General features: G+C 36.9%; 489 protein-coding genes, 27 tRNA genes, 3 rRNA genes, 1 other RNA gene and 2 pseudogenes (1 of these 522 only partly in view). 330 read left to right on the top strand and 192 right to left on the bottom strand.

Annotated elements, in window-relative coordinates; all coding sequences use genetic code 11:
* Positions 1-34, top strand: the final stretch of a protein-coding gene (gene rplS / locus H6791_02610; GenBank protein USN94627.1) for a 50S ribosomal protein L19. It extends 518 nt beyond the left edge of the window; 34 of the gene's 552 nt are visible here — the last part of the coding sequence; its start codon lies off the left edge, out of view; its stop codon occupies positions 32-34.
* Between the two features lie 33 nt (positions 35-67).
* Here the strand turns inward: rplS and H6791_02605 are convergent.
* Positions 68-151, bottom strand: a tRNA-Leu gene (locus H6791_02605).
* Between the two features lie 86 nt (positions 152-237).
* Here H6791_02605 and H6791_02600 point away from each other — a divergent pair.
* The 10 genes from H6791_02600 (at position 238) to H6791_02555 (ending at position 7,105) form a co-directional block, all read left to right on the top strand.
* Complete coding sequence (locus H6791_02600; GenBank protein USN94626.1) at positions 238-567, top strand: 4a-hydroxytetrahydrobiopterin dehydratase; 330 nt, start codon at positions 238-240, stop codon at positions 565-567.
* On the top strand, positions 564-1,580 hold the full coding sequence (locus H6791_02595) for a hypothetical protein (protein USN94625.1): 1,017 nt from the start codon (positions 564-566) through the stop codon (positions 1,578-1,580). Before H6791_02600 ends, H6791_02595 begins: the two co-directional genes overlap by 4 nt.
* 91 nt (positions 1,581-1,671) lie before the next feature.
* Positions 1,672-1,743: transfer RNA gene (locus tag H6791_02590), tRNA-His, on the top strand.
* Positions 1,744-1,774: 31 nt separating this feature from the next.
* On the top strand, positions 1,775-2,512 hold the full coding sequence (locus tag H6791_02585; protein ID USN94624.1) for a HAMP domain-containing histidine kinase: 738 nt from the start codon (positions 1,775-1,777) through the stop codon (positions 2,510-2,512).
* Between the two features lie 23 nt (positions 2,513-2,535).
* Positions 2,536-3,183, top strand: coding sequence for a DUF1211 domain-containing protein (locus tag H6791_02580; protein USN94623.1), 648 nt, complete (start codon positions 2,536-2,538; stop codon positions 3,181-3,183).
* A gap of 156 nt (positions 3,184-3,339) precedes the next feature.
* Complete coding sequence (locus H6791_02575; protein ID USN94622.1) at positions 3,340-3,750, top strand: SET domain-containing protein-lysine N-methyltransferase; 411 nt, start codon at positions 3,340-3,342, stop codon at positions 3,748-3,750.
* A gap of 14 nt (positions 3,751-3,764) precedes the next feature.
* Positions 3,765-4,727, top strand: a complete 963-nt coding sequence (locus tag H6791_02570) for a calcium/sodium antiporter (protein ID USN94621.1) — start codon at positions 3,765-3,767, stop codon at positions 4,725-4,727.
* 3 nt (positions 4,728-4,730) lie between these two features.
* A complete protein-coding gene (locus H6791_02565; protein ID USN94620.1) occupies positions 4,731-5,246 on the top strand; it encodes a hypothetical protein in 516 nt (171 codons plus the stop codon).
* A 112-nt stretch (positions 5,247-5,358) separates the two neighbouring features.
* A complete protein-coding gene (locus H6791_02560) occupies positions 5,359-6,249 on the top strand; it encodes a TIGR01777 family protein (protein USN94619.1) in 891 nt (296 codons plus the stop codon).
* Between the two features lie 202 nt (positions 6,250-6,451).
* The gene (locus tag H6791_02555; GenBank protein ID USN94618.1) at positions 6,452-7,105 is read left to right on the top strand and encodes a hypothetical protein; all 654 of its coding nucleotides are present in this window, start codon (positions 6,452-6,454) and stop codon (positions 7,103-7,105) included.
* Positions 7,106-7,177: 72 nt separating this feature from the next.
* Here H6791_02555 and H6791_02550 read toward each other — a convergent pair whose 3' ends face one another.
* The 3 genes from H6791_02550 to H6791_02540 are packed head-to-tail and all read right to left on the bottom strand — an operon-like array spanning position 7,178 to position 8,552.
* Positions 7,178-7,618 (bottom strand): peroxiredoxin, encoded by a 441-nt coding sequence (locus H6791_02550; GenBank protein ID USN94617.1) that lies wholly within the window; start codon positions 7,616-7,618, stop codon positions 7,178-7,180.
* Between the two features lie 2 nt (positions 7,619-7,620).
* Positions 7,621-8,031 carry a hypothetical protein gene (locus H6791_02545; protein ID USN94616.1) on the bottom strand — a complete coding sequence of 137 codons (411 nt, stop codon included), beginning with the start codon at positions 8,029-8,031 and terminating at the stop codon, positions 7,621-7,623.
* Between the two features lie 2 nt (positions 8,032-8,033).
* A complete protein-coding gene (locus H6791_02540) occupies positions 8,034-8,552 on the bottom strand; it encodes a hypothetical protein (GenBank protein ID USN94615.1) in 519 nt (172 codons plus the stop codon).
* 56 nt (positions 8,553-8,608) lie between these two features.
* On the opposite strand from H6791_02540, the gene H6791_02535 reads away from it, so the two are divergent.
* From H6791_02535 to rplK, 6 genes are all read left to right on the top strand, one after another.
* A complete protein-coding gene (locus tag H6791_02535; protein ID USN94614.1) occupies positions 8,609-9,112 on the top strand; it encodes an FKBP-type peptidyl-prolyl cis-trans isomerase in 504 nt (167 codons plus the stop codon).
* Positions 9,113-9,119: 7 nt separating this feature from the next.
* A complete protein-coding gene (locus tag H6791_02530; GenBank protein ID USN94613.1) occupies positions 9,120-9,911 on the top strand; it encodes an SIMPL domain-containing protein in 792 nt (263 codons plus the stop codon).
* Positions 9,912-9,921: 10 nt separating this feature from the next.
* Positions 9,922-10,479 (top strand): hypothetical protein, encoded by a 558-nt coding sequence (locus tag H6791_02525; GenBank protein ID USN94612.1) that lies wholly within the window; start codon positions 9,922-9,924, stop codon positions 10,477-10,479.
* 89 nt (positions 10,480-10,568) lie between these two features.
* A complete protein-coding gene (gene secE, locus H6791_02520; protein USN94611.1) occupies positions 10,569-10,739 on the top strand; it encodes a preprotein translocase subunit SecE in 171 nt (56 codons plus the stop codon).
* Positions 10,740-10,746: 7 nt separating this feature from the next.
* Positions 10,747-11,295: a transcription termination/antitermination factor NusG gene (gene nusG / locus H6791_02515; protein ID USN94610.1), complete on the top strand. Its 549-nt coding sequence runs from the start codon at positions 10,747-10,749 to the stop codon at positions 11,293-11,295.
* 136 nt (positions 11,296-11,431) lie between these two features.
* The gene (rplK, locus tag H6791_02510; protein USN94609.1) at positions 11,432-11,854 is read left to right on the top strand and encodes a 50S ribosomal protein L11; all 423 of its coding nucleotides are present in this window, start codon (positions 11,432-11,434) and stop codon (positions 11,852-11,854) included.
* Positions 11,855-11,902: 48 nt separating this feature from the next.
* Here rplK and H6791_02505 read toward each other — a convergent pair whose 3' ends face one another.
* The 3 genes from H6791_02505 to H6791_02495 form a co-directional block, all read right to left on the bottom strand.
* Positions 11,903-12,445, bottom strand: a complete 543-nt coding sequence (locus tag H6791_02505; GenBank protein USN94608.1) for a dCTP deaminase — start codon at positions 12,443-12,445, stop codon at positions 11,903-11,905.
* An 84-nt stretch (positions 12,446-12,529) separates the two neighbouring features.
* Complete coding sequence (locus tag H6791_02500; protein USN94607.1) at positions 12,530-13,927, bottom strand: FAD-dependent thymidylate synthase; 1,398 nt, start codon at positions 13,925-13,927, stop codon at positions 12,530-12,532.
* Between the two features lie 77 nt (positions 13,928-14,004).
* Positions 14,005-14,559, bottom strand: coding sequence for a DUF1599 domain-containing protein (locus H6791_02495; protein USN94606.1), 555 nt, complete (start codon positions 14,557-14,559; stop codon positions 14,005-14,007).
* 77 nt (positions 14,560-14,636) lie between these two features.
* On the opposite strand from H6791_02495, the gene argS reads away from it, so the two are divergent.
* The 9 genes from argS to H6791_02450 all read left to right on the top strand — a co-directional run bounded on the left by argS (position 14,637) and on the right by H6791_02450 (position 26,362).
* Positions 14,637-16,298 carry an arginine--tRNA ligase gene (argS, locus tag H6791_02490; protein USN94605.1) on the top strand — a complete coding sequence of 554 codons (1,662 nt, stop codon included), beginning with the start codon at positions 14,637-14,639 and terminating at the stop codon, positions 16,296-16,298.
* 499 nt (positions 16,299-16,797) lie between these two features.
* Positions 16,798-20,304, top strand: coding sequence for a class I tRNA ligase family protein (locus tag H6791_02485; protein USN94604.1), 3,507 nt, complete (start codon positions 16,798-16,800; stop codon positions 20,302-20,304).
* 4 nt (positions 20,305-20,308) lie between these two features.
* Positions 20,309-20,914: an isochorismatase family protein gene (locus H6791_02480; protein ID USN94603.1), complete on the top strand. Its 606-nt coding sequence runs from the start codon at positions 20,309-20,311 to the stop codon at positions 20,912-20,914.
* A complete protein-coding gene (locus H6791_02475) occupies positions 20,901-21,218 on the top strand; it encodes an ASCH domain-containing protein (GenBank protein ID USN94602.1) in 318 nt (105 codons plus the stop codon). Before H6791_02480 ends, H6791_02475 begins: the two co-directional genes overlap by 14 nt.
* Complete coding sequence (locus H6791_02470; protein ID USN94601.1) at positions 21,215-21,757, top strand: serine hydrolase family protein; 543 nt, start codon at positions 21,215-21,217, stop codon at positions 21,755-21,757. The genes H6791_02475 and H6791_02470 overlap by 4 nt, the downstream gene beginning before the upstream one ends.
* Before the next feature lies 1 nt (position 21,758).
* Entirely contained in the window at positions 21,759-22,217 is a 459-nt protein-coding gene (locus H6791_02465; protein USN94600.1) for an NUDIX domain-containing protein, read from the top strand.
* A 9-nt stretch (positions 22,218-22,226) separates the two neighbouring features.
* Positions 22,227-22,802, top strand: a complete 576-nt coding sequence (recO, locus tag H6791_02460) for a DNA repair protein RecO (protein USN94599.1) — start codon at positions 22,227-22,229, stop codon at positions 22,800-22,802.
* Positions 22,803-22,825: 23 nt separating this feature from the next.
* On the top strand, positions 22,826-24,733 hold the full coding sequence (locus H6791_02455) for a hypothetical protein (protein USN94598.1): 1,908 nt from the start codon (positions 22,826-22,828) through the stop codon (positions 24,731-24,733).
* Between the two features lie 234 nt (positions 24,734-24,967).
* On the top strand, positions 24,968-26,362 hold the full coding sequence (locus H6791_02450) for a glycine--tRNA ligase (GenBank protein USN94597.1): 1,395 nt from the start codon (positions 24,968-24,970) through the stop codon (positions 26,360-26,362).
* 10 nt (positions 26,363-26,372) lie between these two features.
* Here the strand turns inward: H6791_02450 and H6791_02445 are convergent, their stop codons facing one another.
* Positions 26,373-27,005 (bottom strand): hypothetical protein, encoded by a 633-nt coding sequence (locus H6791_02445; protein ID USN94596.1) that lies wholly within the window; start codon positions 27,003-27,005, stop codon positions 26,373-26,375.
* Between the two features lie 101 nt (positions 27,006-27,106).
* On the opposite strand from H6791_02445, the gene H6791_02440 reads away from it, so the two are divergent.
* The 9 genes from H6791_02440 (at position 27,107) to H6791_02400 (ending at position 35,840) form a co-directional block, all read left to right on the top strand.
* On the top strand, positions 27,107-28,393 hold the full coding sequence (locus H6791_02440) for an insulinase family protein (protein USN94595.1): 1,287 nt from the start codon (positions 27,107-27,109) through the stop codon (positions 28,391-28,393).
* 38 nt (positions 28,394-28,431) lie between these two features.
* Positions 28,432-29,499: an AI-2E family transporter gene (locus H6791_02435; protein USN94594.1), complete on the top strand. Its 1,068-nt coding sequence runs from the start codon at positions 28,432-28,434 to the stop codon at positions 29,497-29,499.
* A 94-nt stretch (positions 29,500-29,593) separates the two neighbouring features.
* Positions 29,594-31,036, top strand: coding sequence for a methionine--tRNA ligase (locus tag H6791_02430; protein ID USN95136.1), 1,443 nt, complete (start codon positions 29,594-29,596; stop codon positions 31,034-31,036).
* 124 nt (positions 31,037-31,160) lie between these two features.
* Positions 31,161-32,558 (top strand): DUF5011 domain-containing protein, encoded by a 1,398-nt coding sequence (locus H6791_02425; GenBank protein USN94593.1) that lies wholly within the window; start codon positions 31,161-31,163, stop codon positions 32,556-32,558.
* An 88-nt stretch (positions 32,559-32,646) separates the two neighbouring features.
* Complete coding sequence (locus H6791_02420; GenBank protein ID USN94592.1) at positions 32,647-33,663, top strand: hypothetical protein; 1,017 nt, start codon at positions 32,647-32,649, stop codon at positions 33,661-33,663.
* Between the two features lie 2 nt (positions 33,664-33,665).
* Entirely contained in the window at positions 33,666-34,469 is an 804-nt protein-coding gene (locus H6791_02415; protein USN94591.1) for a TatD family hydrolase, read from the top strand.
* Between the two features lie 111 nt (positions 34,470-34,580).
* Positions 34,581-35,069 (top strand): 30S ribosomal protein S6, encoded by a 489-nt coding sequence (locus H6791_02410; GenBank protein ID USN94590.1) that lies wholly within the window; start codon positions 34,581-34,583, stop codon positions 35,067-35,069.
* Positions 35,070-35,121: 52 nt separating this feature from the next.
* Entirely contained in the window at positions 35,122-35,586 is a 465-nt protein-coding gene (locus H6791_02405; protein ID USN94589.1) for a single-stranded DNA-binding protein, read from the top strand.
* Between the two features lie 47 nt (positions 35,587-35,633).
* A complete protein-coding gene (locus H6791_02400) occupies positions 35,634-35,840 on the top strand; it encodes a 30S ribosomal protein S18 (protein ID USN94588.1) in 207 nt (68 codons plus the stop codon).
* A 45-nt stretch (positions 35,841-35,885) separates the two neighbouring features.
* On the opposite strand, the gene H6791_02395 is transcribed toward H6791_02400, so the two are convergent.
* The 5 genes from H6791_02395 to H6791_02375 form a co-directional block, all read right to left on the bottom strand.
* Entirely contained in the window at positions 35,886-36,824 is a 939-nt protein-coding gene (locus H6791_02395) for a prolyl oligopeptidase family serine peptidase (GenBank protein USN94587.1), read from the bottom strand.
* A 1-nt stretch (position 36,825) separates the two neighbouring features.
* Complete coding sequence (locus H6791_02390) at positions 36,826-37,410, bottom strand: elongation factor P (GenBank protein ID USN94586.1); 585 nt, start codon at positions 37,408-37,410, stop codon at positions 36,826-36,828.
* Between the two features lie 74 nt (positions 37,411-37,484).
* Positions 37,485-38,546, bottom strand: coding sequence for a recombinase RecA (recA, locus tag H6791_02385; protein ID USN94585.1), 1,062 nt, complete (start codon positions 38,544-38,546; stop codon positions 37,485-37,487).
* Between the two features lie 5 nt (positions 38,547-38,551).
* Positions 38,552-38,902 (bottom strand): hypothetical protein, encoded by a 351-nt coding sequence (locus H6791_02380; protein ID USN94584.1) that lies wholly within the window; start codon positions 38,900-38,902, stop codon positions 38,552-38,554.
* A 1-nt stretch (position 38,903) separates the two neighbouring features.
* Entirely contained in the window at positions 38,904-41,024 is a 2,121-nt protein-coding gene (locus tag H6791_02375; protein USN94583.1) for a DNA translocase FtsK, read from the bottom strand.
* Between the two features lie 162 nt (positions 41,025-41,186).
* On the opposite strand from H6791_02375, the gene H6791_02370 reads away from it, so the two are divergent.
* The 18 genes from H6791_02370 to H6791_02285 all read left to right on the top strand — a co-directional run bounded on the left by H6791_02370 (position 41,187) and on the right by H6791_02285 (position 58,871).
* On the top strand, positions 41,187-42,008 hold the full coding sequence (locus H6791_02370) for a DeoR family transcriptional regulator (GenBank protein ID USN94582.1): 822 nt from the start codon (positions 41,187-41,189) through the stop codon (positions 42,006-42,008).
* A 536-nt stretch (positions 42,009-42,544) separates the two neighbouring features.
* Positions 42,545-44,536 (top strand): peptidoglycan-binding protein, encoded by a 1,992-nt coding sequence (locus H6791_02365; protein USN94581.1) that lies wholly within the window; start codon positions 42,545-42,547, stop codon positions 44,534-44,536.
* A 105-nt stretch (positions 44,537-44,641) separates the two neighbouring features.
* Positions 44,642-46,639, top strand: coding sequence for an O-antigen ligase family protein (locus H6791_02360; protein ID USN94580.1), 1,998 nt, complete (start codon positions 44,642-44,644; stop codon positions 46,637-46,639).
* A gap of 1 nt (position 46,640) precedes the next feature.
* The gene (locus tag H6791_02355; protein ID USN94579.1) at positions 46,641-47,732 is read left to right on the top strand and encodes a glycosyltransferase family 4 protein; all 1,092 of its coding nucleotides are present in this window, start codon (positions 46,641-46,643) and stop codon (positions 47,730-47,732) included.
* A 7-nt stretch (positions 47,733-47,739) separates the two neighbouring features.
* Positions 47,740-47,889, top strand: coding sequence for a hypothetical protein (locus H6791_02350; protein USN94578.1), 150 nt, complete (start codon positions 47,740-47,742; stop codon positions 47,887-47,889).
* A 2-nt stretch (positions 47,890-47,891) separates the two neighbouring features.
* Complete coding sequence (locus H6791_02345; protein ID USN94577.1) at positions 47,892-48,230, top strand: barstar family protein; 339 nt, start codon at positions 47,892-47,894, stop codon at positions 48,228-48,230.
* A 16-nt stretch (positions 48,231-48,246) separates the two neighbouring features.
* The gene (locus H6791_02340) at positions 48,247-48,540 is read left to right on the top strand and encodes a hypothetical protein (GenBank protein USN94576.1); all 294 of its coding nucleotides are present in this window, start codon (positions 48,247-48,249) and stop codon (positions 48,538-48,540) included.
* A gap of 130 nt (positions 48,541-48,670) precedes the next feature.
* The gene (locus H6791_02335) at positions 48,671-49,039 is read left to right on the top strand and encodes a barstar family protein (GenBank protein USN94575.1); all 369 of its coding nucleotides are present in this window, start codon (positions 48,671-48,673) and stop codon (positions 49,037-49,039) included.
* 242 nt (positions 49,040-49,281) lie between these two features.
* Positions 49,282-50,445 (top strand): glycosyltransferase family 4 protein, encoded by a 1,164-nt coding sequence (locus H6791_02330; GenBank protein USN94574.1) that lies wholly within the window; start codon positions 49,282-49,284, stop codon positions 50,443-50,445.
* The gene (locus H6791_02325; GenBank protein ID USN94573.1) at positions 50,438-51,532 is read left to right on the top strand and encodes a glycosyltransferase family 4 protein; all 1,095 of its coding nucleotides are present in this window, start codon (positions 50,438-50,440) and stop codon (positions 51,530-51,532) included. Before H6791_02330 ends, H6791_02325 begins: the two co-directional genes overlap by 8 nt.
* The gene (locus tag H6791_02320; GenBank protein USN94572.1) at positions 51,529-52,608 is read left to right on the top strand and encodes a glycosyltransferase; all 1,080 of its coding nucleotides are present in this window, start codon (positions 51,529-51,531) and stop codon (positions 52,606-52,608) included. Before H6791_02325 ends, H6791_02320 begins: the two co-directional genes overlap by 4 nt.
* 2 nt (positions 52,609-52,610) lie before the next feature.
* The gene (locus H6791_02315; GenBank protein ID USN94571.1) at positions 52,611-53,615 is read left to right on the top strand and encodes a glycosyltransferase family 4 protein; all 1,005 of its coding nucleotides are present in this window, start codon (positions 52,611-52,613) and stop codon (positions 53,613-53,615) included.
* On the top strand, positions 53,612-54,631 hold the full coding sequence (locus tag H6791_02310) for a glycosyltransferase (GenBank protein USN94570.1): 1,020 nt from the start codon (positions 53,612-53,614) through the stop codon (positions 54,629-54,631). Before H6791_02315 ends, H6791_02310 begins: the two co-directional genes overlap by 4 nt.
* A 200-nt stretch (positions 54,632-54,831) precedes the next feature.
* Entirely contained in the window at positions 54,832-55,416 is a 585-nt protein-coding gene (locus H6791_02305) for a 2OG-Fe(II) oxygenase (GenBank protein USN95135.1), read from the top strand.
* A gap of 2 nt (positions 55,417-55,418) precedes the next feature.
* On the top strand, positions 55,419-56,036 hold the full coding sequence (locus tag H6791_02300) for a class I SAM-dependent methyltransferase (protein ID USN94569.1): 618 nt from the start codon (positions 55,419-55,421) through the stop codon (positions 56,034-56,036).
* A complete protein-coding gene (locus H6791_02295) occupies positions 56,037-57,038 on the top strand; it encodes a hypothetical protein (protein ID USN94568.1) in 1,002 nt (333 codons plus the stop codon).
* Positions 57,031-58,137 carry a glycosyltransferase gene (locus H6791_02290; protein USN94567.1) on the top strand — a complete coding sequence of 369 codons (1,107 nt, stop codon included), beginning with the start codon at positions 57,031-57,033 and terminating at the stop codon, positions 58,135-58,137. The genes H6791_02295 and H6791_02290 overlap by 8 nt, the downstream gene beginning before the upstream one ends.
* A complete protein-coding gene (locus H6791_02285) occupies positions 58,131-58,871 on the top strand; it encodes a DUF616 domain-containing protein (protein USN94566.1) in 741 nt (246 codons plus the stop codon). Before H6791_02290 ends, H6791_02285 begins: the two co-directional genes overlap by 7 nt.
* Here H6791_02285 and H6791_02280 read toward each other — a convergent pair.
* Positions 58,868-60,112, bottom strand: coding sequence for an oligosaccharide flippase family protein (locus H6791_02280; protein USN94565.1), 1,245 nt, complete (start codon positions 60,110-60,112; stop codon positions 58,868-58,870). The two genes, H6791_02285 and H6791_02280, sit on opposite strands and share 4 nt — an antisense overlap.
* Before the next feature lie 93 nt (positions 60,113-60,205).
* Between H6791_02280 and H6791_02275 the strand changes: the two genes are divergently transcribed.
* Both H6791_02275 and H6791_02270 read left to right on the top strand, forming a co-directional pair.
* Positions 60,206-61,174: a hypothetical protein gene (locus tag H6791_02275; protein USN94564.1), complete on the top strand. Its 969-nt coding sequence runs from the start codon at positions 60,206-60,208 to the stop codon at positions 61,172-61,174.
* Between the two features lie 207 nt (positions 61,175-61,381).
* Positions 61,382-61,978: a class I SAM-dependent methyltransferase gene (locus H6791_02270; GenBank protein ID USN94563.1), complete on the top strand. Its 597-nt coding sequence runs from the start codon at positions 61,382-61,384 to the stop codon at positions 61,976-61,978.
* 3 nt (positions 61,979-61,981) lie between these two features.
* On the opposite strand, the gene H6791_02265 is transcribed toward H6791_02270, so the two are convergent.
* Both H6791_02265 and H6791_02260 read right to left on the bottom strand, forming a co-directional pair.
* Positions 61,982-62,902 (bottom strand): NAD-dependent epimerase/dehydratase family protein, encoded by a 921-nt coding sequence (locus H6791_02265; GenBank protein ID USN94562.1) that lies wholly within the window; start codon positions 62,900-62,902, stop codon positions 61,982-61,984.
* Between the two features lie 2 nt (positions 62,903-62,904).
* Entirely contained in the window at positions 62,905-64,188 is a 1,284-nt protein-coding gene (locus H6791_02260; GenBank protein ID USN94561.1) for a sugar transferase, read from the bottom strand.
* Positions 64,189-64,269: 81 nt separating this feature from the next.
* On the opposite strand from H6791_02260, the gene H6791_02255 reads away from it, so the two are divergent.
* The 15 genes from H6791_02255 to secF all read left to right on the top strand — a co-directional run bounded on the left by H6791_02255 (position 64,270) and on the right by secF (position 79,457).
* Positions 64,270-65,781 (top strand): efflux RND transporter periplasmic adaptor subunit, encoded by a 1,512-nt coding sequence (locus tag H6791_02255; GenBank protein ID USN94560.1) that lies wholly within the window; start codon positions 64,270-64,272, stop codon positions 65,779-65,781.
* A 279-nt stretch (positions 65,782-66,060) separates the two neighbouring features.
* On the top strand, positions 66,061-66,564 hold the full coding sequence (locus H6791_02250) for a 50S ribosomal protein L10 (protein ID USN94559.1): 504 nt from the start codon (positions 66,061-66,063) through the stop codon (positions 66,562-66,564).
* Positions 66,565-66,574: 10 nt separating this feature from the next.
* On the top strand, positions 66,575-67,108 hold the full coding sequence (rplL, locus tag H6791_02245; GenBank protein ID USN94558.1) for a 50S ribosomal protein L7/L12: 534 nt from the start codon (positions 66,575-66,577) through the stop codon (positions 67,106-67,108).
* Between the two features lie 226 nt (positions 67,109-67,334).
* Positions 67,335-67,967 carry a hypothetical protein gene (locus H6791_02240; GenBank protein USN94557.1) on the top strand — a complete coding sequence of 211 codons (633 nt, stop codon included), beginning with the start codon at positions 67,335-67,337 and terminating at the stop codon, positions 67,965-67,967.
* A gap of 81 nt (positions 67,968-68,048) precedes the next feature.
* On the top strand, positions 68,049-68,333 hold the full coding sequence (locus tag H6791_02235) for a GIY-YIG nuclease family protein (GenBank protein ID USN94556.1): 285 nt from the start codon (positions 68,049-68,051) through the stop codon (positions 68,331-68,333).
* Positions 68,333-68,974, top strand: coding sequence for a hypothetical protein (locus tag H6791_02230; GenBank protein ID USN94555.1), 642 nt, complete (start codon positions 68,333-68,335; stop codon positions 68,972-68,974). Before H6791_02235 ends, H6791_02230 begins: the two co-directional genes overlap by 1 nt.
* A 95-nt stretch (positions 68,975-69,069) precedes the next feature.
* Positions 69,070-69,753 (top strand): hypothetical protein, encoded by a 684-nt coding sequence (locus H6791_02225; protein ID USN94554.1) that lies wholly within the window; start codon positions 69,070-69,072, stop codon positions 69,751-69,753.
* 138 nt (positions 69,754-69,891) lie between these two features.
* Positions 69,892-70,464, top strand: coding sequence for a hypothetical protein (locus tag H6791_02220; GenBank protein USN94553.1), 573 nt, complete (start codon positions 69,892-69,894; stop codon positions 70,462-70,464).
* A gap of 426 nt (positions 70,465-70,890) precedes the next feature.
* Positions 70,891-74,074 (top strand): 23S ribosomal RNA (locus tag H6791_02215).
* Positions 74,075-74,316: 242 nt separating this feature from the next.
* Positions 74,317-74,423, top strand: a 5S ribosomal RNA gene (gene rrf, locus H6791_02210).
* A 195-nt stretch (positions 74,424-74,618) separates the two neighbouring features.
* Positions 74,619-75,410, top strand: a complete 792-nt coding sequence (locus H6791_02205; GenBank protein USN94552.1) for a hypothetical protein — start codon at positions 74,619-74,621, stop codon at positions 75,408-75,410.
* A gap of 1 nt (position 75,411) precedes the next feature.
* A complete protein-coding gene (gene rodA, locus H6791_02200) occupies positions 75,412-76,539 on the top strand; it encodes a rod shape-determining protein RodA (protein USN94551.1) in 1,128 nt (375 codons plus the stop codon).
* Between the two features lie 2 nt (positions 76,540-76,541).
* Positions 76,542-77,228 carry a phosphatase PAP2 family protein gene (locus H6791_02195; GenBank protein ID USN94550.1) on the top strand — a complete coding sequence of 229 codons (687 nt, stop codon included), beginning with the start codon at positions 76,542-76,544 and terminating at the stop codon, positions 77,226-77,228.
* Between the two features lie 11 nt (positions 77,229-77,239).
* Positions 77,240-78,544 carry a protein translocase subunit SecD gene (gene secD, locus H6791_02190; GenBank protein ID USN94549.1) on the top strand — a complete coding sequence of 435 codons (1,305 nt, stop codon included), beginning with the start codon at positions 77,240-77,242 and terminating at the stop codon, positions 78,542-78,544.
* A 4-nt stretch (positions 78,545-78,548) separates the two neighbouring features.
* A complete protein-coding gene (gene secF / locus H6791_02185; protein USN94548.1) occupies positions 78,549-79,457 on the top strand; it encodes a protein translocase subunit SecF in 909 nt (302 codons plus the stop codon).
* Positions 79,458-79,607: 150 nt separating this feature from the next.
* On the opposite strand, the gene H6791_02180 is transcribed toward secF, so the two are convergent.
* Positions 79,608-79,805 carry a hypothetical protein gene (locus H6791_02180; protein ID USN94547.1) on the bottom strand — a complete coding sequence of 66 codons (198 nt, stop codon included), beginning with the start codon at positions 79,803-79,805 and terminating at the stop codon, positions 79,608-79,610.
* Positions 79,806-79,947: 142 nt separating this feature from the next.
* Between H6791_02180 and H6791_02175 the strand changes: the two genes are divergently transcribed.
* From H6791_02175 to H6791_02160, 4 genes are all read left to right on the top strand, one after another.
* The gene (locus H6791_02175) at positions 79,948-80,505 is read left to right on the top strand and encodes a LemA family protein (GenBank protein ID USN94546.1); all 558 of its coding nucleotides are present in this window, start codon (positions 79,948-79,950) and stop codon (positions 80,503-80,505) included.
* Positions 80,506-80,528: 23 nt separating this feature from the next.
* On the top strand, positions 80,529-81,056 hold the full coding sequence (locus H6791_02170; GenBank protein ID USN94545.1) for a hypothetical protein: 528 nt from the start codon (positions 80,529-80,531) through the stop codon (positions 81,054-81,056).
* Between the two features lie 146 nt (positions 81,057-81,202).
* The gene (locus H6791_02165) at positions 81,203-82,078 is read left to right on the top strand and encodes a zinc metalloprotease HtpX (GenBank protein USN94544.1); all 876 of its coding nucleotides are present in this window, start codon (positions 81,203-81,205) and stop codon (positions 82,076-82,078) included.
* Between the two features lie 175 nt (positions 82,079-82,253).
* Positions 82,254-82,338: transfer RNA gene (locus H6791_02160), tRNA-Ser, on the top strand.
* Positions 82,339-83,376: 1,038 nt separating this feature from the next.
* On the opposite strand, the pseudogene H6791_02155 reads toward H6791_02160, so the two are convergent.
* Positions 83,377-83,835, bottom strand: a pseudogene (locus tag H6791_02155) (recombinase family protein).
* A 418-nt stretch (positions 83,836-84,253) separates the two neighbouring features.
* Between H6791_02155 and H6791_02150 the strand changes: the two are divergent.
* The 15 genes from H6791_02150 (at position 84,254) to H6791_02080 (ending at position 97,956) form a co-directional block, all read left to right on the top strand.
* Positions 84,254-84,457, top strand: a complete 204-nt coding sequence (locus H6791_02150; protein USN94543.1) for a helix-turn-helix transcriptional regulator — start codon at positions 84,254-84,256, stop codon at positions 84,455-84,457.
* Position 84,458: 1 nt separating this feature from the next.
* Positions 84,459-85,349, top strand: a complete 891-nt coding sequence (locus tag H6791_02145) for an EamA family transporter (GenBank protein USN94542.1) — start codon at positions 84,459-84,461, stop codon at positions 85,347-85,349.
* 2 nt (positions 85,350-85,351) lie between these two features.
* Positions 85,352-86,746, top strand: a complete 1,395-nt coding sequence (locus H6791_02140; protein ID USN94541.1) for a hypothetical protein — start codon at positions 85,352-85,354, stop codon at positions 86,744-86,746.
* Positions 86,747-86,982: 236 nt separating this feature from the next.
* Positions 86,983-87,255: a GIY-YIG nuclease family protein gene (locus tag H6791_02135; GenBank protein ID USN94540.1), complete on the top strand. Its 273-nt coding sequence runs from the start codon at positions 86,983-86,985 to the stop codon at positions 87,253-87,255.
* A gap of 106 nt (positions 87,256-87,361) precedes the next feature.
* Positions 87,362-87,913, top strand: coding sequence for a hypothetical protein (locus tag H6791_02130; GenBank protein USN94539.1), 552 nt, complete (start codon positions 87,362-87,364; stop codon positions 87,911-87,913).
* Between the two features lie 4 nt (positions 87,914-87,917).
* Positions 87,918-88,643: a hypothetical protein gene (locus tag H6791_02125; protein ID USN94538.1), complete on the top strand. Its 726-nt coding sequence runs from the start codon at positions 87,918-87,920 to the stop codon at positions 88,641-88,643.
* 52 nt (positions 88,644-88,695) lie between these two features.
* Positions 88,696-89,481 (top strand): DUF3298 domain-containing protein, encoded by a 786-nt coding sequence (locus tag H6791_02120; GenBank protein ID USN94537.1) that lies wholly within the window; start codon positions 88,696-88,698, stop codon positions 89,479-89,481.
* A 34-nt stretch (positions 89,482-89,515) separates the two neighbouring features.
* Positions 89,516-90,832: an NAD(P)/FAD-dependent oxidoreductase gene (locus tag H6791_02115; GenBank protein USN94536.1), complete on the top strand. Its 1,317-nt coding sequence runs from the start codon at positions 89,516-89,518 to the stop codon at positions 90,830-90,832.
* Between the two features lies 1 nt (position 90,833).
* Positions 90,834-91,226: a peptide-methionine (R)-S-oxide reductase MsrB gene (gene msrB, locus H6791_02110; GenBank protein USN94535.1), complete on the top strand. Its 393-nt coding sequence runs from the start codon at positions 90,834-90,836 to the stop codon at positions 91,224-91,226.
* A gap of 82 nt (positions 91,227-91,308) precedes the next feature.
* A complete protein-coding gene (locus H6791_02105) occupies positions 91,309-91,830 on the top strand; it encodes a DoxX family protein (GenBank protein ID USN94534.1) in 522 nt (173 codons plus the stop codon).
* A 79-nt stretch (positions 91,831-91,909) separates the two neighbouring features.
* Positions 91,910-94,633 (top strand): TraM recognition domain-containing protein, encoded by a 2,724-nt coding sequence (locus tag H6791_02100; GenBank protein ID USN94533.1) that lies wholly within the window; start codon positions 91,910-91,912, stop codon positions 94,631-94,633.
* A gap of 73 nt (positions 94,634-94,706) precedes the next feature.
* Positions 94,707-95,318, top strand: coding sequence for a nucleoside-diphosphate kinase (locus tag H6791_02095; protein ID USN94532.1), 612 nt, complete (start codon positions 94,707-94,709; stop codon positions 95,316-95,318).
* A gap of 271 nt (positions 95,319-95,589) precedes the next feature.
* Positions 95,590-95,994, top strand: a complete 405-nt coding sequence (locus H6791_02090) for a hypothetical protein (protein USN94531.1) — start codon at positions 95,590-95,592, stop codon at positions 95,992-95,994.
* Positions 95,978-97,363, top strand: a complete 1,386-nt coding sequence (locus H6791_02085; GenBank protein USN94530.1) for an MBL fold metallo-hydrolase — start codon at positions 95,978-95,980, stop codon at positions 97,361-97,363. Before H6791_02090 ends, H6791_02085 begins: the two co-directional genes overlap by 17 nt.
* 2 nt (positions 97,364-97,365) lie before the next feature.
* Entirely contained in the window at positions 97,366-97,956 is a 591-nt protein-coding gene (locus H6791_02080; GenBank protein USN94529.1) for an LOG family protein, read from the top strand.
* A 27-nt stretch (positions 97,957-97,983) separates the two neighbouring features.
* Here the strand turns inward: H6791_02080 and H6791_02075 are convergent, their stop codons facing one another.
* The 4 genes from H6791_02075 to infC form a co-directional block, all read right to left on the bottom strand.
* Positions 97,984-98,427 (bottom strand): hypothetical protein, encoded by a 444-nt coding sequence (locus tag H6791_02075; GenBank protein USN94528.1) that lies wholly within the window; start codon positions 98,425-98,427, stop codon positions 97,984-97,986.
* Between the two features lie 125 nt (positions 98,428-98,552).
* A complete protein-coding gene (rplT, locus tag H6791_02070; protein ID USN94527.1) occupies positions 98,553-98,897 on the bottom strand; it encodes a 50S ribosomal protein L20 in 345 nt (114 codons plus the stop codon).
* A 5-nt stretch (positions 98,898-98,902) separates the two neighbouring features.
* The gene (locus H6791_02065; GenBank protein USN94526.1) at positions 98,903-99,109 is read right to left on the bottom strand and encodes a hypothetical protein; all 207 of its coding nucleotides are present in this window, start codon (positions 99,107-99,109) and stop codon (positions 98,903-98,905) included.
* Positions 99,110-99,233: 124 nt separating this feature from the next.
* On the bottom strand, positions 99,234-99,758 hold the full coding sequence (gene infC / locus H6791_02060) for a translation initiation factor IF-3 (GenBank protein ID USN94525.1): 525 nt from the start codon (positions 99,756-99,758) through the stop codon (positions 99,234-99,236).
* Positions 99,759-99,858: 100 nt separating this feature from the next.
* Between infC and smpB the strand changes: the two genes are divergently transcribed.
* The 8 genes from smpB (at position 99,859) to hflB (ending at position 105,359) form a co-directional block, all read left to right on the top strand.
* The gene (gene smpB / locus H6791_02055) at positions 99,859-100,302 is read left to right on the top strand and encodes an SsrA-binding protein SmpB (protein ID USN94524.1); all 444 of its coding nucleotides are present in this window, start codon (positions 99,859-99,861) and stop codon (positions 100,300-100,302) included.
* 1 nt (position 100,303) lies between these two features.
* Positions 100,304-100,567: a GIY-YIG nuclease family protein gene (locus H6791_02050; protein USN94523.1), complete on the top strand. Its 264-nt coding sequence runs from the start codon at positions 100,304-100,306 to the stop codon at positions 100,565-100,567.
* Between the two features lie 211 nt (positions 100,568-100,778).
* Positions 100,779-101,166: a transfer-messenger RNA gene (gene ssrA, locus H6791_02045) on the top strand.
* 262 nt (positions 101,167-101,428) lie between these two features.
* Positions 101,429-101,665, top strand: coding sequence for a GIY-YIG nuclease family protein (locus tag H6791_02040; protein USN94522.1), 237 nt, complete (start codon positions 101,429-101,431; stop codon positions 101,663-101,665).
* 69 nt (positions 101,666-101,734) lie between these two features.
* Positions 101,735-101,944, top strand: coding sequence for a hypothetical protein (locus H6791_02035; GenBank protein ID USN94521.1), 210 nt, complete (start codon positions 101,735-101,737; stop codon positions 101,942-101,944).
* 71 nt (positions 101,945-102,015) lie between these two features.
* Complete coding sequence (locus H6791_02030; GenBank protein USN94520.1) at positions 102,016-102,546, top strand: nicotinamide mononucleotide transporter; 531 nt, start codon at positions 102,016-102,018, stop codon at positions 102,544-102,546.
* Between the two features lie 171 nt (positions 102,547-102,717).
* Complete coding sequence (locus H6791_02025) at positions 102,718-103,365, top strand: hypothetical protein (protein ID USN94519.1); 648 nt, start codon at positions 102,718-102,720, stop codon at positions 103,363-103,365.
* Positions 103,366-103,526: 161 nt separating this feature from the next.
* Positions 103,527-105,359 (top strand): ATP-dependent zinc metalloprotease FtsH, encoded by a 1,833-nt coding sequence (gene hflB / locus H6791_02020; protein ID USN95134.1) that lies wholly within the window; start codon positions 103,527-103,529, stop codon positions 105,357-105,359.
* 26 nt (positions 105,360-105,385) lie between these two features.
* Here the strand turns inward: hflB and H6791_02015 are convergent, their stop codons facing one another.
* Positions 105,386-105,862: a hypothetical protein gene (locus H6791_02015; GenBank protein ID USN94518.1), complete on the bottom strand. Its 477-nt coding sequence runs from the start codon at positions 105,860-105,862 to the stop codon at positions 105,386-105,388.
* Between the two features lie 221 nt (positions 105,863-106,083).
* Here H6791_02015 and H6791_02010 point away from each other — a divergent pair.
* Positions 106,084-106,157, top strand: a tRNA-Ile gene (locus H6791_02010).
* A gap of 97 nt (positions 106,158-106,254) precedes the next feature.
* Positions 106,255-107,097: a hypothetical protein gene (locus H6791_02005; protein ID USN94517.1), complete on the top strand. Its 843-nt coding sequence runs from the start codon at positions 106,255-106,257 to the stop codon at positions 107,095-107,097.
* 36 nt (positions 107,098-107,133) lie between these two features.
* On the opposite strand, the gene recG is transcribed toward H6791_02005, so the two are convergent.
* Both recG and H6791_01995 read right to left on the bottom strand, forming a co-directional pair.
* Complete coding sequence (gene recG, locus H6791_02000; protein USN94516.1) at positions 107,134-109,296, bottom strand: ATP-dependent DNA helicase RecG; 2,163 nt, start codon at positions 109,294-109,296, stop codon at positions 107,134-107,136.
* Between the two features lie 4 nt (positions 109,297-109,300).
* On the bottom strand, positions 109,301-109,660 hold the full coding sequence (locus H6791_01995; protein ID USN94515.1) for a response regulator transcription factor: 360 nt from the start codon (positions 109,658-109,660) through the stop codon (positions 109,301-109,303).
* A gap of 140 nt (positions 109,661-109,800) precedes the next feature.
* Here H6791_01995 and H6791_01990 point away from each other — a divergent pair, with 140 nt between their 5' ends.
* Complete coding sequence (locus H6791_01990; GenBank protein USN94514.1) at positions 109,801-110,112, top strand: hypothetical protein; 312 nt, start codon at positions 109,801-109,803, stop codon at positions 110,110-110,112.
* Between the two features lie 52 nt (positions 110,113-110,164).
* Here H6791_01990 and H6791_01985 read toward each other — a convergent pair whose 3' ends face one another.
* Genes H6791_01985 through H6791_01960 form a run of 6 tightly spaced genes read right to left on the bottom strand, consistent with a single transcriptional unit; the run spans position 110,165 to position 114,093 of the window.
* Entirely contained in the window at positions 110,165-110,977 is an 813-nt protein-coding gene (locus H6791_01985; GenBank protein ID USN94513.1) for a nucleotidyltransferase domain-containing protein, read from the bottom strand.
* 1 nt (position 110,978) lies between these two features.
* The gene (locus tag H6791_01980) at positions 110,979-111,695 is read right to left on the bottom strand and encodes an NTP transferase domain-containing protein (GenBank protein USN94512.1); all 717 of its coding nucleotides are present in this window, start codon (positions 111,693-111,695) and stop codon (positions 110,979-110,981) included.
* Between the two features lie 5 nt (positions 111,696-111,700).
* A complete protein-coding gene (locus tag H6791_01975) occupies positions 111,701-112,090 on the bottom strand; it encodes an ATP-binding protein (protein ID USN94511.1) in 390 nt (129 codons plus the stop codon).
* Positions 112,074-113,117 carry a phosphotransferase gene (locus H6791_01970; GenBank protein USN94510.1) on the bottom strand — a complete coding sequence of 348 codons (1,044 nt, stop codon included), beginning with the start codon at positions 113,115-113,117 and terminating at the stop codon, positions 112,074-112,076. The genes H6791_01975 and H6791_01970 overlap by 17 nt, the downstream gene beginning before the upstream one ends.
* A gap of 5 nt (positions 113,118-113,122) precedes the next feature.
* A complete protein-coding gene (locus tag H6791_01965) occupies positions 113,123-113,707 on the bottom strand; it encodes a hypothetical protein (protein ID USN94509.1) in 585 nt (194 codons plus the stop codon).
* A 23-nt stretch (positions 113,708-113,730) separates the two neighbouring features.
* Entirely contained in the window at positions 113,731-114,093 is a 363-nt protein-coding gene (locus tag H6791_01960) for a DUF4440 domain-containing protein (GenBank protein USN94508.1), read from the bottom strand.
* Positions 114,094-114,301: 208 nt separating this feature from the next.
* On the opposite strand from H6791_01960, the gene H6791_01955 reads away from it, so the two are divergent.
* On the top strand, positions 114,302-114,646 hold the full coding sequence (locus H6791_01955) for a hypothetical protein (GenBank protein USN94507.1): 345 nt from the start codon (positions 114,302-114,304) through the stop codon (positions 114,644-114,646).
* A 675-nt stretch (positions 114,647-115,321) separates the two neighbouring features.
* On the opposite strand, the gene H6791_01950 is transcribed toward H6791_01955, so the two are convergent.
* The 3 genes from H6791_01950 to H6791_01940 form a co-directional block, all read right to left on the bottom strand.
* Positions 115,322-116,188 carry an SDR family NAD(P)-dependent oxidoreductase gene (locus H6791_01950; protein ID USN94506.1) on the bottom strand — a complete coding sequence of 289 codons (867 nt, stop codon included), beginning with the start codon at positions 116,186-116,188 and terminating at the stop codon, positions 115,322-115,324.
* 181 nt (positions 116,189-116,369) lie between these two features.
* Positions 116,370-116,456: transfer RNA gene (locus H6791_01945), tRNA-Ser, on the bottom strand.
* Positions 116,457-116,744: 288 nt separating this feature from the next.
* On the bottom strand, positions 116,745-117,386 hold the full coding sequence (locus tag H6791_01940; protein USN94505.1) for a ComF family protein: 642 nt from the start codon (positions 117,384-117,386) through the stop codon (positions 116,745-116,747).
* Between the two features lie 46 nt (positions 117,387-117,432).
* Between H6791_01940 and pilM (H6791_01935) the strand changes: the two genes are divergently transcribed.
* The 16 genes from pilM (H6791_01935) to ligA all read left to right on the top strand — a co-directional run bounded on the left by pilM (H6791_01935) (position 117,433) and on the right by ligA (position 131,340).
* Complete coding sequence (pilM, locus tag H6791_01935) at positions 117,433-118,551, top strand: type IV pilus assembly protein PilM (protein USN94504.1); 1,119 nt, start codon at positions 117,433-117,435, stop codon at positions 118,549-118,551.
* A 120-nt stretch (positions 118,552-118,671) separates the two neighbouring features.
* The gene (locus H6791_01930; GenBank protein ID USN94503.1) at positions 118,672-119,343 is read left to right on the top strand and encodes a hypothetical protein; all 672 of its coding nucleotides are present in this window, start codon (positions 118,672-118,674) and stop codon (positions 119,341-119,343) included.
* Between the two features lie 2 nt (positions 119,344-119,345).
* Entirely contained in the window at positions 119,346-119,945 is a 600-nt protein-coding gene (locus H6791_01925; GenBank protein ID USN94502.1) for a hypothetical protein, read from the top strand.
* A 3-nt stretch (positions 119,946-119,948) separates the two neighbouring features.
* Positions 119,949-120,416 (top strand): hypothetical protein, encoded by a 468-nt coding sequence (locus H6791_01920; protein USN94501.1) that lies wholly within the window; start codon positions 119,949-119,951, stop codon positions 120,414-120,416.
* Between the two features lie 5 nt (positions 120,417-120,421).
* Positions 120,422-122,158, top strand: a complete 1,737-nt coding sequence (gene tadA, locus H6791_01915) for a Flp pilus assembly complex ATPase component TadA (protein USN94500.1) — start codon at positions 120,422-120,424, stop codon at positions 122,156-122,158.
* 54 nt (positions 122,159-122,212) lie between these two features.
* A complete protein-coding gene (locus H6791_01910) occupies positions 122,213-123,274 on the top strand; it encodes a PilT/PilU family type 4a pilus ATPase (GenBank protein ID USN94499.1) in 1,062 nt (353 codons plus the stop codon).
* Between the two features lie 4 nt (positions 123,275-123,278).
* Positions 123,279-124,481, top strand: coding sequence for a type II secretion system F family protein (locus H6791_01905; protein USN94498.1), 1,203 nt, complete (start codon positions 123,279-123,281; stop codon positions 124,479-124,481).
* A 131-nt stretch (positions 124,482-124,612) separates the two neighbouring features.
* Entirely contained in the window at positions 124,613-125,032 is a 420-nt protein-coding gene (locus H6791_01900) for a type II secretion system protein (protein USN94497.1), read from the top strand.
* 86 nt (positions 125,033-125,118) lie between these two features.
* A complete protein-coding gene (locus H6791_01895) occupies positions 125,119-125,571 on the top strand; it encodes a type II secretion system protein (protein ID USN94496.1) in 453 nt (150 codons plus the stop codon).
* 54 nt (positions 125,572-125,625) lie between these two features.
* Positions 125,626-126,132, top strand: a complete 507-nt coding sequence (locus H6791_01890; GenBank protein USN94495.1) for a prepilin-type N-terminal cleavage/methylation domain-containing protein — start codon at positions 125,626-125,628, stop codon at positions 126,130-126,132.
* A 1-nt stretch (position 126,133) separates the two neighbouring features.
* A complete protein-coding gene (locus H6791_01885) occupies positions 126,134-126,922 on the top strand; it encodes a prepilin peptidase (protein USN94494.1) in 789 nt (262 codons plus the stop codon).
* Between the two features lie 13 nt (positions 126,923-126,935).
* Entirely contained in the window at positions 126,936-127,586 is a 651-nt protein-coding gene (locus H6791_01880) for a type II secretion system protein (GenBank protein USN94493.1), read from the top strand.
* Complete coding sequence (locus H6791_01875) at positions 127,583-128,236, top strand: prepilin-type N-terminal cleavage/methylation domain-containing protein (GenBank protein ID USN94492.1); 654 nt, start codon at positions 127,583-127,585, stop codon at positions 128,234-128,236. Before H6791_01880 ends, H6791_01875 begins: the two co-directional genes overlap by 4 nt.
* The gene (locus H6791_01870; GenBank protein ID USN94491.1) at positions 128,226-128,783 is read left to right on the top strand and encodes a type II secretion system protein; all 558 of its coding nucleotides are present in this window, start codon (positions 128,226-128,228) and stop codon (positions 128,781-128,783) included. Before H6791_01875 ends, H6791_01870 begins: the two co-directional genes overlap by 11 nt.
* A 3-nt stretch (positions 128,784-128,786) precedes the next feature.
* Entirely contained in the window at positions 128,787-129,275 is a 489-nt protein-coding gene (locus tag H6791_01865; GenBank protein ID USN94490.1) for a hypothetical protein, read from the top strand.
* 13 nt (positions 129,276-129,288) lie between these two features.
* On the top strand, positions 129,289-131,340 hold the full coding sequence (gene ligA, locus H6791_01860) for an NAD-dependent DNA ligase LigA (GenBank protein ID USN94489.1): 2,052 nt from the start codon (positions 129,289-129,291) through the stop codon (positions 131,338-131,340).
* Between the two features lie 26 nt (positions 131,341-131,366).
* Here ligA and H6791_01855 read toward each other — a convergent pair whose 3' ends face one another.
* Positions 131,367-131,525: a hypothetical protein gene (locus H6791_01855; protein USN94488.1), complete on the bottom strand. Its 159-nt coding sequence runs from the start codon at positions 131,523-131,525 to the stop codon at positions 131,367-131,369.
* 87 nt (positions 131,526-131,612) lie between these two features.
* On the opposite strand from H6791_01855, the gene gatC reads away from it, so the two are divergent.
* The 3 genes from gatC to H6791_01840 are packed head-to-tail and all read left to right on the top strand — an operon-like array spanning position 131,613 to position 133,913.
* Complete coding sequence (gatC, locus tag H6791_01850; protein USN94487.1) at positions 131,613-131,888, top strand: Asp-tRNA(Asn)/Glu-tRNA(Gln) amidotransferase subunit GatC; 276 nt, start codon at positions 131,613-131,615, stop codon at positions 131,886-131,888.
* A 4-nt stretch (positions 131,889-131,892) separates the two neighbouring features.
* Positions 131,893-133,332 carry an Asp-tRNA(Asn)/Glu-tRNA(Gln) amidotransferase subunit GatA gene (gene gatA, locus H6791_01845; GenBank protein USN94486.1) on the top strand — a complete coding sequence of 480 codons (1,440 nt, stop codon included), beginning with the start codon at positions 131,893-131,895 and terminating at the stop codon, positions 133,330-133,332.
* Between the two features lie 2 nt (positions 133,333-133,334).
* Positions 133,335-133,913, top strand: a complete 579-nt coding sequence (locus H6791_01840; protein USN94485.1) for a hypothetical protein — start codon at positions 133,335-133,337, stop codon at positions 133,911-133,913.
* 35 nt (positions 133,914-133,948) lie between these two features.
* On the opposite strand, the gene H6791_01835 is transcribed toward H6791_01840, so the two are convergent.
* The 4 genes from H6791_01835 to H6791_01820 all read right to left on the bottom strand — a co-directional run bounded on the left by H6791_01835 (position 133,949) and on the right by H6791_01820 (position 134,721).
* Positions 133,949-134,019, bottom strand: a tRNA-Met gene (locus tag H6791_01835).
* 158 nt (positions 134,020-134,177) lie between these two features.
* Positions 134,178-134,251, bottom strand: a tRNA-Asp gene (locus tag H6791_01830).
* A 164-nt stretch (positions 134,252-134,415) separates the two neighbouring features.
* Positions 134,416-134,489 (bottom strand) — tRNA-Met (locus H6791_01825).
* A gap of 159 nt (positions 134,490-134,648) precedes the next feature.
* A tRNA-Thr gene (locus H6791_01820) sits at positions 134,649-134,721 on the bottom strand.
* Positions 134,722-135,041: 320 nt separating this feature from the next.
* Here H6791_01820 and typA point away from each other — a divergent pair.
* The 4 genes from typA to H6791_01800 all read left to right on the top strand — a co-directional run bounded on the left by typA (position 135,042) and on the right by H6791_01800 (position 139,446).
* Complete coding sequence (gene typA / locus H6791_01815) at positions 135,042-136,841, top strand: translational GTPase TypA (protein ID USN94484.1); 1,800 nt, start codon at positions 135,042-135,044, stop codon at positions 136,839-136,841.
* 28 nt (positions 136,842-136,869) lie between these two features.
* Positions 136,870-137,763, top strand: coding sequence for a PCRF domain-containing protein (locus H6791_01810; protein USN94483.1), 894 nt, complete (start codon positions 136,870-136,872; stop codon positions 137,761-137,763).
* 74 nt (positions 137,764-137,837) lie between these two features.
* Positions 137,838-138,518 (top strand): cell division ATP-binding protein FtsE, encoded by a 681-nt coding sequence (gene ftsE / locus H6791_01805; protein ID USN94482.1) that lies wholly within the window; start codon positions 137,838-137,840, stop codon positions 138,516-138,518.
* Positions 138,519-138,522: 4 nt separating this feature from the next.
* Positions 138,523-139,446, top strand: coding sequence for an ABC transporter permease (locus H6791_01800; GenBank protein USN94481.1), 924 nt, complete (start codon positions 138,523-138,525; stop codon positions 139,444-139,446).
* Between the two features lie 24 nt (positions 139,447-139,470).
* Here H6791_01800 and H6791_01795 read toward each other — a convergent pair whose 3' ends face one another.
* Complete coding sequence (locus H6791_01795; GenBank protein USN94480.1) at positions 139,471-140,184, bottom strand: TIGR00730 family Rossman fold protein; 714 nt, start codon at positions 140,182-140,184, stop codon at positions 139,471-139,473.
* A 99-nt stretch (positions 140,185-140,283) separates the two neighbouring features.
* Between H6791_01795 and H6791_01790 the strand changes: the two genes are divergently transcribed.
* The 3 genes from H6791_01790 (at position 140,284) to H6791_01780 (ending at position 143,380) form a co-directional block, all read left to right on the top strand.
* A complete protein-coding gene (locus tag H6791_01790; protein USN94479.1) occupies positions 140,284-141,180 on the top strand; it encodes a hypothetical protein in 897 nt (298 codons plus the stop codon).
* A gap of 110 nt (positions 141,181-141,290) precedes the next feature.
* Positions 141,291-141,361, top strand: a tRNA-Gln gene (locus tag H6791_01785).
* A gap of 192 nt (positions 141,362-141,553) precedes the next feature.
* Positions 141,554-143,380 carry a hypothetical protein gene (locus H6791_01780; protein ID USN94478.1) on the top strand — a complete coding sequence of 609 codons (1,827 nt, stop codon included), beginning with the start codon at positions 141,554-141,556 and terminating at the stop codon, positions 143,378-143,380.
* A 46-nt stretch (positions 143,381-143,426) separates the two neighbouring features.
* Here the strand turns inward: H6791_01780 and H6791_01775 are convergent, their stop codons facing one another.
* Positions 143,427-143,744, bottom strand: coding sequence for a hypothetical protein (locus tag H6791_01775; GenBank protein ID USN94477.1), 318 nt, complete (start codon positions 143,742-143,744; stop codon positions 143,427-143,429).
* 132 nt (positions 143,745-143,876) lie between these two features.
* On the opposite strand from H6791_01775, the gene H6791_01770 reads away from it, so the two are divergent.
* Genes H6791_01770 through H6791_01755 form a run of 4 tightly spaced genes read left to right on the top strand, consistent with a single transcriptional unit; the run spans position 143,877 to position 146,875 of the window.
* Positions 143,877-144,377, top strand: a complete 501-nt coding sequence (locus tag H6791_01770) for a hypothetical protein (protein USN94476.1) — start codon at positions 143,877-143,879, stop codon at positions 144,375-144,377.
* A gap of 60 nt (positions 144,378-144,437) precedes the next feature.
* A complete protein-coding gene (locus H6791_01765; GenBank protein USN94475.1) occupies positions 144,438-144,887 on the top strand; it encodes a GNAT family N-acetyltransferase in 450 nt (149 codons plus the stop codon).
* A gap of 4 nt (positions 144,888-144,891) precedes the next feature.
* Entirely contained in the window at positions 144,892-145,650 is a 759-nt protein-coding gene (locus H6791_01760; GenBank protein USN94474.1) for a hypothetical protein, read from the top strand.
* Positions 145,651-145,654: 4 nt separating this feature from the next.
* Entirely contained in the window at positions 145,655-146,875 is a 1,221-nt protein-coding gene (locus H6791_01755) for a trypsin-like peptidase domain-containing protein (protein ID USN94473.1), read from the top strand.
* A 1-nt stretch (position 146,876) separates the two neighbouring features.
* Here H6791_01755 and H6791_01750 read toward each other — a convergent pair whose 3' ends face one another.
* The 5 genes from H6791_01750 to secG are packed head-to-tail and all read right to left on the bottom strand — an operon-like array spanning position 146,877 to position 152,743.
* The gene (locus tag H6791_01750; protein ID USN94472.1) at positions 146,877-147,593 is read right to left on the bottom strand and encodes an rRNA pseudouridine synthase; all 717 of its coding nucleotides are present in this window, start codon (positions 147,591-147,593) and stop codon (positions 146,877-146,879) included.
* The gene (locus tag H6791_01745; protein ID USN95129.1) at positions 147,580-148,776 is read right to left on the bottom strand and encodes an MFS transporter; all 1,197 of its coding nucleotides are present in this window, start codon (positions 148,774-148,776) and stop codon (positions 147,580-147,582) included. The genes H6791_01750 and H6791_01745 overlap by 14 nt, the downstream gene beginning before the upstream one ends.
* Before the next feature lie 4 nt (positions 148,777-148,780).
* Positions 148,781-150,754, bottom strand: a complete 1,974-nt coding sequence (locus H6791_01740) for a ribonuclease J (protein USN95128.1) — start codon at positions 150,752-150,754, stop codon at positions 148,781-148,783.
* A gap of 3 nt (positions 150,755-150,757) precedes the next feature.
* Positions 150,758-152,467 (bottom strand): hypothetical protein, encoded by a 1,710-nt coding sequence (locus tag H6791_01735; GenBank protein ID USN95127.1) that lies wholly within the window; start codon positions 152,465-152,467, stop codon positions 150,758-150,760.
* Between the two features lie 48 nt (positions 152,468-152,515).
* Positions 152,516-152,743 carry a preprotein translocase subunit SecG gene (secG, locus tag H6791_01730; protein USN95126.1) on the bottom strand — a complete coding sequence of 76 codons (228 nt, stop codon included), beginning with the start codon at positions 152,741-152,743 and terminating at the stop codon, positions 152,516-152,518.
* A 77-nt stretch (positions 152,744-152,820) separates the two neighbouring features.
* On the opposite strand from secG, the gene H6791_01725 reads away from it, so the two are divergent.
* The 6 genes from H6791_01725 to H6791_01700 all read left to right on the top strand — a co-directional run bounded on the left by H6791_01725 (position 152,821) and on the right by H6791_01700 (position 159,460).
* On the top strand, positions 152,821-153,138 hold the full coding sequence (locus tag H6791_01725) for a hypothetical protein (protein ID USN95125.1): 318 nt from the start codon (positions 152,821-152,823) through the stop codon (positions 153,136-153,138).
* Positions 153,139-153,365: 227 nt separating this feature from the next.
* Positions 153,366-154,905 (top strand): 16S ribosomal RNA (locus H6791_01720).
* A gap of 201 nt (positions 154,906-155,106) precedes the next feature.
* A complete protein-coding gene (locus H6791_01715) occupies positions 155,107-155,541 on the top strand; it encodes a DUF192 domain-containing protein (GenBank protein ID USN95124.1) in 435 nt (144 codons plus the stop codon).
* 189 nt (positions 155,542-155,730) lie between these two features.
* Entirely contained in the window at positions 155,731-157,005 is a 1,275-nt protein-coding gene (locus tag H6791_01710) for a ribonucleotide-diphosphate reductase subunit beta (protein USN95123.1), read from the top strand.
* A 39-nt stretch (positions 157,006-157,044) separates the two neighbouring features.
* Positions 157,045-158,769: a ribonucleoside-diphosphate reductase subunit alpha gene (locus H6791_01705; GenBank protein ID USN95122.1), complete on the top strand. Its 1,725-nt coding sequence runs from the start codon at positions 157,045-157,047 to the stop codon at positions 158,767-158,769.
* 73 nt (positions 158,770-158,842) lie between these two features.
* On the top strand, positions 158,843-159,460 hold the full coding sequence (locus H6791_01700) for a CPBP family intramembrane metalloprotease (GenBank protein ID USN95121.1): 618 nt from the start codon (positions 158,843-158,845) through the stop codon (positions 159,458-159,460).
* A 712-nt stretch (positions 159,461-160,172) separates the two neighbouring features.
* On the opposite strand, the gene H6791_01695 is transcribed toward H6791_01700, so the two are convergent.
* On the bottom strand, positions 160,173-160,313 hold the full coding sequence (locus H6791_01695) for a hypothetical protein (protein USN95120.1): 141 nt from the start codon (positions 160,311-160,313) through the stop codon (positions 160,173-160,175).
* Positions 160,314-160,877: 564 nt separating this feature from the next.
* Here H6791_01695 and secA point away from each other — a divergent pair.
* Both secA and H6791_01685 read left to right on the top strand, forming a co-directional pair.
* The gene (gene secA, locus H6791_01690) at positions 160,878-163,349 is read left to right on the top strand and encodes a preprotein translocase subunit SecA (GenBank protein USN95119.1); all 2,472 of its coding nucleotides are present in this window, start codon (positions 160,878-160,880) and stop codon (positions 163,347-163,349) included.
* A 205-nt stretch (positions 163,350-163,554) separates the two neighbouring features.
* Positions 163,555-164,169, top strand: coding sequence for a glucosaminidase domain-containing protein (locus tag H6791_01685; GenBank protein USN95118.1), 615 nt, complete (start codon positions 163,555-163,557; stop codon positions 164,167-164,169).
* Positions 164,170-164,252: 83 nt separating this feature from the next.
* Here the strand turns inward: H6791_01685 and H6791_01680 are convergent, their stop codons facing one another.
* Positions 164,253-164,705, bottom strand: coding sequence for a hypothetical protein (locus H6791_01680; protein ID USN95117.1), 453 nt, complete (start codon positions 164,703-164,705; stop codon positions 164,253-164,255).
* Between the two features lie 176 nt (positions 164,706-164,881).
* On the opposite strand from H6791_01680, the gene H6791_01675 reads away from it, so the two are divergent.
* Positions 164,882-165,331 carry a hypothetical protein gene (locus tag H6791_01675; GenBank protein USN95116.1) on the top strand — a complete coding sequence of 150 codons (450 nt, stop codon included), beginning with the start codon at positions 164,882-164,884 and terminating at the stop codon, positions 165,329-165,331.
* Between the two features lie 43 nt (positions 165,332-165,374).
* On the opposite strand, the gene uppP is transcribed toward H6791_01675, so the two are convergent.
* Together uppP and H6791_01665 are read right to left on the bottom strand one after the other, a co-directional pair.
* Positions 165,375-166,151, bottom strand: a complete 777-nt coding sequence (gene uppP / locus H6791_01670) for an undecaprenyl-diphosphatase UppP (protein ID USN95115.1) — start codon at positions 166,149-166,151, stop codon at positions 165,375-165,377.
* Between the two features lies 1 nt (position 166,152).
* Complete coding sequence (locus H6791_01665; protein USN95114.1) at positions 166,153-167,208, bottom strand: alpha/beta hydrolase; 1,056 nt, start codon at positions 167,206-167,208, stop codon at positions 166,153-166,155.
* A 165-nt stretch (positions 167,209-167,373) separates the two neighbouring features.
* On the opposite strand from H6791_01665, the gene H6791_01660 reads away from it, so the two are divergent.
* Entirely contained in the window at positions 167,374-168,339 is a 966-nt protein-coding gene (locus H6791_01660) for a M23 family metallopeptidase (protein USN95113.1), read from the top strand.
* 25 nt (positions 168,340-168,364) lie between these two features.
* On the opposite strand, the gene H6791_01655 is transcribed toward H6791_01660, so the two are convergent.
* Positions 168,365-168,553, bottom strand: coding sequence for a hypothetical protein (locus H6791_01655; protein USN95112.1), 189 nt, complete (start codon positions 168,551-168,553; stop codon positions 168,365-168,367).
* Between the two features lie 21 nt (positions 168,554-168,574).
* On the opposite strand from H6791_01655, the gene H6791_01650 reads away from it, so the two are divergent.
* Both H6791_01650 and H6791_01645 read left to right on the top strand, forming a co-directional pair.
* Positions 168,575-168,976, top strand: a complete 402-nt coding sequence (locus tag H6791_01650) for a DUF2177 family protein (GenBank protein USN95111.1) — start codon at positions 168,575-168,577, stop codon at positions 168,974-168,976.
* Between the two features lie 131 nt (positions 168,977-169,107).
* Positions 169,108-169,428: a hypothetical protein gene (locus tag H6791_01645; GenBank protein USN95140.1), complete on the top strand. Its 321-nt coding sequence runs from the start codon at positions 169,108-169,110 to the stop codon at positions 169,426-169,428.
* A 62-nt stretch (positions 169,429-169,490) separates the two neighbouring features.
* On the opposite strand, the gene H6791_01640 is transcribed toward H6791_01645, so the two are convergent.
* Positions 169,491-170,144 (bottom strand): hypothetical protein, encoded by a 654-nt coding sequence (locus H6791_01640; GenBank protein ID USN95110.1) that lies wholly within the window; start codon positions 170,142-170,144, stop codon positions 169,491-169,493.
* 112 nt (positions 170,145-170,256) lie between these two features.
* Between H6791_01640 and H6791_01635 the strand changes: the two genes are divergently transcribed.
* The gene (locus tag H6791_01635) at positions 170,257-170,799 is read left to right on the top strand and encodes a YgjV family protein (GenBank protein ID USN95109.1); all 543 of its coding nucleotides are present in this window, start codon (positions 170,257-170,259) and stop codon (positions 170,797-170,799) included.
* A gap of 30 nt (positions 170,800-170,829) precedes the next feature.
* Here H6791_01635 and H6791_01630 read toward each other — a convergent pair whose 3' ends face one another.
* Positions 170,830-171,204, bottom strand: coding sequence for a hypothetical protein (locus H6791_01630; GenBank protein USN95108.1), 375 nt, complete (start codon positions 171,202-171,204; stop codon positions 170,830-170,832).
* 65 nt (positions 171,205-171,269) lie between these two features.
* Here H6791_01630 and H6791_01625 point away from each other — a divergent pair, with 65 nt between their 5' ends.
* Both H6791_01625 and H6791_01620 read left to right on the top strand, forming a co-directional pair.
* Positions 171,270-172,226 carry an IS30 family transposase gene (locus H6791_01625; GenBank protein ID USN95107.1) on the top strand — a complete coding sequence of 319 codons (957 nt, stop codon included), beginning with the start codon at positions 171,270-171,272 and terminating at the stop codon, positions 172,224-172,226.
* Positions 172,227-172,636: 410 nt separating this feature from the next.
* Complete coding sequence (locus tag H6791_01620; protein USN95106.1) at positions 172,637-172,927, top strand: hypothetical protein; 291 nt, start codon at positions 172,637-172,639, stop codon at positions 172,925-172,927.
* A gap of 33 nt (positions 172,928-172,960) precedes the next feature.
* On the opposite strand, the gene H6791_01615 is transcribed toward H6791_01620, so the two are convergent.
* Positions 172,961-173,470, bottom strand: coding sequence for a rhodanese-like domain-containing protein (locus tag H6791_01615; GenBank protein ID USN95105.1), 510 nt, complete (start codon positions 173,468-173,470; stop codon positions 172,961-172,963).
* A 233-nt stretch (positions 173,471-173,703) separates the two neighbouring features.
* Complete coding sequence (locus H6791_01610) at positions 173,704-174,039, bottom strand: hypothetical protein (GenBank protein USN95104.1); 336 nt, start codon at positions 174,037-174,039, stop codon at positions 173,704-173,706.
* 104 nt (positions 174,040-174,143) lie between these two features.
* On the opposite strand from H6791_01610, the gene H6791_01605 reads away from it, so the two are divergent.
* Entirely contained in the window at positions 174,144-174,824 is a 681-nt protein-coding gene (locus H6791_01605) for a D-alanyl-D-alanine carboxypeptidase family protein (protein USN95103.1), read from the top strand.
* A 24-nt stretch (positions 174,825-174,848) separates the two neighbouring features.
* Here the strand turns inward: H6791_01605 and H6791_01600 are convergent, their stop codons facing one another.
* The 3 genes from H6791_01600 to H6791_01590 form a co-directional block, all read right to left on the bottom strand.
* On the bottom strand, positions 174,849-175,127 hold the full coding sequence (locus H6791_01600) for a hypothetical protein (protein USN95102.1): 279 nt from the start codon (positions 175,125-175,127) through the stop codon (positions 174,849-174,851).
* Position 175,128: 1 nt separating this feature from the next.
* On the bottom strand, positions 175,129-175,353 hold the full coding sequence (locus H6791_01595; GenBank protein USN95101.1) for a hypothetical protein: 225 nt from the start codon (positions 175,351-175,353) through the stop codon (positions 175,129-175,131).
* A 290-nt stretch (positions 175,354-175,643) separates the two neighbouring features.
* Complete coding sequence (locus H6791_01590) at positions 175,644-175,850, bottom strand: hypothetical protein (protein USN95100.1); 207 nt, start codon at positions 175,848-175,850, stop codon at positions 175,644-175,646.
* A 282-nt stretch (positions 175,851-176,132) separates the two neighbouring features.
* Here H6791_01590 and H6791_01585 point away from each other — a divergent pair, with 282 nt between their 5' ends.
* Both H6791_01585 and H6791_01580 read left to right on the top strand, forming a co-directional pair.
* Positions 176,133-176,612 (top strand): NYN domain-containing protein, encoded by a 480-nt coding sequence (locus H6791_01585; GenBank protein USN95099.1) that lies wholly within the window; start codon positions 176,133-176,135, stop codon positions 176,610-176,612.
* A 351-nt stretch (positions 176,613-176,963) separates the two neighbouring features.
* Positions 176,964-177,476 carry a hypothetical protein gene (locus H6791_01580; protein USN95098.1) on the top strand — a complete coding sequence of 171 codons (513 nt, stop codon included), beginning with the start codon at positions 176,964-176,966 and terminating at the stop codon, positions 177,474-177,476.
* 257 nt (positions 177,477-177,733) lie between these two features.
* On the opposite strand, the gene H6791_01575 is transcribed toward H6791_01580, so the two are convergent.
* From H6791_01575 to H6791_01550, 6 genes are all read right to left on the bottom strand, one after another.
* On the bottom strand, positions 177,734-178,093 hold the full coding sequence (locus H6791_01575) for a hypothetical protein (GenBank protein USN95097.1): 360 nt from the start codon (positions 178,091-178,093) through the stop codon (positions 177,734-177,736).
* A gap of 325 nt (positions 178,094-178,418) precedes the next feature.
* On the bottom strand, positions 178,419-178,691 hold the full coding sequence (locus H6791_01570; GenBank protein ID USN95096.1) for a hypothetical protein: 273 nt from the start codon (positions 178,689-178,691) through the stop codon (positions 178,419-178,421).
* A gap of 331 nt (positions 178,692-179,022) precedes the next feature.
* On the bottom strand, positions 179,023-179,577 hold the full coding sequence (locus H6791_01565) for a PIN domain-containing protein (protein ID USN95095.1): 555 nt from the start codon (positions 179,575-179,577) through the stop codon (positions 179,023-179,025).
* Positions 179,574-179,744, bottom strand: a complete 171-nt coding sequence (locus H6791_01560; GenBank protein USN95094.1) for a hypothetical protein — start codon at positions 179,742-179,744, stop codon at positions 179,574-179,576. The genes H6791_01565 and H6791_01560 overlap by 4 nt, the downstream gene beginning before the upstream one ends.
* 269 nt (positions 179,745-180,013) lie before the next feature.
* On the bottom strand, positions 180,014-180,253 hold the full coding sequence (locus tag H6791_01555; protein ID USN95093.1) for a GIY-YIG nuclease family protein: 240 nt from the start codon (positions 180,251-180,253) through the stop codon (positions 180,014-180,016).
* Positions 180,254-180,668: 415 nt separating this feature from the next.
* Positions 180,669-180,989, bottom strand: a complete 321-nt coding sequence (locus H6791_01550; protein ID USN95092.1) for a hypothetical protein — start codon at positions 180,987-180,989, stop codon at positions 180,669-180,671.
* Between the two features lie 240 nt (positions 180,990-181,229).
* Between H6791_01550 and H6791_01545 the strand changes: the two genes are divergently transcribed.
* Complete coding sequence (locus H6791_01545) at positions 181,230-181,466, top strand: DUF167 domain-containing protein (protein ID USN95091.1); 237 nt, start codon at positions 181,230-181,232, stop codon at positions 181,464-181,466.
* 34 nt (positions 181,467-181,500) lie between these two features.
* Positions 181,501-181,887 carry a ribosome-associated translation inhibitor RaiA gene (gene raiA / locus H6791_01540; GenBank protein ID USN95090.1) on the top strand — a complete coding sequence of 129 codons (387 nt, stop codon included), beginning with the start codon at positions 181,501-181,503 and terminating at the stop codon, positions 181,885-181,887.
* Here raiA and H6791_01535 read toward each other — a convergent pair.
* From H6791_01535 to lepB, 4 genes are read right to left on the bottom strand one after another with little or no spacing between them, the layout of a single operon-like run.
* On the bottom strand, positions 181,884-182,735 hold the full coding sequence (locus H6791_01535) for a methionyl-tRNA formyltransferase (protein ID USN95089.1): 852 nt from the start codon (positions 182,733-182,735) through the stop codon (positions 181,884-181,886). The two genes, raiA and H6791_01535, sit on opposite strands and share 4 nt — an antisense overlap.
* Positions 182,722-183,240 (bottom strand): peptide deformylase, encoded by a 519-nt coding sequence (def, locus tag H6791_01530; protein ID USN95088.1) that lies wholly within the window; start codon positions 183,238-183,240, stop codon positions 182,722-182,724. Before def ends, H6791_01535 begins: the two co-directional genes overlap by 14 nt.
* A 7-nt stretch (positions 183,241-183,247) precedes the next feature.
* Positions 183,248-184,549, bottom strand: a complete 1,302-nt coding sequence (locus H6791_01525) for a histidine--tRNA ligase (GenBank protein ID USN95087.1) — start codon at positions 184,547-184,549, stop codon at positions 183,248-183,250.
* A gap of 1 nt (position 184,550) precedes the next feature.
* Entirely contained in the window at positions 184,551-185,153 is a 603-nt protein-coding gene (gene lepB / locus H6791_01520; GenBank protein USN95086.1) for a signal peptidase I, read from the bottom strand.
* Positions 185,154-185,233: 80 nt separating this feature from the next.
* Here lepB and H6791_01515 point away from each other — a divergent pair, with 80 nt between their 5' ends.
* Entirely contained in the window at positions 185,234-185,827 is a 594-nt protein-coding gene (locus H6791_01515; protein USN95085.1) for a peptidyl-tRNA hydrolase, read from the top strand.
* A 38-nt stretch (positions 185,828-185,865) separates the two neighbouring features.
* Here H6791_01515 and H6791_01510 read toward each other — a convergent pair whose 3' ends face one another.
* A complete protein-coding gene (locus H6791_01510; protein ID USN95084.1) occupies positions 185,866-186,939 on the bottom strand; it encodes a S1 RNA-binding domain-containing protein in 1,074 nt (357 codons plus the stop codon).
* 186 nt (positions 186,940-187,125) lie between these two features.
* On the opposite strand from H6791_01510, the gene H6791_01505 reads away from it, so the two are divergent.
* From H6791_01505 to H6791_01460, 10 genes are all read left to right on the top strand, one after another.
* Positions 187,126-187,749 (top strand): MBL fold metallo-hydrolase, encoded by a 624-nt coding sequence (locus H6791_01505; protein ID USN95083.1) that lies wholly within the window; start codon positions 187,126-187,128, stop codon positions 187,747-187,749.
* Positions 187,750-187,753: 4 nt separating this feature from the next.
* Entirely contained in the window at positions 187,754-188,140 is a 387-nt protein-coding gene (locus H6791_01500) for a hypothetical protein (GenBank protein ID USN95082.1), read from the top strand.
* A gap of 25 nt (positions 188,141-188,165) precedes the next feature.
* Positions 188,166-190,646 (top strand): DNA gyrase subunit A, encoded by a 2,481-nt coding sequence (gene gyrA / locus H6791_01495; GenBank protein USN95081.1) that lies wholly within the window; start codon positions 188,166-188,168, stop codon positions 190,644-190,646.
* A 5-nt stretch (positions 190,647-190,651) separates the two neighbouring features.
* Positions 190,652-191,185, top strand: a complete 534-nt coding sequence (locus H6791_01490; GenBank protein ID USN95080.1) for a methyltransferase domain-containing protein — start codon at positions 190,652-190,654, stop codon at positions 191,183-191,185.
* Between the two features lie 2 nt (positions 191,186-191,187).
* Positions 191,188-192,501, top strand: a complete 1,314-nt coding sequence (locus tag H6791_01485; GenBank protein ID USN95079.1) for an extracellular solute-binding protein — start codon at positions 191,188-191,190, stop codon at positions 192,499-192,501.
* Positions 192,502-192,510: 9 nt separating this feature from the next.
* The gene (locus tag H6791_01480) at positions 192,511-192,933 is read left to right on the top strand and encodes a hypothetical protein (protein USN95078.1); all 423 of its coding nucleotides are present in this window, start codon (positions 192,511-192,513) and stop codon (positions 192,931-192,933) included.
* A gap of 9 nt (positions 192,934-192,942) precedes the next feature.
* Positions 192,943-193,380: a hypothetical protein gene (locus tag H6791_01475; GenBank protein ID USN95077.1), complete on the top strand. Its 438-nt coding sequence runs from the start codon at positions 192,943-192,945 to the stop codon at positions 193,378-193,380.
* A gap of 3 nt (positions 193,381-193,383) precedes the next feature.
* Positions 193,384-193,854: a hypothetical protein gene (locus H6791_01470; protein USN95076.1), complete on the top strand. Its 471-nt coding sequence runs from the start codon at positions 193,384-193,386 to the stop codon at positions 193,852-193,854.
* Between the two features lie 85 nt (positions 193,855-193,939).
* Positions 193,940-194,299 carry a hypothetical protein gene (locus tag H6791_01465; protein ID USN95075.1) on the top strand — a complete coding sequence of 120 codons (360 nt, stop codon included), beginning with the start codon at positions 193,940-193,942 and terminating at the stop codon, positions 194,297-194,299.
* A gap of 10 nt (positions 194,300-194,309) precedes the next feature.
* The gene (locus tag H6791_01460; GenBank protein USN95074.1) at positions 194,310-194,609 is read left to right on the top strand and encodes a hypothetical protein; all 300 of its coding nucleotides are present in this window, start codon (positions 194,310-194,312) and stop codon (positions 194,607-194,609) included.
* A 39-nt stretch (positions 194,610-194,648) separates the two neighbouring features.
* Here the strand turns inward: H6791_01460 and H6791_01455 are convergent, their stop codons facing one another.
* From H6791_01455 to H6791_01435, 5 genes are all read right to left on the bottom strand, one after another.
* Complete coding sequence (locus H6791_01455; GenBank protein USN95073.1) at positions 194,649-194,879, bottom strand: hypothetical protein; 231 nt, start codon at positions 194,877-194,879, stop codon at positions 194,649-194,651.
* A gap of 236 nt (positions 194,880-195,115) precedes the next feature.
* Positions 195,116-195,493, bottom strand: coding sequence for a hypothetical protein (locus tag H6791_01450; GenBank protein USN95072.1), 378 nt, complete (start codon positions 195,491-195,493; stop codon positions 195,116-195,118).
* 90 nt (positions 195,494-195,583) lie between these two features.
* The gene (locus tag H6791_01445; GenBank protein ID USN95071.1) at positions 195,584-196,111 is read right to left on the bottom strand and encodes a hypothetical protein; all 528 of its coding nucleotides are present in this window, start codon (positions 196,109-196,111) and stop codon (positions 195,584-195,586) included.
* 10 nt (positions 196,112-196,121) lie between these two features.
* Complete coding sequence (locus H6791_01440) at positions 196,122-197,582, bottom strand: hypothetical protein (protein ID USN95070.1); 1,461 nt, start codon at positions 197,580-197,582, stop codon at positions 196,122-196,124.
* 115 nt (positions 197,583-197,697) lie between these two features.
* Entirely contained in the window at positions 197,698-197,970 is a 273-nt protein-coding gene (locus H6791_01435; GenBank protein USN95069.1) for a hypothetical protein, read from the bottom strand.
* A gap of 265 nt (positions 197,971-198,235) precedes the next feature.
* Between H6791_01435 and H6791_01430 the strand changes: the two genes are divergently transcribed.
* The 3 genes from H6791_01430 to H6791_01420 all read left to right on the top strand — a co-directional run bounded on the left by H6791_01430 (position 198,236) and on the right by H6791_01420 (position 199,155).
* Positions 198,236-198,308, top strand: a tRNA-Lys gene (locus H6791_01430).
* Positions 198,309-198,486: 178 nt separating this feature from the next.
* A tRNA-Leu gene (locus H6791_01425) sits at positions 198,487-198,568 on the top strand.
* A gap of 347 nt (positions 198,569-198,915) precedes the next feature.
* Positions 198,916-199,155: a hypothetical protein gene (locus H6791_01420; protein USN95068.1), complete on the top strand. Its 240-nt coding sequence runs from the start codon at positions 198,916-198,918 to the stop codon at positions 199,153-199,155.
* A gap of 259 nt (positions 199,156-199,414) precedes the next feature.
* Here the strand turns inward: H6791_01420 and H6791_01415 are convergent, their stop codons facing one another.
* Positions 199,415-200,143, bottom strand: coding sequence for a hypothetical protein (locus H6791_01415; GenBank protein USN95067.1), 729 nt, complete (start codon positions 200,141-200,143; stop codon positions 199,415-199,417).
* Between the two features lie 67 nt (positions 200,144-200,210).
* Positions 200,211-200,296: transfer RNA gene (locus H6791_01410), tRNA-Leu, on the bottom strand.
* A 170-nt stretch (positions 200,297-200,466) separates the two neighbouring features.
* Between H6791_01410 and H6791_01405 the strand changes: the two genes are divergently transcribed.
* Positions 200,467-200,540, top strand: a tRNA-Cys gene (locus H6791_01405).
* A 101-nt stretch (positions 200,541-200,641) separates the two neighbouring features.
* Here H6791_01405 and H6791_01400 read toward each other — a convergent pair.
* The 3 genes from H6791_01400 to H6791_01390 all read right to left on the bottom strand — a co-directional run bounded on the left by H6791_01400 (position 200,642) and on the right by H6791_01390 (position 203,006).
* A complete protein-coding gene (locus H6791_01400) occupies positions 200,642-200,968 on the bottom strand; it encodes a ribosome-binding factor A (GenBank protein ID USN95066.1) in 327 nt (108 codons plus the stop codon).
* A gap of 4 nt (positions 200,969-200,972) precedes the next feature.
* Positions 200,973-202,472, bottom strand: a complete 1,500-nt coding sequence (gene infB / locus H6791_01395; protein USN95065.1) for a translation initiation factor IF-2 — start codon at positions 202,470-202,472, stop codon at positions 200,973-200,975.
* Positions 202,473-202,547: 75 nt separating this feature from the next.
* The gene (locus H6791_01390) at positions 202,548-203,006 is read right to left on the bottom strand and encodes a DUF4446 family protein (GenBank protein ID USN95064.1); all 459 of its coding nucleotides are present in this window, start codon (positions 203,004-203,006) and stop codon (positions 202,548-202,550) included.
* A gap of 55 nt (positions 203,007-203,061) precedes the next feature.
* Between H6791_01390 and H6791_01385 the strand changes: the two genes are divergently transcribed.
* From H6791_01385 to H6791_01375, 3 genes are read left to right on the top strand one after another with little or no spacing between them, the layout of a single operon-like run.
* Positions 203,062-204,300 (top strand): aminotransferase class V-fold PLP-dependent enzyme, encoded by a 1,239-nt coding sequence (locus H6791_01385; GenBank protein USN95063.1) that lies wholly within the window; start codon positions 203,062-203,064, stop codon positions 204,298-204,300.
* Between the two features lie 44 nt (positions 204,301-204,344).
* Complete coding sequence (locus H6791_01380) at positions 204,345-205,058, top strand: hypothetical protein (GenBank protein USN95062.1); 714 nt, start codon at positions 204,345-204,347, stop codon at positions 205,056-205,058.
* A gap of 44 nt (positions 205,059-205,102) precedes the next feature.
* Complete coding sequence (locus H6791_01375) at positions 205,103-207,799, top strand: AAA family ATPase (GenBank protein USN95061.1); 2,697 nt, start codon at positions 205,103-205,105, stop codon at positions 207,797-207,799.
* 140 nt (positions 207,800-207,939) lie between these two features.
* Here the strand turns inward: H6791_01375 and H6791_01370 are convergent.
* A tRNA-Tyr gene (locus tag H6791_01370) sits at positions 207,940-208,023 on the bottom strand.
* Positions 208,024-208,174: 151 nt separating this feature from the next.
* Here H6791_01370 and msrA point away from each other — a divergent pair.
* The 5 genes from msrA (at position 208,175) to H6791_01345 (ending at position 209,919) form a co-directional block, all read left to right on the top strand.
* Complete coding sequence (gene msrA, locus H6791_01365; protein USN95060.1) at positions 208,175-208,714, top strand: peptide-methionine (S)-S-oxide reductase MsrA; 540 nt, start codon at positions 208,175-208,177, stop codon at positions 208,712-208,714.
* 40 nt (positions 208,715-208,754) lie between these two features.
* The gene (rpmG, locus tag H6791_01360; GenBank protein ID USN95059.1) at positions 208,755-208,913 is read left to right on the top strand and encodes a 50S ribosomal protein L33; all 159 of its coding nucleotides are present in this window, start codon (positions 208,755-208,757) and stop codon (positions 208,911-208,913) included.
* 108 nt (positions 208,914-209,021) lie between these two features.
* Positions 209,022-209,092, top strand: a tRNA-Trp gene (locus tag H6791_01355).
* Between the two features lie 46 nt (positions 209,093-209,138).
* On the top strand, positions 209,139-209,519 hold the full coding sequence (locus tag H6791_01350) for a hypothetical protein (protein USN95058.1): 381 nt from the start codon (positions 209,139-209,141) through the stop codon (positions 209,517-209,519).
* Position 209,520: 1 nt separating this feature from the next.
* Positions 209,521-209,919 carry a hypothetical protein gene (locus tag H6791_01345; protein ID USN95057.1) on the top strand — a complete coding sequence of 133 codons (399 nt, stop codon included), beginning with the start codon at positions 209,521-209,523 and terminating at the stop codon, positions 209,917-209,919.
* A 2-nt stretch (positions 209,920-209,921) separates the two neighbouring features.
* Here the strand turns inward: H6791_01345 and miaA are convergent, their stop codons facing one another.
* Positions 209,922-210,755 (bottom strand): tRNA (adenosine(37)-N6)-dimethylallyltransferase MiaA, encoded by an 834-nt coding sequence (miaA, locus tag H6791_01340; protein ID USN95056.1) that lies wholly within the window; start codon positions 210,753-210,755, stop codon positions 209,922-209,924.
* An 85-nt stretch (positions 210,756-210,840) separates the two neighbouring features.
* Between miaA and H6791_01335 the strand changes: the two genes are divergently transcribed.
* Positions 210,841-211,080, top strand: coding sequence for a hypothetical protein (locus H6791_01335; GenBank protein ID USN95055.1), 240 nt, complete (start codon positions 210,841-210,843; stop codon positions 211,078-211,080).
* A gap of 99 nt (positions 211,081-211,179) precedes the next feature.
* On the opposite strand, the gene H6791_01330 is transcribed toward H6791_01335, so the two are convergent.
* Positions 211,180-211,261 (bottom strand) — tRNA-Leu (locus H6791_01330).
* Positions 211,262-211,485: 224 nt separating this feature from the next.
* Here H6791_01330 and H6791_01325 point away from each other — a divergent pair.
* Entirely contained in the window at positions 211,486-212,496 is a 1,011-nt protein-coding gene (locus H6791_01325) for a ParB/RepB/Spo0J family partition protein (protein ID USN95054.1), read from the top strand.
* A gap of 1 nt (position 212,497) precedes the next feature.
* Here H6791_01325 and H6791_01320 read toward each other — a convergent pair whose 3' ends face one another.
* Positions 212,498-213,982 carry a bifunctional (p)ppGpp synthetase/guanosine-3',5'-bis(diphosphate) 3'-pyrophosphohydrolase gene (locus H6791_01320; protein ID USN95053.1) on the bottom strand — a complete coding sequence of 495 codons (1,485 nt, stop codon included), beginning with the start codon at positions 213,980-213,982 and terminating at the stop codon, positions 212,498-212,500.
* A 97-nt stretch (positions 213,983-214,079) separates the two neighbouring features.
* Between H6791_01320 and H6791_01315 the strand changes: the two genes are divergently transcribed.
* Positions 214,080-214,817 carry a hypothetical protein gene (locus H6791_01315; protein ID USN95052.1) on the top strand — a complete coding sequence of 246 codons (738 nt, stop codon included), beginning with the start codon at positions 214,080-214,082 and terminating at the stop codon, positions 214,815-214,817.
* 154 nt (positions 214,818-214,971) lie between these two features.
* On the opposite strand, the gene topA is transcribed toward H6791_01315, so the two are convergent.
* From topA to dprA, 3 genes are all read right to left on the bottom strand, one after another.
* The gene (topA, locus tag H6791_01310) at positions 214,972-217,185 is read right to left on the bottom strand and encodes a type I DNA topoisomerase (protein ID USN95051.1); all 2,214 of its coding nucleotides are present in this window, start codon (positions 217,183-217,185) and stop codon (positions 214,972-214,974) included.
* 71 nt (positions 217,186-217,256) lie between these two features.
* The gene (locus H6791_01305; protein USN95050.1) at positions 217,257-217,679 is read right to left on the bottom strand and encodes a hypothetical protein; all 423 of its coding nucleotides are present in this window, start codon (positions 217,677-217,679) and stop codon (positions 217,257-217,259) included.
* Between the two features lie 55 nt (positions 217,680-217,734).
* A complete protein-coding gene (gene dprA / locus H6791_01300; GenBank protein USN95049.1) occupies positions 217,735-218,601 on the bottom strand; it encodes a DNA-protecting protein DprA in 867 nt (288 codons plus the stop codon).
* 40 nt (positions 218,602-218,641) lie between these two features.
* On the opposite strand from dprA, the gene serS reads away from it, so the two are divergent.
* The 5 genes from serS (at position 218,642) to dnaX (ending at position 223,502) form a co-directional block, all read left to right on the top strand.
* Complete coding sequence (gene serS / locus H6791_01295) at positions 218,642-219,907, top strand: serine--tRNA ligase (protein ID USN95048.1); 1,266 nt, start codon at positions 218,642-218,644, stop codon at positions 219,905-219,907.
* A 14-nt stretch (positions 219,908-219,921) separates the two neighbouring features.
* A complete protein-coding gene (locus H6791_01290) occupies positions 219,922-220,776 on the top strand; it encodes a hypothetical protein (GenBank protein ID USN95047.1) in 855 nt (284 codons plus the stop codon).
* 57 nt (positions 220,777-220,833) lie between these two features.
* Entirely contained in the window at positions 220,834-221,880 is a 1,047-nt protein-coding gene (locus tag H6791_01285) for a tRNA-dihydrouridine synthase (GenBank protein USN95046.1), read from the top strand.
* A 24-nt stretch (positions 221,881-221,904) separates the two neighbouring features.
* Complete coding sequence (locus H6791_01280; protein ID USN95045.1) at positions 221,905-222,399, top strand: hypothetical protein; 495 nt, start codon at positions 221,905-221,907, stop codon at positions 222,397-222,399.
* 65 nt (positions 222,400-222,464) lie between these two features.
* A complete protein-coding gene (gene dnaX, locus H6791_01275) occupies positions 222,465-223,502 on the top strand; it encodes a DNA polymerase III subunit gamma/tau (protein USN95044.1) in 1,038 nt (345 codons plus the stop codon).
* Here the strand turns inward: dnaX and H6791_01270 are convergent.
* Both H6791_01270 and H6791_01265 read right to left on the bottom strand, forming a co-directional pair.
* A complete protein-coding gene (locus H6791_01270) occupies positions 223,499-224,065 on the bottom strand; it encodes an alpha/beta fold hydrolase (GenBank protein USN95043.1) in 567 nt (188 codons plus the stop codon). The two genes, dnaX and H6791_01270, sit on opposite strands and share 4 nt — an antisense overlap.
* A 3-nt stretch (positions 224,066-224,068) precedes the next feature.
* Complete coding sequence (locus H6791_01265) at positions 224,069-224,632, bottom strand: serine hydrolase family protein (protein ID USN95042.1); 564 nt, start codon at positions 224,630-224,632, stop codon at positions 224,069-224,071.
* Between the two features lie 70 nt (positions 224,633-224,702).
* Here H6791_01265 and H6791_01260 point away from each other — a divergent pair, with 70 nt between their 5' ends.
* The 14 genes from H6791_01260 to lysS all read left to right on the top strand — a co-directional run bounded on the left by H6791_01260 (position 224,703) and on the right by lysS (position 244,682).
* A complete protein-coding gene (locus tag H6791_01260; protein USN95041.1) occupies positions 224,703-225,581 on the top strand; it encodes a sigma-70 family RNA polymerase sigma factor in 879 nt (292 codons plus the stop codon).
* Positions 225,582-225,746: 165 nt separating this feature from the next.
* Positions 225,747-225,817 (top strand) — tRNA-Gln (locus H6791_01255).
* An 82-nt stretch (positions 225,818-225,899) separates the two neighbouring features.
* Positions 225,900-226,667: a hypothetical protein gene (locus H6791_01250; protein ID USN95040.1), complete on the top strand. Its 768-nt coding sequence runs from the start codon at positions 225,900-225,902 to the stop codon at positions 226,665-226,667.
* 165 nt (positions 226,668-226,832) lie between these two features.
* Positions 226,833-234,455 carry a hypothetical protein gene (locus H6791_01245; protein ID USN95039.1) on the top strand — a complete coding sequence of 2,541 codons (7,623 nt, stop codon included), beginning with the start codon at positions 226,833-226,835 and terminating at the stop codon, positions 234,453-234,455.
* 87 nt (positions 234,456-234,542) lie between these two features.
* On the top strand, positions 234,543-235,634 hold the full coding sequence (locus H6791_01240) for a hypothetical protein (GenBank protein USN95038.1): 1,092 nt from the start codon (positions 234,543-234,545) through the stop codon (positions 235,632-235,634).
* Between the two features lie 26 nt (positions 235,635-235,660).
* The gene (locus H6791_01235) at positions 235,661-236,707 is read left to right on the top strand and encodes a hypothetical protein (GenBank protein ID USN95037.1); all 1,047 of its coding nucleotides are present in this window, start codon (positions 235,661-235,663) and stop codon (positions 236,705-236,707) included.
* Between the two features lie 86 nt (positions 236,708-236,793).
* Entirely contained in the window at positions 236,794-237,651 is an 858-nt protein-coding gene (locus tag H6791_01230; GenBank protein USN95036.1) for a hypothetical protein, read from the top strand.
* Positions 237,652-237,689: 38 nt separating this feature from the next.
* The gene (locus H6791_01225; GenBank protein USN95035.1) at positions 237,690-238,544 is read left to right on the top strand and encodes a hypothetical protein; all 855 of its coding nucleotides are present in this window, start codon (positions 237,690-237,692) and stop codon (positions 238,542-238,544) included.
* A 14-nt stretch (positions 238,545-238,558) separates the two neighbouring features.
* On the top strand, positions 238,559-240,280 hold the full coding sequence (locus H6791_01220) for a hypothetical protein (protein USN95034.1): 1,722 nt from the start codon (positions 238,559-238,561) through the stop codon (positions 240,278-240,280).
* Positions 240,277-240,693, top strand: coding sequence for a hypothetical protein (locus H6791_01215; protein USN95033.1), 417 nt, complete (start codon positions 240,277-240,279; stop codon positions 240,691-240,693). The genes H6791_01220 and H6791_01215 overlap by 4 nt, the downstream gene beginning before the upstream one ends.
* A gap of 67 nt (positions 240,694-240,760) precedes the next feature.
* Complete coding sequence (locus tag H6791_01210; GenBank protein ID USN95032.1) at positions 240,761-241,015, top strand: hypothetical protein; 255 nt, start codon at positions 240,761-240,763, stop codon at positions 241,013-241,015.
* A 3-nt stretch (positions 241,016-241,018) separates the two neighbouring features.
* Positions 241,019-242,713: a hypothetical protein gene (locus H6791_01205; protein ID USN95031.1), complete on the top strand. Its 1,695-nt coding sequence runs from the start codon at positions 241,019-241,021 to the stop codon at positions 242,711-242,713.
* Positions 242,714-242,757: 44 nt separating this feature from the next.
* Entirely contained in the window at positions 242,758-243,225 is a 468-nt protein-coding gene (gene greA / locus H6791_01200; protein ID USN95030.1) for a transcription elongation factor GreA, read from the top strand.
* Entirely contained in the window at positions 243,225-244,682 is a 1,458-nt protein-coding gene (gene lysS, locus H6791_01195) for a lysine--tRNA ligase (protein USN95029.1), read from the top strand. Before greA ends, lysS begins: the two co-directional genes overlap by 1 nt.
* A gap of 35 nt (positions 244,683-244,717) precedes the next feature.
* On the opposite strand, the gene H6791_01190 is transcribed toward lysS, so the two are convergent.
* Complete coding sequence (locus H6791_01190) at positions 244,718-244,939, bottom strand: hypothetical protein (protein USN95028.1); 222 nt, start codon at positions 244,937-244,939, stop codon at positions 244,718-244,720.
* Between the two features lie 224 nt (positions 244,940-245,163).
* On the opposite strand from H6791_01190, the gene mraZ reads away from it, so the two are divergent.
* The 14 genes from mraZ (at position 245,164) to H6791_01120 (ending at position 253,751) form a co-directional block, all read left to right on the top strand.
* Complete coding sequence (gene mraZ / locus H6791_01185) at positions 245,164-245,598, top strand: division/cell wall cluster transcriptional repressor MraZ (protein USN95027.1); 435 nt, start codon at positions 245,164-245,166, stop codon at positions 245,596-245,598.
* Between the two features lie 2 nt (positions 245,599-245,600).
* Complete coding sequence (gene rsmH / locus H6791_01180) at positions 245,601-246,497, top strand: 16S rRNA (cytosine(1402)-N(4))-methyltransferase RsmH (protein USN95026.1); 897 nt, start codon at positions 245,601-245,603, stop codon at positions 246,495-246,497.
* A gap of 13 nt (positions 246,498-246,510) precedes the next feature.
* Positions 246,511-246,822 (top strand): hypothetical protein, encoded by a 312-nt coding sequence (locus H6791_01175; protein USN95025.1) that lies wholly within the window; start codon positions 246,511-246,513, stop codon positions 246,820-246,822.
* Positions 246,803-248,527 (top strand): penicillin-binding protein 2, encoded by a 1,725-nt coding sequence (locus H6791_01170; GenBank protein ID USN95024.1) that lies wholly within the window; start codon positions 246,803-246,805, stop codon positions 248,525-248,527. Before H6791_01175 ends, H6791_01170 begins: the two co-directional genes overlap by 20 nt.
* 93 nt (positions 248,528-248,620) lie before the next feature.
* Positions 248,621-248,692: transfer RNA gene (locus H6791_01165), tRNA-Glu, on the top strand.
* 350 nt (positions 248,693-249,042) lie between these two features.
* Entirely contained in the window at positions 249,043-250,095 is a 1,053-nt protein-coding gene (locus tag H6791_01160) for a hypothetical protein (GenBank protein USN95023.1), read from the top strand.
* Positions 250,096-250,099: 4 nt separating this feature from the next.
* A complete protein-coding gene (locus H6791_01155; GenBank protein ID USN95022.1) occupies positions 250,100-250,441 on the top strand; it encodes an STAS-like domain-containing protein in 342 nt (113 codons plus the stop codon).
* Positions 250,428-251,015 (top strand): hypothetical protein, encoded by a 588-nt coding sequence (locus H6791_01150; protein ID USN95021.1) that lies wholly within the window; start codon positions 250,428-250,430, stop codon positions 251,013-251,015. The genes H6791_01155 and H6791_01150 overlap by 14 nt, the downstream gene beginning before the upstream one ends.
* A gap of 196 nt (positions 251,016-251,211) precedes the next feature.
* Entirely contained in the window at positions 251,212-251,457 is a 246-nt protein-coding gene (locus tag H6791_01145) for a hypothetical protein (protein ID USN95020.1), read from the top strand.
* Between the two features lie 46 nt (positions 251,458-251,503).
* Complete coding sequence (locus H6791_01140; protein USN95019.1) at positions 251,504-251,641, top strand: hypothetical protein; 138 nt, start codon at positions 251,504-251,506, stop codon at positions 251,639-251,641.
* A gap of 38 nt (positions 251,642-251,679) precedes the next feature.
* On the top strand, positions 251,680-251,928 hold the full coding sequence (locus H6791_01135; GenBank protein ID USN95018.1) for a YdeI/OmpD-associated family protein: 249 nt from the start codon (positions 251,680-251,682) through the stop codon (positions 251,926-251,928).
* Positions 251,929-252,103: 175 nt separating this feature from the next.
* On the top strand, positions 252,104-252,871 hold the full coding sequence (locus H6791_01130; GenBank protein USN95017.1) for a hypothetical protein: 768 nt from the start codon (positions 252,104-252,106) through the stop codon (positions 252,869-252,871).
* A 64-nt stretch (positions 252,872-252,935) separates the two neighbouring features.
* The gene (locus tag H6791_01125; GenBank protein USN95016.1) at positions 252,936-253,421 is read left to right on the top strand and encodes a hypothetical protein; all 486 of its coding nucleotides are present in this window, start codon (positions 252,936-252,938) and stop codon (positions 253,419-253,421) included.
* 57 nt (positions 253,422-253,478) lie between these two features.
* Positions 253,479-253,751: a hypothetical protein gene (locus tag H6791_01120; protein USN95015.1), complete on the top strand. Its 273-nt coding sequence runs from the start codon at positions 253,479-253,481 to the stop codon at positions 253,749-253,751.
* Between the two features lie 179 nt (positions 253,752-253,930).
* Here the strand turns inward: H6791_01120 and H6791_01115 are convergent, their stop codons facing one another.
* The 7 genes from H6791_01115 to H6791_01085 all read right to left on the bottom strand — a co-directional run bounded on the left by H6791_01115 (position 253,931) and on the right by H6791_01085 (position 260,487).
* Positions 253,931-254,221 carry a hypothetical protein gene (locus tag H6791_01115; GenBank protein ID USN95014.1) on the bottom strand — a complete coding sequence of 97 codons (291 nt, stop codon included), beginning with the start codon at positions 254,219-254,221 and terminating at the stop codon, positions 253,931-253,933.
* Between the two features lie 93 nt (positions 254,222-254,314).
* Positions 254,315-255,253 (bottom strand): FAD-dependent oxidoreductase, encoded by a 939-nt coding sequence (locus H6791_01110; protein USN95013.1) that lies wholly within the window; start codon positions 255,251-255,253, stop codon positions 254,315-254,317.
* A gap of 125 nt (positions 255,254-255,378) precedes the next feature.
* A complete protein-coding gene (ftsZ, locus tag H6791_01105; protein USN95012.1) occupies positions 255,379-256,584 on the bottom strand; it encodes a cell division protein FtsZ in 1,206 nt (401 codons plus the stop codon).
* Between the two features lie 124 nt (positions 256,585-256,708).
* Entirely contained in the window at positions 256,709-257,869 is a 1,161-nt protein-coding gene (gene pilM, locus H6791_01100) for a pilus assembly protein PilM (protein ID USN95011.1), read from the bottom strand.
* 50 nt (positions 257,870-257,919) lie between these two features.
* Positions 257,920-258,306, bottom strand: a complete 387-nt coding sequence (ybeY, locus tag H6791_01095) for an rRNA maturation RNase YbeY (GenBank protein USN95010.1) — start codon at positions 258,304-258,306, stop codon at positions 257,920-257,922.
* A gap of 14 nt (positions 258,307-258,320) precedes the next feature.
* Positions 258,321-258,584 (bottom strand): 30S ribosomal protein S21, encoded by a 264-nt coding sequence (locus tag H6791_01090; GenBank protein ID USN95009.1) that lies wholly within the window; start codon positions 258,582-258,584, stop codon positions 258,321-258,323.
* 4 nt (positions 258,585-258,588) lie between these two features.
* The gene (locus H6791_01085) at positions 258,589-260,487 is read right to left on the bottom strand and encodes a hypothetical protein (GenBank protein ID USN95008.1); all 1,899 of its coding nucleotides are present in this window, start codon (positions 260,485-260,487) and stop codon (positions 258,589-258,591) included.
* A gap of 83 nt (positions 260,488-260,570) precedes the next feature.
* On the opposite strand from H6791_01085, the gene H6791_01080 reads away from it, so the two are divergent.
* From H6791_01080 to H6791_00980, 21 genes are all read left to right on the top strand, one after another.
* Positions 260,571-261,584 (top strand): rod shape-determining protein, encoded by a 1,014-nt coding sequence (locus H6791_01080; GenBank protein USN95007.1) that lies wholly within the window; start codon positions 260,571-260,573, stop codon positions 261,582-261,584.
* A gap of 1 nt (position 261,585) precedes the next feature.
* Entirely contained in the window at positions 261,586-262,224 is a 639-nt protein-coding gene (locus H6791_01075; protein ID USN95006.1) for a hypothetical protein, read from the top strand.
* Between the two features lie 54 nt (positions 262,225-262,278).
* Positions 262,279-262,833 (top strand): ribosome recycling factor, encoded by a 555-nt coding sequence (gene frr, locus H6791_01070; protein USN95005.1) that lies wholly within the window; start codon positions 262,279-262,281, stop codon positions 262,831-262,833.
* 2 nt (positions 262,834-262,835) lie between these two features.
* Positions 262,836-263,918 carry a site-2 protease family protein gene (locus H6791_01065; GenBank protein USN95004.1) on the top strand — a complete coding sequence of 361 codons (1,083 nt, stop codon included), beginning with the start codon at positions 262,836-262,838 and terminating at the stop codon, positions 263,916-263,918.
* A gap of 135 nt (positions 263,919-264,053) precedes the next feature.
* Complete coding sequence (locus tag H6791_01060) at positions 264,054-264,440, top strand: hypothetical protein (protein ID USN95003.1); 387 nt, start codon at positions 264,054-264,056, stop codon at positions 264,438-264,440.
* A 131-nt stretch (positions 264,441-264,571) separates the two neighbouring features.
* Entirely contained in the window at positions 264,572-265,597 is a 1,026-nt protein-coding gene (locus H6791_01055) for a hypothetical protein (GenBank protein ID USN95002.1), read from the top strand.
* Positions 265,587-266,156, top strand: coding sequence for a hypothetical protein (locus H6791_01050; GenBank protein USN95001.1), 570 nt, complete (start codon positions 265,587-265,589; stop codon positions 266,154-266,156). The genes H6791_01055 and H6791_01050 overlap by 11 nt, the downstream gene beginning before the upstream one ends.
* Positions 266,157-266,180: 24 nt before the next feature.
* Positions 266,181-267,434 (top strand): hypothetical protein, encoded by a 1,254-nt coding sequence (locus H6791_01045; protein ID USN95000.1) that lies wholly within the window; start codon positions 266,181-266,183, stop codon positions 267,432-267,434.
* A gap of 2 nt (positions 267,435-267,436) precedes the next feature.
* Positions 267,437-268,390, top strand: coding sequence for an endolytic transglycosylase MltG (gene mltG / locus H6791_01040; protein USN94999.1), 954 nt, complete (start codon positions 267,437-267,439; stop codon positions 268,388-268,390).
* A gap of 9 nt (positions 268,391-268,399) precedes the next feature.
* The gene (locus H6791_01035) at positions 268,400-268,954 is read left to right on the top strand and encodes a 3'-5' exonuclease (GenBank protein USN94998.1); all 555 of its coding nucleotides are present in this window, start codon (positions 268,400-268,402) and stop codon (positions 268,952-268,954) included.
* Positions 268,923-270,068, top strand: a complete 1,146-nt coding sequence (gene mnmA, locus H6791_01030; GenBank protein ID USN94997.1) for a tRNA 2-thiouridine(34) synthase MnmA — start codon at positions 268,923-268,925, stop codon at positions 270,066-270,068. The genes H6791_01035 and mnmA overlap by 32 nt, the downstream gene beginning before the upstream one ends.
* Positions 270,069-270,084: 16 nt before the next feature.
* The gene (locus tag H6791_01025) at positions 270,085-270,567 is read left to right on the top strand and encodes an MgtC/SapB family protein (GenBank protein ID USN94996.1); all 483 of its coding nucleotides are present in this window, start codon (positions 270,085-270,087) and stop codon (positions 270,565-270,567) included.
* Between the two features lie 4 nt (positions 270,568-270,571).
* Entirely contained in the window at positions 270,572-270,991 is a 420-nt protein-coding gene (locus H6791_01020; GenBank protein USN94995.1) for an EamA family transporter, read from the top strand.
* 43 nt (positions 270,992-271,034) lie between these two features.
* Positions 271,035-271,442, top strand: a complete 408-nt coding sequence (locus tag H6791_01015) for a hypothetical protein (GenBank protein ID USN94994.1) — start codon at positions 271,035-271,037, stop codon at positions 271,440-271,442.
* Between the two features lie 63 nt (positions 271,443-271,505).
* Positions 271,506-273,269 (top strand): alanine--tRNA ligase, encoded by a 1,764-nt coding sequence (locus H6791_01010; GenBank protein USN94993.1) that lies wholly within the window; start codon positions 271,506-271,508, stop codon positions 273,267-273,269.
* A 470-nt stretch (positions 273,270-273,739) separates the two neighbouring features.
* A complete protein-coding gene (locus tag H6791_01005; GenBank protein USN94992.1) occupies positions 273,740-274,738 on the top strand; it encodes a hypothetical protein in 999 nt (332 codons plus the stop codon).
* A 46-nt stretch (positions 274,739-274,784) separates the two neighbouring features.
* The gene (locus H6791_01000; GenBank protein USN94991.1) at positions 274,785-276,533 is read left to right on the top strand and encodes an FAD-binding oxidoreductase; all 1,749 of its coding nucleotides are present in this window, start codon (positions 274,785-274,787) and stop codon (positions 276,531-276,533) included.
* Positions 276,534-276,574: 41 nt separating this feature from the next.
* Complete coding sequence (locus H6791_00995) at positions 276,575-277,207, top strand: 50S ribosomal protein L25 (protein ID USN94990.1); 633 nt, start codon at positions 276,575-276,577, stop codon at positions 277,205-277,207.
* The gene (locus tag H6791_00990) at positions 277,197-278,585 is read left to right on the top strand and encodes a lytic murein transglycosylase (GenBank protein ID USN94989.1); all 1,389 of its coding nucleotides are present in this window, start codon (positions 277,197-277,199) and stop codon (positions 278,583-278,585) included. The genes H6791_00995 and H6791_00990 overlap by 11 nt, the downstream gene beginning before the upstream one ends.
* 45 nt (positions 278,586-278,630) lie before the next feature.
* Positions 278,631-278,894, top strand: a complete 264-nt coding sequence (locus tag H6791_00985) for a type B 50S ribosomal protein L31 (protein USN94988.1) — start codon at positions 278,631-278,633, stop codon at positions 278,892-278,894.
* Positions 278,895-278,942: 48 nt separating this feature from the next.
* Complete coding sequence (locus H6791_00980; protein ID USN94987.1) at positions 278,943-279,923, top strand: PCRF domain-containing protein; 981 nt, start codon at positions 278,943-278,945, stop codon at positions 279,921-279,923.
* A 1-nt stretch (position 279,924) separates the two neighbouring features.
* On the opposite strand, the gene prmC is transcribed toward H6791_00980, so the two are convergent.
* Entirely contained in the window at positions 279,925-280,647 is a 723-nt protein-coding gene (prmC, locus tag H6791_00975) for a peptide chain release factor N(5)-glutamine methyltransferase (protein ID USN94986.1), read from the bottom strand.
* Positions 280,648-280,807: 160 nt separating this feature from the next.
* On the opposite strand from prmC, the gene H6791_00970 reads away from it, so the two are divergent.
* A tRNA-Ile gene (locus H6791_00970) sits at positions 280,808-280,879 on the top strand.
* Between the two features lie 135 nt (positions 280,880-281,014).
* The gene (locus H6791_00965) at positions 281,015-281,212 is read left to right on the top strand and encodes a hypothetical protein (protein USN94985.1); all 198 of its coding nucleotides are present in this window, start codon (positions 281,015-281,017) and stop codon (positions 281,210-281,212) included.
* A gap of 53 nt (positions 281,213-281,265) precedes the next feature.
* Here the strand turns inward: H6791_00965 and H6791_00960 are convergent, their stop codons facing one another.
* Positions 281,266-282,042, bottom strand: a complete 777-nt coding sequence (locus tag H6791_00960) for a fatty acid desaturase (protein USN94984.1) — start codon at positions 282,040-282,042, stop codon at positions 281,266-281,268.
* Between the two features lie 97 nt (positions 282,043-282,139).
* Here H6791_00960 and H6791_00955 point away from each other — a divergent pair, with 97 nt between their 5' ends.
* From H6791_00955 to H6791_00930, 6 genes are all read left to right on the top strand, one after another.
* Positions 282,140-282,496, top strand: a complete 357-nt coding sequence (locus H6791_00955) for a hypothetical protein (GenBank protein ID USN94983.1) — start codon at positions 282,140-282,142, stop codon at positions 282,494-282,496.
* Between the two features lie 91 nt (positions 282,497-282,587).
* Complete coding sequence (locus H6791_00950; protein ID USN94982.1) at positions 282,588-283,034, top strand: hypothetical protein; 447 nt, start codon at positions 282,588-282,590, stop codon at positions 283,032-283,034.
* A gap of 667 nt (positions 283,035-283,701) precedes the next feature.
* Positions 283,702-283,875: a hypothetical protein gene (locus tag H6791_00945; protein ID USN94981.1), complete on the top strand. Its 174-nt coding sequence runs from the start codon at positions 283,702-283,704 to the stop codon at positions 283,873-283,875.
* Positions 283,876-283,955: 80 nt separating this feature from the next.
* On the top strand, positions 283,956-284,378 hold the full coding sequence (locus tag H6791_00940) for a DUF1761 domain-containing protein (protein USN94980.1): 423 nt from the start codon (positions 283,956-283,958) through the stop codon (positions 284,376-284,378).
* 1 nt (position 284,379) lies between these two features.
* Positions 284,380-284,706: a hypothetical protein gene (locus H6791_00935; protein ID USN94979.1), complete on the top strand. Its 327-nt coding sequence runs from the start codon at positions 284,380-284,382 to the stop codon at positions 284,704-284,706.
* A gap of 4 nt (positions 284,707-284,710) precedes the next feature.
* The gene (locus H6791_00930; GenBank protein USN94978.1) at positions 284,711-285,223 is read left to right on the top strand and encodes a DUF2726 domain-containing protein; all 513 of its coding nucleotides are present in this window, start codon (positions 284,711-284,713) and stop codon (positions 285,221-285,223) included.
* A 26-nt stretch (positions 285,224-285,249) separates the two neighbouring features.
* Here H6791_00930 and H6791_00925 read toward each other — a convergent pair whose 3' ends face one another.
* Positions 285,250-285,696 (bottom strand): hypothetical protein, encoded by a 447-nt coding sequence (locus H6791_00925; protein USN94977.1) that lies wholly within the window; start codon positions 285,694-285,696, stop codon positions 285,250-285,252.
* Between the two features lie 107 nt (positions 285,697-285,803).
* On the opposite strand from H6791_00925, the gene H6791_00920 reads away from it, so the two are divergent.
* The 3 genes from H6791_00920 to H6791_00910 all read left to right on the top strand — a co-directional run bounded on the left by H6791_00920 (position 285,804) and on the right by H6791_00910 (position 286,999).
* Positions 285,804-286,100, top strand: a complete 297-nt coding sequence (locus tag H6791_00920) for a hypothetical protein (protein ID USN94976.1) — start codon at positions 285,804-285,806, stop codon at positions 286,098-286,100.
* 67 nt (positions 286,101-286,167) lie between these two features.
* Positions 286,168-286,563: a tryptophan-rich sensory protein gene (locus H6791_00915; GenBank protein ID USN94975.1), complete on the top strand. Its 396-nt coding sequence runs from the start codon at positions 286,168-286,170 to the stop codon at positions 286,561-286,563.
* 4 nt (positions 286,564-286,567) lie between these two features.
* The gene (locus H6791_00910; GenBank protein USN94974.1) at positions 286,568-286,999 is read left to right on the top strand and encodes a hypothetical protein; all 432 of its coding nucleotides are present in this window, start codon (positions 286,568-286,570) and stop codon (positions 286,997-286,999) included.
* Positions 287,000-287,036: 37 nt separating this feature from the next.
* Here the strand turns inward: H6791_00910 and H6791_00905 are convergent, their stop codons facing one another.
* Positions 287,037-287,297 (bottom strand): hypothetical protein, encoded by a 261-nt coding sequence (locus tag H6791_00905; protein ID USN94973.1) that lies wholly within the window; start codon positions 287,295-287,297, stop codon positions 287,037-287,039.
* Positions 287,298-287,399: 102 nt separating this feature from the next.
* Here H6791_00905 and H6791_00900 point away from each other — a divergent pair, with 102 nt between their 5' ends.
* The 23 genes from H6791_00900 to H6791_00790 all read left to right on the top strand — a co-directional run bounded on the left by H6791_00900 (position 287,400) and on the right by H6791_00790 (position 303,744).
* Entirely contained in the window at positions 287,400-287,795 is a 396-nt protein-coding gene (locus H6791_00900) for a cupin domain-containing protein (GenBank protein USN94972.1), read from the top strand.
* A 310-nt stretch (positions 287,796-288,105) separates the two neighbouring features.
* Complete coding sequence (locus H6791_00895) at positions 288,106-289,854, top strand: ABC transporter ATP-binding protein (protein USN94971.1); 1,749 nt, start codon at positions 288,106-288,108, stop codon at positions 289,852-289,854.
* Positions 289,855-290,075: 221 nt separating this feature from the next.
* Positions 290,076-290,357, top strand: a complete 282-nt coding sequence (locus tag H6791_00890; protein USN94970.1) for an AtpZ/AtpI family protein — start codon at positions 290,076-290,078, stop codon at positions 290,355-290,357.
* 5 nt (positions 290,358-290,362) lie between these two features.
* Positions 290,363-291,148 (top strand): F0F1 ATP synthase subunit A, encoded by a 786-nt coding sequence (locus H6791_00885; protein ID USN94969.1) that lies wholly within the window; start codon positions 290,363-290,365, stop codon positions 291,146-291,148.
* A 35-nt stretch (positions 291,149-291,183) separates the two neighbouring features.
* Positions 291,184-291,408 carry an ATP synthase F0 subunit C gene (atpE, locus tag H6791_00880; GenBank protein USN94968.1) on the top strand — a complete coding sequence of 75 codons (225 nt, stop codon included), beginning with the start codon at positions 291,184-291,186 and terminating at the stop codon, positions 291,406-291,408.
* 18 nt (positions 291,409-291,426) lie between these two features.
* A complete protein-coding gene (gene atpF / locus H6791_00875) occupies positions 291,427-291,921 on the top strand; it encodes a F0F1 ATP synthase subunit B (GenBank protein ID USN94967.1) in 495 nt (164 codons plus the stop codon).
* A 5-nt stretch (positions 291,922-291,926) separates the two neighbouring features.
* A complete protein-coding gene (locus tag H6791_00870) occupies positions 291,927-292,307 on the top strand; it encodes a F0F1 ATP synthase subunit delta (protein ID USN94966.1) in 381 nt (126 codons plus the stop codon).
* A gap of 2 nt (positions 292,308-292,309) precedes the next feature.
* Positions 292,310-293,794, top strand: a complete 1,485-nt coding sequence (atpA, locus tag H6791_00865) for a F0F1 ATP synthase subunit alpha (GenBank protein USN94965.1) — start codon at positions 292,310-292,312, stop codon at positions 293,792-293,794.
* Between the two features lie 4 nt (positions 293,795-293,798).
* Entirely contained in the window at positions 293,799-294,689 is an 891-nt protein-coding gene (gene atpG / locus H6791_00860) for an ATP synthase F1 subunit gamma (protein USN94964.1), read from the top strand.
* Between the two features lie 20 nt (positions 294,690-294,709).
* Positions 294,710-296,083, top strand: a complete 1,374-nt coding sequence (atpD, locus tag H6791_00855; protein ID USN94963.1) for a F0F1 ATP synthase subunit beta — start codon at positions 294,710-294,712, stop codon at positions 296,081-296,083.
* Between the two features lies 1 nt (position 296,084).
* Positions 296,085-296,516 (top strand): ATP synthase F1 subunit epsilon, encoded by a 432-nt coding sequence (gene atpC / locus H6791_00850; protein ID USN94962.1) that lies wholly within the window; start codon positions 296,085-296,087, stop codon positions 296,514-296,516.
* A gap of 61 nt (positions 296,517-296,577) precedes the next feature.
* Complete coding sequence (locus H6791_00845) at positions 296,578-297,759, top strand: hypothetical protein (protein USN94961.1); 1,182 nt, start codon at positions 296,578-296,580, stop codon at positions 297,757-297,759.
* A 22-nt stretch (positions 297,760-297,781) separates the two neighbouring features.
* Positions 297,782-299,092 (top strand): hypothetical protein, encoded by a 1,311-nt coding sequence (locus H6791_00840; GenBank protein USN94960.1) that lies wholly within the window; start codon positions 297,782-297,784, stop codon positions 299,090-299,092.
* 50 nt (positions 299,093-299,142) lie between these two features.
* A complete protein-coding gene (infA, locus tag H6791_00835; GenBank protein ID USN95133.1) occupies positions 299,143-299,361 on the top strand; it encodes a translation initiation factor IF-1 in 219 nt (72 codons plus the stop codon).
* A 10-nt stretch (positions 299,362-299,371) separates the two neighbouring features.
* Entirely contained in the window at positions 299,372-299,482 is a 111-nt protein-coding gene (rpmJ, locus tag H6791_00830; protein ID USN94959.1) for a 50S ribosomal protein L36, read from the top strand.
* Positions 299,483-299,487: 5 nt separating this feature from the next.
* Positions 299,488-299,868, top strand: a complete 381-nt coding sequence (gene rpsM / locus H6791_00825) for a 30S ribosomal protein S13 (protein ID USN94958.1) — start codon at positions 299,488-299,490, stop codon at positions 299,866-299,868.
* Between the two features lie 18 nt (positions 299,869-299,886).
* Positions 299,887-300,315 (top strand): 30S ribosomal protein S11, encoded by a 429-nt coding sequence (gene rpsK, locus H6791_00820; GenBank protein ID USN94957.1) that lies wholly within the window; start codon positions 299,887-299,889, stop codon positions 300,313-300,315.
* Positions 300,316-300,320: 5 nt separating this feature from the next.
* The gene (gene rpsD, locus H6791_00815; protein ID USN94956.1) at positions 300,321-300,920 is read left to right on the top strand and encodes a 30S ribosomal protein S4; all 600 of its coding nucleotides are present in this window, start codon (positions 300,321-300,323) and stop codon (positions 300,918-300,920) included.
* A gap of 48 nt (positions 300,921-300,968) precedes the next feature.
* Positions 300,969-301,934, top strand: a complete 966-nt coding sequence (locus H6791_00810; GenBank protein USN94955.1) for a DNA-directed RNA polymerase subunit alpha — start codon at positions 300,969-300,971, stop codon at positions 301,932-301,934.
* Positions 301,935-301,958: 24 nt separating this feature from the next.
* Positions 301,959-302,315, top strand: a complete 357-nt coding sequence (gene rplQ / locus H6791_00805) for a 50S ribosomal protein L17 (GenBank protein USN94954.1) — start codon at positions 301,959-301,961, stop codon at positions 302,313-302,315.
* Positions 302,316-302,319: 4 nt separating this feature from the next.
* Positions 302,320-302,661 (top strand): 50S ribosomal protein L13, encoded by a 342-nt coding sequence (gene rplM, locus H6791_00800; GenBank protein USN94953.1) that lies wholly within the window; start codon positions 302,320-302,322, stop codon positions 302,659-302,661.
* Between the two features lie 4 nt (positions 302,662-302,665).
* Positions 302,666-303,064, top strand: a complete 399-nt coding sequence (rpsI, locus tag H6791_00795; protein USN94952.1) for a 30S ribosomal protein S9 — start codon at positions 302,666-302,668, stop codon at positions 303,062-303,064.
* A gap of 95 nt (positions 303,065-303,159) precedes the next feature.
* Positions 303,160-303,744 carry a hypothetical protein gene (locus tag H6791_00790; protein ID USN94951.1) on the top strand — a complete coding sequence of 195 codons (585 nt, stop codon included), beginning with the start codon at positions 303,160-303,162 and terminating at the stop codon, positions 303,742-303,744.
* A gap of 29 nt (positions 303,745-303,773) precedes the next feature.
* Here the strand turns inward: H6791_00790 and H6791_00785 are convergent, their stop codons facing one another.
* Positions 303,774-304,301 carry a hypothetical protein gene (locus tag H6791_00785; protein USN94950.1) on the bottom strand — a complete coding sequence of 176 codons (528 nt, stop codon included), beginning with the start codon at positions 304,299-304,301 and terminating at the stop codon, positions 303,774-303,776.
* 124 nt (positions 304,302-304,425) lie between these two features.
* Between H6791_00785 and H6791_00780 the strand changes: the two genes are divergently transcribed.
* Positions 304,426-304,974, top strand: a complete 549-nt coding sequence (locus H6791_00780) for a nucleotide exchange factor GrpE (GenBank protein USN94949.1) — start codon at positions 304,426-304,428, stop codon at positions 304,972-304,974.
* Between the two features lie 28 nt (positions 304,975-305,002).
* Positions 305,003-306,901, top strand: a complete 1,899-nt coding sequence (gene dnaK, locus H6791_00775; protein USN94948.1) for a molecular chaperone DnaK — start codon at positions 305,003-305,005, stop codon at positions 306,899-306,901.
* A gap of 117 nt (positions 306,902-307,018) precedes the next feature.
* Here dnaK and H6791_00770 read toward each other — a convergent pair whose 3' ends face one another.
* Entirely contained in the window at positions 307,019-307,210 is a 192-nt protein-coding gene (locus H6791_00770) for a hypothetical protein (protein USN94947.1), read from the bottom strand.
* Positions 307,211-307,333: 123 nt separating this feature from the next.
* Here H6791_00770 and dnaJ point away from each other — a divergent pair, with 123 nt between their 5' ends.
* Positions 307,334-308,410 (top strand): molecular chaperone DnaJ, encoded by a 1,077-nt coding sequence (dnaJ, locus tag H6791_00765; protein USN94946.1) that lies wholly within the window; start codon positions 307,334-307,336, stop codon positions 308,408-308,410.
* 1 nt (position 308,411) lies between these two features.
* Here dnaJ and H6791_00760 read toward each other — a convergent pair whose 3' ends face one another.
* The gene (locus H6791_00760) at positions 308,412-309,797 is read right to left on the bottom strand and encodes a cysteine--tRNA ligase (GenBank protein ID USN94945.1); all 1,386 of its coding nucleotides are present in this window, start codon (positions 309,795-309,797) and stop codon (positions 308,412-308,414) included.
* A gap of 94 nt (positions 309,798-309,891) precedes the next feature.
* Here H6791_00760 and rplU point away from each other — a divergent pair, with 94 nt between their 5' ends.
* Positions 309,892-310,242 carry a 50S ribosomal protein L21 gene (gene rplU / locus H6791_00755; GenBank protein USN94944.1) on the top strand — a complete coding sequence of 117 codons (351 nt, stop codon included), beginning with the start codon at positions 309,892-309,894 and terminating at the stop codon, positions 310,240-310,242.
* Between the two features lie 32 nt (positions 310,243-310,274).
* Here the strand turns inward: rplU and recR are convergent, their stop codons facing one another.
* The gene (gene recR / locus H6791_00750) at positions 310,275-310,883 is read right to left on the bottom strand and encodes a recombination protein RecR (GenBank protein USN94943.1); all 609 of its coding nucleotides are present in this window, start codon (positions 310,881-310,883) and stop codon (positions 310,275-310,277) included.
* A 12-nt stretch (positions 310,884-310,895) separates the two neighbouring features.
* The gene (gene dnaB / locus H6791_00745; protein USN94942.1) at positions 310,896-312,290 is read right to left on the bottom strand and encodes a replicative DNA helicase; all 1,395 of its coding nucleotides are present in this window, start codon (positions 312,288-312,290) and stop codon (positions 310,896-310,898) included.
* 119 nt (positions 312,291-312,409) lie between these two features.
* On the opposite strand from dnaB, the gene trpS reads away from it, so the two are divergent.
* The 7 genes from trpS to gatB all read left to right on the top strand — a co-directional run bounded on the left by trpS (position 312,410) and on the right by gatB (position 319,686).
* Complete coding sequence (trpS, locus tag H6791_00740; GenBank protein USN94941.1) at positions 312,410-313,357, top strand: tryptophan--tRNA ligase; 948 nt, start codon at positions 312,410-312,412, stop codon at positions 313,355-313,357.
* Positions 313,358-313,579: 222 nt separating this feature from the next.
* Positions 313,580-314,356 carry a hypothetical protein gene (locus H6791_00735; GenBank protein ID USN94940.1) on the top strand — a complete coding sequence of 259 codons (777 nt, stop codon included), beginning with the start codon at positions 313,580-313,582 and terminating at the stop codon, positions 314,354-314,356.
* A gap of 92 nt (positions 314,357-314,448) precedes the next feature.
* Entirely contained in the window at positions 314,449-315,882 is a 1,434-nt protein-coding gene (gene aspS, locus H6791_00730) for an aspartate--tRNA ligase (GenBank protein ID USN94939.1), read from the top strand.
* Positions 315,883-315,885: 3 nt separating this feature from the next.
* Positions 315,886-316,647 (top strand): segregation/condensation protein A, encoded by a 762-nt coding sequence (locus H6791_00725; GenBank protein ID USN94938.1) that lies wholly within the window; start codon positions 315,886-315,888, stop codon positions 316,645-316,647.
* On the top strand, positions 316,640-317,218 hold the full coding sequence (locus H6791_00720) for an SMC-Scp complex subunit ScpB (protein ID USN94937.1): 579 nt from the start codon (positions 316,640-316,642) through the stop codon (positions 317,216-317,218). The genes H6791_00725 and H6791_00720 overlap by 8 nt, the downstream gene beginning before the upstream one ends.
* Positions 317,208-318,143 (top strand): D-alanyl-D-alanine carboxypeptidase, encoded by a 936-nt coding sequence (locus tag H6791_00715; GenBank protein USN94936.1) that lies wholly within the window; start codon positions 317,208-317,210, stop codon positions 318,141-318,143. The genes H6791_00720 and H6791_00715 overlap by 11 nt, the downstream gene beginning before the upstream one ends.
* A gap of 49 nt (positions 318,144-318,192) precedes the next feature.
* Positions 318,193-319,686, top strand: a complete 1,494-nt coding sequence (gene gatB / locus H6791_00710; protein ID USN94935.1) for an Asp-tRNA(Asn)/Glu-tRNA(Gln) amidotransferase subunit GatB — start codon at positions 318,193-318,195, stop codon at positions 319,684-319,686.
* Positions 319,687-319,905: 219 nt separating this feature from the next.
* Here the strand turns inward: gatB and H6791_00705 are convergent, their stop codons facing one another.
* Positions 319,906-320,292 carry a hypothetical protein gene (locus tag H6791_00705; protein ID USN94934.1) on the bottom strand — a complete coding sequence of 129 codons (387 nt, stop codon included), beginning with the start codon at positions 320,290-320,292 and terminating at the stop codon, positions 319,906-319,908.
* 317 nt (positions 320,293-320,609) lie between these two features.
* On the opposite strand from H6791_00705, the gene gap reads away from it, so the two are divergent.
* Genes gap through H6791_00665 form a run of 8 tightly spaced genes read left to right on the top strand, consistent with a single transcriptional unit; the run spans position 320,610 to position 325,977 of the window.
* Positions 320,610-321,638: a type I glyceraldehyde-3-phosphate dehydrogenase gene (gene gap / locus H6791_00700; protein ID USN94933.1), complete on the top strand. Its 1,029-nt coding sequence runs from the start codon at positions 320,610-320,612 to the stop codon at positions 321,636-321,638.
* A 1-nt stretch (position 321,639) separates the two neighbouring features.
* Positions 321,640-322,236: a YceI family protein gene (locus H6791_00695; protein USN94932.1), complete on the top strand. Its 597-nt coding sequence runs from the start codon at positions 321,640-321,642 to the stop codon at positions 322,234-322,236.
* A 4-nt stretch (positions 322,237-322,240) separates the two neighbouring features.
* Positions 322,241-322,543, top strand: coding sequence for a hypothetical protein (locus tag H6791_00690; GenBank protein USN94931.1), 303 nt, complete (start codon positions 322,241-322,243; stop codon positions 322,541-322,543).
* Position 322,544: 1 nt separating this feature from the next.
* Entirely contained in the window at positions 322,545-322,979 is a 435-nt protein-coding gene (locus tag H6791_00685; protein USN95132.1) for an RpiB/LacA/LacB family sugar-phosphate isomerase, read from the top strand.
* A gap of 42 nt (positions 322,980-323,021) precedes the next feature.
* Positions 323,022-323,693, top strand: a complete 672-nt coding sequence (locus H6791_00680; protein ID USN94930.1) for a hypothetical protein — start codon at positions 323,022-323,024, stop codon at positions 323,691-323,693.
* A gap of 8 nt (positions 323,694-323,701) precedes the next feature.
* Positions 323,702-324,568, top strand: coding sequence for a transketolase (locus H6791_00675; protein USN94929.1), 867 nt, complete (start codon positions 323,702-323,704; stop codon positions 324,566-324,568).
* Positions 324,569-324,619: 51 nt separating this feature from the next.
* The gene (locus H6791_00670) at positions 324,620-324,967 is read left to right on the top strand and encodes a four helix bundle protein (protein USN94928.1); all 348 of its coding nucleotides are present in this window, start codon (positions 324,620-324,622) and stop codon (positions 324,965-324,967) included.
* Positions 324,968-324,984: 17 nt separating this feature from the next.
* Positions 324,985-325,977: a transketolase family protein gene (locus H6791_00665; protein USN94927.1), complete on the top strand. Its 993-nt coding sequence runs from the start codon at positions 324,985-324,987 to the stop codon at positions 325,975-325,977.
* Positions 325,978-325,981: 4 nt separating this feature from the next.
* Here the strand turns inward: H6791_00665 and H6791_00660 are convergent, their stop codons facing one another.
* The 3 genes from H6791_00660 to H6791_00650 are packed head-to-tail and all read right to left on the bottom strand — an operon-like array spanning position 325,982 to position 328,064.
* Entirely contained in the window at positions 325,982-326,644 is a 663-nt protein-coding gene (locus H6791_00660) for a hypothetical protein (GenBank protein ID USN94926.1), read from the bottom strand.
* Positions 326,645-326,648: 4 nt separating this feature from the next.
* Positions 326,649-327,056: a hypothetical protein gene (locus tag H6791_00655; protein ID USN94925.1), complete on the bottom strand. Its 408-nt coding sequence runs from the start codon at positions 327,054-327,056 to the stop codon at positions 326,649-326,651.
* Between the two features lie 6 nt (positions 327,057-327,062).
* The gene (locus H6791_00650) at positions 327,063-328,064 is read right to left on the bottom strand and encodes a carbohydrate kinase family protein (protein ID USN94924.1); all 1,002 of its coding nucleotides are present in this window, start codon (positions 328,062-328,064) and stop codon (positions 327,063-327,065) included.
* A gap of 188 nt (positions 328,065-328,252) precedes the next feature.
* On the opposite strand from H6791_00650, the gene H6791_00645 reads away from it, so the two are divergent.
* The 12 genes from H6791_00645 to rplI all read left to right on the top strand — a co-directional run bounded on the left by H6791_00645 (position 328,253) and on the right by rplI (position 337,331).
* Positions 328,253-328,711, top strand: a complete 459-nt coding sequence (locus H6791_00645) for a hypothetical protein (protein USN94923.1) — start codon at positions 328,253-328,255, stop codon at positions 328,709-328,711.
* Positions 328,712-328,907: 196 nt separating this feature from the next.
* Entirely contained in the window at positions 328,908-329,771 is an 864-nt protein-coding gene (locus tag H6791_00640) for a class II fructose-bisphosphate aldolase family protein (protein USN94922.1), read from the top strand.
* Positions 329,772-329,826: 55 nt separating this feature from the next.
* The gene (locus H6791_00635) at positions 329,827-330,237 is read left to right on the top strand and encodes a hypothetical protein (protein ID USN94921.1); all 411 of its coding nucleotides are present in this window, start codon (positions 329,827-329,829) and stop codon (positions 330,235-330,237) included.
* Between the two features lie 88 nt (positions 330,238-330,325).
* Entirely contained in the window at positions 330,326-331,030 is a 705-nt protein-coding gene (locus tag H6791_00630) for a DUF389 domain-containing protein (protein ID USN94920.1), read from the top strand.
* Positions 331,031-331,032: 2 nt separating this feature from the next.
* Positions 331,033-332,052: a mechanosensitive ion channel family protein gene (locus H6791_00625; protein ID USN94919.1), complete on the top strand. Its 1,020-nt coding sequence runs from the start codon at positions 331,033-331,035 to the stop codon at positions 332,050-332,052.
* A gap of 1 nt (position 332,053) precedes the next feature.
* Positions 332,054-332,548, top strand: coding sequence for an NAD(P)H-dependent oxidoreductase (locus H6791_00620; GenBank protein USN94918.1), 495 nt, complete (start codon positions 332,054-332,056; stop codon positions 332,546-332,548).
* A 3-nt stretch (positions 332,549-332,551) separates the two neighbouring features.
* A complete protein-coding gene (locus H6791_00615; protein USN94917.1) occupies positions 332,552-333,358 on the top strand; it encodes a DUF1295 domain-containing protein in 807 nt (268 codons plus the stop codon).
* Positions 333,342-334,046 carry a 16S rRNA (cytidine(1402)-2'-O)-methyltransferase gene (rsmI, locus tag H6791_00610; protein USN94916.1) on the top strand — a complete coding sequence of 235 codons (705 nt, stop codon included), beginning with the start codon at positions 333,342-333,344 and terminating at the stop codon, positions 334,044-334,046. Before H6791_00615 ends, rsmI begins: the two co-directional genes overlap by 17 nt.
* 35 nt (positions 334,047-334,081) lie before the next feature.
* Positions 334,082-334,456 (top strand): hypothetical protein, encoded by a 375-nt coding sequence (locus tag H6791_00605; GenBank protein USN94915.1) that lies wholly within the window; start codon positions 334,082-334,084, stop codon positions 334,454-334,456.
* On the top strand, positions 334,446-335,639 hold the full coding sequence (locus H6791_00600) for a hypothetical protein (GenBank protein ID USN94914.1): 1,194 nt from the start codon (positions 334,446-334,448) through the stop codon (positions 335,637-335,639). Before H6791_00605 ends, H6791_00600 begins: the two co-directional genes overlap by 11 nt.
* A 44-nt stretch (positions 335,640-335,683) precedes the next feature.
* On the top strand, positions 335,684-336,871 hold the full coding sequence (locus H6791_00595; GenBank protein ID USN94913.1) for a S41 family peptidase: 1,188 nt from the start codon (positions 335,684-335,686) through the stop codon (positions 336,869-336,871).
* A 10-nt stretch (positions 336,872-336,881) separates the two neighbouring features.
* The gene (rplI, locus tag H6791_00590; GenBank protein USN94912.1) at positions 336,882-337,331 is read left to right on the top strand and encodes a 50S ribosomal protein L9; all 450 of its coding nucleotides are present in this window, start codon (positions 336,882-336,884) and stop codon (positions 337,329-337,331) included.
* Between the two features lie 34 nt (positions 337,332-337,365).
* On the opposite strand, the gene rpmA is transcribed toward rplI, so the two are convergent.
* Positions 337,366-337,644 (bottom strand): 50S ribosomal protein L27, encoded by a 279-nt coding sequence (rpmA, locus tag H6791_00585; GenBank protein ID USN94911.1) that lies wholly within the window; start codon positions 337,642-337,644, stop codon positions 337,366-337,368.
* Between the two features lie 56 nt (positions 337,645-337,700).
* Between rpmA and H6791_00580 the strand changes: the two genes are divergently transcribed.
* Both H6791_00580 and H6791_00575 read left to right on the top strand, forming a co-directional pair.
* A complete protein-coding gene (locus H6791_00580) occupies positions 337,701-338,111 on the top strand; it encodes a hypothetical protein (protein USN94910.1) in 411 nt (136 codons plus the stop codon).
* Positions 338,102-338,548: a hypothetical protein gene (locus H6791_00575; GenBank protein ID USN94909.1), complete on the top strand. Its 447-nt coding sequence runs from the start codon at positions 338,102-338,104 to the stop codon at positions 338,546-338,548. The genes H6791_00580 and H6791_00575 overlap by 10 nt, the downstream gene beginning before the upstream one ends.
* A 214-nt stretch (positions 338,549-338,762) precedes the next feature.
* Here H6791_00575 and H6791_00570 read toward each other — a convergent pair whose 3' ends face one another.
* The 10 genes from H6791_00570 to H6791_00525 all read right to left on the bottom strand — a co-directional run bounded on the left by H6791_00570 (position 338,763) and on the right by H6791_00525 (position 347,810).
* Positions 338,763-340,013, bottom strand: a complete 1,251-nt coding sequence (locus H6791_00570; GenBank protein ID USN94908.1) for a peptidoglycan DD-metalloendopeptidase family protein — start codon at positions 340,011-340,013, stop codon at positions 338,763-338,765.
* A 44-nt stretch (positions 340,014-340,057) separates the two neighbouring features.
* On the bottom strand, positions 340,058-341,398 hold the full coding sequence (locus H6791_00565; protein USN94907.1) for a glutamate--tRNA ligase: 1,341 nt from the start codon (positions 341,396-341,398) through the stop codon (positions 340,058-340,060).
* Positions 341,399-341,438: 40 nt separating this feature from the next.
* Positions 341,439-342,575 carry a UDP-N-acetylglucosamine--N-acetylmuramyl-(pentapeptide) pyrophosphoryl-undecaprenol N-acetylglucosamine transferase gene (locus H6791_00560; GenBank protein ID USN94906.1) on the bottom strand — a complete coding sequence of 379 codons (1,137 nt, stop codon included), beginning with the start codon at positions 342,573-342,575 and terminating at the stop codon, positions 341,439-341,441.
* A 9-nt stretch (positions 342,576-342,584) separates the two neighbouring features.
* Entirely contained in the window at positions 342,585-343,703 is a 1,119-nt protein-coding gene (gene ftsW / locus H6791_00555) for a putative lipid II flippase FtsW (GenBank protein ID USN94905.1), read from the bottom strand.
* Between the two features lie 14 nt (positions 343,704-343,717).
* On the bottom strand, positions 343,718-344,773 hold the full coding sequence (locus H6791_00550; protein USN94904.1) for a hypothetical protein: 1,056 nt from the start codon (positions 344,771-344,773) through the stop codon (positions 343,718-343,720).
* Between the two features lie 62 nt (positions 344,774-344,835).
* Positions 344,836-345,810 carry a GTPase ObgE gene (gene obgE / locus H6791_00545; protein USN94903.1) on the bottom strand — a complete coding sequence of 325 codons (975 nt, stop codon included), beginning with the start codon at positions 345,808-345,810 and terminating at the stop codon, positions 344,836-344,838.
* Between the two features lies 1 nt (position 345,811).
* On the bottom strand, positions 345,812-346,726 hold the full coding sequence (locus tag H6791_00540; GenBank protein USN94902.1) for an MYG1 family protein: 915 nt from the start codon (positions 346,724-346,726) through the stop codon (positions 345,812-345,814).
* Position 346,727: 1 nt separating this feature from the next.
* Complete coding sequence (locus tag H6791_00535) at positions 346,728-347,066, bottom strand: phage holin family protein (GenBank protein USN94901.1); 339 nt, start codon at positions 347,064-347,066, stop codon at positions 346,728-346,730.
* Positions 347,063-347,323, bottom strand: coding sequence for a GIY-YIG nuclease family protein (locus H6791_00530; protein USN94900.1), 261 nt, complete (start codon positions 347,321-347,323; stop codon positions 347,063-347,065). The genes H6791_00535 and H6791_00530 overlap by 4 nt, the downstream gene beginning before the upstream one ends.
* Positions 347,324-347,357: 34 nt before the next feature.
* Positions 347,358-347,810 carry a GatB/YqeY domain-containing protein gene (locus H6791_00525; protein USN94899.1) on the bottom strand — a complete coding sequence of 151 codons (453 nt, stop codon included), beginning with the start codon at positions 347,808-347,810 and terminating at the stop codon, positions 347,358-347,360.
* Positions 347,811-347,846: 36 nt separating this feature from the next.
* On the opposite strand from H6791_00525, the gene H6791_00520 reads away from it, so the two are divergent.
* Together H6791_00520 and H6791_00515 are read left to right on the top strand one after the other, a co-directional pair.
* A complete protein-coding gene (locus H6791_00520) occupies positions 347,847-348,590 on the top strand; it encodes a hypothetical protein (GenBank protein ID USN94898.1) in 744 nt (247 codons plus the stop codon).
* A 240-nt stretch (positions 348,591-348,830) separates the two neighbouring features.
* Complete coding sequence (locus H6791_00515) at positions 348,831-349,871, top strand: DNA recombination protein RmuC (protein ID USN94897.1); 1,041 nt, start codon at positions 348,831-348,833, stop codon at positions 349,869-349,871.
* A gap of 9 nt (positions 349,872-349,880) precedes the next feature.
* Here the strand turns inward: H6791_00515 and H6791_00510 are convergent, their stop codons facing one another.
* The 4 genes from H6791_00510 to H6791_00495 all read right to left on the bottom strand — a co-directional run bounded on the left by H6791_00510 (position 349,881) and on the right by H6791_00495 (position 353,399).
* The gene (locus H6791_00510; GenBank protein USN94896.1) at positions 349,881-350,825 is read right to left on the bottom strand and encodes a sigma-70 family RNA polymerase sigma factor; all 945 of its coding nucleotides are present in this window, start codon (positions 350,823-350,825) and stop codon (positions 349,881-349,883) included.
* A gap of 142 nt (positions 350,826-350,967) precedes the next feature.
* Positions 350,968-351,570 (bottom strand): hypothetical protein, encoded by a 603-nt coding sequence (locus H6791_00505; protein USN94895.1) that lies wholly within the window; start codon positions 351,568-351,570, stop codon positions 350,968-350,970.
* A gap of 74 nt (positions 351,571-351,644) precedes the next feature.
* Positions 351,645-352,691, bottom strand: coding sequence for a hypothetical protein (locus H6791_00500; GenBank protein ID USN94894.1), 1,047 nt, complete (start codon positions 352,689-352,691; stop codon positions 351,645-351,647).
* A gap of 147 nt (positions 352,692-352,838) precedes the next feature.
* Positions 352,839-353,399 carry an RNA polymerase sigma factor gene (locus tag H6791_00495; GenBank protein USN94893.1) on the bottom strand — a complete coding sequence of 187 codons (561 nt, stop codon included), beginning with the start codon at positions 353,397-353,399 and terminating at the stop codon, positions 352,839-352,841.
* Positions 353,400-353,766: 367 nt separating this feature from the next.
* Here H6791_00495 and H6791_00490 point away from each other — a divergent pair.
* Positions 353,767-353,838 (top strand) — tRNA-Glu (locus tag H6791_00490).
* A gap of 116 nt (positions 353,839-353,954) precedes the next feature.
* Here the strand turns inward: H6791_00490 and H6791_00485 are convergent.
* Positions 353,955-355,238 (bottom strand): recombinase family protein, encoded by a 1,284-nt coding sequence (locus H6791_00485; protein USN94892.1) that lies wholly within the window; start codon positions 355,236-355,238, stop codon positions 353,955-353,957.
* A 280-nt stretch (positions 355,239-355,518) separates the two neighbouring features.
* Between H6791_00485 and aspS (H6791_00480) the strand changes: the two genes are divergently transcribed.
* The 3 genes from aspS (H6791_00480) (at position 355,519) to H6791_00470 (ending at position 358,495) form a co-directional block, all read left to right on the top strand.
* On the top strand, positions 355,519-356,811 hold the full coding sequence (gene aspS / locus H6791_00480) for an aspartate--tRNA(Asn) ligase (GenBank protein ID USN94891.1): 1,293 nt from the start codon (positions 355,519-355,521) through the stop codon (positions 356,809-356,811).
* 432 nt (positions 356,812-357,243) lie between these two features.
* Positions 357,244-357,465 (top strand): helix-turn-helix transcriptional regulator, encoded by a 222-nt coding sequence (locus H6791_00475; protein USN94890.1) that lies wholly within the window; start codon positions 357,244-357,246, stop codon positions 357,463-357,465.
* Positions 357,466-357,469: 4 nt separating this feature from the next.
* Complete coding sequence (locus tag H6791_00470) at positions 357,470-358,495, top strand: hypothetical protein (GenBank protein ID USN94889.1); 1,026 nt, start codon at positions 357,470-357,472, stop codon at positions 358,493-358,495.
* Between the two features lie 3 nt (positions 358,496-358,498).
* On the opposite strand, the gene lexA is transcribed toward H6791_00470, so the two are convergent.
* From lexA to H6791_00445, 5 genes are all read right to left on the bottom strand, one after another.
* Positions 358,499-359,947 carry a transcriptional repressor LexA gene (gene lexA / locus H6791_00465; GenBank protein ID USN94888.1) on the bottom strand — a complete coding sequence of 483 codons (1,449 nt, stop codon included), beginning with the start codon at positions 359,945-359,947 and terminating at the stop codon, positions 358,499-358,501.
* A 466-nt stretch (positions 359,948-360,413) separates the two neighbouring features.
* On the bottom strand, positions 360,414-360,965 hold the full coding sequence (locus H6791_00460; protein USN94887.1) for a hypothetical protein: 552 nt from the start codon (positions 360,963-360,965) through the stop codon (positions 360,414-360,416).
* 79 nt (positions 360,966-361,044) lie between these two features.
* A complete protein-coding gene (locus tag H6791_00455) occupies positions 361,045-361,605 on the bottom strand; it encodes a hypothetical protein (GenBank protein USN94886.1) in 561 nt (186 codons plus the stop codon).
* 86 nt (positions 361,606-361,691) lie between these two features.
* Complete coding sequence (locus H6791_00450; GenBank protein USN94885.1) at positions 361,692-362,069, bottom strand: hypothetical protein; 378 nt, start codon at positions 362,067-362,069, stop codon at positions 361,692-361,694.
* Positions 362,070-362,305: 236 nt separating this feature from the next.
* Positions 362,306-362,974, bottom strand: coding sequence for a hypothetical protein (locus tag H6791_00445; protein ID USN94884.1), 669 nt, complete (start codon positions 362,972-362,974; stop codon positions 362,306-362,308).
* A gap of 508 nt (positions 362,975-363,482) precedes the next feature.
* Between H6791_00445 and H6791_00440 the strand changes: the two genes are divergently transcribed.
* Positions 363,483-363,555: transfer RNA gene (locus tag H6791_00440), tRNA-Val, on the top strand.
* Between the two features lies 1 nt (position 363,556).
* Positions 363,557-363,826: a GIY-YIG nuclease family protein gene (locus tag H6791_00435; GenBank protein ID USN94883.1), complete on the top strand. Its 270-nt coding sequence runs from the start codon at positions 363,557-363,559 to the stop codon at positions 363,824-363,826.
* A gap of 203 nt (positions 363,827-364,029) precedes the next feature.
* Here H6791_00435 and H6791_00430 read toward each other — a convergent pair whose 3' ends face one another.
* Both H6791_00430 and H6791_00425 read right to left on the bottom strand, forming a co-directional pair.
* Positions 364,030-364,542 carry a hypothetical protein gene (locus H6791_00430; protein USN94882.1) on the bottom strand — a complete coding sequence of 171 codons (513 nt, stop codon included), beginning with the start codon at positions 364,540-364,542 and terminating at the stop codon, positions 364,030-364,032.
* Between the two features lie 406 nt (positions 364,543-364,948).
* Positions 364,949-365,914: a serine hydrolase gene (locus tag H6791_00425; protein USN94881.1), complete on the bottom strand. Its 966-nt coding sequence runs from the start codon at positions 365,912-365,914 to the stop codon at positions 364,949-364,951.
* 49 nt (positions 365,915-365,963) lie between these two features.
* Between H6791_00425 and tsaD the strand changes: the two genes are divergently transcribed.
* Positions 365,964-367,118 (top strand): tRNA (adenosine(37)-N6)-threonylcarbamoyltransferase complex transferase subunit TsaD, encoded by a 1,155-nt coding sequence (gene tsaD / locus H6791_00420; GenBank protein ID USN94880.1) that lies wholly within the window; start codon positions 365,964-365,966, stop codon positions 367,116-367,118.
* Positions 367,119-367,162: 44 nt separating this feature from the next.
* On the opposite strand, the gene H6791_00415 is transcribed toward tsaD, so the two are convergent.
* Entirely contained in the window at positions 367,163-367,759 is a 597-nt protein-coding gene (locus H6791_00415) for a hypothetical protein (GenBank protein USN94879.1), read from the bottom strand.
* Positions 367,760-368,092: 333 nt separating this feature from the next.
* Between H6791_00415 and H6791_00410 the strand changes: the two genes are divergently transcribed.
* The 3 genes from H6791_00410 to H6791_00400 are packed head-to-tail and all read left to right on the top strand — an operon-like array spanning position 368,093 to position 371,528.
* Complete coding sequence (locus H6791_00410) at positions 368,093-370,282, top strand: valine--tRNA ligase (GenBank protein USN94878.1); 2,190 nt, start codon at positions 368,093-368,095, stop codon at positions 370,280-370,282.
* Positions 370,264-370,992, top strand: coding sequence for a PrsW family intramembrane metalloprotease (locus H6791_00405; GenBank protein USN94877.1), 729 nt, complete (start codon positions 370,264-370,266; stop codon positions 370,990-370,992). Before H6791_00410 ends, H6791_00405 begins: the two co-directional genes overlap by 19 nt.
* Before the next feature lie 5 nt (positions 370,993-370,997).
* Complete coding sequence (locus H6791_00400; protein USN94876.1) at positions 370,998-371,528, top strand: Hsp20/alpha crystallin family protein; 531 nt, start codon at positions 370,998-371,000, stop codon at positions 371,526-371,528.
* 106 nt (positions 371,529-371,634) lie between these two features.
* On the opposite strand, the gene H6791_00395 is transcribed toward H6791_00400, so the two are convergent.
* The 13 genes from H6791_00395 to H6791_00335 all read right to left on the bottom strand — a co-directional run bounded on the left by H6791_00395 (position 371,635) and on the right by H6791_00335 (position 383,578).
* A complete protein-coding gene (locus tag H6791_00395; GenBank protein USN94875.1) occupies positions 371,635-372,159 on the bottom strand; it encodes a hypothetical protein in 525 nt (174 codons plus the stop codon).
* Between the two features lie 62 nt (positions 372,160-372,221).
* Entirely contained in the window at positions 372,222-372,299 is a 78-nt protein-coding gene (locus H6791_00390; protein USN95131.1) for a GIY-YIG nuclease family protein, read from the bottom strand.
* A gap of 37 nt (positions 372,300-372,336) precedes the next feature.
* A tRNA-Phe gene (locus tag H6791_00385) sits at positions 372,337-372,457 on the bottom strand.
* A 25-nt stretch (positions 372,458-372,482) separates the two neighbouring features.
* Positions 372,483-372,556: transfer RNA gene (locus H6791_00380), tRNA-Phe, on the bottom strand.
* Positions 372,557-372,585: 29 nt separating this feature from the next.
* A complete protein-coding gene (locus H6791_00375; GenBank protein ID USN94874.1) occupies positions 372,586-372,846 on the bottom strand; it encodes a GIY-YIG nuclease family protein in 261 nt (86 codons plus the stop codon).
* Positions 372,847-372,932: 86 nt separating this feature from the next.
* Positions 372,933-373,265 (bottom strand): hypothetical protein, encoded by a 333-nt coding sequence (locus tag H6791_00370; protein USN94873.1) that lies wholly within the window; start codon positions 373,263-373,265, stop codon positions 372,933-372,935.
* A gap of 171 nt (positions 373,266-373,436) precedes the next feature.
* Positions 373,437-373,508 (bottom strand) — tRNA-Arg (locus tag H6791_00365).
* Between the two features lie 191 nt (positions 373,509-373,699).
* Positions 373,700-373,933, bottom strand: coding sequence for a glutaredoxin family protein (locus H6791_00360; protein USN94872.1), 234 nt, complete (start codon positions 373,931-373,933; stop codon positions 373,700-373,702).
* A gap of 90 nt (positions 373,934-374,023) precedes the next feature.
* Positions 374,024-374,299 (bottom strand): hypothetical protein, encoded by a 276-nt coding sequence (locus tag H6791_00355; protein ID USN94871.1) that lies wholly within the window; start codon positions 374,297-374,299, stop codon positions 374,024-374,026.
* A gap of 245 nt (positions 374,300-374,544) precedes the next feature.
* Entirely contained in the window at positions 374,545-376,338 is a 1,794-nt protein-coding gene (gene lepA, locus H6791_00350) for an elongation factor 4 (GenBank protein USN95130.1), read from the bottom strand.
* A gap of 45 nt (positions 376,339-376,383) precedes the next feature.
* On the bottom strand, positions 376,384-378,072 hold the full coding sequence (locus tag H6791_00345) for a murein biosynthesis integral membrane protein MurJ (protein USN94870.1): 1,689 nt from the start codon (positions 378,070-378,072) through the stop codon (positions 376,384-376,386).
* 3 nt (positions 378,073-378,075) lie between these two features.
* Entirely contained in the window at positions 378,076-380,352 is a 2,277-nt protein-coding gene (locus H6791_00340; GenBank protein USN94869.1) for a hypothetical protein, read from the bottom strand.
* A gap of 37 nt (positions 380,353-380,389) precedes the next feature.
* Positions 380,390-383,578 (bottom strand): class I tRNA ligase family protein, encoded by a 3,189-nt coding sequence (locus H6791_00335; GenBank protein USN94868.1) that lies wholly within the window; start codon positions 383,576-383,578, stop codon positions 380,390-380,392.
* Positions 383,579-383,823: 245 nt separating this feature from the next.
* Here H6791_00335 and H6791_00330 point away from each other — a divergent pair, with 245 nt between their 5' ends.
* Positions 383,824-384,021, top strand: a complete 198-nt coding sequence (locus H6791_00330) for a hypothetical protein (GenBank protein ID USN94867.1) — start codon at positions 383,824-383,826, stop codon at positions 384,019-384,021.
* Positions 384,022-385,099: 1,078 nt separating this feature from the next.
* Here the strand turns inward: H6791_00330 and ychF are convergent.
* The 3 genes from ychF to H6791_00315 are packed head-to-tail and all read right to left on the bottom strand — an operon-like array spanning position 385,100 to position 386,965.
* On the bottom strand, positions 385,100-386,227 hold the full coding sequence (ychF, locus tag H6791_00325) for a redox-regulated ATPase YchF (protein USN94866.1): 1,128 nt from the start codon (positions 386,225-386,227) through the stop codon (positions 385,100-385,102).
* Between the two features lie 49 nt (positions 386,228-386,276).
* On the bottom strand, positions 386,277-386,648 hold the full coding sequence (locus H6791_00320; GenBank protein ID USN94865.1) for a four helix bundle protein: 372 nt from the start codon (positions 386,646-386,648) through the stop codon (positions 386,277-386,279).
* A gap of 17 nt (positions 386,649-386,665) precedes the next feature.
* Positions 386,666-386,965: a hypothetical protein gene (locus H6791_00315; GenBank protein USN94864.1), complete on the bottom strand. Its 300-nt coding sequence runs from the start codon at positions 386,963-386,965 to the stop codon at positions 386,666-386,668.
* 41 nt (positions 386,966-387,006) lie between these two features.
* Here H6791_00315 and H6791_00310 point away from each other — a divergent pair, with 41 nt between their 5' ends.
* The gene (locus H6791_00310; protein USN94863.1) at positions 387,007-387,576 is read left to right on the top strand and encodes a uracil-DNA glycosylase; all 570 of its coding nucleotides are present in this window, start codon (positions 387,007-387,009) and stop codon (positions 387,574-387,576) included.
* Between the two features lie 2 nt (positions 387,577-387,578).
* Here the strand turns inward: H6791_00310 and H6791_00305 are convergent, their stop codons facing one another.
* From H6791_00305 to H6791_00275, 7 genes and pseudogenes are all read right to left on the bottom strand, one after another.
* On the bottom strand, positions 387,579-389,048 hold the full coding sequence (locus H6791_00305) for a lamin tail domain-containing protein (GenBank protein ID USN94862.1): 1,470 nt from the start codon (positions 389,046-389,048) through the stop codon (positions 387,579-387,581).
* Between the two features lie 610 nt (positions 389,049-389,658).
* Positions 389,659-390,930 (bottom strand): annotated as a pseudogene (locus H6791_00300) (type IV secretion system DNA-binding domain-containing protein).
* A 43-nt stretch (positions 390,931-390,973) separates the two neighbouring features.
* Positions 390,974-391,525 carry a gamma-glutamyl-gamma-aminobutyrate hydrolase family protein gene (locus H6791_00295; GenBank protein ID USN94861.1) on the bottom strand — a complete coding sequence of 184 codons (552 nt, stop codon included), beginning with the start codon at positions 391,523-391,525 and terminating at the stop codon, positions 390,974-390,976.
* A 1-nt stretch (position 391,526) separates the two neighbouring features.
* Positions 391,527-392,201: an ABC transporter ATP-binding protein gene (locus H6791_00290; GenBank protein ID USN94860.1), complete on the bottom strand. Its 675-nt coding sequence runs from the start codon at positions 392,199-392,201 to the stop codon at positions 391,527-391,529.
* A gap of 44 nt (positions 392,202-392,245) precedes the next feature.
* Positions 392,246-393,532, bottom strand: coding sequence for an ABC transporter permease (locus H6791_00285; protein USN94859.1), 1,287 nt, complete (start codon positions 393,530-393,532; stop codon positions 392,246-392,248).
* A 2-nt stretch (positions 393,533-393,534) separates the two neighbouring features.
* Complete coding sequence (rlmB, locus tag H6791_00280; GenBank protein USN94858.1) at positions 393,535-394,284, bottom strand: 23S rRNA (guanosine(2251)-2'-O)-methyltransferase RlmB; 750 nt, start codon at positions 394,282-394,284, stop codon at positions 393,535-393,537.
* A gap of 65 nt (positions 394,285-394,349) precedes the next feature.
* Complete coding sequence (locus H6791_00275; GenBank protein USN94857.1) at positions 394,350-394,493, bottom strand: hypothetical protein; 144 nt, start codon at positions 394,491-394,493, stop codon at positions 394,350-394,352.
* A gap of 607 nt (positions 394,494-395,100) precedes the next feature.
* Between H6791_00275 and H6791_00270 the strand changes: the two genes are divergently transcribed.
* Positions 395,101-395,173: transfer RNA gene (locus H6791_00270), tRNA-Ala, on the top strand.
* Positions 395,174-395,329: 156 nt separating this feature from the next.
* Positions 395,330-396,979: an AAA family ATPase gene (locus H6791_00265; GenBank protein USN94856.1), complete on the top strand. Its 1,650-nt coding sequence runs from the start codon at positions 395,330-395,332 to the stop codon at positions 396,977-396,979.
* 858 nt (positions 396,980-397,837) lie between these two features.
* Here the strand turns inward: H6791_00265 and H6791_00260 are convergent.
* Together H6791_00260 and H6791_00255 are read right to left on the bottom strand one after the other, a co-directional pair.
* Complete coding sequence (locus tag H6791_00260) at positions 397,838-398,815, bottom strand: hypothetical protein (GenBank protein ID USN94855.1); 978 nt, start codon at positions 398,813-398,815, stop codon at positions 397,838-397,840.
* A 41-nt stretch (positions 398,816-398,856) separates the two neighbouring features.
* Complete coding sequence (locus H6791_00255; protein ID USN94854.1) at positions 398,857-400,125, bottom strand: UvrB/UvrC motif-containing protein; 1,269 nt, start codon at positions 400,123-400,125, stop codon at positions 398,857-398,859.
* 66 nt (positions 400,126-400,191) lie between these two features.
* Between H6791_00255 and H6791_00250 the strand changes: the two genes are divergently transcribed.
* Positions 400,192-402,738: a cation-transporting P-type ATPase gene (locus H6791_00250; protein USN94853.1), complete on the top strand. Its 2,547-nt coding sequence runs from the start codon at positions 400,192-400,194 to the stop codon at positions 402,736-402,738.
* Between the two features lie 28 nt (positions 402,739-402,766).
* Here the strand turns inward: H6791_00250 and uvrA are convergent, their stop codons facing one another.
* Both uvrA and H6791_00240 read right to left on the bottom strand, forming a co-directional pair.
* Entirely contained in the window at positions 402,767-405,448 is a 2,682-nt protein-coding gene (gene uvrA, locus H6791_00245) for an excinuclease ABC subunit UvrA (protein ID USN94852.1), read from the bottom strand.
* Between the two features lie 88 nt (positions 405,449-405,536).
* Positions 405,537-405,788 carry an MGMT family protein gene (locus H6791_00240; protein USN94851.1) on the bottom strand — a complete coding sequence of 84 codons (252 nt, stop codon included), beginning with the start codon at positions 405,786-405,788 and terminating at the stop codon, positions 405,537-405,539.
* Between the two features lie 48 nt (positions 405,789-405,836).
* On the opposite strand from H6791_00240, the gene H6791_00235 reads away from it, so the two are divergent.
* On the top strand, positions 405,837-406,112 hold the full coding sequence (locus H6791_00235; protein ID USN94850.1) for a hypothetical protein: 276 nt from the start codon (positions 405,837-405,839) through the stop codon (positions 406,110-406,112).
* 45 nt (positions 406,113-406,157) lie between these two features.
* On the top strand, positions 406,158-407,159 hold the full coding sequence (locus H6791_00230; GenBank protein USN94849.1) for a DoxX family protein: 1,002 nt from the start codon (positions 406,158-406,160) through the stop codon (positions 407,157-407,159).
* A 3-nt stretch (positions 407,160-407,162) separates the two neighbouring features.
* On the opposite strand, the gene H6791_00225 is transcribed toward H6791_00230, so the two are convergent.
* From H6791_00225 to H6791_00190, 8 genes are all read right to left on the bottom strand, one after another.
* Positions 407,163-407,693 carry a CPBP family intramembrane metalloprotease gene (locus tag H6791_00225; GenBank protein USN94848.1) on the bottom strand — a complete coding sequence of 177 codons (531 nt, stop codon included), beginning with the start codon at positions 407,691-407,693 and terminating at the stop codon, positions 407,163-407,165.
* 21 nt (positions 407,694-407,714) lie between these two features.
* Complete coding sequence (locus H6791_00220; protein ID USN94847.1) at positions 407,715-409,820, bottom strand: excinuclease ABC subunit UvrB; 2,106 nt, start codon at positions 409,818-409,820, stop codon at positions 407,715-407,717.
* 189 nt (positions 409,821-410,009) lie between these two features.
* Positions 410,010-410,474 (bottom strand): hypothetical protein, encoded by a 465-nt coding sequence (locus H6791_00215; protein USN94846.1) that lies wholly within the window; start codon positions 410,472-410,474, stop codon positions 410,010-410,012.
* 102 nt (positions 410,475-410,576) lie between these two features.
* The gene (locus H6791_00210) at positions 410,577-410,822 is read right to left on the bottom strand and encodes a DUF1653 domain-containing protein (protein ID USN94845.1); all 246 of its coding nucleotides are present in this window, start codon (positions 410,820-410,822) and stop codon (positions 410,577-410,579) included.
* Positions 410,809-412,008, bottom strand: a complete 1,200-nt coding sequence (tgt, locus tag H6791_00205) for a tRNA guanosine(34) transglycosylase Tgt (GenBank protein ID USN94844.1) — start codon at positions 412,006-412,008, stop codon at positions 410,809-410,811. The genes H6791_00210 and tgt overlap by 14 nt, the downstream gene beginning before the upstream one ends.
* A 2-nt stretch (positions 412,009-412,010) precedes the next feature.
* Positions 412,011-412,769, bottom strand: coding sequence for a hypothetical protein (locus H6791_00200; protein ID USN94843.1), 759 nt, complete (start codon positions 412,767-412,769; stop codon positions 412,011-412,013).
* Positions 412,750-413,796, bottom strand: coding sequence for a rod shape-determining protein (locus H6791_00195; protein USN94842.1), 1,047 nt, complete (start codon positions 413,794-413,796; stop codon positions 412,750-412,752). Before H6791_00195 ends, H6791_00200 begins: the two co-directional genes overlap by 20 nt.
* A complete protein-coding gene (locus H6791_00190) occupies positions 413,786-415,057 on the bottom strand; it encodes a prolyl-tRNA synthetase (protein USN94841.1) in 1,272 nt (423 codons plus the stop codon). Before H6791_00190 ends, H6791_00195 begins: the two co-directional genes overlap by 11 nt.
* Positions 415,058-415,284: 227 nt before the next feature.
* Between H6791_00190 and rpsB the strand changes: the two genes are divergently transcribed.
* The 4 genes from rpsB (at position 415,285) to H6791_00170 (ending at position 417,383) form a co-directional block, all read left to right on the top strand.
* Positions 415,285-415,974, top strand: coding sequence for a 30S ribosomal protein S2 (gene rpsB, locus H6791_00185; protein USN94840.1), 690 nt, complete (start codon positions 415,285-415,287; stop codon positions 415,972-415,974).
* 65 nt (positions 415,975-416,039) lie between these two features.
* Complete coding sequence (gene tsf / locus H6791_00180; GenBank protein ID USN94839.1) at positions 416,040-416,819, top strand: translation elongation factor Ts; 780 nt, start codon at positions 416,040-416,042, stop codon at positions 416,817-416,819.
* Positions 416,820-416,822: 3 nt separating this feature from the next.
* Positions 416,823-417,254, top strand: a complete 432-nt coding sequence (locus tag H6791_00175; GenBank protein USN94838.1) for a hypothetical protein — start codon at positions 416,823-416,825, stop codon at positions 417,252-417,254.
* Positions 417,255-417,307: 53 nt separating this feature from the next.
* Positions 417,308-417,383 (top strand) — tRNA-Thr (locus H6791_00170).
* 44 nt (positions 417,384-417,427) lie between these two features.
* Here H6791_00170 and H6791_00165 read toward each other — a convergent pair.
* Positions 417,428-418,006: a hypothetical protein gene (locus H6791_00165; protein USN94837.1), complete on the bottom strand. Its 579-nt coding sequence runs from the start codon at positions 418,004-418,006 to the stop codon at positions 417,428-417,430.
* Positions 418,007-418,064: 58 nt separating this feature from the next.
* On the opposite strand from H6791_00165, the gene H6791_00160 reads away from it, so the two are divergent.
* On the top strand, positions 418,065-419,021 hold the full coding sequence (locus H6791_00160; GenBank protein USN94836.1) for an IS30 family transposase: 957 nt from the start codon (positions 418,065-418,067) through the stop codon (positions 419,019-419,021).
* A gap of 57 nt (positions 419,022-419,078) precedes the next feature.
* Here H6791_00160 and H6791_00155 read toward each other — a convergent pair whose 3' ends face one another.
* The gene (locus tag H6791_00155; protein USN94835.1) at positions 419,079-419,720 is read right to left on the bottom strand and encodes a hypothetical protein; all 642 of its coding nucleotides are present in this window, start codon (positions 419,718-419,720) and stop codon (positions 419,079-419,081) included.
* Between the two features lie 14 nt (positions 419,721-419,734).
* Positions 419,735-420,856 (bottom strand): glycosyltransferase family 2 protein, encoded by a 1,122-nt coding sequence (locus H6791_00150; GenBank protein ID USN94834.1) that lies wholly within the window; start codon positions 420,854-420,856, stop codon positions 419,735-419,737.
* Between the two features lie 205 nt (positions 420,857-421,061).
* Between H6791_00150 and H6791_00145 the strand changes: the two genes are divergently transcribed.
* Complete coding sequence (locus tag H6791_00145) at positions 421,062-421,781, top strand: thioredoxin domain-containing protein (protein ID USN94833.1); 720 nt, start codon at positions 421,062-421,064, stop codon at positions 421,779-421,781.
* Here H6791_00145 and H6791_00140 read toward each other — a convergent pair.
* The 6 genes from H6791_00140 to H6791_00115 form a co-directional block, all read right to left on the bottom strand.
* Positions 421,778-423,073: a sigma-70 family RNA polymerase sigma factor gene (locus tag H6791_00140; GenBank protein ID USN94832.1), complete on the bottom strand. Its 1,296-nt coding sequence runs from the start codon at positions 423,071-423,073 to the stop codon at positions 421,778-421,780. The genes H6791_00145 and H6791_00140 overlap by 4 nt on opposite strands.
* Before the next feature lie 2 nt (positions 423,074-423,075).
* Complete coding sequence (gene dnaG, locus H6791_00135; GenBank protein USN94831.1) at positions 423,076-424,851, bottom strand: DNA primase; 1,776 nt, start codon at positions 424,849-424,851, stop codon at positions 423,076-423,078.
* 20 nt (positions 424,852-424,871) lie between these two features.
* Positions 424,872-428,501 carry a DNA-directed RNA polymerase subunit beta' gene (gene rpoC / locus H6791_00130; protein USN94830.1) on the bottom strand — a complete coding sequence of 1,210 codons (3,630 nt, stop codon included), beginning with the start codon at positions 428,499-428,501 and terminating at the stop codon, positions 424,872-424,874.
* A 25-nt stretch (positions 428,502-428,526) separates the two neighbouring features.
* Entirely contained in the window at positions 428,527-431,709 is a 3,183-nt protein-coding gene (locus H6791_00125) for a DNA-directed RNA polymerase subunit beta (protein USN94829.1), read from the bottom strand.
* Positions 431,710-432,288: 579 nt separating this feature from the next.
* Positions 432,289-433,047, bottom strand: a complete 759-nt coding sequence (locus H6791_00120) for a hypothetical protein (GenBank protein USN94828.1) — start codon at positions 433,045-433,047, stop codon at positions 432,289-432,291.
* The gene (locus H6791_00115) at positions 433,048-433,776 is read right to left on the bottom strand and encodes a hypothetical protein (protein ID USN94827.1); all 729 of its coding nucleotides are present in this window, start codon (positions 433,774-433,776) and stop codon (positions 433,048-433,050) included.
* Positions 433,777-433,885: 109 nt separating this feature from the next.
* Between H6791_00115 and H6791_00110 the strand changes: the two genes are divergently transcribed.
* Complete coding sequence (locus H6791_00110) at positions 433,886-434,263, top strand: hypothetical protein (protein USN94826.1); 378 nt, start codon at positions 433,886-433,888, stop codon at positions 434,261-434,263.
* Between the two features lie 48 nt (positions 434,264-434,311).
* Here the strand turns inward: H6791_00110 and H6791_00105 are convergent, their stop codons facing one another.
* The 6 genes from H6791_00105 to rpsP all read right to left on the bottom strand — a co-directional run bounded on the left by H6791_00105 (position 434,312) and on the right by rpsP (position 437,594).
* Positions 434,312-435,109 (bottom strand): tRNA (guanosine(37)-N1)-methyltransferase TrmD, encoded by a 798-nt coding sequence (locus tag H6791_00105; protein USN94825.1) that lies wholly within the window; start codon positions 435,107-435,109, stop codon positions 434,312-434,314.
* A 30-nt stretch (positions 435,110-435,139) separates the two neighbouring features.
* On the bottom strand, positions 435,140-436,048 hold the full coding sequence (locus H6791_00100) for a hypothetical protein (GenBank protein ID USN94824.1): 909 nt from the start codon (positions 436,046-436,048) through the stop codon (positions 435,140-435,142).
* A gap of 89 nt (positions 436,049-436,137) precedes the next feature.
* Complete coding sequence (locus H6791_00095) at positions 436,138-436,392, bottom strand: SWIB/MDM2 domain-containing protein (GenBank protein ID USN94823.1); 255 nt, start codon at positions 436,390-436,392, stop codon at positions 436,138-436,140.
* A gap of 112 nt (positions 436,393-436,504) precedes the next feature.
* Positions 436,505-436,804, bottom strand: a complete 300-nt coding sequence (locus H6791_00090; GenBank protein USN94822.1) for a DUF1905 domain-containing protein — start codon at positions 436,802-436,804, stop codon at positions 436,505-436,507.
* A 51-nt stretch (positions 436,805-436,855) separates the two neighbouring features.
* Positions 436,856-437,185, bottom strand: a complete 330-nt coding sequence (locus H6791_00085; GenBank protein USN94821.1) for a KH domain-containing protein — start codon at positions 437,183-437,185, stop codon at positions 436,856-436,858.
* Positions 437,186-437,288: 103 nt separating this feature from the next.
* On the bottom strand, positions 437,289-437,594 hold the full coding sequence (gene rpsP, locus H6791_00080) for a 30S ribosomal protein S16 (protein ID USN94820.1): 306 nt from the start codon (positions 437,592-437,594) through the stop codon (positions 437,289-437,291).
* Between the two features lie 72 nt (positions 437,595-437,666).
* On the opposite strand from rpsP, the gene rnr reads away from it, so the two are divergent.
* The 3 genes from rnr to H6791_00065 all read left to right on the top strand — a co-directional run bounded on the left by rnr (position 437,667) and on the right by H6791_00065 (position 442,891).
* Entirely contained in the window at positions 437,667-439,619 is a 1,953-nt protein-coding gene (gene rnr, locus H6791_00075; protein ID USN94819.1) for a ribonuclease R, read from the top strand.
* Between the two features lies 1 nt (position 439,620).
* Positions 439,621-441,042 (top strand): L,D-transpeptidase family protein, encoded by a 1,422-nt coding sequence (locus tag H6791_00070; GenBank protein ID USN94818.1) that lies wholly within the window; start codon positions 439,621-439,623, stop codon positions 441,040-441,042.
* 169 nt (positions 441,043-441,211) lie between these two features.
* The gene (locus H6791_00065) at positions 441,212-442,891 is read left to right on the top strand and encodes a hypothetical protein (protein USN94817.1); all 1,680 of its coding nucleotides are present in this window, start codon (positions 441,212-441,214) and stop codon (positions 442,889-442,891) included.
* 3 nt (positions 442,892-442,894) lie between these two features.
* Here the strand turns inward: H6791_00065 and H6791_00060 are convergent, their stop codons facing one another.
* From H6791_00060 to H6791_00035, 6 genes are all read right to left on the bottom strand, one after another.
* Entirely contained in the window at positions 442,895-445,156 is a 2,262-nt protein-coding gene (locus H6791_00060) for an AAA family ATPase (protein USN94816.1), read from the bottom strand.
* Positions 445,157-445,171: 15 nt separating this feature from the next.
* Positions 445,172-445,867 carry a ribonuclease III gene (gene rnc, locus H6791_00055; protein USN94815.1) on the bottom strand — a complete coding sequence of 232 codons (696 nt, stop codon included), beginning with the start codon at positions 445,865-445,867 and terminating at the stop codon, positions 445,172-445,174.
* 24 nt (positions 445,868-445,891) lie between these two features.
* Positions 445,892-446,788 (bottom strand): transcription antitermination factor NusB, encoded by an 897-nt coding sequence (gene nusB, locus H6791_00050; GenBank protein USN94814.1) that lies wholly within the window; start codon positions 446,786-446,788, stop codon positions 445,892-445,894.
* Between the two features lie 111 nt (positions 446,789-446,899).
* On the bottom strand, positions 446,900-447,109 hold the full coding sequence (gene rpmF, locus H6791_00045) for a 50S ribosomal protein L32 (protein USN94813.1): 210 nt from the start codon (positions 447,107-447,109) through the stop codon (positions 446,900-446,902).
* 83 nt (positions 447,110-447,192) lie between these two features.
* Positions 447,193-447,843, bottom strand: coding sequence for an NUDIX domain-containing protein (locus tag H6791_00040; GenBank protein USN94812.1), 651 nt, complete (start codon positions 447,841-447,843; stop codon positions 447,193-447,195).
* Between the two features lie 65 nt (positions 447,844-447,908).
* On the bottom strand, positions 447,909-448,523 hold the full coding sequence (locus tag H6791_00035; GenBank protein USN94811.1) for a ribonuclease HII: 615 nt from the start codon (positions 448,521-448,523) through the stop codon (positions 447,909-447,911).
* 52 nt (positions 448,524-448,575) lie between these two features.
* On the opposite strand from H6791_00035, the gene dnaE reads away from it, so the two are divergent.
* Genes dnaE through H6791_00020 form a run of 3 tightly spaced genes read left to right on the top strand, consistent with a single transcriptional unit; the run spans position 448,576 to position 453,759 of the window.
* Positions 448,576-451,758: a DNA polymerase III subunit alpha gene (gene dnaE / locus H6791_00030; GenBank protein ID USN94810.1), complete on the top strand. Its 3,183-nt coding sequence runs from the start codon at positions 448,576-448,578 to the stop codon at positions 451,756-451,758.
* 45 nt (positions 451,759-451,803) lie between these two features.
* Positions 451,804-453,561 (top strand): threonine--tRNA ligase, encoded by a 1,758-nt coding sequence (locus tag H6791_00025; protein ID USN94809.1) that lies wholly within the window; start codon positions 451,804-451,806, stop codon positions 453,559-453,561.
* Positions 453,562-453,564: 3 nt separating this feature from the next.
* Positions 453,565-453,759 carry a hypothetical protein gene (locus H6791_00020; protein ID USN94808.1) on the top strand — a complete coding sequence of 65 codons (195 nt, stop codon included), beginning with the start codon at positions 453,565-453,567 and terminating at the stop codon, positions 453,757-453,759.
* A gap of 22 nt (positions 453,760-453,781) precedes the next feature.
* Here H6791_00020 and H6791_00015 read toward each other — a convergent pair whose 3' ends face one another.
* From H6791_00015 to H6791_00005, 3 genes are all read right to left on the bottom strand, one after another.
* Positions 453,782-454,186, bottom strand: coding sequence for a hypothetical protein (locus tag H6791_00015; protein USN94807.1), 405 nt, complete (start codon positions 454,184-454,186; stop codon positions 453,782-453,784).
* A gap of 94 nt (positions 454,187-454,280) precedes the next feature.
* On the bottom strand, positions 454,281-456,332 hold the full coding sequence (locus tag H6791_00010; GenBank protein ID USN94806.1) for a type IIA DNA topoisomerase subunit B: 2,052 nt from the start codon (positions 456,330-456,332) through the stop codon (positions 454,281-454,283).
* Between the two features lie 90 nt (positions 456,333-456,422).
* On the bottom strand, positions 456,423-457,478 hold the full coding sequence (locus H6791_00005; protein USN94805.1) for a tail fiber domain-containing protein: 1,056 nt from the start codon (positions 457,476-457,478) through the stop codon (positions 456,423-456,425).
* Positions 457,479-457,491 lie beyond the last annotated feature (13 nt).

Raw genomic sequence — 457,491 nt, 5'->3', positions numbered from 1 at the left:
TGAAACAACTGAAGAAGAAACAAAGTCTGAATAAGTAAAATCCCCGAAAGGGGATTTTGATTTTATGTGCGCAGGAGAGGACTTGAACCTCCACGCCCTTGCGAGCACTACCACCTCAAGGTAGCTTGTCTACCAGTTTCAACACCTGCGCAGTAAATAAAATACTACCAAAAAGAAACTATTATGCAATTTTTATTGTAAAAGGGTGACCACTTTGATAATATCAAGGGTATATATATGTCACTAAAGGGTAAAAAATGCAAAGCGTGCGAAGACAAAAGCGTTATGCCACTTACTATTCCCAGGGCCCAAGAATTTCTAAAAGAAATTCCAGAGTGGGAGATTTCTCCAGACGCATCTATGATAAGTAGAGAATTTGTCTTTGATTCATATAGAAGATCGGCAGACTTTGTAGCTAGGGTTGTAAATCTTGCGGAGGAAGAGGGTCATCATCCGGACATGCATTTTTATTATGGAAGAGTTTTGGTTGAACTCACGACTCACAGTATAGGAGGTCTTTCCGAAAATGACTTTATACTAGCAGCTAAGATAGATGCAAATATATGATGTTATTTTTTTTGTACAAAACACTTATTTTGAAAACAATATTAGTTCTTTTGGGACTAGGAGGATTTTTGCTTGCTAGAAAAATTCATCTTCACAAGAAAAAGGCAAAACCACTAGTTTGTCCGATGAGAAGCAACTGCGAAACAGTTGTTCATAGTGACTACTCCAAGATAGCGGGGATACCACTAGAAGTTCTAGGTATGGCTTATTATGGATTTATATTCTTTTTTTACTTTGCTTCGTTTTTTGTTTCAGTATTTTCTCTTGCAGATATATCTTTCTATATAGTTTTGATTTCTATTTTTGCCTTTTGTTTTTCTGTTTATCTTGTATGTTTGCAGGCGTTTGTTATCAAGGAATGGTGTGCTTGGTGTCTAGGCTCCGCCGTTATTTCTTTGTTTATAGCAATAGTCGCATACTTTCACGCAGACTTGTCACTACTTCTTATGGGGTTCAAACACAAAATCGTGTTTGTGATTCTACACGGTATAGCTGCCGCTGTTGGCGTGGGGGCCACAACTGTTACTGATACATTGTTTTTCAAATTCTTGAAAGACTATCAGATTTCTGAATCTGAAAAGGCTATAACAAAAACTCTTTCTGGAATCATATGGTTTGCGATTGTCGTGCTTTTAGTAACTGGAGTTTTTCTTACAATGTTTTCTTGGCCAGATATTTTGCAAAATACAAAGTTTGTTGCAAAGATGATTTTGGTCCTAGTGGTGATATTGAATGGAAGTTTGCTTAACTTCTATATTTCCAAGAAGCTCACATCTATACCATTTGGCGAGAAAAGTGAAAACCTAGATCCTAAAACAAGACGAGATAGAAAATTAGCATTTTTCTCAGGGGGACTGTCACTTGTTACTTGGTATTCGATATTTATACTTGGGTCAGTTAGATCACTACCACTATCTGTCTGGGCGATACTTATTATTTATATAGTTTTGGTTTTAGGCTCATTTTCTGGGGCTATGTTTTTCGAGAAAAAGCTTGAGAGAAGAGAAATATAAAACCTAGACTAAACATCGCTTTTTTGTTATAAATTACATGCTTTTTCAAAGTTTTGACTTTTGAGTTTTAATTTTGAGCAAGGCGAATATGGTGCCTATAGTGTAACGGTTAGCACTAGAGTTTGTGGAACTCTCAGTTCGGGTTCGAGTCCCGATAGGCACCCAAAGATAAACTTATTTGATATAATCATCATATGAAATTAAATATTTTCAAAAAGCTCAAAGAAGGTGATTTCTGTCCACCAGAGCAAGATGACTCAAGAGATCTTTTGTATTTTATTTCTCACAAGCTTTCTTCTGAGCTAACCAAGATAAAATGGGGTATAGAGGAACTTTCTTCTTCTCAAATGGATGACCAAAGACGAGATTTTCTTTCCAGTAAAATAAAAGAAGCCGTTAACTCCTCTATCTCTGTATTGAATGATTCAATGAACAACGGTTCTTTTGTCTCAGGAGGCAAGGTCAAGTGTGATATGAAAAAGGGTGATATAAATCTTTCTGAAATTATAAAAGAGGTTGTTATGAGCGAAGAGATATCGAAAAAGCACCAAGGTGTTTCTATAAATCTTGTTGGTTTTGATTCACCGATCATTCTCGACGGAGACAGAGAAAACATAAAGTTTGTTTTTAGTGGAATTATAGGAAATGCTATCAAGTATTCTCAACATGGATCAACTGTATATGTCGAAGGCAAGGTAGAAGATGGAGGTGTAAGAGTTTTTGTAAAAGACACAGGCCTAGGTATACCAGAAGAAGATAAAGAAAAGATTTTTTCTAAACATTTTCGTGGATCAAATACTTCTGGTGTAGATGGACATGGTTTTGGTTTGTATTTTTGTAAAAAGATAATATTTGAACATTGCGGTAATATAAAGTTCTACCCAAACCAAGAAAAGGGAACTGTTTTTGAAATATTTCTACCTAAAAGATAAATTTCTTTGTTATAATGAATCTCATGAGGCAAGATAGAATGAATCAACTAAACGATGGGATTTTTGCTATCGTTATGACACTACTGGTTTTAGAGATAAAAGTTCCAGTTTTCGACAAAATTATAACCAACCAAGAATTAAACTACGCCCTGTGGGAGAGTGTGCCACTTTTTCTAGCGTACCTGCTTTCTTTCGCAGTACTTTTTACATATTGGAGGGCTCACCACTTTATAATCTCTGATTTGGCAAAAAATATAGACATAGAACTTACCGGAGGAAACGCTATATTTTTGTTCTTTGTAGCACTTACTCCATTTTCGGCGCATCTTTTGGGATCATATCCTTATACACAAACTGCTATAGGTATGTTCGGAATAAACGTCATAACTATCGGTGTTTCGCTTTATTGGATGAGACATCACATACTTACTTCTCATAAAATAGAAAACGTAGAATACACAGGAAGACAGATTAGAAATGGAAACTTCAGAATTCTCCTACCTGTTTTTTGTGCAATAATAGCTTTCTATATAAGTTTTCTAAGTATACAACTATCACTGACTATTCTTACTGTTGCTGTTTTATATAACTTGCTTCCTATATCTAGCAAGATAAACAACGTTGTGCTGGACAAAGTCTGGCCAGTAAAAGAAAACAATCCGCTTTTTTAGAGCGGATCGTGTCCTATAACTTCTTTTATTAGTTTGGACCAGGTTTTATTGAGAAGGGTTACTATTATAAAAGCCGGGATAAATACTACTGCGATTATTACCAGAAGTATTAGTTTCAATATTCTTGTCATTCTGATATGATAGCATGACTTATATATGAAAAACAAAAAACACACAAATACAGGTTACAAGGTCAAAAAATCCTTTTCAGGATTTGGTCTTTTTGCTACTCGTGATTACAAAAAAGGGGAGGAGATAATAGAATACACCGGAAAAATTATTTCTAACAAAGAAGCCGACAAGAAGATGGGAAGATACCTTTTTGAGCTTTCTTCTAGGAGGACCATAGATGGTAGTGGTAGAGAAAATACTGCAAGGTATATCAATCACTCTTGCGAACCAAACGCAGAAGCTATAAATCACGGAAACAAAGTTATGATAGAAGCCAAGAAAAAGATTCTTTCTGGAGAAGAAATAACCTATGACTATGGCAAAGAATATGTAGCAGAATTTATCGCACCTTACGGGTGTCTTTGTGGTAAGTGTTCTAACTCCAAGAAAAAGTAGGTTATAATCTATAGATGCTGACTTATATACTGTTTGTTGTAGGATTTATTATCCTCATAAAAGGTGCCAACACTCTAGTCGATGGTGCTACTTCTATTGCAAGAAAGTTGGGAGTTACAGAAATAGTTATAGGTCTTACTATTGTTGCGTTTGGTACGTCTGCTCCAGAACTTGCGGTCAATGTTATATCTGCTCTCAAGGGTTCTACTAGTCTTGCGGTAGGTAACGTTCTAGGAAGCAACATTGCAAATATTTTTCTGATACTTGGAGTTGCAGCGGCAATAAAGCCACTTACTGTAAAAAGAAACACTATCTTCAAAGAAATACCCTTTAGTCTACTCGCCGCACTGGTTGTCTTGTTCTTGGCATTAGACGGTATATTCAATTCTAGTTACCCGTCTATGCTTATAAGAGGAGACGGACTAACACTGCTTGGATTTTTTGCGATCTTTCTTTATTACACAGTTTCTATCGCAAAAGGTGGTGAAGATGAAACAGAAGAAGATTCTGGTACGCCAAATATAAAACCAGTAAGAGCTATTTTTATGATAGTAGTTGGACTCGTTATGCTTACTCTTGGTGGTCAGTGGATAGTAAACGGCGCTATAAAAATAGCAGGACTTCTGGGTATGAGTGAGTCACTTATCGGTCTTACTGTTGTTGCTATAGGAACATCTCTTCCAGAGCTTGCTACTTCTATCGTTGCGATAAGAAAAGGCAAGACTGACATAGCCATAGGAAACGCCGTTGGTTCAAACATCTTCAATATATTCTGGATACTGGGCGTAACTTCTGTGATTGTTCCGCTACCTTTTTCTCTAACAGATATTTCCTATGTTTTCATGACAGTTGCAGCCAGCGTGTTTTTATTTGCAGCTCTTTTTGTAGGGAGAAAACATACACTCAAAAGATGGCAAGGATTTTCTTTTATTTTTATATATATAATGTATTTGGTTTATCTAATCGTACTTTCGTAGAAAATGAAAAAGGTTATTGTAAACGACAAAATGCAAAAAGGTTACACTTACGAGATAACTTCTCCTATGGGTAAAGACTTTGATCCAGATTTCAAGCCAGACCTTACTCCAAAAGAAATGTTGGAACTCGGTGTTTTTGGTGGAGTTTATATGAGAGATTGCCAGAAAGAGTTTCCAAAAGATTGGTTTACAAAAGCCAAGTTTGCTCCAGATGGAGTAAAGAAGAGCCAGAAAGAAATAAACTATTTTGGAATAAACGCGTCTCAATCCCTAGCGGTTTGGAGAAAAAATGGATGGATAAACCAGCGTCACGATCCAAGAGGTTGGTTCCAGTGGTACTGTAGGTATTATATGGGTAGGCGTCTTCCGATGGAGGACAAGAGACAGATAGGTAGGTGGATCGCTATGAGGCGTCATGTTGGACAAGTCGTTCATAACTGCAGAAAAGGAGATGAGTTTTGTAGGCCTCGTCAGAGACAGGCACTGCTACACTGGGCATATGATTCTAGAAAATTATAATATGATTTATCCCGTACAAAAAACAGAAAAGTAAAAAATTTCAAATAAATATGTTTAACAAAATAAAAAAAATAAACAAAAAACAAATTATAAATAATTTTTTTGTTCTGGGATGAAAAAAATAGTTATAACAGGTGGGTCTGGATTTATCGGTAGCAAAATAACCGAGTCTCTCATGGAGAAGGGTTATAGTGTTGTCGTTCTTGATATATTTCCACCCAAAATAGAAAATCAAAATCTTTCTTTTGTAAAAGTAGACACTTCTTTCGGGGTTGACCCGCAAATATTTGAAGGGGTGTATGGTGTTATAAATCTTGCCGGAGTAAACATAGGACAGAGGTGGAACAAAAAAATAAAAACCGCTATCAAAGATTCTAGAATAAACACAACCAAAAATCTTGTAAGTGCTATTTCTAAAACAAATGTTAAACCAAGTGCACTAATATCTGCTTCTGCTGTTGGAATATATGGAGACCAAAAAGATGTACTTCTAGAAGAGGGTGCAAGTTACGGCGTAGATTTTCTGGCACAAGTTGCAAAGAGTTGGGAAGAAGAAGCATCCGAAGCTCGTGATTTTGGAACTAGAGTTTGTTTAGTCAGGACTGCACATGTTCTAGGGAAGGGCGGGATACTGGGTGCACTTACTCCAGTTTTCAAAAAACACTTGGGTGGATATTTTGGAAACGGGAAGCAGTATATGCCGTGGGTACACTGGCAAGATATAGTGAACATATATATTTTTCTTCTAGAAAATGATTCTGCAAGCGGTGCTTATAATACCGGTGCAGGGGAACCTGTAACTCAAAAAGATCTTTTTAAAGTTTTTGCAAAAGTAAACAAATTCTGGCCTGTATGGATGATTCCTAGGCCTATAGCAAAAATAGTTTTGGGAGAGTTTGGGCTTTCGCTTTTTTCTTCACAAAAAATCAGCTCCGAAAAGCTGACTTCTCTAGGATATTCTTTTGAATATAACGATATCACCCAAGCTCTTTTAGATCTTTGATTATACTTATATTGTCATATTTATTTCTCACAAAATCACTAGAGTGATTACAGGATATTGACATATATAATAAGGCATGGTAAATATACTACAAGGTAATTTTATTGTTCGCTTCAAAAATCAAAGTCTACGTAGAGTAGTTGCATTTTGCAAGTAGGGTATCGTAGCAAGCACAATGAGACAAAAACCCGTAAGACTGTCCATGGTTGGGCAACTGGTGACAAAGCTCACCACATCACTTATGCTTCTTACCGGAAAAGAAGAAAAACAACTTTCATTACTTGACCATGGATCCACACAGGATGTGATAGATATGGATGACAATGAAAGGTTGAGGCTTATAATTGAGTTAATAAACAATCGACTCGAGCCTAAAAAAGTATTCGCCAACACCTTTGTCCTCGGCGAGGTGTTCAAATCCCGAGTAACTGAGGGCGATACCAGACTTTTTTTCTGGGAGAGTTTCCATGAGAAGTTCATCCAGAACAATCTGGAGCGGAAAATTGCTATCCGCACCGATCTCGGTGCGCTCGAGCAATATCGATTGCCAATAAGAATGCGAGGTGGAGAAATCCAAAAAGCATGTAAAAATCCTGAATACATGAACTTCGACACATTCTTTTGTGTCGCGTACTTGCTCATCTTTGAAAAAGAAACCGCCAAAGAGTGCTTTGGTATGGAGCTTTTGAAAAGAGAGTACTACATATTTCATGTAAAAATGAACGGTATGTTGCTCGCGGCGCGCCTCTACTGGGATGGCGATGAGTGGAACTTCCGTACCAGCGGCTTCGACTATCTGAATCCGTGGGGTGGGGGCATTTTGTTCCTGTACTTTCCCGCTACTTCTGAAAAGTAGCTTGGAAAGTTAAATCCTTAGATACTTGGTTCCTTTGGAACTTTGAATCTAAGGATTTTTTATATACCAATATCACCCAAGCTCTTTTAGATCTCTAATTACTTCACTTGCGTGAGTTTCTGGTTTTACTTTGCTATAAATTTTTCTCACGATACCTTCTGGGTTTATCAGAAAAGAAACTCTTTTTGGCATCATGATACCGTCGGCTCCGTATTTTTTGATAATTTTTTGATCTTTGTCAGATATGAGAGTAAACGGTAGTCCGAACTTTTCTATAAAACTCGTATGAGATTTCTCGCTATCTTTGGATACTCCGAGAACCACGGCGTTTAGTTTTGTGAATTCTTTGTGAGTGTCACGGAGAGCGCAAGCTTCTTTGGTGCATCCTGGAGTGTTGTCTTTTGGATAAAAGTACAAAAGTACCCATTTCCCAAGGAAATCGCTAAGTTTTATTTTGTTGCCGCCCTGGTCTACAGAACTGAAACCCGGTGCTTTTTTGTTTTCTTTTATCATAACTACTCTTCTACACTACAGGTAAAGTTTTCTGTGTCGATCACCATGTTTTCTTTGTCTACAAACATCACACTTCCAAACTCTTCTGAGTCAGCTACACAACTTTTGTATGTTTTGTTTTTCTCCTGGTACTCACTGTACAAAAGATACCCATTCTCACCATCGTAACATTCTGCGTTGCGTAAAGCTCTGATGGTTCCTTTAACAAATTCGTCTTCTAGTGTGCATATGCCACGGTAATCACCATTGGTATTTTTGTATTCTCCGGCGAACATTCTAAAATTTCCCATATTGACCCTGACAGCCGAGTCATAGCCCCCACCAGGTATGTCATTAATCATAAATTCAATTACTATGAAGAGTAATATTCCAAGGATAACTATAAATTTTATTGTGAATTTTAATGTTTTCATAATTATTCTTCTACACTACAGGTAAAGTTTTCTGTGTCTATCACCATTTCTTTGTCTCCATATGTATCGACCATTATTGCTCCGTATCTATACTGATTAACTTCATAAGAATGCTGTGTATCAGCATTTATAAAAAGACAGTGTCCGGAAGTCATACTATATTCTCCTGTTTCTCTGTTTTTGTAGAATATTTTTGAGTAAACAAGAAAACCACTTTCTCCATCATAACAATCTGACCTTACATCACTATTTCCGCCATAAATATTTTTTTTGTTTGAGCCCTTAATATATTCTGAAGTTGTTTTATCCAGACAAAACCCAGAATAGTTACCATTGGCGTCTTTGTAACCATCAGCCAGTATTATAAAAGTGCTTAGATTTCCTTTCACATCTCTAAGTAATGTTGATTTTTTGATGCCAGGATCATACAAAAACACGCTTGCGACAAAAGCCAATATGCCAAGGATTATTAGTGATATAAATATACGTTTTAATATTTTGTACAACTTGTATGTATTCATGGCCTAATTATACCAAAATATCGAAAAATCTGACTTTGTGATATTATTCTTTTTGTATGAACAAAGATTTTTACAAAAAGGGCAATGTTACCGCCGGAATACTTCTGGGTATACTTTTTGCGATTGCAGCGATTTTTTATATAATCGGCAAAAAAGATGAGGTTCAACCAGATGAAAATTTATTAGAAGATAATCAAATACAAGAAACTATGACAGAAGAAAACAATACAACTAGAGAAGATGGCCTAGTCATCGAAACATTAAAAGAGGGCGAGGGTGTGGAAGCTGCTGCTGGAGACATCGTTTCAGTTCACTACACAGGAGTTTTTGAAAGTGGAGAAAAGTTCGACTCAAGTTTAGACAGAGGTGTACCTTTTGATTTCACACTAGGTGCAGGACAAGTTATAAGAGGTTGGGACGAAGGAGTCTTGGGCATGAAAGTCGGTGAACAAAGAAAACTAACAATTCCTTATGAACTTGGTTACGGAGAAGCAGGATATGGACCCATACCTCCAAAGGCAACTCTTATATTTGAGGTTGAATTACTAGCGATAAAATAAAACAAATATGGAAAAAGAAACATTGCTTACAAGCAAAAAAATACAAAAATCACTAGGCGGTCTTCTGGCTATACTTATGATTTTCTTTGCTTTCAAAACTATAGGAAGTATAAAAGAACTAAGATATATAGGTAGCGACAGTTATCCTTCTAGTACTATCTATGTAGAGGGTGAAGGAGAAGTTTTTGTTGTTCCAGATACAGCAGTAGTTAGTTTTACTGTTATAAAAAATGACAAAGATCTAGGAGTTGCACAAGATGCACTTTCTGAATCTGTTTCAAACATACTCAATCTTATAAGAGAAGAAGGTATTTTAGACGAAGATATCAAGACAACTTCTTATTCTTCAAATCCAGTTTACGCTTACAGTAACTACTACTATTATCCAAGACCTGTAAAAGGGGAGATAGAGTCCTATGAGATAAGCGAAACAATAGAAATAAGAATCAAAAACACAGACTCTGTTTCTAGAGTTATGGAGATTCTAGGAGAGAACGAAGTTACTTCTATCTACGGACCAAATTATACTGTTTACGATATGAGCGCATTAGAAGATGAAGCCAGAGATATGGCTATTTCAAACGCAAAAGAGGAAGCAAAAAGATTGGCTGATATGCTAGGGGTTAGATTGGTAAGAATAGTATCTTACAGTGAAGATTACGCATATCCTTACTACGACAGAGCATTTGGAGGAGATGTTATGACACTAGACGCCGTAGAGTCTGCACCGTCACCAGAAATTCCAGAAGGAGAACAAAAGATCACAAAGAAAGTCACAGTAACTTACGAGATAAGATAATCTTTCGACTATGAATTTTAGGCAGTCAAAAGTTATTGCAATACTGTTGATACTTTTGGTTGTCGCACTAACCATATTTTCTGCCAAAGTCGACGTAAGAGAAATTCTAAACTTCATCGGTGTTTCAGGAATATATGGCTATATTGCCGCAGTAATCATCGCCCTTTCGGGCGGTGTTTCTGTTGCAACTACGGCTAGTTTTTATGCCGCTATAGGCATACTCGCCGTTTCTGGACTTGACCCACTCATACTGGCTCTTGTTACTGCACCGGCTCTTATAATAGGAGACTATATTTTCTATTATCTTGCACGTCGTGGCAAAGAGGCGATTCTAGAAAAGAACAACAAGTACGTAAACAAAATAAAAAGGTTTATTGGCGGTAAGAGTCAGTTTTTTATAGGATCATTTGTTTATTTCTATGCTGGACTTACTCCGTTTCCGTCTGACATTCTTATGGTTTCTCTTGCTGTGTTTGAAATTAGGTTTAGGAGGATAGTGTTGCCACTTTTCTTGGGTCACGTGACACTCGTTACACTTATAGGATTATTGGGGGGTCTTATAACCTGATCCTGTTTGACACACCCTTTTTCATGGTGTAATATGTTTGACATACGGCGCCCCAAAGGGCGTTTTAAAAATAGCTAAATTAAGAAACTATGTTTGAATTTATAAAAAGTGTAAGAGCGGAAATGAAGCACGTTACTTGGCTTTCTAGAAGAGAGATTATGGTTACAACTATTTTGGTTATAGTTGTTGCTGGAGTTATCGGATACCTTCTAGGATTTTTCGACCTTATATTTACAAAACTAATAGAAGTAATCATCTAAAAAGCTTATGTCAAAACAAGAAGTTACAGGACAAAGGCATTGGTATGCTGTCCACACATACGCGGGTTATGAAAATGCTGTTGAGAGAAATCTAAAACAGAGAATAGAATCTCTTGGTATGCAGGACAAAATATTCAACGTTATCGTCCCTACAGAAAAAATAGTAAAGGTAAAAGGAGGTAAAAGAGTAGAAGCAGAAGAGAAAATATATCCTGGTTACGTTTTGGTTGATATGATCGTTACAGATGATTCTTGGTATGTTGTTAGAAACACTCCTCGTGTTACAGGTTTCGTTGGGGCGGGTGTAAATCCTGTTCCTCTAGATCAAAAAGAGATAGACGAATTGTTCGGAAGAATGAAAGGTGACGACAAGGTCTCACACGATATCAAAATATCTGTTGACGATATAGTTATGGTTACAGACGGTCCATTCAAGGATTCTGAGGCCAAGGTCTCATATGTCGACCATGAAAGAGGAAAAATCAAGGTTCTGGTATCACTCTTTGGTAGAGAAACTCCAGTAGAACTAGACTTCCTACAGATTAAAAAAATATAAGAGAAGGGTTTACAGAATAGGTTTTTTTTGGTAAATTGCTTCTCGTTACGCTAAACAAAAATGTCCCGACGTAAAGTCGGGACCCCGACCAAAGCGTCGGGGCTTCAAATATTCGCTTAACACTTACATTTTAAACATGGCAAAAAAAGTAATAAAAAAAGTAAAGCTTCAAGTCCCTGCAGGGGGAGCTAGTGCTGCGCCACCACTTGGTCCTGCACTTGGACAAGCTGGAGTAAACATCGGAGACTTCGTTCAGAAGTTCAATGAGTCCAGCAAGGAAATGGGAGGATTCGTTGTTTCTGTAGTTCTCTCAGTTTATGAAGACAGATCTTATGACTTCATAATCAAAACTCCTCTAACTATCGAACTTCTAAAAAAAGAAGCAGGTATCCAAAAGGGAGCTGGTAGACCAAACTCATCTAGAGCTGGGGTCATAACAAAAGATCAGCTGAAAAAAGTTGCAGAGATAAAGATGAAAGATCTAAACACTGACGATATCGAAGCTGCTATGAAAATAGTTGCTGGTACTGCAAGACAAGCTGGTATTCACGTAGAATAGTCAACAAAAAGCAAATAAAAACCCGCCCTTAGTTAGGGCGGTTTTGCTTTATTTCAGAGGAAAATTTTTGTACATCATCGAACCCATTGGTCTAGGATCTTCATTGATATATTTCGCACTTTTCTTCTTGTTGTACGAGTTCTCAACTTCTCCTGAGATTTCAAAATAGATGAGTTGCCCTATCGGCATACCGGCATATATCTTGACTGGTTGTGTACAAGATATTTCCAGTGTCCAGAATCCTTCGAACCCAACATCTCCTTTTCCAGCTGTAGCATGGATATCTATACCAAGCCTACCAACGCTAGATTTTCCTTCCAAGAAAGGAACGTGAGCGTGAGTTTCTGTGTATTCGATAGTTGTACCAAGATACAACGTTCCAGGGTGTATGATGAATCCATCGTCTGGGATTGTCAGGTGTTCGATCTCGTTTTTTTCTTTTGCATCTAGTATTGCACTTTTGTAAATAGCCAGATACTCAGAAAGTCGAACATCGTAGGAGTTAGTACCTAAATTCTCAGGAATGAATGGTTCGATAATAATCGATCCGCTCTCTATTTCCTCTTTTATTTTTTTGTCTGTAAGGATCATTGGTTACTGATTTTTCGTAACATTAACAAAAAGGAGGGAATATAACAAGGGCAAAGAAAAAGCCCCGCTTTCGCAGGGCTTTGGTTAACCTTTTTTAACAATGTCTTGAGTACCTCGCTTTACATCAAAGTTTGCAGGCTCTTCGTCCAAATAAAGAACAAGATCAGGAAATGCATCCTTCAGAACACCACCCATTTTTTGAGCAACCATTCTTGCGGTTGGGTGAACAGTCTTTTGACTTCTTAGTTCTACTATGTAGATCAGGTCGGCAAGCTTTATTGTAAACCTGCACGGAACACGGAATCCCATAGCAATGTAGTACTGTCTTTCTACATCACTGCAGGCGAGACTTTCTATGTCGCTTGTCTGATCTTTTATAAGAATCTCAGCTTCTTTTTGCAGGTCTTCCGGAAGTTCTTCCAGGTACCATTTTTCGAAACCAAGTTCAGTCGTCAAAAGTGGCATTCTTTGTTCAGCACTCCGTTGCCTCTGGAGGTCCCTGTAGGATCCAAAGTCGATCATAAAGTCGAACTGAAAAGTTCCATATTCATTCCAAACCTTTGGTGGGTCAGTTTTTGGCGGCCTTTTTTTCTGAAGGTCTCCAAAACTCCTCATAAATTCCATTTCACTTATGTTTTTTATTCCATGAATGAATGAACCCATCTTTTTTTGGATGCCTCCAGTCCAGAGGTAATGGTTTTGCATGAAATCTTTTCTGAACTCTTCACTTTCAGGGTATCTTTTTTCACTAAAACTGGACGGATACCTTTTGATCAACATTTCTTCCATTTGAAGTGCAAGTGACGAGGTTTCTTTTGCTGGGTGGTGCCTCATCCACAGTAGCTTATCGCCAAATTGCCTGAGATTCATATGAATACTGGCATTGGTTTTAGCGCCTGCGGGCAAGAATGATCTAAGGATATCAAAGGCCCTAGCCTCGATCGCCTTTTTGTACACAGACTCTTTTTGACCTTTTTCTATCGGGAACTTTTCCAGAAGATGTTCTATAAGTCTCGGACGAGCATCTCTGTAAAAGTCGAACCATTTTTTCATGATAGCTGAAGAATTTTCAGTTTTCATGGGGTCATAAACACCCAAACCTTCCACATCAATGTATCGGGTAGATGTTTCTTGTCCACTGTAAAGCGGCCAGTCTTGCACAGCCTTGGCTGAAAGCATACTAATTCCGTCCAGAGACACTGTTGTTGTGCCACAATCACCTATTGATCGGTGTCCATAGCCAATGTAGAACATGCTCATGAATTTTTTTGAACTCCCTTCACTCAAAACCTTTTTCAGGTTGACCCAGAGTCCACCCGCTTGTCTCGAATTTAGAGATTGAAGCATGGCGTCATCCTCGGGGGCGAGGTGGTCATAGATTGTAACTACCTGATCATTTTTTTCAGAAAAGGTAACCTTTTTTTTGAATCTCGCGAGTCTAACTCGGAGAACAAAATTCTTTATTAATTTTTTAAGCATCATTTTTGGGTTTGATTTAAACCAACACTACTATTTAGAAACTGTTTTGTCAAAAAGAAAAAAGCTGGGGTTACCAGCTTTTATTTTTCAGATCCAGTAAGGATAAGCCAGAAGAAACAGTAGTTTACAATATCTTGATAGCCAGAACGTACCCCTTCAGAGGCAATCGTTTTGCCGTCATTGTCTTCTATCTGTTTTATTCTGACAAGTTTCATTAGTATAAGGTCTGTAAATGAATTTGGTCTCATGCTTCTCCAGGCTTCCCCATAGTCATGATTTTTGTTTTGTCTCAATTCTTCGATTTCCTTAATTTCTTCGTCATAAAGATCAGAGAGAAGTTGTTTGTCCATATGGGCTTCTGGTTTTGCGCCCAATTTTTGTTGAATTAAAGACATGATTGAGTAATTAATCATACCTATATATTCTGCTTCTATACTTTCTCCGACACGATTTTCTTTGGTGTCTTCAACAGTTCGTGATCTTTGTGCTTTGATAAAAATTTGATCCGTAAGACTAGGAAGTCGCATCACTCGCCAGGATGAACCATAATCTTGATTCTTTTTTAGAAATAAGTCCTTACACTTTTTAATTACCAAAGATATTTCCTCTTCGGTTTTTCGATAGGATGTTTCCATTAATGTGCAATTTTTTCTGATTATACATAAATTTCCTATAAATCAAAATTTTGGTTTTTATGCTAGAATCAGGGTACATGAAAAAAGATGTGGAAGCCTTGCTGGTCTCGGCTCTCAGAGATTTAGGAATAGAGGAAAAGCCTACTGTGGAATACACGGACGATTTTTCTCATGGAGAAATGACTACAAATATAGCGATGGTTTCTGCTAAAAAACTAGGTAAAAATCCATCAGAACTAGCAAGCTCTATAATTTCAAAAATAGAAAAAGGAGACATGATAAAAAGTATTGAGGTCGCAGGACCTGGATTTATAAACTTTCGTCTTACAGATGATTTTATAGAAAAATATATATCTACTATTGATTCTAGTGTTGGTAAAACAGATATTCACAAAGGTAAAACCATAATCGTTGAACACTCTAGTCCAAACCTTTTCAAGCCATTCCATATAGGACACGTCATGAACAACGCGATAGGGGAATCTATAGTCAGACTTTCTGAATATTCTGGCGCAGATGTAAAAAGACTTTCTTTTCCTTCAGATGTTTCGATTGGTATAGGCAAGGCAGTTTGGTCGCTACTAGAAAAGGGTGTAGAAAATCTAGATAGACTTTCTTCTACAAAAGAAAAGTTGGATTTTCTAGGTCAGTGTTATGTCGACGGGGTAAAAGCTTTTGAAGAAAACGAAAACGTTCAAGAGAAAGTAAAAGAAATAACCAGAAAGATTTTTCAAAAAGAAGAAGGAGAAGAATACGAAGCTTACAAGAAAGGAAAAGATCTAAATCTAGAATACTTTATAAACGAAACAAAGAAACTCGGTTCAACTTTTGATGACTTTATATATGAGAGTGAGGCAGGGGAAGAGGGTAAGAAAATAGTTCTAGAGCACCCAGAGGTTTTTGTAGAAAGTGAAGGTGCAGTAATCTACAAAGGGGAAGAGGATGGACTACACACAAGAGTTTTTATAAACAGCGAAGGGTATCCAACATATGAGGCCAAAGATATAGGGCTGCTTTCTCTTAAGTTCAAAAAATACAACCCAGATATTTCTGTTGTTATAACTGACCACGAACAAACATCTCACTTCGACGTTGTTTTGTCAGCGGCTGGAAAAATAGACAAAGATTGGAAAGAAAAAACAATACACAGAACTCATGGCAGGATGACGCTTCGTGGCAAGAAGATGTCTTCTCGAGAGGGCGGTGTACCTATTGCATCCGATGTACTAGAAACATTGATTCAAGACATTGCGAGTTTGGGCAAAGACACTTCTAGTTCAGAAGACATTGCTATATCTGCTCTCAAGTTTGCGATACTGAGAGTTGTTTCTGGAAAAAATATAAACTTTGATCCAGACAAATCACTTTCCTTCGAAGGAGACTCTGGTCCTTATATCCAATACACATACGCGCGTAGTATGTCACTCCTTCGAAATGCAAAAGAAGCTGGTCATGTACCGTCAGAAAAACTTTCTGGCGCAAAAATATCTAACCTAGAAAAGATTATGTTAAGTTTTGAACATGTAGTTAATAGATCTATAGAAGAATGGGCACCGCACTACATAACAACCTATCTTTTGTCTCTTTGTAGAGAGTTTAATTCATGGTATGCATCAAAAAAAATAATAGACGAATCAAATCAAGATATTGAAAACGATCTTTTGATTGCTGAGAAAACTACTTTTATATTAAAAAACGGACTTTATCTTCTAGGTATAAAATCTCCAGAAGTTATGTAAAAACTTCACCTGTTGATTTTTTTTATTTTTATTGGTTTTTGTTTATTTTTGTATTGACGGGCATAACCTATTTGATATTATTTTTGTATGCCAACAGGGAGAGGTAAGTCATAGTGTTGACTTATACCTGTGGCCAAGTCGACACAAAGGAAAATATCTCGCATGTGCGGGATATTTTTCTTTTTTGTCAGCGTTTGCTTTTGATTAATAATTGTATATACTCTACCTATAGCGCTAGAGGAGAATATCACTCTCCGATGCTTTCAGAAGAAAGCCACAACATTTCAAATGTTCGGGTGAGTAGAACTGGATGGGTAAGCCCAAAATAGCTGTAAATGAGAAGTAACTAAGGTGGTACCACGAGGAAACTCGTCCTTACACAATGATATATATCGTTGTACAAGGACGAGTTTTTAATTTTATGGATCCCGTTAGAGGCCGCGATCGCGGATTATATCGGATAAAACAAGTTATGAAAAAATATAATATACAAAATAATATGGAAATTTCTAATAAGGATGTATCGCGTTCTGCCTCTAATGGGATGGAAGAAAATACAAAAAATCAATACGTAAAAAACTCCACCGTCGCAAAATCTGCTATGGCGGACAAGGAAGAAAAAGTTTTAGAGTTCTGGAAAGAGAACGATATTTTTGAAAAGACCCTGAGTATGTCGAAGGGGAGAAAAGAGTTTGTTTTCTATGAAGGTCCACCAACTGCAAATGGAAAACCAGGAATACACCACTTAGAAGCTAGGGCATTCAAGGATGCAATTCCTCGCTATAAAACAATGAGAGGTTTTTATGTAAGGAGAAAGGGTGGTTGGGATACTCACGGACTTCCTGTTGAGCTTCAAGTTGAAAAAGAGCTTGGACTCACTTCCAAAAAAGAGATAGAAGAATACGGCGTAGAGAAGTTCAATCAGAAGTGTAAAGAAAGCGTTTGGCAGTATAGAGACTTGTGGGAGAAGTTTACAGAAAGAGTTGGTTACTGGATCGACTCCAAGAATCCATACGTTACTTATGAGAATCAGTACATGGAGTCTGTCTGGAATATATTGAGTACTGTCGAGAAAAAGGGACTTCTTTACAAGGACTACAAAGTTCTACCTTGGTGTCCTAGATGTGGTACAGCACTTTCTTCTCATGAACTTGCGCAGGGTTATCAAGACGACAAGGATCTTTCTGTGACAGCAAAATTCAAAGTTGTAGGAGAAGAAAACACATATTTTCTTGCATGGACAACTACACCATGGACTCTTCCTGGAAATATTGCTCTTGCAGTAGGAAAAGATATTTTTTATGTAAAAGTAAAATTAGAAAATGATTTTCTAATACTCGCCGAGGACAGACTTTCTGTTCTAGATGGTGACGTAGAAATTTCTGAAAAGATAAAAGGTTCTGATCTTGTTGGGAAAGAATACGAGCCACTATATGCATACTTCAATAATCTAGCTCCAGAATCTTTGGATAAGTCAAAAGCATATAAAGTATATTCTGCAGACTTTGTAAACACAGAAGATGGAACAGGTATTGTTCATACTGCTGTTATGTATGGACAAGATGATTTTGCACTAGGAACTAAAGTGGGTCTTCCAAAGTTTCACTTAGTAAAAGAAGATGGTCACTACATAGACGGTATGGATTTTCTGACAGGTAGATTTGTAAAAGATGAAGAAGTTGCGATAGATATAATCAAAGACCTTGCGGGAAGAAACCTACTTTTCAAAAAAGAAAAATACGAACACTCATACCCACACTGTTGGCGTTGTAAAACCGCGCTTATATATTATGCGAGAGATTCTTGGTATATACGCATGGAAAAATTGCGAGACAAGCTTGTAAAAGAAAACGAGAGTATAAACTGGGAACCAGAGCATATAAAAGACGGAAGATTTGGCGAGTGGCTACGCGGTCTAAAAGATTGGGCAATTTCACGCGAAAGATATTGGGGAACACCACTTCCTATATGGGAGTCTAGCGATGGAGATAGGATTGTCGTGGATTCTATCACTACACTTAGAAAACTTTCAAAAAAGGGAAACAACAAATATTTTGTGATGAGACACGGCGGTACCGAGAGCAACAAGAGTGGGGTAGTGAGTTATATAAGAGAGGGCCAAGACGGACTAACAGAAGAAGGTAAAGAAGAGACAAAGAAAAAAGCACAAAGTCTAAATGGGGCTGGTATCGATCTAGTCATAACTTCTCCATTTAGAAGAACACTAGAAACTGGAAAAATTGTTATAGAAACTCTTGGACTTCCAAAAGAATCCCTTATAAAAGACGAAAGACTACAAGAAATAAATCCTGGTATTTTCGACGGCAAGAACTGGTCAGATTTTCACGATGCAATAGAAGGTAGTGATAAAGATTGGTTCAACAGAAAAGTAGAAGGTGGCGAATCTTTGCTCGAAGTCGGACAAAGGGTTAGAAAAGTACTTCTTGATTGTGAAGAAAAATACAAAGGCAAAAAAATACTTTTTGTGACGCATGGTGGCCCAGCTTGGCTTTTCTATGTAAATGCAGGGCTTTTTTCTCCACACGGTGAAGACTACCAAAAAGAGGACCACAAAGTTTTTGTAGAAGATTTCAAGAGGTTTGAAAACTCAGAAGTGCGAGAGTTGGATTTTGTAAAAATGCCAATGAATCAAAATCTAGAAATAGATCTTCACAAGCCATTTATCGATAGTGTCGTTTTGGAGAAAGGGGGCAAAGAATATACTAGAGTAAAAGAAGTTCTAGATGTATGGTTCGACTCTGGTTCTATGCCGTTTGCACAGGACCACTATCCATTTGAAAATTCTGAAAAAACATTTCAACCATATAAAGGTTTATTTAGAAAACAGCGTGGTTATCCAGCAGACTTTATAAGTGAGGGAATAGATCAAACTCGTGGTTGGTTCTACACACTTCATGCAATAGGAGGAATCATGGGTACAGGAAAAGCTTATAGAAATGTTATAAGTCTCGGGCTTATACTAGATGCCAACGGTAAAAAGATGAGTAAGTCAATCGGAAACACGGTTGACCCTATAGAAATGGTTGAGAAATATGGTGTTGATACATTGAGACTGTGGATGTACTCAGTCAACCAGCCAGGTGACGCGAAAAACTTCGATGAAAAAACAGTACTTGATCTAAACAGGAAGTTCTTTGGTTTGCTTTATAACGTGCTAGCGTTTTATGAGCTTTACCCCGTACCAGAACAAGTTCGATACGGGGCAGGTCGAGATTTGTCAGAATCAAAAAATATATTAGATAAGTGGATACTTGCACAACTAAACGAGCTGATAAAATCTTCTACAGAAAACATGGACAACTTCAAATTGTTTGAGCCGGTAAGAGAAATGAGAAGTTTTATTGATGACCTCTCTACATGGTACCTTAGACGTTCTAGAGACAGACTAAAAGATGGTGATAATGATGCAAAGAGAACTCTTTATTATGTTTTGAAAACACTCGCTAAACTTATGGCTCCGTTTGCACCGTTTAGTGCAGAGGATATATGGCAAAGGTTGAAGACTGATAATGATGTAGAGTCCGTTCATCTTACAAGCTGGCCAGAAGCAAGGAAGGTAAATACACAAATAATATCTGATATGCAAAAAGTTAGAGATTTATGTACAGAGGGTAATTCAATAAGAAAAAAGACAAACATACCACTAAGACAACCACTTCAAACATTCTTTGTAAAAGAAGAAGTGTCTCAAGACTTAAAAGACCTGATCAAGGAAGAGTTAAATGTAAAAGAGGTAAAAGTTTCTAGTGAAGTTTCTTTCGACATGAACATAACTCCAGAACTAAAGAGAGAAGGGGAATATCGAGAACTTGTTCGTGTTATACAAGACATGCGAAAAGAAAAGGGTCTTATTCCTAGTGATGTGATAAATCTAACTCTGCCAGAGAAATACAAAGAGACAGTTTCAGGATTCGAAGATGATTTGAAGAAAACTGCTGGAGTTAAAGAAATAAAATTTATGGGCGAAGAAATAATCTTAAAATAAATTTATGATTAAAATAATATCAATCGATTTACAAAAAGATTTTACAGATCCACAAGGTCGAGCTTTTCGAGATCGACCAAGCGTTTCTTTTATAAAGAATGAACTTGTTCCATTTCTTCGTGAAAAGGATATAAAAATCTATGAAATAATCTCAGATTACAGACAACCAAGGCAGGGTGATACGGGAGATCTTTGCTACCCCGGAACTTTTGGATATGAGTCTGAAATACCTGATGATGTAAAGGACGCAAATATATGGGTAAAAAGTATGAATTCTCCTGAGTGGATAAGAAAAGGCAGGGGAGACAAAGATGCAGTTCCGGAATTGCCTTATCCAGATCCGGAATCTTTTACTAAATGGTTAATTGAGACAGTTGGAACACCAGTGGAAAAAAATAAAATAGTCTTGATAGGTTTAACTCTCGACTGTTGTGTGTTGTCTACTGCACAAGACCTAACTTTTCGTGGTTATGATGTTTATGTTTTAAGTGAAGCGGTTGATGTGTATTCTGGTAATCAAGAAGAAAAAGAATATCTATTAAAAAATGTTCCAGTAAAAAACTGGGCTGACCCCATGCTTTTTGAAGAATTTAAAAATGAAATCGCTTAAATTTACAAGTGAACTATCAGAAAAAATTCTCGCTGGGAAAAAGACAGGTACTTGGCGGCTTTTTGATGATAAAAACTTGGAACTAGGAGATGAGCTTGAGCTTATAAACAAAAGTACAGATGAAGTTTTTGCTAGAGCAAAAATAACTTCATTAAAATTTAAAAAGTTAGGTGAAGTGACAAAAGAAGAAATAGCTGGAAAGTATAAAGATTTTGATGAAATGTATAGAATTCAAAAAGGTCACTATGGCGATAAAGTCGATGAGAATACTGAAGTAAAAATGATAGAATTCAAATTAATATGAAAAAAGTTTTTGTTGTACATGGATTGGGGTCAGCACCAGATCATGCATGGCGTGGCTGGTTAGTTGATGAATTAAAAAATAAAAATATAGCCGTAGAAAATCCTCAGATGCCAGGAGATGATAACCCTATTTGCAAAGAGTGGGTAGATTTACTAAATAAAATCATCGATCCAAAGGATGAAAATTATATTATTGGACATAGTTTGGGTGCAAGAGCTGTATTGAGATATTTAGAAGCAGGAGGGAGAGCAAGAGGAGTAATATTGGTTTCAGGAAGGTTTGGTAAGCCAAAATCTGGGACTTTAGGAACTTTCTATAATGAACCACTAGATTTCTCAAAAATAAAAAACAATTCAGAGAAGTTTGTCGTTTTTCATGGTAGTAACGATCCAAACATACCTTTTGAAGATGGTAAGAAAATTTCCGAAGAATTAAATTGCAAATTTATAGTTATAGAAAATGGGGGACACCTAAGCGGAAAAGCAGGTTTCAATAAATTTCCAGAAGTTTTAGATGAACTATTAAAAATGATGAAATAATATGAAAAAAGTTTACTGGTTTTTGGTTAAAATAGCTAGAATATACTGGAAAATTTTCAAGCCAAAAACATATGGGTCTAGAGCAATAATTATATTTGAAGATAAAGAAATTCTTTTGGTTAAAAATGTAGCATCAAAACACTGGTCATTGCCCGGTGGTCACATAAAAAAAAATGAAACACCAGAAGATTGTATTGCAAGAGAGATAAAAGAAGAATTAAGTATATCTGTAAAAGTAGAGTATAAATTAGGAGAGTTTTTATCTAGACAAGAGGGAAAAAAGGATACAGTATATATTTTTGTAGTCAAAGTTTTAGACAAAAGTTTCAAAAAAACCTACGAGCTAGAAGACGCTAAATGGTTTGATATTAGTAATTTACCTGAAAATATTTCTCCTGCTGGAATGAGAAGAATAAAAGAGTGTGTCGAGGGCAGAAGAAATATTATTGGCAAATGGTAGAACACTAAAATGCACCACATTCATAAAACTGAAGCGATTGTTCTCAAGACTAGAAACACCAAAGAGTCTGACAAGCTTGTTTATTTGTTTACCAAAGACTACGGTTTTATGATTGCTCGAGCAATAGGTATAAGAAAGCTTTCCTCTAAACTAAGATATATCCTAGATATAGGTTCTATTCTAAACATAAATCTGGTTCACGGAAAAAGTATGTTTCAACTTACTTCTGCAACAACACTTTTTGACACTGGACTGATTTTCAAAAACAAAGAGAAGAGAATAGTTTACGCAAATCTTCTCGGCATTTTGTATAGACTATATCGTGGAGAAGAAGAGAATACAGCACTTTTCGAAGATGTTTTGGATTCTTTTACTTTTTTTAGAGATACAGAAATGGATTCAGAAAAAATAAAATCTTTTGAAATTTGTTTTGTTGTTAATCTCCTTAGCCAACTTGGTTACTGGGATCTTTCTTCTGGTTTTGTTATAAAGCCATACGTATCAGAATCTCTAGACTATGTCACAAAAAATAGACCAGAACTTGTCGGTAAAATAAACCAAATCCTCAAAGAAACACAGCTATAAACTGTGGTATAATAATTCTCACAATGGAACCACAAGACAATCGAAACAACAGTAAGATCGATGCTCTTTCTGAGAGGCTTTATAGCCTCAAGGATTCTGCTAAAAGGGTCTCTAGATCAACTCTAGCTCCTATAAAAAAGCACGCTCCACGTGTATGGGAAGAAGTGAAGAAAGAAGCCGACGAAGCTCACCCTGTAGGAAAAACTTCCAACATCTTCAAAAAGATATTTTTTGTTGCAGCTGGCTTTCTGGTTGTAGCAATACTTATATTTATATATACATTTTTCTTTGGCAATGCAGCTGTTTCAAATGAAAAAGTAGAGATAAACATAACAGGTTCTACTTATACAAACGGGGGAGAGACTCTACCAATAACAATAGAAGTTATAAATCGAAACCCAACACCACTAGAACTCGTTGATCTAATCCTTTCTTATCCAAAAGGCTCTGTAGACTCTGGAGATCTTGTAAGAGAAAGAGAGACACTTGGTGACATAAAGAGCGGTCAAAGTGTTTCTATAGACAAAGAAGTTGTCTTGTTTGGAGAAATAGGTTCAGCTAGAAATATAACCGCAACACTAGAATATAGATTGGCCGATTCAAACGCTGTTTTTGTAAAAGAAGCAGTTTTTCCAGTTATCATAAACTCGGCGCCAATAGATCTTGTCGCAACTGGCCCAGAAAATGTTGTTTCTGGAGAAAAGTTTATTTTTGACGTCATACTAAAATCAGAATCAGAAGAAGTTTTGAAAAACGCTATGGTTGTAGTTGAGTATCCGTTTGGATTTTCTCTAGAAGAATCTACTCCAGAAGCCAATTTCAGAAACAATGTTTTTCTTCTAGGAGACATACCACCCGGAACTGAAAAGAAGATATCGATAACTGGAAAGATAGAAGGATCAGAAAGTGAAAGTAGGGGTTTCAGGATATACGCAGGAGAACAAGACCCTCGAAACGATACAGAAATAGCAGTTTCTTATAGTTCTTTCTTGTATGCAGTTGACCTTGTAAATCCTTTTGTCGATGCTTCTATAATCTATGGGGGTCAAGAAAAAGACACATACACCGTTTCTCCAAACGAAACTCTGTTCTTGCAACTAAAATGGACAAACAATTCTCCAGTTGCCGTGACAGATGCATCTATAACTGTGTCTCTTGGTGGAAATGCTCTAGACAAAACATCTATCAAAGCAAATAGTGGTTTTTATAACTCAAACACAAACTCTATAACTTGGTCCAAAGACACACTTTCTGAACTTGGATTTTTGGAACCAGGGGAATCTGGAAGTACAACTTTCTCACTCAAGAGTATTCCTCTTTCTCAGACTGCTCTAGAAGATCCACAAATAACCCTAAACACTTCGGTCAAAGGAAACCAACTTTCTATCGGAGAATCTGGCCAAACTATAGATTCAGTTTCGTCTGTTGTTTTCAAGCTAACTTCAGAATTTCAAGTTTCTGGAACATCGCTATATACAGATAGTCCTATATCAAATCAGGGTCCTGTTCCACCTGTTGTTGGAGAACAGACTACATATACAGTTAGGTGGTCAGTTTCAAACTCATCTAATCCTCTCGAGAGTGCTGTGGCAAGAACATTCTTACCATCAAACGTAACTTGGGAAGGAGTGGTTTATCCAAACGGGGAAGACATAACATATAACGAAGCAAACAGAGAAGTTGTTTGGAACATAGGCGACGTACAGCCAAACACAGGATTTGGAGGAACTTCAAAAGACGGATATTTCAAAGTCAGCGTAATCCCATCTTCTTCTCAGGTTGGTTCGTTTATATATCTTACAGACAAAACGTCTTATAGCGGATACGATACATATTCTGGAGCAAGTATTTCTAAGACATGGCCAGAGGTGACAACAAAGCTCGTCTCTGATAGTCTCTATGGAAGTGGCTCCGGCAACGTTACAGAATAATTATTGGTCCCGTACGAAATCCTGCCCGACCACGGGCGGGAGCGGACGACAAGGGGCTTATAAATTGATAAAATTGTATTACAAGAAAAGTTAAATTTAAAAATTGGGCAAATGACATGATGTGTCCGCGTCCGATTTCGTTCGGGATGAAAAAAGAAAAAGATAACAAAAAAATTTATCACGTACGAAATATAGTTTCTGTAAAATATCTTAAATTAGATTGAATTGATTAAAATGAATAATAAAGAAGAAAAAAATAAAAATATTAATATTTCTTTCGGGATGGAAGAAATCGTCTCACTTTGCAAAAGGCGTGGATTTGTATTTCAAGGTTCAGAAATTTACGGGGGACTTTCCGGTACTTATGATTATGGTCCACTTGGAACACTTCTAAAAAACAACATCAAGAATTCTTGGCTTGATAAGTTTGTACACGGGAGAGACGACATGTATCTACTAGATGCAGCAATTTTAATGAATCAAAAAGTTTGGCAGGCGACAGGGCACGTAGATCATTTTTCTGACCCACTTGTTGAGTGTAAAAAATGTAAATCTAGATTTAGATTTGATACATTAGATGGAGTTTCTGTTTCTGGAATTAATTTTAAAATAGATCCAGATGCAACTTGCCCTAAGTGTGGAGCTTTAATTGTAGGTAATATGGATGAGCCATCATTATTTAATATGATGTTTTCTACAAAAGTTGGTGCCGTAGATGATAGTGCAGCGACAACATACTTGAGACCAGAAACTGCTCAGGGAATATTTGTAAACTTCAAAAACGTTGTGGACTCCATGAATCCAAAAATGCCTTTTGGTATAGCTCAGATAGGTAAGGCGTTTAGAAACGAGATAACTCCTAGAGATTTTATATTTAGACTAAGAGAGTTAGAACAAATGGAGATAGAGTATTTTGTAAAACCGGGAGATTGGGAAAGATACTTTGAGTATTGGAAAGACGAGATGACAGAATGGATGGAAGACATAGGTCTCGATATGAAAAAAATTCATGACGAAGAAATAGGAGAACAAGATAGAGCGCACTACTCATCTAGAACAATAGACTTCGAATTTGAATATCCATTTGGTAAAAAAGAGCTTTATGGTCTCGCATATAGGGGAGGCTATGATTTATCTAAACATGCTGAATCTAGCGGACAAAAATTGCAGTATGTAGATCAAAGTGGTGAGTCTTCAGATGTATTTACTCCTCATGTTATAGAGCCAAGCTTTGGTTTGGATAGAACTGTCCTTGCGATACTTCTTTCTGCATACAGAGAAGATGAGATGAATGATGAGAAAAGAGTGTATTTAGCTCTTTCTCCAAAAGTTTCACCTTATGTTTGCGCGGTTTCGCCTCTTTTGAAGAACAAAGAAGAGTTGGTTATGAAGGCAAGAGAAGTTTTCAGAAATATGAAAGACGCGTTTGGTAGGGTTGTTTGGGACGATAATGGAAACATAGGAAAAAGATACAGAAGACAAGATGAAATCGGAACACCGTTTTGTATAACAATAGACTTTGAATCTCTAGAAGATGGTTCAGTTACTCTTCGCGATAGAGATACTGGTGAGCAAGAAAGAGTAAAGATAGAAGATCTAGAAGAAACTATAAACTCAAAAATAAAATAAAAAACCGAGACTATAGTAGTCTCGGCCCCCAAATAAAATCTGATCCAAACATTGCTCCACCCCCAGGTCGTGCAAGTTCTGGAAAAAGATAATTCACCATAAATGTAACTCTCAGAAAGGTTACAAGGTTTTGGTTTTTTCTCGATCTTATTATCAAGAAAAATCCAGGACCCATTCCCATGTATGAATTTGCATGCCACCCCACAAATAAATCTTTATCAAGTGACATGTAGGCATATAGGTCATAAGAGATGACGTCTCCCTCGTTCCAACCTTCAAATTTTACTCGATATTCATCGCTTGAAAAATCAAGCAAGCCGTTTATGTACAAATATGTACGGTTGTCTTGACCTGTTTCAAAAAAAGGTTTATTCCAGTATTTGGCAGCGCCGCAGAGTAGATCAATCCTGACTCCTGCATTTTTCCATTTCAAGCTTCCGCCACCACTTCCTATATATCCTCTTTCTGAAACAGAAACGGATATTTCGGGAGAGAAGACGCCATTTCCGACATAGGTTTTTATACCAAGTCTGTTGGAAGCATATTCGGTTATACCTGCGTCTCCCCAAATAACGAAAGTGGAAGAGTTTTGTGCTTGTGCCAAACCTGTCAGCAAAAACACAGATAATATTATGTTTTTCAATGTGCTAGGGTTTTATTATATCTATTTATCTACCTAATTTATATTTTTGTCAAACATTATTTAAGTTGATTAACTATAGTTTAGTGTGTATAGTTATCATCATGAAAATAATCAAAAAGAAGCTAAAAAATGGTGTAGAGGTGGTACTTTCTCCCATGTTAGATAATCCTACTGTCACTTTTGTTGTTTTGGTCAAAACAGGTTCAAGGAACGAAACAAAACAAAATAGTGGTATTTCTCACTTTTTGGAACATATGTGTTTCAAGGGGACAGAGAAGAGACTCTCTGCACACGATATATCTTCTGAACTGGACGGAATAGGAGCGCAATCAAATGCTTTTACCTCACACGAATACACTGGTTACTATGCAAAGTCTGACAAAAAATACAGCAAGAAGATCTTAGACGTTGTTTCTGATATTTATCTAAACCCAACTCTTCCAGAAAAAGAAATAGAAAAAGAAAAAGGTGTGATCCTGGAAGAGATAAATATGTACGAAGATATGCCACAACAAGTTGCGATAAGGATGTTCTACGAAGTTCTTTATGGCGATACTTCTCTCGGCTGGTCTATACTTGGTCCAAAAGAAAATATCAAAAAGTTCAAAAGAGAAGATTTCTTGAAATATAAAGAAGCAAATTATTTACCAGAAAATACTTCTATTATTGTCGCTGGTAATTTCGACAAGGATCAAGTTTTCTCTGATATAAAAAATCTTTTTGAAAAAATCCCAACTAAAAAAACAAAAAGAAATAAACCTATTATAAAAGATACTCAAACTTCCCCAACTTTGTCTATAAAAGAAAAAAAGACAGATCAAACACATTTTGTTTTAGGTGTCAGAACATTTGAATACGAAAACAAGAAAAACCCAACACTCGAAGTTTTGAGAGCTGTACTCGGTGGTGGCATGTCTTCTAGACTTTTCCAAAAATTGAGAGAAGAAATGGGTGTTTGCTATTACGTCAAAGCCGGTACTGACATAATGACAGATAGAGGGTTTCTAGCTATTTCTTCTGGATCTGATAACAAAAGGGTAAAAAATGTTGTCAGGGTTTGTTTGGATGAGTGTTCTAGATTGGCAGAAGGTGATATAGATGAGAAAGAATTGAAAAAAGCAAAAGCTTATGTGGCAGGGAATCTTTCTATGGGACTTGAGTCTTCAGACGACGTCGCTATGTTTATAGGAGAACAACAAATACTTTCGAAAAGTGGTTTTAAGACCCCCGCAGAAATAAAGAAAGAAATAGAAAAAGTAGAAATCAAAGACGTTGTTACTTTGGCAAAACAAATATTCAAAAAGAAAAATCTAAACCTTTCTGTTGTTGGTCCTTGGAAAGACAAGAAAGACTTTTCAAAAGAACTTTTCTTTAGACACGAAAAATAATCTCGCTTTTAGAAGGCGATCATGATAAAGTTTATAGTATGAAAAGCTCTAGTGGCCCTATAAACTTAAGCTCGAGTACAATAGTCAGATTTTTTCTAGTTGCAGCACTTTTTGTTGGACTTTATATGATACGAGACGTAATTTTAGTACTCCTCACATCTATAGTTATCGCATCTTTCATAGAATCAGCATCCAAAAGCTTTGCCAAAGTCGGAATAAAGAGAACTTTTTCAGTCGTCTTTATTTATCTTGTTTCATTCCTCTTTATATTGGGAGTATTTTATGTTTTTGTACCAGTTCTTATAGGGGAACTTACTTCATTTAGCTCTTTTATAAGAGAGTATTTGCCGTCATCTAGTTTCTTGGGTAATTTCAATACAGGAACTATAAGTGGCGCAAAAGATATCGTTTCGTCTATCTCAAACAACGCTTCTCTTGGAGATGTTATAGGTTCTGCCCAAAACTTCGCAGGGAACTTCTCAAGTGGTCTGTTCCAGACAACAAGTGCTGTATTTGGAGGAATATTCAACTTTGTTCTTATTGTTATTATATCTTTCTACCTTTCTATGCATGAGAACGGTATCGAAAGTTTCTTGAGAGTTATCGCACCAGACAAGCACGAAGCATACATAGTTTCTCTTTGGAAAAGAACAGAAAGAAAGATAGGCCTATGGGTTCAAGGACAAATGCTTCTCGGTGTTATTGTGGGTATGCTTGTTTATCTGGGTCTTACTATTATCGGAGTAGAGTACGCGCTTTTGATCGCTATCATAACAGCACTTTCTGAACTCATTCCTTTTGGAATGATACTCGCTGCAGCGCCTGCTATATTCTTTGCTTATGTTGACGGCGGAATATCTCTTTCTGCTATAGTTTTACTTTTCTACTTTATAATCCAGCAGTTCGAGAACTATCTTCTCCAGCCGCTAATCGTAAAAAGGGTTATAGGAATTTCTCCTCTTGTTGTGATACTATCACTTATCATTGGGGCGAAATTGGCTGGTTTCTGGGGTATAATCCTAGCCATACCAGCTGCGGTGTTCGTCTTTGAGTATCTTTCTGATATAGAGAAAGAAAAAAGCGAAAGAAAGAAGTCTACAGTATGACAGAAAAAAACCTTTTTATCCCGAACCAAATACTCGTCTTTTTGACTCGTATTTTTACGGGACAAGTATAAATACACCCGATATTTATTAGTTTATTTTTATGAAAAAACCTTTTTATATTACAACCACATTACCTTATGTTAATGCAGAGCTTCATATGGGGCATGCTCTAGAATTTGTAAGAGCCGATGTTATAGCAAGATACAAGAAACTTACTGGTTTTGATGTATTTTTCAATTCTGGAACAGACGAACACGGGAGCAAGATTTGGAAAAAAGCAAAAGAAGAAGGCAAGGATGTTCAAGATTTTGTAAATGAAAACGTAGAAAAGTTTTATGAATCTGTAAAACTCTTTGGAGTTTCTGACGATATAAATTTCATAAGAACATCAGATCCACATCACACAAAAGCTGCTCAAGAGTTCTGGAAAAGAGTAAATAGTAACGGTTTTATATACAAAAAAAATTATCAAACAAAATACTGCAGTGGTTGTGAAAGCGAGAAAACAGATTCGGAGCTTTCTGATGGTAAGTGTACAGAACACCCAAATCTAGAAATAGAGTTTATTGACGAAGAAAATTATTTTTTCAAATATAGCGAGTTTTCTTCTAAACTTCTAGATTTTTACAAGCAAAATCCAGATTTTATAATTCCAGAATTTAGATTCAACGAAGTAAAAGCATTTGTCGAAAGGGGACTACAAGATTTTTCTATTTCTAGACTAAAAGAAAAGATGCCTTGGGGTATAGAAGTCCCAGGTGACGAAAATCATGTGATGTATGTGTGGTTCGATGCACTCACAAACTATATTGCCAACGTTGGTTTTCCGGACGACACAGAAAAGTTTGAAAAGTATTGGGTAAACGGAACCCCAACTCAATACTGCGGTAAGGACAATACTCGTTTTCAGGGTGCTATGTGGCAAGCGATGCTTATGGCGGCAGATTTACCAAACTCTAAAAGGATAGTAGTAAACGGACACATAACGGGAGATGGTGGAGTAAAAATGAGTAAATCACTAGGAAACACTGTCGACCCTAAAAAGATAGCAGAAGAATATAGCACTGACGCACTTCGATATTTCTTGATAAAAGAAGTATCTAGTTTCGAAGATTCTCCATTTACCATAGAGAGATTCAAAGACGCTTACAATGCTGGTCTTGCAAATGGATTAGGAAATCTTGCTTCTAGGATACTTACACTTTCTGAGAAATATCTAGAAACTTGCCCCGAAATAACCGAAAACAACTTACCACAAGAATTTTTCGATCATTTAGAGAAATATGAGATACAAAAAGCAAGTGATTTTGTTTGGAAAAAAATACAAGAACTAGATGAAAGGATACAAAAAGATGAACCGTTCAAAGTCGTAAAGGTTGATCTTGATAAAGGGAAACAAATTATATCTGAAATCGTTGTTGATCTATATGTGGTTTCAGAAATGTTGGAGCCACTTCTACCAGAAACAAGCAAATATTTAAAAGAACAGATAAAGTTAAACCAAAAGCCAGAAAAACCCCTATTTTTGAGGGTTTAATAAAGATATAAACTCCTAGGGCACTAAACTTATTGACGCTGCGCTACTTTTGTTATATTCTTCCGGTATTGAAGGTATATTTTATACTTGAGAGGAGATTTATTAATAATATTATTATAAAAATATGAAAAATATTAAACTAATTGGAGTTTTTGCTTTTATTTTCATGATTTTTTCTGTTTTTGCTTTTTCTTTGAAAGGTGCAAATGCGGAAGAGGGACTAAACCCAGCTGTTGTTCCTCAAGAAGAAGAGGAAGAAGACAACTCTCCAAACCCGGCAGAGGGACCATGTTTCGAAAATAATGCACCTGTAATACACATGTTTGGTAGTTCTGAATTAGAAATACCACAAGGGTTTCCATATGAAGATCCTGGCGCAGAGGCAAAAGATAAAGAAGACGGTCAAATAGAAGTAGAAATTCATGGAGAAGAAGTGGATCCAAATACTCCAGGACATTACTTGGTAAAATATGGTGCCAAGGACTCGTGTGGCGAATCTTCAGAAGTTCTAACAAGAAAAGTTATAGTTGTTAGAGTTGATGATGAAGAAGAACAAGATCTAGAAAATACTGCTCCCGTAATAAAACTAAATGGTAGTAAAATTATAAAAATGTTTGTTGGACAAACATTTATAGACCCTTGGTTCAAGGCGGTAGATAAAGAAGATGGATCTCTAGATGATGGAATCTTGGAGTATGTATATGATAACGATGGCATAACAGAAACACCAGAAAGAGGTATATATAGACTAAGATATGGCGTTAGAGATAGTGGTAATCCAACAGACGAAGTTCTTACTGCGAAGGCAAAAAGATTAGTCGTTGTTAAAAACACACAAGAGATTGATAGTGATGAAGATGGTATACCAGATGATCTAGACAACTGTCCTAGTGTTCCAAACGAAGATCAGTTGGATGAAAACGAAAATGATATTGGAGATGCTTGTGAAAATCAAGAACCAACTGACTCTGACGAAGATGGAATAGAGGATTCTAGTGATAACTGTCCTAGTGTTCCAAACGAAGATCAGGCAGATGCTGACAATGACGGCATAGGTGATGCTTGTGACGATACTCCAAATGGAGATAACAACAATAATGAAGAAGGAACAATAACAACAGGCGGTTCATCAGGCTCATCTGGATCAGGTTCTAGTTCTTCTTCAAATGGCGGAGAAGTTCTGGGTGCATTTCTAGATGCATCTAGCGGAGAAGTTCTAGGCGCCTCTTCTTCTTGTGTTGAATACCTAAAATCTTATATGAGATTTGGCAGAGTAAACAGCAAAGAAGAAGTTCTAAAACTACAAGCTTTTCTAAATATATTTGAAGGCGCTGGTCTAAAACTTGACGGTGTTTTTGGACCAAACACAGATGCTGCAGTAAGAAATCTGCAACAAAAGTATGGAGAAGACATCCTTTCTCCTTGGGGAATAGATCAGTCTACTGGTTATGTTTACATAACAACAAAGTGGTTCATCAATAACAAATATTGCCCAGGTCTAGCTAGGCCAAATGTTAACTAAAGTTAGTTAAGTATAAAAATATAAAAGCAAATAACCCCTAAGGGGTTTTTTGCTTTTGTAGAATTCTGTGGTATAATTAAAAGATAATATGAAATTCTGGAGAAAAATAAAAGACACATTTTTACCTCACAAGGGCAATGATCATAAGCCTCTTATTCTGGGTGAAAAGGGTCTTTTTGCAGTTATTGTTGTGGCTGTAATTTTCTCTATTTCTGGGATGCTTGGTAAAGTCGCAATAGAAAAAGGAGCACTTTCTGCACTGGTTCAATCATCTGTACTTGTTGATCTTGCAAACGAAGATAGAGTAGATCAAAATATATCTCCACTTACAATAAATGAATCACTTGTTTTGGCAGCAGAGCTCAAGGCTACTGATATGGCGACAAAAGAGTATTTTGCCCACACATCTCCAGACGGTATCACTCCTTGGTATTGGATAGAACAAACTGGATATGATTTTTCTTATGCTGGAGAAAACTTGGCGGTAGATTTTTCAGAATCCAAAGACGTAAATGAGGCATGGATGAATTCAACTCTTCACAGACAAAATATCCTAAACGAAAAATTTACAGAAATAGGTATTGCAACAGCTTCTGGATATTACAAAGGTAGAAAAACAACTTTTGTAGTTCAGATGTTTGGTACACCGAGAGGTACATCTATTGCGCTGGCTAATTCTACAAAAACAGAAGATATTTTAGTAGAAGAAATTTCCGAGAACGTTAAAGGTGAAGAAATATCTGTAGACCAAAATCTAGAAGTTATATATGATACCCCAACATTTTTGGCAGTAGAAAATATAAGCACAGAAGAGCCAGTAGTATCGATCCAGGATGAAGAAGTTGTAGTTCAAAACGATCTACCAGAAGATGGATATTATTCAACAAAGGTTGATCGATATCTTGCTAGTCCGTCTACAATACTTAGAATAATGTACGGCATATTATTCCTACTTGTTCTAGTTCCTATGCTCCTCATGCTTGTTGTTGAGTTCAAGAAAAAGCACTACAAGCATATGCTTCTCGGTCTCGTAACGCTAGTTGTTATAGCTTTCTTGTTCCAGATTTGCGACAAATATATATTTGATTTACCGATCATAATCTAAAGATGAATTTCAAATATATTGATATACACTCACACTTAAACCTTTCACCGCTCTTAGAAGAAGAAAAGAGCGTTGTTTCGGATATGAGAGAAAAATCTGTAGTGACTATAACTATAGGTACTGGATTAGTTTCTTCAAAACTCGCTTTAGATATTTCAGAAAGGCATAGCGACGTTTGTATTGGTGCATCTATAGGAATGCATCCTACCGACACAAAAGAACCATTTGATTATGAAAAATTTCTAGAACTCGCACAAAATCCAAAGACTCTAGCAATAGGTGAGTGTGGTTTGGATTATTTTAGAAACCAGGACGAAGAAATGAAGAAAATTCAGAAAGAGATTTTCAAAAAACATATAGATATTGCAAAGACAGTAAACAAACCTCTCATGATTCACGCAAGACCAAGCAAGGGAAGCATGGACGCTTATGAAGACGTACTAGATATATTGGAAGAAACTAACCTTTCTCTTGATAATAAAATAAGGGCAAATTTTCACTTTTTTGTAGGAAATAAAGACATTGCAGAAAGGGCACAAAAATCGGGTTTTACTATGAGTTTTGATGGCCCTATTACGTTTTCTGGTGATTACGACGAGGTTATAGAGTTTCTACCTATAGAGTCTATAATGACCGAAACAGATGCCCCATATGCGGCCCCAGCGCCTTATAGAGGCAAGACTTGTATGCCTTGGATGGTAGAAGAGGTCTACAAGTCAATCGCCCGTATAAAGGGCCTAGACGAGGAATTCGTCCGAAATACTCTAAACGAGAACGCAAAGAGGTTTTTTGACATAAAGGCCTAATTCTGTTAGATTGTTTCTGTTCCATCCGATCTCTGACTGACCAGAGATCGCGAGTCAGTTTTTCTGACTATGGTCCGAGTTGGAACTTACAAGTTTTAAAAATTTTTCAAAATGGAAGAAAAAGAAATGAAGGTTTACGAGGTTGCTTTTAACCTTGTTCCAGACATTGGAGAAGAAAACGTTGCCAAAAGTTTTGGTGATATCAAGGCTTCTCTTGAGTCAAAAGGTGCTTCTTTTATATCTGAAGAAATGCCAAAAGAAATAAACCTTGCGTATGAAATGAAAAAAGTTCGAGACAACAAGAACTTTTATTTCAATAAGGCTTATTTTGCTTGGATAAAGTTTGAGATTTCAGCCGATAAAATGGATGAAGTCAAAGAGCTTATGGAGAAAAATATAGATGTTTTGAGATATCTTATCGTTAAGACTGTCAAAGAAAACACTCTAGCTCCAAAGAAATTTACAGAAACAAAAGAGTCTACAAGAAAGAGAAGAGCTCCAAAAGAGGAGTCAGCGCCTATCAACGAAGAAGAAGTTGATGCAAAAATAGACGAACTTCTAGACGAAGGTGATTCTGATGAATCTAAATCAGAAATATAGTACAATTGATTAAAAGTCGCTCAAATTACTCTTAATCAAAAAACCTGTATTTATGAATATAAACAAAGCAATCATCATGGGAAACCTAACAAGGGATCCCGAAATAAAATCACTTCCTTCAGGACTGAAAGTTGCAAGTCTAGCTTTGGCGACAAACAGATCTTATAAGGATCAAGACGGCAACAAAAAAGAATCAGTTGAGTATCACAACGCTGTTGCTTTCGGAAGATTGGCTGAAGTTATCGGTCAATATGCCAAGAAAGGTTCATCTCTCTATATAGAGGGAAGAATACAAACAAGAAGTTGGGATGCCCAAGACGGATCAAAAAGATATAGAACTGAAATAGTTGTAGAAAACTTCCAGTTCGGCCCAAGAGCCGGAGGTGTAGGAATGGGGCAATCAGCACCATCTGCACCAGCAGAAGATAACCAAGATATGGGAAATGACGCAATGGAAGGAATCGATGCTATAGAGTATCCAGAAGAAGATAATAATCTAGAAGATATTCCTTTTTAGTTCCTGAAACAGCATATTATCACCCTTAATTAAATTAATTATCAGAAATGAAACAAGATTTTTTCTCATCAAATAACATAAAGCATGTTGACTACAAGGATGTTGAAATACTAAAAAAGTTTCTAAATCCTAACGGAAGAATCCAAAAGAGAGGAAGAAATGGCCTTTCTTCTAAAAATCAGAGAAAAATAGCTCTTGCTGTAAAAAGAGCTAGATTCATGGGATTACTACCGTTTATCGATAGATCAAACTAATCTTTATAAAACAAAAACCCGAGACATCTCGGGTTTTTGTTTTGTCTAATAAATAGATTTTTCTCTAAAGAAATTTATTATTTGGTCTATATATTCAAATGCCATTTCTGAATCGTGTTTATTGTCTTCGTCTAGTATGAGAGTCGCTTCTATGTTTTTAGAGTCAAGAGTATTTTTTAGGTTTATTGACTGTTGTGGGTCAGAGGTATTGTCTAGAAGTCCATGTATTATTAAAAATGGTACGTCAGAACTATTTATATATTGGGAGACTCTGAGTATATCTGCTTGCGGACAAGAATACGGGTTTTCACAACCAAATAGAGATGAAAAGGCGACATTTGCTTTTGAGGCATCCGGGTTTAGTTCTACTGATCCAAACATGTCTACCACGCCACCAATTCTAGAGCTTATATTGTAAGTGTTAAATCCCGGTTCGTTTGTTATGGTTCCAAAGAGAGAAGATATTATTCCTCCAAACGATGTTCCTCCAGCCAATACATTTTTTGAGGTATCAATTTTGTATTTTGAGGCATTTTTCCATACGTAGTCTGCAGCAGAAAGAGCGTTTCGTATTCTTCCTTCTCCAGAAATAGACAAATCTGATTCTCCATAGTTTGTTGCCACAACAACAAATCCGTAACTCGCTATTTCTTTTGCTATGTCTTCACTGTTTGATTTTGAATTACCATTTCCTCCAGAAAACCACATAACAAGAGGGTAAGATCCTGATTTTGCTGGATAATAAATATCTAATTCTTTTTCAGAGTTGTAATATATATTTTTTTCACTTTTTACATCTAGTCCATCTTCGTAAATTATTTCTATATCTGAAGAGGTTGTGTTTTCTTGTGTTTCTGCGACTGTTTCCGATTGGTTTTCAGGTGTTTTAGTGTCAGTGTCTTTTTTTTGTAATATAACCAAAACTCCAAACAAAATTATAAGTGTTATAAGAATTGTATATATAGATTTTGTTTTAGAAAGCATCTTATTTTTCTCTTTCCACGTATTCTCCAGTTTGAGTGTTTACTACAACTTTTTCTCCAGCTTCTATAAATAGGGGAACCAGTATTGTTGTTCCGTTTTCTAGTGTTACTTGTTTGTTTCCTCCAGTTGCTGTATCTCCTTTTATGTTTGGAGGCGCATCTTTTACCACAAATGTCATTTTGATAGGTAGATCAACTCCGATTATTTGTTCATTATCTCCGTCTCTAAAAATCATAGATTTTACAGTTTCATTCTCTTTTAGAAACTTTGCATTTTGATCCCCGATAACATCTTTCGAGATTTGGAATCTGTTTTTTGGATCATCTGGATCACAGAACCAGTATTCACCCCTGTTTTCGTATATAAACTTTGTCTCTTTCTTTTCGATGTCAGCCTCATCCACAACGTCAGAAGATCTAAATGTTTCGTTTACAGCTCTTCCGTTTACTAGAGACCTCATTTTCACTTGGTTTTGTGGTTTTCTTTGTTGTGTTCTTGCTACGTGCGATTCTAGTACTAGAAACGGCTCACCGTTCCATAGTATTATTTTTCTTTCTTTTATTTCGTTGTAAGCTAATTTTGCCATAATAGTAAATTCAAAAATCTATATTAAACGTTTTTTATCCTAACAAAAAAGATAGTATTTGCAAGAGTGGGGGACTATTTATCCTTTTGCATTTCGTTCCACTTCTTGAGAACTTCTTTCATTATCTCGTCACCGAGTTTTTTGTTTGATTTTAGGAATTGTCTTGTTGCATCATATCCTCTGTCTAGCTTTTGCTCCGCTCCGTCTTTGTCTATGTATGAGTATGAAGCACCACTTTTCTTGATAACACCAGTTTTTTCTCCGAGTGCTAATATTTCTCCTTCTCTAGATATACCTTCTCCGTATATTATGTCGAACTCTGTTTGTTTAAACGGTGCAGCAACCTTGTTTTTTACAACTTTGACTCTGGTTCTTCCTCCTACAACCTCTTCGCCTTTTTTGATTTGGGCTATTCTTCTTATGTCTAGTCTTACAGAAGTGTAGAATTTGAGAGCTTTTCCTCCTGGTGTTGTTTCTGGGTTTCCAAACATAACACCAATCTGCATTCTGATTTGGTTTATAAAGATAACAACAGTTTTACTTCTTGCTACGATAGCAGTTAGTTTTCTTAGGGCTTGAGACATAAGTCTTGCTTGTTTACCGACATGTACTTGTCCCATATCTCCCTCTATTTCATCTTTTGGAGTAAGGGCGGCAACAGAGTCGATAACAACAACATCTATTTTTCCACTCCTTACAAGAGATTCTGTTATTTCTAGTCCTTGTTCTCCTGTATCAGGTTGTGAGATTAGAAGTTCGTCAGTTTTTACACCCAGGTTTTTTGCATAGACAGGATCCATTGCATGTTCTGCGTCGATATAAGCACATACACCACCTTTCTTTTGAGCTTCTGCCACTATGTGTAGGGCAAGAGTTGTTTTTCCAGAAGATTCAGGACCAAATATTTCAATTATTCTTCCTCTTGGCACACCACCGATTCCAAGTGCCATATCTAATCCTATTGAACCAGTTGATATAGATGCTACATCAACTTTGGGAGCATCTCCTAGCTTCATGATTACGCCCTCACCAAACTTTGTCTGAAGGCTTTTTATTGTTTCTTCTATTTGGTTTACTCCGTCTGTTTTTTTGTCTTCAACGACCTTTTTTGTAGCTGTTTTCTTTTTTGCTGGCATATTTTTTAGTACTTATAGATAATAAATTCTTTTTTGGACCTGTTTCCAAACTTGTCTTCTGATTCTAATACTAACATATTGACTCCGTCGTTTAACACTTGAAAAGATCCAAATTCTCCTTCTAGTGTCGTGTTAACTACACGGCCATTTATGTAGAATTCCGAGCTGTGTTTTGCTTGTCCTGACACGTTTATATAGTCTTCATAGAAGCTCTGGCCGTTTTCTATATCGTTTACCTCTATTACGACACCTTTTCTAAAGGCTTTTGTGTTATGAAGTATAAAGACTCCAAAAAGGGTAGTGAAAAACAAGGTTATGATTATTGGGGTATATTTTTCTTTAATTTTTTTAGGCATTTTATTCGTATTCTCCTCTTTCTTCGGACAGGCTCTTTTCTAGAACTTCTCTAGGTTTTGAACCATCTGCTGGTCCGACAACACCTCTTTCTTCTAGGATGTCCATTAGCCTCGCAGCTCTAGAGTAGCCTATTTTTAGTTTTCTTTGTAGGAATGAAGTCGATGCTTTCTGTGAATCTATAACTATTTCTCTAGCTTCTTCATATAGATCATCGTCATCATCGCTTCCGGCTGAGTCAAATATAGTTTTTTCACTAGATACGCTTCCAGAAAACTCTATCTCGTCAGGAAGTTCGTCTTTGAATGCATCTCTTATATAAGAAACAACACTCTTTACTTGATCTTCTGGCACGAAAGGGGATTGGAGCCTAACAGGACTTCCTTCACCAGAGAAATAAAGCATGTCTCCAGAACCGAGTAGTTTTTCTGCTCCAGCTGAGTCTAGAATAGTTCTAGAGTCGACTTGGGTAGGAACTCTAAACGCTAGTCTTGTAGGTACGTTTGCCTTGATTAGTCCCGTTATGACATTTACTTCAGGTCTTTGTGTTGAGAGAACAAGGTGTATACCGACAGCTCTGGACATCTGTGCAAGTCTTACAATGGCTGACTCTAGTTCTCTAGGATATGCCTGCATTATATCAGCCAGCTCATCTATAATTATGACTATATAAGGCATTTGATATATCGCATCATTTCCCTTGTTTTTCTCTTGGATATTTTTTCTATAGGAAGATATATCTCTTACAGAGTATTGTTGGAGTACATCGTATCTTTTTTCCATTTCTTGGGCTGCCCACTTGAGAGCAAGAACACACTTTTTTGCGTCAGTTATTACAGGAGATAGAAGGTGGGGGATATTCTTATATAGGGTAAGTTCAACTCTTTTTGGGTCAACAAGTATCATTTTTAGGTCTTCTGGGCCGTTTTTATAGAGAAGAGAGGTTATAAGGTTGTGTATCATAACGCTCTTACCAGAACCAGTTGTACCAGCAATCAGGGCGTGAGGAGCCTTGGCTAGGTTCATATACGCACCTTTTCCAGAAACACTTCTACCAAGACCTACTGTAAGTGGGTTTGGGTTTTCCAAGAATTCTTTACCCTTTAGAAGTGATCCTAGGCCAACTATGGTTTTACTCTTGTTTGGGATTTCTATACCAACGAGAGATTTACCTGGAATAGGTAACTCCATTCTGATAGGGTGGGCAGCTAGTGCTAGAGCAAGGTCGTTCTGAAGAGCTGCTATTTTAGACAATTTTACTCCTTCGGCTGGTTTTAGGGCGTATTGAGTAACTGTAGGACCAACTGTTATTTCGTCCATTTCTACCTGTATACCAAAGTTTGCCAAGGTTCTTTGTATGATATTTGCATTAGCTTTTATGTCACCAACTCTAGGTTTTCCTTCGTCATCTCCAAGCAGTGACAGTGGTGGCGGTGTATAGTTTCTGGAAACCCTGACTGGTTTTGCTTTGAATTCTTCTTCTTTTTCTTCTACGTCTTCTTCATCTTCTACGTCTTCTTCTTCTACTTCTTCTTCATCTTCTTCTACAATTAGGGCGTTACTATCATCTTCTTCCTCTTCTTCGAAATCATCACCCTTCTTTATATTCATAGAAAAAGAAGAAAATAGTTTTTTGTGTATAGTGCTGAAATCTGGAACCTTATCAAAGAGTAAAAACATAGACATTATTATAAGTCCGCCCATAAATATTATTCCAGCATATACGCCGAGAAGTTTTACAAATGGGTATCCTAGTACTAGTCCTGCATAACCACTGTTTAGAGTACTTTGGTTTGTAGCATATATTATTCCCAGTATTGCCAGAAATATGATGAGAGAATATATGCCGTGAGTTAAGCCAACTCTTTTTTCTTCACCTGTTTCTTTGAACAAAGAAAAGGAGAATAAAAACAATATAAAAGGTAATATATAGTATCCTTTTCCAAATACTCCCAGGAAGAACTTTTGGACAAATTCTCCACTCACTCCTGCACCATCAAAAAACGATAGTAAAACAAATATTCCTAAAATTATACAAGCTGTCCCTAGTACAGCTTTCTTGGTCTTTGGGGAAGCGTTGCCGCTAAAAATAGATCCTCTTTTCTTTCTTTTTTTTCTTGCCATGTGTACCTAATTGTACCAAAAAATATAGAAAAAATATCTTGTGGATTTCTATATTTGGCTATTTTGTTCATATATAAAAATCTTACTATTTTGGTGCGATTAAAAATAATTGTAAAAAGGAAAAAGATGTGTATAATGGACATTACTTATATAAAAGACACTATGGAAAACAGGGGATTATCAAAAATAAAAAACTACCTTTATAAAGGACAAGGCTCTGAAGAAATAAAGGTCAACGAGGAAAAAATCCTTGAAATAAAAAGGGATTTTATGTCCTTTATAGAGAAAAAGACAAATCAGATAAGTACAGCAGTGTATTTAGTGTCCGATATAATGTCCGATAAGAATCCTCTAAAGGACAGCCTACGAGCGGTTGCTATAGACCTTATAAAAGATATATACATACTTCCAACACTTTCTTCTTTTGAGAAATTTTTCCACATAGAGTATGTAGAGGGGCGATTGGCAGAAACTCTATCACTACTACAAATAGCAGTTTACTCTGGAGAGATATCAGAGGAAAATCACGCAATATTAGAGAAAGAAACTCTTTTTTTGAAAGTTGTATTAAAAAGATCTAGACAAGAAAGGTGGCAAGGAGCACTCGCTCAATACAAGGATGACGAGGTAGAAGAGAGGGGAGCGTTCGACTTTGGAAACCTATTTGATGAGAAAAAAGATGGTCCTATCGGACAAAAAAACACAGGAAAAGAAGTGAGTTCTTTAAAGGACATTTCAAAACCTATAAAGGACAATCTAAAGGACATTTCTATAAACGACAAAACAGACAGAAAAAACGCTATTATTTCTATAATAAAAAAGAAGGGAGAAGCCGGTATAAAGGACATTCTTCCTCATATACCAGACTGTAGCGAGAAGACAGTTCAGAGAGACCTCCAGTCACTTGTCCTTAAGGGACTACTTTTGAAAAAGGGTGAAAAAAGGTGGGCAACCTACACTATCAAAGACGACAAAAACTCCTAAAATAGATAAGTCAAAAATAGTTGAAAAATAAGCCCAAATATGCAATAATAGCGGCTGTGTTTGGAGAGCGCGATTTTCGCAGTTTTTCCACACACAAAGACTTTTTGTAGTTTTGATTTTGCCTAAAATCAAACTATAATTAATTTGCGCAGATTTTATGTATTCTTTTTGAATCCATATTGCGCAAAATTTCTGCAAGATATCTTGGGTGATAGGATCCGAGATTTGCAGGGATATGTCGGTATCGGGAGGATCATTGAAATACAAATATAGGTAATCAATCAATTATCTTTTTTGTCTTGCTTTTTGCTTGATAGAGAAGATAACAATTATTATCAATTTGTGCTCTTGATCTAGCCGATAAATATATCCGCCGTGTCGACAAGGCAGATCACAAAAACTCGAAGAGAGTTTTTGTTAAACACAAATTGTTATGATGCTGTGTTCGGTAAAGGAACATAGTGTCTATAACAGCGTGCAGTTTTAGTTTTGTCGAACTAATCATTAACGCACGTATTAAAAACGATAAATTAATTATGACTAATATTAAAAAGTTTGCTTCAATCGTAGCAGTACTTGGTCTAGTTGTATCTTTTGGTGCAGCAAGACAAGCTTCTGCTTTGAGTGACGCTGAATGTGCAGGTGCTTCTGCAGCACTTGTAGCTCTTGGTATCCCAAGCGCAACTGTTGACGCTATATTGTCAGCATCTTGTGGTGGATCATCAAGCATGATGACATACGATTTCGGTACATCAACTCTTTCACAGGGTTCATCTGGAATGTATGTTTCAAACCTTCAATCATTCCTTAATGCTTACGCTGGCGCAGGGCTAGTAGTTGACGGATCATTTGGTCCTGCAACAAAGGCTGCTGTTATGTCATGGCAAGCATCAAGAGGACTTGTGGCTGACGGAGTATTCGGACCAGCTTCTAGAGCTTCTGCTCAATCACAAATGTCTTCATCTACAGGATCAACAGGTTCTACAGGATCAACAGGTACAACTTCATCACTTTCAGGTGGAGCAGGTGCAGTTGACTCATACACACTTCTAGGAGAATACTCTTCTGAAGAAGTAGGAGAAGGTGAGAACGATGTTAAGATCGCGGGATTCGAAGTTGACGTTGACCCAGGTTCAGATCTTGAATTTACTTCAATGAAAGTATGGTTCGAGAACGATGACTCAGGTTCTTCAGAAGACCTAGATGATTACGCAGATGAAGTTTCTATCTGGCTAGGTGGAGATAAAGTTGGTGAAGCTAACGTAGACGATTTCTCAGCAGAAGATTCTGATGGAGACGGATACGATGAGTGGACAAAGACTATATCTCTTGATGGCGCAATAGTAGACGCTGATACAAAAGGTAAGTTCTACGTTGCAATATCTGCTATCTCTAACATTGACTCAGCTGACTATGACTCAGACTCATGGGCAGTTGACGTAACAAATGCTAGATTCAAAGATGCAGAAGGAACAACAATATCAGAAGATCCTACAATCGCAGCAACAGAATTCAACTTTGCTGACTTCGCTACAGCAGCTGATGTCGAGATGAAAGTTACTCTTGACTCAGACAGTCCAGACTCAACAGTTGTAAACGTTGACTCTTCAAGCGATACAGACGGTGTAGAGCTTTTGAGATTCTCAATCGAAGCTGACGGTTCTGATATAGAAATCAAGGATCTTCCAGTTCTTCTTACAGTTACAGGTGCAACAGACGTTGACTTTGTAGCTAACTCACTTCACCTTGAAGTTGACGGAAAAGAATTCTCAGAAACTGTTTCTACATCTACTCCTCTAACAGCAGCAACAGTCACATTTGACAACATCGATATAACTATCGATGACGGAAACACAATGTCATTCGTAGTTCTAGCGGACATCAATGACCTTGACTCTAACTTTGACGAAGGTGATACATTGAAAGCTGAACTTAGATCATTCGAAGTTGACGCTATCGATGCTGATGACGAAGAAGGAAATACTATCTCTGACGCAGATGCTACAGGTACTGCTCTAGGAGACGCTATGTCATTCTACGACACAGGTATCATCGTTACATTTGTATCAGCTTCTACAAACACACTTGTAGATGATGGTGCTGATGACGATACAGGAGAGTTTACAGTAGTATTCAAGGTTGAAGCATTTGACGGTACAGTTTATGTGTCTGACACAGCAGCTGCTACAATCTCAACTTCAATCGCTGAAACATCTCTAACAAACGCTGACGGAATCCTATACTACGTAGAAGATTCAGGTACAGCTACAACAGACGATCTTGCTGATATCCTAACAGAATCAGGAGACGCTGTAGCTAGTGCAAACAGCAACTGGAAGCTTGAAGATGGTCAATCATCTACATTCACATTGTTTGTTACACAAACAAACGATTCTGTAGAAGATGACGGTATCTACCAAATGCTTCTAAAATCAATTGGTTGGAACACAACTGACTCTGCAACAGTGTTCAATGTGTACGACTTTGATCTAGAAGACTACAAGACAAGCCCAATATCTCTAAACTAATCTTAGTCTAGCGATAAAGGAGACGTTAAAAGTCTTTTGCAAAAACACCCCGAAAGGGGTGTTTTTGTTATTTATCTAAAGACCCATATGTGATAGTATGGATTTATGAATTTGTTCAAAAATACGACTGTATATGGGAAGATTTTTTCTATTTTTACTCTGATTTTTCCATTTTTTATAACAACCAAAATAGCCTACGGTTCCGTAAATGCAAAATATTTTGCATTACTTCTACTTACTTCAATCGCATTACTTTTTTTTGCATTTAGAGAGGATAAACAAATAAGAATCCCCAAGATTTCAAAGTACCTTTCTATTTCGATAGTACTTTTTATTTCATCTTTATTTGTTTCAGCAATTTTAGGAGTAGATTTTTCTAGATCTTTTTGGTCTGACATACAAAGAGAAACCGGACTTTTGACAGTTTTAGTTTTGCTTATTCTTTCGTTTGTAAACTCACAAATTTTGACAAAAAATGATTGGTTTAGTTTTTTGAAGTCACTTATAGTTTCTTCTTCTATTTTTTCTTTCTTATATATATTTGGTCAAAATGGATTGTGGATTATAAACAAGAGAGTCGGTTTTCTTAATTTTGCCACAGATGGTATGACTTTTGGTAACTCTACTTTTGCTGGAGCATACCTTGCTTTGACATTTTTTATAACCATAGCGTTTTTTCTAAACAGTAAAATTAAAAAAGAAAAACTGATTTATGGATCTTTGCTTTTTATTCAAGCAATAAGTCCTATTTTTATAAACTACAACACTCTACTTGGTAAAAACGAGTTTACTGGAATATCTTCTATAGTTGGTTCTGCACAAGCATCGGCTGTAGTTGCATATGCTGGACTCGTTTATTTATTTATAAGAGAAGTTATAAAAAGATTTGTTAAAAAAGATAATATAAAGTCTATAACTTTGAAGTCTTTTAGTACGGTTTCTTTGTTGTCTGTATGTATTCTTCTTTCTCTTTTGTTTACTTCAAACTCTTTTGTTCAGAAAAAGTATATAGAGATTTCTACCGCAGCCAGAATTATAATATGGGACTTTTCTTTTGATGCTGTTTTAGAAAAGCCAGTTTTGGGGTGGGGCGGAGACAATTTCGAGGTTCCCTTTACAAAGTATTTTGACAACAGACTTTACTATAAAGAAAACATAGGTGAAGTTTGGTTTGACAGGGCTCACAATATAATCGTCGATACTTTGGTGGCAAACGGATTTTTAGGACTTCTTTTGTATCTTTCTGTTATATTTTTTGCAATATACACACTTAACAAAAACAAAAAAGAAGGAAACATAGATGACAGACTTGCTCATGTTTTGGGACTCGTTTTTGTTGGACATATAATACAACTACAAACATCTTTTGATATGGTTAGTAGCTTGTTCTTGTGGTGGTCTCTTCTAGCCTTTATCTTTTCTGTTGGATCTTTTACAGAAGAGGATAACAAAGAATATGTATTAAAAGACAACAAAAACTATCACAAAATAATAGCTATACCACTTTTTGTTTCTATTTTGGTACTTTTCTTTACAGATATGAGCTGGCAAAGAAGTTTGGTAAAGGTTTTCAATAGTAAAAATTACGAAGAAAGATCAATAAATATAGAAAATGCATTCAAGAGACCTGGTAGTTTCGAGATAAGAAGATTCTTGTACGCAGGATTTGTTAGTGGCATACACAATATTATGTACAAAACTGGTTTGTCTGAAGATCAGCAGGTTATAGCAAAGAAAGAATTAAACCTATATATAGAAGAATATGAAAAACATGTAGAAGAAAGACCAGATGATTATAGAGGAAGAGTAGCGCTTGCTTACTTGTATCAATTCTCAACAATATTGGGAGAAGATAGGTTGGAAGATTCAGAGAATATTTTATTGAACGGTACATTTGAACTCTCTCCTAATAATCCGCTAGCTTACTCTGTCTTGGCTCTTACAAAGCTATATGGTGGAGATATTCCTTCTGCAAAAGAATATTCTACAATGGCACTCGAACTCAACCCAAACATAGAAGTATCACAAAGAATTTACAGTCACATATTGAAGCAAGAGGAAACATTCCCTGAGGTCTCATTCTTGAAACTAGAAAACATATAAAATGAAGGTTCTATACCTTATAACAAAATCAGAACTTGGAGGGGCACAGAGTGTCGTGTTCGAGCTACTTTCGGCGCACAAGGAGAAGGGTGACAACGTGCTTCTCGTTTCGGGACAAGACGGATGGCTTTGTGACAGAGCGAGAGAGTTCGGTTTCGAGGTAGAGATACTTGGCGGCATAAGAAGAACATTTAACCCAATTGTCATACTTTCTGTGATGAGAAGTTTGAGAAAAGTCGCAAAGAAATTTTCTCCAGAAATAGTTTCTTGCCATAGTTCGTTTGCAGGGATAATCGGTAGATTTTCTCTGGGATTAAAATATTCTACTGTTTTTACCGCACATGGAATCGCATTTACTGGCGGGGCACCACTTTGGAGAAAGCCGATAGCGTTCATAATGGAATGGAAAGCATCGTTTTTCTGCAAAAAAATAATAGCCGTCTCTAGAAACGACCAAAAACTACTTCAGAAACTTCCGCTCATAAATCCTGGCAAGGTAGAGCTAATCTACAACGGGGTAGAGGTCCCAAGTTTTGTAGAAAAAACACAAAATGAAATCCCAAAACTTACGTTTGTGGGAAGACTCGCTCTACCAAAAACTCCAGAAAAGGTGATAGAAGCAGTAAGAATACTAGAGAAGAAGTATGAAAGGAGAGTAGAAGTAGAAATAATAGGCGATGGTCCTGACATGGAAGATATCAAAGATCTAGTAGAAGGTATGTCACTTTCTGATCGTGTTTTTCTACTCGGTGCTTTAGATAGAAGATCAGTATTGCAGAAACTCACACAATCGAGCGTTTTTGTTTTGCCGACACTATGGGAAGGATTTCCTATGACTATTCTCGAGGCGATGGCTTCCGGAACTCCAGTCATTGCAAGTGATGTCGGCGGTATAAAAGAAGCCGTTTCTAGTGAAGTCGGCATACTTATACCTAGAAATGCTGACGCTGATGTGTGGGCAGAAGCTATAAATGAGATATTGGATAAGGATTTGAGAGAGATGGGTAACAAGGCAAGAGAGGTTGTAAATAGTAAGTTCTCAAAAGAAATCATGATAAACAAGGTTTTTGAGGTGTACTCGGGAGTGCTATAATTAGCCTATGAACAAAAAGAAAATACTCCTGTTTTCTTTGGTCTATTACCCAGATTTTGTTGGTGGTAAAGAAGGAGAGATATATTTCACAAATAGTCATTATAAGTCATTTAAAAAAATTAAAATTAAAACTAAATATTCTAGTAATAATAATTAATCATGATAATACAAGTTAATTTTGAAAACTCAAAAACTAAAGAAGATGTCTTTTCCATCCTTCAGGAGGCCTTTGATTTTCGCTATACTCCAGGGTCAGAAGTAACAGTAATGCCAAATCTAGACGCTTTTGATGATTGGATGTGGGGTTTATGGGATGATTCTTTTATTGTCAAAAATCAAAATATAAAAAAAATAAAACTTATAATAAATGGTGAACAAAAGTTAAGACAAATATTTGGTTCACATTTTGATTTTTTTGAAGATATTTTAAAAAGAACAAGTCAAGGGGAGGTTAATAATTCTAAAGATTTTGTCTTTGAGTATGAATTTAAAAAATAATATAAAATTAACAAATATGAAGAATTTTATTGAACTCATAGATTCGTTTATTGAAGGGAAAATTGACTTCGAAGAATTTGATAAAAATTGGCAAAAATTGTATATTGGATCATTAGATAAAGGGGGACTCTATGAAACTTTGTCTGATATAGAAACTGATTTTATTGACGAAATTCACGACAAAGAGGACTTTACCACAAAAGATGAAAAAGAATTGGAAGATTTAAAAAAATATAACTTCATCTCAGTAAATGAATTTATTGAGTGGTTGAAGGAATTTAAGCAGAAAAATATTCAACTCTGGAGTTAGTTTATGTTTTTTTGGATAAAAAGTAGGTGTTTATTTTTGTCATATAAGTAATTTTTATTTACATTTTATATGCTAATATCATTAATATAGTATTAAGTTTTCAATAATGACTTCAGTTAAGATAAATAATATGAAAATTCAATTTGGAAAACTAGAAGACATTGAAAATTACGCAGATACATATATAGGTATTATTCCTGGTGGGATAAATAGTAAAAAAGATTTATTTAGATCATATGCTGAGGCACTTAGGTTTCCAGGATATTTTGGTTTTAATTGGGATGCTTTAGATGAATGTTTGTCAGATTTTCACTGGATTAAAGATAAAAAAAATATTCTTATATATCATGTGGATATTCCCGATATTGATGAAAAAGAAAAAGTTATTTTATTGAGTGTTTTGATAAATAATATTTTTGAAAATTCAGATGGGAGTTTAATAGTGATGTTTCCAGAAAAGTATAAAGAAAGAATTAAAATCTTGTTAGATAAAATATAATAAGATTATCTAGGGCCTACTTTTGGGTCAGTATAAATCATCTGAATAAGTTTTAAGACAAAACACCTCTTCTAGGGGGTGTTTGTTTTATATATAAGTAATTTCTATTTACATTTTCTATGCTAATATTAAGCGTGGAAAGTTTATGATCTACGCTAAAGCTATAAAAGAATGTGGTGTTATTGAGTAAAGGAGATTAGGTATTTTTTTCTCTAAAAATCTGAAAATGCTATAATTAGCCTATGAACAAAAAGAAAATACTCCTGTTTTCTTTGGTCTATTACCCAGATTTTGTTGGTGGAGCAGAGGTTGCGATCAAGGAAATAACAGACAGACTGGGCGACAGATTTGACTTCCACATGGTTACCATGAGGACAAATAGAGAGAAGACAGAAAAGATAGGAAATGTAACTGTGCATAGAGTCGGACCATATTTATTAGGCGTACCTTTTATCGGAAAGATACTGTTTCATTTGTCGAAATACATGTTTCCGTTTGCTTCGTACGGGTATGCCAAGAAACTCCACAAAGAAGAAAATTACGATATGACTTGGGCGATGATGGCGAACTACGCAGGGTTTGGTGCGCTATTTTTCAAGCTCAAGTTTCCAAAAGTGAAGTTTCTTCTAACACTGCAAGAAGGTGATCCGATCCCGTATATCAAGAGAAGAGTCGCTTTGGTGTATCCACTTTTCAAAATGATTTTTCTGAAAGCAGACAAAATACAAGCGATTTCAAAATATCTAGAAGACTTTGGAAAAAGTATGGGTTTCAAGGGAGAGAGTTTTGTTGTACCAAACGCTGTAGATACAAGTATATTTTCTGAGAAACCCGATCCGATAAGTTTGGAAAGAGTTAGAGAAGAAGTCGGCAAAGAACCGAGTGATATACTACTAGTTACTTCTTCTAGGCTGGTCAAGAAAAACGGGGTGGGGGATGTAATAAGCGCGCTAGCTATCTTGCCAAAAGAGTACAAATTCTTGATCCTCGGCTCTGGCCCACTAGAGAAAAAACTCCGCAAATTGGCCCTGAATTTGGGGGTAGAAAAGAGGGTGATTTGGAAGGGTTATGTGCCTCATAGAGAGATGCCGGGGTATTTGTATATAAGTGATGTATTTATTCGCCCATCGCTCTCTGAGGGCCTAGGAAACGCCTTTCTGGAGGCTATGGCGACAGGACTTCCGGTTGTGGCTACTCCGGTTGGCGGGATACCGGACTTTCTGGTAGATGGCGAAACAGGGGTGTTCTGCGAAGTAGAAAAACCAGACTCTATACGAGACGCAGTGCTTAGATTCCGAGACGACACACTCAGAAACAAGATTATCTTCCGAGCTAGAAATATGGTAGAAGAGAAGTATACTTGGGAGATGGTCGTCTCAAAGATGCGAGTTATATTTGATGAATAATAAAGGCAAAAAATTTCTAATAGTAACTGGTATATATCCACCCGAGATAGGTGGTCCAGCTACTTATGCAAGACTTTTGAAAAACTTCCTAGAAGAGAGGGGGGAGGAGGTAGACGTCGCAATGTTTCGTGTTTCTAGAAAATACCCAAAAGGCATAAGACATATACATTTTACTTTTCTAGTTCTTCGGAAGATTCTTTCTTCAAAATATATTTTTGTACAAGACACACTAAGTGTAGGTCTTCCGACAATGATTGCTTGTTTTGTTCTGCGTAGAAAATATGTTTTGAGAATCCCTGGAGACTATGTATGGGAGCAAGCAAGACAGAGGTGGGGAGTGTCAGACGACATAGAAGTTTTCCAAACAAAAAAATATGGCAAGAAAATAGAACTACTCAAAAAACTAGAAAGGCTTGTCGCAAAGAGGGCGACTAGAGTGATAGTTCCTAGTAAGTACTTTGCCGGTGTTATTTCCAAGTGGGGAATTATAGAAGACAAAATGGAAGTCGTGTACAATGGCGTGCCAAAGATAGATGAAAGTCTGTATGATAATATTCCCAAAAAACCAAAGACTATAATTTCTTCTGGAAGATTTGTACCATGGAAGAACTTCGGTGTTTTGATCCAAGTTATTTCCAAGATGCCAGACTGGACACTTCATCTTGTTGGTGATGGACCAGAAAGAGAGTCACTAGAAAAGCTGGCTAGAGAAATGGATGTAAGTGAAAGAGTTGTATTTACCGGCACACTACCACAAACTGATCTATATAGGTATATAAAAGAGTCTATGTACTTTGTTTTGCCAACCAAGTTCGAGAGCTTTTCTTTTCAGATTGTTGAGGCTATGATGCTCGGTACTCCTGTTTTGGCAAGCAGGGTTTCAAATCTAGAAGAGATAATCCGAGACGGACAAAACGGAGTGTTTATAAACCCAGATGACCCAGAATCTATAAAAAGCGCGATTTTTTCTCTAGAAGAAAATAGTCAGAAGAGAGAAGATATATCTTCTAGTGCCAAGAAAGATTCAGAATTTTTCTCTTTTGAAAAAACAGGTGAGAAGATAATAAATATATTTGAAAAGATATGAAAGTTTTGATGATAAGTGGAGATAGTAAAGTTTTTCGAGAAGATAGCTCGACTTTTTTGCGTGTAAAAGAATACGCGAAGAGGGTGGACTACCTAGAAGTTGTTTGCCTCTGTAGTGAAAAAAAGATCATAGAAGGTGACGGATTCAGAATAACCCCCGTTTCCAAGAATCTTTTTTCTCCATTTAAGATAAAGAGTCTGGTTTCTTCCAAGATTGATCTGGTTACAAGCCAAGACCCGTTTTTTATAGGAGTAGTTTCGCTTATTGTCTCTAGGTTTCTCGGTGCAAAACTTCATACACAAGTCCACACAGATGTTGCAAGTCCATTCTTTAGAAAAAGTTTTTTCGGAAAAATTCGTTTTTTCTTGGCTAGAAAAGTCTTGGAAAAATCAAATGTCATAAGATACGTTTCAGAAAAAACAAAAGAAAACATAGAAAAAGTTTTTGATGTAAAAAGTATTCCATCAGATATAATTCCGATAATAACCGAAAACCCCGGCCTCGTGTCTCAATTCAAAGATGAGGAATTTTTAGAATTTACAAAAAAGTTCCAAAAAACCATACTTCTTTCTGGAAGATTTGAGAAAGAGAAGGGGATATACGAAGGTGTTAAAATTTTTGTAAAAGATAATTTGGAAAACTCTGGACTTGTTGTTGTCGGAGATGGTTCCATGAAAGGTGCAATTTTGAACATAATAAAAAGTGATTCAAAAAACAGGGTTTTAGTTAGGCCGTGGGCTTTTGATCTGGGGTTTTATATGAGAAATGTAGATGTATTTTGGAATAATTCTTTTTTTGAAGGTTTTGGTATGGCGATAGTAGAGTCTCTTCAGAATGGAACTCCTGTTATAACAAGCAGGGTGGGGATAGCAGACAAGGTTATAGACGACAGGGTAAACGGACTTCTTTATGATGCGGGAGATCATGCTGCTATAAGAAATATCTTGAAAGAAATAGACAAGAGCGACATACTTCACACATTAAAAGTTGGTGTGAAAAACAGAAGTTATAATTTTTATGAAAACCAAGGAGAGTATTACGACAGAATAGTTTCAAATTGGAAAAAGGCGATCTAATTATGAAAAAGAAGATTCTTATAATTACACAAATTGTAGACAAAAATGATCCAATTTTGGGATTTTTTCACTCGTGGATTTTGGAATTTGCCAAAAACTTTGAGTCTGTAATTGTAGTGTGTCTCAAAAAAGGAGAATATAATCTGCCTAGCAATGTAGAAGTTCTGTCACTTGGAAAAGAGGAGGGTGTATCTAGAATAAAGTATCTTTTTCGATTCTATAAATATATTTTTTCAAAAAAGAATAATTATGACAGTGTTTTTGTTCACATGAATCCGATATATGTTATTTTGGGCGGAGTGTTCTGGAAAATGATGGGGAAGAGAATTGCTCTGTGGTATACACACAAAAACGTCGACATGAAACTTCGCCTTGCTGAGAAGCTTTGTGATAGTGTTTTTTCTGCTTCAAAAGAAAGTTTTAGATTGCCAAGTAAAAAGCTACACATTATGGGTCATGGTATAGATACCTCTAAGTTTTCTGTAATAAATAGAGACAGGGATCATAGAAAGATCGTGTCTATAGGAAGAGTATCTATTTATAAAAATTACGAACCACTATTAGAAGCTATATCTATTTTGAAAAAAGAAGGATTCGAAACAAAATTAAGTATAGTTGGACCAGAAGATAAAAATTATAAGAAAAAACTTTTAAATCTCATAGATAGTTTAAATATTTATGACAGGGTAGAGTTTTTAGGTCCTATTTCTCAAGATAAGATCCCAACTATTTATAATGATGCAAATATATTTGTTAACCTTAGTAAGACCGGAAGTCTAGACAAGGCTATCCTAGAAGCCATGTCTTGCGGATTAAATGTCCTAACTTCGAATGAAGCTATGTCATATATGCCAGAAAAAAATAAGTGTTCAGAAAATCCACAAGAAATAGCACAAAAAATAAAATATTTATCAGATCTAGGTATCGATAGTCAGGCAAGGGATTTTGTAACAAAAAATCATGAGCTTGTTGATTTAATAAAAAAAATTAAAGATCATATTTTATGAGAATTTTATTATTTGGTATATATGATAAAAATTATTCAAGAAATTCTGTAATTATAGACGGTCTTGTTTCAAACGGGGTAGAGGTGTACGAGTGTGTTGTTGACCCGGAAAAAAATAAAGGTCTAAAAAAATATTTTTCATTATTTCGCGAGTATAAAAAAAATAAAAACTCTAATTTCGACAAGGTTTTCGTTCTTTTTCCCGGACACAGTGTTTTGTGGTTTGCCAGAATCCTTTTTGGTAAAAAGGTAGTTTTAGATTTTTTTGTATCACTTTATAATTCTAATATTGAGGACAGAAAAAAGTTTTCTAAAACTTCTTTAAAAGCGTTTTATTTTTGGTTTCTTGACTGGTTATCTCTTGTTTTTTCACCGGTTATACTTATAGATACAAATTCTCACAAAGATTTCATCTCTAAAAAGTTTTTTGTAAAAAAGAAAAAATTTTTGGTTGTTTATGTTGGCGCAAATGAAAAAATAGTTTACCCTATGGTCTCGGAAAAAAGTGATAAGTTTATAGTTCATTTTCACGGTATAGGAACACCGCTTCACGGTTTAGATAAAATAATACGTGCAGCTAAAAATTTATCGCAGCATAAAGATATAGAGTTCCATATATACGGAAGCAGCACCAAAGAAGTTTCTGATAATATAAAATTTTTTCCAAGGTTTGAATATAAAGATATTTCTCTGGTTTTGTCAAAAGCTGACTTGGTGCTCGGTATTTTTGGCGATACAAAAAAAGCAAATATTGTAATTCCAAACAAGGTATATGAAGGACTTGCTTCTAAAAAGCCGGTTGTTACACTTGAAACAAGTGCAACAAAAGAGCTTTTACATGATCTTGAAAATGTGATATTCTGCTCTAGTGTAAATGATAAAAGTATAGAGGAGAGGATTCTTTTTGCAAAAAATAATCCTGCTATTTGTGAAAAAGTAGCTGTTTCAGGCTATAAAACTTTTTTAGAAAAACTAACTCCAAAAATTATTATAAAAAATCTTTTGGAAAAAATATGAATCAAACAAAATTTGACTATAACAAGCTAAATACCTTGGCGGAGCAAAATAGTTCCAAGTATCAGAACGCAAAACCTTGCCAGCATATATATTTTGATAACTTTTTATCAGAAGATTTGGCAAGAGAACTTCTAAATAATTTTCCAAAAGTTGATTCTGATGTATGGAATAAAGACTATAAAGATCAATACCAATACAAAATGGCATGTGAAGATGCTACTAAGTTTCCCGCGGAAATAAGAGAGACATTGAAAGAATTTAATTCTAGTGAGTTCATCAATTTTCTAGAAAAACTTACAGGTATAGAAGGTATAATTCCAGATCCTCACTACAGAGGTGGTGGTATGCACCAGATAAAAAAGGGTGGATTTCTAAAGGTCCATGTTGACTTCAATTGGTACCCAAGACTTCATATAGAAAGAAGAATAAATGTTCTTTTGTATTTAAATGATAACTGGAAAGAAGAATATGGCGGACACTTTGAACTGTGGAACAAAGATATGACAAAGGCTGAGGTAAAGGTACTGCCTATTTTTAATAGGCTTGCTATTTTTTCCACATCTGAAGATAGTTTTCATGGTCACCCAGATCCAATAAATTGTCCGGAAGACATGACTAGAAAGTCTCTTGCACTTTATTACTATACGTCTCCGGCAAAAGACATAGAAGCTAGGGCAGAGGCCCACTCTACTATCTTCAAAGAAAGACCTGGTGAGGAATTAAAAAACGAACAAAAAAGTTTTTTTGAAAGAGTTCTAAATAAGGTAAAAAATAAAATAAAATAAAAATGAGAACAAGTACCCCCACAATTATCAAATATTTGAAAGAACTCCCAGAGCATTCAAAAGTTCTTGATGCGGGTTGTGGAAAGGGGAGAGATTTAAAATTTATAAAAAAGGAGTGTCCTCATATCAATTTTTATGCAGTAGATTTTGAAAATCATAACTTGCCTAAAGATATCGTATTTAAAGAAGGAGATGTAAAGGATATACCAAATATTTTTTTAGAAGAAAAATTTGATGTAATTATATCCCAACATGTTTTGGAGCATATTTTGTATCCAGTAGATATAGTAAGGGGTTTTAAAACGGTTTTAAAAAAAGAGGGGAGAATATTTATTGAATCTCCAAACTGGACTAGGCTTTTTGTGCCTTTTCATAATGTGTTTTTTTGGAACGATCCAAGTCACATAAGACCATTTACAAAATCATCTTATAAAAATTTGTGTTCTGAGTCCGGACTTGAGGCAATAAAGATTTTTACAAAATCTTCTTCTGGTTTCTCAGGTTCTTTTAGAACTTTACTCAAGTCAAATAATCCATTTGTTTTTATAAAGCGTTTTATTGGTTTTTTTATAAATCCAATTTTGTTCGATACTATTATTTTGATTGCAAAGCATAAATAGATGAAAAAAAACAAAGAAAAAAATATTATTTTTTTTATAAATGGGTCCATTGGTGATTTTTTGATGACACTCCTTTTTCTTGATTGCGTATATCAAAAAAATAAAGATTTTAATTTTTTTATTTCTACCAGTAGAAATAATGGCATTATGAAAAAGTTTTTATCAGAATATCCTCATATAAAATTACTATCGTATCCTCATGATTTGTTTAATTTTTTATTTAAAAAAAATATAGTAATAACACCCCCAACTTTTACAAGGCTGCCATGGCATCAAAAATTTAGTTCATGGATAATTTCTAGAAATTTTCAAAGTAAACTTTTTGGTTTTGATGACAGTTCAAAAATAAACTCTTTTATTTACAACAAGGTTGTTAGTTTCAGGACTGATATTCTATACATAGAATCACTTTTTTACCTTGCAGAAAAAACAGGCATATCCTTTTCAAGAAATAATATGTTTTTAAAAACAAAAAATATTTCTTACTTTGAAAAAAAACCATATATTGTTTTCCATCCATTTGGAGCTAGTGCAGGAAGAAGCCTGATTGATGAAAAGCTAAAAAGTGTATTTTTTTTCATAAAAAATAATTTTCCAAATTACGATATATATATAACAGGATCTTCTGAAGACACAAAAAAGCTCGAAGTTATTGAGGGATGTGATTTTTTTGATTTTACAGGAAAAGACATAGACGCTGTAACCCAACTTATAAAAGAATCCAATTTTTTTATTGGTGTCGACACTGGCATAACACATCTTGCAAATATATTAGACAAAAGAACACTTGTTCTTGCCGAAAACGGTACACCCCATTGGCTTCCTTTTTATAATAAAAAAGCAACCATCTTGTATAAAATAAAAGATGATATTGTCGGTACAAGTAGAGAGGTTTTAGAAGAAAAAAGAAACGGAAGAATTAGGTTTTTAGAAAAAATACCATTGAATGATATAGAAGAACAAATTAAAGAATTATCTAAAAGTATAAATAATTATGAATAAAGAAAAAATAGCATTTTTTATAATTGACCTTTATAGAGGTGGCGGTGAAAAAGTAGTAGTAGATCTTTCCAATGATCTCGTACAAAGAGGATTTGATGTTGATTTAGTTTTGGTTAAAAAAAGAGGACCGTATTTAGATTTAGTTGATAAAAATGTTGAAATCGTTGATTTAGATGTAGATAGAATTATATTTTCTTTGCCTAAATTGATTAGATACTTGAAACAAAACAAACCAAAAGCACTTCTTTCTATATCGAAGCACCCACACCTTATTTCTATATGGGCAAAGATGATATCTAGAGTCGATACTAAGATAATACTAAGACTCGGCATACCTTTCTCAAGAGGTGGCAGCAAGGCCAACTGGAGAGAAAGGATTTTGCCTATTTTAATAAAGATGTTTTATCCGTTTGCAGATCTTATAGTAGGTAACTCAGAATTTATAACAAATGACTTTAGAAGTGTTGTAAAAGTCAAAGATTCTAAAATAACAACAATATACAGTCCAAAACCAACAGAAGAAATCTTGTCCAAAAGTTTAGAAAAAACAGGAGAAGATTGGCTGGATAACAAAGATAAACCAGTGATTATTTCTGTTGGAAGGCTTACTGAGCAAAAAGGTTTTACTACTCTACTAGAAGCGTTTATAAAGTCTCAAGAGAAAATAGACTCTAGACTCATAATATTGGGAAACGGGGAAGATCAAGAGGTTCTAGAGAAAATGGCAATCTCTTCCGGGGTTTCCGATAAGTTCAAAATAATAGGTTTCCAAAAAAACCCTTATGCATTTATGGCGAAATCGGATATTTACGTACTGCCTTCTAGATATGAGGGCATGCCAAATGCCATGATAGAAGCTATGATTTGCGGAGTTCCAGTTATCGCTTCTGATATACCGCCAGCAGTTGAAATAACCAGAAACGGAGAGTTCGGTATAAATTATCCTCTGGACAATGTAGATACTCTCGCAGGAGAGATGGTAGGCATGCTGGGAGACAAAAATAAACTAGAGATGTTTGGTAAAAAGGCAAAAGAAAGAGTGAAAGTATTTGACCACGAGGTTATAATGAAAAGATACATTGAAGTTTTTACATGTTAAAAAAAGTTATATATACAGCAATATTTGGAGACAAAGATGTCTTGCATGAGCCGGAGTTTCTTCCGGAAGGTTTTGACTTTGTCTGTTTTACTGACAATAAAGATCTTGAGTCAAAAGTTTGGGATATTCGTGTTGTGGAACCTTTATTTAAAGATCCTGTTCGAAACGCTCGATATTACAAAATTATGGCACACAAGGTTTTGCCAGAATATGAAATCAGTGTTTGGGTAGATGGAAACATGGTTGTTACCGGAGATGTAAATATTTGGATTGAAAAGTATTTGAAAAAATATTTTTTTGTTACCTTTGATCATTCAAAACAAAAAAAGCGTTGGCTAGGTCTTTTTTGGATTACAGATAAAAAATTTGCGCGTAATTGTATCTATAAAGAGGCGGAAGACATTCTAAAAAAGAACGCAGAAGGGTTTTATATGGATGATCCTGATGTGGTTATTAATCAAGTGAGTAGATATAGAAATGAAGGATATCCTAAAAATAACGGACTTGCTGTCACTATGATTTTATTAAGAAGGCATAATAATGAACAAGTGATAAATTTGATGGAATCTTGGTGGCAAGAATTGTCAGTAGGGAGTCGAAGAGATCAGCTTTCCTTAAATTATGTTGTTTGGAAAAATAGTTTTCCTCTTAAATATGTAAAAGGTGATCCTCGGTACAATAAATTTTTTAAAAAAAATCGACATAAAATAAAGTCAAATTTTCGACAGAATTAAACTTTCATTTTAAAGAAATAATAAAAAGAAGCAATTCCGTTAAAAAGAAGGCCTAATAAAAAAGATATGATAACTCCCATAATTCCAAAAAGTGGGAGAAGAAAAATTAGTGCAACTATTCTTATGATAGGATTTATAATATTTATTATATACAAGGCTCGTTTTTGGTGGTGTGCTGTTAGAGCAGAAACTGCAATTTTTTGAGGAAGAAAAATTAGGGAGATTGCAAAAATTTGTGAATAAATTACCGAGTCCATATATTCAGGTAGTACGATAGAAAATAGAAATGGAGCCGCGATAATGTAGACAATAGTAATTGCGATCATTAAAAATAAAAAAAGAAAAAGTTTCTTAGGAAGTGTTTGTTTTAAATTTTCTACAGAGGTTTCTGCAAATTTAGGATAGGCCAATGTAGATATCGGAGTAAGCATACTTGATATTTTTGTTATAGGAGCTTTTGCAAAAGAGTAGACTGCTAGTTGTGTTGCTCCAAGAAATTGAAAAAGTAATATGTTGTCAAGCGATACAATCCCGTTTGATAGAATCTTCATAAAACTTAAATGTTTGCCATAACTGATTGCTTTTTGGTCTATGGCATCATTTAAATTTTCTTTTTTGAGGATAAAAAATAGAATAAGTCCTCGCACAAGAGTCGTAATTGCAAAATAACTAACCGTTATAAGAATAATATTTTTTGTTATTAATATAATACTTATTAAGGTCGCGACTCGAACAATGGAAATTATTGACCCGTACCAGGTTGCTTTTTTGAAATCTTTCTTACCTTCAACATAACTAGCAAAAATTGAAAAAGAGTCCATGAATGGTAATAGTATTGCTATCCCTATAAAAGATAGCCCCAGAACTTGATTTCCTTGAATTAAATAATATGCTCCAGCACCAATACTTCCAATTGCGCTTAAAAGCCCCCATTTTATTTTTATCCGCAATCCTTCCTTAATTGTTCCATCAAAACCTTGGGCAACCGCTTTGGTTATTGCCGTGTTCATTCCACTTAATGTTGGAGTTGCCAAAAGTCCTGCAATTGAGATTATGTATTGGTAGGTACCGTAGTCATTTGCAGATACAAAGTTACCAAAAACATACACAAGAACCAACGACGCCGCTGATGAAATAACTTTACCGATTCCAATCCAACTTATATTTTTTGTTAGATAAACCATGTCTGTTTGGGTGTATTTTTCTGTTTTCTGGAGCATGTTTTTAATTTTTTCTTTCATAGATATGTAAATTATAAGATACACGAGTCTAAATTAAAAGAAAAGGACTCAATATGGTACATTAATAGTGTTATTTTAATGGTTTGCATAAGTATGACTAAAAGAATTCTTTGTGTTTTTGGTAAAAAACGTCAAATTGCTTTGGATATGGCGGCGCAGAAAAAAGGCTCGGCCACTACTTTTTATGGCTTGAGCCCCTTTCTACTTGGAGAACATAATTTGTTTGTCGGTACACTACCTGTAAATCAAAGAAATTTATTTTGGGCTATTTTAAAGTCAGATATTGTTGTTTTCTCTAAAATGATCAATAAAATGCCTTTTTTAAGAATTGTATTTTTTTGGAAGAAATTTATTTTAATAAATATAGATTTAAATCGTTCAATTAAAAATAAAAAAAGTTTGTTAAAAAGATTTTGGTTTTTTTTAAAAATAATGTCTTTTAATAAAATTGTAAATTTTTCAACAAGTCAAAAAGTTTCTCTTGAAAGATACGGGGTTAAAAAATCTAAATTAGAGTTTATTCATTTCGGTATAGATAATCTTTTTATAGAAAAAAGATTAAGTACACATACGACAAGAGAAGATTTCTATCTCGTTGTTGGTCGTGATGAAGGGAGGGACAATCAAAGCGTCTTGCACCTTGCTCAAAAAAACCCTGATAAACAATTTGTTTTTGTTGTTGATTCTAGGGTTGTTGAAATAAATTCTGACGCTTCAAATATTGTTATTTTAGATAATATCCCTTTTGAGGATTTGATTGTTTTGTATCAAAAAGCAAGAGCTGTGATTGTCCACACGTATACAGATGAAGAAAATAAAGGGTCGGATAGTTCTGGGCAAACTGTGGTCATGGACGCGCTGGCTTGCGGAACCCCTGTTTTTGTTTCTGAAAAGTCTTGGCTGCAAGATTATCCTTTGATTAAGGATAATGTTTTAATTTATAAAAAAGATAATTTGGAAAGTATTTTATTAAAAAATAGTTTAACAAAACAAAAAACCACCCCCTATACAACAATGTCTATGTATCAAGAGTGGCTTAAAATATTTAGTTCTTTTGGTTGATAATTTAAAATATCTTGTCGAAGTTAGAAGAGATGTTTCCAAGTATGGTCATGAAGCTAATATGTTTTTCATTTTCAGGTAATACAATTATATAAAAGTTTCAGACACTACCACAAAATAGATATTATTGGTATATTCAATATCATGAGAAAACTTACAAAAAGAGAGATTTTGAGATTCCCGTCCCTAATTTTTAAAATCTGTAAAATGCGAAAAGTTGCCGAGAATACCATGCTCACTCCGTCTGGCTTGTTTCAAATGGAAAAGTTTATAGAAGATATAAACAAGAAATCTATCCCTGGCGCTATAGTTGAAGCAGGTTGTTGGAAGGGTGGTACTGGTGCGTATATGGCAATGATTGATAAAAATAGAAAAGTATTTTTGTTTGATTCTTTTGAAGGCATGCCAGAGCCAGATACGGTTGATCATAAAAGTGGCGGTAAAAAGGGACTAAAAGGGGGAGATCTTGCGGTAGACGAAAATATAGTTTTGACTTTGAAAGAAAAATATAATCTAAAAAATATACAAGTTGTAAAAGGATACTTTGAAAATACTTTGCCAGTTTGGAAAGAAAAAATTGGCCCGATCGCGATACTTCGAATGGATGGAGATTTTTATTCTTCTACAACCGATATATTAGAAAACTTATACGATCAAGTTTCTCCTGGTGGATATGTAGTTATCGATGATTGGCACGATTTCAATGGTTGCAGAAAAGCCATATACGACTTTTTTAGTAAAAGGGAAGAAGTTCCAGATATTAGAGACTTTCCAGCTTTTGGAAAGCCCTATTTCAAAAAATAAAAATTAATTTTTTATACCAAAAGATTTTTTTAAATCTTCTAATCCGTCTTCTATTTTTACTTTTGGCTCCCATCCAATTAGTTTTTTTATTTTTGATATATCAGCCAGACTATGCTTCGCCTCTTTTCTTTCTGGTTCATATTTTAATTCACCACCTATCATATTTGCTAATTCTAATACAGTTATATTTTTTCCATATCCCACATTTAAAACTTCACCTTTTCCAACGTTGGCACTTTCCATTGCTAGAATATTAGCATTAACCACATCTGATACATGTGTAAAGTCCCTGCTTTGTAATCCATCCCCAACTATAGTTAATGGAAGGTTTAGTTTTCTATTTTTTAAAAATTTAACAACTACGCCGGCATAAGGGCCATCGGGGTTTTGGTGTCGTCCGTATACGTTGAAATACCTCAAACAAACAGTTTCTAAATTGTAAATATCAGAAAATACCCGACAATATAACTCTCCCACGTATTTTTGTATACCATAAGGATGTACGGGTTTTGGCGTCATTTCTTCTGTTAGTGGCATAATTTTTTGCTCACCATATGCTGAACTTGATGCTGAATAGACAACCCTCCTTACACCAGATTCTTTTGCAGCCATTAAAACATTTAAAGTTCCTGTTATATTTGCTTCGTTTGTTTCAAGCGGATATTCTATAGAATATGGAACTCGTGGGATTGCGGCAACGTGAAAGACTGTGTCTGTGTCTTTAAATATTTCTAGTAATTTATTGTAGTTTTTTATATCTTCAACTATTAAATTTGAATGATGTGGACACCTTTCTTTTTTACCCTGGCTTAGATTATCAACTATAGTCACATTGTATCCCAGATCTACTAATTTTTCTGCAAGATTAGAACCAATAAATCCAGCACCGCCCGTTATTACAATTTTTTTATTATTATTTTTCATTTTTAGTGAGTAAATATTATTTGGATCGTTTTTAATATAATTCCAAGATCTAACAAGAAGCTTTTGTTTTTGAGGTAATATAGGTCGTATTCAAATTTCTCCTTTGAGTCTAGGACGCTTCTAGCGTAGCGATACTTGATCTGCGCCCACCCTGTAAACCCAGGCTTTATAGCGTGTCTTATGTAGTAGTAAGGTATTTCTTCTTTTAGCTTTTCTACAAATTCTGGCCTTTCTGGTCTTGGTCCTACTAGAGCAATATCTCCCTTTATGATATTTATCATTTGTGGGATTTCGTCTACGTGGAGTTTTCTTATAACTTTGCCGACTTTTGTTACTCTAGGATCTTTTTTCTCTGCCCACATGGCACCAGCGCTTTCAGCGTTTTTTGTCATAGATCGAAACTTTATAACCTTGAAGTTTTTGCCACCTTTACCTACACGGTCTTGTTTGTAGAAAACAGGAGCACCATCTTCTAGAAAAATAAATATTCCAAACAAAACTGTTATAGGTAGTGTGACCGTTAGTATTAGTACTGAAAACAAAACCTCTAGAATTCTATACAAAAAGTTTCTTCCTAAATCTTTCTTTTCTAGAATAGATATAGCGTCTTCGTTTGTCATAAGGTCAATAGAAGTTTTTGAAAAAATTTCTTCATAAGCATCTTTTAGCCTTAGTACTGGGAGGTTTATATCGTTTAATGTTTTTACTATATCTTCTTTTATATCTTCAACGATAACTATAAAATCAACCTTGTTTTTTTGACAGAAGTTTGCGAGAGCTTCTGTGGTCTCAAATTCACCGACAATCTTTCCTAGGTATGAGTAATTTTTTAGTTCAGAAATCATTTCTTGTGATCGCTGGTTTTTTCCAAGTATTGCTATTTTTTGTACCAAACTTTTTTCAAATATTCTAAAAAATATTCTTCTCCAGATTATTATCAAAAAGAAAGAAGAAGCACTAAAGATAAGAAGGTTAACCTTTGGAGATATTCCAAAAGAAGGGAAGAGATAGAATAACCCCGCTCCGAGCATTGTCCCGAGGAATGTTGCAAACCCAAGATACCCTATAGATGCTGGTGTCGGACGTAGGTTTTTTTGATCATATAGATTAAATACGAAAAATACGATAAGCCAAAGTATGCTTATTATGATAAACGGACCTTGGTGAAGATTTATAACTTCTTCTTTGTCTAATCCTGGGAAACCTAGGGCTATCATCACAAAAAACGACACAACTAGAGAAATTGCGTCTCCCAGCAATATATAAGACTTTCTCGAATAATTCATAACAAAACTATAGAACTTATACTTGATTTAGTCAAAACGATATTCAAGTATAATCTTTGTGATATAATCACTTTATAAAATATGATTCAGAAGCTAAATATCAACTTTTTGAAGAATTTTTGGTCCTCGCTTTCCCCGAGAAATAGGAAGATTTTTTATTTTGGCGCAGCGATATTACTCGTAATTGTTTTTTCTGTTATTGGCAAGAAACAAAGCTTCGAAGAGGTCTCTGTATCACAGAGAGTTATATCTGACTTTATACAAGCGACAGGAGAAGTTACGAGTGAGGTTGATCTAGATCTTGCGTTTCAAGTCGGCGGTTATGTAGATGAGATCAGAAAACCACTTGGATCAGTTGTAAAAGAAGGCGACATAATCGCAACACTAGAACTTCTAGAAGAGAACGCAACTCTTACAAAAGCTAGAGGTGCACTACTCAAAGCAGAAGCAGAATACGAACAAGCGCTAAGCATAACAAGCGGAGAAGACATCGCAAAGCTAGAACTAGAACTTGAAAACGAGAAGGCAAGACAAGACATACTAGTAGATAACGCATATAGAACCCTGCTTTCTTCTGATCTTGAAGCGGTTCCAACTTCTTCACTTTCTACCAACACACCGCCAACAATAACAGGAGTATTTACTGGTGGGATAGAAGGTGACTACAAAGTATATATAAGTTTGAAAACATCTTCTCCAACAAATGGATCTTTTCACTACACAGGGTTAGAGAAAGATTTAGAAGAAGTTAGTATAGTTGCTGGTAAGGCGCTACCTCTTGGAACATATGGACTATATATAGAATTTCCAGATGACTTTTCTTATGGAGAAAGTGATACAGACTGGGTGATATCTATTCCAAACAAAAAAAGCTCTTCTTATACAACAAACTACAATGCATACATACTCGCACAAAATACAAGAGAGCAAACAATCTCAGAACTTGAGGCTGATCTAGAAATAAAGAAACAAGAAACTTCAAATGGCGATACAAAAATAGCTTATGCAAACCTAGTTTCTGCACAAGGAGATTATCAGTCAGCACTCGCTAGTTATGAAAAAGGAGTCATAAGAGCTCCAGTTCCAGGAAAAGTTACTAGAGTTTCTATCAAGCCAGGTGAGTTGGTGCAGTCTTTTGAATCTGTAGTTTCACTTCTAGACGAAGAGAATCTATATATAGAAGCAAAGATAAACGAATCTAGTGTTTCTCATATAAGAGAAGGGCAGGGTGTGGTTATTTCTCTCGATGCACTTCCAGGAGATTCTTTCGAAGGACATGTGGTGTCTGTCGACTCTTCTCCTACACCAGAAAACAATGTGGTGAACTATGTTGTAAAGATTTTTGTTGACTCTGAAGATATAAATATAAAACCTGGTATGACAGCAACGCTATCGATCAACATCGACACAGAAGATGGCGTACTTTCTATACCAAGAGACTCTGTTTACTATGATGGTACTACTTCATATGTTTATGTAGACAATGGTAAGAAAACAAGGGACATAAAACTCGGCTCTTTGGGAGATGAAACATATGTAGAAGTAATAGAGGGTCTATCGATAGGAGAAAAAGTTTATAGGATTAAAGATTAGTAAAACATGAACCACCTAATAAAAAGAATCATATTTTTTTGCCTGATAATCTTGGTTACTGTCGTGTTTATAATACTGGTAAATCCTAGCTAGTTTTAGGCTCTTGCTAAAAATAATTTTTGTGATAATCTAATACTCGTTAGCCGTAGACAGTTGGCATCCCGAGATATTCGAGGGAATAGGACCGACCTAGGTTGAATTCTATCTATATAACTTTAGAGTTTGACACGCTTGCGGCCACAATTGGTCGATTATTTTTTTTATATAAAAAAAGAAAAAATGGCTTTAACAAAAGAAAGAAAAACAAAATTGTTTGATAGTCTCGGAGACGTAGTGAGCGATTCTAAGTCTATAGTTTTTGTTGGCTTCAATAACCTTGATGCTGGAAGAACTAGTGAACTAAGAAGCACACTAAGATCAAAGGGTATATCTTACAAAGTTGCTAAGAAAAGGATCCTAAAGAAAGCTCTCGAAAAAGGTTCATTCTCTGGTACTATGCCAGAAATGGGTGGAGAGATGGCGATCGTTTATAAACTTGGTGACAATGGAGAAGGCGGACTCCTAGATCCTTCAAAAGAAGTATTTGAATTCGTCAAAAAGTGGAAAGACAATATGTCTATCCTAGGAGGAGTGTACGATGGTGTTTACAAACCAAAGGATGAAATGATGGCTGTTGCCCAAATTCCTGGAAGAGACACTCTATACGCACAGATTGCAAACTTGTTTGCATCACCTATTACAAGACTCGCTATTTCTCTAAACGAGGTAGCAAAAACTAAGTAATCTAAAAAGTATGTCAGAAGAAACAAAAAATGATGTTGTAGAAGAAACTACTGCAGAAGAAACTACAGAAACTACTGCACCAGAAGCTACTGAGACAAAGGCTGAAGAAGCCGCTCCAGCTCCAGCTGCAGAACCTGCCCAGACTGACGCTGGTCAAGGCGGGGAGAAAAAAGAAGTACCAGCAGAATTCAAAGATTTGATCGAAAAGATCGAAAAAATGTCTGTTTTGGAACTAAACAATCTTGTAAAAGCTATCGAAGACAGATTTGGTGTATCAGCTGCAGCAGTTGCAGTAGCTGGACCAGCTGCTTCAGGCGACGCAGGAGAAGAGAAAAGCGACTTTACAGTTGTTCTTGCATCAGCAGGAGACAACAAGATCGCAGTTATGAAGGTTGTAAAAGAATCTCTAGGACTTGGACTAAAAGAAGCTAAGGACCTAGTTGATGGTGCACCTTCTGATCTTAAAACTGGTGTCAAAAAAGAAGACGCTGAAGCTATGAAGAAAGCTATAGAAGAAGCAGGAGGTAAAGTTGAATTGAAATAATCTCAACTTTACCGGCTAAAACATTTATTTGAACACTTTGTGTAAAAATAAATGTTCGCCCGATCAAAAGCTCCCCATGTGGGAGCTTTTGATTTAGGGAGGTAAGGTTGAACTAAAGTAAACTTAACTCTAAACACTACTCAAAAAACGCCCATTTTAGGGTGTTTTTTGTTTTTCAAATTTTAGATATAATAAATCCATGTTTAATTTTAGAAAAAAAGAGAATATGGAGGACATCTCAATATCGCAAAACCCAGAAATGGGTCGTCCTGGTAGAAATGGAGTAGAAGAGTTGGATATGGTTCCAGATGATGTAAAAGAAGATTACGAAATGAATCACAATAATACTTCTACAGAAATCACAGAACCAATAGATAACTCTTGGGAGTCTTACGGAGAAGACTTAGAAGAAGATATGGATAATTTTGAAAAACGTTGCATGGAAGAGTTTGGAACAATAGATCCAAAAGTTATTTCTGAAAAGATCGGACAAGAATTTGAAGTTTATCTTGCAAATGAATATAGTTATTCTGGTGAATTATCAAGTGAAGGTTTGCAAGAAGATAAATTTGAAGAATTTGAAAGTTTAATGGATGAAAATACAAAAACGGCAGTATATCCTTCTAGGTATGACAAAAGAAGTTCAGTTAGTGCATATCTTGGTTTCTTGGAAAAGAAACATCCAGAAATTTTTGAATTATATAAAAAGGTTATTTCAGATAAGAAAACCAGCATAAAAAGTAAAGTGCCAGAAAATACAGACAGAATATGGGGAGAGACATTGAAACAAGCATTTAGAGTTTATGAAAAAGGTCTTGATCCTTCAAAAATAAATTCTTTTCTAGAAGAAAATCTCTAAACACTACTCAAAAAACGCCCATTTTAGGGTGTTTTTTGGTGTGTTGAAATCCACCTAAAAAGGAGTATACTTGGGGCATATATGGATCACGTACGAAATAATCGTAAGTTCTATTATACTTATGTGCTTCGTAGTGAAAAAAGTGGCAAGCTTTACATAGGATATACTTCTGATTTACGGAAACGTTTGAAACAGCACAATGATGGAGTTTCTACTTATACAAAAAATCGTGGTCCGTTTGAAATTATTTATTATGAAGCATGTCTTACAGAAGATGATGCTAGGTCGAGAGAATTATACCTTAAATCAGGTAGGGGGCGGAGATATATAAAATCTCGTTTAAAACGTTTCCTATTTCGTACGTGATGGATACCGCAGGAAAACTATTTGGTGGAACTTCTAGGGTGAAAGTTATGAGGCTCTTTCTTCTAAATAAAGAATCAACTTTCACAACGAAAGATGTTAGAGATAGAAGTAAAATCACTGCATCACAAGCCACAAAAGAGCTAAACTTTTTGTATTCAATCGGATTTCTCAAGAAAAAAGCTATTCCTTCAAAAACAAAAACTAAAAAAGTAAAATCAAAAAAGAAAAAATCCAAGAAAGCACCAGCTACTTCCAAGAAGTATCAATACTTTTTCAATGAAAATTTTGTTTACAAAAATGCACTAGAAGAAATACTCATAGAAAAAGACTCTGTTTCTAGAAAAGATATGGCTGGTAAGTTCAAAAGGGCAGGTAGGGTCAAGACTCTCGTTGTTTCCGGTGTTTTCTTGAAAGACAATGATAACGATATAGATATGTTAGTTGTTGGTGACAATCTAAAGAAAAACATAGTAGATAGAATCATAAGTGATATAGAAGCAGACATGGGAACAGAGATTTCCTATGCCGTTTTCGATACAGAAGAATTTCTCTATAGAGCAAGTATGAGAGATAAACTAATTGCCGATGTTTTCGACTTTCCGCACGAGTTCATAATAGACGGCCTCAAGTTATCCACATAAAGCTTATTTTAACCCCCTAAAATGCTATAATTATAGAGTACCTAATTTATTGTAGGTCGAATTTAAAAACTCTTTAATTAGTAATATTTATAAATATGTTGTTAACAAATTGGGGAGATGTATTCGTAGCATCACTTCAGAGCTTGTGGATCGGAGTTGTATCTTTCATCCCTAGCCTTATCGTAGCCATCCTTATCTTCATCGTTGGATGGATTGTTGGAAAACTAGTAGGAAACGCTGTTTCTCAGCTTATAAGTGCTCTAAAAATAGACAAGGCACTTTCTTCTACTGGTCTAAATGAGATCTCACAAAGATCAGGTCTAAACATAACAGCAAGCGGACTTCTAGGAGGACTAGTAAAGTGGTTTGTTGTTATCGTATTCTTGATGACATCACTTGAGATAATCGGCCTTACAGAAGTAAACGGATTCCTAAGAGATGTTGTCCTAGGTTACCTTCCAAACGTAATAATAGCAGCTCTAGTTCTTCTAGCAGCTACTGTTATCTCTGACTTTATGGAAAGAGTTGTTGTTGGAGGTGCAAAGGCAGCAAGAGTAAGATCTGCTCATATGCTAGGTAGTGTTACAAAATACGCTATCTGGGTATTTGCTTTCATCATAGTTCTTTCTGAACTAGGTGTTGCAGTACAATTCATGCAAATTCTATTCACAGGTATCATCGCTATGCTTGCTATCGCAGGAGGTCTAGCGTTTGGTCTTGGTGGAAGAGATGCAGCTGCAAGAGCAATCGAAAGCGTCAAAAACGACATGATGAGATAATCTCACCAGTCTCTCGAAAAACACCTCTAGGGAAACCAGAGGTGTTTTTCTTTACACCAATACAACACTTGCATTTTTTATAGATATATGTTATAAATACTCTGGTTTTAATTGTTCATTTCATCAAAAAAAAGACGCATGAAAAAAATCATTGCCTCGGCGGGCTTTGTGCTCGCACTTTCGACTACTATTGCTTTCGCTTCGACGTACCCTGATCAACCGGTGCCGCCTGACAAGGTCAGTACCTTCAATGAAGATCTGATCCTGTACGATACCAATCCGGCCAGTCTGAATGAAGGCGGCGGTGAAATGATCCTGTGCATGTACCTGGAAGACCGGAACTGCATCCCCGAGGTGGATGCTGGCAGTTCGACCATCTCCGGCGAATATTTCTTTGTAGATGCCAATGGATCCTGGTTCCTGCCAACTGAAATGGTAATACCGGATAACAACACCTTTGTTCCGTCGCCGTCCATTTTCGACACAAAATTGGTTTTTACCAACTGTGTAGTTGGCCTCGACTGGTGGGATGTAATAGCGGCAACCGTTAACGGAGATGTGATGTACCAGGAATCCGGAATCGTCCCTCAGGAGACATTCACGATAGGTAATACTGGATCATGGCCGGTAGGTGACTACATTGTGGTTTTTAAGAACCACACAACCGGTGCAGTTATCACAAGAAAAAGGCCTTCCCGGGCGACGTATTGACCAGCGATCATGAAAGAAAAAAGGGCTGCTTTTGCAGCCCTTTTCCTATACCCAAAAACATAAAACAACCTATTAATTCTAATCTTTCTAAAGACCTAATTTTCTAACTTCTACTGCCCTAATAAATGCTTGACTTAAAAACTGTCTTGGTATATACTCTGTCCCACAGAAATGTATACAAGGAATTACATACAGCGGGCAAAAAACAACAGGTGATAATATCACAATGCTGGTTTTTGTGCCGCCTAGCCAATAGGCGGTTTTTTCTTGGGAGAGGTTCAGAAAGGAACGAACAATGACAAATGAATCCTGTGGCTTGTACTGACTTTAATAATTTTTATTACGGGGTCTTTGCGTACAAGAAAAACAGGGAAAGAAAATAGGTAAAAATTGTATTTTATTTTGTTGGTGCTTGTGTTTCCTAATAGGAAACAAGGGCACATGGTGGATGCCTAGGCTCTACATAGCGATGAAGGACGTGATATGGCGGCGATACGCTTCGGGGAGGTGCCTAATAACCTTTGATCCGGAGATCTCCGAATGGGGGAACCCTAGAAAGTGAACCTTTCTAATCTAACAGCTTGACTGTTAGGAGCGCACCCAGGGAAGTGAAACATCTCAGTACCTGGAGGAAAAGAAACCAAATAGTATTTCCTGAGTAGCGGCGAGCGAAACGGAAGAAGCCCAAACCTGTCCAATATTGGTTGTTTGAAACTTGTTTTGAACAACCAATATTGGACGGGGGTTGTAAGGTAACAACGACGTTTTACGTAAAAAGTTACAAAATGTGGTAATAGAAAAATGTGCTGGAAAGCACAACCATAGGAGGTGATAGTCCTGTATTCGAAATTACTCACATCTTTTTTGTTGTTATTCTTGAGTACCTCAAGACATGAATAGCTTGGGGGAATCTGCCGGAACTAACCGGTAAGGCTAAATATATGTAGGGACCGATAGTGAACTAGTACCGTGAGGGAAAGGTGAAAAGTATCCCGAGAGGGAGGTGAAATAGACCTGAAACCATGTGTCTACAAGGAGTCGGAGAGGGCATTTATGTCCTCCACGGCGTGCCTATTGAAGAATGAGCCAACGAGTTTATGTATGCTGCCTGGCTAAGCTCTTTACGGAGTGGAGCCTCAGGGAAACCGAGTGTTAATAGCGCGATTTTGTAGTATACATAAGACCCGAAGCCAGATGAGCTTACCATGAGCAGGATGAACCCTTTCGAGAGAAAGGGGGAGGTCCGAACCCGTATGCCGTTCAACACATTGGGATGACTTGTGGTAAGGAGTGAAAAGCTAATCGAATCTGGTAATAGCTGGTTCTCTCCGAAATAACTTTAGGGTTAGCGTTTGTTTTATCCTCTGGGGGTAGAGCACTGGAAGGTATTGATAGGGAGAAATCTCGCGATACCTATCAAACTCCGAATACTAGAGATTAATTAACAAACAGTTAGACTATGGGGGCTAAGCTCCATCAGTCAAAAGGGAAACAGCCCAGATCTATAAATAAGGTCCCTAAATCGATACTAAGTGCAAAACGAGGATGTGATATTTCTTAGACAATGAGGAGGTCGGCTTAGAAGCAGCCATCCTTGAAAGAAAGCGTAACAGCTCACTCATCAAGAGATTTCGCGCCGAAAATAATCGGGGCTAAGTATCGTACCGAATTTTAGGATTGCATCGATGTTCGCATCGATGTAGTGGTAGGAGAGTATTCCACTCTTGCGTTGAAGCCGAAGGCGTGAGCCACGGTGGAGCGTGTGGAAGTAAGAATGTTGGCACAAGTAACCGCAAGCAAGGTGAGAGCCCTTGCCGCCGAAAAACCGAGGTTTCCTTCGCAACGATGATCGACGAAGGGTTAGTCGGGCCTAAGGGGATGGTGAAAACCGAACCCGATGGACATACGGTTAATATTCCGTAACTTCTTAAAAGTGCGATGGGAGGACGGAGTGTAGTAGAGATAGCAGATTATTGGATTTCTGTTGATTGCATAAGTGTTCTGTCTAGGTAAATCCGGACAGTATAAGCGCAAGTGTCGTCAAAATGTCTAAGTACGCTTAGGCAAATTATCTTGAGCACGCTTCCGAGAAAAGTCTCTAAGCATAACTTTTAAGAATCCGTACCGCAAACCGACACAGGTGGTTGGGTCGAGAAGACCAAGGCGAACGAGTGAGAGATCCCCAAGGAACTCGGCAAAATAGCAGCCGTAACTTTGGAATAAGGCTTGCCCTTCACTACTTTGGATATTTCCAAAAAAGTGAAAGAGTTAAGTAAAGAAAATAAATAAGTATAAACAACAAAAGATATACGAGATAATCGAGACATAAAATTATAACTCTTTGTTATTTTTTACACGGAAGTGTTTAAAGTAGTGGAGGGCCGCAGCGAAAGACTCCCTGGCAACTGTTTATCAAAAACACAGCTCCCTGCGAACTCGTAAGAGTATGTATAGGGGGTGACACCTGACCAATGCTAGAAGGTTAAATATTGGCGGTTTGCATCATAATTGAGCGTGATATTTTCAAGTCAGAAATAAAAAGTCAAAAGTCAAAACTTTTGAGTTTTAAATTTCTAATTTTGAATTCTTATCGTGCTCAGCTTGATGCAAGCTGACTGATATAAGCCCTAGTGAATGTCGGCCGTAACTATAACGGTCCTAAGGTAGCGAAATTCCTTGTCTGGTAAGTTCAGACGCGCACGAATGGTGTAATGACTGGGGAACTGTCTCGGGGATTTGCTCGGTGAAAATACAATACCGGTGAAGATGCCGGTTACCTGCAGTTAGACGAAAAGACCCCGGAAGCTTTACTACAGCTTGGTATTGTGTATATTGAGTGACTGCGTAGCATAGGTGGGAGACTTTGAAGCTATCCTTTTGGGGATAGTGGAGTCGTCAGTGAAATACCACTCTTTCTATTGATATATGCTAATCAAAACGGCAAAAACGTTTCGAGACAGTATCTGGCGGGTAGTTTGACTGGGGTGGTTTCCTCCTAAAGAGTAACGGAGGAGTTTACAAAGGTCAGCTAGGCGCGAATGGAAACCGTGCCGATAGTGTAAGGGCATAAGCTGGCTTGACTGTAAGGGGTACATCCCGAGCAGGCACGAAAGTGGAACCTAGTGAACCGACAGTACGCATTAGACGCGGCTGAAGATTAACGGATAAAAGCTACTCCGGGGATAACAGGCTAGTTCCGCCTAAGCGTCCATAGCGACGGCGGAGTTCGGCACCTCGATGTCGGCTCACCTTAACCTGGGGGTGGAGAAGCTCCCAAGGGTATGGCTGTTCGCCATTTAAAAAGGTACGCGAGCTGGGTTCAAACCGTCGTGAGACAGGTTGGTCTCCTATCTACTGCAGGCGTTGATTCTTGAGAAGATTTGCTCCTAGTACGAGAGGACCGGAGTGAACTGACCTCTGGTGTAGTGGCTCTTGCGCCCGCGGGACCGCCACGTAGCTATGTTGGGAATGGATAACCTCTGAAAGCATCTAAGAGGGAAGCCAACTTCAAGATGAGGAATCATTTGAGGGCCCAGAGAGATGATCTGGTTGATAGGCTTTAGGTGTAAGCACAGTGATGTGTTCAGCCGAGAAGTACTAATTACCCGATCCTATTAGGAAATATGAGCATCAATAGATGAAATAATTTTACGATTTTTACCAAAAACAAAAGCAAAAAACACAAACCTTTTAATCTAGAGATTAGATTTTAGAAAGTTTTGTGTTGGTGATTTGTCACAAGGGTCATCCCATACTAGAGCAAAGCTCAGTACGGGACGCAGCACCTCTTATTTCAAGAGAGAAGCATGCCCCGAACGAAAAATCCATTTTATTTTAGATTCATTATTTAGTGTTGGTGATTTGTCACAAGGGTCACACCTCTTCCCATTTCGAACAGAGAAGTTAAGCCTTGTTGAGCCGATGATACTCTTTTAGGGAAAAGTAGGTTGTCGCCAGCACTAAGTAATGAATTTTTTCGTTCGGGGTTAAGTTTACCCATTCAAACATAGTTTGGATGGGCCTTGTTGAGCCGATGATACTCTTTTAGGGAAAAGTAGGTTGTCGCCAGCACAAAGTTTTTTAGAATAGTCTCTAGATTAAAGGGTTTTTTGTTTATCTAAAACGGTTTTTTTCATGCTATAATAAAGTTTACTATGGCTAGAGCTTGGGCTGCCAAGAGGCAACTACTTATACTTTTTCTTATAATTATGGTTTTTGGCATTTTTGTTTTTTTGAGTGCATGGCCCAGGATTTCAAAAGAGCCTACATGTTCTGACGGTATAAAAAATGGCGGAGAACAAGGAGTAGACTGCGGTGGTTCTTGTAGACTTATGTGTGAAGAGCTCGTTCCTCCTGCAAAAGTTTATTGGACAAGATTTTTTGAAGTAGCGCCTGGAGTTTATAGTGTGGCTGCGCTTGTTGAGAATCCAAACTTGGATCTTTATGGATATTCTAGACCTTATGAGTTTAGACTTTATGATAAAGACAATCTTTTCATAACACGAGTTCAAGGTTACACACACCTTCCACCAAACTCCGAGATCGCTATTTTTGAAGGAGGAATAGCTACGGGAAACTCTATACCAAAAAGCGCGACTTTTGACTGGCTCGACTCTGCTAGTTGGATAAAGATTGTAGATCCAGGATCACTTGTTTCTATAACTAGAATAGATAACGAAAGAGTTTATGATCTAACCACAAGACCGAGAGTCGAGGCAACTGTTACAAACCAGAAAGCAGAGACACTTCCTAGAACAAAGTTTGTTGCAGTTTTGTTTGATGAAAATGGAAACGCTCTTGCGGCGTCTTCTACATACTCTGACCCAATAGAAGGTTTTGGTTCTAGAAAAATATATTTTTCTTGGCAAAACCCTATCGATGTAGTTTCACCTAGAATCGAGATTTATACTCTGTACGACGAGAGCTTGTATTACTACTCACAGTAAAATGACATTTAGAGAAACTAAGAAAAATTTTGATATATACCTTTTTTTGTCTGTTATTCCGATAATGGTTTCTAGTCTTTCCGTTCTTCACTCCATAAGAGGGGAGGCAGATTTTTTCGGAAGACAACTTATGTGGGTTTTTCTAGGACTATCTATTGCGTTCCTTGTGTCACTTATCGATACGCGTTTCTTGAAAAGATCTGGAGTTGTTTTGACTGTATATGGAATCGCTATGTTTCTTCTTGTGGGAGTTTTGATTTTCGGTTCAACAGTAAAGGGGTCAAAGAGCTGGTTTGATTTTGGATTTTTATCTTTTCAGCCATCTGACTTGGCGAAACTTGCACTTATACTCATACTCTCTAAGTATTTTTCTAGAAGACACATAGAAATAAAGAGACTAAAACATATATTTATCTCTCTTATATATATGGCAGTTCCGTTTGGACTTATATTCCTTCAGCCTGATTTCGGTTCTGCTATGGTACTGTTTTTCATCTGGGCTGGTATGGCACTAGTCGCTGGTATATCAAGAAAACACCTTTCTATACTTGGCGGAATTTGTCTCGCAGCATTTATAGTTATGTGGTTTTTTGTTTTTCAACCATATCAAAAAGAAAGGCTTTCTACTTTTATAAACCCTCTATCTGATCTTCAGGGTGCAGGTTATAACACATACCAATCTATAATCGCAGTCGGTTCGGGTCAGTTTTTGGGTAAAGGTTTTGGTTTCGGTACACAGTCTAGACTAGAGTTTTTGCCAGAATACGAAACAGACTTTGTTTTTGCGGCATTTTCGGAAGAGTGGGGTTTTGTTGGGGTAATGGTTTTGCTTTTCTTCTTTTTCCTTTTGTTGTGGCGGATCATAAATACGGCAGAAAAAGGGGAGACGAATTTTGAGATACTTTTCTGTAGTGGTGTCGCCATACTTTTCTTCTCACACATTTTGGTAAACATAGGTATGAACCTCGGAGTTATGCCTGTAACGGGAATTCCACTGCCTTTTATGAGTTACGGTGGATCACATATTTTGGTTGAATCTATTTTACTTGGTATAGTTTTGGCTATGGGGCGATACAAGAGACCCTCTCATCGTTCAGAAATCTCACAAGAAATTGAGGGTATAGTTTAATTATGGGAAACATAGAAAATGACATAATAATAAATCTCCAAAGTGTTTTTTCTACTGATTTTTCTCGTGCCATGGCTGTTTTTTTGGCGCGAGATTTAGGAACGATAATTATAGTTGTGACATTGTTGTTACTTATAAGGAACATAATACGAGACTTCTTTGCTACGAACTTCATGGGAATAAGTATTTTTTCTTTCGATATAAAAAAGTTTTTCTTTTCTTTGTTTGGAAAAAAGGATATAAATCAAATTCTTAAAGAAGAAGGAGAGTCTCTATCTTCTAACTTGAAAAAACTACGAAGAGATATAGAAGCAACATACTCTATTATATTTGTTTCACTTTTTGCATGGACAAGTTCGCTAATTCTCAAGATCTCTTTTCTAAGAGAAAGACCATTTGTCCAAAACCAAAACATAGAGCCAATTATAGATAAAATAGGTTCAGGATCTTTTCCTTCTGGACACGCTGTATTTTTCTTTGCTATGGCGTTTATGATGAGCAAATTTTATCCCAAGTATTCTAGATTTTATTTTGTACTAGCTATTTTGATCTCTTTGTTTAGGGTTGTCTCTGGGGTTCACTTTGTTTCAGACGTAGTAATTGGTTCTATTTGGGGTATTTTAATTGCAAAATATACTTATCATTTTATAGACAAAATCTTTATTGCAAAAAGGGCAAATAAGGAGTAATATCATTTCCTATGAAGAAACACATCATAATATCTTTGTTAGTGCTTGTTTTGTCGGGATTTCTCGGCTTTTTGGCTTTTTCAGGGAGTAGAGACTATACGTTTGGACTTGATCTCAAGGGTGGATCACACCTTCTTTATCAAGCTGACACTTCTTCGATAGAAGGGAATCAAGACATAGATGACCAACTTTCTGTATTGAGAGATTTGCTAGAAAAAAGAATCAACGTTCTTGGTGTCAAAGAACCAACTGTTCACGTAACAAAAGGTATAAATGATGAAAATAGAATAGCTATAGACTTGCCCGGTGTTACAGATATAGATGAAGCGATAAAGGCAATAGGAGAAACTCCTCTACTTGAGTTCCGACTAGAAAAAGAAGGAGCTTTTGAAAATCTAAATGTAGAAGATGTGGATCTAGAAAATATAGATTGGGATGACTACTATGAGAGAACTGAACTAACTGGGCGATACTTGAAGAGATCAAATCTACTTTTCGATAGCAATAATCTAAACGGATACATCGTTGGACTACAGTTTGATTCTGAAGGTAGTGAACTATTTTACGAAATCACAAAAGACAATATTGGCAAAACATTGGCTATTTTTCTAGATGGAGATATTGTATCTAGTCCTGTTATAAGAGATGCCATTTCTGGCGGACAAGCAGAAATATCTGGAAACTTTACTGGGGAAGAAGCAAAAGAACTTGTTTCTAGACTAAACGCTGGTGCGCTACCTATACCTATAGAACTTGTTTCTACAGAAACAATAGGTCCAAGCCTAGGAAGTGATGCAGTTGATCAAGGACTATTTTCAGGATTACTTGGAATACTCGCGATAACACTATTCTTCGTTTTCTACTACAGACTTCCTGGAGCAGTGGCTTCTATCTCGCTTATCATATATACAGCTATCATGATGTTTATATTTAAGTACATGCCAGTTACACTTTCAGCTGCTGGTATTGCCGGATTTATTATATCTATAGGTCTTGCAGTCGACGCCAATGTACTTATATTTGAAAGAACAAAAGAGGAGCTCAAGAAAGGATCCAATCCAAAGGATGCTCTAGAAGAAGGATTCAAGAGAGCATGGACATCTATAAGAGACTCAAACGTTTCAACTATAATCTCTACTGCAATTCTTTTCTGGTTCGGTACTTCTGTTATCAAGGGATTTGCTCTTACATTTGGAATAGGTGTGCTTGTATCTATGCTTACCGCTATAACTATCACAAGACACTTCCTACTTTCTTTCGCAATGAGTGAGAAGCTTGGTTCGAGATTCTTAAAATTTAGCCACAAGAAAAACTAGACCTATGAATATAATCAAAAACAAAAAAATATACTTTTCTATCTCGATAGCACTTGTTGTACTTTCTATCGTTGGATTTTTCCTAAAACCAATACCAAAAAGTATTGAGTTTGCCGGTGGATCACAGGCTCTTATTTCTGGGAACAGCGCACCACTAGACTATCTAGTAGTTTCAGATGTTGTTTCTGGTCTAGATTTTGTAGATTCATCTCTTGTTCAAAAACAAGGCGACTTCGTTTCTATCAAGACAAATACTCTAAACGAAAACCAAAAGGGAGAGCTTCTAGACGCTATAGCTTCTTCTTATGATGGGGAAGTTGTACTAGAGAGTTTTACAACAATAGGCCCTAGTATTGGTAAAGAACTCAAAACCAAGTCTATATACTCACTTATACTTGTAGTTATAGCAATAATTATATTTATCGCTTATGTTTTCCGAAAAGTTTCAAAACCAGTTTCATCTTGGAAATATGGAGTTGTTGCTGTTATAACTCTTCTTCATGACGTTATTATAACTTCTGGATTTTACGTCTTACTTTCTATGTTCTCCGGAGCCGAGATAAACACACTATTTGTTGTGGCTCTTCTAACTGTACTCGGTGTATCGGTAAACGACACTATTGTTGTCTTCGACAGGATAAGAGAGAACCTGCTTATCAACGAACAAAATAACTTCCCAAAGAAGTTTGACGAAGTTGTCGGAGTAAGTATCAAAGAAACAATCACAAGATCTATAAGTACATCTCTTACTGTTGTACTTGTTCTTCTTGCACTCGTACTGTTTGGTCCAGAAACTACAAAAGTATTCTCTATGACCATGATGGTTGGTATGATAGTTGGTACTTTCTCTTCAATATTTATCGCAAGTCCATTATTGGTTACATTGGAAAGAATTGGAAGGATAAAAAAATAATCACTTCTCGCCCCGTACAAAGAACCGCATGAATTCATGCGGTTCTTTTGTTCTGGGGTCTTCTATATTTATTGCATCACCACTACTTGTCGTGTTTGCCAAAAACGCAAAGAACAAATAAAAAAAACCCTCCACTTGGAGGGTTTTTTGTTACTCACTTATCTCTTTGAGATACCTCAACAAATCATGAAGTCTTTTTCGTCTTCTTTTGTTTATTGTGGTTATCCCGAGTATTTTTTTGCCAATTGTGAGCCTCTGGAGAAGATCAAAAGGGTCTTCTCCGCTCCGTAGATAAGCGGTGTCTTTTTTGTGGTTGATGTAAACACCAATCCACCTTTGTTTATCCATTTTCTAGCGATTTTTCTTATTTATATCACAGCATCAATCCTCGTCAAGGAGAAAAAATCTCGTGGTTTTTGGGTCGATTTTTTGTTATAATTGATATCAGTCGGTAATTAACTCACTTTACTCTTAGGAGTAACACTTATATATGTCAATTGGAGGAATAACACTAATCATACTTGTTGTGCTAATCGGTACTTTTATCGGTATGTACAACGGATTTATACGTCTTATAAACAGAACCAAGGAGGCTTGGGCAGATATAGAGGTCCAGCTAAAGCGTCGTTATGACCTAATCCCAAACCTTGTAAATACTGTAAAAGGTTACGCTACTCATGAATCTACTGCTTTTGAAAAAGTTACAGAAGCTAGAGCTAGTGCCATGAGTGCAAGATCAGCAGGCGAACATGCAAAAACAGAAGCTGCTCTAGGGCAAGCCATAACTGGAATTTTTGGTATCGCAGAAGCGTACCCAGAACTAAAAGCCAACACAAACTTTTTGGAACTTCAGCGTGAACTTTCTGACACAGAGAACAAGATTCAGTCAGCTAGAAGATTCTATAACACAAACGTTCGTGATCTAAATACAAAAATAGAAATGTTTCCAGGAAATGTTTTTGCAGGTATATTTCATTTTAAAAAAATGGAATTCTTTGATATTCCAGACGATGGAGTAGAAAACCAGCCGGTAGAAGTAAAATTTTAAATTATTGGATAGATTAATTGTATATGGATAATAAAACAAAAAAAATATTATTAATTATATTTGTACTATTCTTTGTGTTTTTAGGTATATATATTTGCAGATTATTTAAAAACGATATTGTAAATAATTTAGAAGAAGAAAAGACGGTATATAATTTGCCAGAAGGCGAAGATGCTTCAGATAGTTTTTTAGGAGAACATCCTATGGAATACGAAAACTCAGAATACGGTTTTTATGTTGATACACCCAATATTTCTGTTACAAAAAGAGAAATGTCTACAGGGAAGTACGCCGCCGTGTCATATGAAATTATTTATGAGAATAGTGAGAAGATGCTTATAACTATACCAGGGAACCCTTCTGAGTGGAGAACACTTATATCTTCTCGTACATATATAGGTGAAGTTTCAAACGGTAATCTTACTTTTGAACATTGGACATTACCAGGTGAATTCGGAGAAAGTAATTACTATATCATTGAGATAGACGGATTTTTGTATGACATATCTACTACAAACCAAGAATATCTAGACTACTTTGGATTTTTATAAAACATACATGAATTGGTTAACGAATGTTTTAATAGTTGTATCACTTTTTGTACTCGTGTTTTTTGCATATTCTATTAACAAAGCTGCTAAGGATATACCGGATTTGGAGTTACCATCTGTCGGGACAGAAATTTTTGAATAATACTATGGCCACACTCTATACACAACAAGATAAAAACATAAGAAAGACATGGCTACTCATGAGTACTTTTTTTGTGCTTGTGGTAGCTATCGGTTTTGTCTTTTCCCAAATATATGGTGACCCTTCTATACTGTATATATTTTTTATCTTTGCTTTATTTATGAATATTTTTTCATATTGGAATAGTGCAAACATAGCTCTTAGAGTTTCTGGAGCTAGACTGGCAGACGAAGTTCAGTATCGTGATCTGCATAATATTATAGAGAATCTAGCAATAACAGCTGGTTTACCAAAACCAAAAATATACATCATCGACGACCCAGTTCCCAACGCTTTTGCTACTGGTAGAAACAAAGAGCATGCTGCTATAGCTTTTACTACAGGAATACTTTCTATTTTAGACAGAAGTGAACTCGAAGGGGTGGCTGCTCATGAACTCTCTCACATAGGTAACAAAGATATTTTGGTTTCCACTGTGGCTGTAGTACTGGCTGGATTTATCTCTCTTATAGCCGATGCTTTTTTAAGGTCACGTATATATGGAGGTGGAAGTGATAGAAACAGCAAGGGCAACATCTTAGTACTGATCGGTATAGTACTAGCTATACTTGCTCCTATATTTGCTACTTTAGTCCAATTAGCGATATCTAGAAAAAGAGAATTTCTTGCTGATGCATCTGGAGCGTTGCTTACCAGATATCCAGAAGGTTTGGCAAACGCACTTCAGAAGATAAGTCAGCATAGTAGTCCCATGAAGGTCACACACAAAGCAACAGCTCATATGTTTATCGCAAATCCTTTTGGTGGATCAAAAATAAAAGGTTTGTTTGCAACACATCCACCAGTAGAGGCGAGGATAAAAGCACTTCTAGGAAAGTGATTTTGCAAATAATTTAGAACTCTAGTATAGTATCGTGCGAATGTTCTTTTTTACCCCATCATATTTTTATGTGTGGGGTATAAATTGGTATTTTCGAAATTTTATAGTAGGGAATACCGGGTTTTTTCTACCTTTTGGGTAGAATTGGCCTGTCCTGTCCTTCGGGACAGGACTAGGAGACGTCGCATAGCGGTCTAGTGCACCATCTTGGAAAGGTGGCAAGGTGAAAGCCTTCGAGGGTTCGAATCCCTCCGTCTCCGCATCAAATCGGAATTCAAATTTCCGCCCAAAATATGGTCGGCGCGAAGCGCCGTCTGTTCTGAATTCCCCCCAAAAAATCCTGAATCTGCAAGGATTCGCCACGCTCCGCGTGGCTCAAAAAGTACGGTTCGAGCTTCAATAATAAAGTTCGAACCGACTTTTTTGAATAAATGAAGTTTCTCTTCATTTATTCCCTCGTTTGCCAATTCTATATTGTATTTCAAAAACTTTTCGGTAAGTTCGAACCGATTATTCGCTTTTTGCTCAAAAGCTGATAATTTCTCTTTGAGAAGCTGTTTTTCGTTCACAAGTTTGTTTTTCATATCTCGATATTCGTCTAGTGAAAGTGCGTTCTCTAGGTAAGCGTTCATCAGCTTCTCAATCTTGGAATCCAAAAGAGAAATATCGGCTTTTGTTGAATCCGCAAAAAGCGTAGACGATTGGGCTTCAACCAATTTATCCTTTTCGTTTTCAGCTAACATCCATTTAGCCCAATTGTCTGGCAAAGAAACTTTTTTGATTTCTTTTTGAATTTCGGAAGTGATGATTTCCTCACGAGTGTATTTTTGCGAGCAAGGATTTTTCCGTTTGGTACATCGCAAATAGTTATGACCCTTTTGTGTTTCGGTAGTGATAAAACAGCCACATTCTCCGCAACGGAAAAATCCTCTATATAAAAATGGTTTTAGACCTTTCGAGTGAGGTTTAGATTTTCTCATCATCACTTCCTGAACGGAGTCAAAAAGTTTCTTTGTAATAATCGGTTCGTGCTTACCCTCGTGGATTTCGCCATTGTAAAGCATTAGCCCTGTGTATATAGGATTTTTCAAAAGTTTTTGATAATTCGACACCGCAAGCTCCTTTCCGCTTTTTCGCTTCAATCCAAGTTCATTAAATTTGTCGCGAAGTTGTCGCAAAGTGAAAGATCCAGAAGAATATGCCTCAAATGTTTTCTTGATTAAAGGTGCAATATTCTCATCGGGAACAATCTTTCTATTTTTATTTACATATCCAAGTGGAGCCATTTGAGGCCATATTCCATCTTTCACTTTGTTGCGATGACCTCGCTTTATGTTTTCGGATAAGTTGTCCACATAATACTTGGATTGCGAAAAAGCAATTGAGAGCATGAATTTTCCTTGCGGTGTCGGATCAAACCAAAAAGTTGAGAATTTCAAATCTTGAATAATCTCGGTATCAACAAGATAAATAATTTTTCCACCATCAACGCTGTTTCTTGCAAGTCTATCGGGGTGCCACGCCAAAATACCAGATGCTTCGCCTTTTTCCATTCTTTCCAACATTTCGTTAAATACTGGGCGACCTGGTATTTTGGCGGTCTGTTTTTCGACAAAGACATCAACAATTTCCAGTTGTTCTTTTAACGCCAAATCTTTCAGTTCTGCTAACTGATCAGAAATACTGCGAACTTGTCTGTCTTTGTCGTCCGTAGACTTGCGAGTATAAATAAAAAACTTTTTGGTTTGATTTTTCATAATTGTATTGGCAAACGAGGAGCCACGCGGAGCGTGGCGAATCCTTGCAGATTCAGGATTTTTTGGGGGGAATTCAGAACAGACGGCGCTTCGCGCCGACCATATTTTGGGCGGAAATTTGAATTCCGATTTGATGCGGTGTTTGTTGGACAAAGTTCGAAGCTATTTCGAGCAAAATCCAAACGATTAAAACTAATAAAATGGACTCGGCAGGGCGAAACAATTTGTCTGGGGGAATGGATTCGCCCTGCCTCGGCTGATTTCCCGCCCGCAGGAGGGGTCTGGGGAGGAATGCGGGCGGGTTTCGGACTGGGGTTTTTCGGAAATTCAGCGGCTACAAAATTATTGAATAAATCTCTCATATTTGTTATTATAATACTGCAAGCGAAAACAAGCAACAGTATTATGTTATCAATATATGGAAAGTAACCAACTAGGACAGAAAATCAAGAAACTACGGACAAAATTAGGTCTTTCTCAAGACGATTTTGCTCGTAAAGCGGATGTCCCCTATACAACGCTTACAAAGGTCGAAACAGGTGTCATCAAAAAACCTTCGGTTTTTGTGGTGAGTAAAATAGCCAAAGCTCTCAATGTTGATATTGAGGAGCTAATTAAATAATATGAGCTGGATTTTTCTCTCACTACTCGCGCCACTATTTTGGGCTTCATCTAATTTTGTGGACAAATATATTCTCGGTAAATATACAAAAGGGATTTTTGATTTCGTTTTCTTTTCAACAATAACTAGCTGGATATTCTTTGCGGGAATATTCATTTTTGCAGGAAGACCAGAACTCGATATTTTTTCTTTGATATCAATCGCAACAGGAATGATACTTATTTATTCCTATGGCTTCTATGGAAAAGCTCTCGAACAAGGTGATACATCTTCCCTTGTGATTCTTTTTAAACTCATTCCTGTCATTACTGTAATACTCGCCTTTACTTTTTTGGGTCAAACACTATCCTCAAATGAACTTTTGGGATTCGTGATTGTTCTAGTTGGCGCAACGATTGTCTCGTTTGAAAAAAGTAAAGGCATATTCATAAAGGGTTTCGGGATGATACTGATAGCGATTTTGATGTGGTCAATAATGACTTTGCTCATAGATTACGGGCTAACGAAAATGTCATTTTGGGATTATTTTATGCTCGACAATTTGGGTTCTGCTTTAGCAGGACTAACAATGTTTATTATTCCGTCAATACGCAAACAAGTCATTGAAGGAATTAGAACTGCAAGAGCAGGAAAATACATTTGGTTTTCATGGAACAATGTCTTGGACTTTTTCGGTCAAATGAGTATCAAGAAAGCTCTTGCTATAGCTCCATCTGCTGGGTTAGTTACTGTTGTTATGCAGGTTCAGTCCTTTTACGCAATACTAATTGGCATACTACTAACACTCTTTATTCCGCACATTATCAAAGAGGATATTTCTACTTCTGTGCTGATAAAGAAATCTATCGGGGCAGTAATTATGTTTGCAGGTGTTTATATTTTACTGGTATAGCTATGGAAAATCAGATATTCACAATTGGATATACGATACCAACATTCGACACAAATCTCGTTGATTTTTACGATGGTAAGTCTTTGATGGATGCTGATATTCTATTGATTTCGCCTGATTCATTAGTGCCAAGAGGAGATTGGGTTAGCTTCACTACAAGCGATGGAGGTTGCTACAATGTTTCGGCTTCGCAAGCTTACAAACAAAAAATATCACGTTTAAGAAAAGAGATTGAAGATTATTTAAATGCGGGGAAAAATGTTTTTATTCTTTTAACGAATAAAGAAGAATATCAGCTTGCCAGTAGCGTTTCATCGGAAAGAAAGGGGCAAAATACTTTTCATACGGAAATGTATAACAACTACGCTTTTTTGCCGATCAATATTGGCTCATTAACTTCCGCCTCTGGAAAACATGTTGAATTTTCGGGAAATACAGTGTTTAGTGATTTTAATGAAAAATTCAAGAAAAGTTTGGAGTACCAGCTTTATATAGAAAACGCAACAGGTGCACAGGTTCTTTTTACGGGCAAGGATAAAACAAAGATTTTAGGTGCAATTTATAAAGTCAAAAATGGAAACATAATTGTTTTGCCCTACATAAATTATGATGAGAAAAAGTTTACTGAAATTAAAGGCAAGGATAAAAAAGAATATTGGACAAAAGAAGCAACGCAATTTGGAAAATCTTTAGTTAAGGCGCTTGTTGATATTGATAAAGCTCTCCGTAAAGGAGGAGATAAAACCCCGCCACCAGATTGGACGAATGAAACGGATTACCAATTAGCACAAGAGCAGATTTTAAAAAATGAAGTTGAAAAGAAAACAAAAGAAATTGAGAAACTGATTTTACAAAAGAATGAGCTACTAACAAAGATTGATGAAGAAATTAAGTTAAGAGATTTACTATTTGAAAAAGGAAAAGTGCTTGAAACTGCAATCACTACCGCCTTAGAGATTTTAGGTTATAAGGCAGAAAATTATAATGACGGAAATCTTGAATTAGATCATGTTATCACCTCGCCAGAGGGAGATCGTTTTATCGGCGAAGCAGAGGGTAAAGACACTTCCGCAGTCAATATTGATAAGTTTAGACAACTTGCAGTAAATATTCAGGAAGACTTGCAAAGAGATGAAGTGGAAAACCCTGCGGTCGGTATTCTATTTGGAAATGGCTTTCGACTCACAAAACCATCCGAGCGAGCAGAACAGTTTACAACCAAATGTATAACTACAGCAAAATCTTCAAATTGTGCTTTGGTAAGAACAACTGACCTTTTTCGTGTTGCAAAATATATAAAAGAATCAAACAATAAAGTTTTTGCAAAAAGTTGCCGAGATGTTATAAAAAATAGTGTTGGGAAAATTGTTGATTTTCCAGCAATACCAAAATCATAGCCGCTGAATTTCCGAAAAACCCCAGTCCGAAACCCGCCCGCATTCCTCCCCAGACCCCTCCTGCGGGCGGGAAATCAGCCGAGGCAGGGCGAATCCATTCCCCCAGACAAATTGTTTCGCCCTGCCGAGTCCATTTTATTAGTTTTAATCGTTTGGATTTTGCTCGAAATAGCTTCGAACTTTGTCCAACAAACACCGCACTTCGACAAGCTCAGTGCTTTGCGTATAATTGATTCATGTGGTTTGTATATATACTTTTTTGCAACCAAGAAATGTATTATACAGGAATGACAGACAATCTTGAACGGAGATTTTTTCAGCATAAAAACAAGCAGTCAAAATTTACGAGTAAATTTAACTCAGTAGAGCTAGTGTATACAGAAAATCTACACACTAGAAATCTGGCTGAAAAAAGAGAAAAACAAATCAAAGGGTGGTCAAAAGCAAAAAAGAAAGCGTTGATAGATGGAAATAAAGATTTATTAATTCAACTAAGTAAAAGCACTTAGTTGTTGACGGTGTGAGATCGGAACTTTTTAATAGTGAGCCTGTCGAACTATCCCTCCGTCTCCGCACTTCGCCAAACTAGTATTTTGGGTGTATAATCTTTTCGTTATGAATACACATCCTATTTTGGTCCACTTGCCTATAGCATTTTTGACCATATATGCATTAGCAGAGATTTTCACAATTAGAAGATTAAAATTCTCGAATACTTGGTTTTATATAAAATCATTTTTACTTTTGATTGGTTTTTTGGGAACAAGACTTGCTCTTATGAGTGGCGAGAGTGCTATAAACGCAGTTGATGATTTGCAAAATAAGATAGAGTTTATAAAAGTCCACGAACATTATGCTGAGTTTACAGCAAGCTTCTTCGTTTTTATTTTGGTGATATATATAGTTCTTTTTATAGAAAAAAGAATCGCGCTCAAGAATCAAATATTTGGATTTTTAGAAAGAAGACTTTCTTTTTTGAAAAAAATATTTTCTTTTGTTTATAAAGCACTACTTTTTATAGGTACAAACAGTGTATTGATGACCCTTCTTTCTATAGGAGGACTTATTTTAGTTTCTATAACAGGAGCATTGGGTGGTATAATAGTTTACGGAGTCGATGTTGATCCTTTTGCAAGCTTCGTAGCTAGAGCTCTAGGGCTTATATAATATTATGGAAAATAAAAAAACACTCAATATATTTCTAGGATTTTTAGCAATCGCGTTTTTGGTTGTTGTGTTTTTTGTACTAAAACCAGAACCACAAAGTGAGGTTGTAGAAAAACCACAGCCACAAAGATACTGTTTCTTGAACGAAACACAGAGTGGTGATTTGTACGATAGGTATATAGTAGATCTGACAAACGACGAAGGTGATATATCTGGAGAAGTTAGCTTCTTGCCGTCTGAGAAAGATAAAAAAACGGGATCCATAAGCGGAACACTTTCTGATGCGACTTCGTATGATTTTATAAAATCAGTATGGAGCTCTTCTGCCGAGGGTATGAATGTGGACGAAGAATTATATATGAAGATGTATTATGATCATATAGAACTAGCTGCTGGTGAAATGGAAGAAAGAAATGGAGAATACTTCTATTCAAGTCCAGAAACTCTATCTTACTCTATGTCATTAGACTCTATAGATTGTTTTGATCTGGATACAAAAACAGATGTTGCAGAGTATATACAAGAAAACATAGGTGAACTTGCTGGAAGTGGAGTTTTGGGAGGAGAGTTTTATACCGTTTCTACATTTGTAGACCCAAGAGAAAGAGTGGGAACTGTTATATACGAAGATGGACATATAAGAGAAAAAGCAACATTTGCTTTTGAGTATTCAAAGGAAAACGGAGTCAAAATCTTGTACCTTGTACCAGAAGAAGAAAGGGGATCATAACACCTGTACAAAACAAAATCCCAAAAATACAAATAGTGGTATAATTTGGTTGATGAACAAGAAAACTAAATTCATCTATAGTTTTATTGCCTTTTTGACGACTTTCTTCGTTGTTTTGGCTGGTTTTTTGTATTACAAAACCAAACTCATAACAGAAGAATATAAGATAGAACATGAGGACGCTAATAACCAAAAACAAGATTCTGACCAAGAAGTTCTTGTGACAGAAATGGTCGCCGTGTCTTCCGGAGACGGTTACGTTATAGATGTAAAATATCCATCTTTTTCTGGACTGGACAAAGAAGTTGAAGATAATATAAATCAGAAAATAGAAGCCGTTGTAACAGAAAAGATAGACAACTTCATCGAAAATAATCTTTCTTATGAGGGAGGAACTGTAATAGGAGAAGAAAATAGTTCGCTCTATATATCTTATGAAGAGCCGTATATGAATAGCGACGTTATAAGTTTACTACTTTCTTTTTCTGGATTTGAGGCTGGAGCTACACACGAGTACAATTATTTCGAATCATACAATTTCGACAGATCTTCTGGTAGAACCATAGAATTAAAAGATTTCTTTAGGCCGGGGTCGCTATATTTACTAGAGGTGAGTAAAGTTTTGGAGTCAGAATTAGACAAATATTTCAGAGAAATGGATTCTTCTTATGACAAGAATGGTATAAAGCCATATGATTACAACTTCGAAATATTTACACTAACTAGTGATGGATTTGAGTTCTTCTTTAACCCTTATCAGATCGGATCTTATTCGCTAGGAGTTGTGAGGATTGTAGTTCCTTTTGACAAATTTGATGGTCTCAATTCTCTTATATAAATAACTATTTTTTGAAATATAAATAAAGTATTATATGAATATGCTAATGAAAAGAGAAAATAGAAAGAACGTAGTTATACTCGGTTCTGGATTTGGAGGTGTATATGTATATAGAAGATTATTCAAATATCTAGGTAGAAGCATTAGATATACGATTGTTTCGCCAGAAAATCATTTTCTTTTTACGCCACTACTTCACGAAGTTGCGACTGGGTCGCTAGATTCTCATAGTATAGTTGAGCCAATAAGAACAATAACTGATTATGAGTCCACCAAGGTTCTTCAAGGTGAAGCTGGCCAAATAAATACAAGCAAGAAAACTCTTATGGTTGGTTCAAACGAAGTTCACTACGACTATCTAGTTGTAGCAACTGGAGCCAAGACTTGTTCTTATGCTATATCTGGCGTAGAAGAAAACGCATATGTTTTGAAAACACTAGGCGACGGAGAACACTTAAAGAATAGATTTATATCTATATTTCAAGAAGCTGCCGAAACAAAAAACATTGAAGCAAAAAGAGAAATGCTTTCTTTTGTTATTGTTGGAGGTGGTGCTACCGGAGTTGAGATGGCAGCAGAAATGGCCGAACTTTGTTTCGGGACATTTCTAGAGCTATATGGTGGAGAGGGTATTTCTTATGAAGATATAAAAGTAACCCTTATCTCTTCTAGTACAGACCTCATACCGTACTTCAAAAGAAAGGTTAGGAAATTTGCTCACAAATCACTGACCAAGTCTGGCGTCGATGTCATGCTCGGAAAAATGGTTTCCAAGGTTGACGAGCACGGAGTCGTCTTGAGTACAGGAGAGAGGATTTGGTCTAGAACTGTACTTTGGACCGCAGGAGTTTTGCCAAACACTCCAGATTTTGAAAATAAACAAGATTTTGCATATGACAACGGCAAGGTCAAGGTAGATAAAACACTTCGTGTCGTAGGAGAGACAGATGTTTTTGCAATAGGAGATGTTTCTGGTGCACAGGATGAGAAGGGTAGTTTTTATCCGAACTTGGCACAAGTTGCAGTAAAAGAAGCGAGACATGTTGCAAAAGAGATAAGCAATATGGAAAAAGGAGAAAAAGAAAGAAGAGAATTTAGTTTGAAACTAAAAGGCGAGCTTATCTCTCTCGGTCAGTGGCATGCAGCTGGAGATGTGTTTGGTTTTGCTATAGTTGGTCCACTTGCTTGGTTTATCTGGAGAACAGTTTATCTTTTCAAGTTTATTTCCAAATCCAAGAAATTCAAGATTGCACTTGATTGGACTATCAACGTCTTTTATCCTAGAGATATAACAAAGATATCAAAGACTTCGCACAAGTGGAGCCAGAACGTAAAACCTCACAAACACTAATATGCAAAACAAAGATCTAACAGAAGAAGAGAAGAAGGTTATTCACGATGGTGCAGCAGAGGCGCCATTTTCTGGCAAATACTGGGATTACAATGATGATGGATTTTATCATTGTAAAAACTGCGGAGTCAAACTTTTTGACTCAAGTACAAAGATGGATTCTAGCAAGGGGCCTATGGGATTACGCGGTTGGCCTGCTTTTGACAACGCACTTCCAGATGCAATAGAAAAAAGAGAAGATAGATCTCTCGGTATGGTTAGAGAAGAAATTGTTTGCAAAAACTGCGGAGCACACTTGGGACATCTTTTTGGAGACGATGAGTCAAAGACGGGCCAACACTTCTGTGTCAATTCTTGCTCACTTGATTTTGAACACAAAAAAGAGGAAAAGTAATCTTTTTCTGTAAAAGTAACTTATAGTATAATAAATGTATTAATAGTATATTGGCCCGTTTGGGCCTGGTAAAAGTTTTATTATGATGAAAAAATCTTGCAGTTGTGGCGATCTAGGCCTTTTGATACTAAGGTTTGGTTTGGCTGCTGTTTTCTTGTTCCACGGAGTTGGCAAGGCTATGAACATGGGCGACACTATCGCTTTTTTCCAAAGCGTTAACCTTCCAGCATTTTTGGCTTGGATAGTTATGATTGTCGAGGTTCTAGCAGGACTAGCATTTACATTTGGTGTATTCGTAAGATACGCTGCTTATGGTGTTGTGGCTATCATGCTCGGATCTATTTTCTTTGTAAAGATGAAGCTTGGATTTATGGCAATGGAAGTAGATGTACTAGCTCTAACTTCTGCTGTGGCTTTGGCTACACTAGGAGCTGGAAAGTATTCTGTGGCAAAACACTGTAAATGTGGTGGACATTGTATGATGTGCAAAAGTGACAACTGTTGCGGATCATCATGTTCTCATGACAAAGGAGGTGCACCAGCACAAGATATGCCAAAAGAAGAGCAGTCTATGGCTACAGAGAATATGTCTTCTGGAATGTAATTTTACATTTTTTCAAAAACGCTCCTAATTTGGGGCGTTTTTGTTTTTTGTGGGGTCACGATGATGTATAATTCATAGTATGGAAAAATTTCTTCAAAAGAAAGAGTCTTTCGAGAATCCAGAAGATGAACTGGCTTTTTTGAGAGAAAGGATAGAGGTTGCAGAAAGAGCTCTTCGAGAAAGAGGAATCACAAAAGAAAAAGAGTACATAGCTTCTGACTTGGTAGAAAAATACAGACAGGTAGATGAGGGCGACATACTTCACCCAAAAATGTCTATTCCTGAAAAAAGTAAAGATGAGATAGTGCTCAGACTTTCTCCAGAACCCCATGACAATGTAATGGAGGAGCTTCTAGGAGTGCTTCTTTCAAAGGGTATAAAGAACGCTATTTCAGTTGCTGAGAAGCTAAACAATCCTCACGTATACGATGATTTTCATAGGTTTTTGGTCCAGTATCTTGTTAGTGGAAAAGAAATTCCAGGACTCAAGAATACTGCCGAGTTATATAAAAGACTCAATATGAGACTTTTTGAAATAACTATTCCAGACACATCTTCTGATGGGGACAAAGAAAAATCTCACAGAGAAATTATCGCCAAGATGGAACAGTTTTTAGCTGGCATGTCTTCTGTGGGTGAAGTTAGAAGTAATCGAGGCAAAGATTATTACAGCTTGGAAATCGCACAGTCTTCTTTTGGTGAAGAGGTGGTTTTCTACGTTGCTGTTCCCGGAGAAAAAGTAGATCTACTTGAGAAAATGGTTCTCGGTATACATCCCGATGCAAAAATAACAGAAGAGGTAGATGACTACAATATATTTGTAGAAGGTGGTGAGACAAAAGCCGCGTTTTTGTCTCTCGACAATATACCTGCTTTTCCTATCAAAACTTATGACAAGATGGAATATGATCCACTCAATATAATCTTGAATGTTTTTTCCAAACTAAAAAAAGAGGGTGAAGGAGCAGCAGTTCAGATACTAGTAAGACCAGAAGGGGATAAGGTTTTGAAAAAGATTTCAAAAGTTCTAGACAATCTACGAGATGGCAAAAAGCCAGAATATGGATCCGAAACAAAAGACACATTAAGAGAAGTAAAGAAGATTTTTTCTTCTCCCAAAAAAGAAGTAGAAAATGAAGAAAAAAAGATAGACGAAAAGGGTATAGAAAGAGTCATAGAAAAAATGGCATCTAGTTTCTGCAGTGTTTCTATAAGAATAATCGCTTCTTCTTCAAGCAAATCTAGATCAAATCAGATTTTGGAAGAAATAATATCTGCATTTAATCAGTTTGGAGAGGCAGGATCAAACAGACTCGTTCCTGTTTCTATAACAGATAGGGGAGAGAAAGATTTCATCAAGAAGTTTATTTATCGAGAATACGAAGAAGATAGATCCTTCCCACTAAACCTAAAAGAAATATCTAGCATAATACACTTCCCAAAGAGAGTGGAGAAGCTCCCCCACCTAAAAACTGCAAAGTCTGGCGAAGCGCCCGTTCCTACTGGAATGCCAGAAGAAGGGGTCCTGATAGGAGAAAACACCTATCGTGGTACAAACAAACCTGTATTTATGTCGTCGGAAGATAGATTGAGACACCTTTATGTTATAGGTCAGACGGGTACTGGTAAGACTTCTATTCTAAAGAATCTAGTTTATCAAGATATTAAAAATGGTGAAGGTTGCTGCTTTATAGATCCACACGGATCAGATGTTCTAGATATACTTTCTTATATTCCGCCAGAAAGATATGATGACGTCATATACTTTGATCCTAGTGATATATCTAGACCTATGGGTCTCAACATGCTCGAGTATGATTATAGTAAGCCAGAACAAAAAACTTTTGTTGTAAACGAGATGATAAACATCTTCAACCAACTTTATGATATGAAGGTTGCTGGAGGTCCACAGTTTGAACAATACTTCAGAAATAGTGCACTTTTGGTTATGGAGGACCCAGAAAGTGGCTCAACACTCATGGAAATAACTAGAGTCTTGCAAGACAAGAGTTACAGAGATTACAAACTATCCAAATGCCAAAATCCTATAATCAAAGAGTTCTGGAGAGCAGCCGAGGCGACGACTGGAGAGGCTGGACTTTCAAACTTCGTGCCTTATATCTCGAGCAAGTTTGATCCACTTATATCAAACGACATCATGAGACCAGTTATTGGTCAACAGAAATCGGCTTTTGATTTCAGGAAGATTATGGATGAAAAGAAAATACTTCTAGTAAATCTTTCCAAGGGAAAATTAGGAGAAATAAACTCTTCTCTCATCGGACTTATTCTTGTAGGAAAAATCCAGATGGCAGCACTTTCAAGAGTAGATTCTGTTGGTTCTGATATACCAAACTTCTATCTATATATAGATGAATTCCAAAACGTAACAACACCATCTATCTCTTCTATACTTTCTGAAGCTAGAAAATACAAGCTTTCTCTAAACGTTGCTCACCAATATATTTCTCAATTGGATGATGATATAAAAAATGCTGTATTTGGTAACGTTGGTTCTATGGCCGTATTCCGAGTTTCGCCAGAAGATGCAGAGTTTCTAGAACCAAAGTTTGCTCCGACTTTTTCTGCGAGCGATATTATAAAACTTGAGAATAGGCATGCATATATGTCTATGATTGTTCGCGGTGCACCGACAGATAGACCGTTTTCTATCAGAACTGTCGATAATCCAAACGGCGACAGAGAGGCGGGGGAGAGAATAAAGGAGCTTTCTAGCTTGAAATACGGTAGAGAAAGAGAGATTGTAGAGAAAGAAATCATGGAAAAATATAGAAAATCATAAGTTTGTTTTTTAATCGATATCTGTTATAGTGTCTTTGGTTTTTACTAGAAATCTAAAAGCTAATAACTAATATATGCATCCAAAGAAAGAAAAAACATTTGTAATACTAAAACCGGACACACTACAAAGAGGTCTTGTTGGTGAAGTAATCAAGAGATTTGAGAGAATCGGACTAAAAATCGTAGCCATGAAAATGATACAAGCTGACGAAGAAACTATATTCAAGCACTACAACAAAGATGATGCTTGGTACGAAAGAAAGGGTAGAGGTATCGTAGAGAATAGAAAAAAACTTGGTAAACCTGTCGAAAAAGAAGCTATAGAGTATGGAAAAGATATAATAAGAACAATGGTTCACTATATGTGTGCTAGTCCGGTAGTTGTTATGGTTGTAGAGGGTAATAGTGCACAAGCTGTAGTAAAAAGACTCGTTGGAGGAACTGAACCAACAACTGCAGACACTGGAACTATAAGAGGAGACTTTGCACTAGATTCATATTTCCTTTGTGATACAGATGAGTCTAGAGGTTTGAGAAACTTGATCCACTGTACAGATCCAGCTGACGGAGAAGATGCTTACAACAACGAAGTTTCTGTATGGTTTTCTGAAAAAGAAATACTAAACTACAGACTTGTTTCTGAAGCAATGCTTTACGATGTGAATTTGGATGGTCTAACAGAATAATCTTTCCAATTTGCAACAAATATAAAACCTGTCTAGTTGTATATAAAAAAATATAAACTAAAATTAATATAGGATCATTTGAAAAGATGTTTCCTAGAACGTCTTGTGTATGAGAGCGTGGCATGAGGGTACTCCGTGGGGTGCTCTCTCCTGCACTCACCTGGTATAAAGCTAGGGCAAACACTATGTCAAATGGTCCTAAACAAAAAATCCGATTTTCTCGGATTTTTTGTTTTTTTAGACTCTGTCGCATGATATAATTTCTCATATAATGAACAGAAAAAAACTTCTTATAACTACCTCTATTATCGGAATACTTCTTTTTGTTGTAAATATTCTGGCCACCAAATACTCTTGGTATTTTTACTATTGGTGGTTTGATATGCCTATGCACTTTGTTGGTGGAGTTTTTGTATTCTTGCTTATCGTTTACATAATGGCCAAGATAAAACGCTCTGGTTTTACCGTAAACAAAGCCATACTTTTGACTGTACTTATCGGACTTCTATGGGAGCTTTATGAAGTAAGCATAGAAAAGATAGTAAAGATATCTGAACTCACAAGCCTTCTTGATAGTATTTCTGATGTTTTTTTTGACACAGCAGGAGCATTGAGTGCACTTCTACTTTTATCAATCTTGAAAAAAAGAGCAAAAAAATATGAACAAGGACAATAAGCCAAAAATAACTTTTTGCAGTGGAGCAGGTAGTGTTACTGGTGCTAACTTTCTAATCGAATTTCCAGATAGAGATGGTTATAAGAAAATACTTGTTGACTGCGGTATGCTCCAAGGTTCGTCTCTTGCCGATGAAGAAAACTGGGAAAAGTTTCCATATGATCCACTAGAAATAGATTATCTTGTTGTCACGCACTCACACATAGATCATGTCGGTAGAATACCAAAGCTTGTTTATGAAGGTTTTAGAGGAGAGATATATTCTACTATTCCATCTAAAGATATCGCACAAATAATGCTAGAAGACACAAACGTAATTCTGGGGAAGGTCCACGACAAAGAAATAGACAAAATATATACAGAAAAAACTCTTCGTGGAGTCATGGCCTTGTGGAAGACAGCTGACTATCATCAGGAAGTCAAAATAACAGACAGATTATCTTTCTATTTCAAAGACGCAGGACACATACTTGGCTCTGCTATGATAACTTTTGTTTTTGATGGCAAGAAAATAGTATTTACTGGAGACCTAGGGAACTCACCATCTCCTATACTCAAAGATACAGAGGCACTAGCAAAAGATATAGATTATCTAATCATGGAAAGTGTATACGGAGACAGAAACCATGAAGATAGGGCAGAGAGAAAAAAGAAACTAGAAAAGGTTATAGAGGATACTTATACAAGAGGCGGAATACTGGTTATACCGACATTTTCTCTAGAGCGTTCGCAAGAACTTTTGTTTGAAATAAATGACTTTGTTGAGAACAAGCGTATACCTTCTATGCCTATATATCTAGATTCTCCACTTGCGATAAGGCTTACCTCTGTATACAGCAGATATTCCAAGTACTTCAAAGACTCAGTCAAAGATCTGATAGCGAGCGGTGATGACATATTTATGTTCAAGGGCCTTCAAAAGACGCTAGAAACTAGAGAGTCAAAACAAATCTTGAAACACAATGGTCCCAAGATAATACTTGCTGGTTCTGGTATGTCTTCTGGTGGCAGGGTTATACACCACGAGAAAAATTATCTTCCAAATCCAAAAAACACACTTCTTCTTATCGGATATCAGTCAGAGGGAACACTGGGTAGGGAGATAGAAAATGGAGCAAAGAAAATCAATATCCTTGGTGAAGAAGTCCCAGTAAAAGCAAAGATAGAAAAGATCAGCGGTTACTCTGGACATAAAGATAGCGACGGACTTTTCAAGTTTGTTTCTGAGGGTGCAGATAATCTAAAAAAAGTTTTTGTTGTCATGGGGGAACCAGGATCTTCTCTTCATCTAGTTCAGAGACTAAGAGATAATCTCGCTATCGATGCAGTTGCTCCAGATAAGGGTGAAACTTTCATGTTAGAATTGTAGTTATGGAAAAAGCTGCCAAACATTCTCATATCATACCGAAGATTTGTGTATCAGGTGCTTCTGACACTACTCACTGTGGTGTAGATGCTCTAGATAAAGCAAAAGATCTCGGTAGAGCAATAGCGTCTTCTGGGGCTATATTACTTTCTCCATCTACCGGAGGTTTTCCTTTGTGGGCAGCAATGGGTGCCAAAGAGGTTAGGGGATTTTCGATAGGCTTTTCTCCAGCAGCTAGTGAAAAAGAACATGTAGAAGTTTTCAGAATGCCCATAGACTATCTTGATATGAATATCTATACAGGTTTTGGCATGACGGGAAGAAGTCTGCTTCTCATACGATCTTGCGACGCCCTTATAATGGGCTGCGGTAGGGTACCATCTTTGGGAGAACTTCTTGTTGCGCTACAAGAAGAAAAACCAATAGGTATATTGGAAGGAGAGAATAAAATAGATAGTTTTATCAAAGAGGCTTCGGGAGAAGATATAAGAAATAATAAAAATGTTATTTTCGAATCAGATCCAAAAGAACTTGTCTCCAAAATACTAGAAGTTATAAAAACTAAAAAGAAACAAGAAAATTCTCTAGCAAACTAAAACACCCGACTTTCGCCGGGTGTGTTTTTAGAATGTGTACCCGACATAGTTCCCGTCTATGTCGGTAAGTATTTCTGCGTGGTCAGTAATGACCACCAAATCAGAATTTCTTGTTGCACTTACTTTTACAATACAGGGGTATTGATAGTGCTCAGGAAGTATCCTTGTGTGTTCGTACCACTCTATGGCATTTTTGACGTGGTCAGGAGTTTGACTAACATCATATACAGACCGTACATCTTCAATGTTGTCATCGTCGAAGTCTATTTGTATGACAATTTTTGGGGGAGTGCCAGTGGTCAGACTAGAGAACCCTTCCAACGTGTCGACCCCCACAATTCTTGCCACTTCCTTGAATTTAGCACTTTTCTTTTCTGGAATCATTTTGGGAAGTACAAATATTATTCCAATAATTAAGAGGAATAATATAAAAAGCAGTAATCTTTTCATAAGAGCTTGTTTATTTTTCATTATTGTATAATAATTTAATAAAAAAGTCAAGTTGTACTATTTTAAACTAAAACACCCGACTTTCGCCGGGTGTGTTTTTAGAATGTGTTTTAGGTAATCAAAAAGCCCCGAGATGGGGCTTTTTGTTATTTAACTTTTGAAACGATGTTTTCGAAAGTTTTTGGGTTGTTTTCTGCTAGGTCTGCGAGTATTTTTCTATCTACCCCTATATTGTTTTTCTTTAGACCGTCTATAAATTTACTATAAGAAAGTCCTAGTGGTCTAACGGCTGCATTTATTCTAACTTGCCACAGTCTTCTTCTATCGCTTTTTTTGTCTTTTCTGTGGGCGAAAGCATGTGTTCCAGCTTTTCTAATCGCTTCTTTGGCTTGTGCTTCTTTTGTGCTTCTACCAAATCTGTAACCTTTTGCTTGCGATAGTACATTTTTTCTTCTCTTGTTTTTTATTACACCTCTTTTTACTCTTGTCATAAGCCTTATGAAAGTTTGCTAGATCTTTTAATAGAATTTTTAAGATTGTTTTTTGCCTTGTTAGAAAGTGTTACTTCAACCTCGTTTCTTCCTGCTAGCTGAACTGATCTAGATTGCTTTGCATTGAAATGGTTAAATCCGGATTTTCTTCCAGAAACAACACCGTTCTTTGAGACTTTTAGTCTTTTTAGGATTGATTTGTTTGTTTTCATCCCGTACGAAATCGAACGCGAACCAGTTTCTAGTTTTTGTTCGATATTTAATAATTAAATCTTGTAAATTTGACCTTGTTTTTATAATCCCTTTCAGTCGTTCGCTATTTCGTTCGGGATATAATTACTCTTTTTTAGAAGTATCTCTTTCTATTGTTACACAGTATCCCTTTGCGCTTTTCTTGAATTCATCTGATATCTTGTAGGGTACGGTTATGTATCTTAGGATTCTCTCGAGTCTTTCCTTGAGAAAGTCTTTTTCCATATAGTTCATTCTTCCTCTTGTAAAAAGCTCAACTTTTACCCTGTGTCCTTCTCCTAGCCATTCTGAAGTCATCTTGGCTTTCATAGATAGGTCATGATCTCCCGTACCAACTTTGATCTGAATATTCTTTGTTTCAGTTGGTTTTGCTCCCGACTTGCTCTTCTTTAGCTTTTTGTTCTGTTGGTAGAGAAACTTACCATAGTCAGCTATTTTTGCTACGGGAGGATTTGATTTCGGGGCTATTTCTATGAGATCTAGCTCTCTATCCTCGGCCATTTTTAGGGCCTCCTCAAAAGATAGGGTACCCAAATTATTGTCCTCTTCATCTAAGACTCTAAGTTCTTTTGCTCGTATTTCTTTGTTTATTCTGAAATCTTTACGCACAATGGAGTGACAATATTTGTACTAGGGGATTCTAAACCATTTTGGCCTTTATGTCAAATAATAAAAATGTTATATAAATGCTATAATTACCCCTATAAATATGGCTGATTTTGCCCAAAATAAGAAAGCATACTTCGATTATGAAGTACTGGAGAAAATCGAGGCGGGAATCGAGCTTTTTGGATATGAGGTCAAATCTGTCAAAAGTGGTAAGTGCTCTCTTGTAGGAGGCAGGGTTATCATAAGAGGTGGAGAAGCGTTCGTTTTAGGGCTAAAAATAGACCCATATCAACCAAACAATTCTCCAGAAGACTATGATCCAGAAAGGGTAAAAAGGCTTCTTCTATCCAAGGATGAGATCAAGAAACTAGAAAACACAGAAAAAACCAAAGGTTTGACAATAGTGCCACTTTCGTTGTATAATAAAGGAAGAGTAATCAAAGTGTCTATTGGTATTTGTCGTGGTAAGAAGAAATACGATAAACGCGAAACTATCAAAAAAAGAGACACAGAGAGAGCTCTCGGAAGAACCTTGAAAAGGTAAAATGAGTTACTTTGTATATATACTTTTTAGTGAAAAAGATAAGAAGCTTTATGTTGGTTGTACTTCTGATTTAGAAAAAAGATTGATTAGACATAATTCAGGTTTTGTGGAATCAACCAAAAACAGAAGACCTATTGTTTTGATTAAAAAAGAAATTTTTGATAATAAATCAGAGGCCTTCAAACGAGAAAGGTTTCTAAAAAGTCTTTGGGGCGCAAGAGAAAAAAGTAAAATTTTGAAAAGTTATATACAAAGTAACTCATAAGAAGTTACTTATATGGCTAAAACATTTGCTTGATAAAGCAAATGTTCGCCCGACTTATATCAATGTGATATAAGATTTATGGCTAAAACATTTACTTGATAAAGCAAATGTTCGCCCGACTTATATCAATGTGATATAAGATTTATGGCTAAAACATTTGCTTGATAAAGCAAATGTTCGCCCGATCATTTTGCAAAGCAAAATGATTTAGGGGAATGATCGGTATCGACAATAGCCGTCTTTGTTATTTTGCATGTCGAATAAGTGTCCTATTTTCGTAAAAGTTTGACACAAAACATAAATGCAAAAGCATTTTCAGTAAAATCTCCATACTTTAGTATGAACGATTTTGCTTACGCTCGCGTATAAATCGCTAGCTGCCCCTATATCTTTTTCTCAGGGTGGATATAACGGGTATAATACTTTCTGAGATAAGGTCTGGAAGCCACTCTCTTTCTGACACGAAAAATTTTGAGTTAGATTACAATCGGTTTTGTTCTATTTTTTAGTTTGTAATCGAGATACGAAATAGAAATAAACATGTAGACGAATAGTAGAGAAGTTGTTGCACGGGGGTTCGATTCCCCCCATTTCCACTGCTTCGCTAAAGCTTCGCAGTGCACGCACTTTTATCTTATAAAAATTCGCAGTGCACGCACTTTTATCTTATAAAAATTCGCAGTGCACGCACTTTTATCTTATAAAAATTCGCAGTGCACGCACTGAATAATCTTGATAACGCAGTGAGGGCACAATAAGCAAAAACAAAACACCCTAAAGTTAGGGTGTTTTGTTTTATAAAAAAGAAGCAGTGGTTCTTTGTAGCTTTAGCGAAGAAGAACTTATTGATATAATTTTATCGTGTATTACGTTTATATTTTAAAAAATAAAGAATCAAAAGAGCGTTATGTTGGTTTTACTAGAGATTTGAAATCTAGATTAAAGAGTCATAATCATAAGACTGTTAAAACAACGAAAAGTGGAGATTTTGAATTAATTTTTTATTCAGCTTTTAAAGATAAAAATAAAGCATTAGATTTTGAAAAATACTTAAAGCATGGATCTGGTTTTGCTTTTGCGAATAGACATTTGATTTAATTCCACAAAATACAAAAAAACTAGCCACTGGCTAGTTTTTTGTTTATACTCCTAAAAAATCAATCCAGTATGAAAGAACCTTTGGACTATAAACTCTGGGGAGAAACGGCAAGGAAAAAAAGACGAATATACTACACCCCTATTTTGGGAGCACTAGGTCTCGTTTCTGCGATATTGTTCTTTGAAGAAGGGATCGAGTCAGCATTCCTTTTTTCTATGATACTTCCAACTTTTATTTGTTCAGGACTCTTCCTGGACATGCTAAACAAAAACCTGTGACGTGTGCGCGGGTTTTTTATTGACAAATAAGTATTTTGTGATAAAATATAACTAGAAAAATAAATTGCACAATGAAAAAACAATTGAAGGTAATCGAAGTCATATCTTCAGTAAGCGCACTTCTTTCCAAGATTTTACTGGCTTTTGATTCGATTGTCGGTTGGCCTTTTTCTCTGATCGGATATGTTCTGATCTCGATCTATAATTTACTGAGGAAAGATACTATGCTTGCTGTGACAGTAACAGGATTAGCTGGTATGTCTGCCTTTGGTTGGTATAAATGGTCAAACGAGATCGCCGGGTTGTTCTTTTGGGACTACATAGTATTGGGCATAACTTTCGTGTTTGCGCTATTTGTTTACATAAGGACATCGAGAAAAGGTGGACTAATGGGACATATCCAGGGTCTAATCACGGTTGCTGTGATATCGGCTTTTTTAATGCTGGGATACAAGATTTTTGTGGGTGGGTGGATAGCTTTGATAGTTTCACACTTGATGTTGGCTTTCTTTTACTGGAAAAGGAGTGCGAAGTATTATGTGGTTCTTCAAATTATATCCATAATAATTGCAGCCATAAAAGTCTACGGCCTTATTGGATAAACGCTATAGGAGACGGGAAACCGTCTCCTTTTTATTTATCGATATTTCAAAGCTTTTGTGTTATGAGGTTTTTTCTTCAACAACTTAGACTTTTCTATATATGGTAGGAACATTATCTATTTGACAGAATCAAAATCATCTGTTAATCTATGAAAAAATATTGTAAATTTTATGAAAACCGAACTGTATACAGCGGTACCCTTTGAGCTTGCAGTTGAGCTCATTGGCTACGGACCAAGTCTTTGTATTAAAGATGATTCTGTAATACCAAGGGGAGACTTTAAAATCGAACGTCATCCTCTCCTTGTTGCAGAATTGGAGCAGGGAACAATTCTCGTATGTTTTGGCGGTGGTGCAGAATTTCATCCAAACATCGATTTACCTGACAGAAATTTCATCCTTCCTGACGAATACGACAGTTTCAACATTGGTGGTCTTTTGAGATCACTAATTCATGAAAAGATCGAAAAGATCGTGTTTCACGGAGGATATCTTGATGGTTGGGACAATGAAAGATTTTTGATTTGGGAAAAATTGTCACCAGAACAACTGGAAAAGCTTTGTTTTGATAAAGATGATTTTATCAGACTTCGTCTAGGCTCCATGATTAAGAGAAGAAGGCAGATAATTGAAGAGTATCAGAAGGTCATATACCTGTCAGATTTATTTCAAAGGCAAAAAAACAAACAGGCCTTTGATCTATTTCAGTCAAATTTAAGCATCCAGGCAATTAGTGAATTCTTTGAGTCTTCAGAGAAGAGTTACTCTAAGTCAACTACAAAGCCGACGCTGGATGAACAGGAAGGAAACCCAGAGTAAACAATCCGCAGATCTTATAGGTCCGCGGTTTTTTATTTATCGAAAAAGTCTGGCTTTTATGTTATAGTGTTTTTGCAAATATGGAGAAAAAGGATTCCAAGAAAAAACCAAATAAAAAGATAGTTTTTATCAAAGGCAAAGGCCCTAAAAAGCCTAGGAGTATGGTTTCTTATATCATGAACGTTCTTTTTGTTTTTCTTCTAATAAGTGCTCTATACTCACTTTTTACTGAAAACAAACAAAAAATAGAAGACGTTGCTATTTCGGACCTTGCTTCTAGGATAAAGAGTGGGGAAGTAACAGAAGTAACTGTAGCAGGTAGCACTGTTACATTTATCGATACAAATGGTACAGAATACAAAACCAAAAAAGAATTAGAGAGCTCACTTTCTGAAACTCTTTCTATATACGGCGTTACTCCAGAAAATCTAGATACAGTAAAACTTGCTATCAAAAACGAGTCAGGTTTCGGATACATACTTCTGAACATTCTTCCTATCGCACTACCGATTATATTTATACTTTTGATCTTTTGGTTTTTGTCTAGACAAGTCAAAGGTGCAGGGATGCAAGCGTTTTCTTTCGGACAATCAAAAGCAAAAATCACAAATCCAAATGACAAAAAGAACAAAGTAACATTTGCTGATGTCGCTGGTTGTAAAGAAGCAAAGCTAGAATTAGCAGAAATAGTAGACTTTCTACGTAATCCAAAAAAGTTTCTAGATATAGGCGCACAGATTCCAAAAGGAGTGCTTCTAACTGGTGAGCCAGGAACAGGTAAAACTTTGCTTGCTAGAGCTGTTGCAGGAGAAGCTGGAGTACCATTTTTCCACCTATCTGGTTCAGAGTTTGTAGAAATGTTTGTCGGTGTTGGTGCTTCTAGAGTAAGAGATTTGTTCCAGATGGCGAAAAAAGCGTCTCCTTCTATTGTGTTTGTCGATGAGATCGATGCAGTCGGAAGGATAAGAGGTACAGGTATCGGTGGCGGAAATGACGAAAGAGAACAAACTCTAAACCAGATACTAGTAGAAATGGATGGTTTTGAGCCAACAGAAAAAGTTATAGTTATGGCTGCTACAAACAGGTCTGACGTTCTGGATCCAGCACTTCTTCGTCCTGGTAGGTTTGACCGTAGAGTTTTGCTAGAGCTTCCAGATAGAAGTGATAGAGAAGAAATACTAAGAATACACGCTAGAAAAAAACCGTTTGACCAAGATATCAATCTCAAAGTTATTGCAGAAAGAACTTCTGGATTTTCTGGTGCAGACCTTTACTCTCTTATGAACGAAGCAGCGATTCTTGCAGCAAGAGAAGACAGAAAGAAAATAGCACAAAATGATCTCATAAGATCGATAGAAAAAGTAATGCTTGGTCCAGAAAGAAAAAGTCATGTCATGAGCAAAAAAGAAAAGAAGATAGTTGCTTATCACGAGGGTGGTCACGCACTCGTTGCATCTCTTCTGCCAGACGCCGATCCTGTACACAAGGTTTCTATCGTTTCTCGTGGACATGCTGGTGGTTATACACTCAAGATCCCAACAGAAGACAGGAGATTGCAATCAAGAAAAGAATTTCTAGATGATATAACTATGACTCTCGGTGGATATGCAGCAGAAGAAATAGTTTTTGGTGATGTAACAACAGGTCCATCAAACGACTTACAAGTTGCTACAAATATGGCGAGAGCTATGGTTTCTAGGTGGGGCATGAGTAGTGATATCGGTCCAGTTGCTTTTGCAGGAGATGGAGGAAGATTTCCAGACAGAGATGTTTCAGAAGAAATCTCTGCCAAAATAGACAACGAAGTCAGAAAGATACTTTCTGAAGCAATGAAAAAAGCAAAAGAAGTTCTAACAGAAAACAGAAAACTCCTGGATACTCTTGCTGACAAACTTATAGAAGTAGAAACACTAGAACAAAAAGAATACGAAGAACTTTTGGTGCAAAATGGTGTAAATATAAAACAAAGATTCAAAGACGAAAAAGAAAATTAAAAAAACTCCACGATCGTGGAGTTTTTTTAATTCTCGTCTCCTTTGTCCATCCCGACTTGTTCGAGTTCACTCACTACTTTTTCTAGTGTTTCGTGATGGAAGTTCATAGCTTCTTCTGCTAGAAGGATTAGATCTTCTCTGTTGGCAGATTCTCCGGCGCCTTTTATAAGAGCCCAGTGTCCATAAGCTGCTCCTTCGAAGAAAAGCATCCACTCAAATATATGAGAAGGACTATTCCACTTCTCGTCGATATACATGTCTCGCATTTGTCTCAGCTTGCCACCGGTTTCACCTTGTTTTGCTTCGACTGTTTCTATTATATTGTTTTCACTTGCGATTTTTCGAAGCTCTTCTGCGTGAAGTTGGTTTTTTTCTAGTATGTCCAAAACAAATGTTTCTTCAACTTCAGGCTTTAGAGTATCGCGAGTTTTTTCTATTGTCTCTATTCCGATCTCGGAGAAAGCTAGCACTTCACCGATTTTTTTTGAAATAAATTCGTTCATAAAATAAAAATAAGGTTAAACTTTTAACCCCTCCTACTTTCTATTATAGTATAGGGGTGAGTCTTTGCAAGTAAAATGTTTGTATTGTCTAAGACAAAAAAATGATGTATATTATCAATCTATATAGCCAACATTTCCACCCTTAGCTTCAAGTTCCTGCCAGAATTGGGCAGGCAGGGGTTAGAGGCACAAGTTGCCAGGTGGAGATTATAAGGATATTTCCACCCTTAGCTCAGTTGGTTAGAGCACAGAGCTTATACCTCTGGGGTCCTTGGTTCGAGTCCAAGAGGGTGGACAAAAAAGCACAAAACGCCTTATTTTAAGGCGTTTTGTGCTTTTTGATTGATTATATCTCCATAATAGACTATATTGATAAAAAATTGACAATAGTTATGGCAAAACAATCAAATGCTATAGAAGAAGTCTCGAGACTCGCTTCTATAGACTGGGACGAAGTTCAGGACTATGAAAATAGATATTCTGAGCAAGATCACAAAACCTTTGCCTATCTTGTCAAAGCAATTGATGAGGTTTGGCCAGGTCGTGTTCACCCGGAAATTATAAAAGGATCAGAAAAAATCTGGCCGGAAAAAGATCGTATTCCAAGATTAAGTGTTCTCAGTAAAAGACTTCAGGAGATAAGTAACTTTCGTTATTACTATAGCGAAGACGTGACTCCAGACGATGTTCTTTTTGCTGGTTATGCCAGGAGAATGTTTCCTTCTACCTTGTACTTAAGGTCATGGGAAGAAAGAGACTATACTCCGAAGCCTGACAATTTCCACGAGGGTCCTTTTGGTCATGGAGCCGCTCTTAGCCTTACGCCGTTTGCTGATGTAAGTCAGGTGGCGGGTTTGGCTGTGGAGCAGGGCTTTAACTTTGATATCAAGGTTATGCAGGCAATGGATTTTATCCACTGGTATATGGTTGAGTTCATTTTGAATCTCGACAAACATGACAATCTTTGGATCGTGGGTCCAGGAATTCTATCTTCACCAGAAGAGTGTATTTATTCTCTTGAAAGTCCCAACGTTCGACACCATGAGATAAAAATCGAAAAAATCTTCGAGACATTTGATCACATGCTTTCGACACCAAAAGAGATCTACCACAAACAAGATGACCTTTGGGTTATTGGTAGCTTCAAGGATTTTCAAAAATCTCTCACCGTTAAACTTCCAGAATATCTGGAAAAGAAAACTGGTGCGAAGATGAAAAAGAGAATTAAACTTTGATCTTTTAACAAAAGCCGCACTTTATGTGCGGCTTTTTTATTCGAAGTGGATTTTGAGATCTCGTTTTTCCAATTCTGTTTTTAGTTTTGTATAACTTTCTAGTTTATCTTCTTCAACTATTTTCTTGGCTTCTTCTCTCGCTGCTTCTACCATTTTTATATTCTTGATCGCTTCCATTCCGAGGTCAGATAGTCCCCATTGTTTTTCTCCAGAAAGCATACCCATACCACGTTGAGCGAGATCAATCTCCGCTAGTTCGAAACCGTTCTTGGCTTCTTTTATAGCTTTCATTCTTTCTAGTGTCTTGTCACTTTTTACATCTGCAAAAAGGTAGCAGTACGGCTGGTGCGTTCCTCTCATGATTCTTCCGCGGAGCTGGTGTAGCTGTGCTAGACCAAACCTTTCTGCTCCTTCTATGATCATAACCGATGCGTTCGGAACATTGATCCCGACCTCGATAACACTAGTTGAAACTAGTATGTCTATTTCTTTGTTCAAGAATCTTTCCATTGTCTTTTCTTTCTTTTCTTTTGTCATCTTGGAGTGAAGGTATTCTATGTTGTAGTCCGGAAAAACATTTTTTTTGAGTCTTCTTGTTTCTGTTGTCACACTTTTTACTTGTAGCGCTTTTTCTTTTGTTTCGTCTGGTTCATCTATCCTCGGACATATGACATATAGTTGTCTTCCGTTTTCTAGTTCTTCTTTTATCTTTTCATATGCTTCATCTCTGTCGTTTTCTTTTACGATTTCTGTTACGACACTTTTCCTTCCCATCGGCATTTGATCCAAAACAGAAAGGTCCAAGTCACCATATATAGTAAGAGCAAGAGTTCTGGGTATAGGTGTCGCTGTCATAGAAAGCAGGTGTGGCGCAAAGCCAGACTTTTTCGCGAGACTTGCTCTCTGGTTGGTACCGAAACGATGTTGTTCATCGATGATCACAAGAGCAAGATCGCGAAACTCTACACTTTTCTGTATAAGTGTATGTGTTCCGATCAGAACTGGTATCTCGCCGTTCTTTACCCATTTCTGGAGTTGTGGGCGAGAGATATTGGTAGATTTCTCACCATAAACCTTGGAAGGGAATTTTCTCGCACCACTACCAGTTATGAGTCCGACTTGTATCGGATCGTTTTTGAAATATTCTGTGAAGCTGTCAAAAAGCTGTCTTGCCAATATCTCTGTCGGCGCCATGTATGCGACTTGTAGATTTCCAAACTTTTGTCCAGGTGGCCTAGTCGAGACAACTTGTTTTGTTATGCTCGCTGCAACTGCAGTCTTTCCGCTGCCTACATCTCCTTCGAGAAGGCGAGACATCGGAGAGTCTTTCTCTATGTCGGAGAAAATATCGTTTATCACTTTGTTCTGACCTTCTGTCAGAGAAAAACCAAAGTTCTTTTCAAACTTTTTCTGGAGTTCTTGGTCTACCTCTATTTCGTATGTTTTGTTTTCTCGCCAGTTCTTTCTATCTATATGTCTACCGAGCTGTATGAAGAAAACTTCTTCGAACGCAAATCTTTTCCTAGCGGCTATAGCGTCGGCTTCTTTCTTGGGGAGGTGTATCCATATAAGTGCAGTTTTGAGAGAGGGGAGTTTGTACCGAGTCAGGATTTCTTCTGGTATGTATTCTTGTATCTCGTCTAGGACTTTGGCAGAAACTATCTTTTCTATTGTGTGATATATCCACTTGGAAGTTATGCCTCGTGTTTCTCTGTATATCGGGTACTGAACTTCGGCTTCTAGAGATTCTTCTTTGTAGAAAAGGGTAGAGTGTAGGTCGATAGGAGAAAGTGGAGTTTTCTTGATTTCTGGGTTTGTCAGAGTTTTCTCACCTTTCTTGTCGAGACTTACTTTTCCAGAAACTTGAACTATGTCTCCAGCCACAAACATCTTGGCAAGATATGCTTGGTTAAACCAGACTATTTTGATTTTTCCTGTTGGGTCTTCGAGAGTTGCTTCGCCCATTGGGATTTTCGACTTGAAAGATTTTTTTGTTTTGGCGTCTATTATTTTGCCGAGTATTGTGGCGTTCTCTCCCTCGGTTAGTTCGTTTATGAAGTGTAGTTCTGATATAGCACTGTACCTTTCTGGAAAATAAAAAAGAAGATCTTTTATACTAGAGATCTTCAATCTTTTGAGCGCTTTCTTTTGTGCTTCAGTTAGTCTAAAGTTTTTTTCGATACTATCACCGAGGTTCATGAAGTTATCCCAAGATAGCGTGCATTTTCTCGATCAATTCTTCTAGTGTGAAGTTACTCTTGACCATATACTCACGCATCATGTCGAATTCTTGTGCTCTCTTGAAATCTTTTTCTGTGTTTAGGTTGGAGAAGACGATAACAGGAGTTTTCATGCCTTTCTCTCTCATAACCTCCATGACTTGGAAACCATCTCCTTCTGGCAGGAGTAGGTCTAGGATTATGATGTCTGGACTTTCTTCTAGCTTGTTTTTGCCTTCTTCGGCAGAGTCTGCTGTGACGATAACAAAACCTTCTTTTGAAAGCTTGGTAGCCATGATTCCTTGTAGGAATGCGTCGTCTTCTACGATAAGTACTTTACTCATAGTTTCTATTATCTAATAAATAGGGAAATAGTACAAGTTGAAGAAAATAGGGGGTTTTATATATTTGACAAGAGTAATTATTATATGGTATAATATTAAAGTTCCTTTCCTTTTATTAACTTTAATTTACTTTCACAATTATGAAAAACACAACAGTAGCTATGGGACTTTGGAAGTTCGGTGGTAATATAACAGAACAACAACTAATAGAGCTTGCAGAATCTTTCTCTGAAGACGATAGATACCTTCAAGTCTATATTAGAAAAGTATCAAAAGATCAGATGGGGGTAGGTTTTACTTACAAACTATCTGAAGATAAAGACCACGAAAGTGCCTATGATGAGTACTTCGACAAAACTTCTGACTCTCTGAAAAGAAAATTTGGTAATGACTTGGTTGGATGGGATCTCGCTTCACCTGTATGGGTTATAAGAGATTCAAACATTAATTAATTATTTAGCACTGGAAACGGAACAACAAAAAAACCCATATGGGTTTTTTTGTTTATTTGCCCTCGAAGTATTCTTTGGACTCTTCTAGGAGCCATTGACCTATACCACCAACTATTTCTCGTATCTTTTCTTTGTCACTTGTTGGGTTCAGAGCGTAGTGTAGGACTTCTCGCATCTCTTCTTCTTTTTCCGGATAGTATTCTCTAAAAGTTTCGTAACATTTATATAAGTCACGAGTATACCTCTTGGATCTTTCCATTGTTATTTCAAAACCAGTTCGCAGAATTACTTTTGTGACCCAAGTGCAAGCATTTTTTATTTCTTCTTCACTCTCATCTTTTTCTAGAAAATTTTTAATCCAGCTTAGATTCTGTTTTATATAGCTTGCATGTATAGACATTTCTTTTCCAGGTTTTCTTTTTGGTGTTTCAAGCGGTTCTCCATGTATGCAAAGAGATTGAGAAAGTATTATATCGTTTTTATTGAAATTAGATTTTAACCTTGGTTCAAATTCTATACCGTTTACAAAAGGATATTTTTGCTCTAATTCTTTTCTAGCATCTTTTATTTCTTTTGCTACATTCAAGTCTTCTTTTGATAAATCTACAATAGCGAAAGTGTCTATGTCTGACACGTTTTCTACTGCTTCACCCTTTGCAACAGAGCCTCTTATATATACTTGCTTTAGTTTGTCACCATAGGCATCTTTGTATAGTTCTACTACATCATCTATCACGGGACGCCATTTTTCTTGGATTTTTTCTTCGCTCGCTGGATTTATGAGATATCCTTCTTCATCGACTTCGAAATACGAACCGCGAGGCTCTATTTCTATAATTTTATTTTTGGTAGGTTCTTTTTCCATTTTAATTTAATCCACTGAAGTGTTTTTTCACAAATAACTCTGCATTTTCTAGGTCATCTGGTCCGTTTACTGCCTGCCACTCATCAACTTGGTGGGTTTCCATTTCATAAGAATTAATATTTTCAAAAATTGTTTGCGGCAAACCATGTTCACCATCTCTTGTTTCTACTGGTTTAAAATCAAGTACACCTTTGGATAAAATATAAAATCCATTTGCAAAGTCGTTTGTTATAAATTCACCATTTTCTTTGGAGTATCTTTCAAAACCTTTTACTATTCCGTTGTCAGTTTTTATACCAAGATAGTACCAAGGCATTTTAGACTTTGTAACACCAAGGCCTATCTTTTTTGATTTCAGAGCTTCTTTCATTTGTTTTGGCTCGAGTAAATCATCGCAGTTTGAAACACAAAAAACATCATTATCACTCAGATGATCTTTGCATAAACTTAGAGAAGAAAAAGTCCCTTTTGGACCTTCATTTGGTTGTACTATATACGTAATTGGTTTTCCTTTGTATTCGTTTGTAAAATGATTTTTTATAAGGTGTCCGAGGTCACTATTAACAACCATTATTATTTCGGAAATATGATCCATATATGGCGCCAATACATACTCAAGCATCGGCCTTCCTAATATTGGGACAAGCCCCTTCGGTATTTTTTTTGTTATGGGGTAAAATCTTGATCCTTTTCCCGCTGCCAATACAACTAATTTCATAATTTTTAACTTTTTAATTCTTTATGGGTTAATAATAATTCCAATTTAAAATATTCTTCTATATAAGATTTTATTTTTTCTGCACAGTAAACAGATCTATGCTGTCCACCCGTACAACCAAAATAAATATGTAATTCTTTGTATCTTTCTTTTTTTTCTAAATATTCTTCAACGGCTATTTCTACTATACCTTTTATTGACTCAATAAATTTTGGCATTTTTGTTTTTGTTTCCAAATATTCTATCACATCCTTATCTTTTCCATTTTTGGGCAAAAGATCCGGTATTCTTCCTGGGTTTAGTATAGGTCTACAATCAAAAATATATTGCAATGATTCTGGATCATGTTCTACTCTCGCACTCTTTTTATAAGAAAAGCTATATAGATGTATCATTTTTAGAAAAAAATATTATTAATTCGTCTATTAATTCTACTGTTTTATCAGTATTTATTTTGTATCTTTTATTTAAAACCTCAGTAATTTCCCTTAAGTTTTTTAAGGCTGGCGTTATACTAGCTAGAAAGGATTTTTTATTGTTTAAATAAATTGCTATTCCATATGATCCAAGTGCTTGTATTATTCTCACAGCTCCCAAAAAGTAGAAATTTTTAATAAAAAGATCTCGATCGTCTATTTCTTTATTAAGATTTAAATAATAATTTAAAAGATATTCCTGACTTTCTTTTTTCCAATTTATTCTAGACTGGAATAGTAAAGATGCCAAATCATAATGTTTTGGGCCACTTCTTGATCCTTGAAAGTCTATGAGTGTATAAATTTCTTTGTTTATAAGTATGTTTCTAGATTGAAAATCCCTATGCATTAGTACATATTCATTTTTCGGTATTGACTCTATTTCTCTTATTAAGATTTTTTCAAAATCATCAAGGATTTTTTTATTGAAACTTATATTTATGCTTCCCAATAAATATTCACTTAGTCTTTTAAAGTTATTATTTATTTCTTTTGAATCAAAAGATTTAAATGGATAAGAATCAGAATAATCCCATCCAATAGTTCCTTTTTTTTGAAAATTTACAAGAAGATCAATCGCTTTTGTTAAAAGTTCTATTTGTTTTTCTGGATATTTTGTTACAAGAGAAAATAAATCTACTTGATCACAAAGTTCTTGTATATAGAATTTATAATCATCGGTGTGTGAAATAACTCTAGGCACGTTAACACCATTTTTTGTTAAATGTTTCGCAAGTTTTACAAAGGCCTTGTTTTCTTGTGGGTCATCGCCCGTAGCACCCAATGTTTCGTAACTTTTTGATTTTAGTATGTAATATCTTCTTGTGGATGCATGTGCTTCAAGTGGTATACAATTTTCTAATCTTTCAGAATATGTTTTATTAAAAAGATCAATTAATCCAGCTGGACATGTTTTTGTATTAGATTGATCAAATTCTTTTTCCATTTTAATTATATATTTTGGTAATAATCTTCCAATATATTTTTATAACCCTCCTTTTTTACTATATCTACTGCTTTCTGGTAATCAACCGGTATATCATTTCTAGAATAATCTAATGGTTTAGATTTAAATACTTCCTCATAAATTTTTTCTAGCATGGCATATATTGGTATATGGTTTTGTGTCAGTTTTGTTTCTGCCTCGTATTTATTTCCAAGAAAAGAAAAGTAACTTTTCTTTTTAGATAGAAATATATGAAGAAGTTCGTGAATCATTGTATCTATAAAGTCTTCATCACTTCGATCGGCACCCCTTCTTAGTGTAGTTACGATAAACGGGGCAGACATCGAACTCATCATGCCGCCTACAACAAAACACTCTAGGCTCCTGTCTGGAGTATTTTTTGTAATTTCTTGTATAAGATTGATTACACTATTTTCTTTTTCGAATGATTCCCATAACCTCTCCCAGTTATCTTTTGTTTCTATTATTTTTTCTACAGAAGGATAATCTATACCTCTTTCTTCTGCTAAGTTTCTTCTAGATACATCTAGAGGATAAGCGTATATAAATCTAACCTTTGGTTTTTCCATTAAGGTAGTATAGCATCAACAAATTAAATAATAGGAGTAGATTTGTGGTAGAAAATTTGCCAACCCAAATCAGTTTTTCTCCAGTAGGAAACTCGGGATGAAAAGATTGTTTCTTTTTTGTTTATTATTTTTTTAGTTTTAAATTTTACAACTACAAAATTTTCTGGGGACATCTCAATAGAAAAATCGCTTGCCTGGTATCTTGCGTCTTCTGGACTATTTGGCAATCTATCCAAAATGTCTTTTTTTGTGTATTTGTTTCCCGATGTTCCAAATTCAATAAAGTCATCTGCGATAAGTTTGTCTAACATATCTTTTGAAGACCGAACTTCTGGTTTTAGCAGAGATAGTTCTAGTTTTTTAATCGTGTCAGTCAAGTTTTCCATTAAGGTAGTATAGCATCAGTTTTTTACCGTCGTAGACCACGTGGGGTTCAGTACCAAATTGGCGAGACCCCATAAGGACATTTTAGCAGACTTTTGGAGCTTGAAATAGGTATGCGGGTCTAGGTCAGTTTTCTCTAGATTCTAGACTTATCGGGATATATCTGGTAGTATCCCGTTCAGACAGTCAACCTAAACAAAGGAGGTAATTATGGCTACCAAAATCAAAGAATTGGTCGGGAAAGATCTCAGAGATTTCAAGATCGTCGAGATGACCGAGGTCTACCGCGTGGACGATGACGGCCTAAAGTCCAGCTCGCTCGGATTCTTCAAGGATCCAAATATCGCATCGGCATTCGCCGGGGTACAAAAGAACGCAAGCTGGCACAAGACAGGGCAAGCTCTGGTGTTGACTGACGGAACCATCGGTTACGTTATCGAAGACCAGAATCCGGTGAAGCTCTTCGACGACGAGGCAGAAGCTCTCGACATCAAGAAGAAAGCTGTTGCAAAGTTTTCCCCTGAGGAGCGCAAACTCTTAGGATACGAAGATTAGCGGCCTCAGCGACCAAAAAGTCACAGCCCCATCATGCTTCGGCGTGATGGGGCTGATTTTATTGTATGTATTCGGGTCGCCCCACAATCTTAAGCCTGTGGGTCACGCCGATAATAAGTTCTTACTGCGGTACTTACTAGACAAAGTTCGAAACTATTTCGAGCAAAATCCAAATGATTAAAACTAATAAAATGGACTCGGTTTTGCGAAACAATTTTCTGGGGACACGGATTCGCAAAACCTCGGCTGTGTTCCGCGCGGAGGAGGGGTCTGGGGGGTCTGCGCGGGCTTCACTTTTTGTTTTTTGGGCACAGACGCAATCAAAAGTAAGTTAATGAGTTTAGCACGCACTTTGATTCAAGGTTTTTTAAGACAGCTTTTTAAATTTCACCTTGAATTTGAGAATTAAACACTGGCAAATTTAATTCAATATGTTCCACTCCACCGTTTTCGATTATTTTAATGGCCACTTCTTTTTGATCATCTATTGAGAACTTTTCTATATTTTCAATAACTGATTTCCATTCTTTAAACTCAATAAGCTCTAAAAGTATATTTTTTAATAACTCTTAGGATTTGACGTTTTCTAGTTCTTCTAACAGAGCATCTTTTGATTGTGCTTCTCTCTTTATCTGTTCAATTTTATTTTTTTTCAAAATTTAACATAAAAAATATTTACTTCTGACTTTTTGTCTTTTTAATAAGAGAGTATGGGGGAAAATCTGTAATGATCTCATTAATCTCTTTACGTTGTTTATATTCAAGTTGCCCTAGTGGCTTTAATATTTCGATAACTTTTTCAACAACTGCTTTTGAATCAAGCATTGTTTTTTCACCAGTATTAGCATTTTCATACATTTTATATTTTTCTGCCATTTCGTCTTTTGATACGTTTAAACTTTCAGCTCTTTTTAATATTACTTCTTCAGCGCTTTTACTTGATTCCATTGGACCTGGGGCTAGATAAAAAGCAAAGACGTCAATATACTTATCAGTTTCTTTATCTTTATAATCACCACCAATACTCTCAATTATTTCTTGGTTAACAGTTTCAGTTTGCCTTAACAATGCTATTTTTGAACAGCTGTATGAACTTCTACCAGTGTATTTAAATACACCAGAAGTGGATCCAACGTTTATTATTCTTCCGTATTTTTTATCTCTCATATTAGAAAGAGCAAAAAATGATAATCGGCCCGGCACTTGGACATTTAGTTTATTTATATTCGATTCTTCGTTTATATCTCGTTCGCCAACTGATTTTATGTCTGTTCCGAAAATTGCTGCGTTATTTATAAGAATAGTGGTTTCCTTTGCTAATTCTTCAATTTTTCTTCGGTCTTCATCTTCTAAAAGGTTTGCTGGCTGAATGATAATTTTTTCATAAAAAGGTTCAAGTTCTTTTTTTAAAGACTCAAGTTTTTCTTTTTCTCGAGCAGTTAGAATTAAAGTACTGCTTTTATTAGCAAGCTCCCTTGCAAGCACCTTTCCTAATCCCCCTGTTGCGCCAGTTATTAAAATTGTCTGTTTAGGAAAATCCATATCGTGCCCTTATATTAACATTTTTTAAAGTGATTTTTCATGTTTTGCGCCTGTGTCCAAAAAACAAAAAGTGAAGCCCGCGCGGAGGAGGGGTCTGGGGGGTCTGCGCGGGCGAGTCCGCATTAGCACTCCGCCTCATTTTCCCCAGACAAATTGTGGCGGGGTGCGGTCAGATTTATTGCGGAGACGGTGGGATTCGAACCCACGGTCCTTTTGACGGGACACCTCGTTAGCAGTGAGGCGCTTTCGACCACTCAGCCACGTCTCCAATGTTTATTTTATTGAACGTGGCTGAGCCACGCCTGCCTGCCGGTAGGCAGGTCTCCATATTCTCTCGAATACTTGAGACTTTAGCACAAATTGTTCCTCGAATAAAGTTCTGTTATATTGAAAAAGACTTTTGTTCTTTGGGTGGTATATATACTGCCAATATGCATAGGCCGGAGGGTGTCCTTTTTATCAATCGTAAAGGTTTATTAATCCTCCCTAAGTGAGCCGTATGGGAAAATAACAAACAAACGACAAAAGTCCGGAGGGGTCATGAGACCCCTCTTTTTTAATGCGCAATCGTTATCGTAATCACACTCTTTGGTTTTAGTTTTTTGAGGACTCTTTTTGCTTCGTTTATCGTCGCACCGGTTGTGATGATGTCATCTATCAGAATGACAGTTTTTCCTACGATATCTTTTTCAGAATCTTTTTTGTAACTCATCGAACCAGAAACATTTCTGAGCCTTTTGCTCCTGTTTTTTATTCTCGCCTGCGGATCTGTTTCTTTGTGTTTTATCAAAATATCCGAAACGGGGTAGGAACTTTTTTCTGAAACAAAGTCTGCCAGAGTTTTTATGTGGTTTTTACCACGCTTCTTTTTTCTTTTCTCGGACATCGGTATCGGTACTATCGTTACTTGGCCGATTTTTTCAAACAACGCTTTTTCTAGAATTATGTTTTCTATTTCTTCGAGTATGTATTCCGAGAAAGTTTCGGCGATACTGTCGCGGGAGAGATACTTCATCTGCCACAAAGCCTTTGTCATATATATGTCTCTGTATTCAAAGAGTGGGTAGGTGTCGCTACCGAGTGGTATAGATCTCGGGACTTTGTCTATACAGGTTTTGCAGAAATAAGAGCCTTCTTTCTCGCAGGAAATGCATCGTTTTGTAAAAAGTATTTTTCCAAAAAATCCTCCTAGTTTCATATAGTTTTTCTCCTTTATATGGTACAATCGTAGCACAAAAGGCTTTATGGATAATCCACTTAATAAAATTTTTTCTTTGGGAAAAGCCGCTTTTTCGAAACCAAAAGAAGAAAGCGCTGTCGGTATAGATATAGGATCTTCTTCTATCAAAGTTGTTCAGATCAAAAAGAAGAAAGGCAAAGCTCTGCTAGAAACGTATGGGACTCTTTCGCTTGGTCCGTATGCGAGCGCCGAAGTCGGTAAACTAACAAATCTTCCAGAAGAAGCTCTTTCCAAAGCTCTTGCTGACGTGATCAGAGAATCTGGCGTCACAACCAAGCGCGCAGGACTTGCTGTGCCAAGTTCAGCGAGTTTGATTTTCGTTTTGTCACTACCGAAAACTATCGGAGAAAAAGAATTAAGACCTGTTATAGAAACAGAGGCGAGAAAGTACATACCGGTTTCGATAAGTGAAGTCGCACTAGACTTCTGGCAGATACCAGAAAGAGAAGCCGAAAGAGGTGACTCAGAGTTTGTAGATTCTGGTGCAAAGCAAGATATATTAGTTGCAGCGATACACAACGAAACTCTAGAGAAATATAGCAACGTTGCAAAAACTGCAAACATATCACCAGAACTACTAGAGATAGAAGTATTTTCTGCTATCAGGAGTTCGCTCAATCATGAACTTTCGACTGTACTACTTGTAGATATCGGTGCGATGAAAAGCAAACTTACAATAGTTGAGTACGGGATAGTTAGATTGTTCCACGTTATAAATCGTGGATCACATGACATAACAAACAGTATTTCTACAAGTCTTTCTATGAACTTCGAATCTGCAGAAAAAGCCAAGAGAGATATAGGACTAACTGGTATCGGAGAAGATAGAAAAGTTTCAGACGTTGCCAAGATATCGATAGATTATATCTTCTCAGAAGTAAACACAGTTATAACTACTTACGAAAGAAAATACCAAAGACCAATTTCAAAAATCATATTTGTTGGTGCAGGTTCACTATTGAAAGGACTAGACCAATACGCAAAAGCTGTTTTCAAGAGCGATATAGAGCTCGGCGCAGCGTTCGACAAAGTAGAATCTCCAGCTTTTCTCAAAGATGTTCTAAAAGAAGCTGGTCCAGAGTTCGCAGTAGCGACAGGATTGGCACTAAGAATACTAGAATAATAGGGCGTTGTGTATAACTCTTATATTTGTTTTGCATAATATCTCTTTTTGCATGCTATAATTTTCTATATAAGGGTTTTAATATCAAGGTTTTTCTAAGAAACCCAATTCAATTTTAGTATGCCTCCACTAGAGAGAGATTATCAAACATCATTCATACCAAAACAACCACTGACTACTCCTAGTAGTAAGAAGACTCGCGAGAAGCCGGTCCCTGTTTTGAATGTTATTTCTACTATTATATTTTTTGCTTCTATACTTCTTGCAGTTGGTACATATTTCTACAAGGGTTCAGTAGCTTCTTCTATCGCAAGCAAAGCTGACAGTTTGAAAAGAGCACAAGAATCTTTCGAACCAGGATTTATCGAAGAGATACAAGACCTAGACAGGAGACTATCTGCTGCGGGTGAAGTTCTGGCAAACCACATAACAGTAAGTCCTATCATGGAAACTCTTTCAGCACTTACTCTACAATCAGTTCAGTTTACTGACTTCAAGTTTTCTGTACCAGAAAGAAACGCAGGAACAATACTTGTAACACTCAAAGGTAAAGCAAAAAGCTACACTTCTATTGCACTTCAGTCCGATGCACTCAAAGAAGAAAGAGCATTTATTGACCCGATTTTCTACAACCCAACTCTTGATTCAAAAGGTGGCGTTACTTTCGACCTCGACTTTACAGTTGATCCGAAGTTCTTGCTTTACGAAAGAAATCTTGACGGGGGAGATGTTATGACAGAAACAGTAGAGAGTGGATCAACAGAAGACTTAACTAACTTTGAAGTTCAATAATTATGAGATTTATTTTACCAATATTACTTATAGTCGGATCAGTGCTAGCCTTTGTCGGGTTCACTAGACCTATGTACGAAGAAATCAAGACTATGAAAGTCGAAGCTTTGGCATATGATGAAGCACTCCAAAATGCAAGAGAATTGCAAGAGATAAGAGACGCACTCGCAGAAAAATACAGCAACTTCAACGATAGTGACCTAGATCGAGTAGAAAAACTTCTTCCAGACAACGTAGATAGTATAAGACTTATCATAGAAATAGAGAGAATCGCAGCTCAGTATGGAATGATTGTAAAAGAAGTTTCTTATGCTTCTCCAGACAAAGAAGAGACAGATGCAAACGGTGCACCAATCGGCAAAATCACTCCTGCGGAACTAGCATATCTGAACCGAGATTATTCTGAGTCGACACTTTCTTTCTCTACAGAAGGATCATATGAAAACTTCCTAGCATTCCTATCTGACCTAGAAAGTAGCTTGAGAGTAGTTGACGTGACAGATGTTTCTTTCTCATCACTTTATACAACAACACAAGCGGGGGTCGTAAACGACAGTTACAAGTATAGTTTTTCTATAAAAACTTATTGGCTAAAGAACTAATATATGACTAAGAAAATAATTCTACTATTCGTAATATTGATACTAATCGTTGCTGTTCTAGCATACACTGGTTCTTCCAAGAAAAATTCTGGTTCTGGTCTTTCGTCTACAACCGCGGGTGAGATAGACACACTACTTTCTGATTATAGCGGTGCAGTTGGAGAGGATTTCCTTGTAACACTTCTAAACCTACAATCTATAAAACTAGACGACAAAATCTTTTCTTCAAACTCTTTCCAGTCACTACAAGATTTCACTATAACTTTAGTTCCAGATGCAGGTCAGGGTAGACCAAATCCGTTTGCACCTATTGGTTATGACGAACCAGTGGTTTTGCCAGGATCTGAATTGCCAGAAGTAGAAACTAGCACACAAACACAAACTACAGTACCGACTACAACAGGAGGCAGTTCTTCTGGAGCTTCTTCTGGATCAACGACTGGACCAGTAGCAATACCGGAAGGTCTATAATTGTTATGATTTTTTTAGAGGAATTAGTTCGGCGACAAATAATCACCGAACCACAGGTTTCGGAGGTTCTTCGTATTTCTGAAGAAAAATTCGGAGGTGATGTAGACAAGGCTATGGTAGAAATGGGCATAGACGAAAAGCTTGTCGCCAAAGCAAAGTCAGAAGTTTACGGCGTACCATACAAAGAGATCAACCCAAAACAAGTTTCTACAAATATCGCAAAATATATACCAGAGGATTCAGCTAGACACTATAGGTTTGTACCGATAGGAGTCACTGATGGAGTTTTGGAAGTAGGTATACTAAATCCAGACAACATAGAAGCAACTGATGCACTTCAGTTTATATCTACGTCGGTCAACATGCCGTTTAGGCTTTTTGTCATAACATATTCTGAATACGAAAAGATATTTGATATATACAAGGGTCTGTCTGGTGAGGTTGATACTGCACTTTCTGAACTAGACTCAGAGATAAAAGAAGCCAACGTAGACGACGTCATAATAGAAAAAGGTAAAAAACAACTTTCAAAAGAAGAGGAAGAAAAGATAGTTGAAGAAGCTCCAATCATAAAAATCGTAGCAGTTATCATAAAGTACGCAGTCGAAGGAAACGCTTCTGACATACACATAGAAAACACAGGAGAAAAAGTAAACGTAAGATTTAGAATAGATGGAATACTCCATACTTCTATTACTCTTCCTCCTACAACTTCTTCTGGAGTTGTAGCTAGAATAAAGATACTTTCTAAATTGAGACTAGATGAGAAAAGAAAACCTCAGGACGGAAGTTTCTCTACAAAGATAGAAGGTAGAAAGATTGATTTCCGTGTATCGACATTCCCGACACAAAACGGAGAAAAAGTTGTGATGAGAATACTAGACTCGGAGAAGGGTGTGAAGCCACTCAGTGAACTTGGGCTTTCAGAGAGAAATTACAAAATGGTCAAAGAAGCACTTTCAAGACCATACGGACTTATCCTTATAACTGGTCCAACTGGTTCTGGTAAATCTACAACTCTTTACTCTATGCTGAAAGAACTAAACAGAGAAGAAAGCAACGTTGTGTCGCTAGAAGATCCAGTCGAGTATAGAATCGACGGAGTTAGTCAATCACAAGTTATGCCAGAGATCGGATACACTTTTGCATCTGGACTTCGTTCTATCTTGAGACAAGACCCGGACATCATATTTGTCGGTGAGATTCGTGACAAAGAAACTGCACAACTTGCAATACAAGCAGCGCTAACAGGTCACCTTGTGCTATCGACTCTCCACACCAACTCCGCAATAGGTGTTGTGCCTAGACTTGTAGACATGGGAATTGACCCGTACCTTATTGCTCCAACACTCGTTTTATCAATCGCACAGAGACTAGCTAGAACTATATGTGACGGCGGGGCAAAAAAGATAGATATAGATGAAAGTATGAAGCTAATGATCGACAAACAGTTCGAAGATCTTCCAAAAGAACACAAAGATAAAATTCCATTAGGAGGAAGTCTTTATGACGCAGTTCCTACTCCAGATTGTCCTAGTGGTATCAAGGGTAGAATGGCAGTTTTCGAAATGTATGAAGTTGATAAAGAAATGGAGAAACTTATATTGTCTAATCCAGTAGAGCCAGAAATATATAAGTTAGCTAGATCAAAAGGCATGCTTACGATGTATGAGGACGCACTTATAAAAAGTGCAGAAGGAAAAATTCCTTATAAAGAAACTTATAACTTTGCTACAAATTAGTTTGTGGAATAGCGCGGGTATATTTTTAAAAACAACACATGATATAATCATTTTATGGATTACAGCAAAAAACTCGAAAGTCTAATAGAAACACTCATAGCTGAAAACGGATCAGACCTGCATCTTTCTGCAAAGCGTTTTCCATCTATCAGAGTTTCTGGAGAATTGATACAACTTGTAGCAGAGAAAGAACTGACAGATGAAGACATGATGGGATTCCTTTCTTCTCTTTTGATAAAAGAAAGAGTAGAAGAGTTTCTAGAAAAACAAGAAATGGACTTTTCTTATAGCTTTAGAAGTGGAGAAGCAAGACTTAGAGGTAATGCATTTTTTCAGAAGGGTGCTATAAGCATTGCTCTTAGACTTATACCAAAGGTAAAAACTATAGAAGAGCTTCAACTTCCAAAGATAATAGAAGACTACGCTAGAAAAAAACAGGGATTCTTCCTTGTAGTGGGTCCTGTTGGTCAAGGTAAATCTACAACTCTTGCCTCTATGGTTAACCTTATAAACAACGAAAGAGCAGAGCATATAGTTACAATCGAAGATCCAGTAGAATATATGTTCGAATCAAAAAGATCTATCATCGACCAAAGAGAGGTTGGTATAGATACACACGATTTTGAATCAGCACTCAAGGGTGCGTTTAGACAGGACGTAAATGTTCTTATGATTGGTGAGATGAGAACACACGAAACTATGGCAGCAGCTGTAACGGCGGCGGAAACTGGTCACCTTGTTCTATCGACTCTCCACACAAACAATGCCTCTCAAACAATAGACAGAATCATAGACTCATTCCCAGCTGGTCAACAAGATCAGATAAGAACACAACTAGCATCGTCTCTTCTAGGAATCTTTTCTCAAAGACTCGTTCCAAAAATAACTGGCGGTAGAGTTCCGGCATACGAATTTCTTATAAATACAAACGCCGTATCAAACCTAATAAGAGAAAAAAGAACTCATGAGATAGATGTTTTGATCGAAACAGGATATGAGCAAGGCATGGTTGATATGAACAGATCTCTTCTAGATTTGGTTAGAAGGGGAGAAATAACAATGGAAAATGCTAGACTTTACTCTACAAATCCAAAAGCATTTGACCAACTAGTATAAAAATATGAATTTCAAATATAAAGCAATAGATCAAACAGGGAAGACAAAAGAGGGTATAGTTGAGGCAATCAACAAAGATCTTGCTATACAAGCTCTTCAGAAAAGAGGTCTTATTGTTTCCGGTATAAAAAGTGAAGAAGAAAAAAATGTACTAGAACTTTCTATATACGAGCATGTTCCGCTAAAAGATATCGTTATCGTTTCTAGACAAATCGCAACACTTTTCGAAGCACAAGTTTCTGCACTCAAGGCGTTCTCTCTTCTTTCAGGTACCGCAAAAAACACACTTCTCAGAAATACTCTAAACAAAATAGTAGATGACCTTCAGGCTGGTTATCAGATTTCTGGTGCACTAGAAAAGCATCCACGTATATTCTCAAACTTTTATGTAAACATGGTTAGAGCGGGTGAAGAGTCTGGAAAACTTTCTGATACGTTTTTGTTCCTAGCTGACTATCTAGAAAGACAATACGCGCTGACTACAAAAACAAGAAACGCTCTTATATATCCTGCGTTTGTTATTTTCACATTTATCGTCGTTATGGTTTTGATGTTTACAGCAGTTATACCTAAACTTTCTGAAATCATAAAAGAGTCCGGACAAGATATACCACTTTATACAAAAGCAGTTATTGGTATATCGGACTTCTTTGTAAACTACGGAATCTTCGTACTATTTATTGTGATCATAGGTGGACTGTGGCTCTTTAGGCTTACTAGGACACAAGCTGGAAAGAAATATCTAGATAACGTAAAACTACAATTCCCGATACTTGGCGGACTGTTTAGAAAACTATACCTAGCGCGTATATCTGACAACCTAGAAACAATGCTTTCTTCTGGTATCCCAATCGTTCGTTCTCTAGAAGTTACAGCTGAAGTTGTAGGGAACAAAGTGTATGAAGCAATCATGAAAAACGCAGTTGTAGAAGTAAAAGGTGGAAATAGCTTGTCCAAATCTCTAGAAGGAGAAGAGTTTATACCAGAGATAATGGTGCAAATGGTTCAAGTCGGTGAAGAAACTGGTTCAATAGGACAGATACTAAAAACAATGTCTAGATTCTACAGAAGAGAGGTAGACGACGCAGTCGATACTATCGTTGGATTGATTGAGCCTATAATGATTGTTTTCTTGGGGCTTGCTGTTGGTGTACTTTTGACATCAGTACTTGTTCCTATCTATAATATTGCGAGTGGAATAGCCTAAAAGTTTTCCACAATGAAGATTTGCCTTATTTTTCAAGCGTCTATGCTAGAATAAGGTTATTATAAGAAGCGGTTGGTGCTTGCCGTTAATCAAGTGCCTTAATAAGTAAAACTAGTAATATAAAATTTATTATGAAAAAAACTTTTGAAAAAGGTTTCACTTTGATAGAACTCTTGGTTGTTATTGCAATCATCGGTATCCTAGCTTCAGTTGTTCTTGCTTCACTAAACTCAGCGAGAAACAAAGGAGCAGATGCTGCTGCAAAATCAAACCTTAACAACGCAAGACCTCAATTTGAGCTTTACTATGACAACAACTCAAACAGCTACGCTTCTGCATGTACAGGAGACTCAACTATAGCTGCTGCTATAACTGCTGCTGGAAACGCAACAGGAAACACTGCAGTTTGTGCTTCTGACGATGATGAGTGGGTTGCTGAAATAGAGCTTAAGGCTGGAACATTCTACTGTGTAGACTACACAGGAACTGCAACAACTGCAGGTTCTACAGTATCTGGAACTTCAGATACAAATATCGACTGTACTAACTAGTTAGACTCAGTCTGATTTATACAAAAGCCACTTTGTTCAAAAGTGGCTTTTGTTATTTTTTGACTTGTTGTAGAATTAATATTGATATGAAAGAAAACAAAGGTTTTACCTTAGTCGAACTACTTGTAGTTATCGCTATAATCGGTGTTTTGGCTAGTGTTGTTATTGCAGCACTAAATGGTGCTAGAGATAAAGCATCTGACACTGCTATCAAGGGAAACCTAAATCACATGAGGGCTCAAACCAACATATACTTTTCTGACTACGGACACTTTGGTGCAAAAGTCGAATCTTCTGATTGCGATGCTGGTATATTTGCTGACTCAGTAATAAACAAGGCCATAAAAGACTCTGTTCAGAAAAACGGAGGAGAAGACGCTGACTGCGTGTCTTCTGGACCTGGAACATACGCTGATAGCTGGGCTATATCTGTGCCCCTAAAATCTGACAACGGAGACACTTGGTGTATAGATAGCGAGGGTACAGCTGCGCAAAGTGGAATAGCTGGCGTTACATCAAACGTTGCTTCTTGTGAATAGTTTTACTACTTGTAGTATAATTAGATTTATATAAATAAATATTAATTCATTTTTATGAAAAAACAAAAAGGATTTACTTTAATAGAGCTTCTGGTTGTTATAGCAATAATAGGATTACTTGCGTCTATTGTTTTGGCTGTTCTTAGTACAGCAAGAGCAAGAGGGCGTGATGCTAAAAGAGTTAGCGAAATGGAAGAGGTAGAAAAAGCACTAGCAATCTTCTACTCTCAAAATGGATATTATCCAAAAACAATGGATCAACTTATCCCAAACTTTATATCAAGTCAGCCAGGAGAGATACACTATACAGGATTAAATACAGTTTCTGGTATAACAAATGCTTGTGGTTACTATCATGTTGGAGTTTCTCTTGAACAAGACAATACCGTTCTAACAACAGATGGAGACTTTACTTCTACTGCTACTGGTATAGCAGCTACTGGTGACAACATAATCGATAGATGTGGTAACGCCAACAGTTATTCTATACTGGGAGCTGATACAGCGGCTTGCCAAGCTGGAGATAGTGGTAACAAATGTTACGATAAAATACTAAAATAGCATGAATTCACTAATAGCCATAATCATATTTATCTTTGGAGCTATTATAGGGAGTTATCTAAATGTAGTCGTTATAAGATGGAATACAGGAAGAGGAAGAAGCGGTAGATCTTGTTGTATGAGTTGTGGCAAAACTTTGTCTTGGTATGAACTTATACCTATATTTTCTTTCTGCGCACAAGGTGGGAAGTGTAGAACTTGTAAAACAGATCTTTCACCACAGTATTTTCTAGTAGAAGTTCTAACAGGACTTACTTTTATGGGAGTATATCTTTCTATCGCAGGAAGATTCTTGTTTGATCCTTTTTACTTATTTATAGCGCTTTCTTATTATCTAACGATAGTGTCTATTCTTATCTGTATAGCTCTTTATGACTTGAAGCACAAGATTATTCCAAACGAAATGGTTTACTCGTTCATCATGCTTTCGTTTATCGGAATATTTCTCACACAAAGATTCGACATATTGGATAACATTCTAGCTGGACCTATTCTTGCCGCACCGTTTGCTCTTCTTTGGCTACTTTCAAAAGGTAGGCTTATGGGGTTTGGAGATGTGAAGTATATGCTCGGTATGGGATTTTTCTTGGGGCTTTCTTCAGGTTTCTCGGCGTTACTTATATCGTTTTGGTTTGGAGCTATAGTTTCTATCCTGATGATGGGATTTTCAAGATCTAGAGTTGGCATGAAGACAGAAGTACCGTTTGGCCCATTCTTGGTATTTGCAACACTAGTGGTTCTGATTTTCCAGGTAGACTTCCAGACAATATCTTCGATCTTCTTTAGATAAAATGTTTAATTTTTTGAAACAAAACATAAATGAGGAAAAAGGTATGACCTTTATCGAGCTTATCGTTGTGGTAAGTATATTTGCCTCTATGAGTTTTGTTGTTTTGTTTCGTTACAGAACTTTTGATAGAAACGTTGCACTTCAAAACTTGGCGCAAGAAGTCTCTCTTTATATAAGAGAGACACAACTACAAGCCGTTTCTGGGGTTTTGGGTAGTGATTTGTTCTCTTATGGGCTTCCTTACGATTCTGCTTCTGCACCTTCTTATGGGATATATTTCAACAGCGAAGATAAAAAAGGTTTCTATAAATTTGCAGACAACTTCCCAAGAAACGGACTTTTTGACCTAGATGGAGCGATAGGGTCATGTTCGTCTGGAGAGTGTCTAGATTATATAAACATAGATGATCCAGATATTGAGATAGATTCTATCTGTGCATTTTTTGGAGGAACAGCAGAACCAGAATGCAAATTGAAAGAAGTTACCATCCTTTTTACAAGGCCTGACCCAGCGCCCAGAATTTCTTGTGTTTCTTTAGACGATCTAGAGCTTCCTTGTAACAGCGTTGTTGTAACACTTAAATCAAATACTGATCAGAGTCTTTCTTGGTCTTCTTCTGTAGATCTTGTTGGTAGAATAAATACACAAAAACTGGAAATATGATAAATCATGCAAACAAAAATCAAAAAGGTTTTACACTGGCAGAGGTGCTAGTTGCTGTTTCTTTGTTTACCATAATCATGATTTCTGCCATCGGTGCGCTGCTTAGTTCAAACTTCAGCTATAGAAGATCCGAGTCTATCAAAAGTTCTCTAGATGCTGTGTCTTATACACTTGAAGACATAACTAGGAATACAAGAACAGCTCTTTATATAAGATGTGATTCCGGAGCTTCTTACCCAGAAACAGGAGACTATCCAGCCAGTTTTTCTGATCCGATACTAGATAGCGAAACTGTTCCAAGTCCCGCTGATTGTGATCCGGATTTTGGTAACTGGGGTATATCGTTCGAATCTGCTTATGGCGACGAAGAAACTCCTTTTGATCAATTCTCTTATAAAATAGTTACAAAAGGGGAAAATGCAAAAATATACCGTTCTAGAGACGGTGGTAATACATATCTACCACTTCTACCAAACAATGTTTATCTAGATCCACAGGAGACTAGATTCTTGGTTTTCGGTACCGGAGTAGATGGTATACAGCCATATGTGACAATCACACTTTCTGGTTATGCAACTTACAAAGATTACACTTCACCGTTTTCTTATCAATCAACAGTCTCACTTAGATTTATAGATTATGAAATATAAACTTTTCAAAAATATAAATAAAAACTCACAAAGAGGATTTACCTTGATAGAAACTTTGGTTGCAATACTTATACTCATGTCTTCTGTTGCGGGTATGATAATCGTTTCTTCTGCTGGCGCATCTAACCTAAGGTATGCCAAGAACAAAGCCATCGCGAGCCACTTGGCAAGTGAAGGAGTAGAGATGATAAGAAACATAAGAGATAGCTATCTTATAGATCCAGCTCTTGGTTGGTCTGATTTTGCAACTCTTATGGGTGAATGTTCTTCTGGTTGTGCAGTAGATCCATATTTTCCAAAAGATGTCATTTCTTGTGATGCAGACGCGGAACTTGGTTGCCAAGCTTTATATATAGATAACGGTGCGTATGGATATAGTTCTGGAGGAGAAATTTCTCCGTTTACTAGAGTTATAACTGTCAAAGATATTGGTTCGGGGAATCAAGAAGTCGAAGTTTTCTCAACTGTTTATTGGAAGCAAGGAGAAAATGTTTACTCTGAAGAAAATTATACATTTTTGATGAACTGGATAGATCCATTATTTTAGATTATGAAAAACAAAAACAAACAATCTGGATTCATTGCACTCTACACAGTACTTCTAGCATCTGTGATACTTCTCATGGTTGTTGGTATAACTCGAATCTCTTATAAAGAAATTGTTCTTTCTAGAGTTGCTCAGGAGTCAGACTTGTCTTTCTTTGCGGCAGATAGGGGTGTAGAATGTGCGCTCTATCATGATAGAGCAGAGAGCGCTTTTCCCGTTTCTGCTACGGCCTCTTTTGCCACATCTCTCACTTGCGGTGGGGTTTCTGGAACTGTAACCAAAGATGATCCAGGAGATACACAGTATAGGTTCAAACTCGCAGCTGATTCTTGGTGTGCAGATGTCCGTATAGACAAGGGTTTTGAGGACGAAGGTGGCCTTTATACAAAAATCGAGTCTTTCGGCTATAATAAGTCTTGTGAGGAGGTGGGGATCTCTCCGCTTGTTGTAGAAAGGGCCCTCAGGGTCACATACCCACTATTCTCGTTTTAAGTACTAAAAATACATGGATATACCGAAAAAGGATAAAGAGAGGGCAAAAAAACTCTCTAGTATAATCGACTATCATAGAGGGTTGTATCACGAAAAAGATTCGCCAGAAATAAGCGACGAGGCATATGATGCTCTCGTTTCTGAGCTTTTGGCATTGGAAGAGAAATATCCTAACATGGCGCTAAACTCGCCAACTTCAAAAGTCGGCGGGGCTCCAGTAGAAAAATTCACCAAGGTAAAACATATCTATCCTCAGTATTCTTACAATAACGTTTTTGATTTTGATGAGCTTACAGCATGGGAAGAAAGATTGAAAAAAATTCTATCTGGAGATGATCTAGATACTTCCATGAGTTATGTTTGCGAAGAAAAAATAGACGGATTGAAAATAATAGTTACTTACAAAGGAGGAGAGCTGGTACTTGGTGCAACAAGAGGAGACGGTGAAGTCGGAGAAGATATAACACATAGTGTTATGGCTATAGATTCTATCCCAAAAAAATTGAACCAAAAAGTTGACGTTACAGTTGTCGGAGAAGCGTGGATGAAGAAAAGTGATCTTCTGAAACTAAACAAAGAAAGAGAAAAAGAAGAGCTTCCACTTTTTGCCAATACTAGAAATGCTGCAGCTGGAAGTTTACGTCAGCTAGATCCGTCTGTAACTCGTTCGAGAAATATACAAGTTTTCTTCTATTCGATAGAAAATTTTGATGATTTCCAAGATATAAAAACTCAAAAAGATATACTACTAAAACTTTCTGACCTAGGATTACCTATAAACAAAAACTTTTATGTGGCAAAAAATATAGACGAAGTAGAAAAGTTTTATCAAAAAGAAAATGATCTCAGAGAGGACAAAGAATATGGCGTGGATGGAATAGTTATAAAAGTTTCTGAAGTTGAAAAATATGATTCTCTAGGATATACATCCAAGGCACCAAGATTTGGGATAGCTTATAAATTCAAAGCAGAAGAAACTACAACAGTTCTAGAAAAGATAACGGTCCAAGTCGGTAGAACTGGAGCCATTACTCCTGTAGCGGAACTAAGACCTGTCAGAATCGCAGGGTCACTTGTTTCTAGGGCAACTCTTCACAACGAAGAAGAAATAGAAAGACTAGATGTAAAGATAGGCGACACTGTTATCTTGAGAAAAGCAGGCGATGTTATACCAGAAATAGTTTCAGTCCTAAAGGACTTACGGACTGGCAAAGAAAAGTCATTCAAAATGCCAAAAAACTGCCCTATATGTGGGTCTCTACTAGAAAAGAAAAATACCACTTCTGGCAAGGTTTCAGCTGCTTGGTACTGCACAAATAAAAATTGCTACAAGAGAGAAATAGAGAGACTAAAACATTTTGTTTCCAAAAAGGGTGCGAATATCGTAGGTTTTGGAGAAAAACAAATAGAAAGATTTTATGATCTCGGTCTTATTGATACTCCAGAAAGTATATACAGACTAAAAACGGGCGATATAGATGTACTAGAAAGATTTGGAGAAAAAAGCGCAGAGAACCTCGTAAAGTCTATCGATGAAAGTAGAAAAATAGAACTAAATAACCTTCTTTATGCCATAGGGATACTCCACATAGGAGAAGAAGGAGCTGAAATAATAGAAAAAGAAATATTCCAAAAGTGGGGAAGTAAAGCCAATGATTATTATAAAATCCTAACAAGTCTTACGTTTGAAGACATAGAATCTATATATGGCATAGGAGAAGAAGGCGCAAGAAGTTTTGTTGAGTATTTCTCTGATAAAAAAAACCAAGAATTCCTAAAAGATCTGTTTTCTGAAATAGAAATATTTATAGATGAAACAAAGTTTTCTGGTTCGACAAAAACTTTTTCTGGAAAAACTTTTGTTCTAACCGGTACACTTCCAACTCTTTCTAGAGACGAAGCCAAAGATTTGATTAAGAAAAATGGTGGCAAGGTGACAAGTTCTGTTTCTAAACTAACTGACTTTGTGCTTTTGGGAGAAAATCCTGGAAGCAAACTTGATGACGCAAAAAAACTGGGTGTAAAAACAATCTCGGAAGCAGAATTTTTGAAATTAGTAAAATAAAAAAAGCGGGGTTTACCCGCTTTTTGCTAATCTTCTTGGAGATACTCCTGAACATCAGCTCTCCCAAGGACAGTTTGCCAGACATCTGAGTCTCCAACCCCCTTGGCGTACTGAAGTGCTTCGGAAGAAGAACAGAATTTTGGGTTGCCTATATATCTCAAGGCAAGTTCTTTATTTATTTTCATAATGGGTGCAATTTTTCTTTACATTATCATGATATTTCTTTTTGTCAAATACTCGAAAAAAGGTTCAAATAATGTATAATTTCTCTTATGGACAAAGAAAAGGTTAAATATTTGGCTGATTTGGCAAGAATACAGCTTTCTCCAGACGAGGTAGAATCTATCGCCAAGGATCTAGGCCAGGTTCTTTCTTATGTAGATCAGATTCAAGAGGTTGATCTAAGTGGTCTCAAGAAGGAATTTCCTATGACAAACATAAGAAGAGAAGACACTGACCCGAGACCAAAAGGTGAATACACAGAAGGTATTTTGAGAGAAGCTCCAGAGTCGGAGAGCGGTTATTTTGTTGTAAAGAAAGTTTTGTAATTGTATGGATATAGACCTTAGAAATCTAGATATAAAAACTGCTCATGAACTGATGAAATCTAGGAAGATTACAGCAGTAAAACTTGCACAAGCATATCTTGAAAACATAGAACTAAAAAACAAAGACACAAACGCTTATCTAGAGGTTTATGACGATGTTCTAGCTCAAGCAAAAGATGCTGACAAAAAGTTTGAAGACGGAACAGCTGAACTTATAACAGGTATACCGATTGCACTCAAAGACAACATACTTTTCAAAGGTAAAATTTCTAGCGCATCTTCAAAGATACTAGAACACTACAGAGCAAACTACGATTCTTCTGTTGTTGCAAGACTAAGACACAAAGGCGCTGTATTTCTAGGCAGAACAAACATGGACGAGTTTGCCATGGGATCTTCTACAGAAACATCTGCTTTTGGAAGAACAAAAAACCCTATAAACCTAGATTATGTACCAGGAGGCTCTAGTGGTGGCTCAGCAGCAGCTGTTGCCATGGATGGAGCTCTTGTTTCCTTAGGATCAGACACCGGTGGTTCTATAAGACAGCCGGCAGCATTCTGTGACCTTGTAGGATTCAAGCCGACATATGGGTTTGTTTCTAGATACGGACTCATGTCTCTCGCTTCTTCTCTAGATCAAATTGGTCCAATAGCCAAAAATGTAAAAGACGCTTTTGTTTTGTATAAAGCACTTTCTTTTTTCGATAAACAAGATGCCAACTCTATTTCTCCAGAATATACAAAAGATATAAAACCAAGAAAAATAAAAAAGATCGGTGTTCCAAAAGACTGGATAAACGGTGAGGGTGTAAGTACTGACATAAAAGAGTCTTTTGAAAAAGCGGTAAAAATATTGGAGGACAAAGGTTACGAAATAGTAAACATCTCACTTCCTATGACAGAGTACTCTCTGGCTGTTTACTATATACTTATGCCAGCAGAAGCATCTAGTAACCTTTCTAGATATGACGGTATGCGTTACGGTAGGAGAAAGGACGGAGATACACTTTTCGATATTTATGCGAGAAGTAGAGGAGAAGGATTCGGTATGGAAACAAGAAGGAGAGTTCTTCTTGGAACTTATATACTTTCTCATGGATATTACGATGCATACTATAGGAAAGCGCTTGATATGCAGTTTGCTATAACAAAAGAATTGGAAGATGTATTTGATAAGTCCAATCCAGATTATGTTGATGTCATATTTACACCAACTTCTCCGTTTCCTCCGTTTAGAAGTGGTGAAAAAATAGACGACCCAGTTGCGATCAAGATGTCAGACCTCTTTACCGTACCTGCAAACATCGCAGGTGTTCCAGCAATATCTATACCGTTTGAGAGAAACAAGAATGATCTACCAATGGGCGTGCAGTTTATGGGACCAAAGTATGAAGATGATGCTTTATTTGAAATAGCAGAAGACCTAGAGTCTTCTATCAAGTAATTATGGAAGGATTTTCTCCAAATTTTCTAAATCTTGAATACCTTTTTTATAAACTTTATTTGTTTTTCAAGTGGGTTGTTTCTATATTTACAAAAAACAGAGATTTTTCTATAGCCGAGTTTATATTCAAGGTTATACTTCTCGTTCTTATTACAGTTATATGCTACACACTTGTCAGAATATATGAAGGTAATAGAAAAAAAGAAAAGAAAGAAAAGTCCTTGCATGATGACGCAATGATAAAGAGCAAACCTTCAGAAATACATAAAAACGAAAGATGGGAGAGAATAAAAACTTTGATGCAAAGTGACAAAGATACAGATTGGAGAATTGCTATAGTTGAAGCAGATACAATTCTAGATGAGCTTATTGTAAGAGCGGGTTACAAGGGAGAGAATTTGGGTGAGAGGCTCAAGAGTATAGAACCATCAGACTTTCCATATCTAAATAGCGCGTGGGAGGCACACAAAGTCAGAAACAGGATAGCTCACGACGGTATGAATTTTGAACTATCGAGACACACTGCAGATGAAGCCATAAGAAACTTCGAAGCAGTTTTCAGAGATCTAGGATTTATATAAAACAAAACCCCCGAAAGGGGGTTTTGTTTTTGTTGTTGCGGGGGACGGAATCGAACCGCCTTCTCAAGGTTATGAGCCTTGCGAGACACCATTTCTCTACCCCGCTATATACTTTTTAAACTATCACAATTATTAATTCTTTCAACACCTTCTCAAGGTTATGAGCGCATTAGTCTCCTAGGGAGACACCATTTCTCTACCCCGCTATATCTATATATTTTTAAACTATCGATATTTTTTTTAGAGAAGAAAAACTTCTCTGTGCGCAGCGGACGGGACTTGAACCCGCAACCTCCCGCGTGACAGGCGGGTGCTCTAACCAGTTGAGCTACCGCTGCATATATATTTTACAGAATCAATTTTTAACTATCACTACAACTTGGCGCCTTGATGGGTGCTCGCTGCAGTTTAGTCAGAAGTTGAACTGCTGCAAAACAATTCTGCAACAATAAAAATTGTGTTTTCCTAGATTATCATAATATGTACGAAAATACTAGGATTGTCTCGGGGGAGGGGGTCGAACCCTCGACCTCAGGCTTATGAGTCCTGCGCTCTAACCAACTGAGCTACCCCGAGATGGTGCAACACAAAAAATAGCATTTTTACGTCTATTTTTCAACCTTTATCTTACTCTGGTAGGTTTTTGAGCCAATGGCCGGGACCCCAAACAAAATAAATTTTGTACGGGGCAAGTTGAACCAATCCTTTATTGGGGTGCGTAATTTATCCCGTTCGAGCCGATAATCAGATTTGCACTGATGACCTTTCCCTTACCATGGGAATGCTCTACTACCTGAGCTATATCGGCTCGAATGGGACCAACTGAGCCCCGACGCTTTAGTCGGGGTCCCGTACTTTTGCTTTGCAAAACGTTGGGACCACATTGGCTTAAGGCCTTGGTTTTTATACTATATTATTTTTAATTTTATTCAAACTGCCTTTTATTGATAAAATGTTGTTTTTGTAGTATATTTTGGGTCTAGATTAGAAAGGCCTTGGCCTTTTTGTTTTTGGACAAAATATATGGAGATTAGAAACCCTCCTTCGCATAAAGCTACGGAAGGGCAAGTATAAACAGTACAGAAAAGGCCGTACATAAAAGTTAGAAATATAAATAATATCAATCAAATGGAGATTAGAAACATTGCGATAATTGCTCACGTTGACCACGGTAAAACAACTCTTACAGACAAGATGTTGTCTTTTTGCGGTGCTCTAGAAGAGGGTTCTTCTATGGACTCAAATCAGCTAGAGAAAGAAAGGGGTATAACCATATATGCCAAAAACACCTCTGTAGAATATAAGGGAACAAAAATAAACATAGTCGATACACCAGGTCACGCCGATTTTGGAAGTGAAGTAGAAAGAGTTTTGAGATCTATAGACTCAGTTCTTTTGATTGTCGATGCACAAGAAGGACCAATGCCACAGACTAGGTTTGTTTTGAAAAAATCTCTAGAACTCGGATTAAAACCAATCGTTGTACTAAACAAAATAGACAAGCCCGGTGCTAATCCAAGCGAAGCACACGATCAAGTTTTTGAACTATTTATGGAACTTGGTGCCACAGAAGAACAACTTGATTTCACAACTATATACGCCATAGGTAGAGACGGAGTTGCCATGAAGAAAGAAGATGATCCTAGGGTTGACCTTGAACCTCTTTTTGAAACTATTTTAGAAAAAGTGCCAGTTGCTCTAAACGACATAACTAAACCATTCAAGATGCAGGCTTTCAATCTTGCGTACGATAACTTCCTAGGAAGACTTGCTGTCGGTAGAGTTTATGAAGGTGTGGCAAAAACAGGAGAAACAGTTTTTGTAAAAAATCAAAACGGAGAAACAAGATCTGCGAAGATAACAAAACTATTTACTTTTGTTGGTATGAAAAGAGAAGAAGTAAAAGAGGCAATGGCGGGAGACATAGTTATACTCGCTGGTATTCCAGATATATTTATCGGAGAAACTATTCTTGTAGACAAAAGTGGAGAATCTCTACCTATGATTTCTATAGACGAGCCAACTATCGTACTAGATTTTCTTGTTAACAATTCACCGTTTGCAGGTAGAGAGGGTAAGTTTGTGACATCAAGACAGATAAAAGAAAGACTAGAAAAAGAATTAGAGATGAATGTCGGACTAAGAGTGGACTTTGAACCAGATCCAGATAGACAGATAGAAGGTTACAAAGTTTACGGTAGAGGAGAGATGCACATCGCGGTACTCTTGGAGAATATGAGAAGAGAAGGGTATGAAGTTCAGGTTTCTCAACCGCAAGTAATCATAAAAGAAATAGACGGTGTAAAAAGTGAACCTTTTGAAGAGGTTACTTTGGATATACCAACAGAATACCAAGGCGCAGTTATAGAAAAGCTTGGCCAGAGAGGTTTTGTGATTTCCGACATGAAGATGCATGAGAATACAACAAGAATGCTTCTAGAAGGGCCAACAAGAGGACTTTTCGGATACAGAGGACAGTTTATGATAGATACAAAAGGAGAGGGTATCATGTCTTCTAGAGTAATAGGATTTAGGAAGTATCAAGGCGAAATAACACGAAAGAAAGTTGGAAGTATGACATCTATGGAAAACGGTAAAGCTCTCGGATACTCACTATGGGGACTCCAAGACAGAGGACTTCTTTATATCTCTCCAAACACTGAAGTATATGGCGGTATGGTTATCGGAAATACATCCAAAGGTGAAGAGATGACAGTAAACCCAACCAAAAACAAACAACTAACAAACGTTAGAGCATCTGGAAGCGATGAAGCTATAAATCTTACTCCACCTTGGACACTTTCTATCGAAAGAGGTCTAGAAGTTATGGGCGAAGATGAGTATCTGGAGGTTACACCAGAGAGCGTTAGACTAAGAAAAATATTTCTAACAGAGTCAGAGAGAGCAAAAAACAAAAGACAGAAATAAGTATTTTTCTGATATACTTTCTTTGTATATGGATACGAAAGATATAGAAAAAAAGATAAGTGATATCGAAGAAGAAATGCAAAAACCGGGTTTCTGGGACAACAAAGATCTAGCTCAAGAAAAGATAAAAGAACTCGGTGAACTAAAAAATCAAAAAGAGGGACTTGGAAAATACGACAAAGGTGGTGCGGTTCTTTCTATTGTTTCTGGTGCTGGTGGAGACGATGCAGAAGATTTCTCTCGTATACTTGTAGAAATGTATGAGAAGTTTTCTTCAAAAAATTCTTGGGACGTTTCCTTGATTCACGAAAATAAAAACGACCATGGTGGTTTCAGAAACATAACTCTCGAGATTAGAGGAAATATGGTTTATGGAAAACTAAAAGGTGAGTCTGGTGTGCACAGACTTGTCAGGGTTTCTCCGTTCAACGCAAAAGCGAAAAGAAATACCTCGTTCTCTCTTGTAGAAGTTATACCGATAATAAACGCAAAAGATTTGCCAGAAATAAAACCCGAAGACTTGGAATACGAATTTTCTAAATCTGGTGGTCCTGGTGGCCAAAACGTAAACAAAAGAGAAACAGCGGTTAGACTAACACACAAGCCAACAGGAATATCTGCTTATAGTAGAGAAGAAAGAAGTCAGGAAGCCAATAGAGAAAAAGCCCTAGCGATACTTATGGGTAAACTAGTAAAAAAGGCTGAAGAAGAAAAAAAGACTCTAATAGAAAGTATGCAAGTTCCCAAATCTACAGATATCGAATGGGGTAACCAGATACGTTCTTATGTACTTCATCCATACAAGATGGTAAAAGACCACAGAACTGGATATGAGGAAAGAGACCCAGACGAGGTTTTTGATGGAAATATAGAGGGTTTTTTGGAAGATTATTCTATAAATATCAACAATATAAAAGACTAATTTTTATAGCCCATATGCTATAATCTTACTTGTACTCTGATTCGAATATACGCTGTTTTTTATTTAAAAATAAAATGATTGAATTTAAAAATGTTACAAAAAAATATGGAGAAGACTCACACTCTTTAGTCGATGTAACTTTGAATATCGTACAGGGTGAGTTTGTTTCTCTTGTTGGTCATTCTGGTGCCGGCAAGACAACTATGGTTAGACTTATTCTTGCAGAGGAAAAACCAACAAACGGAGAAGTTTTGTTTGAAGAGGTCAACATACACGGGTTAACTGCGTCTGATGTTGTAAGATACAGAAGAAGAATTGGTGTTGTTTTTCAAGACTTCAAACTTCTTCCGAACAAGACTGCTTACGAAAACATAGCTTTTGCGATGGAGGTTGCAGGTAGAACAGATGAAGAAATAAAAAGTGATGTTCCAAACGTATTAGATCTTGTTGGGCTTATAGACAAAATACACAGATTCCCACATCAGATGTCCGGTGGAGAAAGGCAAAGGCTTGCAATAGCAAGAGCAATAATAAACCAGCCAGAACTTCTGATAGCTGATGAGCCTACGGGAAACCTAGATCCAGTCAATACATACGAGATAGTTAAACTTCTCGAAAAGATAAACAACATGGGAACAACAATACTTCTTACAACACACAACAAAGGGGTGGTTGACTCTCTAGGTAAAAGAGTTGTTACGCTAGAGAACGGTAAAATTATTAGAGATGAAAATGGAGGCTATAATTTGAAATAATATTATGTTTTGGGTAGATGCAAAAAGAATTTTAAGATCAGGTTTTCAAAACTTTAAAAGAGGAGGGGTTGTTTCTTTCGCCTCTATTTTGGTTATGACTATAACACTTTCTGTTGTAGGTATAACTATATATCTACAGGCGCTTTTGGGTAACCTTTTAAATCAGATTACAGAAAAAGTAGATGTAACTGTTTACTTCATATCTTCAGCTTCTGAAGACGAGATATTTGAAGTTCAGAAAGATCTAGAAGCACTTCTAGAAGTAAAAGAAGTAAACTATACATCCAAAGACGAAGCACTGGCAAACTTCAGAATAGAGTTCAAAGACGATTTTACTGCAATCCAGGCAATAGACGAGCTAGACGAAAACCCACTTCTTGCATCTCTTAGCGTTTTGGCAAAAGATCCATCTCAATATGAAAGTATCGTGAGATATCTTGAGAGCGATGCTGTTTTGGGTATAGGAGGAGAAAATATAATAGATAATATAAACTATTCTAGAAACAAGGTTATGATAGACAGACTTTCTTCTATCATAGAAAATAGTCGAACTATGGGTATTGCAGTAACAATACTTCTTATGGCTATATCTGTCATAATCACATTCAATACTATAAGACTAACTATATACATATCTAGGGAAGAGATAGGGGTCATGCGTCTTGTTGGTGCGGAAAATAGATATATTCGAGGTCCGTTTATTGTTGAGGGTGTTATATACGGACTCATCGCTGCAATTTTGACGATGATTATATTCTACCCGCTTTCACTTTGGCTCGGTAACAAAATGACAATACTTCTCGGTATGAATTTCTGGGAGTATTACAAAGATCATTTCTTGGGTCTTATACTGCTACTTATATTGGCTGGTTCAGTTTTGGGTACAATATCTAGTCTACTTGCGATTAGAAAATATCTAAAGAAATAAAAAATCCCCCATAAGGGGGATTTTTTATTTGCCTTCGTGAGATCTTTGGTCTGTTTCTTTTACTATTCTTACTACTTCGTTTGGATCATCTGTTATTGTATATAGACTCCTTTCTTCGTCACTTAGTGTTTTGTATTTCTCAACCATTTCTTCTTTTATAAGGTTGTCTAATCTACTCCAGAATTCTTTTCCGAAAAGTATTATTGGCATTCTCGGTATTTTTTCTGTTTGTATCAATGTTACAAGTTCAAAGAATTCATCAAATGTTCCATATCCTCCGGGAAAAAATATATAAGCTTCAGCTGAGAAGAAAAGTAGAACTTTTCTTGTGAAAAAAAAGTCAAAAGGTATTTCTTGCAAAACAAACTTGTTTGTTGCTTGTTCGTTTGGCAGTTTGATTGTTAGGCCAATAGAATCTCCGTCAGCTTCTACTGCACCCCTGTTTGCAGCTTCCATGATTCCTGGTCCTCCACCAGTTACAACTGTAACTCCTAGCTCGTTGGTAAGTCTATATGCTAGAGCTCTAGCTGCTTCATAAAGAGGATCTCCTTCTTGTGTTCTAGCTGAACCATAGAAAGTTACGGACTTTTTACCGTTTGTTGCTTTTTCTAGAATAGAGAATCCTTGTTCAAGTTCACCGTTTATGGCGCACATTTCTTGCTCTCTTTCGTCTCCAGGTATCATAACCTGACAGCTTCTTCTAATCTGATCTGGTGTTAAATATGGTTTTTTTGTCATACACGAGATTATAGCATAAACGGGGTATAGTATATTCTCATTTTACCTTGACAAATAAGGTTTTATTGTATATAATGTTAGAAACAAAACAACCTGCACATGAAAAAAATAACTCTCTTTTTTGCAGTGGTTCTCGGATATTTGAATCACTCCAGTGCTCAGATTGAAGTATTTGATGACCTTAATACTTCGGTCAAGGCATACGCCGGCTACCTTCATGCAACGTCATTTTCTACCGATAGTTTAAATGTCGGTCAGGGTGGTGACTTCCGTGTTGGAGGAAGCTATTTCTGGGAAGCGACAAAGCGTTTGTCATTCTCTGGATTTGGAGTTTATGATATGAACTCTGAAGGCCAGTATACGGTAACGGATTTTACCGTTAACCTACACCTTACTTCAAAGGTTAGGTTGGCGGTTGGTAAGTCCGCAAGGCCGTACACCTATATGAGACCATACCCAACGACACTCTCTGGTCATTTCGAGACCTGGACACAGGCTCGCATACCAGGAACTGCGTTAGGGGGAAGTATCTTGTTTGGAAACTTCCTTTCTGGATCATTTGGTGGCATTGGAGTATTCCAGTGTGACAGTGGTGTCGAAATATCAGGCGCTATTATGAACGACAAAGGAGTCAACGGTATCGGTTTCTATCATCGGATTTTTCCGAGCGGTGAGGATCACGAAGCTGTACAAAACGGCGGAGTGGGTGTCAGTAAGCTTTTTGGCGACAGACTGGAAGCCTTGGTGCTTTGTGATTATTACAACGAAGGGGATTCTTCTTCCTATGTAATGGGCACGACACTTCTCGGATTTTTCGGGTCTGACCGGACATTTCTTGTCTACGGAGATATGGGGGGCACTCTCGGTGAAGAGTTTATAAGGGGAGAATGGGGGTTTGTTAAAGTGTTTTCACAAAAAAACTTCAACTCTCTGGTAGGACTCGGATACCGATACGAGAATCGTTCGGTTATGGGTTACCTTATGGTGACCCTCTGAAAAAAGAGAAAACGCAAAGGCTGCTTTCGAGCAGCCTTTTTTATTTGCCAATATCTAGATTTTTAAGTAAAGTTACATCTATATTGCTTATCAATTTTTCTTCCCAATGCTGCGGGATCGTCTAATGGTAGGACACCTCCCTCTGGAGGAGATTATCTTGGTTCGAGTCCAAGTCCCGCAGCATTGGGAAGAAGAGTTTAGATGTGAGATCGCCTGCCTGCCGGCAGGCAGGTCTAATGGTAGGGCGCTGGTTTCTGGCACCAAAAATTGGGGTTCGTCCGACCAAGTCGGACAAAAGTCCCTATTGTACCAATTCGTAGCCTTGGCGAAGTTTGGTCGGGCAGCATAATTATTAAATTGATATAATTGTCTTATGCAAAAAATTAACACTAAAAAAGAGGCAGAAAGTTTCTTAGAAAGTCTAAATGATACGTATTATAATCTTCATAAAAACTATGAAGATCTTTTTTGGATTTCTTATATGGGTGATAAATCTGTTGATTCCAAAATGCAAAAAGCTCTAGAGAAAAGGGATCAATTTAGATCAAATCCAGAAAATCTAAAAAAAGTTGAAACTTTTTTGACAGGTTCTTATGGTGAAATAAAAGAAAGATTGCTTCTATGGAAAGAATTTTTTGAAAGTTATCAAACTCCTAAAAAAGCGCAATTTATAAGAAATAAGATAAGCAAATTAGAATCAAAGATTCTTAAAAGGCGTGCAACTAGAAAAGAAGGATATATAGATCCGTATACTAAAAAATTTGTAAAAGCATCTGAACTCAAGATGTCTTCTATGGTTAGAGTAAACGAAGACGAGAAAATAAGAAAAGCTTGTTTTAGTGCCTTGGAAAAATTATCGCTAGACACGCTTGATGATTATATAAAAGTTATAAGCCTGAGAAATGAATACGCTAGAATATTGGGATTTAGTGATTTTTACGACTTCAAACTTCAAAGAGAAGAAAGGATGACCAAAAAAGAATTGTTCGGTCTTTTTGACAAGATATACAATAAAACAAAACCTTTTTATAAAAAAATAGATAAATTAGAAAAGGAAATGCCAGGAGTTTTGAAACCTTGGAACTTTGCTTTTATGATGTCTGGAGATTTTGCAGTAAAAGAAGATCCATACTTCCAAATGGAAGAAGCTCTACCGAGGTGGGGTAGGAGTTTTAGAAATATGGGAATAGATTTTTATGGTGGAAGCATAAAACTAGATTTGTTGGATAGGAAAGGTAAGTGGAACAATGGTTTTTGTCACTGGCCTCAAATGGTCAAATACGAAAATGGTAAATTTATTCCAGGTAGTTCTAACTTTACTTGTAATGTTGTTTTGGGTCAGCCCGGTTCTGCATTCTCCGGTTACGTTACTCTTTTTCATGAAGGAGGGCATGCTGCACATATGCTTAATATAAAACAAAAAGATGTTTGCGTTGCCAACGAATATGCTCCTATGTCTGTTTCTTGGGCAGAAACGCAAAGCATGTTTTTAGACACTGTTTTTTCCAGTATAGAGTGGATAGATAGATATGCGAGAGATAAGTTTGGAAATAAATACCCCTTTGAACTTTTTGAAGAAAAGAAAAAGAAGCTAAACATAATGAAGCCTCTAGGACTAAACGGCATGATTGCAGTATGTAATTTTGAGAAAGAAATATACGAAACAAAAAATCTTACCAGATCAAAAGTACTAAAGATAGCTAAAACAAACTTCAGAAAATATCACAGAAGATCTTCGGATACTCTTACATTACTTAGAATACCTCATATATATTCTTGGGAAAGTTCGGCTTATTATCATGGCTATGCACTAGCAACATTGGCTCTTTATCAATGGAGAGATTACTTTTACAAAAAATATGGGTATATAGTCGATAATAAAAACATAGGTAAAGAAATGAAAAAAGTCTGGGAGCTAGGAGCTTCCAAGAAGTTTAAAGATATACTTAAAATAGCTACAGGGGAGATTTTGTCCGAAAAAGCGTTTATAAAAAATTCTACTATGAGTGTAGAAGAAGATATAAAGCTAGCAAAACAAAAAATAAAAAGATTAAGCAAAATTAAGCACGATAAAAGCCCTGTTAATCTAAATGCAAAGATTTCTATGGTTAGTGGTAAAAAAGAAATATCAAATAACAAAAAAAGTTTTGAAGATATGTCGAAAAAATATACCTCTTGGTTGTCTAAACAAGTTGGTTAGTCAAAAATAAAAAAAGCGGGCGCTTGCGCGTCCGCTTTTGTGGTTTTCAGCTGGTTTTTTTCTTCAGGTCGATACCTGAATTTTTCAACACATCCCCGATGGTTGCACGGGGAATGGGAGATCTTTTCTTGCCGAGATAGTACTGGACAATCTTTCTTATGTGTCCCAGGTTCTCTTTAGGTAGTTCGGCCTCTTTTTTACCCCATTCCTCCTTGCACCGGAAATAGAAGTCCCTGTAATGGAATTCCATTTGCTGGTCCAGAAGTTTTCCATTTTTGGGATTGATGAAGAAGAAGATTTCTTCATTTCCAGCCCTTGCTCGGACGAAGAAGTTGCCCCCATCCGTAGTGAAGTATTTTGCCATTGGTTGTACAATTTAGTTTATATTATTATATCATATCTATAATTATAAGTCAATATATAGTTTGTAGTGTTTGACAATAGGTCATAAAACGTGTTATCACATAGACAGAAAGTTCATTAAAACAACCACGATATGAGTAACATTATTGATTGGAAGGGGACTATTAAAATTCCAGGACGAGAGGATCCATTTGTTTACAAATCAAGGGATCCATTTCCAGAACTGGATCCTTTCGTTATTTTTTTTCACGGCAAGGTTGAAATGCCATACAGTGAACAGAATCTTCGTTATGGAAACTTGACTGACGTGGACTGCGGTAGTAATTGCATCATTCAGACTTTGGGTGGTGAAGATGTTGTTGAGACTAAGGTTTCTATGCTGTTTTATCTTATTAGAAAACAAAATGAAGAGAAAAAAGGTCCACTGCTCAAAAATGGATTTTATAATCTTTTTTTCATAAAGAATTCTAATGGAGATATGTGTGTTGTAAATATTCGATTTCTTGAAGTAAAAAGAACGTCTTCCATTGATTCTTTTAATCGCAGTGAAATGGACGTAGAACTAGTTCAAAAAGAAGGACAATATCTTTGGAATCCTGGCGCTAGAATTTTCATTCCTAGTCGAAAAAAGTAAACTAACCGACCCTGGTATACACCAGGGTCTTTTTTTATTAATTTGATATAATTGTTTTATATGGAAGATTTATTTTTTGTAAAAGCAGAGTCGAACGACAAAGATATAGAAAGGTTCATTTCTATAGAAAAAACAGCCGTAGAAGAATATACTTACTCAGGAATAACTGAATATAGCGAAGCAAAAGAAGAAATAGAAAAGAGTAATGTATTTTTTATCTACAGAGGGGATACTTTGGTTGGAAGTTGTGAATATATAATAAAAGACGAAAATACAGCAGTCCTCGGAGGGCTCATTGTTCTAGCAGAGTTTAGAGGATCTGGTATTGCTAGAGCGGCGGCTTTGTTTAGAATAGATAAAGTGAAAAATTATAAAAATGTTTATTTAGTAACACATCCGCATAATAGTAAAGTCATAATACTTTATCTTTCTTTGGGATTTAAAATAACAGAGTGGAAAAATAATTATTGGGGAGATGGACAACCTAGGATTTTAATATCAAGGATATAATTTTATGAAAAATATAAGTTCTGGAAAAATAATAATACTTTCTTTGAGTCTAATCTTGATTTTCACTATTTTGTTTTGGAACAAAATAAAAGATGCTGTAGATAAAAAGAACATAAAAGAAGAAATTGCTATCGAGAGCATGAATCTTACTGTTTTGGACAAAACTTTTCCTGTACAGGCGTATGTCGTTTTGTCAGGTATTACTGACAACAACTGTGACAAAGACTATATATTAGAAGATGAAAGATTGGAAAATGATATCATACTAAACCTTTATTCTGTAGACAGAGAAAGTGGACCATGTGTTAGAGGTGAAGTTCCGTTTAGAGAATTTTTCCCAGTTAACCTTATTGGCCTTACAGAAGGTGATTACACTATACGTATAGGTGAGATAGAAGAAAAAGTAACTTTAGAGCAAGATAATTTCTCTACTATTTCTGATCAAGATGTTGCCATGACACTTTATGAAGTAGATACCCAGGACATATATAAGCGCACAATAAGAAACGCTATTTCTGGCGACTCTTCTATCATAGGCAGTTCACCAAACTGTAGTGGTAGATACTTTGTGTACTCCACCACAGAAGGTGAAGCTATAAGAGTTGTCGACGTAGTCGCGGGGTCGCTGGTTTTTGAAAAGGAAGGTAACTACAACTTCTACTCCAGTATAGATAGTAGAATTTTGATTCTAGAAGATATTGAAAATGATGAAAGTAGTGTAATAATACTCGATCCAAAAGAAACTGGATTTGAAGAAATATAAAATCATGGAAAAAGAGAATAATAACAAAAAAATATTTTTTATATCGATTTTGTCTTCAATTCTCACACTAATAGCAGTATTTTTTGTGATGTTTGTTTTTCGGTATGATATATCATCTTATCTAACAAACTTGGAAAAAGAATCTATAGAAAACCAAGCTGGAGGTTTGTATGTCCCATCTGGACAAGAGGCCCTAGTTATAGATGTTGTAGATAGATCAAATCCAGCTGTTGTTTCTGTTGTTGTTACAAAAGAAGTATCAACCTCTGGGACTTATAACCTATCTCCGTTTGATTTGTTTTTTGACGATTTTTTTAACTTCTCTCTGCCAGATGATTCAAACGAAGAAAAAGAAAAGAAGGACGTAGGTGGGGGAAGCGGGTTCTTTGTTTCGTCTGATGGGCTTATCGTCACAAATAGGCACGTTGTAAGTGATGAAGATGCAGAATATTCTGTTGTCACAATAGATGGAGAAAGACATGAGGCAAGAATTGTAGATATAGATCCTGTTATAGATATTGCAATTCTAGATGTGGAAGGTAGTGGTTTCCCGACACTTTCTTTTGGAGACTCTGACACACTCAGACTTGGACAAAGTGTTATAGCTATAGGTAATGCTCTTGCAGAGTTTCAAAACTCTGTATCTACGGGTGTTGTTTCTGGACTATCTAGATCTATAGTTGCAGGAGACGGACTTGGAGCAAGCGAGGTTATAGATAGGGTTATACAGACCGATGCAGCTATAAACCCAGGAAACTCTGGTGGACCACTTCTAAACCTCTCTGGTGAGGTTATAGGAGTCAATGTGGCAGTTGCTACATCGTCCGAGAATATAGGATTTGCTATACCAAGTAGTAGTGTTTCGCAAATAGTAAAATCTGTTATAGAAAGGGGAAGAATAGTCAGGCCACAACTTGGGGTAAGATATGTTCCTATAACAAAAACTATAGCTGACAAAAACTTCTTGGATTTTGAATACGGAGTTTTGGTTACAAGCGGGGGAGACAGAGATCTTCTAGCTGTTTTGCCAGGATCTCCAGCAGACAAAGCTGGTATAGTAGAGGGCGATATAATTCTAGAGATAGATGGAGAGAAAATAACTACAGACAGAAATTTTGCTCAGATAATCCGAGAAAAAAACATAGGTGACACAATAAGACTAAAAATCCTGTCCAAAGGACAGGAGAAAACCATAAGTGTAGTTTTGGAAGAAGCGGCAGAATAGACTATAAACCGAGCTTTTTTAGAAATTCTTCTAGAACTCTTCCTTTTATCTCTCTTTTCTCTCCAGATTTTAGATTCTTGAGTTCTATATTTTCTATTCTGAATCTTTGTAGTCTTTTTACATCATAACCAAGTGCGGCACACATCTTTCTTATTTGTCTGTTTTTTCCTTCGGTTAGGACTATGTCACAAACGTTGCTTTTGACCTTGCGAACAAGTGCGGGTTTTGTGCGTTCTCGTCCTATCTTGATACCTTTCTTTATATTTACAAGAAAAGAGTTACTTATGTCTTTGTTTACTGTAACTCTATATTCTTTTTGGTGGTTTCTTTTTGGGTTGAGAAGTCTGTCTGTTATTCTTCCGTCATTTGTCATGAGTATGAGACCAGAAGAGTCTTTGTCTAGTCTACCGACTGGGAAAAAGTCATGAGGAAGTTTTGCAACATCTGTAAGATCACGCTCTTCTTTGTTTCCACCTACTGTTAGAATTCCAACTGGTTTGTTTACAGCAAAATATCGAAGTTCTTTTCTACTATCGTTTTTTACAGTTATTTTGTCAGTATCTAGTACTACATCTCCTAGCTTTGCGAGTTTACCATTGATAAAAACACCGCCTTTCTCTATCAGGGAATCAGCATCTTTTCTCGTTGAAATACCCAAGTCTTTTAGCCTTTTGTTTATACGAGTTTTATTTATTTTTTTTGGTTTATTTTGTGTCATTTATAAGTAGTGATATTACAAGTCCTGCTAGGGTAATTATTCCCAGAGATACAAATACGCTTTGGATTGAAAAGAAAGAAATAAAGAATGCTCCAAAAAGTGGCCCTATAAGATATCCTAGGGGGCTCGCTCCTCGAAATACGCTTATAAGTCCAGCTTCTCTTATATCGATTTTTTTGAAGAAGTATATTTCATTCATGGCTTCAACTATACTTGCCCCAATTCTTCCGGAGAAAAGAACGATCATCCAAGGCAAGATTTCATTTGTGTGTATTGTGCTTATAAATAATGTCGATACAGAGATAAACATAAACCCCACAAACAATAACTCCTTTTCTCCAAGTTTTGTATCAGAAAGCTTTCCAAGAGGATAATCCAAAAGTACAAAAGGCACAAGCATCACTGTTAGTATGAGTCCTATTTCTTTCCACCCCATGCCAATATGTGTGTTTAGATATATAGGTATGTATATAACTGTCACGGCATAGAATATCTGTAGTAACAGGTTTGAGAAGCTTATAAGAAGGATATCTTTTTTGCCCAAAATATTTTTTATAGTTTCTTTTATTTTGATACCTCTATAATAAGGGTCTTTGAAATCTCTAACTGTAAAAGAAAATATAGTCGCAACTATTATAAGAGATAGTGCTGTTATTTGGCTTACAGAAGAAAAACCATTTTTGGATATTATTGTTCCAGCAACAAGTGGTCCAGAAAGCCATGCAAGGTTTAGAACTGTTAGGAAGAGCCCTCTCGTTTTTCCTTCTTCTTTTTTGTTAGTAAACCTTTCTACAAATATATCTATAGAAAAGGGAATCAAAACAACAGAAACAAGATAAATAACAAACAAAGAAAGAGACAGATATTTTATTGCAGAACTACTAGAAAGAAGTATCGATATCGCTCCAAGTATCGACAAAAAAACCAATATATTTCTGTTGCCAAATCTTTTTTCAAGTCTCGGCATTATATACAAGAAAAAGATTGTTAGAAGGGAAGATAGAGAATATACGATACCAACCTTATTTTCTCCAACAATACTTGCTATATAACCAGAGTTTATATAAGCCAGAAGAGATACTCCTATCGAGAAGATAAATGAACCAAAGTAAACAGGCCTAAGAGGGTGATCTTTTTTGTAAGTCCCGATAAAGTCTTTGTAATGTCTTTTTGGCTCTAACACAATGTTATATTGATAGTATAACAGGAATTACGAGAGGTCTCTTGGCTGTTTTTTGGAACAAGAATTTTGAGAGGTTGTCAGAAAGGTCACCCTTGATAAGATCGAAGTTTATAGGGTTCATGCCACGAGAATCTTCTTCTATTGTCTTTTTGATTATTGTTCTTGCGTGTTGCAGTAGTTCTTGTGACTCTTTTAGATACACGAAACCTCTAGATATGATGTCTGGAGATTTTTTTAGTTTACCTGTTCTTGTATCTACGATAGCAAACACTACAAACATACCGTCTTGTGCAAGCATTTGTCTGTCTCTTATAACCACATCCTGAACGTTTCCTATAGAGAAACCGTCAACCATTCTTATGTTTGATGGAGCTTTTTCTTTTCTAACTCTTATTTTCTTTCCGCCATCATATATTTCTATGATTGATCCGTTGTCTGGTATTACGATATTGTCTTTTGATGTTCCTAGAACTCTAGAAAGTTCAGCATGTTGTTTTAGCATCCAGTGTCTTCCGTGTACTGGCATGAAGAATTTGTAGTTGAACTGTCTGTGTATCCACTCAAGTTCGGCCCTGTTTCCGTGTCCTGATGCGTGAACATCAGAATCTATATAAGTTATTATTTTTGCGTCACTCCTATATAGGTTGTCTTTCAGTTTATCTATATCTGATTCGTTTCCTGGTATAACTGAAGATGATAAGAGAATAGTGTCTGTCGGTTCTAGCCTTACATATTTGTGGCTTTTGTTTGCCATACGTGCAAGTGCTGCAAACTCTTCTCCTTGCGCACCTGTTACAAGCATTAGTATTTTGTGTGGAGGGTAGTCTTTTATATCGTCTAGAGAAATTATGCTATCAGTTTTTATTATCCCTAGGTGTTTTGAAATCTCTACATTTGATTTCATGCTTCTACCCTCGATAACTATTTTTCTTCCATATAATTCAGCGCTTTTTATTATCGCCACAATTCTTTCAACCTGAGAAGCAAAAGTAGCGATAATAAGTCTGCCTTTTGTATCTCGTATTATTTTATCTATGCTTTCTGACACAACGTTTTCTGACAGAGAAAATCCTGGTTTCCAAACAGACGTTGAGTCCATAGTAAGCATCAAGATGTCTCTATCTTTGAATCTACTGTACTGTTTTATTTCTTCTTCTGTAGGAACACCTTTTACATTATCTACTCTAACGTCTTCGATAAATGCGATTTCTCCAAGTGGAGTTTCTATAAGTAGACCCATAGAGTCTGGGATAGTGTGAGATATAGCGAAACTTCTAACAGTAAAATTATCACCTTGTTTTATAGCTGTATCTTCGTCCACTATATTCATGTTTAGTTTTGGTAGGTGAGGGAACTCCTCGTGCTTTTTCTTGATCATTGCTGCACCGAATTCTCTAGAATATATAGGAGGGTTTCCTATACCTTCTATAACAAATGGTATTGCACCTATGTGGTCTAGGTGTCCGTGTGTTATCCATAAACCTTTTATTTTGTGCTTGTTTTTTTCAAGATATGCAGTGTTCGGGATTATGTAATCTATTCCAGGAGTATCGTCTGTAGAGAACTGCACTCCAGCGTCGACAACTATTATGTCGTCTCCGTATTCTAGTGCTGTCATGTTTTGTCCGATTTGCTCTACTCCTCCAAGCGGTATAACTCTCAAAACACCTTCTTCTATAGGAGGTACGTTTACTTCGTTTCTAGAAGCAAAAGAGTTTGTATTTGCTGGTCTAGGTGGCCTAGACATTCCAGCTCGTTTCCTCATCGCACCAGAAGAACCAAAAGAACTTCTTTTGCCAGAAGGTTTTGATATTGGTTTTCTTGGAGCTGGCTTACTTGATGAGCTATTTCTTATAACCCTTGTACTACTATTGCCGCCAGTTGCTTTCTTGGGTGAATAATTTTTTCTTGCGCCAGTTGCGCCAGAACTTCTTTTTATAGGAGTTCTTGTTGTTTTGTTTTTATTTTTTTCTTCCATATTTTATTTTACGAATATATTCCAGACTTTTTCTTGTTCTATATACCACTTGCTTACAGAAGAGAATCTAGATGATGCGTCTCTAACTCTGTTGATTTGTGATTTTACTTCACCACCTCTACTTCTTACATATATAAGATTAGGTGAGTATAGAAAGATTGCTGGTCTTTCTGAAACGATTGTTTCTTTTATACTATCTGATAATTCTTTTACTTTTTCAGTATCTACTGTTTTTATAATTTCTTCGAGACTTTTGTCGACTTTTGAGTTTGTATAAAGTGATACATTTAGACCTGGATCGTTTCTTTCTGATGAGTGCCAGAATGAATAAAGGTCATAGTCACTTTGTATAACTTCTCCGAAAAGTAGTGCCTCGTAGTCTCTTGGTTTGATAACATTTTGATTCAAATCTCCGATATCAAAGACTCTGATCTCAACTGATATTCCTAGAAGAGAAAGTCTATCTCTTATGTATTCTGCTGACTTTTTAAGCTCGTCTATATCTCCAGTTGATATCGCAAAAGAAAGTTTTATTTCTTTTTCTTTTGTTTTCTTTGTTCTAGTTCCATCATCTCCTGCGACATAACCTGCCTTTTCCAATATTTCGTTTGCTTCTTCTATTGTTCCAGCTTCTCCTTCTGTGTCTATTGGTCTTGGTCCGTATACAGGAACTCCATATCCAGATAGGGCGATATTTACTAGCTCGTTTTTGTCGATAGCTTTTTCTATCGCTTCTGTTACGGCTTTGTCTCCAAACATAGAATTTTTGTTTTGATTAAAAAACATTCCAAACACTCTAGGTAGTCTTATAGAAGTAACTTCATAATTTCCTTCTAGTGACAGAGCTTCTTCTCCGGAGACAGAGTGTATTGCATCTACAGAACCTTGTCTCAGAGCTTTTATTAGATCTTGCTCATTGTCGTAGAACTTCATAGTGAAGCTATTTATATATGGCTCTCCTTGAGAGTATCTATCGAAAGAAGAAAGATTTATTTCTCTTGGTATATCGTTAGAATCTCGTTTTATTTTCTCGAACTTGTACGGTCCAGAACCGATTGGCTCTAGATTTGTTTTGTACAAAGACATATCTTCTACAGCGATATCTTCCCAGATGTGTTTCGGTATTATTCCTATAGTAGTGTTTTCTATAAATGCACCATATGGTTTTTCTAGAACGAAAGAAATAGTTCTTTCATCTATTACTTCTATACTTACACCTTCCCAGTTTATTCTCTTTGGACTTTTTGCCAGAGGGTTTTGAACTGTTTTTATTGTGAACAGAACATCTTCAGTTGTTAAGTCTTTTCCATCGTGGAATTTTAGACCTTTTTTGAGTGTAAAAGTGTACACAAGACCGTCTTCGCTTATGCTGTAATCTTCAGCAAGGTCTTTTTGTACATTACCCTCGTCGTCAAATCTCATTAGTCCGGTATATATAAGTTGTGTCATATCTCTATCTGCATCAGAAGAGGCGAACACGGGGTTTATTGTTCTAGGGCTTCCCAAAACTCCTTCGCTATGTGATCCACCGTGAAGTGGTATAGAAACCAAGAAGTTATTGTTTACTCTAGAAGCTATTCCTCCAAAACCGATTATGAAAAGCACAGAGAAAAAAACAAGGAACAAATTGTCCTTTACGCTCAAGTTTTTTTCCAAGAGTCTTATTTCATCTCTAGTCGGCCAATTTACACCGAATAATTTTTTTATTTGCATAAATAAAAATATTAAGAAGACAATTACGAGAAAGTCAGAATGTTTCGTCTAATATAGTATAGACAATAGAGCAGACAATGCAAAGAGGATTGCTAACACTATTGTGAAGTTAAAAAGGAATTTTTCAAAACCCCTCTTCTTCCTGAAGAAGACTCCATCGTCTCCACCACCCAAAGCACCAAGACCAGATGCTGATCTTTGCATGAGTATGGAAATCACCATAAGAGTGGCGATAATTATCTGTATGTACGGCAGTACTGCCGCGAGATTTGTCATACGGCTACGATAATAGCATACAAGTATTTTTTCGGCAATGGGTCTTTATTTTATTTTTATTTCATATAGTATTTACTTTGAACAAAAGATACTTGAATGATATGTCTACAAGTACGGTAGAAATAAAAAAAGAAGACATAATAGAAGTTTTGAAGCCAGGTCTCGTTTTTGCTTGTCGCGCAAATGGCAAATATAGCCTAGAACGACAAAACAGAATAATAGATCTTTTTAGAAACTGGTACGGTGTAGATCACCCCTTAATTGTTGAGGTGATCGAAGACAAAAATCTTGAGTTTTTCGTTTTATTTTTTGGCACCGGAAACCTACCAAAAACATATATGAGATACTTCAGAAAAAAGCTTCGTAAAGATCTTCAGAAAAGCCTTACACCATAAGGCTTTTTTTTATTTTCTATATCGCTTGACATATAAGCCCCGAGAGACTATAATCGTTCCTGCACCTTTGTTTTAGGAGAGGTGTTTTGTTTTAAGGAGCTTATCGGCCTTAATGACAAATAATTCTAAAAACTAGTTCAGTAAAAACAGAAAATCGTACAGAATTTATTTGTGCAAGATCAATATATAACACAGGACATAAGATATTTTTTCTTTTGTTCCACTCTTTTTTTGTAGAGTTTGATCCTAGCTCAGGATGAACGCTGGCGGCGTGGATAAGGCATGCAAGTCGAACGAACCAAACCTTTGAAATATTTGAGAGCGTAGCAATACAATCGATAGTATGGACGAGATTCATTGGTTAGTGGCGAACGAGGTAGTAACACGTGGGTACGAACCTAAAAGTCAGGAATAGCCCAGAGAAATCTGGAGTAATACTTGATACACCCTCCGGGGTAAAGATTTTATCGCTTTTAGATCGGCCTGCGGGATATCAGCTTGTTGGTAAGGTAATGGCTTACCAAGGCTATGACGTCTAGGGGAGGTGAGAGCCTGGCCCCCACCGATGGGACTGAGACACGGCCCATACACCTACGGGTGGCTGCAGCCGAGAATATTCCGCAATGGACGAAAGTCTGACGGAGCGACGCCGCGTGATGGATGAAGTTCTTTGGAGTGTAAACATCTTTTATGAGGGAGGAAATTTTTGACGTTACCTCATGAATAAGGGCCTCCTAATCTCGTGCCAGCAGGAGCGGTAATACGAGAGGCCCGAGCGTTATCCGGAATTATTGGGCGTAAAGGGTGTGTAGGTGGTTTTGTTAGTCTTCTGTGAAAGATCCGGGCTCAACCTGGAAAACATAGGAGAAACGGCAAAGCTAGAGTGTGTGAGAGGTGTACGGAACTCATGGTGTAGGGGTGAAATCCGTTGATATCATGGGGAACACCAAAGGCGAAGGCAGTACACTAGCGCATAACTGACACTAAAACACGAAAGCGTGGGTAGCGAATGGGATTAGATACCCCAGTAGTCCACGCCCTAAACGATCTTCTCTGGTCTTTCGGAGTATCGACCCTCTGAGAGGCGAAGCTAACGCGTTAAGAGAAGCGCCTGGGAACTACGGCCGCAAGGCTAAAACTCAAAGGAATAGACGGGGACTTGCACAAGCGGTGGATTGTGTGGTTTAATTCGATGATAAACGAAGAACCTCACCAGGGTTTGAAACCTATACGAAACTTTCCAGAAACGGAAAGCCTCTTCGGACGGATAGGCAGGTGCTGCATGGCCGTCGTCAGTTCGTGGCTTGAGCTGTTCCCTTAAGTGGGGAAACGAACGCAACCCTCGTTGCCTGTTACAAGTGTCAGGCAAGACCGCCCAGCCCTAATTTTTTGAGAAAACTTTTTTGAAAAATTAGGGCTGGGAGGAAGGAGAGGATGACGCCAGGTCCGCATGGCCCTTTGATACCCTGGGCTACACACGCAATACAATGGCTACTACAACGGGACGCGACGGAGTGATCCTAAGCAAATCCTAATAAAGGTAGCCCCAGTTCGGATTGTAGTCTGCAACTCGACTACATGAAGCCGGAATCGCTAGTAATCGCGGGTCAGCAAACCGCGGTGAATACGTTCTCAAGTCTTGTACTCACCGCCCGTCAATTCAAGGGAGCCGGGAATACCCGACGTCTCACATTAGTGGGCCTACGGTAAGCTCGGTGACAGGGAATAAGTCGTAACAAGGCACGGGTAGCGGAAGCTGTTCGTGGAATCATTCAAGTGAAAAACGGTAAAGTAAAATTTACCAGTTGTCGATACTTTATTTTATAAAGTGGTCTATAAATGAGAGTGACCTAAAAACATTTTGGCAAGATAGGGAAAGACCTTCAGAGTGGAACAAAAGAAAGAATATCTGTACTACGAAAAAACTCTTCTATTTTTGGAAGAGTTTTTTCGTTATAATAGACACACATGAAATACAAAAATATATTTATTTCTTTCGCTCTTCTTTTTTGTTTAGGTTTTTTGATTTACAAAGTTGATTCTAGGAGCGATACGAAGATAAATATTTGTGGTAGAAACCTTTATGTCGATATTTCTGACAGTACTCTTGAAAGAAAACAAGGTTTGTCAGGCAGAGAATACATGGGAGAGTCCGAAGGTATGCTTTTTATGTTTGAGAGACCACAGATTGCAGGGTTTTGGATGAAAGACATGCTATTTCCGATAGACATAATTTGGATAAATGAAGACATGGAAATCGTCGGAGTAGAAAGAGAGGTTTCTCCAGAAACTTTTCCAAAAGTTTTCTATTCTGGGGTTCCGATAAAGTATGTTTTGGAGGCAAATTCGGGCTTCTTTGAGCTGAACAAATGCTCTATTTCTGATAAGCTAGAGGTTTTTTAGAAATACTTTTTTGTGGAATCTGAAATAAGGTATATTTTTTAGGACTAAATTTTTTATTGACAAAAAATATTCTTTACATACTAGAAAAAATATTTTTTTAGAGGTTTTCAACAGTAGCGAGCACTTCGCCAAGTGGGGTACAATGTATTTACACACTCATTAATAGTTTAAGCATCAATATATACCCCTATGACAATACAGCTTGTCCAAAAAAGAAATGGATCTATAGTTGATTTTGATAGAAAGAGAATAGAAGCAGCTATATCGAAGGCTTACCAAGCTACTGATACTCCTATTGAAGATATCAATCTTACTTATTTGGTTGATCATGTCCTTTTGCGTGTAGAAGATCAGTTTTCTGACAAAGATCATGTTCCAGATGTTGAATCTATACAAAATATTGTAGAGCAAGAGATTGCAAAGAAGGGTGATTTTGAAGTTGCTAAAGCATACATACTATATAGAGAACAAAGAAATAAAGAAAGAAAGAGAGATTTGTTCAAAAAAAGACTTTCACTCAAACCTTACGAGTATCCAGAACTTTATGAATACGTTAGTGCAATAAGACACTCATATTGGATACACACAGAATTCAATTTTGTTGGTGACGTTCAAGATTTCAAAGTCAATGTCAACGAACAAGAAAGAAATGTTATAAGAAACGCAATGATTGCGATTGCACAAATCGAAGTTGCAGTAAAAACTTTTTGGGGTGACATATACAAAAAGATACCAAAGCCAGAAGTTGGTGCTGTTGGCTCTACTTTTGCAGAAAGTGAAGTTAGACATACAGACGCTTATGCACACCTTCTAGAAATTCTCGGACTAAACGAAGTTTTCAAAAAAATAAATGATATACCAGCTCTTACAAAAAGAGTTCAATATCTAGAAAGATCACTTGCAAATTCTAGAAGTGAAGATAATCAAGAATACAGCCAGTCTATACTTTTGTTCTCTCTATTTATAGAACACGTATCACTTTTCTCACAGTTCTTGGTGATAATGTCGTTTAACAAATATAGAAATCTTTTCAAGGGAATCTCCAACGCTGTTGAGGCAACTTCAAAAGAAGAGCAGATCCACGGACTTTTTGGAATCGATCTTATAAACATAATCAAGAAAGAACATCCAGAATGGTTCGACAAAGAATTTGAAGACGCAGTTATCGATATGTGTAATGACGCCTTTGAGTCAGAGAAGCAGGTAGTCGAGTGGATATTTGAAAAAGGAGAACTAGATTTTCTGCCAAAAGCAGTTGTTATAGAGTTCATAAAAGATAGATTCAACAAGTCTCTAGATAGTATAGGAATAAAGAAAATCTTTGAAACAGACGAAAATCTCCTAAAGGATTCTGACTGGTTCTACGATGAGGTTATAGCGACAAAACACGGGGACTTTTTCAATAAGAAATCAATCAATTATAATAAAAAGAGTAAAAGTATTACCAGTGATGATTTATTTTAAATCATCAATTATTAGAACTAATTTAACCACCAAAATAATATGTATTGGCTAAACGAAAACAGTAGAAAATTTTTATCAAAAGGATACGTCTCAAAAGGCATGGAAGCCGAAGACCGTATTCGTGCTATAGCAGAGACTGCAGAAAAGTATCTCGGCAAACCAGGGTTTGCAGATAAGTTTTATGATTATATGTCTCGAGGTTTCTACTCTTTGGCCACACCGATATGGGCAAACTACGGACTTTCTAGAGGATTGCCGATAAGTTGCTTCGGAAGTTATACAGAAGATGACATGTCTAGGATTCTATATACACATGCCGAGGTGGGAATGATGACAAAATATGGTGGTGGTACATCTGTATTCTTTGGTGGTCTTCGTCCTCGTGGTACAGAAATATCAGGCAATGGTCATTCTTCCGGTTCTGTTCATTTTATGGAGCTTTTCGATAACCTTATCAATATAGTTAGTCAAGGTTCTGTTAGACGTGGACACGTTGCGCCATACCTACCAGTAGAACACCCCGATATTGAAGAGTATCTAAATATAGGAAAGGAAGGTCACCCTATACAAGAATCTACATACGCTGTTACTGTAGGCGACAAGTGGCTAAAAGAAATGGTAGATGGAGACGAAGATAAGAGAAAAGTTTGGGCAAAAATAATACAAAGAAGAACAGAAATAGGTTACCCATACATACTATTTAGTGACAATGTAAACAACAACACTGTAGATGTATACAAAGACAAAAAAATGACAATACATGGAAGCAATCTTTGTTCTGAAATATGTCTTCCTTCTAACGACGAAGTTTCTTTCGTTTGTTGCCTTTCTTCTATGAACCTCAGACATTACAACGAATGGAAAGATACAGATGCAGTAGAGACTCTAGTTACTTTTCTTGATTCTGTTCTTACTGATTTTATAAACAGACTAGAAGATTATAGAGATAGCGGAGACTCACACAAAGAATCTGCATTTTATTTCATGAAGCGTGCTCACAAGTTTGCAAAAGAACACAGAGCACTAGGACTAGGAGTTCTTGGATGGCACACATTTTTACAAGAGAACAATATTCCTTTTGAAAGTGAAGAAGCAGCTAAGTTAAACGAAGAAATATTCAAGTTTATAAAAGAAAGATCTTACAAAGCTTCAGAAGACCTTGCAAAAGAATATGGAGAACCAGAAGTTTTGAAAGGATACGGTAGAAGAAACACAACACTTATGGCTATTGCACCTACTACTTCTTCTGCGTTTATATTGGGACAAGTTTCTCAAAGTATAGAGCCACTTATGTCCAATACTTTTGTAAAAGACGTAGACAAGATGAAGGTAACTATAAGAAATCCTATTCTAGAAAAACTTCTAGAAAAGAAAGGAAAGAATACAAAAGAAATCTGGGATAGCATAAGAGATAACGATGGTTCAGTTCAACACCTAGATTTTCTTTCAGATCACGAGAAAACAGTATTTAGAACATTTAGTGAAATAGACCAAAAAGTTATCGTAGATCAGGCAGCTACAAGACAAAAATACATAGACCAAGCTCAATCACTAAATATAATGATAGATCCAAACATGCCAGTAAAAGAACTAAACTCACTATATCTATATGCATGGGAGAAGGGAGTAAAGACTCTTTATTACCAACACAGTATGAATGCTGCACAACAGTTCGGAAGAAAGAAACTCCAAGAAATGGATTCAAAGAAACCAAAAGTAATGTACGTAGCAGGGGATAGTGTTTGTGTAAGTTGCGAAGGATAAAAATAAAAACCGGCCAATCGGCCGGTTTTTTGTTTGGGTCTTTAGATATTTTTATCATGCTATAATTTAACTTATGAAACTCTATATAGACAACGATCAAAAGTTTGCGACCGAAACATTGCTTATTTTTCTACTCCCTGTTCTTTTGATTTATTATGGAGTCATAAGTCATACTCAACGTTTACCACTACTTGTTTTAGTTGTCCTTTCCGTGTTTCTTATAATCAAAAGAGAGAAGTGGAAACTAGAAGATATGGGAATCCACTTAAACAAGTTCGGTAGCGGACTTTTTTATTATGCATCTTTTACGGCAATTGGTTTTCTGGGATTGGTTTACTATAGTTTTTTAGTTAACAAGGGAAGTGTGCCTTCTTTTTCTATCAATCCGTATTTACTTTTGTCATTTATACCGATTTCTTTTTTCCAAGAGTTTTTGTACAGAGGATTTATGATGAAGATGCTATCGTCTGTATTTCATGAGAGGATGACCATAGTACTTATAAACTCTGCTCTTTTTACCGTGCTTCATATTATCTACCCACTGCCACTATTTATGCTTCCACTGGCTTTTATTTCCGGACTTTATTTTTCAGTTATATACACATATATACCCAATCTTTTTTTGGTTAGCGTGTCTCATGCCATTTTGAACCTTGTGGCTGTAGGACTTGGTTTTTTTGTAATTTCCTAAAAGTCTTTGTTTATAAGACATATTTTCTATTTGTCAAATAGTCTATTTTGTGATAATATCTTCTTGCCTGTATCGGGCAGCTGCGTCCACCTTTGTGTGGATGAGGAAAGTCCGAACACAGCCTTTGGGTTGGGAAAGGTGCATGCCTCTTTCTTCTTTGCTGCTATAAAGAAGGGGTATATATAAGGTGTGCACCTTTCCCGATTCCAAAGGAAGATGGTAGCGTTCTATTTATATAAATAGAATTCACATGAAAGTGTGAAGGTAACCCCCGTCATCAGTGCCTTGGCTCTTTTAGAGAAAGGTATTGGTAGAGGTGCGAGCAGTGACGTCTATTTGTTGAAAAACAAAAGACAGCCTGAGAAGAGTAATCTTCTTGGGGTGAATACCATGGTAACATGGGTGCTAAGCCATTTTTATGGCCGCACGGCTGATCTACTTTTTGTAAATCAGTTTAGTGAAACGGCAAAATCCTTACCACTGTGCAAGACCGTATTGTGTACACATGTGTACACTCTGAGTCGCTTGACCCTGATAGCAATTGAAGGGCTAGATAAATAGTTGCCGTCCTAAACCGTTTTGGTTTGGATACAGAATTCGGCTTATAGATATGGGCAATCAATATGAAAAACCTCTGCTTATGGCAGAGGTTTTTCTTTTGCCAAAACAAAAACCCTCTTGATAGGAGAAGGCTTTCGTTTTTTTGTGGTCTTTACTTTCTTCTTTTAGAAGTTTTTTTAGCTGCTCTCTTCTTTGGAGCTGCTCTCTTCTTAGAAGCTTTTTTTGCAGTTCTCTTCTTTGGAGCTGCTCTCTTCTTAGAAGCTTTTCTTGCCACTTTCTTCTTTGCTGCCATGTTAATGTAACTAGTTACTAATAATGTGTGATGCACGACCTCATGTAATGAAACATAAAATATTACATCACCTCTGTATTAATTATCTTACGAAAGAAAAGTATAAACAATATTTTTTTTATTTTTTATGTGGAAAACTTTTTATTTTTTATTTTTATTTTTTTCAAAAAACTTTTTTTATTATAAAAAAATAATTTTTATTAAAAATAAAAACAGCTAGAAAAAAATCTAACTGTTTTTATTTTGTGTTTTTTGCGTGCCTGCTGTAGGCCAGCGGGGCAGAACTCCAACACAATACCCTATGTGAGTGCGCCGCCGGCCTACAAAAGGCAAGCATTATCGCACAAACCAATTATAGCAATTTCTGTAGTTTTTTTCTATACAAAGACAAAACCCCTCTTTCGAGGGGTTTTGCCAGGGTATTGTTTTTAATAACTATTAGAGTTTGTCACTCACGGCCCTATTTTAGCAGATTAGACTCCATATGTCAACCCCTAAAAGTCCTTATTTTTCAATATATTTTTGGGTATCAAAAAAGCCCTTTTTGTGCTAAAATGCTTACTTATGAAGATGGGGAAGATTTTCAAAGAAAGTGAAGATTCTAAAATCAAGAAATACGGAAAGATTGTTTCAGAAATAAATAGTCTGGAAAGTAAGTACGAAAAGTTTAGTGATGAAGATCTAAAAAAAGAGACTAATAATCTAAAGCAAAGAATTTCTGATGGAGAAAAAACGGACGATATACTAGCTCCAGCTTTTGCACTTGTTAGAGAAGCTTCAAAACGTACTTTGAACATGAGACACTACGACGTTCAATTAATTGGAGGAATAGTTCTTCACAAAAGTGGTATTGCAGAAATGAGAACAGGAGAAGGAAAAACTCTCGTTGCGACATTGCCAGTTTTTCTCAACGCACTAACGGGAAAAGGTGTACACGTAGTAACCGTCAACGATTATCTTTCTAGTCGTGATGCAAGTTGGATGGGACAAGTATATAACTTCCTCGGACTTTCTGTCGGTGTTTTGAATTCACAAAACACATCATATATATATGACCCAAACCACTTTTCTTCAAAAGAAGAAGAGGAAGTAAAAGATGAAGAAAGAGACGAAACAGGTTCTTTCAAGGTCTCTTATGATTTCCTAAGACCAGCTACAAAAAAAGAAGCTTACAACTGTGATATAACATACGGAACAAACAGCGAGTTCGGCTTCGATTACCTGAGAGACAACGTAGCTCAGGATAAAGAAATACTTGTACAGAGAGGGCACAACTTTGCTCTTATAGACGAAGTGGACTCTATACTTATAGACGAATCCAGAACTCCACTTATTATGTCTATGCCAAGCCTTGATTCTGAAAATCTATATGAGATTTTTGCAAGAATTTCTTCTTCTATGATAGAGGGAGAAGACTATACTGTAGACGAAAAACAAAGAGCCATACATATGACAGACGCTGGTATCGAAAAAGCAGAGAAGGCTCTCAATATAAAAGACATATATTCAGAAAAAGGTATCAAGTATGTTCATCATCTTGAAATTGCGGTTAGAGCAAAATCTTTGTTCCACAAAGACAAAGAATATGTAGTTAGAAACGGAGAAGTTGTAATAGTTGATCAGTTTACAGGAAGACTTCAGCCAGGTAGAAGATACTCAGAGGGTATCCACCAAGCCATAGAGGCCAAAGAAGGTGTTTCTATAAAGAAAGAGTCCAAGACTGCTGCTTCTATTACTTACCAAAACTACTTCAGGATGTACGACAAGCTTTCTGGTATGACGGGTACCGCCAAGACTTCAAAAGAAGAGTTTTTCGAAGTATATGGAATGGATGTTATTTCTATCCCTACAAACAAACCCATCCAGAGAAAAGACAACAATGATCTTATATTCCAAAACGAGATAGGTAAATGGAAAGCAATCGCAAGAAGAGTCAAGGAAGTAAACAAGGCTGGCCAACCAGTTTTGATCGGTACGATATCTATCGAGAGAAGCGAACTTCTTTCTGACTTCTTGAAAGGTGAAGGAGTAAGGCATACAATCCTAAACGCAAAAAATCACGAAAAAGAAGGTGAAATAATTGCCGACGCTGGTAAAAAAGGCGCGGTTACTATAGCTACAAACATGGCGGGTCGTGGTATCGACATCAGACTTGGTGGTGCGCTTTCTAGCCACGAAGAATATGAAGAAATAAAATCTTTAGGAGGATTATATGTTCTAGGTACAGAAAGACACGAAGCTAGGCGTATCGACGATCAGCTTCGAGGTAGATCTGGTAGACAGGGTGATCCGGGAGAAACACAGTTTTTTGTATCACTAGACGATGACCTTATGAGGATATTTGGTTCGGATAGAGTCAAAAGCATGATGGGAAGATTTGGGGTTCCGGAAGATGAGCCTATACAGAACAGCTTTATTACACGAGCTTTAAAAACTGCCCAAACAAAAATAGAGGGTCTAAACTATGATGCAAGAAAGCACGTTCTAGAGTATGACAACGTTCTTAATCACCAAAGAACATCTGTATACAAAAGAAGAAGAGAAATGCTTCTTTCTGACGAAAATGGCGTAGAAGAGTTCTTGAAAAACCTAACTTCGGAGCTTGGAAACGATGCTGAAAAGGTTATAACTGAAAAAAGGCAAGAAATAGGTGAAGAAAAATTCCTAGATTTGGCTAGAAGGATTATTTTGTATGCGACAGATGTTTTGTGGACTGAACACCTAGAAACCATGGATTACCTTCGATCTTCTGTGAATCTAAGAGCTTATGGGCAAAGAGAGCCTATTGTTGAGTACAAAAGGGAAGGTTTGAGATTATACAATCAGATGGAAGCATCGCTCAAAGAGTATGTTCTGGACCTTATTTCCAAGATAGATACTAGAAATATAGTAAATCAGGGTCAAAATACGCAAAAAGAACCAGAAAATATACCTCAGCCTACTGACCCAAACATCGATTTTAGTAAAGTCGGTAGAAATGACCCATGTCCGTGTGGAAGTGGCAAAAAGTACAAGAAATGCCACGGGGCAAATTAAGTGTTAATTTCGTAAAAAAGCCTTATTTTGTAAGGCTTTTTACTATTGACACAGAATAGTATTTATTGTCTAGTTATTGACTTTTTTGACTGAATATGCTACTATTAGGGAAGTATCCTTCCCGTAACAACGGGTTTTTTTATTGGATACGTGGGTCCTTGGACCCTTACTACCATGGAGTTTTGCAGAGCAAACACTGCTAGTTATGCAAATTACAAAACATATATACCTTAGATCACTCATTATGCTTCCGTTTCTATCAGTAGTTTCTACAGGTGGAGGTCTCGGGACAATAATGACTGACTATACCCCCGTTTCTTCTATCATAGAAGAAGCAACAATTAACACTAATTCCGACTTTGAAAAGAGTGATACAGAAACTCTGATCAAGGCTGCGAAGATCGACGCATACTTTAGTGAGCGTTCGATGCCCCTAGCTGGATACGGACTTGTCTTTGTGACAGAAGCAGAAAAGAACGGTCTCGATTGGCGACTACTTGCTGCCATATCAGTTCGTGAATCTACTGGAGGAAAACATGCATGTAAGAAAGCGACACACAGCTTCATGGGTTGGGGATCATGTAAGATAAACTTTTCTTCTCCGGAAGAAGCTATCGCCATCGTGGCTAAAAACCTAGGTGGAAACAATCCTAACACTGCTTACCACTATAGTGGTAAAGACACAGAAGGAATTCTGAAAGCTTACAACCCGCCAACTATCGTACCGAAATACGCGTACCAAGTTATGGCAATCATGGATGTTATCGAAAATACACAAGTCGAAACTGCTGAGAAGGGAATAATTTCTTTCGAAGCTTAAAAAGAAAAACCACGCTTATAAGCGTGTTTTTTCTTTTGTATATAGAGGTAAAAAAATCGGACCCATTATAGGTCCGATTTGTTTCAGTGATAAAATCCGTAGCATCCTCCGATTTCTCCGTTTAACCATTCTTGTCTCCAGGGAGCAGATTTTTGCCAATTTTTAAATTCTTTATCTTCATTGAAAGATATTTGTGAAAATGGCATTTCTATTTCTCCTTGTAGATTGAGCTGTACACCATCCGGATGATCTCCTGGAAGAAGTTCTACGTGCAAAGTTTCTTCAACTGCTTTTTTAACAACATCTTCTTCGTATTTCCTGAGTTTTTCGAGGAATTCATATTTTTCGATATGAAAAATTTTTTTGATTTTGAACTCCTTGTAAATCTTTTCGAAGGCAGATTTGTAATATTTCTCCAATTGTCTCTCTTTCTTACTTTGCTTCGATAAGGCCTTGGCGAGGGCCTCTATTTTTTCGTAGTACCTCTTCAGGAAAGATTGGCTCATTTCTTGCCAATAAGGTCTCTGTTTGGTCATCTTTATCAATTTTTTTGCATTATATTACTTATAAAACAATCTGTCAAACACTACTTGACATATCTCTCAAATAGTATATAATCAAGCCAAATCAAAGAAGCAGCACGATGAAAAAAGTCTTATATTTTATGGTTATTCTGGCGACATTCGCCGGATGTACCGCACCTGAAAAGCTTATGAAAAATAAGCTGGAGAACGAGGGTATCTCGGAAGAAGAGTATCCGAATTCACTTCAACTTTATGTTTCTTCGGAGATAGTGATCGAAAGATCATCTGCGAAGGACAAAGTTGATCCGACCGCCGAAATAGATGAATCTGGCAAGGTGGTAAATACTACTGAAAAGATTGTCATTAAGGAAAAAACTCCCGGCATTGCAAAATCTGCTGACCTCGTTATCGAGGTGAGTTTTGACCCCAACGATGATCGGACTATTCCGTTTATTTATGACGAGAAGTCTGATACATTCAAGCTTCTTGAAAATGAGATCAACGATAATCCGAGCGGAGAGCTGACCTATGGAGGAAAGAATTTCCGGATCATTTCCGGCAAGAGTTCGCACCTCCTTTACAAAAGAGTTGACCAAGAGGATGTAAAAGTCCTCAAGGGAAATAAAATCGGTAAGTAGGGTGCAAAGACAAACAAAAAGCGGACGCATGCGTCCGCTTTTTTTATTTTATAAAAACAAAGTACAAAACTATTGCTACAAGTATTCTATATACTCCAAATATTTTGAAAGAGTTTTTTTGTATGAAGTTTAAGAAAAATCGTATACCTAAAATTGCTGTTACAAAAGAAACTACTATCCCTACGATTAGAAGCCAGATTTCTTGGCTAGAGATAGAGACTCCGTCTTTTAGAAGTTCTACAAAAGTTGCTCCAAGTATTGTTGGTATGGCAAGTAGAAATGAGAATTCCACTATCTGCTTTTTTGGTATTCCAGAAAGCCTTCCTCCTATTATTGTCGCGCCACTTCTAGAAACCCCAGGAATCATAGCGAGAACTTGGTATAGTCCGAGAAGAATAGCGTTTTTGTAAGTTATGTTTTCGACTGAAACTAGTTCTTGGTCAGGTTTTTCTTTTTTGAAATGTTCAACTAGGATCATTACTATTCCTCCAACAAAAAGTGCCGAAAGTATAAGAAGCATGCTTTCGAAAAATACGTTCTTTATTATTTTGTAAAGCAGGAGTCCTCCAATCATTGTCGGGATAAAACCAACAACTAGCTTTAGAAACAAATCTTTTTGTTTGAAGAATCTTTTGTAGTAAACAAAAACAACAGCAAGTATAGCTCCAGACTGTACTGCTATGGCAAAAGTTTTTGCAAACTCACTACTTCCTATATTTAGAAGTTTTTCTGCAAAAAGTAGGTGGGCAGTAGACGAAACAGGTAGAAACTCTGTAAAGCCTTCTACTACACCCAAAACAACGCTATCAAAAAAGTTCATATTAGTTGTAATTATTGTTTAGGAAACTTATTATTTCGTCGAAGTAATTTGTTATGATTGTATCTTTGTCGTGACCAGCACCAGGAGCTGTGATAAAAGTTACGTCTATTCCAGCGGCAGTCATGAGGCTATATAGTTCTTGGCTTTGTTCTATTGGTACAGTTTGGTCAGCATCACCGTGGATTATAAGAAATGGTGGGTCGCCAGCATCTAGGTAGTAAGCAGAAGATGTCTTGACCATGTCAGGACAACTAGATCCAACTGCACATCCAAATAGCCCGTATAGGTTTGGTAGAACGCTATCGCTTATGTCTGTTATCTGGCTCACCGTTAGAGATCCAAATAGGTTTACTACACCGTCTACACAAGAAGAGTAGCCTGTGTTTCCTCCAGTTGTTCCTTCGAGTTCGGCTACACCACAAGATGTTCCGAGAAGTGAAACTGTCATACCACCAGAAGAAGTTCCTAGTGCAAATATGTTACCCCCGTCTATCCCTAGAGATGAAGCATTGGCACGTAGATATCTCACTGCACCTTTTACGTCTTGTATCTGAGAAGGGAAAAGTCCATCTAGAACGCTTCTATATGCAACTTCTGCTATGGCGTAACCCTCTTTTGCAAAGTCATCTATGTATCCATCGGCTGCATTTAGTCCACCTGGTCCAAACGCTCCGCCATGTATCCAAACTATAACTGGAGGATTACTAGAACCTTTTGGGATATTCAAATCAAACTTGAGTGAGCTAGAACCAGTACTTCCATAAGTTATTGTTTGTGAGGCGTACTGACCATTTGTTTTTGTTGGTCCAGAGTTTCCTGTATTGTTGTTGTCATTGTTTTGGTTTGTATCGTTAGTGTCGTTTTGTGTATCTTCAGAGTTTTGATCTTCGTTTTGGTTTGTTGTCTGGTTTGTTATTTTGTCGAAAACATTATTTTTGTTTTGTTTGTTTTTGCTTGGTTTTGCGTTTTTTATACATATACCAAAAATTACCCCAAGTATTAGAAACCCGGCCAGTGTTAGAAAAAATACCTTTTTTGATATGTGTATATTATCCATATAGTAAATTTATATGACAAAAAATCCCAAAATAGCGCCCAAAACAAAGGACGAAATCATTGCTAGAAAAGCTATGTCTTTTCTAATTTCTATCATGTGGTCTTATTATATATTTTTTGGACTATTACTTCAACCTTGGGTAAAATAAAAAGAAACCATTGATCTATGAAAAAAAGATACAAATTTTACAGATTCGTTTGGATTTGTTTGTTTTTAGTCTTTGGTTATCTTGAAATTTATTCTTTTTGGGGTTTCAAGAAAATGGATAACCAAAAGACAGATTCTGCTTTTACCTCCAACCCAGCTCCAGTAAAGAAAGTTTTTTTTGAAAAACTAGACACTGTGGCTCAAGGAGATGTGCTCGTCGTAAAGGCGGCGCCACTAACTGAGTCTGTCGTTATAAACGGAGAAACTTCTCCATGTTTCTTGATTGGTGACACTATGCTTTTCTTGGTTCCTATCGACATAGAAACCGACACAGGAAAGATGTTTATCAAGGCTACAATTTATGGTGAATGGTATATGCTTCCGGTTTATGTAAAACCCGGTGGAAACCAAGAGGTTAGAAACATGGGGGTTCGGATCGCAGACTCTGCAAAAATCTACTACGCCAGAAATTACAAAGACTCGATAAGAAGCCTGTCTGGAGATGCTCTATTTACTGACTTTGCTTATTCACCGCCACTCAAAAGTATCTATGTTACTTGTCCACTTGGAAGGTACAGAAAGTATATTTCTAGGTGTGACGGGAGAGGAGATACTCTGGTTTGGTATAGGCATAGTGGTGTAGACATGAGGGCGGCTTATGGAACTCGTGTTTTTGCCGAGTACGATGGGGTAGTAAGAAGCTACACCGATCTAGAAGACGGTGGAGGGAATTCGCTTATACTAGATCACGGTCTTGGTATTTGTACGAAATATCTTCACACATCAAAAAGCTTGGTGGCAGTAGGAGACACAGTAAAAAGTGGCCAACCGATAGCTCTTTCTGGAAATAGTGGAGGAGTGCCAGCACACCTACATGTAACCACCATGATAGGTTCGTCTGTTATTTCGGAAGAAGCTTTGAAAAAGGCCTTTGCCGAAATCGAAATAGTCCAAAAGAATCAAACACAACGCAGCTCGCTTTAGTCGAGCTACTTTTTTATTTCCTTATTTATATAGACAAGTATCCGATATACAAAACAAGCACAAGATACCACATAGACCAACCTTTTTCTGGAGGGAAGAATCTAGAAAATATCCTGAAATGTCTTATGTACCAATTTCTTCCAAAATAGAAAACTATATTTGCAGAAATTGCATCGACCAAGAGTACTATAAAAATTATTGTAGTTATACTCATATACTTTTATAATATAAATATATGAATTACATAGCAACATATTTTATAGCACTGCCGGTGTTTTTTATCATAGACCTTCTGTGGCTTGGAGTTATAGCAAAGCCTATATATCAGAAGTTTTTGGGACACATGCTTCTTGAGTCTCCAAGGTGGGGTTTTGCCATCGCGTTTTATTTACTATTTATTTTGGGACTAGTTATTTTTGCCATACAACCCGCTATAGTTTCTGGTTCCGCACAAAAAGCTCTTTTCTTGGGCGCTATGTTTGGGTTTTTCTCCTATATGACATATGAGTTTACAAACTATTCTCTTATCAAGGGCTGGCCTATCGGTATAGTCCCCATAGATATAGTTTGGGGGATCTTCCTTTCTGGGGCTGTTTCTGTATGTACGTTTTATTTACACCAAGTTTTTATCGGTTAGGTTTTCTTTGACAAGAACTTGTTTTTAGTGTATTCTTATATATAGGAGTCTTAGGTATAGTAAAAGTTTTGTCGATACAATTAACTATAACGTTTTGGCTCAATTAGTAGAATTGTAAAGATAAATTTGCTATGCAAAATCAAGGCGACAGACAAATGTTCAGTGGTAACTGGTCATGTTCTTCTTGCGGTGGAGCTATAACACAGCTTCCATTCCAACCAGATCCTGAGAGAGTTGATTCTCTAAAATGTAGAGATTGTTTCTCAAAGAATAAGGGAGGAGACAGAAGAGGTTCAGGTTCTAGAGACAGAGGTCCTAGACAAATGTTCAGTGGTGACTGGTCATGTGCATCTTGTGGTAAGGCTATAACAGAACTTCCGTTCCAGCCAGACCCAGCAAGAGTTGATTCTCTAAAATGTAGAGACTGTCATTCTCAAGATAGAAGATTCTAATCTTCTAACAACAAAAAACCCCGATTATCGGGGTTTTTTGTATTTTGATTTAGAAAAACAAATTATTGATTTGTTGATTCTTCGTCTGTAGTTTCATCTGTCATGACTTCTCCTTCTTCTGTTTCTCCCTCTGTCATAACTTCTTCGTCAGAAGATTCGTCATCTGTCATGACCTCTTCTTCGACTACTGTTTCTTCTACAAGAGTGTATCCTTCTTCTTCTACAAGATCAGATACTACTATCTCTTCTATAGCTGGTGCGTCTTCGCTGATTTCTCCATCGCTTGAGACAGCTTCTTCGCCATCTAGAACAGGAGTATCAGTTTCCTCGCTGTATTCTCCGTCTCCGTCGTCAGCTGTAAGTTCTGCTGAGATAGAGTCTCCAGAAGTTGTTTCTTCTGTTAGAGTAACTTCAACATTGAAGTTTTCTCCAGCTGGAAGTAGGGCACTTGTACCAACTACTTTTTTTGTATTTGTTTCAGTATCAGTTTTGTATATGATGATGAAACCTGGTTGTGCTAGCTTTGCATAGCTAACTGTTGCAGCCATACCTGGCTTTTGATCAGCTAGGATAACAGCATTTTCCTCTTCAACAAGTGAAGCAGGCATTTGTGTAGATAGATTTTCATCTGTATCTACATCGTCTTTCTTGTCTGAGATTACTATGATTACTACTATAGCAAGAGCCAAGACAACAAAAGCTAAAAACTTTTTCATAATTTACTTTGATTTTAATTGAACTACTAAGACCGATAAGGTTTCGGACACAACTATTATAACAGAAGCACAGATTTTTCATAATCGCATAAAAGCGTGGTATTATAAGCCTATGTTAGACAATCAGCTTCTTATCCAAGGCCTAGGATTCTTCGGACTTTTGTTCCAGCTTTTTTCTTTTCAGGCCAATGATCGGTCAAAAATACTTTTTCGACAGGGGATAGGGGCTATATTTTTTGCAGTGCACTTTTTCTTGATAGGAGCTTTTTCTGGAGCGACGATAAGTGCGGTTATTGCAGCTAGAAACGCGGTTTTTTATGAAAAGACAAAAGAAAGTTGGGCCAATCACAAGATATGGATGTTTTTCTTTATGATTCTACTTGTAGCATTAACTTTGTTTTTTGCATGGGAAGGATGGTTTAGTTTATTGCCACTTTGCGGAACAGTCGTTGGAACTTATGCTAGGTGGAACGATAAATCAAACTTGATAAGAGAGTTTTCTTTGGGCGGAGTAACTCTATGGCTTATATACTCTATAATAGTAGGATCTATACCAGCGATAATAAATAACGCACTTTTACTTGCGTCAGTATTTGTAGGATTCTTGCGATTCGATAAACATATAGACTTTCATAAACTGATGCATCATGGATAAAAAAAGCCCCGCGGTATGCGGGGCTTTGGTTTAGGTGTTAGCCACTTCTCTTACTTGGAAAAGTAATTCTTCTGCAGCTTGGGATTCTCTGTTGTAGGAACCCAAATACCTTACATGGCCTTGCTGGCCATCGGATGTCACCAGTTTTCCGTTTCGGAACTCAAGGGTCATAAAACCGCTTGGCCTTTCAACGTGAATTTTTTCTCTGCTGCCATCTTTGCCATAGCCGATGTTTACACCGGGGCTACTTTTAGGCCAAAGAGAGTGAGTTTCTCTGAATCCGAATCGGATAGCTGAGGGCAGGTCGCGGTCTCTTTGAGCCTCAAATCCTCCCTGTAGTGATTGAATTATTTCACTAATTTCAATCTTCTGGAATACTCCTGTTTGCAGTGCTGTTGTTGTCATAATAAAATAACGGTCCCCCAACGAACTTTGAAGCAGAACAATTTATAAGTTAAGTTTATTGTCATATGAAAAAGAAAAAACAATATAAACATCTTTCTTTTGAGGAAAGATTTGTGATTGAAAAATCATTGAGTAGAAGCATAAAGATTAGAGATATAGCTATGCTATTAGGTAGAAGCCCAAGTACTATAAGTAGTGAAGTCAACAGAAATAGAGTAAATGGAGAATATATAGCAGATAAAGCCCAACATAGATCATATATTAAAAGATGGAGATCAAAGAGGCAGTGCTTGAAAGTCTCTATGGATAGATTCTTAGTTGGGTTTGTGGAGAAGAAACTTATTGAAAAATGGTCACCTAAACAAATAAGTGGGTATTTAGATAAAGAACATGAAATAACATGTTCAGATAAAGCAATATATAAGTTTATTGACTCTAGATGTCTAGAAAGGTACCTGTTTTGGTCATGGAACAAGAAAAAGAGTGGAAGGAAGAGGTATAAATATGATAACCCTAAAGATAATAGAAAATATATTAAAAATAGGCCCGTATTAGTTGGTGTTGGTCACTGGGAGGTAGATTTTATTGTTTCTAAAAAAAGCACCTGGTCACTTCTTGTGGCGACTGATCGCTTAACTAAACATACTCTCATAAAGAGGCTCCCAAACAGAAAACACGTGACTATCAATCACGCGCTTTCTGAAATGTTCAATGGTCAATCTCTTAAAACTATAACCACTGACAATGACATCGCTTTCAATCACTGGAAAGTGATTGAAGAGCAATTAAATACTAACATATACTTCACACATCCCTATCATTCATGGGAGAAGGGGCTGGTAGAGAATACCAATAGATGGATTAGATGTTTTGTACCCAAGAAGAGAGACGTTAGTACCGTAACTGATGAAGAAATTGAAAGTATTCTTTCCTTCATCAATGACCGACCGAGAGAAGTGATTGATTTTAGAATTCCTAGTGTGTACTATAAAGAACAGCAATGTGTTCTGCTTGAGGGGTAGCTGGAGGGGTTTTGGTTTCCAAAGAGATTAAATCAATACGAGTCTTTTGTCAATCATTAATTTATTTTGATTTAATCCACAGCCTCTTGTTTCAAAAACATATTGCTAGAGTTAATAGGCTTGCTACAATTCTCAGTGAGTGATGACACCTAGTGGAATCGATGAGAGCCATATAGGACCTTCACGGGTCGAATTTTTATATAAAATTCATTCTATATTTTTATGGCAGCAAAGAAGAAAGTTGCAAAAAAGGCTCCAAAGAAGGCAGCTAAAAAAGCAACTAAAAAGGCAACAAAAAAGGCGTCAAAGAAAAGATAATTTTTCCAAAAAAGAGCGTATCATATGAGCGCTCTTTTTTGTTTGTTTGACTAGAGTCAATATAAAAAGTACTATAAGAAAAAACCTGAAAAATGAACTTTAGAAAAACTTACGAATCTCTGGATCTAGACGTAGAAGAAAAACTTCCTTACATAGATGTTTTGAGGTTTGTCTTTGATCATGGAAAATTTCCGGAGTTTATGCAAGGCATACTGGATAGTCCAAAGTCTTCCGCAAAACAGATCGAGGCGGTGACAAAGATACGCCACTTCAAAGAGGTTGCAAGTTCAATCACTTTTCAAGAAGGGGACAGAAAAGTCGATGTTCTTGAACGGGTGTGGAACAATTCTTTGGAAAGCGTCCATGAAGGCAGCGGTATGTAACTAAAAACCCGGCAGAACACCGGGTTTTTTTATTTATCTATTCCAAGGCATTTTTCTCAAGAATCTTGCCATAAAGCATATGTTTGTCACTCCTCCAAATATAAGCCCGATACTTACAAATATACTTATCGCTATAAAACCAGTTCTATATAAAGAAAGTAGAACTCCAACCAGAACAAGTATCCCAGCTGTAAGCATAACTTGTCTATGTATATTCATTCCACCACTTTTCAGGATAGGTAGGTGTTCTTCTTTCCACTCGGTTATTCCACCTTCTACGTTTATGAAATTTTCCAAGTTCATTTCTTTGAGTTTGCTACACGCCTCGGTGCTTCTACCGCCTGTTTCGCAGTGTAGATATACGTTTTTGTATTTTGAAAGCTCGTCTTTGAAGTCTTTTAGTTTTTCGAGTGGGATATTGATACTCGATGCGATTCTCTCTGCCTTGTGTTCACCTGGAGCTCTGACGTCTACTAGTATACTGTCCTCTCTCCAGTTTGGATCAGACATCTTTTCTTTTAGTTCTTTTACTGTTATTTCCATAATATTTTTCTTGGTTTATAAGTGACTAGATTATAACAGAAAAATACTTATTTTTGACATTATAGAGATATTTGGTTAATATGCGAAAAAAGCTAGTACCATGGATTCACAAAAGATATTTGATTTTCTGACAGCTTGCTCCCTTGTTGGTTCGGCTGTCATCATTCTCGGCTGGTTGTTTCTCGGAATATTTATTCCTGTGAGAAAAAAGAATGCATAAAAAAAGCCCCCAACTAGGGGGCTGTTTCTTTTTCTGGATCAAGTTTATAGGCTTGCATAGGCTTTGAGTCATCATCTGGCCATATAACTCCCCAGCCGCGGTCTCTCCACCACTTTTCTGCTATTGGAGTTACGTACTCGTTCCATCTATTTATTGCAACAGATTGCAACCTTCTCAGGTCCTCTCTCTCTTGCTGGGTCATTATCTCTACCACCTTGTCACTCGTAGGTATTTTATTTTCTCGTTTTGAAAAAAAATCCCAGCGAAGTTTAAAAATGAATTTTTCATACTGTTTGTTTAGTCGAGCATGTTCTTTTTTAAGACGAGCTTCTTCCTTGGTCGTTGACATTATTTGATTGTTTAATTTATTTTAAATTACTACACAAAAAGACAAATGTCAAATTCTATTATTTAATAATATTTTTTGGTAACATAAACAAAAATACAAAAATCATGAAACAAATAAGAAAAGTTTTATCTAGAGATGCTTGGAGCAGCGTCAAAATATATGAAAATGGTGAGACACTTGTTCTTCTTGAAGAAAATCCAAAGCTGAAGCTGGGTATTATCAAAAAATCATATGAACAGAAGTTTTTTGTCAGAAAATCCATCGCAGATAAGCTATACAAGGTTTCCGAATCTTTACCAGATAATCTTTCGCTTGTTGTTATAGAGGGATATAGGTCTGTCGGAGATCAACAAAAGTCTTGGTTAGTTGCTTTCAATAATATAAAAAAACTTTTTCCAAAATTGAGCAACGAAGAGATAGAAAGAAAAACTTCTATGGTTATAGCAAGACCAAATCTACTTGCTAATCATAACTGTGGTGGGGCTATAGACGTAACTTTAGCGGACAAAAATGGAAATTTATTGGACATGGGTTCGCCTTATCCATCTTTAGATTCTACAAAAGAAGAAAGGACGAGGTTCCCTATGTTTCCAAAAAGTTTTTTGTTTTTTAGTTTGCTTACAAAAAACCAAAGAAAAAATAGAAAAATTCTTCGCAAAAGAATGGAATCACAAGGTTTCGTTTGGTATCCGGGAGAATGGTGGCATTATTGTTATGGAGACAGAATGTGGGCAGTTTATACCGGAAGAAATTTTTGTATATATGGACCTGCAAGTATCGAATAAAAAGCCCCCAACTAGGGGGCTGTTTTATTTATTTAACTTTCTATACAAGCTTCCAGTTATCACAAGTATAAGTATGCCAACACCTAGTACAACATAGGGGCTATTGTCGAAAAGACCTAGGTTTCCGAGTATGATCTTTACTCCCTCGCTAACCATTATCACTCCAGAGAGTATGAGTATCCCAAAGGTCACGGGATATCTTTCGAAAACCTTCTTGCCTTGTTTTTCCATAGAATCGTTTATCTTTTCTGTCAGAGATTCTACATGCTTTAGTATATCGATGTCGTTTTTTTCTATATTCATTTTATTCTTCCAATAGGTCTTGAAACTGTTGATCTCTTTGTGCTTGGAGGTCTTTGTATCCTTGGACGCTTTCGTCCACCTTGTCTTTGTTGGCAGAGAAGCCACCCGTTGTCACTTGCTTGATGAGATTATTGCCATCTTTGTCTTTGACTAGTAGTGCCACCAGTAAGAAACCAAGTATTGCAAATATAAAAACTTTTATAAAACCTGCTTGTTTGTTTTGCATAAATTTTTGTGATTATTCTAATTGATCTAATAATATCATGAAAAAACCCCGCCGTGGCGGGGTTTTTGTTTATTTTTTCGCGCTTTTCTTTTTTCTAGAAGCAAGCATCTCTTTCTTTATTTCAAGTCGTTTTTTTGTTTTTGGAGATCCTTTTGACTTCTTGTGTGGTCTAAGTGAGTTTGGTCTTTTTCCCATATTGTTTTTGAATTATATTAATCTTTTTTCGTTAAATTAGTATAGTACATTTATATCTATTTTGCTACACAGATAAAAACGCTATTTGTCGCTCGTTATATCTTCCCGTTTAGGTATTTGCCAGCGAGACTGAGGGCAAAAGAGGGAAGGATGATAAATATAGTGGCTTGTAGTAGTCGTATCAGGACCTCGCTAAATGCTGTAGATTCACCATCCATACCACCTATGGCAACTAGAGTTATGCCAACTATACCAAAAGTGATAGATGAATAAATAAATATTTTTGTGGCTATTTTTTGCATGAGGGTATTATAGCAGAAGAAAACCCGTCGTTAGTAGCCTTGCGGCGCGACGGGTTGAGGGGTCCAGTAGATACCTTGGTACTATTGGCTTTATTTTACGGTACATAAGTCCAACCTTATTTTTATAATAGCATATTTTTTGTCTATTTTTAATTTTTAAAATCTTTCCACTGGACAAGCCTGCCTGCCGACAAAGGCAGGTTCCCGCCAGAGGCGGACAGGCGCGAGAGTATATTCGAAAGTGGTTTTAGAAAATAATATATAAGTGGTATTATATAAATTATGAAAACCAATATTTATATAGATGGTAATAATTTATACCGCTCTGCTAAAGAACTTGGTTTTAATCTTGATTACAAGAAATTGAGGGGATGGCTTAGACAGAAATATAATGCTAGCAATGTTTATCTTTTCATCGGCTTGGTACCAGAAAGAGTTAAATTCTATGAACATTTACAAAGCTGTGGTTATATTTTGGTCTTTAAACAAACGGTGTCAGTAGGAGAGAAAATCAAAGGGAATTGTGATGCAGAATTAGTACTGAAAACGGTCTCTGATTTCTACACTAAATCTTTTGATAAATGTATTTTAATTACAGGAGACGGAGATTTTGGATGTCTTGTAGAATTTCTTAAAGACAATAATGCTATCATCGGAGTTTTGTCTCCAGATGAAAATAAATGTTCTATTTTAATACGAAACAAGAATATAGAAATCACTTTTCTAAACGATTTGTACCATAAATTTTCTACCAGAGCCTGAAAAGAAAAAGCCCCCAATGTGGACGAATCCACACAAGGGTCTCTTTCATAGTGATAGACATATTATACACCTACTTATACAATTGTGCAAGGATTCTTGTGTAAGTACATTATAGCAGAAATAGAATATTTTTTTGGCTCCCTCTGTTGTACAAGCCTGCCTGCCGGCAAAGGCAGGTTCCCGCCAGAGGCGGACAGGCGCCACTCTGAATTGGACTGCAATTAAAAGGGAATTGGAATTTTTAAGATTTTTGAGGTGGTTCCGGTGGTAACACTTCAGAACTCGCAACTTATATACCTATTTACAAATACATAATTTATGATATATTATGTTTTAATAAATCATTGTTCTATGAGAGAAAAAATACGAAAATTACTACTTGGTACAGACACTTCAGTAGTTACATCTACAGAACAGTTTGTAAAATGGTTGTTTGCATTACGAAAACAAGAAAACCTTTTCTATAAAAGTTCGGTTGAAGCACCCGAAGAGTACGAATACTCTGAGAACTTTATTAAAGAACTTTTTTGGCAAATTACTTGTTGGATGTATCTACAATCTTTGAAAATGCCCGCCACTGATGAAAATCTTAACAGTGTTGAGAGGCTCATTAGAAAGTATGAAGACATAGCGAGTATTGAAACTTTAATGCCTTCACTTACGGTTGATATAAAAGAAGTAAACTTATCTGCTTGGGATACTTCGCGTAAAGTAGATGCTCTTGTAAATGGTTTGGAAAGTTTTTGTGATAACAACAAAGATACGCAAAACTTTTTATACCTACTACGACATCTAACTGGACACGATGTAATACCTGCCATAAGGCGTTTTGCTAGCAACCTTAGTAGTGATTTGAAAAATTAGTAATAAGAACATTTCGCAAGAAGTGTTCTTTTTATTATAAAAGTTCTGAACCCTATTTGGGTATCAAAAAATCACCTCGTTTTACAAAGTGATTTTAATGGCTTCCTCTAGTGGACGAGTTCAGAACCCTGAATCGGGTTGCTATTAAAAAGAGTTAGAGTTTTCTAAGATTTTTGAGATGTTTCCGATGGTGGCACTTCAGAACTAATAAAAAGAAAAATCCACCAAGCGGTAGAAGTTTCTACCACAAAGTGGATTTATTTTAATTTTTCACTTAAGGAACTTTCGTAGTCTGAATTAGCTCCAAACAATTTACTCATTCCTATTGGGTCTCTTTTCTTGTCCCTTACAAGAACCATCTGATAAAACTTTTCTTTAAGAGAAGGTTCGTCTTTGGAAAGATTTACCATATTTTCCACAATTACTTTTTCAATGTATCCGATTTTCTTTTTATCATCGGATGTTAATTTTGCTTCCTCGGTCTCTATTGTAAATTGTATGGTTTGCCAAAAGGCAATTAAATCTTCTGATGACATAAGCTGTAAAGCTTTGAATGTATCAAATAATTCTTGAGCCGAAATAAATGTTCCTTTAATTTTATCAATTAAACTTTTCATATCTTCTATATTTAATTGGTTATCACAAAAGACAAAATCTTCTCTGAAAACCAATCAAATACAATGTGAAATAACCGTAATTGGTATTACATTATAATATATTCTGTTGAGTGTCAATAGCTAGCTCCATCTAGTAGACAAGCCTGCATGCCGGCAAAGGCAGGTTCCCGCCAGAGGCGGACAGGCACCACTCTGAATTGGGATGCTATTAAAAGGGAATTGGAAGTTTTTAAGATTTTTGAGGTGTTTCCGATAGTGGCACTTCAAACTAAATAAAAAGAAAACCCGCTCAGCGACGGGTTTCCGTACTGGCGGGATTGTTTCGTCAAGGAAGAAGTCTTTTCAGAATTTCTTTCCCGTTTTCAGATTTTTCGATTTCAGCAATCTTCGCAAAAACAGGGAATGACCCAGGCCATCTTTGTCCCAATGGTTTACCATCTATGTCGTAGGATACATCACCTCTGCGTTTGGTTTTCCAGCCAACAGCATCGTAGCTTGATCTGTGTTCTTCAAAATCAAACTTATCAGTAGCGTTTGTGATAAAAACTTCATCATCCAATCTTTCAGGATGGTTTTTATTAAAATTTTTTCCCCCCATATCTAGATTATTTAATTTTTAGAAATTATTGAGTTCTCTCTAATCCCGTAAGGAGCAGGGAAAACTCAACAAAACCAGCAATAAATAACCAAATACCTTAAAGAACCACTATACCTATATGATAACATAAAATAGTATAAAAGTCAAATTAAGGGCTCCGAGGTACCATTTAAATTTTTGCAAAAGAGACAAAAGACATGTCAGTGCCTTCCTTCAGTATATTTGTCATGGTCAAAGATCCTGACGACCAAAGGGAGGAAGGACTCGCTGGACGCATTCCGAACTATAGAATGGCAAAATGTTACAGGGCCTCAAGTTTGTTGGCATACCCCTAGGTAGTCATGCCTAGTTTTTGTGCCGTTTCTTCAACCTTCTCTGGCAAACAGATTGCTATCTGTCCTGCTCGCTTACTCTTTTCCAGTATCTTATTTCCGTGCTTTATGAAGCCACTATCGTTTGTAACTACAATGTCGCTTTTCGCAGAGTATGCCGTTGCTAGGTGTATGGTATCAACTGCCGATAAAACAGAGTGCGAAGCAATATATTGTGCTATTTGCCAACCGTCTTCGCTCAAGTTGAAGAAAGTCAAAAAAGGTAGACGTACAGGTACTACGTCCAGATATTCTTCAAGGTCTTGATAATCGCTATCTGTAAGTTCTTTTTGTCTGCGTTCTCGCAAGAACTTATCAGCATCCCATTTTTTACGTATGACCGTTTTTTGAAAGAAGATACTATCTTGTTCAAGGTCCGCAACTTCCATCATCGTAAAGGCAGACGTAACACACTCCCACCCCTTATGTCTGGCAAGCTCCAATAGCTGTATAGAGTTTGTATTTCTATTTTCGAGGTAATCTCGAATAACGTTTGTATCTAGGTAGAGTTTCATTTTTTATTCTTTGCCTTGAAGCTGACTTGCACTGGCTTCTCAACATTTACCCGAGCAGTAAAACTTACTCGACCTTGTTTTGTATTGAAAGAAACCACAGTCGGCTCTTTGACGACCTTCTTTGCTGTAAAAGTAACCTTTTGTGATTGTGGAGTTTTCTTAGCCATACGTTGATTATATCATAATAGGTATGTAAACTAAAGTAATGAATAAGATAGACTTTTCTCACGAAGATGAACTTGTGTATTACTAAGGATATCTATAATAAAAAGCATCAAGAGTATCACGACAAAATACAACTTTTGGAAATTGAATTATCAGAGCATACAAATGCTGATTATGAGTATCAAATCACTGTAGCTACAGTACTTTCTGTCGCTCGCAGAGTAAAAGAAATCTTTGAAAGTTCTGAAACATGCGAAAAAAGAGCAATTTTTTATTTAAATAAGTTTATTTTCTTTTCTCTTCTCCAGCCCTTTATTTCCGACTCTCTTTTACGAGCCTCTTTTAATGTTTCAAATGTTTCTGAATATTTTAAGATAACTGGCCTGCGTATTTTTGTATAGTGGGCGCCATTTTTAGAAGTATTATGTTCTTTTATTCTTTTTTCTAGGTTATTTGTTGATCCGACATAAAAAGAACCATCTTTACATTCAAGTATATAAACATGATACATATTTACATCATAGCACTTCTTCTACTTCGATGTATTCTCTCTCAGTATCATCAGTGCCTTCCTTCAGTATATTTGTCATGGTCAAAGACCCTGACGACCAAAGGGAGGAAGGGCTCCGCGGGCAGGGATCGAACCTGCGACCCACCGGTTACACTTATCCTAAAATTTCTAATAGGGATGGACTATATCATCACCCGTCAATATGACTAGGGTGCGAGGCGCTTCGACCCGATCAAAATATTTTTTTGATTGGGGCTACTCCATAAAGGATAGTCTCTACACCTGCCTTCGACAAAGCTACGGCAAGGCATGCTTCCTAATAATTTAGGGCCTGCTTTGCAATCCGAAGCCTTAGGCGAAGGATTGGCTCGGGATTACCCACGAAGGGCTTCCCCGAATTCACCTCGTTTTCAACCTATCTTTCGATAGGAAGCTGCGTTATACCGTCATGTACTTCTGCGTGACAATTTGCACACAAGAGAACGCATTTGTCTAATTCTTTTTGTAAACTAGACCACGATCTCGTTATACCTTTTGAAGAAATACCAAAAGATTTTTCTTTTGGGTTCAAGTGATGAAAAACTAGTGCGCGCTTGCATTTGTTGTGTTTACAAACAATACATTTGCCACCTTTGTATTCTATCGTTTTGTCTAAAAGAAGCTTTCTTCTTTCTGACACTTTCTTTATAAGGTACTCACGACGGTCGGAATATTTCCTCAAATCTTTTTTAACCATGTTTTGATTATATAAGATTTGTAAGTGTATTTCACAGCCGGTTGCTCTACCGCTGAGCTACCGCGGAATATGTTTTATCTCGCGGTACGCTCAGCAAGCTGAGCCCAGCCCGACATGAAGTCATTCTGGCGGGTACCGCGGAATATGAATCTATGCACTTTCAATCGGTAAGTGTTTTCTCATAGATGTATAGAGATAGTACCAAAAAAATGAGATTTTGCAATATGCTAAAATATCTCTATGGAAGTCAAAGTAAAGGTTATTTCTAGCTCCAAAAATGAGTCTATAGAGGTCACAAAGACCGGCAGGCTAGTTGTGTCCATAAAGGAGAAAAGAGAGGGCGGCAGGGCCAACAGGAGGCTTGTAGAGCTACTCTCGGAGTATTATGGAGTAGAGGAGAAGAACGTGATTATTGTAAAAGGGCACAAAGATACGAGCAAAACCCTGTTAATTCACGGTATTCAAGGTGTGCTATAATAGAGTCATATAAAACTAACTAAATATTTTCTCTATGGTAAATACAAACATCAAAGCTACAAATCTAGAACTAGTCGAACACCTTGTAGATCACACAAACAAAAAACTATCCAGCCTAGAGAAATATAGCGCTGGAGAAAGTATCGATGTCGCTGTAGAACTTGCCAAGAATAACCACAAAGATGGTGATGTTTTTAGAGCAGAGTTTAGAACATTTGTTTTTGGAAAAAGTTTCTACGCTTTTTCAGAAAAGCCAGACCTTTATTCTGCAATCGATGAAGCTGAAGCAAGCCTAACAAGAGAAATAAAAAGATCAAAAGAAAGAGACAAGAATCTTTTCCGAAGAGGAGCAAGAAGTGTAAAGAAAATGATGAAAGGTCTTACAAGGAGAAATCCGATGACAAGCAAATACGAAGACTAGTTTTTAGAAAAGTTTTCCCAAGTAGTTTCTTTCTTGCCTTCGGGTAAAACATTTTTGATAACAAATTTCCCGTCTACAAAGTCCGCGTTTGTAACAATAACGCGGATTTTTCTTTCACCTTTTTCGGCAAAGAAATATGTTCTAGGCCAGTCTATAAATGCTCTGTATTTTCGCCACTTTATTTCGTCGTTAGTTTCTTGTGTTATATCTCCGTCTTCTTTGTTTATCTTTTTGCAATATGTTGCGAGTTCCTCATCTTGTTTTTCTAGAGTTATTTTTTCTGAAAATATGTCAGGAAGTATTTCGACAAGTTTTTCTGCACCGATTTCTTCGAGTCTTTTCTTTAGATCTACTTTGTTTTCTTTTTGTCCTATAGTTACTTCTTCTTTTTTTATGATGTCACCGGTGTCCATCTTGAGAGCCATCTTTTGTATTGTGACGCCAGTCGTTTCGTCTCCTCCCAATATACTAGCCTCGACGGGTGAGGCGCCTCTCCAGCGTGGAAGCAGGGAATAGTGAACATTGATAGTCCCGAGTTTTGGTAGATCTATCGCAGATTGCGGGATTATTTTTCCGTAAGCTACGACAATAGATAGGTCAAACTCTCCTATAGAACGGACCTCTTCCAGAAATGCGTCATTTATTTTTTCGGGTTGCAAGACTTTTATGTTTTTGGATAGGGCATATGTTTTGACTGGAGATTCTGTCATGATTTGTTTTCTACCAACTGGTTTGTCTAATCCTGTTATAACAAGTGCTACGTCGAATCCTTCCTCGACTAGTTTTTGTAGTGTGTTTTTTGCTATTTCTGGTGTACCCCAGAAAATTATTTTTTTAGTTAACTCCATGAAGTTTTTTGTATTCTTCTATTTGTTTTTCATCCATTTCTTCTACGTCCTTTGCTTTGTCTACAAACAACACTCCGTTTAGGTGGTCTGTTTCGTGTTGGAATATATGGGCTAGTAGTCCACTCGCACCACGTTGGAATTTGTTTCCGTATTCGTCATATGCTTCGAGAGTTACCTTGGTGTATCTTTCTACTTTTCCATATTTCCATCTGACAGAGAGGCAACCCTCGTCCATCCATTTTTTATCTTTGGATTTTTTTGTTATTTTTGGGTTGATACAAACTAGATCAGAGTCTTCTTTGACTGCAAATCCAGGAACAATAAAAATCCTTTTTGAAACGCCTATCTGTGGTGCTGCTAGTCCGACGCCATCAAACTCTTCTGCCAGAGAGTCTTTCATCTTTGCTACAAGATTCAAAAGCGGTTTTTTCCCGAACTCATCTTTTTTGACCTCTTCTGCTTTTTCTCTCAGTACTTTATGTGGCTCTTGGACTATCTTTGTCATAAGAGTATTATTTTAGAGCTTTTATGTGTGAAGGTAGATCATCTAGTTTTACTATTTCTTGTGATCTGTTTTCCATGTTTCTTACGATAACTGTTCCATCTAACGCCTCTTTTTGTCCGAGGATAAGAGCATACGGTATGCCCATTTTTTCTGTTATACCAAGTTGTGTAGACAAGCTATCTTTGGAGATAGATTGATAAACAGGAACTTTTGCTTGTCTTAGCATTTCTATCACAACTAGTGCTTTTAGTTTTGCATCGTTTCCGATTTGGATAAATGAAACTTTTGGTTTTTTAACATTTCTAGGAGAAAGATCTTTGGACCAAGGTTGAGCTATAACTCTATCTACTCCTATTGCTGCACCGACAGCAGGAACATCTTTTTTTGAACCTAGATTTTTTGCAAGGTAATCATATCTTCCACCACCAGCAATAGAGATCTCTGTTACTTCACCTTGTTCGTTTTCTTCTGAAACTGTTACTTCGAAAACTGTTCTTGTGTAGTATGACAAACCTCTAACTAGGTTTTTGTTTATTCTATAAGGAATACCAAGTTCTTCTAGATATTCTAGAACTTCTTTGAAGTGTTTTTTACAAGCGCTACATAGGTGAGAAACTGCGTCTGGAGCGTTTTGGTTTATCTCCATAGTTTTTGGATCTTTTGAGTCTAGTATTCTGAGCGGATTTGTCTTTAGTCTTTCTCTGTCTACTGCAGGAAGAGCGTTTACATGCTTTCTATAATAAGAGGTCAACTCTTTTACGTATTGGTTTCTACATTCTTTGTCACCGATTGAGTTTATGTCTATGTTTATATCTTCTCCACCAGCTTCTTTGATTATTGTATAAACAGTTTTTATTATAAGAGCGTCTATTATACTTTTGTCACTTCCTATTGCATCTAGATCAAATTGGTAAAACTGTCTCCATCTTCCTGCTTGTGGGTTGTCGTGTCTGAAGCTTGGCCCGTATTGGTACACCATAACTGGTTGCGGTTTTGCACCCATGCCGTTCTCTATATATGAACGCACGACACCAGCGGTTTTTTCTGGTCTCATCGCAAGCTTTGTTCCACCTTTTGTTTTTAGTGTGTACATTTCTTTGTCGATGATATCTGTTCCTTCTCCTATTGTTGTTGTAAATATTTCTTCGTTTTCTAGTATCGGAGTTTCGATAGGAGAAAAGCCGTAGTATATTGCAACTTCTTGTGCTTTCTCAAAAAATCCTTGGAACTTATAATATTCATCACCGATCAAATCTCTCATTCCTTTTGGTGATTTTGCTTCTTTGACTGTTTTTTGTTTTGGACTCATATTAGTTTTCTAATGTTAATACTTCATAATCTCCTGGTTTTATCGAAATGCTGTCGACAGGGAACAATCTAAATAATGGTGTTCCAACTATGTTTTCTCTTGGTACATTGCCCCAATGTCTTGAATCGCTACTAAAGTTTCTATTGTCTCCCATAACAAAATATTCATCTTCTTCCAAGATACGAGTTAGGTTGTCGTTTAGATCCATTTCGTTTATGTATGGTTCTTCGATATAGAATCCATCTGGATATTCAGAATTCTTTATCATAACTTTTCCACTTATAATTGTTACAGTTTCTCCTGGAAGACCTATAACTCTTTTTATGTAGAAAGCAGAAGGGTTCTTTGGGTAGCGGAAGATTATGACATCACCCCTTTGTGGATCTTCAAATCTATAACTTATCTCGTCTACGATAAGGTACTGCTTGTCTTCGAAGGTAGGGTACATAGAAGATCCATCTACTATAAACGGTTGAGCGATGTATGTTCTCACAACGAAAACTATTGCGAGTGCAATAAGTGTATATCTAAAAAGTTCAAAGAAAGAAGCAATAGGATTCTTTCTTTTTTTAGGTGTTAAATCTTCTCTTTGGTATTCATCCATAATTTATAAGTAATATAATAACACGCACGGACCATTGACACAATCTGGAATATATTTTCTCTTTTGATATAATTGTTTGTATGATATTTATTTTTGGACTTGGTAACACCGGAGAGAAATACAAAAACAATCGTCACAATGTTGGACGCATGATTGTAGAGTCACTCAGACAAAAATGGAACTTTCCTTCTTGGAAAAAAAACAAATACACAAAAGCCGAAGAATCCCGCGGTAGTTTTTCTGGCAGTGATGTAACTTTTTTGATATATGACGAGTTTATGAATACTTCTGGAAGAGCATTGTCGAAAAATTTTGATCCACAAAACGACAAGCTTATTGTTGTGTACGACGATCTAGACATACCTTTTGGAGAGATTAAGTTTTCTTTCGATCGAGGTAGTGGTGGACACAACGGTATAAAGTCTATCGAAGACGAAATAAAAACTCAGAAGTTTTATCGTATAAGAGTTGGGATTTCTCCAAAAAATATCTTTGGCAAAATGAGAAAACCTGTTGGAAAAGAAAGAGTAGTGAGACACGTTTTGGGAGATTTTTCTCTAGGCGGTAGAAAGAAGGTAACTGGAGAAATAACTGACCGTATTTCTTCTGGAATAGAAACGTTTATAAAGCGAGGTCCCGAGATCGCCACTACAGAACTAAACTCAGCAAAATAAAAACCAGAGATTTGAATCTCTGGTTTTTATTTTTGTGATTACTTTGCGTCTTCTACGAAAGCAAGAGTCATCTTTTGTTCTTTTGGTTCGAACAGAGTTATTTGGAATGGATATGTTTTTCCAAGTTCCAATTTTTCTCTTAGCGCTTCTTCGCTACCAAACATAGAGTTGTGGACTAGTCCTGCAACTCCAGGTTTTATAGAAACAAGAGCACCGTGTTTGTTGAACTTGATAACAACTCCCTTTATTATGTCTCCTTTCTTGATCTTATCTTCAAATTCTTTCCAAGGGTTTTCTTTTAGTTGTTTGATAGAAAGAGAAACTTTGCCATCTTTGATTTCGATTATTTTTGCTTTTACGCTATCACCAATCTTGTAAAGCTGGTGAGGATCTTCTACTAGACCCCAGTCGATCTCAGAAATGTGTACTAGACCTTCTAGGTTATCTTCTAGTTTTAGGAATACTCCGAAATCTACGATTCCAGCAACTGTAGTTTCTACTTCGTCTCCAACAGAGTATTTTGAAACCATACCTTCTCTTTTTTCATCACCATCTTCTTTTTCAGAGAATATAAGTTTTCCTTCTTTTGGAGAGATAGAGATGATGCTTACAGAAAGTTTCTGACCCACAAGCTTCTTCAATTCTTTGAAGATCTTGTCTTTGTCTGAATCTTCTACTCTAGGATAATTTTCTGGAGTAAGTTGTGAAGCAGGTAGGAAACCTTGCATACCTTGCCAGTCGATTATAAGTCCACCTTTGTTTGCTTCGGTAACAGCTAGATCGAACTTTGTTTTGTTCTTTATGGCTTTTTCTGCCTCGCTCCATACTAGAGCTTGTTTCGCTTCCTTTAGAGAAACTTCGATGTAACCATCTTCGTTTTCTTTCTCTATAACTTTTACTTTTATACTGTCGCCAATGTTTGCTTTCTTGATAAGCTCTTTTGCGTTGTTGAACTCTCTACCATATATAACTCCTGTTCCAAATGGAGCAAGATCTATATAAAGAGCATTTTTCTCTATAGCTATAACTGGTCCTTCAACAAGCATATCTACATCTGGAAATGGAGCTTCTTTTTCTACAAAAATTGTCTTTTCTTCTGCGATTGTTGTCATGAAATTAAAAATACCGCTATTGCGGCTACTTCCTTACGGGTGTTTTGAGCTAATTTTTTGTTTTTGGTCGCTCAGAAACGGTTATCCGTATGGCTTTTGTAACACACTAATAATGTCCCAACATTACCACAAGATGTGTGGCCTTGCAAGTAGGTATTTTGGGCCAAAAATGGTAATATTATCCTTATGATAATAAGCTATTTTGGGAAGCAAAACCTCAAGGTTCAGTATGGTGATTTGGTCATTTGTGTTGACCCTGTTTCCAAGAAAGGAGACAAGAATTCTGGCTCAAAATTTGGTTCAGATATAGTTATAAGCACAACTCCACACCCAGACTACAATGGTATAGAAGAAGCTGTATACGGGGACAAAGAACCTTTTGTTATAAGATCGGCTGGAGAATACGAGATAGGCGGCACAGAAATAGTTGGAGCCCACACGATAACTAACATAGACAAGAAAAGATACAAGAATACTTGCTTTAGATTTGTTGTAGAAGATATAAATCTAGGAGTTTTAGGACCAATAGACAAAGAATCTTTTACTTCAAAAGTTAGAGAAGTTCTAGGTGGAGTCGATATATTATTCTTGCCACTTTCTGGAGGAGATGGTTATGGTGTAGACGAAGCAGAAAAAATATATTTTCAAGTAGAACCACCGATTGTTGTACCGGTAGATTATTCTCCAGAAGATTTGGAAAAGTTCGTCAAAAAAATCGGAGCTCCAAAAGAGACAGTAGACAAACTAACTATCAAGAAAAAGGATGTCTACGCAAGCAAGGGAGATATTATAGTTATAAAGAAGTCTTAGAGAAATGAAATCGCTTGTTCAAAAACTTAGATCAAAACCTGATCACGTAAAACAGCGTATAACTTATATAGTTATGGGAGTTTGTTTCGTACTACTGTTTATGGGCTGGGTTTTGGATCTTTCTTTTGGAACTTATGCAAAAGAAAAGCAAGAATCGACTTATACTGCAAAAACAGAAAAGGAAGGCAGTGGTCCACTCAAGATGATAAGTTCTGTTGTTGGAAACATATTGAAGAGCACACCACTTTCTGGGCAAGATGATTCGCAAAGTGTTTATGACGCACTAGGTTCAAACTCTATAGATAGTGCTTCTGACACAACACAAACAGGAACAGTTAGTCAGTACGATTTTGTAGAGCAGAGATCTCTCAATACAGAAGGAGGACAATAATTTGATATAATAAGAGTAAGTATATATGCCAAAGAAAAAAGTAGAGAAAAACGACGATAACAAGAAAGATGAAGGGGGACTAGTTCTCGCTTCTTCAGTAGTGCCAAAGTCTATAGTAGAAGAGATGCAGGAGTCTTATATTTCTTATGCTATGAGCGTTATAACTTCTCGTGCTCTTCCAGACGTAAGAGATGGTTTGAAGCCCGTTCATAGAAGAATTCTATATGCTATGAACGAGATGAGTCTTTCTCCTACATCTAAACCCAAGAAGTCTGCAGCAGTAGTTGGAGACGTTCTCGGAAAGTATCACCCTCATGGAGATACTGCTGTTTATGATTCGATGGTGAACATGGCACAAGATTTTTCTTATAGATATCCGCTTGTTCTTGGACAAGGTAACTTCGGTTCTATCGACGGAGACGGAGCAGCTGCTATGCGTTATACAGAAGCAAGAATGACAAAGATCGCTACTTTGATGCTCAAAGATCTCGATAAAGATACCGTAGACTGGAGACCAAACTATGACGCATCTAGAAAAGAACCGGCTGTTTTACCAGCGGCTGTTCCAGCACTTCTTCTAAACGGAACTATGGGTATTGCTGTGGGTATGGCAACTGCTATACCACCACACAATCTAAGTGAAGTTATAGATGCAACAGTTCACCTCATAAATAACAAAGATGCAAACGTAGAGGATCTATGTGAGTTTATACAGGGTCCAGATTTTCCAGTTGGTGGAATAATCTATGGCAAGAAAGAGATAGAGCAGGCATACAGAACAGGAAGAGGCGGTATTGTGACTCGTGGTGTGGCAGAAGTTGTAGAAGTAAAAACCGGACAATTCCAAATCGTTATAACTTCTATACCTTTTCAGGTTAAGAAATCAAACCTTATAACCTCTATTGCTGATTTGGTTCAGCAAAAGAAGATAGAAGGTATCAAAGACATACGTGACCTGTCTACAAAAGATATAAAGGTGGTGATAGACCTCAAGAGCGGCGCACACCCACAGAAAGTTTTGAATTATCTATACAAGCACACTCAGCTAGAACAAAACTTCAACTTCAATATGCTTGCTCTTGTCAAAGGTACTCCAGAACTTCTATCTCTAAAGGGACTTCTTGAAAATTTCATAGAGCACAGAAAAGAAGTTGTAAGAAGAAGAACAGAGTTTGATCTAAGGAAAGCAAAAGATAGAGAACATATACTTCTCGGACTAAAGAAGGCTCTTGATCATATCGACAAGATAATAAGTATCATACGAGGATCAAAAGACGCATCTGAAGCAAAAGTAAAGTTGATGAAAGAATTCAAATTCTCAGATTTGCAAACAGACGCGATTTTAGATATGAGACTTCAGAAGCTTGCAGGTCTAGAAAGAAAGCAAGTCGAAGAAGAACTAAAAGAAAAACAAAAACTTATTGCAGAACTCGAAGCGCTTTTGGCTAGTCCAAAAAAGATTCTGAAAACTATCGAAGACGAACTTGTAGAAATAAAAGAAAAGTACGGTGACGAAAGAAGAACAAAACTTGTAAAAGGTGGAGTCAAATCTATAAGTGATGAAGATCTTATCCCAGAAAAAGATTCTGTTTTGGTATTTACACAAGGTGGTTATGTAAAAAGAACTGATCCTAGTGAATACCGCTCACAGAAAAGAGGTGGCGTTGGAGTTATAGATCTCGAAACAAAAGAGGAAGATTTCGTAACTATGCTTGTTCAGGCAAGTACGCACAGTGATCTACTATTCTTCACCAACAGAGGTAAGGCTTACCAGATCAAGATGTATGATTTGCCAGAAGGAAAGCGTGCAACAAAAGGTAAATCTATAATGAACTTCTTGTCACTCGATGGAGAAGAAAGAGTCACTTCTATTCTTCCAATAGAAAAAGGAAAGAAGGATGCCATAACAGAACTCGTTATGATTACAAAAAATGGAGTCGGTAAAAAGGTTAGCGCAGAAAGTTTCAAAGATGTAAGAAGAAGCGGAATCATATCTATCAAACTCGCAAAAGACGATGAACTAGTTGCAGTTAGAGCTGTCGACAAGGACAAAGACGTCGTACTTGTATCACACGAGGGTATGTCTATCAGATTCCGTTCTACAGATTTGCGTGAAATGGGTAGAGCAGCTGGTGGAGTAAAAGGCATGAGTCTAAAGAAAGGAGACGAGATTGTCGGTGCGGTGGTAGTTGAAAAGAACGAAAAAGATGCAGAGCTTCTAGTTATGAGTAAAAACGGTCTTGGAAAGAAAACAAAGATCACAGAATACAAAGCACAAAAGCGTGGAGGTGGAGGAGTAAAAACTGCAAAAGTTACAGAAAAAACAGGTCCGATAATTGTAGGTAGAGTTGTAAGAGATGAAGAAGAAATGATCGCTATGAGCAAAAAGGGTCAAGTGATCAGAGTAAAACTAGAATCAGTACCTAGCCTAGGTAGACAAACTCAAGGAGTTTCTATTATGAAACTAAGAGCAGGAGACGCTATCGCTTCTGTCACTACAATATAAAGACTATGCAAGATTTCCTAGATCCTAAAAAAGCGTTGAAAGAAATAAAAGTTCACGAGGGTCACAAAGTGGGTGACTTTGGATGTGGGACAGGTGGTTTTACAAAAGTTCTTGGACCAATAGTTGGTACTACTGGTAGAGTTTTTGCTGTCGATGTGCAGAAAAGTATTTGTGACAGGCTAGAGAAAGAAGTCAAAGAAGGTGTATACGAAAACACTACAGTTATCTGGGGTGATATCGAGAAGAAAAACGGTACAAAAATAAACGATGGATTTCTAGATTTTGTTTTTTTTGCAAACACATTGTTTCTTGTAGAAGATAAGTTTGGTGCAATAAAAGAAGCTACTAGAACACTAAAAAAGGGCGGAAGAATAGTTGTTATAGATTGGACAGACTCTTGGGGTGGTATCGGTCCACACAAGGATCACCTTTTCACAAAGACAGATGCAAAAGATTTATTTATGAAATTTGGCATGAATGTGGAAAAGGAGTTTGACGCAGGTGCTCATCACTATGGGATAATATTGAAAAGCCAATAATTATGGGAGCAAATAAAATATCACCATTTCAAATAATTTTACTTGTAGCGTTTGGTTTTATAATCATAATCGCTGTGATGATTTTTTCTGGTGCTATAAACTTGGGTAGTAAAAACCAAGCCGATACACTTTCTGGAAAAGTTGTTATATGGGGATTTTTCCCAAGCTCTACAATGAGGGAAGTTATATCTCCTATACAATCCAAGTACGAGAATCTGACAATCTCTTATGTAGAGAAAAACTACGCAACATTTGGAGCAGATCTATCTGAGGCACTTGCTTCGGGAAATGGTCCAGATATGTTTATGGTTACAAGCGATACACTTCTCCGAGATTTGAACAAATCGTTTACAACATCTTTTGATACATACCCACTTAGAACTTATAGAAATACGTTTGTAGAAGGCGCAGAACTATTTCTAGGAAATGACGGTGTTATGGCATTCCCGCTTACTATCGACCCGTTGGTTCTTTATTGGAATAGAGACATGTTCAATTCTGCGGGTATTGTTTCTCCGCCGGCTACTTGGGGAGATCTTTACAAGATCGTACCAACTCTTTCAGAAAAAACTTCTCAAGGCATACTTTCTAAAAGCGCTATATCTCTAGGAGAATACGACAACGTGACTCATGCCAAGGACATACTTTCTATGTTCTTTATACAAACAGGAAACAAGATAGTAACTCGTGATTCAGACGGTAGTTACTACAGTACTCTTTCTGCTACAACTTCTGGCGGAGAATCTCCTGGAGCGAGTATCATAAGGTTCTATACAGACTTCTCTAACCCTTCTAGCGATTACTTTTCTTGGAGCAAATCTCTTCCTGATTCAAAAGATTATTTTATAGCAGGGAACTTGGCTATGTATATAGGATACGCGAGCGAAGTTTATGACATAAGAGCCAAGAACCCAAACCTAAACTTTGATGTAACTCGTATACCACAACTAGAGTCTTCTTCTAATGATCTTACTTTTGGGCGTGTATATGGAATCACAACAACAAGAAACACAGCACAAAGAACCGCTGCTTTCTACATAGCACAAGACCTGTCTTCTTCTGACTCGGTTGCACTTTTGTCTAGTTTTTTGAAAACAATACCAGTTAGAAGAGATCTACTTTCATCGCTTCCAGCAGATCCGTATATAAACTCTTTCTATCAATCAGCGCTTTTGGCGAGAAGTTGGTATGATCCAAATCCGACATCTACAAGTGGAATATTCCAAAACATGATCAAAGACGTAACAACAGGATTTTATTCACCAGAAGGTGCACTCAAGAGAGCAAATGATGCCCTGGATAATCTTTTGAGATAAAATATAAGTATGAAAAAAGTAATTTTATTTTCTATAATGTTGGCAGTTATATCTACCGTTTTCTTTGGTAGTTTTGCTCACGCAGAAACAACATACACAACAGAGCCTGTTGGCTTGGTCCATTGCGGTGGTTATGGAGCTGATGGCAATCCAGAATATCCGTGCAACTTTGAATTTGTTATAGGAACAATGGAGAATGTTATAGATTTTCTTCTATTTACTATTGCTATGCCTCTTGCTGCGCTGGCGTTTATGTATGCCGGATTTCTATACCTTACAGCAGGGTCAAACCCTGGAAATGTCTCGAAGGCCAAGAAGATTTTCTGGAATGTATTGTGGGGACTTGTTATAGCTCTTGCTGCTTGGCTAGCTATATATACGCTCATGACTATGCTAGGTGTTGATCCAGAATTGATTTATCTAGAAGGGTAATACTATAATATGAATGTGAACAAAAAATCTTTGAAAAAAATAGTTCTAATATCAATGACATGGTTTTTGATTTTGTCTGGAGTTTCTTTTGCACAAGATGGAGGGTCTGGTGGTGGACCAGACGGAGGATCCTCTGGTGCAGGAGAGTCAGCAACTCTAGATTTCCAACTCAACAACCCACTTTCAGACGAGATAAACTCTATACCCGTACTTATATCCAAGATACTGGATATTGTTATATTTATAATGGTTCCGATAATAACACTCATGGTTATCTACACAGGATTTATGTTTGTGGTAGCCAGAGGAAAGCCTGCTGAGCTTGAAAAGGCGAAGAAAGCGCTTATGTGGACTCTTATCGGTGCGGCTATAATACTCGGCGCATGGACACTTGCTGAGGTTCTGGGAGGAACTATAGATTGTCTAAAACCCGGTGTAACTTGTTAAAATATGAAAAGAAATATATATAAAAACTTAATATCGATAGCGGTGCTAAGCATAATTTTTGTAGGGACGTTTGCTCTAGCTGCTGGTCCTGGTCCAGATATCTTCATATCTGGCGACTCCGGAGATATTGTTTTCGAAGCCAGTGGTTCAGAATCTTCTTCTAGCGCTTTTTGTCCTAGTGAACTAACAGATCTAAAAAGTTTGGTTATATGGGTTATATGTTTTATAACTCAAGCTCTTGTACCTCTAGCTTTTGCTATTGCACTAGTATTGTTTATCTGGGGAGTTGTTATGTATATGAGAAATGCTGATAACGCTTCAAAAAGAAAAGAGGGCGCTCAGTATATACTATGGGGAATATTTGCACTCTTCGTCATGCTTTCTGTGTGGGGGCTTGTAGCAGTGCTCTCAAACACATTTGGTCAGCAAAACGCTATTCCACAACTCCCTGTAGCTGACCCTGGTACATACTAGCCCATACTGTGGTATAATACACTTTGTAAACAAGAGTTTTCATAAGACTCGTTTATTTATAAGAATTCTTAATTTATAAATTATTATGAAAAAAATATTACCAATCTCTATAGCTTTGACACCGTTTTTGGCTTTTGCTCAAACAGGTGGAACAGACGCTGGAGATATATTTAACACTATAGCTGAAATTGTTGGTGCTATAATTCCGTTTCTTATCACAATAGCGATAATCGTGTTTATCTGGGGAGTTATCCAGTTCGTTATCGCAAAAGACGACGGTACAAAAGAAAAGGGAAGAAACGTTATGATTTCTGGTATCATCGGATTGTTTGTAATTCTTGCAGTGTTTGGTCTTATAAGAGTTATCTCAAATACTTTTGAGATAGATCAAGGAGGAACAATTATAGAAGGTGATATCCCAGGAGTAGAAATTCCAACTCTTTAATCTCTAAAGAATGATTAATTTTATCCCAAAAGCATATGCTGCAGGTGAACCACCCGCAGTTGTCAAAGAGATAGTGGGCAAGATAAACGCGTATATCATAAACCCGCTTATCATACTTATGTTTGCTGTTGCTCTTATAGTTTTCCTGTATGGAGTTATAGAGTTTATAGCGATCAAGACAGATCAAGCCAGAAAAAACGGTAAGAATCATATGCTTTGGGGAATAATAGGAATGTTTATTATGGTTTCTGTATTCACCATACTTCGTATAATAGCTAATACAGTTGGAAGTGACGTTCAGATTCCCTAAGAAATAAAAAAGAAAAGGCCGGATTATTCCGGCCTTTTTTCAAGTAATTTTTTTGAGCTTTACGACTGATATCGTATATTTTCCTGGTATCCAGGTTTCCGTTAGCCATGAATGATATCCGTGACTCCACGTAGCTCTGATCTCCAGATATTCTCCGTATCCGAGATTTTTACTTCTTTCTTTTATTTTATCTCGGCCCTCAATGCTCGTTTGAGCGAGCACTGTTTTGATACTTCCATCACTTATCCCAACGAAAATTGGAATTTTCATATTATTATTTGTGAGGATTTCAGCATCTATAAAGCCGATGATTGTTTCGCCAAGATACAGAGAATCTGCTTTTTGGGCAAATATCACTGTTGATGACAAAAGGGCAATGATTGCTAAAAGAACTTTTTTCATCTTGTTGTTTTTCTATATTATATCATATAGTATAGTATATGTCAATGTAAAAAGCCGAACTCAATAATTGTGAGCTCGGCTTTCAAAATTTTGCATTCACAATCTTACGGTGATATTCCGGATAGAGTGTAATAGTAGTCTGTTACAAATCCGTCCAGATCTCTTTGTACAACCAGACTTGCAGTTATAGACACGTTCTCCCAACCGTTGTAGTAGCAACTGGTCAGAAGATCTTGGTATGTATTGTATGAGTTGTGTTCCGCTACTGAGACCCTGTTGTATTGGTCTGTGAACGATATGGAACTTTGACTCACTGGATCTGCAAATAGTCTTCCGTAGAGGACTTGGTCCATTCCAATGGTTGGATCACCATATTGTCCATCCCCGTTTTTGGGAGGAAGATTACAGGTATTGCAATCATTACAACCCGTTCCTACAATCACCAAAATAGAGATTGTGAATAAAAAGATCAGATTTTTCATAGCTTTCGATTTCTTTATATAATATCATACTTTATCTAAGAAGTCAAGTATTAAAAAAGGCGGTGCATTTGCACCGCCTTTGTGGTTTTTTCAGGGCTTTGGCCCGTCATAGATAGTAACATCAACCGTTATGGTTTCTGTTGCACCTTCGGGCAGCATTAGCCTTACTTTTTCAACCTTTCTCGGGAAGTCGTGGTACCTTTCTTTTGGTAGGGATACCCAATCACTACCGTCTGTTGAGACTTCGTAACTCTTTCCATGTCCATCACACTCCCACCCATTTCCATCGATTTCGATTTCTACCGGGTTTGTGTTCGGACTAAGCGTTACTGGCACCACAGAAGGTGGTTTTGGCTTCTTGATTTCAGTTATGGCCGATCTTTTCACGCTCACTGCGTTATCAATAGTGGAGAGTCCTCTGCTTATAAAAGCATACAGGATAAAGAAGATGACAAACACTATGATAATACCTCCAGTTATGTCAGGAATCTTGAACTTCGGTCTTGAATACCTCGATCCAGAACCAATCTTCCAGGGGAAGATTGGTTTTTTGACGAGCCGTCTGTAGACAACCCAGAAAACCACGAAAAACAGAATGAACTTGATTACATTTTCCATTTAGTCCTCCTTATTTACCACGGTTATCAACTAAAATGCTTGCACCACCATCGCCACCTGGGGCAAAGGTTGTGATATCAGAATCTCTGATAGCTTTTGCCTTAGTTACTTCTGCCGCTTTGGTTTTGTCTCCACCGGTTTCGATGTCCAGTTGCTTTTCTAAAACCTCATTCTTGGCTTCACCAACTTTTCTTTCGTATTCGGCGTCACCTTTTGCTTGGTTTTTCCTGGCGTCTCTTTCTCCTTCAGACTTTGTGACCGTTGTTTGTTTATCAATGGTCGCTTGTGTTTTGTTAGCAAGTGCTTCGGAGACTCTTTTTGGAAACGTTGGCTCGAGCAGTACACACTCAAGGATATCTACCCCTGAGTCAGTATCGTCCTCTTCACCAGGCTGAACGGAAAATGTTTCCTCCAGTTTGGTTTTGAGTTTCTGATCGATTTCTTTTCTTTTTTTCAGAATCATGGCCGGTGTCATTTTTGCAAATTCGATTGACCAAACAGCCTCGGCATCATCTCTGATAAGTCTTGAGACTTTTTCGATGGAGCCCATGTTTTGCTTAAAGAATAGGTATTTTCCGGTTTTGATTCGGAATTTTACAATACCATTTGCAAGCATGGTCATCTGTTGGTGCAAATCTTCATTTTTGTATGAGTCATCTGCTCCTTCGGATGTTTTAGGAGATGCTGTTGTGATTCTGATCGGTCTAACCCACTCTTTTCCATTTGGAGCAAGACCGGAAGGTAATGGTTCATCATCACTTCCTTTGAAGACATTTTCCGGCTCTCCAGGGAGTTGAAGTTGGATTATTCCTCCGGGGTCTTTTAATAACTGGAATGTCGGGACTACTAAAACAAGTCCGTAGCCACGATCAAGCTCAACAAGAGCTTTTCCAAAGAAATATATCGCCCCGATTTCTTCAGCCCCTACGTGTTTGAAAGATACAGCAAGAACTGCAACTTCAATTGCACAAAGGGCGGTGAAAAACCAATCCTGGTATTGACCAAGATCAAAGTAGGACATGACCTCTTTTGCATTGAAGAGGTAAGTCAGAAAAACCATGGCCAAAAGAAAGGCCAATGTTCCCAGTTGCCACCAAAACCTCATACGGTTTTGGTAAGCTTGTGAAAATCTTTCTTTCATTTCTTTTCTCCTTTTTTTCTTTTTTTCCTGTATCTTTTTGAAATACTCTCTAACCTTCATTCGAAAGTTTTTGAGCTTTTTGCCGACCGTGTTTTTTGCACTCGTGGCTTTTTGTAAAAGATACCGGAATGGTTTTGAAATACTGGAGAAAATTTTCTTCCAGTTTAGTTTTTTTCTTTGCTGCCGGTTTCTGTTACCAGGACTTCTTTTCAAGAAGTTTTTTCTGACCAGAAAAACGATAATTAGTGCAACAGCAAGGACTAGAATGAATACAGGGAAGTACTCCTCAATGGAAGCAAAAATCCCTATAAAATCAATTTCCTGTTTCATTTAATTTTCAATTGTTTCGTTATATATTATACACGAAATATGGTCATTAGTCAAGGGTGGGGGAAAAGAAAAAAGCCCCTGATTTCAAGGGCTTTTATTAGGTTTGTTGTTCTGGTTAGTAATACCATTCGTAATCGTAAGGCACCTCTGCGAAGAGATCGAAATCCTGCTTCGGCAGGTATCTCGCCGTCCGCCATTTCATGGCGTCGATCATCTCTACACGAGGGCATTTGATTTGTTTTCGCGCAGCTCGCTTTTTGTTCTTGGGTAAACCACCGTTTCCAACAGCTGTTATGGTTGATCCACAAGAACAGATTAAAATACTTACCAGTAATACAAAGGTCAGTCTTTTCATTTTTTCTTTTATTATTCTTTTGTATTTTAACATAAAATAATAAAAGGTCAAGTATTTTATATTTTTATATATTAATACTCTTGAATTTTTTTATAAAAAAGGTTATTATCGTCAGATACTTTTCGAGTATATGGACCTATCCGCCCATAGCTTCCACCTTCGCCCTGACGGGCTACGGTGGACAGGCAGCTTTTGGCTTCGCTATGGAACGATACAAATCCGCCCATAGCTTCCACCTTCGCCCTGACGGGCTACGGTGGACAGGCAGCTTTTGGCTTCGCTATGGGTTTTGAAATTACCGCCCATAGCTCAGCTGGTAGAGCACTCGCCTCTTAAGCGATTGGTCCTTGGTTCGAGTCCAAGTGGGCGGACATTGGATTTGTATAATCCAATAAAGTTTTGAAAACTTTATATGCGCGGGTGGCCCTCCTTCGCTTCTTCTTTGCCAAGGCTACGAAGAACAAGGTAAAGCTACGAATGGGCGCACAAATATATTTGTTTTGTGGTATAAATTAAATGCAAAAATAATTAAAATTTTTTAATAAACATGCGCGGGTGGCGAAATTGGTAGACGCGCTAGTCTTAGGAACTAGTGGAGCAATCCGTGGAGGTTCAAGTCCTCTCCCGCGCACAAAATAATAATGAACCCAATGCGAAAGCATTGGGTGATTTATTTTTTACCACGAGAGGGGACTTGAAAGGCGGAGGTTGCGAAGCCATCACGAACAAAGTGAGTGATGTGACCGAGCCAGGGTCGTGAGTCCTGAGATTTTTCGAAGGAACTCCTGACCAAGTCCTCTCCCGCGCACTTCGATAAGCTCAGTACGAGCACATAACAAAAAGACCCGTATGGGTCTTTTTGTTATCTATTGTGTGCCCAGGGCGGGAATTACTGCAAGCAACTTGTTATGTAAATGTATTTACGAAATCATATTAAATTTATATCTAAATAAAATAAAAGTGGTATTATAAGTAATAATGAAAAATTTTGATTCTTGGATCAAGGAAAAAAAGAATATAAATAATAATGGCACTAAAAAACTTTTTCATCGTCGTGAAATTTGGTGGGCGTGTTTTGGTATAAACATAGGAAGAGAACAGGACGGAAGAGGTGATAATTTTGAAAGACCAATAATAATTCTTAAAAAGTTAAGTCAAGATACGTTTATTTGTCTACCTTTATCTACCAAAAAAAAAGTTAGAAAAATTTCAATCTAAAATAACCCATAATAATATTCAGGGTTTTGCTCTTTTGGATCAAACTAGAGTTTTGGACTCAAAGAGGTTACTTCGTAAAATAGGCACGGTCTCAAATGATGAATTTGAACCAATGAGATTAAAATTTAAGGAAATTTTATGAAAATCGAAAGCCCCGCTAATGCGGGGCTTTCTCGGAGGCCTAAGCCACTGTGTACTTTAATTATAGCAAAAAGACTTTTGGTGTCAAATTAATAAAATAAAGTTTCTTTATCCCAATCTAGATTTCATTTATTATTTCATTTATAGACAAGGGGTTGCTTATAAAGATTTTGACTACTAAGTAGAAAGGGGGAAGTATTTCTGGGGGGAAATTATCTTGAGGAGATATAATCCCAGAAGACTCTATAGAAATATTCAAAATCCTTATATTGTTATTTTTATCAATCGATAAATATCCATAACCTGTTACATTTATCGAATCGTATAAATACGGCACTAGTTCCAAGTTTTGCTCTGGGATTGATATGTATTTTTCCCAGCCGTATTCTTTTAAATACAAATCATAATATTCGGAAAGTTCTTTTTCATATGAAATAGATTTTTGATAATCAAGGTTTTCTTTTTGGGTAAACCAAAGAGTTCCTTTTATGTCGTTTATGTAATTATGAGAGTTTGATTCATATACTTTTGTCATTTCTTTGTATTCCTGAGATCCATCATTTTCTTGTATATTCCAGTCTCCATCTAAAAAATTGGTATCAAACACAAAGTCTTCTACTGATTTTTTGGGTTCAGAACTTTCTTTGGTATCAATAGAGTTACTTGACTCATCCGGGTCAGTATTATTTATCTTGTTGTTTTCTATATTAAATTCTCTTTCTGATTTCTCAACGTTTCTTTTTGTGTTTTTGTATGACTTATATTGATCAATAGCAAAAAATATAGACCCCAATATAAATAAGGTTATTATTGATATCAAACACTTTTTGTTTTTAATTATTTTCATTAGGTTAGAATTTAAAAGCACGCGTTTTATGTCGGCACACAGGGAACTCGCAAATCTAAAAATCTTGTGCTGGGAGCGGGAATCGAACCCGCACGGCATTTAATTGCCTGGGGATTTTAAGTCCCCTATGTCTACCTATTCCATCATCCCAGCATGGATTTTAAGTCCCCTATGTCTACCTACTCCATCACCCGGGCAGTCCCGCCTAAACTAGGTCGTCTATTCGGGCAGGTGGGGAGGTGCGAGTCCTTGGATTCGCCCCTTCACAAACGGTTTGAAGTATCACTTCAATTTTGGTATAGTGAACTCCTAATTGTTTTTATGGTGCAGTGGCGAAGATGGTCAACGCGGCGGTCTGCAAAACCGCTATGCGCCGGTTCGAATCCGGCCTGCACCTCCTTTGTTTGTGTGGGGTTGCAGATCCTTTTTTTATCTTCACCACTCTATCCAAATCTTACAAGAAGAATAAAGAAAATATAGCAAATAAAACCCTTATTCTCAATCTTTGTCTTGCTCTAGAAGTTCTATTATTCGATAACGATTTTTCTCACCCGCGTCTAAGTGCACTTCTATAAAAGGAACTTTGTGATTTTTTACAACACTACCAACATGCTTTCTGAGTTCAACAACGTTTCTTTTTAGAAAATCTAGAACAGCTTTTTCTTTTTCTTCTGGCATTACTGTTATATGGACGAAACATTTGTTTCCTTTTTTCTCATAAGATACTCCAGTCACAGTAATAAGCGAAGCACTGCTCGCTTCTTTTGAGATCCATTTTGCAACAACCTCTCTTATTATTTCTTCGTAGCCTTTTTTGTCTTGCATAGTTTTATATAGTTTTTCTTTCTGTAACTACAAGTACGTCTCCTGGTGCAATCTCGACTCTTGAGTCGATCATCATACCGCACTCTGTACCTTCTTTGACTTCGCCTACTTTTGCTCTGGCCGCTTCTAGTTTGTCTATTTCTCCTATTCCCAAGATATTTTCTCTCCTATCTATTTTGATTTTTGAGTTAGATTTTATATAGCCCTCTATGACTTTTCCTCCAACAACTTGCTTGTTTTTGGACTGATTGAATACTTTTATGATTTTTACTTTTCCGACAATTTCCTCTACTTCTTGTCTTGGTCTTCTTTTTTCCATTTCTTCCTCTAACCATTCAGTTAGTTTGTAGATTATATCGAAAAGTTGAACGTCTATCTTTGTTCCTTCGAGTGCTTCTTTTGCAGCATTGTCTAGTTTTGAGTTGAAGCCAACGATTATGCCATCTTCTCCAGCAGGGAATCTTTTTATATCTGATTCGTTTATAGAACCTGTTCCGCTATGAACGATTTTATAAGTAACGGTATCTTGCTCTAGTTCTTTGATTTTTTTCTCTATAGCTTCGCATGTTCCGCGAACATCTGTTTTTATAACTATAGGGATAGCGTATTGCCCTTCTTTTTCTTCAAAGCCTTCAGATTTGGTTTGGTTTTCTGCATTTTCTTTTGCGGCTTTTTCTGCGTCTTTTTTGTTTTCGTATGTTTCAAATATTTCTCCAGCTTCTGGTTCTTTATCGAAACCAGTTATTTTTATTGGAGTAGAGAAGCGAGCTTCTTTGATTTGCTTTCCGCTAGTGTCTTCAAAAATTCTTGTAGGAGCTATAGCATCTCCTACAACTATATAGTCACCTTTTTCTATCTTTCCATCTTTTACAACCAATACAGCAGTTATACCCCTCTTGGTATCTAGGTTTGTTTCTATGACGACTCCTTCGCCCTTTTTACCGAGATCTCCCTTCCAGTCTTCTAGATCTGCTGTAAGGATTATCATATCCATGAGAGAGTCTATTCCAGAACCTGTTTTTGCAGATATTTCTGCATATGGTGTTGTTCCACCAAATCCTTCTAGAAAAACACCCATTTCCATAAGTTCTGTTTTTATTCTGTCTACGTTTGCATCTGGCTTGTCTATTTTATTTATCGCTACAACAAATGGAAGGTTAGCAGTCTTGATAGTCTCGTAAGCTTCTTTAGTTTGTTTTTTTATACCGTCATCTGCTGCGATGATTAGTATCCCTATATCGGCTACATTTGCACCTCTGCTCCTCATAGAAGAAAAAGCTTCGTGTCCTGGTGTGTCGATAAAAGTAATCTTTCTTTCATCTCCTTCAGAGGTTTTGTGAGTTATTTCATATGCACCAAGATGCTGGGTTATACCACCAGCTTCTCCCGCTACTATGTTTGAGCTTCTGATATAGTCCAAAAGCGTTGATTTTCCATGATCAACGTGTCCCATAACTACCACAACCGGAGGCCTCTTTATTATTTTTTCTTCAGCTTTTTTCATAGTAAAAATAAGGATTTAGGGTTAGAAAAGACAAAAAACGCTTTTGGCGCATTGGTTTTCTTGTACTTAGAGATATTATATGTTTTTTAGTGCTTTGTCGAGGGCTTGCTTTTCTTCGGTAGAAAGTTCGAACTCTGAAGATAGGTTGTTTATAGGTTTACAGAAAAGACTCATTCTGTCTCTTGCATACAAAGAAGAGATGACAAAACCGTCTCTTTTTTCGTTTAGAAGAGCTACGCAGAAGCTTTGCATGCCACCAACATCTGGAAACGGGTTGTATCTAACAATACCAAGTCCACGCAAAGATTTTTCTGATTCTTCTTCGAGTTCTTTTATCCTTGTGTCAGAGTGTTCTCGTTTTTGTATTTCTGTTTTTAGTGCTTTGATTATATCTTCTAGAACATATTCTAGATCACCTGCATTTTTCCCAGCAAAAAACTTCTTTAGTTTTCTGTTTTGTTTGAGTATAAGAAAAATAGAAAAAGCCCCAAACAGAGTTCCAAGTGTCGCTAGAAAAAGTTCTATGTTCATCATGATAAGCCAAATTATACCAAATGCTTTTGAGGCAAAAAAGGTATATAATCGGAGTATGTTCAAAAGTAGAAAAAACAGGCTTTATTTCGACTATTCCTCTAGAACACCTATTAGAAAAGAGGCTTTGAAGGACTTTGTCCAGAAAGAAAGGTATTTTGGTAATTCTTCTTCTATTCATCAAAACGGAATAGAGGCTAGAAACATAATAAAAGAAGCCAAAGACATAATGGCCAAAAACATAGGCGGAAACTCTGACGAAATACTTTTTGTTTCTTCTGCTACACTCGGATCAAATATTTTTCTAAGAGGTGTTGTGCTTGCTGCAAAAAAGGGTGGGATACAAAACCCACACGTTATCGTAAGTATGATAGAACACGATTCTGTTCGTGGGATTTTCGATTCCTTTGAAAAAGAAGGAGTAGAGGTTTCCAGAGTGTCTTGTGACGAGTATGGTTATATAAACGAAGAAGAGTTTAAAAACACTCTCAAAGAAAATACTGTATTGGTTTCTTTTACATATGTAAGCAACGAGATTGGAACAGTTCAGAATATAAAAGAAATTTCAAAAATAATCAGGAACTTCAAAAAAGAAACTTTGAAAAGAAAAGAAGGTGGCAAACTTTCTGAAACACTTGATAGAAACTTTCACTACCCAGCGTTTTTTGTAGATGCGTGCCAAGCTTCTTGTTATATGGATCTGGATACAAAAACTTTGGGAGTAGATGGAATGATCCTAAACAGCTCCAAGTGTTATGGTCCAACAGGCGCGTCTATGCTTTTTGTGAAAAATTCTACACCTATAACCCCGATAGTTTGGGGAGGCAAAGATGAAGAAGATTTGTATCCTGGAACTATTTCGCCATCCTTGGTTCACGCTTTTGCCGTAGCAATAGATGAGACAAGAAAAAACATGACTCGTGATATAGAAAAAATTTCTAAACTAAGAGACAGGTTCGAGAAAGAAATACAAACAAAATCTTCTGACAGAATAGAAATACTAGGCAAAAAAGATGGCTTTTCTAGGTCGCCATCTATTTCTGGAATTTTTATAAAGGGGATACAAAGCGAACTTATGGTTATAGAAATGGATGAGAGGGGAATAAGTATTTCGTCTGGTAGTGCGTGTAGATCTTCTGAAGAAGAGATTGCAAGAATAGTTCCTGCTATAGGCAAAGACCCAAAGCATGATGACGGATTCGTGCGCATATCTTTTGGAAGAGAAAATACTGACAAAGACGTGGATGTGTTGGTAGAAAACTTTCTAGATATTTTGGACAAGTACGAAATATCGTAAAACCTTTTTTACTTTTATTTTTTTGATATAATATTGTTATGTCAATGGAGGATCTTACAAAAACACAATTGATACTTCTCTGTATTTTGATCAGCTTTGTTTCTGCTATCGCAACTTCTATAATCACAACTTCTCTTTTGGCTGAAGCTCCACTTCAGACAACGCAAACAATAAATAAAATAGTTCAAAACACAGTAGAAAGAGTGGTTCCTGAAGATATAGAATCAAAACCAAAAACTCAAGTTATTGTTCAGCCCGGAGAAGGTGAACTGATGGTTTCTGTTTTCGAAGAAACAAAAGATAAGAGAATCGCAATCTCAACAAAAGACGGAACCCTAGTTGGATATGCTTTTGCTATAGACGAAACACATCTTGTTTATAAAAATAGTTTAGACAGAGATGCAATCGGAGTTTTCTTTGGAGATGCTTTTTCTCCACTAGAGAAAACAAGTGAAGTTTTCGGACTAGTAATCGCTTCGATAAAAGATGGCAATACTTTCAAATACGTCGGACCCAAAGACGACAATGCTAGAACGGGGGAGACAATCGTGCTTATAAACCCAGAAAATCTACTTCTAGAAAGCACACACGTTTCTGGTATAGAAACAATAGATTCTGGCACCAGAGAAATCATAATGTCTAGCAAACCTAGTGTTTCTGGGCTAGGATCGATCGCTGTCGATCTAGAGGCAAATATCGTAGGATTTATAGGAGATGACGCTGGATCTCTAAAAATCATCGGATCTAGCTCTCTATAGACAAATCACTTTATTAGTGGTATAGTTGTAGTTACAAAAGAATTATGCAACCATTCAACAATTTCACAACAAAAGCAAAAGAAGCAATCAAGCGCTCTCATGAACTAGCTGTCGAGCGTGGTCAAAACCATGTAAACACATATCACATGTTGGCGGCTCTTTTGATGCAAGAAGAAAGTATCGTTATTTCTATACTAGAAAAAATGAATGTAGATGTTGAACTTCTTTCTGAAACTGTAATCGACATAATAGAAGATCCAGAAAGATCACAAACTCTTTCTCCATCTTTTCAGATATACGTTACACCAGACTTGGCACAAGTTCTCGATCAATCTGGAAAAGTCGCAAGATTTTTGAAAGATGAGTTTATATCGACAGAACACCTTTTTATCGCGATACTAGATTCTTCAGATGATGTAAGAGATTTTCTAGCGAAGTTCAAAATATCAAAAGACGAGGCTCTCACAATACTTGAAGATATAAGAAGCGGAAAGATAGATACAAATCCAAAAGAAAAAAGATTTAGACTTCTTTCAAAGTACACAAGAAACCTGACAGACATGGCTCGTGAAGACAAGCTAGATCCTGTTATAGGAAGAGATACAGAAATAATGCGTATCATGCAGATTCTTTCTCGTAGAACAAAAAACAATCCTATACTTATCGGAGAAGCTGGTACAGGAAAAACTGCTGCTGTAGAAGGTCTTGCCCAGAGGATAGCAAAAGGGGATGTATCTGAATCTCTAAAAAACAAAGAGATAGTTTCTCTAGACATCGGTTCCCTTCTTGCTGGAACAAAATACAGGGGCGAGTTCGAAGAAAGACTAAAGGGTGTAATGAAAGAAATGGAAAAGGCAGATGGAACTATAATCCTATTTATCGACGAGATACACACAATAGTTGGTGCTGGTGCAGCAGAAGGAGCTATGGATGCTTCAAACATGCTAAAACCTGCTCTTGCTAGAGGTGAACTAAGAGCTATAGGTGCAACAACTCTAAAAGAATACCAAAAACACATAGAAAAAGACCCAGCATTTGCTAGACGTTTTCAACCTGTGTTTGTAGATGAACCAAGTGTAGAAGACACTGTAGCAATCTTGAGAGGTTTGAAAGAAAAGTATGAGCTTTATCATGGAGTTCGTATAACTGATGACGCTATAGTTGCGGCTGTTAGTTTTTCGACAAGATATATAACAAACAGATTTCTACCAGACAAAGCAGTCGATCTAATCGACGAAGCTTCTTCGTCACTTCGTATTGCTCTTGAGAATAAACCCCAAGTTCTAGAAGACGCCCATAGAAAAATCATGAGATATGAGATAGAAAAAGAAGCCCTCAAGAAAGAAATAGATTCAAAGAAAAAATCTGGTGGAGAAACAAATAAAAAAACAAAAGAAAGGATTGATGAAATCAACAAAGAAATCGCAAACCTGAAAGAAAAGACTTCTGATATAGAGATCAGATGGAAGAACGAAAAAGAACTTCTTACTGCTATATCAAAGATCAAGAAGGAACTAGAGTCTATAAGACTAGAAGCAGAAAGTGCTGAAGCTAGAAGCGATCTCGGTAAAGCTGCAGAAATAAGATATGGAAAAATTCCAGTTCTAGAAAAAGAACTTGATCAGAAAATGACCAGACTAAAAAAACTTCAGAAATCTAGAAGAATCTTGAAAGAAGAAATCAACGAAGAAGATATAGCTGAAGTTGTTTCTCGTTGGACAGGGATACCACTGTCGAAGATGCTAGAAGAAGAAAGAGAGAAGCTTTCTCGCATGGAAGACGAGCTGAAGAAACGTGTTGTTGGACAAGACGAGGCAATCGAGAAAATCGCAGACGTAGTGAGACGCTCTCGTGCTGGTATAAGTGACCCGAACAAACCAATAGGATCATTTATTTTCCTAGGTCCAACAGGTGTTGGTAAAACAGAGCTTACTAAAACTCTAGCAGAGTTTATGTTCAATGATGAAAAAGCACTGATAAGAGTAGATATGTCAGAGTACATGGAAAGACACAGTGTTTCAAAACTAGTAGGTTCGCCTCCTGGATATGTTGGTTATGATGAAAGTGGACAGTTTACTGAAGCTGTAAGACATAGACCATACTCTGTAGTTTTGTTTGATGAGATCGAGAAGGCGCACCCAGAGGTGTTCAATATACTTCTTCAGGTACTAGATGAAGGAAGGCTAACAGATGGAAAAGGTAGAGTTGTAAACTTCAAGAATACAATCATAATCATGACAAGTAACTTGGGATCACAATTTATCGACAAGATGGAGTCTATGGGATTCTCAAACAATTCCGAAAAGCAGGATTACAAAAACATGAAAGACAAAGTAGATGGTGCGCTAAAAGACTTCTTTAGACCAGAATTCCTAAACCGTGTAGATGAAACAATAGTGTTTGATATCTTGTCAAAAGAAGTGATAAGAGAAATCGTAGAGATAAGACTAGAGAAGATGACCCAAAGACTAAAAGACAAAGGTATAGAAGTAGAGATCTCAAACAGTGCTCTAGAGTATCTAGCAAAAGAGGGTTATGACCCGCACTATGGTGCAAGACCACTAAATAGAATAATCCAAAACAAAATTCTTTCACCAGTTGCTTCTATGATTATAAAAGGAGAACTTCTAAAGAACGACACAGTTGTGATAGATGAGAAGGCTGAAAACCTAATAATCGAAAACAAAAAAACTGGAGGAAAAAGAACAAAGAAAAAAATAAAAGATGATGTTCTAGTATAAACAAAAAATCCCCTCATGGGGATTTTTTGTTTTTGTGCGCCGGGTCCTCCTCCGTAGAAGACTACGGACGGACACAGTAGGATATTCCTTTTATGGTGTGCATTAAAAAAATCCCAAAAGAATTTGGAATTTTTTTAATGTGCGCCGGGTAGGATTTGAACCTACGTAGCCCTAAGGGCGCTTGATTTACAGTCAAGTGCAATTGACCACTCTGCCACCGACGCATATTTATGCAAGTGTTTTAGTATTTTTATACTTTTTATCTGTCTAGGACAGACTGCCACCTTTACCCGCCTATGGTGCGGGACGCATATTTTGTAGGGACAGTATAACAACTTTACACCAAAAATCAAATACTTGATATAATCTCTTTATATGAAGAAAGAAGTAATTTTGGGAGGAGGATGTTTTTGGTGTACAGAGGCAGATCTCAGGAAAATAGAAGGTGTTATAGATGTGATGCCTGGTTATGCGGGAGAAAAAGAAGGTTCACCTACTTATGAAAATCACAACGGGTATAGAGAAGCTGTAAGAGTAGAATATGATGAAGAAAAAGTGACCTACAAGAAAATATGTCAGTTTTTTCTAGACCATATAGACCCAACAGATGCTGGTGGACAGTTTTTTGATAGAGGTGACTCATACAAAACAGCTATATACTATGATGGAGACGAAGAAAAGTTTATAGCAGAATCTCTTATAAAAGAGTTAGAAGAAAGCAGACTTTTCGACAAGCCTATAGCAACAGAGGTACTAAAAAAAGCATATTTTTATGTAGCAGAAGACTATCACCAGAACTATGCTGATAAAAATCCAGTAAGATATGGCTTATACAAAGAGGGTTCCGGAAGGGTTTTGTTTGTGAACAATGTTTGCCAGGCTAGGGAAGAGAAGAATATAAAGTGGAAGGATTAGCCCTTGCAATCGGTCGAGATTCTGGTATTATAGCCCCTATATGTCACAAGATAGATTATTTAAGCTTGCTTGCGGAGATTGCAAAAGAATAAACTACTGGTCAAGCAAAAACAAGAAAATACTTCAAAATAAGCTTGAACTGAAAAAGTACTGTAAATGGTGTAATAAGAACACTCTTCACAAAGAGCAAAAGAAATAAAAGTAAAAGTAGCCCAATCGGGGCTATTTTGCTATAGTATCTTTATTGTTCGGGCTAAACCTTTATAAATAAAGGTCGCCCGAACATTTTGTAAGACAAAATGTTTTAGGGCGATTAGTTTAGTGGCAGAACAGCGGTCTCCAAAACCGCTGGCGAGGGTTCGATTCCTTCATCGCCCGCCGAAATATAAATTATTTCTTTATTAAAATTTATAATATTACTTTTATGTTTAAATTAAAATCTTTACAAGTATGTGAAAACTTTATACATGACAATTCTGGAAAATATAGTCTTATAAATATTTTTACTACAATAACAAGTAGTGAAGTTCCTATCAACTACAAACCATTTTTTGTTGTAACGCATATTACCTCAAGTAAAGAAGGAAAGTTTATAGAAGAAATAGAGATACAAAACACAAAAAACAATAGAGTTATTGGAACAGCAAAATCTGAAATTTCTATTGAAAATGATGACGGAAATATTCTAATAACTTATTTTGATAATATTAAGTTTGAAGATTTTACAAAATATAAAATTAATATAAAAGTTGGAGGTTATCAAATGGAAGAAGAAAACTACCTTACTTTAGTTGAAAAATCATAAAATGACAATAGAAATAAAAAATGATTTAAGTAATCAATCGTCTAATAAAGTAGTTATAAAGAAAGCTAATTATACAAACAAAGAACTAAATGAAAAATTTAGTAACTTAGAATATGAATATAATAACCTTGAAAGGCGATACAATAATTTTGAAAATAGAATGGACGGCTATAGTAATAAGATGCTTAATTTAACGACCGGTATTGCTATAGCACTTACTGCGATTGCAGTTTTTATAGTCGTTGATTATGCTTATAATAGAGGTGATGGTTATAAAAGATATATTGATAAAGTTAATGAAGTTTCAAATACATATTATTCTAAGGAGGAAATAGACTCCACTTTGAAAAAATTTAAAGAGTGTATACATGAATATGGATCTTATTTTTGCACAAAATAATTTTATCTCTTAAACCAAGTTCTTTGACGTTTGACGTATTGCCAAGTAGCTTTTTCTAGGGACTCTATCATTTCTTGTTTTGATATTTTTCCTTGTAGATATTGAGAAACAAACCTACACTCAAGACCAAGCCCTTCCATCCTTTTCCAAGAAAGGCCTTTTTTGTGTAAGTTTTCTGCTTCTTTTATCATTCCTGATTTTATTCTAGAAATAATCCTTTGTTTTATTTTTTCTTTCAAAACACCATCTTCTAAATCTAAATATATAGTTTCTACTTCGTATCTCGGATTAGATTTTGTCTTGGGAACTTTGCCTATAGAGTTTGCTATTTCTATGGCTCTTATTAGTCTAACTTTGTTTTTGAAATCGATTGTCTCTGCCCTGTTTTTGTCCAATTTTTTGAGCATAGAGAATAGCTCTTTTTCAGTTTTATTAGAAAGCTTATCTCGCAAGTTTTTGTCTGGCGCTACTTGAGGTAGCACCACGCCTTTTGTTATTGCGTCTATATAAAATCCTGTTCCTCCTACTATTATAGGTAAGTTTCCTCTTGAAAGAATTTCGTTTATTTTTCTTTCAGCATCTTTTTTGTAAAGCGAAACAGAATAAGTTTTTTTTGGATTTGCTACATCTAGCATGTGATGAGGGACCCCAGACATTTCTTTCTTTGTGACTTTACCAGAAAGTAAATCAAGACCCTTGTATACTTGTCTTGAGTCAGCAGAAACTATCTCGGAGTTTATGCCTATCTTTTTTAGTTTTTTTGCTAGTTCTATAGAAAAACCAGTCTTTCCAGAAGAAGTTGGTCCAACTATTGATATAACAAATGGTTTTTTCATATGGGTAGTAAAGCATATCTAGAAATCTTTTTCTATGTTTTGCTAAAATTCTATTTTTGAGGTAGTATCGTAAAAAACGAAAAACATGGTTGATCAGGGCAATAAGTTCCGAGTTGATACGTTTCTTGATCCCATAAAAGAGCACAGAGTCGCCAGTGTTCCGCAGATACCCGGCAGAGAAAAAGAAATTGAAGCAATAGAACTTGCTTTTCGTTTAGCGAAAAGACTCGCGACAAATGTTTCTGGTATGGCCGATATAGATCTCATCTTTGAACAAGAGATGAATGGTTATCGTGAAAAACAAGGAAATGACAGCAGCGCTTAAAAAGCGCTGTTTTTTTGTGCCCGGGGAGGGAATCGAACCCTCATGAGTTGCCTCACACGATTTTGCCTGCCCGACTTTGTCTTGACTGTTTTATATTTGTGCCGCGGGAGGGAATCGAACCCTCATGAGTTGCCTCACACGATTTTGAGTCGTGCGCGTCTACCAATTCCGCCACCGCGGCAAACACAAATTAATTTTAATACTTCTTGTATGTATTTGATATTTATAACCAACAAAGTCAAGGTGGGCGGGAGTCTCTTCGGTCTACTTAACCCCGCCTATTTCAGGCGGGGCAAGTTCCGCCACCCGGGCGTTTGGTATGACTTTTATATCACAATTTAGTTAATAATTAAAGTTTTTTTGAGAGCCATTTTCTGCTACAATCAGTATTATCAAGAAAAAATTATGCAAGGAAAATACGAGAACTCAATATTTTTTATAGATGTAAACAAAATCTATCCTAACCCTTATCAGCCAAGAAGAGAATTTGATGAAAAAGCTCTGGAAGATTTGGCAGACTCTATAAGACAATACGGTGTGCTTCAGCCACTTGTTGTTTCTAGAATAGAAAAGGAAACGATAGAAGGTGGACTAGTTACAGAGTATGAACTAATTGCTGGTGAAAGAAGACTGAGAGCTTCTAAAAAAGCAGGACTACAAGAAGTTCCAGTAATCATAAGAGTTGGAGACGACAGTATGATGAAGCTCGAACTGGCTATAATCGAGAACTTACAAAGAGAAGATCTAAATCCAGTAGATAGAGCGAGAGCGTTTTTGCGACTACAAGACGAGTTCAAGTTTACTCACGCAGAGATAGGGAAGAAGGTTGGAAAAAGTAGAGTTTATGTTTCCAATACACTCAGACTTCTATCTATGCCACAAGAAATCTTGGATGCGCTTTCTGAGGGTAAGATCTCCGAAGGTCACACAAGACCCCTTCTTATGCTTTCTGATAGACCAGAGGAGCAAACTGTTTTGTTCAAAGAAATAATTTACAAAAAGATAACTGTTAGAGAAGCTGAAAAAATTGCCAGAAGCGTTGCCAACGACAAGGTTAGAAAGAAAGAATACATAATCGATCCGGAGATAGGTGAAATGGAACAAAAGTTCCAAGACGCTCTAGGCACAAGAGTTCATATAGAAAAAAGAGCCAATGGTGGCAAGATAGAAATAGATTTCTTCACCAACGAAGACTTGTCTATGATTCTAGAAATGCTTTCGACCAAAGACAAAAAAGATCCTTATGAAATGCTCAAAAAGTTTGAAGAAAAGATGGAAGTTACAGATGAGCCAAAAGAAGAAGTTTCCGAAAATACACAAGATGAAACTATAGAGCAAATGGATGATCGATCCGAAGAAGAAAAGAAAAAAGAAGACGATCAAGATCTTTATGATCTTTCTAATTTTTCACTTTAGTTTATTTTCTCCCAAAACTTAGGAATTTTTGTAGCAAAGAGTTGTCTTTGAGGTAGGCGTTTATGTGCTTTTTTGCCATTGTTGTTTTTGCATGATCTAGCCACTTACTTGTAGGGTGAGATTTTTTGTTTGTGATTATTTCTACTATGTCTCCAGATTTTAGAGGTTCGTATATAGAAATCATTTTTCCGTTTACTTTTGCGCTAGAAGTTTTGTCTCCTATGTCTGAGTGCACAGCGTACGCAAAGTCTATAGAACAAGATCCTTCTGGCAGATCTATGACAGAGCCTTTTGGAGTAAAGACGAATATTCTATCATTGAAAGCATCCATCTTGATTGTAGAAAGGAAGTCTTTGTGACTTTTTGTTTCTTCGTCTTTTTCTGCAACTTCTTTGACCCAATTGAATTTGTTTTCCCGACTCTTCTTTTTTAGATTTTGTCTTTCTTTGTATGCGAAGTGTGATGCGATACCGTATTCTGCTCTACCGTGCATTTCTAGAGTTCGTATTTGTATTTCGGCTATTTCTCCATCTCCTGTAAAAATAGTTGTGTGTAGCGACTGGTAACCGTTTGGTTTAGGGAGAGCAATATAATCCTTGATTCTTCCAGGTAGTGGTGTCCACTTGCTATGAACTAGGCCCAAGACTCTATAACAGTCTTCTATGCTGTCTACAATGACTCTGAGCGCCATGATGTCGTAAATTCTTTCTACATCACCCTTGTATCTTTTTATTTTCTTCCAAAGAGAATATTTGTGTTTTACTCTGTAATCTATTTTGAGGTACTTGATATCGTTTTCGGAAAGAAGCTTTTTGATATCACGGTCTATTTTTTTGAGTCTCTTTTCGCTTGTTGCAGATTTTTCTTCAAATATTTTTACTGTTTTTTTGTATTCTTCTGGATATGCAAAAGGAAATGCTGCGTCCTCTATCTCTCCTTTTAGTTTTCCGATACCAAAGCGGTTGGCAAGCGGGGCATAGACTTCCAGTGACTCTAGGGCTATGCGTTGTTGTTTTTCTGGTTTTACATATTCTAGTGTTTTTAGATTGTGTAGTCTGTCTGCAAGTTTTATAACCAGAACTCGGAAGTCCTTGGCGACAGCTACGAAAAACTTTCTTAAACTCTCTACGTGTCTTTCTTCTCCGCGGTATTTTATTTTTCCAAGTTTTGTTACGCCTTCTAGTAGTCCTAGAATTTCTTTTCCAAACTCTTTTTCTATTTCTTTTGCCGATATTTCTGTATCTTCCATGACGTCGTGGAGTAGTCCTGCTGCTATTGTTGTAGCGTCCATTTCATATCGTGCGAGGTTTTTTGCAGTTTCAAAAACGTGTACAAAATAAGGATCACCAGAAGACCTGAACTGTCCCTCGTGAGCACTTTCGGCGAAATCAAAAGCCTTTTTGATCAAGGTTTTTTCTTCTCCTTTTGGTTTTTCTTTCATCAGGTTGTATATATCACCAACCTGCGGATTGAAATTTTCTTTCACAACTAAAGTATGCACTAAAAGAGTTTTTTAGTAAACAAACGATTTTTGTTGATTTTTGTTACGTCTGGTGGTAATTTTAAGAAAAATAAATTGCACCATGGAAATAAGAAATGGCTTGGCCTCGATTCTTGTAAGACAAGTTGGGGGGTGTATAGAGCACTGGAGTACTGCTCCTAATTTTGATATTTTTTTCCCCTATTTTGAATTTGGGAATGGTATAGAAAGAGGGGGAAGTTTTGTTTGCTTTCCGTGTTATGGCAAGAATCCAGACGGATTTCCAAGAAACGGCTTCGTCAAAGAATCAGATTTTTTGGTGTACGAACCCTTTGTAGATGGAGATGGTATAGAAATGAATCTTTTGTCAAAAGAAATCAGGCCGCCATACAATCTCGATATTCATAGACACATTGTTGTCTATGAAAGATCTTTGAAAGAGATAATTAAGATTTACGGAAATGATCAATCAAAAGATCTATTGTATCGACCAGGATTTCGATCGTTTCTAAAAATTTTACATCCTGAGGAAGATATACACGTAGAAGTCTTGGATTCATCTGGAAGGATTGTTAGGCAAGCTATCAATGTGTTTAAGATAAAAGAAAGACCAATGGAGAAAAAGATTGCTGATCTTTCTGATATAGACAAAATATCACTTTCTATCCGCGGGATTGGGGAAGTCGTTATAATAACCATCATTGGAGATTTGCCATGCACCAACCTTTACGTATCGACCGATAATATACAGTATCTATGCGTAAATATTGTTTTTGGTAGATATTCAAGAAAAATCAATCGCGAAAGTTTTACTTTCGGTGTTGAGTACGAAATTGATTGACCAAAAGCCCGCCGCATTGCGGGCTTTTTCATTTTGTGAGGATTGTGCATCGGGCATGCTTTGTTGCTACATCTTTCTGGAATAGTCTTTGTGCCTTCTCCCGGTACCAAAATTGAATATTAAATATAATTCAATTTGATACGGGACTTCGGCACTAATTAACTTTGTTTAATTTATCAGGACGATGATTTGGACACTTGTTATTACTACAACGTTCTGGAATCGTTTTCGTGCCTTGCATCATTAGCGAGTTGCATATTGGACATATGTTTCCAGTTGGCTTTGCCTTGATAGCGTTTTTACAATCTGGATAATTGCTACAAGAATAAAATACTCCAAATCTTCCGCGTCGTTCCATCATTTCACCCTTTTTACAAACCGGACACTCTACACCTGTCATTTTCTTTTTCTTTTCTTCCTCGTCTTCTTTTATGAATTTACATTTTGGATATCTTGAACAAGAAATAAACATTCCGAATCTACCTTCTCTTATTACAAGTTTTCCTCCATGTTTTTCTCCACATTCCGGACAAGGTTCTCCTATCTCTTTTGGTCCTTCCATTATTTTTCCTTCTATTGTTCTGGCCCCGGCACAGTCAGGGAATCTGGAACATGACATGAATCTTCCATTTTTTCCGAGTTTTATGATCATCGGAGCGTTACATTCTGGACAAGGAAACTCTTTTGGAGCGTCACCAAGGTTTGTGATTTTTTCTAGTTTGTCTTTTTCTTTTATTTCTTTTGTAAATGGACCATAGAAGTCTGCTAGGGTTTTTTCGTACTCTCTTTTTCCGTCTGCGATTTCGTCTAATTCGTCTTCCATTTCTGCTGTAAATGTGTCAGATATGTATTCTGTAAAGTTGTTTTCTAGAAATGTAGAAACGACATCTCCAGTATCTGTAGGGAATAGCGTTCTACCTTCTTTTGTTACATAACCTCTATCTTCTAGAGTTTTCATAATAGATGCGTATGTAGACGGTCTACCTATACCTCGTGCTTCTAGTTCTTTGACTAGCCCGGCTTCACTGTAGCGGTTTGGTGGGAGGGTTTCTTTTTCTATTTTTCTTATTTCAGATAGTTTCAATTCTTCTCCGACAGAAACTTTTGGTAGTTCTACGTCTTCGCCTCTTGCGCCAGTGTCTACACTCAGCCAACCAAGAGAAATTATTCTAGATCCATTGATAGAGAATCCTTTGAATTTTTCTCCATCTATTTCTGCTGTTATTTTTGTTCGCAAAACTTTTGCGTCCACCATCTGAGAAGAAACAGCTCTTTCCCATATAAGTTTGTAGAGTTTCTTTTGTTCTTCTGTAGTTCCTGCAGATATTTTGTCGGCATGAGTTGGTCTTATTGCTTCGTGTGCTTCTTGGGCGTTTTTTGATTTTGTTTTGAAGGCCCTGACTTCTACAAATTCTTTTCCAAATCTTTTTGTTATCTCTCCAACTATTTGTCCGATAGCTTGCTTGGATAGGGTTGTTGAGTCAGTTCTCATATATGTTATATGTCCTGCTTCGTACAACTTTTGTGCAACTCCCATAGTTCTAGAAGGAGAGAATCCGAGTCTTGTAGATGCTGTTTGTTGAAGAGTCGATGTTGTAAATGGTGCACGAGGAGATCTTTTTTGCTCTGTTTCTTTGAGATCAGTTACTAACCATTTGCCACTATTACCTTTTTCTAGTATTTCATCTACCAGTTTTTCATCTCTAGGTTCTTCGTCATATGTAAGTGGCAAAGCTTCACCCTTTTTTGTTTTTGTATCTGCTTCTATCACGAAATACTTTTCTGGTATAAATGCACGTATTTCTCTCTCTCGTTCCATTATGATTCTGAGAGCGGGTGACTGTACACGACCAGCCGAAAGTCCGTATCGAACCTTTTTCCATATAAGACCAGACAGGTCATATCCTACAAGACGGTCTAGTACGCGTCGCGCTTCTTGTGCTTTTACTAGTTTCTCATCTATATCACGAGGTTTTTTGAGAGCTTCTTTTATAGCGTCTTCTGTTATTTCGTTGAAAGCCACTCTTTTTATAGGAGCCTTGATTTTCTTGTCTTCGCCGAGTATTTGCTGTAAGTGCCAAGAAATAGCTTCACCTTCTCGGTCGGGGTCGGTTGCTAGTATTATAGAGTCTGATTTTTCAGCCAAGCTTTGGAGTTCGTTTATGACTTTTATCTTTCCAGGAGACTTCTCATAATGGGGAATAAAACCAGCTTCTATGTCGATAGCTTTTTTGTTGTTTTTCGGCAAGTCTCGGATGTGACCGACAGAAGCTCTGACAACATAATCTCCTCCAAGATATTTTTCTATTGTCTTTGCTTTTGACGGCGACTCTACTATAAGTAATGTTTTTGCTGTTTTTGTTTTCATATCCAAATGAATACACTAATACTACGGATTCAAATATTTTGCAAATTTGTGGAAAGAAAAAAGCCGTTATTTCACAAACGGCTTAGAAGGATTTTGCCTTCGACTTGTCTTAGTAATTTTTCACCTTTTGACGTGTCTCCTATAACAAATATTTCTAGATTATCTATTCTTTTATTCAACACTTCTCCAACGTGCTTTAGAAAAAAATCTTCTTCTTTGCTTGTGAGATTTAGTCTTGAGTAATAGTTAAGCCTAGAAATAAGTTGTTCAAAATATGGTGTTTTTACTTTTGTTATAAAGTTACCATCTTCTAAGGGAGAAAGTACGCATTCATATCTTTTAACATTTTCTCTCAAAATTAATATCTTTTTTCTCAAACTCTTCTTTTTAAGAATAAGCCGCCTTCTTTTTACAAAGAAATGAAAAGTTATAAAGATGATAAAAACCGATCCAAGTAAGCATGCTAAAGTAAGAAGCCTAAGCATTGTTTCCATACAAAATGTAATTTATTTTATATATTTTTACAGTACAAACCTTTAATTGTCAATTTCAAAAGTTTCTTCTTATTTCGCCCAACTCTTCTTTTATTAGACCTTTTAGTTCCATACTTGTTATAACTATCTGTGCTTTTGATGCTGGCATACCAGAGAGTCTTATGAGTTCATCTTTATCTCTCGGTTCTTTTAGATTTTCGAGCAATGTTCTTTCCTCGTCCGTTAGATCTTCTAGATCTATTTCTTCTTCTGTATCTTTTTCTTCTGCAAGACCCAGAGCTTCTAGTAGATCCTTGGCATTTGTTATCGGTGTTGCACCTTGTTTCAATAGATTGTTTGTTCCAATCGAAGTTTCAGAAAATATAGGCCCTGGAACTGTAAGGATGTTTTTGTTGTAGTCTAGTCCTAGAGTTGTTGTTATGAGTGAGCCCGACTTTGCTTCTGCTTCTATTATAAGAATCGCGTCAGATATTCCTGCCATGAGTCTGTTTCTTTGTGGAAATGTCCAACGGGTCGCTCTCTGATCTAGTGCAAACTCCGAAACGAGTGCGCCTCCAGAAGAAACTATTTTTTCTGCAAGAGAAAAGTTTGTTCTTGGATATATGACTTTCGGGTCGAGTCCAGATCCCGGAAAGGCGATTGTTTTGAGTCCATTCTTTATAGCTTCTTCGTGTGCAAGAGAATCTATACCGAGAGCAAGTCCAGAGACTATAACTACATTTCTTCCTCGGAGACTAGAGATTAGTTTTTCTATAACTTCCTTTCCGTACCGAGTGTATTTTCTAGAACCTATAACTGTGAGATAAATCATACTTTCTTCTGGGAGGGCACCTCTTATACTTATGGCTTTTGGAGGTTTGGGAATCTCCAGAAGTCGTTTTGGGATGTCCTCGCCCCTTAGTATTTTTATCTTTTGATCCATTTTGTGATTTTATCATTTACTGCTAAAATGAGCAGTACTTATGCTAGATATAAAGTTTATAAGAGAGAACAAGGATGTAGTAAAAGAAGCCATTTCTAAAAAGAAGTTCAAGGTTGATTTGGACGAGCTTTTGGCGCTTGATGACAAAAGACTAGATCTTCTAAGCCAGGTAGAACCTCTCAGGGCTGAACAAAACAAAGCGTCTGAATCCATATCTTCAGAATCTGATCCAGAAAAAAGAAATAAACTTATAGAAGAAATGAAAGAAGTCAAAACCAGACTTTCTTCACTCGAAGAAGAACTCAAAGACGTTATGGTGTCTTGGCAGAAGCTTATGCTCGAGGTTCCAAACGTTCCAGATGTTTCTGTTCCAGATGGAAATACAGACGAAGACAATCAAGAAGTAAAACAAGTAGGAGAGAAGCCAACATTTTCATTTACTCCAAAAGACCACATAGAACTTATGGAGTCTCTTGATCTTGCAGACTTCGAAAGAGGAACAAAAGTTTCTGGCTTCAGAGGATATTTCTTGAAGAACGAGGGTGCAACACTTTCTTTTGCAATTTGGCAGTACATGATGGAAAAGATGGTAAGCAAAGGATTCATTCCTATGATAGTTCCGTCTCTTGTAAACAAAGAAACTCTTTATGGAACAGGTTATCTTCCTAATGGTGAAGAAGACTTGTACAAAACTCAAGACGAAGAATACCTGGCCGGAACAGGAGAAGTTGCAACTATGGCGTATTATAGAAACGAGATCTTGGACAAAGCAGAACTTCCAAAAAAAATGATAGCCTTCTCACCATGTTTCAGAAGAGAAGCAGGAAGTCATGGAAAAGATGTGAAGGGTCTTATAAGAGTTCACGAGTTTTTTAAACTAGAGCAGGTTGTGCTCTGTGAAGCATCACATGAAGAAAGTGTAAAGTTCCACGAAGAACTTACAAAAAACGCAGAAGAGATGCTCCAAGATTTCGGACTTCATTATAGAGTGGTTATAAACTGTGGTGGAGACTTGGGTCTAGGACAAGTAAAGAAATACGATATAGAAGTATGGGTTCCTTCTCAAAATAAATACAGAGAAACTCACTCTTCTTCTTACTTCCACGATTTCCAATCTAGAAGACTAAACATACGATACAAAGACGACGAAGGAAAAAATAGATACGTTCACTCTCTCAACAATACAGCAGTTGCAACGCCTAGAATACTCACAGCAATCATAGAAAACTATCAAACAGAAGACGGAAAAATCCGCGTGCCAGAAGTTCTCAAGAAATACATAGGAAAAGATTTTATTGAAAGATAATAAATCCTTTTGTTATGTCAAAAAGGAAATCAATAGAAACTCCGCACATCCAAAAGATAAGGAGAAAAAAGAAACTTCAAAAAAGAAACAAGAATATTTTGTTTTCTTTTTTGTTTCTTGTGCTTTTTGTTGGTCTTCTAGTGCTACTCAACCAAGATTTCGCTAGAATCAAATCCGTCGAGATCAAAGACTCCGGTTCTATAGATGCGAATCTCTTGAAACAAGAAACAGAAAAAATTCTAGAAGAAAGAATGCTTCTAGGTATCTTGCCGGGAGATTCCAAGTTTCTTCTACCCAAAAACAAGATAGAAGACAGGCTGTCTGTAGAGTTTACAAAAATACAAGAAATAGAATTCAAAAAAAGAGGAGGAAAGTTAGTCATATCTGTTTTGGAATACGATCCACTTTTTGTTTGGTGTAACTCTCTAGAAGAAGATATGGAAGAGTGTTTCTATACTTCCGAAGAAGGTTATATATATGAAGAAGCTCCGACTATAATAGGTTCTGTTTTTATTATCCTTGATTCAAGTAAAACTACAGAAAAAATAGAGAAAGGAATAGGGGACTTTGTTCTAGGAGAAGAAGATTTTGAAATAATCAAAAAACATATAATAGTTTTCGATACACTTGGGCTCAAGTCTAGAAGAATAAGTTTTGGGGATGAGAAACAAGCAGAGCTAGTGTTCTCGTATTATGATAATTTTTCAAATATGTATTTTGCATACGACGGTGGTTGGGAAGATAGACTAGAAGCGCTATCTTCTGCACTTGGCACAGAACCACTTTCTTCTTCGAAAAAAGAATACTTTGCAAATCTTGAATATCTTGATATAAGGTTTGATGACAAAGTTTACTATAAGTTTAGATAATCACTTGTGAATAATTTTTGGAAAAAACTAAATAAGCCTTTTTTTTGCTTGGCACCTATGGCAAACGTTACTGACCCAGCGTTTCGAGAAATAATCGCCAAGTATTCTAGAAAGGGTGAGTCTGGCGGTGGTCCAGATGTTTTTTGGACAGAGTTTACTTCTGCTGACGGACTAGTTTCAGAAGGTAGAGAGAATCTACTTATCGACCTTTCTTTTGGGGAAGTCGAGAGGCCAATCGTGGCGCAGCTTTTCTCGTCTAGACCAGAATTTATGCGAAAAGCTGCGAAGATATGCCAAGACTTGGGATTCGATGGGATCGATATAAACATGGGTTGTCCAGATAAGGCGATTGAGAAAAGTGGTAGTGGCGCAGCGATGATCAAGGATTTTGAAATTGCCAAGTCGGTAGTCATGGCAGCAAGAGAGGGCGCTCCAAATATCCCTATCTCTGTAAAGACTCGTGTTGGTTATAACAAAGTAGAGATAGATACATGGATCAAGAATCTTCTGGAGTTAGATTTGCCCGCTCTTACTGTTCATGCAAGAACTAGAAAAGAAATGTCCAAAGTTCCTGCTGATTGGTCTCGCATAAAACAAATCGTAAAACTTCGCGACAAAATGGGAAAAGATACACTCATCATAGGTAACGGTGACGCCATATCACTCTCTGATGCTGAAGAAAAAATAAAACTTTCTGGTTGTGACGGGGTGATGATAGGTAGAGCCATGTTTGGAAACCCTTGGATATTTGATTCCAATAGAAATATAAAAAAGAAAGGTAGATATACAACAATACCGTTTCAAAGTTTGTTACCAAGATCTTGGGTTAGAAAAATCCAAGGTGAAGACAAATACACGATATCGTCTGTTTCTGACGAAGAAAGACTAACTGTTCTTGTAGAGCACTCAAAACTATTTGAACAAAAACTTACAAAGGTAAAAAGCTTTGATCATATGAAGAAACACTTCAAAGCATATACGTCTGGTATGAACGGAGCAAAAGAACTCCGCATCAAACTTATGGAATGCCAAAATTCGCAAGATGTAGAGAGTGTTGTCAAGGACTATATCGAAACTTTGCATTTAGGTACTACTGTGTTATAAATAGGGCAAATAAAGCTCCATCACATGAAAAAGCTCCGCGTAGTCGCACTCATTTCCGGCTACCCTCAAGAGGAGCTGGAAAAAATTTTTAAGGAGAAAGGTTTACCTGTAGGCACTGTCACTCTTATCCCGTCAGTTACATTGACTGATGTGGAGGAGAAAGAGTTGGTGCACAAGGTAAAAAGTGTTGCCCAAAATACCAAAGCTTTTGGGATCAGGGTTCACAGCGTGTTTCTCGAAACCAAAAACATTGTTCGAGTAAGTCTCGCACAAGAAAGATGGTTTCCACTCAGACGTGAACTCTCTACCAGAGTCATCAATACTTCACTTTCTTTGCGCAAATCTGATTTTGTTATCAATCTTCCTGTTCCAGACAAATTGGAAGATGTGGTGACGATCAGAAACCTCATGACTCTCCAAAGACTTATGTCTTGCGAGTTTATGAGGGTGCAAGAGTTTGATGAAGAGAAAAAAGTTTGGGTGAACAACATACCACCAATACCTCTCCTCAAGTCCTAAATCCGGCCGTCATGGTCGGATTTTTTATTTTTTGAAAAAGGGTAAAAACAGGTTATAATCCTCTAATGCAAGAAGTGCTTTATCGTAAATATAGACCTCTAAAATTTGCCGACGTTATAGGTCAAGATCATATAGTCAAAGGCCTCGAAGTCGCTATCAAGAGCGGAGATTTGCCTCATGCCTTTATATTTTCTGGAGGAAGGGGAACAGGAAAAACTAGTGTTGCTAGAATACTTGCGACAGAACTAGGAATAAAAAAAGAAGATATATACGAGATAGACGCTGCCTCAAACAGAGGTATAGACGATATAAGAAGTATCAAAGAAAGTGTTTCTTCTGTACCATTTGCTTCTGACTACAAGATATACATAATCGACGAAGTGCACATGCTCAGCAAAGATGCGTTCAACGCACTTTTGAAAACTATAGAAGAACCACCAGCATACGCGTTCTTTGTTCTGGCAACGACAGAGTTTGAAAAGATACCAGAAACTATAGTTTCTCGTTGCGTTACTTATGATTTCAAAAAGCCAGGTGAAGCTGTGCTAGAAGAACTTGTAACTTCTGTTTCCAAAAAAGAAAAAGTTTCTATCGACAAAGATGCCGCAGAACTAATCGCGTTTCTAGGAGACGGGTCTTTTCGAGATACATTGTCCAACCTGCAGAAAGTTCTTATTTCTACAGATGAGAAAAAGATAAACTTTGATCACGTTGCAGAAATAACCGGAGCACCGAAAAAGATTTCTATAAGAAATATGTTGAGTGCTATTTCAGAATCTAGAGTAGAAGACGCGCTTTCTATAATAAGAGAAGAATCCAAGATGGGGCGAGATGTAGAGATATTTTACAGACTTTTTATTGCAGAGTTTAGACTGGCTCTTATCGCAAGATACGCACCAAAACTTCTAGCCGACTTTGCCGACTCATACAGTAAAGAAGACATAGATTTTCTTATGTCTATCGGTAGTGCAAAATCAAAAACTATAACTTCATCGTCTCTCGCAAAACTTATCGGAACACTTCACGATATAAGATACGCACCTGTACCATCTCTTCCACTAGAGATTGCAATACTAGAGATTTGTAGCGAAGCTACTTCTTAGTCGAGTAGAATCTTCTTGAGTTCTGGAAACTCTAGACCTATATCTTCTTCACAGAAGTGACCCTTGTCGGTGAATTCGTGATAGTTCGCGCCTGGAATGCGGTCTTTGAGGATTTTTATTGTTTCCAAAACATCTTCTTCGTCATCTAGTGAATACATGATATCTAGACTCTCTACTTTGTCCAAAATGTTTTTGTCTATTTCAAAATCAAACATTCCAGTTTTGAGATAACTCTTATTTGGATCAATCCATGGCGCGACAAGTACAACCTTGCCAACTTTTATGTCATTTTCCGAAAGGTATCGCAGTATCATCCCGCCACCACAAGAGTGTCCTACTAGTATCGTTTCTTCGTTTATAGGGAAGTATTCTAGAGTTTCTTTCCAAGAACTATATTCTGGATTGTAGGGGACTGGCATTTCTGGTGTTTGAGTCAAGATGTCTTTCAAAATAAGTTGTCTTTGTATCCATGGTACAAAATGTGCGTTTGAGTTTGATGGATATGACGGATTGTAATGACCCTCTTTGCTTGGCATCCCGTATAATATAATCGCGTTTTTCATATTTTATAAAATCTTTTTTATTTCTTCTAATAACTCTGGTAGTTCTTTGTATCCATCGTCTTCGGTTATATGACCAGCATTGTGTAGAACCACTATGTTTGCGCCAATTTCAGAAAACTTTTCTTTGTTATATTCGAAATATCCAAATGGATCATTGTCAGAAATAACAAGAGAAGTATGAGGAATAAGTTCTTTTAGTTTACTTGTATCTATCGGTGTTTCTATCCACGGCTTTGCAATTTCTGCTACCTCTTCGTCTTCCAAGTTCTCGAGATTGAACCAACCAGAAACAAAAAACGCTCCACCAACTTTTTTGTCAGATTTTTCTATCATCCTCATGATCGCTTGTCCTCCTATACTATGTCCGACAAAATAGGTATCTTCTAGATTTTCTCCAGATATATTTTCCAAGTGCGAAACCCAAGCATCTATTCTGGGAGTATCAGTCTCTGGCATCTCTGGCACGAGAACTTCGCACCCCAAGTTTTCTAACTCTGTTTTGAGCCAAGGCCTCCAGTCGTCTTCTGGTCCGCCACTCCAACGATGCACCAAAATAAATTTTTTCATATCGTGAATTATACCATATTTGACTTTTGTGCCTTTTGATATTAAATTTTTAGTAAATAAACAGTTCCTCATGAGACAATTGAAAATAACAAAAAAGATCACCAATCGAGAAAGTGAGTCTCTTGAGAAATACCTTCAAGAGATTTCAAGAATCGATCTACTTACACCAGAAGAAGAGGTTGAGCTTGCAAAACGTATCAGGGAAAATAAAGATCCTGAAGCTGTCGAAAGGTTGGCCAAAGCAAATCTTCGGTTTGTTGTTTCTGTTGCAAAACAATACCAACATGCTGGATTTTCTCTCAACGATCTTATCAACGAGGGAAACATTGGTCTTACTAGGGCCGCGTGGAAATTTGACGAAACCAAAGGTTTCAAGTTTATCTCTTACGCTGTTTGGTGGATCAGGCAGGCAATAACCCAAGCTTTGGCAGAAAATTCAAGGATTGTGAGATTGCCACTCAATAAGGTCGGCAATATTTCCAAAATCAACAAGGCTTTCAGTGAATTGGAACAAAGATATGAGCGTGAGCCGACAATGGAAGAGTTGGAAGATGCCATGGTTGGTTTGGGACTTGAAGAAATCAAGCTGACCATGAGTGTTTCTCTCAAGTCCGTTTCACTAAATGCTACCGTTGACGAGTCAAATCCAGACGCTTCAGAACTTGGCGAACTCGTTGCTGACAATTCTCCTCCTCCAGATAGAGAAGTTGATTATACAGAGTCTCTTTCTGCCGAAGTTGAAAACGTTCTTTCGGTGCTTACTGAAAGAGAAAAAACTGTCCTAAAAATGTTTTTCGGGATAGGCTTTTCAAGATCTTATTATTTTGATGAGATTGGGGATAGTATTGGAGTCACTAAAGAAAGGGTGCGTCAGATCAAAGACAACGCCATTACGAGACTAAGGATTCGTGGTCGAAGCGATCTTCTAAAAAAGTTTCTTGCACAGTAAAGCCGGTGGGTTACACCGGCTTTTTAATTGCTGATTACTTTGGTAAGGACTGGAAAAATATAGCTTTTTCTGTTAGTATTGCCTTTGTTATTGCCCGGTTCCGCCAAACCTGCCTGATGGTAGTCAGGGGCGGACAGGCGTCTAGTCGACGGGCAAAATAAATATTGCCCGGTCGTCTAATGGTAGGACACTTGGTTTTGGTCCAAGGTATCGAGGTTCGAGTCCTTGCCGGGCAGCAAATTATTTTAGCTTTGTTTTTCAATATATTTTCAAGCAGGTGTCTTGGAAGGTAGAACTTTTTGTCATATTATACTGAATATGAGTTATAGATATTCAAAGCTGACGAGGGCTTTAAAAAAATTGTATAGAAAGTTCAATCCTGTTCCTGGTTCACCTTGGACAAAAGGACACATTGATGATATTTGCAAAATAAACCTTGTTCCACCAGAAACCTTAAAAATTTTCTTTGAGAGTTGCATTAAAAGATTACAAGCAATAAAAGGTGAGGACATCGGGGATTACTTTGAGTTTGGTGTTTTTAACGGTTCTTCTTTAGGGAGTGCATATTTGACGGCAAAAAAGTTGGGTTTGAACAATATGAGATTTTTTGGGTTTGACTCATTTCAAGGACTACCATCAGGAACTGATGAAGAGCACGATGTTTTACAAAAAGGTTTTTATGTATGCTCTTTTGAGAAGATGCAGGATTGTCTAAAAAGAAGAGATGTGAATCCTGATGAAGTAACTTGGATAAAGGGTTGGTATAACGAAACTCTTAATGATGAAATAATACAGAGACACGACATAGGAAATATTGGAATTATTTTTATTGACTGTGACACTTATAGTTCTTCAAAAACTGTCCTTGATTTCTTGGTTCCAATGATAACGGAACCAGCTATTGTTTGTTTAGATGATTGGAAGTTATACGATATGGATATAAAAGGAACTGGGGAGTACAAATCATTCAACGAGTTTCTAGAAAGAAATACTCACATAAAGGCAAGAGAAATAAAGTCCTATAACAGAAAATCTAAAACATTCTTGTTAATACCTAGAGTTACAAAAGATAAATTAATTAAATAGTAAAGGTGGTGTAAGAAAATACCGTCTTTTCTAATAAAATAGAGGTTCTAACTTTGTCCAAGAGACCCAGCAAAATAATAAAGGGTTAAAAACCTTATATAAAATCAGGGGTTTTGGTGCTATAATTTCTATTGTTAGGTCTGTTTGGGATTCGACATATTTTTCATGTTAAATTTCCGCAAAAAGAGAAAAAAAGTAAATAAAAAAAGGCCTGTATACCGAGATGAAGTCGGGGGTCTTTTTATTGATCCAGCAAAGAAAATCCTTTCTCTTAGAAAAAGAGTACCCATAATCAAGATAGATTGGCAGGCATTTAGGAACCATCCTCACACAAGATTTATAAGCATCGCCGTTATGCTTATCGCTATTTTGAGTGGTTCATTCTTCTCGTTTAGAAGTAGAGCAACTATTGCAACATTTTACCCTGGAGATTGTTTGGGTAGTTGGAAATATGCTGACCGGGCAGAAGGAGCGCCTCAAGAGCCGTCCAAGAATTCTGAAATCGCTTCATACTCCGCAATACTCGCAAACTCTACTGGAGATATTTATTGTGGTAACTTCGGTGGAGATATTCCAAATGAAAAAGTTCCAGAAAAGTTTAGTTTGAACTTGAGTCTCTATGCTTTCCCAGAAGGCAAGATAAGAGACACCGGTCCAACTAAAGTAGAAAAAGAAGAAATTGAAAACGAAGAACAAAACATAGAAGACGCACTAGCACCTAGCGTTGACGATATTCTAGAAGGAGGTGGAAGTATAAATGAAATACCAGAAAAGAAAGAAGAAGTCGTAGAAACCAATACAACTGAAGAAACTCCAGTTTCTCCAGAAGAACCAGCAGTTGAAGAAACTCCTACTCCAGAACCTGAACCAGCCATCGAAGAAACACCAGCATCAGAATCAACTCCAGAAGAAACAGTTTCTTTCTGGAAGAGAATAACAAGAGTAGTTAGAGCACAAGAAGAAACACCAGAACCAGCTCCAGAACCTGAACCAGCTCCAGAATCTGAACCAGTAGTTGAAGAAACTACTGCACCGGAAGAAGTGACTGAGGAAGTCGTAGAAGAGACGATCATTGAGACCGCTGAGACAATTGAAGAACAAAACTCGGAAGAGATTACAGATTCCGAAAGTGAGGAAGTCGTAGAAGAAACTACACCGGCTTCAAAGTCTTCTAAAAAAACAGTAAAGACAAAAAACGCAAAAGACACATCGACTCCGTACTTGAAAGTTTTCCTTTCACTCGACGGATTCAACTGGCAAGAAGTCGGTGTTGTGACTTATGACTCACTACCAAATCCTTCTTTTGAAGTAGACAAGAGTCTGATCAGAAAGTGGGAGAATATAGATAACATACAGATAAGAGTTGTACCACTTGCAAACATAGACAGTAACATGGACTTCTTCCTAGATGGTATGTCTATCGATGTAGAGTACGATACACTTCTGCCTATTGACGACGCTCCAGAAGTTTTCATCAAAGACCCACAAGATATAGTTGAAGTAGACCAAGACTTCACACTAAACCAAAGTCCAAGCTTTATCATAAGCGAACCACTTTTGACAATCGAAGACGCGAGAGACTTGGTTTCAAAACAACAAGCCGATGTTCTAGAAGATAAACACGGGCTCTTGGGTGAAGTTGTAAAAAGTCTAGAAGAAAAAGACCAAAATGTTTTGAACCAAAAACTAGAACAAAAAACCGAACAGATAATAAACAAAGCAAAAGACATAATAGAAAAAAGCGATGGAGCGGACCAGCAAACTCTAGAAGAAAGTCAGGGTACAGTTGAACAAACTCCAACAGAGGAAGTGGTAGAAGAAATATCACAGCCCGACACAATCGAAGAAACTCCAGTCGCTCCAGAAGAACCAGTAGTTGAAGAAACTCCTACTCCAGAACCTGAACCAGTTATCGAAGAAGAACCAACACCAGAACCAGTCCCAGAAGAAACAGTTTCTTTCTGGAAGAGAATAACAAGAGTGGTAAAAGCACAAGAAGAAATTCCTGCACCTGAACCAACTCCAGAACCAGAACCAGTAGTTGAAGAAACTACTCTGCCTGAAGAAGTTGCCGAGGAACCAACTCCTGAAGTTATAGAACTTCCAGATACCGCAACTACTACAGAAGAAGTTATAGAAACAACCGACACTACAGAAGAAGAAATTGTAGAAGAAGATGTATATGTTCCAGAAACAGTTCAGATAGAAAGTCCACTAAACTATCTATTTGCAGGAGAAGAAGACGTAGTTTTCCTAGAGGATATTGAGCAACCAGAAGATATAAGTGTAGTTATATTTGACCCGTATGGAGACATGGTAGATCTTTCTTATAGTTTTAAAAAAGTTCTCTATGAAGGAATAGAAAAAACTCAAATCGTTGTAGATAAAAACCAGAGAGATTTCAAACCAGGAAGATACACAATAGAAGTTTCTGTCGATACACCACAAGCAAAAGTTACAACTCAGAAAGATTTTAGTTGGGGAGTTTTGGCGGTGAACTTCGACAGATCAGTGTACTACCCTGGCATGACTTCTTATATACAAATGGGAGTTTTGGATGATGGAGGTAGAACTGTTTGTGATGCTGATCTAACCATGTATGTTACAGATCCAGACGGAAATATCTCAACGCTGTCTACAGACAACGGAACAATAACAAGAGAAGAAGAGTGTGGTCCTGACAACATAATAAGTGTTCCAGACTACTACGCATATTTCGATACAACAATCGAAGGAGAATACAAAACTACACTTTCTGCAATAACAGCCAATGGGCAAAAAACAGTCAAAGATTCATTTATGGTAGATGAAGGAGTAGTGTTCGATGTAGAAAGAATTGCTCCTACTAGAATAAACCCGAAAGCAGAATATTCTGTCACTCTCAAAGTTACTGCAACAGAAGACTGGAGTGGAACAGTTATAGAAAGAGTCCCGCTAAGTTTTGATATAAGAAAAGGTTCTCAAGGTATACCTTATAACAACATAATAGAAAACCTTGGAGAGAAAGAAATAAGATGGAGCCTGTCTCTAACCGCAGGAGAAACTGCAACTATAAGTTATAGGTTCAAGGCACCACTTATCTCACCAGAACTATTTTTGATAGGTCCGCTTAGTTTCCGGTTTGGTGAAGAGGTTTTCTTCGAAGAGGGAAGATACTGGCAGATAGCCTCTGACGCAGTGGCCAACAATGGTGTTATGTATTACGGCGATACAAATGCCTCGAGTCAGGGAGTGCTCCGAGCAAGAGTTTTTACAAACCCGAGCACATTTGCAACAGAGATAAACGGAGCAACCTCAAACACGAGTTATGTTCAGTGGGTTATAGCAGATACATCTCCAGTCAGAGAAGAGATCATGATAGGAACACTTAAAGTTGACGGATCACTCTATGTAGAAACATGTACTACAGGTTGTGATGCCAATGGTGACTATACAGCACAATGGAATAACCCAGGTACCTCCGCCACCCAAACATGTAACACTCCAGGAACAGGAAGCTTTTGTCTTAGAACTTTTGATATAGCTTACGAAGCTCTTTCAGGAAGAGCGATGGTTGCATATTCTGATAACGTATCAGACAAAGTGTACTATGCACTTTGGGATGGATCATCTTGGTCACCAGATTCTTCACCAGGTACACCTAGTGCAACAAACGAAATAGATCTTCCCGGTTCGGCCGGTGCTATTTGGGGTATAAGATTGGTTGCTTCCGGATATAATCTTGCGTCAGAAAGAGCCGATAGAATGATGCTTTTGGTTATAGACGCAAACAGAGACTTGTTTGCATATTATTGGGATGGATCATCTTGGGATTCGGGTACTACAATAGAAACTCTTATGGCAGTAGCTTGTCAGTTTGCAATGTGTTTTGATGGTAACTGGCAGTTTACAGACAACTTCGTTCTTTCATATGCTGACTCTACAACTGGTGCTATAAAATACAGAACTTACAACGTAGATACTGGTTGGAGTGGCGAAAGTACCGCATATTCTACTAGCTCCAACGGACAATGGGTAGTTTCCAAAGCCGACCCTACAAGTTCGAGAGTTCTAGTTACAACTTCAGCCCAAGGTAACGATACCCGTTCTGCTGTGTGGAGAGGAGATGATTCTACTGATGGTTGGACTGTGTGTGCCGTGACAGACTGTCCTGACACTGCAACAGAAACAGTTGTTAGTATGCAGGCGTATACTGCGTTTGAAAGATTCAACGGAGAGGGTTTACATGTTTACAACGACGCGGGCACAACTAGAACAAACAACTACTTTACATTTACCCCATCAGGTACATGGGGGTCAAAAACCAGAACAGGTATTACAACATCTGACGACGCCCTAAACGTAAAAGCTTGGGGATCACCAAATGCAGATGACATAATGATTGCTGTTTCTGACGTGGACTGTGATTTGTATGCTCAGCTTTGGACTGGTGCTGGGCTTTCTACCGCCAACGCTGACCTCGAAACAAATCTTACAAACTATGGAGTAGCTTGCCCAAATAATAATGCTCCAGGTACTGATCCTGCTGGAGCTTCTTATCCATATGATTTTGCTTGGAAGTTTTATTCTCCATGGGGAAGAAACTGGAGGTTCTACAGTGACTATACTTCCAACACTCCATCTACTGGTATAGCGGCAGAAAACGCTACCGCTACTGGAGTGGCAGCAGAAGATTTTATAAGACTAAGATATCAGTTTGTTGAAACTGGTAGTTTGGATGGTGCGGATTTACGTAAGAAGCTTCAATGGACCACTGACGATCCAGATTCACTTACTGCAACATGGACCGATGTAGGTGATACAGGTGAGACAAGTGCGGTGTGGCGTTATGCTACAAGCGGTGAGACTTGTGGATCTTGTTCTGACAATACTGCTATCGCCACAAGTAATCTTACCGGTTCTACAGAAACTGGTGCATACATATCTGACAAGGATGCTACAGCAGGAAGTAACATGGACAACACTGGTCTTGCTATAACAGAGTATGATTATCCACTAAAAGCCGAGAATGTTACTTCTGCTACATATTATTTCCGAGCATATGATGTAGATATGGTTACACCAGTATGGCGATATCAAGCTAGTGGTACTACAGATTGTCTTTCTTCTACTTGTTCATATCCTTCTGTTACGATTAGTGCTGGATCTGGTGTCTCAGGGACTGTTTATAAATCTGACGAATCTACAGCCGCAACAACTGGGAACGGTGGTGACTGTGACGGAACTACCGCAAACGTATCACTTAGAGTAAACGGTGGAACAGCTCAAACTACAACCTGCTCTAGTTCCGACGGTACATATACTTTTTCTTCAGTAACAGTTTCTGCTGGAGATACCATAAGCATATATACTACGGGTACCAACAAAGCCAACCTTGTGTATGTTTCAAGTGGTAGTGGTGATGTGGGAATGGATCTTTATTATGACACTGTTGTAGTTGGTCACAAGAATGCAGGTCCGGCCACAATACTTGATCTTGTAGATTATGACAGTACTACAGACGATACAAACATGCTTTATGATGCGGTTGACTCTTCTCCAGATACTCTGACTGTAGAAGACGGAGTAGAGCTACATATATTGGACGGTTCAACATTTACACCTGGTGGTACTGTAACCACTTCACCTTCTTCATCGTCTTCTTCGAAAGATGGAGATATTCATATAGACGGGACAGGAACACTTTCGATGGGAACCAATGCACTTTCTGTTGGAGGAGATTTTACAAACGAAGGTACGTTTAGTTACTCTAGTTCACAGACAACTACGTTTACTGCGACTGCAACAGGTCATGTTATTACAGATGGTGGAGAAAACTTCGACAATGTTACATTCAACGGATCTGGTGGAGGTTGGGCACTTGCGGATTCATCTACTTTTGATTCTACACTTACTCTTACAGCTGGAACATTTACTCCAAGTTTTGATTTGACGGTTGCTGACCTTGATATTGGTGCATCTGGCACAATAACACTTGGCTCGATAACTCTTACTCTTACAGGAACAGATGGAACACCGCTTACAAACTCTGGTACTTTTAACGAAGGAACTTCTACTGTTATATACACGGGAAATAATGGAGGAGGAAACACTTCTATTGCTAGTTCTGTAAACTACTACAATCTTTCTGTAAGCAACGCATCTGAAACATATGTACTAACAGGGACAACTACTGTAAATGCGGCAGGTACTACAAATGTTTTGAATGGCACATTGAGCACTGATTCCGACTATACGCTATCTACCGGTAAACTTGAAATAACTAACGCTGGTAGTGCTATATTTGTTGCAAACGCATCTACAATATATCTTACTGCCACAAGCGGAACTGTTTTTACAAGAGGTTCATCAGCAACTTTTTCTGCGGGAACTTCTAGTGTAGAACTTACAGGCGCCGGAGATGTCTTTATAACAGACTCAAACACAACAAGTTTTTATGACCTTGTTGTAAATGGTTCTGGAACAAAAACACTCGCAGCGACTACGGGTATAACAAACAATTTTACAGTCTCGGCTGGAACGGTTGATCCTGACGGTAATACCATAACAGGTTCTGGTACAAATACACTTACTGTAAACGCTGCAACAATCAAAGTGGACCAAAGTGGACCAGGCGCGTTAGATAGTAACTATTCTAGTTTCGAAACAGTAACACTCAATACTGATTCGACAGTAGATTTTGATGCAAACGTAAATCAGGGTCTTGGTACTTATACTTACTACAATGTTCTTATAAGTTCTGTTAGTGCAACAAAAGCGATGGAGCAATCTACTACTATAAACGGAACACTTACAATGCAGGGAGGAAGTGGATTCAACACTTTTGATGATACTTATGACCTCGATGTCGGTTCTATAGATATACAAGCTGGAACATTTACTGCCAACGGATCAACTATTACGATAACTGGAGACTTTAGTAATGCTGGAACTTTTTCAGCAGATACTTCTTCTCTCGTTTTTAATGGGGCAAACACTGCAACTATTTCTGGTACAACTTCTTTCTATGACCTCACGCTTACTCATACTGCTGCAAAACAAGTCAACTTTTCTATAACAGGTAGTGCAATATACACGGTAACAGGTACATTTACCGTAACAGGTAGTAGTGGAAACCTTATAACTATAAGGTCTACCTCTGGCGGTACACAGTTCAACTTCAACCCGACAGGTACAGCGAGTGTTGATTATGCCGATGTTCAAGACGGAGGTTGTGAGGGTACAGCTATACAGATGTCCCCAACAAACTCTACCAACAGTGGTAACAACGACTCTTGTTGGTTTGATGCGTCACTTACATTCTCGATATCTGACACAACTATAGGATTTGGTCCACTTACAATCCTAAATGCAAGGTGGGCAACTGGAGATTTGAGTGGTTCATCTTCTGACGTTGCAGCTCATACATTTACTATACAAACATCAGCTTCCTCTGGGTACTCACTCACATATTTTGGAGATTTACTCAAGAGTGGTACGGATGATATAGATGCCGCTTCTATAACAAACGATGCGGATGGAGACCCTGGTGTTACAGAGGCGTTTGGTTTGGGGCTTTCTACAGATGGATCTAGTACGATTGCTTCTGGGTATGATCACAACGCTACTCCTGCAAGCCGTGATTGGAGCTGGGTAGCCAATACTTTGACTGAAATAGTCTCTAAAACATCGGCAGTCTCTAGTACAGAGACTATATCGGCTTATTATATAGCCAACATAAATTCACTTACTGTGTCAGGAGATAACTATTCTACAGATGTAACTTATATAGTTACAGGTAATTTCTAAGACTCTATTGTGGAAAAGTCTTGAAGGTAAGAAGGATAAGTATTATAATATAAGGGTATAAAACTTATAAGTTAAAAAACACATAAAATGAATAAAAAATTTTTAACAAAAATACTAGGTTCATACCTTGTAGTTGTCATGGCGTTTGGAGCATTACTCCTTCGACCAGAGATGCTTATCGCGGCATCTGTAACTTCTCTTAGAGATGTTCTTTCTACTCTTACTGCATCTACTGCAGCAAATCACACAATATACTTTGTTACACCGTCTGGAGTTGCAGCAGGTGAGACTATAACGGTTACATTTGACTCAGACTTCACAGGACTTGGTTCTATTGTAGAAGATGACGTTGACTTTGCAGAAGGAGACTCAGGTACTTGTACTACAGCCGGTTACACAGAAAAGACTACAGCCGCATCTGCTTCTGGTACAACATGGGGTGTTTCAATTGCCAGTCAGACTATAACCATAACTTCTGGTACAGACACTGTAACTGCAGCAAGGTGTGTAAGGATAGAAGTTGGTACAAATGCTACATCTTCTGGTACTGGTGCGAACCAAATATCAAATGGTGTAGCTGGAAACGATCACTCTATAACAATCGGTGGAACATTTGGAGACTCTGGTACAGCTGCTATCGATATTATTGCTGACGACTCAGTAAATATCACAGCTACAGTTGACCCTTCTATAACATTTACAGTAGACGATACAACAGTCGGTTTTGGTACTCTTAGTGCATCTACCGGTAGATGGGCAACAGGTGACACAAACGGTACCGATGCATCTGAAACAACTCCTACAGCAGCGCACACTATGACAGTTGGTACAAATGCTTCTTCTGGATATTCGATAACATATAATGGCGCAACACTTACAAGTGGTGCTAATACTATAGATGTTGCATCTGTAACAGGTGATGGTGATGGTACCCCGGGAACAGAAGAGTTTGGACTTTCTGTCTCAACTGATGGTGACGCTACGATTGCATCAGGATATCAGAGAGATGCCACCCCAGATTTTGCATTTGTCGCATCTACAGCAACAGAAATAGTTTCAGAAACTGGTCCTACAGCAACAGAGACACTCAGCGTATCATATCTAGCTAACATTTCTTCACTTACTGAAGCTGGATCATATTCAACAGATGTTACTTATATAGCAACAGCTGCTTATTAGAAAGTTAATTTTTAGAGGATTTATTTATGTCAAAAATTAGAGTAATTAGCACAGCTTTTTTTGCGATTTTTGCTCTGTTTTTGTTTCAAGTTAGAACTGCTGACGCTCTGACACTTTCTCCTGTAAGAATAGAGGTTTCTGCAGATCCAGGAGAAACAGTAAATACTGAACTAAAACTCTACAACGACCAAACAGTAACAAAAACTTTTTACGTTTCGTTTGAAAACTTCGAAGCACTAGGAGAAAGTGGAACACCAAGCTTTACTAGTGGAGGAGAGGGCCTTGCTACTTGGATATATACAACACAAGAAGTTATTCTTAATCCAAATGAGTCCAAGACTGTTCCTGTAACTATAGCTGTCCCAGAATCAGCAGATCCAGGAGGATATTTTGCTGCGATCTTTTGGAGCAATGAACCACCAAGCACAGGTACAGGCCAAGTTTCTATCGGTGCCAAAGTTGGTACACTTGTTCTTCTGAGAGTAAATGGAGAGATAGATGAAGCCGGAGGAATAGTAGAATTTTCTAGTACAGATGGTAAGAAATTCTTTACATCACTACCTGTAGACATGTTCTATAGATTCCAAAATGGTGGTAACGACAGAATAAAACCAGAAGGAGATGTGACAATAAAGCACATGTTTGGTTTTACAAAAGCTATAATTCCAGCAAACATAGTTGACGGAAACGTTCTGCCTTCTCAAATCAGAAAGTTTGAAGTTTCTTGGCAAAGTAAAAATGGACTTTCCACCGAAACAGAAAACATGAATTTCTGGCAGAACGTAAAGAATCAATGGAGAAACTTTGCTTTTGGATACTACAACGCTAAGCTATCACTTACTTACGGTGGAGATAATTCTCTAGAAAGTAATGCAAAGTTTGGATTTTGGATTATACCATGGCAACTACTTATAGTTGTAATTGTGTCTTTGTTTATACTAAGCTTCCTATACAAGAGACTAACTAGAAGACACAAGGACATGCTTATCAAAGAAATGAAAGAAGAGATCAGAAAAGAAATAGAAGAAGAGTCTCATCATCAGGGTCCAGAAGGTGAAAACCAAGCTGGATAATCCAGATGTTTTCTAAAAAACAAAACAAAACCAATAAAAAAACGAAGAATCAAGACATAATTATTGTTTCTTCGTTTTTTTTGTTTATGTTTTCACTTGTCGTGACACTTCCAAGTTCACTTTTTGCTGACGTGGTCAGTATAAGTGCCACTGTCGGTGCAACAACTCCAGGAGGAGGTGGCGGAGGTGGAGGAGGTGGCGGAAGCGGAGGTAGTGGTGGAGGTTTTTCTCCAACCGGAGTTAGTTTTTCCGGTAGAGCATATCCGCTTTCAACTATAATAATCCTCAAGGATGGTGAAGAAGTAGTGCAGACTATTGCTGGACCAGACGCACTTTTCTCAGTGTTTGTAGGAAACCTGACAACTGGTACTTATACTTTTTCTGTTTTGGCAGAAGATAGCGACGGTAGAAGATCTACGCCATTTACATTTCCACTTTATATAACAAGCGGTGTTACTACTTATATATCTGGGATATTTATTGCTCCCACTATTGCGCTAGATAAGATAAGCGTTAAACGTGGAGACACGGTGTCTGTTTTTGGAGAAACTGCACCAGATGCTGAAGTTTTGATAAACGTAAACTCAGAAGTTCCGCATTTTTTCAATACAGCAAGTGATGAAAACGGAATATACCTTTATACATTCTCTAGTGCAGTTCTTGAAATAGGTTCTCATACCGCACAGTCTCAAGCATTTTTGACAGGTGAAGCAACTTCATATTCTAAAAGTATACTTTTCAACGTTGGTAGTGAAAATCAAGCTTACCCAACTTGTGGAAGTATATATGACCTTAACGGAGACTGTCGTATAAACCTTATAGACTTTTCTATACTCGCATACTGGTATTACAGACCGTCTCCACCTAGCAACGTAGACTTTTCTGGTGACGGCATCGTTACAATCGTAGACTTCTCGATACTTGCTTATTATTGGACTGGTTAAATATGAAATATAAAATTACAAAAAATATAATATTTTCTGTGAGTTTAGCTTTGTTGGCTATACCAATGTTTTTTGCAAATGCCGCGTCTATAAGTTTTGGAACAGAAACTCCCGCCATACTTTCTCCAGACAAAAACTTCTACCTAGATATTTTTGTTGACGGTGAAGGAGAAGAAATAAATGCATTTCTAGGAGAGCTTACTTTTCCAGAAGATTTAGTAGAAGTTGTCGATATATACAACGGACTTACTGTTGCGACTGGTTGGGTTGAATCTCCAAATATTTCTGGATCTAGTATCCAGTTTTCTGGAATCATGGCCGGAGGTTTTTCTGGAACAATCGATCCTATAACAAACACTAAAAAACCAGGACAACTTTTCCGAATCGTTTTTAAACCACTAAGAGAAGGTTCCGGTACAATCGATATATCAAAAGCTGAAGTTTACAAAAATGACGGTCTCGGTACAAAACTAAAAACTTCTAGTGATTCATTTTCTTTTGCTGTTTCAGAAGTAGGAGGACAAAAAATGAGCAGCATTATAATAGACACTCGTGGACCAGAAGCATTTTCTTCGATAATAACCAACAGTCCAAACGCATTTGATGGAAGATACTTCCTTATATTTGAAACCACAGACAAAGAAACAGGCATCGCGTATTATGAAGTCAAAGAGGGCAAGGGCCCATGGGTTAGAGCAAAAAGTCCATATTTACTAGAGGATCAATCACTCAAATCTAGGATTAGAGTTAGAGCGGTAGACAATGCTGGCAATATAACCACAGCTGTTATTTCTGGATTGGATATTAGATATACATATCTACTTATCTTTGTACTACTTCTACTTTTCTTCTACTTTGTAGGGAAAATAAAGAGACAAAAAGACAATAAATAAGTTATAATTCTTGTATGATGCTGAGGAGAGCCATATTTTTGATACTACTCTTTTTTCCACTTACTTCCTTTGGGGCAAATTTCACTTTTTCTCCTTCTTCTGGTGCTTATAAGATAGGGCAGAGTTTTTCTGTAAGTCTCTATGTAAATAGTCCATCCGAGGCTATCAATGCCTTCTCTGGCAAGATAAATTTTCCTAGTTCTTACTTGAATGTTTCTTCTGTTTCTATTTCTTCTTCTATTGTTAATTTCTGGACTGTTAGTCCAAAAGTCGACGGTTCAACTGTAGTTTTTGAAGGGTTGGTTGTAAATCCTGGTTATCAAGGTTCTTCTGGTAAAATCCTAACGATAAACTTTTCTCCCAAGGCTTCCGCCGTTGCCAACCTTTCTATAACTGGAGCTGCGATTTTGGCAAACGATGGATTGGGTTCAAACGTTCTTTCTGGAACATTGCCAACAGCAAGTTTTACCATAGGCGAAGGTGTGCCGGTTGCAACTACTCCAGCTGGATCAAGTTCTTCTCCTTTGCCGCCAATTATTTCTTCTTCTACACACCCAAATCCGTTTGCATGGTATCAGAGTGGAGATGTAGCGATTTCTTGGGGTATAGACGACACAATTACAGGAGTTTCTTATAGTGTCGATAAAAACCCCGTAGGTGATCCGGGAACTTCTTCAAAAGGACTTGTTACAAATTACTCAAAAACTGATCTTACAGATGGTGAGTGGTATGCACACGTTAGATTGCGAAACTCTTCTGGATGGGGAGATATATCACACTTTAGGATAGGAGTAGATACGACTCCACCAAACGCTGTTTCTGTTATAGAAAAACCAGGTTACCAAGACTCGACACTACACGCGTTCATAGAAGCTAGCGACGATACTTCTGGTGTTGATTATTACACTATAAGCATCGGTGGAAGTGAGCCGTTTGTTTGGAAGAAAGAAGGAGAAGAAGACTATATCTCTCCTGTAGTTTCTCCAGGTAAAAAACTTGTTTTTGTACAAGCAGTAGATAAGGCTGGGAACTATTCTTCAAATGGAGCTTATGTAACGATTGAAAAAGTTCCACTTCCAACTGTAGACAAGTACACCCAAGAAATACCTTCTACAGGTGAATTCTTTATTTCTGGTTCTGGTGTACCTGGAAGCTTTGTATATATAGAGGCTGTTAGTCAGTCTGGCGGCCTATTCAACTCTTTCTTGGCTAGACCAAAAAGGAGTGGCGCAGACTTACTTCTAAAAGTAGAGGTTTCTGAAACTGGAAGATTTAGTCTAAATACAAGTGTTAACTGGGCTAGTGGTAAATATACGCTTAGAGTAAAAACTGTCCTAGAAAACGGAGCAGAGAGCTCATACTTACCTGAAATAAGTGTAGAGGTTCTGGCTGGTAAGTTTGTTATGTTTGTAAGAAGCATAATCAAGTACCTAATCCCACTTATACTGCTACTTATAGTCATAATCATAATCGGATTCTTGTTTGTGATACTTCTGCGCTCATTCCAGAAATACAGGACACTTATATTCAGAGAAGCAAAAGAAGCTGAGAAGAAAAACGAAGAGAAATTTGACGCACTAGGAGAGCGGGTAGATACAGAATTAGAAGTAGCATCTAGATCAAATAGTCTTGATGGAAAAAGAGAAAAAGAATTCCTAGAAGATTTCCAAGAAGATCTTGATCAAGCAGAGGTAGAAATAGGAAACGAAATAGGTGATATAGAAAACAAGATATGATGAAAAAAGTATTTATATTATTTTTGGCACTCACAATATTTTTGCCAAACTTTGGATTTGCACAAGAAAAAAATAGCACAGAAGAAGTCCTAAAAAACACAGAGAATCTTTCTAATTTTGTAAAAGACCATATACCAGAAGGTGTAAGTAACTTCTTTGTCGGTATATATGAATATGCTGAAACAAAAAGAAAAAGTTATAGAGATTTCTTTTTTGCAAAGATAGATGTTCCAGAAGATCCTGACTCTGAAGAGGTTCCAGTAGAAGATGACAAAATAACAAAAGAAAAGATCCTCCAGTTTCTTTTTACTGGGCTCTATTACTTTTTCAAGATAGCTATAATCTGTTACGGTTTCCTAGTTTTTGCTATCTATATGATTTTTAGCTCTATTTTTAGGCGTAGATTGCCTTAATTCGTTTTTTAGGGTCACATATTTATAGGAGTTGAAAACTGCCTCCCCCTCATGATATACTAGGTACATGATATCCGTTATTTCAGCGATATTTTTGCTTGGAAGCGCCATGTCTTTGCCTATATGGATGACACTTGTTTTATTTGTGTTTTTTATCTATTTCGGGGCTCATCCTTTGGTAGGGCTACTTCCAGCTATATATCTAGATAGTGTTTTTGCTACTAGTTCTGGATTTATGCATATGATGGCGTTCCATACTTTTTTCGTAATACTAACCTTCGTACTACTTTCTTTCTTTAGAAAAGTTTCTTTAGATTCATAAAATATGATTAGACTTAGAAAAGTTTCAAAAAAATATTCTAAACGAGAAATCTACCCAGACGAGATTTTTCTCGACTCTTCTAACTTGCCGAGTTTCAATGTCCAGCAATTCGAAGGTACAATCGAAAAACCTATTTCCAAAACCACAGTCAGAGTATTTTCTTTCATTATATTTTTTGTTTTTGTTGGGATAACAGCTAGGCTCGCTAGTTTGCAGATTTTTGCAGGAGCAAAATACTATGACCAAAGTGTCAGAAACAGTCTGGACAAAGAAATTCTTTTTTCTGAACGTGGTGTTATCTATGACAGAAACGGGGTAGAGCTAGCATGGAACGAGAAGAAAGAAGAGGGAGAAATAGTTCCGAAAAGAAGTTATATAGATGGAGGTGGTTTTAGTCACATACTTGGTTATGTTAGTTATCCAAAACTCGACTCGTCTGGAAATTATTGGCAAGAAGACTTTATCGGAAAGAGTGGGGTAGAAGCTGAATACAACGATCTATTGTCTGGAGAAAATGGTGAGAGACTTATCGAAAGAGACGTTTTTGGAAATATCTATTCCGAAAACAGTATCAAGAGTAGCATTGCTGGAGAAAACCTATATCTTACAATCGACAGTGTTTTGCAGTCTGCATTTTACGACTCTATCAAGAATCACTCAGAAGAGTACGGATATGTTGGTGGTGCGGGTGTAATCATGAGTATCAAAAGTGGTGGGGTTTTGGCTATGACAAGTTATCCTGAGTTCGATAGTGAGATTATGTCACTTGGGGAAGATAAAGAAACAATCAATTCTTATCAAAACGATAAAAGTAAACCATTCCTTCTACGCTCTCTTTCTGGACTATACACGCCCGGTTCGATTGTAAAGCCGTTTGTAGCTATAGGTGCACTAGAAGAAGGTGTAATAGATGAAGAAAAACAAATATACAGTTCTGGTTCTATAAGTCTTGTGAGCCCGTATGATCCAGATGTTGTTTATACATACAAAGACAACAAGGCTCACGGTTGGGTTGATATGAGAAGAGCGCTTACTGTTTCTTCAAACGTATATTTTTATGAAATTAGTGGAGGATTTGAAAACCAAAAAGGTCTTGGTATAAGTGGGATAGAAAAATACACAAGAATGTTTGGTATTGGAGAGAAAACAGGAATAGATCTTTCTGGAGAAAAAGACGGCATTATCCCAAACCCCGATTGGAAGAAAAAGGTGTTTAACGGTGACATATGGAGAGTTGGAGACACATATAACACTGCTATCGGTCAGTATGGTTTTCAAGTAACACCTATACAGATGGTTAGAGCTATCGCAGCTATTGCAAACGGTGGAACTTTGGTTACTCCACACGTTACGATAACAAGTGATGAAGAGTTGGTTAGCAAAGAGCCTCTTCCTATAGATCCAGAACATTTTGATGTCGTAAGAGAGGGTATGAGAGGCGTGGTTTTGGAAGGTACTGGTATCGCACTTAGTTATCTTCCTATCGACATTGCTGCCAAGACTGGTACTGCGCAGGTTGGTCTCGCAAAACAGAGGGTCAACTCTTGGGTTGTGGGATTTTTCCCATATGATGACCCACAGTACGCTTTTGCTGTGATTATGGAAAATGGACCACTAGACCAGCCCGGAGCCACATGGGTTATGCAAAAAACCCTTTCAAAAGTAGATACTTTCGACTTCCTTATAGAGGATGAGTAAAGACGGATTGACTTTTGGGTTTGTAGCAAGTATTATTTCACGATATGGATGAGTCAAAATATTATCTTTCTCTAGACAAAAAAGAGTCTCTTGAGAAAGAACTCCAAGAATTAAAAGGACCAAAAAGACAAGAAATCTTGGATACACTCGCTTTTGCCAAGGGTCTAGGAGACCTATCTGAAAACGCGGAATACCACCAAGCCAGAGACGAACAGGCAAAACTAGAAGAAAAAATATCAAGTTTAGAAAATATATTGAGAAACAGCGTTATTATCGAAAAAGGTATAAAGGGAGAAGTTTCTCTAGGATCAAAAATAAAACTAAAGAAAAAATCTGACAAATCAGAAAGAGAGTTTACTCTAGTCGGAGAAGAAGAAGCTGACATGTCACTTGGCATGCTTTCTTTCAAATCACCACTTGGACACGCTGTTCTTGGCAAGAAAAAGGGTGATAAGGTAGTTGTTTCTACTCCACAAGGAGAGCAAGAATATGCTATTATAAGTATCAGCTAATGGCACTCAAAGATATTCAAGAAGCTAGAATAAAGAAACTAGAACTTCTTCAAAAAGAAGGGATAAACCCTTATCCATCTTTGATCAAAAAAACAATCTCCAATAAGCTTCTTCGAGATTCTTTCGAACAAATAGAAAAAAGCGGCGAAGAAGTTTCTATCGCTGGTAGGATCATGGCGATTCGCGGACAAGGAGCGATACTTTTTGTCGTACTAGATGATGGTACAGAAAAGTTCCAAGTTGTTTTGAAGAAAGACGAAATGGACGAGAAAGTATTTACACTTTTTGTCGATACAGTTGATATAGGCGATATAGTTAGTTTTTCTGGAGGAGTTTTCGTTACTCAAAAAGGTGAAATGAGCGTTTTGGCAAAAGACTGGCAGATGGGCTCAAAGACACTTCTACCTCTTCCTGAAAAATGGCATGGTATCACAGACGATGACGAGAGGTATAGAAAAAGATATCTAGATATCGCCATGAACTCAGAACTACGTGAGCTTTTCGTACGTAAATCTATTTTTTGGGAAGTAACACGAGACTTTCTGAAAAAAGAAGGATTCCTAGAAGTAGAAACACCGACTCTTGAAGTAACGACTGGTGGAGCAGAAGCGAATCCTTTCAAAACTTATCATCGTGATTTTGATATCGATGTTTATTTGCGTATCTCGATAGGAGAGTTGTGGCAGAAGAGACTTATGGCGGCTGGTTTTCCAAAAACATTTGAAATAGGCCGTGCTTATAGAAACGAAGGATCTAGTCCAGAGCACCTTCAAGAGTTTACCAATATGGAATTTTATTGGGCTTATGCAAACTACGAAGACGGAATGGCTCTAACTCAAAGACTTTACCAAGAAATAGCACAAAAGGTATATGGCAAGATGAAATTTACTGCACGCGGACAAGAGTTTGATCTTTCTGGTGATTGGCCTCGTATCGAGTATGTCGATGAAGTAAAACGAGTTACAGGTATCGATGTACTAACTGCAAGCGAAGAAGAAATGAAAGATAAACTAAAAGAACTTGGTGTGTCGTACGAAGGAGACAACAAAGAGCGTTTAACTGATACACTCTGGAAGTATTGTAGAAAACAAATAGCTGGACCAGTATTCTTGGTAGGTCATCCTAAACTTGTGTCACCACTTTCCAAGGCTAGAACTGACAACCCACTTTTGACAGAAAGATTCCAGATCATAATTGCAGGAAGTGAAGTTGGAAATGGTTTTTCTGAACTAAACGATCCGATAGACCAACGAGAAAGATTTGATTTACAACAAAAACTCATAGATAGGGGAGACGAAGAAGCTATGATGCCAGAATGGGAATTTGTAGAGATGCTCGAACACGGTATGCCACCTACTTGTGGTTTTGGTTTCGGAGAAAGATTGTTCTCATTTTTCGAAGATAAACCACTTAGAGAAACAACACTGTTCCCACTGATGCGACCAAAAGAAGATTAAAAAAAGCCGATGCGTACAGCATCGGCTTTTGTTTTTTAGTCCATCAGTGTTTCAATGTCCCGATCAGAAAGATCGAGCTGCCTTTTTACGGATGGTGTTATAACCACCAGAAGGCCGGGGTTATCTTTTTTTTGCTCACCGGAAATATTCGGTACCCGGTGAACCTGAAATTCTCCGTTCACTATAGCGATACCAGCACCGCTTCTGAGGTGCCTGTTTATAATATTCGCAGCCACAGTACTTCTTTGTTTTCCCATAATGTGCGTTTTTATTTAATATATACCATACATCATTATAGGTTTTTTGTAAAGTAATTATTCTAATAAACGTTTGTTTCAAATAATATATTTTCCAACCATTTTCTCTGTGGAAAAGTGGTATTTTGTGGTGGTGCATTGGTTGATTGTGGGATATAATGGTATCAAGTGGGAATTAGTGGGAATATCAAAAATATTCTAAAAAAGTTTCCACGGGGGTATATATGCTGATAGGAGAATTTATCCATACAATAGACGAAAAAAATCGCGTTTCACTTCCGGCAAAGTTCAGAAAAGAACTCGGAAAAAGTGTGATCTTGGCTATAGGTTTGGATAAGTGTATCGCTATGTTCACCAAGAATGAGTGGGAAAGAGTCTCACAAAGACTTCGTGAATCATCGATGCTCCAAAGTGACAACCGAAGTTTTTCCCGTCTTCTTTTCGGTAATGCGGTAGAGGCTTCGGTTGACTCTATCGGCAGAATACTTGTACCTCAGTTTCTTGTAGAGCGCTCCAGTATCAAGGGCAAAGTTGCGATCATCGGTGTAGACAATAGGGTCGAACTTTGGAACGTTGATTCTTGGAACAAGTACAAAAACTCTATAGAGAAAGAAGCCGACACTTTGGCTGAAAAACTGGGACAAGTAGGAATACTTTAGTTATGAGTCTACACCACAAAACAGTACTTTTAAATGAAGCAATAGAAGGACTTTCTATCAAAGAAGGAGGAGTATATATCGATGCAACACTAGGTTTTGGTGGGCACAGCGAAAAGATATGCCAATCAAACAAAAACATAACTCTCATCGGAATAGACAAAGATTCGTTTGCCATAAAAAGTTCTGAGGAACGACTATCCAAGTTTGCGCACTGCCACTTTCGCGCGATCCAAGGAGATTTTCGAAACATAAAACAATTCCTCGAAGAACAAAATGTAAAAGAAATAAACGGCATCGTATACGACCTCGGCGTGAGCTCATACCAGATAGACGCCTCTGGTAGGGGATTCACTTTTCAAAAAGATGAACCACTCTCTATGACACTCTCTGACGATGATTCAAATCTATTTTCAGCAGAAGATGTCGTAAATGACTGGAGTGAAGAAAGTCTAGTTTCTATAATCGAAGGTTACGGAGAAGAAAGATTCGCTAGAAGAATCGCCAAGTCTATCGTCGAAAGAAGAAAGACGAAAAGATTTGAGACAACCCTAGAACTCGTCGAATGTATCAAGAGTAGTGTTCCTGGGTTTTACCGAAACGGCAAGATAAATCCCGCAACCAAGACTTTTCAAGCGATAAGGATAGCTGTAAACGACGAGCTTGGTGCTGTAGAGCAAAGTCTAAACGATGTATTAGAAAAGCTCGCACCAAACGGAAAGATAGCTGTCATAACATTTCATAGCTTAGAAGACAGACTGATCAAAAGAATCTTTTCTAGATTCGAAGAAGAAGGAAAAGGGAAGCGAGTAAACAAAAAAGTTATCAAACCTTCTAGAGAAGAAGTTCTAGAAAATCCTAGATCTAGAAGTGCAAAACTAAGAATTTTTGAAAAAAATTAATCAAACAAATAAAATGGGAAAAAGAAACAAAAAAAATAAATACAAAGTTTACTCCAACAGGATGGTACTGGCTATGTTTTTGGGGATTTTCTCATATTTCTATATAATAGGTGTATCCGCTTCGTATGCTGTGAAGTCAGAGAGCCTGAGAAAGGATTCTAGAGATGCAAAGACAGATCTTTCTGTTATGCAAATAGATTACCTCTCGAAGATTCAAGAAATAAGTAATTCGAAAAGACTTGCTGATATGGGATTTGTAGAACCAGTAGGAGTTGCTTATACAGACAAGGGGCAGGATCTTGCTTATGTCATTTCTCAAGAATAACCTAAAGAATACCCACATATCTAGAATACGTTTTCTATCGATAGGGCTTATGGCCCTTTCTCTTTTAGTTATAGTGAAGCTTTTTACTATACAGGTTTTGAATGTTGACGAATACAGAAAAGAAGCCGAAGAAAAATATGTTAGTCAGAAATCACCTACTTTCAAGAGAGGTGATATCTATATGGAAGACAAAGACGGTGGACTAATCGCCCTCGCTACAACCAAGAGTGGTTATAAACTACAGATAGTTCCAAACCAGATAGAAGATGTAGACGGAACGCTAGAAGCACTCAAACAATATATAGACATAGACGAAGAGAAGTATAACTCTACTATCGAAAAAGCTGACGGTAAGTTCTACGAAGTGCATCATGAAATAGACAAAGACGAAGGTGTATCTATAAGTGAGTTAGAACTACCAGGTGTTTATATTTCGGCGCAAAACTGGCGCTTTTATCCAGGGGACAACATAGCAGCTCAAACTGTAGGTTTTGTTGGTTTCGAAGGAGATAAACTTTCTGGTAGATACGGACTAGAAAGATACTACAACGAAGAGCTAGATGGTGGCGAGGGTTCTGTGGCAATCAATCCGTTTGCAGAAGTATTCTTGAATGTTCGAAACATAATCACTGGTAAAAGTGGTTATGCAAACCTTATAACAACAATCGATCCAAATGTAGAGATTTATTTGCGAAACACGCTTCTTGATCTAACCGAGAGATGGAACACTACTTCAGCTGGTGCCTTGATACTAGATCCTGTAACAGGAGAAATAATCGCGATATCTTTCGTACCGTCTTTTGATCCGAACGAGTATGAAAAAGTGAATACTATAAGTTCGTTCATCAATCCATTTACTTCTAACATTTATGAGTTTGGTTCTGTGATAAAGCCACTTGTTATGGCAGGAGCACTAAACTCCAAGGTTGTGACAAGAGACACATCATACTATGACGGTGGATCTGTTGTGGTAGAAGACAAGACTATATATAACTTCGACAAGAAGGGTAGAGGTACTGCAACAATGCAAGATGTTCTAAACCAGTCTCTAAACACTGGTATGGTTTTTGTAGCAGACAAACTCGGCAAAGACAGAGTGAGAGATTATCTCCTAGGATATGGAATAGACGAGCCGACAGGAGTGGACCTGCCTAGTGAGATATCTGGTAAGGTCTCGAACTTGTATAGTCCGAGACAGCTAGAATATGCCACAGCATCGTTTGGACAAGGTATCGCCATAACGCCTTTTGAGGCCGTGAGAGCCTTCTCAGCGCTTGCAAACGACGGTGAGCTACCGAATCTCCATATAGGCAAAAAGCTCATATACGAGGGCAAGGAAAAGGAGCTAAAATGGGATAAACAAGAGAGGTCAAATATCAATCCTGAAACAAGCGAGGAGATTACTAGAATGCTTGTAGAGGTTCTAGATTCTATGAATAGCGGCTCTTACAAAATCCCAACTCACAGCGTTGCGGGCAAAACGGGTACTGCCCAGATTCCTGATCCTGTAAACGGTGGCTATTATGAGAGTAGGTATCTACACTCTATATTTGGTTACTTCCCAGCATATGATCCAGAATATCTTGTCTTTTATTTCATAAAAGAGCCTATTGGTGCGAGATATTCATCCCAGACACTTGGAGAATCGTTTTTCGATACAGTTAAGTTCTTGATCAACTATTACGACATCCCGCCGGATAGATAATACTCTTGAAAAATAGTTATAAAATGTTATTATCTCTCTCGATTGTTTTTTGTTAAAAAATCCACTTTCCACTCATTTTTGCGTGGAAAGTATGGCCCTATCGTCTAACGGTTAGGACATCGGCTTCTCAAGCCGGTAATCGGGGTTCGATTCCCCGTAGGGTCACAAACGATATTGATTGTTCAAAGTCACTATCACTTTCACCAAACGAGTGCGTAGCATCAAAGTTGAATGTCTGAAAACCAGCATCAAGAAAAGCATTTTTTATTGCTTGTACGGTATCCTTGTCTCTATGCCCACCCCAGCCATGTTGAACAATACAAGTACCCCTAGGAGCTTCATTTTTACTCTCTAGTACTCCTACGATTTTCAAACCGTTTCTATTGGCGAGTTCCATCTTTTGCATATTGAAATTATAGCATTTTCTGGCTTAATTTTTAAGTTCAAAAATGATAGAATGATGTTGTTTTAAGTACCTGACCAGAACAATTGTACGTTGTGTCGGTAATTGATATATGAAGAGACTTACGAAAAATAGTACTGCTTGGACTTTATTTTTAATACGAAAAAGGTATCAAGAAAAAAGACACAAAGCTAAATGGAAAAACAGAAAGAAAAACAAGGGCGTTGCAAAACATCGTCATTTTGTTGCTGTAAAAAAACATCAGATAGCGCCCTACATTGAACACAAGGCACCTGATAATTTCTCCTTTATAAATAACACGAACGAGGTTCTGAAGTATTTTAATGATGCCAAAAAAATCTTTTACGGAAAGAAAAATGTGAACTTTGATATTTCCGATGTTTCTCAAATGACACCTGACACAGTTGCATTATTAGTTGCAAGTATAAAAAGCCCGAAGTTTACTTCTACAGGAAATTCTAGGGGTAATGAGCCAAAAAAAGATGATCTAAAGAAAATCTTTACCGAGTCTGGTTTTTACGAACATATTACTAAAGCAGTAAGTTTTAAAAAAGCCCAACCCGGAAACCTGTTACACAAAGAGTTTGCTCAAAAAGTAGTCGAGAAAATAGCGAAAAATGCCTGTATCATCGGAATGGAAAACGTGTATAAAAAATCAAAACCCGATGCTGAGTCCTATGATATCCACTCATCTCTCTACGAAATCCTGATTGAATGTATGGCAAACACCCACAATCACGCAAACCTAAGTAAACAAGGAGAATGTCGTTGGTGGTTATATGTTTATAATAATCCAATCACAAACTCTACATCATATACTTTCATTGATTTGGGGGTTGGTATCTTTAAAAGTACACATACAAAAAGTTACGTTACAAAACTACTTAAAATTACTGGGCTGTATCCAAATATAAATCTTGTTGATGATCTTTTGGCAGGTAAGATACATTCTCGTATTGAAAAGGATCGAGAGTTAAGGGGTAAAGGCATACCCCAGATTGTAGGACACTCAAAAGATCCTTGGTTTAAATCGTTTTATATTATTACAAATAATGTTAAAATGGACTTAACTAACAGTTTGAACGAGTCCTTGGATTATGACTTTGATGGGACGTTCCTACATTGGGAGTTGGTCAACGTATAAACATATGGAAATAAAGAAGAAAATAAGAATAGCTAATGATTTCTCTGACTCCCCAGGAGCTCGATATAGAGAAGATGGTGATTTTTCAGGACAAGCCTTTCTAGAGGATATACTTCTGGGCGCTTTTGAAGGCGCTGTAAAAGATGATTATAAAATCTTAATCGACCTAGATGGTGTTTGGGGTTATCCATCCTCTTTTATATCGGGTTCATTTGGGAAGCTGTCTCTGAGTAAAACTGCTGATTTAGTTCTGAAGCACATTGAGTTTAAATCAGACGATAGTGCTACTCGACTTGATGAGATTATTGCTGAGATTAAAAACCCTCGAACTCATGATAAAAAGTAAGATCATTACACTTTTGCTGATAATTGGTGATTTACTACTAATTATTTTGAATTATCACCTCATAGGTAAACTAGGTGCTTTCACGATCGACAACACTATCAATACTCTAGATTTTATTTCTCTTCTTGTAACTATTTCAATAGCCTGCTTTGTTCCTTTTTTGATTAAAAAAGCTATTGATGACAATCGTGGAATTAAATCGCTTTTGATAGAGGAAGTGAAAGATCTTATTTGTCTAATCGAGAAAAATCATAAAATAATATCCGAATTGTTCTCACAAGGTACTGCTGTTGAAAATAAGCACAGAGATGCCGTAATTTACAACTTTTTTGATGCTGAGTTAAAGCTTGACTCTATACGATCACAACTTGAAATCTCTTATTCATCAAAAAAAGGCTTTTCACAAAAGATATTTGATCACTCTATAAAATACAAACAGTTTTTGACTGATAGTAAGTTTATGATTTCTTCATACACCCAAGTCGATTTTGATTTTTATAGAGAGGAAACGAACGCATTTGCAGGATTTCAAAAAGCTCTAATGTCGCAAATACACGAAATCCACAAGTTCTAGTTCTTTAGAGGATATAAAACAAAAAAGGAGTAATGATTTCTCATTACTCCTTGATGATTTTTCTTCAGATCAGATCAGGACAGAACAACGAAAAGATGTGCTTTGTCCATAGAGTCAAGGTAAAATAATTTTAGTATTTTGTGTTTTTGGCACAAAATGTTAGTATCTCTACAACTTTAATCAAAATGATCTTTTTATGAGTAAAATACGAATTGTGAGAATTCCTAGGAGTTTTGCAAGTATAGGCATATCAAAGCAGTGGCTTGGTGCAGAAATGCCTTTTCAGAAAAAAAATATAGACGGTGATTTCGAAGTCCTCTCTCAAGATGCAATTGCCGCTTTGAGATTATTGGGAAGAGAAGAAGCAGCCTCGTATTGGGAAAAAGCAATTCTTCAGGAAAAGGTAACTTTTGCCGAAGAGTTTTGTGATATTATCGATTAAACGCAAAAATCCAGCATGAATAAAAAACAAGTACCGGCTCGATCATATGAATGAAGAACTACGGTGTATCGCAAGAGCGGTTTCCAGGGTTCAGATCCCAGACTTTCTCGAGGTGAAAGCCGAGACAGTGATCGATCACAACGAAAGAAAAGTAGTCGTGAAAGTAACACAAAAGGCGTCCTAAAGACGCTTTTTTTATTTTCTAAATGATATAATCTTTTCATGACAAAAATCTCTAGTGGTGTAGCACACAAAGTTCCGGCAGATTTACGTGAAGCTATTGTCGGAGACAAGAAGGCACTTTCTACATGGGAAGATATAACACCACTCGCTAGAAATGAATGGATTTGTTGGGTTATCTCGGTCAAGAAAAAAGAAACTAGGATAGATCATATAAGACGAGCTAGAGAAGACCTTGCTGATGGCAAACGTCGTCCATGTTGCTGGCCCGGCTGTACGCATAGAAAATAATTTTGTCAAATTTGCGATATTTTGACTTATTTGTATAATGGTAAAAAATTGAAAATCGATGAAAGTCACGCGACGCAAACACAAAGTCAGAACTGGTCGCGCGACGAGAAAAACCGTCCCTCGACCAAAAACCGATTATCCTGATTTTACCCTTTGGAAACTCAAATATCGACCATTGGACGATCTTTCCAATCTGCGCAATGTTAGCGGTATATATATAATCAAGTTCAGGTTTTCCAAGAGGATCTATTCTGTTGGAGAGTCTCAAACGAATTTGTATTCTTCTATTTCACGAGTCAGAAACAGACTCAAGAAGGATGTAGGTGATTATCATTATGCTGTTGTACCTGCAGAGGTTGGACATTTCAAGGGAATCAAAAGGCAAATCAAAAGAGAGTATCTCGATACGCCAATCGACACTCACTACAACAAAGTAAAAAGGATGCTTGATAATGGTAGAAAGAAAAACATCATCAAGTATATAAGGTCACATACTGTGGCACCTTTTTACAAGAACAAGAAAGGCGAAGACAGGTTCTCACTCAAGTATTACAAGTGGAGATTTGGAATCTACTTTATTTTCGAAGAAGAAGAGCTTGTTTATATCGGCATGAGTGGGGGAGGTTTCAATGAGAAAAAGAACTTCAAACACTCTTGGGTAGATGTAACATCTTACGCTCACTTTACGAAGTATCCAAAAGACAGAGAGACTTCTCATCGTCGCGTCTATTTCGACCGAAATGAGAAGGACTATAGAATCTGTATAATGGAAATTCCGTTTCTTGTGGATGGTACCATCAGAACTCTCGAAGAAGTTCGAGAAGATGTGAACCAGATCGAGAAGGGTTTGATCAGGCTTATTGAGCCGAGAGATAATCTCAAGGGTCTCGAGGATCTTCGAGAAAAGGCGGATTTCGATTTTGATTTCAATGTTTTTCAATAGCTACCTTTTCCCTAGGGGAAAGGTAGTTTTTTATTTTTTATTCCCCTTGGTATAATGTATGTATATGACAGCAGACAAAAAACTACTAAACATAACCAGAGCAACACTAGGCTTCGTGTTCCTTTGGGCATTTTTTGACAAACTATTTGGCCTCGGATTTGCAACGACGAGAGAAAAGGCGTGGCTTTCTGGTGGATCACCAACGACAGGTTTCCTAACTCATGGAGTCAAAGGACCGTTTGCAGATTTCTTTGGTTCGCTTGCAGGAGTTAGTTTTGTAGACTGGGTTTTCATGCTAGGACTACTGTTTGTAGGACTTACACTGTTTCTAGGAATTATGGTTAGAGTAGGGAGTGTGGTTGGGATACTTATGCTTATGCTTATGTACTTTGCTCTTATTCCACCAGACAATAACCCATTTGTAGATGATCACTTGGTGGATTCGCTATTCTTGCTTTATCTTGTACTAATAGACGCAGGACAATACTCTCACCTTGGTAGAAAACTCCGATCAAAACGAGTAATAGGACCAAGATCTATACTTCGATAACTCCACTTGACAAAGACCCCATTTTTGGTAGTTTTGTGTTGAATAAAACACAAAAAGATGAGTAAGCCAAAGTTTTTTCAGGATACCTTAATGGTACGGTTCGGACCTTTTCCCAGTATCACCCTTGCCAAAATAAAGGGATTAATGGTTCAGATAGAAAACCATTTTCCGGAGGCTCAAATTACAGAGAGGGAAATGTTTGCCTCACCAGAATGTGAAGGGGGAAGTCGAGCAATGCTGTATGTTTATGCCCAAGTGGGTGAGGAGCCTCTTGAAGAGTACAAAGAGAAATACGAGTACACACAGTACAGCACGCCAGTATCTCATTGATCAAACAAAAACCCGGATTGCCCGGGTTTTTTTTATTTACAAAAACAAAAAGGTAACACAAAACTACGATCGTAGTTTTGTGTTACCTTTTTTACTTCTTTTACTTTTTTTAGATTGGATTAAATAGGCAAAGTGAAAGCCCAGCGAAGTGCTGGGCTTTTTTTGTTAGGCGAAATTGCCTATTCTTTTGACGGGAATCCTGATTCCCAGATGGCTGTGCGGCAGGCCTTGTATTCACTGTATGTGATTTTTTTGCAGTTCCACATACGGTCGATCAATTCCACTGCCGATTTTTGGTTGTGTACCATCTGCGGCTCTCCCGTGCCGATATTAATGACCATTCCGTGTGCCAGGCCTTCATTGTTTTTCGGGGGAATTTTCAGGTACATTCCTTTCCCGAGATCAATTTCTTTGTGCCACTCAATAGAGGGTTTAGTGGTGGCTGCTGCCACGCTTGTTTTCTGCGTCATAGTCTTCAATTTAAAGGGTTCAGGTTCGATAGTACAAGAATATAGATATATTGTCAACAGAAATCAAAAAGTCCGAATATTCCGGACTTTTGACTACTTTGTATTGTGAAGCCAGAGATATATATCTTCTAGAGCTTTTACTGCATCGCCGGCAGCGATATTGTTCTGGTGATATAGGATATTGCTGCAGTCTCCAGCGGCCCAGATGCCTTCTGTAGAGGTTTTGTTTGACCATGGGTCTATTGTTATCCTCCCGTACTGATCTAGCTCCAAAACGTCACTTGCAAAGCCTGTGTTTGGGATTTGTCCTATTTCTACAAACACACCTTCGACATCTAAAGTAGATTCTTCTCCAGAAGAAGTGTTTTTGACAGTTATCTTGTTTACAAAAATTTCACCCATAACTTCTGTTATTTCTGAGTTTTTCAAAACTTTCATTTTTGGATCTTTTAGAACCTTCTCAACTGTTATTTCGTCTGCACGGAAATCTTCACCTCTGTTTATAAGAGTAACGCTTTTGCAATATGCAAGAAGTTGAGCCGCAGTTTCAAATGCTGCATTTCCTCCACCTACAACTACAACATCTTTGTCAGCAAAAAGGGGACCATCACAAGACGCACAGTAAACGATACCTTTGTTTTCGAAAACGTCTGCACCTTTGGCTGGGAGTTTTCTTCTACCTGATCCAGAGGCGATAAGAATGCTTTTTGAAACGATTTCTTTTCCTGAGCTAAGTTTTAGTGAGAAATTTCCTCCGTTCTTTGATATTTTTTCTACAATCTCTCCATTTACTATATCTAAGTATTCACCCTTGTAACTTTCTGCATGTTTTCTTAGTCTTTCTGCGAGTTCAAAGCCCGATACGGCTATGTCTCCGATCCAGTTTTCTATCTTTTCTGATACAGAAGATTGTCCTCCAAATTCTGGTGTTATAAGAGCGGTTTTAATCCTTTTTCTTGCAGCATAAACAGCACCCGACACTCCTGCTGGACCTCCACCGATAATTGTAAGTTCATATGTTTTGTTTTCCATTAGTCTATTTTAGCATGAGTATTGCTGTTCCTAAAGAGTCAAGTTTACCCCGCAACTGCGGGGCAAACCCTAAATCGCTTCCGGACAAATAAAAAACCCCACCTATTAAGGCGGGATTTTTCAAATTATTTCTTTCTTCTTAGAAATGATGGTACTGCGTGCCAGTCATCATCTTCGTCTAGTAGGTCATCTTCGTCGAAAGTTTCTATTTCTGGTTTTTTAGGAGCTGGAGCTGGAGTGTCTTCGATAATCTCGTTGTGTATCTCCGTTTTCTTCATTTCCTTTTTTGGAGCAAAGATAGATCCTAGTCCACTACCGTCGTCTTCTTTGTCAGTGTTTGCTGGAGCTTTTTGGAATAGTGAATTTCTAGGAGTGTCAGTAGGGAAGCCAGTTGCGATAACTGTAACTCTAACTTCACCCTTCTTGAGTCTCTCGTCATGGATTGTACCTAGTATGATTCTAGCGTCCTTGTCGACAGATTCTGTAACAACCTTAGCAGCTTCTTGGAGTTCGTTCATAGTTAGATCTTCTCCACCAGCTACAGCAAACAAAACTCCTTTTGCTCCGTTGATAGATATATCGAGTAGAGGAGAGTTGATAGCTTCGATTGCAGCTTTCTTTGCTCTTTCTTCACCAGATGCAACACCGATACCCATAAGAGCGCTACCAGCGTCGTGCATGATTTCTTTGATGTCGTTGAAGTCTACGTTGATTATACCTGGAGTTGTTATAAGGTCTGAGATTCCTTCTACAGCTTGTTTTAGTATCTCATCGCATAGTGCAAATGAGTTTCTTAGAGTCATTTCTTTGCCCGAAATAGCAAGTAGTCTATCGTTTGGTATCACAATGATTGCATCTACTTCTTGTTCTAGTTCACCTATACCTTTTTCAGCCAATCTCATTCTGTGATTTCCTTCGAAGAAGAATGGTTTTGTAACTACAGCCACAGTTAGTATGCCTTGTTCTTTTGCGGCTCTTGCTACAACAGGAGATGCTCCTGTTCCTGTTCCTCCACCCATACCACAAGTGATGAAGACCATGTCTGCACCTTTGATTGTGTCTTGGATTTCAGCCTTTGTTTCTTCTGCAGCAGCGCGTCCTATTTCTGGCTTCATACCAGCACCTAGACCTTTGGTTAGGTTCTTACCGATATGAATTTTTTTGTCTGCTAAACAGTGATGAAGGTCTTGAGTATCTGTGTTTACACATACGAACTCTACTCCTTTGACTTTTGAGTTAACCATGTGGTTAAGTGCATTCTTTCCAGAACCTCCGATTCCGATAACCTTGATTCTGGCGAATGATTGTATTTCAGGGCTTATTTTTGGCATATTTTTATAGGTTTATTAATATTTCGGACTGATATACCCGGCATATTAGCATATATTTTATTTTTGAAAAGAACAGAAGAGCGCTCCTGTTTTTTTTTGACAAAATAGATATGTGTTTTCTTATCTAAGGTTTAAGTTGTGAGAAAATATTTTTGAAAATATTTTTGATAGGGTTCTCTCCGTCGTCAAAAGAAACGTCGTCATGATCTTCTTTCATGTCTTCTATTGCAACTCCATAAACCAAAAACCAAAGTGGATCTTTGACTGGATTCTTTTCTCCTTCTTTGGCTTGTGGTGTTCCTACTTGTGCAGGTAGTCTTAGTTTGTTTTTGCAAACATTTTCTATCCCATCTAGAAAAGAACCACCACCACATATATGTACACCACCAGGTAGAAGCTCACTTCTTTTTATTTTTTTCAGAAAATTATCTACGGTTTGGAATAACTCTTCAATTCTTCCGTTTACTATCTCGTCATACTTTTTCTTGGCGATAGATATTGTTGTTGGTACGCCAGTTTTTAGTGCTTCGGCTTCGTCTATCGATACGCGAAGCTTGAGAGCGATTTCGTTTGTTATATCGTCTCCTCCAAAAGAGAAAACAAAAACCGCTACAGGGATTCCGTTTTCGAAAACAGTAGCAGTTGTTGTCTCGGCGCCTATATCTAGGACAAGCGAACCAGCTTGTTTCTGGGATTCGCTAAGTACTAGTTCAGAAAGTGCTACACCGCCAGGGATAATAGAGCTCACTTTGATACCAATTTCCTCGATTATAGAAGCAATATCTTCTACTTGTTTATATGGGCTACTTATAGATATAGCTCGTATGGTTAGGTTTTCTCCATGATAACCAACTGGAGATCCTTCGATTTCTTGGCCATCTACTTTGGAGGCGATTATCTTTGTTTCTAGTATCCATTTGTTTTTGCTAAGTGCTAGACTCTCTGCGTCTTTGAGAGCTCTTCTTGTGTCAGCTTCTGTGATTTCGCCATCTGGTCTACCAACTGCGATTTCTACATCATTGATATCACTTCTAAGGCCAATTCCACCAGAAGATATAGCTATTTTTTTTATTTTGAAACCAAGAGATTCTTCTATTTGAGAAACGGCTGTCATTATAGATTCTTTTGCTTTTCTTCTGTCGATTATTCTTCCGTGTCTTACACCCTTTGTATCGACTTTACTAATAGCCCTAACTTTTGGTAGGGATGATTGGTTCTTTTCAACGGCAATTATTCTGGTTGTTCTACTGCCTATGTCTATGGCAAAACTTATCTCTTTCTTCATCTATGATGAAATAATACCATTTTTTGGTTTCCAAGAGAATTTATAGCTTGTTAACAAAAGATCTTTTTGTACTTTTCTTCTTCTTTTTCCATTTTTGTTCCATGGTCGAATCCTTTTAGGTGGAGCATAGAGTGTATGATCATGAAAGAAAGGTAGCTTTTTTTGGTTTTGAAACCTTCTTCTTTGTACTTTTTGTAAATTACATCGAGACAGGCGACAATCTCTCCAGAATACTCTGTAAGGGGGAAAGACAACACGTCTGGAATATATGTCTTGTTTCTGTATTTTTTGTTTAAACTTTTTGAAGTTTTAGGATCTGCAAAATATATAGATAGTTCATACTTTTTTCCAAGTATTTTGTTTTTCATCTCCAAAAAGGCCACGCTTGGTAGCGGGCCTTTGTGGGATTTTGTTATTTGTAGAGTAGAATCATTCATCTCTTTTTGGTTTCTTAAGCTACTTTTCCTAGTTTTCTTAGCTTTTCTATAGTTCTTCTTCTTTCTAGTTTCTTGAGTGCTGATTCTTTCTGAGTTAGTTTAGAAGGTTTTCTAGAATAGTATCTTTCACCTTTGACTGTTTGGATTATTCTAGACTCTCTAACTTTTCTTGAGAATCTTCTAAGTATAGAAGAATTATTCTCTCCGTCCTTTTTTTCTATTACTATGTGTTTTGCTCGCATGCCTTCTAGACTATCACAATAGCTCTTTGTTGACAAGAGACTAGGGGATTATTCTGGTGATGTCTGAAACAACTTCCCACCCTGCATTTCTAAGAGTCCAAATCATGCGATCTATGTCTTCCGAAGCCTTGTATTTATAGGGCGATGGAGACCACTGAACCTTGATTATTGCAGTATATTCGTACAAAAAACCTCTCTTCCTGATCCATTCTCCAAACACGTATTCTGCTCTTGGTCTAAACTGTGATATTTCTTTGTCCAAAAACATCTTTTCTCCAGTTCTGCTTATTTTGAAAAATCTAGAATAAGGAGGGAAGTCCAGTTTTTCTCTGACTTTTATTTCACTTGTGTATATGTTGGCAAAAGATCCCTCCATAAAAGACTTGATTATAGGCTCGTCCGGATTTCTTGTTTGGAGCAAGAGTTCTTTCTTGGCTAGGTTTTGAGTTCTTATAAGACTTCTGATCGTTTCCTCTGTGATCTTGTAAGAAGGTTGAGAGAATATACTATCTAGAGAAACTATGACAACATGATCAAACTTTTCGAAAAACTGTAAACTCATATCAGTTCCTATGACTACAACTTTGTCTTCATCGTTTATTTTTTTTATTTTTTCGTTTAGAGCTTTGGTTGAAGTTATGTGATTTCTATCGAACAAAACAAGTTCAGTATTTTTTAGAAGTTTTTTGGCTTCTTCATAAACTCTTTCGCTTCCTATGCCGAGAGGCATGATGTTCCAACTATCACAATTCTGACATTTGTCTTCAGTTACTTTTTCTCTAAAACCGCACTTGGTACAAACGTGCTGGCGTTCTTTTCTCTGAGACTCAACCATCGATAGATTGTTTTTACATATGCGACATTTGACTGGACTACCGCAGTCTTTACATATAAGAGATGTAAAAAGTCCTAGTCTGTTTATATAAAGTAGAGTTTTTGATTTCTTGCCAGAATCTACTTTTTTTAGAAGGTCTTTTGTTTTTGTAGAAAGCACGTCGAATCCTCTTAGTGAATCTTCTGCTTTCATATCTATAAGGGTTTTGCTTATATCTTTTGAAAACTTGTAAGAAAGATTTCTTTCTTCGGATAGATATCCTTCTCGAAGAGAAACTTGAGTCTCTGTGCTTATAAGTTCATCTCCTAGGATAAGTCTCGCACCAGTTATATCGGAGAAAAACTCTGCCATTTTTACAGCATCTATATATGGGTATGTCATACCGCGATAATTTTTGTCGCCTTCTTGGTCTAGGATTATAAGTCCAACGTCATCTCGTTTTATAGAAAAAAGTGATGGTGTCCCGATTATAAAAATAGGATGCTTTTCTTTTTGTGTTTTTTCAAAAGATGTTAGAAGTTTTTTCTTTGGAACATCACCGTGAAATATAAATGAGTATTCTGATATACCTTTCTTTAGTTCTTCAAAATACTTTTCAGCTAAAAGTATCTTTGGACAAACAAACATAACAGATTTGCCTTTGGCGAACATTTCTCTTATAGCTCTTTTGTAGTGGTGCAATCTTTCTTCGTCTTTGCTTTGCAAAACGAAACCATGACCACCTTCGACACCGTTTATTTCTGAAGAAGTCGAAACTTCTTTCGAGGCTTCTTTCTTGATGCAGTTTTTCAAAATAATATTTGGAAGTATTTCGCTTTGATTCACAAAGTAGTATTCAGACAATCTTTCTATGAGAGTCATGAAGTTCTTGCTATACATTCCTTCTTTGATTATTGGTCCGTGTTTTTTGAGAGCAAAAGAACTTCTTTTTATATCTGTCTTGGATTCTGAAACCTTTTTACTAGAAACTACAACACCAAGGTACTTCTTGTTTCTTATCGGTATTTCTACAACAGACCCAGGTGTTATGTATTCGTCACCAAAGTAGCTCAGTGTATCGGAGCCTTTTCTTTTGTCTACGGTTATGATGTCTACTGTATACATTGAAGCTTTTATGTGTTTATTATACTAACTTTACTTGTTTTTGGCGGTTTTTTGTCTTATTCTAATCGTGCTATATTTCGTTTATGAGTATTTTTTCTAGAAAACTTGGAATCGACCTAGGTACCGCCAATACCCTTGTTTATGTACCACAAAAAGGGATTGTTCTGAATGAGCCGGCTGTTGTAGCTGTCTCTGAAGCAGACAATAGCATTTTAGCGATAGGAATAGAAGCCAAGAACATGATTGGACGAACTCCCGATAATATTGTGGCGTATAGACCGATGCGTGACGGTGTTATCGCTGATTACAAAGTTGCTGAAGCAATGCTTCGATATTTCATAAGAAAATCGTTGGGTAAGTTTGCTTTTCTAAAACCAGAAGTGATGATTTCTGTTCCAGCTGGTGTGACTTCGACAGAAAGAAGAGCTGTTATCGAAGCAGCGCTTCGCGCCGGAGCAAAAAACGCATACGTTGTGAAAGAACCAATCCTTGCTGCAATCGGAGCTGGTATACCTATATATGAATCAAAAGGGTTCATGATTGTAGACATCGGTGGAGGAACAACTGACGTTGCCGTGATTTCTCTAGGAGGTATCGTTGCTTCAACTTCTGTAAAGTGTGCAGGAAACAAAATAGATCAAGCTATCACAGACTATATAAAGAAAACATATAACCTTGCTATTGGAGATAGAACCGCAGAACAGATAAAGATCCGAGTTGGTAGCGCTGTTATTCTAGAAGAAGAACTTTCTCTTATCATAAAAGGTCGTGATTACGTCCAAGGTCTTCCTAGATCTACTGTTGTCAAAACAAACGAGGTTGTAAAAGCGATAGACAAAGAACTAAAGACAATGATCCAAGCGATTAAAGACGTACTTCAAGAAACTCCTCCTGAGCTTGCTTCTGATATCATAGACAACGGTATAATCCTAACTGGTGGATCGAGTCTTCTTCGAGGACTACCAGAACTTGTATATAGAAAAACTGGTGTAAAGGCGAGACTAGCAGAGAACCCACTATATTGTGTTGTTACTGGTACTGGTATTGCACTAGAGCACCTAGACGAATACAAGAGAGCGATAATCTCTAAAAAATAAAATGGATCTAAAAAACGTTTTAAAAAACTTCAACAAAATTATACTGACTGGATCCAAAGACAGCGCTATCGAATATACAAAAAAATCTCTTTCTGAAAGTGGTCTTATAAAAGATCTCTCACAAGATTTTCTTATATTTGAAAAAGAAGAGATTCTCCTAGAAGACGCGATCAACTTCAAAAACTGGCTTTTACTCAAACCAATAAATCTAGATTACAAAAAGGTTGGACTACTTTGTTTCTCCAAGATGAAAAGAGAATCACAAGACGTGCTTTTAAAAGTTGTAGAAGAGCTAGAAGGTCACAGTATCGTGATACTTCAGACAAAAAACAAAGACTATATATCGGAAACACTTCAGTCTAGAATGATATGCCTCCCAGTTTTCGAAAAAGAAAGAAATTCTAGAATCGTAGATTCTTTTCTGAAACTTTCTCCAAAAGAAAGAATTGATTTGCTTACAAAATACGAAGAAGATATAGACACACTAGAAAACATAATGGAAGATATTTACAAAGAAATAATCGAGACAAATCCACGAGAAGATAATCTAAAAACACTTTTTGAAACAAGTAAGATGCTCAAAAAAGGACTTTCTTCTAGAAAGCACCTTATAGAAATGCTTTCGCTTTCTATTGAATAGAAAATTTTTACTAACACCTTGCCGAGGTTCTCTAAAAAGTGTACATTTTTGTATATGGCATTTGATATAAAACAATTTGATAATGAATTAAAAGAAGTAGAAGCTTGGCTTTCCAAAGAGTACAGTGCTGTGCACACTGGAAAAGCTAGCCCACAAATCCTAGACGGTATTTCTGTAAACTCTTATGGAGCACGTACACCAGTAAAGAATGTGGCGTCTATATCGATAGAAGATAGTAAAACACTGAGAATCTCTCCTTGGGACAAAACTCTTATAAAAGAAATAGAAAAATCTATCGTTTCTTCTGATCTCGGACTTTCTACATCTGTAGATGACGAAGGATTGAGAGTTATATTTCCACAAGTTACAACAGAAGGAAAAGAAAAGCTTGTAAAAATCCTAGGTGGAAGACTAGAAGAAGCTAGAATCTCAATCAGAAAAGTTCGCGAAAAAGCTATAAGCGAAATAGACAGTATGAAAAAAGACAAAACGATGACAGAAGATGATTGGGAAAGAGCAAAAGAAAATATCCAAAAATCTGTAGACGCTGGAAATTCTGGACTAGAAGGAATTTTTGATAAGAAAAAGAACGACATAATGAATGGTTAGTCATGGGAGTTTTACTACTTATCGTTGTACTATTCTTCTTGATTTTGGTCCACGAGTTTGGGCATCTTATCGTTGCTAAGTTTTTCAAAATACGAGTAGACGAGTTTGGTATCGGATTTCCACCGAGAGCTGTGACACTTTTCAGGCGCGGAGAGACAGTTTATACACTGAACTACATACCGTTTGGAGGTTTTGTAAAAATATTTGGAGAAAATTATATAGAAGAAGATGGGGGAGAAAAACGCGATACAAAAGAAGATGTTGGAAGTTTCTCAAAAGCGCCCAAGTATGCACAAGCTGCGACACTTCTAGCCGGAGTGTTTATGAACTTCATCGTGGCTTGGATACTTCTATCTTTTACATTTATGATCGGAGTTTATTCTTATGGATCTGAATCTTCTTCTGTCGATGCTTCACTACTCATAACAGAAGTTTCTCCTGACTCTCCAGCATACACATCGGGAATACTTTCTGGTGACGTTGTAAAAAGTCTAACAATAGAAGACACTGTTATAGAAACACCAACTGTCGGTGAGTTTCAGTCTTCGGTCAAAGACTCTTCTGGTAAGCCAATTCTTCTGGCAGTAGAAAGGGGAGGACAAGAACTTTCGTTTTCTGTGATTCCAGAATATAGAGAAGATAACTCTTCTTATGTTATAGGAGTTGGAATGAGTATGTTTGAGTTTGTTAAGTATGGATTCTTCGAATCTTTCTACAAAGGATTTGGTAGATCTATCGAACTAACTAGAGAAATATGGAAAGGTTTCGTAGGAATATTTAGCGGTGGAACAGATCTTTCTACAATATCTGGACCTATCGGTATTGTTCCTGTTCTAAGCGAGGCCAGTTCTCTAGGATTCTCTTACATCCTATTTTTCACAGCACTTATATCTATCAACCTCGTGATACTAAACTTGATACCATTTCCAGCACTAGATGGAGGAAGACTACTATTCGTTATAATCGAGTCTATAACCAAGAAAAGAATACCACCCAAGATATTCCAGTGGGTCAATACTATAGGATTCTTGATCCTCATACTTCTCATGGTTTTCATAAGTATCAAGGACATAATCGCCCTCTAAGCCATAAACCCCCGCCGTATCCTCTGCGGGGTTTTATATTGACAAAACTATAAAGTTGTTATAATGTCAAAAAAAACTTTGTAAATGAATCAAAACTTTTTTCTGAGTTTTATTACTACATTGTTAACATATCATTTGTCTAAAGATTTTTTTCCTGGTTTTATGTCAGATTATAGTCAATTAGAAAAAGTTTTAATTATCCTTGTTTTTTGTTATACGTGGAAAGTTGGAGGAAATATTTACTCTATTTGGGGTGGATATAATCCTGACGGGAGTGTGTACTCACTTTTTCCTATATTTCAAGACGCAGGAGTTTATGCTTTTGGACTTTTTGGATTAGCTTTGTATCAAAATGCCGGTAAGGTTTCTTCTCAAAAAATTGGTTTTTGTTTTTTGCAAAAAGAAAAAATTCCTTCTGATCATAATCAGAAGTTAATCGAAGCAAGGTTCTTTACTTTTTCTTTTGTATATTTTTCTTACAGCTTAATCAGCTTCTGTTATTTATCCACGGAAGATCAATAAATCTTTGTATAAAAATGTTAACTAGCACATAACCCCCGCCGTATCCTCGGCGGGGTTTTATATATATTTGACTTATTCTGAAAATAGTGTAATATTTCAGAATACAAATTTAATCAAGCATATATAGCCCTATGTCAGTTATCAGTTTTAAACCAAAGCAAGTAACAAAAAAGATCATTTCACCCCTAAAAAACAGGAGTTATGACGTTATTGTTGCTAGATATGGCCTAGAAGACGGAGACAGAAGAACTCTCGAATCTATAGGTCAAAAATACGGCATTACAAGAGAAAGAGTAAGACAAATAGAGAATGCCGCTATCAACTCAATAAGAAAAAGTGGAGAAATGAAAGAGTTCGACGGTATTTTCGAAGAACTTCATAGAATAGTAAAAGACATGGGTCTAGTTGTGGCTGAAGAAGATCTACTAAACCACATATCCAAAGATCCTGTAGTTCAAAATCATATACACTTCTATCTAGTTCTTGAGGACAGATTCCACAAATTCAAAGAAGATGATCACCTAAGATCAAGATGGACTATCGACAAAGGGCTTTCTGAAAAGATCCACACAGCACTAAAAGGACTATATGCATCTCTAGACGACGCAGAACTTCTAACTGAAAACGACGTCGTAAAAAGATTTATCGAATCTCTACAAGACATAAGAGAAGAATACAAGAAAGAAGAAATAGCAAAAAGATGGCTAACTCTCTCTAAGAAAGTAAAAGCAAACCCACTAGGAGAATGGGGCAAATCTGATTCTTCAGGTATCAAAGTTAGAGGTATCAAGGACTACGCATACCTTACTATGAGAAAGAATGGTTCACCTATGCACTTCACAGAAGTAGCAAAAGCTATCCAAAAAGACTTCGGAAAGAAATGTCACACAGCTACATGTCACAACGAACTTATCAAAGACGATAGATTTGTTTTGATTGGTAGAGGTATGTACAGCATTTCTGATTGGGGATACAAACCAGGAATAGTTAGAGAAGTTATAAAAGAAATTCTTGTAAAAGAAGGTCCTATGACAAAGGAAGAAGTTGTAGAAAAAGTTCTAAAAGAAAGATATCTAAAAAGAAACACTATTCTTGTAAATCTACAAAACTCAAAATACTTCAAGAAAGACAAAAACGGTCTATATCATGCAATCTAATACAAACAAACAATCCGGTTTTATAAACATCATTCTTATAATAGTCGGTTTTGTTTTGGTATTTTTAGCTATCGGGTTTTTCCAAGATGGCTCTTTGGTTGTAGATGATATATATGATCAAGACTCAATCGGAGCAATAACAAACGAGACAGAAAAAAGAATAGAAGAAATAGGTTCTTCTAAAAGTACATCAGAAAACGCTGGAGAATATCCAGAAGCTACAAGTACTTGCGGATTTTATCTCAAAGATCTGGCAGAAGGAGAAACTATAACTTCGCCACTTCTTATAGAGGGAAACACTGACGGTTGTGGTTGGGGTGCGTTTGAGGCCAATGTTGGCGTAGCAGAACTCTATGACCTAGAAACAGGAAACAAGATAAGTAGTCCTGCAATAATGAACACAACTACAGACTGGATGACAGCAGGTCCGGTATATTTTGAAGCGAACCTTACATTTACTGGTGCAGGTGGTGAGAAAGAAGGATACATACTTTTCACTCATCAACAGGTTGCAGACGAAGATCCACTACTCACTTACGTTTTGCCTGTAAAGTACTAATCTCTGTGATATAATTTTATATATATGGAATTTTTCGGATCACTAACATCTGATTTCTTTGCCTTAGCCGGAAGGTTTTATTGGCTTTGGCTTACTATTCCTCTACTTTTGTTCGCATGGTTTTTATGGATTAGATATATCAGAACAGAATACATTTCAAAAATCGATTGGGTTCTTCTAGAACTTGTTATCCCAAGAGAGGTTAGTAAATCTCCTCAGGCCATGGAAATATTTTTTACAACAGCGCTTTATCAGTCTGGGGGCGTCGGTACTTGGTACCAAAGATACTGGCTCGGAAATGTGCCAGCATGGTTTTCTCTAGAGATCGTTTCGATAGAAGGGAAAGTCAGATTCTTTATAAGAACAGAGAGAAAATTCAAAAGACTTATAGAAAGTCAGATGTATGCTCAGTATCCAAATGTAGAGATTTTCGAACGAGAAGATTATGCTTATGCAGTTCCTCCTCATGATAAAAATGGTGAATGGAGCATGATAGGTACAGAATTTACTCTTACAAAAAACGATGCCTATCCGATAAAAACATACGTAGATTACGGTCTCGATAGAGCTACAGGAAGCCTAGAAGAAGAGGAAAAGATAGACCCGATAACTCCTATGATTGAATTTTTCGGTTCACTAAAAGAAGGTGAACAATTATGGTTTCAGATTCTGGTAAGACCGTCTAACTGGGAAAGATTCGACAAAGATAAGAAAGATTCAACCAAAGATGGATATCTCGCAAAACAAAAATGGCAAAAAGAAACCGAGAGACTAAAGAACGAACTCTTGAGCAAGGGTGTTAGAAAGATAGGAGAAGGAGAGGCTGCAAGAAGCGAATTCAAACTAACAAAAGGTGAAGAAAATATCATAAACGCTCTAGAAAGAGCAGCCGACAAACCCGGATTTGATACTGGTATGAGAATCCTATATATCACCGCTAAGGATAAGTTTGATCCAAGTGTTATACCAGCTCTCACAAGTGTTGTTAGACAATACAACTCAGAATCTTTAAATGGTTTTAAACCGTCAAATTTTACAACTTTTGATTATCCTTGGCAAGACTTTTCTGGAAAGGGTGCATCTCTTAAAAAAACAATTATGCTTGAACTTTACAAGCAAAGAGCATATTTCTATCATCCTGCACACAGAACTCCATTTGTTCTAACAACAGAAGAACTTGCAACTATATTCCATATACCGGGTAGAGTCGCTGCAACTCCAACTGTCGATAGGATAGAGTCACAAAAATCTGCTCCTCCTGCTAACCTACCTATATAAATATGAAATTTATTCTTACGCACAAGAAAAAGGTTTTTGCTTCTTTTCTACTACTTTCTGTTATAGCTTTTCTCTTCTTGGTTTGTATGCCAAAAGATTTTTTTGATTATCCAAAAGAATTTTCTATAGAAAGTGGCGAGAGTCTGTATAGTGTTGGACAAGACCTGGAAGAAATAGGTGTTATAAGAGAAAAGTATGTTTTTCTAGTATTCCTGAAAATTTTTGGCAAAGAAAAGTCTATACAATCTGGTAGTTACACTATAAATCAGCCACTGAACACAATAAAACTCTCTTACTATATAAGTCATAATCTTCTACAAAGAAACTCAACCAAGGTTGTTATCAAAGAGGGTGATACTTTTATCGAAATAGGAGAAGCATTTGAAAAATCTCTTCCAAACTTTGACAAAGAAAATTTCTTTTCTATTTCACAAAGTTATGAAGGAAGACTTTTTCCAGACACATATTTTGTAGATCCAGAATCTAACGAAGAAGATATATTGGAAGTTATGTTGGAAAACTTCGACAAGAAAACAAAAGATTTGTTTACTCCAGAAATACTTGGAGACAAAACAGAAAACGAAATCCTAACAATGGCGTCCATCATAGAGCTAGAAACAAATTTTGGAGAAGAAAGACCAATTGTCTCTGGCATACTCTGGAAAAGGATAAGAATCGGTATGGCACTTCAAGTCGACGCGCCTTTCTTGGTTTATCATGGCAAGGGAAGTGATAGCTTGACCTTGTCTGACCTAGATATAGATGAACCGTGGAATACATACGAGAACAGGGGTCTTCCGCCGTCTCCTATAACAAATCCCGGATTAGAATCGATAGAAGCAGCTCTTTTCCCAGTAGAATCTCCGTATCTTTACTACTTGCACGACAAAGATGGTAATATACACTACGGCAAGGACTTTGAAGAGCACAAGCGTAACAAAGACCTTTATCTTTAGAAAATAGTTATGAAAAAACACAATTTGGCATTTATAGATACAGAAACTACTGGTCTCGATTTTGACAAACACGAGCTTATTGAAATAGGTATAGTTTTGGCAAAACAGTCTTGGGATGGTGACGATATAAAGCTCGAAGTTCTAGAAGAAGTAGAGATCAAGATCAAACCAGAAAGAATACAAGATGCAGATCCACAAAGTTTGAGAATAAACGGTTACAACGAGGCTGACTGGCTTTTTGCACATGACCTCGAAACAGCTATGAAAATATTTGTCGATAAAACAAAAGATGCGATTATGGTAACTCACAACCTTTCTTTTGATGCGGCATTTATAGACAAGGCTTTCAAAAAAACAGGAATTACTTCTCTTATGCACTATCCTAGGATAGACTCTATTTCTGTTGCTTTTGCCAAGCTTCACCACAAGGATGACTTGCGATATTCACTCAGGTCTTTGTGTGAACACTATGGTATAAATAACAAAAAGGCACATACTGCACTTTCTGATGCTAGGGTTCTAGCAGAACTTTATGAAAAAATTATTAACGAAAAAAAGCAATAAAGAAACAGTAGGCAAAAAAGTTTTTATTGGTGTTTCTGGTGGAGTAGACTCGTCTGTTTCTCTATATCTACTACAAAAAGCTGGTTATGACGTAACCGGCGTTTTTATCCGTACTTGGCATCCAGATTTTATTTCTTGTTCTTGGAAGGATGATAGACGAGATGCTATGCGCGTATGTGCAAGACTAGGTGTACCGTTTTTAGAGTTTGACGCAGAAGAGGCATACAAACAAAAAGTAGGAGAGGTGATGATCGAAGGATACAAGTTAGGACTTACTCCAAATCCAGATGTTTTGTGTAACGAAGAAGTTAAGTTTGGTGTTTTTTATGATTTTGCAAAATCAAACGGTGCGATGGTAGCTACTGGTCACTATGCCGATATAAAGAACGAAAAACTAATAAGAGGACTCGACAAAGCAAAAGATCAGTCCTATTTCTTGTGGAAGATAAGCCAAGACAAACTAAAAGATATAATTTTTCCAATAGGTGGCATAAAAAAAACTAAAGTTCGAAAAATCGCAGAAAAAATAGGACTACATACTGCAAAGAAAAAAGATAGTCAGGGTGTTTGCTTCTTGGGAGAGATAGATATGAAAGATTTTCTATCTAGATTTGTAGAGGCTTCTAGTGGAGATGTTCTAGACACAGAAGGAAACAAAATCGGCTCTCATGACGGAGCGATATTTTATACGATGGGAGAAAGACATGGATTTACTCTAGACAAACCTTCTCCAAACTCCTCACCTTTATATGTTGTAGATAAAAATATAGAAAAAAACACAATAACAGTCTCACCTTATCCAAAAGTAAAATGGGGAAGCGGAACTATATTTGAAGACTTGTCTTCTTATGGTCTTGAAAAGATGGACGAAAGAAAACTAGTTTTGGTCAAAGCTTGCAACGAACTTTCTGGTGGATTTTCTGTCGGAGAAAAGTATGATGTAGAGTTTCGTTATCATGGCAAGATTTACAAAGCAAAATGTTTGTCTAAAAAAGAAAGTGATAAATCTACAATTTTCACGCTCGACGTTGAAAGGCCACTACTATCTAGTGGACAGTCCATGGTGGTGTATGAAAAAAATGTGTGCAAAGGTGGTGGAATAATTTCTGTTTAATTTATAAAATATCTATATGGAAAACTTTGCTTTAGGTGAAATAGATATTTTTATGAGATTGGCCGTAGCACTTGTCTGTGGTATCGCTGTTGGTACAGAGAGACTCTATGCTCACAAGACAGCTGGCATGAGAACGTATTCTCTTGTTTCTATGGGAGCAGCACTTTTCATAATCATATCTGAAACAATAATCGGTAAGTACGGTCAGTTTTTTGATGGAGACTATCTCCGTGTGGCGAGCCAAGTCGTTGCTGGTATAGGATTTCTCGGAGCTGGACTAATACTCGTCAAAGGCGATCATGTTGTCGGAGTAACAACTGCTTCTAGTATATGGGTTGCCGCTGCTATAGGAGTTGCTTCTGGATTTGGACTTTTCTACTTGGCATTTTTGGGAACAATACTCACACTATTTATATTTATCGCACTTTGGTTCTTGGAAGAAATCGTACGTAGGTCAAAAAGATACAAGAAAAAAGAAAAAATAGATAATCAAGAATGATTTTATGTGGGTAGTCTATGCGATACTTTCTGCCGTCTTTGCTGCTCTTGTTTCTATATTTGCAAAAATTGGTCTAAAAGATGTAGATACAACTCTTGCTACTGCTGTAAGAGCTGTTGTTATGGCGCTTTTTCTTGTGGGGGTGGTTTTGTTTACTGGAAAAATAAATATGATAGGAGACATATTTGGATTGTCTAGAACTTGGGTTTTTATACTCCTGTCTGGTATAGCTGGAGCATTGTCATGGCTCTTTTATTTTATCGCGATCAGAGATGGGAGCGTTTCTCCTGTTGTTGCACTAGACAGAACCTCTGTTGTTTTTGCTATCATATTTGCAGCACTTTTCTTGGGAGAAACCCTTACTATAAAGTCTGTTATAGGAGCACTTTTGGTTCTAGGCGGAGCTATACTTATCGCACTTTAGAATCTCTATTCTTTGTGCTAGTATGAGGAAAAACTAGTACCGTATGATAACTAATAAACCTTTGGAATGTGTCTTATTCTTATGGCACGTTCATCTTCTCTCACGTGTTACTCCCATCCTTGCAAAAACGAGGTTCATAGGAGAAGACGGAGGTCGACTTCTTCAGAATGTAGATCCTGATTCAGTTGGTTTGATAGAAAGATGGAGAAGGAAGAGAATCAATCAAATTTTCAATCCTGATTACAACGTGCTCACGAGGTTAAGTAGCGGGTCTCGTATAAAGATCCGGTATTGGGAAGAAATTCTTCGTCGTAGGGGGATGATAATCAAGGATGAGAATCGGAAAGATGTGGAAGAGATGTTGAGACTATCGAACACAGAGCTTTCAAGAGTTGTGGAGAAATCTCTCAACAGAAAAAGATTCTCTAAACCAATGCGATCTTTGGAATAACTTAACAAGCCCCCTCATAGGGGTGCTTTTTTATTTTGCCAAAATACGCTATATTTTAGTCACATGAATTCAAGCGACATAAGACAGAAGTTCTTGGCATACTTTTTCAGCAAGGGTCACAAGAGGATACCGTCTTCTTCTCTAGTCCCAGAGGCTGATCCTACTGTTTTGTTTACAACAGCCGGGATGCAACAATTCAAGCTCTATTATAGTCATCCAGACGACGCTACCAAAGACTTCGGGTCAAAAAACGTAGTTAGTATCCAAAAATGCGTAAGAACAGGCGATATAGAAGAAGTAGGAGACTCTACACACCTTACTTTCTTCGAAATGCTCGGAAACTTTTCTTTTGGCTATAGGCCCAGCGAGTCTGCCTCGCCCAAGGGTGGTTATGGAAGACGCGAAGCTATAGTCTACGCACATGACTTTATCACAAAAGAGCTTGGTTTAGAGATTTCTTATGTTACTTACTTCCGTGGCAATGACTTTGTTCCAAAAGATACCGAGTCGCACGATATATGGCTTGAACTTGGAATCAAAGACATAAGAGAAGATGGAGAAGATGTTTTCTGGGGACCAACTGGAGATAGTGGACCATGTGGACCGACAACAGAAATATATTGTAAAAACGCAGCTGGTGAAGATGTGGAAGTTTGGAATATCGTTTTCAACGAGTATATGTGCGACGGTTCTAGAGAAAAACTAGACAAAGGTGAAGCAAAACTTACAAAGTCAGAAACTCTGGGTATAGATACTGGTATGGGATTCGAGAGACTTCTTGCAACCGTACAAAACAAAAGAAGTGTTTATGATACAGACTTGTTTGAAAAAGTTTTTGAAAAGATAGAGTCTATGACAAGTGTTGACGACCTTTCTTCAAAAAGGATAATAGCCGACCATGCTAGAACTGCGATGTTTCTTATATCTGATGGAGTTCTACCATCTAACAATGAACGAGGGTACATACTAAGAAGACTTATAAGAAGAGCTGTTAGGATAAGCGAAAAGATTGGCATGAGAGAAGGAGCGCTTCTGGAAATAGTAGAAGAATTTGTTCATCTATACGGTGATATATACGAGAATATAGACCTTGTAAAAATAAAAGAAGTTATACAAAAAGAAGAAACAAAGTTTAGAGAAACTCTATCGGCTGGACTAAAAGAGTTTGAGAAGGGAACAGATCCATTTACTCTTTTTACAACATACGGTTTTCCTATCGAAATGACACTTGAACTCGCAAAAGAAAAAGGTGTGTCTGTAGATATGACAGATTTCGAAAACAAAATGAAAGAACACAAAGATCTTTCGCAAAGTTCTTCGGCTGGTATGTTTAAGGGCGGTCTAGTAAACCATGAACCACAAACCATAAAGCTTCACACTGCTCACCACCTCCTACTAAAAGCACTTCAGGAAGTGTTGGGGCATGAGGTAAAACAAAAAGGTTCAAACATAACAGAAGATAGACTAAGGATGGACTTTGCGTTTGATCGCAAGATGACAGACGAAGAAAAGAAAGAGGTAGAAAGATTGGTGAATGAAGCAATACAGAAGAAATACAAGGTTATAAAAAGAGAAATGCCAAAAGAGGAAGCAGAAAAACTTGGCGCAGAAATGGAGTTTGGCGCGAAATATCCAGATATAGTATCGGTCTACTTTATAGAAGACGAAAATGGAAATCCATATAGCATAGAGTTTTGTGGTGGACCTCACGTAGAAAACACTGGTGAACTAGGGGCCAATTCCGATGGGACGCCCAAGGTCTTCAAGATAAAAAAAGAAGAAGCATCGTCTGCTGGAGTCAGGAGAATAAAGGCAATTTTGGAGTAGGATAAAAGTGGAAAAAATATTTGCAAATATTTTTATTTATAATTACAATCAATATGAAAAAGATATTTTCACCAGAGGCGAATCTCGGTGACGTGGTACCTTGAATCTTTTAGTAATAGTTTTGTATATTTTGAAGGGAGATTAAATCATAGGTAGTTTTGTTTTTTTGGCTAAAGCCAATCAATCAAAATATCTGGATCGATGTCCAGAGTAGTAAATCTTAGAAATGAGATTTGCAATGACAATTCACAAAGATTAGTCTTTAACGTGATTTTATGACGAAAGACGAAATCTGATGAGTTTTTTCGCCTAAAGCCAAAAAAACAAAACAAAGCAAACAAAACTAATCTAAAATTTTCTACAAGGGTACCACAACTCATTCAAAGTCCGTGCAATGCACGGACTTTTTTATAAATTGACATGAACATTATTTTTTTATATAAAGATGTCAAATAAATAGAAAATTAACAATGTCGGAAAAACAATTATCAATTGATTTTCCAACCGATCATTTTTTACTACAAAACAAAAGTCCTTTACCAGGTTATAAAACAGAAGAAATAGTCACATATTCTTCTTCTGGTAAAAGAAAAGTTAGGGTTATATGTAAACCAAACGAAACTCTTCGAATCATGCACGATATCATGAAAGAAGTATTGAGCCCGGTTTACAATAAAAAGAATCTTCCTTATGCATATCAGTGGATAAAGGGAATCAGTACTCCACCCATTGCCGCCCTTCAGCATCACAAAGAAAACAGAAAGTTTTACCCTAGACACTGGTTTGTTACAGATCTAAAGTCTGCATATCATAGTATGGATCTTATTGAAGCAAGTATTTACGTTGAAATATTTTGCCAAATTAATGGGATTAATCCAGTAATCGATTGGACTATATCTATGATTTTGTATTGTACTGATCCGAACATGACTCTTGCAGAGGGGCTTCCTGTTTCTCCTTGGCTTTTCAATATATATGCTCATTATAAGCTCGATATATATCTTGCTTTATTGGCGCATAAATATAATGCCAGATACTCTAGGATGGGAGACGACTTGATCTTCTCTTCACCAGAGCCATTTGGCAAAAGAAAAAGAAAAGCAATACTTGGTTTTGTTAGAAATCAGGGATTTACGATTTCCGAAAGGAAAACAAAAGTAATTGATCTAACAAAAAACCACGGCGCGAGCATTAATGGAATTGGTATCAGAAATACCGTTTCAAAAGGAGAACTTTTCTTGCCACGTGATTATCGAGCCAAAATAAAAGGATTACTTCACGTAGCCCTTTATGGTTTGGATGAAAACGGTAGGTTGAATGACCCATCTAACTTTCCTGAAATCAACGGCATGATGGCTATATTCAAAAAGCTGGTGCCAAAAAACGTGGATAGTTGGACAAAAGATGACGATTGGATTGTCGAAAATTATGAAATCTTTCGAGAAAGTTTTCACAACAAAGCTGGGTAAAAACCAGCTTTTTATTTTAGAAAATTTGCATGATATAATTCATTTTATGATTCAAGAAATAAAAAAGTTTTGGAAAGGTGACATAGAAAATTCAGATGAAACATTGGAGAAATACAGTCATGATGCAAGTATATTTTCTATCAAACCCCAAATAGTTCTTTTTCCAAAAGATAGCGAAGACGTATCGAACCTCACAAAATGGATAAATGATCAAAATAGAAATCTTCCTCATGATCAGAAGATCAATATAACGATGAGAGCCGCTGGAACATGTATGTCTGGTGGACCATTGGGGGAATCTTTTGTTTTGGACACAACAAGATTCATGAACAAAGTTCATGTTATAGAAAAACTAAAAAAACCTATAAAAATCCTACCTGTTTTTCCATGCTCACAAGAAGTGAAAGTCACAGGATATACAGTTGTTGACCCAGGTGTTTATTATCGAGATTTTGAACCTCTAGCAAAAGACAAGGGACTACTTCTCCCATGCTACACAGCCTCCAAGTCTCTCAACGCTCTTGGTGGTATGGTTGGAAATAACTCTGGTGGAGAACTTACACTTCGCTATGGAAAAACAGAAGACTATGTAGCAGAGCTTGAAGTTGTTTTGCGTGATGGAAATATATATACAATAAAACCTATAACAAGAAGAGAGCTTTACAAAAAAATCACAGAACAAACAGCAGAGGGTGAAATATACAAAAGAATGTATGAACTTATCAAATCAAACGAGATAACTATAGCCGCTGCCAAGCCAAACGTCACAAAAAACTCTGCAGGATATTACTTGTGGAATGTACTTACAAAATCAGAAAGTGGCGACGAGATGGAAGACGTTTTCGATCTATGTAAGCTTGTTGTTGGATCACAGGGCACACTTTGTGCTGTTACGAAGATCAAGTTTTATCTTGTAGACGCTATTCCAAAATCAAAACTAATGGTTGTATTCTTGAAAGATTTCAACAATATAGGTGAGATTGTAGACAGACTTCTAGCGACAGGGCCTATAAGTATCGAGTCTTATGATGACAAAACTTTTTGGTTGGCAGTTAAGTTCTTCAAAGATTTTGTAAAAAACAAGGGATTCTTTTCTACACTCAAGTTCGGTCTAGAATTCTTGCCAGAAGTTTTGATGACACTCTTTGGCGGTGTTCCAAAACTTATCATTCTTTCTGAATATGCCGGCAAAGATGAAAAAGAAATAGACAAAAAAGCTCGAGCAGCAAAAGAAGTAATCAAGGATCTAAACCTAAGAGTTAGAGTTACCAAGTCTTCTCGTGAAGCAGAAAAGTACTGGCAGATGAGACGTGATAGCTTCGCACTCCTAAGAAAGCACGTTGCGGGTAAAAAAACTGCTCCGTTTATCGACGATGTTATTGTTAGGTCAGAATATCTCTCTGAATTCTTGCCCAAGGTCAATGAGCTCGTTGCGGCTTATCCAAATCTTGTTTACACAATCGCAGGCCACGCTGAAAACGGAAATTTCCACATAATTCCTCTTGTAGATCCAAAAGATCCAACGCTCAAAGATGTGGTTTTGGAACTTTCTGACAAGGTTTATAAACTCGTTTTGTCATACGGAGGATCTATAACGGCAGAGCACAACGACGGTATCGTTAGAACACCGTATCTATCTATGATGTACGACAGAGAAGTCATCAATCTTTTCGAAGAAACAAAAGATATATTTGATCCACAAAATATATTCAATCCAAACAAAAAAGTCAGAACAAATATGGAGTTTTTCAAGGATCATATGACTTTTGGAGTGACAAACGCCCACTCTTCTTGAGTCTTTGACCATAAGGGGTTTTTCGGGTATAATAGCCCCATATGACAGTAACAATAGAAGCAAAAGAAAGAACAAATGAGAAGAGAGATGCTCTTCTAAAACAAGGATATATTCCAGCTATTTATTATGGTCAAGGCAAAGAAACAAAGAGTATTTCAGTAAAACAGACTGAATTCAACAAGATTTTTGCTGAAGCTGGAGAATCCACAACTATAAAGCTAAATGACGGCGGAAAAGAACTAGATGTTCTAATACATGATGTTCAGTTTGATCCAGTTAGAAATACACCAGCACACGTCGATTTTTTGGTAGTAGATATGAATAAACCTATCGAGGTTTCTATTCCTCTTGAATTTGAAGGAGTTTCTCCTGCAGTAAGGGCTGGAGAAGGAGTTTTGGTAAAGGTTATGCACGATATGAACATATCAGGTCTTCCAAAAGATCTTCCACATGAGATAATGGTAGATATATCTTCACTAGCTAGTGTAGATTCACACATAAGCGTAGGCGATATAAAGCTTCCAAAAGGTGTGTCTCATATGCACAGTGACGAGGATATAATCGCCTCAATTTCGAAACAAGAAGAAGAATCAGAAGAGACTAGTACAGATGTCGATTTATCACAGATTGAGGTAGAATCTAAAGGTAAACAAGATGTCGAAAATGAAGAGTAATCTTCACAATTCTATAAAATTCATTCCAAAAGTGGCGGGAATCATGATCCTTGCCTCTTTGGTTTTGCCAAATATTTTTGACATAACAAATCATGTCAAAGCTACATCAACCCAAGAAGCCGAAAGAGCAAAACTAGAAGCAGAATACAACGCTCTTTTGAAAGAAATTGCTGAATGGGAAAATACTCTTTCTACACAGAAAAAAGAATCTGGAAGCATAACAGGTGAAATCAATGTCCTAACTTCCAAAATCGAGAAAGCAAAAGCAGAAGTAAAAGCAAAAACTATCGCTATAAACAATATATCCAAAGACATATCTCAGAAAAACTCGACTATAGTTTCTCTAGAAGAAGAAATAAGAAGAGAGGAGTCTTCTATTGCAGAACTACTTCGCAAAACAAACGAATACAAAGATACGACAATTCTACACATAATTTTGGGTGACGAGTCTCTTTCTGAGTATTATTCAGACAACGATTCTTATGCGAGTATAAGAGTCGCTCTCAAGGATTCTCTAGACAATCTACAAAACGTAAAAAGCAAAACAGAAATAGAAAAGAAAAGTCTACAAGAAAAACAAAACGCTGAACTAGATGCCAAGTATGAACTAGAACAGTCCAAGAAACAGATAGAGTTGAGTGAATCAGAAAAACAAAAACTTCTTTCTATAAGTAAAAACAAAGAATCAGAATATCAGAAAATCCTTTCAGAGAGACAAGCTAGAGCTGCACAACTTCGTGCTGCGCTATTCTCACTTCGTGACACTGCTGCGATACCGTTTGGAGATGCCCTAGACTATGCAAATCTTGCTTCTAAAACAACAGGCGTTAGACCAGCTCTTGTGCTTGCGATACTTGAACAGGAATCAGCATACGGAGCAAATATCGGTTCTTGTTATCTAAAAGACCCTGTAACTGGTTCTGGAGTTGGTAAAAACACAGGAACACCATTTGCAAACGTTATGAAGCCAACCAGAGACGTTACACCTTTCTTGGACATAACAGCTAAAACCGGTAGAGATCCTTATAACACACCAGTTTCTTGTCCTATAGGAGGAGTAGGGTACGGTGGTGCTATGGGGCCATCACAGTTTATACCTTCTACATGGAAAATCTTTGAGAACAGAATAGCCGCTTCTGTAGGAGCTGCTGTTGCTGACCCATGGATTCCTTATCACGCCATAACTGCTACTTCTATGTATTTGCAAGACCTAGGCGCTGGAGCTCAGACCTATACAGCCGAGAGAAACGCTGCTTGTAGATATTATTCTGGCCGAGTTTGCGACACAAAAAGTCCTCCAAACACATTTTACGGTAATCAGGTTATGGCAAAAGCAGCTGCTATACAGGCCAATATCGATATAATCGAGGGAATCTAATAGCCCTTGAAAGGTTCATAAAACTGTGATAGCATAAAGCCCAGTATGAAAAAAGATATACATCCAGACGCTAGATACGTGATTTTTGAGGACTCAGGAAACTCTGAGCAGTATTTGATCATGTCTAGTATAAAGACAGAAGAAACAGGTAAGTACAAAGGTGATGGAAAAGAATATCCTCTATACAAAGTAGAAATCTCAAGCTCTTCTCACCCATTCTATACAGGAAACGAGAAGGTTCTCGACACAGCTGGTAGAGTAGAAAGATTCAAGAAACTCCAAAAGCAAGCAGAATCTGCAAAAAAATAAATACCTTTTCTAGGAGCATTGTTTAGGCAATGCTCCTTGTCTATTTTTATGGAAAACGAAAATTTCAACATAGAGGAAGCAAAAGAAAATCCAAAAACAGCGTTTTTGGCTAGTGAATATGAGAGATTAACTCGAGCTTTTACTGAGCTCGATGTTTTGCTTTCTCAAAACGAAGACATGAAAGACATGGTTGATGAAGAAAAGGGCAATCTAAACACACAAATAGATTCTATAAAAAATCAGATTGAAGAAATATGGAAAAGTGAGAAAGAAGAAGAAGCTTTTCCAAACGAGATAATCATGGAAATAAGAGCTGGTGCGGGTGGAGATGAGGCGTCTCTTTTTGCAGCAGAGCTAGCCGCTATGTATACAAGTTATGCAGAAAAAGTAGGTTGGAACTATTCCAAGGTTGATGAATCACAGAGTGAAGTTGGTGGGTACAAGGAAGTTGTGTTTGAAATGAGAGGAAAAGATATTTATAAAAATCTACGATTTGAAACTGGCGTACACAGAGTTCAGAGAATTCCAGAAACAGAAAAAAACGGTAGAGTGCATACTTCGACAGTTACTGTTGCAATCTTGCCGATAAGGAAAAAAACAAAAATAGAAATAAATCCCTCAGACTTGGAAATGGAGTATTCAAAGTCTGGTGGTGCTGGTGGACAAAACGTCAACAAAGTTGAAACTGCTGTACGTATAATCCACAAACCCACTGGTATAGATGTTCGATCTACTGCAGAGAGAAGCCAGCTCAAGAACAGAGAAAGAGCTATGTCTATCTTGATTTCTAAACTAGAACAACTAAAAGAGGAAGAAGAAGCAAAAAAATATGCTGGAGAGAGAAAAGCTCAAATCGGAACAGGGGACAGAAGCGAGAAAATCCGTACATATAACTTCCCACAAGACAGAGTTACTGATCACAGAATAAAACAATCTTGGTCAAACTTGCCAAGTATCATGTCTGGAAACATAGACAAAATCCTAGATGCCATACAAAGCGGTGAAGTAGGAGACGAAGACGAGGAATAATCTACTTTCTAAAAATAGAAAATCTATCTACATCGAACTGGTCTTTGATAGTTTTCTCAAAACCAGAAAACCGAGATATGATTTCTGTTTGTTCTGGTTCATGCTCTAGGTATAGTATCCCTCCATCGTTTAGATAGTTTTTGTACTCGTTTAGTATTTTTTCTATTATTTCCATGCCTTGTTTACCTCCAAAGAGTGCGATGTGTGGTTCGTAGTTTAGTACAGAATCTGGAACTCTGTCTAGACTACTATCTATGTACGGTGGATTTGTGACTATGATGTCATACTTCTTGTCTATATTTTCAAATAGATTTCCACCAAATATATTTGTTTTGTTTTGTATTTGGTTTTCTTTTAGGTTTTTTTGTATTGTTTTGTGATGATTTTCATCAATTTCGGCAAAGTCTATGTTTGTAGATGGAAACTTTTTTGCGAGAGCTATACCTATACAACCAGATCCAGCACATAAGTCCAGAACTGAAGATTTTTCTTGAGGTATGTTTTTTGAAATAGTTTCTACTAGAAATTCAGTTTCAGGCCTAGGAATAAGGGGCTTGGAGTCAAGATATATTTGGGTACCAGAAAACGGTACCCAACCTATAACGTAGGCCAGAGGTTCACCTTTCTCTAGTCTTTTTGTGTCTTGTTCGAACTCTTCTCCAACTATTCCGTTGTATTTATCACGTAAAAGCCACGCAATTTCTTGTTTTAGATTGTCTTTCATAAACCATGATCATAATAGCCCTTCTTTCTATAATTGCAAATAAATCGGAAAATTGTTATATTCTTTCATACTGCTTTTGAGTGGGCGACTATCTGCCCCGCACAAAGCAATTTATTACGAGGGGTCCTGACCCCATCAATATCACAACCAATAACCTTATGGGCGACTAGTTCAGTGGTAGAACGCTGTCCTGATAAGACAGAGGTCATAAGTTCGATTCTTATGTCGCCCACACTATAATTTATTGGTTTGATACGGGGCACAGTAAGACAGAGGTCATAAGTTCGATTCTTATGTCGCCCACACTATAAAAATTGACTACACTTTATTTCGTATGTTATTATTTGTACGAAAAATGTAAATTAAAGTGGAATACAATACAGATTTTTTTCTGGGAAGTTTGATCCTTTTGTGTGTTGCGGTTTTTGTTGTAAACAAGATCATTCGGGATTATAAAAACCGAAAAAAAGAACTTGTTATACAAACTCCTATACAGGAGGAAACACCAGATCAAAAAAGGTCTTACCAACCAATGAGGCTTATCCGTGGAGGACAAGCCGCATAACTTATAAGGCGTCTTCGGGCGTCTTTTTATTTTAAATAAAAAAAGCCAGTAGTTTAGTAGCTACTGGCGTGATTTGTGTCGATGTCGGGTCTTAGACGTATTACCTTGTAATAGTCAAGAATCAGCATAAGGCTGTACCCAGGATCGCTTCCTTCTCCTAGACTGAAGTCTGGACTCCATGGATGCTTGTGGTGGTTGTTGTGATAATTCTCTCCTAGCATGACCGAACTTATAGGTATGTTGGTAGAGTCGTTTTTCATACTAAATTTCTTACTCCCAACCTTGTGGTTGAAGTAGTTGATTATGAGTCCGTGTGTCGGTCCCATAAAAATAGTGATTATGAAAAGCGGCCACATAAACCACATCGTCCACCAAGATCCGAGAATAGCATAGTAGAGTAGGGCATAAATCCCTATCCACGACACTCTCGTCGCCCAGTGAGAAGCAAATCTGTCGAACTTATACCATTTCGGAAGATATCTTTCCAAAAACCTTTTCTCAATCTTTATCTTTCCCGAAGATATTCCATTGTAGAACTTCCAGGTTCTCGCCATCAGTCCTATCGGACCATAGCGGACAAATCTCGGTGAGTGAGGATCCAGTTCTGTGTCGGCATACTCGTGGTGCATGCGGTGCATGATTCCATAAGCATGTGCCGAGAGATAACTAGAACCTTGGAAAATCCAGGTCAGGGCAAAGAAGACTTTTTCCGTCCTGCGCTCCATACTAAACTGTCCGTGGGCAGAATAGCGGTGAAGAAACAGGGTTTGCATCGACAAAGATGCGTAGTGATGCGCTGCAAATAGCAGGCAAAAAACTAGTATTTCCATATTTTTTTGTTCTTTCAGAGAGACAATAGCACAATAAAACAAGTTTGACAAAAGGTATATCTTTTTGTATTGTTCGAGTAAATAAATCGTTCAACCAATGAAAACAATAGGAAATACTGTCGGGACAGCAAGTGGCGTGGAAAAGTTCTCTGTAATAGAGGCAGATATTCACGAATATATGAAAAACAGTAAGATCTCTAAAAAAGAAACAGCCTTCTGGAATCTTGTATGTTGGGGTCATGTTAAGTCTATCGACAGAATCGCTCAAGAAATCGACAAGAGAAGATTCCTTCTCAATCACGAGGTTTCCAGTGCTTTGATCAAAAGACTGTTTTTCTACTTCTTCCAATGGAGTAAGTATCAAAAACCACTTGATGAGCTCATGGAGAAGTACGACTTTGTGAAAGGTCTCTATCTCAACATGGATAGACTCAATCTATGTTATGTAGATTAAAACATTTGCCTGGCTTTGTGCCGGGCATTTTTGTTTGGTTTGACAAAAGAGCCTTATTTTTATATTGTTTTAATAAACAAAGCACTTTATCATGACCCTCAAAACCAAATACTCAGACAGAGGACATCAGATTGTTGATGAACTCAAAACAAACGAAGCCAAGAAAGACGTTTCAAAATTTGTAACTGGAATAATGATATTTCTTACCTCTGGTTTCCTTCTGATTTTTATTTCACTTGCATCAGGTGAAAAAGCAAATAAGTCAGTACTGACAACTCTTTCTTTTATGTCTATGTTTTTCTTTGTAAGAGAGATTATCTTTTTCTATCTTTTTTCAAATATCAATATTGAACTCAGAAATATATTGATCAGGAAAGATAATATAGAAAAAAGACTTCAAAATGTTGAGCAGAAGTTCAAAATTTTCAAATTCATCTTACCAAACGAAAAATACATAGATGCAGTAGAAAAAGATATTAAAAAGGTTCGCATATACTTCAGCCAATCTGGTGTAAAAGTAGGTCAGCTTAAAATTTAAGCCCGAACGGAATCCGTTCGGGCTTGTTTCTTTCGATTTTTTATGGTTCCTTTTCTTGATACGTTAGGTATCAGGAATGTGTCCCATATATGCCCGCTCACGCGGGTCTTTCTCATTGCCACCCTTTTGATAAGGCATAACCCAGGTGCGAATCCCGTATTTTTTGTCAAGCTTTTTAAGGTAGCTCAAAAACTTGCCATTTTCTCAAATAACTAGTACAGTTTATATAGATAGATCTTAGAAAACATCTAACTAAAGTTCTTGCGGGTGACTATGTCTTGTTATTCTATTAACAAGTCTGTCACCTATGCCCGGTCGGGGGACCGGGCACCTTTTAACCATTGGTTTGGTTGTTTTGTCTCAGGATACTGGGTCCATGAATGACGTTTACGTGCTCAGTTCCTGGGGTAATTCGTCCAAGTAGTGTTTGTTTTCATAGGTGGCTGGTCGTTCTTCGTGGACGGCCAGTTTTGACTTTTTATAAGAAATGATTTATAGTGTGTATAAATTATTTGTTGGTTTATTCATAAGGTTCACGATCATGGGAGGGATTTCCCTTCCATGGTCATGAATTTAAAGCGGGGGAGATTGAGGGTTAAGCAACCCCGCCACAGAGACGGCCGTGCGTAAGCATGGCCGTTCATTTCTTTGAATAAAATTAACGCACATGGATATTACATTATTAATTACTATTGGATTAATTTTGTTTGCAATTGTGTTTATCCTGATGTTTCTTTTTGCAGCAAAAGGCATCAAAGGTACCAAAAGCATTCCTTATGGTTATCCATCCACAAAGCAAAAAACTTCCAATCAAAATGGCGGGCCTCGTAACTCGCAGTAAAACACAGGTCTTCTCTAGTAGGAGACTTTTTATTTTACAAAATGATATAATTTAAATAATTAAAAGTAATCAATTTTTTTATGGAAACATCTATAAATTATTTAGCAATAATAGTGTGTGGTGTAATCGCAATGGTTGTGGGCTCAGTATGGTATGGGCCACTTTTTGGAAAAACCTGGATGAGAATAGTTGGCGTATCAGAAATGGATGAATCAAGAAGAAAAGAAATGCAGAAAAAGGCTATGCCTCAGTATATTATTCAGTTTGTTCTAGTTTTATTCCAAGTACTTGTATTATCACACCTGATAAACGATACACAATCAGTAACAGGTCTATCTAGATCACTTTGGATCTGGGCTGGTTTTGTTATGCCGACTATAGCCGGATGCGCTATGTGGACTAATGATTCTAGTAAAATAATGCGTTCCAGATTTATGATTCAAGCAGGTTATCAGTTAAGCATGTTTATAATTTTTGGCATTATCTTGATGAATTGGAATTAAAATGCTTTCAAAAAATGTAAAACTTGTAATATTTTCTCCCATAAACTCTTCTGACGGTATAAGAAAAGTGTTAGGTGAACTTGGTGCTGGAATTATAGGAAATTATGATTTTTGTTCATTTTCTTCTATTGGCACTGGTAGATTTAGAGGAAATAAAGAGTCAAATCCAGCAATTGGAAAAGCTGAAGTTCTAGAAGAGGTACAAGAAGAAAGAATAGAAGTAATTGTTTCAAGAGAAATTATAAAAAAGGTTGTAGAAGAAGTTAAGAAAGTTCATCCGTATGAGGAAATGGCTTACGATATTTACTCTTTGGAAGATTTAGATTAATGAAATGCAAGGATTAATAAAAATATTTATTACAATTATTGTCGGTACTTTATTGGTAACCATTTTTCCGATAATTTGGAAAATAATATCTGGAAACAAAGAAGAAGTTTTAAAAGATAAAAAACCAATTTACAAATATTCAAAGAAGAAGTTTCTTATAACGAAAAGTGAGGCAGAACTATTTAATCTATTGATTCAAGAATTTGGTAATAAATATTATATCTTTCCTCAAGTACATCTTTCTTCATTTTTAGACCACAAAATAAAAGGTCAAAATTGGAGTGCTGCGCTTTCTCACATACAGAGAAAATCAGTTGATTTTTTGATTTGTGATAAAGAATACATAACCCCACTTGTTGCAATAGAACTTGATGATAAATCTCATGAAAGAGAAGACAGAAAAGAAAGGGACTTTGTTGTAGAAAAGATTTTAGAAAGTGCAAATATAAAATTGGTTAGGATTAAAAAAGAAGATCAATACAATATTGATAAAATAAAATCTATACTAGAAATATAAAAACCGCCCCTTGTGGGGGCGGGTGGTTACCATGGCGGTAGAAGATTGTTTATTCTCTTGGCAATTTTTTTCAACCTTTTTTTTCTCTTTTTCAAAAAAAGGATTTTTGCTGCCGTTTCTCTGGAAACCTGATGAAATCCCATGGTTTTGATCAAAAGGGTAAAGTCGCTAGCGACCAACCTCAAATCTTTCCAAAACCTCAAAACTTTTTCAGGTGAATATTCTCCGATCTGGCTTACTTTTTTGACCCCATATTCTTTCACGATTATCGTATAAGTTTTTTGAGGTCTATAAGTTGCCTCTGGATGAATAATCCAGTTTCTTTCTTTGTCCATCAGATAATAAAAAGAAACGTTTGTTTCTCTTATCTCTAGATTAAACAAAGACAATGAGCCTCTTTTCCTATAAACAACCTTAAAATCAAAATCAGGGTCTCTTGCCCTGGCTTCTAGGAGTAACAATTGTTTGTTCATGTGCAATTTCTTTTGAGTTCATACTAGACAAAATATGTATACTTTGCAAATTTCTATATTTGACACATGGGGTTAAATAATGTATTTTTTGAAAAAACGTACAACTTATGGGAAACCTCAATCAAATAGAGCAAGGAAAGATAGTTGATCAAATCTTGCCTAAGATCATGGAAGAACTTGGAAAAGATATATCTTTCAATGAGCCATCTTTCTACAGTGGAATCGGTACCACTGTTACAATCAGGACCAGTGATAAGTACATAGGACTTGTGGCAGTAAATATCGACGGAAGCATTAGCCTCAGTCGATACGGCGAACCTCGGACCAAAAGAAATATTTTTCCCAGCGTGGAAAATTTTCTGGAAAATCTTCCTGAGATGCTGACTAAAATAGCCACTTCTTAGTCGTTTTCTAAAAAGTCTGCACACGTGCCCGTTTGGGTGCGTGTTTTTATTTTGGTAAAATATATACATGAAAACATTTGATTGGTATCAAACTCTAGTAAAGCCGTCTTGGGCACCGCCAAGTTATTTGTTTGGACCTGTGTGGTCAGTTCTTTATATACTTATCGCTATTTCTTTTACAAAAGTATTTTTTATGTTTTTTGAGAAAAAAATACCGCTTGTTGTAGTTCTGCCATTTATACTGAATCTTGTCTTCAACTTCGCGTTTAGTCCTATACAATTTCGCCTCCAAAACAATACTCTTGCGATGATAGATATATTTCTAGTTCTTATAACTTTGATTTGGGCGTTGGTAGCTGTATATCCTTATGTCAAGTGGGTTACGTATATGAACATTCCTTATCTACTCTGGGTTTCTTTTGCAACAGTATTACAAGTGTCGATTACTATTTTGAATAAATAAAAATATGAAAAATACAATTTTACAAATATTTATAGTTATACTACTTCTAGTTCTTATAGGTGTAATCATGGCCGCTTTCAATATAGGCAAACCTAGAGTTTTTGCGCCAGAACCAGAAGAAGTTTCTTGTACTCTTGAGGCAAAGATTTGTCCAGACGGGACTGCCGTCGGTAGAGTCGGACCAAACTGTGAGTTTGCAGCCTGTCCTATAGAAAAAGAAGAAATAGTAGGAGATGATATACCAGAAAGTGGGAAAGGTGAGTCTTGTCAAAACGCGGGCGGTGCCTGGGATGAAGAGTTTAGTGAATGCTTGGGTGTGTCGCAAGAAATATGTACAGAAATAGGTGGAGTATTTGATGAATGCGCTAGTGATTGTAGGAATGATCCAGATGCCGAGATATGCACTCTCCGATGTGCACAAGTTTGTAGTTTGTAGAAAATAAAATACCACCCGCAAAGGGTGGTATGTTTTTTCAGTAGCAGAAGCTAACCTGGACTTTTTCCATTTTGCCTTCCTTTTCTTCCATAATTATCTCACCACTTTCTGTGATGTGGTAGATACAATTACGCCAGCGTTCTTTTTCTGGCTCTATAGCCATAGAAAGACTGAAGCCGAGGTGGCCTTCTCTTTCTTCGGTTATGAGAATGTCTTCTCCGGAAAAAGGAAAGACTTCTTTGGTGATCCTTTTGATCTTCTCCCAGAGAGTCTCATTTGTGATGTCAATAAAGAACATAGTTCGAGGGTTTTAGTTTTGGGAAAGATTGTACAACATACTTATTCTCTGGTCAAGATTTAGTTTGTTTTTGTGTAAACTCGTATGTTATAATTGAATCATATGAAAGGATATTTTGGAAAAATAGAAAATCTAACAGAAGATAACTCTAGCTTTAGAAAGGTGCTATACACCGGCAAGCATTCACAACTCGTACTCATGAGTCTAAAGCCTGGAGAAGAGATCGGTATGGAAGTTCACGAAGAAAACGATCAATTCTTCAGATTCGAAGCGGGAACCGGAAAGGTTCTAATAGACGGCAATGAATATGATGTAGAGGACGGAGATGCAATAATAGTGCCATCTGGCGCGGAGCACAATGTTGTAAACACAGGATCTGTCGATCTAAAACTATACACCATATATTCTCCAGCTCATCACAAAGACGGCATAGAGAGGATTACCAGGGAAGAAGCAATGGCAAACGAAGCTGAGTTTGACGGAGTAACCACTGAATAAATAGAAAACTACAAAAATCCTCGTAAAATACTGCGGGGGTTTTTTCGTATTGACTTTTCTTGCAATAATGCTATTATTTTAGAGTTATGAATTCAGATAACACAAAAGTAAATAGAACAAATCACTGGGGAATTTCATGCCTGGTTTTTGTCTCTACAAAAGAAGTAAAGCTTCCTTATTGTGTTAAGCTGAAGAATTTTTAAACTCCTAATTTAAATCGTTTGAAAAGTCCTAGCTGAACACAAAGCTAGGACTTTTGTTTAGCGAAAAAAGAACCTTAAAAACTAAATATAAATCAAAACAATTACTTATGGAAAAACAAGAAAAAGCCAAAGTTTTTACCAATGTTTGGAAACACTGGAAAAACACCTTCTTCCAAAACAGATTGGCCCTAGTAGTGACAATCTGTTTGTATCTTTCTGCTGTATCTATCGAATTATTCTTTCGACCTATGCAGTGGAAAATAATTTTTGACAGTGCGCCAGATCCAAAAATCTGGATGCACTTTTCATTTATTATTTATGCCTTAGTTTTGGGATGGATTCTCAATAGGTCAGGAGACTACTTTTTGACCAAAAGTGAATCTAATATCATCAAAGGTCTTCGTGACTACGCGATGGAAAAATTATTAGGAAAATCATCTGATTTTTTTACTAGTAATTCTTCCGGAAAACTAGTCGCCAAGTCAAAAAGATTCTCCCATAACTCAGAAGCGGTAATAGATGAGTTTGTTTTCGTTATTTTACGAGCATGCTTGTTTGTTATAGGACTTGCCACTTACATATGGATCAAACTTCCATATTTAGGAATCTTTGTTTCATCTTGGGTTTTAGTATTTGTCGTTGTAACAGTACTTATTTTGAAGTTTAGACTAAAATATGATCTTTCGGAGTCAACTGCTGACTCTGTAACGACTGGGAGTATATCAGATATATTCCTTTCAGTTTTTACATTGAGAGCATTTAGCATCGTTGGAAATGTCTTGGTAGACTTCAAAAATCTTACCAAAGATGAACATGAAAAAAGACTTCTTTCGTGGCGAGTTAGTAATTTCCAGTGGGCAATCCAATCAGCACTTGTGGTTTTTTTAGAAATCTTTGTAATGATGAGTGTTTTGACTAGAGTATCTGGTGGCATCGAAACAATCGGAACCATAGCACTAGTTCAATCATTTATTGCATCTTTGGCAAATTATATGTATTCGCTTGGTAGAAGTCTAAACAGGATTAGAATTTCTATGGCAGATGCATACGAACTCTCTCTACTTTTGGATGAAGAAGAAGTTGAAAATACTTCTATTCTTCAAAACGAAATCTCGAGAAGATTTTCTGTTTCTTGCCAAGATGTTGATTTTTCTTATCCGGGAGGAGGAAAGGCCTTGCATCAATTCTCTTTTGTTTTTCAGGAGGGAAGACGTTATGGGCTGGTAGGTCATACAGGCAGTGGCAAATCCACTCTTGTAAAATTAATCCTCCGGCTTTACGAAAAGAGTCAAGGCAGTATAAGTATATCCGGTCAAGATATAAGTTCTATAGAAAAGAACAGAATCAGAAGCTGGATTTCTTATGTTCCTCAAGATCCACATTTTCCATCTTGGACCATAAAGAGAATACTCAAAATGGGAAAGCTAAGTGCAACGGACGAAGAACTACAGGAAGCTGCAGAAAAAGCGTCTTGTAACTTTATCTGGGAAAAACTTCCAAAAGGTTTCGAAACCATTGTCGGAGAACGTGGCATCAAGCTTTCTGGAGGAGAAAGGCAAAGATTGGCAATAGCGTGTGCAATACTAAAAGATGCGCCTGTTGTAATAATGGATGAACCAACTTCTGCACTTGATGCAGAAACAGAAAAGTACATCCAGGATGCCATAACTAGTTGTTTTATGGGTAAAACAATGATTGTTGTTGCACACAGACTTTCTACTGTAGCGGTTTTAGATGAAATTGTTCTTATGGATAACGGAAGCGTTGTTGAAAGCGGCGATCACGATACACTACTAGAACAATCTGAAACTTACAGTAGGATGTGGCAACTCCAAACAAATCCTGAAATTGTTTGACCCCAAAAAACCCTCGCGTTCGCGGGGGTTTTTATTTACAAGATTTATTATGTGTGTCAGGATGAGAAAAAAGCACAAAGCATGTTCTTTCCAGAGATTTCAAAAAGATAATAAAAAAGCAAAAAAGACCGTATAAATAGGCGGTTTTTTATTTGCCAAAAATATTCCTTTCAAGTACAATAGTGGCGAGATTCCAGAGAGGGGTCTCTTTGCCTTTTTATATGAACGAAGAAAACATCCAAGATCTCAAGAAAAGGAGAGATAAAATAACTAACAAAATATTTTTACTAGGGCTCAAGATAGCCCTTATATTTGGCATACCAGCAGTTCTTGGAGCAATAATAGGCCGAGAACTAGACGAATATCTAGGGACAAGTCCTTGGATGAAAATAATAGTTCTTTTTATTGCTTTTGTTTCTTCTTGGTTTATGGTCTACATGGAATACAAAAGGCTTTCTAGGGAGTTAGAAAAAGTTGAGTCAGAAATATCTAATAGTAAATAATTTTTATGCTTGGAATTGAGAGAGAGATATCGCCGATAGGTCCAGAAACTATTTTTGAAATAAGTGGTTTCAGAGTAGCTAACTCAACTCTTTTTATAGTCTTTATGATAATTCTAATGATTGTTTTTTATAAAACAGTCATGAAGAAATTCAAAACAAAGCCGACAAGTATCCAAGTAGGAGTAGAGATGCTATACGAAGGAGTTATAGATCTTATCGATCAAATAACAGGAAACAAAGAAAGATCTAAAAAAGTTTTTGCTATTGTTTTTTCTATTTTAGTTTTTGTTGGTATTTCTAATCTTATAGGACTTATACCAGGTCTTACAAGTATCACTTACGATGGACTATCTATATTTAGAACCCCAACAGCAGATTTCAATACGACTTTTGTTTTGGCGTTTGGATCAGTTCTAGTTCTGCAGTTTGTAAGTATAAAAGAGTGGGGTCTATGGGGACATATAAATAAGTTCGTTAAAATAAGTGACCTTGTAAAGGGTTTCAAAGGTGGAATAAAAAGCGGAATGATGGCGCTTATAGACTTCTTTATAGGACTACTAGATATAGTAGGAGAACTTGCAAAGGTTTTTTCGCTTTCACTTCGTTTGTTTGGAAATATGTATGCGGGAGAGGTGCTCATGATAATTATCGTGGGCTCTCTTGCGTACGTACTACCTAGTGTATGGCTCTCGATGAACCTGCTCGTAGGAGTAATACAAGCTCTGGTTTTCGGATCTTTGGTGACGGCATACTATATGTTGTCAGTCAAAGAAGACGAGTCGCAGAGTTAAATTATAAGAATTATTAATTTTAATATAAAAAATATATGGAAAACATGGATTTTGAAACAGCAAGAGTTATCGCCAAGGGTATGGCAACTCTTTCTATGTTCGGTTCTGCTATCGGTGAAGGTTACCTTATTGGTAAAGCACTAGAAGCTATCGGAAGAAACCCTGAACAAACAGGTTCTATCTTCTCAAAGATGATCATCGGTGTTGCGCTAGCTGAGTCTACAGCTATTTACGCTATGGTTGTATTCTTCTTGCTATAAGAAACAAAATAAAAAGTTATGCTTGATATTCTTCAAAAAATAGGTTTTGACTGGCAGGTAGCCCTAGCAAACCTCATAAACTTCTTGATAGTTTTCTATCTTATAAAAAGATTCTTTCTCAAAAAAATCACATCTGTGATAGATGAAAGAAAACAAAAGATAGAAGAAGGTCTAGAAGACGCTGAAAAAAGTAAGTCTCTTATGCTTGAAGCAGAGAACGAAAAGTCAGCAATACTAAAAGAAGCAAACCAAAAAGTTGGTGAGATACTTAAGAGTGCCGAAACAAGAGGCGAAGAAATCGTAGCAAAAAACAAGATAGAAGGAGAAAAAAGTAGAGAAAAAATAATAGAAGAAGGAAAAGAGTCTATCAAGCAAGAAAAAGAAAAAGTACTTGGTGAGCTCAAGAAAAACTTCTTGGAAACCCTGGTGGGAGGTATAGAAAGTGTTTCGAGTGTAGAAGTTAGTCAAGAAAAGGCTGAAAAATATACAGAAGAAATGCTCAAAAAGATATAAATATCATGATAAGTTCAAAAAAACTCGCATCTTATATATACAAAGAAAGAGATTCGAAAGACTTCGATAATTTTTTGGACAAGCTTTTTTCTGTTTTGAAGAAAAATAATCTATTCAAAATAATCCCAAAGGTACTAGAAGAAATATACAAGATAGATGAAAAAGAAAAAAAGAAAAACAAAATAAAACTATACACCTCGCACAAGTTTGGAGACGAGACTATAAAAAAGATTCTACAAAAGTATGATATCGATCCAAAAGAGACTGAAATAATAGAAGAAAACGAACTCATAGGAGGATTCATACTAGAAAACAAAGGTAAATTGTACGACGCAAGTATAAAAACAAATATTAGAAAATTAGAAGAGGAAATTCTGAGAGTATAATTATGGATACATTTATAAACAAAATAAAACAAAAAATAGAAAACTTCGAACCTCAAATTTCTGAGAACGAGTTTGGCGAAGTTGTTAGTGTGCGAGATGGAATCGCAAAGATATCTGGACTTCCAGACTGTATGGCATCAGAAATCATAGAGTTTGAATCTGGAGAAAAAGGTATAGCTCTAAACCTAGAAGAAGACTACATAGGTGCGATTATCCTAGGTGAAGGCAATGGAATCAAAGAAGGAAACAGAGCAAAAAGAACAGGAAAAATACTTTCTCTAAGTGTTGGAGATGGCGTTTTGGGTAGAGTTCTAAACGCTCTCGGAGAAGAAATAGACGGCAAGGGAAGTATACAAAGAACTAAAGAAGTTCTTATCGAAAGAATTGCTCCTGGTGTTATAGAGAGAAAGCCGGTAGACCAACCACTCTCAACTGGTATCAAGGCTATAGATTCCATGATCCCAGTAGGAAGAGGTCAAAGAGAACTTATAATCGGTGATAGACAAACTGGTAAAACAACAATTGCTCTAGACACTATAATCAACCAAAAAGGACAAGATGTTATCTGTATCTACGTATCCATAGGACAGAAAAACTCAAAAGTTTCAAAAATAGTTGCCGACCTAGAAGAAAGAGGTGCTCTTGATTACACAGTTGTTGTATCTGCTTCAGCTGGAGAAAGTCCATCCAACTTATACCTCGCTCCTTATACAGGTGTTGCTATCGCAGAGTATTTTATGGGACAAGGAAAAGACGTTCTTATAATCTATGATGACCTGACAAAACATGCTATTGCTTACAGAGAGATATCTCTACTTCTTAGAAGACCACCAGGAAGAGAGGCGTTCCCTGGAGATGTTTTCTACCTACACTCAAGACTACTAGAAAGAGCCTGTAGAATAGACGAAAAATACGGGGGCGGATCAATCACGGCTCTTCCTATAATCGAAACTCAAGCAGGAGATGTTTCTGGATATATTCCAACAAACGTTATATCAATCACAGATGGACAAATCTTTCTAGAAACAAACCTATTCTACAAAGGTGTCAGACCTGCTATAAACCCAGGACTTTCTGTTTCTCGTGTTGGAGGATCTGCACAAATAAAATCTATGAAGAAAAATGCCGGTACACTCAAGCTTACAATGGCACAATACCGAGAACTAGAAAGCTTCGCGCAGTTTGATTCTGATCTAGATCCAGAAACAAAGAAAACAATAGAAAGAGGAAAAAGAATCACAGAAATGCTAAAGCAAAACGAATATTCTCCGATAAAAACTCCTCTACAAGTTGTATCAATCTTTGCTATGAATGAAGGTTACTTCGACGAAGTAAAAGTAGAAGATGTAAAAAAGAAAGAATCTGAACTATCTTCTTTTATGGAAAATAGGTTTAGCGATTTGCTAAAAGAAATACAAAAAGACTGGAATGATGAAATAAAACAAAAACTAGTTTCAGCTCTAGAAGAGTTCAAAATATCAGCATAAAAATATGTCTAATCAAATAAGGTTAATAAAACAGAAAATAACTTCAGTAAAAAACATAGGTAAAGTTACAAAAACTATGGAGATGATTTCTGTTGCCAAAATGAAGAAAGCGAGCGAGAGAGCCGTTTTGGGTAAGCCTTATTCTAAATACGCGCTTGAGCTACTTCATCACATATCAAAAGAAAGAAACGTAAGACATACTCTTATGAGTGATGTATCTGGAACAAACAAAGTCCTTTTGGTTGTCATATCTTCAAACAAGGGACTTTGTGGATCTTATAATGTAAACATTTCCAAAGCACTTTCTAACTACAAAAAATCTTCTGGCGCAGATATAACAGCTGTAACCATAGGAAAGCAATCTGAAAAAGCAGCCAGAAGAAACGGTATAGAAATACTAGGAAGTTTTATAGATCTAAATGAAAAAAGTACGGCTGAAGATTTTGCTGTAGTAAGAGATCTTATAACAAAAGAATTTCTTACTAAAAAGTATCGTTCGGTCAAACTTTTGTTTACCGAATACAAGTCTATCTCATCATACAAACCATTTTTGATGCAGGTTCTTCCAGTAAAAGAAAAAATTTATAGAGATATATTGAGCAGTGAAGAAGAAAAAGATGATACAAAAAAATTCCTAAACTATCTCTTCGAGCCAGACAGCGAAGAAGTTCTAGGAAGTATCCTCGAACAATTACTAGAGCAAGCGCTGTATCACGCATTTCTAGAATCAGTCGCCGCAGAACACACTTCGAGAATGGCAGCCATGAAAAACGCGAGTGATAGTGCAAGTGGCATAGTCAAAGAACTTACGGTTTATTACAACAGAGAAAGACAAGCCGGAATAACCAAAGAAATATCGGAAATTATAGGAGGGTCAATAGGAATTACAAGTTAGAAATTTATTAGAAGAAATATATGAAAAACAAAGGAAAAATAACACAAATAACAGGTCCAGTAGTCGACGTATCGTTCGAGGGAGATTTGCCAAACATACTAAATGCTTTGGTTGTTGAATCTCCTCAGAAAAAAGTAACTCTAGAAGTTGCTGCGCACTTGGGACTAGGAGAAGCTAGATGTATCGCTATGACATCTACTGACGGACTATCTAGAGGGATGGAAGTTACTGACACAGGAAACCCTATAAGTGTACCTGTCGGAAAAGAAGTTCTAGGAAGAATGTTCAACGTTCTAGGTGAGCCTATTGATGAAAAAGGTGAAGTTTCTAACTCTGTAGAAAAAAATCCTATACACAGAGAACCGCCAAGTTTTGTAGATCAATCTAAAAAAGCAGAGATACTCGAAACTGGTATCAAGGTTATCGACCTTATATGTCCGTTCCTAAAAGGAGGTAAGATCGGTCTATTTGGAGGAGCAGGTGTTGGTAAAACTGTTATTGTGAAGGAGCTTATACACAACATTGCTAGTGAGCACGGTGGTTATTCTGTGTTTGCTGGAGTTGGTGAAAGAACAAGAGAAGGTAACGATCTTTATCTAGAAATGCTTGAATCTGGAGTTTTGGATAAAACAGCTCTAGTTTTCGGACAAATGAATGAACCACCTGGAGCAAGACTTAGAGTAGCGCTTTCTGCTCTTACTATGGCTGAAAACTTCAGAGACAAAGAGGGAAGAGATCTTCTACTTTTCATCGACAATATATTTAGATTTACACAAGCTGGATCAGAGGTTTCTGCTCTACTCGGTAGAGTACCTTCTGCTGTGGGATATCAACCGAACCTAGCAACAGAAATGGGAGGACTACAAGAAAGAATTACTTCGACAAAGAATGGTTCTATTACTTCTGTTCAGGCTGTATATGTGCCAGCTGACGACCTAACAGACCCAGCTCCAGCAACTACATTCTCTCACCTAGACTCAACAGTGGTGCTTTCTAGAGCGCTTTCTGAGCTCGGTATTTACCCAGCTGTTGACCCACTAGACTCTACTTCTACAATACTTCAACCAGGAATCGTTGGAGAAGAACACTACCAAGTAGCTAGAGGTGTACAAAAAATACTTCAAAAATACAAAGACCTCCAAGATATAATCGCGATTCTAGGTATGGACGAACTTTCTGATGAAGATAAGTTGGTTGTACACAGAGCGAGAAGAATACAAAAATTCCTTTCACAACCTTTCTTTGTTGCGGAACAATTTACTGGCATGGAAGGTAAATATGTAAAACTAGAAGACACAATAAGAGGTTTCAAAGAAATACTAGAAGGAAAATACGATGACGTTAGTGAGCAATCTTTCTATATGAAAGGTACTATCGAAGAAGTAAGAAACTAAAATGGCGCAAAATACTCTAAAACTAAAAATAATCAGTCCTGAAGCACTTGTTTATGAAAGTGACGATGTTTTGAGTATCAATATGAAAACTGGTGCGGGAGAAATAACAGTACTGCCAAAACACATACCGCTTATAACCACACTAAAAACTGGAGAAATAATTGTCAAAAAAACTGGAGAAAAAGAGCCCGTAGGTCTTTCTGTTTCTAGGGGTGTTCTAGAGGTTAGAGAAGATAGTAAGGTTATAATACTTGCAGAAAGATCTGAACTTGGACACATGATAGACGTAGAAAGAGCTGAGGCGGCCTATGAGAGAGCTAAGCAAATAAAAGAAGAATCTCTTCACACTCTAGATGTAGATAGCGCTAGATTTGAAGCATTGATCGAAAAAGAGCTAAACAGAATCAGAGTAGGAAAAAAGTGGAAAAGATAAAATACCCCGAAAGGGGTATTTTGATTTGTAAAAACAAGCCTTTGATTGGTATAATTGTTTTATGCAAAAGAAGGGGAATAAAAAAGAAGTTACTTTCGATAAGTACACTTTTTTTGATATTGGGTCTGGTTCAGTTGCAATGGGTGTAGGTATAACTCCGGAAGACACTTCATCTGCAGTAAAACCAAAATTTGAATATTCTCATAGAGAAAGAATAAGTCTAACAAACGATATAAGTTTTGAAAGATTTCTAGAAGAGTTAGACAAAACAATCAAAAGACTAAACACCGGGAACAAGGCTGTCTCTAGCTCGGTCAAGGATATCCATGTCTTTCTTTCACCTCCTTGGTACGCCTCACAAGTAAAAGATATAAGAATAGAAAAACCAAAAAAGTTTTTGGTTACAAAAAAACTAATCCAAAACACAATAGAACAAGAAGCTGAAAAAGTAGAGAAGTTCTACAAAGATAAGTACAAAGAATTTGGCTCAGAAAGTATTATTCTAGAAAGAAAAATACTGAAGATTCTTGCAAACGGATACAACGTAGAAAACCCAATAGGAAAAGAAGTTTCTTCGATAGTTTTGAAGTTATATTTTAGTGTATCCCCAAAAAGCATTGTCGACACAATAACCAACTCTATACGAAGCGCAACAGGTAGACACAATCAGATATTTCACAGTACTGGTTTTTCTAACTACAAAGCTATAAGTGTCATAAACGAAAACGACAATAATTACCTTACTTGTGACATAGGAGCTGAACTAACAGAAATATCTATCGTCACAGATGATTCTATAAGTGCTTCTGCAACATTTCCAATCGGAGGAGAAGCTTTTTTGAGTAAACTAAGAACAGACAACAGAAAAGATGAACAAATATTCCAAACTATCAAAATGATAGAAGAGGGTTCAATAAGTGAAGAAGAAAAAAATAAGTTTCTAGCAGAAATAAAAGAAGTAGAAGATTCTTGGGAGAAAGATCTCACAAGAGCACTCCACGACATAGCGATAGCTGGATACGTACCTAGCAATATATATCTATTCGCTAGAAAAGACATGCTTTCTATATTCAAAAACCTCATACAAAAAGAACCGGCATTTATAGGAAACAATCCGTCAATCAAAAAAATCAATTCTTTTGATTCTAAATACCTAAGTCAGTTTTTTGATATGAATGGGCAGAAAAGTTTGGACGCCTCACTTGCGATTTGTTTAATTTATTTAATAAACTATAATAGATAAGTAAGTTACCCCATTTGATTTTATGAAGAAAATAGAAGACATTGTTTTTAACAACCAAGAAAACCCAACCCAACCAGAAATAAAAAGAGAGGATATGGGCAGAGAAACAATAGAAGACATGGTAGAAGAAGAAATTTCTCATGATACGAGAAGGGTTTTTGTAAATGCAGACAGATCAGACGAAATATACAAAACAAAAAGACCAAAATATAAACCTCTAAAAGAAGAAACCAGAAAAAGAAGGACTAGAAACTATAGTTTGCTTATTTTGTTCTTTGGAGTAATAGGAGCTGTTTTATTCCTGAGCCCAAGCAAAGCATCTATAACCATAACGCCAAAAACAGAAGAGGTTACTTTGACTGATTTTAGGATAAACAGTAACTCAGAAGACAATTCTGGATATCTAAACTATATAGTTGTCGATGATTCAGTGTCACAAGAAGTTAGTTATGAAAGCAAAGAAGAAAGAAACGCAAAGGCAAGTGGAACTATAATTGTTTACAATGATTATTCAACATCTCCACAAAAACTGATAGCAACAACAAGATTTGAAACACCAGAAGGAAAGATCTACATGATAGAAGACCCTATAACTGTTCCCGGTAAAAAAACAGTAAGCGGAGAAACCGTTCCAGGATCAATCGAAGTTGAAGTTTTTGCCGAAATGGAAGGAATGGACTACAACATAGGACTAACGGATTTTACACTACCAGGACTTATAAGTAGTGATAAATATGATCATTTTTATGCTAGAAGCAAAACTCCTATGACTGGAGGATACAGTGGAGAAGTGTATTTCATGACAGATGCAGAAGAGGACGCAATTTATCAAGAACTAGTATCTTCACTCAAAAGCAAACTTGAAGGGAGAGTGTCTAGTGAAATACCAGAAGACTATATAGTAATCGATGAAAAACAAACTATTACTTATAGCAAAAAAGAGGACATTTCTTTCGAATCAGATTCTGCTAAAAAATCTATATCAATCGAGGGAAGCATAAGTGTCCCAATAGTAGACAAGAAAATTTTGGCCAAAAATATAACAGCGTCAGAAGACGTAATAAGTTATGAGATATTGGCCGAAAAATCTGGAGCCTGGCAAGTAGCAGAGAACGAAGGATACTTCACAATAAGCGGTCTTGCCAATATAGTTTATGTTCAGGACACACTCCTAATAAGAAAAGATGTTCTAGGCAAATCTCGAAAAGAGGCTGAAAATACAATACTTTCTCTAGATCAGAACTCTGGAGTAGATGTCAAAATAACCCCATTTTGGAAGAGGAAAATACCTCAAAAGAGCGAAAAGGTGGATATAGAGATAAAAATCCCTTAAAACACTTGACCTTTTTTACTGTTTTTGCTAGAATCTCGCTACATACATTGATGGATAAAAAGGATTCAAATCAAACCGTTTCTGGTTTCGTTACTGAAGCATTGCCAAATGCGATGTTTCGGGTTAGGCTAAGTGACACCGAACAAGAAATAATAGCGTATCTATCCGGAAAAATGAGGCTACACAGGATCAAGGTCCTTGTCGGCGACAGGGTAGAATTGCTATTGGATGAGTATGGTGGAAAAGCAAGAATAACTAGAAGAGGTTAAACACAAAATTATGAAAGTAAAATCAGCAGTAAAAAAAATATGTAACAAATGTAAAATAGTCCGACGCAAAGGAAGACTAAGAGTTTTGTGTGATAACCCTAGACATAAGCAGAAACAATAAAACATATGAGAATATTAGGTATAACAATTCCAGATAACAAGAAATTATCGTACGGCCTTACTACGCTTTATGGCGTTGGTATGAAAACTGCCGAAAAAGTTCTTTCAGAAGCAAAAGTAGATCCAAACAAAAAACCTACTGAACTTTCTGAAAAAGAAGAAAACGAAATAAGAAGAATAGTAGAAGAGCTAAACATAGAAGGTAATCTAAAAAGACAAATTTCTGCAAACATCAAGAGACTAAAAGATATCAAGTCATACAGAGGTACAAGACACCAAAAAGCGCTTCCTGGAAGAGGACAAAGAACAAAGACTAACTCAAGAACAAGAAGAGGAAACGTTAGAAAGACTATGAGTAGTGGTAGAAGAAAAGTTGAGAAGACTTAATACTAAGATAGATATATTATGGGAAAAAAGAGAATTGTAAAAAAACAAGGAGGAAGTAGCGCAAAGGCAGGAGCAAAAAATACTGCACCTTCTAAAAAGAAGCTGACTTCAGGAACTCTACACATAGAGGCTACTTTCAATAACACAAAAGCTGTTCTTACAGACAAGAACGGTAACTCTTTCTTTTGGTCTTCTTCAGGATCACTTGGATTTAAGGGCGCTAGAAAAGGTACTCCTTATGCAGCATCAAAGGTTGGAGAAACTCTAGCAGAAAAAGCAGAAATGGCAGGACTAAAAGACGTAGATGTAGTTATAAGAGGTGTTGGTTCAGGTAGAGAACCTCTAGCAAGAGCTTTTCTTGCAAAAGGTTTTGACCTAACAGGTATCAAGGACGAGACTCCTGTACCACACAATGGAGTAAGAGCTAAGAAGGCTAGAAGAGTATAAACATTATGAAACCAGTACAAAAATACAAAATCTGTAAAAGACTTGGAAACGCTGTGTATGACAAATGTCAAACACAGAAATTTGCACTTTCTGAATCAAGAAGAAGTGTAGGTACAAGAAAAAAACCAGCTAAACTTTCTATTTACGGACAACAACTAAAAGAAAAGCAAAAGATTAGATTTACTTACGGTATAACAGAGAAGCAATTTGGTAATTATGTTAAGAAAGCTACTGCTTCAAAAACTCCTCACGAAAAGCTTTCTCTTGAACTAGAATCTAGACTAGACAACGTTGTATACAGAATGGGTCTAGCAAACAGCAGAAGATTTGCAAGACAAATGGTTTCTCACGGTCACATTTCTGTAAACGGAAGAAAAGTAACAATACCTTCATTTAGTGTTAAAAGCGGAGACGTAATATCTATCAAAGAGGGAAGTAAGGCAAAGCCGATATTCAACACACTAGATAAAAAATTGAAAGATTACATGTCACCTTCTTGGCTAAACTTCGATGCAGCCAAAGGAGAGGGCAAAGTGGTATCGAGCCCAACTACAGTAGACGATGTCTTTGACTGGAATGCTGTGTTTGAGTTTTATAGCAGATAAAATTTTTATTAATAATTTTATTAACCATTTTTATAAACAAAAAACTATATGCTAGAGTCCATCATCCTACCAACAAAACCAAAAATAATAAAAGAAGACCAAACAAGTGGTGTTTTCGAAATTGAAAACCTGTATCCAGGATACGGCCACACACTTGGTAACTCACTAAGAAGAATAATCCTTTCTTCTCTAACTGGTTCTTCTATAACATCTATCAAAATCGATGGTGTTGACCACGAATTTTCTACAATGGACGGCGTAAAAGAAGACGTTGTTACTCTTATACTTGCTCTTAGAAAGGTTAGATTCAAGCTTCTTACAGATGAACCACAAGTAGTTACTCTAAAAGCAACAGGTGCAAAAACTGTTACTGCAAAAGACATAGAAACTACAGGTCAAGTAGAAGTACTAAACCCAGAAATAGAGATCTGTGAAATAACAGAAAAAGGTAAAGTTTTGAATATAGAAATAAAAGTACAAAAAGGAATCGGTTTTGTTTCAAAAGATCAACTACAAAAAGAAAAAGTAGAAATAGGAACTATAGCAGTAGACGCTATATTTACTCCTATAAGAAGAGCTAGCTACGAAGTTGAAGACATGCGTGTCGGAGACAAAACAAACTACAACAGACTAAGAATCAAGATAGAAACTGATGGATCTATAAGTCCAAAAGAAGTTCTAGAAAAATCTATCGAGATCATGATAAGACAACTACAAGCTGTAATCGGATTTGATAGTGCTGTACAAAGCATTCTAGAAGCAAAAGAAGACAAAAATGTAGAAGAAGAAACTCCTGAATCAGAAGAAGACATGACAGATGTTATGAAGACTAGAGTCGAGAGCCTAGACCTCCCTCAAAGGGTTATAAACGCTCTTACAAACTCTGGAATCAGAACAATAGGAGGTCTTATAAGAAAAAAAGAAGCAGATCTACTAGAAGTTGAAGGCCTAGGAGACAAGGGTGTACAAGACATCAAAGATGTGCTAAAAAGTTACGGTGCTTCTCTAGAATAGAGGTACATTTAATCAGAAATTGTTATGAAACACGGAGATAAAAATAGAAAATTTGGAAGAAAAGCAGGACCGAGAAAATCACTTCTTCGCTCTCTTGTTCGTTCTGTAATACTAAAAGACAAGATCAGAACTACAGAAGCAAAAGCAAAAGAATTGAGAAAGCATGTTGAGCCTCTAGTAACAATTTCCAAAAAAGATACAGTAGCCAACAGAAGACTAGTAGCAGAAAGAGTTGGAAACGACAAAGAAGTTATAAAGAAGCTATTTACAGAAATCGCACCAAAGAACCAAGAAAGAGCTGGTGGATATACAAGAATAACAAAACTTCCTCCAAGAAAAAGTGATGGAAGCAAAATGGCTGTAATAGAATTTGTAGATTAGATATATGGAACACACAATAGATGCAAAAAACAAGAAACTAGGAAGAATAGCTACAGAAGCTGCTACTTTTCTAATGGGAAAAAATACTCCTGACTTCGTAAAGAACGAAATCGCAGATAGAACTGTAAGAATCATAAACTCAAAAGAGGTTTTGATCGATGAAGCAAAGCTAGAAAACAAACTATACAAAAGATACTCTGGTTATCCAGGAGGTTTGAAAGAAACAAAGATGGCAAAAGTTATCGAAAGCAAAGGTTACGAAGAGATCTTCAAAACTGCAGTTTACGGTATGCTTCCAAAAAATAAACTTAGAAGCAAGATAATCAAGAATCTAATCGTTGAATAATATTATGGAAAAGACTAAGAAATACGTAGAAAAAATAGGGAGAAGAAAAACATCTACTGCAAGAGTTAGAATCTCTTTTGGATCAGCTTCAGCATTTTCAATAAACGGAAAAACTCTAGCAGAATACTTCCCAACAGCATCACTGCAACAAATAGTAGAAAGTCCTATCAAGGAATCTGGACTAGATAAGCTAGGAGTTAGTGTAAAAGTTATAGGAGGAGGTATACACTCACAAGCAGAAGCTGTAAGACATGGTATATCTAGAGCTCTAAGCGAAAACAACGAAACTCTAAGAAGCCCTCTAAAGAAACTAGGATTTCTAAAAAGAGACGCTCGTGCAAAAGAAAGAAGAAAATTCGGTCTCAAGAAAGCGAGAAAGAGCGCACAGTGGTCAAAAAGATAAAAAGAAAAACTCCCCAATCGGGGAGTTTTTTGATATATTACTAGTTTTATGTTATAAAAATCATAGCTATATTTGTACCATAAAAAGAAAAAACTATGTTCGAAGCACAAACTACTTTGAAAGTCTGTAAATATTACGATTCTATCGATATGGTGGAAAAGTTTTACAGAGGAGTCTTCAATCTGAAAATCAATATTCCGGTTGAAGACATACCAGAAGTAAAAGGTTTTTGTAGCTTTTGCTACAATACCAGAAAATTCAGTCCTAAAGAAATTTTGGCTTTCTATGAAAAAAAGTGGGGAGTCAAGAGCTCTTTGCCCTGGAGGTTTGATCAAATCGACGAAGAAAAAGAACAAAAAAGACCAAAAGGTCCGTACGGACTACTTTCTGTAGGTAACTGGTTTCCAGATGACATACACATTGGGAGGAATTACGAATCACCTTCAGAAGATATCTTGTTTGCAAATCTTACGGAGTATCTTCTCATGACCGGAATTCGGAAGTTCCAAACAGGTGAGTTCATGGACAATGACTATATGCTCACTAAGACAAGTAGTCTTTTTACCAATGGCTACAATGTCTGCGCCAGACATTCTCCATTAAAAGGCATTGAGGTTAAAGAAAAGCCTCCCTTCAGCCCTGGAGCCGGAAGTGGTATGCGAGAGATAAAAGTAATCTAATTTCCAAAACTCCCCAATCGGGGAGTTTTTTATTCCATCATAAATTCTTTTAGAACTTTTTCTTCGGACGTTGGATCTAGATATTGGGTTACGATTATTATCATTTCATCTTCGAAACCCATATCTTTTTTTATATTCATAAACAGGTGTTCTAGTGGTAGGGGAGAAATCCAGACAGAATTCTTGAGCGCTACAAATCCAGCTTTCTTCAAGAGGTATCGGAGTGAGTTTCTTTCACTCTTCCTACTTTCTGGAATATCTATCATAACTATCCTCCAGAACCCATCCCAAGAAGTAGAGACTAGGCTATTTTCTGAAGAAAGTTTTATGTTTCTAAGCTTGTTTCTTCCAGAAGGAGTGATTTTATAAAAAGACGAATATTCTGTGTCATATCTTTCTACTAAACCACTTTCTTTGAGGCTTTTTAGGCTCCTAGAAAGCGCGTAAGCCTCTTCTTGAGACTCTTTAAGCATATCTAGTATATCGTCTCGCTTGGCGGCGTTTTTACCGCTTAGAAGAGATAGTATTTTCTCTTGTATCTTCTGTCCTTTGGCCATTGACACAATATTATCATATAAATATAATATTAAACAAGTTTTTTGCGAGCGTAAAAAACTTGTCAAAAGTAGTGTGTTTGTGTAAAATAAACACCGTAAATTATAAATTAAGCTTTTATTTGGTATGACAAAGAAAAACGAAGATCAAGACATAGAAATAGAGCTTGAAGAAGAAGGTTCTACCGATTCTCTCAAACTCAAAAAAATAAAAGAGGAACTAAAGACAGCCAAAAAAGAGCGCCAAGAATATCTAGATGGTTGGCAAAGATCTCGAGCAGAATATGCCAATTTGAAACGAGAGTCCGAAGACGGAAAAGGAAGAACGACAGAAATAATAAAATCTAGAATTTTAGAAGACTTCCTTCCGGCACTAGATAGTTTCGAAATGGCATTCAAGAACAAACTGGCTTGGGAAAAAGTAGATCAAAACTGGAGAGTTGGAGTCGAATATATCTATAACCAGATAAAAAGTATTATGGAAGGTTATGGGTTGGAAGAAATCGACGATACAGGAAAAGAGTTCGATCCAAACATCCATGTTGCAATAGAAACCGAAGAAACAAAAGAAGAAAAAGACGATCACAAAATATCAAAAACAATACAGAAAGGTTACAAGAGAGGAAATGAGATATTGAGACCAGCAAAAGTTTCTGTATATGAATACAAGAAATAATTTATAAGTTTAATTAATCAAAGAAAATATGAGCAAGATAATAGGAATAGACTTAGGAACTACAAACTCAGCTGTTGCAATCATAGAAGGTGGACAGCCAAAAATAATAGAAAACACAGAAGGCGGTAGAACAACACCGTCAGTTGTAGCTATAAACAAAAAAGGTGACAGAATAGTTGGACTACTCGCAAAAAGACAGTCGGTTACAAACCCTCAAAACACAATATACGGTATCAAGAGACTTATGGGTCACAGATTTGATGATACTGTAGTTGAAAAAGAAAAGAACATAGTGCCTTACAAGATAGAAAAGGCAGAAAACGGTGGGGTAAAAGTGACAATGAACGGGGAACTCTACACCCCAGAAGAAGTTTCTGCGATGATCTTGGCAAAAATCAAAGTCGACGTAGAAGAAAAGTTGGGAGAAAAAATAACAGAAGCGGTTATCACAGTACCAGCATACTTTGACGATGCACAAAGAAAAGCAACAAAAGACGCGGGAAAAATCGCAGGCCTTGATGTAAAAAGAATCATCAACGAACCTACAGCTGCAGCGCTTGCTTATGGATTCAACAAGAAAAAAGACGAAAAAGTTGTTGTGTTTGACTTTGGAGGTGGAACATTTGACGTTTCTGTTCTAGAAGTTTCAGAAGACACTATCGAAGTGAAATCTACAGACGGAGACTCTCACATGGGAGGGCGTGACATAGACCAAGAAATCATAAACTGGATTGCAGAACAATTCCAAAAAGAAAATGGTGTAGATCTAAGAAAAGATCCGCTAGCACTACAAAGACTAGATGAAGCTGCTGAGAAAGCAAAACATGAACTATCTTCTACACTACAAGCAGAAATAAATATTCCATTTATTACTTCTGATCAAGACGGGCCAAAACACCTTGTTATGACACTTTCTAGAGCAACTCTAGAAACTCTAGCAAGAAAATATGTTGAGAAATCTATCGATATAACCAAAAAAGCTCTAGAAGCATCTCCGTTTTCTATAAGTGATATAAACGAAGTAATTCTAGTTGGAGGACAAACAAGAATGCCACTTATCCAAGAAAAGGTAAAAGAACTTTTTGGAAAAGAGCCAAATAGATCTATCAATCCAGATGAAGTTGTGGCACTTGGTGCAGCAGTTCAGGGTGGAGTATTGCAAGGAGATGTCAAAGATGTTCTACTTCTAGACGTTATCCCTCTATCACTTGGTATAGAAACACTTGGTGGAGTTGCAACAAAAATAATAGAAAGAAACACAACAATACCAGCACAAAAGTCTCAAGTCTTTTCTACCGCAGCCGACAATCAGACTTCGACTGAAATACATATAGTTCAAGGTGAAAGACCTATGGCAAACGACAACAAATCACTAGGAAGATTTGTTCTAGAAGGTATACCGCCAGCACCGAGAGGCGTACCACAAATCGAAGTATCTTTCGATATAGATGCAAACGGTATATTGAATGTAAAAGCAAAAGACAAGACTTCTGGTAAAGAACAATCTATAAGAATAGAAGCTTCTTCAGGACTAACAGATGCAGAAATAGAAAAGATGAAGAAAGATGCAGAACTACACAAAGAAGAAGATGACAAGAAAAGAGAAGCTGCAGAAGTAAGAAACACAGCAGACATGACAGTGTTTGCAGCTGAGAAAGCTATAAAAGATGCAGGGAATGACATTCCAGAAGATGTAAAGAAATCTATCGAAGAAAAAGTAGAAAACCTAAAGAAAGTCAAAGAACTTCCAGACGGATCACACGATGATATCAAAAAAGCAACAGATGAACTGACAGTAGAAATGCAGAAGATTCATGAAGTCATGACTAAGAAGGCTAAAACCAGCGAAGCTGGTTCGCCTGAAGGCTCAAGTGAAAACAATCAAGAAAATGATGAAAATATAAAGGACGCGGAGGTAAAAGAATAATTTCCTAACCCAAAATGTCCAAAGACTATTACAAAATTCTTGAGATAGAATGATATAATTTGAAGGGTTGAGAAAATAAAAACAGCCGCACGATGGGGCGGCTGGTCTGACGTCTTTTTACGAGTAAGAGGTAAGAGTATGTTTAAAAAGCTTTCTGATTAATCCTTCTTTTTTATTGAGCCTTTTAGAAAGAAGATTCCAAGCATCATACTTGTTATATTCGGTAATAACCACTACTTCAGCGGGAATACCAAATTCTTCAAACGTTTCCTTCTCTGAATCTTTTGGTTCAAAAGTATATTTAGCCATTTTTTTTGATTTAAATTCATGTAATATGATATCATATTTGTTATAAAAGTCAATAATATAAATATGTCCAAAAACTATTATTCACTTTCGCCAAAGCTTTGGCAGGACAAGCAAAATTAAAATATGAGTAAAGATTATTATAAAATACTAGGAGTTGAAAAAAACGCTTCAAAAGATGAAATCAAAAAAGCGTTTAGGAAACTCGCTCATCAATACCACCCTGACAAGCAGGGTGGTAGCGAAGAGAAGTTCAAGGAGGCAAACGAAGCCTACCAGGTTCTTTCTGATGACCAGAAAAGGGCACAGTATGACCAGTTTGGCTCTGCTGGACCAGGGTTTGGTGGAGGACAAGGTTTTGGAGGATTTGATTTCTCTGGTTTCCAGGGGGGACAAGGTGGATCATTTGAATTTGACCTAGGAGACATATTTTCTGACTTTTTTGGCGGAGGAGCTAGTAGAGAAAGTACAAGGATAAGAAAAGGTAAAGATGTTGTTTTAGAAACAAGTGTTTCTTTCAAAGATTCTATTTTTGGAACAGAAAAAGAAATATCTTACAAAAGAGAAAAAAACTGCGAAGTCTGTGACGGTTCAGGTGATGACAAATCTTCCAAGAAAGAATCTTGCAAAACGTGTAGAGGAAAAGGCACAGTAGTAGAAGAAGTTAGAACAATACTTGGACATATAAAAACAAACAAAAAATGTGCCTCTTGCGATGGAAAAGGAGAAACATACGAAAAACGATGTTCTTCTTGTTCTGGAAAAGGAATAGAAAAAGTTACAGAAAACCTCAAAGTCAAAATACCAAAAGGAATACAGAGCGGCGAAACTCTAAGAGTTAGAGGTGGCGGCTATGGAATAAAGGGTGGAATAAATGGTGACCTTTATATAAAAATAAGAGTTGAAAAATCTGACAATATAAAAAGAGATGGCCAAAACCTTTATACAAACATCTCTATAGTACCAACAATGGCAATACTTGGCGGTGAAGCTAGTGTAGAAACACTAGATGGAAAAGTTACTATCAAAATACCAAAGGGGACAAGTCATGGCGATATACTTAGAATAAAGAACAAAGGAGTTGGAGAAGAGGGAAGCGACAGAAGAGGAGATTTCTTTGTTGTAGTAAAAATAAACATCCCAGAAAAACTCTCAAAACATCAAGAGAAACTACTCGAGGAGTTACAAAAAACCGGTATCTAAACTATTTCTTTTTGACGATAGTCCCGTTTTCGGTGTCTTTGATTGTATAGCCGAGAGACTCTATCTTATCTCTTATCTCGTCGCCTTTACTGTAGTCTTTGGCTTCTCTAGCTTCTATTCTTTGTCTAACAAGCTCATTTATTTCTTCTGGTATTTCTTCGCCTGTTCTATCAGAAAATCCTAGCCCCAAAACACGATCAAAAAACAGAATTAGTGTTTTCTTTGTTACGTCTTCAATTTCCTGAGACCTGATAACTTCCCAGAAAAGAGCGATGAAAGAAGGAGTGTCTAGATTGTCGTTTATAAGAGAAAGAGCTTCTTTTTTGTATTTTTCTACAATCTTTTCATCAACCTCTCCATCTTCTCTCAAAGAATCAAATACCTCATAAGATCTAGATAGAGCCTTATCCGCAGACCGTAGTGCTTCCCAAGAAAATGAAACTTCTTTCTGATAAGTAGCACTCATAAGCCACAACCTATAAGAAAGTGGGTTGATACCAGACTTTTTTATATCTTCTAGAGTTATGATGTTGCCCAAAGACTTAGCGATCCTTTCGTCTTTTATAGTCACAAAAGCCCCGTGAACCCATATATGAGCAAGTTCTTTGTGGTTGGCTGTTTCTGACTGAGCAATCTCGTTGTTATGGTGAACCGGTATGTGGTCTATTCCTCCTGTGTGTATATCGATAGTTTCTCCCAAAAACTTCCTGATCATCCCAGAACATTCTATGTGCCAGCCGGGAAAACCTTTGCCCCAAGGAGATTCATAACCAATATCGTTTTTAGAAAACTTCCATAGTGCAAAGTCTGCGCTGTTTTTCTTGTTGGCACCACTTATTCTTTCTTCGGATTGTTCACTAGGTGTTAGCCCGCCAAGCTTTCCATAAGATTCTATAGAAGCTGTATCGAAATAAACGCCATCTTCGTTGGTATAGGCGTTAGAAGAGTCATATATCTTTTTTATTATATCGATATACTCATCTATGCTGTCACTTGCAAAAGGCATATATTCTGGAGTTTCTATGTTGAGATCTTTGAGATCTTTTTTGAACGCCTCGGCGTAGAATTCAGCAACCTCTCTCATAGCTTCTAGAGTAAAAGGTTTACCTTCTCTCTCTAGAGCTTTTGTCATCTTGTCTTCACCTTCATCACCATCACTTTGGAGGTGTCCTATATCAGTTATATTGATTACTTGTTTTACAGAAAAGCCATTTATTTCATAAGTTCTTCTTATGATGTCAGATAGTATGTATGCCCTAAGATTACCTATGTGAGGGAAGTTATATACCGTAGGACCACAGTTATACATGGTTATGGTATCACCGGACTTCTTTGACAAAGTCTCTTTTTTCTTGGATAATGTGTTGTATAAATATATATTTTCCATAAAAATTGGCTTTTTCTAATGCCTTTATAGTATAAGCTAATTATAGCCTAAAAAACATTGCAAAAATAAAGTTTTATGCTAGAATCTAGGAACCATGACTGAGAAGAAAGGTAAAAATAAAGACATAGAATTTGCTATTATCGAAGCAGGCGGCAAACAATACAAAGTCTCACCAGGAGAAATAATCGTGATAGAAAAGCTTGGAGACGACCTAGAAGAAGGTAAAAGTGTAGTGTTTGACAAGGTGCTTTTGGTAGATGATGGCAAAGGAGCAACAACTATCGGAGACCCTTATATCAAAGGTGCGAAAGTTAGTGCAAAGTTTCTAGAAAACGGTAGAGGAAAGAAAGTTACAGTTGTAAAATACAAAGCAAAGAGTAACTACCACAAGAAAAACGGACACAGACAACCAAACTCAAAAATAGAAATAGTTTCAATCAAATAAACACAAAGCCGGATAAATCCGGCTTTTGTTTTTTATGATCTTCCTTTTAGTGCGTATTCGAGTGTATCTCCGTCAGAATACTCTATTTCACTACCGCTCGACAAGCCTCTTCCAAGCTTCGATATTTTTATAGCATTCCCGAACTTTTGGCTTATAAAGTCCTCTACATATTCTCTTGTATTTTCTCCATCACGATTGAGGGAGAAGGCAAGTATGACTTCTTTCAAGTCTCCAGAATCTATTCCTTCTTTTATTCTTTTTTCTAGATCTCCTAGCTTTATATAAGTTGGAATTTTGTGAGAAATAGGTATAGTGCCACCAAGTATAAAATAAAGTCCGTCATATTTTCGAGTTATATTTATATTTTCGAAATCAGAATCTTTTTCCAAAACCAAAAGAAGGCTGGTTTCTCTAGTACTATCGCTACATATATCACAAACTTCGGCACCACTTTTCATATGAACTCTACGACACATCTTACACTCAGAAACCATATCACTGACAGAAGAAAGCTTATCTATAAACCTTTCTCTTGTTGCTTTGCCGAGTTTCGAAAAATAATAAGAAAAACGCCTAGCTTGTCTGTCACCAATACCAGGAAAATTTTTGAAAAACTCTGTTAGCTCGTCCAGTTCACTCATATACTTATCTTTTTAGAAATCATCTAAACTTTGTCCTGCAATAGAACTATAAGACATAGCTTCGTCTGTAGTTTTGTCGATAGACAAGTAAGTTGTTTTCTTTTGGTCGAAGAATAGATTTACTACACCTGTTGGACCATTTCTGTGCTTTTCGATTAGAACTTGGACGATATTTGTTTTTTCTGACTCATCTTTGTACTTGTCTTCTCTGTGTAGGAACATAACGACATCAGCATCCTGCTCGATAGAACCAGAGTCACGAAGATCAGAAAGTCTAGGTTTACCGCCACGAGACTCAACTGCACGAGAAAGCTGTGATAGGGCAAGAACGGGAACGTTGAGTTCTCTTGCGAGTTGTTTTAGTGATCTAGATATTTCTGTAACTTGGTTAACCATAGAATCGTGGTCTTTGGTTGATGCCATAAGCTGTAGGTAGTCAACGATTATAAGATCTAGTCCGTGTTCTGACTTCCATCTTCTAGCTGTACTTCTCATCGAAACTATATTGTTCGCTGCCATGTCGTCTATATATATCTTTGCCTTGGCCAATCTATCTAGCGCTTCTCCTATAATCTGGAAATCTTTGTCAGAAGATATGTTACCGGTTCGAAGATTCCAAGCAGAAACTTGTGATTCCGCGGCAAGCATTCTCTGTGTTAGCTGTGAGGCGCTCATCTCGAGAGAAAATACTCCAACAGCAGAACCAAAGTGTATAGAAGTTTGTCGTGCAATATCTAGGGCAAGGGTAGTCTTACCGACAGATGGTCTTGCGGCTAGGATAACAAGGTCAGAACGTTGTAGACCTGCGAGCATGTTGTCGAGTTCTTTGAAGCCAGTTGGAATACCACGAAGCTCGTCTTTGTGTTCATGTAAGTGCTCGAGTTCTTCCCATGTTTCTCGCAAGGCTTCTTTTAGTGTTACGTATTTGCTTTTGTTTACACCTTGAGTTATTTCAAATATTTTTGACTCGGCTTTGTTTAGGATATTTTCTATATCATCGGCAGCGTTTTCTGATGCGATTGTAGATATATCTTGTGCTGCTTCTATGAGTCTTCTTTGGATATGCTTTTTTTCTACGATAGAAGCGTAGTGATGAACATTGGCAGAACTTGGAACCTCTCTAGTTAGTTCTGTTAGATACCTAGATCCACCAATCTTCTCATCTATATTTTTTTCTTTTGCTTTGGACGAGAGTGTGATTATGTCGATAGCTTCTCCCTGGTTGTATAGTTCAAGCATAAGCTTGTATATATTGCGATGCTTCTCATGATAAAACATGAAATGCGTTACTTTCGTAACTAGTTCATTCATCGCACCAGGTCTTATCAGAATAGAACCTATAACAGCCCTCTCTGCATCGAGATCTTGAGGTGGGATAGCATAATAGTTTTCTCTATCTTTTGCCATTAATTCGATTGTAGCACAAAAGAGATTGAGGACCGCAAGATAATCTGGAACAAAACTGTGACTATTCTGTTGAAAATCAAAAAGTACCGAAGAGGCCCAAATTATGCTATATTTTTCTTATGAAAAAGAGACTTTTATCTGGGGTAAAACCAACAGGAAGACCTCATATCGGAAACTATTTTGGGGCAATGAGACAATTTGTCGAATATCAAGAAAAATACGAAAGTCTTTTTATGATTGCTGACTATCACGCTCTAAACTTCATACAAGACAAAGAAGAGATGAATTCCAACATAATAGATCTGGCGATGGATTATCTTGCAATAGGACTTGATCCAGAAAAGTCTGTCATATTCCAACAATCAAGCGTTTCAGAGCACACAGAGGCTGCGTGGATATTTGATACCATGACAACTATGCCTTATCTCATGAGAGCACACGCTTTCAAAGACGCTGAAGCAAAAAACAAAGAGATATCTGTAGGAACATTTAACTACCCGATGCTTATGGCTTCTGATATTTTGCTTTACGACTCAGAAATAGTTCCAGTTGGACAAGACCAAAAACAACACATAGAAATTACAAGAGACACTGGAGAAAAATTCAATAGAATATTTGGAGAAACATTTAAACTACCAGAACCTATGATTGTAGAAAGTGTCCAAACTGTTCCAGGGACAGATGGTCAGAAAATGAGCAAAAGCTACAAAAACACTATTCCGCTTTTTGCCGAAACAGAAGAAATCAAGAAAGCTGTTATGGGGATAGTTACAGACTCGGGAGAAGGGGTTCCAGAAAATGTTTACGCTATACACAAACTGTTTAGAGACGAAGATTATCTCAAAAATCTATACGAAGAAAAGAAAGGGAAGTATAAAGACCTAAAAGAAGCACTTTTTGAAGATATAGAAAACTTCGTTGCACCGATGAGAGAAAGAAGGAAATATTTTGAGAATAACAAAGAAGAAGTTCTAGAAATACTAAAAAAAGGTGGCGAAAAAGCAAAACAAATAGCTTCTCAAAAAATGGAAGAGGTTAGAAAGAGAGTAGGAGTAAAACTAGACTAAAACACAAAACACTAAAACCCACAGAAGGTAACACCAAACTACGATCGTAGTTTGGTGTTACCTTTTTTATGCCACCTTACTAATTCTTCTTTTTTGTTAAGATATTTACAATAATTTAATTGTGTGTTAAAAATAACATGATTTTATTTTTGTTCACTTATAAATTAACATCCGATGTCAAAATCGCATCTTAATCCAGATCCAAGCAGGACCCTTGGAACAATGGCAAAACTCATTCGTCTCACCGAAAAGGAAGGCATTGATTGGTCCCACTGGCAACATCCGACCAACAACCCGGTAGCACGGCGAAATCTCGCCGAGTACCTGCGCCGGGGCTGTCCCAAGTTGGGAGACAACGGCGAGGTGATACAAACCTGCTTCCCCGAAGGTCACGAACTGGCACTTCTCATTCTCGGCGACGATTACATCAGCGCCCAGGAAGTGGCAACCGCCTACGGCGTGAGCTACACCGACGAGCAGTTGGAACACTTCGCTGACACCCTGCCTGGTATGGAGGCCATCCTCTGGCTTCGTGCCAACGGATATATGCTCATCGCGGAACCGCCGACGGAGATGAACCTCCTCGAAGTTCGGGAGCTCGAAAACAAGCTGTTCTCCTTCAAGACCAAAGGGTGGTACGCCGAGGACAAGCAGAAGTTCTCTCGTGAGGATAAGGTGTCCGCTGGCGAGTGGCTCGCAATCAGGAAGGAAGCAGTCCCGAACTCTTTCAGCAAGACGTGGAGCGAGCAGCAAGACCTCTTGAGCGAGGATGAATACGTTCCGAATGCCGTCGAAGTCAGCTATGCTGTCACTGCCTACTACAAGGTGCGTGGCATCTACCTGCTTCGCTCCAACAAGTACGTCAGGACCAGTTCCGTTTCTACATACAGCGACCGCGTCGACGTCGGTCGCTTCGACAGGGACGGTCTCAACATCAGATACTACTGGGAGGGCAGCCATCTTGGTAACCTCGGCATCTCGTCTGCTCGTAAATTGTAAGAAACGATCAAAAGCCTTGAGTTTAGAATTTTAAACTCAAGGCTTTTTTATTACAAAAATCTGGGCTACCTTTTAGCTATAAAAATGTTATAATGGCAGTCTATATGAAAGAGAGAACATACATAAAAGACTTACAAAATAAGGTCGGAGAAGAGGTCAGTATTTCTGGCTGGGTAGACGTAAGACGCGATCAAGGAAAGATGATTTTCTTGGAAATAAGAGACTTCTCAGGTATCGTCCAGGGTGTGATACTGCCAGGATCAGACGCGATGGAAGCTGGCCAATCACTTAGAGACGAGTGGGTAGTTAGAATCGGTGCAAAAGTAAACGAAAGACCGGAGAGAAACAAACAACCAGAGAAAGAAAACGGAACAATAGAACTAGAAATACTAAACATCGAAGTTCTAAACAAAGCTCACACTCCAAACTTTGATATACATACAGATGGACTAGAAATAGGTGAAGAAGTGAGACTAAAATACAAATATCTAGACCTAAGAAGAAAAAGGCTGCAAAAAAACATAAGAAACAGAAGCAAGATCACAACTCTTGTACGGAATTTCTTGTCTCAACAAAACTTTGTCGAGATAGAAACACCGATTCTAACAAAGTCTACTCCAGAAGGTGCAAGAGACTATGTTGTACCGTCTAGACTTTATCCTGGAAACTTTTACGCTTTACCTCAATCACCACAGCAATACAAACAACTTCTCATGGCTGGAGGAATGGAAAGATATTTCCAATTTGCAAAATGTATGAGAGACGAAGATACAAGAGGTGACAGACAACCAGAGTTTACTCAACTCGATATGGAAATGAGTTTTGTCGAAATGGAAGACGTTATGAATCTAAACGAAGAACTTCTCATAAAAATCGTCAAAGAAATATATCCAGAAAAAAGAATACAACAAATACCTTTCCCTAGAATGTCTTACAAAGACGCTATGGAAAAATATGGTAGCGATAGACCAGACATAAGAGAAGACAAAAACGATCCAAACCTTTTGGCATTTTTGTGGGTTGTAGATTTCCCATTTTTCGAATCAACAGCCAAGTCTGACAACGCAAACATGAAAGGATCTTGGACATTTACACACAACCCATTTTCTAGACCGATACCGGAAGACATGGATAAACTAATGAACGAAAAAGATATAGGAGAAATAATAACTTCACAATACGACATAATCCTAAACGGGTACGAAATAGGCGGAGGAAGTATAAGAAACCACGAAAAAGAAGCCCTAGAAAAAGTATTTGATATCATGGGTTACAACAAGGAAGAAGTAGAAAGTGATTTCTCTCACATGCTAGATGCACTAGATGGAGGATGTCCTCCACATGGAGGAATTGCGTGGGGATTCGATAGACTTGTAATGATCCTAGAAAACGAACCAAACATAAGAGAAGTTATAGCATTCCCAAAAAACGGAGAAGGAAAAGATCTCATGATGCAGTCTCCTTCAAAAGTTTCTGACAAACAACTAGACGAACTTGGAATATCGCTAAAGAAAGACAAGAAATAAATCGTGGAGGACAATAACAAGAACCAATTTGTAGTAAAAACTCAAGTTTTCGAGGGACCACTCGAGCTACTTTTGGAGCTTATACAGAAAAGAAAATTGTTCATAAACGAAATCTCTATCAAAGAAGTTGCCGAAGACTATATAAAGTTTTTGGAACAAAACAAAGACAAAATAGGCGAAGTCACGAGCTTTATACGTGTTGCAGCAACCCTGATACTAATCAAGGCAAAAAGCTTACTTCCAAACCTTTCTATTTCAACAGAAGAAGAAAGTGACATAAAAGACCTAGAAAAAAGACTTTTGTTTTTCAAAACCATAACTGATGCACTACCAATACTTTTGAATCACACAAAAGAAGTTAGCCTACATCCACTCAAAGAAAGAAAGGCTGAAGTTAGCTTCTTTTCTCCTGGAGACAATCTAGGACGAGAGGTGCTAGAAGAATCTGTGCGAGAAGTTCTGTCCAAGATGCCAGAAAAAGAAATTCTTTCTAGAGTAGAAGTTTCTGTTGCTATAAAAATAGAAGACGTTATAGAAAGCATCTCTGACAGAATACAAGAATCATTCAAAACATCTTTCAAAGAGTTTTGTTCAAACGAAACAAATGGCATGAACGAAAAAGAAGCAAAAGTATTCACTATTGTTTCTTTTCTAGCTCTTCTAGAGATGGTAAGATCAGGATTGTTAGATGTAAACCAGGATGACAAATATTCTGACATGACTATAGAAAAGTTGGAAGAACAAAAAGAAGAAGTATATGAATAATCAAGAAAACCAAAACAAACTAGAAGCTCTACTCTTTTTCAAAGGGACATCAGTTTCTAAAAAAGAGGCTGGTAAAATACTAGGACTAGATGCTAGCTCACTACAAGAAGCTATAAATTCACTAAAAGAATCTTATCAGGGCAAGGGCAGCCTACTGCTTGTAGAAAACGACGAATATATAGAGATAAGACTTGAAAAAGAAATTTTCGATATGTTTACCGAAAAAGAAAGGGAAGAACTCAAAAAAGACCTGACAAAAAGCGCACTGGAAACTCTATCTATAATCATCTACAAAAATGGGGCAACTAGAAGCGAGATAGATTATATAAGAGGAGTAAATTCTACTTTTATTCTGAGATCTCTTATGATAAGAGGGTTGGTAGAAAAAAGAACCGCAGAAGAAGATTCTAGAAAAGTTATATATTATCCATCTATTGATCTACTTTCTTATATAGGAATAAGCGACGCCAAAGGCATGGATAACTGGCAAGAAATCAACGATATACTACTAGAAAAATCTAGCGAAGAAAAAGAAGATTTAGAAGAAGAGGTAGAAGAAAATGGAGAATAATAACCCAAAAAACATCAAGATATTTTTGGTGTGTATATTGATCATATTTGTGTTGGGTGTTTCGACCGTGGTTGCAAATGTCACAAAAAGTAATCTTACCGGTACACCACTAACAATCATAAACAAAGAAGACCCTGTAGAGGTAAAATATTGCAAAGAAGAAGCTGAACTAAATCTTCTGGCAGAAAGTTTTGTTATATACAACAAAAGTGACGACTGTATCGTTTATTCAAAAAATGAGGAAGAAAAAAGACCAGTTGCTTCTCTACAGAAACTTATGACCGCGATAGTCGCAGACGAAATAATTCCAGACGGAGCTCCTATTCAGATAACATACGAAGACCTAGCCATGCCGGATGATCACGGACTTGTCGCTGGAGACTTGTGGAAGAAGGAAGACTTGATATCGCTACTTCTTGTGACTTCTTCTAACGATATAGCTCACGCACTCCGTAGGACATCGGAAGAATATCATTTGGGAGAAGATGAGTCTTTTGTAGCTATCATGAATCAGAGAGCAGCAGAGATAGGCATGGAGCATACGGTATTTTTCAACGAAACTGGACTAGATGAGAGTTCGGTTTTTCCAGGAGCATATTCTACAGCTCTAGATATGGTAAAACTCGCAAAATATTCTCTCATTAAAATAAGCGACTATATATACAAAACAAGCCAGCCGACAATATCAGTTGGGCCAATAGGGAAGCCTAACCTTGTTTTCAAAAATACAAACTACATAACAGAAAAATATCCGTCGCTACTTTTCTCAAAAACCGGACTTACAAACCTTGCTGGTGGCAACTTGATAATAGCCTTTGAGACAGGTCCACTAGAAGAATACATAGCAGTCATACTAGGATCGACAAAAGAGGGTAGGTTTATAGACTCTTTGGACATCATAAATTTCTTACTTTATAAGGTATAAGGCCCGCTGGAGAAAATCTAGGTTTTTTGCTATGATAGCCTTATAAATTATGGAGAAATTTTATTACACAATTGGACTAGAGGTCCACGCGGAACTTTCTACTAAAACAAAGATGTTTTGTTCTTGTAAGAATGACCCAGATGAACAAAAACCCAACAGAAACATATGTCCTGTGTGTAGCGCTCAACCAGGAACTCTGCCTGTTCCAAATGAAGAGGCGATAAAAAATGTTATAAAGGTTGGTCTTGCAATAGGAGGAAATATTGCAGACTTTACTGAATTTGATAGAAAAAACTATTTTTATCCAGACATACCAAAAGGTTATCAGATAAGCCAGTACAAATACCCTATAGTTTCAGGAGGACACCTGTCTGGTTTCGACATAACAAGAATACACCTAGAAGAAGATACAGGTACGTCAAAACATGGTGACGAAAAAACTCTAGTTGATCTAAACAGGGCTGGCGTGCCGCTTATGGAGCTAGTTACAGAACCTCATACCTTCGATGATAAAGACGAGGCGATAAGAGTAGCAGGAAAGTTTGCAAGAGATCTACAACTACTACTGTGGTATTTGGGTGTATCTGAAGCAAACATGGAAAAAGGCGAGATGAGAGTTGAAGCAAACATATCTATAACTAGCTCAAAGAAACTCGAACTTGAAGGCCTAAATCAATCCGAAGGATTGATCGGCCGAACAGATTTGGATAAATTCCAATCTGTTCTAGGTACAAAAGTAGAGGTCAAAAATCTAAACTCATTCAAGAGCATGGAAAGAGCAGTTTTGTACGAATTCGACAGAATGGAAGAGCTACATACAATGCTAAGAGATGGAGAAATAAGGCAGGAAACTCGTGGCTGGGACGAAAACAAAGGAAAAACCTTCTCTCAAAGAAGCAAAGAAAATGCGTCTGATTACAGATATTTCCCAGAACCAGATATTCCCAAATTCAAACTTCATACTCTTTTCGATATAAAAGAAATAGAAAAAAATCTTCCAGAATTACCAGAAGAAAAGAGAAATAGATATAGAAACGAGTTTGGTATAAAAGACGAAGATATAGAAAGTTATATAAATAATCTAAGTCTCGGAGAGTTCTTCGAGAAAGTTATAGCTGATTTTGATTCTGACAAAGAGCTCATAAAAACAGCTTCAAACTTTATAACTTCTGATCTTGTCGGTACTTTGGCAAAAGATCCTGAAGCAAAAATACCAAACGATAAAAGTTTCTCCTCTCTTATAAAGATGTTCAAAGATGGCTCTCTTTCTTCTAGAAGTACAAAAGACATACTTATAGAAATGACAAAAAGTGACCTAGACCCAGCTACTTTTGCAGAAGAAAAAGGTCTTATACAGAAAAATGATCCAGAAGCACTCAAGGCTATTGTAGAAAAAGTAATTTCTGAAAACCAAGATGTTGTAGAAACATATAAGGGTGGAAAGGAAAATGCTCTTATGTCACTTGTAGGAAAAGTTATGAAGGAAACTGCTGGTAGTGCAAATCCAGCACTTGTACAAGAATTATTGAAAGAATTAATTTAACGTTTCAGTATATCTGGTGTTTGCCGTAACGATAGCGGAGGCAAATATTAGTCGAGCAGGGGCACGAGCGAAACCGCATATTCTGTGTTAAGTGAGGGCGTTAGCCCCGAGCCAGAGTGCAACGTTCCGAAGGAAAATTTCAGAGTTTTACATTTAAGAACATATATTATTAAATATCGACCAAAGGGAGTCAATAATTAGAAAAGCCCACCAAAACTGTTAATTGGATTCCATAACTGACTTTAATTTTTGAATTATATCCTCAGTAAATGGATTATTTAATTCTCCGTTTTCCATCCATTCAAAATATTCCATTTCTGTTTGATTATCATCAATTTTACGATAAGTGTATTTAACATGATAATTATCTTCTAAATCAGAAAGCGTGAATATTTTGTTATTTTGAAATTCTACAACTTTATAGAAATCCCAATCAGAATCATTTCCTCTGTTTTTATATTTTGTTCCAATTTGAGGAGGATATTCTTCTGCAACTTCTTCAACAATTGAAGGAATCCATAAATGAGTATTTTTTGGATTTGTTGTAAATTCAAAGACTTCTTCAATTGGTTTATTTATGATGATTGTGATTTTATTTTCTTGCATAATATATTGTAGAATTTCAAATCTATATAAAGTTTTGGTGGGCTTTTCCTTTTGTTCTTAAATGTAAAATTGAATATAACTCATTTTTATCGTAACTTTTCGACTAGTAAGCTACAAAAATTTGTATGTTATACGTACTTTCAATAAAGTACTGCAATCAACAAATACAGCAAGATTTTACCACGAAAAAGCACTCATACAAACCAAATTAATACAATAAAACAGAAAAATATCAATCCCGTAATACAGGTTTTTGTATACGGGATTTTATTGTTACAATATACAGGACTCTTTATAAGAAGTAACAAAGAACCAAAATGTCAAAAACATACAAAGTAGCAATAAACGGATTCGGTCGAATAGGTAGAGCATTCTTCAAATTGTCTTGGGATAGACCAGAGATAGAAGTGGTAGCTATAAACGACCTCGGATCGATAGATTCACTAACTTACTTACTAAAATACGACACTGTTTACCGAACTTGGGGACATGAAGTAACAAATGATGGAGAAAATATAATCGTAGATGGAAGAAAAGTAAAATTTATCTCTAGCAAAGAACCAGCGGGTCTACCGTGGGGAGAAATGGATGTAGATATCGTAATAGAATCTACTGGACTATTTACTTCATACGAAAAATCAAAATTTCACCTAGACCAAGGTGCAAAGAGGGTTGTGATAAGCGCACCTTCAAAAGATGGAGAAGGTGAACAAAAATCTGAAACAATCCTACTTGGAGTAAACGAAGACAGATTTGGAACATGTGATATCACAAGTAACGCTTCTTGTACTACAAACGCATCTAGCCCACTTATCGCTATACTTCACGAAACAGTTGGTATAGAGAAAGCTCTACTAAATACCGTTCATGGATACACTGCATCTCAAGCTCTTGTTGATGGACCTAGCAAAAAAGATTTGCGCGAAGGTCGCGCTGCGGCACAAAACATAGTCCCTAGTAGTACTGGTGCAGCTATCGCTGTAACAAAAGCATTTACAGAACTTACTGGAAAGTTTGACGGCATATCTACAAGAGTTCCTGTTCCAGCGGGATCAATCGTAGACATAACATTTTTGGCAAAAAGAGATACCAGTGCCGAAGAAATAAATCAGATCTTGAAAGACGCTGCCGGCACAGACAGATGGTCCAAAATATTCTCTGTTACAGAAGAACCTCTTGTGTCTAGTGACATACTAGGTAGGACACATGCATCTATCGCAGACCTAGCTATGACAAGAGTAGTAGATGGAAACCTTGTAAAAGTGATGGGTTGGTATGATAACGAGATGGGATACACAGCAACCCTTGTCGATCACGCTATAAAAACAGGAGAAACGATAAACTAATATGACAAAAAAGATAACAATTGCAGTTCTACTAATAATCCTTGTTGGAGGTGCGTATCTCGCTTTTTCAGTAAAACCAGACAACATAGTTCCTTTTGCAGAAGTAGGGAACAAGGCAGTAGACGAAACAACTCTAACCGTAGAAGAGGATGTAGTAGATAACCAAGTAGCACAAAGAGGACGACAATATAGCGCTAGTATAAGTTTTGTGGGATTCGGTCCAGGAAAAGAACACAAAGGAACGATAGATTCTGTAACTAGTACTTTTGCGACAGATGAATCTATGGTTTTCTCTGGAGAAATAGTAGCGGACGTGAACAGTATAAACACAGGAATTGACCTACTTACTACTGATCTAAAATCAGACCGATTCTTTGATACGACAACTTATCCTGAAGCAACTTTCAAGATCACAGGTAACACAGATACAACCGTAACTGGAAACCTAACCGTTCATGGTGTTACAAAAGAAATAACAGTACCATTTACCACTACAGGCGAAGGATTTTCTTCCAACTTCAATATAGACATGAAAGACTTTGGGATAAACCAAACTCTTGCAAATGAAGTTGTAGAATTAACAATAAATCTAAATTAATATTATGTTTAGTGGTATAGGTAAAATGTTCAATAAGGGTATAGAATCTAGTGCTGGAGGTCAGGATTTTTCTAAGAAAGAAAAACCTATAGGACCTGTAGACTATACTGAAAATTATGCACTTATAGAGTGTGAGACGCCTGATGGAAAAAAATTTATAGTAGAGTCTTATGTAGATGACGTCACTTTTGAAGATGTAGACAAAGTCACTCCTTCGGAATATGAAAGATATTTTAGAACAGGACAATATAAAGAAATGAGTAAAACAATACATCCTTTTAATAAAGAAGAAAATGAACAAGAATAGTATGAAAATTTATCTAGGAACAGACCATGCAGGTTTTGAGACAAAAGAAAAAGTAAAAAACATACTATCTACTTCTGGATACGACGTAGAAGATCTCGGAGCTCTTTCTTTTGACAAAGATGACGACTATCCAGACTATGTTTCAAAAGTCGGCGATGCTGTATCGAAAGATGCTGGAAGTTTCGGATTTGTATTTGGAAAAAGCGGTCAAGGAGAAGCTATGGTTTCCAATAGATATAGTGGTGTTAGAGCTGGTGTTTTCTATGGAGGGAACATAGAGATAGTAAAACTACTACGAAAACACAACAATGCAAATGTACTTTCTATTGGAGGTGGTTTTGTAGAAGATTCTTACTTAGAAGAAATAATAAAAACTTTTTTAGAAACGCCTTTTTCGGGTGAAGAAAGACACGCTAGAAGAATTTCAAAGTTTTAAAAATCCTATTTTCTAATAATCTAAACACTAATACCTAATAAAATGAATATTATCCCTGCAATAATTCCAGATAGTATAGAAGAAATAAACTCCAAGGTCTCAAAGATGCTCGATGTTGTCGATACTTTTCAGGTCGACGTCGTAGATGGTGTTTTGGCAGGGGAGGCGTCTTGGCCGTTTAATCAAAATATAGCCCTAGATTATCTTTTCGAAATGGAAGAAACTTTTCCTTATCTAGAGAGAATGAAATACGAAATAGATATAATGGCAAAAAACTCTTGGCAATATTTTGGTGTATTTTGCGGATTGGGTGGAAGGAGGATAATACTTCACTACGAAGTTGGACAAGAAGAAGAAATACTAGGATTTCTAGAATCTATAGACAGAGAAACAAGAGAAGCTATCGAGGTGATTCTAGCCCTAGAGCATGACAAAGATCTATCTATCCTACAAAAAGCTGTTCCTCTCATAGATGGAGTACAGGTGATGGGTATAGAAACAATAGGACTACAAGGACAAAAATTTAGCGAAAAAACATACGATATTGTTTCAGAAATAAAAAGCATTTATAGAGATATAACCATATCTGTAGACGGCGGAGTAAGCGAAGAAAATATAGAAAAACTAAAAGAATTTGGCGTTAGCCGATTTGTCATGGGTTCTGCGATTTGGAACAAAGAAAACGAAGTAGAATTTGTAAAAAGTCTGTTATAATAAAACGGATGGAACTAACTGACGAGAGGATAAAAAAAATAGAAGAGAAAGCAAACGATATAAGAGTTTCAACTATCGAAATGCTTCTCGAGGCAGGAAGTGGTCACACCGCTGGACCTCTTGGTATGGCAGATATATTTTCTGCTTTATTTTTTGAAATACTAAAACATGATCCCAAAAACCCAGATTGGGAAGAGAGAGATAGATTGGTCCTCTCAAATGGACACATATGTCCAGTTTATTATGCAACAATGGCACATGCTGGGTATATGCCCCTAGAAGAGCTCAAAACGCTCCGTAAGCTAGGCTCTAGACTCCAAGGACATCCTCATAGAGAATTTATGCCGTGGATAGAAACAAGCTCTGGGCCACTTGGAAGCGGTCTGTCACAGGCAGCTGGTATGGCAATCGCCGACAGAATAGACAATGGAGTTAAGAGTAATAAGTATTTCTATTGTCTCACTGGTGACGGAGAGCTAAACGAGGGCAATAACTGGGAAGCTATAATGCTTGCAGGAAAAGAAGGCCTACATAACTTGATCGCAATAGTAGACAGAAATAATATTCAGATAGATGGCTACACAGAAGATGTCATGCCGCTAGATTCGCTCAAGAAAAAATGGGAATCTTTCAATTGGCATGTAGAAGAAATAGATGGTCACAATATAGAAGAAATAATAGACGCAGTAAACAAAGCAAAAGCGGTCTTTGAAAAACCATCTGTAATAATCGCAAGAACTATTCCCGGTAAAGGTGTGCACGAATTCGAAAGAGATTACACTTGGCACGGCAAGGCTCCAAACAAAGAAGAAGCAGATATGGCCCTCAAAGAACTAAGAACTCTAGGAGGACAAATTAGAAGCGAACATGAATAGAAATTTAGCCAACTAGTAAATTAGAAATTAGGACTTGAAAGACAAAAGCAAATGAAAACTTACAAAGAGCTTATCGTTTGGCAAAAATCTATAGAGTTAGTTGAAGAAGTTTATAAGTTGACAAGGGCATTTCCCGAACACGAATCATTTGGTCTTATTTCACAAATGAGAAGGGCTGCTGTTTCAATACCCTCAAATATTGCAGAAGGAAGAATGAGGGGCAGTGAATCTGAGTTTAAGAGATTTTTATTTATAGCATTTGCATCTGGTGCAGAACTAGAAACTCAAATAATAATCTCTAAAAAACTACCGGAAACATCCAATTTAGATTATAATAAAATTGACTCTATCTTATTGGAAATAATGAAAATTTTGAATAAACTAACTTCTAAAAACTAAAACCTATTTTCTAACAAATGTTGAATCCAAAACTAAAACTAAATCCAAAAGTATTAGGAGATGATTGCGAGCAGGAACCAATTCGCAAAGGTTTTGGTCGTGGACTACTTAGTTCTGGAGAAAAAGATTCTAGCATAGTTGCTCTTTGTGCCGACCTCACAGAGTCTACACAGATGCATCTTTTCAAAGAACGTTTCCCAGAAAGATTTGTAGAAATTGGAGTAGCAGAACAAAATCTCGTAGCCGTATCGTCTGGTATGTCTGCTATGGGTAAATATCCGTTTTGTAGTAGCTACGCGATGTTCAGTCCAGGAAGAAACTGGGAGCAGATCAGAACTACTATTTGCTACAACGACAGGGGGGTTTGCATCGTAGGAAGTCACGCTGGGATTTCTGTAGGACCAGACGGAGGTACGCACCAAGCACTAGAAGACATATCTCTTATGAGAGTACTTCCAAACATGATAGTTGTATCGCCATGCGACTCTATCGAAGCAGAAAAAGCTACCGAAGAAATAGCAAAACTAAAAAGACCAGTGTACCTCCGACTTGCCCGAGAAAAAACAGGAATAATTACAACCAAAGAAACTCCTTTCAAAATAGGGAAGGGAGAGATATTTTTTGCATCTGATGGCCTACCAAACGTCGGTATAATCGCAACAGGATCACTTGTAAGAAATGCAATTCTTGCAGCCAAGGCTCTAGAAAAAAAAGGCATAAAATCAAAAGTACTAAACATATCTACTATAAAACCACTAGACGAAGAAGCAGTACTTACTCTGGCAAAAGAAACACGTGCAATAGTTACGATAGAAGAGCACCAGATAGCAGGTGGACTTGGTAGTGCTGTTTCCGAACTACTAGGAGAAAGGCTTCCGACTCGTATAAAAAGACTCGGTATAAACGACGAATTTGGTCAAAGTGGAAAGCCAGAAGAACTATTGAAATTCTACGGATTAGACGAAGAAGGTATAAAAAACTCAATACTAGACTTTGTAGGAAATAGATAGATTTCTAGTTCAAACTAGCACCCTCATCAAGATCTGGGTAAGCTATTTGTCTTATTTGTGAAGAAGATGCTATGAGAATTCCTTGTAAACTTTCTAGCTCTCTTATTTCGTTTCCGTCTAGGTCTTCTATAGGTTTTGATTCTACTATTTTTTTGATCCTTTGAAGCAAAACTCTTGCACCTTCTTGATATTCAAGAGAATCTTCTTTTTCCGGTCTTTCTTTGTATGATTCACTTCTTTTATACTTTTTGTCACTGAAATTTTCTAGCGAAAAAAGATTAGCTAGTCTTTTTTCTAAAGCATCTATAAACATAGGTATGCGACTATACGCTTCTTTTATTTCATCTGGGAACTTCTCGTTTTGTTCAAGAGACTCAAAAAATATAAGTATTTCACTTAGATCTGTCTCGAAGTTTTCTATATACTCTTCTGAAGAAACTATCTTACTATAAGCCTCTCTCAAGGCCTTGTTTGTACCAACTTCTCCAAATTCTCCTTTTTCTTTTTCAGAATTTATTATTGTTTCGATTCTATTTGATTCTTCTAGTTCGTTTTTTGTTTCCTCAAATGCATCCTCAGAAGGGAAGTTATTGTGGTCTATTTTTTTGATAGCTTCTTTTGCTTTTTCTCTATCTTCCGGCTTTGAAAAAAATTCAAATCTTCTCATAAGATTAATTGTATTTATTTATTTCTCTTTGACAAAGTTCAACTCTAGATTTAAGAGACGCAATACTGCTATGATATTCTTTCAAAAGTCCTTCTTTTCTCATTATTTTATTTTCAGCCTTTTCTAACTCTGGATCATTTTCTATGTTTTGTATTTTTGCTTCATAATCTTGTATCTTTGCTTTGAACTCATCTCTCAAGTCTAACCATGAATCTAGTGGACTAGATTCTTTTATCATATCTTCCAAAATGTCAGAAAGTTCTGATGATGGTATTTCAGAAAGTTTCAAAACTTTTGGTCCTTGTTCAGGACTTTTTTCTTCTGATATATCCAACTCTAACTGAACACCCAGATTCTCTAGTCTTTTATTATTTTCACTATTATCTTTTCCGAAAAATCCTTCTCTTATCATATGGTTTTATATCTCCTTGATTTTGTAATCACTAGGAGCTTTTGCTAGGTAGTCTTCTAGATCTTTTTTAGGAAGTAGGCCTTCTTGTGCGCCAATTTTCTGAACTACAGACATAGAGTTTATAGGGCCTCTTATCAGAGCTTCTTCGAAAGTTAGTCCCATTGCAAGGTAAGCAGTAACAGTAGATGCAAAAGCGTCTCCAGCACCAGTTCTTTCAAATGGTTCGTGAGGGTAAACAGGCACGAAGAATTTCTTGCCATTTTCTTCTCTGGCATATGCACCCTCTATACCGTCAGTTATAACAACATTTTTTGGTCCAAGATTATGAATCTTGTCTAGAAGCATACTTACATCTCTCGATTCTTCTCCGAGTATTCTTTGTGCTTCTTCTACATTGCAGAAAAACAGGTTTGATCTAGAGTAGATTCTTCCTAGTTTCTCTATACCCATTTTCATTTGAAATGTTCCGGGCTGGAAGGCAAGAAATATATCTTGGTTTTTTTCTAGATAATCAGCGATCTCGTTGTGAAAATCTAGAGTGTTCTCTCCCAAAGATGTTAGATATATATATCTTGGCTTTGGCATCTTTGGATTTAGTTTTCTTACATATGCTTGATGCTTTACAAGTATAGTTCTTTCTACGTCATACCATAATATAAAGTGATAGTTTGTAGGAAGTTTTGGATCAATATCTATATAGTCAGTTATGACTTCATTTTTCTTGAGTGCTTCTAGACACTCTTTTCCATAAGTATCTTTTCCCATTGCAGCCGATAGGGCAGAGCTTAGCCCAAGCCTTGCAGCAGCAACCGCAGCATTTGGACCGTTACCAACAGCCGGAACAACGATAAGATCGTCAAAAGGAACCTTGTCACCAAAACGTACACAAAGCTCGCAGTTTGTTTGATCTAGTTTACAGTGAGTTTTTGCATCACTTATTTTTATAAAAGCGTCTGTTACGTTGTCTCCGATCGCGAGAAAATCAATTTTTTTTGAAAAAATACCCATGATTAGTTAGAAATTAAAAATAATAAAAACAAAAAGACCTGCCATATTGGTTATATAGCGATTTTTCTTGGGGGTTATATCAGAGATGCTCGAAATTCTAGTCTTTGTTTATAAAATTATATCATATAAAACCTATTGAGAAACTGTGGAAAATATGGTATAAATATAGAAAAGCACCTTAAGACAATATGACCGACATCGACTGCCTAAGATTAATCGCAGAGTTGAGAAAAGTTGTCAAAAAAAACATTCTTGAGTCCTTATGTAAAAAGATTCAAAGAAAATCTCAACACTATGAAAACCAACTAATTGCTGACCCTCCAAAAACAGACATCCAAAAAGAAAAAATCAAAGAAAAAGCAAGAATTTATTTGGAATTATTTAGGACGCGAGTCAGAGAAAGTATCAGAATATCAGACGAGGAAGCAAATATACTATACAACTGGAAAATAAACCCCAGCAAGGATGGTATATACTATCCTTTTTTGGAGAATATGAAAGTTATTTTGTATAATTGCTTCCCAATTGAAATTCCAAGTGAATTATGTCCAAAAGTCAAAAATCCCATAGACAACATGAAGGGACTTGCTCTTGCATTAACAAGAACAAAAGATTTTTGGGAAGATTTAGAGTCACGCGATGCGTGACTTTTTTTATTTACATAAAATGTTATATAATCTACATATATGATAGAGAGTTTAACTTCGCTTCTTGTGGTTGTAGTAATCCTAGGGATATTCTACAAACTAACAGCAAAATTAGAGGATCCTTTTGACAAGGTCGCTCAGCTTATTATCATTGCACTACTTATTATTTATTTATTAAAATTTTTTGGAATATAAAATGAAAACACTAAAAGAATACATACAAGAGGCGAGAGACGAGGGTTATGCATTAGGACACTTCAACTTCTCAACAATCGGGATATTTAACGGAATCATTTCAGCGGCACGCAAAACTGGAAAACCTGTAATCCTAGGACTTTCAGAAGGAGAAGAAAGTTTCGTAGGATTAACCACAGCAGTAGCAATGGTCAGAAACATGAGAGAGAAAGAGGGAATACCTGTTTTTCTAAATGCTGATCACCACTATAGCTTCGAGAAAGTAAAAGCTGCTATAGATGCAGGTTTCGACATGGTTATCGTAGATGGAGCAAAACTTCCTTATGATGAGAACGTTGCTCTAACAAAACAATGTGTCGAATACGCAAAAGAAATTATGGAAAAAGAGGGAAGAGAAGTCCTAGTAGAAGGAGAGCTAGGCTATATAGGTAGCTCTTCAAAGAATCTAGAAGAAATACCAGAAGGCATAACGATGACAGATCCAGAAGAGGCAAAAAGTTATAGCAGTGATACAGGTATACACATCCTAGCTCCGGCAATAGGAAACATACATGGAATGGTAAAAGGTGGTAATCCTAGAATAGATGTACAAAGAGTCAAAGATATCAAAGAAGCTACTGGTCTACCTCTTGTACTTCATGGGGGATCTGGAATTACAGATGAAGATTTCGTAGAAGCAATCAAAGCTGGAGTAAGTGTTGTTCATATAAACACAGAGATAAGAAATGCGTATAAAAACGCCCTTAAACTTTCACTCCAAGACGACCCAGAAGAAATCGCTCCGTATAAGATTCTAAAACCTGCAGTAGATGCAGTCTCACATCTAATCGAAGAAAGAATCAATCTCTTTTCTGTTGGAAAGTAAATTTTGACAGAATTTCTTATTTTTTATAAACTGGGTTAAACAAACCCTTGTAAATTTGAGAGAACAAAAAGTAGTATTCATTTCGAGGCACAAACTTTCTAAAGGATGCAAGCAAATAATTGCACTAAGACGAGTTCACGGCAAGGACATAAAAATAACCACTCATAACAAAAGGTGGGACAAAAACGATGCATACGGATTAGCCAAAACTGTCCAAAAGTTCTTCGAAGAAAATTTTTTCGTATATGTCGTGGCTCCAGAAGAAGATATTTTATTCTTCAATCACGTTTTTCCTGAAAAAACCATCGGCACTATAAAGTGCAGAAACACAAAGAGAAGCTTTGATGTAAAGATCACATGGTACACAGGAAAGAATGTTGAAGTGAAATACCACCAACACTGGCAAAAAAAAGGATCGAAGGAGTTTCGAAATGAGCAAAAACTGCCGGCCAAAAAAGCGGCCTAAATCTGAAACCAGCCCCGGGATTCTATTCCGGGGCTTAAACTTCTCTCAAATAGATAACCCAGAACGTTTGTGATAGCATATATATCATATGGAAGAAAATAAGAAATTTTTCAGCCTTACAAAAGGCGTAACGGACCAAGAGATCCGAGACAGTCTATCTCTCTTGATTAAAAACTCATCTCCAAAACAAGAATTTTTCGTTCTAGTTGTAGCGTCAGTTATGCTGGCGACTTTTGCAATAATGCTAGACAACATACCAGTTCTTATCGCCAGTATGCTCGTAGCACCGATACTTTATCCGATACTTACCATAAGTCTTGGTGTTGTTATAAATGATCCAGTTATCATGAGTAGTTCTATCAAGATGGTTATAAGATCCGTAGTTTTTGCATTGATACTCTCTACAATTGTTGCCTTTCTTTTTGGAAGACAGGGTGTAAGCGAACAAAACTTCATATTTTTCTCTAGTGATCTATTTCTATCATTCCTAACTGCAACAGTTTCTGGGTTGATTGCATCGTATGGTATAGCTCACCCTAGAATAGGTGGCGCAATGCCGGGAGTCGCAATAGCTGTATCTCTTATCCCACCACTTGCTGGTATCGGAGTTGGTATTGCTTCACTTGAACTACTTCTAGTTAGAGATGCGCTCGCTACATTTATCGTAAACATAATAGGTATAGTTGGTTCTGCAATATTTGTTTTCTCTCTATTCCAATTCCAAAGACATCATAGAGAAATAAGAAATATGCACAAGAAAGAAGCAGCGCAACCCGACACAATAAATATATAAAAATGTTTGAACAAATTATAGAAAATACATACATAAGAGATCTTGTAATTTTTGCTGTACTTTTTTTGGCAATCAAAATAGTACACATACTTATAAAGAAAGGTTTTGCGTCGTTTTCTAAAAAAACATCCAATACGTTTGATGACCTTATATTGAGTATGATTAAGTCAGTTAAAAACTGGTTCCTACTTTATTTGTCGTTTTATCTAATTTTCTCAAAAGATTTAGGAGTCAAACTTTCGTCGGTGGGAGACAAGTTATTTCTAGTACTTCTTTCAACACAAATAGTTATAATCATAAATACTGCAGTTAAACACTATACAAAAATATATATAGGCAAAGAAGAGAATGATTCCTCCAAGTCAGCAGCATTATTTATACAAAACATAATACGTGCAGTTATATGGGTTATCGCACTTCTTTTTGTTTTGTCGAACTTGGGTGTAAATATAACCTCTCTAGCAGCATCACTTGGTATAGGTGGTATCGCTATCGCGATAGCTTTACAAAATATATTGGTTGATCTATTCAGCTCGTTTTCTATATTTTTTGACAAACCATTTGAAATAGGAGACACGATCATGATAGACGGTAAAATGGGTACAGTTGAAAAAATAGGAATAAAAACAACGAGATTAAGAGCCTTGCAAGGAGAGCAAATAGTTATATCAAACAGTGACCTAACATCTTCTAGAATCCAAAACTTCAAAAGATTGGAGGAGAGAAGGGTAGTTTTCAACGTTGGAGTATCATATGACACACCAAAAAATGTTCTTGAAAAAATACCTGGAATAATAAAGTCTGCACATGAAAGCGTTAGTGATGTAAGGTTCGATAGATCAAACCTACTTAGTTTCGGAGACTCTTCGATAATCTTTGAAAATGTTTATTACGTAAACTCAAGTGACTATGCAACCTATATGAACAAAAATGAAAAAATAATGCTAAGCATATTCGAAAAATTCACTAAAGAAAAAATAGAAATTGCTTATCCAACACAGACAATAATCGTAAAAAAATAATATGAAAAATATTTTGATCATACTTGGAACAGGAAGAGAGGGGAGAGAGTCAGAACAAGTTTTTTCTGAGATGGTAAATATAGTAAAAGAAAGAAGTACAAAAATAAAAACAGTAGATGTAAGAGACTTTGCTCATGATTATACAGAGGGGCTATCTTCAGAAAAAACAAAAGAGTGGAATGACCTGATCACAGTTGCAACGCACTTTATAGTTGTCACACCAGAATACAATCATGGATATCCAGGGGAACTAAAAATGCTGATAGACGCCGGAGCGGTCCCAAACTATAGTGGAAAAAAGTGGCTATTTTGTGGCGTCTCTTCTGGGACAGTTGGAGGGGCTCGCGGTATAGAAGGCCTAAAACTCGTAGTCAACGCTCTAGAGGGCTTTGTAGACCCAAAAAACGTATATGTAGGGCCTGTTTCAGAGTTTGAAAGCCAAAAAGAAGACTTTAGAAAAAGGGTAAATATAGCCCTAGATAGATTCCTAAAATAAGCTATGAATATAATAGAAATACTTATCTCAAATATAATTCTTGCGACTATCTACATGTCAGTTATATTTTTGCTTGGCATGCTTCTAAATCGAAATGATATAGCCGATAGCGCTTGGGGGCCTGGATTTTTGTTTGTAACGATTTCTTTTTTTCTGACAAATATAAGTGAAATCAATACTCCAAAAATAATAATCCTTGCACTTGTGTTTTTGTGGGCAACGAGACTACTTGTACATATCTCAAAAAGAAATACTAGCAAAAAAGAAGACTGGCGATATAAAGAGTGGAGAGAAAAGTGGGGTAAAAATTTTATAATAAAATCTTTCTTGAAAGTTTATCTTCTTCAAGGATTTATGCTTTCTCTAATCGTTTTACCTGTATCTATCGGCATGAGTACTAGTCCAGAAACTTACAAAAATATTTTTGTTATATTTGGATTTCTTGTTTTTGTAGCTGGATTTCTATACGAAACAGTTGGAGATTATGAGCTTTCCAGATTTTTGAAAAAAGAAGAAAATAAGGGGAAAATAATGAAAGAAGGTTTGTGGAAATACACAAGACATCCAAACTATTTTGGAGAAGTAACACTTTGGTGGGGAATATGGCTTATGACTTTGTGTACTCAAGGTTTTATGTTTGGAATTATAGGACCTATAACTATAACTATTCTAATAACAAAAGTTTCTGGCATACCACTTCTAGAAAAAAGATACGCCGGCAATCAAGAATACGAAGAATATAAGAAAGTTACTAGCGCGCTTATCCCACTACACGTAGGTAAAAAACTCTTTTATGCCAAAGGAAAATAAAAAAACAGAAAGCACACTCTACGTCGTAGCAACTCCAATAGGGAATCTAGGAGACATAGGGGAGAGAGCGCTAAACACACTTCGAGAAGTTGATTATATAATTGCAGAAGACACAAGAAAAACTGGTACCATGCTCAGTTCTTTTGGAATAAAAAATTCATATATTTCTTATCATTCAAAAAGCAACGTTTTTTCTTCAGAAAAAATAATCGATCTACTACTAGAAGGTAAAAACTTAGCACTCGTCACAGACGCAGGAACACCAGCAATTTCTGATCCTGGATCAAAACTTCTAAAAGAGATTCGTGACAATCACCCCGAAATAAATATTTTCACCATACCTGGACCGAGTGCGATTATTGCATCTTTGTCTGTGAGTGGTGCACCCTCAAACAAATTTACTTTTTTTGGTTTTATGCCAACAAAAAAAGGAAAGCTCTCCACAATCAAAGAAATTTTGTCGACAGAACACACGTGTGTATTTTACGAGTCTCCTCACAGAATAATAAAAACTATTTCTGAAATAAAAAAAGAAGACAATACTAGAAAAATTTTAGTATCACGCGAGATGACAAAAATATACGAAGAGCATATATACGGCTACCCAGAAGAAGTTATAAAAGAATTAGAAAGAAAAACCGTTGTAAAAGGAGAGATAACCGTAGTGGTTTATCCGAGGGGAGAATAATTGCCAAAAATATAGCTTTAAAGTAAAATTAGACCATGGCAAAATACAGAATCTTGATGATAATTGGTATCTGGAATATTGTTCTGTCTTTTTCTGGATTTCCAGCTGATACCAAAAAAATACTTTATATAATAACCGGTATAGTAATCATATTTTTCTCTTACTCTTTTAGAAAAAAGAGAAGAGCAAAACTAATAAGAGAAAAAAGATCTCTTAGATTTGAAAACTTCGGAGAAGAGGATGATTCTTCTGTAGAAATGGAAGAGGAAGAAGAATTGTCTTCAGATCCAGAAAACGAACCAGAAGAAGATCGTGGGATAGAAATATCAGTAATGAGTGAAGAAGAAAAACCAACACCAAGAAGAAGAATAAGAAGAAAAGAAGTTTTGAATCTAAAAGATGAAGTTTAATCATTTTATATTTGGAATAATCGGACTAGGTGTTTTTACCTTTGTCGGTTATAAAGCTCCAGATATAAAACTAGACGGACTAATCGCAATAAACCAAAAAAGCGAAGCTGAAACATCTCTAATCGAAAGTGATGTCGAAGCCAAGGTAGAAGTAGAAGAAGAACCCAAAAAAGTAGCTTCTCATATAGAAACTCCAGACAGCATGAAGGCTGTCTATATGACTAGTTGGGTAGCAGGAACACCGTCTATAAGAAATTCGGTTATTTCTCTTGTAGAAAGAACTGAGGTTAACTCTATAATAATCGATATCAAGGACTACACTGGAAAAGTTGCTTTTCAGATAGATGACGAAGTTATACAAGAAATAGGATCAACCGAGAACAGAATAAGAGATATAGAGTCTCTTATAGAAGAGCTGCACTCAAAAAATATTTATGTTATAGGTAGGGTCGCAGTATTTCAAGATCCGCATATTGTAAAAGTTTGGCCAGAAGAAGCAGTAAAAAAAGCTAGCGATAAAAATTCTGTTTGGAAAGACAGAAAAGGTATAAGTTGGATAGATGCAGGAAGTGAAAGGGTTTGGGATTATACTTACCGGATTGCAAAAGGTTCCTATGACCTTGGTTTTGATGAAATAAACTTTGATTACATAAGATTCCCATCAGATGGAGATATGAAAGATATATATTATCCAGTTTCCGAAGGCAAAGTTAAGTCAGAAGTCATGAACTCTTTTTATACTTTTATTGGTGACAAGCTTAGAGCTGACGGCATACCCAGCTCTGCGGATCTATTTGGTATGACCACTACAAATACAGATGATCTAAATATAGGACAAATTCTAGAAGACGGGCTTCGCAATTTCGACTACGTATGTCCTATGGTGTATCCATCACATTATCCAGACACATGGCATGGCTTCCCAAAACCAGCCGAAGTTCCTTATGATGTTGTTTATATTGCAATGAAAAGTGCTGTAGATAGAGCTATAGCTATAGGAAAGTCAGCAGAAAACTTGCGCCCTTGGATACAAGACTTCAATCTCGGTGCGACATATACAGCAGACATGGTTAGAGCACAAATCACAGCAACATACGATGCGGGTATAGATTCATGGCTTATATGGGACCCTGCAAATACATACACAGAAAAAGCTCTCGAGCCATCTGAAGCAGGAAATTAGTTGGTTGAAAAAACTCCTTATATTTGAGATAATGTTCAGATAATATGAACAAAAACACAAACCTTTTTAGACTATTTACAATACTAACTTTCTGTGTTCTGTCTTTTTTTGTTGGTATATCTTTAGGTAGCCACAAACTGGAAGTAAGCCTAGGGGAGGGAGCACTAGCAGAAGAAAGCGAAGCAAACTTTGCATCTTATTGGAAGGTTTGGAATATAATAGAATCAAAATCAATCAAAGAAGTTACAGACGAAGAAAAGATCTGGGGTTCAATAAAAGGCCTTACTGAATCAGTAGGGGACCCGTACACAGAATTTTTTACACCTGAAGAAAGCCAAAAATTCCTAGAAGGAGTCAATGGTAAGTTTAGTGGGGTTGGTATGGAAGTAGATGAAAAAGACGGAGCAATAGTTGTCGTTGCACCACTACCAGGATCTCCAGCAGAAAAGGCTGGTATCAGATCTGGAGACATAGTTATATCTATTGACGACATAAGCACTCTAGGACTTTCTCTAAGCGAAGGCGTTAGTTTGATAAGAGGCGAAGAAGGAACTACTGTAAAACTTGGTTTAAAAAGAGACGAGGAATATCTAGATATCAATGTACAAAGAGCCGTCATAAACGTACCAAATGTTCACGATTACAAAGACACAGAAAACAATATATACGTTATACAAATATACAGTTTCTCTCAAAACTCACATGTAGATTTTAGAGACTCTCTAAATAGGTTTCTAAAGTCTGGAACAAAGAAACTAATTATTGACCTTCGAGACAATCCAGGAGGATACCTAGATAGCGCAATCGATATGACTAGCTGGTTCCTTCCTAGTGGTAAAACTGTAGTTATAGAATCTATAGGAAAAGAAGGTGAGAAAAAAGAATATAGAAGTAGAGGTTACAATGTGTTTGGGACTGGATACGATGTAGTAATACTAGTAAACCAGGGTTCTGCTTCAGCTTCAGAAATCATGGCTGGAGCTATGAGTGAGCATGGAAAAGCAACTCTTGTCGGAGAGCAAACATTTGGTAAGGGTTCAGTACAAGAACTAATACCTGTAACCGAAAATTCTTCTATCAAGATAACTGTAGCAAAATGGCTAACACCAAACGGTATATCTATAAGTGAACAAGGACTAACTCCAGATTATGAAGTCGAGTTCACAAAAGAAGATGTAGAAAACGGTAGAGATCCACAAATGGAAAAAGCGATCGAATTATTAAACAATTAACCCAAAGAATATGAAAGTAATACTCTTGAAATCTGTTCCGAAAGTAGGACAAAAAGACGAAATAAAAGAAGTTAACTCTGGATACGCCCAGAACTACCTCATACCAAAACAATTAGCCATACCAGCAGATTCAAAATCTGTAGATAAATTACAAAAAAGAAAAGCTAGCCTAGTTGCAGAAAAAGACATCCAATCAAGTCTATTTGAAAAAGAACTAGAAAAAATCAGAGGTCAAAAAATACATCTAGAAGAAAAGGCAAACGAAAAAGGCGTACTTTATTCAGTTATACACGAAGAAAGAATAAGCGAAGAAATAAAGAAAACGTTTGGTATTACTATACCAAAAGACTACATAAAACTGGCTGAACACATAAAACAGCTTGGAATATATACCGTTAGAGTTGTGAGAGATAGTGTAGATGAAAACCTAGAATTAGTTGTTTCGAGAAAAGAAGATTAAACAAAATAAAAACTCCGCGAGATTCGCGGAGTTTTTATTTTTGATCAACGTGTACTACTTTTTTTCTAGATACACTTCCATCAAAGTTTGTTTTTCTTTTTGAGCCAAACCTAACTGTTCCAGGCTTTAGAGCGAAAAGAGTATGATCTTTACCCATAGAAACATTGTTTCCAGCTAGTATTTTTGATCCTCTTTGTCTTACGATAACACTACCAGCTTTGGCAACTTGTCCATCGTAAAGCTTGGTACCTAGGTACTTTGGATTTGAATCTCTTAAGTTTTTGGCTGTTCCGGCAGCCTTTCTATGTGCCATAAATCAATAAAAATAAAGGTTATTACTGCTATAATGTGTTATAATCAGGTGGATATATGATAACAAATATAGCCAAAAATATCAAGGGCAGGGGAGCCGGGGTTGATAAAATGGAGGTATTTACGCTTATTGTCCTTGTCATGACAGGAATAATCTCATTTGGGCTAGGTAGACTCTCTGTAGACAAGCAAAAAACCGAAGAAAAAGACCAAAATGTCTATGTTTATGGTTACTCTTATTCTGAAAATCTGGACGGGGAAGTCCTGGGGCAAAATACCAGTGTTTCGAGACCTACAAACGGACCTTCAAACTATGTAGCCTCTATCAATGGCCAAAAGTACTATTCTGTAGGATGTAGCGGTGCAAACAGTATAAAAGAAGACAATAAAATATTTTTTGAAACTCAAGAATCAGCTGAAGACGCTGGTTACGAAAAATCAAAAGTTTGTGATGACTTATGGCAATAACTAAAGGTGCTAGAAATAGAATAATAATAAATATGTTTGTTGTACTTTTTGTTGTTGTTACAATAACTCTACTCAAAGAAGACATCAAGAAAGCATATTACAAGTATAAGGTTGGAGAAGACAAAAATGTTCTTATTGTTGACTCATACTTTACTACTGGAAAAGATATATCAGACATATGTTTGCCTCCAGAAAAAGAAATGTATGAAGACATAGAAAAAAGAAGGCTTGAGTTAGACGATCTAAAGCTTAGTTTAGATATAGAAAAAGAATCCCTAGAAAAGCCGTATGCGCCATATGAGACTGGTTACAAAGATCGAGTTGAAAACTATAACCAAGACGCACAATACTACAATAGTTTTTATCAAGAAACTGAAGAATTAATTACAGAATATAATCAACTCGTAGCAATCTGGAGAGAATGTTCAAATAGCTAAAGTTGTTTTTTAAGAGTTGTGTCATAGATCGGGAGATAGGGGGCAACCCTTATTTTGTTTTTATATTATATACATAAATAAATATATAGTCGCACAATATACCTTTTGCGACATTATATAAGGGAGAAATAGTCTACTTATAAAGGCTCTTCAATCCCTGGTGTCTAGCATACAAAAACCCGCCTATTGTTTTGGCGGGCTTTAGAAAAATAAATTACTTAAACATTGAGGAAGTTGTTTTCGGCATATAAAGAAGTGGATCAAGATATGCATTTGTCGCCGCTCTTGGCTGAACCAAAATCTTACCAGTACATGCCAAGGATTCTTTACCTTCAACTTTGACCGCATCTCCAGCGTAAACTGTTACGTGTAGATGTGGCGCTGTAGATCTACCTGTATTACCACTATAAGCTATGAGCGTATTTGGAGTCACCATTTGGCCCTTTGAGACCTTTACAAGTGATAAGTGTCCAAATGTAGCCGCAAGACCATTTGAATACCTTATAAGAACCCATTTACCAAAAGATGCACCTCTACAAGCTATATCTGTATCTCCATAATCAACCACTGTACCGTTTGCCATAGCAAAGACCGGCGTTCCTGTAGATGCTCTAAAGTCTACTCCTGAGTGCGAACCAGTTGCATAAAGCCTCCCAGAGTCTGCGGTAACTCCAAACTGCTGTGTTATAAGAACACTAGAAAGCGGCCAACCAAGTGGTCCTGAACCTGGTGCCGGAAGTTTGGATGGATCAAGTATGTATTGGAGTTCAGACTCATAAGCCTGAAGTTCTGCTTCAAAAGCAGCAATAAGAGCTTCCTTTTCTTTGACAAGAGCTGCATATTTAGATTCTTGATTCTTTGTTTCAGAAAGAAGATTATTCTTTTCTGTTTCGTTTGAAACAACTATCTTTTTTTGGTCTCCAAGTTCTGACTTGAGTGATATAAGCTCTTCTTTTAAGCTCTCAGCTTCTTTCTTATCAGCTTCTAGAAGTTGTTTTGTGTCAGAAAGTTCTACTATATCTTGTTCTAGTTCTTCTTGGAATCTAAGTATGCTATCTGCGTGTCTCCAAGTATCAGCTAGAGTTTTACCGCTAGCAATATAAAATATGAGACTGTTTTGTCCTGAATCATCATAGAGCTGTCTCAAAGCCTTTGCTATAGCAGTCTTTTTGTTTTTTATAAGTTCATCTTTGTTTGTTATATCGATACCGAGTTCTTTTATCGAAAGATCTGTTTTTGTTATCTTTTCTTCAGTCAGCCTTATGTCTGTTTCTAGTTTCTTTTTTGTGATATCTAGCTTCTTTACCTCATTTGATAAAGTATTCTTTTCTTGAGAAAGACTATTCAATTCTCGTTGAAAAATCTCTAGTTCTTGGTTTAGTTTTTCTATTTCAGTTTGGTGGCTTTCTATTTTGTTTTCAAGATCAGTAACAGCACTATTAGCGAGAGCGCTAGAAAACGTCATCGAAAACAAAATAAGAAAAGATGCTAAATATCTAAAGAAAGTCTTTAGCATAGGCCTATAGCAAACTTAATCCTAGAAATAGATTCATCTTTGCCAAGAATACTCATGAGTGTAAAAGGGTCAGGGGATTTTTCTAAGCCAGATAGAGATACGCGTAGGGGCCAGAGAACATCACCACGACCAACTTCATCTGCATAAGGAAAAATGTTTTCTTTCCAGTAAGAAGCGTCGCCATTAGAGTCCAAATCTTGAACTATTGACAAAACCTTATTAAGATGGTTTTTGGTAGAATCGGCTGTAGAAGTTTTCCACAGGAGCATTTTTCCGTCATAAACAGGCTGTTTTATAAGCCAATTTAGCTCTCCAGAGGCGCACAGAGAGCTTATTTCACCAAAAACGGATATTCTCTCTAGGATGGCCTCTACCCCCTTCCCTATCTTTTCTTCAGAAAAATTTGGGTCATTTTTGAATTCATCTGTTAGGTTTTTTACTATTGCATCTATCTTTTCTTCCTGGCTTAGAAGTTTTATATGCTCACGATTAAACCATTCTAGTTTTTCATTATTGAAAACTCCCCCACTCTTTTGGACCTTGGATATATCAAACATTTTTACAAGTTCATCTTTTGAAAAAACTTCTTTGTCTCCACCGGGGTTCCATCCAATAAGCGCTAAAAAGTTCAGTAGTGCTTCTGGAAGATAACCCAAATCTCTATATTCAATCGCAGGTACAACAGATGGATCTCTTTTTGAAAGTTTTGTTTTATCTTTCGAAAGTATAAGTGGTATATGAGCATACAAAGGACGTGTCGCTCCGATAGCTTCTTGAAGAAGTAGTTGTCTTGGTGTATTTGAAATATGTTCTTGTCCTCTTATGATATGTGTAACGCCCATCTCAAAATCATCTACCACAACAGTAAAGTGATAAACAGGGTTGTCCAAATCTCTAGCAATAACGAAATCTGCAAGCTCTGTTGTATCAAACGTTATTTCTCCCAAAATCTCGTCTTTGAAAGTAACTTCTTTGTTTGGATTTTTAAATCTTATAACTTCATCTCTTTGTCCTTCTTTTGGATTTTCTTCTTTTGAGACATAAGCAGTTCCCTCTTCTATCATCTTCTCAAGATATTTCCTGTATGTAGAAGTTCTATCAGACTGTCTATAGAATTCGTCATGCTCTAGTCCAAGCCATGAGAAAAGATCCATGATTTCGTCTTCATATTCTTTCTTAGATCTTTCTTTGTCTGTATCTTCTATTCTTAGAATAAACTTGCCACCAGTATGTCTTGCAAAAAGGTAGTTATAAAGAGCTGTTCTGACTCCTCCAACATGAAATCTCCCAGTGGGAGACGGTGCAAATCTTGTTACTACTCCATTTTCTTTCATGCCACCATTCTAGCAAAAAATCCTTATATTTTCATCTTTTTTATTTTTCGTGATCTAGAGCAACACGCAATATCTCCCCCGCTATTATTCCCGCTGAGTCGGGTGTAGCAAAATGTTTTATATCTCTAGACATTTGATCATGAAGTGTCTCATTTTTGAGTATTCTTTCTATTTCGGAGATTATTATTGTATCTTTCATGTTTGCTTCTTCTATAACCACTGCCCCGCCAGTTCTAGCTACTGCATATGCATTCTTTCTTTGGTGATCACCATTCGAACTTGTTATTGGTATCAATATAGACGGCACGCCCCAAAGTGAAAGTTCAAAAATAGAAGATCCCGCTCTAGCTATCGAAACATCAGCAATCCCACCAGCAAGTTTTGTAGAAAGTGTGTTTAGAAAACCAAAAACTTTGTAATTTTTTGAAAGGGTTTCGTAATCTTTTCCTAGGATTACTTTTGCCTCTTTCATAACTATATCTTTGTTCTTGTCTCCAGTTTGATGTATAACCTGATACTCTTTCAAGATATGTGGCAGTGTATCCAAAACTATATCGTTTATTTTTTGTGCACCTTGTGAACCGCAAAATATAAGTATTGTCTTTTTGGTTGGATCAAGATCAAAATGCTCATATGCACCCTCTCTAGTCGCCTCGCGCAAGTCACGTCTTACTGGTTGTCCTGTTATGGCAATCCTATCTTTGTGTTTGAAATAACTCGCTGCAGACTCAAAAGAAAGCGCGATTCGTTTTGCAAACTTACCAGCAAAAAGATTCGCCCTTCCGGGAACTGAATCTGAATCGTGAATGATAACAGGTATACCTAAAATTCTCGCCGCCAAAACAGTAGGGACACTCGCGTAACCACCCTTGGAGAAAACAACATCTGGATAAAGTCTATAGACCATCCCTAGGGCTTTGATAAAACCAACAAAAGTTTTGAATATATCTATAATGTTTTTTGGAGAAAAATATATTCTAACTTTTCCAGCATATATTTGTTCAAACTTGATCCCGTTTCTAAGAAGCGCCGCATTGTCATACGGTTCTGTAGAGGCGTAGTGAAGTTTTAGTTCTATTATTTTTTCTTTGTCAGCAAGTGCGTTTAATTCCTCGGCAACAGCGATTATCGGGTAAAAATGTCCTCCTGTGCCTCCTCCAGCAAAAAGTATTCTCATAGGACTATATTATACCAAAGATGTTATTTTGGTGTATCTAGATACGTTCATAACTATACCGACAGCAAAAAATGAGAAAAGCAGAGATGTACCGCCGTGACTTACAAAAACAAGAGGTACTCCCGTTAGTGGGAAAAGTCCGGTCATAGAAAGAATATTGAGAAAGGACTGAGACAAAAGTAGTCCGATTATACCAACAACCAAAAATCGACTATACGTGTCTGGTGCCATCATGGCTATCTTGAAACCTCTCAAACCAAAAGCTGCGTACAGCAAAACCAAAAATGTTGTCCCCAAAAATCCCATTTCCTCCCCTATTACTGCAAATATAGAGTCTCCGTGTGGTTCTGGAAGATATGTGAACTTTTGGATACTCTGGCCATAACCTCTACCAAAAAATCCCCCCGAACCAATAGCGATCATTGAGTTATCTATCTGCCACGAAGAACCGAGAGGGTCAGAACTAGGGTCAACATATGTTTTTATTCTAGTAGCAACATATGGCCTAAAAAGTATCATAAGTGTCAAAGTTACTGCGATAAGCGCAAGAGCTATACCTATATACTTGAAACTAACTCCGGAAACAAAAATCATGACAAGAGATGCAGCAACTATGAGAATAAAACTCTTTGTGTCTGGTTGAAAACCAAGAATAATTCCCGCCACTCCTAAAATCGCAACTAGCGGGACCAAACTCCACCAGAAATTTTTTGGCTTGTTCCTTACAAAAGAAAGCCATGCAGAAAGATATAATATAACTGCAATTTTCAAAAACTCTGCAGGCTGGAAAGATATGGGTCCTATCGATATCCAACGCCTTGCTCCGTTATACAAAACACCTATTCCGGGAACAAAAACCAAAAGACACGCCACGATAGAAATTATAAAAAAAACTAGTGAGTGTTTTCTCCAAAATTTGTAATTTACTTTCGATGTAAAATAAGCAACCAGAAGTCCGAGTCCAAGTCCCAAAACTAGCTGACTAAAAAGTATAGAAAAAAACTTTTCCTGGCTTTTTGCATATATACCAAAGGCCGCAGAAATAAACGCTAGTACTCCAAAACCAACCAACACCATTGTCGTGTAAAGAAAGAATTTATCTATTTCTCCTTTCTTCGAAGTGTACATAGCTATTTTTATGTTTAACTAACAATAGAGATTATGACTCCCAAAAACCCACAAACAAGCGACACAATCCAATAACGCATAACTATCTTGGGTCTAGACCAACCTAGTGCTTCAAAGTGGTGGTGTAGAGGTGCGATCTTGAAAACCTTTTTACCAAAATATTTTTTTGAAAAAATCTGTAGTGCAGAAGAAATAGAAGTAATAACCAGAGGAAGACCGATCAATATAAGCATCAAAACTTCTCCTGTCATAAACACAACTATAGAAAGCGATAGTGCAAGAGCCAGCATTCCCGTTTCTCCCATATAGAATCTTGCTGGTGGTATATTGAACCAAAGAAACGCAAGTATCGCTCCTGCAACTACTCCAGAAAAAGTAGCCAGGTCTATCTGATTATTGAAAAATGCTATAAGTGAATACGATGCAAATATAATCGCCAAAACTCCACCAGAAAGACCGTCTATACCGTCGATAACTCTAGAAGAAAATATTCCGAGTGTAACTAATATAAAAAACGGTATAAACAAAATCCCGAGATTTACATCGCCATCAAACGGTATATGAACAGTACTAACTCCGAGCTTTGCAAAGAACCACCATCCAAAGAAAAGTCCTATCGCAACGATAATCGATATAAGAACTCTTTTGTCGAGTCCATGAGAAAGAGTTTTAGTTTTGCTTGTAAAAATCTCTAGTGAATCCTCTATAAGACCAACTATTCCTCCAACAAGTAGTGCAAAAAACGGAAGCCATGTCTGACTTCTACTAACATAATCAAATCTCTCTATTATTTCTCCAGAAGAAACCCTAGAAAGAACCCAGAGTATAGCTGTTATCAAAAAAACAGATAGCCAGATCACAATACCACCAACTCTAGGAGTAGAAACTTCTTCTTTCTCATTGTGGATTTTCTTCCACTCTTCACTCATTTCAACAAAGTTGTCTTTTCTAGACACTCTCTTCCACATTTTGTATTTGTAGAAATAATACGTAAGTCTAGGAGTTACCAAAATACCTACCAGAAAAGAAAGTGTTGATGGCAAGAAGATTTTTATGAAGTCTAGTGGCATATTTATATAGATTCAATTATACATAAATAAAGCCTCTAGCAAAATCCACTATTATCAAGGTTTTATTTCTCTAGTATTTTTACGAGACCGTCTTTTAGATTTTTGATAGATTCTTCGTCAAACAAAGATACTGCAAAAACTGGTTTTCCGAGCTTCTTGAAATCAGCCACTTTCTTTTCTATTTCTTTGTTATCAGTAAAGGCATCTGTTTTAGAAAGTATGATTATCTCGTCCTTTTCTGAAAGACCTCTACCGTATGATTCTAGTTCTTTTCTTATTTCTTTGTAGGCCTTCATCATATTCATACCGGCCTCACAAGATACGAGGTGAGCTATAAGTCTTGTATGAGAAATGTGTTTTAGAAACTTACTCCCAAGTCCCCTACCCTCGCTTGCACCCTCTATAAGACCCGGAATATCTGCAATAACAAATCCGTGCATGTCTCCAAGGTTTGGTTCTAGTGTTGTGAACTCGTACTCTCCAACTTTTGCATTTGCGTTTGTTATAGAGTTTAGAAGAGAGCTTTTTCCTGCATTTGGAAAACCGACAAGTCCTATATCAGCAAGAAGAGATAGCTCTATCAAAAACTCTGATTCTTCACCAATCTTTCCCGGCGTTGCTATATATGGAGTTGTTTCTCTAGAAGACTTGAATCTATCATTTCCGAGTCCACCTTCTCCTCCAGAAAGCATTTTTACTTTTTGTCCTTCTTCTAGAAGTTCTGCTTCTTCGTCTGTCGAAAGGTTTATTATTTTTGATCCAACTGGAACCTTGATAACAAGATCTTCACCGTCTTTACCTTTCTTCTTGCCGTCACTTCCTGGCATACCATTTTCTGCCTTGTAGACCTTTTTGTCAGTATAACTAGCAAGTAAAAACGGATCTCTGACCGCCTCAAAATAAACGCTTCCTCCGCGTCCACCATCTCCACCAGCAGGACCCCCTTTGGGTTCGAATTTCTCATGACGCCAACGTATGACGCCGTCACCCCCCTTTCCGGCTACTGCTTTTATTTTTACTTCATCTACTAAATGCATATTAGTTTTGTAGTGCTATTTCTACCATTTTTTTTACACTTTCGAAAGTCTCAGCCATAACTAGAAATCCAGCCCTGTGACAGAAGATAGCGTCATCTATTCCAGTAACTTCTCGAAGTTTTTCTTCTCCTAACCCTCTCCAGTTTTGAGGGAAATATCTTCTAGAGTTCATTGTCCCAAAATCAGCTCTTATAGATTCTGCTTTCCAACTCTTTTTGTCACTAGATGGATATATAAGAAAGCAAACTTCGCTTTTTACCGGAAGATATCCCTGATAAAGAGGTCTCGGCATATTTACATCTACAATCAAAAATCTTTTGTCCTCTGCATCCTGATATGCTTTTTCTAGAAGTCTCTCTCCGTCTATGTCATCTTTGGCTACTTTTATTTCTCGTAAAAGCAGTGTCTTTACTTTCTCAACTTGTTCAAGAAATATTTTATCTATATTTGATTTATCTTCTTTCCACGAAGGAGAAAACGCCAAAAAAGTTTCGGGCGCAAAATATGGCGAAACATTACCTATGAGGTTTATCGTACTTACTCCGTTGTCTGTCGCATCTATAGGCAGAACAATATTTTTTTCTATTTTTCTCCATACATCTTTGTCGCCACCACAAATCTCTAATCCAAAATTTTTCCATATCAACCCAAAAGACGCATATGGAATAGAAGTATCTATATCGTGAAAACCTGCACCCTCTTTTTGGTGGTGATCAAACCTTTTTTTATCTTCGTCATATATTTCACCAACATCTAGAACAATATCTCCCTTTTGGATTATCTTCTCGTCTCTAGTTCTTATTATTTTTGCATTTGGATACAAGATTTTTAGCGTTGCACAAGCAAAAAGATCGTCCGCGTGAAAAGACGAGTCATGAGTAACTATAGTTTTTCTTTTTTGGAAAAATTTTATCACCTTAATCTCTTACGACTTTACCAGAAAACCAGTTTATTATTGAAACAACCAGAGATCCCCAAAGTGCCGGCATGAACCCATCTACACTAAAACCTTCGACGACTGTCGAAACTAGGTAGAAAAGCCCCGCATTTATAACTAAAGAGAAAAGTCCTAGAGTAATTATGTTTATGGGTAGAGTTAGGATAGATATAACAGGTTTTACAACCATATTTATAAACGCAAGACACGCACCGACAATAATCGCCACAACTACACTATCTACTGATATACCTCCAACAAAATATGGTACAGCAAATACCGCTAGAGTTAGGATAAGCCAATGAACTATAATTTTCATCCCGTTAGAGATAGGAAGCGCTTAAGTCTATTTTTTAGATAACGCTTTCCCATACCTGATTTTAAATATGTCTCACGCGACCGAGCATCTTGCTCATTGAGACATGCTTCATAATAAACCATTATAAATGGACCTCTTCCTTTTGTCCAAGTTGATAATCCTTTTTCGTGTTGCAAAAAGCGCTTCCGAAGATCTTTGGTACTTCCTGTATACATTTTCCCGTCTTTTTTACTCTGTAATACGTAAACATAAAACATGATTAATCTCTAACGGGATTCATAATTAAAAAATTTAAAACAAACTATCTACTACACTTTTTACAATGCCTCCATCGGCTCGACCTTTTAATTCTTTCATAACTTCTGACATAAGCTTTCCTTTGTCTTTTGGATCATCTACTCCGAGCTCTGTTTTCTTTGTAGAAACAAAACTTCTAACTTCATCTTCTCCCATCATTTCTGGTAAAAATTCTTCTAGAATAGTTAGCTGACCCTTCTCTTCTTCTACAAGATCCATTCTTCCACCGGCTTCGAACTGACTTATTGAGTCTTTTCTCTGTTTTGCAAGCCTTGCAATCACGGCCAATGCCTCGTCGTCAGAAAGTTCTTCTGTCGGCTTTTTACCCTTGGCTACAAGCTCATTTGTAAACGCACTAGTTAGCATCCTCATAACACCAAGCCTTACTTGGTCCTTTGCCAACATTGCTTCTTTTATTTTTTCTTTTATGTCTGTTTGCAAACTCATATAGAAAGATTATATCAAAAGTTGTATAGTATGGCTATGAAGAATTTTATATTTTTTGATACAGAAACTACTGGAAACACAGAAGAAGATGTACTATGCCAAATAGCTTATGCCAAGAAAGAGCGTGGTGACACAAGCTTTGAAGATGGTGAGATTTTTGTAGAGTTGTACAATCCTGGAAAACCCATACCACCAGAAGCAAGTGCAGTTCATCATATCTCAAACAAAATGGTAGAAGGAAAAGAAGCTTTCAAAAAAAGTTCTGATTATGAAAAAATCAAAAAACTTTTTGAAGATAGAGATAATATACCAGTAGCACACAACGCACCTTTCGATATAAATATGTTTTCAAAAGAAGACATAAACATCGGTGACTTTATCTGCACACTGAGACTCGTACGCCATATGGACAAAGACTCCAAAATACCGAGATACAACTTGCAGTACCTAAGATACTTTCTAGATATGGATGTAGATGCTCAAGCTCATGATGCCAAGGGTGATGTTTTGGTTCTGGGAAAACTATTTGAAAGACTCTACAAAAAGTTTCTAGACAAAAACAATGGCGACGAAGAAGAAGCAATAAAAGAAATGATAGAAATCTCTAGCAAGCCTTCTATAATGAGAGTTTTTGGTTTTGGAAAATATAACGGACAAAAAGTAGAAGACGTTGCCAAAATGGATAGAGGTTATCTAGAGTGGATGTACAACGAAAAACTAAAAAACCCTGATGGAGAAGAAGACTGGCTATATACTCTCAAATATTTCCTCGAACAATAAAAAAGGCCGCAAACGCGGCCTTGGGTCATTTCCGAACTAAATAGTCCGGTGTTTCGTAGTTGTGGCTAGGCAACTGGTCCATAGTTTTTACAGATACATGATGCCCTGGTGCCCAGACAATGGGCACTTTTTGTATATTTTTTTCTTTCATCTATATGTGCTTTATTCAAAACCGATATTAAACATTATCAGTCAAAAGTCAAATTTTTTAATACTCAAAATCTGATATAATTAACCGATATGGAAAACATCTTTTTTGGAATTATAGTCATCATGCTTTTGGGGATTATTTTTTATCTTTCCAAAAACAAGAACTCTTCTCCAAAAGATGGCGACTCTTCCCTACTACTACAGCAACTAAACAACCTCTCCAATACTCTCGATCAGAAACTCCGCGAAACAGAAAGACAAGTCAACGAATCTATACGATACCAAGCGGGAGAATCACAAAAAATAATACGAGAAATAACTCGCGAACTTACTGAAGTCAAAGAAACCGGAAAACAAGTTGTAGGTTTCGCCGAACAGCTAGAAAGTCTCCAGGACATACTCAAGAATCCAAAACAAAGAGGTATCTTGGGCGAATATTATCTAGAAACAGTTTTGAAAAATGTTCTTCCTCCAAGCTCATACCAAGTACAGTATGGTTTCAAAGACGGTACTATTGTCGATGCAGTTGTTTTCGTCAAAGACAAGATTATACCGATAGACTCCAAGTTTTCTCTAGAAAACTACAACCGTCTTGTCGAAGAAAAAGATAAGTCTCGAAGAGAAGAGTTGGAGAAGCAGTTCAAGAACGATCTCAAGCTTCGTATCGACGAAACAAGTAAATACGTAAAACCAAGCGAAGGAACTATGGACTTTGCGTTTATGTTCATACCTCACGAAGCTATATATTATGATCTTCTTGTTGCTCAAGTCGGCGGTATCAAGGTCAACACTCGTGACCTCATAGACTATGCGTTCAAAGAAAAAAAAGTTATCATAGTCTCTCCTACTTCATTCCTAGCATTCCTCCAAACTGTTCTCCAAGGGCTCAAAGCTCTAGAGATAGAAGAACGCGCACAAGAAATAATCAAAAGAGTTGAAGATCTAGGTAAACACTTGAAAGCTTATGAGGATTATCATAACAAACTCGGCAACACCTTATCGACTGCAGTAAATCACTATAACTCTTCTGGAAAAGAACTCAAGAAAGTCGACAAAGACGTCTTGCGTATCGCTGGAGCATCTAGCGACATAGAGCCAGTACTTCTCGATGAGAGAGTAGATAGAGAATAAAAAAAGCCTTCAATTAAGAAGGCTTCTATGTTTTTCAAAAAACAGACTCACAAGCTTCTCCCTTTTTCTTAGCTCAGAGATGCTCTTATGAATCCTTTGCCTTACCCTTTCCTTGCTAATCCCCAAGACGAGTCCCAGGGTTTCCAAGTCAACTTCATATCCTGATGGATATTCTTCCATCAATTCTTGGACGAGATTGTCCTTCGAATCTTTTATAAGCTCTTGCGAACCTATATTGAAGATAAGAAAGGACAAGTCCGTCCTTAGACGGATATTTAAGATTTTGAAAAACTCTTTTAAGTCCATCCTGAAGGACTCCTTCTCCATCTCAGGATCGATCGCGAAGGTTTCATCAATCAACACATCGATTGGTGAAACACTTGAGGTATAGGATTCTCCATCCCTTCTTTCCTTGTAAGTAGCTTCCAAGGAAAGAACCTCTATTTTGTAAAAAATTTTTTTAAGATTCCCACTACTAATTCCAAGGTATTCCATCACCTCCTCGTCAAAGGCAATATCTTGAATTAGAGGGTATATCCCAAACTTTTGTTCAAAAATTGAAGAAATTTTTTTTACCTTAATGTGTTTTAGCATCTCACTTAGGCTAAAATTAATCTCCTCTGAACAAAATTTCAAAATATACGCTTTCATGTAATGAGTAGCGTAGCTGATAAATTTAAAACCACGAGTATGGTCAAATTTATCGGCAGCGACATAAGTCGCTACCAATCCTTCTTGTAGAAGGTCAGCTATTTCAACACCTTCGTAAAGGTGTTCTTTCACTACATGCACAATATAACGAGCATTGTGCGAAATCAATAATTTTTTAATTTGGTCTTTTGAAAGACTCTTTTCAAAGAGTCTTTTTTCTTCTTCTAAGGTAAGTGGCTTTTTAGCACCTACCATCTGTAGAAATTTTTGTACTTCTTTTTGTTGGCTTTTGTTAAGGTGCATTTTGTTGTTATTTTTTTATATTATACTATATAAATATATATAAGTCAAATATAAATATAAAAAGTTTTGGCGACATAGAGCCAGTACTTCTCGATGAGAGAGTAGATAGAGAATAAAAAAACTCCGCTTTGTGCGGAGATTTTTATTTATATTCTACAAACACTGGAGACGGTCCGACTGTTGGGTTTGCAAAACCATTTTCTATAAGATAACCCCTGACTAATGGCTGGTCTTCTCCGTCTACCATAAACTTTTCTGTTCTGACCATAAGCACGCTCGGATCTTCTACTGGGAAGTTTATTGTTATATCTGGATTACCTACTAGTCCAGCTCTTCTTTCTTCAGAAAGCCACAGGACCCAGAAATATCCACCGTATCCGTCACCTCCTTGCATAGAGTATAAATTCACACCTTCGACAGTTGGTATCCTGAGTGAAACCCCTGCCCCATCTAGTCTTCGTCTTGCTTGATCAAGTAGATTCTTTTCTGCAACACTCATATCAGAAGAAGAATGTGTTGAGTAGTATTCTTCAAACAAAGACCCCACCGGCTCGTTTACTTCCGAAGATAGAGCAATAACAGACAGTATTTCGTTTACAGTTTTTTCATAATCAGAAACACCGACCTCACCTTTGTTTGTAGAAGAATTTTTGATTTTTTCCAGTGGTGCAACTCCGATAGCAACAATTACAAGAACCGCACCTAGTATCCCCAAAAAAGCTTCTTTGTAGTCAACTTTTATCATAATGTAAATTATATTCCTATCCCCCACTTTATGCAAAAAGAAAAAGCGTTTGACTGAAAATTCAAATCAAACGCTTATAGTTTCAACCTTAGTTGTACCAGATAGTCCTTTTTCTTCTCTTGCCTTACTTCGAGTTTTCCGTGTGTATAATAAGAAGCCGATGGTATATCATACCTACAACTATCTTTGATCGGACACCTGAAGCAGGTATTCTCGAACCTTTTAGTGGCCATCTTGAAAGAAAGATTTTTTGGATTCACCTTAGTACTCCTTGCTTTGTACTCTCCAATGATTGATCCGTTTGTTGGGGATCTTTCACAGTTGTCCCGAGACATAAGCCACAGAACGTTGGAAAGTATCATCGGATCTTTAGAATGTTTCTCCAACCACCAATTTGTCACCTCTCTTGCCATATCGGTGGTCTTACCATAATAGAAACTCATTCCGGGATAGAAGTTACTGATCTTCAAAACTTCGTTTGAAACCAGAACTCTCAAGATATGAAAATCTATTGGTGGCGGGAATCTCAGGGGTGAAATAATTCCTGCATCAACATAAAAATATGCGAGCATGGAAACCATTTTCTCTTGGAAACCATAGAAACCGTTTGGCTTCTCGGCTTTCCATTTACCCTTGTTTGCTACGACCTTTAGAGCGTCTTCATATCCGGAAACATTTTCAAACAGTTTACGTGGATCACTTGACCAATGATTGGCTATTTTGACTTTGTTGAGACACCATTGGGGTGCAATGGACTTTGATCCGAATCCGAGGCCGTTAAAAAACAACTTGTCTTCGATAATCTTGGAAACTGTTTCGTGGTCCGCAAATTTCAAGTAATCTGGGTCGAACAAATCTTTGTTGTCTTCCCATATTTTCTTGAGATTTTTTACAGCAGTTTCACTCTTTATCTGACCTCTCATGTAGTAGCATAGAGTAAACAGAAAAAGTGCGTGATCGCGACCACCCCACTCTATCGAGTCAGGCATGTTATCCCTCCTTTGAGGTAAAACGACTTGGTCAAAAGGAAAAGTTTTGTTTTCGAAAGCATCATACAATGTTCCGAAAACCTCTTCTGCCTTAGAATAGTCTATGGTCATTTCTGGTTTTTTATTGGACATATGAATGTGCTTTTTTTCGATACTACATAAAATCGACACTTATGTCAAAGTGCCGATTTTTATATTTTTTTATTTTTTAGTTAAATGATTAACCAGAATATTTTATCACAAAAAAACTGCGCAGCACGGGGCACGCAGTTGTTGTTTTCAACGTTCTGATCTCTCTGGGGCAAAAACCTCTTCCAAAGATTTTCTTTGTTTAAATATTTTTGCCCCTACGGTGTTTTTGGAGATATTCATGACTTCTGCAATTTGGTTGTATTTCAAACCAATCGCATACAAAAACAAACAATCATAATCTCTACCGCTTTTTAGTAGAAATTCGAAAGCCCTTTCGGAGAACATTCTGTTCTCTATATCTGGCAAAAACACCATTTTAGAATACCAATCATTGAGTTCCGACACTGGCTTCCTTTTGTTTTTTTGGAAAATTGTCAGAAAAAGATTCTTTGCGACAGTAAAGATCCATGCCTTCATTCTCCCTTCATTCTTGTACAGGCCTCTTTTCAAGGCACTATGTACATTCAGGAAGGTTTCTTGAACGATATCATCTTCGTCCTGACAGTTTGGCATTTTACTGCCGTAAAACAATTTTTTAATAAAATCTCTCACGGGATTTTCGTACCGAAGATAGATTTCACCAAAAGCTTGTTCATTTCCATCACTCATGAACATTTGGACCAATTGATGGTCGGAGAGGGTTTGCATATTTTTCATAGGTGCAGGGGTTTTTTTTGATTATACATAGAAATTTATCTATTACAAATATAAAACCCCCGTGCAAGCACGGGGGTCGGAATTCAAAAAAATCAAACACACTTAACGAGAAAATCGTATAATGGAGGCGTACCAGACGGTCGCTGGGTTTTCCATTGTAAAGAACTTGGAAAAAATCGGGGGTGGCAGAAAACAACCACGGAATCAGACGTACTATAATGACGACGCCAAAAACCCACCATTATTCCCCCGATTTTTCAGAAAAAACGCTTAAACAAATCTTACCACAAAACATATATCTGACAAGGAAATACCGTTTGCTTTATCATTTTCTTGTGTTATAATCTTTCCACCAAATGGCCCTATCGTCTAACGGTTAGGACATCGGCTTTTCAAGCCGGTAATCGGGGTTCGATTCCCCGTAGGGTCACAGAGTCGAGTGCTAGTTCGAGCACTCGACAAGGGTCACTAAATACCCTTGCTATAAAGAATAACAAAAATACCTAACGATGATCTCGTTAGGTATTTTTGTTTAAAAAGTTAGTTTTACTCTTTAACTATTATGATCTTATTTTTCAAAACTAGATCGTTTTTTATACAATCAAGAACCGATCGTTTTTCTAAAATTGTTCCGTCTTTCAAAACGAATTTCATGTAATTTCTGAGATCAACTTTCTGTATATCTGCTGGGTTGTCCTTTCCTAAAAACATCGCTTGAAGTTTTTTGAATTTCTTAATTTCAAGATTTAATTTCTCATTAAGTTGTACTTCATTAAGTTCCAAAGTTCCTGCCATTTTCTGAAATTCTTTTAATAGATCGTCTTCGTTTATTGCAGGATTCGTACATTTTCTATCTTTCGACTTCGTACACCTATAATAGACATGTCTATTTACTCCTCCGTTTAGCAACTTCTTGAACTTCTCATCAGCAGTAATCCCCGATCCGCACGATCCACATTTCACCATTCGAGTAAACGCAAACTCTTTTCCATGGGTTTTTATGACCTGTGTTTTAATTGCAGATCGACAATCATCAAAAAGTTCTTTACTGATTATTGGTGTGTGTTTTCCGTCATACCAGTTTCCACTTCCTTGTGGAAATTCAAATCGTCCGTAATAAAAGGTGTTGTTGATTATCTTAAATACATTTCCGACACTTAAATAGAATCCTTTGTGTGTTTTAAAATTTAATTCATATCGCAACCACGAATATACTCTCATTCCGCTCCATCGTTCGTATGCAATCTTTTCAAAAATTTGTTTGATAACCGGTGCTCTTTCTGGATCAATCTCTACTTCACATTTAGACAATCTCTCATTTGGCTTTCTATATCCAGTTGGTGGCTGTACTGGCCATAATCCCATTTCACACCGTGCTCTCATACCTCGCTTCACATTAATACTCTTGTTGTCATTCTCAAGTTTTGCTTGAGAACACAAAATCATAAGAAGAAATTTGTCACTTGGTGAGTTTGTAAATGTCTGACCAAAAGTTTTGATTTGAGTTAGTTTCTTTTGATCTATACGATCAACCAGTTTTCCTAGGTCTCCTGCATTACGACTTAATCTATCTGGTGCCCAAGTGATAATGGCGTTAAATATGCCGTCGTCTATATCCTTTAGTATTTCTTCAAATACTGGTCGTTGACCTGATTCTTTTGCACTATGAGATTCACGACGAATCTCAACAATATTTAACCCTTCACGATCAGCTATTTGCTTCATTTCTTTGATTTGGGAATCAATAGAAAGAGCTTGTTTTTCTTCTGCTTCGGTTGATTTGCGGGCGTACAAACAATACTTTAAATTGTCTTTTATTATTTCTGTCATGTATATATTGATGACAGAGTTCACTATGTTTGCTAAGACTATGCAGGACTAGAAATACATAGCATACTTGCGAAAAGCTTTTCGCTACCGCTTTACTTAAGTATGTGTTTGTGATATAGTAGCGTTACTGCATATCGAAGCCTTTGAACCACTGACAACGGGGAGGCAACGATACGGAGCCAGAGAAAAAAGTAGGGTGGCACCGCGATATACTATCGCCCCTGCGAGCTTATCAACATAAGTTCGAAGGGGCATTTTTGTTCCTTCATCTCTAATAAATATGATTATAAGAACCTATATTAAAGACATTCCTGAGTATTCAGGGAAAGAGACTACTGTCGTAGGCTTTGCTCATACTATACGTGCGCAAAGTAAAATCGCATTCCTTATTGTTCGGGATGTAACTGGTATCTTGCAAACAGTCGTTACCATTGAACAGGCCGAGGCTTTTCAAATTGCCAAGGAACTTACTACAGAATCAGTGGTTAAAGTTGTAGGCCTTGTGAAAGAGGCAGCTCAGGCACCTTGTGGTTATGAAATAGAAGCTACTTCAATCGAAGTACTTTCAGCTGCCGATGCACAGCTACCGATACCAATTATTGAAAAGAAGGGTGGAGAAGAAACTGAAGCACCTATACGTTTCGACTATCGCTGGATTGATCTTCGTAAACCAGATCATCTAAAGATTTTCAAGGTATGGACGGAACTTGAAAAAGGCTTCCGTGACTACTGGGATAAAAATAATTTTATTCAAATCTATACACCCTCATTCATGTCAACGCCAAGCGAAACTGGTGCTGAAGTCTTTGAAGTTAACTACTTTGACCGCAAGGCATATCTTGCACAGTCACCACAGTTCTATAAACAAATGGCTATTGCAAGTGGTTTTGAAAGAGTGTTTATGACAGGTCCTGTATTTCGAGCAGAGCTTTCATTTACAACCCGACACCTTACAGAATTTACTGGTTGGGATTTTGAAATGGCCTACATTGAATCTCATCAGGACATCATTGTTGCCGAGGAAAATATGATAGTTTCTGGATTTACCCGATTAAAAGAAAAGTTTCCAGAGCTCCAACTAGAAATCCCTAGTATGCCTTTTCCGCAGATTACGATGGTTGAAGCAAAAAAGATACTTGCAGAGCGTGGTGTGGCAAGCGGAGAAGAACACGATCTCTCTCCAGAAGAAGAGCGCGCTATCAGTGAATACGTACGAGAAAAGCACAATCACGACTTCGTCTTCATTACTGAATACCATGTATCAAAAAGTGCCTTTTATCATATGCGCAACGAAGAAGGTCGGGGCAAGCGCGCAGACCTTTTGTTTAAAGGTATTGAAGTAACGACTCTTGCACAACGTGAGCACCGCATTGAGATACTTGAGAAACAAGCAAAAGAGAAAGGTATGTCTCTTGAAGAATTAAAAGATTATCTCAACTTTTTCCGATGGGGATGCTCTCCACATGGAGGTGCAGGTATTGGTCCTGGACGATTCATTATGAAAATCCTCGACCTGCCAAATGTTCGCGAGGCGACTTATCTCCCAAGAGATGTTAAGCGATTAAATCCATAAAGTAGCAAAAAGGTTACAGATTGCTGTAACCTTTTTATTTAAACCTGTGTCACTTTTGTCACTTTTTGTCGCTCGACAAGGGTCGACTTGATATAATAGAAAAAGCCAAAAAAGCATTGTGGGAGCAACGAATCGTATGGTCGCACCACGACTAGGGTCACAAAGACCAAAAATCCCACCTGCGTGGGATTTTTGTGTACTTTGTGATGAAATTATAACCAATGCGCGAACTTTTTTCGAAAACTACTAATCATGCCGACTAGCACCTTGTACCTCGGCGCTCCGCCCTCGCCCCGTTCCGCATCTCCATTCTTTTTCTTTTTCGCGAAGGGATTCTTTTTGAAAAGGTATGGCGATGGGGCTTCGGGCGGGTCTATATAAATTATATGGCAATTTGGAATAATACACAATGGAATACTATTATATAGATATATGCCAAGAGCGATTTATCAAGACGACCATAAGAAAATAGTAGAACGCTTGAAAAAAGCGCGTCTTGAAGCTGGTTTAAGTCAGATTGGAGTCTCTGAAAAACTTGGCAGAACTCAATCTTATGTCTCAAAGATAGAATCTGGACAAAGACGCTTTGATGTTTTGCAACTCAAAGAGTTTGCAAAACTTTATAAAAAATCGCTAGATTTTTTCGTTAAATAAATTTATGTCAAATATACAGAGATTATTAGAAAATAGACACAATGATAAAATTGATTATAAAGATTTAATCAAAAAATATCCTTGGATCGTTGAGAGAAATCATAAAGCAATTCTTAGTCCGGATAGTGACGGTTTGCTATGTGGGCTGTTCATGTCTCATTATTTTGATTGGACTATAGAAGGTTTTTATGATGGGAAGGTTATGGTTTTAAAGGATGGAATTAAACCAAAAGATTGTATCTTTTTAGACATGGAAATCTCCAGAGGCGATATTCGTAGTTTGGGTCACCATATGTTGCTTTTAAATAAAAATAATAAACCTGCAAATTGGGATGAAAAATTTAAAAACTGTATCCAGCCAAATAATTTAAGAGAGTATGACGGAAAACATGACTTTCGTCTTAAATATCCACTGGCAACAATTCATATTCTTATGGGAATAGTAAACGAACACACTCGTGTCGCTTTGGATGAGGATTCTATACCGCCACTATATTTCACAGATGGTGTTTTCAATGTTTTATTTAGTTATCCGGAGAATGTTTTAAATTGGTTAAATTATCTTGATGCTGATAAAAAAAATAGCCCTTTAAATGTAATTTTTGAAAATGAAAAATATACAACAATTATAAACTTGATGAGAGAGATGGATAATTTCTTTAGAGAAAGGGATAAAATAAGTATTCCTCACGAAAGGGGTGATAGATTAAAAATATCAACTAAAGATGGCGAACATTACAATACTGAGGAAGATGGAACTAGCTATAAAATTAATCAAGGTGCAGTGGAGAGAATTGAAAAATTCTTAACATTGCTTGGCTCTTTAACTAAGTGGGAATACAAGAAAAATTCGTGGAGATGGAATGGATTTAAATTGTATAAATTTACAAAAAGCAGTTTCGAAAAAGACGGAAAAACATTAACAAATGTTAATTTCAAGGCGTTTTTTGATAAAAACCCATTATCTTGGGCAATGACAAGTGGAATAAATATAGAATACACCTTAGAAACTCCTGATAAGATGGAATAAAATCTATTTAAATAAGGTGTTTGGTATATCCTTTTTTAATCTTTCCTCTGTTAGATCACAATACTCTTGTGAGATATCAATCCCAATATAATTTCTCCCGAGCTTTTTAGCGGCAACTAGTGTTGATCCTGAACCTACAAACGGATCAAGGACTATGCCTTTAGGCGGACAAAAACAATCTATAAAATCCACAGGAATTTGATCTGGGAATACAGCTGGATGTTTTCTTTTTAATGGATTCTTATCACCTGCATTCAAATAATCCCAAATAGTTCCACGGCATTTATTTAAATTTATAGGTCTTGTAACTGTTTTTGTTGTTGTTCCATCAGTCTTTCTATTTCCACTACCAGTCATTACTTTTCCACCATGCTTTGAGGGTATCTTAAGATTTTCTTTATTAAAATAGCTGGGTCTTTCTCCTTTAATAAAAATTGGCATATATTCATGATCTACCCTAAAACGATATTTCCACCATGCCCCCTCGGTACCATGTTTTCTATAAATTACTGTTTCAAATAATTTAAAACCTATATTATCCACCCAATCAACGATAGTTCTAAAAGATGTTAAACTTTTACCAAAATTTTTTGTTTGATCTTGGATAACCATAGCTACAACACCACCGTCTTTTAAAATTCTAAAGATTTCTTTACCTGTGTCGTGTAGGTTAAAACTAAAACCATTATAGTTTCTTACATCATCATAAGGTGGAGAAGTAACGACCATGTCAACGGAGTTGTCTGGTATATTTTTCATCACATCAACACAATCTCCACACACTACTTTATTTAGAGGAATAGTCGTTTTTCGTTTCTGCGCCTTTTCTGGAAATATAATATCTACAGGATTGTTAAATGATTGTTTTACAATATCAATCATCACTCCTTGAATTTCAAATTCTCTATTTTTATCTATGACAATCGAGTCATATTTTTTATTTGCTGGTTTAAGTAAAATTTGTTTTTTTTCCTTATAAAAAGTTTTTAAAGTAACATTCTCTCGATCTATTAATGCGACAACCTTATCACCGTTTGTGGGGTTTTTAGTTTCTCTTACAACAACCACATCACCGTCTTGTATATTTTCGTCGATCATACTGTCTCCTGAGACCCTCAATGCAAAAACATTATTGTTGTTGCCTATCCTACTCTTTGGAAGTGCAATCTCTTCACGGTTTTCTATGGATTGTATTGGTTCTCCAGCAGCAATTACGCCAAGTAAAGGTATTTTTACCATGCTTTCGTTTTCAAAAACCGATATTCCTCTGTGTTGTTTGTCGTCTTTTTTTAAATATCCTTTGCTTTCTAGTTTTTCAACATAATAAGAAGCTGTAGAAACGGAAGCTAAACCAAATTTTTTCTTAATTTCTTCTAATGATGGGGATATAGCATTTTTTTGCTGAAAATTTTTTATAAAATCCAGCACATTTTTTTGCTTTTTTGTAATCATGTATGATATTATAGAAAATATATAGAAAGTTTTCAATGTACAGTTTTCCACATATTTCTATATTGGTCGATATTAATAATTAATTTATATAATTTTATGGCAAAAACTAGTAAAAAAGTTGGCAAACTTGCATCAAAACTTTTGAGAAAGGACCTCCCTCGAAAAAAAGAAAAATCTGTTGCCGCAAGTGCTTTGCGCCAACGACGCGGAAAATAAAGGTCAGACTGAGCAATAGTTATCAATATCTTTAGAGCTTGATGAGCAGTTGTATAAGAACTGGTAACTTAGATAGCGACAGATGAGTATACCTTGCTCCAAAACCACTTATAATATGAGTGGTTTTGTTTTTAGGGAGCCCCGCTCGCACCTCCCCCTCTCGTCCTTACGAGCGGGGTTTTACGCACACACGAACGGGAGGGTGGCAAAACTTCACAAAAATAAAAAGCGCCAAGTGGCGCTTTTTGAGTTATCTTTTTCCTTTGTTGTTTCCCGCCCTTTTTTTTACAGCAGCCAAAACCATACGTCTTGGAAAAGATTCAAACACGTGCTGGAGATCTTCGAACCTTTTGGTGAGAACTGCTCCACCAATCTCATGAATCACATCATCCTCGAACCAGAAACCCACGATATTTTTCTGGGGACCAACGGTTATAACGACGATGCTATTCATAAACCTTTTCCATTCTTCTGCTTGCTGTGATTTATTATTCATAATTGCTTCAGAAATATCCGAAACCATGAAATCAAAAAATTCACTTGGGTAGAAAAACGGTCCCCCAGCACCTTCGGCATACACTTTTTTACCAGAAGATGGCTGGATTCTATGAAAAGCTTCGATACCGCCCAGGTCATTGGGGACCTCCAAAAAGAAATAGACCTGAGAATAAAGTAGAGAAGAAAAAAATATATTATTCTTCCCTCCAAAACAGTTTTTGTCGTATCCAAAAGCAATTGTGAATCTTAAACCCCTGAATGTCAAAACGAGTCTGTTCCTGGGAAATAAATATTTCTTAACCATAGTTTTCAATTTTTTGTTAAATTACATCAAAAATCAGATTTTGTCAAAAGAAAAGCACCCCGACGCGGGGTGCACTATTTCAGATAACCTTAAAGCGAGCGTCATTGAAGCCTGGACCAGCTATATACAAAGGTATTATGCCGTCCGGATATTTTAACATGGAATCATAATTGAAAAATACTGATCCAACCAAAGGTCTTGGTTTTTCCTCATCTGTCCACACAATGGGTGCTTCTTTGTCTCCGATATGTCCGATGCGAAGATTTTTATCGATTTCTATAGAATAAAAAAGCATGGGGCGAATATCAATACCGTAGGCAATACACCCGGGAGGAATCATTGGCATAGGAATACAAGATCTCTTGATAATTTTATCAAGATAATTTTTCTCCATAAAGAAAAAAATAATACGTGCAGACCTATGATCTTCAACGCGTTCAGAAATTAAAGATTCTAATTTTTCCATTCCAAAGTACTTATGAGGGTTTTGTTTCCAAAAGTATTCAGAAACAATATAAATTTCTTCAACCCTGGTGTTAAAATTCCTTCCGTGGAAAAGTTCATCTTCGCTTACGAAGATATAAGGTTCTCCTATACTGGTAAAGTACAGTTGTCTCAAAATGAGATATGTTTCTTTCATAACTGAGGGTTTTATTCATTTCTGAATATACACCCATATAATATTTCTTGTCAAAGAAAAGCACCCCGACGTGGGGTGCTTGTGATTTAAGATATCTGTTTTTTGTGGTTTGGAAATTCGACGCTGTCGATTCCAAAAAATGGCCTTCCGACTTCTTTTGGATCAATGTCGAACTCAAAGGTAAACGGATAGATGACATGATCTCTCCTCTTTGAGCCAACCTCGATATAAGGTATATCCGAAATCGAAGCAGGTACTCCACCTCTCATCTTTTTTAGTTCTGAAATGTTTTGAATTTCCAGAACAGTGTTTCCGAGAATCATGTCTTTGGGGTGAATGCATGGCATGGGTATTTTCTCACGCGAAATCAGTTTGTCTGCCTGCTTCATCTGAACAAGAAACAAAAAAATTTCTCGTGGATTTTCCATGAGTGACTGATTGATGCACTCTTCTAGAATCTCCATTCCACTATACTTAGTGGGATAAAATTCATTCCAGAAGAAATTGGATACAAAGTGTATATTACAACCCTGTATCTCTGTGTCGGTCAAAAATCCAATACTAGAGTCAATTCCATTTGAATTAATCAATGGAAAAATGTACCGAATAATCAAGTTTGGGTTTTGCATGGTGCGAGGGTTTGATTCATTTCTGAATATACACCCATATTGCCTTTTTTGTCAAAAATAAAAAAGTCGCCCTACATAGGGGCGACTCCTAGATAATTTGGAAATGTTGTTGGAGAGTCCTCCATTTTTCCACTCCAGCTGATCTTTCCCATCAGAAATGCTGCCGCAACTTCTGACTGGAATTGATGTTCCACCTTGTTGACCTCAGTTGCAAGCATATCAACCGTATAAAACGGATAGATAGATACCTGCTTTTTGAATACAACCGGACCTCGATCATACTCGTCGGTAACAAAGTGAATGTTGACTTCGGAAGTTGCAATCTCGAACTTCCTGTATGCCTCCATCACAGCCTCGTGAACATGGTGCCCATACATTCCCCTTCCTCCAAAACGAGGAAGTGGACCAGGGTGTATGTTCAGAGTCTTTGTCGGATCAAGACCTTTTGCAAGCTTGAGCCAACCAGACAAAAAGATGAGATCAACTTCTCCAACTTTTTCTAAAATCGAATTGTAACCTTCTTCTGTAAAAGGTCCGTCGAAAAAAATAAAAGGTACTCCCAACCTATCAGCTCTTTGTCTCACTCCACCGTTTTCATGATTTGAAACCACGGCAACAACATTGAGTCCGTAGGGACTAGTAACCATAGCCTCGAAACCACTACCGCCTCCATCCTTGGAGCCAGAAGCAAAAACAAGGACTCTGTTTCCTTCGGGTGCTTTGATATCTCTTCTTCTCATATAAAAAACTTAAATTTATTTAGGATGATACTATAACACAAACCAAGGCAAGGCAACCATTCGACTTTTGATCTCAATTGTTATATTCTATAACCCACTAGGGCGATTAGCTCAGCTTGCCCCGCCTGAAATAGGCGGGGTGAAGTAGAGCATATTTTATTTTTTATTGATACAATTTGTACTGTAGTAATTTTATTTGAGCGAGCGATTAGCTCAGCTTGCCCCGCCTGAAATAGGCGGGGTGAAGTAGAGCATATTTTATTTTTTATTGATACAATTTGTACTGTAGTAATTTTATTTGAGCGAGCGATTAGCTCAGCTTGCCCCGCCTGAAATAGGCGGGGTGAAGTAGAGCATATTTTATTTTTTATTGATACAATTTGTACTGTAGTAATTTTATTTGAGCGAGCGATTAGCTCAGCTTGCCCCGCCTGAAATAGGCGGGGTGAAGTAGAGCATATTTTATTTTTTATTGATACAATTTGTACTGTAGTAATTTTATTTGAGCGAGCGATTAGCTCAGTCGGTAGAGCGTTCCCTTGACGTGGGAAAGGTCAGAGGTTCGAATCCTCTATCGCTCACATGTCTTGCTTTGTTTATCTTATAAAAAGTAAAATAAACCAAAGTTTTTATGTGGGTATTTCTGATAATCCAACTAGGCGATTAAAAGAACACAATAGTGGTAAATTAAAAACCTCCTCTAAACTAAAACCATATGTTTTAGTTTACACCAAAGAATATAAAAATTATGAGCTAGCCAGAAAACACGAAAAGTGGCTAAAAAAGAAAAATAAAGATTACAAAGAAAAATTAGCTCAGCTTGCCCCGCCTGAAATAGGCGGGGTGAACTAGAGCGTTCATTTTATCCCGTCCTAAATAGGCGGGATGACGTTGAAAAGGCCACAGGTTCGAGTCCTGTATCGCCCACCAAAATGGAACCTGTTTTCAAAATAAATAAAGCGGACGAATTTGTTTTTTGGCGGGGCGGGCAAATAGAAAAACAAAAGAGCTTCACTAAAAAATTAGTGAAGCTCGAATTTTTTCTGGCAAAGATATTAAGATGGAATAACGCCAAGGTTTTTCAGTTTAATAACTTTTTCCTCGGTTACTTCATCTGAATCACCTTTACTTTTGAATTGCATCCGTGCATCATATTCACTACCACCTGCCATCCATTCATTAACTCCGGCATACCACATATACAAAGTTCCGATCAATCCAGCCGAAGCTGAAATTACGAAACCGAGAATGTTTTTTGCAGAAGAAGCTAAGTCAGGACCGAATTGTCTGCTTGTTACAAAAATTGAAACCAAAAGAGTTCCAACAATGATATAAAAAACAAACAAAAGGCGTGGCATTCCGAGAATTGTTTTGTGGTTGAACACTTTCCACCCTTGGGTAAACATCATGGTCATGGCAAATTTTCCAAAGACAAAAAGTCCGAGTAAAACATCCATTACCATATTTTCTGTATTAACTCTTAAAATTAAAGAGCCAACGACAGAAATAATGATTGCGAAAATTGCAGCAGTACTCATAGCACGAGAGCCTTTCTTTGATTTTTCCATTTTATTGATTTTTAATTTTTTATGAATTTTGAAAGTTATCAGACAAGCCAAGTTTCTGGCAGTTCTGATAACTTTCAAAATAAACCCTAAAAATCAATATTTTTTAAAGAATTACCAATATCATAGCATAAGCATTTGGTTTTGTCAAGCAGTTATGCTATACTGCTCCTAGGTTAATCTACTTCCTACTTGAATTAGTAGATATAACGAGAACGGAGAAACTCGCAGAATGTCAAAAGAAAACAAATCATCTCGGCATCGCACGTTGCGGTAAAATTCTTTTAAAAATGAAAAGTATTTCGCGAATCGGAAAAGCAGCGCTTGCTTGCATTTTTAAACCTGAACAAAAAGTATTCATTTCTTTCGGAAAAATGTTCGAGTGTGGTAGTATAAAGATACCAAAAAATTATCTATTTTCCATAAACTCAAATATGAGTTTCGCTAATTTTTCTGAATTAAATTTTTTGTAAGGATTTATTTGTTTGTTTACTGAAAAGAAAGATATAACATAGTGTGAATTTTTTCCTGTTACTACTCCTGCATCGTTTACCCAACGTATAAATGCCCAACCTTTTGTGACAATTGTTTTTATGAGTCTAAATACACCGATAGCTGCATAGTCTAGCGCAAAGCCTGCCTTTTTGTAATATTCACGATAAAACGGAAGATACAAATTGTTTTCCAAATATCCACCCTTTCTATAATAAGAAATATAATCAGATAATGATAAACCCTTTCTCCCCCCAGTATTCCATCGGAGCATATATTCTTTTAAATTTTTAGACACCCACGGGGACACAAGTTCTTCTTTTTCAACAAGGTAAAAAAATTCTGCAACATGTCTTGCGCATGTCATAGTAGTATCCGAATATCTATATGGTTTATCTTCTTTTGTTCTATCCAAAAACTTTCTTGTTACTTCACTTCCCTGCCAGTTATATTTGTATATTATATTTTTAGTTATACTTTCTCTTTCCACTAAATCTATAAGACAATTGGATGCTGTATTGTCGCTACGAGTAAACATAAGATCAAGCAAATAATCTATAGTTACTCTATCGCCAGATTTTAAAAGATTTCTGTTATCTCCTGGAAAAATCTTTGCATCTTTATCTACATCATTTGGATACTTTACTTCAATAACTTGCTCTAGTGAAAAATCACCGGACTCAATTCTACGCAATGCTTCCGCGCCAATAAAGACTTTGTAAACAGAGGCAGGATATATAAAGTGCTCAAAATTATACCCAAAAATCTTTGGCTCAGGTTCTTTCAAGTCAATAATGGCTATACCGATTTCCTTTTTGGTAAAACCATTTTGATCTAAAATCTTTGTTAATTTTTCACTTTTTTCTTCGTCTTCTGAAAACATAACAACAATATAACACGCATCAAACAAAAATCTTGTATAATATATAGACATGAAAATTTTGGGGATAGAAACATCTTGTGACGAAACAGCCATAGCGATACTTAGTACACAAAAAGATAGCGACGAAGAAACACACTTCGAGATACTTTCTAATTGCATAGCATCACAAGCGCAGATCCACGCCAAATACGGTGGTGTTTTCCCTGCTGTCGCAAAAAGAGAACACGCCAAAGCACTCGTTCCCATACTAGAACTCGCACTTCGTGAAGCAGGAATGATACAAGAAAAGTCTGGAGAAGTAGACAAAACAAGATTAGAAAAAGCCAAAGAAATACTAGAAAGAGAAACTGGACTATACGAAGATCTACTAGTCTTTGCAAAAAAATACGATATCAAGGGAGTAGATCAGCTAGCGGTTACAAGAGGACCAGGACTAGAGCCGACATTGTGGGTTGGTATAAACTTTGCAAAAGCACTATCAGTGTTGTGGGATATACCTCTTATACCTATAAACCACATGGAAGGTCATATATTTTCTGTATTTGCAGAAGACGGAAACAAAAACTTCACAATAAGAGAAGATATGTTTCCATTTATATCACTACTAGTTTCCGGAGGACACTCAGAACTTGTAAAAGTAGATGGCTGGGGCATGTACAAAATACTTGGCGAAACCAAAGACGACGCTGTAGGTGAAGCTTTTGACAAAGTAGCAAGAATGCTCGGACTCCCATATCCTGGCGGACCAGAAATATCTAAAATAGCCGACAAGCATAGAAAGATACACGAAAAAGAAGAAATTGGCTTTCCACGACCTATGATGCACGAAAAAAGTTATGATTTTTCTTTTTCTGGACTCAAGACAGCAGTTAGATACTATGTCGAGAAAAACCAAGATGACATGGACAAGTCTGAAGTAGCGAGAGCGTTCGAAGATGCAGCTGTAGATGTACTAGTAAAGAAAACTGTGGATGCCATGAAAGAGTTTGGATCAAACATGCTTGTTGTTGGTGGTGGAGTAGCTGCTAACTCTTACCTAAAAGAAAGACTCATAAAAGAACTATCTGATACAAAAATATTCTATCCGAGAAGTGATCTGTCTGGAGACAACGCTCTCATGGTTGCGATAGCTTCGTTTTATTTCGGTCAAAGTATACCGGTGGATGAAATCCGTGCCGAAGGAAATCTCCGAATCGAAGGATAAAAAATGCGCGGCAAGTAATTACTTGCCGCGCATGGTAAAGAACTTTAAGCTTCGTGTTCTTCAACCTGATACTTTCCTTCATACAGATTAAAGATTGTTTCAATCAGTTCCTGAGAGAAATCTTCCCACTTAGCCGCTGGACTTTTGTAGATATTGATTTCGTGACTTCCCATATGGTAAAAAAAATTACGGATGAAAAGAATCTGGTTTGTCACACAAATCTCATCTTCCTCATTTAATTCATGTGGACGATTTGTGTAAATATTCACATCGTCAATTGAATGTCCCTTACTAACCCTTATAACAAGGCCTGGATTATTTTTTGAAATCAATCGATTTTCATCTTCCAGATCAAAAGTGAAACTGGTTTCTCGCAGATAATCCCGCAAGGTTTTCCTTTTCTTAGGTTGATGCTTGTTTGTGTTTGTTGCTTTGTTTGCAATATCAGCAAAACGCTTTTGAATGCCAGTGTAAAGCTCAACATGGGCAAAACCCAACAAAACAATAAGTGTAAAAAAGACAAACGGGTAACCAGGATCTTTGGTTTCCTTGTATTTATCGAAGAACCAAATGAATGAAATTACGTAAGTAATCCAAACACATACGATCACCAAGAAAAGACCAACAATGATATTTTTCATAATAAAGAACTGCTATTTATCGTCTCCCTTCCTTGAAAGGTATCGACTAGTTTGTTGTAAACGCCACAACAAACAAAGACGGATTGGTCTCTATAACCTTGCATCAGCGCCATTAATGACATTGTCATTGCCATATAACCTCAATCTTTAGAGGTAATATTATTATATAATAATTATTGTATCTAGTCAATACTCAATCTATAGTAATGATTCCTGGAAAAAAAGGCTATAAAATGCTATATTTTTTTCATGTCAGAGAGAAATCCCGAACAGATTTTGTTTTATTTTTATGAGACAAATATAGGCTTTCGATCTTAAAATAAAGAGAAAATTATGAATTCAAATGAAAAATCTAACGGGACAAGCATACCGGAGAAATTCTTGTCTCCATACGACCACATAGACACAGAAGATCGCATATATGATATGTGGCAAAAAAGCGGACTTTTTAATCCAGATATTTGTATAGAAAAAGGTTTTACAGACAAAGACGCCGAGATTTTCTCTATTGTTCTCCCTCCTCCAAACGTAACAGGAACACTGCACACAGGACACGCTTCTATGCTCGCAATAGAAGACATAATGGTTCGTTTCGCTAGAATGCGAGGACTCAGGACACTTTGGATACCAGGAACAGATCATGCAGCCATAGCAACACAGTCAAAAGTAGAAAAAGAGTTGGCAAAAGAAAAAATTAGAAAACAAGATTTGGGACGTGAAGAATTCTTGAAAAGAGTTGAGAAGTTCGCACAGGACTCTCACGACACTATCATTTCTCAATGTATAAAGATGGGTGCATCACTCGACTGGTCACGAGAAGCTTACACACTAGACGAAACAAGACATGAAGCTGTCTTCTCTGCGTTTAAAAAGATGTATGACGACGGACTTATATACAGAAAAGAAAGAATAGTAAACTGGGATCCAAAAGGTCAAACGACTATTTCCGATGACGAAATAGTTAGAGAAGAAAGAAAAAGTAAAATGTACACTTTCAAATACTCTAACGACTTCCCCTTCCCTATAGCAACAACAAGACCAGAAACAAAACTTGGAGATACTGCAGTTGCTGTACACCCAGATGATGCTAGATATAAAGAATACGTAGGCAAAGAATATTCTTTCGAGTTTGCAGGCGAAACTGTAACTGTAAAAATAATTGCCGACGAAGAAGTCGATCCAGAGTTTGGAGTTGGCGCTCTTGGTGTTACTCCAGCGCATAGTCAAACAGACTGGGAAATCGCGGAAAGACACAACCTACCAATGAAACAAGTTATAAACGAATACGCCAAGATGACAGTTGGTATGGAAGGAGTAAAAGATACAAAAGTTGAAGCAGCGCGAGAAGCTGTTGTTGAGTGGCTACGAAAAGAAAACCTTCTAATAAATGAAGAAGAGGTTGTGCAAAGCGTTGCAACAGCAGAACGTACTGGCGGGATTATAGAACCACTACCTAAAATGCAATGGTGGGTTGATGTAAACAAGAAAAACGAAACAGGAAAAAGTCTCAAAGATCTAATGTTAGATGTTGTAAAAGAGAGCGAAATAAACATAATGCCAGAAAGATATGAGAGAGTTTATACAAACTGGATAGAAAACTTGCGTGACTGGAATATCTCTAGACAAATATGGTATGGGCACAGAGTTCCAGCTTGGCACAAAGACGGAAAAATAGAAGTTTCAAAAACTTCTCCTGGAGACGGCTGGGTACAAGACGAAGATACACTAGACACTTGGTTTTCTTCCGGTCTTTGGACATTCTCTACGCTTCTAGACAAAGAAGTTTATGATATAGATCTCAAGAAATGGCTCGCGAATTCGAAAGATAGCATATACCACCCAACAACTGTTCTCGAAACTGGTTATGACATAATTTTTTTCTGGGTTGCAAGAATGGTTCTTATGACAAAATACCTAATAGGAGAAATACCGTTCAAGAACGTATATCTACACGGGCTCGTTCGTGACAAACAAGGAAGAAAGATGAGTAAATCTCTAGGAAACACACTAGACCCAGTAGATGTTATAAAAGACTACGGTGCTGACGCGCTACGTATGGGTCTAATCGTTGGCATAGGACCAGGAGGAGACAACAACTTGAGCGAAGAAAAAATCAAAGCTTACAAAAAGTTTGGTAACAAGATATGGAACGCTACAAGATTTGTTTTAGAAAATACTTCTGACTTCGATACTTCTATTACTCCAAAACTAGATCCTTCTCACCAAGAATATATAGACGAGTGGCAAAAACTTTTGGAAGAAATTACAAAAGAAATGACAGAATACAAGTTATACCTAGTCGGCGAGAAGCTTTACCACTTCTTCTGGCACAGATTTGCTGATATCATAATAGAAGAGTGTAAAAAAGACATGAATGACTCTGCAAAATATACGCTTCTGTATCTACTAAAAGAACAGATCAAAGCGCTTCATCCATTCATGCCATTTGTAACAGAAGAAATATGGTCACTCTTGGGACACGATAGTCCTCTTATGGTAGAGAAATGGAGTATCAAAGCATAAACAATATATTGGTTGCTATAGCAAGTGGAATCATTCCAGCTCTAGTCTGGCTATGGTTTTGGCTCAAAGAAGATGACAAAAGACCCGAACCAAAAGGTCTTTTGTTTTTGGCATTCCTAGGAGGAATGATAGCTGTACCACTTGTCTTGCCTATACAGGAGTTTTTGAGCAGTATTTCTATCGACGACAAAACATTTGTCGGACTTGCTGCAGCATCAGAAGAAATCCTAAAATTCTTGATGTTCATAATAATAATCTTGCCTAGTGGCAAGGCAGACGAACCTATAGACTTCCCTATCTATTTTATAACGATTGCTCTTGGATTTTCTGCGCTAGAAAACTCTATGTTCTTGTTTGATCCGATAACAACACAAGACACTACAGTTAGTCTTCTTACAGGCGGACTCAGATTCTTGGGTGCATCAATCCTGCACACTATATCGAGTGCAGCAATAGGTATAGGCATGGGACTAGGGTTTAGATATCTAAAAATAGTCAGAGTCTTTTATAGTATTGTGGGGATTATGGTGGCAATTTTATTGCACGGAACGTTTAATTTCCTTATAATTAATGATACAGGAGAACAATTCTGGAGACTTTATGGCGTTCTATGGGTTCTCGCAATTGTTAGTATGCTATTCTTCGAAAGACTTAGAAGAATATCTGACGCTATTTATTACAAAGAAAACATTCAGCCGACAATAAATTAATTATTATGATAAAAAAAAGAAAATCTCTCTTCGAAAGACTGACAGGAAGTATTCGCTTTGACGAAGACTTGATGGAAGACGATGATGTGTTCGCACAGGAAGAAGAAAAACCTCTAGCACAAAAAGACGTAAGAACACTCAAGGTTAAATCCCAAAGCCCACAATCTCAAATTGTGGTAGAAGAAGAAGACGCGTGGCAAGAAGAAGAGGGTCAACTAACTGTAGACGTATACCAAACACCAGGAGAAATAATAGTACAAACAATGGTGGCTGGAGTGAGGCCAGAAGACTTGGGTATAAGCATAACTAGAGACTCAATTGTTATAAAAGGACGAAGAGAAGAAAATCGTGCCATACCAGAACAAGATTATTTCACAAAGGAACTATATTGGGGTGCATTCTCTAGAACTATAATTCTCCCACAAGAAATCGAACCAGAAAGAGCCGAAGCGATAGAAAAACACGGACTTCTAACAATAAGACTTCCAAAGATAGACAAAGACAAACAAACAACTATCAAGGTAAAATCACTATAAATAAAAAACCACCCATATACGGGTGGTTTTGTTATGTCTTTGATATTCGAATATTAATTTATAAAAATTAAAAAAGAGCTCATCCAAGACAAGCTCTTTTGTATTTTCATGAGTACTCATTTTTGAGACCCATAATGAGACCCATAATGAGACCCGCAGTGAGACCCCAAGTGAGACCCCAAGTGAGACCCCAAATGAGACCCACAATGAGACCCGCAGTGAGACCCGCAATGAGACCCGCAATGAGACCCCAAAGACCCCAAATGAGACCCACAATGAGACCCGCAATGAGACCTTTCTCTTTCTTTAATTCCTTAAATATATTAAAAAAAAGACAGATATTTAACGCCACTAGGGCGTACGATATTACGGGCACCCACATCAACCCTATTTGGCTTACGCTTAAAATTGAAGCATCTGCTTCCTCAATCAAAATAAATATCTGCTTAAAGGTTGGCAATAAATAGCCTATCCATTGGAGATAGCTGAAGCCAGCTACCACAAGCAGTCCAATAAATGACCAGATCGATCGTTTAGAGATTGAAATTACCACTTTATCTACAGAAGTGGTAGGGTTTTCAACTGTTTCATTATTATTCGACATGATAAAGTATTTTAAGTTAAAGATCATAAACTATCTCTAACATTATAGTATAATAATACTTTTATGTCAAGAACATCTTTGGGGTGAAGCTAGCCCAAATCGGAGGTTGACCCTATATAATACTTGCCATCCTTTAAGCTTTTTAAAATGTAAGTGTAGTGTACCATTTTTTAAAATTAGAATTGACTAGGTTATATCTTGTGCTCGGGGGCAGACTCGAACTGCCGACACCTCGCTCTTCAGGCGAGTGCTCTAACCAAAGCCGACGATTCTGTCGGCTCTCCGTGCTCCCGACGACCACATGTCGGGACGTCGGTACTGAGCATACACATCTAATCTTATTTACAAAGTGCTCGGGGGCAGACTCGAACTGCCGACACCTCGCTCTTCAGGCGAGTGCTCTAACCAACTGAGCTACCCGAGCACTTTGTAAACAAATTTTTATTTTCAACGTTAGGGTTTTATTTTAATAAAACCATCTTCAACAATTTTTTGTAAATAATCTTTTCGTTTGAGTTTTTTCAATTTTGATTCAACACTCCTGGCATCTTTCAAAGTATCATATTCTTGAGACAATAAAAGACTATCAAACTTCAACCTATATGTCGAAGGAGTATTCCCACCTTTATGGTGTTTTAATCTTTGCTCTAAATTGATAGTGCTACCAATATAAAACTTACCAGATTTAGTTTTTAATATATACACCCACGCCATATTCTGAGCCCCGACGTTCTACTTTGTAGAAGTACGGGACCCCGACCATAGCGTCGGGGCTACCTGAGCATCTAAGAAAGAAAGGGCTACTGCCCTAGTCCTTCTAGTAAAGAATTTATATCAAAATTTCCGCCTTTTAACAAATTTCCAGCCTCTTGATTTGTATTGGAAATGTTGGATGGTATTTCACCTATACCGCCCAGAGTATCTTGAATTCCAGAATAGGCGTCCATAACCTGACTTATATATGGATTTATATAGTAGTAAGCACCGGCTGTAAGAGCTATGATAACCACAATATAAAGCAACCTAAAAATCTGAGATCTTCTCTGTGAGCCTCTTATGTGTCTAAGCATTTTGTTATTCTCCTCCAAAAGCTCCAAGATCTCATCAATTTTTTTATTATTGTCTATTTCCATCCATTAAATTATATCAAAAATAAAGTTTAGTAGATAGATTTTGTGCCCCCGCCAGGAATTTCACCCCGCCTATTTCAGACAGGGCAAGCCCAGAACTATTCCTTCCTTCTTCACTAAAGTTTCGAAGGACAAAGTAGAACCCCCCCCGATATCAATGTCTCTAACAATTTGTGTCTCCGGCAGGAATCGAACCCACAACTACTCCTTAGGACGGAGCTGTTATATCCATTTAACTACGGAGACATGATACGGGGCGCGCGGAACTGTTCTACTGTGCCCCGTTGTGAGCTTTGCTCTACAACTGGGGTCCATTTAATCCCGACGAGTGAAGTTGTATGGACCCCGACCATAGCGTCGGGGCTACGGGGGCGTTTCTCTCAATCAAAAAACCGGCATAAACCGGTTTTCTGATTCTACATTAATTTATAAGTTTTTTAAAGCCCTAGAAGTTCTTCGATTTTCCCCTGATGGAATCCAACCATTATGTCATCTCCTATCTTGATTACAGGTACACCAAGTTGTCCAGTCATTTCAACCATTTCTTGTCTTTTTGCTGCATCAGAAGATACATCGTAATCTGTAAATTCGATGTTTTTTTCTCCTAAAAATTCTTTTGCCATATGACAAAAGTGACATGACGGTGTTGAATATATAGTTACTGATTTCATTTTGTTACAAGCCTAGCCATGCTACTTAATACTTATAAACAAGATACTTTTATCTTTACTCTTATATTATATCACCTCTGTCAAGTTTATCTAATCTTCTTTGGAGAACAGGTTTTTTATAAATCCAAAAGTAGTCTTTTCTTCTACTTCTTCTTCTTTATCTACTACCACTATAACTCCTTCACCATCTCTAGAAACATTATAATTTTCTCTTATTATTCTTTCTTTTTCGAGAGGGCTATCAAAAGAGATTATAGAGTCTTCTATTTTATCTTTGGACTTGTTTACAAGCTCGTTTTCTTGAACTGCTTGTATATACTTACCTTTTGCTATTTTATAACTCTCCAAGCTCCTAAAAACTCCCAAAAATATAAAAAAACAAAAAAAACAAAGGAGAAAAAAACAGACCTTCGATCCCCAAAAGCTACCCTTTTTTGATTCTTGATATTTTTTCATTAGACTGGTAATCTTCTTATATAGAAAACTATATCATAAAAGACTATGTTTAAACAAAAGCACAGAAAAATAATAATAAGAATTTGGGGAATAATAAGCATTCTTGTCATAATTTCTATGATAATGCTATTTATGCCTAGCTTGAGAGGATAAATCTACTTATCTCCTCCCCTTCTCATCATCTTCAGGAAAACGTCGTGAGGTATGTTTACCTTTGCACCTTCCTGCATTTTCTTCTTACCTTTCTTCTGTTTTTCTCTAAGTTTCATTTTTCGAGTGATATCTCCACCATACATGTGCTGAGTAACGTCCTTTCTGAAAGCTGAAAGCTTCCTAGAAGCAACTATTCTACCCAAAGCTCTACCTTGTATCTTTATGGCAACTTGTTGTCTTGGAAGAATTTTCTCTAGTGTCTCTACAGCTTCTTCGGCTTCTTCGTATGCTCTTCTTCTAGAAACAACCGAAGAAAAAGCAGGAACAACGTCTTCGTTTATAAGTATGTCTAGTCTCACAACGTCTGCAGGCAGGTCTCCAACTATTTCATAAGATATAGAGGCGTAGCCCTGAGTCGCGCTTTTTAGTTTGTCGAAAAAGTTTCTCATAAGCTCTCTTAGTGGCATAGAAACAGAAAGTTTGGCGTTTCCACCGCTCATGGTTTCGGTGTGAGTTATATCTCCTTCGTGTTCAAAAAGTAGACTCGAGATAGTTCCCAGATATTTGTCTGGAGAGATTATAACGATATCAGCCCAAGGCTCATGAACTTCTTTGACAGAACCGTCATCTGGAAATTTGTGAGGAGAATAAACTATCTCGCTTTCACCGTTTTTCTTGATAACGTTATAAGTTATAGACGGAGTCGTGATAACAAGATCGAGCTTGAACTCTCGCTTTAGTCTTTCTGTTACTATTTCAAGGTGAAGCATACCCAAAACACCTATTCTAAAACCTCTACCCAAAACTCCAGAAGATTCTTCTTCGAAAGTAAGTGAAGAATCAGAAAGTTGTAGTCTCTCTAGAGCTTGTCTTAGTATTGTAAAATCATCTTGGCTCTCCGGAAAAATAGATGCCCAAACAACAGGGTTTGGTTTTTCGTAACCAGAAAGTGGTTTTGCTTTTTGTTTTGTTAGTGTAAGCGTGTCTCCAACTGATGCGATCTTTGGTTTTTTGATACCAGTGACTATATAACCTATTTCTCCTGAACCTAGTGAAGAAACAGGTAGTTCTTCTGGTTTTGTTACTCCAACTTCATTTACGATAAAAGACTCGTTTGAAGCAAGAAATGTAAGCGTATCGCCCTTTTTGACCGAACCGCTGAAAACTCTCATGTATACAACGATACCCCTGTGACTAGAGTAACTAAAATCAAAAACTAGAGATTGGAGCATATCTGTATCGCTCTTTTTAGGAGCTGGTACTGTATCGACTATCTTTCTTAGAAGATCTTCTACGCCCTCACCAGTTTTACCAGAAACCTTCATAACCTCTTTTGGATCGCAATCTAGAAGTTTTGCAATTTCAGAAGAAACCTCTTCTGGTCTAGAAAGTGGCGAATCAACCTTGGAAATAGCTGGGATTATAACAAGCCCAGCCTTCTTGGCCATCTCTAGAGTGGTCATAGTTTGCGCCTGAACGCCCTGAGTGGAGTCTACGAGTAATATCGCACCCTCTACAGCCTTCATAGCCCTAGAAACCTCATATGAGAAGTCTATGTGTCCAGGAGTGTCTATAAGATTGAGAATGTATTTATCTTTGCCAAGTTTGTATTCCATCCTGGCTGGCTGCATCTTGATCGTGATTCCCCTCTCTCTTTCTAGTTCCATCGAATCTAGAACCTGGTCTTTCATCTTTCTTTTTTCTACAGTACCAGTAACTTCAAGAAACCGGTCTGCCAGAGTGGATTTACCGTGATCTATGTGGGCTATTATAGAGAAATTTCTTATGTTATTTATATCCATAAACAAGTCGATACTACCAGAAAAAGCCTTTTTTGAAAACTAATTTAACTCTTCTGTATCGTAGAATACTAGTTGTTTTTTGACGTTTAGTTTGCTCTTTATAGACTTCATGATATGGAAGTATTCTTCGTTTTTTAGAATCTGGAGAGATGTAGCGGTTGCGATTATACCGATAACCCCAGAAAGGAATCCTTGTATAAATATTTCATAGAATCGATCTATCTCAAACAAAGAAGAAGAAACCATGAGGAACATATAAGCAAATATACCTCCAAACAAAGCAGACGAAACAGAGTGTACAAGTGTTCGATTAAACGAATATCTCAAACCTTTCATATATTTCTTTTTGAAGAACATCCAAAGAAGAACACTATTTAGTATCGTACCTATAGAGTAAGCCATAGGCAGCATCAGAACTTCACCGCCCGGAACATCTTTGACCTTGAGAGTTACTTCTATAAATTCTCGGAAGTATGGATACACATGATAAAACTGAAGAAGAACTGGAACGAGAACAACTATAATCGTAGAAGATATGAGATTTATAACAAGAGGGATTTTTGTATTTGATGCAGCATAAAAACCTCGTACAAGTAGAACAATCGCACTTTGAGAAACAATAGAAACTGCAAAAAGTGCAAACGACGCAGCAGTTAGTCTCGTATCGCCCCAATCGAACTGTCCTGATCCAAGTATGACTCTAACAATCTGAGCTCGCAGAACGATGAAAAGAACCGCTATCGGAATAGACCAGAAAACAACCTGTCTCATAGAAGAAACAATGCTACTCAAAAATTCATCTATCTTTTTATCTTGGAAAGATTTTGTCAGAATCGGGAAAGTTGCAACAGCATACGATATACCTATTATTCCGAGTGGTACAGCTTGTATGTGCATAGAAAAGTTGTAGATAGAGATAGAACCCTCGCTTAGTTTAGAAGCAAACAAAACGATAACAATAAGAGAAACGTTGTTTAGAGAAAGAGCCAAAGTTCTAGGTATCGTAACCTTACCAACCCTCCTAACGAGTGGCCAGTCAATATCGAAAGTTATTTTGGGTACAGCTTTATACTTGAAAACAACTGGAAGCTGAACAAAGGCATGCATAAGTGATCCTATAACAACTCCGAGTGCTAGACCTTCTATGCCCATAGGTACATACAAAAATACTCCGACAATTATACCTAGGTTATAAAAAACTGGGGCCAGAGCATAAGGCATAAACTTGTTGAACATCTGCGTTATAGAACCAAACAAGTTTGAAATACCTAGAAACAGTGGAGAAAACAGCATGATCCTAGTTATGGTTACGTACAACTCTCTTGCTTCTTCATCGAAACCTGGAACCAAAGCCTTTGAAATAAGTGGAGCAAACAAAAAGACGATCGCAATAGAAATCGTCATTATAAAGAAAAAAGTTGTTGTAACACTGTTTATGAGTTTTCTAGAATTACCAACGCCTTTTGTATCACCTCTCATCTCTACCAGAAAAGGAAGAAGTATCGTAACAGAAGTAATAGACGCCATCGTTACAAAAAGAAGATCTGGCATTCTAAATGCAGCGTAGTATATGTCGAGCGTTTCAGAGGGTCCTATATAGAAAGCGAGTAGTTTGTCTCGAACAAGACCAAAAATTTGTGACAAAAAAGAAAAAAGACCCAGTATAAGTGCTGCCTTACTAGTGGTACTAAATTCTTTGCTAAGTACGTGTACAATCCTCTCAACCATAAATTACTCTTCGGAAGATTCTTCTTCTGGAGAAGTCTCTTCTACGACAGGCTTACTCTTGAGACCAAGAAGATAGTTTATATAGTCTATATTTCCTCTCAGTGAATTCTCGTCACTTATAAGCATATCTAGACCATCATTTATACCATATTTTGAATAAAAGCTAGCAAGGACATTTGAAAGCTCAAAGCTTCTACCAGAAAGCAAGTATGCTGTTTCGTATGCACTCCTAGCTTTTGTTTTGTCACCAGACAAATCATATACTTCTCCCAAAATCTGGAAAGAAGTTATGCTCGGTATATTCTCCACCATTGCTTCAGCAAGTCTAACAGCATCTTTGTAGTTCTCTATACTACTTTCTAGTGATATCAAGAAAACAAATGCATCTCCATAATTGTTTTTTATAGAAAGTGCTTTTTCTCCCATAGATCTTGCAAGAGCCACATCATCTTTTCTAAGAGCAGCTTCTCCTTCGAAAAGATATATAGACGGATCGTTTGGTCGGAACTCTAGAGCTTTGTCAAAGGCGACTATAGAGTTTTGGTAAAACTGTTCGTTGTCTTTTGAAATAAAGTTTTTGTATAAGTTGCCTAGGAACGCCCAATTGTCTGCGTTTCTTGCGTCATACTCTATTGCCCGAAGAGCATAACTCTCTGCACTAGAGAAAATATTACTAGCACGATTTTCGTCTATCTGTGTTCCGTCAGCTTGCGCTCTACCGAGTATAGAAATTTCTGCTCTTGCTCTCTCTATAAGGGCAAAATCTGCGGGATTCGATCTCGATGCCTTGTCTGTAAATAAGTAGTATGAATCTAGGTTCCCTGCCCTAGCACTATTTATAGCTTTTTGATAAAAGAAGTTTCCAGTCATCCGAGAAGAAACACCTGCTATAGAAAAGACTGCAAATATAGAAAGGAATATGCCAAAAATCATAGAAACAAATGCAAGTCTTGGATCCTTGGAAATATCTATTCTAAAAGTTTTTCCGATGCCAAGGAATCTCTGTGACGCAAGTACAAGTGCGTAGCTCAAAACAAACAAAGCAACCGTTGGTACAGAACCAGAATAAAGTAGTAGTATTGCAAAACTATAAAGCATCATGATAGGTGGAAGAATCAAAAAGATATTTTTTCTATTTTCACTCTTGTCACTAACCACCATCATAGAAACTCGACAAGCCATGATTAATCCATGAATCAAAAATATCGTCAAAGCAACTCCGACAATAAGACCAAGTTCTCCAAAAAGAGTCATTATATAACCAAAACCATTTGAAAAACTCGAGAACGCAATATCGGAAGAAATAACTGCTTCTGGTCTATACAAATTCCAAGAATTAGAGAAGCTGTTTATACCAGAACCGACAAGGAATCCCTCACCACCCCAACTACTTTTTATGACAGAAGTAGTTGAACTAAAAGATGGTCTTATATCTACAAAAGAAAGTCCAAAAGTGTTCCCCAAGAAATTACTGAAGTATCCGCCCACGAAAAGAAGTAGTGCTACAAGTATGATCGAAAAGAACGCGTAAAATGGCGCTCTAGCTTCTCTGTGTCCAGGAAGAAGTGTCTTGAGAGAGATAACCGATAGTGAAGTAAGTCCCACAGCTACAAGTATCGCCTCGTTTCTAACAAGGGTAAAAATAAGTAGTGACAAAATTGCCAATATATAAGATAAAACTTTTTCTGTTTTGTTTAGTTTGAAAAACTCGAGCGAAACCATAACAAACACAAACATAAGTCCAGCCAATACAGAAAGTGCCGCCCATGAACCTACAGGATTTATAAACTCACCAGAAAATATATCTACTCCAGAAACCTGCAAGAAAGAAAGGCTAGCTGCAATAAGAAAGACAATGAGTGGCAAAAATAGTAGTGTCGTTATCCTCCTTTCTGAATTTACAAAAAATGGCGCTGAAGAAATATATACAATACTAGAAAAAAGAAATATATACGTGTTTGGACTAAAATCGCTTCCCAAAAAAGATCTAGAAAAAGAGTTTGTCAAAAACAAAAGTAACGATAGTGGTACAACCAATAAAATAACACTATAAAGAAACGGCCTGCTAGAAAAGGAAAATCTGTTTCTAAATAAAACAAGTGAGACAGTTGCTATAAATATAACCAATGCAAATAGTGAGTAGAAAAAACCTTTTGAAGCAGAATCTATAAGAGAAGTGTCGGGTAAGAAAAATGTCATAGACAAAAACATACCCAAAGACAAGAACAAAAATAGCAGTCTATCTCCTCTCGTTATTTTTCTAGAGATTTTTTTTAGCATAATCTAAACTAAAGTATAAACAAAACTAACTCTTTTGTCATACGACAATGTTAACAATCTTCTTGCTTACGTAGATAAATTTCTTGATTTCTTTTCCTTCTAACCATGGTTTTATCTTGTCTATAGACATAACCTTCTCTCTCACTGATTCTTCTGTATCTTCGTCTCCAACCTCTACTTCACCACGAACCTTGCCGTTAATCTGAATACCAATCATAACGGTCTCGTCTTTTGTCATGCTCTCATCGTATTCTGGCCAAGAAGAAAGGTGGATACTTTCTGTTCCTTGTTCTGAGCCTGACGAAGAATGTCCAAAAGATTGCCATAACTCTTCTGTTATGTGTGGTGCAAATGGTGAAAGAAGACGAAGCAGGGCTTTATAAGAAGCTTCTACTATCTTATCCTCTCCTTCCAAAGCGTTGGATAGTATCATCATCTTGGATATAGCAGTGTTAAACTTGAACTCTTCCATGTCACTCGTGACGCCTTTGATTGTTTTGTGTACAAGTGGGTCTGTACGACAAACTTTTTTCTCTGGATCTATTTTTTCTTTCAATTTCCAAACTCTTTCTAGAAATCTTCTCACACCTACAACCCCGTTTGGATCCCACGGATAGTTTACAGTCACTCCGTATGGCCCCATAAAACAAAGGTACAATCGCACCGTATCTGCACCAAGCCTATCTACAACTTCGTCTGGATTTATGACGTTTCCTTTTGATTTACTCATCTTGTTTCCATCTGGACCAAGTATAAGCCCTCTGTTTCGTCTCATCTTATATGCCTCGTTATCTTTTACTAGTCCGAGATCATAAAGAGCTTTTGTCCAGAATCGTGAATATAGTAAGTGCATAGTTGTATGCTCTGCTCCTCCCATGTACATATCTATCGGCATCCATGCATCCATACTATCTATCGATGCAAATTCTTTTTCGTTTTTGTTATCTAAGTATCTATAGAAATACCAAGAAGAATCTACAAATGTATCCATTGTTTCTACTTCTGGCTTCCAACCTTCGCCAAATATTTTTTCTGTTCGTTCAAAAAGCTCTTTGCTTCTTGCAAGAGGTGGTGTTCCGTCTGGAGTATGATCTACATCTGTCGGCAATATCCATGGCAAATGTTCGTCTGGGATCGCGTGAGCTTTTCCTTCCGGATCGTAAACTATAGGTATAGGACAACCCCAATATCTCTGGCGGCTTATTCCCCAGTCACGAAGTCTGTAAGTCTTTACCATTTTTCCTCCAACAAATTCTGTGATTTTTTTCTTAGCTTCTTCTGAAGTTATTTCATTAAAATTTCCAGAATTTATCAAAATTCCATTATCTGTATTAATTTTTCCTTCAAAGTAGTTACTTAGTATGTTTCCTTCTATTATTATTCCATCTTCCAAAAGCATCCTTATTGCCTCATCTTTTGGAAACCAGTTTCCAGGAACTTGAGGGTTTGAATTTTTATTCTCAATATCATAACTTGCGTAAAATATTTTTGTTAAACGTGAATTTTTTATAGCTTTGAAATCATAGCAATGTCTTGATGCCCCTATGAATTGTCCAATTTTTATATTTCGAAATGGAGTTTCTTCCATGATTTCTCTTGTAAGTGCAGAGATATCGTCTTCTGCATCTTCATATCCACCACCAGGAAGTGACCAGTAAGACTTTCCGCTTGGACCTATATCTCTTACTAAATATACATTTCCGTCCTTTTCTATAAAAGATTTAACAACATTTCTTGAAATAGCATCGTCTGTACACTCTCCGGTCGAATTCACAATAACTATTTTAGAATCTAATCCATATTTCTTTGCAAATTCAAAATCTCGCTCATCGTGAGCAGGTACCGCCATAACAGCACCTGTACCATACCCAGCAAGCACATAGTCTGCAATCCAAACTGGCACTTCTTCACCATTTGCTGGGTTTATTGCAGTTATACCTTTTAATTCTACGCCAGTTTTTCCTAGTCCTGAGCCAGTCGAAGGATCTTTTGAACCAATTTGTCTTTCTAGTTCTGACTTTTTCTTTGTTTCTTCTATATACTTTTCTACTTCTTCTTTGTTCTCTACTTGATCAAGAAGTTTATTTACTAGTGGGTGTTCTGGAGCAAGTACAACATATGTCACGCCAAATAGTGTGTCTGCGCGAGTGGTGAAAACACGAATTGAAAGAGGAAGAAATTCATATATATAAACAGTTGAATCGTTTGTTATGTGGTCGCCATAGTATTCTTGATACCTTGCAAGTCTTTTTTCTACTGAAGAATCTTTTTCGTGACCAGGATAATCAAGTGGCAAATCTCCTAATTTATGTTCCGAGACTTTTATTATTTTAGCTTTATCAAACTCTTTTTGATTACTTTCTTTGCCATCTGACCAATTAATCAAACTAACAATATCGCCAACAGAAACATTTTTAGCTTCCATTCTAAAGGTTGCTGTCTTCAAACCTTTTTCAATTAATTCAACAAGTTCTGGTCTAAACTTGAAATATTCATTTTTTACTTTTTCTTTTTCATAATTTAGAGAAAAACTTATCTCACTTCCTTCGCTTCTTCCTATCCATGCTTTTTGTGCATCTTTTATCGCATCTGGCCAATCTAGAATATCCAGATCGTCTATCAATCTATCGGCATATTTTGTAATACGAATCATCCACTGATCCTGGTTCTTCTGCTCTACTTCACTTCCACATCGCTCGCATTTGCCGTCTACAACTTGTTCATTGGCAAGAACTGTCTTGTCTTTGGGACACCAGTTTACCTTGGTAGTATCGCGATAAACCAAATCATTTTTTAGAAATTGGTTGAACATCCACTGTGTCCATTTGTAATAATTCGGGTCGCAAGAAACTACCTCTCTATCCCAGTCGAAACTTGCTCCCATTGTTTTGAATTGCCCACGCATCTTGTCCATCTGCTCATATGTCCAAACCTTTGGATCTGCGCCTAGTTTTATCGCTGCATTTTCTGCTGGTAGTCCAAACGCATCAAATCCCATAGGATAAAGTGAGTTGTATCCTTGCATCCTTTTATATCGTGCGAAAATATCTGGCACTGCAAACGCGTACCAGTGGCCAACATGCAAATCTCCAGATGGATATGTAAATTCTACTAGAGTATAGAAATTATCTTTGTTTTCTTCCTTGTCCGAAACAGTATAAATACCGTCTTTCTCCCACCTCTCTTGCCACTTACGTTCTATTCCTTTGTGATCATAGTTATTCATACTTAAATTAAATATTTCACCTTAGTGCATATATCTGTGCGCCCGCCGTAGCCTTGCCTTGTTCTTCGTAGACTTGGCGAAGAAGAAGCGAAGGAGGGCCATTTTTTTCTATGTTTTTATGGTCATATTTCCCCTCCATTGTCCCTCGATTATAGCAAAAAAACGTATATTTTTCGATAAATATTACAACTTGACACTATAGTTTATATGATGTAATATGGTGATAACTAAATTGGATCTTTCTTATGTCAGAAAAAAACAAAAAGCAGAAATGCTATACCTGTCCGACTGGGGCAACGATTTTCATCCCTGAAAAAAATGATGATATGAGTATCGTTGTCAAAAGAAGTGAAGGGAGAGCGTCTCCGCCATTTCTTATCCATAATTTCGATGATCCATGTCTATCAATTGTAGTAAAAATCCCCCGAATTTTTGAAGAGTAAAGAGATACTGATTTATATAAAACAAAGATTAATTTTTGTCTAGAAAATTAATCTTGAAAAAATAAATGCAATAAAAAAGAATACTAAAACTATAATAGACCTTTCTACAACCAAAATAAATCTTCGCTCTCTTAAAACTGATCTGAATATCAAAAATGTAAAAGGTATAGAGAGAACTATAGCTATGCCAATAGTGGCAAAACTATGAAAAAAAGAGGCTCTCTTAAAAAAAAGAATAAAAGTTACATTTATAAGTAAAATAATTGGTAGAGAAAGAAAGACTGAGTATATAAATTTGTATATCTTTTCTATAGTTTTCATATATTTAATATTGCACACTCGCTGTAAAAAATGAGGATAAAATGACAAAATAAATAAGAAGTATTGTTATTCTTTCAAATGACCTAAAGATACTATTATTTTTTTCGTATAACACAAAAAATAAAATACTAGATATAGTAAGCAGAAACAATCCTACATATCCATATGGTTTATCCTGAAAATCAAAAAAATCTCTTAAATTGTCACCAAAGATCATAGGTATACTTGCAGATAAACAAAAAGAAAATACGACTGACAAAACAAAACTATATGCTAATTTAAGAGAATATTTTACGTACTTTTGCATGTATTTCCATTATATCAAAAAAACAAAACAAATACAGAAAAAGCCCCGTGAAAACGGGGTTTTATTATATTTTGAATTCTATGACCTTGCCACCTTAATAAGTTCAAAACCCCATCGTTCGCTTTCGCTACTAGATGGGGTGTTGATTTTTTGCGATTTTACCGCGTGGCTCCAGTTCTGTTATTCCACTCGGGCCAGTGGCCGTTGGCCATTTTACCTCCGACGCAACGGTACCATCCCGTGTACCCATTTGCATCATGTTCGTACTGGTATTGACCAATAGTATGCCAAAACATATTGCCTCCTTTTTTTTGATTGTACTAGACAGCGTTAGAATAAAATCCTAGTTTCTCTACATACTAACACAATATTGTATTAATGTCAAATTAATTATATTTTGAATTCTATTACCCATTCGACAAGCTCAGGATGATTGAATTTAAAATATTTTTATATTTTAAATTCAATCACATCTCCGTCTTTTACGATATAGTCTTTCCCTTCCGTCCTAACTTTTCCCTTTGCTCTAGCTTCAGCATAAGAACCTGCATCAAGTAGATCTTTCCAGAAGACAACTTCTGCACGGATAAATTTGTCTTTGAAATCTGTATGTATAGCCATACCAGCAACTGGTGCAGTACTACCCTTCTTGATAGTCCACGCACGAGTTTCATCTGGACCAGTTGTTAGATATGTTTCTAATCCTAGAATTTCATAAGACCTTTTTATGAGATGGTCCACACCATCATCATCTCCGCCCATAGCTTCTCTCATCTCGTTTTTTTCTGAACCCTCGAAATCCTTGAGTTCATCTTCTATCTTGGCATCGAGTAGAACCCAACCAGCACCTGAAGACTCGATATAATCACAAAACTCTTTGAACTTTTCTGGATCAGACTCATCAAAGTTTTTGGCACCGGCTTTCTTGTTGAGGCCATAAATTATCTTTTTGGAAGTTAGAAAGTTCATGCTTTTTAGTTTTGCAGCCTCTTTCTCATCAAACTCGATTTCGTTTATCATCTTTTCTGATTCTAGAGCGGGGATTATTTTTTTCAAAATAGATTCTTCTAGTATCGCTTCCTTGTTGCCACTTCTCACATCTCTTGCTAGAGTTCCGATTCTTTTTTCTGCAACTTCTAGATCAGCAAGTATAAGTTCTAGATTTATAACCTTGATATCTCTGAGTGGGTCTATATTCCCATAGACATGAACAATATCGCCAGAAGGGGCTTGCCCGCCTGTAGCCTTGGCGGAGGCGGGAAAAAGTCTAACCATTTCTAGTATCGCATCTACTTCTCTTATATGAGACAGGAATTTATTTCCCAAGCCCTCTCCCTTGCTTGCACCTTCTACGAGTCCTGCTATATCGACAAACTCTATCGCTGCCGGTATAGACTTCTCGGAATTAGAAAACTTTGAAAGTAGTTCTACTCTTTCATCTGGCACAGGAACAATACCCACAGATGGGTCTATAGTACAAAACGGATAATTCTCAGCCGGAACACACTTTTTTGTAAGCGCATTGAAAAGCGTTGATTTACCTACATTGGGAAGTCCAACAATTCCTATCTTGAGCATAATAATAATTTAAAAATTAAAATTTAAAAGTCAAAAGTACAAATATGACTTATAACTTTTTCTTCAAACTAATAACACTTTTAGCGACCATTTTATTTATTTCATCTAACTCTTCTTTTAATGAATCAAAATCTTTTTTGTTTATTAAACTTGCATCAAATAAAAGTCTAAGCCAATAAACAGACTCGTTCCCACTTTTCAAGGCTATTTCGTAAAACCTTTTAAATTCCAATCTAGAACTTGAGGACTTTGCTTCAACAAGGTTTGCTCCGATAGATGTGCCAGATCTTATTATTTGATCTGATATAACCCAAGAACTTCTTTTTTGCGGTAACTTGTCACAAAGAAATATAACTTTTAAACCAAAATCATACGCTCTTTCAATTAAGTCTGTTTTGAATTTAACTTTTGAGTTTTGCATTATGATTTTTGACTTTTTTACTTGTTCATCATTTCAAAAAGTGGCATGAGCTCATCTCTGTGCTTCATGACTTCTTGTTTGTATTTACCCATAACCTGAACAGTTGCATACATCTCGGGCATGGTTTTTTTCTTTTCTTCTATTTCTTTTTGTATTTTCTCAAAAAGTGCTTTTACTTCTTTGTTTTCTTCTAGTTTTTTCATAGAGGCGATCAGTTCTGGGTTACCCTCTATCTTGCTTGCAAAATTCTCAGCATCTTCTTTTGAAACACCTTTTGCCCTAAGGGCGTTTTTCATTATAAATTTCTTGATTGACATAGCACTCTGCACTATATCAGAAAAACAAGTATAATAAAAGCATGGCGAATCTATCAGAACTCCAACAAAAATGGCACGAATCTTCAAAATGTGAATTGAAAAAGTCAGCAACTAGGCCCGTGTTTGGAGACGGAAACCCGAAATCCGATATAGTATTTATTGGTGAAGCACCTGGCAAAAAAGAAGACCAGGAAGGTAGGCCTTTTATAGGAGCTGCCGGCAAATTCTTGTCAGAAATGCTAGAAACGACAAAACTAAAAAGAGAAGATATCTACATAACAAACATAGTAAAGTATCGCCCACCAGATAACCGCGACCCTCTACCAGAAGAAAAAGATGCGTGCAGAGAGTGGCTTCTGGGAGAGCTAAACTTTATAAAACCAAAACTTATAATTTTTCTCGGGAGGCACTCTATGAATGACTTTTTTCCTGAACTAAAAATATCGGAAGCTCACGGTAAACTAATACACAAAAAATTCAAAAATATACAAACAGAATATTTCTTGCCACTTTACCACCCCGCAGCCGCACTATATAACGGAGGAATGAGAGAAACTCTAATAAATGATTTCAAAAAAGTACCGCTTATATTGAAGAAAATTTCTAATTAGATTTACTCTAGAAGTTTGAAATCATAGCCGTCTTCCTCTTCTTCTGGAGCCGTGTCTTCTATATCTTCTCCGGCTTTGGCAAAGCTCGTTCTTCTTATATACAAATATCCTAGAGAAACCAAGAAAAGAAATATTACAAAAAACGCATACACGGAAGTATTTTTAGAAATGCCAGAATCTATAACGTTTGCAGAAAGATTACTAGATTCTTCATCGGTAAATGATGCCCTAGGAAGCACATCGACATCACTATCACCACCATAAGAAACTGCTCTAGAAATCCCAGTAGACCCACCCCCGGAACTATAAGCATAACTCGTAACGGGCTGAGTACTGTAAGTTGAAGCTAGTGTATGGTCAGGCGCCATGAGAGAAAGAGAGTTTCCGACAAAGGTAAATCCTGTCTGCTCTGGCATAAGAGTTATAGTTTTTGATGGCAAGATTATAGTATTCTTAGGCAAGATATACGAACTTCCGACAAGCATAACTTCCCAACCACCAAGATCTATCTCGCCCTTGCCAGAGTTTTCTATCTTGATACTTGTTCCGTTTGGTGAAGAAATTGGAGAAATCTTGATACTACTATTTTCTATAGTTATATTTTTTCTAGCAATAACTTCTGGTTCAAAAGATCCATTTCTCCAATACTCCAAAACGATTATATAATCTCCTGGATATTTATAAGTGTGTGTTATCTCAGAAAGTTTTTCTCCTTCATACACAGATCCATCTCCCATATTCCAGAAAAAAAACCCTGACCGTATTCTTTCTAGAAAAAGATTTTTTACAATCCCTTCTATCTCTATTTCGTCACCCACATATCCGGAACTCGGCATAGAAAAAGTGATAGACCAAGAAGATTGCTTCTGTACAGTTTCTCCAGAAGAAGTCGGTGATCCGGAGCTAGAAGAAGCTGTTGTAGTTGTGGTAGTAGTTGTGTTGTCAGTATTGTCGTTACTAGAATTAGAAGAAGTATTGTTGCTAGACCCAGGAGACGGAGAAGCCGCTATCCAAGACGAACCATTGCGGTTAAGCGAATTACCATCACCAGCGGCACCAATACTTGGATCATAAGAAAGAGTTGCAACCGTAGCGAGGTTGGAATCTCTTATCTCTAGATACTCTCCAGACTCGTTGGAAAGAGAGAAACTAGAATCTATAAGAGTACCAGTAAAACCCGGCCAATCAGAAAGAAAAGTTTCTGGTTTTTGACAAATCACAGCATAAGACCCTGCTGGCAAAACATAACTACCAGAATATATTGTAAGAGTATGATTACTGTTTGCTTCAAAAAACTTGTATCCCTCTATGTCCAAGCTAGAACCTCCGTCATTGTAAATCTCTATCCACTCTCTATCTGTGTCAGTTCCATCTAGATCATACATGACCTCGTTTATAACGAGCGCACTCGCCCTTTGTGTAAAAAACAAAAATATAAAAACAAATATTGTGATCTTGCCTACTTTATTCATCAAAAATTTTTAATAATTCTTCAGGTGAAATTTTGTTTTTTTCTGGTTCTTTCTTTGTTTCTTTTGGTTTTTCTATGACTCTAGTAGGCTCGTCTTCTTTGATACTACTTATACTTTTGTTGAAATCCTCTATAGTCTTTTTCTTTGCTTCTGGGATTTCTTCTTTCTTCTCCTCTTTTTTATCTACAAAAACCTTGGAAGTTATAGAAACCTTGGAAAGAGCTTCTTTGAGAGCATTTCTTTTCTCGTCTGAAGCGTCTTTGCTTGGATCAAACTTTATACTCGGAGACTTTACTTCTGGAGGTCTTTGTTTTAGAGAACCGAGACTCATATGTTTCTCTTCTTTTTTTTCTATAATTATCTTTTCGTCCAGCCCTTTCTGAATATCGCTCTTTAAAACAAAAGAAGGTTTTTTGGATTTTTTGAAATCAGGTTTTTTTTCAGAAGGAGTATCTAGTTTCTTGAGAAGAGTTCCTAGAGAATTATCTAGACTATCTCTTCCAGAGATTTTCTTTATAGGTTTTCTATCTCGAGAAAAATCTTTTTTATTGAAATCTCTTTCTCCACCACCAGACGGCATTTCTTTCTTTTCGTTTTCCCCCAAAGTTTTTATTATATTTTCTTCTACTTCTTTTCGAGGTTTTGCAAACTGAGTTCTAGAGCTTTCTAGTATCTGGGATCTAAACGATTCGTGTTCGGTAGATATAGGTGGCAAGGTCTTTGCAGAAAACGGCGGACAACCTACTCCGTCGATAGACATAGTCAGATATATTTGAGCAAAACCTAGATTCACAAGATCGGTCTTGGTAAATCGAGGCATAAATATATTTTCTAGAACTTCTGCATCAAATGGTCCTACACGAAAAGCGATAGTTGTACCAACGTTTCCAAAAACAGCGGACCTAACTTGGTCAATCATCTGCTCTATGTACTGGTGAGCGATAGTAAGGTTGAGTTTGTATTTTCTCGCCTCAGAAAGAATCTCGGCAAATGTTTCGTTGACGAATGTCTGGAACTCGTCCACATAAAAATAAAAGTTTGGTTTTGTTTTGATATCTTGCTCAGAAAGATCGGCTCTAGACATAGCGCCAAGATAGATCTTGGTAACAAGCATACTTCCTAGAAGCTTTGCATTCTGTTCACCAACAAGACCCTTGGAAAGGTTCATGATCAGAATCTTTTTGTTGTCCATGATATCTCTTATGTCGAAACTAGACTTGGGCTGACCGATTATGTTTCTTATAAGTGGATTCGATGTAAACTGTCCAACTTTGTTTTGTATAGCAGGTGTTGCCTCTGCTGCAAATCTGTCAGTATATTTTGCAAACTCATCAACCCAGAAACTTTTTACAGAAAAATCTTGCACATTGTCTACAACTTTTTTCCTGTATTCTTTGTCTGTTAGCATTTTGTTTACAGACAATAGAGTTGCGTCAGGATATTCTAGTAGAGCAAGAATAGTATTGTTCAAGATGTGCTCCATTCTAGCGCTCCAAGCATCTGCCCAGATTTTCTTGAATGCACTCATAAGCCCAGAAGCAACTAGGTGTCTCTTGTCCGGACCAACGTCTTCCATGATATTGAACGATATCGGAAACTCTGTATCGAAAGGTGCGAAGTATATAACATCTTTTATTCTGTGTTCTGGTATAAACGAAAGTAGTTTTTCCGCTGTAGCTCCGTGTGGATCGATATATGCAAAACCCTCACCGTTTTGGATGTCTTGTATAGCCATGTTTTCGAGCAAGGTAGACTTACCCATACCGGTTTTACCGATCACATATATGTGCTTGGTTCTGTCTATTGCCTTGATTCCAAACTTGGTTCTCTGATTACGATAATCAGTCTCAGCAAAGTATGTTACTCTTTCTGGGTCGTACATAGTTTATATTATAGTTTAAAAGGATTATAAGATAAAGTAAAATCTAACTTAATATTTTTTCCAAAAGTAGTCCCAGCAATTCTGAGTTATTTTTGATTTCTGGATGAAATTGAATTGCCAATATTTTATTTTTCTTATTAAGCATAATTTCAATACCATGCTCTGATCTAGCAAGCTCTACAAAATAGTCTGGTGCTTTTTTAATACCGATAGTGTGTGCTTCGTAGACCTTTATATTTAATTCTTTCCCCTCAAAAATTTCTTCATTTTTTATTTTTATATCTACAACCCCTCTTTTCTCCTCGTCTAGTTCGAACAGCCTTCCTCCAAAAGCTGCTGCAATTATTTCAAAACCAAGACATATTCCCAAAACTGGTTTTTTTATATCTTTTACAAAATCTATTTCGTCTTTATAAAAATCTTTATGTCTTAAAACAGTTGGAACATCTGAACCCCCAGAAAATACAACTAGATCGTACTCAGAGACATCTAAATCTTTTTTGAAATACTCTTTTTTTATTACATTAGAATTTTTAAAGAGATTTTTCAATTCATCTATGTTTTTCGTATGATTATCTACAATTAAAGTTTTCATTTTAAACCTTTTTATCTTCAACGATTTCTCCGTCTGACAAAGTTATGACTCTGTCAGCTCTTTTTGCATACTCTTCTTCGTGAGTAACCATGATTATAGTTTGTCCGCTTTTGTGCAAATCTCCAAAAACATCTAGTACCGACTCTGCTGTTTCTGAGTCTAGGTTTGCTGTTGGTTCGTCGGCAAAAATGATTTTTGGTTCGTGTGCGAGCGCTCTTGCGATAGCGACTCTTTGTTGTTGTCCTCCAGAAAGTTTGGCTGGTGTGTGATCCATCCTGTCACCAAGACCAACCTTACCGAGAGCTATCTCGGCCTTTTGTTTTGCAAACTCTTCGCTTTTGCCTTGCATGAGTAGTGGGACCATCACGTTTTCAAGTGCAGTAAGAGATGGAAGTATCGCATAATCTTGAAAAACATATCCTAGCGATTCTAGTCTAACTCTTGTTCTGGTTTCACTATCTAGGTTTCCAGTTGGAACACCAGCGATATACACATCACCATCTGTCGGATAATCTAAAAGACCGAGCTGATACAGCAGTGTAGACTTACCAGATCCACTTCTTCCTGTTATAACAAGATACTCACCTTCTTTTACTTCGAAAGATATACCCTTGAGTGCCCAGAGTTCGTTTTGTCCGTTTTTGAAAACTCTTGTTATGTTGTCTGCTTTGATCATGTTTTATAAATTTAGTTAATTAGATTTTAGTATATTTTAGTAAATTATCTTCCCAATATCGCGTCTAGTGTGTTTTGCTTGATAACTATATAAGCTGGTATGTATCCCGCAACAAGTGTCGCCAAGAACAAAATCACCGCTCGGAAAAAAGTACCGAGTGCAGTTGCAACCAATATACCGTCTGAAAATGGAAAATCTATAGGGTTCGCATATATAGCAGGCTTCAAAACCAAAAATACAAGTAGTGTTCCTATGAGAACTCCAGAAATAGCGTAGAAAAGTGCTTGTAAAACATACGATATCTCTATCGCACCCTTTGTTACCCCAACACCTTTCAAGATACCTATATATCTTCTACGAGTAATAGCGTTTACGAATATAACGATAAATATTGTGATACTCGCAACAACAAGTCCGATAGAAGAAATCATGTTACCGAGAAGAGCAAATGTTGTTTTGATATCTTTCAAGAATTTCGGCTGAGCGTCTTCCCATGTCTGAATCCTAGCATTGTCACCAAAACCTTTTTCTAAAAGATAATCTCTAAACGCCTCTACGCTATATCCTGGTGCGAGTTCTACCGCTATCTCGTCTACGTTTAGGTCGCTTCGTCCTCCGAGTTTTCTAGCCTCACTTGCTGTCATGAAAATCCTAGCGTCGACTTCTCCAGCTTTACTCTTCAATATACCTTTGACGAACATTTCTCTTTCACTGTCTCCAACTCTAACCAAAACTCTAGAACCAACACCGACATCTTTCAAAACCGAAAATCCTGGGGAATCAATCGGAGTGTATTGGTACAAAAGATCTTTTCCAATCATGATCTTGTCAGAATCAGAAGATGTCAGATATTCCCCCTCTATCACTGTTTCTGATATGTGTGTTATCTGGTCTTCGAGTTCGGGGTTGATACCGACTATAGATCCACCGCTTATGTTATTCTTCTCGTCTTTTCTCAAAGTGTCTTTGTAATTGGAAACAACTGTTCCTGACAAAACATATCTAGAAGTACTCATGGCGTAACCTGGAGCTTTCTTGATTTCCTTTTCTATACGAGTTGAGTCTCGTATGTATTCTCTTTCTGGAAGAGGAGAAAGTATCACATCACTAGTGTATCTTTCTCTGTTTGCTTCTTCTGATCCTTCGATAAGTCCAACCAAGATTCCAGAAACAACAACTAGGTTCAAGAACGTTAGTGTCATCACAAATATAATCAAAATAGTCGTCCATGGATTTGATCTCCTAACCTCCCTTCTCGCCAAAAAAGAACCAACCTTCAAGTTGAGTAGTAGTTTTTTCTGATAGCTTTTTTGATCGATAAGTTTATCCATAACTATTTCAAGTTATCTAGTGACCATTCATAAAAAGCGATTCCAATAGAAACAGAAGCGTTTAGTGACTCTACGCCACCTTTCATAGGTATCTTTACTCTAAAGTCACAAATCTCCATGGTTTTCGGAGGGACTCCTTCACCTTCTTTCCCAACAACAAAAACAGTAGGCATATCAAAAGTCATTTCTGAAAGTTTTGTTTCGCCATCCATATCTAATGCAACACTCCAGTATCCTATGTCTTTTAGTTTGCGAAGTGTTTCGTTAGTGTTACCTATGAAAACTATGTTTTGTCTATTTACCTGACCAGCAGAAGATTTGAAAATCCTAGAAATAAATCCTGAAATATCTTTTTTCTTTTCTAGAAAAATATTTTTTATTCCAAACGCTGCTGCGCTTCTAACTATCGCTCCGACATTTCCAACATCTTCTAGGCTGTCGATTATAACTATTGGGTCTTTTCTTTCGCTTTCTCTTGCTTTCTCGTACCAATCTCCGAAGTTAACGATTTCCATATCTAGAACCGCCATCACACCCTGGTGTACAACATCTCCCAACTTTTTTGTCATGAAGCTTTTTGACGCACCACTAACCCTGATACTATGTTTCGAGGCTATAGCTCTGATCCTTTTCTGGAATGACTCCTCTGCACCGTCATACAAAAAAATCTCCCTTATAGATGCTGGTTTTATATCTAGGGTTTCTTCTACAGCGTTTCGGCCATATATAATTATTTTTTCTTTTTGATTCACAAACAGATTTTACTATACAAAATCAAAAAGCCCTAGAGAAAATCTAGGGCTTTTTGATTGAGAATTTAGGCCATCTCGCCTTCTTCTGTAGTTTCTTCTTCAGATGATGTTTCGTCTGTAGCATCATCCATCATAGGAGCAGCGTTCATTTGTTCTTCTTCTGTAGTCTCTGTTCCTTCTGCTGCTGTGTTTACAACATTGTTGTTCATATCGTCCATAATAATATTTCAAATTATCATTTATTAATGGAGCAGTTTTGCCACAAAGGCAAAACTGATTTTTTCGACCAGACGAAGTATAAGGCGAAATAAAAAGCTATGCTCTTCGCACTGCCTCGTACTTACAATCCTGATTCTAACAAAATATTGCCAAAAATCAAGACTATCTGTGTCTTGCAGTAACTTGTTTCTTTTCTACTTTCTTGGCTTTCTTCTTTCTAACCACTTTTTTCTTTTTATTCATATAGATAGCATTATAGATATTTTTCAGCTTTTGTCCATTTTTTTACCAAAATCGGGGTTGCTTTTGTTTGGATTTTGTCCTAATATATTCCGTACTGGTTTTGTGAGGGCTAGACCCCGGAAAGGATCAGTATAAACTTGAAATATTAGCAGTATCTCACCGTGCTCAGTTTCCGCCAGAATTAGGCGGACAGGGTCCGAACAGTACATGATATAAAGTTATGAATTTTGAGTTTTAAGTTTTTAGTTAATTTTGGGCCTGTAGCCCCGACGCTCTCTTGCAAGAGAGGTACGGGGCCCCGCACTTCTACAAAGTAGAACGTCGGGGCTCAGTTTAATAACTAAAAAATATTTTGGGCCTGTAGCTCAGTTGGTAGAGCAGTCGCTTTGCAAGCGAAAGGTCAGGAGTTCAAATCTCCTCAGGTCCACAAAATTTGAATTTGAAGCAATGTATTCCTGACAGGATGCTAACTTTTATAAAAAAGAAATTGGCACAGACTTGTCGGACCAAGATGCTTTAGAACAAGCTACAAAATTGATAACACTGGTCGATATTGTATATAGACCTATTCCTAAAGAAAACCATGAAAATCACTAGAGTATCTATAAAAAATTTCAAATCATTTAAGACTGAAAGGATAGATTTCGACAATCTAATGGCTTTTATAGGAGAAAACAATGCTGGTAAATCTAATGTATTAAAATCTCTAGACCTATTTTTTAGTAGTACACAAAAACTACCAGTTGATTATTTCAACGACACTAAACAACCTATAGTTATACAGATTTGGTTCAATGATTTAAATGATGATGCAAAGAAAACATTTTCAAAATACCTATTAGATGACGAACAAACAGTAATTCTGAAAAAAGAATACTATTTCGAAGGAGATGATAACCACCTTTTTTCAGCAGTGATTCTTGGAGATAAGTTTGAGAATGATAAAGATAAAAAAGATGCTGTTGAAATTCTTGAAAAAGAAGAAATTGACCCATTCACATCAGCAGAGAAACACTACTATTGGAAACCAAAACCTTTTGGTTGGGCAACTGTCGCAAACGGGTATTTGCCTGATTTCTTGTATGTGCCAGCTGTAAAAGATATCAAAGAGGAAGCAAAGATTACTGAAAAATCAAGATTCGGTCAGATTGTCAACACGATGTTGAGTAGTGTTCTAGAGAACAATGAACTTAAGAGAGTGAATGAAGAATTTAATAAGTTGCTCATGGGTGAAAATGAAGAGCAGGACGGAAGAATTACTCAGCTTAAAGACTTTGAGACAACGCTTAGTGAGAAATTATCTGCACACATGAGAGGAACGAGTATAAAGCTTGATGTAACACCTCCTAGTATTAAGGAAGTGTTCCAGTCTGGAACACGAATTATGGTCAATGACGGAGTGTTTACTGCCATAGAAGATAAAGGACATGGCTTACAACGCTCTGTTATATTTGTGATATTTAGAGCATATGCTGAACTCCTAAAGAAAGAACGTGGCGAGAAAGCAAAAGCTTTAATATTCGGAATAGAAGAACCAGAACTATATCTTCATCCACAAATGCAGAGGTCAATGTTTGCTCTGCTCAAGGAAATTTCAGAAAGTGACCAAGTTATTTTCACTACCCACTCAAGCTTCTTCATTGATATGACTGAATACCAATCTATTGGCATTGCTGTTAAAAAAGATATGGCCACTGGTACCAAAATTATTCAGTATACTGATGAGATTTTCCCTCAAGCAGAAGAAAAGAAAAATTTTAAACTTCTCACTGAATTTGACCCTGAAAGAAATGAGATGTTTTTTGGACGCAAAGTTGTATTAGTAGAGGGAGATACAGAAAAAGTCGTGCTTCCTGTAATTGCTGGGAATATAAATCCAGAGTATTTATTTTATGATTATGGCATTACCATTGTTGAGTGTGGCGGAAAAGAGGCAATACCATTTTTCATAAAAGTTTTAAATGCTTTCCGTATACCGTACATTGTGATTTACGACAAAGATGCAGGTAGTACTGATTCTAATAGTAATATTGAACAAGGAGTGACAGATTCAAGAGATATTGGAAAGACAGAAATTCTTGACCCTGATTTTGAACAAGTATGTAGCACCGCAGGTATAACCATCCCAAGTGGGACCAAACCTTTTAACGCTTTCAAGACATTTAAAGACTTAGATTCAACCGCTATACCGCAAAGGCTGAAAGATATTATTGAAAATATTTTCTCAGACTAAAAAACCACTTGTTTTTGTCCATCGACCCCTATACGGCTATCTCTAACCCCCTCGGGGGTCGACTTCTGGGGGTACCCCCATACCCCTAAAGCAATATCAAGTTACTATTACAAGGTCCTTAAGGTCCCACCAAGCCTTAATCTCCTTAACAATCTGGTTAAAATCAAATATACTGAGGTCCACCGCTTCGCTCTTTTTTAAAAAGAGCTACGCAGTGCTCGACACTGCCTAAATATAAAAAACCCGCCATGTTTCTCATGACGGGGTGAAATGTACTATGAGTTATGCGGTCATACGTGCGCCGTGGAGCATTGCTCCCGGTTAGGGCAGTATAGTTACTGCCGACGTCATTACCCATAAAGTACTATTTCATTTTCAGAGCAACAAATAATGTTACCTTTATCAATAAAAAGATTTTTATTTTTAGGTTGCAAAAGTATAAGAACTTTTATAATATGAAAGAAATCAAATGATCTATCATGAAAAAAATATTATCGTCTTTCTTTTCGGTCTTTCCTCAAAAAAAGAAGAAAAATGAGAACGGTACTTGCGCAAGGTGTAACGATCCTATACCACCTTACGCCACCTGCTGTATCATTGGTTATGATTCAGATAAGGGCTCACACCCTCGTGCGGAATGTAATCATATTATTTGTTTTAATTGCATAAACATATTAAAATTTGAACCAAACGCTATTCATGTAAGCAATAGTAGGTCTGTACCAACCTTATTTTTTACAGAGGAAAAAATTAAAGAAGCGCATCGAATCGCGGAAGAAATTCACAAAAAATAGACGTCAAAAGATCATCTATTAAAAAATTAAATAATTGTATAAACCCAGAAATCATCTGGGTTTTTTATCTTTTTCTAGAAACTATATGTTTTACGAAGTCTTCGATTGTTCCACCCACCGAATCTAACCCAACTCGAAACGGAGAACTTTCTCGCAAATCTGGCAAGGCATCTGTTTCAAGGTAATAAACTCCTTTCTTTGGATGAACTATAAAATCACTAGAAGAATAATCTTTCATACCTAGTGCATCATGCACGACACGTGCAACTCTCATAAGTTCTGACTTACTATTTTCATCTATAGTCTTGAAACTATGGCAACTGATTCCACTACACACGTCTTCGTGAGACAAGTGCTTCCCAGAAGAAGTTCTTTTGACTGGAGGAAGTATGTAGTAGTTCTCTCCCCTATATCCATCTATAACTCCGACAGAAAACTCTGATCCTTCGATATACTCTTCTACCATTATGTCTTCTCCAGATTCATAGCTACGAGCTATCGAGATAGCAAGCTCTGGCAACGTTCTAGCCAGTACAACTCCACGAGAAAAACTATCTGAAAGAGGCTTCACAATCCAAGGTGGAGCTATCTTTCTGAAAACCTTGTCTGTTTCTTTGGCAACTATTTCTTCTTCATCTTGATCTATGAAGTATGGAGAGAAATCAATCAAAACATATTCTGGAGTTTTGACAGAGTGATTTTTGGCAACGTCTTTGGCGATTCTTTTATGGAACGCAGAAGCCGAAGCACAGGCCCCAGGACCAGTGTGTTTTACACCAAAGTTTTCAAACAAGGTTTGTATTTTTCCATCTTCTCCATAAAAACCGTGAAGATTGTTCCAAACAAGATCAAAGTGTTTGTGAAGATCTTCTATCCTAAGCGGTCTACCTTTCCACAAAAGATTCATGTCTTTTGTAAAGAAAAGATCTTGGGCCTCTATATCACTGTGAGTTTTTAGTGCAGAAATTATGCTTTCGCCTGAAGCTATAGATATATCATAATTTTCGTTTGGCCCACCGCGGAGCACTGCAACTTTGAGCATATAACTAGTATATTAGCACTTTAGAAGATAGTAAATAGAAATTACTTTATAAAATCTTTACTTCTCTTTTTCTTATGGAATGTTATAGCAAATCTGTGCGCCTCTGAGTTCGATAGGAGTATCGCTTCTTTGTGAAGTTTGATCATGTTTTCATCGCCCAAGAAGCCTTTTGGTTTGTGTTTTTCGTCTTTTACAACAGTTACAAGAGGTATATCGATTTTGTGTTTTTTGAGAAAATTTTCTCCAGCGTTATATTGTGGTTTACCCCCATCTATAACTATAAGGTCTGGCATACTCCACTCTGTATGAGAAAACCTCCTTTCAAGTACTTCTTTTAGTGCGCCAGTATCGTCGGACTTGTCACGAGATTTGATGTTGAACTTCCTATATTCGTTTTTGTCCAAGATTTTGTTGTCCAGTACAACCATAACACCAACCATACTCTTTCCTCCGTGGTGCGATATGTCGTACGATTCTATTCTAAACTTTGGTCTATTTCCTTCTTCATAAATATCGTTTTTCAGAAGTGCGATGTCGTTTATGTGATCAATTGCAAATATCTTGTTTCTGATCTTGGCGGCTTCTTCAAACTTTTTTTGTTTAGAAAAATCTTGCATCTTTTTCTTGAGCTCAGAAATTATTTTTTTCTTTTTAGCATCTAGAAACATCTCTATGTGTTTTATGTTGTGTTTATACAGTGCCTTGGCTTCTTTGCTCTTTTTATCTGGAGAAAGCCCTATTTGTTTGTAGAACTCTGCACCATAGCTACTTCTAGAAGAGTTGTCATCATAAGGAAAAATCTTTCTTATTATTCGCAGAACTTCTTTTATATGCGAAGATTTTGGATAAGGACCAAAGACCTCTGAAATCTTTGCGTTAGACAGTCCTGCCTTTTTAGAAGTCACGGTCATGTTCACCCTATCTATGTCCTTCTCTCTAACAAGCAAGATTCTTGGAAATTCTTCTTTGGTTACTACTACCGAGTTCCAACTCTTATCATCTTTTTCTTTGGTGTTGTAGTAGGGTTTGTATTTTTTTATCAAGTTTGCCTCGAGTAGTATCGCTTCTAGAACTGTATCTGTTTTTTCGTATTTGATTTTGCTAGCTCGAAAAACCATATCGACGATATGTGCGCCTCTAGAATTGATAAGGTCGCTAGAAAAGTAGCTAGTTACTCTATCTTTGAGAGAAGTTGCCTTACCTATATATAGGATCTCCTCTTTCTTGCTAGAGGGTTTATTTTTTCCGATGAAAAAATAAACTCCTGGAGAATCTGGAAGATTAAACTTTTTCAGGTCTTTCTTTTGCATAAAACAATCTGATTATATATCGACTCGGACCAAAAACGAAATCGCCCCGTGATATAATAATTTACTATGGAAAAACAAAAAAACATCCCGTATTACGCACTAGAAACAGATATAGCAATAGAGATGCTCGAATCCAGAAGAGATGGCCTCTCAGAAGAAGAAGTATCTTCTAGACAAAAAAAATATGGCAAAAACATCCCGGCCAAAGACAAAAAAACTCTAAAACTAGATATACTAGCAAGACAAGTAAACAATCCGCTTATCATACTTCTAGCGGTTTCTTCTCTCATATCTATATTTTTAGGTAAAACAAATGAAGCTATTTTTATAATAGTTGCGATTCTTATAAACATCGGACTAGGATTTTATCAGGAGCTCAAAGCCGACAACTCTATAAAAAAACTAGAAAGTTATATATCTCTCAAGACTATTGTTATAAGAGGAGGACAAAGACTACTTGTCGATTCAAAACTATTGGTTCCGGGAGATATCATAATATTGCGATCTGGTGACAAAGTGCCAGCTGATGCAAGGATACTATCTTCGAAAGACCTAGAAGTAGACGAAGCAATACTCACAGGAGAATCTCTGCCAGAAAAGAAAAGTGAAAAAGTTTTGGATAAAAATACTGTTCTCGGTGATAGAAAAAACATGCTATACGCGGGAACACTGGTTTTTGGTGGACTTTGTAAAGCAGTGATAACAGCAACTGGAAGCAATACAGAAATTGGAAAGATCGCAGGTCTTGTAAAAGAAAGTAAGAAAGGTGTATCTCCTATACAAAAAGCTGTTTCTTCTCTGGCCAAAAAAATAACAATAGGACTTTTGTCCCTAGGGGTAATCATACTTATTCTTGGTGTACAAAGTGGTTATGATACTAGAGAGATACTAGTTCTATCTATCGCTATTATAGTTTCTGCCATACCAGAAAGTCTCCCGATAGCCCTAACTCTGGTTTTATCGATAGGATCTATACACTTACTCAAGAAAAAAGGTGTTGTAAGAAAACTAAATTCTGCAGAAACTCTGGGTAACGTAAGTATAATAATGACAGATAAAACTGGAACTATAACAGAAGGCAAACTTTCTCTCGTAGGTGAAGAAGCCGAAGACAAAGAATCACTACTACTTTCTGCGATGCTCAACATACACGGAGAGTTAGACCAAGAAGGCAATCTTATAGGGGGACGTCCTCTAGAAGTTGCTCTAGAAAAAGAATACCAAAACAGAAAAGAACTACACCCTCTGTACAAAAACCATACGATAATAGAAAAAATCCCATTTACTTCTCTCAATAAATTCTCTGGGGTTTTGTACGAAAAAGGTGGGAAACTCTATCTATCACTACTTGGTGCGCCAGACATACTAATAAACAAAACAAGGTCACACAACAAAGACGCGATAAATAAACAAATAGATTCTTTTGCAGAAGTTGGAGAAAGAATACTCGGTGTTGTAGAAAAAGAAATAGAAAACAAAAATATAGAAAAAATAGAAGAAATAATAGAAAAAGAAACATTTTCTTGGAAAGGCATGCTTCGTTTTAGTGACACGGTAAGAGAAGGTGTGCGTGAAGCAATAAAAGACATAAAACTAGAAGGCGTAAGAACTGTTCTTGTAACGGGTGACCACCCAAAAACCGCTCTTTATATAGCAAAAGACTCTGGGTTAGTTGAAGGTGATGCAGAAATAATAACAGGAGAAGAGTTAGAAAACATGTCTGATGAAATACTAAAAACAAGAATCAAAGACATAGATATATTTGCTAGGGTTTCCCCTTCTCACAAAAAAAGACTTGTCGAAATATACGAATCGATTGGAGAAATAGTTTCTGTAACAGGAGACGGTGTAAATGATGCTCCGGCTCTAAAAACTGCATCGATAGGAGTTGCCATGGGAAGCGGAACTGATGTTGCCAAAGGCGCGGCCGATCTTGTGCTACTAGACGACAACTACACAACTATAGTTTCTGCAATCAAAGAAGGTAGATCTATAAAACAAAAAATGAGAACTGTTATTGTCTACCTACTCGCAGACTCTTTCGACGAACTACTTCTTATCGGAGGATCTATCGCTATGAGTCTCGCTCTCCCACTAAACGCTATACAGATACTATTTGTAAAATTCTTTTCAGATATATTCCCAGCTCTAGGATTTACGTTTGGATATAGAGAATACAAACCTACAAAGAAAAAAGGTTTGTTCAAACAAAAAGTTATCGATAGAGATATATTGATGTACACATTTGTAAGAGGAATATTTTCTAGTACGTTTTTGTTCTTGGTTTACTTTTTCTTGCAAAAATACGTAGATATAGAAATCGCCAGAACCTTCACATATCTATCATTTGCAACCTATTTACTCTTCCTTTCTTTCTCAATCGAAAGACTAGATATGAACCTAGGTCAATACAAAATCTGGGAAAACAAATATGTTTTCTTTGGAGTTATAATAGGTCTTGTAACAATACTATCTAGTGTTTATGTAGCGCCAATATCAAACTTACTCGGAACAGTAGCACTAAGTCCAATATGGCTAGTCGGGGTGTTGATGATAGGACTCGTAAATGTAATAGGTCTTGAAACGATGAAATACTACTTCAACAAAAGATAGAAAAAAGCCGGAAATCATTCCGGCTTTTTTATTTTTTCTTTATTTTCAAAACTTTTTTGAGATACTGACCAGTATAACTTTTTGGATTATCTGCAACATCTTCTGGCGTACCTTTTGCAATGATTCTACCTCCACCAACTCCACCCTCTGGACCTATGTCGATTATATAGTCAGAAGATTTTATGATATCCATATGGTGTTCTATAAGCACGACTGTATGCCCTTTTTCTACCAGCATCTTCAAAACCTCTAACAGTTTTGCCACATCATCATAGTGCAATCCCACGGTTGGTTCATCTAGAAGATATATAGTTTTCTCTGTGTGTCTTCGATAAAGCTCAGAAGATATTTTGACTCTTTGTGCTTCTCCTCCAGAAAGTGTCGTAGCACTCTGGCCTAACTTTATGTAACCTAGGCCTACATCGTTTAAAGTACTTAAACGATCGGCCACAGCAGGAATATCTTCGAAGAAATCTACAGCTTCTTCTACTGTCATTTGGAGTACATCGTGGATATTTTTTCCTTTGTACTTTACTAGGAGTGTTTCTTTGTCGAACCTCTTTCCACCACAAACATCACAAGTTACATAAACCGTTGGTAGAAAGTGCATCTCTACTGCAATCTGACCATTACCTTCGCAAGCTTCACATCTACCACCTTTTACATTGAAAGAGAATCTGTTTGGTTTCCAGCCACGGAACCTTGCTTCTTCTGTCGCAGAAAATATATCTCTTATATGAGTAAATGCTCCTGTATAAGTTGCGATGTTTGACCTAGGTGTTCTACCTATCGGAGACTGATCTATGAGAACAGATCTAGAAAGATACTCTGATCCAGAAAAGCTTTTGCAATTATAAGTCGATATACTTCTTCGTCTCTTTTCAAACTTGGCTTCTAAGTTTCTGTGCAAAATCTCGTACATAAAAGAACTTTTTCCAGAACCAGAAACACCGGTTATACAAACCATCTTTCCTAGAGGAATATCTACATCCATATTTTTTATATTGAAAACATTTCCTCCACGAATCTGGATTTTACCCTTCTCGCTTGTTCTTCTCTTTTCTGGGAGTTCTATCAATTCTTCGTTTCGAAGATATCGCAATGTTCTAGAGTCACTCACAGCTTTGGGTAGTTTGTCAGCAGAAAGAAATTCATCTAGAAATCCCATAGCAATAACTTCTCCACCATGAACGCCCGCCTTTGGACCTATATCTACTATGTAGTCAGAAGCATATATCGTATCTTCATCATGTTCTACAATAATTATAGTGTTACCGAGATCTCGTAGATTCAGAAGAGTTTTTATAAGTCTGTCGTTGTCCCTTTGGTGTAGTCCTATAGTTGGCTCATCAAGTACATACATCGCACCAACAAGTCTAGAACCTAGCTGAGAAGCGAGTCTTATACGCTGGCTTTCTCCACCAGAAAGCGTTCCCGCCTTTCTATCTAGTGACAGATATCCAAGTCCAACGTCTGACAAAAACTGAAGTCTGGTTTCAATTTCTCTAACAACTGTTTTAGCGATCTCTTTTTCTTGCTGAGAAAGTTTTAGTTCTATAAAAAAGTCCACTGCATCAGTAACAGACAGCGAGACGAGGTCTAGGATATTTACTTTCTTCTTTCCAGAGATTAGAAAAACATTGAGAGCTTCTTTTCTAAGTCTCGCACCCAAACACGTTTCGCACGGCTCATCACCTCCAAAAAACTTGGTTCCTATACCATTACATACTTCACAAGCACCATATGGAGAGTTGAATGAGAAAAGTCTAGGTTCTATCTCTGGAAAAGAAAAACCGTCGTTTGGACATGCAAACTTGGAAGAGAGTGTCATTTCTTCATCACCAATTTTTATAGTTACGAGGCCGTCAGCCTCCAGAAGTGCTCTTTCTACTGCTTCTGCAAGTCTTGTTCTAGTTGTAGACTTTTCTTCACCAACAAACTCGTGAAAGAAAAGCTCGTCGACAAATATATCGATATCGTGTTTTTTTGTTTTGGACAGATCTATCCTGTCACGAAGATTTTTTATACCTCCATCTATTCTAACCTTTGCATAACCTTTGTTTAGTAGATCATAAAGTAGTTGGTAGTACTCACCCTTTCTACCGCGAACTATAGGAGAAAAAACAGTAACCGGACTTTCATCCCAAGATATACCTAAAACTTCCCTCTGGGAAGTTCGGTCGGTCAATCCTTTTGATTGACTTAGACCCATTACTTCTCTTTTTTCTTTTTTGGTTTTTTTGATTTCTTCTTCTACTTTTGAAAAAACAAAAGAGATGATTTCTTCGTTTGAAAGTTTTTTTATTTCTTCTCCACAAAGCGGACAGTACGGTCTACCAACTCTGGCAAACATCACACGAAGATAGTCATATATCTCTGTTATCGTTGCGACAGTAGAACGTGGATTGTTGGACCTTGTCTTCTGATCGATAGATATTGCCGGAGAAAGACCAACTATTTCATCGACGTCTGGTTTTGGCATCTGGTTCAAAAACTGTCTAGCATATGCAGAAAGACTCTCTACATATCTTCTTTGACCTTCTGCAAATATAGTATCGAAAGCAAGCGAACTCTTGCCCGAGCCGCTCATACCAGTAATAGCCACCATTTTGTTTCGTGGCATTTCTACATCGATATTTTTAAGATTATGAGTTTTTGCACCCTTAACCTTTATCCAATCTTCTTTTTTGTTGTCTTTTTCTTTTGCCATAAGCCAAACGCCCCCAAACAAGAGATAGTGGGGGTGTATCTATATTTAGATGGTGAGATTATAGCACGAAAAACAATTTTTAGAAGATCTATATGGCCCCTTCTTTTTTGAGTATTTTTATTTTGTTTTCTTTTCCACGATTGTATTGACCCGGAGTACCGTCTGACTTTATAACTCTATGACATGGGATTTTGGTGTCATAATTTTTCTTCATGATACTACCAACGACGCGAGAAGCTTTTGGGCTCCCTGCTCTTTTTGCAACCTCAGAATAACTCATGGTCTCACCTTTCTTTATTTTGGATACGACTTTTAGAACTTTTTGTGTAAATGTCTCCATAGTTGAAAAAATAAAATATAAGTATATTATACAGAAAAACTGAACCTTATGGGAAAAGTAGTAAATATGCGCCACTTAGGGCCCATATACCACCAAAGAGGGGGAAAAAGAGAAATAAAAAGAAGCGTTCTTGACCTCAAAGACTATATCAAAAACCTCAATCTAAGAAAGAGCGACTATGTTCTCATATTATATAAAGAGGATGTAAACTATAGTCCAAACAGCAAGAAGCAGGTGTTTGAGGTTGAATTCACACAAAGGTTGAGTGTTGAAGAGGCACGAAGTCTGGAATATGAACAGTCCCCAAAAAAGAAAGCCGTGTAAAACACGGCTTTTTTATTTGAACTCAAAGTTATATAATATTTTTGTATGAAATACATAACATCTATACTAGCTACAATACTATTACCGAAAATTACAAGCGCACACGTCGGATATGTGGTTCCAGAAGGAACACTGGAAGTAACCAAAGGAAATGATTTTGGTTTTCTATTCTCTGCCCTTCACAATCCAACGAACCTACTAATGATGCTTATCACAATACTTGTTGTACTTGTTCTTTATTTTGCGGCACACAAAAGTTACTTTGTTGGACAAAAAATAGATGAAATGAAAAAGAGAATACACTCCTATGGAGAATTCATACCGTGGATACTTAGACTATCCCTAGGTATAGCTCTCATGGGTGCCGGTGCCAAGGGCGCACTGATATCTCCTCTTGCTTCAGCTGGAGAAACTATCGCCGTCATAGAACTCTTTGTTGGTTTCTTCCTACTTGCTGGTTTTATGCTTCTACCTATGACAATAGTAGCTTGTGCACTATTTTTCAGTGCAATATTCCAAGACTTTTATATTTTTGGAAATATAGAATTTCTAGCAGCCGCAATATGTCTACTTATACTAGAAAATCCTAGACCCGGCATAGATGACATAATCGGACTAAGGAGACTTTCTTTCCAGCACCTGAAACCATATATCTCTTTCATCCTTCGAGTGGGTATCGGTAGCGCACTTATCTATCTTGCACTATTTGAGAAACTTCTAAACCCACACTTTTCTGAAACTGTAGTAAACCTATACAACCTACAAGGAGTTATAGATGTATCTAGTGCTATGTGGATCTTGTCTGTTGCGGTTATAGAGCTTGTTGTCGGACTATTTCTACTTATCGGTTTTCAGACAAGACTTACTGCAACAATTGCATTTTTCGTTATAACAACAACATTCTTCTATTTCAAAGAAGATGTGTACTCACACATAACACTGTTTGGAGTTCTGTCAGTTCTATTTATAACTGGAGGTGGTAGATATAGTGTAGATAGATTCCTAGAAAGGTTAAGAAATCCGGAAATAGAAGAAATCTCAATATAAAAACTACGAAAGTAACTCAAAAAATACAAAGTTAAAACTTAAGTTTACCAAGAAATGGGAAACGCCTAACATATATATATTTCTATATTTTAAGAAGTGCCAACCCCAAAAATATCCCGCAACAAGAGTTAATCCTGCAAAAATAAGACCGACACTGTTCCAAGTATATGGAGCTATTAAATGGAATAAAACAAAAATAGTAATACTAATCCATAAAGCTTTTCTTTTCCCGAACTTTTCAAAAAAGTTTATTATAACACCCCTAAATAATATCTCTTGTAAAAATGTTATCGCAAAAAGTGGTATTATTGGATCTTTATCTAACATCCACACTGGAAGACTTATAAATTTTTTAATTAATGCAAATTGAACTAAACAAAAAATAATAATATTAAAAAGTACAATCAACCACCAACCTTTTAAAAAAGAATTTGGCTTAAAACCTAAACCTTTCCAATTAACTTTTTTTAAAAAAATAAAAACTAAAAAACCAATAATTGTTACTAATATAAATAAACTTTCTGCTGTTGTCATAAATTAATATTGATTAAATAATTAAATAATTTTTGAATTTAATATTTTTATTTCGTCTCTCAAAATTGCCGCTGTTTCAAAGTCGAGTTCTTTCACGGCTTGATTCATCTCTTTTTCTTTTTGTTTTATTATTTTCTTTATAGCGCTAGCTTTTTTATCTCCATCAAGTGCACCAAACACTTCTAAGTCAAGAGCCAAGTTATACATAACACTCTTGTCATGCTCTCTCACGATTTCTTCAGTTATGTCTTTGATCTTTTTCTCTATCGTCTTTGGAGTTATTCCGTGTTTTTTGTTGTACTCTATTTGAATAGCTCGCCTTCTGGCTGTTTCGTTTATAGCCCTATCAAGTGAACCGGTCATGATATCTGCATATAGTATTACTCTACCTTTTACGTTTCTAGCTGCACGACCAATAGTCTGAATAAGCGAAGTTTCACTTCTCAAAAATCCCTCTTTGTCTGCGTCGAGTATCCCGATAAGCTCAACTTCTGGCAAGTCTAGTCCTTCACGTAGAAGATTCACTCCTACAAGACAATCGAACTTCCCTTTTCTAAACTCTGTTAGAAGTTTTATTCTATCTAGTGTTTCTATATCGCTATGCAAATATTCTGCATTGATATCTTTTTCTTTTAGATAACTTGCCAAATCTTCCGCCATTTTTTTAGTTAGAGTTGTAGCAAGAACACGCCCCCCTCCAGATATGGTCGAAACCGCTTCATCGATAAAATCTTTCACCTGACCCTTATATCCTTCGCTCCGCGAAGGATCGGGCGAACTTTGTCCTTTAGACAAAGTTTTAGCCTTTGTATCCGAAAAAGTAGGGACAACTGGCCTTATGATAGTTTCTGGGTCTACAAGTCCTGTTGGTCTTATGATTTGTTCAACAATTTGATCACTTGTAGTTTTCTCTTCTTCACCTGGTGTTGCAGATGTGTATATAACTTGTCCTATTCTCTCTACAAATTCTTCGTATCTTAGAGGTCTGTTGTCTTTGGCCGACGGCAAACGAAAACCATGTTCAACTAGAGTCGTTTTACGAGAAGCATCCCCTCTGTGCATTGCACGAAGTTGTGGGAGTGTAACATGAGATTCATCGATAATGGTTAGAAAGTCTGGTGTTCCATCTTCGTTATGCGGAAAATAAGAAAGAAGTGTCTCTGGTGGTTCACCCTCACTCTTACCAGAAAAATGTCTAGAGTAATTTTCGATACCAGAACAATAACCAACTTCTTTGATCATAGCTAGGTCATAATTAGTTCTTCTCTTTAATCTTTCTGCCTCAAGAAGCTTTCCTTCTTTCTCAAGTTTTTTCAATTGTATCTTGAGCTCCTCCTTTATATCTCTAATCGCTCTTTCTCTTTCATCTTTCTTTGTGATGAAGTGCTTTGCTGGAAAAATAAATATACTTTTTTCATCAGAGATTACAGAAGAACTTATTGGTTCTATTTTTGTAATTTTTTCTATGACATTACCAGAAAAATCTATCTGATAATAAAAAGTTTCTGAAATAGGCATAACGTCTACCCTAGAACCAATAGATCTAAATGTTCCGGAAGACAAGTCCGCGTTTGTTCTCTCGAAATGTATTTCGATGAGTTTTTTCATAAAATCACTCCTAGAAATAGTATCTCCAATGTTTATCCTCATATTTACACTCTCGTACTCTTTTGGACTACCGAGGCCATATATACAAGAAACGGAAGCAACAATTATAGTATCTTTTCTCGTCAGAAGAGCTTGGGTTGAGGCGTGTCTTAGTCTGTCGATTTCTTCGTTGATTTGAGCGTCTTTTTCTATATAAGTATCGGTAACTGGCAAATACGCTTCAGGTTGATAGAAGTCGTAATAAGAAACAAAATAGTGAACTGCATGGTTTGGGAAAAACTCTTTGAACTCACTGGCAAGCTGGGCTGCTAGAGTTTTGTTATGAGCTATCACAAGTGTTGCCTTACCCCAAGACTCGATAACATTTGCCATGGTAAACGTCTTTCCTGTACCCGTTGCACCAAGTAGTGTTTGCCTTTCGTAACCCTTGTCTAGACCACCCAAAAGCCCCTTTATTGCTTGGGGCTGATCACCTGACGGAGCAAACGAGCTATTTAATTTAAAAATACTTTTTGACATAAACAAAACATTAGATTACCACATCTCGTCCCGTACGAAGAATTACCATATATTGTGAATTCTTTCGTTCTGGGATCACCTGATGGCTTATATGAACTTTCTAGCTTAAATGGCTTGGACATAATGTATGTATAACAACTCTACTTTGACACAAAAAGACCAAAATAAAAAGTCCGTGCAAGCACGGACTCAAGACTTTCTGTATCTTTTGTTATGTTTATAGGCTTCTCCGTCACAACCGCAATCCCGGATAAAATCTCGGTACTTTGTGACTATGTAAGGCAATGGGAACATAAGCTCTTCTTCAGGCGTACCCCTTTCTTTTTCCGATAAAAAAATAATAAGAGACATCTCTATCAAGATAAGGTCTTCACTTATTTCATAGAAAAAGTATTCTGGATCTTCTCTCAATATCTCATCGAGAGTATCCCGACAAGAATCAAGTGAATCAATAAAAAGAATTTCATCTCTAGACAGTCCCAGATTGAGATAATAGTCTCTGACTGTTTTTTCCGGATCGGTTTTTGTCTCGATAGGAATCAAGATTATCATGTCATAATCTGAGTAATCATTGGAAGAAATCTTTTTATCTCCAAAAAGAGCGCAAGAAGCAAGCTCAAACAAAAAGAATAACACTATCAGTATATTTTTCATGAGCAAGTCTTTTTCTTGAGATTACTCCTATGAAAAAGATAAGTCAAATTAAGCCAAGCATAGATAACACAAAACTACGATCGTAGTTTTGTGTTATGCTTTTTATACTTTTCTAAATCTTGGGATTAAATTTCCCTCTATCTCAATATCTTCCATGAAAATATTGATTTCTCTAACAAAAAAATCCATCTCTGTACCAGAAAGATGATTAGGTTCATACAAAGGTTTATAAACTACAACTTCTTTTTCTGACTCTGTATCAAAAGCCAAAGAAACTATTTCATATTTTTTATCTTGATCTTTGTAATGAATGTATATATCCCCTTTTTGTGGTTTATTTTTTTGCATAATATTTTGAAAAAAATTCTTTTTCAAACTCTTCAAATCTGTCTTCTTTTATTGAGTCCCTTATATCAGAAAAAAGTTTGTTCATAAAATAAACATTGTGTATCGAGGCAAGAGTACCTGCAAGCATTTCTTTTGACCTGAAAAGGTGTGCTATATAGGCCTTAGTAAAATTCTGACAAGTATAACACTCGCAACCTTCCTCAATTCTAGAAAAATCATTCTTGTAAGATGCGTTAAATATATTTATATCTCCGTTTCTGGTATGAAGCCTTCCGTTTCTTGCTATGCGAGTAGGAGAAACACAATCGAAAAGATCCATGCCTTCTTTCACCCCAAGTACAACGTCGCCTGGTTCTCCTATCCCCAAAAGGTGTCTTGGTTTCTCTTCTGGTAATGTATCACTCACCCACCCCACAGCTTCACCGAGATCATCCTTATTGAAAGATCCTCCTATGCCAAAACCATCAAAGTTCATTTCTCCCAAAACTTTTGCCGATTCTTTGCGCAAGTCTTCAAAACGTCCGCCTTGCACTACACCAAAAAGTGCTTGGACTTTTTCGGTATCGAGCTGTTCATGTCTATCTATGCATCTTTTTGCCCATCTATGAGTTCTATCCATAGCTTCTCTTTGGTATTCATAAGAAGCCATCGGAGACGTACACTCGTCAAAAGCAAATATTATATCGGCTCCCAGATCCCACTGAACTTCCATAGAACTTTCTGGCGTAAACCTGTGCAAACTCCCATCTATTGGAGACTTGAAAGAAACGCCGTCTTCGTCAATCCTAGCAAAAGATTCTGTTCCCAAATCTGCTTCTGTTGGATCTAGTGCGTCTTCGTCGCCCCTTGCTACTTTGGATATATTTCTACCGAACGCCGCTCCGAGAGAAAACGCCTGGAACCCCCCTGAGTCAGTTATTGTCGGACCGTGCCATGCAGCCATCGGGCCAAAACCTCCGTGTTTTTTTACAACATCTCTACCTGGTTCAAGATAAAGATGAAAAGTGTTTGCCAACATAACCTGGGCGCCAGATTCTAAAACTTGTTTTGGTGTTAGGGCCTTGACTGTTGCTTTTGTACCCACAACAGCAAAAGCTGGCGTTTGTATATCACCATTTTTTGTATGTATAATTCCTAGTCTCTCTTTTTTATAAGAACCTTTTTTTGTTATTTCAAATTCAAACATTTTTAGTTTAGTGCAACACCAACATCTATAGTGTTGTAAATATTGATAGGAGTTTTGAACAAAACGTGTTGCAAGGGATCCCTAGGGTCTGAAACTACGTCGACAACAGTTGCGAGTATAGATCCTCTAGTTTTTCCTTCGATTGTCATACCTTCTTGTATATCAAGATCTCTTGGTAAAAACGCTTCGTATGAACCGACACCCGCCCCGTCTAGTTTTATTTCTGCGCCAGTTTCACTTACAAATCCATAAACTTCTGCACCATAAGAACTATACAAAATAACTTTTGACTCTTTATCGAAAACTTCCATAACTTCTCCTATCAAAATAGAGTCTTGCCCATATATCCTATCTCCAACATCAACGCCGCTGTCCAATCCTACATCTATAATCATAGATCCGTATATAGACTGAACATAGTTAGATATAACTCTCCCTACGAGTAGATCTTTTTCTAGATTTAAAGACGAACCCAGAAGTCCAGTTAGTCTCTCGTTCTCTTCTTCGAGTGGTATATATGCAAGACTTATAAGTTTTAGTTTTTCATTTTCTTCTCTCAAAAGTTTGTTTTCGTATATAAGTTCTTTTCTAGTTCTTGTTTCGATAGAAAAATCTACACTTTTATCTAAACCAACAAATATATTTCTAACAAACTTGGGATATCCCTTGTCTAACAAAAGAAAAAACAAAACAAAAAGAACAAGTAAGATTATAAAATCTCTTGTTCTCTTCTTTTTTCTTTTAGCGAGGAGGTAACTCATTGTCTTCTCTCATCAAGACATCTTTGTATGTCTCTATGTCATCTAGTATAACACCAGTACCTCTAACAACAGCAGTCAGCGGGTCGCTTGATACTCTAACTGGTATAGAAAGTATTGTTTCAAGTAGTGGTGCAAGTCCTCTAAGTAGTGCGCCTCCTCCAGTAAGCGTTATACCTCTTTGCATAACATCGGAAAGAACTTCTGGTGGAGTTGTTTCTAGAATTTCTTTTATACCGTCTATCATATTTGTCACAGAAACCGCTATGGCTTCGCGCACATCACTATCTGTGACTACAACTTCTCTTGGAAGACCTGTTACTATGTCACGGCCTCTCACAACTATTTCTTTTGGTTCTTCTTCTAGTACAGATCCAACGGCAACCTTGATCTGCTCTGCTGTTTTTTCCCCTATCAAAATCTTGAACTCATCACGAAGATAAAGAGAAATATCAGAGTTGAATCTATCTCCTGCAATCTTCATACTTTTTGCCTTCACAATTCCACCAAGAGAAATAACTGCAACATCAGTTGTACCGCCACCGATATCGATAACCATAGAACCTTTTGGTTCTTTGATAGGCATCTTTATTCCTATCGCTGCGGCCATCGGCTCTTCGATTATATAAACCTCTCTTGCACCGGCACTTTTTGCTGCATCATAAACCGCTCTTGCCTCTACGTTTGTAACACCGGTTGGAACACCAATAACAACTCTTGGTCTAAAATATTTTTTAGAAATTTTTTCTGCTTTGTTTATAAGATAAGCAAGCATCTCTTCTGTAACTTCAAAATCAGAAATAACACCATCTACAAGTGGTCTTATTGCCTTGATATGTGCTGGTGTTCTACCAAGCATCTCTTTTGCTTCTCCTCCAACTGCAACGATTCTTCCGGTTTTAGTGTTCAGCGCCACAACAGAAGGCTCTGCTATAACCACACCATGTCCTTTTATATAGACTAGAGTATTTGCTGTACCAAGATCTATACCGATATCATTTGAAAAAATTCTATAAAACTTATTGATCATGTTTTTTGTAAATTTCAGAAATTGTATCTATGAGCTCAGTGTTAGACAAAACCATCGAGTTATCGCTATTTCTTTCTTTGAACTCATAACCACCCGCATCCAGACTTTTCTTGGAAACGACTATTCTAACAGGAATACCGACAAGATCAGCGCCTCCAAGTTTTTCTCCAGGAGAAACACCGTCTCTGTCATCAAACAAGGTTTCTATGCCAGAAGCTTTCAATTCTAGATAAAGAGATTCTCCAGCATCTTTTACATTTTGATCTTCACCAATTACAAGAAGATGTGCCTTGAATGGAGTTATTTCTTTTGGCCAAATTATTCCTTTGTCATCTTTGTTTGTTTCTACAACAACACCCATAAGTCTAGAAATACCTATACCGTAACTACCCATGAAAACATTTTGTGGTTCACCATTTTCACCCTTGTAAGTAAGTTCCAATGGTTCAGAAAATTTATCTCCAAGAGAAAATATATTTCCGACTTCAATTGCTTTTTCTTCCAAAAGATTATTTTTATCTAGACCCAAATCAGAAATAACTTCGTCTGTATATACTTCTTTGTTTATTGCTATCTTTTTGTCTTTGTCTATATACACAGTGTCTTCTCCTGCTGAAGAAAGAGTTTGAAACTCGTGTGAGTATTTGGAAAAACTTCCACCAGAAGCAAAAGTTAGAAATGTGCTTTCGCCTATTCCAACTCTATTGAATATGTTTGTATAAGAATCTTTTATCTTTTCATAAAACGCATCGTGCTCTTCTTTGTCCTTTGAGAAAGAATAAAGCGCTTTCCAAAAAAATTCTCTTCCCCTCATTATGCCGCTTTTTGCTCTAGCTTCGTTTCTAAAAACAGTCATGATGTCATAAGGATAAACAGGCAAATCTTTGTAAGATGATATATAGTTTTTCATCATTGCGGTTAGTGGTTCTTCGTGAGTAAACGCAAGACCTAGTTCTGTACCATTTTTCAACTCAGTTTTGAACCAGTTATCTACAACTTCATCTGACCATCTTGTTTTCTCCCAAACCTCCTTTCTCTGAAGTGCTGCAGACTTCATTTCTACCCCTCCAACCTTGTTCATTTCTTCTCTTATTATTGACGAGATGTTTTCGATAACCCTTAATCCTAGTGGTAAAAACGAGTAAACTCCCGACATTTCTTTGTGGACAAAACCAGCCCTTATAAGCATCTTGGCATTTTCAGCGACTTCGTCAGCCGGAGCCTCTTTTCTGGTCTTTGTGAATAGTTTTGATTGCCTCATCTCGTTAGAAACAGGTCGTGGTCAAAAGACCGTCACTGTTTTAATATTTATTAAGTATATAAATTATCGACATCTTTATAAAAGTGTTTTCCCGTACCAATGACCGCGGTTTCTAACGGGACTCATACTTTCTGCATATTACTCCAAAAAATCCTTTTAGTCTATAAGGGATATTGGGGAGCTGTGGGCTATTGCACAATTGGCCTTATTCTGGTAGAATGCTCGCCATGACAGAAATACAAAATATAGACGAAAAAGCTAAGGATCTCCGAGTAAGCGGGGCTCATTATGGTTTCAGTAAATCAAGAAGACACCCTTCTATGAAAGATTTTATAGAAACAAATCAAGGTGAAAACGACATAATTGATATACAAAAAACAATATCTCAAATCAAAGAAGCTACAGATTTTCTAAAAGCGTTGGCAGAAAAAAACAAGGCTATTTTGTTCGTTGGAACAAAAGCTGAAGCAAAGAGAGTTGTAGAAGAAAATGCTTCTTCAAGAAATCTTCCTTATGTTTCTTCAAGATGGGTTCCTGGGACACTAACAAACTGGACAGAAGTAAAGAAAAGAGTAAAGAAACTAGAAGACAATCTAGAGCAAAAAAATTCTGGTGAAATAAACAAGTACACAAAGAAAGAAAGACTAATGATTGACAAAGAGAACGAAAAACTAGAGAGAGATTTTACTGGTCTTAGAAATATGGATGGTATGCCAGATGCTGTTGTAATAATAGACCCTAGAAATGAAAACGTTGCCGTAGACGAAGCGGTAAACATGAATATACCTGTAATCGCACTAGCAAACACTGATTGTGATATCAGCAAAATCACATATCCTATAGTTGCAAATGACGCTAGTTTGCGTACAATTGAAAAGGTTGTAAAAGAACTAGCTAACGCTGCTTCAAACTCTTAATCTTAGAGGGTGGCAAAACGCTAAGTTTTTTTGTTTTATTGGTTTAATAATTTTTTTATTTTTATATGAGTCAAATAGGAGCAGAAGCTGTAAAAGAACTAAGAGACAAAACTGGTGTCTCTGTAATGCAGTGCAAAAAAGCACTAGAAGAAGCCGAGGGAGATATGGAAAAAGCTCTTCTTATACTACAGAAGAAGTCTAGTGAAATAATGGCAAAAAAGGCAGATAGAGACTCTAGTGATGGAATCATAACCATAAAACAAAGTGGAAATAAGGTTGCTATAAGCAAAATTTCTTGCGAAACAGATTTTGTTTCTAAAAACGAAGAATTTGTAAAGTTTGCAGAAGAAGTAACAGAAAAACTCCTAGATAGCGAAGATGCAGCAAAAGAATATGCTGAATCAAAAATATCCGAACTCGTACAAAAGATTGGTGAAAATATACAAGTAAAAGAACTAGAAAGTTACGATGGTGAAACTATAGGGCTATATGTACACCACGACAAAAAAAGCGGTTCTGTTATCATCCTAAAAGGAGGAACACCGGAACTTGCAAAAGACATAGCTATGCATGCAACAGCTATGAGACCACAGTACCTAAAAAGAGACGATGTAGACTCTGATACTCTAGAAAAAATGACTGAACTGTTTAGAGAAGAAATAAAAGAGTCTGGAAAACCAGAAGACATCCAAGAAAAAATGCTAAAAGGTAAGGTTGATTCTTACCTAAAAGAAATAACTCTATTGGAACAACCATTTATAAAAGATGGGGAAAAAACTATATCTAGATTGCTTGAGGATAATAGTGCTACAATAGATAGACTGATATACAAGTCAGTATCATAAACCATGTTTTACTTTATATTGTTTTTTGGTTCTGCTATAGTTTTGTCTATATTTTTGGGCAAAAAGATAGCAATGCTAAGAAATGAAGAAATAGATATATACGACAGAGATCCTATATATTTTGAAGCAATAGACGGAACTCTAGCTTCTCTTAGAAAATCTTCTGTAAAAACTATCAAAAAAGGCTTCCAGTCATTTGCCCTATTTGTGGCAAAGATGTTTATTTTGCTTTCTCACAAAATAAAGAGCGAAGCTCAAAAAAGATTCCCTCATATAGAAAAACCAAAAGATCTGTGGGAAATGATCGCAAATTTCTTCATGCATAACTTTACCGATTACAGAGTAAAGGTTCGAAAATTCAAAAGACATATAAAGGAAAAAAACGAAGAAAAAGAGGAGGAGGAAGCATATTTTGAAGATCAAGAAAGAATATAGAAAGACTTGATTATTTGGTCAAAAAACGATAATATCATCCTACAAAACAATACGCCGAAGTAGCTCAGTTGGTAGAGCAACCGCCTTGTAAGCGGTAGGTCGCGAGTTCGAGTCTCGCCTTCGGCTCCAGAAAATAAAAAATCCGCTGGTATGCCAGCGGATTTTGATTAGTATTATTCTTCAATTAACGGCTTTTTATTTGCCCCCGCAACCACATTGAATCCACGGAAACGAATCTCGGCAGCATGCTGTCTGAGCCATGTACTTTTAGAAGATTTTTCTTCCAATGTAAGAAGCTTGTTGTTTAAGTTCTCAAAAAGCTGAGACATGGGAGATATCGTTGCCAATGCCGTCATATCCCTCACAAACTCCAGGTGTAGCTTTGAAATAGCTCCAATAGGAGCTGAGCCCAAAACTCGAGTTGCGAAAAAAACTATAAGATTGAGTTTTGTATTACCCATCTTTTCAAGTTCTTTTACAAACTCTTCAAAAAACTCTATTTCAACAACAAAAGACCTTACCGCAGCATCCCTTGAGCCCTTGCTCAAATTGTTAGTGTTCGAAATATATTCGGAAGACCAGACAAGTCTTTGCATGTTTTTGTTAGAAATAGAAGCCCCAAAGACCTCAAGATAGTTTCGCTGGACAATGTCATTGAAACTTTTTATTTTGGATAACCTTTCTGGCTTCCATTCTTTGCCTTTCTCTATCCTGGACAGAGCTTTTTTGGCGTCACTGGTTAATCTCATCATTTTTATGCCCCCAACGAACTTTGAAGCAGAACAATTTATAAGTTAAGTTTATTGTCATATGAAAAAGAAAAAACAATATAAACATCTTTCTTTTGAGGAAAGATTTGTGATTGAAAAATCATTGAGTAGAAGCATAAAGATTAGAGATATAGCTATGCTATTAGGTAGAAGCCCAAGTACTATAAGTAGTGAAGTCAACAGAAATAGAGTAAATGGAGAATATATAGCAGATAAAGCCCAACATAGATCATATATTAAAAGATGGAGATCAAAGAGGCAGTGCTTGAAAGTCTCTATGGATAGATTCTTAGTTGGGTTTGTGGAGAAGAAACTTATTGAAAAATGGTCACCTAAACAAATAAGTGGGTATTTAGATAAAGAACATGAAATAACATGTTCAGATAAAGCAATATATAAGTTTATTGACTCTAGATGTCTAGAAAGGTACCTGTTTTGGTCATGGAACAAGAAAAAGAGTGGAAGGAAGAGGTATAAATATGATAACCCTAAAGATAATAGAAAATATATTAAAAATAGGCCCGTATTAGTTGGTGTTGGTCACTGGGAGGTAGATTTTATTGTTTCTAAAAAAAGCACCTGGTCACTTCTTGTGGCGACTGATCGCTTAACTAAACATACTCTCATAAAGAGGCTCCCAAACAGAAAACACGTGACTATCAATCACGCGCTTTCTGAAATGTTCAATGGTCAATCTCTTAAAACTATAACCACTGACAATGACATCGCTTTCAATCACTGGAAAGTGATTGAAGAGCAATTAAATACTAACATATACTTCACACATCCCTATCATTCATGGGAGAAGGGGCTGGTAGAGAATACCAATAGATGGATTAGATGTTTTGTACCCAAGAAGAGAGACGTTAGTACCGTAACTGATGAAGAAATTGAAAGTATTCTTTCCTTCATCAATGACCGACCGAGAGAAGTGATTGATTTTAGAATTCCTAGTGTGTACTATAAAGAACAGCAATGTGTTCTGCTTGAGGGGTAGCTGGAGGATGTACAATTTTTGTACATATTACAGCGAGTTTTGTGTTGTGTCAAACTATTATTCTGAAACTATTTCTTTTAGTTTTTCTAGAGACTGAAATCCTTTGTATAAAGTACCATCTATAACTAAAGCTGGATAAACATCACCCTCAAAGCCATATTTATACTCCAGTACTTCTTGAGAAAAGGTTTTATCTATTTCTGGGAAAGAAAATACTTTTACGTTTGGAAAATCATCTCTCAGCGCAGACAGAACATAACCTTGGTCAGAACACTTGATGCAGTTATCTGTTTTGTAGAAATACAGCACGGAAACAGTATCCAGATTACAGTCGTCTTTGACATCTTCTAGGATAAGGAAATTTTTGATCTGAAATACAGAATAAAGACTCCTTATTTCTTTGACCTCTTGTGTGTTGGTCGATAGATTCTCTTCAGCATAAGAAAGTCTATCTGAAAGGTCAGAAAGCTCTCTTGAGATAGCACTTTCTCCACTGGAAAGAGACTCACAGTATTCTTCTTGATATTTTTGTACATCTATATCGGCGCTAGAAATAATTTCTGATATGTCACTCTGTAGATTAATAAGAGTATTTATTTTTTTATCTGCGATAAACTTCGAAATAAGTAACATCAGGGTAAAGATTGCCAAAGAAATAACTAGCGCTATTATAGATACTTTTCTGATAGAGTTTTTCATATGTTTTTATAATTTTATCGCCAAGAAGGTTTTTTAGAAATAGCTGTATTCCACGCAGACTTGAAAACCCAAAATGGAGACAGTAGGTAGTAAGCAACCAAAAAATAAAAAATATCAAAAGAAAGAAATCCCCTTCCCTTGGATATTTTTCTTCCAAGAAAAACCCAGAAGAAAGTTATCGATACTAAAAACAGAGAAAGGAAAACAACAATATCTGTATTGAAAAAGAACCAATCTAGATTAAAAAGATGAAAACCATCCGTTCTAAATCCTGCAAAATAAATCCCCCTGATCTTTTGTATGGAGTTTGATACAAATCTAATCAACAGTATGAGAGTAGAAACCGCAACACCACCTATCGTAAAAAGTGCTACTGGTAATGTAAAAGTTGCTATGTTTCCGTACTTTTTCTTCAAGAGCATATGTTTGTAATCTATAACATTCTTGAAAAAGCCGTATGTCCATCTAACCCTTTGTTTATAAAGCTTTTTTGTCGTATTTGGACTAACTGTATATACAAACGAGTGTGGAGAAAGTGCTATCTTCATACCGGCCTCATGCATACGAAGAGCGATTTCTTGGTCTTCTGTGTTGTGCGCTTTTTTGAATTTACCTATTTTTTGAAATACTTCTTTCCTAAAAAAAGAAAAAGGTCCGGGTGTAACCTGTATCGCATCTATGTCAGAAAGAACTTTTTTTATATAAGCCGCCATATCATACTCGGCAACTTGAACTTTTTGGATGAAGCTTTTTGGGTTATGAATTATAAGAGTAGGTATAACTGCCATTGTATCGTTACTTCTTCTAAATGTCTGAATTATTCTCTTCAAAGCTTTGTTGTGTACAAACGAGTCAGAGTCTAAACACCCTATAAAATCTCCGGTTGCATGTTCAATACCGAGATTTACTGCTGTATGCTTTCCTCCATTTTCCTTTTGGAAAATTTTTACTTGAGGGTTGTTTGAAAAGTTTTGCATTTCTTTCCAGGTACCGTCAGTACTACCGTCGTCAACCGCTATAATCTCAAACTTATTTTTTGGATAATCTAGCATAAGAAGGGATTGTATAGTCTTTCTTATTGTCCCCTCCTCATTCCAACAAGGCACTATAATAGATACAAAAGGTAGATCTTTCATATTTGTATCGTGGGTTGGTTTAGGATTTTTTTTGGATTTTTTTGTTTCTCTGAAGTGAATAAGTAGAAAAAACACCTGTATATACAAGGCGAAAAAGGTTAGGAAATAAACAAAAATTTTACCCAAGTTCATGTGGGAACATTTTACCACAAAAACTCATATTTTCAACAGGTGGATATGGTCAGCTCTTGCTATAATTATCTCTATGGAAAATACACAAAATGATCAAAACAATATACAAATAGAGTCCCAACCGAAAAAGAAAAAAGACTTGCCAATCGGTAGTGCTATAGTTTTGGCTGCGGTAATAATCGGAGGAGCGATGCTCTTGAAAGATATAAAACCTGCAGAAAAAAATGCTGAAACAAATACAGGTAGCTCTACATCTTTGGGAATAAAGCTAGAGAAAGATGAGCACATAAGAGGTGACAAAAATGCACCTGTACTTCTTGTAGAATATTCAGATATAGATTGTCCTTTCTGTAAGAAATTTCATCCTACAGTAAAACAAGCCCTAGAAGAATACGATGGACAAATTGCTTGGGTATATAGACATTTCCCTCTTACAAGCCTTCATCCAGAAGCTAAAGACAAAGCTATAGCAACAGAGTGTGTTGCAAAATATTCTGGAGAAGACGCATTCTGGACATACCTGGACTATCTAGTTTCAAATGAAATACCGGCTAGCGATTTGTGGCAAACAGCACAAAATCTGGGTTACACTGACGCAAGAATAGAAACTTGTATAGATACAAAAGAAACTCTACCTCTAGTAGAAGCTGATATAAAACTAGCAGGAGAAGCTGGCGCAAAAGGTACACCTCACTCAGTTGTATTCAACTCAAAAACAGGAAAAGCGACACTCGTAAGTGGCGCTTATCCTATCGAAGAACTTAAAAATGCTATAGACGGGGTTTTGAATTAATCAAAATAGTTCTTTAGTCTTTGGATTTTTTCGTTTTGTCTTAGCTTGTCGTGAACCTTGGCCTCGATTTGTCTGATACGCTCACGAGTAACATTAAACTCCCTACCAACTTCTTCCAAGGTGTGCTGAACACCGGTGTTTATACCATATCTCATTTCTAGAATCTTTTTCTCTTTTGGAGAAAGTTCCTCTAGAACTTCTCTTATTTGTTCAGAAAGAAGATTTCTAGAAACTTCTTGGTCTGGTCTTAGTATCTTTTCATCTGGGATAAACTCACCCTTTGTAGACTTCTCATCTCCGTCGTTTCCTATAGGCTTTTCTAGGGAAACTGTTTCTTGGTTTATTGTTTCTATAACGTGAACTTTTTCTACGTCTATTCCCATTTCTGTAGCAATTTCTTGTGGGAGTGGATCTCTACCAAGATCTTGAGAAAGTCTTCTTACAACTTGTTTGTATTTTGAAATAGTTTCAACCATATGAACTGGTATTCTGATAGTTCTAGACTGGTCGGCAATAGCACGAGTTATAGATTGTCTTATCCACCAAGTAGCATAAGTTGAGAACTTGTAACCTTTTGTCCAATCAAACTTCTCTACCGCTTTGAAAAGACCCAAGTTTCCTTCTTGTATAAGGTCTAAAAGAGTAAGGTCGCTTGATCTACCAACATACTTCTTGGCGATAGAAACAACAAGACGAAGGTTGCTTCTGGCTAGAAGGTTTTTTGCTTCATCGTCACCTTTTTCTATTCTTTTAGCGAGCTCTCTCTCTTCAGCCGCAGACAAAAGTGGATATTGTCCGATTTCTTTTAGATATATTTGTATAGAGTCATATTGGGAAATCTCTCTTGGAGAAAGGTATTTTGATATATCGTTTTTATCTTGATCCAGATCAAGTATATTTCCTCCTTCTAGAACGTCTATTCCGGAAATATTCATGTCCTCATATAGTGCCTCTAGAAATGGTATGTCTTGTTCAATATTTGGAAATTCTTTTAGAATTTCATCGTATGTTATAAAACCTCTCTTTTTTCCCTTCTCTATCATCTGGGATTTTTTTGTGTCGAGATCTTCTTGTTTTTTCTTACCTCTTTTTGGTGCGGATTTTTTTACTGTTTTTTTGGCTGCCTTCTTTGGAGCTTTTTTTACTGCTTTCTTTGCAGTTTTCTTTGCCACTTTTTTCTTAGATGCTTTTTTAGGAGCCTTTTTGGCTGCCTTCTTTGGAGCTTTTTTTACTGCTTTCTTTGCAGTTTTCTTTGCCACTTTTTTAGTTGTTTTTTTTGTTTTACTTTTCATATTTATAATTTAGTTCTTTTTTCTATTAATACATCTAATTTTTTTCTTTGATCCACAAACTGTTTTATTTTCTCTAGAGCTTCTGATTCGTCTCCCAGTTCTTCGGCCCTATCTATTTCTTCCCTGAGTTTATCCAGCCTATCCCATCCTACCGATTCTTCAAGATTTATCAAGACCTCTTCAAATATAGATGATCCTACTTCTCTAGATGCAATTTCATTATCGAGAGAAAAAAGTAGTTCTTCTTTCCGACTCTCTGCGAGTGATTTATAAGATTCGTATTCATCTCCCAGTATTGCCTTGATTTGTTTTTCGTATTCTTCTGTCTCTTTTTGTTTATCTTCACTTCCATATAGATAAAATAGAAGCCCCAACGCTTGAGATGCTATATCTCCTCTATCTTTTCTTTCTGGCAAATCTTCACTTGAACTTCTCTCGTCGATATAAGACGTCTTGATATTTTTTCTTAGATAATTATCTACATCTTTTTCTATGCTCAAACTATCTAAATCTAGTTTGGAAGAAATTGTATTTATTTTTTCTTTTCGAACTATTTCGCTGTCTATTTTTGAAAGAAGTGGAACTATCTTTGTATAGATATTTTTCGCCAAGTCTTCTTTGTTTTTGCTTTTTTCTCTCAAAAATTCTGAAAAGAAAAGTGTTGCGTCTTTTCCATGAGACAATATTTCACCCCACCTAGCACTGTCTTTCTTCAATATATCGGCCGGATCTTCGTCAGTTGGAATAGTGACTATTTCAACAGATAAACCCTTCTCTAGAGCCAAATCTGTGGCCCTATAAGAAGCTCTTATTCCCGCCTTATCTCCGTCAAAAGCCAGTATTATCTTTTCGGCGATATTTTTTATCATTCCAAAGTGAGTTAGCCCTCCAAGGTCTTCGTTTTTTTCATTTACAGAAAAAGCTGTACCGCTTGTTGCTATTGTGTTTTCAAAACCAAACTGATGAGAAAGAACTAGGTCAAACTGTCCCTCTACAATAATCGCACTCTTTTTTTCTCTTATTTTGTTTTTGGCAAGATTTATACCATAAAAACTTGCGCCTTTTGAAAAAATCGGAGTTTCAGGACTATTCAAGTACTTTGCTGGTTCAATATCTTTGCCACTACTATTTCCTGGGACCTCCAGATATCTCCCAGAAAAAGCTATCACTCTTCCAGATGAATCACACAAAGGGAAAACAATCCTAGAACGAAATCTGTCATAAAACTGACCAGATTTATTTCCCTCTTTTATAAGGCCCGCAAGATTTATATCTTCTGTAGAAAACCCAGAAGACGAAAGATGCTTATAAAGCGCGTCCCAAGAATCTAATGCGAAGCCTATTCTAAACTTGTCTATACTTTCACTTTTAACCCCCCTATCCAAAAGATATTTCGAGGCAATAGGCATGTCTTTCAAGTTGTTTTCAAAAAAGATTGTAGCTTCTTCCATGATTTCATAAAGCTTGTCTTTTTTGTTGCTTTTTTCACTTCTTTCGTATGTTATAGGAACACCCGCTCTTTTTGCCAAAACCTCGAGAGCCCTTTTGAAATCGAGACCCTCGAAAGCTTCAACAAAACTAAATATGTCACCCTTGGCACCACAGCCAAAACAATAATAAGAACCGCGAGAAGGAGAAACCATAAAGGAAGGTGTCTTTTCTTTGTGAAAAGGACAAACCGCCTTCAGGTTAGATCCTGCTTTTTCCAGTTTTATATAAGAACCTATAACATCTTCGATAGATATAGATTCTTTTATTTTTGAAACTGTATCTCGCATAATTTTAGAAGCGAGAAAACTTAATCAGCGTACTCTTCTGTATCTTCGTCTACAAATAGACCTTCTAGTTCACCTCTGAAACCGGTACCAGCTGGTATCAGTCTACCGATGATTACGTTTTCTTTTAGACCTCTCAGTCTATCTATACCACCCTTCATGGCATTGTTGATAAGAACCTTGTTTGTGTTTTGGAATGAAGCAGCAGATAGCCAGCTCTTTGTTGTAAGAGAAACTTCACTTATTCCAAGAACCAAGTTTTCGAAAGTAGCAGGCTTACCACCGCTTTCAATAACTGAATCGTTTTCTTCTTCAAGTTCTAGTGATTCTACAAGCTCTCCTGGAGAAAATGTAGTGTCTCCAGAATCTTTGACTCTCTTTCTAGAGAACATTTGTCTTATGATTATCTCTATATGCTTTCTAGAGATAGACGCACTCTGAAGCTCGTAAACTTTGTTTATTTCGTTTACGATATAGTCTTCTGCCATTTCCTTTCCTCCAAATTTTAATATTTCTGAAATATCTGCAGAACCATCTGTAAGAAGTTGTCCTTTCTTTACAATTTCTCCCTTCTTTACAGCGATAAGTCTAGGGTAGTTTACTTCATAAACTATTTCGTTTGGTTTTCCATCTCTCTTTGTATCAGAAAGAACAGTAATTCTTTTTTCTGTAGGAGTATCAACGATGTCGATAACCTCACCACTTGTCTCTGATATAGTAGCTGGATTCTTAGGTGCTCTTCTTTCGAAGATTTCTTCAACTCTAGGAAGACCTTGTGTAATGTCAGATCCAGCAACACCTCCGGCGTGGAATGTTCTAAGTGTAAGCTGTGTACCAGGTTCACCGATAGCTTGTGCTGCGATTATACCGATAGCTTCTCCGTCTTTTACAAGTTCATTTCTACCAAGATCTAGACCGTAACATTTTTGGCAAACACCATACTTTGTTTTACATGTCATAGGAGTTCTAACGATAACTTCTTCTACTCCCATAGCCTCTATTTCATCAGCTTGTTCTTTTGTTATCATGTGACCCTTCTTGAATACAACCTCTCCTTTTTGGTCTTTGATAGGTTCTGCAAGAACTCTACCTCTTATATTTTTAGATAGAGATATTTCTATACCAGAAATATTTTCTTTTGTTAGAGTTTTTCCTTCTGTAGTCTTACAGTCTTCTTCTGTTATCACAACGTCTTGTGCAACATCAACAAGTCTTCTTGTTAGGTATCCCGCCTTCGCTGTGTTTAGAGCGGTGTCGGCTAGACCCTTACGTGAACCGTGAGTTGAGATGAAGTATTGTATAGGAGAAAGACCCTCTGTATAAGATGGAATGATCGGATAATCGATAATTCTACCTGTAGTGTTTTGGATAAGACCCTTCATACCAGCCATCTGAGAAATGTTAGACATAGAACCTCTAGCTTTCGGATGTATAAGGTCGTATGTAGAACTTCCCTTGTCCAAGTCTCTAGCCAAGAGAGCCTCAACGTCTCCCTTTGCCTTGTCCCATATCTCGATAACTTTTCTATACTTTTCTTCTTGAGAAAGAAGACCTTCTTGCCATTGTGATACGATTTCTGCCTCTTTCTTTCTAGATGCTTCAATTATGTCTTTCTTTTCTTCTGGAACACGAACGTTTGCAATACTCCAAGTTGTACCACTCTTTGTTGCATACTTGAAACCGAACTCCTTGATCTTGTCTAGGAATTTTGGTGTTTCGTCTATTCCATACTTGAGGATGAATTCATCTACAAGTTTTGAAACTTTTCCAGCTGTAATTTCTTCGTTTACATACGGGAAGTCTTCAGGAAGTATAGTATTGAAGAGTAGTCTTCCAACTGTTGTTTCAAATACCTTACCTCCAAATATACTGTATTTCTCCTTATCAGTAGGCATAACAAATATTTTTGCGTGTATACCAACCTCTCGGAAGTCATACATAAGTATTGCGTGGTTTGGACTTGTGAAGTAAGCACCTTCACCCTTTTCTCCATCTACTGATTTTGTCATCCAGAAACATCCCAAAACCATGTCCATTCTAGGGTTAGCAATAGGATCTCCGTTTGCAGGCTTAAGTAGGTTCTTTGCAGAACAGATATACATTTCTGATTCTTTCTGTGCTTCTTTTGAAAGAGGAACATAAACTGACATTGTGTCTCCGTCGAAGTCAGCGTTGAAAGCCTGACAAACTAGCGGGTGAAGTTGTACAGCATTACCCTCGATAAGTGTAGGATTGAAAGCTTGAATACCAAGTCTGTGAAGAGTTGGAGCACGGTTAAGAAGAACAAATTTGTTTTGTATTACTTCTTCTAGTATTGCCCAAACTTCTGGAACTTGATCATCTATAAGTCTGTTTGCACCTCTTATATTGTATGCGTATTCTCTCTCAACTAGTTTTGAGATTATAAATGGTCTAAATAGCTCTAGTGCCATGTGTTTTGGAAGACCACATTGATTGAGTCTAAGTTGTGGACCAACCACAATAACTGATCTACCTGAGTAGTCCACTCTCTTACCAAGTAGGTTTTGTCTGAAAAGACCTTGTTTACTCTTCAAGTTATCAGAAAGAGATTTAAGTGCTCTCTTTTGACTCTTGGACATTGCTTGTGAGTCTGAAGACTGACACATAGAGTTATCTATAAGAGCGTCTACAGCTTCTTGTAAGATTCTTTTTTCGTTTCTCAAGATCACGTCTGGAGCATGAATCTCTTTTAGTTTCTTAAGTCTGTTATTTCTGTTTATAACTCTTCTGTAGAGGTCGTTTATATCTGAAGTTGCGTGCTTTCCTCCGTCTATAGCAACCATAGGTCTAAGTCCTGGAGGAATAACAGGAAGAACTGTTAGGAACATCCATTCTGGTCTTATGTTTGCCTTGATCATAGATCTAACAAGGGCAAGTTTCTTCTTCAACTTCTCTTTTTCCATTTTACCTGCATCTTCAATAGCAAGTAGAGTTCTTTCTAGTTCCTTCTCTAGATCTAGAGATTTCATTATGTTGTATATTGCTTCAGCACCGATAGAAGCCTCGAAACATGCACCGTACTTGATAGAGAAGTGGTGATAGTTTATTTCTCCCCAAACCTTTCCTATTTGTATTTCTGCTATTTCTTTTTTTGCAGAAAGGAATAGTTCTTTTAGTTTCTCTCTGTCTTTCTCATCTTCTATAGACTTGATTTTTTGTTTGTATTCTTGATCTATCTCTTTTAGAACTCTAGCTTTTTCTTCCTCGTGAACTTTTGTAACTATGTAACCTGCAAAGTACACTACTTTCTCTAGGTCACCAGCTGCAATACCAAGAAGTGTAGACATTCTTGAAGGAATAGCTTTCAAGTACCAGATGTGTGCAACAGGTGTAGAAAGTTCAATGTGACCCATTCTTTCTCTTCTAACAATAGCTCTTGTTACTTCAACTCCACATTTTTCACAAACAACACCTTGGAATCTTATTCTCTTGTATTTACCACAATAACATTCGTAGTCTTTCTCTGGACCAAATATTCTTTCGTCGAAAAGACCGTTTCTCTCACTTCTACCTGTTCTGTAGTTGATAGTTTCCGGCTTTGTAACTTCACCATAAGACCAATCTCTTATAGCATCCGGAGAAGCCAGCTTTATCCCTATCGAATCAAAATTGTTTAGTTTTAGTGTTTTCATATATTTTTTGATTAGTTAAGTTTGATTAATTCTCGGTTTCTTCGACAGGTTTTGATGTTTCGTTTTGAAGTTCAACATCTAGAGACAGACCTCTCAAGTAATTGAGCATCACTTGGAATGAAGCCGGTGCGTTTACCTGACTTATGTTTTTACCTTTGATAATCGAATCAAAAGCCTGAGTTCGACCAACGATGTCATCAGACTTGTATGTAAGCATTTCTCTTAGTGTATAAGAGGCTCCGTAACCTTCTAGTGCCCAGACTTCCATTTCTCCAAATCTTTGTCCTCCACCTTGAGCTTTACCTTGTAGTGGTTGTTGAGTGATAAGTGAGTATGGTCCGATAGAACGCATAGCAATCTTGTCTTCTACCATGTGGTGAAGTTTCAAGATATACATGATTCCAACTGCGATATCTTTATCGAATTTTTCTCCTGTCTTTCCGTCGTATAGAGGTATCTGTCCACTTCTTGGGAACCCTGCTTTTTCTAGCTCATCACTTATTTCTTCTACTGTAGCTCCACAGAAAGGAGGAACTATAGCTTGGTAGCCGAGTGTTTCAGCAGCTATACCAAGGTGCATTTCTAGAATCTGTCCTAGGTTCATACGAGAAGGTATACCAAGTGGTGTAAGGATTGCATCTACTGGATCACCGTTTTCATCGTATGGCATATCTTCTACTGGAAGTATTGTTGAGATAACTCCCTTGTTACCGTGTCGTCCAGCAAGCTTGTCTCCGACTGATATGTTTCTAACTTGAGCAACTTCGATAACTATTTTCTTGATAACACCTGATTCTAGTTGATCGCCTCTTTCTCTAGAGAATATCTTGATAGAAATAACTCTACCTCTTTTACCGTTTGGCATTCTTAGAGATGAGTCTTTTACATCACGTGCTTTTTCAGCAAAGATAGATCTAAGCAGCCTCTCTTCTGGAGTTAGTTCTGTTTCTCCCTTTGGAGTAATTTTACCAACTAGTATATCTCCTTCTCTAACTTCTGCACCGATTCTAACAACACCTTCTTCGTCTAGATCTTTTAGTTTATTTTCTCCAACGTTTGGTATATCTCTTGTTGTTACTTCTGGTCCGAGTTTTGTATCTCTAACAACACAAGTTAACTCATCTAGATAGATAGAAGTAAACTTTGCATTTTGAACAAGTCTTTCAGATAGGATTATCGCGTCCTCGTAGTTTGATCCGTTAAATGACATGAAAGCAACTCTAACGTTTTGTCCGATAGATGCTTGTCCGTCTACTGTGGATGATGTGTCGGCTAGAACGTCACCTTTTTTCACTTTTTGTCCAACAGAAACTATAGGTCTTTGGTGGAACAAAGAGAATTTGTTTGTTCTAGAAAATGTAGAAAGCTTGTAAGTTGTCTTTTCTTTTCCTTTTAGAGTTATTTTATTTCCGTCTACTTCTACTATTTCTCCGTCTTCTCCAGCTATAACAAGTCTTCCTGAATATCTAGCAATGGCTTCCTCTATACCTGTTGCAACAACTGGTTTTTCTGGAACGATACAAGGTACCGCTTGTTTTTGCATGTTAGATCCCATGAGCGCTCTGTTCGCGTCATTGTGTTCTAGGAAAGGAATCATAGAAGTCGCAATAGATAGAGGTTGATTTGTAGCAACATCTATATAGTCAACTTTTTCTCTTTCGATAAGTCCTGGTGAAGTCTTGATTCTGGCCTCGATTATCGGCTCAACTATTTTTCCGTTGTCATCTAGTTTTGTTCCGGCGTGAGCAACTATCATACCCTCTTCTTCTAGAGCGTTTAGATACTCGATTTCTCCTGTAACTTTTCCTTTCTCAACCTTCATGTATGGAGTTTCGATAATTCCGTATTGGTTTACTCTTGCGTATGTTGCAAGGTGAAGAACAAGACCGATGTTTTGACCTTCTGGTGTGTGAATAGGACAAACTCTACCGTAGTGAGATGTGTGAACGTCTCTAACTTCTAGCCCAGCTCTTTCTTTTGCAAGTCCTCCTGGTCCAAGTGCGGATATGATTCTTGAGTGCTCTAGTTCCGCAAGAATGTTTTCTTGGTCCATAAACTGTGAAAGTTGGTTTGTAGTAAAGAATTCTTTTATTCTAGCCTGTAGTGGCTTTTGGTTTATGATATTTATAGGAAGTGCAGTAGCAGCATCTATAGTAGACATTCTATCTTGGATATTTCTCTTGATCTGAGTCATACCTGTTCTGAACTTTTGTTGCAAAAGCTCACCAACGAATCTAACTCTTCTTTGTGCCAAGTGGTCTATATCGTCACCCTTTGCGTTTGGAGTGTTATATAACTCGATAACGTGTTCTATAACAAGAGCCATATCTTCCTTTGTAAGAGTTCTGTTTTCTAGAGTTTTTGGACTTATGTCTTTCTTGAATCTTTTGTTGAATTGATATCGTCCAACAACAGCTAAGTCATATCTTTCTGCGCTAAATATAGAGTCTATATATTCTCTTGCGTTTTCTGGGGTAGCAAGATCTCCGTCTCTAAGCTTTTTGTATATTTCTACACATGCATCTATTGCAGTTTTAGAAGGATCTTTCTCGATCATGCTCTTGATTTGGTCATGATATTTCTTGTCGAAAAGAGCAAGTAGATCTTTCTCGCTTTCTGCTCCCATAGTTCTTAGAAGTGAGATGATTGGGAACTTTCTTTTCTTGTCTATTCTTACATATATGGCCTCATCTTGTTCTTGCTCAATTTCAATCCAAACACCTCTAGAAGGTATAACTTTTGCACCAAAGTATTTTTTGCCTTTGATATCATGATCTGTGAAGAAGACACCGAAACTTCTTGTCAGCTGAGGAACTATAACTCTTTCTACACCGTTTACGATAAATGTACCGTGAGGTGTCATAAGAGGTATGTCTGTCATGAATATCTCTTGGTCTTTTGTATTACCAATAACCCTGTTTAGAAGCTTTACTCTAGCCTTGAGTGTCGCTTCGTAGGTCAGTTTGTTTTCTTTTGCAAACTCTTCAGTTGTTTTTGGTTCAGAAAGTGTGAAGTCTGAAAATTCTAGGTCATACTTTTTACCAGAATAATCTGTTATAGGAGAAAACTCTTTTAGTATTTCTTCTATACCTTCTTTTATGAACCACTTATAAGAATCGACTTGATGCTCCAAAAGGTTTGGATAGTTTACGAAAGGCTCTCTGTATTTTGAGAACTTTTTTTGTGGTGTTTTGGTCTTTGAACTCATCTTTTTGATTAATTTTATTAAAAACTCTTATAATTTTTAGAGAAGCAAAAAAGCCAAGCATCTTCTGCTTGTTTAGCGAATTTTGGTTTTACCTCTCTTTTTTATTTAGCATCTTGGCCAAAAATAAATGCTATTAGTAGTTTGACTGAATCCCCCGTAACTCAATCTCAATCGGGCTTTATACTATACTAGAATTTGTTTTATGTCAAATAAATAAAAAAAGAAAAAGGATCTCCTTTAGGGAGATCCGTATTTTACTTCTTTGGTTTCGAAGGCGGCCAAACCGGGTTTGCCTTTGAAAGCGCCCTAATAGGAGAAATCGATATTCTCGCCAAGGACATAAAGGTAAATAATAACCAGGATTGAGTAGGTGTCCATCCCGATTGGTCATTCTTCTTTTTTTCAAACCAAGATTTCTGAATCGAAACCCTGAAGTGAGTAAACAAGCGACCAACCCAAAGTAGGACCTCATAGACCATTTTGAAACCAAAAGATACTGCATCTGAAAACATTCCAGTTGCAGAAAAATTTTTATTAGAGCTCATTTGTTTACGTTATACCACAATATATATCAAAATGTCAAGTTTTATACTCTCCCACTCTCGTCCTCTTTATCCTATAAGCTAGCGAGGGTGTGCCGAGATCTTTGCCTATTTTTTCCGCAAGGACTCTCATATATGCTCCACTGGCGCAAGAAACTTTTATTTTTATTATTTGTAAATCTTCCGCTTTGTACTCATCTGCAAACTTTTCCCACAGGGAAATTATTTCATTTTGTCTGAAGTCCCCTTTTACTTTTGCAATCCTTTGTATAGATTCTTCTGCTATATCTTTCCCATTTCTAGTTATGACATTATTGAGAATAATAGAATGTATAGTGACTTTATGTTTTGGGGTGTGAAAAATCTGTCCAAGACGAGCCAAGGAAAAAAGTGGTTTACCGGAAACAGTGCGCGAAGAATACACAGGGTACTCTTCCTCGAAACTTCCGATGCATTTACTTAGAGCCGCTTTTATATTATCTTCTGCTATCGCAGAAAATGATATAAAATTATTTTGACTTTTGAATTTTGAATTTTGAATTATTCCAAGAACATCTCCCGTATCAGTAGAAACTCCAAAAAGTATGTCTACCTCGTATTCTTTATCTAGTTTTAGATATTCTTCTTTTTGGTGAACATCTTGCCCGGAAAGGATAACCAGAACTCCTTCTGCCATAGGATCAAGTCTCCCAGCATAAGTTGCTTTTTCATTTTCGGTTATAGTGCCTTCTTGCCTCAAACGCAAAATACACTCAAGCGGGGTTTCGCCTTCTTTTTTGTAAGTATTTATAATCATCTAGTTAAGAGAAGCTATTTGCTCGTCCAAAGAACTTATTTGTCGTTGCAATTTTTGCATTTCTAAAAGAGTTTTTACTTGATCCTTGTACCCTTCTCCTAGAATAACGTGTCTTTGTATATCCTGACTGTTCTGATCAATAGTAGTTCCTAGTGTTTTTTGTGCCAACATAAATTGAAACGTGCTTGCTATCTCAGATGATTTTTCATCGTTGCCCGTTCCATTAAAAACATATTGAAAAACATATTCGACAGCACCCTCTTCTGTGATTTCTTGACCAACTCTTTTTTGAACCAAACTTTCAAAAGCTTCTTTTATCTCTTTTGGTAAAATATCCGCCCTTGAGAAGGCTTTTGCTGCCTCCTTATCTCCGTTTTTTGCCAAGAATAATTCTGACTCTTTTAGCGTAACAAGAAACTTGTTTATTATTTGTTCATATTCCGCTTCAATCTTTCTGTATTCTGCTTGAAGCTCTCTTTTCTCTGACTCTAGAGATTCTAGACTCGCGCCAGAAGAAACCTCATATGCTTCTTCTATGTGAGCAGTTTTTTCTGGAGCTTCTTCTCTTATGGTATTTTCTTGTCTTACTGATTCTATAGAAGGCTCGTCTTCTATCATACTAGTTTCTACTTGAGCCTGAGACTCGTTTGGTAGCATACTAGCGCCCGCTATTACTCCTAATCCTAACCATTTTTTGGCTTTTTGTATTATTTTTGGTGGTTTTTCCATATGTATAGATTATATCACTTATATATAGGAAATATAGATATTTTGTGGAAAAACTTGCAAAATCTCTAGTTTTATGTTTTAATATAGTCAAACCAAATCCGTTTTTACTATGAAAAAGTTGATTTTTGCCCTTTTGATTTCTGCAGTTTTCACCGTATTTTTTACTGCCTGTAACAGTAATGCCAATCTATTCTTCGTGGATAAAAGCACTACTGTTTCTGAGGAGCGAGTACAGATGACCGTAACAGGTATCGATAAGAATATCATCGGTAACCTCCCCAAACTCCACGGTTACCTCGGTACCAGCAAAAATGCAAAAGCATTCTGTCTCCCTGATAGTTATGACGATAAGCTGATGGCAGAATATCAGCAAGTCATAGATGCCATCGAGGTCGGAAGAAGGCCGATCATAGAAGGAATCTGGGACGACCCGAACCATCGGGAAATCCGCTACCAGAAAACACTGGATCTCCTTAACAAGGACTAAGTTACAGATTCCAGCGCAAAAGTACAAACCACCCTCCGGGGTGGTTTTTTACTTTTTACCTTTTTTCCATTCTTCTATCTTTTTGTGGTCACCAGAAAGGAGAACTTTTGGGACTTTGTATTTTTTGTCTAAACCTTGCTTTGCATGGTTGGTCGATCGTCGAGACGACGATTTAGACCTTTGTTTATTTTCAATAATCTTTCCTGAGTTATCAACCTTATACTTACTAAACCAAGTAAGCACTTCTGGTCTAGTATAGAACTCACTACTTGAGACTCTTTCTTCTTCGAGAGAATCGTGGTTACCCAGAACCCCGGGTATTTGTCTTGCCATAGAGTCTATAACAACCATTGCTGGGAGTTCCCCGCCCGTCAGAACGTAATCTCCGATAGAAATTTTTTCCGTTTTGAAAACTTTGTTTATACGAGCATCTATACCCTCGTATCTACCACATATAAGGATTATATCTGTATATTTTTTTGAAGTAGTTTTTGCATAAGTTGTAGAGAACTTTTTTCCGCTTGGTGCAAAGTTTATTATCTTAACTTTTGGAGTTCTACGAAGCCTTGGCGAAGCAGAATTGATTTTGTTTAGTGCTTTTTCTATTGCTTTTATTACCGGTTCAGCCCGGAGTATCATCCCGGGACCACCACCAAACGGCTTGCCATCTACTATAAGAGAAACGTTGCCGTCTGGCCAAACACGCTTATATTTACCAGAAACAAACTTTCGAGGATTGTAGAAAGTTACTTTTATCTTTTTTTGTTTTATTGCTCTACCAATTATCGATTCCTTGAGATAAGAATCGAAGCTTTCTGGAAAAAGCGTAACCACGTGAAAGTGCATACTTCTTTATGCTAAGATTTTTATTTTTTATTAATTATCGTCATCGTCGTCGTCATCGCCTCCACCGCCTTTTCCTGAGTGGTCATCGTCGTCGTCATCATCATCGTCGTCGTCATCACTATTTCCACTACCAGAATTATCATCATCGTCTTCATCATCGTCAGATATGGAATCATCGTTATCGTCGTCATCGTCATCAGATAATGAACCATGATCGTCGTCACTTTCGTCTTCGGCCTCAATCTCTAGCTCGTCATCATCACTTTTGATTTTTAGTTTTCCATCATCTGTTTTTATTTCGATTTTGAAATCATTACCAAGTATTATAGATAAATCTTCTACAACACTTTTTAGAGATTCTACTTTGTTGTCACCATCTTCTACTGAGAAAATACCTTCAGCACTTTTTAGAGCATCTGAAAGATCGTCACTTTCATCGTCTGAGAAAACCGGTGAGTTTGTTTTATTTAGAAACTCTTTGTCTTCTGGTCTACTTTCTCTATCTTCTGTAGAAAATACAGCCATAGACCTAACTTTTTCTGGGTCTAGATTATATCTAGAAGCAATTTCAGAGATTACTGCGTCTTGAGTATTCTCTATTGTTAGAAAGCCGTATTTTTTATCACCAGCTTCTATTTTTACAATTGTTTCATTAGTGAAGAATTCAACTTCGAGAGAAGAAATTTCTTCAGTTGATAGATCTGTACTTGTAAGACTGACGCCTTTTTCAGAAGCAAGTTCACCAATTTCCTTGATTCTTTCTTCTGCAAATTTTATTTTTAATTCGTTCTTTTTGTCTTCACCTGCTATAGAATATTTTATTTTTTCTACAGCAAGATCTACGCCGTAGAGTGCGTCACCCGGAATAGCATCATCAGAAACAGCGACAACACCGCCACCGACTAGAAGAGCAAGAACTAAAGCAATAGCACCAAACATATATTTTTATTAGATTAAACTTATAATACTTCTATTATAACACAAAAGCCCTTATTCGGGGCTTTTGTACACTTATTATTTAGAAGGGATTATGACAGGTGTTTTGAAACAAGCTTTGTCATTTCGAACATATTTACAACGTCCTTTCCTCCAAAAACCTTCTTTAGATTTGCGTCAGCATTTATATTTCTCTTATTACTTGGGTCTTGTAGGTTATTTGCCTTGATATAAACCCATAGTTGCTTTACAACTTCTGACCTAGGCATAGGTCCCTTACCCACAACAGCAGCAAGATCATCGCTGATATTCATAGGCTTCATAAATGCAGATGTTTTCTTTTCCATATTTTTGTTTATTCCCTTTCTATAATCTAAAAAGAGGATGTTATTTGATAACAGTAGTATTATACCAATTCTAGGGGAAAACCGCCTCTTTTTCTCCACAAAGGGGTTTTTCTCATCTTATGGCTATTTTTAGCTCTACTTCGTCTCCTTCCCAGACTCCCTCCTTTTTTCTTATAGATTTCTTTATAGGCAGGAGGTATCCTCCGGACCTATTATCACGAAATATAGATGTATCCCATGAACTCTCTCCTAGGGTTACACTTACTCTTATAGATCCAAAGCCTCTTTTGGGGAGTTTAGTTTGAAGAGCCCTTATTTCTTCCGCGGTTTTACCAACTATACTGACAAAATACCAAGCAGCTTCCCCTGGATAAATCCATATTTTTGATTTATAAGAAAAAGTTTTATTCACGTCCAAAATTATATCAAAAACAAAAACCGGGTTAACCCGGTTTTTGTTTATTTAGATTCCTTTTAGATCTTCCATTGCCTCATCTACTACTGAAGAGTTATCTCCTCCGCCCATAGATGATCCTCCCATTCCACCTTCTGGCTCATTGATCTTTAGGTTTACTCTAGAGTTATTTTTCATACCGATAACTCTTAGAAGTGTTCTTATAGCTTTTGCTGTGTTTCCTTGTCTTCCGATTATCTTACCCATATCGTCTTTGTTTACTGACAGAGTTATGAGTACTCCCATTTCATCTACTGTTCTATCTACTTTTACATCATCTGGATTATCTACCAGTGCTTTTACTACGTATTCTAGAAAAGCTTTATCATTTTGTTCCATTTTCAAATTCTTATCGCCTTTTATGATAATCATCCCAGAGTCAGCGACCACTCCTGGAGTCAAATTATAGTATACAATCTAAGCAGAAAAATTCAACCAAAAATTATGATTGTTTTAGTTCTTTTCTCTTCTTAGTTGGTGCTTTTTTAGGAAGATTGTTTACCTTCTTTGAGTCTATAAGTCCTTCTTTTACTAGAAAGTTATGAACTGTCTCAGAAGTCTTTGCTCCCTCCTTGATTCTTCTTTTTATCTCGTCACCTTTCAAAACAACTTCTCCGCTTTTCGGATTGTAGTAGCCCAAAGAGTCGATAAATTTACCGCTCTTAGGTGCCCTCTTCGAATCAGTAAGTACGATCTTGAAAAAAGGCTGGTTTTTTCTTCCTGTTCTTTGCATTCTTATGGTTAACATAACGAGAGTGATATTACCAAAATAAATCGATTCGGTCAAATCCGAAAACCTGTGGTATTATTATCCCTAGAAATGAAAAAACCAAAGAAAACAAAGACCGGTAAAGAAACTTCTAGTCGCTATGTTATAGGCAACCTTTCGGTGTCGCTTCGAGGCTGGGGTACGGTTATAGACCCAAACGGTAAAAAAAGGATTAGTATAGATCCAGACTTTCTCGGAACGGCTCTCCATGGCGATACTGTAAAAATACTAGTTCACCCAAAACAAAAAAATCGCTATTTAACAGGTGAAGTAAAAGAGATATTGAGAAAAGGCCGAAGAGGCTGTGTAGGAAAAATAATCAAAGAGGGTGATGCTTTCTTGGTATCCCCTACAGACAAAAGAATACATACAGAAATACTTATCCCAAAAGAATATCTTTCTGGTAGCAAAGAGGGTGACCTAGTTCTTTGTAGTATTTCAGAATGGAAAAGTAGAAGACAACTCCCAATAGGAGAAGTCGAAAGGGTTCTCGGAAAGTCTGGCGAACACAATGCTCACATGGCTGGTATAGCACTAGAAAGAGGCTTTGTTCCGGAACACGAAAAAGATGTTGTTTTTGAAGCAGGAGAATTAGAAAGAAGGGGTATAAGTGAAAAAGAAAAAGTTAGAAGAAGAGATTTACGTGAAGAAAAAGTATTTACAATAGACCCGTTTGATGCCAAAGACTTCGACGACGCTATACACATAAAAGATCTTGGAAACGAAACATATGAAGTTGGAGTCCATATAGCAGACGTATCTTTTTTTGTAACAAATGGTAGCCAGATAGATGAGGAGGCATACGACAGAGCAACTTCTGTGTATATGGTAGACAGAACAATCCCCATGCTTCCACACGTGCTTTCAAACAACCTTTGTTCTCTTGTCGAAGGCCAAGACAGGCTAACAATGAGTGCTATTTTCAATATGGACAAACACGGAAATGTTTTAAGTGAGTGGTTTGGCGAAACAGTTATACAGTCTAAAAAAAGATTTACATACGAAGAGGCGCAAGATTCTCTAGAAAAAGGTGGCATACTTTCTGACGAGCTAAAAAAATTAGATGAAATAACAAGAAAACTACGAGACAAGAGAATGAAGCGAGGTAGTATCGTGGCAGAACAAGTAGAGGTTAAGTTTTTGCTTGATCAAAAAGGTGTACCTATATCTGTAAGTCACAAAATACACCAAAGAACAAACGAAATAATAGAAGACCTAATGCTACTTGCAAACGAGCGCGTGGCTAGATTTATGACACCAAAGAAAAAAGGTATGGGTATATTTGTATACAGAGTTCATGATACACCTGACAAAGAAAGAGTTGGCGACCTCGTTTCCCTTCTAAAACACCTTGGATATAAACTCGAAGCACAAAATTACAATAAGAAAGAAATAACTCCAAAAGATATAGAAAGAATAGTCGAGGAAGTACATGGTACAAACGAACAAGACATAATAAATGATCTACTTATAAGATCTATGGCAAAAGCTATATATTCTACAGACAACATAGGACACTTTGGTCTAGCGCTTTCTCACTATACACACTTCACTTCACCTATAAGACGTTATCCAGATCTTGTAGTGCACAGACTACTAAAGGCAAGGCTCAAAGGAGAAAAAATCCCGATGAAAGACCTGCCTATATACGAAGATATATGTATACACTCGTCTCAAAGAGAGCGTGATGCTCAAGAAGCAGAGAGGACTTCTATCAAGTGGAAGCAAGTAGAATATATTGGACAACACAAGAGTGAAACTCTAGAAGGAACTATAACCGGTATCATGGATTGGGGTATTTTTGTAAGTGATAACCTTTCAAAGGCAGAAGGCGTTATAAGAATCGAAGATCTTTCTGATGACGAATGGTCAGTAGATGAATATGGAACCATCCTGGCCGCAAAAAAATCAAAGAAAAAACTAAGGCTCGGTGACCCGATAAAAATAAAAGCAAAAGAGGTCGACATGGACAATAAAACTATAGACTTTATACTCGCCGAATAAAATGAAAAAATTCTTTTCGAGAATATATTTTTTCGTAATGGTTTTTGTCGCAATAGGAAGTGGAATACTAATTTCTCACGTTGTTTTAGCTGGTGGAAGTTTCGTTAAAATAGAATTTTCAAAGATCGTAGACGAAACTGAAAATCTCATAGGTAGAAAAAATAAAGCTGAAGTTATAGAGGCTGTAGCATACACTCCTCCAGAAGACAAAACAGCTGGAGTGTATCTGGGAAATATAACAGACGAAGATTTTATTCCTCCAGAAGAAGGAAAAATAATAAGAATAAATCTAGAGACAATGAAGCTTTTTGCCTACGAAGACGGCGAGGTAGTAAAAGAAATAGAAGTATTACGCAAAGGAAAACCTGGAAGCTACTGGGAAACCCCAGGTGGAGAATTTTCTATAAAAACAAAGGAAGAAAACCATCTTTCTTCTGTCGGTAGAGCTTGGATGCCATATAGTATGCAGTTTTTTGGAAACTTTTTTATACACGGATGGCCTAGCTATGAAAATGGAATACCCTACCCAAAAACATCACAATACTCTGGTGGATGCATAAGACTTTCGACAGAAGATGCAAAAGATCTGTACGAATGGTCAGACATAGGAACAAAAGTTTCTATATATAGCGAATCAGAAATAGGGAAAATAGCTCAAGGTGAAAGTTATTTTCTTTTAGATAAAAACAAAAAACCAAATATTGATTCAGAAAGTTATATAGTGGGAGACCTCGAAAGTGGAGAAATCTTGCTTGCAAAGAACATGCTTGAAGTAAGACCTATAGCTTCTGTTACAAAACTAATGACAGCCCTAACAGAACTAGAAGTTGTAAGTCAGAGAAGAGATGTAACAATAACCAAAGACATGCTTAGTGCCGAGGGGCAAAACGGCGGATTTAGTGTAGGAGAAAAAATCCCAACAAGCGACCTTATATATCCCCTATTACTTGTTTCTTCTAACGACGCTGCAGAAATATTGGCAAGATTTGTAGGAAGAAATCACTTTATAGAACAGATGAACAAAAAAGCTCAATCAATAGGGCTAGAATACACTACATTTTATGATCCAAGTGGATTATCAGAGTTCAATACATCAACGGCGTATGATCTCTTAAAACTCGCTAGATACATATACTTCTACAAACCATATGTACTTGAGACAACCGTAGAAAAAGATTATGAAACCGAAAATCACTACTGGAAAAACACGAGTCAGTTCTTGGGGCAAGAAGGATACATGGGAGGAAAACGTGGTTACACATCTCTCGCCAAAGAAACAAATCTTGGTATTTTTGAAATAAATGTAAACGAGTTTACCAAGCGTCCTATTGGAATAATCGTACTAGGAAGCAATGATAGAAAAGAAGACACTTTGGATCTTATAAAATATATAGAAGAAAACATCTATCTTGGTTTAGAATAAAATCATGGAACCAAAAAGACATAAATATATAAAATTTTTTTTGGGAATTATTATACTGGTACTTTTTGTTTTAGCCTTATTTTTTATTAAAAAAGCAGAATATACAAAACCAATAGTACAAAACACGAAGATATTGAATCTAAATATAAGTATAGAAAGCACTGAGTCAATGCCTGTAGAAAAAAACATATACGGAGCAAACCTTGCAAAGTACTGGGACGAAATAGGTCCTTGGGGTGACGAAGATATAAAAACCTTATTGACAGAACTATCGCTTAATTCAATAAGAAACGTTGGTGGCTTGGTACACTATCAAAGAGTATGGCTATCTGATGATCAGGTTGAAAAATTACTAACACCTGAAGAAAAAATTAATCTTCTTCCCAATAACGAAGTTAGAGGTTTTGGTTACATAATCTCAGACAGAGAAAAAACAGGTGAAGAAAAAGAGGTTCAAGAAATAACTTCTCCGAAATCAAAGTATGGAGGACTTTCTTACCTCGAGGGTTACCAAAACAAATTGCCGAGAAACTTCATAAGAGACATTGTGGATATATCAAAAGTATCAAATTCTAGTATTTCATACACAATAAACATGAAAAACGGAACACCCGATGAAATCTTGGAGCAAATATCTTTCCTGATAGACTCTGGTGTAAATATAGAATATGTAGAAATGGGAAATGAAATGTATTCAAAGGGAAATGATTACTATCAATCTGGAGACCCAAAAATACAAGCACAGTTAGCTGTTTCAAGATATCTTGATGGTGCGGAAGAATTTAGATCAAAAATAAAAAACGTCTATCCGGAGATAAAGTTTGCAGTGACTTCTGCTCCCAAAAAAGGATTTGAAGAGACCGCAGATGGTTTCGACTCTGATTACAGCTTCAACTCACAGTGGAATATCGCGCTCAACGAAGAAATGCAGGAAAGAAATTATGATACTTATGTAATGCACTTTTATCATGGATTTTTTGGTTGTAATGATATATACAAAACAATGGATAAAAATTCTATTTTTGAATGTTCCGTTAAAGAGCTGAGAACCATAGACAACGAAAGTATATCGAACAATCTAGATACCTCTATCCCTGTGATATTAGAGTACTACAGAAAAACTTTTGAAAACAAAGATATGATCGTAACAGAATGGAACATAAACCAAGACAATAGCAAAACCGGTGGCGCTCTAGCCAACTCGATATTACACGCAGCTTTTGTTGGTGATTTTATAAATCTACTAAATAAAGAAAACTCTGAGCATGGAAATTTTATAAAATTAGCAAACTACCACACGCTCTCAACCAGTGGTGGAAATGCAATGATAAACAAGCGCCATGTTTTGAACAATACAAAAAACAATGAGCCGGAAGATGTCGGAAATTTTGTTAGAAGGACACCATATTTCTCTTTTAGATCAATAAGAGATGTTTTCAAATCAAACTATGTGCCAGCAAAAATAACTATCCGAAACCTTTCACAAAGTGATTCTTTGTTAGAAGATATAAGAATGTATCCTTATATAAATTCTAAAGGGCAAATTGCTATATATATAGTAAACCTATCCTATAAAGATCTGGATTTTGAATCTATAAAAATAAATGAAAAATATATAGATTTAGAAAAAAGTACTGGTAAAATAGATTATATATATGGGGAAGATCCTTCTTACAGCAAGGGATATACGGAGTTTTCCTCAAAACCACAAACAGAAATACAAGAACTAAACAAAAATCTTGATAGGATTTCTGGCCAAATCATACCCGCGCAAGGAACAGGGACTATATATATAAACCCAGAGGAAAAAAATTCTATTCCTTGGCTTGATTATATAAAAATACTTTAATCTTTATTTAGCGTAGCTTTCTGCATCATTGAACTCGATAGAAAGAAGTTTTGAAGCTCCGTCTTTTCCGACAGTAACTCCGTACAAAACTCCAGCGTGAGACATTGTTTCTCTGTTGTGAGTAACTACGATAAGTTGAGAGAATTTGGAAAGTCTATCTAGCATAGAACCATATCTCTTTGAGTTTGCTTCATCAAGCGCAGCGTCAGTTTCATCTAGAACCAAAAATGGTGGTGGGTTTACTTGTGATATAGCAAACAAAAGTGCGATAGATGTAAGTGACCTTTCTCCACCAGATAGCATCTCTAGCTCTCTAACCTTTTTATGTGGAAGATTGACGCTTATCTCTATGCCCTCTTCTTTTTGTTCATCCTCATCTTCTACTATTTCATCTTCTGAAGAAATCTTCTTGGTATTTTTTACAAAAGATAGTCCTGCTGATCCCCCACCAAACATAAGAGAAAATAGTTCTTTGAATTCATTATTTATTTTTTGAACGCCATCTTTGAACCTATTGTCGAGTTCTACCTGGAATTCTTCTATAATTTTCTCTAGAGAAGAAATAGAGTCATTTATATCATCTATCTCTTTTTGCAAGAAGTTATCTCTTTCTACGACAGACTCGTACTCCTTCATGATGTCTCCAGAATCACCCGCTCCAAAAGATTCTAGTTTTATTTTTATCTTTTCTATATCTTTCTTTCTTGTGTACTGAGAATCTCTATTTGTTTCTATTCCTTCTTTCAATTCAAAAGTTCTAAACCCAAGTATAAACTCACCGATCAAAACACTTCCCTCCTTTAGTTCGTTATCGAAATCTACTTCTTCTTTTTTGAAAGATTCTTCCCTTACTTCATTTATATCTATTTCGGATTGGATATTCTGAAGAGAAGACTTGATCTCAAAAATCTTTCTTTGAGAATCCACAGAGTCTTGGTTCTTTTGGTCCTTGCTCGCCTTGAGAGACTCTAGTTTTTCTAGAGCCTTGAGCTCTCTTTCTTCAAGAGAGTTTAAGGTTGTACTTATTTTTGATTTTTCTAATAAAAGTTCTTTTATTTTTTCTTCGTGGTTTTCTATTGTGCTATTTAGAAGAACTGGACTACTGTATTTTTCAATAAAAGATTTTATATTTCTTATTGATCTTTCTATTGCGTCTTTTACAGAAGAAATGTCAGAAATTTTTGAGATATTTCCTAGTTCCTCCTCAAGATTTATCGCGAAGTCTTTTATTTTTGCAAATGGAACATTTGTTACTGCGTCTCTTTTTGCACTATCAGAAAGCTCTCTTTTCTTTGCTTCTTCCATTTCGAGAAGCACTTCTATTTTTGCAAAGTTTTTGTTTATTTCATCTTTTGTTTTTCTTATTTCAGAAATATCTTTTTCTATTCTTTCTTCTTCTATTTTAAATTGTTGACTTCCGCTTTCGGTTGGAATGTTTTTGCTTTCTTTTGCCAAAGAATCTTCTAGTTCTTTTTTCTTGTCATTCAATTCTTTACTCTTTGTATCAAAGAACTCCTTTTGACTCTTGATATAAGATTCTTCTATTTTTAGATATTCCGAATATTTAGAAGATAGATCTTCTCTTAAACTTTTTGCTTCTTCTACTTTTTCTACTTGTTTTTTCAAGAAACGAAGGTGTGGAGCAATTTCTCTTCTAGAAACTTCAACTTCTTTCAAGTGCTCTCTTGTTTTGTCTAGTTTTCTTTGACCTTCTTTTATTCTTATCTGAAATATCTTGAGTCCCAGAGCATCTTCTATCATTTGTTTTCTGTCTTTTGCAGAGGACGAGAGTATCCTGTCCGCTTCTCCTTGAGAAATTATATGGTGTCCAGAAGCTCCTATATTGAGAGAAGACAGAAGTTCTACTATATCTTTTAGTCTAACGTCGCTTCCGTTTATTTTGTAGGTACTAGAACCATCAGAAAAAACCTCTCTGCTTATCTCAATTTTTTCAAAATCTACATTTATAGAAGATTCATCACCTATTTTGAAAACCCTGTCTTTATTGTCAAAAACAATCGAGACACTCGCTCTGTTTTGCTTTGGGAGAATTTTTGATCCTTTGAAAACAAGGTCACTACCACTTTTTCCTCTCATGCTTTTCATGGATTGTTCACCCAAAACAAACCGTAGTGCTTCTACTACGTTTGATTTACCAGAACCGTTTGGACCAACAACGGCAGTTACAGATGTTGTAAACTCTATATCCGTTTTATTTCCAAACGATTTAAATCCTTGAAGTTTTAGTGCAAGTAATCTTCTCACAAAAATATTTTAACATTAATTTCTCCAGCCTCTATCATCTAGGGCTCTTTCGGCTGCTTTTTGTTCAGCTTCTTGTTTGCTTTTACCTTTTCCTTCGGCTGCCAACTCTTCACCAAAGAAAACTCCTACTGTAAAAAGTTTGTCGTGATCTGGACCACTTTCTGACAAAACTTGGTAAGAAGGCGTAACGGAAAGGAACTCTTGTGCTTTTTCTTGAACAAAACTTTTTGAATCTTTCCAAAGTTTCTTTTTTACAACTATGTCAGTAAGAGTAAGTATAGTTTTAGAGATAAACTCATCTGCTTTTTCATAACCTTGATCTATATATATAGCTCCTATAAGAGCTTCAAAGGCATTGGCAAGTATGAAGCTCCTGGCTTTACCAGTGTCTTTTGCTTCACCCTTGGAAAGTAGCATAAAGTCATTCATCCCGAGCTTTGTTGCAACATCGGAAATAATAACTGCATTTACAAGAGCAGCTCTGTATGAAGTCAGTATACCTTCGTCTTCATCTGGATATTTCTTGTAAAGATAATCAGTAACAGAAAGTTCCAAAACAGCATCACCAAGAAACTCGAGTCTTTCGTTGTGTTCAAGACCGAGCTTTGGATTTTCGTTTAGATACGATCTATGTATAAATGCTTGGGTCAAGATAGACTTGTTTACAAAAACAATACCTATCTTTTCCTCAAATGGAGTAAAATCTATCATATTTTTATTTTATTCTTTGCCCTTTTAAACCTCGTCTTTGGATATAAGATTTATCGATTCAGCCAATAGCCCTGCAACGTCATCGTAAACACGAAGATCTGCGAGTTCTTCTGGTTTGAACCACTTTGTATCGTCCAATCCACCAGATGATTCTAGTTTTAGTGGTCCGTATTTTGCTTCAGAAAGGAAGTAAAAAACATGCTTTCTAACTTTTCCTCTTTCTGGATGAGAAGCGATATATTCGTTCTCACCAAGCTGTTTTAGAACCTTGATATCTAGGTTGATCTCTTCTTTGACTTCTCTTATCACAGCTTCTTCTGGTGTCTCACCCTCCTCTACTCCACCCTTTGAAAGGGTCCAGTAGCCAAAAACGTCGTGAACCATAGCAAACATGATTCCATCTTTGCCTCGAGAGAAAACTACACTACCAGCTTTTTGATCTACAGGAATTTTTGTTAGATCTACTTCCTCTTTCTTTTTTGCCGTATCGTCTTTTCCTGGTTCACCCAGTTCTTTGTAGACAGCACCAAGAACCCCGTTTATAAAACGAGAAGAAGAATCCCCGCCAAAACTTTTTGCGAGCTCAATAGCTTCGTTTATCGCAACCTTTGGAGGAACGTCTTTTCTATCTGCAAACAAAAGTTCAGAGAGACCAAGTCTCAATATGTTTCTGTCTACAGGGTTTATTTTTTCGAGTGGCCACTCTGGAGCGGCTTTCTCTATAACATCGTCTATTATTTCTCTTTTTCGAACGATTGTTTCGATAAGATTGTGAACAAACTCATTGTCATCACTCCCTGGCGCAAACTCTTCCAAGTTTTTTTCCAGAGAGGCTTTGACAACATTTTCGTCAAAACCATTAAAGTCACCCTCAAATAGGGTTTGAAGTACGATTGATCTAGATAAATGTCTGTTTGCCATGGGCTAAAGAACAATAATTATGTTTTTGTTAATTTTATAATCCGTATAGCTCTTGATAGAGACCTGAAGCAATACAAGCCCGAAAAAGTATATTACTTCCCCGGGCTTGTACTACTTTGTTTTTTTCTTTAATTTCTTTTCCGCGCTCTTCATAGTGTTCAGGACTTTTCTGCCTTTATACTCTCCAGTTTCCAAAGAAGCTCTATGGCGTAGTCTTACTACACCTGTTTCTTTGTCCTCTGTAACTGCCTGATTTTTCACCTTGTGGTGACTTCTTCTATTGGCAGTATGAGATCGCGTATGTCTCATTCGAATAACCATACGAAGAAGACTATACCAGAAAAACCTGTATTTTGCAATAAAAAACACCGGTGCATAAAGCACCGGTGGTGTTAAAGATCTGATTAGATATTCCTGGAGAAATATTCTTTTAATCTTTCGTCTCTTCTGCTAAATCCAAGTCCGGCAAAACCACAAGCTGTTTTATGATCCAGGGATTTATTGTAAACACTGCACAATATCTCGAAAGCTCTTTTTGCCGCCTGGTAATGCTGGTTGAAAATTTTCTCCGCCACTTCTTCGGCGGCCATCCAGTAAGGTGGACTCGTTTCCCCTCCATCAGAAGACGTCTTCTTGAGCTCGCCCTCATACTCATGATGAAGGTAAAAAGCCTTGTAATGCTTTGGCGCCAAGTCTTTTTGTCTCGCCATGGTAAAACGAACAATCTCTGATTTTGAAATATCAGGAGTAAGCTCTGTTTCGTCGAAACATTCTCTGAGACATGTCTCTTCGGTTGTTTCTTCTTTTGCAAAAGAACACATCCCTCCAGGAAACTTAGGCACGATTATTCCACTAGAAATTCTGTAGTCAACGACCAGAAATTTCAATGTTGTGCGTTCAAACTTGTAGAAAATACTTCCAGAGAAAAATGTGGTTTTTTGTGACTCATTGAGAGGAACATCTTCGTATTCACCCGTTCTTTCATTTTTCTTTCTTTCAAAGAGTACTGATGTAAATGCCCTGATTTGAGCATTATCCATATCTTTATGGTTCATGTCGGTATTTTTTTGTAAATCGCGGAATTGCGATCTATTCTTCTTTATTATATCACAAAAAAGCCTTATTTGTCAATATGTACAAAGGTTTTCCTGTGGAGGCTAGAAATACCGTGTTTTTTAAGGCATTGATAGTGGAGTCTGGTCCCATACCCCTTGTGAACCTCGAAAAAGTACTCTGGCATGCGTATGCCAACCCTATCCATATGTCTGTCTCTTAAGACTTTGGCAACTATGGAGGCAAGGGCTATAAGAGGTATTTTTTCATCACCCTTTATTATGGCTATTTGAGAAGAGTACACTTTTGGCGCTACAAGCCCGCCGTCTAGGAGAATTATGCTATTTGATGGTCTTATGCTTAGTTTTTTGAGATTTCTTTTTATACCAGTCCTTATGGAGTGAGATATACCATCTCGATCTATGGTCTCAGAATTTACCAGAGAAATAGAATAGTCCAGTAAACCTTCCTTTTTCCACTCTTTTATCCTAGAGAACCATTCGTCTCTTTTTTGAGGAGATAGTTTTTTAGAATCTGGAATCCTGCCTATGGCTTCTAGCTTTTTGAGGAAACTTTCATCACACGAGATAGCGCCAACCGACACGGGTCCAGCAAGTGAACCCCTGCCCGCTTCGTCTATGCCTACTATCTTTTGTATCACGATACTAATTATACCAAACATAAACCAGTGTTGTAAGACTAGAGATGATTCTGTGTATTGGTATAATTTATTTATGTCATTCGTACACCTCCATACGCATTCACACTATTCTCTACTAGACGGTCTTTCGAAGATTCCAGATCTTGTAAAAAAGGCGAAGGAACAAAAAATGCCCGCTTTATCTCTAACAGATCACGGAGCGATGTACGGCGCTATCGAATTTTATAAAACATGTAAAAAAGAAGGCATCAAACCAATCATTGGTTTCGAGGCCTATGTTGCCAGAAGAACTCGTCATGATAGAAGTCCCGAATTCGATACAAAAAGCTACCACCTAACCCTCATAGCCAAAAACGAGAAAGGTTACAAAAACCTGATGAAACTAACTTCTATCGCACACATAGAAGGATTCTATTACAAACCAAGAATAGACAAAGAACTCCTAGAAAAATATTCTGAAGGAATAATTTGTTTGTCTGGTTGTCCTGGAAGTGAGTTTGTACAACTTATCAAAAATGATCGCATAGACGACGCAAAAGAATTGCTCAAATTTTATGAAAAATGTTTTGGTAGAGAAAATCTTTTTGTCGAAGTTATGAAACACGAAGAAGTGGACTGGTATATGCCACTTGTCGAAAAAATAGTTTCTATTGCAAAAGAAGTAGATCTACCGATTGTTGGAACATGGGACTCACATTACCTACACAAAGAAGACGGAGAAGCTCACGATACTCTAGTTGCGATAAATACTGGTTCAGAAGTCGGAGAAGCAAAGATGAGCATGAAAGACGGCGACTACTCTCTCATAGGGCCAAGTGAGGCAAAAGAAGTTTTTGGCGACATAGAAGGAGCGGTAGAAAACACCCTAAAAATAGCAGACATGGTTGATATAGAAATAGACATAGGAAACTTATACTTCCCTATTTTTGAAACAGAAAAAGGCAAATCTCCAGACGAAGTTCTAAAAGATAGATGTTACTCACTTGTTGAAAGTGTTGGACTAAAAAAAGACGATGAGGTTGTAAAAAGACTAGAATACGAACTCGGTATCATAAAAGATAAGGGTTATTCATCATATTTTCTTATAGTTGCCGACCTTATGCGTTTTGCAAAAGAAAACGGTATATATACAAACACAAGAGGCTCAGCTGCTGGTTCGCTAGTTTCTTATGTTTGCGGTATTACAAATGTTGATCCTCTTTTCTACAACCTACCGTTTGAAAGATTCTTGAACCCATTTAGACCGTCAGCTCCCGATATAGATCTAGACATAGCAGACAACAGAAGAGACGAGATGATCGAATACGCCAAACAAAAATACGGTGAAAACAAAGTAGCCCAAATAGGTACTTTTGGAACAATGATGGCAAGGGGCGCAGTAAGAGACGTAGCTAGGGCGCTAGGATATCCATACAACACTGGAGACGTCATATCCAAGATGATACCTATGGGATCCCAAGGATTCCCCATGACAATAGATCATGCAATGGAACTCGTACCAGAACTAAAAGAAATGTACGAGACCGACAGAGACGCAAAGATAATTTTAGACATGGCAAAAAAGATAGAGGGTTCAGCAAGACACATTTCTGTTCACGCAGCAGGTGTCGTTATCTCACCAGGAGAACTAACTGATTACACTCCAGTACAACTTGACCCGAAAGGAGGTAAACTTATAACCCAATACAATATGCACGCTGTTGAAGACGTCGGTCTGGTGAAATTCGACTTTCTTGGTATCAGAAACTTAGCGTTTCTAGCAGACTCTATAAAACTCGTAGAAAAAATATACGAAGAAAAAATAGATATAAACAAAATACCATTAGACGATAAAAAAACTTTCGAGATGCTTGCCAGAGGAGAAACAGAAGGAGTCTTTCAGTTGAACGGCGCAGGCATGACGCAAAAACTTATAAAACTAAAACCAACAAGCATACATGACCTAAACGTTATGGTTGCGCTTTATCGTCCAGGACCGATGCAAACCATAGATGAATATATAGAAAGAAAGCATGGTAAAAAACCCATAACCTTCTATCACCCAAAAATGAAAAACTTCCTCGCACCTTCTTTGGGACTTCTTGTGTATCAAGATGACCTACTTTTCACCGCACTTGAACTTTCTGGGTACGACTGGGGTGAAGTGGACAAGTTCCGAAAAGCCGTTGGTAAAAAAATTCCAGAAGAAATGGCAAAGCAACATGTTAGATTCGTAGAAGGTTGTATAAAATATTCTGGAATGAGTAAAAAAGAAGCAGAAAAAATCTGGGATCTATTTGAGCCATTCCAAGGTTATGGATTCAACAAGGCTCACGCCGCAAGTTACGGAAAGGTTGCTTACGAAACAGCTTATATGAAGGCGAACTATCCTGTTCCCTATATGACCGCCATACTGACAGCAGAATCTGGAGATATAGATAAAATATCGCCAATCCTAGCCGAATGTAAAAGGATGAAAATAAACGTTCTTCCTCCAAGCATAAATGATAGCTTTGGTGGATTTACTGTTGTATCTGAAAACGGAGAAGATTTGAAAGAATCGAGAGCTATAAGATTTGGCTTATACACAATAAAAAACCTTGGAACCGATATATCTGACGCAATAATAGAAGAGAGAAAGAAAGGTGGTAAGTTTTCTTCTATAGGAGAATTTCTGACAAGAATAAATCACAGAAACCTAAACAAAAAATCTCTAGAAGCACTTATCAAAAGCGGAGCAATGGATGTGTTTGGATATAGAGGTGAACTTCTAGAAAATATGGGAAACATGCTTCTTTTTATAAAAGAAGGAAATAGTAACAAAAACCAAGCTTCCCTTTTTGGAGAAACATCAGAAATAAACGAGTTCAAATTAACGCCAGGAAATAGAGCTGACATAAAAGACAAACTAATCTGGGAAAAGGAGCTTCTGGGAGTTTATGTTTCTGGTCATCCACTCGACAAATACGAAGAAAGAATAAAGCAAAAAAATGCAAAAACAATAGAAGAGATAACTAGTAACAAGATAGCTCAAAAATACTTAGTAGCATGTATGGTTTCTGATATAAAAGTGCACTACACAAAAACAAACTCAAAAATGGCGTTTGTAAAACTGGAAGACAAGACTGGAACAATTGAGGGTGTTATATTCCCAGACGCACTAAACAAAGCTGGAAGTAATCTAGAAAAGGGACAGATCATAGCAGCTTATGTAACTCTAAAGGAGAAAAACGGAGAGAAAAACTTGATAGTAGATGACTTGAAACTCCTAGAGTAATAGCTCCTAGAAAAAGGCCTATTTTCTGCTATAATCGGTCTATATATGGAGACACAACAAATGGAAAAATACAGGCATACTTTGGCCCACCTTCTAGGTGCTGCTGTTTTAGAACTATATCCTGGTAGTAAATTAACCCTTGGTCCAGCTATAGAAGACGGATTTTATTACGATATAGACGTAGAGGGTAAAATAAGTGAAGATGACCTAAAAAACATAGAAAAGAAAATGAGCGATCTTCTGAAGTCTTGGGATAGCTTTTCTCACAAAGAAGTGAGTCAAGAAGAAGCTCTAGAAGTTTACAAAGACAATGAATACAAAAAAGAACTTATTCAAGAAATCGGAGAAAGAGGAGAAAAGATAACACTATACACCTCTGGAGATTTTACCGATCTTTGCAGGGGCGGACATTTAGAAAATCCAAAACAAGAAATACAAAAAGGCTCATGGAAGCTTGATCGTATTTCTGGTGCATACTGGAGAGGAAGTGAAAAAAACAAAATGCTTACTCGTATATACGGAATTGCTTTTGAAAGTAACGAAAAACTAAAAGAGTTCGAAGAAATGCGAAGAGAAGCGGAAAAAAGAGACCACAGAAAAATAGGACAAGAACAAAAACTATTCTTCATAGACGAGATGGTTGGAAAGGGTCTAGTTATGTGGCAACCAAACGGAACAATCATAAGAGATGAAGTAGAAAAATTGGCTGTCCAAAAAGAAGCTAGCGGTGGCTACAAAAGAGTTGTAACTCCACACCTAGCAAAAAAAGAACTTTTCCTGACATCTGGACACTTACCATATTACGAAGAAGACATGTATCCAAAAATGGAGATGGATGATGGAACATATTATCTCAAGGCAATGAACTGCCCTCATCACCATATAATGTATCGCCATGAACCAAGAAGCTATAGAGACCTACCTCTAAGACTTGCAGAATATGGAACAGTGTACAGAAACGAAAGATCTGGAACATTGGCAGGACTACTCAGAGTTCGTGGACTTTGTATGAACGATGCTCATATATACTGCAGAAAAGACCAAATAAAAAGCGAGTTCGAAGCAGCACTAAGACTGACAATGGAATACTTTGAAATATTTGGCCTCAAGGATTATTGGTTCAGACTTTCTAAGTGGGATCCAAACAAAAAAGAAAAATATATAGATGAGCCAGAAAACTGGGATTTTACAGAAAATGAAATAAGAAATCTCCTTGTTGAAATGGGAGTAAAGTTTGTCGAAGCAGAAGACGAAGCGGCGTTCTATGGACCAAAAGTAGATATACAATTCAAATCTGTGATAGGTAGAACAGAAACAATGTCTACAGTTCAGCTAGACTTTGCAGCAAAGAAAAGATTTGAACTTACTTACAAAGACGACAAGGGTGAAGAAAACGGTGATGTATTTGTAATACACAGAGCTCCTCTTTCTACTCACGAGAGATTTATAGCATTTCTTATAGAACACTACGGTGGTACGTGGCCTATATGGCTTTCTCCAAGACAGGTAAACATAATACCTATCGGGGAAAACGAGTCTTCATATGCACATGAAGTGAGAGATATATTATCTTCTAAAAATATAAGAGTTGAGATAGATGAATCTTCTGACTCTCTAGGCAAAAAAATACGAAACTCAAAAATTTCCAAGACTCCCTACACACTAGTTATCGGACAAAAAGAAGTCGAAGACAAATCTGTAACAGTAGAAAAAAGAGGTGAAGAAAAAGGTGAAGTGCTAAAGCTAGAAGACTTTGTTAAAATGATAGAAGAAAAAATAATTACAAGAGATAACAACTTATAAAATATGTTCAAAAACAACCTATACAACCTAATGATGCAACTTACAGTCGAACACACATCACTCTGGAGAATCAAAAAAGAATACATGAAAGATGCCAAAGGAGATGCCAAAGCAACAGCTTTCTGGAAAAAGATGGCCAAAGACAAAGAAATGCACATAAAAGAACTTCATGAACTCGTAAAGAAAAATATGAAATAAAAAGCCCCTCCTAAGGGGCTTTTTAAAATGTGAGGATAAGTTTTGACAAAAACAAAACTTTTTCTAAAAAATTGTTTCTTATGGACCACTCAGAGAGCTTTTCTTGTTTTCCAGTAGATGGAACCTCGCTAAGCAAAATCTCGTCATCCATTGTACTCACAAGGAGGAAAATTTCTTCCTTGGATACTTTGGATGAATCTTCTTTACCACTCTTCTCTTTTGGAATGACAAGTTTGTTGGTAAATATTATTGCTCCAAGATTCTCTCTTGTTTCCGGAGTAAAGTACTCTGGCACAAAAACTACAGACATTCTTCCACCTCCATGATGAGAAAAATGAAGAATGTTGCAATTTTTTCTTTCGTGATGATGAATATGGAGAGTTCCATCTAACTCTTCAAGTGGATCCACTTTTTTAAGTGTATCCATGCTTTTTTGTAGCAGCATTGTCATTTATGTACCAATTTTCTACAAAAATAACAGAAAAAAACACAAAATACAAACACCCCTTTTCGGGGTGTTTTTATACGTCTATGTCTGCGTATTCTGCGTGAGATTGAATGAAACTCTTTCTAGGAGCAACATCACTACCCATGAGAGTATCGAAGATTTTGTCTGCCTCTGTTGCGTCTTCGATAGTAACTTGTTTTAGTATACGATTACTTGGATCCATTGTAGTCTCCCACAACTCTTCGGCGTTCATTTCTCCGAGACCCTTGTATCTTTGTATGTGCCACTTGTTAGAGTTTTTTGCTTTTTGCTCTTCTGCTTCTTCACTTTCTTCAGCGACTTCTTCCGTAGCCTCTTCTTCTATTTCCTCAAAATCACCTCCAGTTATTTTATTTTTTTCATCATCTGTATAAGCATAGAAAATTTCTTTTCCTTTCTTTATTTTATATAGTGGCGGTTGTGCGATGTATATAAATCCTCCATCTATAAGTGGTCTAAAGTATCTAAACAAAAGTGTAAGTATAAGTGTCCTGATGTGAGATCCGTCAACGTCGGCATCTGTTGCTATAATAACTTTGTGATATCTAAGTTTATCAATGTCGAACATTTCTCCTATAGATGTACCTAGTGCAACAACCAAGTTCTTTACTTGTTCAGAAGAAAGGATCTTGTCGAGCCTTGCTCTCTCTATGTTCAAAATTTTTCCTCTGAGAGGAAGAACCGCCTGTGTTGTTCTGTCTCTACCTGTTTTTGCTGTACCGCCCGCAGAGTCTCCCTCTACAATAAATATTTCTGAATCTGCTGCATTTTTAGAAGAACAGTCAGCAAGTTTTCCGGGGAGTGTCATTCCTTCTAGTGCACCCTTTCTCAAAACAGAATCCTTGGCTGCCTTTGCTGCTTTTCTTGCTCTTACCGCAAGAAGGGCTTTGTTTATTATAGCTTTTGCTTCTTCTGGCTTCTCTTCTAGAAAAGCTCCAAATGCATCTCCAAAAACAGTAGCCACAGCCCCCTGAGCCTCTGTAGATCCAAGTTTTGCCTTTGTCTGACCTTCGAATTGTATCTCTTCCAATTTTACAGATATAGATGCAACAAGTCCTTCTAGTACGTCTTCTCCAGTGAAGCTTCCGTCAGATTCTTTGACTAGATTATTTTTCTTTGCGTAAGTGTTTAGAAGTCTTGTAAGTGCAGTTTTAAAACCAGTTACGTGTGTTCCCCCTTCTGATTGATATATATTGTTTGCAAAAGGAATAATTTTTGTATCTATATCATCTATATACTGAAGTGCAACTTCCACACCAACACCACTGTCTTCTTTTTCTACATAAAATATTGTTGAGTGAACAGGTTTATCATCTCTGTTTTGGAATCTTATAAGAGAAACTAGTCCTCCATCAAAGCAAAAACTCATATCCGGATAAGGTAATTGCAGGTCTTCTAGATAAATTGCTTCATCTATAGATTCACCTTTCTCGAGTCCACCATCCCATTCTCGCAAATCTAGAATTGAAATCCTCAAGCCTTTTACAAGGTATGCTTGTTGTCTCATGTGATTTACTACCTTATTCCAGTCAAACTTTATTTCTTTGAAAATTTCTATATCTGGCTCAAAAGTAACTATTGTTCCTGTGTAGTCACTTTTTCCAACTTTTTTGACGTTATATTTTTTTATACCCTTAGAATATTCTTGGATGAATTTAGAACCATCTCTATGAACTTCTGCCTTCATATAAACAGATAGAGCGTTTACAACAGAAGCACCCACACCGTGAAGACCTCCAGAAACCTTGTATCCTTCTCCACCAAACTTACCTCCAGCGTGAAGAGTTGTCATGATTGTTTCAAGAGCTGAAACTTTAGTCTTAGAGTGAGTATCAGTTGGTATACCTCTACCGTTGTCTACTACTCTTATTTTATTTCCAGGAAGGAGGGCTATTTCTATACGATCACAAAAACCTCCCATGGCCTCGTCACGAGAGTTATCGAAAATCTCCCAAATCAAGTGATGAAGACCTTCTGGGCCAGTTGTACCGATATACATTCCGGGCCTTTTTCTTACTGGCTCTAGGCCTTCTAGTACTGATATCTGATCTGCTCCGTATTTAGATTCTTTTTTTTCTTTCGGCATTGAAAATAAAGGGTTTTTTTCTAATTTAGACCTCTAAATTATACCAAAAAATAGCCAATTTTAGTACCTTTACAAAACGCTATTTTATTGTTATTGAATAGTATCTTCTGGGGTTTCTTCTACCACCTCTGGAGCTTCTTCGGGTGTCTCTTCTACGACTTCTTCTGGAGTTTCCTCTACTGGCTCAATTTCTTCTATAATCTCTTCTTCTACTATTTCTTCTTCAGTATTATCCTCCACAACTTCTTCCTCAATATCTACTATTTCTTCTTCTACTACTTCTTCTTCGATATTTTCTTCGACGGGCTCTTCTTCTGTTATTTCTTCTATTACTTCTTCGCTTCCAGAAGAAGAATTATTTTCTTGGTTATACAAAACATCGTCGCAAGATCCTTGTTCTTTCTTTAGAGTTCCATTCTTTACATATATACAATACAAGTCATCGCCAGAACCGACTTCTAGTTCTTCTACCGTAAGTGTTTTGGTTGTTAGTTTTTCTATAAACGCTTCTGCCATACTTATAGTACTTGAAACAACGTAGTTAACTCTATTTCCAAAACTTCCGCTCTTTAGTACATCCACCTCCTCTTTCAAGTCTTGTACAGCTTTGACGATAAGTGGAGTTAGTTTTGAGTAATCAACCATGTAGTATCCATCGTCTTCATTTGGAAGAGTAACAGCAAGTGGATAGACGTCATATAGTTCTTGAGCTATGAAACCGTGAGTTAACTTGTGTGAAGAGTCTGCTTTCCATGTGAAGTCTCTGACTTGTACATTCATAAGGTCATCTATAGATAGGTCTGTGTCTACGATGTTTTCCTTTAGTCTTCTGTCAGATGTTGTGTTGTATGCAGTTGCAGAAGATCCAAATGTAATAGATCCAACTGTTGTACCATCTCCATCAGCAAAACCTATGAGTGTTGAGGTAGATGCAGCAGTATGATCGTCGACTCCTGCTTGTATAAATAGTCCGCTTCTTGTTGTTGCATTTCCATCGTTGAATATACCCGAAGCATAGCTTGCGACATCTGCGTCTATGTCGAATCTATAGTCGGGTGATGAGTCTCCGATACCGATTGAACCTGTTGAGATGGTGGTACCAGTTCCGTCTATGCTTGTACCGTAGATTATGTTGCCGATAATCATGTTATTTGATCCA

The organism is Candidatus Nomurabacteria bacterium, assembly GCA_023898605.1.
Taxonomy (GTDB): domain Bacteria; phylum Patescibacteriota; class Minisyncoccia; order Phycocordibacterales; family UBA9973; genus HK-STAS-PATE-34.
Note: the sequence above shows the minus strand (reverse complement) of the source record. Positions and strands in the feature narration are given on the sequence as shown.

What these genes read in the sequence shown, in the direction of transcription:
- H6791_02600 (USN94626.1), top strand. Translation starts at nt 238, where the DNA reads ATGTCACTAAAGGGTAAAAAATGCAAAGCGTGCGAAGACAAAAGCGTT.
- H6791_02595 (USN94625.1), top strand. Translation starts at nt 564, where the DNA reads ATGATGTTATTTTTTTTGTACAAAACACTTATTTTGAAAACAATATTA.
- H6791_02585 (USN94624.1), top strand. Translation starts at nt 1,775, where the DNA reads ATGAAATTAAATATTTTCAAAAAGCTCAAAGAAGGTGATTTCTGTCCA.
- H6791_02580 (USN94623.1), top strand. Translation starts at nt 2,536, where the DNA reads ATGAGGCAAGATAGAATGAATCAACTAAACGATGGGATTTTTGCTATC.
- H6791_02575 (USN94622.1), top strand. Translation starts at nt 3,340, where the DNA reads ATGAAAAACAAAAAACACACAAATACAGGTTACAAGGTCAAAAAATCC.
- H6791_02570 (USN94621.1), top strand. Translation starts at nt 3,765, where the DNA reads ATGCTGACTTATATACTGTTTGTTGTAGGATTTATTATCCTCATAAAA.
- H6791_02565 (USN94620.1), top strand. Translation starts at nt 4,731, where the DNA reads ATGAAAAAGGTTATTGTAAACGACAAAATGCAAAAAGGTTACACTTAC.
- H6791_02560 (USN94619.1), top strand. Translation starts at nt 5,359, where the DNA reads ATGAAAAAAATAGTTATAACAGGTGGGTCTGGATTTATCGGTAGCAAA.
- H6791_02555 (USN94618.1), top strand. Translation starts at nt 6,452, where the DNA reads ATGGTTGGGCAACTGGTGACAAAGCTCACCACATCACTTATGCTTCTT.
- H6791_02550 (USN94617.1), bottom strand. Translation starts at nt 7,618, where the DNA reads ATGATAAAAGAAAACAAAAAAGCACCGGGTTTCAGTTCTGTAGACCAG.
- H6791_02545 (USN94616.1), bottom strand. Translation starts at nt 8,031, where the DNA reads ATGAAAACATTAAAATTCACAATAAAATTTATAGTTATCCTTGGAATA.
- H6791_02540 (USN94615.1), bottom strand. Translation starts at nt 8,552, where the DNA reads ATGAATACATACAAGTTGTACAAAATATTAAAACGTATATTTATATCA.
- H6791_02535 (USN94614.1), top strand. Translation starts at nt 8,609, where the DNA reads ATGAACAAAGATTTTTACAAAAAGGGCAATGTTACCGCCGGAATACTT.
- H6791_02530 (USN94613.1), top strand. Translation starts at nt 9,120, where the DNA reads ATGGAAAAAGAAACATTGCTTACAAGCAAAAAAATACAAAAATCACTA.
- H6791_02525 (USN94612.1), top strand. Translation starts at nt 9,922, where the DNA reads ATGAATTTTAGGCAGTCAAAAGTTATTGCAATACTGTTGATACTTTTG.
- secE (USN94611.1), top strand. Translation starts at nt 10,569, where the DNA reads ATGTTTGAATTTATAAAAAGTGTAAGAGCGGAAATGAAGCACGTTACT.
- nusG (USN94610.1), top strand. Translation starts at nt 10,747, where the DNA reads ATGTCAAAACAAGAAGTTACAGGACAAAGGCATTGGTATGCTGTCCAC.
- rplK (USN94609.1), top strand. Translation starts at nt 11,432, where the DNA reads ATGGCAAAAAAAGTAATAAAAAAAGTAAAGCTTCAAGTCCCTGCAGGG.
- H6791_02505 (USN94608.1), bottom strand. Translation starts at nt 12,445, where the DNA reads ATGATCCTTACAGACAAAAAAATAAAAGAGGAAATAGAGAGCGGATCG.
- H6791_02500 (USN94607.1), bottom strand. Translation starts at nt 13,927, where the DNA reads ATGATGCTTAAAAAATTAATAAAGAATTTTGTTCTCCGAGTTAGACTC.
- H6791_02495 (USN94606.1), bottom strand. Translation starts at nt 14,559, where the DNA reads ATGGAAACATCCTATCGAAAAACCGAAGAGGAAATATCTTTGGTAATT.
- argS (USN94605.1), top strand. Translation starts at nt 14,637, where the DNA reads ATGAAAAAAGATGTGGAAGCCTTGCTGGTCTCGGCTCTCAGAGATTTA.
- H6791_02485 (USN94604.1), top strand. Translation starts at nt 16,798, where the DNA reads ATGGAAATTTCTAATAAGGATGTATCGCGTTCTGCCTCTAATGGGATG.
- H6791_02480 (USN94603.1), top strand. Translation starts at nt 20,309, where the DNA reads ATGATTAAAATAATATCAATCGATTTACAAAAAGATTTTACAGATCCA.
- H6791_02475 (USN94602.1), top strand. Translation starts at nt 20,901, where the DNA reads ATGAAATCGCTTAAATTTACAAGTGAACTATCAGAAAAAATTCTCGCT.
- H6791_02470 (USN94601.1), top strand. Translation starts at nt 21,215, where the DNA reads ATGAAAAAAGTTTTTGTTGTACATGGATTGGGGTCAGCACCAGATCAT.
- H6791_02465 (USN94600.1), top strand. Translation starts at nt 21,759, where the DNA reads ATGAAAAAAGTTTACTGGTTTTTGGTTAAAATAGCTAGAATATACTGG.
- recO (USN94599.1), top strand. Translation starts at nt 22,227, where the DNA reads ATGCACCACATTCATAAAACTGAAGCGATTGTTCTCAAGACTAGAAAC.
- H6791_02455 (USN94598.1), top strand. Translation starts at nt 22,826, where the DNA reads ATGGAACCACAAGACAATCGAAACAACAGTAAGATCGATGCTCTTTCT.
- H6791_02450 (USN94597.1), top strand. Translation starts at nt 24,968, where the DNA reads ATGAATAATAAAGAAGAAAAAAATAAAAATATTAATATTTCTTTCGGG.
- H6791_02440 (USN94595.1), top strand. Translation starts at nt 27,107, where the DNA reads ATGAAAATAATCAAAAAGAAGCTAAAAAATGGTGTAGAGGTGGTACTT.
- H6791_02435 (USN94594.1), top strand. Translation starts at nt 28,432, where the DNA reads ATGAAAAGCTCTAGTGGCCCTATAAACTTAAGCTCGAGTACAATAGTC.
- H6791_02425 (USN94593.1), top strand. Translation starts at nt 31,161, where the DNA reads ATGAAAAATATTAAACTAATTGGAGTTTTTGCTTTTATTTTCATGATT.
- H6791_02420 (USN94592.1), top strand. Translation starts at nt 32,647, where the DNA reads ATGAAATTCTGGAGAAAAATAAAAGACACATTTTTACCTCACAAGGGC.
- H6791_02415 (USN94591.1), top strand. Translation starts at nt 33,666, where the DNA reads ATGAATTTCAAATATATTGATATACACTCACACTTAAACCTTTCACCG.
- H6791_02410 (USN94590.1), top strand. Translation starts at nt 34,581, where the DNA reads ATGGAAGAAAAAGAAATGAAGGTTTACGAGGTTGCTTTTAACCTTGTT.
- H6791_02405 (USN94589.1), top strand. Translation starts at nt 35,122, where the DNA reads ATGAATATAAACAAAGCAATCATCATGGGAAACCTAACAAGGGATCCC.
- H6791_02400 (USN94588.1), top strand. Translation starts at nt 35,634, where the DNA reads ATGAAACAAGATTTTTTCTCATCAAATAACATAAAGCATGTTGACTAC.
- H6791_02395 (USN94587.1), bottom strand. Translation starts at nt 36,824, where the DNA reads ATGCTTTCTAAAACAAAATCTATATATACAATTCTTATAACACTTATA.
- H6791_02390 (USN94586.1), bottom strand. Translation starts at nt 37,410, where the DNA reads ATGGCAAAATTAGCTTACAACGAAATAAAAGAAAGAAAAATAATACTA.
- recA (USN94585.1), bottom strand. Translation starts at nt 38,546, where the DNA reads ATGCCAGCAAAAAAGAAAACAGCTACAAAAAAGGTCGTTGAAGACAAA.
- H6791_02380 (USN94584.1), bottom strand. Translation starts at nt 38,902, where the DNA reads ATGCCTAAAAAAATTAAAGAAAAATATACCCCAATAATCATAACCTTG.
- H6791_02375 (USN94583.1), bottom strand. Translation starts at nt 41,024, where the DNA reads ATGGCAAGAAAAAAAAGAAAGAAAAGAGGATCTATTTTTAGCGGCAAC.
- H6791_02370 (USN94582.1), top strand. Translation starts at nt 41,187, where the DNA reads ATGGAAAACAGGGGATTATCAAAAATAAAAAACTACCTTTATAAAGGA.
- H6791_02365 (USN94581.1), top strand. Translation starts at nt 42,545, where the DNA reads ATGACTAATATTAAAAAGTTTGCTTCAATCGTAGCAGTACTTGGTCTA.
- H6791_02360 (USN94580.1), top strand. Translation starts at nt 44,642, where the DNA reads ATGAATTTGTTCAAAAATACGACTGTATATGGGAAGATTTTTTCTATT.
- H6791_02355 (USN94579.1), top strand. Translation starts at nt 46,641, where the DNA reads ATGAAGGTTCTATACCTTATAACAAAATCAGAACTTGGAGGGGCACAG.
- H6791_02350 (USN94578.1), top strand. Translation starts at nt 47,740, where the DNA reads ATGAACAAAAAGAAAATACTCCTGTTTTCTTTGGTCTATTACCCAGAT.
- H6791_02345 (USN94577.1), top strand. Translation starts at nt 47,892, where the DNA reads ATGATAATACAAGTTAATTTTGAAAACTCAAAAACTAAAGAAGATGTC.
- H6791_02340 (USN94576.1), top strand. Translation starts at nt 48,247, where the DNA reads ATGAAGAATTTTATTGAACTCATAGATTCGTTTATTGAAGGGAAAATT.
- H6791_02335 (USN94575.1), top strand. Translation starts at nt 48,671, where the DNA reads ATGAAAATTCAATTTGGAAAACTAGAAGACATTGAAAATTACGCAGAT.
- H6791_02330 (USN94574.1), top strand. Translation starts at nt 49,282, where the DNA reads ATGAACAAAAAGAAAATACTCCTGTTTTCTTTGGTCTATTACCCAGAT.
- H6791_02325 (USN94573.1), top strand. Translation starts at nt 50,438, where the DNA reads ATGAATAATAAAGGCAAAAAATTTCTAATAGTAACTGGTATATATCCA.
- H6791_02320 (USN94572.1), top strand. Translation starts at nt 51,529, where the DNA reads ATGAAAGTTTTGATGATAAGTGGAGATAGTAAAGTTTTTCGAGAAGAT.
- H6791_02315 (USN94571.1), top strand. Translation starts at nt 52,611, where the DNA reads ATGAAAAAGAAGATTCTTATAATTACACAAATTGTAGACAAAAATGAT.
- H6791_02310 (USN94570.1), top strand. Translation starts at nt 53,612, where the DNA reads ATGAGAATTTTATTATTTGGTATATATGATAAAAATTATTCAAGAAAT.
- H6791_02305 (USN95135.1), top strand. Translation starts at nt 54,832, where the DNA reads ATGGCATGTGAAGATGCTACTAAGTTTCCCGCGGAAATAAGAGAGACA.
- H6791_02300 (USN94569.1), top strand. Translation starts at nt 55,419, where the DNA reads ATGAGAACAAGTACCCCCACAATTATCAAATATTTGAAAGAACTCCCA.
- H6791_02295 (USN94568.1), top strand. Translation starts at nt 56,037, where the DNA reads ATGAAAAAAAACAAAGAAAAAAATATTATTTTTTTTATAAATGGGTCC.
- H6791_02290 (USN94567.1), top strand. Translation starts at nt 57,031, where the DNA reads ATGAATAAAGAAAAAATAGCATTTTTTATAATTGACCTTTATAGAGGT.
- H6791_02285 (USN94566.1), top strand. Translation starts at nt 58,131, where the DNA reads ATGTTAAAAAAAGTTATATATACAGCAATATTTGGAGACAAAGATGTC.
- H6791_02280 (USN94565.1), bottom strand. Translation starts at nt 60,112, where the DNA reads ATGAAAGAAAAAATTAAAAACATGCTCCAGAAAACAGAAAAATACACC.
- H6791_02275 (USN94564.1), top strand. Translation starts at nt 60,206, where the DNA reads ATGACTAAAAGAATTCTTTGTGTTTTTGGTAAAAAACGTCAAATTGCT.
- H6791_02270 (USN94563.1), top strand. Translation starts at nt 61,382, where the DNA reads ATGCGAAAAGTTGCCGAGAATACCATGCTCACTCCGTCTGGCTTGTTT.
- H6791_02265 (USN94562.1), bottom strand. Translation starts at nt 62,902, where the DNA reads ATGAAAAATAATAATAAAAAAATTGTAATAACGGGCGGTGCTGGATTT.
- H6791_02260 (USN94561.1), bottom strand. Translation starts at nt 64,188, where the DNA reads ATGAATTATTCGAGAAAGTCTTATATATTGCTGGGAGACGCAATTTCT.
- H6791_02255 (USN94560.1), top strand. Translation starts at nt 64,270, where the DNA reads ATGATTCAGAAGCTAAATATCAACTTTTTGAAGAATTTTTGGTCCTCG.
- H6791_02250 (USN94559.1), top strand. Translation starts at nt 66,061, where the DNA reads ATGGCTTTAACAAAAGAAAGAAAAACAAAATTGTTTGATAGTCTCGGA.
- rplL (USN94558.1), top strand. Translation starts at nt 66,575, where the DNA reads ATGTCAGAAGAAACAAAAAATGATGTTGTAGAAGAAACTACTGCAGAA.
- H6791_02240 (USN94557.1), top strand. Translation starts at nt 67,335, where the DNA reads ATGGAGGACATCTCAATATCGCAAAACCCAGAAATGGGTCGTCCTGGT.
- H6791_02235 (USN94556.1), top strand. Translation starts at nt 68,049, where the DNA reads ATGGATCACGTACGAAATAATCGTAAGTTCTATTATACTTATGTGCTT.
- H6791_02230 (USN94555.1), top strand. Translation starts at nt 68,333, where the DNA reads ATGGATACCGCAGGAAAACTATTTGGTGGAACTTCTAGGGTGAAAGTT.
- H6791_02225 (USN94554.1), top strand. Translation starts at nt 69,070, where the DNA reads ATGTTGTTAACAAATTGGGGAGATGTATTCGTAGCATCACTTCAGAGC.
- H6791_02220 (USN94553.1), top strand. Translation starts at nt 69,892, where the DNA reads ATGAAAAAAATCATTGCCTCGGCGGGCTTTGTGCTCGCACTTTCGACT.
- H6791_02205 (USN94552.1), top strand. Translation starts at nt 74,619, where the DNA reads ATGGCTAGAGCTTGGGCTGCCAAGAGGCAACTACTTATACTTTTTCTT.
- rodA (USN94551.1), top strand. Translation starts at nt 75,412, where the DNA reads ATGACATTTAGAGAAACTAAGAAAAATTTTGATATATACCTTTTTTTG.
- H6791_02195 (USN94550.1), top strand. Translation starts at nt 76,542, where the DNA reads ATGGGAAACATAGAAAATGACATAATAATAAATCTCCAAAGTGTTTTT.
- secD (USN94549.1), top strand. Translation starts at nt 77,240, where the DNA reads ATGAAGAAACACATCATAATATCTTTGTTAGTGCTTGTTTTGTCGGGA.
- secF (USN94548.1), top strand. Translation starts at nt 78,549, where the DNA reads ATGAATATAATCAAAAACAAAAAAATATACTTTTCTATCTCGATAGCA.
- H6791_02180 (USN94547.1), bottom strand. Translation starts at nt 79,805, where the DNA reads ATGGATAAACAAAGGTGGATTGGTGTTTACATCAACCACAAAAAAGAC.
- H6791_02175 (USN94546.1), top strand. Translation starts at nt 79,948, where the DNA reads ATGTCAATTGGAGGAATAACACTAATCATACTTGTTGTGCTAATCGGT.
- H6791_02170 (USN94545.1), top strand. Translation starts at nt 80,529, where the DNA reads ATGGATAATAAAACAAAAAAAATATTATTAATTATATTTGTACTATTC.
- H6791_02165 (USN94544.1), top strand. Translation starts at nt 81,203, where the DNA reads ATGGCCACACTCTATACACAACAAGATAAAAACATAAGAAAGACATGG.
- H6791_02150 (USN94543.1), top strand. Translation starts at nt 84,254, where the DNA reads ATGGAAAGTAACCAACTAGGACAGAAAATCAAGAAACTACGGACAAAA.
- H6791_02145 (USN94542.1), top strand. Translation starts at nt 84,459, where the DNA reads ATGAGCTGGATTTTTCTCTCACTACTCGCGCCACTATTTTGGGCTTCA.
- H6791_02140 (USN94541.1), top strand. Translation starts at nt 85,352, where the DNA reads ATGGAAAATCAGATATTCACAATTGGATATACGATACCAACATTCGAC.
- H6791_02135 (USN94540.1), top strand. Translation starts at nt 86,983, where the DNA reads ATGTGGTTTGTATATATACTTTTTTGCAACCAAGAAATGTATTATACA.
- H6791_02130 (USN94539.1), top strand. Translation starts at nt 87,362, where the DNA reads ATGAATACACATCCTATTTTGGTCCACTTGCCTATAGCATTTTTGACC.
- H6791_02125 (USN94538.1), top strand. Translation starts at nt 87,918, where the DNA reads ATGGAAAATAAAAAAACACTCAATATATTTCTAGGATTTTTAGCAATC.
- H6791_02120 (USN94537.1), top strand. Translation starts at nt 88,696, where the DNA reads ATGAACAAGAAAACTAAATTCATCTATAGTTTTATTGCCTTTTTGACG.
- H6791_02115 (USN94536.1), top strand. Translation starts at nt 89,516, where the DNA reads ATGAATATGCTAATGAAAAGAGAAAATAGAAAGAACGTAGTTATACTC.
- msrB (USN94535.1), top strand. Translation starts at nt 90,834, where the DNA reads ATGCAAAACAAAGATCTAACAGAAGAAGAGAAGAAGGTTATTCACGAT.
- H6791_02105 (USN94534.1), top strand. Translation starts at nt 91,309, where the DNA reads ATGATGAAAAAATCTTGCAGTTGTGGCGATCTAGGCCTTTTGATACTA.
- H6791_02100 (USN94533.1), top strand. Translation starts at nt 91,910, where the DNA reads ATGGAAAAATTTCTTCAAAAGAAAGAGTCTTTCGAGAATCCAGAAGAT.
- H6791_02095 (USN94532.1), top strand. Translation starts at nt 94,707, where the DNA reads ATGCATCCAAAGAAAGAAAAAACATTTGTAATACTAAAACCGGACACA.
- H6791_02090 (USN94531.1), top strand. Translation starts at nt 95,590, where the DNA reads ATGAACAGAAAAAAACTTCTTATAACTACCTCTATTATCGGAATACTT.
- H6791_02085 (USN94530.1), top strand. Translation starts at nt 95,978, where the DNA reads ATGAACAAGGACAATAAGCCAAAAATAACTTTTTGCAGTGGAGCAGGT.
- H6791_02080 (USN94529.1), top strand. Translation starts at nt 97,366, where the DNA reads ATGGAAAAAGCTGCCAAACATTCTCATATCATACCGAAGATTTGTGTA.
- H6791_02075 (USN94528.1), bottom strand. Translation starts at nt 98,427, where the DNA reads ATGAAAAATAAACAAGCTCTTATGAAAAGATTACTGCTTTTTATATTA.
- rplT (USN94527.1), bottom strand. Translation starts at nt 98,897, where the DNA reads ATGACAAGAGTAAAAAGAGGTGTAATAAAAAACAAGAGAAGAAAAAAT.
- H6791_02065 (USN94526.1), bottom strand. Translation starts at nt 99,109, where the DNA reads ATGAAAACAAACAAATCAATCCTAAAAAGACTAAAAGTCTCAAAGAAC.
- smpB (USN94524.1), top strand. Translation starts at nt 99,859, where the DNA reads ATGGCTGATTTTGCCCAAAATAAGAAAGCATACTTCGATTATGAAGTA.
- H6791_02050 (USN94523.1), top strand. Translation starts at nt 100,304, where the DNA reads ATGAGTTACTTTGTATATATACTTTTTAGTGAAAAAGATAAGAAGCTT.
- H6791_02035 (USN94521.1), top strand. Translation starts at nt 101,735, where the DNA reads ATGAAAGAACCTTTGGACTATAAACTCTGGGGAGAAACGGCAAGGAAA.
- H6791_02030 (USN94520.1), top strand. Translation starts at nt 102,016, where the DNA reads ATGAAAAAACAATTGAAGGTAATCGAAGTCATATCTTCAGTAAGCGCA.
- H6791_02025 (USN94519.1), top strand. Translation starts at nt 102,718, where the DNA reads ATGAAAACCGAACTGTATACAGCGGTACCCTTTGAGCTTGCAGTTGAG.
- hflB (USN95134.1), top strand. Translation starts at nt 103,527, where the DNA reads ATGGTTTCTTATATCATGAACGTTCTTTTTGTTTTTCTTCTAATAAGT.
- H6791_02015 (USN94518.1), bottom strand. Translation starts at nt 105,862, where the DNA reads ATGAACGAATTTATTTCAAAAAAAATCGGTGAAGTGCTAGCTTTCTCC.
- H6791_02005 (USN94517.1), top strand. Translation starts at nt 106,255, where the DNA reads ATGGCAAAACAATCAAATGCTATAGAAGAAGTCTCGAGACTCGCTTCT.
- recG (USN94516.1), bottom strand. Translation starts at nt 109,296, where the DNA reads ATGAACCTCGGTGATAGTATCGAAAAAAACTTTAGACTAACTGAAGCA.
- H6791_01995 (USN94515.1), bottom strand. Translation starts at nt 109,660, where the DNA reads ATGAGTAAAGTACTTATCGTAGAAGACGACGCATTCCTACAAGGAATC.
- H6791_01990 (USN94514.1), top strand. Translation starts at nt 109,801, where the DNA reads ATGAAAAACACAACAGTAGCTATGGGACTTTGGAAGTTCGGTGGTAAT.
- H6791_01985 (USN94513.1), bottom strand. Translation starts at nt 110,977, where the DNA reads ATGGAAAAAGAACCTACCAAAAATAAAATTATAGAAATAGAGCCTCGC.
- H6791_01980 (USN94512.1), bottom strand. Translation starts at nt 111,695, where the DNA reads ATGAAATTAGTTGTATTGGCAGCGGGAAAAGGATCAAGATTTTACCCC.
- H6791_01975 (USN94511.1), bottom strand. Translation starts at nt 112,090, where the DNA reads ATGATACATCTATATAGCTTTTCTTATAAAAAGAGTGCGAGAGTAGAA.
- H6791_01970 (USN94510.1), bottom strand. Translation starts at nt 113,117, where the DNA reads ATGGAAAAAGAATTTGATCAATCTAATACAAAAACATGTCCAGCTGGA.
- H6791_01965 (USN94509.1), bottom strand. Translation starts at nt 113,707, where the DNA reads ATGGAAAAACCAAAGGTTAGATTTATATACGCTTATCCTCTAGATGTA.
- H6791_01960 (USN94508.1), bottom strand. Translation starts at nt 114,093, where the DNA reads ATGGAAAACTTGACTGACACGATTAAAAAACTAGAACTATCTCTGCTA.
- H6791_01955 (USN94507.1), top strand. Translation starts at nt 114,302, where the DNA reads ATGGCTACCAAAATCAAAGAATTGGTCGGGAAAGATCTCAGAGATTTC.
- H6791_01950 (USN94506.1), bottom strand. Translation starts at nt 116,188, where the DNA reads ATGGATTTTCCTAAACAGACAATTTTAATAACTGGCGCAACAGGGGGA.
- H6791_01940 (USN94505.1), bottom strand. Translation starts at nt 117,386, where the DNA reads ATGAAACTAGGAGGATTTTTTGGAAAAATACTTTTTACAAAACGATGC.
- pilM (USN94504.1), top strand. Translation starts at nt 117,433, where the DNA reads ATGGATAATCCACTTAATAAAATTTTTTCTTTGGGAAAAGCCGCTTTT.
- H6791_01930 (USN94503.1), top strand. Translation starts at nt 118,672, where the DNA reads ATGCCTCCACTAGAGAGAGATTATCAAACATCATTCATACCAAAACAA.
- H6791_01925 (USN94502.1), top strand. Translation starts at nt 119,346, where the DNA reads ATGAGATTTATTTTACCAATATTACTTATAGTCGGATCAGTGCTAGCC.
- H6791_01920 (USN94501.1), top strand. Translation starts at nt 119,949, where the DNA reads ATGACTAAGAAAATAATTCTACTATTCGTAATATTGATACTAATCGTT.
- tadA (USN94500.1), top strand. Translation starts at nt 120,422, where the DNA reads ATGATTTTTTTAGAGGAATTAGTTCGGCGACAAATAATCACCGAACCA.
- H6791_01910 (USN94499.1), top strand. Translation starts at nt 122,213, where the DNA reads ATGGATTACAGCAAAAAACTCGAAAGTCTAATAGAAACACTCATAGCT.
- H6791_01905 (USN94498.1), top strand. Translation starts at nt 123,279, where the DNA reads ATGAATTTCAAATATAAAGCAATAGATCAAACAGGGAAGACAAAAGAG.
- H6791_01900 (USN94497.1), top strand. Translation starts at nt 124,613, where the DNA reads ATGAAAAAAACTTTTGAAAAAGGTTTCACTTTGATAGAACTCTTGGTT.
- H6791_01895 (USN94496.1), top strand. Translation starts at nt 125,119, where the DNA reads ATGAAAGAAAACAAAGGTTTTACCTTAGTCGAACTACTTGTAGTTATC.
- H6791_01890 (USN94495.1), top strand. Translation starts at nt 125,626, where the DNA reads ATGAAAAAACAAAAAGGATTTACTTTAATAGAGCTTCTGGTTGTTATA.
- H6791_01885 (USN94494.1), top strand. Translation starts at nt 126,134, where the DNA reads ATGAATTCACTAATAGCCATAATCATATTTATCTTTGGAGCTATTATA.
- H6791_01875 (USN94492.1), top strand. Translation starts at nt 127,583, where the DNA reads ATGATAAATCATGCAAACAAAAATCAAAAAGGTTTTACACTGGCAGAG.
- H6791_01870 (USN94491.1), top strand. Translation starts at nt 128,226, where the DNA reads ATGAAATATAAACTTTTCAAAAATATAAATAAAAACTCACAAAGAGGA.
- H6791_01865 (USN94490.1), top strand. Translation starts at nt 128,787, where the DNA reads ATGAAAAACAAAAACAAACAATCTGGATTCATTGCACTCTACACAGTA.
- ligA (USN94489.1), top strand. Translation starts at nt 129,289, where the DNA reads ATGGATATACCGAAAAAGGATAAAGAGAGGGCAAAAAAACTCTCTAGT.
- H6791_01855 (USN94488.1), bottom strand. Translation starts at nt 131,525, where the DNA reads ATGAAAATAAATAAAGAACTTGCCTTGAGATATATAGGCAACCCAAAA.
- gatC (USN94487.1), top strand. Translation starts at nt 131,613, where the DNA reads ATGGACAAAGAAAAGGTTAAATATTTGGCTGATTTGGCAAGAATACAG.
- gatA (USN94486.1), top strand. Translation starts at nt 131,893, where the DNA reads ATGGATATAGACCTTAGAAATCTAGATATAAAAACTGCTCATGAACTG.
- H6791_01840 (USN94485.1), top strand. Translation starts at nt 133,335, where the DNA reads ATGGAAGGATTTTCTCCAAATTTTCTAAATCTTGAATACCTTTTTTAT.
- typA (USN94484.1), top strand. Translation starts at nt 135,042, where the DNA reads ATGGAGATTAGAAACATTGCGATAATTGCTCACGTTGACCACGGTAAA.
- H6791_01810 (USN94483.1), top strand. Translation starts at nt 136,870, where the DNA reads ATGGATACGAAAGATATAGAAAAAAAGATAAGTGATATCGAAGAAGAA.
- ftsE (USN94482.1), top strand. Translation starts at nt 137,838, where the DNA reads ATGATTGAATTTAAAAATGTTACAAAAAAATATGGAGAAGACTCACAC.
- H6791_01800 (USN94481.1), top strand. Translation starts at nt 138,523, where the DNA reads ATGTTTTGGGTAGATGCAAAAAGAATTTTAAGATCAGGTTTTCAAAAC.
- H6791_01795 (USN94480.1), bottom strand. Translation starts at nt 140,184, where the DNA reads ATGACAAAAAAACCATATTTAACACCAGATCAGATTAGAAGAAGCTGT.
- H6791_01790 (USN94479.1), top strand. Translation starts at nt 140,284, where the DNA reads ATGAAAAAAATAACTCTCTTTTTTGCAGTGGTTCTCGGATATTTGAAT.
- H6791_01780 (USN94478.1), top strand. Translation starts at nt 141,554, where the DNA reads ATGCAAAAAATTAACACTAAAAAAGAGGCAGAAAGTTTCTTAGAAAGT.
- H6791_01775 (USN94477.1), bottom strand. Translation starts at nt 143,744, where the DNA reads ATGGCAAAATACTTCACTACGGATGGGGGCAACTTCTTCGTCCGAGCA.
- H6791_01770 (USN94476.1), top strand. Translation starts at nt 143,877, where the DNA reads ATGAGTAACATTATTGATTGGAAGGGGACTATTAAAATTCCAGGACGA.
- H6791_01765 (USN94475.1), top strand. Translation starts at nt 144,438, where the DNA reads ATGGAAGATTTATTTTTTGTAAAAGCAGAGTCGAACGACAAAGATATA.
- H6791_01760 (USN94474.1), top strand. Translation starts at nt 144,892, where the DNA reads ATGAAAAATATAAGTTCTGGAAAAATAATAATACTTTCTTTGAGTCTA.
- H6791_01755 (USN94473.1), top strand. Translation starts at nt 145,655, where the DNA reads ATGGAAAAAGAGAATAATAACAAAAAAATATTTTTTATATCGATTTTG.
- H6791_01750 (USN94472.1), bottom strand. Translation starts at nt 147,593, where the DNA reads ATGACACAAAATAAACCAAAAAAAATAAATAAAACTCGTATAAACAAA.
- H6791_01740 (USN95128.1), bottom strand. Translation starts at nt 150,754, where the DNA reads ATGGAAGAAAAAAATAAAAACAAAACAACAAGAACTCCTATAAAAAGA.
- H6791_01735 (USN95127.1), bottom strand. Translation starts at nt 152,467, where the DNA reads ATGCAAATAAAAAAATTATTCGGTGTAAATTGGCCGACTAGAGATGAA.
- secG (USN95126.1), bottom strand. Translation starts at nt 152,743, where the DNA reads ATGACAAATCTCGCGGCAGTACTGCCGTACATACAGATAATTATCGCC.
- H6791_01715 (USN95124.1), top strand. Translation starts at nt 155,107, where the DNA reads ATGAAATACAAAAATATATTTATTTCTTTCGCTCTTCTTTTTTGTTTA.
- H6791_01710 (USN95123.1), top strand. Translation starts at nt 155,731, where the DNA reads ATGACAATACAGCTTGTCCAAAAAAGAAATGGATCTATAGTTGATTTT.
- H6791_01705 (USN95122.1), top strand. Translation starts at nt 157,045, where the DNA reads ATGTATTGGCTAAACGAAAACAGTAGAAAATTTTTATCAAAAGGATAC.
- H6791_01700 (USN95121.1), top strand. Translation starts at nt 158,843, where the DNA reads ATGAAACTCTATATAGACAACGATCAAAAGTTTGCGACCGAAACATTG.
- H6791_01695 (USN95120.1), bottom strand. Translation starts at nt 160,313, where the DNA reads ATGGCAGCAAAGAAGAAAGTGGCAAGAAAAGCTTCTAAGAAGAGAGCA.
- secA (USN95119.1), top strand. Translation starts at nt 160,878, where the DNA reads ATGAAGATGGGGAAGATTTTCAAAGAAAGTGAAGATTCTAAAATCAAG.
- H6791_01685 (USN95118.1), top strand. Translation starts at nt 163,555, where the DNA reads ATGCAAATTACAAAACATATATACCTTAGATCACTCATTATGCTTCCG.
- H6791_01680 (USN95117.1), bottom strand. Translation starts at nt 164,705, where the DNA reads ATGACCAAACAGAGACCTTATTGGCAAGAAATGAGCCAATCTTTCCTG.
- H6791_01675 (USN95116.1), top strand. Translation starts at nt 164,882, where the DNA reads ATGAAAAATAAGCTGGAGAACGAGGGTATCTCGGAAGAAGAGTATCCG.
- uppP (USN95115.1), bottom strand. Translation starts at nt 166,151, where the DNA reads ATGAACTTTTTTGATAGCGTTGTTTTGGGTGTAGTAGAAGGCTTTACA.
- H6791_01665 (USN95114.1), bottom strand. Translation starts at nt 167,208, where the DNA reads ATGGATAATATACACATATCAAAAAAGGTATTTTTTCTAACACTGGCC.
- H6791_01660 (USN95113.1), top strand. Translation starts at nt 167,374, where the DNA reads ATGAAAAAAAGATACAAATTTTACAGATTCGTTTGGATTTGTTTGTTT.
- H6791_01655 (USN95112.1), bottom strand. Translation starts at nt 168,553, where the DNA reads ATGAGTATAACTACAATAATTTTTATAGTACTCTTGGTCGATGCAATT.
- H6791_01650 (USN95111.1), top strand. Translation starts at nt 168,575, where the DNA reads ATGAATTACATAGCAACATATTTTATAGCACTGCCGGTGTTTTTTATC.
- H6791_01645 (USN95140.1), top strand. Translation starts at nt 169,108, where the DNA reads ATGCAAAATCAAGGCGACAGACAAATGTTCAGTGGTAACTGGTCATGT.
- H6791_01640 (USN95110.1), bottom strand. Translation starts at nt 170,144, where the DNA reads ATGAAAAAGTTTTTAGCTTTTGTTGTCTTGGCTCTTGCTATAGTAGTA.
- H6791_01635 (USN95109.1), top strand. Translation starts at nt 170,257, where the DNA reads ATGTTAGACAATCAGCTTCTTATCCAAGGCCTAGGATTCTTCGGACTT.
- H6791_01630 (USN95108.1), bottom strand. Translation starts at nt 171,204, where the DNA reads ATGACAACAACAGCACTGCAAACAGGAGTATTCCAGAAGATTGAAATT.
- H6791_01625 (USN95107.1), top strand. Translation starts at nt 171,270, where the DNA reads ATGAAAAAGAAAAAACAATATAAACATCTTTCTTTTGAGGAAAGATTT.
- H6791_01620 (USN95106.1), top strand. Translation starts at nt 172,637, where the DNA reads ATGAACTTTAGAAAAACTTACGAATCTCTGGATCTAGACGTAGAAGAA.
- H6791_01615 (USN95105.1), bottom strand. Translation starts at nt 173,470, where the DNA reads ATGGAAATAACAGTAAAAGAACTAAAAGAAAAGATGTCTGATCCAAAC.
- H6791_01610 (USN95104.1), bottom strand. Translation starts at nt 174,039, where the DNA reads ATGTCAACGACCAAGGAAGAAGCTCGTCTTAAAAAAGAACATGCTCGA.
- H6791_01605 (USN95103.1), top strand. Translation starts at nt 174,144, where the DNA reads ATGAAACAAATAAGAAAAGTTTTATCTAGAGATGCTTGGAGCAGCGTC.
- H6791_01600 (USN95102.1), bottom strand. Translation starts at nt 175,127, where the DNA reads ATGAATATAGAAAAAAACGACATCGATATACTAAAGCATGTAGAATCT.
- H6791_01595 (USN95101.1), bottom strand. Translation starts at nt 175,353, where the DNA reads ATGCAAAACAAACAAGCAGGTTTTATAAAAGTTTTTATATTTGCAATA.
- H6791_01590 (USN95100.1), bottom strand. Translation starts at nt 175,850, where the DNA reads ATGCAAAAAATAGCCACAAAAATATTTATTTATTCATCTATCACTTTT.
- H6791_01585 (USN95099.1), top strand. Translation starts at nt 176,133, where the DNA reads ATGAAAACCAATATTTATATAGATGGTAATAATTTATACCGCTCTGCT.
- H6791_01580 (USN95098.1), top strand. Translation starts at nt 176,964, where the DNA reads ATGAGAGAAAAAATACGAAAATTACTACTTGGTACAGACACTTCAGTA.
- H6791_01575 (USN95097.1), bottom strand. Translation starts at nt 178,093, where the DNA reads ATGAAAAGTTTAATTGATAAAATTAAAGGAACATTTATTTCGGCTCAA.
- H6791_01570 (USN95096.1), bottom strand. Translation starts at nt 178,691, where the DNA reads ATGGGGGGAAAAAATTTTAATAAAAACCATCCTGAAAGATTGGATGAT.
- H6791_01565 (USN95095.1), bottom strand. Translation starts at nt 179,577, where the DNA reads ATGAAACTCTACCTAGATACAAACGTTATTCGAGATTACCTCGAAAAT.
- H6791_01560 (USN95094.1), bottom strand. Translation starts at nt 179,744, where the DNA reads ATGGCTAAGAAAACTCCACAATCACAAAAGGTTACTTTTACAGCAAAG.
- H6791_01555 (USN95093.1), bottom strand. Translation starts at nt 180,253, where the DNA reads ATGTATCATGTTTATATACTTGAATGTAAAGATGGTTCTTTTTATGTC.
- H6791_01550 (USN95092.1), bottom strand. Translation starts at nt 180,989, where the DNA reads ATGGTTAAAAAAGATTTGAGGAAATATTCCGACCGTCGTGAGTACCTT.
- H6791_01545 (USN95091.1), top strand. Translation starts at nt 181,230, where the DNA reads ATGGAAGTCAAAGTAAAGGTTATTTCTAGCTCCAAAAATGAGTCTATA.
- raiA (USN95090.1), top strand. Translation starts at nt 181,501, where the DNA reads ATGGTAAATACAAACATCAAAGCTACAAATCTAGAACTAGTCGAACAC.
- H6791_01535 (USN95089.1), bottom strand. Translation starts at nt 182,735, where the DNA reads ATGGAGTTAACTAAAAAAATAATTTTCTGGGGTACACCAGAAATAGCA.
- def (USN95088.1), bottom strand. Translation starts at nt 183,240, where the DNA reads ATGACAAAGATAGTCCAAGAGCCACATAAAGTACTGAGAGAAAAAGCA.
- H6791_01525 (USN95087.1), bottom strand. Translation starts at nt 184,549, where the DNA reads ATGAGTCCAAAACAAAAAACAGTCAAAGAAGCAAAATCACCAAAAGGA.
- lepB (USN95086.1), bottom strand. Translation starts at nt 185,153, where the DNA reads ATGGATGAATACCAAAGAGAAGATTTAACACCTAAAAAAAGAAAGAAT.
- H6791_01515 (USN95085.1), top strand. Translation starts at nt 185,234, where the DNA reads ATGATATTTATTTTTGGACTTGGTAACACCGGAGAGAAATACAAAAAC.
- H6791_01510 (USN95084.1), bottom strand. Translation starts at nt 186,939, where the DNA reads ATGACAACAATCGCAGAAGAAAAGACAATTTTTGTAGAAAAAGAAGCT.
- H6791_01505 (USN95083.1), top strand. Translation starts at nt 187,126, where the DNA reads ATGATAATAAGCTATTTTGGGAAGCAAAACCTCAAGGTTCAGTATGGT.
- H6791_01500 (USN95082.1), top strand. Translation starts at nt 187,754, where the DNA reads ATGAAATCGCTTGTTCAAAAACTTAGATCAAAACCTGATCACGTAAAA.
- gyrA (USN95081.1), top strand. Translation starts at nt 188,166, where the DNA reads ATGCCAAAGAAAAAAGTAGAGAAAAACGACGATAACAAGAAAGATGAA.
- H6791_01490 (USN95080.1), top strand. Translation starts at nt 190,652, where the DNA reads ATGCAAGATTTCCTAGATCCTAAAAAAGCGTTGAAAGAAATAAAAGTT.
- H6791_01485 (USN95079.1), top strand. Translation starts at nt 191,188, where the DNA reads ATGGGAGCAAATAAAATATCACCATTTCAAATAATTTTACTTGTAGCG.
- H6791_01480 (USN95078.1), top strand. Translation starts at nt 192,511, where the DNA reads ATGAAAAAAGTAATTTTATTTTCTATAATGTTGGCAGTTATATCTACC.
- H6791_01475 (USN95077.1), top strand. Translation starts at nt 192,943, where the DNA reads ATGAATGTGAACAAAAAATCTTTGAAAAAAATAGTTCTAATATCAATG.
- H6791_01470 (USN95076.1), top strand. Translation starts at nt 193,384, where the DNA reads ATGAAAAGAAATATATATAAAAACTTAATATCGATAGCGGTGCTAAGC.
- H6791_01465 (USN95075.1), top strand. Translation starts at nt 193,940, where the DNA reads ATGAAAAAAATATTACCAATCTCTATAGCTTTGACACCGTTTTTGGCT.
- H6791_01460 (USN95074.1), top strand. Translation starts at nt 194,310, where the DNA reads ATGATTAATTTTATCCCAAAAGCATATGCTGCAGGTGAACCACCCGCA.
- H6791_01455 (USN95073.1), bottom strand. Translation starts at nt 194,879, where the DNA reads ATGAAAATTCCAATTTTCGTTGGGATAAGTGATGGAAGTATCAAAACA.
- H6791_01450 (USN95072.1), bottom strand. Translation starts at nt 195,493, where the DNA reads ATGAAAAATCTGATCTTTTTATTCACAATCTCTATTTTGGTGATTGTA.
- H6791_01445 (USN95071.1), bottom strand. Translation starts at nt 196,111, where the DNA reads ATGGAAAATGTAATCAAGTTCATTCTGTTTTTCGTGGTTTTCTGGGTT.
- H6791_01440 (USN95070.1), bottom strand. Translation starts at nt 197,582, where the DNA reads ATGAAACAGGAAATTGATTTTATAGGGATTTTTGCTTCCATTGAGGAG.
- H6791_01435 (USN95069.1), bottom strand. Translation starts at nt 197,970, where the DNA reads ATGTTAAAATACAAAAGAATAATAAAAGAAAAAATGAAAAGACTGACC.
- H6791_01420 (USN95068.1), top strand. Translation starts at nt 198,916, where the DNA reads ATGAAAAATTTTGATTCTTGGATCAAGGAAAAAAAGAATATAAATAAT.
- H6791_01415 (USN95067.1), bottom strand. Translation starts at nt 200,143, where the DNA reads ATGAAAATAATTAAAAACAAAAAGTGTTTGATATCAATAATAACCTTA.
- H6791_01400 (USN95066.1), bottom strand. Translation starts at nt 200,968, where the DNA reads ATGCAAGACAAAAAAGGCTACGAAGAAATAATAAGAGAGGTTGTTGCA.
- infB (USN95065.1), bottom strand. Translation starts at nt 202,472, where the DNA reads ATGAAAAAAGCTGAAGAAAAAATAATAAAGAGGCCTCCGGTTGTGGTA.
- H6791_01390 (USN95064.1), bottom strand. Translation starts at nt 203,006, where the DNA reads ATGATGAACATAGAACTTTTTCTAGCGACACTTGGAACTCTGTTTGGG.
- H6791_01385 (USN95063.1), top strand. Translation starts at nt 203,062, where the DNA reads ATGTTCAAAAGTAGAAAAAACAGGCTTTATTTCGACTATTCCTCTAGA.
- H6791_01380 (USN95062.1), top strand. Translation starts at nt 204,345, where the DNA reads ATGGAGGATCTTACAAAAACACAATTGATACTTCTCTGTATTTTGATC.
- H6791_01375 (USN95061.1), top strand. Translation starts at nt 205,103, where the DNA reads ATGCAACCATTCAACAATTTCACAACAAAAGCAAAAGAAGCAATCAAG.
- msrA (USN95060.1), top strand. Translation starts at nt 208,175, where the DNA reads ATGAAGAAAGAAGTAATTTTGGGAGGAGGATGTTTTTGGTGTACAGAG.
- rpmG (USN95059.1), top strand. Translation starts at nt 208,755, where the DNA reads ATGTCACAAGATAGATTATTTAAGCTTGCTTGCGGAGATTGCAAAAGA.
- H6791_01350 (USN95058.1), top strand. Translation starts at nt 209,139, where the DNA reads ATGTTTAAATTAAAATCTTTACAAGTATGTGAAAACTTTATACATGAC.
- H6791_01345 (USN95057.1), top strand. Translation starts at nt 209,521, where the DNA reads ATGACAATAGAAATAAAAAATGATTTAAGTAATCAATCGTCTAATAAA.
- miaA (USN95056.1), bottom strand. Translation starts at nt 210,755, where the DNA reads ATGAAAAAACCATTTGTTATATCAATAGTTGGACCAACTTCTTCTGGA.
- H6791_01335 (USN95055.1), top strand. Translation starts at nt 210,841, where the DNA reads ATGGTTGATCAGGGCAATAAGTTCCGAGTTGATACGTTTCTTGATCCC.
- H6791_01325 (USN95054.1), top strand. Translation starts at nt 211,486, where the DNA reads ATGCAAGGAAAATACGAGAACTCAATATTTTTTATAGATGTAAACAAA.
- H6791_01315 (USN95052.1), top strand. Translation starts at nt 214,080, where the DNA reads ATGGAAATAAGAAATGGCTTGGCCTCGATTCTTGTAAGACAAGTTGGG.
- topA (USN95051.1), bottom strand. Translation starts at nt 217,185, where the DNA reads ATGAAAACAAAAACAGCAAAAACATTACTTATAGTAGAGTCGCCGTCA.
- H6791_01305 (USN95050.1), bottom strand. Translation starts at nt 217,679, where the DNA reads ATGGAAACAATGCTTAGGCTTCTTACTTTAGCATGCTTACTTGGATCG.
- dprA (USN95049.1), bottom strand. Translation starts at nt 218,601, where the DNA reads ATGGATCAAAAGATAAAAATACTAAGGGGCGAGGACATCCCAAAACGA.
- serS (USN95048.1), top strand. Translation starts at nt 218,642, where the DNA reads ATGCTAGATATAAAGTTTATAAGAGAGAACAAGGATGTAGTAAAAGAA.
- H6791_01290 (USN95047.1), top strand. Translation starts at nt 219,922, where the DNA reads ATGTCAAAAAGGAAATCAATAGAAACTCCGCACATCCAAAAGATAAGG.
- H6791_01285 (USN95046.1), top strand. Translation starts at nt 220,834, where the DNA reads ATGGCAAACGTTACTGACCCAGCGTTTCGAGAAATAATCGCCAAGTAT.
- H6791_01280 (USN95045.1), top strand. Translation starts at nt 221,905, where the DNA reads ATGAAAAAGCTCCGCGTAGTCGCACTCATTTCCGGCTACCCTCAAGAG.
- dnaX (USN95044.1), top strand. Translation starts at nt 222,465, where the DNA reads ATGCAAGAAGTGCTTTATCGTAAATATAGACCTCTAAAATTTGCCGAC.
- H6791_01270 (USN95043.1), bottom strand. Translation starts at nt 224,065, where the DNA reads ATGAAAAACGCGATTATATTATACGGGATGCCAAGCAAAGAGGGTCAT.
- H6791_01265 (USN95042.1), bottom strand. Translation starts at nt 224,632, where the DNA reads ATGAAAAAATTTATTTTGGTGCATCGTTGGAGTGGCGGACCAGAAGAC.
- H6791_01260 (USN95041.1), top strand. Translation starts at nt 224,703, where the DNA reads ATGAGACAATTGAAAATAACAAAAAAGATCACCAATCGAGAAAGTGAG.
- H6791_01250 (USN95040.1), top strand. Translation starts at nt 225,900, where the DNA reads ATGAGTTATAGATATTCAAAGCTGACGAGGGCTTTAAAAAAATTGTAT.
- H6791_01245 (USN95039.1), top strand. Translation starts at nt 226,833, where the DNA reads ATGTTAAATTTCCGCAAAAAGAGAAAAAAAGTAAATAAAAAAAGGCCT.
- H6791_01240 (USN95038.1), top strand. Translation starts at nt 234,543, where the DNA reads ATGAATAAAAAATTTTTAACAAAAATACTAGGTTCATACCTTGTAGTT.
- H6791_01235 (USN95037.1), top strand. Translation starts at nt 235,661, where the DNA reads ATGTCAAAAATTAGAGTAATTAGCACAGCTTTTTTTGCGATTTTTGCT.
- H6791_01230 (USN95036.1), top strand. Translation starts at nt 236,794, where the DNA reads ATGTTTTCACTTGTCGTGACACTTCCAAGTTCACTTTTTGCTGACGTG.
- H6791_01220 (USN95034.1), top strand. Translation starts at nt 238,559, where the DNA reads ATGATGCTGAGGAGAGCCATATTTTTGATACTACTCTTTTTTCCACTT.
- H6791_01215 (USN95033.1), top strand. Translation starts at nt 240,277, where the DNA reads ATGATGAAAAAAGTATTTATATTATTTTTGGCACTCACAATATTTTTG.
- H6791_01210 (USN95032.1), top strand. Translation starts at nt 240,761, where the DNA reads ATGATATCCGTTATTTCAGCGATATTTTTGCTTGGAAGCGCCATGTCT.
- H6791_01205 (USN95031.1), top strand. Translation starts at nt 241,019, where the DNA reads ATGATTAGACTTAGAAAAGTTTCAAAAAAATATTCTAAACGAGAAATC.
- greA (USN95030.1), top strand. Translation starts at nt 242,758, where the DNA reads ATGGATGAGTCAAAATATTATCTTTCTCTAGACAAAAAAGAGTCTCTT.
- lysS (USN95029.1), top strand. Translation starts at nt 243,225, where the DNA reads ATGGCACTCAAAGATATTCAAGAAGCTAGAATAAAGAAACTAGAACTT.
- H6791_01190 (USN95028.1), bottom strand. Translation starts at nt 244,939, where the DNA reads ATGGGAAAACAAAGAAGTACTGTGGCTGCGAATATTATAAACAGGCAC.
- mraZ (USN95027.1), top strand. Translation starts at nt 245,164, where the DNA reads ATGCTGATAGGAGAATTTATCCATACAATAGACGAAAAAAATCGCGTT.
- rsmH (USN95026.1), top strand. Translation starts at nt 245,601, where the DNA reads ATGAGTCTACACCACAAAACAGTACTTTTAAATGAAGCAATAGAAGGA.
- H6791_01175 (USN95025.1), top strand. Translation starts at nt 246,511, where the DNA reads ATGGGAAAAAGAAACAAAAAAAATAAATACAAAGTTTACTCCAACAGG.
- H6791_01170 (USN95024.1), top strand. Translation starts at nt 246,803, where the DNA reads ATGTCATTTCTCAAGAATAACCTAAAGAATACCCACATATCTAGAATA.
- H6791_01160 (USN95023.1), top strand. Translation starts at nt 249,043, where the DNA reads ATGAAGAGACTTACGAAAAATAGTACTGCTTGGACTTTATTTTTAATA.
- H6791_01155 (USN95022.1), top strand. Translation starts at nt 250,100, where the DNA reads ATGGAAATAAAGAAGAAAATAAGAATAGCTAATGATTTCTCTGACTCC.
- H6791_01150 (USN95021.1), top strand. Translation starts at nt 250,428, where the DNA reads ATGATAAAAAGTAAGATCATTACACTTTTGCTGATAATTGGTGATTTA.
- H6791_01145 (USN95020.1), top strand. Translation starts at nt 251,212, where the DNA reads ATGAGTAAAATACGAATTGTGAGAATTCCTAGGAGTTTTGCAAGTATA.
- H6791_01140 (USN95019.1), top strand. Translation starts at nt 251,504, where the DNA reads ATGAATGAAGAACTACGGTGTATCGCAAGAGCGGTTTCCAGGGTTCAG.
- H6791_01135 (USN95018.1), top strand. Translation starts at nt 251,680, where the DNA reads ATGACAAAAATCTCTAGTGGTGTAGCACACAAAGTTCCGGCAGATTTA.
- H6791_01125 (USN95016.1), top strand. Translation starts at nt 252,936, where the DNA reads ATGACAGCAGACAAAAAACTACTAAACATAACCAGAGCAACACTAGGC.
- H6791_01120 (USN95015.1), top strand. Translation starts at nt 253,479, where the DNA reads ATGAGTAAGCCAAAGTTTTTTCAGGATACCTTAATGGTACGGTTCGGA.
- H6791_01115 (USN95014.1), bottom strand. Translation starts at nt 254,221, where the DNA reads ATGACGCAGAAAACAAGCGTGGCAGCAGCCACCACTAAACCCTCTATT.
- H6791_01110 (USN95013.1), bottom strand. Translation starts at nt 255,253, where the DNA reads ATGGAAAACAAAACATATGAACTTACAATTATCGGTGGAGGTCCAGCA.
- ftsZ (USN95012.1), bottom strand. Translation starts at nt 256,584, where the DNA reads ATGCCAAAAATAAGCCCTGAAATACAATCATTCGCCAGAATCAAGGTT.
- pilM (USN95011.1), bottom strand. Translation starts at nt 257,869, where the DNA reads ATGAAGAAAGAGATAAGTTTTGCCATAGACATAGGCAGTAGAACAACC.
- ybeY (USN95010.1), bottom strand. Translation starts at nt 258,306, where the DNA reads ATGAATGATTCTACTCTACAAATAACAAAATCCCACAAAGGCCCGCTA.
- H6791_01085 (USN95008.1), bottom strand. Translation starts at nt 260,487, where the DNA reads ATGTATACAGTAGACATCATAACCGTAGACAAAAGAAAAGGCTCCGAT.
- H6791_01080 (USN95007.1), top strand. Translation starts at nt 260,571, where the DNA reads ATGAGTATTTTTTCTAGAAAACTTGGAATCGACCTAGGTACCGCCAAT.
- H6791_01075 (USN95006.1), top strand. Translation starts at nt 261,586, where the DNA reads ATGGATCTAAAAAACGTTTTAAAAAACTTCAACAAAATTATACTGACT.
- frr (USN95005.1), top strand. Translation starts at nt 262,279, where the DNA reads ATGGCATTTGATATAAAACAATTTGATAATGAATTAAAAGAAGTAGAA.
- H6791_01065 (USN95004.1), top strand. Translation starts at nt 262,836, where the DNA reads ATGGGAGTTTTACTACTTATCGTTGTACTATTCTTCTTGATTTTGGTC.
- H6791_01055 (USN95002.1), top strand. Translation starts at nt 264,572, where the DNA reads ATGTCAGTTATCAGTTTTAAACCAAAGCAAGTAACAAAAAAGATCATT.
- H6791_01050 (USN95001.1), top strand. Translation starts at nt 265,587, where the DNA reads ATGCAATCTAATACAAACAAACAATCCGGTTTTATAAACATCATTCTT.
- H6791_01045 (USN95000.1), top strand. Translation starts at nt 266,181, where the DNA reads ATGGAATTTTTCGGATCACTAACATCTGATTTCTTTGCCTTAGCCGGA.
- mltG (USN94999.1), top strand. Translation starts at nt 267,437, where the DNA reads ATGAAATTTATTCTTACGCACAAGAAAAAGGTTTTTGCTTCTTTTCTA.
- H6791_01035 (USN94998.1), top strand. Translation starts at nt 268,400, where the DNA reads ATGAAAAAACACAATTTGGCATTTATAGATACAGAAACTACTGGTCTC.
- mnmA (USN94997.1), top strand. Translation starts at nt 268,923, where the DNA reads ATGAAAAAATTATTAACGAAAAAAAGCAATAAAGAAACAGTAGGCAAA.
- H6791_01025 (USN94996.1), top strand. Translation starts at nt 270,085, where the DNA reads ATGGAAAACTTTGCTTTAGGTGAAATAGATATTTTTATGAGATTGGCC.
- H6791_01020 (USN94995.1), top strand. Translation starts at nt 270,572, where the DNA reads ATGTGGGTAGTCTATGCGATACTTTCTGCCGTCTTTGCTGCTCTTGTT.
- H6791_01015 (USN94994.1), top strand. Translation starts at nt 271,035, where the DNA reads ATGATAACTAATAAACCTTTGGAATGTGTCTTATTCTTATGGCACGTT.
- H6791_01010 (USN94993.1), top strand. Translation starts at nt 271,506, where the DNA reads ATGAATTCAAGCGACATAAGACAGAAGTTCTTGGCATACTTTTTCAGC.
- H6791_01005 (USN94992.1), top strand. Translation starts at nt 273,740, where the DNA reads ATGTCGGAAAAACAATTATCAATTGATTTTCCAACCGATCATTTTTTA.
- H6791_01000 (USN94991.1), top strand. Translation starts at nt 274,785, where the DNA reads ATGATTCAAGAAATAAAAAAGTTTTGGAAAGGTGACATAGAAAATTCA.
- H6791_00995 (USN94990.1), top strand. Translation starts at nt 276,575, where the DNA reads ATGACAGTAACAATAGAAGCAAAAGAAAGAACAAATGAGAAGAGAGAT.
- H6791_00990 (USN94989.1), top strand. Translation starts at nt 277,197, where the DNA reads ATGAAGAGTAATCTTCACAATTCTATAAAATTCATTCCAAAAGTGGCG.
- H6791_00985 (USN94988.1), top strand. Translation starts at nt 278,631, where the DNA reads ATGAAAAAAGATATACATCCAGACGCTAGATACGTGATTTTTGAGGAC.
- H6791_00980 (USN94987.1), top strand. Translation starts at nt 278,943, where the DNA reads ATGGAAAACGAAAATTTCAACATAGAGGAAGCAAAAGAAAATCCAAAA.
- prmC (USN94986.1), bottom strand. Translation starts at nt 280,647, where the DNA reads ATGAAAGACAATCTAAAACAAGAAATTGCGTGGCTTTTACGTGATAAA.
- H6791_00960 (USN94984.1), bottom strand. Translation starts at nt 282,042, where the DNA reads ATGGAAATACTAGTTTTTTGCCTGCTATTTGCAGCGCATCACTACGCA.
- H6791_00955 (USN94983.1), top strand. Translation starts at nt 282,140, where the DNA reads ATGAAAACAATAGGAAATACTGTCGGGACAGCAAGTGGCGTGGAAAAG.
- H6791_00950 (USN94982.1), top strand. Translation starts at nt 282,588, where the DNA reads ATGACCCTCAAAACCAAATACTCAGACAGAGGACATCAGATTGTTGAT.
- H6791_00945 (USN94981.1), top strand. Translation starts at nt 283,702, where the DNA reads ATGGATATTACATTATTAATTACTATTGGATTAATTTTGTTTGCAATT.
- H6791_00940 (USN94980.1), top strand. Translation starts at nt 283,956, where the DNA reads ATGGAAACATCTATAAATTATTTAGCAATAATAGTGTGTGGTGTAATC.
- H6791_00935 (USN94979.1), top strand. Translation starts at nt 284,380, where the DNA reads ATGCTTTCAAAAAATGTAAAACTTGTAATATTTTCTCCCATAAACTCT.
- H6791_00930 (USN94978.1), top strand. Translation starts at nt 284,711, where the DNA reads ATGCAAGGATTAATAAAAATATTTATTACAATTATTGTCGGTACTTTA.
- H6791_00925 (USN94977.1), bottom strand. Translation starts at nt 285,696, where the DNA reads ATGAACAAACAATTGTTACTCCTAGAAGCCAGGGCAAGAGACCCTGAT.
- H6791_00920 (USN94976.1), top strand. Translation starts at nt 285,804, where the DNA reads ATGGGAAACCTCAATCAAATAGAGCAAGGAAAGATAGTTGATCAAATC.
- H6791_00915 (USN94975.1), top strand. Translation starts at nt 286,168, where the DNA reads ATGAAAACATTTGATTGGTATCAAACTCTAGTAAAGCCGTCTTGGGCA.
- H6791_00910 (USN94974.1), top strand. Translation starts at nt 286,568, where the DNA reads ATGAAAAATACAATTTTACAAATATTTATAGTTATACTACTTCTAGTT.
- H6791_00905 (USN94973.1), bottom strand. Translation starts at nt 287,297, where the DNA reads ATGTTCTTTATTGACATCACAAATGAGACTCTCTGGGAGAAGATCAAA.
- H6791_00900 (USN94972.1), top strand. Translation starts at nt 287,400, where the DNA reads ATGAAAGGATATTTTGGAAAAATAGAAAATCTAACAGAAGATAACTCT.
- H6791_00895 (USN94971.1), top strand. Translation starts at nt 288,106, where the DNA reads ATGGAAAAACAAGAAAAAGCCAAAGTTTTTACCAATGTTTGGAAACAC.
- H6791_00890 (USN94970.1), top strand. Translation starts at nt 290,076, where the DNA reads ATGAACGAAGAAAACATCCAAGATCTCAAGAAAAGGAGAGATAAAATA.
- H6791_00885 (USN94969.1), top strand. Translation starts at nt 290,363, where the DNA reads ATGCTTGGAATTGAGAGAGAGATATCGCCGATAGGTCCAGAAACTATT.
- atpE (USN94968.1), top strand. Translation starts at nt 291,184, where the DNA reads ATGGAAAACATGGATTTTGAAACAGCAAGAGTTATCGCCAAGGGTATG.
- atpF (USN94967.1), top strand. Translation starts at nt 291,427, where the DNA reads ATGCTTGATATTCTTCAAAAAATAGGTTTTGACTGGCAGGTAGCCCTA.
- H6791_00870 (USN94966.1), top strand. Translation starts at nt 291,927, where the DNA reads ATGATAAGTTCAAAAAAACTCGCATCTTATATATACAAAGAAAGAGAT.
- atpA (USN94965.1), top strand. Translation starts at nt 292,310, where the DNA reads ATGGATACATTTATAAACAAAATAAAACAAAAAATAGAAAACTTCGAA.
- atpG (USN94964.1), top strand. Translation starts at nt 293,799, where the DNA reads ATGTCTAATCAAATAAGGTTAATAAAACAGAAAATAACTTCAGTAAAA.
- atpD (USN94963.1), top strand. Translation starts at nt 294,710, where the DNA reads ATGAAAAACAAAGGAAAAATAACACAAATAACAGGTCCAGTAGTCGAC.
- atpC (USN94962.1), top strand. Translation starts at nt 296,085, where the DNA reads ATGGCGCAAAATACTCTAAAACTAAAAATAATCAGTCCTGAAGCACTT.
- H6791_00845 (USN94961.1), top strand. Translation starts at nt 296,578, where the DNA reads ATGCAAAAGAAGGGGAATAAAAAAGAAGTTACTTTCGATAAGTACACT.
- H6791_00840 (USN94960.1), top strand. Translation starts at nt 297,782, where the DNA reads ATGAAGAAAATAGAAGACATTGTTTTTAACAACCAAGAAAACCCAACC.
- infA (USN95133.1), top strand. Translation starts at nt 299,143, where the DNA reads ATGGATAAAAAGGATTCAAATCAAACCGTTTCTGGTTTCGTTACTGAA.
- rpmJ (USN94959.1), top strand. Translation starts at nt 299,372, where the DNA reads ATGAAAGTAAAATCAGCAGTAAAAAAAATATGTAACAAATGTAAAATA.
- rpsM (USN94958.1), top strand. Translation starts at nt 299,488, where the DNA reads ATGAGAATATTAGGTATAACAATTCCAGATAACAAGAAATTATCGTAC.
- rpsK (USN94957.1), top strand. Translation starts at nt 299,887, where the DNA reads ATGGGAAAAAAGAGAATTGTAAAAAAACAAGGAGGAAGTAGCGCAAAG.
- rpsD (USN94956.1), top strand. Translation starts at nt 300,321, where the DNA reads ATGAAACCAGTACAAAAATACAAAATCTGTAAAAGACTTGGAAACGCT.
- H6791_00810 (USN94955.1), top strand. Translation starts at nt 300,969, where the DNA reads ATGCTAGAGTCCATCATCCTACCAACAAAACCAAAAATAATAAAAGAA.
- rplQ (USN94954.1), top strand. Translation starts at nt 301,959, where the DNA reads ATGAAACACGGAGATAAAAATAGAAAATTTGGAAGAAAAGCAGGACCG.
- rplM (USN94953.1), top strand. Translation starts at nt 302,320, where the DNA reads ATGGAACACACAATAGATGCAAAAAACAAGAAACTAGGAAGAATAGCT.
- rpsI (USN94952.1), top strand. Translation starts at nt 302,666, where the DNA reads ATGGAAAAGACTAAGAAATACGTAGAAAAAATAGGGAGAAGAAAAACA.
- H6791_00790 (USN94951.1), top strand. Translation starts at nt 303,160, where the DNA reads ATGTTCGAAGCACAAACTACTTTGAAAGTCTGTAAATATTACGATTCT.
- H6791_00785 (USN94950.1), bottom strand. Translation starts at nt 304,301, where the DNA reads ATGGCCAAAGGACAGAAGATACAAGAGAAAATACTATCTCTTCTAAGC.
- H6791_00780 (USN94949.1), top strand. Translation starts at nt 304,426, where the DNA reads ATGACAAAGAAAAACGAAGATCAAGACATAGAAATAGAGCTTGAAGAA.
- dnaK (USN94948.1), top strand. Translation starts at nt 305,003, where the DNA reads ATGAGCAAGATAATAGGAATAGACTTAGGAACTACAAACTCAGCTGTT.
- H6791_00770 (USN94947.1), bottom strand. Translation starts at nt 307,210, where the DNA reads ATGGCTAAATATACTTTTGAACCAAAAGATTCAGAGAAGGAAACGTTT.
- dnaJ (USN94946.1), top strand. Translation starts at nt 307,334, where the DNA reads ATGAGTAAAGATTATTATAAAATACTAGGAGTTGAAAAAAACGCTTCA.
- H6791_00760 (USN94945.1), bottom strand. Translation starts at nt 309,797, where the DNA reads ATGGAAAATATATATTTATACAACACATTATCCAAGAAAAAAGAGACT.
- rplU (USN94944.1), top strand. Translation starts at nt 309,892, where the DNA reads ATGACTGAGAAGAAAGGTAAAAATAAAGACATAGAATTTGCTATTATC.
- recR (USN94943.1), bottom strand. Translation starts at nt 310,883, where the DNA reads ATGAGTGAACTGGACGAGCTAACAGAGTTTTTCAAAAATTTTCCTGGT.
- dnaB (USN94942.1), bottom strand. Translation starts at nt 312,290, where the DNA reads ATGGCAAAAGATAGAGAAAACTATTATGCTATCCCACCTCAAGATCTC.
- trpS (USN94941.1), top strand. Translation starts at nt 312,410, where the DNA reads ATGAAAAAGAGACTTTTATCTGGGGTAAAACCAACAGGAAGACCTCAT.
- H6791_00735 (USN94940.1), top strand. Translation starts at nt 313,580, where the DNA reads ATGGCAAAACTCATTCGTCTCACCGAAAAGGAAGGCATTGATTGGTCC.
- aspS (USN94939.1), top strand. Translation starts at nt 314,449, where the DNA reads ATGGCAGTCTATATGAAAGAGAGAACATACATAAAAGACTTACAAAAT.
- H6791_00720 (USN94937.1), top strand. Translation starts at nt 316,640, where the DNA reads ATGAATAATCAAGAAAACCAAAACAAACTAGAAGCTCTACTCTTTTTC.
- H6791_00715 (USN94936.1), top strand. Translation starts at nt 317,208, where the DNA reads ATGGAGAATAATAACCCAAAAAACATCAAGATATTTTTGGTGTGTATA.
- gatB (USN94935.1), top strand. Translation starts at nt 318,193, where the DNA reads ATGGAGAAATTTTATTACACAATTGGACTAGAGGTCCACGCGGAACTT.
- H6791_00705 (USN94934.1), bottom strand. Translation starts at nt 320,292, where the DNA reads ATGCAAGAAAATAAAATCACAATCATCATAAATAAACCAATTGAAGAA.
- gap (USN94933.1), top strand. Translation starts at nt 320,610, where the DNA reads ATGTCAAAAACATACAAAGTAGCAATAAACGGATTCGGTCGAATAGGT.
- H6791_00695 (USN94932.1), top strand. Translation starts at nt 321,640, where the DNA reads ATGACAAAAAAGATAACAATTGCAGTTCTACTAATAATCCTTGTTGGA.
- H6791_00690 (USN94931.1), top strand. Translation starts at nt 322,241, where the DNA reads ATGTTTAGTGGTATAGGTAAAATGTTCAATAAGGGTATAGAATCTAGT.
- H6791_00685 (USN95132.1), top strand. Translation starts at nt 322,545, where the DNA reads ATGAAAATTTATCTAGGAACAGACCATGCAGGTTTTGAGACAAAAGAA.
- H6791_00680 (USN94930.1), top strand. Translation starts at nt 323,022, where the DNA reads ATGAATATTATCCCTGCAATAATTCCAGATAGTATAGAAGAAATAAAC.
- H6791_00675 (USN94929.1), top strand. Translation starts at nt 323,702, where the DNA reads ATGGAACTAACTGACGAGAGGATAAAAAAAATAGAAGAGAAAGCAAAC.
- H6791_00670 (USN94928.1), top strand. Translation starts at nt 324,620, where the DNA reads ATGAAAACTTACAAAGAGCTTATCGTTTGGCAAAAATCTATAGAGTTA.
- H6791_00665 (USN94927.1), top strand. Translation starts at nt 324,985, where the DNA reads ATGTTGAATCCAAAACTAAAACTAAATCCAAAAGTATTAGGAGATGAT.
- H6791_00660 (USN94926.1), bottom strand. Translation starts at nt 326,644, where the DNA reads ATGAGAAGATTTGAATTTTTTTCAAAGCCGGAAGATAGAGAAAAAGCA.
- H6791_00655 (USN94925.1), bottom strand. Translation starts at nt 327,056, where the DNA reads ATGATAAGAGAAGGATTTTTCGGAAAAGATAATAGTGAAAATAATAAA.
- H6791_00650 (USN94924.1), bottom strand. Translation starts at nt 328,064, where the DNA reads ATGGGTATTTTTTCAAAAAAAATTGATTTTCTCGCGATCGGAGACAAC.
- H6791_00645 (USN94923.1), top strand. Translation starts at nt 328,253, where the DNA reads ATGACCGACATCGACTGCCTAAGATTAATCGCAGAGTTGAGAAAAGTT.
- H6791_00640 (USN94922.1), top strand. Translation starts at nt 328,908, where the DNA reads ATGAAAACACTAAAAGAATACATACAAGAGGCGAGAGACGAGGGTTAT.
- H6791_00630 (USN94920.1), top strand. Translation starts at nt 330,326, where the DNA reads ATGGAAGAAAATAAGAAATTTTTCAGCCTTACAAAAGGCGTAACGGAC.
- H6791_00625 (USN94919.1), top strand. Translation starts at nt 331,033, where the DNA reads ATGTTTGAACAAATTATAGAAAATACATACATAAGAGATCTTGTAATT.
- H6791_00620 (USN94918.1), top strand. Translation starts at nt 332,054, where the DNA reads ATGAAAAATATTTTGATCATACTTGGAACAGGAAGAGAGGGGAGAGAG.
- H6791_00615 (USN94917.1), top strand. Translation starts at nt 332,552, where the DNA reads ATGAATATAATAGAAATACTTATCTCAAATATAATTCTTGCGACTATC.
- rsmI (USN94916.1), top strand. Translation starts at nt 333,342, where the DNA reads ATGCCAAAGGAAAATAAAAAAACAGAAAGCACACTCTACGTCGTAGCA.
- H6791_00605 (USN94915.1), top strand. Translation starts at nt 334,082, where the DNA reads ATGGCAAAATACAGAATCTTGATGATAATTGGTATCTGGAATATTGTT.
- H6791_00600 (USN94914.1), top strand. Translation starts at nt 334,446, where the DNA reads ATGAAGTTTAATCATTTTATATTTGGAATAATCGGACTAGGTGTTTTT.
- H6791_00595 (USN94913.1), top strand. Translation starts at nt 335,684, where the DNA reads ATGAACAAAAACACAAACCTTTTTAGACTATTTACAATACTAACTTTC.
- rplI (USN94912.1), top strand. Translation starts at nt 336,882, where the DNA reads ATGAAAGTAATACTCTTGAAATCTGTTCCGAAAGTAGGACAAAAAGAC.
- rpmA (USN94911.1), bottom strand. Translation starts at nt 337,644, where the DNA reads ATGGCACATAGAAAGGCTGCCGGAACAGCCAAAAACTTAAGAGATTCA.
- H6791_00580 (USN94910.1), top strand. Translation starts at nt 337,701, where the DNA reads ATGATAACAAATATAGCCAAAAATATCAAGGGCAGGGGAGCCGGGGTT.
- H6791_00575 (USN94909.1), top strand. Translation starts at nt 338,102, where the DNA reads ATGGCAATAACTAAAGGTGCTAGAAATAGAATAATAATAAATATGTTT.
- H6791_00570 (USN94908.1), bottom strand. Translation starts at nt 340,013, where the DNA reads ATGACGTTTTCTAGCGCTCTCGCTAATAGTGCTGTTACTGATCTTGAA.
- H6791_00565 (USN94907.1), bottom strand. Translation starts at nt 341,398, where the DNA reads ATGAAAGAAAATGGAGTAGTAACAAGATTTGCACCGTCTCCCACTGGG.
- H6791_00560 (USN94906.1), bottom strand. Translation starts at nt 342,575, where the DNA reads ATGAGAATACTTTTTGCTGGAGGAGGCACAGGAGGACATTTTTACCCG.
- ftsW (USN94905.1), bottom strand. Translation starts at nt 343,703, where the DNA reads ATGTACACTTCGAAGAAAGGAGAAATAGATAAATTCTTTCTTTACACG.
- H6791_00550 (USN94904.1), bottom strand. Translation starts at nt 344,773, where the DNA reads ATGCCACTAGACTTCATAAAAATCTTCTTGCCATCAACACTTTCTTTT.
- obgE (USN94903.1), bottom strand. Translation starts at nt 345,810, where the DNA reads ATGCATTTAGTAGATGAAGTAAAAATAAAAGCAGTAGCCGGAAAGGGG.
- H6791_00535 (USN94901.1), bottom strand. Translation starts at nt 347,066, where the DNA reads ATGAAAATTATAGTTCATTGGCTTATCCTAACTCTAGCGGTATTTGCT.
- H6791_00530 (USN94900.1), bottom strand. Translation starts at nt 347,323, where the DNA reads ATGTTTTATGTTTACGTATTACAGAGTAAAAAAGACGGGAAAATGTAT.
- H6791_00525 (USN94899.1), bottom strand. Translation starts at nt 347,810, where the DNA reads ATGAGTTTGCAAACAGACATAAAAGAAAAAATAAAAGAAGCAATGTTG.
- H6791_00520 (USN94898.1), top strand. Translation starts at nt 347,847, where the DNA reads ATGAAGAATTTTATATTTTTTGATACAGAAACTACTGGAAACACAGAA.
- H6791_00515 (USN94897.1), top strand. Translation starts at nt 348,831, where the DNA reads ATGGAAAACATCTTTTTTGGAATTATAGTCATCATGCTTTTGGGGATT.
- H6791_00510 (USN94896.1), bottom strand. Translation starts at nt 350,825, where the DNA reads ATGCACCTTAACAAAAGCCAACAAAAAGAAGTACAAAAATTTCTACAG.
- H6791_00505 (USN94895.1), bottom strand. Translation starts at nt 351,570, where the DNA reads ATGATAAAAGTTGACTACAAAGAAGCTTTTTTGGGGATACTAGGTGCG.
- H6791_00500 (USN94894.1), bottom strand. Translation starts at nt 352,691, where the DNA reads ATGTCCAATAAAAAACCAGAAATGACCATAGACTATTCTAAGGCAGAA.
- H6791_00495 (USN94893.1), bottom strand. Translation starts at nt 353,399, where the DNA reads ATGCAAACCCTCTCCGACCATCAATTGGTCCAAATGTTCATGAGTGAT.
- H6791_00485 (USN94892.1), bottom strand. Translation starts at nt 355,238, where the DNA reads ATGACAGAAATAATAAAAGACAATTTAAAGTATTGTTTGTACGCCCGC.
- aspS (USN94891.1), top strand. Translation starts at nt 355,519, where the DNA reads ATGATTATAAGAACCTATATTAAAGACATTCCTGAGTATTCAGGGAAA.
- H6791_00475 (USN94890.1), top strand. Translation starts at nt 357,244, where the DNA reads ATGCCAAGAGCGATTTATCAAGACGACCATAAGAAAATAGTAGAACGC.
- H6791_00470 (USN94889.1), top strand. Translation starts at nt 357,470, where the DNA reads ATGTCAAATATACAGAGATTATTAGAAAATAGACACAATGATAAAATT.
- lexA (USN94888.1), bottom strand. Translation starts at nt 359,947, where the DNA reads ATGATTACAAAAAAGCAAAAAAATGTGCTGGATTTTATAAAAAATTTT.
- H6791_00460 (USN94887.1), bottom strand. Translation starts at nt 360,965, where the DNA reads ATGGTTAAGAAATATTTATTTCCCAGGAACAGACTCGTTTTGACATTC.
- H6791_00455 (USN94886.1), bottom strand. Translation starts at nt 361,605, where the DNA reads ATGAAAGAAACATATCTCATTTTGAGACAACTGTACTTTACCAGTATA.
- H6791_00450 (USN94885.1), bottom strand. Translation starts at nt 362,069, where the DNA reads ATGGAGATTCTAGAAGAGTGCATCAATCAGTCACTCATGGAAAATCCA.
- H6791_00445 (USN94884.1), bottom strand. Translation starts at nt 362,974, where the DNA reads ATGAGAAGAAGAGATATCAAAGCACCCGAAGGAAACAGAGTCCTTGTT.
- H6791_00435 (USN94883.1), top strand. Translation starts at nt 363,557, where the DNA reads ATGTCTTGCTTTGTTTATCTTATAAAAAGTAAAATAAACCAAAGTTTT.
- H6791_00430 (USN94882.1), bottom strand. Translation starts at nt 364,542, where the DNA reads ATGGAAAAATCAAAGAAAGGCTCTCGTGCTATGAGTACTGCTGCAATT.
- H6791_00425 (USN94881.1), bottom strand. Translation starts at nt 365,914, where the DNA reads ATGTTTTCAGAAGACGAAGAAAAAAGTGAAAAATTAACAAAGATTTTA.
- tsaD (USN94880.1), top strand. Translation starts at nt 365,964, where the DNA reads ATGAAAATTTTGGGGATAGAAACATCTTGTGACGAAACAGCCATAGCG.
- H6791_00415 (USN94879.1), bottom strand. Translation starts at nt 367,759, where the DNA reads ATGAAAAATATCATTGTTGGTCTTTTCTTGGTGATCGTATGTGTTTGG.
- H6791_00410 (USN94878.1), top strand. Translation starts at nt 368,093, where the DNA reads ATGAATTCAAATGAAAAATCTAACGGGACAAGCATACCGGAGAAATTC.
- H6791_00405 (USN94877.1), top strand. Translation starts at nt 370,264, where the DNA reads ATGGAGTATCAAAGCATAAACAATATATTGGTTGCTATAGCAAGTGGA.
- H6791_00400 (USN94876.1), top strand. Translation starts at nt 370,998, where the DNA reads ATGATAAAAAAAAGAAAATCTCTCTTCGAAAGACTGACAGGAAGTATT.
- H6791_00395 (USN94875.1), bottom strand. Translation starts at nt 372,159, where the DNA reads ATGATCTTTAACTTAAAATACTTTATCATGTCGAATAATAATGAAACA.
- H6791_00390 (USN95131.1), bottom strand. Translation starts at nt 372,299, where the DNA reads ATGGTACACTACACTTACATTTTAAAAAGCTTAAAGGATGGCAAGTAT.
- H6791_00375 (USN94874.1), bottom strand. Translation starts at nt 372,846, where the DNA reads ATGGCGTGGGTGTATATATTAAAAACTAAATCTGGTAAGTTTTATATT.
- H6791_00370 (USN94873.1), bottom strand. Translation starts at nt 373,265, where the DNA reads ATGGAAATAGACAATAATAAAAAAATTGATGAGATCTTGGAGCTTTTG.
- H6791_00360 (USN94872.1), bottom strand. Translation starts at nt 373,933, where the DNA reads ATGAAATCAGTAACTATATATTCAACACCGTCATGTCACTTTTGTCAT.
- H6791_00345 (USN94870.1), bottom strand. Translation starts at nt 378,072, where the DNA reads ATGGTTGAGAGGATTGTACACGTACTTAGCAAAGAATTTAGTACCACT.
- H6791_00340 (USN94869.1), bottom strand. Translation starts at nt 380,352, where the DNA reads ATGCTAAAAAAAATCTCTAGAAAAATAACGAGAGGAGATAGACTGCTA.
- H6791_00335 (USN94868.1), bottom strand. Translation starts at nt 383,578, where the DNA reads ATGAATAACTATGATCACAAAGGAATAGAACGTAAGTGGCAAGAGAGG.
- H6791_00330 (USN94867.1), top strand. Translation starts at nt 383,824, where the DNA reads ATGTCAGAAAAAAACAAAAAGCAGAAATGCTATACCTGTCCGACTGGG.
- ychF (USN94866.1), bottom strand. Translation starts at nt 386,227, where the DNA reads ATGCTCAAGATAGGAATTGTTGGACTTCCCAATGTAGGTAAATCAACG.
- H6791_00320 (USN94865.1), bottom strand. Translation starts at nt 386,648, where the DNA reads ATGCAAAACTCAAAAGTTAAATTCAAAACAGACTTAATTGAAAGAGCG.
- H6791_00315 (USN94864.1), bottom strand. Translation starts at nt 386,965, where the DNA reads ATGTCAATCAAGAAATTTATAATGAAAAACGCCCTTAGGGCAAAAGGT.
- H6791_00310 (USN94863.1), top strand. Translation starts at nt 387,007, where the DNA reads ATGGCGAATCTATCAGAACTCCAACAAAAATGGCACGAATCTTCAAAA.
- H6791_00305 (USN94862.1), bottom strand. Translation starts at nt 389,048, where the DNA reads ATGAATAAAGTAGGCAAGATCACAATATTTGTTTTTATATTTTTGTTT.
- H6791_00295 (USN94861.1), bottom strand. Translation starts at nt 391,525, where the DNA reads ATGAAAACTTTAATTGTAGATAATCATACGAAAAACATAGATGAATTG.
- H6791_00290 (USN94860.1), bottom strand. Translation starts at nt 392,201, where the DNA reads ATGATCAAAGCAGACAACATAACAAGAGTTTTCAAAAACGGACAAAAC.
- H6791_00285 (USN94859.1), bottom strand. Translation starts at nt 393,532, where the DNA reads ATGGATAAACTTATCGATCAAAAAAGCTATCAGAAAAAACTACTACTC.
- H6791_00275 (USN94857.1), bottom strand. Translation starts at nt 394,493, where the DNA reads ATGAACAACAATGTTGTAAACACAGCAGCAGAAGGAACAGAGACTACA.
- H6791_00265 (USN94856.1), top strand. Translation starts at nt 395,330, where the DNA reads ATGAAAATCACTAGAGTATCTATAAAAAATTTCAAATCATTTAAGACT.
- H6791_00260 (USN94855.1), bottom strand. Translation starts at nt 398,815, where the DNA reads ATGCTCAAAGTTGCAGTGCTCCGCGGTGGGCCAAACGAAAATTATGAT.
- H6791_00255 (USN94854.1), bottom strand. Translation starts at nt 400,125, where the DNA reads ATGCAAAAGAAAGACCTGAAAAAGTTTAATCTTCCAGATTCTCCAGGA.
- H6791_00250 (USN94853.1), top strand. Translation starts at nt 400,192, where the DNA reads ATGGAAAAACAAAAAAACATCCCGTATTACGCACTAGAAACAGATATA.
- uvrA (USN94852.1), bottom strand. Translation starts at nt 405,448, where the DNA reads ATGGCAAAAGAAAAAGACAACAAAAAAGAAGATTGGATAAAGGTTAAG.
- H6791_00240 (USN94851.1), bottom strand. Translation starts at nt 405,788, where the DNA reads ATGGAGACATTTACACAAAAAGTTCTAAAAGTCGTATCCAAAATAAAG.
- H6791_00235 (USN94850.1), top strand. Translation starts at nt 405,837, where the DNA reads ATGGGAAAAGTAGTAAATATGCGCCACTTAGGGCCCATATACCACCAA.
- H6791_00230 (USN94849.1), top strand. Translation starts at nt 406,158, where the DNA reads ATGAAATACATAACATCTATACTAGCTACAATACTATTACCGAAAATT.
- H6791_00225 (USN94848.1), bottom strand. Translation starts at nt 407,693, where the DNA reads ATGACAACAGCAGAAAGTTTATTTATATTAGTAACAATTATTGGTTTT.
- H6791_00220 (USN94847.1), bottom strand. Translation starts at nt 409,820, where the DNA reads ATGTCAAAAAGTATTTTTAAATTAAATAGCTCGTTTGCTCCGTCAGGT.
- H6791_00215 (USN94846.1), bottom strand. Translation starts at nt 410,474, where the DNA reads ATGAAAAATATACTGATAGTGTTATTCTTTTTGTTTGAGCTTGCTTCT.
- H6791_00210 (USN94845.1), bottom strand. Translation starts at nt 410,822, where the DNA reads ATGCAAAAAAATAAACCACAAAAAGGGGATATATACATTCATTACAAA.
- tgt (USN94844.1), bottom strand. Translation starts at nt 412,008, where the DNA reads ATGTTTGAATTTGAAATAACAAAAAAAGGTTCTTATAAAAAAGAGAGA.
- H6791_00200 (USN94843.1), bottom strand. Translation starts at nt 412,769, where the DNA reads ATGAGTTACCTCCTCGCTAAAAGAAAAAAGAAGAGAACAAGAGATTTT.
- H6791_00195 (USN94842.1), bottom strand. Translation starts at nt 413,796, where the DNA reads ATGATCAATAAGTTTTATAGAATTTTTTCAAATGATATCGGTATAGAT.
- H6791_00190 (USN94841.1), bottom strand. Translation starts at nt 415,057, where the DNA reads ATGAGGCAATCAAAACTATTCACAAAGACCAGAAAAGAGGCTCCGGCT.
- rpsB (USN94840.1), top strand. Translation starts at nt 415,285, where the DNA reads ATGACAGAAATACAAAATATAGACGAAAAAGCTAAGGATCTCCGAGTA.
- tsf (USN94839.1), top strand. Translation starts at nt 416,040, where the DNA reads ATGAGTCAAATAGGAGCAGAAGCTGTAAAAGAACTAAGAGACAAAACT.
- H6791_00175 (USN94838.1), top strand. Translation starts at nt 416,823, where the DNA reads ATGTTTTACTTTATATTGTTTTTTGGTTCTGCTATAGTTTTGTCTATA.
- H6791_00165 (USN94837.1), bottom strand. Translation starts at nt 418,006, where the DNA reads ATGATGAGATTAACCAGTGACGCCAAAAAAGCTCTGTCCAGGATAGAG.
- H6791_00160 (USN94836.1), top strand. Translation starts at nt 418,065, where the DNA reads ATGAAAAAGAAAAAACAATATAAACATCTTTCTTTTGAGGAAAGATTT.
- H6791_00155 (USN94835.1), bottom strand. Translation starts at nt 419,720, where the DNA reads ATGAAAAACTCTATCAGAAAAGTATCTATAATAGCGCTAGTTATTTCT.
- H6791_00150 (USN94834.1), bottom strand. Translation starts at nt 420,856, where the DNA reads ATGAAAGATCTACCTTTTGTATCTATTATAGTGCCTTGTTGGAATGAG.
- H6791_00145 (USN94833.1), top strand. Translation starts at nt 421,062, where the DNA reads ATGGAAAATACACAAAATGATCAAAACAATATACAAATAGAGTCCCAA.
- H6791_00140 (USN94832.1), bottom strand. Translation starts at nt 423,073, where the DNA reads ATGAAAAGTAAAACAAAAAAAACAACTAAAAAAGTGGCAAAGAAAACT.
- dnaG (USN94831.1), bottom strand. Translation starts at nt 424,851, where the DNA reads ATGCGAGATACAGTTTCAAAAATAAAAGAATCTATATCTATCGAAGAT.
- rpoC (USN94830.1), bottom strand. Translation starts at nt 428,501, where the DNA reads ATGAAAACACTAAAACTAAACAATTTTGATTCGATAGGGATAAAGCTG.
- H6791_00125 (USN94829.1), bottom strand. Translation starts at nt 431,709, where the DNA reads ATGAGTTCAAAGACCAAAACACCACAAAAAAAGTTCTCAAAATACAGA.
- H6791_00120 (USN94828.1), bottom strand. Translation starts at nt 433,047, where the DNA reads ATGATTATAAATACTTACAAAAAAGAAGGCGAAACCCCGCTTGAGTGT.
- H6791_00115 (USN94827.1), bottom strand. Translation starts at nt 433,776, where the DNA reads ATGGAAAAACCACCAAAAATAATACAAAAAGCCAAAAAATGGTTAGGA.
- H6791_00110 (USN94826.1), top strand. Translation starts at nt 433,886, where the DNA reads ATGAAAAAGTTGATTTTTGCCCTTTTGATTTCTGCAGTTTTCACCGTA.
- H6791_00105 (USN94825.1), bottom strand. Translation starts at nt 435,109, where the DNA reads ATGCACTTTCACGTGGTTACGCTTTTTCCAGAAAGCTTCGATTCTTAT.
- H6791_00100 (USN94824.1), bottom strand. Translation starts at nt 436,048, where the DNA reads ATGTTTGGTGCTATTGCTTTAGTTCTTGCTCTTCTAGTCGGTGGCGGT.
- H6791_00095 (USN94823.1), bottom strand. Translation starts at nt 436,392, where the DNA reads ATGGAAAAGAAAACATCTGCATTTATGAAGCCTATGAATATCAGCGAT.
- H6791_00085 (USN94821.1), bottom strand. Translation starts at nt 437,185, where the DNA reads ATGGAACAAAATGATAAAGCTTTTCTAGAATACGTAGTAAAAGCACTG.
- rpsP (USN94820.1), bottom strand. Translation starts at nt 437,594, where the DNA reads ATGTTAACCATAAGAATGCAAAGAACAGGAAGAAAAAACCAGCCTTTT.
- rnr (USN94819.1), top strand. Translation starts at nt 437,667, where the DNA reads ATGAAAAAACCAAAGAAAACAAAGACCGGTAAAGAAACTTCTAGTCGC.
- H6791_00070 (USN94818.1), top strand. Translation starts at nt 439,621, where the DNA reads ATGAAAAAATTCTTTTCGAGAATATATTTTTTCGTAATGGTTTTTGTC.
- H6791_00065 (USN94817.1), top strand. Translation starts at nt 441,212, where the DNA reads ATGCCTGTAGAAAAAAACATATACGGAGCAAACCTTGCAAAGTACTGG.
- rnc (USN94815.1), bottom strand. Translation starts at nt 445,867, where the DNA reads ATGATAGATTTTACTCCATTTGAGGAAAAGATAGGTATTGTTTTTGTA.
- nusB (USN94814.1), bottom strand. Translation starts at nt 446,788, where the DNA reads ATGGCAAACAGACATTTATCTAGATCAATCGTACTTCAAACCCTATTT.
- rpmF (USN94813.1), bottom strand. Translation starts at nt 447,109, where the DNA reads ATGGTTATTCGAATGAGACATACGCGATCTCATACTGCCAATAGAAGA.
- H6791_00040 (USN94812.1), bottom strand. Translation starts at nt 447,843, where the DNA reads ATGAACCATAAAGATATGGATAATGCTCAAATCAGGGCATTTACATCA.
- H6791_00035 (USN94811.1), bottom strand. Translation starts at nt 448,523, where the DNA reads ATGTTTGGTATAATTAGTATCGTGATACAAAAGATAGTAGGCATAGAC.
- dnaE (USN94810.1), top strand. Translation starts at nt 448,576, where the DNA reads ATGTCATTCGTACACCTCCATACGCATTCACACTATTCTCTACTAGAC.
- H6791_00025 (USN94809.1), top strand. Translation starts at nt 451,804, where the DNA reads ATGGAGACACAACAAATGGAAAAATACAGGCATACTTTGGCCCACCTT.
- H6791_00020 (USN94808.1), top strand. Translation starts at nt 453,565, where the DNA reads ATGTTCAAAAACAACCTATACAACCTAATGATGCAACTTACAGTCGAA.
- H6791_00015 (USN94807.1), bottom strand. Translation starts at nt 454,186, where the DNA reads ATGGATACACTTAAAAAAGTGGATCCACTTGAAGAGTTAGATGGAACT.
- H6791_00010 (USN94806.1), bottom strand. Translation starts at nt 456,332, where the DNA reads ATGCCGAAAGAAAAAAAAGAATCTAAATACGGAGCAGATCAGATATCA.
- H6791_00005 (USN94805.1), bottom strand. Translation starts at nt 457,478, where the DNA reads ATGATTATCGGCAACATAATCTACGGTACAAGCATAGACGGAACTGGT.